Genomic DNA, 461373 nt, shown 5'->3' on the forward strand with positions numbered 1-461373 from the left:
GGCGATTCTGGTATATATATCAAGAAAGTACCATCTTCATATTCAAGATATTTGATATTACTGATAATCCCTAATGCATGTCCTAGCTCATGAACCATGACAGTTGTAATCTGAGGATTTGCAACGGTTTGAATCTGAGACGGAACATAAGGCTCTGATGCAAAATCGAGCGTACCGATGTCAATAATGCCATGCGCTCCATTAAAGAGCTCTCCTGCATCTTGCCCATTTAATGCAGCCTGTACTTTAGTCGGCGCTCCCATCTCATCACTTGCTGCGGGGCTAAAAGCTCTTGCGCCTGGGTCATCATAGGTTCCAATGTTAATGACAGCCGGCGAATTTCCAGGTATTACTTTGATAATCTCGGCCCAATGCTTGATTGCAAGCAATAATTTATCTTTCTCAACTTGAGATAAATTCCATGTCGATACGCTTTCCGGACTATATGGCCCATCGTCTGTATTGAATATACGTGCACTTATGAACGGTACATCCCTTGTGTCATTAACATCATATGTCTCTATTGCCCATGAGACCGGCGCCACTAAAAATGTACTAGCTGCGAGAGCAAGAATTTTTGCACTATTGATTTTCATTTTGTCTCCAGGCAATCTGATATGCATAGTCCGTAGCGGATAAGCAGCGGTAAGCAATATGCTACCTGCAAAGGGCAACTGTTTATCGCACCTAGCACAGAGCTGACAATAGCCGCAACAGCTTCTCGTCACCAGCAATCCACGGTAGGTGAAAATGAGCTTTTCCACCTCTAGAATCTCATTTTACAGCATTCGCCCAAGCTGAATAATTTTCTTAAGCTACCGACGCCAGCCTAAAAATACTAACAATTTAAAGAAATATGCGGCCTAATACCTATATGGTACAATAAAAATGACTTTTGAACACAGCGTACGTATAGGAAACATAATGGAGCCTCCTTAAATTAAGCCAGCCCGTCCATCAGCACCGCCACAAAGGCAGATAAACGGGCTGCTGCTTTTTCAATATGCGTTATGCCGACCCCATGCCTTCGGCTGGTTTTGCTGCCTGCCCAGTATGCACTTTCTCCTCAATACGGCGGCCTACATCAGCGTCGATGCTCTTCCAATAATCAAAAGCACGGCTCAACTGGACTTGCCCCGATAAAGTGGAGAGGTATTGCCTCAGCATGACGCCCGCTTTTCGAATTGGGCCGGGCTGAGGAAGTCGAGTGCCGAATGTCGGCGGATTGGATTGTAGAAGCCGTCGATATAACGGGCAATGGCATTTTCGGCCTGGGCGCGCGTATGGAAAACGGTTCGCCAGACCAACTCGGATTTCAACGTCTTGAAGAATGTTTCCACCATGGCATTGTCGTAGCAATTGCCCTTTCCGGACATCGAGATGAGGATGCCGTGCCGCCGCAGTTCGGCCTGGTAGTCGACCGAGCAATATTGGCTGCCGCGGTCGGAATGATGGATCAGGCCCTCTGAAGGAAGCCGCATCATCAGGGCCTTGCGCAGAGCGGTCAGGGCAAGTTTGCGATGAAGGCGATCCCCGATAGCCCAGCCGACGACACGGCGGGCGTAAAGGTCGATGACGACGGCCAGATACAGCCAGCCCTCGCGCGTCCAAATGTATGAGATATCCGCGCCCCATTTCTCGTCAGGCTTCGATGCAGTGAAGTCCTGATCGATGATATTGGGCGCGATCGGCCAAGCATGGTGGCTGTCCGTCGTCCGTTTGAACCGACGCTTTTGCCGGGCGTACAGACCATTCTGGCGCATCAGCCGCGCGGTTCGACGCCGACCGACCGCAAAGCCATCGTCCTGCAATTCCCGTGTCATGCGCGGGCTGCCATAGGTTCCATTCGATAGCGAGAAGGCAGAACGGACATGCGCCAAAAGAACCATGTCATCGCGCTGCCTGCGACTGGCGGGACGATCTTTCCAGGCAAAGTAGCCGCTCTGACTGACATCGAGAACCTTGCACAGCCGATGCACGGGGAACTCCTTCTTCGCCTGATCGATGAGACGGAACCTCATCGACTTCCCTCCTTGGCGAAAAAAGTTGCAGCCCGTTTCAGAATTTCACGTTCCTGCCGCAGGATCTCGTTTTCGCGCCGCAGCCGCTTCAGTTCGGCTGCCACATCCTCCGAACAAGCGGGGGCCGGCCCATCGATCAAACGGTCCCGGCTTCGGCTGATCCAGCGCACCAGCGTTGAAAGCCCGATCCCAAGATCGTCGGCCACTTCGCGCTGCGTGCGGCCGCTCGTTTGCACCAGACGAACAGCCTCGGTTTCAAATTCTTGCGTAAATCGTCTCTTTTGCATTGGTGAGTTCCTCATCGTTCATTAGGAACTCTCCACTTCTTCGAAGCAAGTCCATTAAGCTTATAAAACCCATAATACTTTGAATACGGAAAGCCATTCAGCACAGATGCATTAAGCTTCCCCAGCTCAGTAGGCGAAAGACTATTCAGCAGAGGTATATCAAGATGAGAAAGTGCAACAGGTGAGAGACCATTCAACACATCTGCTTTAAGCTCCACCAATTCAGTGGGCGAAAGATGAGTCAGCACAGACGCATCAAGATAATAAAGCGCTATCTTCGAGAGGTTCTCAAGTACGTGTGCATTAAGCCTTCCCTTCTCACGGAGCGAGAGGTTATTCAGCACGCGCGCATCCAGCCCCCATATCACAAAGGGTGGAAGGCTATTCAGTACAGATGCATTAAGCTTCCCTAGCTCTGTAACCGAAAGACCATTCAGCACAGATGCATTAAGTTCCCCAAGCGCCTGGTCAGACAGCCAATTAATCGTAGACGCCCGCAACCAGGATAGCTCAACTTTATCAAGCCCATTCAGCTCTGACGCAGTAACCAGCCCCAAAAACGACCTTGCGCTCCGCAACAAGGAATCCCACAGCTGCTTAAGGACGATAGCTACATCCGCAATCCAGCTTACCTTTGGCGGCGAGCCAGGAACAGAATTTGCCGCGTCTACAATCGACGTTCCCGCTGCAGAAATGCAAACCGAATTGCTCCCCCATTAGGTTGATGGGAAGGCCAAACGATCCACGGAGAAGAGGTAGCGGTCGGGAAAGACGATGAAACGATTGCCACTATCTGGCGCCTTTAAAATAATTATGAAAACAAACAAGCCATTAAGTTTACCTAAGTGTAAAAAACTGTCAATGTACCTGAACTGTGATAGCAACCTGGTTAAATCAGCTTATAAAGATGCGGACATTACGAGCAAATACAAAACCCAATCAAAATCTGATTAGGGGTAATATCAATCATTATCCTTTCAGAATAGATCCAGAGCTTATTGTACTTTTTCTCAAGCTACATCTAACCTGCACGGGATGCAATAAAGACTGAAGCTCCAGGACATACTGCTTCAAGATCCTCAAGGAACTTCATTGGATCATTGCGACTGCCAACAACAACCATAAGTATTTGATCAATTACCAATTGGACCTCACCATCATTTTCTCTTTCCAGAAGACGGCGAAAGAGATGTATCGCTCCATCATTTGAAAGCACCCCTGCTATATCCTCACCATACTTTCTAAAGTCTTCCAGCGGGAGATTACTCACTATATAATCCAAGAAGTATGACTGCGTCATGAGTGCGTCAAATCCAAAAAATACTTATCATTACGGCAAACAATTTAATATAAGTCAGTATCATTTATTTAAAAATACGTTTCTCTTCTAAAAATCTGCCGTTAACGGGTCGGGACCAATGCGCCCTGATACACTATCCAATTTGGCAATGGTTTCCATATCCTCTGCGTCAAGTGTGAAATCGAATACTGAAAAGTTTTCTTCAATTCGACTGGAAGTGATGGATTTTGGTATTGCAATAAGGCCGCTATCAAGATGCCAGCGGATTATCACCTGCGCTGGAGTGCGCCCGTGTTTTCGTGCAATCCCCCCTATCACAGGGTCAGCGAGCGAGGTTCCTTGCCCTAACGGACTCCACGATTGCGTTGCAATACCATGCTTGGCATGGAAAGCGCGTAATGCCGTTTGCTGAAAACGTGGATGCAGCTCAATCTGATTCAGGACCGGTTTGACGCCCGTTTCTCCAATAATGCGAACAAGATGCTCTGAATTGAAGTTCGAAACTCCTATTGAGCGCACCCGACCATCATTTTTCAAAGCAATTAATGCTTTCCACGTATCGACGTACATCCCACGATTGGGTGTGGGCCAATGGATGAGGTAGAGATCAACATACTCAACCCCCAGCCGTTCAAGACTCTCTTCAAAAGCTATTAAAGTGCTGTCATAGCCTTGGGCGTCATTCCAGAGTTTGGTTGTAAGAAAAATATCACTGCGCATCACATCTGCAGACCACAGCCCTTCCCCAACTCCTTCTTCATTCTGATAAATTGCGGCAGTATCAATATGGCGATAGCCTACCTCTAAAGCCTTACGCACGGCCAATGTCGCTTCAGTTGGCTCAGCGCGCCAAACACCAAGGCCAAGTTGCGGAATTTTATGACCATCATTTAACTGAACAAAGGATTGATTAGTCATAGACAACATCCTTTTATTACAGATAGCAAAGCTCTCCGGTATCATGAAGATGAGTGATCATGTCATAAAATATCGCAACATCCCAGTGTGCATCAACACAATGCCGCCTGCTGCAGCTGATTTAGAGATCACTCTGTAATCTCAACCACAGCTGAGCCGATCCCCTCGAATGTCACTTCAACATGCGTGCGAGGAGCAACAAAGGTAAGGCCAGTCCACGAACCAGTGGTGACATAAGTCCCTTCTTTCAATCCTCCAAGGCTTGCTGCACCACCGTTTGCCAGCCAGGTCAGCATACGAATTGACGGCCCCGCTGCATTCCCACCCCGCTGCTCGATAAAGGTCTCACCGTTAATGACGACCCGCACTGGCTGATTAAATGCGTCAACCAATGCGCCCCCCTCGCGCCCGGAACCTATTATCAAATGCGCGTGATTAAACTGATCAGCAATCTGGCTGAGATGACTTGCCCCCTTCCAGATAGCAAAATGCGTGTCCACCAACTCAATCGCAGCGTGAATAGAGCCGATTGCCTCCAGCACTTCTTCATCGCGATAAGGTTTATCACGTGGTGGCAAGGCTTTGTCGAAACGATAGACTGTCTCTGCTTCTATACCGAAAACATTATGCCCTGCATGTGCGACACTGGCAGGTGACAGTGATACGGTCTGCCCGGTTAATGCAGATCGGAAAGGTTCTGCTGCGGCATCGGCTGCCCCCACCTTCCAGCCAACCACTGGGCCCAATCGTTCAATCAGTGCATCTTGAATAGCATATGCAGCATCCCAACTTGTCGGGCGCATTGAAACGGGTAAATCAATGAGTCGGGGGGCGCCATTTCGAACAGCCAACAATCGTTCGGCTGCGGCTTCGATCATATCTGGGGAAAGATGGTTAATCATGAAAACACGCTCCGTCAGGCGATTACAGCATCAACATGAAAACACGGATTTTCATAATATGATGCACGGATAAAAATGAGAGCCACCAAGGCTTCAGGCAACTCAAAGAAGCGTTTACAGTGCCAATCATTCAAGCTGGAAACCAGCGATAGCTGTCATTGGAGAAGACGAGAATGCGGCCCTGCCAAATCGGCAATTGTACGATTGATTGTCCAGGAATACCGGCTATCAGCGCTAGCATCACGCGCGCAATACCGCCATGCGCCACAATCACGCTATCACGTTCAATCGTGTCGAGAAACGCGCCCACCCGCGTACATGCACCGGCGTAGCTTTCACCATCAGGAGGAATATAATTCCAGCGGTCAGCATCGCGCGCACGGGCGCGAACACTATCTGTGGCGCGGATTTCTCGCCATGTCTTGCCTTCCCATTCGCCAAAAGCCAGTTCACGCAACCGTTCATCAAAGCGCGCACCTTCAACCGGCAGATCAAGGTCTGCGCGCAACAATGTCATGGTCTCGCGTGTCCGCATCAACGGGCTAGACACATAGTCTAATGTATCGAAATCTGGACGCAGTCGGCGGATCAGATCAGCTGCCCGACCCGCCTGCCTACGTCCAGTTGCGTTGAGTGGTATGTCCTGCTCTCCCTGGAGACGCGCCTGCACGTTCCAATCTGTCTCGCCATGGCGGACAAAATAGAGAACAGGACGGCTCACCCCTTATTCCTTGGAGAGTACGATATCGGGTGCATCCGGATTTTTCATACCAACCACATGATATCCGGCATCTACATGGTGAACCTCACCTGTCACACCACGCGAGAGGTCAGAAAGGAAGTAAACACCTGAATCGCCAACATCTTCTGGCGTCACAGTACGGCGCAGCGGTGAGTTATGCTCATTCCAGCGCAAGATATAGCGGAGATCGCCGATGCCCGATGCTGCCAACGTCTTGATGGGACCAGCGGAAATTGCATTTACGCGAATGTTCTGCGGGCCAAGATCAGCAGCCAAATACCGTACACTTGCTTCAAGGGCGGCTTTGGCAACACCCATGACATTATAATGAGGCATCCATTTCTCCGCACCATAGTAAGTCATGGTGAGGATGGAACCGCCATTGTACATCAACTTTTCAGCGCGCTGAGCAACAGCCGTTAGTGAATAGCACGAGATCAGCAGGGACTTGCTGAAGTTCTCTTCAGAAGTGTCAATGTACCGACCGGTAAGTTCATCCTTGTCGGAAAAGGCGACTGCGTGGACCACAAAATCCAGGCTTCCCCAAAGCTTTTCGATTTCAGCGAAAACCGCATCGATACTTGCTGGATCTGTTACATCGCAATGGCCGACAACATGCCCACCGATTTCAGCTGCCAGCGGTTCGACGCGCTTTTTGAGAGCCTCTCCCTGATAGGTAAAAGCAACTTCAGCGCCATGCGCGCGCGCTGCCCGAGCGATGCCCCATGCGATGGAGCGATTATTCGCAAGCCCAAGAATGAGACCGCGCTTGCCTGCCATGAGGGGTGCGGGCGTTACGAGTATGTCTGCCATGACGTCGGTTTTCTCTTTTCGGAATTTAGGACTCTTCTGTCCGTGAAAGCCACTTATTACCTGAGCACGTCGCCGGGAGCAACGGGCGAAAAGGATCCTGAGACAAGTGGCAGGTGCAATGCATATGTGAAGAAATTTAGACCATAATCAGGCACCCGCTGCATCACGTCGCTTGCGCATCAATGTCTCAAGTTCAACATCAGGCGCTTTTGGCAACTGGACATCCAGTGTCACAATCAAATCGCCATTACCATCTTTGCTAGGCAAACCTTTGCCACGTAAGCGAAAATTCTTCCCGGTACTTGAATAGGGCGGGATATTCATAGACACAGTCCCCGACAAAGTGGGCACATGCACACTGGCACCTAGAACCGCGTCTTCCAAAGATATGGGCAGCCGCGAACGCAAAGTTTGGCCATCAACTGTAAAGTCACGATGCGGCGCAAAATGCACTGTCAACAGCGCATCACCCGATTCGCCGCCGAATGGACTGGGATCACCAAGGCCGCGCAAGCGAATCGTTTGCCCATCTTTTACGCCTGTTGGCAGCGTAACCTCGACTTCCCGCCCAGTAGGAAGCTCAACACGGCACTTACCACCACTAACGATCTGCTCTAGTGTGACGCGAATTTCCGCTTCAACATCCTGCCCCCGAGGCCGTTCTCGCGTGGTGCGTTGACTGCGCGCCTGAGGTCCAGCGCCAGCACCGGACGAACCACGGCGCATTGCATCACCAAAAAGGTCAGAGAAAATATCGCCAGGGTCAAAACCACTTGAGCGCCCCCCTCCTCCAAACGGGCCACCGCCGGTGTAACGAAAACCATCAAAGCCACCGCCACCTGCACGCCCACCAAAGCCAGAGGCGCGAGGCTTGCCGTCAGCATCGATCTCACCCCGATCAAACTGGCCGCGCTTATCTTTATCACCGAGGATTTCATAGGCCGTATTGAGCTCGGCGAACCTGTCCTTGGCCTTTGGATCATCCTTATTGCGATCAGGATGCCATGTCTTGGCCAAGCGACGAAACGCCTTTTTAACTTCGGCTTCATCCGCAGTTTTCGAAACGCCCAAAATCTCATAAGGGTTGCGCATCAATCCACTCCAACCGCGATCCCGGACGCCTGTAAGGCTCTTGCCTCAACAAGAACGCACCGAATAATCACACCGTCAACAACCTCAGCACTCAACGGGGATACCGCTTCGATGACTCTTCCGACGATTATCTGGCCCATATGATAGCAATGTTGCAAAATAGCAACATGGATAAAACTGAAATCATCATCATGTTTTAGCGTGATTGCGCGCATCTAAAGCAATTCAAGCATAAATAATGCGGCATATCAAAGTGTTAGATGCTATATGCGCAGCTTGGAACAGGCACTTGGCGCAGCAATATGCCTGTGGAATATCAGTTAAGGTTTCCAATCCCATTGATCAGATAGGTGATGCATCCAGCGCAGTCCACTGCCCATCGGCTAACCGGCAAGCGGAACCCGTGAGCTTATCAGATTGCCCTTGATAATTTAGCGTAGCATTGAACTTACGGCAAACGAGATCATTCTTCAGAAAAGGTTTTCCCAAGGCTACAAAATCTCCACGAATGCCAGTCCGTGGATTTGCCCACGGCGCGGTTTCGCCAGAGCCTAGTGGATCAAGCGCGGTACCTAGCGCCATACTTGCGAAACTCCAATCATCGGGCGTCAATTCTGATGAAAGCTTTTGCCCCTCATCATCAGCCACTGACTGGGTAACGAGTTTATCGTTGCCGCTAAACATGTCTCCAACAGGCATAGCAATACTGCAACCAGCAACGGCGATACTGCACAGCACAGTTATGACGAACCGAGTGGTTCGTTCGGATGCTTGCGCCAGCCGAATGGAAGATGAGCGCGACAAAGCGCGCAATTCGCGTTGCACGATAACTCTGTGCATAATCGATGACAGCTTCATCATGCCCCTATCTGTGATACGCAAAAAATAACGCGATAAAACGAATATGAACGGGAGTATTAAAACCTTGCAGACCTTAACGAGCAGTAACTTTTCTGAAAATAACGACCCTTTTGGGCTTTTTTCAGACTGGTTGGCGGATGCAGAAGCCGCGGAAATTAATGACCCAAATGGCATGGCGCTCGCAACTGTCGATGCTGATGGCCTGCCTGACGTGCGTATGGTTCTTCTAAAATCTTATGATCCGCAAGGCTTTGTGTTCTTTACTAACGAAGAAAGCGCAAAAGGTCGCCAATTGGCAGAGGTAGCCAAAGCAGGATTATTGTTCCACTGGAAGAGCCTTCGCCGCCAGGTACGTATACGAGGTCTCGTGGAGTGGGTTAGCGAGGAGGAATCTGATGCTTATTATGCATCACGCCCTCGCGGAAGCCGAATCGGTGCATGGGCTTCACAACAATCTCGTCCTTTGGAAAGTCGCTTTGCACTGGAAAAAGCTGTTGCCGGTTATACTGCCAAATATAGCGTAGGCTACATACCTCGTCCGCCTTATTGGCATGGCTACCGCGTTCTTCCGCTCTCCATAGAATTTTGGCATGACCGACCTTTCCGCTTGCACGAGCGCATAAAATTCACGCGAAACACAGTGGATGCAAAGAACTCAGCGTGGGAGAAGACACGACTGTATCCCTAAAGTCCGGTAATGCTTTTAAGCTGGCACTCTGATGCTTTCAGCCATAAAATGCGCACCGAATCGATAAAAATCGCGGCAATTTCGGTCAGGGAGATTGCCGTTTGTCGCGATTCGTCATATATGCAGCGCTGTAAAGCCACTTGGCGGGTCGGGTCCGGGGGCTGATCATACGAAATCGTCAGCTGCTTGCGATGACATCATCTTGTCATGATGCAATGCCAATTGGCCTTATCACATTCAGTTCAACCGCGCGCGACCAGCGCGGTCAGGGAAACCCATGAAGCTGCGCAACATCGCGATTATCGCCCACGTCGACCACGGCAAGACCACGCTCGTGGACAAACTCCTCCAGCAATCGGGCGCGTTCCGAGACAACCAGCGCGTTGCCGAACGCGTTATGGACTCGGGCGACATCGAAAAAGAGCGTGGTATTACCATTCTGGCCAAGGCGACGTCTGTTATGTGGGGTGATACCCGCATCAATATCGTCGACACTCCCGGCCACGCCGATTTTGGTGGTGAGGTTGAGCGCATCCTGAGCATGGTCGATGGCGCAATCGTGCTTGTCGACGCTGCTGAAGGCCCAATGCCGCAGACAAAATTCGTTGTCTCGAAGGCACTCAAGATCGGTCTGCGTCCAATTGTTGCGGTCAACAAGGTTGATCGTTCAGATGCTCGCGTGCAAGAAGTGGTCAACGAAGTATTTGATCTTTTCGCAGCACTTGATGCAACTGATGAACAGCTCGACTTCCCTATTCTGTACGGCTCAGGTCGTGACGGTTGGATGTCATTGAATCAGGATGGCCCGAAGGAAGAAGGCCTTGCACCTCTTTTTGATCTCGTTCTGAAGCATGTTCCGCCGGCAAAGGTTGAAGAAGGCGGTTTCCGTATGCTCGGAACTCTGCTTGAGGCAAACCCGTTCTTGGGCCGCATCATCACCGGTCGTATTTCGTCCGGCTCGGTAAAGCCAAACCAGACAATCAAGGTGCTGGATCGCGACGGTAACGTTGTTGATCAGGGCCGCGTCTCCAAGATTCTTGCTTTCCGCGGCATTGAGCGTCAACCAATTGAGGTGGGTGAAGCGGGCGATATCGTTTCGATCGCTGGCTTGACCAAGGGCAGTGTTGCCGACACCTTCTGCGCTCTTGAAGTTGAAGAGCCTATCCTGGCACAGCCTATTGATCCACCAACTGTTACGATGTCGTTCCTTGTAAACGACTCGCCGCTTGCTGGTACTGAAGGCGACAAGGTCACGAGCCGCATGATCCGCGACCGCCTGTTCCGCGAAGCAGAGGGCAACGTCACGCTTAAGATCGAAGAATCCGGTGATAAGGACTCGTTCTTTGTGTCCGGTCGTGGTGAGTTGCAGCTCGCTATTCTGATCGAGACCATGCGTCGCGAAGGCTTTGAGCTTGCTGTGTCACGTCCGCGCGTTGTGTTCAGCCGCGACGAGGCTGGCAACCTGATGGAGCCGATTGAAGAAGTCGTCATCGACGTTGATGAAGAGTATTCCGGCGCTGTTGTGCAGAAGATGTCAGAGCGTCGCGCTGACATGATTGAGATGCGCCCATCCGGTGGTAATCGCCAACGTCTGCTGTTCCATGCGCCCACGCGTGGTCTGATTGGCTATCAGTCAGAACTGCTCACGGACACGCGCGGCACGGCGATCATGAACCGTCTGTTCCACGAGTACGCACCTTACAAGGGCGAGATTGCTGGCCGTCGTAACGGCGTGATGATCTCGAACGACCAGGGTGAAGCTGTGGCTTATGCGCTGTGGAACCTTGAAGATCGCGGCCCGATGATGATCGAGCCCGGCTGGAAGGTTTACACTGGCATGATCATCGGCGAGCATAATCGCGAGAACGATCTTGAAGTAAACGTTCTTAAGGGCAAGAAGCTCACCAACATCCGCACCACGTCAAAGGATGAGGCTGTGCGTCTGACGCCGCCAATCCGCATGACGCTAGAGCGCTCGCTGGCCTGGATTCAGGACGACGAGCTTGTGGAAGTGACGCCAAAGTCCATCCGTATCCGCAAGACGCACCTCGATCCGAACGAGCGTAAGCGCGCTGAGCGTTCGAAGGAATCCGCAGCCTGATCATTCAGGTTGTGTGCTGAATAAGAAAAACGCGGGAGGCATATGCTTCCCGCGTTTTTTTATGTCTCTACTAAAAATGATTATTAGCCAAAGGCACCTAGTTTAAATTTCCTGGAGCAATGTTCCAATCAATGCTGATTGAAAATTGCTCCAGACATAAACGTTACAGCCCCTCGAACAACGCCGTCGATAGATAGCGCTCAGCAAATGATGGGATGATGATGACAATGTTTTTGCCCGCATACTCCGGCCGCGCACCGATCTCTAGTGCGGCCGCAATGGCTGCCCCGGATGATATGCCAACAGGTACACCTTCTGTGCGCGCAAGCAGCCGGGCGTTGTCAAACGCTGTCTGATTACCCACGGTCACCACTTCATCGATCACTGAACGATCAAGGATTGGCGGCACGAAGCCAGGGCCAATGCCTTGGATTTTGTGTGGGCCAGGTGCCCCGCCTGATAGAACAGGTGAATCTTCGGGCTCCACCGCAACGATGCGTACAGAAGGATTGCGTTCTTTCAGCACACGCCCGACACCCGTTATTGTGCCGCCAGTGCCAACGCCCGATATCAGTACATCAACATGGCCATCGGTATCGTTCCAAATCTCCTCCGCAGTTGTGCGGCGGTGGATATCTGGATTAGCCGGGTTGGCAAACTGCTGCGGAATGACAGAATCTGGAATAGCCGCCTGCAATTCTTCAGCGCGCGCAATCGCACCTTTCATACCAGCCGCGCCGGGAGTGAGCTCAAGCTCTGCGCCCAGCAATGCCAACATTTTACGCCGCTCGATCGACATGGTCTCTGGCATTACAATAATAAGGCGATAGCCACGTGCCGCAGCGACGAACGCCAACGCAATACCTGTATTACCAGAGGTTGGCTCGATCAGCGTGCCGCCTGGCTTCAGCACTCCTTGTGCTTCAAGCGCATCCACCATCGCCACGCCAATACGATCCTTGACGCTCGAAATGGGATTGAAGAACTCAAGCTTGGCAAGCAAGTTGGCCTTAACGCCCTTTTCAGCCGCCAGCCGATTGAGCTGCACGAGGGGCGTATCGCCAATGGTCTCGGTAATAGAACCGTAAACCCGCCCCCTGCCTGGCTTCTTTGCGCTTTGTGCTTTATCTGCTGCAGCCATTTGTCTATCTCCTGTTACGGTTCATAGGGCAGTCTGCATTCCGATTTCAAAGCGGAATCAGGTGCCTAGATAGTGAAATCTCCGGCCAGGGTCGGCGCATTAACGTTCGCCGTCTTTTCCGCATTGCGACAGAGATCCTCGACGCTCACTTGATCAAGCCTGCTGAGAAAAGCTTCTGATGCCTCCCTCACGACGGGGCCAATCACCTGCTCTACCAAAATTGAATCGGGCGCGGGAGGTAAGCTATCATCCGTCGAGGCTACCATTGCAGCACGCACGATATCACCCGCGCTGATACGCCTGCGTTCACGCGCTAGCTCATATCCACCACGCGGACCGCGCACACCTTTCAAAATGCCCGAGCGCACAAGCTGCTGCAATACAGTTTCAAGATGACGAGGTGGGAGATGATGGCGTGCTGCGAGAAATTTTGCCGCAACAGGAGTCGGGCGCGCATGTATAGCGACATCGACCACAGCTGCAATGGCAAGCAGGCTTCGCCGGGATAACAGATACATCGACTATCCTTGCTTATTGGCTCATTAAATTACAGCGCCGAGGCTACGGCTAACGGCCTCTACCTTACAAGAAAGAGACCCATCCAACTTACGTGTCAATTTACCGTATAAATTGGGAAATAAAAGCCTTTTCCGTAATTTTTCTGTGCGAATACAGCAGCGATGTATCGCCAAAGTAAATTTTAAATCAAATGAGCCCTTTGAACAGCGAGGAATGTTAGCGTTCCACGCAAATCCATTCCAAGCGCTACGCGAAGGGCCAAATAGCTACAAAGTTAAAGCTCACACTCCGGTTGAGCCAAATCCGCCCGCCCCGCGCGCGGTATCATCAAGACTTGCAACGCTCTCAATTCGCACGCGGAGCACAGGGGCAACAATCAGCTGCGCAATACGCAAACCGCGCGTTACAGTGAAAGGCTCATCGCTTGTGTTATAAAGAATAATACCAACTTCCCCGCGATAGTCAGAATCTACTGTACCGGGAGTATTGAGCACGGTGATGCCGTTTTTCAATGCAAGCCCGGAGCGCGGGCGCACTTGCCCTTCTGTGCCATCCGGCAATGCGATGATCAGCCCCGTCGGCACCATGGCACGCTGGCGCGGTGCGATGACAATCGGCGCATTATCGGGCACTGCCGCCGCGAGATCGAGCCCGGCAGCCGCATCACTGGCATAAGCCGGTACAGGAAGTCCTTCAGCGTGCGGCAATTGCACGATACGCAGGGTTTGGGTCATCAAACATCACCTTTCAGAAATTCGCCTATGCACATAATTAATCGCCGCGCGACTTGTGTTTTATCCATGGTTGGCCAGCTTTCCATGCCATCCGCTTTCAGCAGATGCACTGTATTACGCTCACCCCCCATCACGTTCATTCCCTTGCCGACATCATTAGCAACGATCCAGTCACAGCCCTTACGAGCAAGCTTTGTCTTGGCGTTATCAAGCACGGCATTTGTTTCTGCCGCAAACCCTACGACAAGCCTTGGACGCGGCGAGCCTTTGGCAACGGTCGCCAGAATGTCGGGATTTTCGATAAGCGACAACTGCGGCACTGGTCCTGCGCCCTTCTTGATTTTAGCGTCAGCCTCATCAGCAGCCCGCCAATCAGCGACAGCGGCAGCGAAAATAGCTGCATCAACAGGCAGATTTTCCAGCACCACCGCCAACATCTCACGCGCTGTCGTCACGTGCCGCACAGTCACCCCTTCAGGATCGGGCAAATCAACAGGTCCGGAGACGAGGATCACTTCAGCCCCCGCCTGTGCCGCAGCCCGCGCAATGGCATGTCCCTGCTTCCCTGATGAGCGATTTGCGATATAGCGCACCGGATCAATCGGCTCATGAGTGGGCCCAGATGTCACCAGAACGCGCTTGCCAGCAAGCGGTAGCAACGTGATCTGCTTCTCTTCCTGCTCAAGATCGCGAGAGAGCAACAATGGCGAGGGAGTGAGCAGAGCCTCAATCGCTGCAAGGATTTCATGTGGTTCCGACATGCGCCCAAGGCCGGCTTCGCCCCGCTCTGCCATCGCACCAATATTGGGGCCAACGAAATGGATGCCGTCCCCCTGCAGTGTTTCGACATTGCGCTGTGTAGCGACATGCGACCACATGCGTGGGTTCATCGCCGGGGCAACCAGCACGGGTTTGTCGGTGGCCAACAACGCTGTTGAAGCGAGATCATCCGCCTGCCCTGTCGCCATCTTGGCAAGCAGATCGGCAGTCGCAGGTGCGACCACAAGCAAATCAGCCGAACGTGAGAGCGCGATATGGCCAATATCTGCCTCATCCGTTAGCGAGAACAGATCGTTAAACGCCCGCTCACCCGATAAGCTCGACACAGCCAAAGGCGTCACAAACTCACCGGCCGCCTTCGTCATGATGGCGCGTACAGCAAAGCCGCGATCCTTCGCGCGGCGGATCAGCTCAAGCACCTTATATGCCGCAATCCCACCGCCGATGATGATCAACAAGCTCTTGCCAGCAAATGGACGGCTGCCATCAGGCGTGCTGTCATTAGGCGGGTTGAGGTTCATGTTGCGCTCCCCATTCATTTTTATTTTAGGCGCTGACAGAAAGGCTTAAAACAACCCGATAAGCAGCAACGATGCAATCACCCACAAGGCAATTGTTGCACCACGGTTGCCACGCGCTTCCGCCCGGCCGATTGATTCCGTACTTGCCGGCGACAAAGTAACGCCGTTTATAGTCATATCCTCAAGCTGCGCGAACATACGTTCCCCGCGCGAGAGCAGCCCCGGCAATCGGCATAGCAATCCCCCGATATCCTTTGTGCTGCGTCCAGCATCAGCAAGAATACCCAACGGGCCAAGATTCTGCTCAATCCACTCACGCACCACAGGTTCTGCAGTGCCCCACATATCGAGATGCGGATCAAGCTTGCGCGCAACGCCCTCAACGACAACCATCGTCTTTTGCAACATCACGAGCTCGGTGCGCGTTTCCATATCAAACAATGCTGTCACTTCAAACAATAACGTGAGCAGCTTCGCCATTGAGATTTGATCGGCCCGCCGATTATGGATCGGTTCGCCTATCGCACGAATGGCCTGGGCAAAATCCGCCACGGAATGGTACGCGGGCACGTAGCCTGCGTCGAAATGCACCTGTGCTGTGCGGGTATAATCACGGGTGATAAAACCAAGCAGAATTTCCGCCAGGAAACGACGTTCGGGACGTCCCAATCGGCCCATGATGCCGCAATCAACCGCAACAAGACGGCCCTGTTGATCGACGAACAGGTTACCCGGATGCATATCCGCATGGAAAAAACCATCACGCAGCGCATGCCGCAGGAAGGACTGGATCACCGTGCGTCCCAACGCCACACGGTCGTGACCAGCGGCCTCAATAGCTGGAATATCCGACAGCGGAATGCCATGCACCCACTCGCTGGTCATGACATCACGACCGGTCGTATCCCAATCAACACGTGGCACACGGAATTCAGCATCGTCACGGGTATTCTCGCCCATTTCCGAGAGTGCTGCCGCTTCCAGCCGAAGATCCATCTCCATGGTGACGGAACGCGCCAGGGTTTCAACCACCTCGATTGGGCGTAGACGGCGTGTATCAGGAAGCAGACGATGCACAACACCCGCTGCAAAACGCATAGAGCTGAGATCGCGCGCAAACCGCTCACGCACACCTGGGCGCAGAACCTTCACGGCAACGGTTTCTCCGCCATCGGGCAGGCGCGCCTTGTGTACCTGTGCAATGGATGCAGCTGCTATTGGTGGGCCAAAGTCGGCGAATAGAACGTCAATCCTGGCATCAAACGAAGCTTCGATAATCTGCACCGCTTTCGCCTGTGCGAAAGGTGGCATTTTATCCTGTAGCGCTTCAAGATCACGTGCTGCACGGGCACCGACGACATCGGGACGCGTAGCCAGGAACTGCCCAAGCTTCACATAAGAAGGACCAAGACGCACAAACGCCGCAGCGAGACGCTCTGCCCCAGCGCCCGCCTTGCGACGTTCAATCAATCGTCCCAATCGAATAACGAAGCGCGCCATTGGCGGCAGTTGCGAAGTATCAACAAGGCTTAATGCCCCTTCGCGCGCCAATACAAAACCTACGCGCGTAAGGCGCGCTACATGGAACAGACCGCTGATCATGCCGCGCTCACAATTTCCAGCCAGAGTGGATGGCAACGATGCCACCACTAAGCGGGCGATATGTAGCGCGCGCAAAGCCTGCCTGCGTTATCATGTCGGCAAAGGCATCAGGAGGCGGGAATTTGCGGATGGATTCCACCAGATAGCGATAAGGCTCGCCGTCGCCCGTCACCAACTTGCCAAGCCCCGGAATGGCTTTGAATGAGTAGGTTTCATAAAGCGTATCGAGCAAAGGCACATCAACCTTGCTGAATTCCAGGCACAGAAAACGCCCGCCCCGCTTCAATACCCTGTAAGCCTCCCGTAATGCAGCCGGAATATCCGGTACATTACGGATACCGAAGGCGATTGTGTAAGCATCATATGTTTTGTCAGGCAGCGGTAGCTTTTCCGCATTGCCTTGTACGAAACGAAGCTGGCTCTGGTACTTTTCCTTCGCCCGCCCACGACCGACACGCAGCATTTCGCCATTGATATCGAGAATGGTCACCTGCGTCTTGGCACCACCGGCATCAAGAACCCTAAAGCCTATATCGCCCGTACCTCCGGCCACATCGAGATGGTTGAACGGATGCTCATGCGGTGGGCGCAGCATGGAGATCAGCGCATCTTTCCACAAGCGGTGCATGCCAGCAGACATAACGTCGTTCATCACGTCATAGCGATCGGCGACCTTGTGAAACACATCATCCACAAGCCCCTGCTTTTCAGCCAGCGGCACATCGGTGAAACCGAAATGAGTTGTCGTGTCGCTTGTCATCGTATCATCCTGCCAGCCATTCCAACGCTTACGGTGATAAACCGGTTGCGCTTGGGATCCCCTATCATCCGCAATGTGAGATCAGAGATTCTCGCCCATTTTTGCGGACCATAGCGAATGCAGCGCCGCTTCGCTATCTTCAAGTAGGTATCTTCGGGTATCTTATGCTGCAAAGAACATCATTTTGAGAAAGCTTACCCTGCACCATGCCTGAGCTACCCGAAGTTGAAACCGTGCGTCGTGGCCTTGAACCTGTGATGACAGGCGCGCGCTTTGTGCGTGTCGAGCAGCGGCGCGCCAATCTGCGCTTCCCATTTCCTGATAATTTTTCACAACGCCTTGAAGGGCGCGCCATTAACGCGCTGTCTCGGCGGGCAAAATATCTTATTGCAGAAATCAACGGTGAAGACCTGCTTGTGATGCATCTGGGCATGAGCGGCAGGTTTCTCATTGAAACAAACACGAATGCCACAAGCCCCGGCCAGTTCCATGCTTCCATAGGGAATAATGCAACCCATGACCATGTGGTGTTTCACCTCTCCAATGACGTCCGCATCACATATAATGATACGCGTCGTTTTGGCTTTATGGCGCTGGTGCCAGCCAATGAACGTGAGACGCATCCTATTTTGCGCAACATCGGCATAGAACCGCTGGGTAACGCGCTGGATGCTGAGGTGCTCGCACGCCTTTTCAAAGATAAGCGCGCGCCGCTGAAGGCCGCTTTACTGGATCAGCGTCTTATTGCAGGGCTTGGTAATATTTATGTCTGTGAAGCCCTGCATCGCTCAGGCCTATCGCCAAAGCGGGCAGCTGGCAGCATTGTTACCGGAGCAGGAAAGGCAAGCGAAGAGGCACATAAGCTCACACGAGCTATTCGTGATGTCTTGCAGGAAGCAATTGCTGCTGGCGGTTCAACATTACGTGATTACGCACAAACAGATGGTTCATTGGGTTACTTTCAGCATACATTTCGCGTTTACGACCGCGAAAACGCTCCTTGCCCGTCTCCCGGATGCACAGGACTTGTTACCCGCATTATTCAATCAGGACGTTCGACCTTCTTTTGCTCATCTTGCCAGCATTAAAGGAACCGATTAGCTGATGAAGACAGGTGACATCTCAAGAAGTGTATCGGAATTAATATTCCTCTAGGGAACTCCCATACTGCCTGCGCGTTCCCCAATTGAGTGCGTAATGCATGAAAAGTTATGCGAGGGTCCTATGGCTAATATGAATGACACCACAGGCAAAATGCCATCAAACAAGTCCAGCGCCAGCAAAGCGATTGCCGCCAAATCGACATCTACACGTGGTTTTGCGTCAATGGATAGAGAAAAACAACGTGCCATTGCTTCCAAAGGGGGGCAGAGCGTTCCGGATGAAAAACGAAGCTTTTCTCAAAACCGGGAGTTGGCTGCAGAGGCTGGGCGAAAAGGCGGACGCAGTGTACCTGATGAGAAACGCAGTTTTTCGCAAAACCCAGCTCTTGCAGCTGAAGCAGGCAGAAAAGGCGGACAAACACCTCACGGAGGACGGGAAAAGTAATGATGTGTCTAAAATTGATAACTTAGCGAGCTAACGCCTTACGCGAAATGCGTATGGTTGTGCAAAGTCCCTCTGAAAGCCATTCGAAACTAACATTACCGCCAAGCTGGCCAGCTACGGTACGTCTTATAAGGTTTGAACCAAAGCCAAGTGTGAGAGGTGGCGCTTCAATGGGAGGGCCTTCATGCTCCTGCCAGACAAGGATGCATGTATCTCCTTCTATATGCCAATTAATGTTTACATGCCCCACCGCTGAAGACAAAGCTCCGTACTTTGCAGCATTTGTTGCTAATTCATGCAGTATCAATCCTAGGGCTGTTAGCCCACCTTGTCCGATGGGGATTTCCGCCGCCTCCAAATCTGCAGGCTCTTGAAGGATAAGCCGGCCTTCATCTTCGCCGTAAGGGGCGGCAATGACATTCACTAAAGCACGCAACTGACAAGCAAAAGCGGCAGCGGCAGGCGAATCCGCCTTTATTTCTCCACCATGCGCCTTATGTATTATCGACTGCGCTCTCCCAAGGGCCTCAAGGCGACCACGCACACTTACGGCTAACTCTTCAGGTGTTTTCGCTGTGCGCGCTGAAGCTGTAACCAATCCGCCTGCAACCGTCAAAATATTACTTATGCGATGTCGCATTTCGCGTGTCAGTGTCTCCTGCACGACTAAAGCCTGTTTTAGCGCGCGTGTGTCACGGATCATTTTCAGCGCAATACCGGCAAAACTTGCCAGCTCGGTCAAGATGCTTGCATCCCCCTTGTCGAAACGCCGATCCTTATCATGAGATATAACCCAAAGCGCCCCAAGTGGCTCATTGCCACCAATAAAAATAGGCACCAGTAATGCTTCATAGCTGATAATGTCAGGCATCGCGTAGGATGAGAAAAACTGCTCGGGATATGCAATCAATACAGGACCACCCTCATCAATGCATACGCCGCATGGGCTTGCATGACGCGGAGTGGTGCGCCCGATAAAGGGAGAACAGGCACCTGTCAGGTAATGCCAGCGAAAAACATCACCTTCAGCCGCATCGGGCTCATGCAAACTGATACCAGCAGAGCATGCATTGCTGACCCGCATGGCAACCTGCACCAGGTAAGGCAAAAAAGAATCTGGCCGTTCCAGCATCTGCCTTGCCAAATCTTGCAGCGCATGCGTCTCTTCTTGCGGGTCGAGCCGCCGTGGCTGCCGCACCGCAAGTTCATTCGTGATGATTGCACCAATGCGGGGAGTATCACCGGGATGAGAAGATGACGCATCGTTATCTGTATGCACCGAAACTCCTTTCCATCTAATGGCTTACAGAGAATGTAAACCGCAGATGATCCTACTATATCTGCAAATGACATTATGAGTGATATAAGGAGCAAACTTATTATAACGTTTAAGTTGTGCCTGGTTATTCCAACTCTATGTTACGACGAAGTCAAGTGCTGTTATATCGACCTTAAGATATGAAGTATTGCTTAGCCATTCAGCAAAATCAATAACATATTGATTTATAAGTCATTTTGAATAAACATTAAAATCAATTTTAGGTTAAAGCCCAAACTCGATAATAAAAAAAACGCCCATGAGTTACCTATCGGATTATTATATTTTGGGTGAAAGCAAAAAATGCAACCATTGATTGTATGGCGATGTCCTGGTTCTAACCTGAATTGGGCATGAGAGTGCCAAATTATAGCAACTCCTTGATCCTTAAGCTTCAAGACGTGCGGGTTCGGCATGCCCAACCACCCGAGCGATATGAGGGATTTCCTGGCGCAAGAGACGCTCCAACGCATCAACCTCTGCGTGAACATGCGCAATATCCAATAATGGATCAGCGCGGCAATGATAGTTCACAACGTAGCCGCATGAGGTTTCTCGTACGCGCACCTGATGAATGTCGTGGATATCGTGCGTATCCGCAGCCCAGACACTCAATGCTGCTTTTACCAACGACAAGATATCATCAGATGCATCCTGCCCAACCAGCGGGTCAATCTCTAAAGGCTCGATATGGGTTTCCACTTCTGTGTCAGAACCAAATTCTTCCCGCAATGCATCCTCAAGACGCGTAGCTGCTATATGGGCATGCCCCAATTTTGTACGGCCATCAATTTCAAGATCAAGACTAATAGACAGACGCCCATTCACGTTCTGCACCGTCACATGATGTACTGGCAGATGATTTTTATGGGCAATAAGATTAATGCGCTCCTGTATCGTCTCGGAGTCGAGCTGCACTGGACTTGCTGTAACGGTAAACTCCGAACGCGGGAGATCCAACGCTATAGCCTGCGCCACACGATCACGGATTGCCGATACCCGTTCCAGTGGCAAGGTCCGCGAGACATCAACCTCCACCTCCCCCATGACGATCGAGCCAGCAGGGCGCACGCGCACTCGGCCAACACTTGCCACACCTGGCACACTGTCTGCCACCGCTTGTACACGCTCGGCCAGCCCTTTTGGCGCTGTATCGAGCAGATTTGCAATGGTGCGTCGTGCTAAACCAAAGCCCGCAAATGCAATATAAACAGAGACGCCAATCGCGATGAGTGCATCCGCAGCTTGATAACCAAGTGCTGCAAGCCCAAGCGCGATCAGCACGAAGATCGAATTTATAAGATCGGTCGAGAAATGAAGCGCATCTGCCTCAAGTGCTTCACTGTTAGTTTCGCGAGCAACTTTTTTCAACGTCCACCACCGCCAGGCATCGACCGCAATGGCAACGGCAAGTATGCCGCCAGCCGTCCAGCTAGGCTCCACATAATGCGCACCACTGGACAAACGACGAATACCCTCAAATGCAACAACGCCCGAGAGCAAAAACAAAAACGCCGTCTCGGCTAAAGCTGACATCGACTCAAATTTGCCATGTCCATAATGATGTTGATCGTCAGCAGGCTTATGCGCCTCCCGCACCGCAAGCCACGTTAGCGTGGTTGCTCCAACATCAAGCAAACTATTGGCGGCATCAGACAGCAGCGCCAGCGATCCAGTCGAAAATCCTGCGATAGCCTTGGCGATCGTCAACAGCGCACTGACAAGGATGGAAACCAGCGCCACCTTTTCCTTACGCCTGTTTGCCTCTGCATCATGACTATTATTCATAACTTGCACCATCAACTCCCGCTGGTGTTTAGCATAATGCACCGGACCCGATGGCCTATAGCGTATTCAGAAAAAACGGGCACCACTTTTTAGGTCGAAAACGCATCAACTTGATATGCCAGAGCATCTTGCGCGATTCAACGAATTGCGAAATGCTCCAGACAAACAGGGCATCGCAGCGCGAGAAGATCGCGGGATGCGCACCCATATATCAAGTGTTCAAATCCATTAATGAAGGAACAAGCGCATGCGCTACGTTCACACCATGGTCCGCGTACGCAATCTCGATGCTGCGCTGGATTTTTACGTCCACAAGCTCGGCCTTGTCGAAACCCGCCGCACCGAGAATGAGTTTGGCCGTTATACGCTTGTGTTCCTGGCCGCACCTGCGGATGTCGATTCCGTTCGCGAAAGACGCGCACCAGAACTCGAACTCACCTGGAACTGGGATGATGAAGCCTATACAGGTGGCCGAAACTTTGGCCATTTGGCTTATCGTGTAGAAAACATATACGCATTTTGCGAGCGATTGGCGAAGGCAGGCGTTACTATCAACCGCCCCCCACGTGATGGTCACATGGCCTTTATACGTTCACCAGACGGCATATCCATCGAAATCCTTCAGGAGGGCGAAGCCCTGCCTCCCCAGGAACCATGGAGCAGTCTGCCCAATATCGGCACCTGGTAATGAACGATAAGCGGCTTAGTGAGCGGCGAAAGGATCGCTTTCTGGCGTGATCAGAGGCGTGGTACGCGGCTGACGATAAACAATTGATGCCTGCTCTGGTGGTGGTTTACCGATGCCACGCTTACTGGTTTTCTGACGTGGTGATGCGCATCCCGCAACGGCCATCACCACCAATGCCACAATCAGAACCGGCAGACTGCGGCGCAAATGCTTTGGTTTCACTGCAAGCATGTTCAACCCATACCTCATCCAGAAGATTTCCAATCGGTGCAATAACGGCATCAATGGGAAATGCATCAACACGATACATAAGAGAGAGCTGCTATCCGCCAGCGTGACGGGAAATTAGAAGCTCAATCTCTCTCATGAACGACTCTTTATCTGAAAAGATGGTTAACTCTCTACTCCGACTAACAATGCCCTTCAAGCCCCCACGCCTGCCTGCACACAGATAGCCGACTAATAGGTTGCAGTGCATCGATATATCATCAGTTTATGAGATCACTAACAAAGTTTTCGGCCGCCAAGAGACGCGGATTTTGCAACCCCTTATTTAGGGGGTGAGTGATGATTCTTGTTTCCCTCCTTGGGGCCAATGTGCCTATAAGGAAAAAAGCCATCGCTTCAGCGAGGCGACATAATGATGATAGGGAGCCCAAATGAGTATCAGCCAGTTTGGCGAGATTGATGGTCAGCGCGTTGATGAAATTACTATTCGCGCCCCAGGTTCAGGGATCGAAGCGAGCGTCATCACTTGGGGTGCGGTCATTCGTGATTTGAAAGTGCTGATGCCTGATGGAAGCTACCAAAGGGTGGTGCTTGGTTTAAATAGCCTTTCCGACTATCGAGAGCATTCACCGCATATGGGCGCAATTGCAGGGCGCGTCGCTAATCGCATCGCTAATGGGCGTTTCTCTATCGATAAAAATACATACGAGCTCACACGTAATCAGGCCGATCGACACACGTTGCATGGCGGCAATGGTTTTGGCCGCAAACTATGGCAACTGGCGGCTTATGACTCCTCGAGCGTCACCCTCACCCTTACCTCACCACATGGCGACAATGGGTTTCCAGGTACTGTTCACGCCACCTGTATATATCGCCTGCTTGATCCCGGTGTGCTTCGCGTTGAACTAACGGCAAATAGCGACAAGCCCACCCCCATCAATCTTGCCCACCATTCCTATTTCAATCTCGATGGTGAAGCGACAATCTTTAGCCATCGTCTCAGTGTTGACGCTGATTTCTATACGCCAACAGATTCCGATCTTATTCCAACTGGCGAAATTCGATCGGTCTGCGGCACACCGAACGACTTCCGCGCGCATCGCACCATCCGCTTCCCCGATGCTCAAACGGGCGCGCCAGTGCATTATGATATCAACTTCGTGCTGCGGCGCGACAGGCTGGAATGCTCAGGCATTGAGGATTTACCGTTAGCTCATGCAGCGTCGTTTTCTTCGCACGTTAACAATCTGATGCTGGATGTCTGGACCACCGAGAATGGTTTACAGGTTTATGACGGTGGCAAGCTGAACGTACCAGTACCTGGCCTCGACGGGGTGCTTTATGGGGCTGGTGCTGGCCTTTGCCTTGAAGCGCAGAACTTCCCTGATGCAATCAACCGGCCACACTTTCCCAATTCCGTGGTGCGCCCGGGAGATGATTATGAGCAGGTGACCGAGTATCGTTTCACCAAGGCATAAGCACCTCAAAGCCACAATGGGGTTTTCGAGAACTGGCCATATCAGCTGATGATATCTGCAAGCCTGTCCACTTCATCTTCTGTGGTAGAGAAACTCGTGACGAAGCGGGCGAATACCTCGCCCTCTTCCACATAATCCATCTCTGAACGTGGCGGATTCCAGTCGTAGAAGATGACCCCTTTGTCCTGAAGGGCATCATAGACGGATTTTTGCATGATGCTAAAAACTTCATTGGTTTGGGGCTGCCACGCAAGTCGCATCTTTGTTGAACCTTGAATGCGCGCTGCCAAACGTTGCGCCATTGCGTTAGCGTGGGTTGCCAACTCAAGCCAGAGGTTGTTTTCAAGATAAGCATCAAACTGCGCTGCAATAAATCGCGTCTTGGAAAAAAGCTGCGCTGCCCGTTTGCGGATATAGGGAAGATCCTTTGCTTGTGTGGGGTCCATGAATACCAGCGCCTCTGCGCACCAGCATCCATTCTTCGTGCCACCGAACGAAACAATATCGACACCGCGACGCCACGTCATATCAGCTGGCGATATCCCTAACGACACCAACGCATTGGAAAACCGTGCCCCATCCATATGGAGCGGCAACCCGCGCGCGCGGCAAATAGCTGCGATTTCGTCGATATGCCCCGGTTCATAAACCGTCCCAACTTCAGTCGCCTGCGTAATGGTGACAGCCATAGGCTGCCCTGCGTGAATAAACGCTGGATGGAAACGATTGAGCTCACGCGTTAATTTATCTGGATCAATACGCCCAAGCTTGCCATCAACAGGATGCAAACGCGCGCCACCGGTAAAGTATTCCGGCGCCCCGCACTCATCCTCAATAACATGCGCCTCCCGGTGGCAAAGTGAAACACCACCGGGGCGGTTCACACTAGCTAGCGCCAATGAATTGGCTGCGGTACCGGTGCCCACAAAAAACACGGCAACCTCACGCTCAAATAATTCATTGAAACGTTGCTCAACTTTCTTATCAAGCGCGCTTGCCCCATAGGCTGCAGCAAAGCCAGCAGCATGTATTGTGAGACTCTCAGCAATTTTAGGATGGGCGCCAGCCCAATTATCGGATGCAAAAAACACTTCCGTATTCTCCTTCAAACTGCCCCATCACCATTTCCAGGGAATGAATTAATAATACTCGCATTTCATGCATCTTCTAAATAGTTTTCTTATTGTGCACATTAACTGTTTCATGCGGCACCAAGTGCAATTGCTTCTTTCTGTAAGACATGATCACATCTGCAGATAGATTCTTTCATATTCTGGTTAGACGCTGCTCAGTAATTTTCGAGGCGGAGCCAGTTGAACCTGCTGAGGAGAGCCAGCCATGTTCGGTTTTACAGCGCTTGAGCTGGCCCGCATGCAATTCGGATTTACCGTCTCTTTCCATATCATTTTCCCGGCCATCACCATCGGGCTGGCGAGCTATCTGGCCGTCATTGAAGGCCTGTGGCTTTGGAAGAAGGAAACCGTCTATCGCGACCTCTATCACTTCTGGTCCGCAATCTTTGCGGTCAATTTTGCCATGGGTGTCGTGTCCGGGCTGGTCATGGCCTATCAGTTCGGTACCAACTGGAGCTATTTTTCATCCTTTGCCGGTGGTGTCACCGGACCATTGTTAACATACGAAGTATTGACCGCATTCTTTCTTGAAGCGGGCTTTCTGGGGGTGATGCTGTTTGGTTGGAACAAGGTGGGGCCAGGGCTGCATTTCTATGCCACGATCATGGTGGCGCTTGGCACGCTGATTTCCGCAACATGGATTCTTGCTTCCAACAGCTGGATGCAAACACCGCAAGGATATGAAATCGTTAATGGTATCATCGTGCCGGTTGATTGGCTGGAGGTCATCTTCAACCCTTCATTCCCCTATCGCCTGGCGCATATGACGGTGGCAGCCTTCCTCTCCACGGCATTATTTGTTGGCGCTTCAGGTGCATGGCATTTGCTGAAGGGCCGCGACACACCAGCAATCCGCACGATGCTTTCCATGGCTTTCTGGATGGTGCTCTTTTCTGCTCCCATTCAGGTTGCAATTGGCGATCAGCATGGTCTGAACACATTGCAGCACCAACCTGCCAAGATTGCAGCCATGGAAGGACACTGGGAGAATGAACCCGGCCAAGGTATGCCGCTCATCCTTTTCGGTATCCCCGATATGGCGACAGAAACCACCAAATACCAAATCGCAGTGCCAAGGCTCGGCAGCCTTATTCTAACTCATAGTTGGGATGGCCAAATCCAGGGTTTGAAATCATTTCCGCCAGAAGACCGCCCGAACTCCACTGTGGTGTTCTGGAGCTTCCGCGTCATGGTTGGGCTTGGCCTGCTGATGTTGCTTCTAGGGGTATGGGGCGCCTGGGCGCGGTGGCGCGGCACGTTGTTTCAATCAAAGCCCCTATTGCGATTTGCCATATGGATGGGGCCTTCTGGCCTGATAGCTATTCTGGCAGGGTGGTTCACCACGGAGATCGGACGCCAACCGTGGGTGGTCTACGGAGTGATGCGCACGGCAGATGCTGTATCCGGCCACTCGGCCATGGCGCTCTCTATTACGCTGATTTTGTTCATTGTGATGTACTTCATCGTGTTTGGCATAGGCATCAGCTACATGCTCAAGCTCGTGGCACGTGGCCCCTCGATAAGTCACGATCCGGCAGAAGAAGGCCAGTCACAACGCCCCGCACGCCCTCTGTCAGCTGCGCCTGACAGCGTTGATCCAACGCCCAACATTTAGGAAGGATTGCAATCATGGGAATAGACCTTCCACTTATTTGGGCGGTAATCATCGCTTTTGGCCTCATGATGTATGTCATCATGGACGGCTTCGATCTCGGGATTGGGATCCTGTTTCCCTTTGTGCGGAACAGGGCTCACCGCGATACGATGGTCAACACGGTAGCGCCCGTATGGGATGGTAACGAGACTTGGCTGGTGCTTGGTGGCGCCGCTCTTTTTGCTGCGTTTCCAATGGCATATGCGATCATCTTAAGCGCACTTTATATCCCGCTTGTGCTAATGCTCGCTGGTTTGATCTGGCGGGGTGTGGCCTTCGAGTTTCGCTTCAAGGCAGATGAAACGCACAAGCCTTTCTGGGATATGGCCTTTGCGTGGGGCTCGTATATTGCCACTTTCTGCCAGGGAATGGCACTGGGGGCCTTCATCAATGGCTTCAATGTTGCCGATAATGCCTACGCCGGCGGCTTGCTGGACTGGTTGACACCTTTTAGTGTTTTCACAGGCTTCGGTCTTTTGGTTGCCTATGCTCTACTAGGTGCAACATGGTTGATCATGAAGACCGAAGGTGAGCTACAAGCGCGAATGATCAACCTGGCGAGACCCGCTACCTTTGTCCTGTTGGCCTTCATCGGCGCGGTTAGCGTGTGGACTCCATTGGCACATCCTGAAGTATACGCGCGTTGGTTTGCATTACCCAACTTCTTGTTCTTTGCACCAGTACCCGTGCTGGTTCTACTGGCTTCGGGACTGCTGCTGCGCATCTTGAATCGTAACAGCCAGGCAGGCCCATTCATGCTAACGCTGTTTCTGTTATTCCTGGGATATAGTGGCCTGGCCATTAGCTTGTGGCCAAATATCATCCCTACGACGATATCAATTTGGGATGCCGCCGCCCCGCCGCAATCGATGGGCTTCACACTGGTTGGTGCGCTCCTGATCCTCCCGTGCACCCTCGCCTACACTGCCTGGTCCTATTATGTTTTCCGCGGCAAAGTTAAGCCCGGTGAAGGATATCATTAATGCCAGAAGTAGGAGAGCCGCGCACCTCATTCCTGCGGCGGGTTGGATGGCTGGCTATCATCTGGTGTGCCAGCGTAGCTACGCTTGCTGTGGCGGCACTTGTATTTCGCGCGCTTATGAATGCTGCCGGCTTGACCTCCTGACAGAGTAGCATGCTCGTAAAGCCAATTGATCAGAAGCCCTCAGCGCATTTTCCACAAAGGTGCGTTTCCGCTAAATGATTGAAACTGGTTGCAGATAAGGAACTATTTGGCCACGAGATCGATTACTCAATCTAAACAGTGGAGGACACAATGCCAAATCATGCCGAAGATGAGGCAAAAGCTTGGGATCTGATGGAAAGCATCAGGATTTGCATGCTCACAACGCAAAAAGGCGATATGCTACGATCCAGACCAATGTTTGCGCATATCGATATAATCGCCAAGAAGCTCTATTTCCTGACTGACGTCACACATCACAAAGACGATGAGATAGAGCAAGCCCCAAGCGTATGCTTGGCATTTGCTGATACTGAAAACAGAAAATACGTTTCTGTATCAGGCTTTGCTTCGGTTTCAAACGATCGGCAAAAAATCAAATATCTCTGGTCATCATCAGCTGAGACATGGTGGGATAATGCAGATGATCCTTCCATACGTATATTAACAATTACGCCAACTGCAGCCGAATATTGGGATAGCCCAGGGGCAGTTGTCACTACAATAAAAATGCTTACAGCAACTATTACAGGCGAAAAGCCAGATATTGGTGATAATGCAAAGGTAGATCTTTAATACACACTACAATGTAAGCATAAATCCATCTGACTATTCCAGTCTACAAAAATAGCAAACACCTCTTGATTTAAGGAGAATTAGCATGGGTACAATCATACTGATTATACTACTTATCCTCATTCTTGGCGGCGGCGGCGGTTATTATGGATACAATCGTTATGGCGGACGCGGCCTTGGTGGTGTGCTGGGAACATTATTGATTATATTGCTAGTCTTGTATCTTCTCGGCATGCTCGGTGGCGGCGTAGGACGTATATAATATCAAACAGAATTAGGACAGGTTGCGCCATTCCTTATCCTTTAAGGACAGCGCAACCTACTCAAGTTTAATATTAAGTTTTTCGGGAAATCAGTAAAAGCATACTAAGACACGCCATCAACAATTTACTTATCTCCGCTCCCTTAATTGCTTTTGTATGTCATATTATATATTTCACCAAGGCTGTCTGATATCTTACTTATATCTTCATTATAAAGTAATTCTTGGATTACAGTTTCACTTTCAGCAACAACACTGCCACGCAAGGGCGTACCTGAATTTTTATTTATGGCCTTTTCAAGCCCTCTAAGGAAGTCTTCCCCTCCGGGAATATTTGATACACGTTCTTTTACATTAGCAAGATAAAGAGATTTAAGCTCCTTATTGGCGTGATTATGCCATATAAAGGAGAATACGCGCCCGAAAATAGCGGATAAGATAGTGCTATATTTCTTTACATCAACGGCTGCTACTTTACCATATGTCGATTTCGCCAACCTCAGATCAGTATTTTCAGTATTTGAAGAAACGCACGTTCTCGCTGCAACAGAAATATCCGACATGATACACCTATGAATTTATAATCTTAAATTATATAAGCGTTGGAATTCAACAAGTAACATATAGGGCGAAAAAGTGTCAAAGTCAAGCCTAAAATAAGCGATCCGGTTCTTTCTGATGATTTCACAAAAATGAACTGCTCTGGGTGAGCAGAAAGTCCAGCGCTCTTTAAGTTCATAGCTAGCTCTAAACTATCCGCTGCTTTGATACGCAGGTTTATTCAGAAGCTTGTGCTATAATTCAAAAACATACCCGCGGAACAATCTGAAGAATTCAAGACTTGAAATTGCTGGCATACATTCAAACCTAAATGCGGTTGAGAAAAAGCGTATGAAGCGAAAGGAATACGCCATGGTAAAGAATACGATTTGCCTCTGGTACGACAAAGAGGCTGAGGCAGCAGCTCGCTTTTATTCCGAAACCTTTCCCGACAGCATGGTGAGTGCCATTAACCGCGCACCAAGTGACTATCCATCTGGCAAGGAAGGCGACGTGTTGACCGTCGAATTCACCGTTGCGGGCATTCCTTGTATCGGCCTTAATGGGGGCCCCGCATTCAAACATAACGAATCCTTCTCGTTCCAGATCGCCACTGACAATCAGGACGAAACCGACCGCTATTGGAATGCCATTGTCGGCAACGGCGGCCAGGAGAGTGAATGTGGCTGGTGCAAAGACAAGTGGGGGATTTCGTGGCAAATCACACCGCGCGTGCTGACTGACGCCATGGCAGCAGGTGGCAACGAAGCTAAGCGTGCATTTGAAGCCATGATGACCATGAAAAAAATTGATGTGGCTGCGATCGAAACAGCGCGACGTGGTTGAAACCATCGCAATTCTAAACTTGCAAGGTTTTTACGCCGGTCACGTACGAGTTTACAGCTCATCCCAGAATGACCAGCGAGATAATCAGGCATAGTTTAAGAGTTCAGGCATGAAGGGATGCGTATAGCAAATGCTCTGCTGCATCATGCGGGTCAGCGAGCACGTACCATTCCTGGCGATTGCATCCGGTCAGTCACTGAATCCGAACGGATATACAGGTACAGGCCCATCAATACAGCCTGATCCTTGGCAGTTACTGTCGCCCACATTTTTGTGTGGTTTGTCTGCGTTTTTTTCAGCTTGCGTTTATTTGATCATCACATTGCACGCAAGCTGCTCCATAAACCGGACCGCCCTAGAAGTTGACGGTCATATATCCCTTGACGCCGTGGTCCTGGGCGTTTTTGGCTATTTGCCCGCTGTAGGCAACCCCAAGGCGCGTTGTCGTGCCGATCCCGATGTCGCCACCCAACCCAAGAACCAGCGCATTCTGCGCTAGCGGCGTTCCGATAATCGAGAAAGCACCCGTCTGCGCCGACACGACGCAGCACGCGGCCTGATGTCTCCAAAGGCATAGCGCCAGCCAATCATGCCGTGCACCCGGCCTTCCACGCTACCAACTTCAACCGTATGCGATAAACGCACACCAGCCGTCGAAAAACCTGTATTCGCATCCGACGTATGCCCATAAAGCCCTGTGCCTAAACCAAGGTCACGCTCTTCAATCCCATCCACTCGATGCGCAACATACGCAAGGTTGACAAACGGCTCAGCCGTGATGGACTGCACACCAAACGTGTAGCTCGCCTCCCCATAAACCTGCAATGTCCGCGCGTCATATTGAAGCGCGGCTTGCTGATACCCCGGAGACAGCGGAAGCCATAGCGCAGTCTGAAAGCCACCTGTATCACAACCTTGGCGACGAAGCTTCATGGATGCGTTAAGGCAGCTCCAGAGCACTATGATGCTCTCAGGTACATTAAGAACGCTGAAGGTCTTGCATCTGCAATGCTAACTTTTATATGCCCTGAGGTGATGAGGACATTAAAGCGAGATTGCGTAGACAAGCAACACAACAGCGGTTGTTAATATCGAAAAGGAACAGGAGAGCTAATTCACTTGCTGCTTTTAACATCGTATCATTTTTTGGGAAAATCTCTGCTTATCAATGCATTAGCACCAAGCAAAAAATGATGGTGCGCCCAAGGGGAATCGAACCCCTGTTTTCGCCGTGAAAGGGCGACGTCCTGACCGCTAGACGATGGGCGCCTCAACCGGTTCCGGTTAAGTGATGAGAGCTATAGAATGGTTATTCGGATCCCGCAAGGCTTGTTTTTAAACTTTAAAAGTTTTCCACATCCTTGTACTTATTTTTCTACAACATGCGCAAACTTAAGCGTTTCAGCTCACTGGGAAAGGATGAAATTCCCTCTAGCGCATGGTCTGACGCATGGGGTCAGCTCTGCAGACATCGAGTAGCCGCAAACTTACCTGCGTACGTCCGCCCCAAGTATCGAGCGTCAACGTACCAGCTGCATGAACCGCCTGCCCTTTCATGCCAAGCAATGCCTGCCCAAGCGGCTGATCTGCGGCGCGAAACACCATGCCGCCAACCGAAGTGCCATCTCCTGCGCGCAGCCGGATGCGAACATGGTTTGCACCAACGATAGTGGCATCCGTTAGAAGGTGATTGCCAAATGCAAACACTGGCTCCGGATTTCCAGAGCCATATGGACCCGCACGCGTAATGCTCGTGACAAGCTCTGGCGTTGCACCACCTGCAGTCAGCGCAGCATCCACGCCAAGGGCTTCACCAATGCTGGAACGATCAACATCCTCAGCCAAAAGGGTCGACAGGCGCTCCCTAAATGCCGCAATGCCATTGGGACCAAGCGTCACGCCTGCTGCCATGGCATGTCCGCCACCCTTAACCGCAATGCCCTCTTCAACGGCGCGACGCACAGCACGCCCCACATCCACGCCGGGGATTGAGCGGCCAGAGCCAGTGCCGCCTCCTGCTTCATCAAGCGCAAATGCAAATGCCGGGCGGTTAAAGCGCTCTTTAAGTCGCGCTGCCACTAACCCAACCACGCCCGGATGCCAATCCGGAGACGCAACCACGAATACCGCCGGTTCGCTCTCTAGCAGCGCCAGTTCAGCCATCGCTGTTGCTTCTTCAACCGCAAGTCGTTCAACGGCTTGCCGCTCAGCGTTCAGGGAATTGAGCTCGGAGGCAATGCGTGCGGCATTCACCGGATCATTTGTCATCAATAACGTTGCGCCCAAAGCCGAATCGCCGATACGACCACCCGCATTGATTCGTGGGCCGAGCAAAAATCCGAGATGCCACGCCTCTGGCGGCCCTGACAGGCCCGATACATCAATCAGCGCAGTTAAACCAGGACGTCGACGTTGACGCATGATGGAAAGGCCCTGCTGCACGAATGCCCGGTTAAGGCCTTGTAGAGGAACAACATCCGCAACCGTTGCGAGGCCGACCAAATCAAGGTCGGAGAGAAGGTCAGGCTCTTTCTGTGTGCTTTTTCCCGCACCGTGCCAGAAACCACACTTCCGCAATTCACGCTGAACGGCGACCAGTGTCATGAACACGACGCCCGCTGCACAAAGATGTCCTAATCCTGAAAGATCATCCTGACGGTTCGGGTTAACAATTGCGATTGCTTCCGGCAACTCAGCGGCTGCTTGATGGTGGTCCAACACCACAGCATCCATTCCTAGTTTCCGCGCCTCCGCAAGTGGCTCGTAGCTGGCTACCCCGCAATCAACGGTCACAAGAAGCTTGCAACCTGCTGCATGCAGCTCTCTGATTGCTGAAACATTCGGGCCATAACCGTCCACGATACGGTCTGGAATACGCACGATAAAAGGAGTGTCAGTGCGCGCTAGATAGCTGCCAAGAAGCGCTGCAGAGCATGCACCGTCAACATCATAATCACCAAAAACCGCGACCTTTTCGCCCCGCATGACTGCCTCGGCGATGCGGGCCGCTGCACGGTCCATGTCAGCAAGAACGGATGGATCCGGCATGAGATCCCGCAGGCGCGGCGTCAGATAAGCTTGTGCATTGTCGACAGTAACTCCCCTGGCCGCGAGCACTCTAGCCACAATATCAGGCAAGCCATGCAGTTGCACCATAGCAAGCGCTGAAGCTCGCTCCAGGTCGGAACAACGATCCCGCCATGCGCGCCCAAGAATGGATTGAGTGACGCCCAGAAAAGGACGCTGTTCGGCAGATTCTGACTGATGCACTGGTCCGGCACATATCGTTATGGCAGACCGGCATCATTTATGAACAACGCCGGCGCCTGAAAATTAATCGAGGTGAGTATCAATCGAGATGAAATTTACTCAGATCACGGTGCTCGCCGCGAATACGGCGCACAGTGCCGGTTGCAGAGCGATAGACAATTGTTTCGGTTTCAACCACATCCTTACCAAATCGCACGCCAGACAGCAGGGCCCCGTCGGTCACGCCAGTTGCAGATACAACCACGTCACCCGCAGCAAGTTCTTCAATCGAGTATTTGCGGCTTGGATCAGTAACACCCATTGTCTTCGCGCGTTCGCGCTTTTCGGGCGTATCAAGGATGAGACGGGTTTGCATCTGCCCGCCTACGCAGCGCAGTGCAGCAGCAGCAAGCACACCCTCAGGCGCACCACCTGTGCCCATGTAAATATCAACGCCGGTTTCACCCGCCATGGCAGTGAAAATAACGCCAGCAACATCGCCATCCGTTATAAGGCGTACAGATGCACCTGTGCGGCGAATAGCAGCAATGGTTTCAGCATGGCGCGGACGGTCAAGCACAAGGGCCGTAATTTCAGATGGCTTCACGCCCTTTGCCTTGGCCAACGCTTCAATATTCTGCTCTGGCGTGGCATCAAGATCGATGAGGCCTGAAGGATATCCTGGGCCAATGGCAATCTTTTCCATGTAAACGTCAGGGGCATTCAGAAGAGAACCGCCCTCCGCCATAGCCATAACGGCGATAGAACCTGGCATATCCTTAGCGCATAGCGTCGTGCCTTCCAGCGGATCAACGGCGATATCAACTTTAGGGCCCGTTTTATTGCCGACCTTCTCACCAATGAACAGCATCGGCGCTTCATCACGCTCGCCTTCGCCGATGACAACCGTGCCATCGATTGAGAGACGGTTCAATTCGCGGCGCATAGCATCAACCGCTGCCTGATCTGCACCTTTTTCATCACCCCTGCCCCGCAAGCGTGCGGCCGCAACTGCAGCGCGCTCGGTAACGCGAACGAGTTCCAGCGTAAGAATGCGGTCGATGTAATGGCTGGCCTTCAATTCGGTTTCATTGGACATGGAAATCAGACTCCTGAGGGATGCGATCGCGTCAATGCAGCTTGAGTGAAAGACTCAGGCGGCACTATTCACGCTCAATACGGATAACCTGTGGCTTTTCGACGACATACCCCTCGGCGATCACCTTATCAACCGCCGTTCGTATGGCTTGTTCTGTCGTTGCATAGGTTATAACCACCACTGGCACCGGTGCACCAGACCGTCCCGTAGGATCAAGCAAGGCCGCATCCTCGGACCGGTTCTGGATGATACTCTCAAGCGAGATGCCGGCGTTGGCAAAACTTGTAACGATGGATGCCGCAGCACCTGGCGTGTCAGCCACCGTAAGGCGGACATAATAACCACCTTCATGGCGTTGCATTGGCTCCTGCATTGCACGCCCCAGCGTTGCGACCGGACTGCCAAACGGCGGGCTCATGAGACCACGTGCAACATCGGCAATATCTGCAATAACCGATGAGGCAGTCGCATCCCCCCCCGCCCCGGGGCCGACAAGCGTAAGCTCGCCCACAGCATCCGCATGAATGCTGACGGCGTTAGTGACACCCATCACACGCGCAATTGGAGAATCAGCCGGAACCATCGTTGGATGAACACGCTGTTCAATGCCTGACTCTGACCGTTCCGCCACACCCAAAAGCTTGATGCGATAACCAAGTTTCTTGGCCATGCGGATATCAAAGGAATCAATCGTTGAGATCCCTTCAACATAAACAGCATCGATATTAACATCCACGCCGAAGGCCAATGCTGCAAGAATGGTCAGCTTATGTGCCGTATCATTGCCACCGATATCAAATGTCGGATCAGCCTCGGCATACCCTAGTGTTTGCGCCTGCTTCAGGCACTTGGCAAACGACAGGCCTTCCTTCTCCATCCGCGTGAGGATGTAGTTGCATGTACCGTTAAGTATCCCCGAAATGCGCGAAATACGGTTACCGGCAAGCCCTTCCCGCACCGTCTTGATGACAGGAATCCCGCCCGCCACTGACGCTTCAAAAAGCAGCGGAACCTTCATTTCTTCCGCGAGCACCGCCAATGCACGTCCGTGATGGGCGATGAGCGCCTTGTTAGCCGTTACGACCGACTTGCCAGCGCGCAACGCCGCTTCAACAGCTTCTTTTGCCGGGCCATTATCACCACCGATCAGTTCGACAAAAATGTCGATATCAGGTGATTGTGCAAGCGTTACAGGATCTTCAAACCACTCCACTTCGGAAAGGTCAATCCCACGATCACGCGTTCGGTCGCGCGCTGAAACAGCAGTGACCACAATCGAACGACCGCATCGCGCTGTAAGCACGTTCCGTTGCAGATCGAGAAGACGAGCGACAGATAAGCCGACCGTACCGAGGCCGGCGATACCGACCCGTAAAACATGCGCCATATCAGTACCGGATGCGAGTGATGCGCACTTTAGCGGTGCGCTGCCAATGGGACAACGTTGTGCAACGTTTTGTCAGCTGTTTCAAGGAAACGCCGTAAATTACGGGCGGCCTGCCGAATGCGCTGTTCGTTTTCAACCATGGCAATACGAACATATTCATCGCCATGCTCACCAAACCCGATACCCGGAGCGACGGCAAGTTCAGCCTTTTCCACCAATAGTTTGGAGAACTCCAGACTGCCCAGCTCACGGAACGGCTCAGGAATTTTCACCCATGCAAACATCGACGCGCTTGGAACCGGAATATCCCAGCCTGCGCGGCTGAACGAATCGATCAGCACATCGCGGCGCTGTTTGTAGACGGCGCGCATCTCATGGATGCAATCATCAGGCCCATTAAGAGCAGCCGTTGCTGCAACCTGAATAGGCGTGAATGCACCATAGTCGAGATAGGACTTCACCCGGCCTAGCGCTGCAAGTAACCGTTCGTTACCCACCGCAAAGCCCATACGCCATCCAGCCATCGAATAGGTCTTCGACATCGAGGTGAACTCGACTGTCACATCGATAGCGCCCGGCACCTGCAGCACTGATGGTGGCGGTTCACCATCAAAAAACACTTCCGCATAGGCCAGATCCGATAACAGGATAAGCTCATGCTTTTTCGCGAATGCCACCAGATCGCGATAGAAATCAAGCGAAGCAACATAGGCTGTAGGATTTGACGGATAGCAAACAACGAGCGCAATCGGCTTCGGGATAGAGTGAACGACGGCTTTTTCAAGCGCCGGGAAGAAAGCGGGCGTCGGCTCGGCCGGTACAGAACGGATCACACCGCCTGCCATCAAAAAGCCGAATGCATGGATTGGATAGCTGGGGTTCGGCACCAATACCACATCACCAGGTGCTGTGATGGCTTGCGCCATGTTAGCGAAGCCTTCCTTCGAGCCAAGCGTTGCAATCACTTGTGTATCGGGATTCAGCTTCACGCCGAAGCGCCGATCGTAATAGGCAGCCTGAGCACGCCGTAAACCTGCAATCCCGCGTGAAGCGGAATAGCGATCGGTGCGCGGCTTGCCAACCGTATCGACAAGTTTCTCGATCACGTGTGGCGGAGCAGGCAGATCGGGATTTCCCATGCCCAGATCAACAATATCGGCACCCGCCGCACGAGCCGCCGCCTTGGCGCGATTAACTTGCTCGAACACATAAGGAGGAAGGCGCTTGATACGATGAAATTCGGTCATGAGTACAGATCCGGGGTTAAGTGCGTTGCCGACCCGCCTGGTTGCGAGCCCTCACCTTGTAAGCCGTGCGCTATAAAAGCATACGCAAGCAGCTCCAGAGAGATTGTTTATCACTGACACGCAATGCGAGGAAATGTTTTCTTGCACAAACCTGTCTCTCCCGGAATGGCTATTGCGGCACAGTGCCGTTGAAGGCTATTCCAGCGGTGGGATGACAGGTGGTTGGGCCATTGGCGTATTGCCAAGAGCACGCGCTGTCGCGGCTTCTGCTTCGTTGCTTGTGCGGCGTTTGTCCAGATTACCCTTGAGCTTTTCAAGCTCGTCTTTGCTTAGAGGTGCATGACCACGATCAGGCGGCTTTACGCCAACGGGTTTATAATCAAGCACCTCTGCCCGCGATTGCGAGACAAAATCGGCGGATGGGTTTTCTTTTGCGGCAAATCCCGTTGCAACGGCAATACCACGAACAGGACTATTGCCTGCACATCCCGCACAGGTTAACAAAATAAACAAAAAAGTCGGTACTGACGTTGATTTGCGTAGGATACCCAACATGGATGATGACTTTCATGGCAAAAGCGGCAACTTTGATTGTCAGCGTTGCATGAGTGTCACCGCAACGGACGGCAATTAAGCTTAGTCCTTTAAATCCTGATTGGAGAAGGCTGGCAAGATGCCTTGCTTCCTGTTCAATAACGCGCAGACCCGGTCTCCACGAGGAAACGAAGAGTATGTCGAAGAACGACGCCAAATCAGAGCCAGATTTTCCCCTTCCGGATTTTGAAGCTTTATCGCACAACATGGCCAAGCTCGTCGAGGAGACCGGGAAGGCAACTGCCGCTTTTCTGGCGCCGATAGAAAGCGGACGTACGCCGCCAAAGGGGCCAGGGGATGTCTCCGATATGGTCAAGACGCTTGGACAGCTGGCCGAGCACTGGATCTCCAACCCGCAAAAAGCTGTTGAAGCGCAGATGAACCTTGCTACTGGTTTCATCGATTTGTGGACCAGCACATTCAAACGTCTGAACGGCGAAGAAGTTGCGCCTGTTGCCCAGCCACTGCCTGGTGACAAACGCTTCCGTGGGGATGACTGGCAGGATCATCCGGTCTACGATTTTCTTAAGCAGGTCTATCTGATCACAAGCCACTGGGCTGACCACCTGGTTGATGGCGCAGATCTAGATGATGCCACACGGCAAAAAGCTCGCTTTTATGTGAAGCAAATTTCAAGCGCGCTCTCACCTACCAATTTTCTGGCCACCAATCCTGAAGTGCTTCGTGAAACGATCAATGAGAATGGCGCTAATCTTGTGCGCGGCATGCAAATGCTGGCAGAAGATATCGCAGCAGGAAATGGCGAGCTGAAAATCCGCCAAACACCTCCAGATAGCTACGAAATCGGGGTGCATCTTGCCACAACACCTGGCAAGGTTGTTTTCCGTAACGAGCTTTTTGAGCTCATACAATACTCACCAACCACCAAAGACGTTTTGAAACGCCCCCTTCTGATAGTGCCACCGTGGATCAATAAGTATTACATTCTTGATCTCACTTCGGATAAATCCTTCATCAAGTGGGTTGTGGATCAGGGCACCACACTTTTCTGCATCTCGTGGGTAAACCCCGACGCTTCACTCGCCGAGAAAGATTTTGACGCTTACATGCGGGAAGGCGTTCTGACGGCGATTGATGTAGCGTTAAAAGCCACGGGAGAGAAAACGCTCGCGGCTGCTGGCTATTGCGTTGGCGGCACCCTATTGGCAATGACGCAAGCCTATCTCTCGGCAAATGGCGACAAGCGCATCGACAGCATAACGATGCTTACAGCGCAGGTCGATTTCTCGCGGGCGGGAGACCTCAAGGTATTCATCGATGATGAACAGATCAGCCAGATCGAAAATCGCATGGCCACAAATGGTTATCTCGATGGGATCGTTATGGCCAGTGCCTTTAATGCGCTTCGGCCGAATGATCTGATCTGGCCATATATGATCAATGTTTATCTCAAGGGCCAATCACCCTTTCCATTTGATCTTTTGCACTGGAATTCCGATTCCACGCGCATGACCCAGGCTAATCACTCTTACTACCTGCGGAAGTTCTATCTGGAAAATACGTTCGCGCGCGGCGAGATGGCAATCGGCGGTGTCAAGCTGCACCCCAAGAATATAACAGTTCCTGTCTATGAACTTGCAACGCGAGAAGATCACATTGCACCGGCAGAATCTGTATTTCTTGGCGCGCAGCTACTGGGAGGGCCGGTACGTTTTGTCCTCTCCGGATCAGGACATATTGCTGGCGTGATAAACCCGCCTGCCCGCGGAAAATACCAGTACTGGACATCGCAAGCGCCACTTTATGGCGACATAACCGGCTGGATGGCTGAAGCAGTTGAGCATCCCGGTTCCTGGTGGCCGGATTGGTATAACTGGCTAGAACAGCAAGCCCCTGAACGTGTACCCGCGCGTGATCCAAGCAAAGGGCCACTCAAACCAGTAGCGGATGCACCAGGAGAGTATGTAAGGGTAAAATCATAGAAAAACAATCAAGAAATCTTCTCAATTGCACTGTCTTATCTGACAATAAAAACCGAAACGAAGCAAATGCGGTAACATTTGCTTCGTTTATATGCTTACATACTATTATTTGATGCAATCATGATTTTAAAATATCCCTTACGCCTTTCCAATAATAATTAATAGCCGTCTCTGGCTTTTTCTTACTTGGAGATGCTGACGGATTGGGGTCTTTTTTTATCTTCTGATCAACAAATTCTTCCAATTTTTTTCTGTCTTCAGGGGTCAATATAGGCAACTTAGATTTAATGCTATTTTTCCATTCATCATCTTGCTTAGTAATGGCTGACATTAGATTAGTGCCTGTCAATCCCTGAGAGCCAGCGTTCAGGTCTTTCTCAATCTCGTTAAGCGCCTTTTGAGAGACCTTAAGTGCCTCTTGAAAGGCCTTAGTTTTATCTTTAATTCCCTGAACACAAGAAGCCTTGTTTTGAGCTGAAACTAAAGCCTCACCCAACTCTTTTTCAACCTTTTTAACAACATACGCGCTTAATGGTTTACGGCTGCCTGCATCAACAAGACTCGATAAAGAATTAAACAACGAAAAATCTGGATTATACTTAATACCAGCAGCTTCAGCTCGATTTTTTATATCTGTAAAATAATTCTCTTTTAGTGCTTTATTTTGACCGCCATCAAGAATCCAGGAAACAGCACGACCAAAGAATGCAGTGAAGGCATTCCGATAAGTTACGGTGATAACAGCTGAATCTGCGCCAGCCCATTTAACGTCTGCAAGCTTATCGTTAGAGACAAGAGATGAGGCAGCATGCACTTGAGATGAAAAACTTACATTGCTCATAGCAATTCCTATCTAAAATTATAAACAAAATGGGCAAAAAATTATCATCAACAAGAGCGTTGAAAATAACGCCACCTGATCGATAATTTTATTATGCGAGAATTTATGTCAAAAACAAGCCGCTCCCGGGTCTAAGTTTAGGCAGGTATTCTTTTTGATACACACACGCTTTATGCTTCACGATATATTTAAAATACCAATATAACTTACAATTACACTTTCAGCATCAAACGTAAATTTTGCACCGCGGCTCCATCCAAGCTTAAAGGCCACTCAAACCAATAACGGATGCACCGGGGAGTATGTAAGGGTAAAATCATAGAAAAACAATCAAGAAACCTTCTCAATTGCACTGTCTTATCTGACAATAAAAAACAGAACCTAAGCAAATGCCATCGCATTTGCTTAGGTTATACGCTTACACACTATTATTTAAAATTGTTACTTCACTCCAATAAAATGGAGCGGTCTCTTGTGTTTTTTTAATTGGAGATGCTGGCGACTTGGGAGGAGGAGCTAGCTTCCCCACCAATTCTTCCAATGTTTCTTTATCGTCAAGGCTCAAGATAGATATATGAGAGTTAGCGCTATCTTGACATATAGAGTTTTGAATATTGATGACTGGCCCATTACAAACATCGTTCAGAGTTTCCATCACCTTAAGCGTATCTTGAGAGACCTTAGATTTAGATTTATCTTTAATTTCCTGAACATACGGGTCCATGCTCAAGCTACCAGGAGCTTTAAATTTCAAGCCAGCATACCCTACAAGAGCTTTAACGTTTCCTACAGGCTCTTTAAGCTGAGTACAAGAACGCTCCAATTTCTCTTCAGCCATTTTAACAACATACGCGCTCAAAGGCTTACGTGAGTTCACATCAACAAGACCGGAAAGAGTTTTTAGAAATTCATCCCTTGCAGCACCAGTTACACTTGTGCGCGCCATCATATCGGCTACATATCGGTCTTTGAGAGACTTATTAGCACCGCCATCAAAAACCCAGGAAACAGCGCGACCAAAGAATGCAGTGAAAGCATTCCGATAAGTTACGGTGGTAGCAGCTGAATCTGCGCTAGCCCATTTAACGTCTGCAAGCTTATCGTTAGAGACAGAAGATGAAACAGCATACACCTGAGATGAAAAACTTACATTGCTCATAGCAATTCCTATCTAAAATTATAAACAAAATCAGCAGAAAATTATTATCAACAAGAGTGACAAAAATAATGCCACCTGATTGATAATTTCATTATGCGGAAATTTATGTCAAAAATAAGGCGGACTTGGGTTAAAATTAGGCAGGCGCGTTTTTTTGATACGCATACGCGCTTTATGCTTCATGATATATTTGAAATACCAAGATAATTTATAATTATACTTTCAGCATCAAACGTAAATTTTGCACCGCGGCTCCAGACGCTCCCTTACCGAGATTGTCGAGGCGCGCCACAAGAACAGCCTGATCTTGTTCCACATTACTAAAAACATGTATGTCGAGCGCATTGGTATTATTCAATGCCAAAGCCTCAATCCTACCCGGGGTTTGCGGATCGTCTAGCGGCGCGACCGATACATATCCGCCCTCGCCATAATGATTAGCCAAAGCAGCATGCAGATCCTTGGCCTTAGGCGCTCCAGGCAAATCCTGTAAAAACAGCGGAATACTGACCAACATGCCCTGTCTGAAATTACCGACAGATGGCACAAAGATGGGCTGCCGATTAATCAACCCGTATGCCTTGATTTCGGGTAAATGTTTATGTGTAAGGCCAAGTCCATAGAGCTCGAACGCTGGCGCATTGCCCGCTTCGTAATCCTCAATCATGGTGCGGCCACCGCCTGAATAACCGCTAACTGCATTGATTGCGATCGGATAATCCTGCGGAAGCAGGCCTGCAGTTACCAGCGGCCTCAATAGTGCAATAGCACCTGTGGCGTAACATCCCGGATTAGCAACATGCGACGCTCCGGCAATAAGCTCAGCTTGCGCGCTATCTAATTCTGGAAAGCCGTAGGCCCAACCATCACTCACACGATGCGCGGTACTGGCATCCAGCACACGGGGAGCGTCTTTACCCAGCGATGCCGCAAGGCGAACGGAATCCCGGGCGGCATCATCTGGCAAGCAGAGTATAATCAGATCTGCTTGCGCCATAAGTTCGCGCCGGGCATCAGCATCCTTCCGCTTTTCAGGCGCGATGCTGAGAACTTCCACAAGGCCAAGCTCATCCAAACGCGTGCGAATGCCAAGACCGGTTGTGCCTGCTTCACCATCGATGAAGACGCGAGGCTTTACCTTGGTCTGATTAGCATTGCGCTCCTGCATGGATGGACCGGACATCGTTATACCCCATTAGAGAAAAATGCGGCTTTTCATAATAGCCGTTCATTTTCAATGCTTATATGACATCATATAGGATCGAAAAACGAAATCGTTTTCCAGCTTGATGCCATAAAGGGCACAGGGATGAGCCTGCAAGCCTCACTTGTCAAGAGCTGCCTTTTCAGCGCGCCTTTTCGGCAAGCACCTGTAGATAATGCTGAACGACAGTTGCACCCGCAATCGCGGTAATATCAGCGTGATCATAAGGTGGAGACACCTCAACGATATCCATCCCCCGCCAATCGAGATCACGTAGTTCCCACAACAGCATAAGGATATCAATACTCGCAAGCCCACCCGCAACTGGTGTACCTGTACCTGGAGCAAAAGCGGGATCGAGTACATCGATATCGAACGAGAGGTAAGCAGGGGCACTCCCCACCCTTTCCCGTACACGCTCCGCAAGGGCGGTTATGCCGAGCAATCGCGCTTCATATGCATCAATGATCTCGATGCCAAAATCATCCGGCGCTATACTGCGAATACCAATCTGGATCGAGCGCCCAGTATCGATCAGCCCTTCAGATTCTGCTTGTGTCACAAAAGTTCCATGCGATAGACCGCCGTCCGATTCCCAGGTGTCCTGATGCGCATCGAACTGCACCAATGCCAGCGGACCATGGATTGCCACGTGGGCCCGCAACAATGGCAATGTAATGGAATGATCGCCACCCAATGTAATAAGCTGGCATCCTGAAGTCAGGATATCCCCCGCTTGCGCTTCAATCAGTCCTGCCACCTGATCGAGGTGGCGATAGTCAAATGAGCAATCCCCCCAATCGACCACAGTGAGCGCATCAAAAGGATCAAGGCCAGAGGGAAACTGCGGATCACCATCGAAAATTGCAGAAGCACGCCGCAATGCCTGGGGGCCAAAACGCGTACCAGGGCGATTAGAGGTCGCACAATCAAAAGGCACGCCCCAAATAGTTGCGTCAACACCCTCAATATCACGGCTGAATCGTCGACGCATGAAAGATAAGGCGCCCGAATAGGTTGGCTCAGATGACCCGCCCCGTAAATCGCCAAGAAATGCATTATCGGTAGGACGCGGGCGGATAGGATCATCAATCACAGCAGCCTCCAGGTTTCTGGTTGTCTGGATCAATGATTTCACAAAAAAGGAAATTTGAAAGTGCAATCCATAGCAATGGCTCAACAAACAAGAAGTTCGGTCTCATAAAACAAATCTTCTTTTTTGCAAAAAAATCATAATTTCTATTTATTACATATAAATAAATCTCAATAAATCCGTATACGCCAATTTATTACATATAAAAAATTATAAATCACAAAATTATTTCACCATAAAAAATATCCTTTTTTGACGCAAAAACGCCCTTTTCTGTTTTGTTATTATGCGCTATTATGAACATGTTACTTTGATTGAACCTTTTAATTTTAAAGATTAACTTTTTTGCAGCAGGTGACATGATGAGTGAATTAGTTATACGTCATGAAAATGCCTTATTTTATTTCTGCCATTTTCCATATCAAATACTTAAAAAATTGGATTGCAAACAAGCTTTGCGGTTTTTCAAGCTAAGTGTGAGCTTGTTATTTTCTCCTCCGGGTTTCCGCATCCAACCGGCTATTCGCATAACGCATCCCAACAACATGCCAGCAACGGTTATCTTGAACGGAGGACAAAAGTAATGACCTTCCCCCCTTCACCAGCGAATTCCACCAGATCAACCAGTCACGGAGTAGAGCTCCAACCCCTGTCGCCACTAGCGTGCAATGACTTTAAAGGAATGAACACGCACGGCAGAGTTGTGCGGGACCTGACGCCAAACCTTCCTCTTGGCAATAGCACCTTAACTGCCTCTGAAGAGACCGAACTGGCTCGGCGCGTTGCCAGGTGGAAGGATTACGGGGCAGTTATCGGCGCAATCGTCGGCGTGACTACCTGCGTCGTTCTAGCGGCCGTTTCCTTTGGTGCGGCACTCTTTGGCACCCCTCTTGGCTTTGCCCTGGGCAAGGAATTAGGCGAAAGAATTGCTGGGCGCTGGGCCATTAGTCACCATACGCGCAATATCCTGGAAGAGCGCGCTATCCAAGAATACGGCACGCAAGGAAACGCGTTGGTTAATCAACAAAAAGACTTCGGTGTGGAGAATGCAAGGGGCACACATCTAGTTGGCAATGGACGTACAGCATCCATTGTTCCCGATTGGTATCAGTATGGCGGTCCAATTACTGTTCGCTCATTGGGCAATTACGGCTTACAGCTCCAGACTGGATGGAACACTTGGGAAGATGTAGAATTAGAAGGTCGCAAGGAAAACTCAAAAATAATCCTAACAGACTCAATGACATTCTCAAGAATTGAATTTCTGGGAAATGAAGCAAAGGTTAAAAATCATGAGGGCGACTGGGTTCTTCTGAAGAGAAAAATGCCAGAGATAAACACGGTCACACCATATTATGCTATGAATGCTGCTACACAATCATCTATGCTAGAACAAGATTCAAATTTTCAAACACTATTCATGGATCAACCAACACGATAACTCATTCCATAATAATAAATCAGGCAGGATAATGATGACCATTTTGGCGAACCACAATGATATGCTGAGGCAGTATGGTCTGGAAATTGGCCTCGAAAATCTGAGCTTTAACAACGATGGTGAAGCTGTTCTTGTATTCGATGATATTTTTGTTCGATTTATGTATGATGAACCCAAACAAATGATACTGCTGACTTCACCGGTTGTGTATGAAGCAATCACGCATGATGCGGATGTGTATGCCAGCCTTTTGGAGCTTAATCTCGTAGGCATTCTCAATGGGGCAGGATCAGTCGGGCTTGACCGTGAGATGAATGTACTCACTTTTGCGCATAACATCTCATTGATTGGCTTGGATCAAAATCGATTTAATCAGTTCGTCGACTCCTGCGTGGATCTAATCGATAGTTGGCGCAAGCTTATCAGCTCCGAGAGTTTTCCAAAAACAACTCAAGAGGCGCCCTCCCTTACCCAAACCCATGATACAGACAACATCGTTACAACACGCGTATAAGCGATCAGCTTTATCGTTGAAGAGAAGGGCATATTACCTCAGGCACCTTGGAATTTACCCCAAACATAATTATCTATCGAAAACGTGAGACGATGATGTCCTGTCCAGACGTGACTGGCACATAGGTTCACGGTATTGTCCGATTGGCGTTTTCCGATTAGCGCCTTATGTTTAGGCATAGCCTTAATGCCAATTCCTGAAGGTGGGCGTGTATGACGCAGGATCCTTTTCGTCGAGATCCATATGGTTTCGCGCGTACGCGCGTGATGCGACTGAACAAATGGCAGCTGGTATTAATATCAGCCCTGGCCTTGGCTGCTGTTCTTACCCTTGTGGTTGTAGCAGCGGGCGCTTTCTTAGTGCTGTTTCCCATTGTTCTTTTTGTAGGCTTGATTGCAGGCATGTTGTCACGTTGGCGCGGCTCCAAACCTGCGCGCGCGCCTCAGAACAGTGGAGCACGCGCTAACTGGCCACCTGAACAAATCATTGATGCTGAATACGTGATCCTCTCCGACAAAAGCCGCGATGAGAAACCATGATCCCTTGGATAAAAAGCGGATCACTTTCCTCCCTTGCGATAGATCAATAAGGACGGAATAAACTATCCGTCCCAATCGCGATTTTATGACCGGCAATGATTGCAAAAACCCTTCTTATCCATAGCAGGCAACAATGCGCCTGACGCATCATGGATTGTCATGTCAGCGCCCTCAACGTACAGTCGCGAAATGACAAAAAGTCCCTCAACGGTTGCATTCGTCGCTAGCGATACACCTGAAGCGCAAGCCGCCAAAGCGCGCCTTGAGACGATCTATGGTGCGCATGATCCTGATCATGCTGCTCTCGTTGTGGCACTGGGCGGTGATGGCCTGATGCTGCAGACGTTACATCGGTTCATGGGCACCGGCATCCCCATTTATGGAATGAACCGGGGCTCTGTCGGCTTCCTGATGAATGAATTTCGCGAAGACGCTCTTCTGGAACGTCTGACCAGCGCGGAACGTAGCGTCGTGCACCCCTTGCTTATGCATGCGCATGACATCCATGGCCGGAAATTCAGCGCTCACGGCATTAACGAGGTGTTCTTGTCGCGCCAAACATATCAAGCCGCGAAGATCAGGGTTTATGTTGATGAGAAAATCAGGCTCGACGAACTGATAGCTGATGGCATCATGGTGGCAACGCCTGCAGGCTCCACGGCTTATAATCTTTCGGCTAATGGTCCAATTCTACCTTTGAATGCTCCTTTGCTGGCTTTAACACCAATTTCAGCCTTTAGGCCTCGACATTGGCGCGGTGCACTATTGCCAGATCATGCGCGATTGCGGTTTGATGTGCTGGAAGCAGAAAAGCGGCCGGTAAACGCCGTAGCCGACCATACGGAAATTCAGTCTGTCGCCTATGTTGATATCGCTCTTGATCCTAATGTGGAGCTGGTAATGCTGCACGATCCGGGGCATAGCCTTGATGAGCGTATTTTGCGTGCGCAGTTCGGGTATTGAGTGATGATAAGAATCCGATTTTATCCAAGGCAGCCTTTGCAGCATATGGTTACAATTCAGCCTTTCAGGCCCATATTTGTACACCCCTTCGCGCATATATTGGCGATATTATTGGCGATATCCTCGCCGATGAAAGCGCATGCTCAAGAGCGTTATGAGGCACCAAAGGCTATTCCTATTACACCTATCCTGCCCATGGAAAGCACAGTTGGCGACTCGCCCCGCACCTTGCCTCAATCAATTCAGCAAGACTCGCGCGCGGTCTTTACTTTGTCACTGACTGCAACGCTGGCAGGCAGCCGCATTCCAATCCAATCCGGCCTGGTGTGGCGTATTTATGCTGCCGTTCCCGGGGCTGAGCCTGCACTGGTTTCAGAACTTATTGATGCAACGCCACGTCAGATCTTGCCGCAGGGCAACTATATCGTTCATGTTTCTTATGGCTTCGCGAGCGCCATGCAGCGATTTGCGCTTAATGCTGATACGGCATCGCAACTAGCAATCAGTGCGGGCGGCCTAAGGGTAACAGGCGTTGTTGGCCAGGATCCGATTGAGCCACAAGATCTGACCTATGCGGTTTACCTGCCTGAGCAAAACAACCCTGAAGGACGCCTTGTGGCTAATAACATCGCGTCTGGCGATACACTGCGCTTGCCAGAGGGAGATTATCATGTGGTATCGAATTACGGTACATCCAACGCGATTTCCCGGACAGATCTATCAGTGGAGGCAGGTAAGGTAACTGATGCAACAATCAATCACCGTGGCGCAAAGGTCACCTTGAAGCTTGTTGCGAATGAGGGTGCGGAGGCTTTTGCCGGTACGGCATTCAGCATACTCACACCAGGTGGCGACACTATTTACGAAGAAGTCGGCGCCTTTCCTTCCCTGATCCTGGCTGAAGGTGATTATGTTGTTGTTGCGCGCCATGAAGGGCAAGTTTATTCGCGTGAATTTACGGTTGAGAGTGGCGCAGATAGTGATATCGAAATTGTTGGACAGCAATAAAACGCAAAGAAGACGCTCTGCAATGCACCTTACAGCTACCCACGAAATGCAACAATTAAAATATCGTAAACAACAAATGCGTGATGCAGACTTTGTGATTATTATTTGAATATAACCCACTGCAATATTTTTATTAAATATGCACTACATGGGCTTGGCAGATCAGCTTAAAACAGTCACGATTCAGGGATGATAAATCCAGTAAGTCCCTTATCCATTGCGGTAGCGCAGAGCCATGTTTTTGCTGACGTTCATGCCAATGGCCGTCATGTGCGTGCCTTAATGCAGCGTGCGCATAATAAGGGCGCTCGTCTTATTCATTTTACTGAAGGCGCTCTGTCGGGGCGGGCGCGCAATCAAATCAACAATTGGCAAAGGGTTGATTGGGCTGCCCTTGATGCTGAGCTCGCGGAGACTGCCAGTTTTGCCCGCAAGCTGAAGCTGTGGACTGTAATTGGCTGTAATCATCGCTTACCCGCACCGCAAGAGCCTCATAACAGTCTCTACGTTATTTCAGATCATGGCGTAATCGTTACGCGCTACGACAAGCGCCTGTGCTCCAATGATGGCACCAGCCTTTGGTACACACCCGGATGGGCCTCCACGACCTTTATCGTTGATGGCTATCGTTTCGGGTGCGCGCTATCGACAGAGGTGCACTATCCGGAATTGTTTGCAGCTTATGAACGGCTTTCAACCGATGTTGTTTTGTTGTCGGCTTACCACGATGAGGCGATTTTCGCGATTGAATCGCAAGCTCACGCCGCCATCAATGCCCTATGGATTGGTATGTCGACGCCAGTCGAAACCAGTAAGGGACTGCCAGGGGGTATTATAGGCCCGGATGGTAATTTTCTCGCGCGAGCACGGCGAGGGCAAGCATCTGTAGTGATTGCCACCATCGATCATACGCGCCCTGAATACACCAAGGTGCGCAATCACCCGCGCTTCAAGCGCGCGCCTGAAAAGTTCAACCGGGATCGCATAGAGGCATAAGCGATCAGGCAATCGAGGCGCAGCAAAGGATGCCGCGCCTCGATTATTGATCAAGCTTACTCGGCAGCACTTTTTGCATGCTCAGCACGGCGCGCATCTGGCGTCATGCTCTCGCTCACCAGCATATTCAGCGCCTCTTCCAGCGTTAGCTGCTGTTGAGCCTGCGATCCCAACCTCCGGATTGAAACAGAGCGATTTTCGCCCTCCTTCTTTCCAACAACGATCAGCACCGGCACCTTTGCAAGCGAGTGCTCGCGCACCTTGTAGGTGATCTTTTCGTTGCGCAGATCCATTTCGACACGCAGCCCCAGCTTCTCGGCTTCCGCAGCAACTTCGCGTGCGTAGTCATCCGCATCCGAAGTGATGGTGGCCACCACGGCCTGAAGCGGCGAGAACCAAAGCGGGAAGTGCCCTGCAAAGTGCTCGATCAGAATGCCAAGGAAGCGCTCCATTGATCCACAGATCGCGCGGTGCACCATAACCGGCGTTTTCTTCTGCCCGTCCTGATCCACGAAAAAGGCACCGAAACGCTCAGGCAAGTTAAAGTCGACCTGCGTCGTGCCACACTGCCAGTCCCGGCCAATAGCATCACGCAGCACGTACTCGAACTTCGGCCCGTAGAAAGCCCCCTCGCCTGGGAAAATCTCGGTCTTGATGCGGTTGCCAGAGCGTGCGCGGATCATTTCCAGCACATTGCCCATAACCTCTTCCGCGTGATCCCACATCTCATCGGTTCCGACGCGCTTTTCCGGCCGCGTTGAGAGCTTCACAACGATGTTGTTCAGATCAAAGCCAAAATCAGCATAGGTCGTGAGGATGAGATCATTGATCTTCAGGCATTCGTCTGCAAGCTGATCCTCGGTGCAGAATACGTGCGCATCATCTTGCGTAAAGGCACGCACACGCATAAGACCATGCAGCGCACCTGATGGCTCGTAACGCGACACTGCACCAAATTCTGCAAGCCTTAGAGGTAGATCGCGGTAAGACTTAAGACCATGCTTGAATACCTGCACATGACCAGGGCAGTTCATGGGCTTGATGGCAAATACGCGATCATCTTCCGTTTGGGTGACGAACATGTTCTCGCGATACCAGGCCCAGTGACCTGAGGTCTCCCACATTGCCTTATCGAGAATCTGCGGCGTGTTAATCTCGCGATAATCGCCATGCAACCTGCGGCGCATATAGTGGAGCAGCTGCTGGAACATGGTCCAGCCCTTGTCGTGCCAGAATACAACGCCCGGCCCCTCTTCCTGGAAGTGGAACAGGTCCATCTCTCGGCCAAGCCTGCGATGATCGCGCTTTTCTGCCTCTTCCAGCTGGTGCAGGTAGTTATCGAGATCGGCCTGCGTCGCCCATGCGGTGGCATAGATGCGGGTCAGCATAGGATTATTGGAATCACCACGCCAATAAGCACCTGCAACCTTCATCAACTTGAAAGCAGTACCAATCTTGCCAACACTTGTCATATGCGGGCCACGGCAAAGATCGAGCCAATCGCCCTGACGGTAGATTTTCAGATCGTCACCAGCTGGAATGGCATCAACGAGCTCAACCTTGAACAGCTCCCCTTTATCGCGGAAGTAGGTCTTGGCTTGCTCGCGCGTCCATAATTCCTTGGTGAAAGGCGCATCACGGGCGATGATTTTTTTCATTTCCGCTTCGATGGCTTCAAAGTCATCGGGCGTGAATGGCTCGTTGCGTGCGAAATCGTAGTAGAAGCCGTTCTCGATAACGGGACCGATCGTCACCTGCGTGCCGGGCCACAGCGTTTGTACAGCTTCTGCGAGCACGTGGGCGCAATCGTGGCGGATCAGCTCAAGCGCGCGTGGGTCTTCACGTGTAAGGAACTCAATCCGTGCATCAGCATTGATTGCATCCGACAGATCACGCACTTCGCCATCGATCGCCATGGCAACTGTGCGCTTGGCGAGTGACTTGGCAATGCCTTCAGCAATTTCACGTCCACTGATGCCAGCTGCATATTCACGCGCTGCGCCATCGGGAAAAGTCAAAGTAATCATCAACAATCTCCAGCTCACTCCTGCGCACAAAGCAGGTAAGCGTTCACACGGTCATGGGATGGGTTTAGAACCAGATACCGAGGCATCGTCGCCATCCGTTCCGACGGCCTCGCAAATCATGGGCGTATCGTCCAGCGGTGGAGCATTCGTACCCCGCCAGCGCCCATAATTCCACGGCTTATACCATCGGTGTCCTTCCGGCAATGTATCAGGCACAAGATCAAGCCCCTGCGTCCCCAGCGGATGACAGCGACAGATACGTGCAAAGCCCATCCAGCCCCCTGGCCAGAAGCCATAACGCTCGATGGCTTCATCTGTATAGTAAGAGCAGCTTGGTAGATGTCTGCAGTGGCGTCCTAGTATGGAGGATAGGGTAAGCTGATAAGCGCGAATAAAAACATGCGCGACAGCAACGCCCGGGCGCCTGATAAGCTTGGAAAATAGTGATTTTTTATCGATGTACCGTTCGATCATAGTATGTATGGCTATCGTTTAATGCACATAAGATCGCGGATTTCTGCCACTTGCCGAAACATCTGAATTGCTAACCAATTGGTGAGCTTTATGCAACATAATCGCGTAAGTGAAACTTGGAGGAATGCCGTGTTGCGTTTTGCTTCCCCCGTTGCAAAGAGACTTGCCCTGACAATTGGCGCGCTAGGATTCAGCGCTATTGGTACGGCAGCTATTGCACAGGATTATGGTTACGATCAATATTCCGCAGATTACCAAACCGGCGAGCAAAGCGCCGGCTCGTTAGCGCCTTTCTTTTCACCGACCCCGGTGAAATCGGCTAAATGGATTGCGATCCTCAGTGCCAACGTCAATTATGGCCCCTCGTTCCGGGGCTCAGACAAATATGTCTATATCCCCTATCCAATGGTTAGTATCCGCCGGGGTGGAGAAGCGCGCCGTCCTGATATTCCAGGCGATGGGTTTGATATCGACCTGCTGAACAATGATTACGTCAGCTTTGGTCCTGTTGGCCGCTATCAGCCTGGGCGCTACTATTCGGACGATCGCAAGCTGTTTGGCCTGCGCAAGCTGCCATGGACGATCGAAGGTGGTGCATTCGCTGAAGTCTGGCCCACGTATAACCTGCGTGGACGTGTTGAATTCCGCCATGGCTTCCGCGATGAAGATGGCTGGGTAGCAGATCTGGCGGCGGACTTCGTGCAGCCTTTCGGTCAATTCCTATTCACCATTGGACCGCGCGCCACGTGGGGAAGCGATAAAACCGCGCGCAACACCTTTGGTATCACCCCAGGCGAAGCAGCGCTTAACAACATGGTCTTCCCGCAGCATGGGCTTTACACTTACAAGCCCCAGGGTGGATTCCAGAGTGCAGGCGCTGCTGCTTCATTAGGCTATCAAATCACCGACGAGTGGAGCACCACGGCTACCGCCTCCTACAGCCGGTTGATCGGCGATGCCGGCAAAAGCCCGATTGTCAGAAGGCTGGGAGACCGCAACCAGTTTAACATCAGCCTAAAAGCGGCCTACGCATTCGGCGTTTACTGATCAATAGAGACACTTACACCGGCGGGGAGCGCCCCCGCCTGTGTAAGCGCATCGGCAACAGCGTCGAAAGCGAGCATTGTTGATGCATGCCTTGCAGGATAATCACGCACCGGCGCAAGTGCTGCGAGTGGCGCCCAGCGCCCATCTGGTGGTGCACCGTTCTCTTTTAGCATGCGTCGCATTATTTCGCGCACCGCATGAATCTCCTCAGCCGTTGATCCGACCACAAGCTGCCCCATGATGGCTGCAGAAGCTTGCCCTAAAGCACAGGCACGCACCTCATGCGCAAAATCGCTTACCTTGCCATCCACCAACGCCAGATCGACCGTGATGACTGATCCGCACAACTTTGAGTGCGCCGTCGCAGTTGCATCGGGGTGATCAAGACGACCAAGATGCGGGATATTCGCAGCGAGGGCGAGTATCTGACGGGTGTAGATGTCATTTAACATGCGTCTGCTTTTTTCACGTCGAAGGCCACTTCAGCCTATGATACCATTTAGCTCTTGCATATGATGCGCGATAGGCGGTTTACTTGGCGTGCAGCCTCGCACATATACCGATAATCCAAGTCGATATGATATGGCATCATACCTACTTGTCTTAACCGTTATTGCGGCTGACACCTATATGCATATATATGAGTTTCTTTTGCAGGGTAAATCCTGTTTACGTAGGTTTAGAAATGGTCCGACCATCCGGGCCGGACAATTGCGGGAGGCACCACATGGATGCCGTGGTTAAGTCCTTGTCCGCGCGTCAGGCAAATATTGTCGACGCTGACAAGTCAGGTTCGGAAAAACCAACACGCGCTGAAGCGGAAGCAGCCGTGAGAACATTGCTACGCTGGGCTGGTGAGGACATCACCCGGGAAGGCCTCATCGACACACCCAAGCGGGTAGTGAAAGCCTATGAAGAGTTGTTTTCAGGCTATTCCCACAATCCAATTGAAGTTCTTGATCGTGTCTTCGAGGAAGTCGAGGGATACACCGACATCGTTTTAGTACGGGATATTCCGTTCTTTTCCCACTGCGAGCACCATATGGTGCCAATTATCGGCAAGGCTCATATTGGCTACTACCCGGCGCGGGGCGTTGTCGGGTTGTCAAAACTTGCGCGCGTGGTCGATGTATTCGCCCGTCGCCTTCAGACCCAGGAAGCACTAACCGCGCAGATTGCGGATGCAATCAATGAGGCGCTACATCCGCGTGGTCTTGCTGTGATGATTGAAGCTGAGCATATGTGCATGTCCATGCGCGGCATTCAAAAACAGGGAGCAACGACCATCACCACCCGCTTCAACGGAGCATTTGAAAATGATGCCGCTGAACAAGCCCGATTCCTCATGCTTGTGCGCGGCTAAAGCATCATAAATCCGCGTTAACTTACTGAAGCATATTAATAATGTGAGTTATCACTTTCCCCTTCAATACGGGATCACAGCTGTGAGCGAATTGCCCTTTCCATCTCCCGCTTCCGTCGACAAAAAAGCGATTGAGGAGAGTTTGCAGCTTATCCCGGCTTTCGATGCCAACGGACTTATCACCTGCGTCACCACCGATGCCGATAATGGCGACGTGCTGATGGTAGCGCACATGAACGCTGAGGCATTGCGTCGGACAATTGAGACGGGTGAAGCATGGTACTGGTCGCGCTCACGCCAGAAGCTTTGGCATAAGGGCGATACATCTGGCCAGATTCAGACTGTCGTTGAAATGCGCGTGGATTGCGATCAGGACGCAATCTGGATCAAGGTGCGCGTCGCAGGTGATGGTGGCTGTTGCCATACAGGAAGACGCTCATGTTTTTATCGTCAGGTGCCAATAACTCCGGGCACCCGAAACGATAAAATAATATTAAAAAGCAATACATAACAATATCATACAGCTAATCATTCATGCTATTTATGAATGTTTTATAAACTGCATTTAAGCTGCGCTTCCTCAGCTTTAGGCCTTGCGCTGGCATTATAAACGCCACTTTGGCGAAATGCATCCAGCTCCTCACCGGTCATATCAGCTGTTATACGACGGGCATAACAACTGCAACGCTCGGAATATGATGATTTCGTTTCTGTAGCACGGCCCCACTCGCGCAATACGCAACTATCAAGAATGTGCGTGCGGATTTGATCAGCGCTTGCATATGTCAGACCGATATCTGACTGAGGCTGCTGCGGCGCTGTTGCACCTGCATATACAGCCTGCGTGCCAGGAACCATCGATAAAAAAACAAGCCCCGCCAGCATTTTCCGTGTGGGGTCAGTAAGAGAGAATCCCATCGTCATGCCTTTTTCTATTATTTCTCGCTTTAAGCTGGCATCGCGATGAACATTTGGAAATCTCAAAACCTGCAAGAAAGACCGAAATGCAGAAATTGCTAACAAAATAAAAAGCGTGGCCCTTTATCAAGAGCCACGCTTTTTAGAATTTTCATGCAGACTATACAATCAGGTATTAGCCAACGATCTCGTTGCCAGCGAAGAACTGTGCGATTTCAACCTGCGCAGCCTCTGGCGAATCTGAACCGTGCACCGAGTTCTCGCCAACCGATACTGCAAACAGCTTGCGGATCGTGCCTTCAGCAGCGTTTTCAGGGTTCGTTGCACCCATGACTTCACGATACTTCGCGATTGCATCTTCACCTTCGAGAACCTGCACAACAACTGGAGCAGAGATCATGAAGTCAACGAGTTCTCCAAAGAAAGGACGAGCGCTGTGAACAGCATAGAACGTCTCAGCCTGCTGACGGGTAAGCTGAATACGCTTCTGTGCGACGATGCGCAGACCAGCCTTTTCGATCACAGCGTTAACTGAACCGGTGAGGTTACGTTCGGTTGCGTCGGGCTTGATAATGGAGAAAGTGCGCTCAAGAGCCATGATAATACCGTTAAAACCTTATGTTATCGATAGGTAAACGGCTTATAGCGGTATGATACGTCGCCCACAAGACAACTGATGTCATTGTTGCTACGAAATTCAGGCTACATGAGCACTTTTCTACGATTTTAGAGGTTCTGCACTTAATGCAAGCCCCTTTTGGACAGCAGGTCGCGCCAGAACAGCCTCAAGCCAACGCTTCATATGCGGGAAAGCTGCAATATTCTGCCCCTGCCGTTCCCACATCTTGCTCCATCCTATGCATGCAATGTCCGCGATTGAATATTCTCCCGCAAGATATTCGTGCTCTGCCAGGCGCCGATCAAGCACACCATAAAGGCGTGTGACTTCTTTTGTATATCTTTCAATACCATAAGAAATTTTTTCAGGAGCAAAAATGCGAAAATGATGCGCCTGCCCTGCCATTGGCCCAAGCCCACCAACCTGCCAGAACAGCCACTCCTCAACGGCCACCCGCGCCCGCTCCTCTGTTGGATAGAGCTTGCCGGTCTTGCGACCAAAATATTGCAAAATCGCTCCCGATTCGAAAACCGAGATTGGTTTGCCACCCGGTCCATCGTGATCAACAATTGCAGGAATGCGATTGTTCGGTGAGATGGCTAAAAACTCTGGCTGGAACTGCTCATTCTTGCCAATATTGACAGGATTTACCCGGTACGGCAGTCCGATCTCCTCCAGCATAATGGAGATTTTCCACCCATTGGGAGTTGGCCAGTAATAAAGATCAATTGGCTGTTTTGCGCTCTCGCCCATGACGTGCCCTCCTATTTCTCGGCATCTTGGCTATTATGCTAGCATGATGCCGATCAGGTGGACTTGCGCAATGGCACATCACAGCCAATCATTACAACGGTCTTTTTATCCAACGCGATAGCACGCCTATGATGCCTTCGCGAAACAGCATCACGCAGATCACGAATACAATACCTTGTACAATAGGAACCCACGCGCCAAGTGTTGCGAGATAGTTCTGCATCGACACAACAACAATAGCGCCGATAGCAGGCCCAAAAATCGTACCGAGCCCGCCAACAAGTGTCATCAGCACCACTTCACCTGACATCGTCCAATGCACGTCGGTGAGGGATGCCAGCTGGAAGACAATCGCTTTAGTGCCACCTGCCAGGCCAGCTATTCCCGCTGACAAAATGAACACGGCCAGTTTGTAACGCGCCGTGCGATAACCCAGCGAAATTGCGCGCGGCTCATTGTCTCTGATAGCGCGCAAAACCTGCCCGAATGGCGAATGAATGATGCGGAAAATCAGTAAAAACCCGATAAGAAAGATGGTCGCTACAACGTAATACAACGTCATATCATCCCCGAGGGGTAGCACACCAAATAGCGAGCCCCGAGGCACGGATTGAATGCCGTCCTCTCCGCCTGTGAACCTGGCTTGCAAGCATATGAAGAAAACAAGCTGTGCCAGCGCGAGGGTAATCATTGTGAAGTAGATGCCTTGCCGGCGAATGGCGAGACCGCCAAATATCGCGCCAAGAACCACCGCTGATGCTGTGCCGAGTAATATGGAAACTTCTGGCGTCAGCCCCCACACTTTGGCTGCATGCGCGCTAACATAGCTGGCAAAACCAAAGAATGCCGCATGTCCAAACGATAACAGCCCGCCAAACCCCAGCAAAAGATTCAGTGCCGATGCAAACAATGCAAAGCACAACACTTTCATCAGGAAGACAGGATAAAAGATATAAGGTGCAGCAAGCAGGACAACAACAAGCGCAACGAACAGAATACCGAAAAACACCGCTGAGCTTTTCATCTGATCAACAGGTGGAGATGCCGTGCCAGCAACGTCATGAGTGGTGGTCATCAGGCAGCCCTCCCGAACAGTCCAGCAGGCTTCACCAGAAGCACCAAAATCATAATGATAAAGATAACGGTTGAGGAAGCCTCAGGATAGAACACCTTTGTCAGCCCCTCAATAATACCAAGGCTGAAACCGGTGACGATTGATCCCATAATCGATCCCATACCCCCGATAACAACCACAGCAAACACGACAATAATCAAATCAGCGCCCATGTTTGGGTTCACGGAATAGATTGGCGCAGCCAAAACGCCAGCGAAGGCAGCAAGCCCCACACCCACACCATAAGTCAATGTGACCAACAGTGGCACGTTAATGCCGAACGCCTGCACCAGAGTAGCATTTTCGGTTGCCGCCCGCAGATAAGCGCCAAGTCGTGTCCGCTCAATAACAAACCACGTCACCAGACATACAGCGAGCGACGCCAGCACCACCCACGCCCGATAATTGGGCAGGAACATGAATCCAAGGTTCCGTCCCCCTCCCAGCTCCGCCGGAATGCCATAGGGAAGCCCCGAAACCCCATATTGATTGCGAAACACCCCCTGTATGATCAGCGCTAAACCGAAAGTCAGCAGCAGACCGTATAGATGATCGATATTCTGCAACCGCGATAGAAATAGTCGCTCTATGAGAACGCCCGTTGCGCCGACCACAATCGGGGCAATCAGCAGCGCCCACCAATAACCGATACCTGCATATTGCAAGAGCATCCATGCCACGAAAGCGCCCATCATATATTGGGCCCCATGGGCGAAATTGATGATGTTGAGCAGACCAAAGATAACTGCCAGCCCAAGGCTCAGCACCGCATAAAACGATCCATTGATCAGCCCCAACAAGAGCTGTCCAAATAGCACCTGAGGTGAAATGCCAAGAAGTTCGAACATCGATACGCCTTTCAGCGATAGACGCTGCTTGATAAATACGGGCGCTCAATTACACCCGAAGTTCAGACGTGCAGAGAAAAATTACATGCAATGAAAACGACTTGACGCGGTTTAAGGATTTTTGTTCGTTTTAAACCGCGCCCCTCTTCCGGCAGCATCAAGAGCTACCGGAAGAGGATTTCGGCGTTATTTCTTGGCAAGCTCACAGCCGCCAGCTTCCAGCGAACGGAAGGCTTCCGCGCCCGGAATGACTGCAAGCTGATTGTAATAATCCCAAGGACCTTTCGAGTCGGCAGGCTTTTTGACCTCGAACAAGTACATGTCGTGGACATGACGGCCATCGATCCGTACCTCACCCTTGCCGAGCAGCGGATCTTCGGTGGGATTTTCACGCATCCACTTCATTACCTCAGCGGTGTCTTTGCTCTTCAATGCTTCCACCGCCTTCAGATAATGCAACGTACCGGAATAAACACCTGCATGCACCATGGTTGGTTTCTTACCACCGTGACGTGCTGCAAATCGCTCGGACCAGGCGCGCGTATCATCGTTCTGATCCCAATAGAACGCTTCTGTCAGCACCAATCCCTGTGCTGTCTCAAGACCAAGCGCATGCACATCGGAAAGGAACACGAGCAAGCCGGCAAGCGTCTGGCCGCCAGAAACAATACCAAATTCAGATGCCTGTTTGATTGTATTGATCGTATCGCCACCCGCATTCGCAAGGCCGATTACCTTGGCGTTTGAAGCTTGCGCCTGTAGCAGGAAGGATGAAAAATCCCCGCCTGGGAAGGGATGCTTCACAGAACCCAGCACCGTACCACCTGCCCGCTTTACAACCTCAGCCGTATCGCGTTCAAGCGCATGGCCAAAAGCGTAATCTGCGGTAATGAAGAACCACGTATCACCACCCCGCTTCACCATCGCAGTGCCCGTACCGTTACCCAGGGCATATGTGTCGTATGTCCAGTGAATGGTATTAGGAGAACATTGTTTGCCAGTCAGATCCGTAGAACCGGCACCAGAATTGATAAGAATCTTGTTCTTCTCACGCGTAATCTGCGACACGGCGAGCGCAACCGATGATGTCGGCACATCGAGAATGACATCAACGCCATCCTGATCGTACCACTGGCGAGCAATGTTGGATCCTACATCTGGCTTGTTTTGATGATCGGCGGAGATGATATCGACTTTGATACCCTTTTCGGCGGCTTTAAAATCCTCCACCGCCATCTGTGCAGCAATGACAGAGCCTTCACCTGAAAGGTCTGCATAAACACCTGAGCGATCATTCAAAACACCAAGCTTTACCGCAGTCTGCGCTTCAGCCACCCCCATGACGCCAATAGCAAAAGTGGTGGCTAGCAACCATGTTTTAATGCCCATCGTTTCCCCCTTAGAGAGCGCCTAGCTAGGCTTTATAGTAAGCAATTCCAAATTATTGTTATTGTTCCAGTCTTTATTCATGAAAGACAAGAAAGGGTTGATTGCAATGTCGCTCAAATGCTGACTGGTCAAACGCCAAGATAGGCGTGCAACTTATCCATGTTAGCGTCGAGTTCATCATTGTGGATCATATCGATCACGCGGCCCTGATCAACCACGTAATGCCGATCAGCAACTGTTGCAGCAAAGCGGAAATTCTGCTCCACAAGTACAATCGTAAAGCCTTCTTGTTTAAGCCGCGCAATAGTGCGCCCAATCTGCTCCACGATGACGGGCGCCAGCCCTTCTGTCGGCTCATCAAGCAGAAGCAGATTGGCCCCGGTGCGGAGAATGCGCCCAATTGCAAGCATCTGCTGCTCGCCACCTGATAGCTTGGTACCCTGGCTCGACAGGCGCTCCTTAAGGTTCGGAAAAAGCGTGAAAATCTGCTCATTGGTCATGCCGCCTTTTTTAATTTGTGGCGGCAGAACGAGATTTTCCGCGACAGAAAGGCTGGAGAAGATACCCCGTTCCTCTGGTACATAACCAATGCCTAGTCTCGCGATATGGCGCGATGGCATACGGATGGTTTCTTGTCCTTCAAACGTGATTGATCCAGTACGCTTGCGCAGAATACCGATAATGGAGCGTAAAGTTGTGGTTTTTCCCGCACCATTACGTCCCAGCAAAGTTACCACCTCGCCCGGCGCAACATCGAAATCGATACCATGGAGAACATGGGATTCACCGTACCACGCTTGCAAATTCCGAACGGCCAGAAGCGGTGCTGTCGCGGGCTTTTCGACAATGCGTAAAGCTGCCTCAGGCATGCATCCCTCCCATATAGGCTTCGATTACCCGCTCGTCCTTCGAAACGGTGGCGTAGTTGCCCTCGGCCAATACCTTGCCGCGTGCTAATACGGTGATCCGATCTGACAGGGACGACACTACGGAGAGATTGTGCTCCACCATTAAAATGGTTCGATTTGCCGAGACCTGCCGAATGAGTTCGGCCATTCGGTCCACGTCCTCATGCCCCATGCCAGCAAGCGGTTCGTCAAGCAGCAGCATCGCTGGATCAAGAGCAAGCGTCGTCGCAATCTCCAGTGCGCGTTTACGCCCGTATGGTAACTCACCTGCGCGTGTCGCAGCGTAATCGGATATGCCGACAGCTTCCAGCAGCTCATGTGCTTCACGATTATAAGCGCTCAGCAAACGCTCTGATCGCCAGAAATCAAACGAGTCGCCACGACGACGTTGCAACGCAATGCGCACATTCTCAAGAGCCGTGAACTGGGCAAAAACCGCTGATATCTGAAACGACCGCACCATGCCCAATCGTGCAATATCCGCTGGCTTTAATGCCGTGATATCGCGCCCTTTATAGGTGATTGTGCCTTTGCTGGGTGTGAGAAACTTTGTCAGCAGATTGAAGCAAGTTGTCTTACCTGCCCCATTTGGGCCGATCAGGGCGTGGATTGTGCCCTGTTCGATATTCAAATCAACACCATCAACGGCCTTAAAACCCTTGAATTCGATCGTCAGATCGCGTGTTGCGAGAATGGCCTCAGCGCGCATCTGGCGTTCTCCCTAAGCGTTGTGAAAAAACGGTTAGTAAGCCAACACTTAACTATCTCATATTTCACTTGTCCATGCCAGTTATTAAAAACGGCATGCGCGCAGACCATCACTTTGTACGCCAAAAGTGTCAATCAGACTATGTGCAGGGTAGACAGATATACGTAGCCCTTCGCATTGATTCGTCGCAAGACTGCGGCCTATCGCCGGGTTTGACGAAGAACAACTGCGGCCCCTCTGCTACTTGGCGTTTCATCACCAATTGCCATCACCTTATCAAGCCTTTTAAAGGCCTCAATCTGGCGTTCCCGCTCTGGTGTATTGCTGAGCAAGGGCAAGAGAGCATCTGTCAATTTATCGGGCGTGCAATCCCATTGCAGGCGCTCGGGAATGGGATGCTCTCCAAGAATTAGATTAGCGTAAGTTACTGTCGTGATTGTCAAAAAATGCCGTACCTGTGACTCAAGCCAAGATACCTTATAAGCCACCACCATGGGGACGCCTGCTAGTGCCAGCTCCAACGTGGCTGTGCCAGAGGCAACAAGCGCCACATGCGCCTGGCGGAATGCCGCGTATTTTGCAGCCTCCCCCTCGACAATCTCCGGCTTAACTGGCCAATGCGCAACAGCTTCGCGGATCAGCGGAGCAACATGGTTTACAGCCGGCAATACCAACCGGAAAGGCCGATCCAACTTTGCTGCCAACTGCGCTAATGTTTCGCCATACACAGGTAACAAACGTGTTACCTCAGAGCGACGGCTGCCTGGAAGCACCAGCACCGTTAATGGGTCAGCATCTTCCAAAAGGGCACGCTCGCCCACCGCAGGACGTAAAACATCAAATTTTTCTATGAGAGGATGGCCGACATAAGTGCATGGCGGCCCACCCAACCGTTGGTGCGCCGCAGGCTCAAAAGGTAGTAAAGCCAGAAGATGGTCGATATAAGCGCGCATTTTCCGCGCCCGACCTGGTCGCCAAGCCCACACACTTGGGCTGACGTAATTCACGATTGGCAAATCTGGCAAGCGTTTGCGAACGCGTTTTGCCACAGCATGCGTGAAATCCGGGCTATCGATCACCACGAGTACATCAGGCTTGGTTGCAACCACATCATCAACCGTAGCGTGGCCTCTTTTTACAATGGTACGCAAGCGCGCCATCACCGCAACAAGACCCATCACTGCAATATCGCTTAGCGGAAATAAGCTAGACAGCCCTTCCCGCTCCATTGCATGACCACCAACCCCCGAAAAGCTCACGTTGCCTGCCTGCGCCCGCAGCGCACGCATAAGCCCTGCCCCAAGCTGATCACCAGATTCCTCGCCTGCAACCAGATACACCTGCAACGGCTTTGCCGACTTCTGTTCAACGTCCGCTGTCACGCGTATCCACCTCATTGGCGCTTAAGCCGATTACAAACAGCCCACGGCGATTGGCTTCTTTCAGCATATCCGCTTCATTGATTACAAGCGTGCGCCCGGCTCCATAGGCTACCCCATCAAGGCCAGCCCTGGCGGCATTAACCACCGTACCCGGGCCAATTGCCGGAAGATCAACACGGAAGTCCTGCCCTTCCTTGGTTGTCTTCACAACGACGCCGCGATTTTCCTTCTTCCAACGCCGTGTAAAACGCATAAAACGTACGCGCTTGAGCATCGCATCAGTGCCTTCAGGCCCTTCGAGTGCAATCACGCGCTGACCGCCGATCACAACTGCCTGGCCAGCATCAAAACGCGAAACGGTACGCAGCAAGTCCATTCCGATTGCGATGGAGCGCAAGCTGTGCTCGTCGGGCGAGCAATTTGTTTGCACGCCTTCTCTGCCTAAAAGCTCCGGCGCAAGCGCATCAACACCGCAGACCTGATGCCCGTTTTCCTCCAGCAGGCGCACAACGCCGCCAAGCAAGCCATCATCCCCCGATGCCATTAACGCTGCTAATTCGCGCCGATTGCGATATGCAGCAAGCGCACTCAAAACCGCAGATGGCTGAGGGCGGTTTACAGGCCCGGCCATGACAACACGCTCAGGCTGCCAACTGGCAAGGTGCGCAAGCGTGCGTTTCACATCAAGCAGATCAACACTTGCATCAGCGCGACGGCGCAAGGCACCATCAGCAAAACCGCGAAATGCCAATACACGTAAGGCAACATTGCGTCGCGTAAGAGCGTCGATTAACGCGCCGGGCAATGCTCCCCCGCCCGCCAGAATCGCGATAGGCCGTTGTGCATCTGCCACGATCAGGTCTCGCGTCCATCCCTCGGCACACAGATTGACCGCTTGCCGGCTTCACGAATGAAGGTCAGCACTTCCGTAACCAAACGCGCCTCAGGAAATGCAGCCGCCACGTCCTCCACGCGTTCAAGTAGCGTGCCTTCATTGGCAAATAGCATGCGATAAGCACGCCGCAACTCATGGATTTCTTCCCGCCTGAAACCACGCCGCTGCAAACCAACAATATTCAGGCCGCCCAGATATGCACGATTGCCAAGCGCCGTGCCATAAGGAATGAGGTCGCTTTCAAGCCCGGAAAGGCCGCCTACAAATGCATGCGATCCGACCCGCGAGAACTGGATAACCGCTGCGCCACCACCGATAATCACATGATCCCCCACAGTCACATGTCCTGCAAGCATCACATTGTTCGACAGAATAACATGGCTACCGACATGACAATCATGACCGACATGAGAGTTGGCAAGAAAGGCGCAGTGATCCCCGATCACCGTTTTCATGCCGCCACCTTCGGTGCCCGGGTTAATGGTTACTCCCTCGCGGATGAGACAATCAGTGCCGATTACCAGTGTTGATCGCTCACCGTGATATTTCAGATCCTGCGGTTGATGGCCAACAGAGGCAAACGGAAACAGACGTGTACGCGCACCTATCTGTGTACGACCAGCAACCACGACATGGCTGACAAGCTCGCAGTCATCGCCAATATCGACATCAGCACCGATAATGCAATAGGGGCCGATGCGCACGTTGTTGCCGATCCGTGCGCCGCTGTCCACCACCGCGCTTGGATGGATGTTAGCCATTTCCGCCTTGGTCATTTTGGTTATCCCGTTCACTCGACCACGAGCATGGCGGAAAGTTCCGCTTCGCACACCAGAGCGCCATTCACTCTAGCCTCACCACGATACCACCACATATTACGGCGGTTCGCGAGCTTCTTCATGTGATAATGAATCACATCACCAGGTTCGACAGGCTTGCGAAACTTCACCTTATCGATGGTCATAAAATAAACTTCCTTTGGCCGCGCCTTTTCAGACAGCTTGGAAGCCACACATAGCGCACCCGCAGTTTGCGCCATACCTTCGATCATGTAAACGCCAGGAAACAGCGGGCGCGTCGGAAAGTGCCCCTGAAACTGCGGCTCGTTATAAGTAACGTTTTTGACGCCGATGCAGCTCTCATCGCCATTCATCTCAATGATCCGATCGATCAGGAGAAAGGGATAGCGGTGCGGCAAATAGCTCAGAATCTGCAAAATATCAGCCGTGTTCAGGTTCGACGTCTCTTCCGTCATGTAAAATATGCTCCCTTGATCCGCCCCCTCAGGTGCAGGCGGATAGCCATTTAATCAAAAGCGAAACCAACCAATTATGGCTGTTTTATCTCTATATTATCTGCATCTTGCCGATCAGCATGGCGGTTAGCCACCATACGTTTAAGCCAGGCGATTTCACGCATCCAGGCTTTAAGCGGTTTTGCAGGCGCGCCGCCCCATTTTGTGCCCGGCGGCAGATCCATCGTGACACCGCTGCCGGCCGCAACCTGAACGCCACTGCCAATCGTGACATGACCAACTACGCCAGCTTGCCCGCCTAACACAACGAAATCACCCAGCGTTGTGCTGCCAGAAATGCCGACATGAGAGACGATCACGCAATGACGGCCGATCATCACGTTATGACCAATCTGCACCAGATTATCGATTTTAGTACCTTCACCCACGATGGTGTCACGGCTAGCCCCGCGATCAATCGTGGTATTGGCGCCCACCTCGACATCATCCTGTATTATCACGCGACCGATCTGCGGCACCTTTAAGTGCCCTGCACCACTCATCGCAAAGCCAAACCCATCCTGACCAATACTTGCGCCAGGATGAATAATTACCCGGTTGCCCAGCAGAGAATGAGATAAGGAAACGCCCGCACCAATGCGACAGTCCCGTCCGATGCGAACGCCTGTGCCAATCACCGCATTTGCACCAATCAACGTACCACTTCCAATCTCGACGCCAGGACCAATGACGGCACCTGGATCAACCGCGACACCACTCTCCAGTCGTGCATCAGGATGCACAACTGCACCAGGAGATACCCCTGAAGCAGAGAATAATGGCTGCGGCCGCATCGCTGTTGGATAAAGTCGCGATAAAATCTGCGCAAATACGCGGTAAGGTTGCGCGGTCACAAGCGCTATCGTGCCTTCACTCACCTTCGCTGCGAAGCGAGGGGAAACAAGACAGGCCCCCGCCTTTGTGACTGCCAGCGCTTCGCTGTAACGGGGGTTGTCCATATAAGCAAGGTCACCTGGACCAGCACTTTCCAAAGTTGCAACAGATGCAAACATACGTGCACCATCAACACCTGCTGGTAAAGCGATACCTGCAAGCGCTGCTATTTCGTCAAGCGTGACCGGACCACCGCCGGGAAAAAAGACTGGATCACTCATGATTGCCCATGTCGCAAAAAAACAGGGACGGCGCAAGGCCGCCCCCGTTAGAGCTCTGTAAAATGAAACAACATCAACTTCATAGAAATAGATGTTTCATTTCAGTTTGTTAGAGCGAAGATTCAACCAATCTGATTAAAATTCCACTCTAGATTACACAATCTTTTCGCTGTGAACGAATGCCTTAGAAGCTGGTTCCGCCAGAGAAACGGAAGGCTTGCGTCTGATCTCCATGAACCTTCGAGAGAACGAAGGCATAGTCGAACCGCAGCGGGCCAAGCGGTGAAGCCCATAACAGACTCACACCAACTGACGAACGGATCTTCTTATCATCGCGCACATTAACACAGGTCGGCTGACGATTTGGCGCATAGTTTGCAAAGCCAGGGCAGTTGGTGGGCACGCCGAGGCTGGTAGCAAAGTCTCTCTGGCCTTCATAACCAAACAGCGTACCGGCATCAGCAAACACTGCACCCTTCAGACCAATTTCACGCGGCAAGCCAAAGATCGGGAACTGAACTTCAAGCGTACCGCCGAAATAGGTGGTGCCACCCAATGCGTTGTTCTGATAATCGCCAGACATATCGCGCGGACCGAGACCTGATGGTGCAAAACCACGCACCAGTGATGGCCCAAGGAAGTAGTTATCTACGATACGTAGATCCTTATTACCCATAGAACGGATATGACCACCCTGAAGGCGCGCGAAGCCAACAACTTCGTCAAACAGCTCGTAGTAGTACCGCGCATCAGCCGACGCACGGATAAAGCGTGAGTCACCACCAAGGCCTGCAACATCAGGCTTCACTTCTGCATAAAGACCAGAAGTCGGGTTACGGGTATTGTCGAGCGTATTATACGTCAACGTCGCGCCAACCAGCGAGGTAACAGTGGTACCAGCTGCTTCCTTGATAGCGAGTGAAGCCTCACCATCCCAGGTGCAGTTTGGATAAAGCGCACTACCATCAGGATTCAGCGCTGTATATCCCGGAATCGGGAAAGAGCAATCGCTGTATGGATTACGCCAGTCGTTCGGTACCTTGATGCGGGACTGGTAAAGCGAATAACGCAGTGTCAGAGTCGTCGCTTCGTCGATGGGCAAGCCAAGACGTAGCTGACCACCCGTCACGCGATCTTCATAACGTGAATAACGGCTATTATCGGTATATTTCGAGAACAAGTCGAAGCCGAAAGCCATCCGTTGACCGAGGAAGTATGGCTCCGTGAATGAGAAATCCACACCTTGCGAATACTGCCCCCAGGAGCCGGCCAGGCGCACGAACTGTCCGCGACCAAGGAAGTTCGACTCCGAAACAGCGACCTCACCGATAAAGCCATCCGATGTGGAATAACCACCCGATACGGAGAATTGACCCGTGGACTGATCTTCAACATCCACGTTGACCACAACGCGGTCAGGCGTTGAGCCTGGCTCGCTAGTGATACGAACGGTCTTGAAGTAGCCAAGGTTATTCAGGCGGCGCTCAGCGCGATCCATCAGTACCTTGTTGTAGGCATCGCCTTCACCGATATCGAACTCACGACGAACGACATAATCGCGCGTACGGCTATTGCCGCGCACATTGATGCGCTCGATATAAACATGCGGACCTTCATCGACGACATATTGCAGCGAGACTGTGCCGGCTTCCGCATTACGGATCCCCGTAGGGCGCACTTGCACGAAAGGATTACCTTCGCTGCTGATTTCCGTGGTGATGCGTTCCAGCGACTTCTCAACTGCTTCAACGTCATAAACATCACCGGCGCGCGTGCGCACCAATGGCTCCAGCTGCGCAGCAGGAGCATTGGGAAGGCGCGAATCAACATTCACATCACTGATGCGATACCGTTGCCCCTCCGAGATAGTAATAGTGACGATATAACCGCCGCGTTGCTCATCAAACACAACATCAGTCGATACCAGCTGGAAATCAGCATAACCATTGCGCAAGTAATAACGGCGAATCGTATCCTCATCCGCCGCGATGCGTGTCGGATCATATACGTCTGACGACTTCAGCCACGATAGAAGATTCGCTTCCGTCGTCGACATGAGGTTACGCAGCTTATAGGACGAATAAACGTTATTGCCGACGAAATTGATTTCCTTGACGGGGGTCTTGTCACCTTCGTTGATGGTGAACACTACGTCAACGGTTCCGTTAGGCAGGGGTACAGTACGCGGCGTAACCGAAGCCAAAGAACGACCGGAACGCTGATAAGCATCACGAATGCGCTCTACGTCCGCGTTAATCGTTGCCTGATTGTAGGTATTGTTGGCCCGCGTAGCAACAATCCCGCCAAGGGCATCTTTGTTGATCTTTTTATTGCCTTCAAACGCTACGCGGTTGATCCGTTCGCCTTGCGCAGCACGAGACTGGCCCGGCGTGGCGCCAGCCTGCGCAAGCGCCTGGCTAGCTGGCCCGACGGTCATCATCAGCACCAGCAGGCAGGTCGAGACCCCCGTTAGCGCTGCGTACCGGCTATTGGTCATTTTCCGCGTCATCAGATGCCGCCCTTCACTTAACTTTTTCAAGCTGGCTAACGACCAGCGTGGAAGTCCTACGACTACATGCTTCTACAGATATTGCCCGCTCATGCAAACGCCGGTTGCCCCCGGCATGTCATTTCTCGGTCAGCCGTTGCCTTCCGGTCACTCTTTTTGCGCCAACGGCACCTCAAGAGAACCCAAGAAGCGCGAGATAAATCAGTCACCGCTCCCCAGCATGCCTCCAAAATATGACAAATCATTCCATGTCACGAACAGCATCAATATTGCTACGAATGCTAAACCGATGCGAAAAGCGAACTCCTGAGCTCCTTCGCTAAGCGGTTTACCACGCACTGCTTCGATAGCATAGAACAACAAATGGCCACCATCTAGCATCGGAATGGGAACGAGGTTAATCAATCCGATAGATACTGAAAGCAGTGCGGCCAAACTCAATAATCCGCCAAGCCCGCCCATGCGTGCAACCTTGCCCGAAACTTCAGCGATTCGTATGGGGCCCGACAGCTGCTCTGCAGATTCTTTCCCCGTAATAACGCGGCCGAGATAATGGTAAGTCTGCGTCACGACCTGCCATGTTTCACCAACGCCAGCCCTTAACGCTCCCGGTAAGGTGTAATGCTCGGTGCGCCACGCTGAGGGATCATTCGCAGCCTGTATACCGAGAACGCCGATACGCTGTGTACCCAGGGGTGAGGTTACAACACGCTGATCAGGAATCGCTGTCAGTGTTATTTTGCTGCCCCCCCGATCAACCACAACCATGAGGTTTTCGCCTGCATTCATGCTGACGATACGCTGCATGTCCGTGAAGCTGTCGATAGAAGTGCCATCAATTGACAACACTAAATCGCCCGCCTTAAGGCCCGCGCGTTCTGCTGCACTCTGCGTTTGCACCACTTCAATACGTGGCAGGAGAATTTGCCTGCCATTAAAATAAGCCATCGCGGCAAATACAATGATTGCCATCAGGAAATTGGCAAAAGGCCCAGCCGCAACAATCGCCGCTCGCTGCCCTACGGTTTTATGGAAAATGCTGCCCTCGCGCTCCTCAGCCGTCATCATTTTGACAGCCTGATAATCAGGAACACTGGCAGCATTGGCATCGCCTTCAAACTTGACATATCCGCCTAGCGGAATCGCAGAAACCCGCCAACGCGTACCCTTCCGGTCAAACCAGCCAAACAGCTCTTGACCAAAGCCGACAGAGAATATGCGGACTTTTACCCCGCACCAGCGCGCGACGATAAAATGGCCATACTCATGCACAAACACGACAAGCGTCAGAACAAATAAAAACGCCAGCATCGTCCCTGCAAGAGATGTCACCGCGCTGCCTAAATTTCCGACCATTCCCGCAAGCGAATCCATTACGCCTCTTTCCATCATCCGTCAGCGCATGACCAATGCCATAATCGCCTGACTTCTTTCATGATTAAGCAGCAGCAAAACGATGCGTCAGCTGGTTACTTGCCCACTGGCGCGCTAACATATCAATTTCAAGTGCTGTATCAATGCTTTCAGGTGATCTATTCACCTTTCCTGCAAAGGCGCTGCACGTTTCTTCAACAACCATGGCTATCTGACCAAAGCCAATCCGTCGGGCCAGAAAAGCCTCTACTGCAACTTCGTTAGCCGCATTAAGCACCGTCGGTAATCCGCCGCCTGCTGACAGCGCTCCAAACGCAAGCGCAAGGGCTGGGAAGCGCTCCATATCGGGCTTAAAAAATTCCATCCTTCCGACCGCAGCGAGATCAAGGCGTGGCAGCGTTGTTTTTAGCCGCTCTCCCGATCCAGAATCGAGGCTATCGCCAAGACCAAGGCTAAGACAATGAGCAACCGGAATTCGCATATCGGGCGCTGCCATGCCCGCAGTCACCGATCCATCGCGAAAGCTTACCAGACCGTGCACCAATTGCTGCGGATGCACCAGCACCTGCAAACGCGTGTGCTCTATGCCGAAAAGATAATGCGCTTCAATAATCTCAAGGCCCTTATTCATCATCGAAGCTGAATCGATGCTGATTTTTGCGCCCATCGCATAGTTGGGATGTTTGAGTGCTTGCTCAGGAGTTGCTGCCGCAATAGCATCCTTTGTCCAATTCAAAAATGGACCGCCAGACGCCGTCAGTGTCATTTCCTCAACATCATCCGCATGCGCTCCGCCCATTGCTTGCAGCAACGCATTATGTTCGGAATCAAGAGGCAGTATTTCAACACCTGCTGCATGTGCATCCCGCATAAATGCAGCGCCTGCGCACACTAATGTTTCCTTGTTTGCAAGCGCTATGCGCCGACCAGGACGAATTGCACGGTAAGTGGGGCGCAGACCGGCTGTACCTGCAATGGCTGCTACAACAAGATCGCAATCAACATCGACAGCTGCATTCACGGCAGCATCACCCGCGCCACTCTCGATAGTAAGGCCAGCATCCGCCAAGGCGGTTTTTAACGCATCACCCTTGTTAGAATCCGCTACTGCGGCAAAGCGCGCACCAACCTGCTGTGCAACCGCTGCAAGCTGCCTGACATTAGATCCACCAACGACCGCCTCAACCTGAAAACGCTCTGGATGGCGCATAATGACGTCAACAGCAGAGCTGCCAACTGATCCCGTTGCGCCCAGCAAAACGATGCGTGTCTTCATCACTAACCCTCAGCCGGCCGCTACGCTATACACAAACGGGCTTGGCACCTCTTGATGGTGTTTCACCTAGCATAGAACTTAAAACAAGTCCCATTCATAAGACAATCGAACGACTCTCGATAGAGAGGTAGTCAAAATGCTCATCTTTTTATTTGTTTATCAAAGCTTTCGAAAGGCGGTGTCAGTTTTTAGTTTGATGCTATAGCGCTCTTAATCTCTACTCAGAGCCCGTTAGACACCTAAGGCAAAACCTATACCAACCAGCAGACTAACAATCACAAAACCATCAAGCCGATCCATAACCCCGCCATGACCAGGAATAAGGCTACCAGAATCCTTCACCCCGGCGCGACGTTTTAAAGCCGATTCCGCCAAATCGCCTGCCTGTCCGGCAATCGAGGCCAACAGCGATGCCATAAGTACAATAACCACGCTCCACGGAATAATAAGACCGGCACCAGCGGCGAGCATGGCGACAAGCCCCCCCATCAGCGTGCCCGCTAAAGTGCCACCAATGGCCCCAGACCATGTCTTATTCGGGCTCACCTGCGGCCATAATTTTGGCCCACCAATTGCGCGCCCGGAAAAATAGGCTGCGATATCAGTTGTCCATACTACAGCAAACATCCACGCGATAAGCACCGCGCCAATCTCGGGCATGGCCCGCGCATATACAGGCACAACTCCAACAGTGCCACTCAACACTAAACCGGCCAAGATCCACGCAATGATCAACTTGCCAAAGGTTTTCTGCCATTGATTATCGTTTATATTGGACGAATGCTTGCGGACAATAAAAGCCCACACAGCACATACGACCAAAGTTGCGATCGCTGTTCCAAATATAGCAAGCGAGGAGACTTCCAGTTCAATAAGAACCGACAGCGCGCCAATGCCCACTGCAATCATCAGGCGCAAAACACCAAGCGCTGCAGGCTGTTTTTCTGTAGCGTTTATGTCGTCAGATAGCTTACCAAATGCATTCCGAGGAGCAATCAAGCCAAACCACTCAAATGCAAATCCCGCTCCCGCCAAGGCCCACAGCAGTGCAAACGATAAACCGCCGCACCACGTTACAAGGATAGCCAAGGCCCCCAAAACAAGAGCTGACATTAGCCGTTTTGGTAAATCAGAAACCTTTTTACTGGCATCAGGGCGACCTGCGGGATCGCGCGGCCCAGACGTCTCTGCGCCTGACATACGAGTACCCGTCATTTACCACCCATTACGCACAGCTTATGTTGCAACATTTGCGCCGCCTGATTCAAGGCTGCCAAAACGGCGTTCACGTAGATGAAATGCATTAATCGCCGCCTCAAGCGCGCTTCGATCAAAGTCCGGCCAGAAAATCGGCAGAAAAACGAGTTCCGCGTAGGCTGACTGCCATAAGAGAAAATTCGATAAACGCTGCTCGCCAGACGTGCGTATCAACAAATCGGGATCAGGGATATCAACAGTATCAAGGTGGGCATCAATCAGGTCTTCAGTAATATCGTCGGGAGCAATTTCTCCTGACGCAACCTTCCGCGCCAATGCCTGCGCCGCACGCACCATTTCCTGCCGGCCACCATAGTTAAATGCAACCGTCAAAGTCAGCCCGCTATTACCGGCTGACTTTGTCTGCGCTTCGTCAAGTAAATTGCAAATATCAGCTGAAAGCCCTACCCGGTCGCCAATAATACGAACCCGTACGTTATTACGGATCAGGTCCGCGAGGTCGCGGCGAATAAACAGCTTGAGCAGGCCCATCAACTCAGCAACTTCGGCAGCTGGCCTGCGCCAGTTTTCAGACGAAAAGCTGTAGATCGTCAGATAGCCGATGCCAAGTTCGATAGAGGCTTTGACCGTGCGGCGCACGGCCTCAACACCACTATGATGCCCCTTGATGCGAGGAAGTCCGCGCGCCCGTGCCCAGCGGCCATTGCCATCCATTATGATGGCAACATGCCGTGGCGGCGCAATAACCAGAGGAGTAGCAATCTCAGCCTTGCTGCCCGCACAATCAGTAGGCAACATATTGCCCGCCGATGCCAGGCCCATTGCATTTCCAGCTGTCCCCATACGGGGTATTGTAGTCACTCGATCACTCTCCGTTTGCGCCCTGGTCTGAGCTGTTTGCATTCAATTATACGTGCAAAATCTCTTTTTCTTTTGTTGCTACGGTTTGATCGATCTCTGCGATTGTCTGATCGGTTACCTTCTGCACCTGATCGGCGTGACGTGCGGACTCATCTTCGCTCATCCCATCCTTCTCAAGCTTCTTAAGCGTATCAAGGCCATCCCGGCGCACATGGCGAGCGGCAATGCGTGCCTCTTCAGCATATTTATTGGCCACCTTGACCATTTCCTTACGGCGCTGCTCATTCATTTCAGGAATACGCAAGCGGATCACCTGCCCTTCGGTCTGCGGATTCAGACCAAGATCAGATTCACGGATAGCCTTCTCAACAGCTGCCGCAACACCGCGATCCCAAACCTGAACGCTCAGCAACCGTGGCTCAGGCACGCTAACCGTCGCAAGCTGGCTGATAGGCGTCATTGTACCGTAAGCATCTACCTGAATGGGATCAAGAATGCTTGGCGAAGCACGCCCCGTGCGAAGGCTCGAGAGATCGTTCCGCAGAGCCTGCACAGCTCCCTGCATACGCCGCTTGATATCGTCGAGATCAAAGCTTCCAGCCATTATCAATGCCCTTTTCTTGTCATTGTCATATCGGCGATCGCAACTAGACCATGGCAGCATTGACCTGCCATATTCCAGCTCGCCAAAGCATTTCCGATGCATCGCCATACTGCGACACGTAAGAAGAATGCTTTAAATCAAAATGTCTGACTCACCAGATCGCATAAAGCCGGCTAGTCTGAACAAAGATGTGCCACTAAGAGCGTTAGCAAATTCTAATTAAAGTGCGCTTTAAGGCGTTACAAGCGTTGAACGCCCCCTGCCCGAAAGCACAGCACCAATAGCGCCAACATCCAAAACGGAAAACACAACTACCGTCAATCCTGCCTCGCGCGCAAGTGCAAACGCTGTGGTATCCATCACCTTTAAATTGCGGCCAATGGCTTCATCGTGGGTTAGACGTTCATAACGAGCCGCATCGGGATTTGTTTTGGGATCAGCTGTATACACACCATCCACGTTTGTGCCTTTGAGCAACGCATGGCAACCAAGCTCTGCAGCGCGCAGCGCAGCACCGGTATCAGTAGTGAAATACGGGTTGCTCGTACCACCACCTATAACCACAACCTTACCGTGGGCCATATGATCAAGCGCGCGCTTGCGCGCATAGCTCTCACATAATGATGGCATTGGTACAGCTGACATAGCTCGTGCAGTAACGCCTGCCGTTTCAATTGCATGCTCCAGCGCCAGCGCATTCATGACCGTACCAAGCATGCCAATTGAATCGGCAGTAGGACGATCAAGCCCTTTGTTGAGCCCCTGTACACCGCGAAAAAAGTTGCCGCCCCCAACAACAACCGCAATCTCATGGCCCGCATTCGCAGCGGCTGCAATATCGGATGCAATGGCTGTCAGTGTCTCACCGTGCAGCCCAGAGCCGCCGGGGCCCGCAAGAGCCTCACCTGACAATTTAACCAGCACCCGTTTAAATCGCATCCCGCTTCTCCTTTTATGTAAAGGTCATTAGACCTGCTGCATTATCATTCGCCGAGATCTTGAAAATCTGATGTGTCAATCAGGAATCGGAAAACGAATTAAGCAGGCCTCAAAAAAAAGGCGGCGCTTAGCGCCGCCTTTTGGAACAATCAGGCCGCACCAGCTGCGGCCGCTACTTCACTAGCGAAGTCGGTCTCTTCCTTTTCGATACCGTCACCGAGGCCATAACGGATAAAGCCAACAAGCTTAATGGGCGCTCCCACCTTGCCCTCAGCTTCCTTAACCGCCTGCGCTACAGACTTGGACGAATCGTGAATGAAAAGCTGATCAACCAGCGTTACTTCCTTGAGGTAGCTCTTGAGACCGTTCTCTGCGATCTTCTCAAGTACGTGCTCTGGCTTTCCAGCATTCTTCTCCAGCAGGATAGCCTTTTCACGTGCAATCGTCTCAGCAGGAACACCAGCTGCATCAAGCGCAATAGGGTTGGCCGCAGCAACGTGCATAGCAATCTGACGTGCAAGAGCAGTAAGCTCATCCTTGTTGCCGGTTGACTCAAGAGCAACCAGCACACCGATACGGCCAAGGCCATCGGCAGTAGCGTTGTGCACGTACGATGCAACAACGCCATCATTAACAGAGAGAAGCTCTGCACGACGCAGCGTCATGTTCTCGCCAATCGTTGCAATCGCGCTGGCGATAGCATCAGCAACCGTACCACCCTGCGGATAAGCAGCAGCCTTGATCGCTTCCACATCACTGCCTGCGCCAAGAGCGACCTGAGCAATAGTGCGTGCCAGAGCCTGGAACTGGTCATTACGGGCAACGAAGTCGGTCTCAGCATTGACTTCGACTGCAACACCTTTATTGCCAGCGAGCGCGAGAGCAACAAGGCCCTCAGCTGCAACACGGCCCGACTTCTTTGCAGCGCGGGCAAGGCCCTTCATACGCAGCCAGTCGATCGCAGCTTCAACGTCGCCACCTGTCTCAGTCAGCGCGTTCTTGCAGTCCAGCATGCCGGCGCCGGATTTTTCACGGAGCTCTTTCACGAGAGCAGCGGTGATGTTCGCCATGATTATCCTCATATCACGTATATAGCCGGCCCGGCACCTCTAAGAAGCACCGGGCCAACCAATCAACGTTTTTGTTAGCCGATTCCTATTGGGAACCGGAACGGTTGCTCAGGTCTGCTCAAATCAGAGGCGCGCGCGCGCCTGATCGATCCAGCCATCACGCTCAATACGACCGCTGAGCTTGAGCTCGCCATCAAGCTTTGCAACATCGGTGTTCGTCAAAGCAGCAAGCTGCCAGAAGTGGAACACGCCAGCATCGTTAAGCTTCTTCTCAAGCTCTGGACCAACACCTGTCAACGCCGACAGCTCATCTGGCGCACCACGTGGTGCAACAAGACGCTCGAAAGCACCTTCAGAAGCGCCAACATTGGACAGATCTTCAGCGAAAGGCTCGTCAGATGCACCAACATCAACGCCCAGTTCGCCATGGCCACGCGAAATACCGTCAATAGCAGCACGCGCGATCAGATCGCAGTACAGCTTGATTGCGCGGCCAGCATCGTCGTTTGCTGGAATCGGGAACGTGATACCATCTGGATCGCTGTTGGTATCGACAATTGCCGCAACAGGAATACCAAGACGCTGAGCTTCCTTGATAGCAAGCTGCTCTTTGTTGGTGTCGATCACGAACAGCAGGTCAGGCGTGCTGCCCATGTCCTTAATACCACCAAGTGCGCGTTCAAGCTTCTCGCGCTCACGTGCGAGCATCAGACGCTCTTTCTTGGTCAGACCAACAGCGCCGCCAGCGATGATTTCGTCAACCTTACGCAAACGCTGGATCGAACCGGAAATCGTCTTCCAGTTCGTCAGCATGCCACCGAGCCAACGTGAGTTCACGAAGTACTGTGCTGAACGACGTGCTGCATCAGCAACCGAATCAGCAGCCTGACGCTTCGTGCCAACGAAGAGCACGCGACCACCAGCAGCAACCGTATCGGAAACTGCCTGCAGCGCGCGGTGCAGAGCAGGAACGGTCTGAGCGAGATCGATGATGTGGATGTTGCTGCGCGTACCGAAAATGTAGGGCTCCATCTTTGGGTTCCAGCGGTGTGACTGGTGACCAAAGTGTGCACCTGCTTCGAGGAGCTCGCGCATAGAAAATTCAGGAAGTGCCATTTTAAAACCTATCTCCGGTTAAAGCCTCCGCGGGACTCTGGCCGAACGACTCGGCCACCGGAAGCTATACAGCCCGTCCCGCGTGTGGAATGGCGCGCGTTATATTATCGATATTGCAAAATGGCAAGTCAGAAACCGCAATTTTCCAGCATTTAAGGCAATCCGCCCTAACGCAACTCTACTTCGACAACTCCCGGCAGGTTGCGCAAAGCGCCAGCGATTTGTGGGCTTGTCGAATAGCGCCCTGGCAACTCAAGCTCAACCTCTTGCCGCCCCTCGATATCCACAACCATTGAGACCGTGCCTTCACCATGTAAACTCAGTTGGCGGGCGATCATATCAATTGAACGCGTGTCGTTCAAAACAATGCGCATGCCCTTCTGATGGCGCGCAACAGCCTGGTCAAGCGGCTCCACGCGCTGAATGCGGGCACGCACCTCATCACCATCGCTTGATGCCTGCACCACCAGCATCACCGCCTGCCCAGGCTCCAGCAACTCGCGGTACTGCATAAGCCCTTCAGAAAACAGAATAGCCTCGAAGTGGCCGCTCTGATCGGAAAAGTTGATGATGCCCATCTTGGTGCCATTGCGTGTGCGCCGCTCTGTACGGTCAAGCACGGTTGCAGCAAGCTGCCCCATGCTCTCCCCCCGTTTCACACCACGCGCAAAATCTGCCCACCTCTGCACCCGCAACTTATCGAGCAATGGCCCATATTCATCAAGCGGATGCCCAGACAGGAAGAAGCCAACAGCATCATACTCACGCTGCAAGCGTTCTGAGGACAACCAAGGTTCATATTCCGGCGCGCGCAACGGTTCAGGGGCCATGGACATGCCAAAGATATCTGTCTGGCCATTTGCTGCTGACTGAGCTGTTTGATTAGCCAACGCCATGATGGCATCGATGGCCGCAAAAGCTTTGGCGCGATCAGCTTCAATCTCATCGAGAGCACCCGATGCAATAAGCGCTTCAAGTGTTCGTCTATTCACAAGACGCGGATTGATGCGCCGTGCAAAATCGCCCAGATCCTTAAACGGCCCATTTGCCTGCGCCTCAACGATGGACGCTACCGCGTGCTCGCCTACACCTTTGATTGCAGCCAGTGCGTAGCGAATAATTCCAGTACCATCGGCGTCATAAACCACGTCAAAGCGCACACCGGAACGCTGCACCGAAGGCGGTTCTACCTTGATACCAAGCCTTTGTGCTTCACGTCTAAATTCAGCCAGCTTGTCGGTATTGTCCATATCAAGCGTCATTGACGCCGCCATGAACTCAACCGGGAAGTTTGCCTTCAGATACCCCGTTTGATAAGCAATCAAAGCATAGGCGGCAGCGTGGCTCTTGTTAAAACCGTAGTCGGCAAACTTGGCTAGAAGATCAAAAATATCATCTGCAAGCTGCTGTGTAAGGCCGTTTTTGGTCGCGCCATCCACGAAGCGTGCGCGCTGCGCATCCATCTCCGCTTTGATTTTCTTACCCATAGCGCGGCGCAAGAGATCTGCTTCACCCAGCGAATAGCCGGACAAAGTTTGCGCCACCTGCATCACCTGTTCCTGATAGATGATGATGCCGAAAGTCTCACGCAGGATCGGGGCGAGAGCCTCATGCAGATACCAGGTATTCTCCGGCTCACCTCGACCGTTTTTGCGATCGCAATAAACTGGAATATTCGCCATTGGACCAGGGCGATAGAGTGCGACGAGCGCAATCAGATCCTCCAGACGGTCAGGGTGCATGTCAACAAGCGCTTTGCGCATGCCCGCACTTTCAACCTGGAACACGCCAACAGTCTCACCTCGCCCCATCTGCGCAAACGATTGCGCATCATCAAGCGGAATGCGATCCAGCACGAAATCCGGCTGGCGCTTATGGATGTGATCGACAGCCGTCTTGAGAACGGTAAGCGTTTTCAAGCCAAGAAAGTCGAACTTGACGAGCCCCGCCTGTTCCACCCACTTCATGTTGAATTGGGTAACCCGCATGTTTGAGCGCGGATCGCGATACAACGGCACCAGTTGCTCAAGCGGCCGATCACCAATTACCACACCTGCCGCGTGGGTTGACGCATGGCGATGCAGTCCTTCAAGCTTTTTCGCAATCGCCAACATGCGCCCGACAACCGGCTCTTCTTCGCCAGCGGCCTTCAGCTTGGGCTCATCCTCGATTGCGCGAGCGAGTGTGACAGGATTAGCCGGATTTTGCGGGACAAGCTTCGTCAGCTTGTCAACCTGCCCGTAGGGCATCTCCAGCACACGCCCCACATCTCGCATAACACCACGCGCCTGCAAGGTTCCGAAGGTGATGATCTGCGCGACCCTCTCCTCACCATAGCGCTGCTGGACGTAGCCAATAACCTCTTCTCGCCGATCCTGACAGAAATCGATATCAAAGTCGGGCATCGACACGCGGTCAGGATTTAGAAAACGCTCAAAAAGCAACCCGAAGCGCAGCGGATCAAGGTCGGTAATCGTGAGCGAATACGCAACGAGCGATCCCGCACCCGAGCCTCGGCCTGGCCCGACAGGAATTTGATGTTGCTTGGCCCATTTGATAAAGTCGGCAACGATCAGAAAGTAGCCAGGAAACTTCATGCGCTCGATCACAGAAAGCTCGAAGTCGAGTCTCTTTCGATAATCCTCAACACTCAAACCCGGCGCAGGACCATGGGCTGCAAGGCGTTGCTCAAGCCCCTCTATCGACTGCGCACGCAACTCTTCTGCTTCGTAATCCCGTTCTGTCTCTCCCTCAACAATTGCAGGTGATGAGGTCAGCCCGCCATCTGCCTTGGTAAAGCGCGGCAGAATAGGTTTACGTGTCTTCACGCGGAAAGAACACCGTAATGCAATCTCTACCGTGGAATGCACCGCCTCAGGCACGTCGGCAAACAGCTTAACCATTTCCGCGCGCGTTTTAAATGTGCGCGTGGATGTCATACGGCGGCGCTGATCGTCTGATACAAGCCGTCCATCCGCAATGGCTAGCAGTGCATCATGGGCTTCGTAATCATCTTCTTTGGCGAAGTATGGTTCGTTCGTTGCAACAAGCGGCACGCTGTGTTCATACGCAAGGCGCAGCAGCTCAGGCTCGGTCAAAGCCTCTTCAGGTGTATCGTGCCGTTGAAGCTCAACATAAAGACGATCACCAAACAGCTCTCGTAGCTGTGAAAAACGCGATGTCGCAAGCTCAGGACGACCAACGACAATCGCGCTATTGAGTGCCCCTCCCGGACCGCCCGTCAAGGCGATGATGCCACTTGCATGTGCAGCGAGGGTTTCAATGGTGACATGCGCCCCATGAGCGCCCTGCCCCGGTTCGTTGCCAAGAAATGCGGCGCTGGTTAGCGCCATCAGGTTGGAATACCCTTCCTCACTTGCCGCCAGAAGCACCAGATGCGGGAACAAACGCTGCACCGCACGTGCATTTGGCTCAGGCGCCTCGAACGCCACTGATAATTGCAAACCGGTGATAGGCTGGATACCGGCTTGCGATAGCTTTTCTGAAAATTCAAGGCCGCCAAAAAGATTGTTGGTATCGGTCAGCGCCAGGGCTGGCATTTTGTCTGCCAGCGCGAGCTTGGCTAACGTGCTGATCGTAAGCGCGCCCTCAAGCAGTGAGTATGAAGAGTGAACGTGAAGGTGAACAAAGCCGACCTCTTCAATCAGACTGGTCATCTTATCCCTCACTCGAATCAATCATGCCTGCTCAGGAGAAGGCATTATCACGGACGGCACCTGTTTTGACACCGTCCTAAAGAATTTGCAGCGACTCACACTGAACCACCAGCGAGCGCGATTACTCCTACCAGAGCAATGAAGAGCGTCAGTGATGCAAGTTCGACGACATCCGTAACAACTGCCTTGTACATCTTTCGATCTCCTTTTTGTTCCATGAAGATCAGTATATGTTCTTTCTGCGTTCGCTGTCCAGTAGGAACGTAGCATTTTGCTTAACAATTTATCCTGGCTATGAGACACTTTATTTGTGCGCAGAGAAATATGCATAGGAGGCTTGAGTCATGAGACACTTCCCCGAAACGAAACGTCTGCGCGGCGCCCCCTTGACAGCAATGCACCATGACGCTTTAGGTCATGACATGGATAAATTGCCTCTCTCGACTGCCCGGAGTGCAAAGTTCTCTCTCGGCCAGGTTGTCAAGCATCGCATCTACCCATTCCGTGGCGTGGTTTTTGATGTTGATCCCGTCTTCAATAACACTGAGGAATGGTATCTCTCGATTCCTGAAGACAAGCGCCCTGATAGGAACCAGCCTTTCTATCATCTGTTCGCTGAAAATACGGATTCCGAATATATCGCCTATGTTTCCGAACAGAACCTCGTAGCCGATACATCCGGAGAGCCGATCAGGCACTCTCAGGTTCTTCAGGCGTTCGAACAAGGGGAAAATGGCGAATTGCTGGTCCCCGTCCGCATGACCAATTAAAGCAGAACGCCCAGCGCTCTAGACAGAGCAGAAAACAACTCAGAAGGACGTTCACGCGCGGGCCTTCAAAGGTTTAATCACCCCAAAACCAGCCAACATAAAGCGCCGCTTGCCTCATTAAGAGCAGCGGCGCTTCTAATTTGCAGGCCTGATTTTCTCAACAGGCCGCGGCTTTAGCCTTTATATCCACCGGGGAACACATCCAGCTTGTTCTTTTGCTGCAGAGCAGTTTCGAGTTCGGCAGCAGGCACCTCTATAACCGTCGGGCCAACTGTATAGATCAGGAACGTGCGTATGCGCTTCTCAGGCATGATCTGGCGCAACAAAGCATAATAGAGCGCGAGCTGTGCGACATGCGCCTGCTGTACTGTACCCGTGAGCTGTTGAGCATTACTCGGCGTGCCGCTTTTGAAATCCGCAATGTGGACTTCATCACCAGCAATGGCCAATCTGTCGATGCGGCCAGATATTGGCAGCGTAGTGCCATCACCCAGGATGACATTGCCTGCGACTGCCACCTCTGCCTGACTTTGAGGGCCAAACAAGTCCTGCAAAGCGGGCGCGGATAGTACGCCGATTGCTGCTTCGATGATCTGCCGCTGATCCTGCACCGGCAAACGCCCCGCACGTGCTGCAACGAAACCGTTGGCAGCCAGCACGCGCGCTTCTGGCGCAAATGCGGGCAATCGTTCTATCAGTGCGTGAACAAGCTGACCGCGTAAACGCGCGCTTGCAATGATTGGCGCATCCGCCGGGCGATGCGGCTGATCGGCTGCTGAAAGCGCACTCGATGGCCTCAGAGGCGGTGCACTTTCAGCCTCTGTTCGCGCAGGCTGCATCAGCCATACCGGGGCCTCGAAAACAGGCGCGATAGAGGATGATGGCACGGCAGGCATTGCGGGGGATTTCTCTGGCGTGAACCAGCGCAGAACCTCACGACCGTCTCCATCATCAACGCAAACCAGGCGGCCCTTTGTGCCGGTTGGCTCCGATACCGCCTGCTCAAGACCGTTGATGACCATACCGCTCCAACAATCGTCAGAAGGGCGCGCATTTGCAATCGAGTCATCGGCTCCAGGAGGCTCTTTATTGATACCAGATGCAACAATCAGCCTGTTTTTGGCACGCGTCAGCGCAACATACAGCAGCCGGTTATTTTCTTCCGCCGCTTTTTCACGTAAAAGCGCCCGCGCTTCCGCAACCGGCGTCGGATCAGCCTTTGAACTCGGCGACCAGACAGGAATCTTGATCGTCTCTCCTTCAACCTCTACCGCAACTTCGATGAGCAAGGGATCATGGCTACCGTCCGGCTTTTCGCCGCCGTCTGCAAGGATAACGACTGGTGCTTCAAGCCCCTTCGCGCCATGGACAGTCATCACACGCACTTCATTGCGGGCATCGTCCATATCGCGCTTTATGTCGCGCGTTGCCCCCTCAAATGCGTTCAGAAACCCCGTCAGAGATGGTGCCAGACGGCGCTCATAGTCCAGCGCGAGAGCAAGGAATGAATCAATAGCATCGCCCGCTTCCGCCCCCAGTCGCGCAACCAGCGCCCGCCTGCCACCAAGCGGCCCAAGCAGCGTCGCGTAGAAGCCGAACGGACCGCGCAGAGCAGCCAGTTCACGCCATTCTGCCTGTTTTGATCTTGCTGTTACTGCAGCAGCATCTGCGGCCTCGGCTGCCTGGTGGATCGCCTCAATAAGCGATACGCCCTCAGCACGCGGCGCGGCAATGCGCATGAGATCATCATCGCTCCACCCCACAAGCGGGGATTTTAGCGCGGCTGCGAGCGTCAGATCGTCATATGGTTGCAGCGCTGCACGACCGGCAGCAACAAGATCGCGCACGCCGATATGCTGTGCGACAGTCAAGCGATCAGCGCCTGCAACAGGTACGTGCTCATCCTTGAGTGCGCGAATAACTGCCTCGAAGAAAACACTCCGCTTGCGCACCAGAATGAGCACTTCACCCGGCTGAATAAGCTGGCCATTTTCATCGCCCATATTCATCCAACGGCGAATGGTCCGGGCGACCTTGCGGGCAAGGCGCACAGCTGGCGCCGATGCCTCCGGCTCGTCTACAGGAAGGCTCCACGCGTCAGTATCGACGGCTTTTACTTTCCATTCTGTTGGCCAAACCTCAACCACACCGGGCGATGAAGGACGCGCGCTTTCATGGACTGGTCCGCTCGCGCCATCATCGAACGAGAGGCCTTTACGATGAGCAGGCAAAGCGAAAACGGCATCAACAGCGGAAAGAATTTCCGGCGCAGAACGGAAGGATACCGTTAGCTGCACATCCTCAAAGCGCATGTCGGCAGCGACAGTTCTATTGCGGAAGTGGCGCCCGCTTGCTTCAAATTCATAAGGAGCAGCGCCCTGAAAACCGTAAATAGATTGCTTGGGATCCCCCACCGCGAACAACGTGCGCCGACGCGGAAAAGCGCCCTCTCCAGCGGCAAACTCCTCAACCAGCGTTTTAAGAATAATCCATTGATCGGGCGATGTATCCTGCGCCTCATCCACCAGCACGTGGTCAATACCCGCATCCAGCTTGTAGAGAATCCAGGCTGCATCAGCCCGCTGCAGGAGAGAGACGGTGCGAGCGATCAGATCATCAAAATCAAGCGCACCTCGGGCATTCTTCAAGGCTTCCAGGCGGCCAAAAACGGCATCTGCGAGCGTAAACAAAGCCTTTGTGCGCGCAATTGCTTCAGCAACCTTTAGGCGCTCAAGCACGGACACCACGCGGTCCTGCTCTTCAAGAAGACGCTCCGCGAGTGAAACATCGATGGCTTTAGTCGCCATACTTTTGAGCGGCGATCCCGTCTGCGTGAAAAAGATATCGCGATATAAAATGAAACGCTCTTCCTCACGGGTGGCTGCGTATGCTGCCCGTAGCGCTTCTGCTTTCGCCTTGTCTGTTTTGCTGCCGTTATCAAGCTCAGTTGCGATGCCAGGCCATTCCTGCGCTTGAATGCCCCCCTCAACCACAATACGGCGCAGATAGGCTGGGGTTTCAGCAACACCTAGCCCGCATGAAGCGCCAAATGCATCAAGGACACGCGTCAGCCCCTCCGCCCCACGCGCGTAATCGCGCAGAAATGGCTTATGTCGCAATGCCGCCCGCAACACCTTGTTGACTGTATCATCACCAGCCTCATGAGCGAGATAGGTCAGGCATTGCGCAACAAGTGGATCACGCCCAAGGGACGCACCGATCAATACCTCACGGGTGGCCTGCTCCAGCAATTCCTGCGATTGAGCCTCATCCAGCACCTCAAAACGTGCGGGTACGTTGGCCTCGAATGGGAAAAGATGCAGCAGCCGTTCGCAGAATGCGTGGATCGTCTCAATTTTCAAACCGCCCGGCGTTTCAACCGCACGCGCAAACAACCGACGCGCAATGGCAATTCGTTTTGGAGAGGAAGACGCACCATCCAGTGCTTCAAGCTTGCGAGCAAGGGTTGCATCATCAAGCGCGACCCATGCGCCCAATTCGTCAAACACGCGGTTCGACATGTTTGCTGCAGCAGCTTTGGTAAAGGTGAGGCAAAGTATCCGCGCTGGATCAACACCATCCAGGAGCAGCCGCAACACCCTATCCGCCAGCACCTTGGTTTTGCCAGAGCCGGCATTGGCCGATACCCATGCCGAAGCAGAAGGATCAGCAGCACGACGTTGATCATGACCGGTTTTGGCGGGAACGACGATACCGCTCATGTCTCATCCCCTTCACCGGCAGTAACAGACCATTCGCGCACACGGGCCAGATGATCATAAGGCCCCTCACGCTTGGCGAACTGAGCGAACGGACGCGAAGAAAAGCCTGTCTTGCCCGTGTAATAACGGGCGAGCAACGCTTGAAGGCCGCTGAAATGCTCCTCCACAATCTGCTCAACCGTACGTGCTTCACCACGAGGCGATGTGACGGGCTTTTCAGTCAGCGGATCGCGGCCGCCGGTGGCATGTATATAAAGCAACCGAGGCGCAGGAGCCGCTGCAATTTCGCGAAATGCGCCACGTTTCAGCATGGCCGCTTCAAGCGTCATTTGCGGGGCAAAGCCTGCAAAAATCTGCTTCGGCGATGGTGGTAGCCCTGTTTTAAAATCGACGATAACGGTATCTTTATCACCTTCTTCAATGCGATCTGCACGCGCTGAAAGGGCAAAGCTTGTGCCATCCGGCAGTGGGATCTCTATCCGCCCAGAGACTTCCGCATGCACCCGGCGGATATCGCCGCGTCGCAGTATTTCCCAATCGACAAAAGCACGGGCAAGTTGCTCAAAGCGGGGCCACCACAGCACGGCAATATCCGGATAGACCGCCAAGGGTGCAAAAGCCTCTCGCCCAAAACGCATCACCTCTTCCAGCGCATTTTCAGGCAGAAGTGTTGGCCATGCAGCACTGAAATTTCCCAATGCTGCATGCACCAACGTGCCCCTGTCAGCTGCACCAGGAGGCACCGCAATACCCTCTAATGGATCGAGCTTCAGAACATGACGCGCATAAACCGCATAAGGATCACGCACCAAAGTCTCGATTGCCGTAACGCTTAGCCCCTTAGGCAATAATGCTCTTGGCGGCTTGGGTTTGGGGCGGCTGATCGGAGCCGATGGCTGCGGTCTATCAACTGCATGCGCCAGCGCAATAAACCGCGCTCCAGCATCTGCAACCTTTCCCCACATGTCTTCGCCTGCAAGCGCTTTCATGCGTTGCAGAAACCGCGAAGGCACGGTCGGCGCACCATCCCGCTTGAGTGCGCGCGTGATGATAACTTCAGGCGCGCCCATCGCTTCAGCAAAATCATGTGCTGTCTGGCCAATGCGCCGTTCGGGGGCAGAAAGCCCCAGTGCCGTCCGCATGGGACGATTGAGGAAAGCATCCGTACGCGCACGTGGCGGCCATACACCCTCATCGAAACCGCCCAGTACGACGCGGTCAACCTGCAGAAGACGCGCTTCCAGCAAACCCCAGATCTTAATTCGTGGGTGGACCGGCGCGCCCGTATCCCGTCGTACAACGCGCTCATCTGCCAAGCCCTGGAAAAGCGCCGGATAATCCGCAAACCGTCCATAAATTCCGGCAGCATCAGCGAATGCAAGATCATCGAACAAGCCGGCAAGTTCCTCGCCACCTTCGCCGACAGGCAACGTCTCCCCCGCCTCGGTTGCAGCAATACGCGCCATCGTCACCGCATGGCGCGGTGCAAGCGCAACGAGATCAATCTCAGCCGGATTTTCACCTTCCTGCGGCATGAATGCAGCAAAGGTTTCCTGCAATTGATGCAGGAATTCTTCCGCTAACGTCCAATCATTATCCGTGAAGGCAGCCAAAGGACGGGCAGCATGGCGTTGGCCGGCCTGCTCGCGGCGTACCGGTAAAATCGCCAACAGCCCCTGCAGCCCCTTCGGCGGTGCGGGGCCGCGTAACAGACCGATCTCGATAACTGCAGCACAGCGCTCAACCTCGGCACGCGGGCGGCCAAACGTCGCCATCGGATGCGCGAGAAGCGCCAGTAGTGGCTCAGGTGCAAAGTTTGTTACAGCTGCCTGTGCAGCCAAGCGCGCTAAAGTACCAGCACGACTACGCGACAACGATAGCCCAGCAGAATCCTCAGCAGCGATGCCCCAGCGCGCCAATTCGGTGCTGACACGTTCTGCCAGTGCCCTGTCTGGCGTTATGAGCGCTGCCGTTTTACCTTCGCTTTCAAGCGCCTCACGTAATGTGATTGCAACCGCCAGCGCTTCCATGCGCTCGTCTGGCGCCTCGATCAAAGCGATGTTATCGAGCGGCTCCTGCGTCGTAATTTGCGCGCGTTCAATATGCCAGTGATCTGTGGTTTCAGCTGGCCGCATCGATGCGCTGATAAATTGCCGCCGCGCATCAAGACCCTCTGACGCACGCCCCAATGGCATCACCTCTCGGCGCTCAATGCCGATCGTCGCCAATAATTGATACAGCACAGCCTGCGGGTGCGTTGAAACAGGGCCGCCATCTTTTCCACCAATGACAGCCCACGTCTCATCGTCCAACCGCTGATCAAGCCCCGGCAGCACAACCGCCCCTTCGTGCAGATGCGCTATGGCAGCAATCAGCTTGGCAGTTGCCGGAATCGAGCCTGTGGACCCCGCAACAATCATCGGGCCGCTTGGTGGCCGCTGCGCAAGCTGCTCAGCTTGCGCTAACGTCAGCCGATGGTGCCGGGCAACCGGATCGCTTGCATTGCGGTCAGCAAGAATACGCGGCCATTGCTCAGCAGCAATTTGCAGAAACTCAAGAGTAATCGCGAAGTAACGTGAGTGCCGCTCTTCAACCAAGGCAGCCAGGGCGCTCCACGGCACATTCTCAGTGGTGAGGGCATCCATCAGGCGGGCAAGATCGCCTGCTAGCGCCAGCGCATCCGCCGGGGATGCCGGCACCAGCAACGGCTCACGATCATCAAGACGCAACAAGGCCCGGTCCACCGCCCGTGCCCATGATAGCACCAACCGTGTCAGGATCAGGCGCCGTTCGGTATCGCCCAATGACGGCGCAAGTGTTGCCGCCAACGCTGTGTCAGCAAATGCCTCGCCTTCTGCCGCAAGAGAAAGCTCTGCATCATCAACATCGCCCAACGGCACGAGGCGCGGCAGCAATACTGGTGATGGCGCAAACCGTTCAGCAAGCAAGGTCGCAAAAGCGCGCGCTGCACGACGCGTCGGCAGAAAAATTGTCGCCCGTGATAATGACAACGGATCAGCCGCATTCGGAAAGCCCGGCACGATCCGCCCGTCGAGCAGCGCATCAGCAAGCGTTTCCAGAAACGGCGCGCCGGCCGCAATCGTATAGACCCGGGCCTGCTTTCTGGCGAGTAGGTCCATTTGCCTGCCGGCCTCAGTCATGTGGCCACACGGTCACTTGGCACTCGCTGCGACAAACTCTTCCGCTTCAAGAATAGCTTCAGGCGTTCCCACATGCAGCCACTCTCCATCGAGCCGCAGGCCATACAGGCGCCCGGCTTCAATTGCCCGATCGAACAGCAGGTTGAGCGAGAATGGCCCCTCCGGCGTATCCTTGAACAGTTCAGGTTTGATGAGCCCCACGCCCGCATAAATGAAGGGCGCGACATGGCGCTCGCTGCGGCGTATCAGGCGCCCCTCTGACGTCATGGTGAAATCGCCCTCACCTTCATGGCCTATGCTATTAGCGCTGTTGGCTAGCAGCAGCAGCATGTCCATATCGTCCGGATTCCAGCGCGCCATCAGTTGCTTGATATTGGAGGTAGGCCCCTCCAACCACATGGCATCCGTATTGACGACAAAAAACGGATCAGGCCCCAATTTCTTGAGCGCTTTTTTTGTGCCTCCACCGGTCTCAAGCAGCTGCGCGCGCTCGTCCGAGATGATGATCTCTATGCCTTCAACATGCTGAAGATGCTGCTCCACCAGCTCTGGCAGGTAATGCACATTGACCACGGCCCGCTTGACGCCTGCCTGTGCCAACCGGTCGAGCGCGCGGTCGAGAAGTGAACGACCGGCAATACGCACGAGTGGTTTCGGCAATGTTGCCGTTACAGGACGCATGCGGCTGCCAATCCCGGCGGCAAGCACCATGGCGGAAGTAGGTGTAGGCACGGAGTGCTTGGACATTATCAACACTGCTGATCTGGCTCTCACAGATGGTCCGCATCATGAGAGGTTATGGCAGGAAGGGAACAACGCAACCGCCATTCCCACGACTAAACGTTCTATAACGGCTTGCCTTCATTTTTTATGAAAGCCGAACACACGTTACTGCATACTAAAAATGACGCTCGACCTCAGCCATTGCCAGCTGCGGCAAGTGTACCTCGAACCAACCACGTAATTCGGACAAATCCGGATGCGCGAGATTGCGACGCAGATACTCACCAATGCGCGGCAGATGAGCAAGATAAGCCGGCTTTCCGTCCCGCTTGTCCAGACGCACAAACAACCCAAGCAACTTTGTGGCGCGCTGTGCACCCATGATTGCATAGGCGCGTGTCAGCTCTTTCACATCGAAAGCGGGATCGCGCGCATGCCTTTCCTGAGCGTAAAGCGCAAGCAGCTTTAGCTCAAGCTCTGGGGAGACCGTCACGCGCGCATCCTGCAACAGAGATGCAAGATCGTAAGCAGGATGGCTCATAACCGCATCCTGAAAATCAATTAGCCCAACGCGTGCCAGTCCATTGCGATCCTTCAACCAGATCAGATTGGGCGAATGAAAATCACGCAAAGCCCATGTTGGCTGTGGAGAGGCATGCTGGGATGATGTCAGTTGGGGAAAGGTTACATGGTTAAGCAACCCCGTCCAGATCTGACTAAATGCATCACGCCCTGCATTGGGCACGAACCGGCCAGCACGATGAGGCAAATACCATTCGAGCAAAAGCCCGACCTCAACCATCAGCGCTTCAGCATCATAAGGCGGGATTTCGTGCTCTATGCCCTCGGCAACCGGAAGCACATCCGGCACGTTGGAAGCATGCAGCTTCGCCAAAACACGCACCGCTTCAGCGTATCGCTCAGGGATGGGCCCCGATGCATCCACAAACCCGTCAGTGCCAAGATCTTCCACCAGCAGCAAGCCCGCTTCCAGATCGTGACCATAGATGACCGGCGCACTAAACCCAAGCGCCCTCAAGCCTCGATCAACCGCAACAAAGGCGTTAACGGAATCCGATAACCGGGCAACAACGTGATAGGGTTTCTCAGAGCGATATGTTGCCACTTTCGGACGTGGCGGCGAGAACATCAGGATGGCAGTTTCACCATCAGGACGTGTCAGGCGCTCATACAGTCGGCTCGAGGCATCGCCATAAATCGGCTTGCGCTGCGCATTGCCCCATCCGGCCCTATCCAGAACTGTGCGCACAGTCTTTAGCTCAGTCAAACGCGCTGCCCGCGTACCCGAGCCTGTTAGCACGGCAACACGCTCGCCATCGAACCCCGGCACAAGCCGCAAATGAATATCAAGCCGGTTCTCGCTGAGATAGTCGCCCGCTTTATCAGGCCACTCGACCAGCACCGCCGCGTTATCAATCGCCTCATCCCACCCCATATAGTCGAGTTCTTCAGGGTCAGAGATGCGGTATAAGTCAGCATGCACCACGGTGCCACGCTCAGCCTCATAGGTCTGCATAAGCGTGAATGTAGGGCTTGGGACTTCAAGCTCAGGATCTTGCGCAAACGCCCGCACAAAGGCGCGAGCAAAGGTGGTCTTACCTGCCCCGAGATCCCCTGAAAGAGTTATCAGATCACCCGCACGCGTCTCACCGGCAATAAGTTGCGCCAGATGCTCAGTCGCGGCCTGATCCGAGAGCCTCACAGCCCAACTGACAGATGCTGAATTTGCGCTCACGCGGCGACCTCCTTGCCGCTTTTATCTTTAATCTCATCAAGCACATGCATGATCGGGAATGCACAAACAATCCGCGTACCATTCCCCGGTGCAGACGTCACCTCAATCCGCCCTCCGTGTAGTTCCACGAAGGAGCTTGCCAGCGACAGACCTACATCAACCGATAGCCCGACATTCGTTGTCGCTTTTGCACGTGAGACGAGGCGCTCCAGCTGTTCTGGCGTGAGCCCGGAACCATCATCCATCACGGCAATGCGGATTTCCGCCGTATCACGTTCGGCGCTCACAATAATCGCGCCCCCTTCATGTGAGGTGCTGACTGCATTCGAGAGCAGGTTATAGAGCACCTGCCGCACCCGTTTTGCATCGCCCTGGAAGGTGCCGATATCCACTGGCACGTCAACCCTCAGCTTCACCGCTTTTTCGGCCAGTCTGACTTCGATCCCGCGGATCGCACCGGCAACAGCCTCTGCCACATCCACATCACCCATCACCATTTCGACGCCACCGTTATCGATGGTCGCAAGATCAAGGATATCGTTGATCAGCGCCAGCAAGCTTTCGGACGAGCGGGTAATGTGATCAGCATACTCGCGCTGCTTGGCGTTAAGCGGCCCAACCGTTTCCTCGGCCAGCAATTGCGCAAAACCAATGGCGCTGGTGAGCGGCGAGCGCAGTTCGTACGACACGTGATGCACGAAATCGTCACGGATACGCGAGGCTTTTTCAAGCGCATCATTGCGCTCTGTCAGCGCGCGTTCAACGCTGACGCTAGCGGTCATATCTGTACAGGTAAGCAGCGTTGAACCATCCGGCAGAGGCGCAGCAGAGCAATCAAGTGCCGCCCCATCAAGCCGCACCACTCGGAACGTGTGACGGGTGCGTGTATCATGCAGGCCAGCGACAGCGAGGCGAATATCGCTCCAGATGGAGGAATCTGCCGACAATGCGGCACAGTGTCTGGCCACCACATCGACGTGCGGACGAGAGGTAATGAGTTCATCATCCAGCTGCCACAGATCTGAAAACGCGGGATTGGACAGTTTCAGCCCGCCATCAGACCCAAACACCGCAACGCCTTCACGCAATGAATCAAGCGTCTCACCCTGCATGCGCATGAGTGCGTTGTAACGTGATTCAAGCCTGAATCGTTCAGTCACGTCATCAAACACATAGGTGACGCCGCCAGCGCCATTGCCATGAACATTAGGAGTTACAACAACATGCAATGTGCGCCCGTCAGGCAAATACCACCAGTGATCCTGCGGAGCAGTCGCACGATATGATGATAGCAGCTCGCCCTTCCACTTGCGGAAATCAGCCTGCTCCGGCAACTTTCGCTCACTGCGCAAGCGATCCAGCAATTCGCTATCACCCGGCGCGCTTGCCAGGAATGCGTCATCAATAGCCCAAAGCTTGCGATAGGCAGCATTATGGAACACAAGACGTTTATCAGCATCGAAAATCGCAACCGCAGTCGGCAGCCGATCGAGCGTACGCGCATGCGCATCCTTTAGGCGATCCAGATCGACCCGCGCCGTTTCCAGCGCGCTTACATCGCTCGCCATCCCCGCAGTGCCATTACCGCCAGGGCTTTCCACCACTTCAAATGATAATTTTGTTGCTGCAATCGTTACCGTTACGCGGCCCGTAAACATGCTACCATTGCTGATCGCAGCCCGAACAGCTTCGCGCGATTTTGTATCGAGAATTTCAATCTGACGGGCGATAACCTCTGCACCATCCATAGCGCCCACGGCCATAGCATACGCATGATTGACCCAAATGAGTGCACCATCATGATCACGCAGCCAGATCGGCTGAGCCATGGCATCAAGCATCGTGCGCAACGCAGACAGATCACCACGCGCACCAGCAAGTGCATCCCGCGTGCGTGAGAGTTCTTGGCGATCCACAGTCGTCTCTCGTAGACGAAACACCGCCTGCCCGCTAATTGCCCGTCCATCAGCTTCAAAATAGCGTCCATCAAGGCCGCGCAAACCAAGGCGGAAACGTTCACCACCATTTTTCAGGGCATTCAAGGCATGTTCAAGCGCCTGTGCATGCGAAGGCACCAGCCATGAACCAAACGCCAGTACGCGTCGGGCCTGCTGGCCGGGCACCACTATAGCGGCATCGCCTTCGATAATGGGTTCAGCATCACGGCTTGGCCAACTGACGATCACCTGCGGTTCACTGGCTATAAGTGTGGCGTATCGGTCATGACGCGCACGCAGCTCGCTCACTTCGCGCACTAACAACTTGGAATTCTGACGAGACCGCGATCGTTCACGCACAAGCGTTGTCGCTGCCATGGCAAAGGCCACAGCGATACCGGCAAAGCCTGCCAGCAAAATAACTGAATGTGCGCTTGAATAATCCCTGACATCATCAACCAAGGGGGCTATGGCCAGCGCATCAGCGCTGCCAGCGAGATGCTGCCCCAATGCCGTTGAAATGCCGCCTGCAGCGACAAGCGCACTGGCGCCAAGCATTGAAAGCGACAGGGCGCGCGTCGACGACATAGTCCCGCCTCGACGCTTAAATATGCGCGCCCTTACCCTCATGAAACCCCGCCCGAAAAAGTCCAAACTGATAATACCTAAGCCCGGCACAAACCGAACCTCGAATCATCAACACTTTAACGCGCAAGAGACATTATCAGAAAGTGGTTAACGCAAAGGAAACGGTCGATTCCCCCAGCCATTTGAGCGCGATAGCCACTTAACATCACCTGCTGATTCATTAAGTCGCAGCCGAGAGGCACTAAACCTCCCGACTGCGACTTAAATACAGCAGAAATTTTCGCTGATCTTAGTAGCGGTAATGGTCTGCCTTGAATGGCCCATCGGCAGAAACGCCAATATAAGCTGCCTGTTCACTCGAAAGTTTCGTCAGCGTCACGCCGATTTTAGCCAGGTGCAGCGCTGCAACCTTCTCATCGAGATGCTTAGGCAGCGTATAGACCTTCTTGTCATAATCCTGCTGCCTGGTGTGCAGTTCGATCTGCGCCAACGTCTGGTTTGTGAACGAAGCCGACATCACGAAGGATGGATGGCCGGTTGCATTGCCGAGATTTACCAGGCGACCTTCTGACAGCATGATGATGCGCTTGCCATCGGAGAACGTGATCTCGTCAACCTGCGGCTTGATATTGGTCCATTTGAAATTGCGCAGGCCTGCTATCTGGATTTCATTATCGAAATGCCCAATGTTGCAGACAATTGCACGATCCTTCATCGCACGCATGTGCTCAACTGTGATGATGTCCTTGTTGCCGGTTGCGGTAACGAAGATATCAGCGCGTGGCGCAGCCTGCTCCATGGTTACGACTTCATAGCCTTCCATCGCTGCTTGCAGCGCGCAGATCGGGTCGATTTCCGAGACCATCACCCGGCAGCCTGCGTTACGGAGCGAAGCAGCAGACCCCTTACCCACATCACCAAAGCCTGCAACCATGGCAACCTTACCGGCCATCATGACGTCAGTACCGCGACGAATGCCGTCAACCAGCGATTCACGGCAACCATAAAGGTTGTCGAACTTCGACTTGGTCACGGAGTCATTGACGTTAATGGCCGGGAAGAGCAGCTTGCCTTCCTTCTCCATGATGTAGAGACGATGTACGCCCGTGGTTGTCTCTTCTGAAACACCACGAATGTTGGCTGCAAGCTGAGCAAACCAGCCAGGCTTTTCAGTAAGCGTGCGCTTGATGAGCGCAAACAAAATCTGCTCTTCTTCAGATGAAGCTTCGTTCAGGAATGCCGTATCCCCCTGCTCTGCACGCAGGCCGAGGTGCACAAGCATTGTTGCGTCGCCGCCATCATCAAGAATGAGGTTTGGCGTACCTCCATCTGACCACTCAAGAATCTTACGCGTATATTCCCAATATTCCTCAAGGCTTTCACCCTTCACAGCAAAGACCGGCACGCCACTTGCTGCAATGGCAGCAGCCGCGTGATCCTGCGTGGAGTAAATGTTGCACGAAGCCCAGCGCACGTCAGCGCCAAGTGCCGTTAACGTCTCGATAAGCACTGCCGTCTGAATGGTCATGTGCAAAGAGCCAGCGATACGCGCACCCTTCAGTGGCTGGGAGGAGCCATACTCTTCACGTACCGCCATGAGACCTGGCATTTCGGTTTCAGCGATGGAGATTTCCTTGCGGCCCCAATCAGCCAGCGACATATCCTTGACGATAAAATCCTGCGACATGAACAGATTCCTATTTTTGAACTTTGCTTCGCGTGCCAGCACATGAAGCCTCTGAGCTTGCAGCTCTATAACAGCCTCATCGCCAATCGGCAACCGCGATATAAAGAAATCTTTATATAGAAATATTCAGCAACACGACATATTGTCTGTCAGGAGCTGGCTACTTTAGATCCAGCTTTTCTGCTGAAAAAATACGCCGCTATGAAGCGGCGCAAAAACAATATGAGCGTCAGCGATTTATTAAGCTGATGCTTACTCTTCTTCCCCAAAACGATCAGCAAGCAAAGCTTCAAGCGCTGCCAACACTTCCTCTGCCTGGGGGCCTGTGGCGGAAACAGAAATTGTCGTTCCCTTAGCGGCAGCCAACGTCAAAAGCCCCATAATTGAACGGCCACCAACGGTCTCACCGCTTCGGGTAACCGTTACCTCGGCCTCGAAACGATCAACAGTTTGAACGAACTTGGCAGAAGCACGAGCATGCAGGCCCTTACGGTTGATGATGGGCAGCTCACGCATTTGTGCATCTACATCCTGAGCAAGAGCATTTTCAATGGAATCAACCAAATTCAAGCACCTAAAACATTACGCTTAAAGCCATAGGTGCTTAAGCGTTACCGCGCATGCCCCCCGCTTACTGCAGATGATCAATCGAACTCTGAGGTTCCGCCAGGGTAGTTAAATTTGCCGATAGCTTAAAACAATCTCCCGACGAAAGAAATTGCATTCTCCGCCAGCCAGCTAATTTTCACTGAAACATGCTGCCATACGCCGGGCATTTAATATGAGCATTAACGCCCGGTGAGTACGTGGCTTGCAACGTTGATATATTTACGTCCCGCTTCCTGCGCTTCGAGCACAGCTTCATCCAGCGAATGGTCCTCCCGCACAGACGCAAGCTTGATCAGCAGTGGCAAATTGATGCCAGCTATCACTTCAACCTTGCTACCGTTCATACAGGAGATGGCGAGATTCGACGGCGTGCCACCAAACATGTCGGTTAGCACCACAACACCATTACCGGAATCCGCCCTACACACAGCCGCCAGGATATCCTGACGACAGCCGTCCATATCATCTTCGGGACCGATGGTTACGGTCTCAAGCTGTTTTTGCGGGCCTACGACGTGTTCCAACGCTGCTCTAAATTCAGTCGCCAGACACCCGTGCGTCACCAATACGAGACCGATCATGCAGAACCCTGTGTCACCGTCATAATCATGACAGGAGCATTCATTTTGTGCATTGCAGAGAAAAGTGCAAGGGTTCTAAGTTCATTTTGTCACCATTCAGCCATAAATATCACACTTCGGGGTTTTCCCGTTGAGCCATAAACCAAATTACGCGCTCCGCCGCATCTATAAATCCGTTAATAGCGATACGTTGCAGTGGAATATCTAGCAAAGTGGTCATTATGTCGCAGCTGCAAGGCAAACGCTCAGGCTTTTCACCACAATCCACGACCAATCCGACAACGGCAGCCTCAATTGAAAGAACGGACATGATTCCCATGCCACGAATTTCGAGCATGCCTTCAATTGCGGAAATGCGACTTGCCACTAAACGACCATTCACCCGTGTAAGACACACGCGGTCATCTGATATAAGGCGTGCAAAGCGCCCTTCTTTTTGGATGTTTTGCACTATCTGTCGAGCAAGCGTGGACTTTCCCGATCCCGACCGCCCCCGGATTAGCACTCCCATCTCACCAACAACGATGGCGGTTGCGTGGATTGTTTCTTGGACAACGGCCTGCGTCAAAGCTCAGCCCCATTTTAAACACCCCCAACGAAGCCGCCCTCATAAACCGGGCTGTGGGGTAAGTTGGATGCCAGATAGTACCTGGCAGTCCAGAGATTAATAAACAGAGTTCTTTTGAACCGCCGTATGCACAATTGCGGGCAAACGAACAACGAACCTTGCACCGGTTTTCATCTCTGCACTATCGTGCGACGACTGACGATTTCCAGCTTCAATCCGGCCTCTGTGTGCTTCTACAATCTGGCGGGAAATAGAAAGGCCAAGCCCAGAATTCTGACCGAACTTCTGCTCGGGACGATCCGTATAAAACCGTTCGAACACACGCTCAAGCGCATGATCCGGGATACCGGGGCCTTCATCTTCAACCGCAACAAGAACTGTATTGCCCTTGCGTGAGACCTCAATTCGGACCTCACCACCTTCTTGCGAAAACGATAAGGCGTTATCGACCAGATTATTGAACACCTGTGCCAGTCGTCCATCATGTCCGAGTACAAGATAATCACCTTTACGGTCAGCCGTATCAGCGATATCAACGATAATCGGATTATCATGCACGCCTCGCGCCATGTCTGCAACCGCCTCCACAAGTTGCACCACGTCGATTGGCTCTGCCTCAATCCGTGCAAGCTCAGCATCAAGACGCGAAGCATCAGAGATATCACTGATCAATCGATCAAGACGCTTCACATCCTGCTGGATAACGGCCATCAACCGCTCACGCGCATCATCATTGCGCGCAAGAGGAAGTGTTTCAACGGCACTACGCATAGAAGTGAGGGGGTTCTTCAACTCGTGCGCAACATCTGCCGCAAAGCTTTCGATAGCATCAATACGACGATAAAGAGCCTGCGTCATATCACGTAAAGCACCGGACAAATGGCCAATCTCATCAGAACGATCCGTAAAATCCGGGATTTCCTGGCGGGATTTTATACCCCTTCGCACTTGCTCAGCAGCTTCAGCCAAACGACGCACAGGGCCGGCAATCGTGCCAGCCAGCAGCACGGAAAGCACAGTCATTACGGCAGCAGCCACTGCAAAAACACGAAGCAACGCCCATCTTTCGCCAGAAATAATGGCATCAATATCGCCGCCCTGCGTGGAAAGCAGCAGCGCGCCGCGCACAGTTCGCAAGCGCTGTATCGGTACTGATACATATACAATTGTCTGCCCATCGACATTCACACGCACCGCACTGGCAGCAGTGCCACCAAGCGCCTGTTTTATTTCTGCCAGGTTGCGACCGTTACTTGTGCTGATCTCTTCGGTAAAGGCGGAGCCATAACCACCAATAAGATGAGACAGCCAATCCACGGCACGATCAAAAGAGCGGGGTTGATGATTGATTGGTGGCAAATCGTACCGTAAAATATCCCCGCGTGAGTAGAAATGACGCGAGTCAAGCAACAGCATACCTTCACGGTCATAAATGCGTGCCCGTGTGCGCGTTGGGGTTACGAGGCGTCGCAGCACAGGCGCCACCTGCTCAGGGTTGATCGAAAAATCAAGGGGAGATGCCTCATCACCTATCCCCGTACTTTCCCCCGCTTGCATCTGCAGTAATTTATCTGGATCAAGGCTAATTGTATCTGTCGCAACAGTAGCTGAAGCAGCGATTGCACTGGCGATGATCTCTCCTTGCGTTAGCAGGCTTTGCGTGCGCGCTTCAATCAACCCTGCACGGAACTGATTCAGATAAAGAAAGCCCAAAAGTAAAGCAACAAGACCAACAAGATTAAGCACTACAATGCGGCGCGTCAGACTCGAAGAAAGGCGCGAGAGTATATAATGGAGCGCCCTGCCCATTCGCTTCAGCATATTCATAAGGACAGGGGCTTTACGCTTTTCCACATGTTCAGCCGCAGCAATAGAGCCGCTCTGAGAAACGTCAACTCCAACGCCATTTGGATACTCAATCGTCATCGCCCATCTACCATCATCAAAACCACATGCCTTGTTGCGCAAACCCGCTAAACGCAATGCCAACATCGTATGAGGAGGACTATAGCATTTCCAGCTGTAGTGGGCACAGTTCATATTATTATTCTATCACTAAGACGTCCCCTCAGTTATATCAAGTCACATCGCAAGTACGTTACCCAGGGCGCGACAAGAACTCAGACATTACACTGTCGAACACCATTAAATATATAGGTCAATAAAACTGCTTTAATACTACAAGGGCTTACTTCATTAAAAATGAGCACTGCCAGAAACTTTAAGAACTCCTACCATCAAAAATCAGCCCATTAATAAAAAAATCCGCCTAAACACTTAAGGTTTAGACGGATGCAGCTTTAATTTACCTTCACTCTCATCGTAAAGTAGAGAGGTGACGGAAAATCATGAAAGACTATGCACCATAATTTAAGTGCACCAGCTCTCACTCATTAAAATTAATCGCCGGAAGCAGCCGATTTACGACGAGCACGCTTTGCAGGTACTGAAGCCGCTGCAGTATCGCGCTTGCGCTGCTGCCCGAGACCCATTTCCTTAGCAAGCTGTGAGCGTGCCAAAGCATAGTTAGGCGCAACCATCGGATAGTCAGGCGCCAAGCCCCACTTTTCACGGTATTGCTCAGGCGTCATATCGTACTGCGTGCGCAGGTGACGCTTCAGCGACTTGAATTTCTTACCATCCTCCAAGCATACAATGTAATCAGGAGTGATGGACTTCTTTACGGCCACTGCGGGCTTAGGCGGTTCAACAGATGAATCGCTTGCGCCAACAGAAACGCGCCGCAGTGCAGTATGAACCTCATTGATAAGCGCTGGTAGTTCTGCAGCCGCAACAGCATTGTTTGCGACATATGCAGAAACAATGTCAGCCGCTAGCTCGACATAGTTCACCTTGTCTGCTTGTTGAGTGTCGTCAGTCACGTTAGAGCCTCAATATAAGAGAATAAATTACCTTGCTTCCAAGGTTTCTAGTGCAATTCCATTAGTCACGCAACATCAAAATATACTCATTTGCGGCAAACTCAAGGCGAGCACCAACATTTCCAGGGCGCGTCGAATTTCGTTCACGGCTTGATATCATAACACCGCTTCACTCGGAGGCGCTTTTACTTACAAACACGACAAAAATGTCATGAATAAAAAGGGATTCAAGCTGAGGTTGCGCTGTCACAAGAAGCGGGAATGATGACATTGCTTTGAAGAGCACGAATGATCAGATAGGCTATTATGATCGATAACGTACATTCAGCATTCGCACGAACACCTGATTGTGATATTATTGATTACAAAAGAATTGTCTTAAATTCTGCCTCTCTGGCACCATGCGACGATAGAGATATTCATCGTCGATTCTTGACGCAAGACTTATCCGATAATTTGGTTTAAAATTAAAAAGTATTTCGGCAAAGCTCAAAACCAAGTGTAGGCTCAGAGAAAGGTTTTTCTTATGATGGAAGCAGTTATCAACAACACTGAAAAACAGCGATTTGAAGTAACTATCGATGGCGCAACAGCACTTATCGATTACCATTTTGAATCACATCCGAATGACGAGCATAAAATTTATGTCTTCGTGCACACTGAAGTTCCTCCCGCACTTGGTGGCAAAGGCGTTGGGACACACCTGGCAACCGGAGCACTGGATATCGTTAGGGCAGAGGGTGCTAAAATACGATCAGAATGTTCATTTATCTCTGCGTATTTAGCCCGAAATCCACAATATAAAGATATTCAACTTAATTAAAAATCAAACACTCAACAAATCACTTGATGACACCTATAGCACCTACACACCTCTAAGATAGCATTCACGTTGACAGCCAAGAAGTTTACGTATAGGCAACAGCTGAATTTCCCAAAAAATTACTGAGAATTTAGATGACCCTTACACTGACCCCATTAGATAAAAAAACGACTATATTTGAACCTTCCCCAAATAATCCCATTGAAGAAATCGGTATTGATGGATTCAATTTCAAAGATAACAAGGGAGTCAAATTTTTATATTGCACCACTAAAGGACTTGATCAGCGGCAAGTTCAATACGTAGAAACGCGCACAGATTCTCTAGTCTCTTTTTTCAAAGAACTTGCGCTTCCTTTTATTTCACTGTTGAAGGAAAAGTTTAATTTACCCGGACTTCTTAATATAGAACTCACCTATGAGCAGGAAACTGAGGTTGAACTTGACGCCCTCGCCCCAGAAGTCAAAGAATGTCTCATACAATGCGGACAGTTCACTGAAAATGACCTTGGCAAAGGAATGGCGTATACAATAAAAACAAGATTGAATTTTGGCTGTGGGAGTGAAATCGGCCATTTTACGCGCATGACTAACAATAACCATGAAAGCCATCTGAGCCATAATACAGTAAAGGTCTCACAACAAAATGATTATGGCCAAATTTTAACTGGAACATTTTCCAAAACAAGTCATGGCACTGAATTATATAAAAAGAATGATATCAACCAAATAAGCTATAAATCATCCTCTGAGCTCCTGAAAATGGATAATGAGCAGCCTATCACTCTTTTGCTGCCGTTACAGATTAATGATCAGAATACTGATATAATTTCTGATTCACCCCACCTAGAAGAAGGGCCTGCATTACTGGAATACAAGCCGCTTGCCGACAAGGGGATTTGGGGGCGAATGGCAGAGAGACTCCAGAATGGAGCATCACTTTTATATCGCGCCGGCAGCCGAGTGGCAGAGGTGATAAAATCAACCGTAATGGTTACTGCTTCTCTGGCGGCATTAGCCATACTAGCTCTCACTGCCCTGGTAACAGCGGCTGTAGTGTTCATAGCCAAACAAATCTATGGCTTAATGTGTGATGTAAAGGAATGGGTATTCAGTTTATTCAGGCACGGATAAAGCCTTAATAAACTCACATACCCCCTCTGAAAGCCTTCTTTAGCTCCTCACAAAAAATGTGGGGGCTAAAAAGGTGTGATGTTTTTCATGATGCGCATCGCCTCAGATTTGAATCCTTTCGATCTACCTGTACAGGCGGGCATGAATTCGCTATGCATCGCTAATCGAATAGACAGGTGTTGGAGAACGGGAGTTAACCCATGACAAGCGGTGCGTTTTTGCCCTCGGCAAAGCTCGTGACGGTTTTTGGCGGATCGGGCTTTCTCGGGCGTCATGTCGTCCGGGCATTGGCACGGCGCGGGTATCGCATTCGGGTTGCTGTGCGTCGTCCTGATCTTGCTGGCCATCTCCAGCCTCTTGGTGCTGTGGGGCAGATTATGGCTGTTCAAGCCAACGTCCGCTACCGCCGTTCGGTCATGCGTGCTGCTGAGGGCAGCGATATCGTTATCAATCTTGTCGGCATTCTCCAGCAGGTTGGGCGCCAAAGCTTCGGTGCTGTTCAACAGAATGGTGCACGCCTTATCGCCGAAGCTGCGGCTGCAGTACATGCACGCCTCATTCATATATCTGCCATTGGTGCGGATAAAACTTCATCTTCAATTTATGCGCGCACCAAGGCACTAGGCGAAGAGGCAACACTGGCCGCCGTACCGGATGCGATTATTTTCCGTCCTTCGATTATGTTTGGACAGGAAGATGCCTTCTTCAATCGCTTTGCCGCATTAACGCGGAGCTTGCCGATTCTGCCACTCGTAGGTGGTAACACCAAGTTCCAGCCGGTTTTTGTCGGCGATGTTGCTGAAGCAATCGCGCGGGCGGTTGATGGTGAGCTCGCTGGAGGACGTGTTTATGAACTCGGCGGACCAGAGGTATGCACCTTGCGTTCACTTGTCGATTATGTGCAGACAATTACAGGGCATAAGCGGCCAGTTCTCTCATTACCATTTGGCGTTGCCCGGTTGCAGGCTGCTGTGATCGAGGTAGTAGACAAACTGACCTTCGGGCTGATGCCTGATGCGTTGGTTATCACGCGCGATCAGGTGAAACTGCTGGCAATCGATAACATTGTGTCAGAAAATGCGATATCCGAAGGGCGCACACTAGAGGGCATAGGCATTGCCCCCACGTCGCATCAGGCCGTTTTACCAGGCTACATGTGGCGTTTCCGCAAATCGGGCCAATTCAACGAAGCGCGGGTATAAGCACTGCGCGTCGATCATGTTGGTGTATCAAGCTCTTAAACATATGGTCTGGAGCTTGATACACGGATAAATATGAAATTTGGTTATGCTTTTATGGTCTCAATTAGAGATGCGTTGGTGCTGGTTCGTATTGCATTGTGTATGCGCACCATCATCGCAGCCCCAAACAATGGTGTGATCAGGTTCAGCAAGGGGATTGTCACTAGAAATGCTGTGACGAGCCCGCCCATCAATGCCGTTCCATTATGTGCAGCGCGCAACATGCGTGCATCCTCAATGGACTGATAGCGGCCAGCCGCCAGCTCAAAGTACTCACGACCAAAAAGATAAGCGTTCGCACCCAGGAACGCGATCAGGTTAACACCCGGCACGAGCAGCAATAGTAGTGCCACAAAGTTGACACCTAGAGACAGAGCGCCAAAGCGCAAACCTGATACTATCGCCTGCCCTGTCGGCAACGCTGTTCCGGGCTGGCCAGCAGGATCGCAACGCTTCTCAACGACCTCCGCAACATCGTCCAGATAGAAGCCAGCTACTACCGCCGAGATGGGCGGGATCAGGAATATCAGCCCGAGAAAGACACCAAGACTAGCCAGCACCACAGCAGCAGTACCAATGAACGGATAACTCCCAAGCCATGTGGATTGTTGGGAAAGCCACTCGATTAAAGCGGCCAGGCCTGTGCCTACTGCCACAAGTAGCAACAGCGTCAACCCAAGCGAACGCCACAACACTCGGCGCAGCGGTGGCGACAGCACATCACCAATAGCGCCCAGCGCTGCCCGCGTCACAATCGTAACAGGTGCTATGCCTGACATGCGTTGAGGAGCATTCACCATTATTAAGTCCCGTCAATGTTGGTTATACCATGCTCGGTAACACGCGGTTTGGGGCACGGTGACCGTCAAGGAATGCTCTGATATTCACAATCACTTTCTCGCCAGTCTCAGTGCGCGCTTCAAGTGTGGCTGATCCCATATGGGGCAGGAGCACAACTGAATTACGCCGCGCAAGCTTCAGCAGGCGCGGATTAACCGCTGGCTCTTCCTTGAAAACATCCAGCCCTGCCCCACCAAGCTCCCCCGCTTCCAGCATCTGGATAAGCGCAGTTTCATCGATGATATCACCACGTGCGGTATTAACCAGAATGGCATCGCGCTTGAGCAACCGGAGTCGACGCGCCGACAGCAGATGAAACGTGGCAGGCGTGTGAGGGCAGTTGATAGAAACAATGTCCATCCGTGCCAACATCTGGTCAAGCGAATCCCAATAGGTTGCCTCCAGTTCAGCCTCAATCTCCGGCGCGACATGGCGACGATTATGGTAATGAATGGATAAGCCAAATGCCTTTGCCCTACGCGCCAAGGCTTGCCCAATACGCCCCATACCCACGATTCCAAGGCGTTTTCCTGTAATACGACGCCCCAACATCCATGTAGGCGCCCATCCCGCCCACGGCTCCCCGCCAGGAAGAATCTGTGCGCCTTCCGGCAGCCGCCGCGCTACTGCCAGAATCAGCGCCATAGTCATATCAGCCGTGTCTTCTGTCAGCACGCCGGGCGTATTCGTCACCGTGATTCCGCGTGCAAGAGCCGCCCCGACATCAATATTATCGACCCCATTGCCAAAATTGGCTATCAGTCGCAATTGAGGGCCAGCATGGGCAAGGAGCTCCGCATCGATACGATCGGTAATGGTAGGAACGAGAACATCCGCTGTTTTGACAGCCTCCACCAGTTGTTCTCTCGTTAACGGCTTATCGTCGATATTGAGGCGGGCATCGAACAATTCGCGCATACGCGTCTCGACGCTTTCCGGCAAGGTGCGGGTTACAACGACAAGGGGCTTCTTCTTCATGGGCGAAACTTCCGATCCCGGCGCACGATTTCACCCCACGTTAAGAACCAGAGGGGCACAACTGCAACTGATATCATGTAAAAGGGGTATGATACCATCCCCGCCAATTCCGCAAGCCCATACGCAAATCTTGTTCTGTAAGTCTGCCTGGAAAGTTACCCATGTTCAAAGCTGCCGCCATCACTCGCACCCTTTCATTCGCCGCTCTCATTGTTTTAATGTCCGCGCCCTTGCATGCGCAGCAACAGTCTGGTGCCGGGCAAACGATTGGCTCTAATAGCAAATTGCCAGTTCCCCGTTATGTCAGCCTCAAGTCCGATCGGGTAAACTTGCGCGCTGGACCAGCGAAAGATCATCGCACGCTGTGGGTGTATCAACGTGCTGGATTGCCTGTTGAGATCACGGCCGAGTTTGCAACCTGGCGGCGTATTCGTGATTCGGAAGGCGCGGAAGGTTGGGTTCTGCACAGCCTGCTATCGGGACGCCGCACGGCTCTCGTAGCCCCATGGGATCGTGATAAGAATAAGGATCCCAATCCACTTTATGAGCGCGCGTCTGATAGCTCCAAAATACAGGCTCACTTACAGCCAGCTGTTATCGTTAGCATTGATACCTGTGATGGAACGTGGTGCAAGGTATCGGTGCGTAATATCAAGGGTTACATTCAGCAAAATCGCTTGTGGGGCGTTTATCCCAACGAAACAATCGAGTAATATAGCAAACTTGACAGAAAGCTCGCCAAGACTGAACAAGCGGGCTTTCACTAAAATTCATCCAGAGCGGATATTATTCTCTCTTGCATCAGCCCCAAAAGCGGATACCACCTTTTGGAAAAATCTGATGGATCAACAAACGATTAGAGCAAAATACCGACTTAACTTGAATGTATTTTGCTCTATACCCTGGCCTGGCTTTCAAGCATGAGGCCGGTTCTGCTTATCCCTCGGCGCGCTCATGTGCAGAGGTTGGCTAGCACTCTCGTCATTCGCCATCAGAATTGCGTCGGAATGGTTATGCCCACATAACACCGCAAGCTTGGCATTCAGCCCCTCAATCCCGGCCTCCATTTTGTGCAATCGCGCATCTGTGTTCTGCTGCAGCTGCAGTAATGTATTTTCCAGCGCATTAAGCCTGTCATCGATCGGCCGAAGGCGTCCCTCAACCCGCGCCCAGATGCGCCGCCATATGGGTCGCACAGTCCATGAAACGGATTGTAATATCCTTTTTCGCAGCCCGGTCTTTGAAGGCAGCCCCGTATCCTCTTCACCTCTGTAGACGTTTGCTACGTTTGCCGCTGCAATTGAGCTTGATTTTAATGGGCCGGTGTAAGCAATGCCCGCATTGTCACGCATGATCGTGCGAATAGAGGCAGGAATATTTATGCCGTGTTTCTCAACACCTTTGAGAAACTGGTCCCAGAAGTGTGCATTGTGCGCCCATTGCACCTCGCGCAGCATAAGATTTGCATAACGCTCCGGGTGCTTGTGCATCAAGAGGGCATCGTTCACAAAAAATTCTGACCGGGCCGCCAAGGATTCCCGCTCAATCTGACGCGAGTGCGGTGGATGATACACCCATGCCTCACGCGAGAATGGCACCTCTCCAACTGCCTGGATGCGCCAACCAAGATCGGTATCCTCACGGAAATGCGGATTCTCAAACGCGATATCAAAACCATTCAGCGCCTGAAAAACATCTGAACGCACAAACAAGTTGGCCGTCATGAAGCCTATACCTTCAAAGCCTTCATTTGTAACGGGCCGCCATGCCGGATCACCAACACGATCGGAGGTGATAAGTCCCTCAAGTCCCGCAATATCAGCCGCCATAAAAGCTTCATGCGCTGCTGCGAGCCAGCCTTCATGCGGCTCGCAATCATCATCGGTAAAGGCAATAACTCTACCACGCGCCAAGGCTGCACCAGTGTTACGGGCTGTTACAGCACCCTTTCTGTCTGTGTGGATATATTGCAGATCAAAACCGAAATCAGTTGTACGCTCCGGCCATGGCTCAACACTTTGATCAACAATGATGACTTCAAAATCGCGCCATGTCTGACGACTGAGAAAGCTTACCAGTGTCGATAACAAATACGGGCGCTCATACGTTGGCACGACAATCGAGAAAAATGGAGGCGTATCGTGTCTTGCCTTTAGCGCCGCCCAACGCTGCAACAGCATGCCGAGATTTTCCGAAATGCGCTCCCACGAATAGAAACGATCGGCCTGCGCACGCGCGCCTGCACCAAGCTGCTTGCGCTCTGTTTCATTAGCCAAAACGCTACGGATTGTTTGCGCAAAACTTTCGGCATGCGCGATGATAAAAGCCCTCTCAGATGTTTCAATGCCCCGCGCACCAATGGCGGTTGAAACGATCGGCAGCCCTGCAGCCATGAAGTCGAGCATCTTGATGTTCGTGCCAGAACCACCAAACATTGGGTTTATGGCAAGGTCTGCGGCTTGCAGCCACAATACCTTTTCCTCTTCTGATATCTGCCCGGTTACGCGCACATTTTCACGCAGTCTTACCCCTTCAAGGCCCCCACCAACACCGCCTGCTATCACGAGCAGAACATGTGGCAATGCAGGCGCAAGCGCTTCAGCAATGAAGCGTGCTGCAGCAACGTTCGGGCCATAATTACTGCCGAGAAAAAATGCCACTGGCCGCCCCTCAGCGCCAAGCTGCTGGCGTGCCCTATGTTTCTCATCGGTAGTGGATGGGGTGATCGAACGTGTAAACGTACCATTCGGCACCACACGAATACGCGCAGGCGGTATCCCATAAAGAGATGCAAAAGACTCCCTATCTTCATGTGAGCAAGCAAGAATGAGATCGGCAGCACGACATACCGCGCTTTCCACCTCAACCACGCCTTTTGCCACCTCCGAGCCCTCACCGCCATCATCGAGCAATTCAGTGCGCAACACGCCTTCTACATTATGTGCGTCATACACAATAAGCTGTTCCGGCCGCAGCACCTCGCGCACAAGTGGATAGATCCACGGATGCGAGAAAATCACGACATCTGCCTTACTGACAGCCTTGCGTGCGGCCTTGATATAGTCAGGCGACAGTTCAGCCATGGTATGAAACGCTGTGTCGATAACACCTCTTCCACCCAGATCGCACGCGCGCTGGTCGGCGGCTGCAAAGTGTGCTTCTGAAAGTGGAACCAACTCTTCAAGTAAAGTGGGCGTCAGCTGTTGCTTGCGCTCCCCCGGGCCACGCCAGTCATAAGTACCAACATAATGCGCCTGATGGCCCTGCCCCAACCCATGATAAAGCCCAAGAAGACGCAACCTCCCCCCGCCTACCGGAGGGTCGATAGGCTGCATATCCAGAATGATCGTATGCAACGTCATCGGCGTTGTTTCCTCACTTGCTGGTTTTTAAAGACAAGAGCATCACGCCACGAGCGAGAGTCGCCCTGTGGATAAAAATGATGCATAAACAAAAAGATAGAGCCAAAATCCTATCAAATGGAAATGCATCTGAAAGCTGAATGCTCGCGACGTTACACCACCCGACATTGCGCTTTTAGTGGTTCAATCATGACAAACCCACTTGCTTAGTGCCGGCTCAAGAGGCACAGCATGGCGGATGTCCGGCATTTCAAATGGCAGATCGAGGGCGCTTGCCAGCGTAATAGCCACCTTCTCCCAGGTGACTTGCTCAGCTGCATGAAGTCCCTTTTGTCCCATCGATGCGGCAAGTACTGGATCATGCGCCAGTTGCTCAATTCTGGCTGCAATTGCTTGCGGGGTTGGCGCACATACAAAACCCGTGCGGTCATTTTCAACAACGCGCGCTGGTTCGCCGCTATCACTACAAGTGATAACCGGTTTGCCGCTATGAAAAGCCTCATAGGTAATGAGACCCAGATCTTCATTTCGTGGCACGAACAGCGCTGCCAGCGCATTACTATAATAGTCGAGCAGCTCTGCATCACTGATCCAGCCAGTGAAACGAATGCGCGGATCACCTGCTGCTAGCGCTTTAAAGCGCCCGGCATCCTCCCCCGCGCCCGCAATCACAAGCTCCACGGGTGCTTTAACGTATTTCATGGCCTCGATAGCCAGATCTACGCGCTTCCAGCGATGCAAACGACCGGGCATAAAGACGTGTCTGAAAGCCCCCTGCCGTAAACCTGTCAGATTTGTTGGGTGGCGAATAACCTCTGCATTCAGGCCATTATAACGGCGTAATCGCGCCGCAACTTCCTCGCCAATAGCAAACACCTTGCGGGCACGCGGCGCACTCAAAGCAGCCGTATCGAGCGCATGAATAAGCACCCGCTGCTCTGAAAGCTGTGCGGAGCCTGCGCCAAACTCAACCTCAAACATGTCATAAAACACCCGCATAGTGTGCTGCAAATAGCAGACATGATTGGGATGACGCACAAGATAGGACGGCGCTTTGGACGTGATCACGCCATCATATGCACTGACATCCAGATCATAGAATCGCAGATAGGATTCCTTGATCGTATCAAAATTTGCTTCATTGGATGGGATCTGAAGCAGCGTGACATCAAGCCCAATTGCCAGCAGCGCATCGCGCAAACCAGCGAAAAAGCGCTCTGCTCCCCCAGTTTCGCCTGATCCCGATCCCGCCGCGACAATTGCCACTTTGGGTTTCACAAGTCTTCCTGTTGAGATCGCAGCCTTACTTGCGCGCATTTGCAACGGCATCGACATTAAGCCGCTCCTGAAGTTCACTGATCTGCAAGGTCATTGCTTGAAGGTGTTGATTGATCAGCGCTTCACAGGTTTGGCGCTCAGCCTGCGCTTCAATCAGGTGGCGTTCCAGCTTTTGCAGCTTGCTCTCTGCAGTATCAACACGCGCGATGACCTGACGCATATAGCTGGCCAAGCGGGGAATATTACCGGCTATTCGCACAAGAACACCAAGCTTGCGCCCAAACACCGAACGACGCGCACGCTCGATAAAACGTTCTCGCCTCAAGCCTGAAACGCGCACACCACGCGCCCGCGCCTCATCTGTTGCCAGCAGGCAATCAAGCACGTCGATGCGGCTCAGCTGCCCAAGGCGCAAGTCTTGCAGATATTGCGCGGCATTATCGCCATCAGGTTCTTGCCCAAGAATAGCAAGATACGCTGAACGCAGAAAAACGACATCATAGTTTGCAAGCAATTCGGCTGCTGTATATCGCATCCGGTTGACATCAATCGGGGGTGGCAGCTCTTCCGCGTCGTTCAGCGCATAAGCCTCAGCATCCACCCGTGCTTTACGAGCCTCAACATCAGCCCGCACCTTTTGCATCAGGATATCAAGGTCGTTCAGCCGCACCATTTCACCCACGTCACCAAATCTCCAGAACAGTCACTGCACCAAAAACAGGTCGATATACAGATAATTAAAAATATAAATGAATAAAAACAATCACCTATAAACGACAAACATGCTTACATCGATTCTCATACTACAACAAAAACCATTAATTATTTAAATATGAAATACAATCAAATATAAATTGCAATTTGTGCTATGTATAATTGGATGCAACCGTGCATTATTTGCAACAGCAAATAACATCGTCTTGGATATCGTGTTTACCCACTTTAATTTGCAGGGAAGCCGCCAGACAGATTGAAGTATTTTTGATAAGCTAAACTTGAACAAATTGATGCCGACATACCATTCCCATTGCAATGCAAGATCAAAAGGATGGCGCGTAAAATCGGCTACCGACAAAGCATTACCTGCTTTGTTGCTGCACAGCAGACACTCAATGGATAGACAGGTCGCTTTCTACCTTTTCCAGGAAAGCTGCCAGTGCTGCAACTTGCTCTGGCTTAAACTGCAGACCCAGCTTGGACCGACGCCACAGAATATCCTCTGCAGTTACTGCCCACTCGGATTCTACCAGATGACGAACTTCATTTTCACCCAGATCAGCGCCGAAAATATTTCCAAGCGTGCCATCCGCAAGAATTGAAAGCGCAAGCGTGCCATAATTTCGCGCTAACCTTATAAGCGTGGCATCAGATACGCTCGGCGCACGCTTTTTCAACCTTGCAACAAGATCAGAAAAGCCATCCACCGGAAAATCACCACCTGGCAAACGACTATCGGCTGTCCAGGCAGGCGCGCGCAAGCCCAACACTTTCTCTACCTTGGCCATAACGGCCTCACTTAATTTGCGATAAGTTGTAAGCTTGCCTCCAAATACATGAATGGCCGTGCCCATCTCGGCGTTTCCTTCATGCGTGAGTACATAATCGCGCGTAGCTTCCTGCGCCAAAGAAGCGCCGTCATTGTAGAGCGGCCGCACGCCAGAATAAGCCCACACAACATCGCTTGATGTGATTTCCTTGCGGAAGTAGGCGCCTGCTGCATCGCAAAGATAAGCAACCTCCTCCGGCGTTATGCGCACCAATCCGGGATCACCCATGTAATCACGATCAGTGGTCCCTATCAGCGTGAAATCCTGCTCGTATGGGATCGCAAATACAACGCGGCCATCAGCATTTTGAAAAATGTAGCAGCGATCATGATCGAACAACTTCGGCACTACAATATGACTGCCTTGCACCAACCTCACACGTGGAGCAATGGCCTCACCATCGATCAGGTAACGTACTTCATCAACCCATGGGCCTGCTGCATTGACCACAAGACGCGCCGCCACATACGATACAATACCTGTACGTTCATCACGAAGCGCAACAAGAAACGCGCCCGCTTCACGCCGAACATCGATGACAGTGGTTCGCGTAAGAATGCGGGCACCGCGATTTTGTGCATCTCGCGCATTGAGAGCAACCAGGCGCGCATCCTGCACCCATGCATCTGAATATTCGAAAGCGCGTGTAAAACCAGGCTTCAAAGATCTGCCCGCGCTATCAGTGCGCAGATCAAACATGCGGGTTGCAGGTAGTAATTTACGCCCGCCAATATGATCATACAAAAAAAGCCCCAGCCGCAACATCCATGCTGGGCGAAGAGCTTTATGATAGGGCAGAATAAAACGCAGCGGCCAAATGATATGCGGCGCCATGCGCCATAATACTTCACGTTCCGCCAGCGCTTCACGCACAAGTCGGAATTCGTAATGCTCTAAATACCGTAAACCGCCATGAATGAGCTTGGTCGAAGCTGAGGATGCGCCACTTGCAAGGTCAGCTTTTTCAACAAGCATAACCTCAAAACCACGCCCCGCTGCATCACGTGCAATGCCACAACCATTGATACCGCCACCAATTACCAGAATGTCGCAATCCACACCCGACATCAACGTCCCATTCCCCCGACCGTTTGCGGCCAGATTATTCTTAATTTCAAGCTGCGGAATGCCGGACAGATATGACGACGACAAACTCGTCACTATATTTCAGGGAAAATACCATAGACGTCAATGCCCGCTGTATCTCTCACAAAAGCTATTGACGGGAGAATACTGGCAACCTGAAACACCAGACAGCTAACGCCATCCAGCATCACACAGAAAATGGATGCACGTTATTGCTGTCATCCATAGATAAAATGCAAAATCCCACCCTGTTTAAGCGCGTATTAAGCGTTGCACGCCATCTTTTTCTTCAATCCAATTTAACTCATCTCGATTAACCAAATAGTTTACATGCGCAAGCGCTTCACCAAAAGCCATTGCTATTTGATCGTGATCCAGAGGGCGCGTGAAGAGAATGGGCATCATATCTGCAACTGAATGCGGGTTTTGATCACACGCCCGCAGTATCAGCCCGCATCGGTCTTCATGATGCTGGATAAGTTGCTGCGCCCGCAAGGCAATGCCCTCGAAAGGCCGTTCATGCCCTGGCAAGATAAGGCTGGAATCTGGCACTTTGGTTACCAGCTCTTGAAGCGTGGTGATAAAGCCATCAAGTGCATTCTCATCTGGCTCAGAAGGTGACACACCAACATTCGGTGTAATGCGAGCCATAATTTGATCGGCAGCAAATAGTAGGCTGTCATCAGGCGCATGGAGCATCAGTTGGTTCTTGGCGTGGCCATTGCCGGATATCACAGCAAAATCACGCCCTCCAATCGACAGCCTGTCACCATCTTCAATACGCATATATTCAGTGGGAGGAGCATCTGAAACGATAGCAAAATACGCTTCAGGAGGCAGAATACTTTCGGCAAGATATGCTGGCAGACCATGGCTGAGATAATGCGCTATCTCGCTGGCAGTCGGAGTAGAGCGCAAGCTTCCAGGCGCTGTAAGGCCTGACGTAAGCGTGTAGCATGTTTCGTTTGTCAACAGCGGGGCATCAAAGGTGTGGCATAACCAGTGAGCAAGCCCGACATGATCAGGATGAAAATGACTGACAATAATGCGTGTCAGCCTCATTCCTTTTAAAGGACCGGCCTGCAGAGCCTGCCATATTTCACGCGTGATAGCATCGCTAATACCGGTGTCGAGCACAGCCCAACCACCCTGATCTTCGATCAGATAGATATTAATGTGATTAAGAGAAAAAGGCAGAGGCAGACGCGTCCAGAGCACACCGTCCGCCACGCTGATCACCTCGCCGGGCAAGGGGGGCGCGGGAAAGGGAAAGTGCAGGTCACCTCTATCCGTGGTCATCACATCGTCCCCTCCCGCACCTTAAGAGCAGCTCCATAAAGCACAACGCTATATCTTTTTATTCATGCATTAAACCCATTTAAAAATGGTACTCACTTGCTGATCAGATGCAGTAAAAAATGCATTATCGTATGGCGGTCCTTGTTAAAGAACCGCCATAACCTTCTGTTTCTCAGGCAACTTCGAACAGTCCAGCTGCACCCATACCGCCACCGACACACATTGTCACGACAACGTAACGTACACCTCGACGCTTGCCTTCGATCAACGCATGCCCAACGAGCCGCGCACCCGACATGCCATAAGGGTGGCCAATCGAAATCGCTCCGCCATTGACATTAAAACGTTCATTATCGATGCCCAGTCTTTCCCGACAATAAAGCGCCTGTACCGCAAAAGCTTCGTTAAGCTCCCATAGGCCAATGTCGTCTACTTTCAATCCGTGCTGAGCAAGCAATTTAGGAACAGCAAAGACAGGGCCGATGCCCATTTCATCGGGATCACAACCTGCGACAGCCATGCCGCGATAAATCCCCAACGGCTGCAATCCACGCCGCGCTGCCTCACCCGCTTCCATCAGAACACTGGCTGAGGCACCATCGGATAACTGGGATGCATTGCCCGCCGTAATGTAATGCCCGGCCTGTACCACCTGCCCACCAGTAAATACTGGCTTCAGACTCTGTAACCCTTCCAGAGTGGTATCGGCACGGTTACCTTCATCGCGCGGAGCAGTGATCTCGACATCACGCGTTTCGCCGGTCGCCTTGTCAAACACCTTCATTACGCTCGGCAGAGGAACAATTTCAGCATCGAAACGCCCCGCAGCTTGTGCGCTGGCCGTGCGCTGCTGGGATTGCAGAGCGTAGGCATCCTGCAAATCGCGTGGTATTTTATAACGATCAGACACGATCTCGGCTGTTTCAAGCATCGTCATATATAGATCAGGGCGATTAGCGACCAGCCATGGATCCTGAAAACGGTCCAGGTTCATTTTTGGTGTCTGCACGAGGGAGATGGATTCCAGCCCACCGCCAACAGTAACGGTCATGCCATCATGCACAATTTGCTTTGCCGCAGTGGCAATAGCCATCAGCCCGGAAGCACACTGGCGATCAATCGTCATACCAGCGACGCTTGTAGGAAGCCCAGCTCGCAAGGCTGATTGACGTGCGACATTCAGATAGGTTGAACCCTGCTGCATTGCCGCGCCAAGGATCACGTCATCAATTTCGGCCGGATCAACGCCAGCACGTGCGACTGCATGAGCAATGGCATGGCCGCCAAGCGTCTGCGCCTGTGTATCGTTGAATGCACCGCGATAAGCCTTGCCAATAGGCGTGCGCGCGGTGGAAACAATAACTGCCTCTCTCATAATCTCAGGCCTTTCCGGAGAGATCGATGTTCAGCGCATGTGCTGCGATCGACACAAATTTACTGGTTTGATCGAAAGCGCCATCCAGCGTTCGCGCTTTGGAGCGGCTGGCGATTTCATTGAAATGACGTGCAATGCCTTCAGGGGTTCGCTCAGATTCCGGCAGAAACACCCCTTCGGTTTCTTCAATGCGTGTCAGGGCATAAACACCAGCGCCCGCTCCCAGGATAACGCGCGAAGGCGCATTCTCACTCGCAAGATAAAGTACTGCTGGCGTTACGGTTTCTGGGGCAAGCAAAGCTGCCGCCTCCTCACTGATGAGCCCTGCCGTCATCTGGGTGGCAGCGGTTGGCGCGAGCGTATTGACATGGATGCCATATTTCTCGCCCTCGATATGAAGCACGTTCATAAGGCCGATCATCGCAGCTTTGGCAGCGCCATAATTCGCCTGTCCAAAATTGCCGTAGATGCCCGATGCTGATGACGTGAACACGATGCGCCCATAGCGAGCTTCGCGCATTCCCTCCCACACCGCCTTGGAGAAATTGAAAGAGCCAGTCACGTGAATTTTAAGAACAAGCTCAAACTCTTCCAGCGACATCTTGGCGAAGCTTCTATCACGCAAGATGCCCGCATTATTCACGAGGATGTCGACGCCACCGAAGATGGCCTGTGCGCGTGCCACGGCCTCCTGCACTTGTGTTGGGTTAGAGACGTCAGCGGCGGCGGCGATCGCTTTACCGCCCTCACGCTCAATCTCAACAGCCACAGCGCGTGCTGCTTCAGCATCAACGTCAGAAACGACGACGCGCGCACCTGCTCGTGCAAGCCCGAGTGCATGGCTTCGGCCTAGGCCTGCACCTGCACCCGTTACAATCGCCGTTCTATTGGCAAACCCGCTCATACTTCTTCTCCTGTCGCGGCAATCGTCAAGATCAGCCAATCAGCTGCCAGAGCCAGCCGCGATTCACCTTCAATTTCAACTTCAACCTTGTAGGAAAACAGAGCCTGACCGGGAGCACGCAAAGTGGAACTATTCAGCGAGAAGTGGCCACGTACACGTTTCCCCGCAGCCACAGGCGTTAAAAAACGCACCTTGTCGAAGCCATAATTCAGGTTGATCCCGGCCCCTTCCGGCAGTGTCAAAATACCTTCTGCCATACTACTCAGCAGCGAAAGCGATAGAAAACCGTGCGCAATGGTACCACCAAAGACCGATTCTGCCGCCGCTGCGGGATCGACATGAATGAACTGATGATCTTCCGTCACATCGGCAAAATCATCAATCCGCGCTTGGCTGATAACATACCAGCGCGATGTCTTGGCCCGAGGGCACATATCAGCCAATGCACTCATGCATCATCCCCTCTGAACATATGTTGACGTGTCTGCACTGTCATACCGCCATCAAGAGGCAGGACTGCACCTGTAACAAAGCTGCCAGCAGGGCTGCAGAGATAAAGAATTGTAGCGGCGATATCTTCTGGCTCGCCAATGCGACCAACCGGTACGCCAGCAGCGGCATGCCTGCGCGTTTCCTCATCAGCAAGCGCAAACGCTGTCATACGCGTATTGAAGGGACCGGGTGCGATGGCATTGATATTGACATTGCGCCCGGCAAACTCATTGGCCAGGATACGCGTCAGGTGATGAACGCCCGCTTTGGACGTGGCATAGGAATATGCATTGTCAGCAAGCGGCAACGTGCCCACCATTGATCCGATATTGATGACACGCGAGGGCGAGCGAGAAGAACCTGAAGCTAACAGAAGCGGCATCAACTCACGGGTCAACGCGAAAACACCAACCAGATTGACTGACAGCACCTTTTCCCATGCGGCCCAGGTAAACTCTTCAAACGGCGCACCCCAGGTTGCCCCAGCATTGTTGATGAGAATATCAAGCCGCTCAGTGCGTGCGCGAACCTCGTTAGCCAAAGCTGCGACACCTTCTTCGGTGCTCACATCCGCACCAAAGCCCTCGCATTCACCAACCTCGGCAATAGTATGCGCGACATCACGACAGGATTCAGCCTTGCGGGAGGCGATCAGCACACGTGCCCCCGCCTCAGCTAATGTTTGAGCACAGACACGACCAATACCAGTTGCCCCGCCTGTAACGAGGGCCGTTTTGCCTTTAACCGAAAACAACGTTTCTAGATTAACCATAACTAAAACCCTCTGTTATGAGTACATATTCTTCATTTAAATCAATTGAATAAAAATCACGGCAATAACTCCTTCAAAAAGCTCCCTATGCTAGTATCCCAGATGAGACGCCACGCGATCAGCATGGAACGTCACGTTGCCCAGTAACTCGGCATCTATCCGGCTTGCTTTGAGATAGAGGCCAATATCGAATTCATCTGTCATGCCGACACCGCCGTGCAGCTGCAGGCATTCCGCTGTTACGCGGCAAGCAACTTCACCGGCCTTTGCTTTGGCAACGGCCACAAGAAACGCTTTCTCAGGAAGCCCCTCATCGATTGCCCGCAAGGCTTTGAGGGAGGCAGACCATGCATCTTCAATCTCGCAATGCATAAGTGCGGCACGGTGCTGAAGAGCTTGAAATGAACCAATGTGCCGTCCAAACTGCACACGCTCTTTCAAGAACGCTACTGTGCGTGCAAATGCTTCTTCTGCCATTCCTGAAAGTCGCGCAGCCAGGTTTGCTCTTCCCGCATCCAGCACGCACTCAACATATGCGTCGATCGATAGAGACGTTGAAAGAAGCGCACCCTCGCCCACTCGCACTTTGTTGAATGTAAGGTCGCCCAGCCGTCGACCATCAACGAGAGGGCGCGGCGAAACTGCGAGGCCTTCAGCATCAGCATCGACAAGAAACACAAGGGTCTCCCCTTGCCCCAGAGCTGGCTCAGCCCGCACGATTAATGCATCAGCAACATGACCATCGATCACCGCCTTGTGCTGACCAGACAGCGTGTAGCCCTCTGAATCATGCTGATAGACAACCTGAGCTGTTGCGGCACCCAATGCTTCAATGGCAACCGCGACAAGAGTGCTACCTGCTGCGATTTGCTCCAACAGTTGATCTCGTGATGGCGTTTGTTCGCTCAGCAGCAAAGCTGTTGTGCCAAGAACAGCAGTAGAGAGAAACGGCGAGAGTGCAGCCTCACGGCCCAGTTCACGCGCTAAAATTCCCGCCCCAACATGTCCCAGGCCAACACCGCCGAGATCTTCAGGGATGATCACCCCACCCCATCCCAACTCCGTTGCCTTTTGCCAGAAATGGCTGTCAAACCCACGATCATTTCCAACATTCCGCAGCTCGCGCAGCGCTCCCACAGGAGACAACTCCTCGATAAGCGCTCTTGCGCTGCGCTGCATGATTTCCAATTCATCGGCAAACATAGCATTCACCTCATTGGACCGGCAGTTCGAGGATCGACCTTGAGATGATCTCAAGCATGATTTCCGACGTGCCGCCTTCAATCGAATTGCCGCGACTACGCAGCCAAAGCGTATGGGGGCTATCAGTTGTTTCTTCTTCACCCGTCACAGTCAGCGCATCGATGCCCCCAAGAGACATGACAAGCTCCAAACGCCGTTTGTTAAGTTCAGTGCCTTGTAATTTCAGCACGGCAGAACGCGGGCCAAGCTCGTTACCTGCTGCAGCATCTGCAACATAGCGCTCACGAGTTGCTTCAAATGCATGACTATCAATGGCGGCCTGGGCAATACGTGCGCGCAGCACGCTATCCTTCAGCGGCGCGCCACCTGCAACAGCGGCTGCCGTTCTGTCCAGAAAATCAACGTCAAAAAGATTGCTGCCACCGCCTGCAATCATCTCGCGCTCATGGGTCAGCAGATATTTGGCAACATCCCAGCCGCGATTACGTTCGCCAACAAGGTTGCTGACCGGCACGCGTACATTATCAAAAAACGTTTCGCAGAATGGCGACTTGCCCGATATCAACAGGATAGGCCGCGTCGAAACACCGGGCGTCGCCATATCAAAAAGCAGGAACGAAATGCCAGCTTGCTTCTTGACCGTTACATCCGTGCGCACAAGACAGAAAATCCAATCGGCCTTGTCTGCGTAAGAGGTCCAGATTTTCTGTCCATTGACGATGAAATGATCACCATCCTGGACCGCACGCGTGCGTAGCGCCGCAAGGTCTGATCCTGCATCGGGTTCGGAATAGCCCTGACACCAACGAATTTCACCACGTGCAATTTTCGGCAGATGTTCGCGTTTTTGCTCTTCATTGCCGAACTTGAGCAATGCTGGTCCAAGCATTGAAATACCAAAGCTCTCAAGCGGCGGACGCGCATTAATAGCATCCATCTCCTCTTGCAGGATCACCGCTTCATGAGGCGACAGACCGCCACCGCCATATTCTTTCGGCCATGCTGGCACCGTCCAGCCGCGCTCTACCATACGCTCAAACCAGATACGCTGTTCCTGCGAGGTAAAAACCCAGCCTCTTCCGCCCCAGCAAGTGTCGGCATCACCGCGTCTTGGTTGACGCATGGCGGGTGGGCAATTTTCCTCAAGCCAATCGCGGGTTTCTTTGCGAAACTTCTCCACGGCTCCCCCCTTATTCGTAACCCTTCACACCATCATGCAGTAGCAAGATCCAGCGCGCGTGCGCGCTCTCCTGGTTCAAAAATTTCCACCTGAATGCCAGCGAAAGACTTGGGATGAACGAAGTTTACCGCCCCAAAATCGCCAACAGTGTTTTCATCCATCAGCACGGTTGCGCCCAGATCGCGCACCCGCTGAACCTCGCCTGCAATGTCTTCGACCTCGACAGAAAGCAGAAAGAAGCCCTCACCACGCTTTTCGATGAACTTCGCAACTGATGTATCGTCAGTTAATGAGGCAATCAGATTGAGGTGAAATCCGTTGATGCTGATCTGCGAACCAATCAATCCGGGAAAAGCAAAAAAATCGCTCGAAAGCGGCTTTGCCTTGATGCCAAACAGTGCCTCATATTGGCGCGTAGCTGCATCGAGATCTTTCACTGCGACGTTGATACCGTAAACGCCTTTGATCATGAGGGTAGCCTCCTAACTAAACTACGACCTTATTGTCAGATTATTTTACTTGATTGTCAACTTTCAGGTAAGCTAAATCCTTCGCCCATAATTTGACAGGCGACAGCGAAGGATTGGTTAGAGAAACCAGCAGCAAAGCAAGCGCTAAGCCAAACTATCCATTTGATTTTTAGCGTTTTTTATAAACAGAATGCACGTTTCCTGTCCCATGCGCTCTATTCATTCTGGAGCTGTGCAATACTTTACGCATGCACTGAATGCGACGAATGAGCATGATCTGCCATACCCATTTTCTCTAGATAAGCCTGCTCAAGATTGGCTGCACCCTGCACTTCCGCCACCATTTGCCCTCGGATCATGACATATCCACGGTCGATTTGGTTACGGATTAGCCTGATCGAAGGCTCAGCAATCAACACGGCAACGCCATCGGCCGCAAGCTCGGTTACGGTCTTGATGATTTCAGCAACGATCACCGGCGCAAGGCCCAATGTAGGCTCATCGAGCAATAAAACTGAAGGATGCGACATCAACGCCCGGGCAAGCGCCAGCATCTGCTGCTCACCACCGCTCAAGCTGCCAGCTGGCACGTGCTGACGCTCCCTGAGAACGGGAAATCGTTGCATAGCCTCATCTATGCGTCCATGAGACAGCGAAAGCGCATCGGCCATCACCTGCAGATTTTCCAGCACAGTCAGCACCGGAAAAACCTGCCGGCCCTGCGGCACCAACACAAGCCCTGCCTTGGCGCGATCGGTAGGGCTTTGCCGGGTTATGGATTTGCCATTCAGCGTAATCTCCCCCTCAGCAATCCGTAATCCACCAACAAGCGCCTGCAGCAACGTGCTTTTTCCTGCTCCATTCGGACCAACAATCGCAGTCACACTACCCTTATCGACTGCAAGCCCGGCACGTGATACGGCCTCAGCATTACCATAACGGGCGACAATATTCTGCGCAGTCAAGACAGAGGTGCTGCTCATCATGCCACTCCTATGTATGTGCTGCGGAATACAGGACTGTGCAGGCATGTCTCGACACTGCCTTCGACCAGGATTTCGCCTTGCGCCAACAGCGCCATGCGATCAACCAACGGTGTAAGCAAATCGATGTTGTGATCCACCAGCAGCACAGCGCATCCGGCATCTCTCAGTGCGCGCAGCGCTTCGATAATGCCATTAATACCGGCATCTCCCACGCCTGAGAATGGCTCATCAAGCACGATCACTTTCGGTTTCAGCATGAGTGCTCGGGCAAACTCAAGCAACCGCAACTCGCCAAAGGTTACTTCCGCTGCCAACCTGTCCGGCTCACGCAGGGACAATTGTCGGCAAACATTTCTGATTTCCGCCTCGTCCTCCTCCCCGCCGCCGAAGAAGCCTTTTATAAATGCCGAAAGTATCTTGTTGTGCGATGAGAGGCCTGCAGCAGCGCGTGCCACACGGATGTTCTCCAGCAACGTCAGCTCCGCCGCCACTTGTGGGCGTTGAAAAGTCCGTGCAAGCCCCAGCTGCGCCCTAAGTGCTGCACCACCGCGTGAGACAGGGACATCTCCGATAAAAATCTCGCCAGAAGTATAAGCCGTTTGACCCGTAATAACATCGATAAGAGTAGATTTGCCCGCACCATTGGCCCCGGTCAGTCCAAAGATTTCCCCTCTATTTACGCCGAGCGTCACCCCCCGCAGCACTTTTACGCCACCGTAGGATTTATGAATATCGCGGCAAGAAAGAAGCTCCGTCATGGCGCACCTTCCTCTGAGTGAGCAGACCATCCCAGACGACGCTTGCTCCAGCTGACGAACTGAACGATCAAACCGATTATACCCGCCGGAGCAAGCAACAGCACGAGCAGAGCCAAAACGCCGAATGTCAATGCACCGGGGCCCTGGAAGAAATCAAACCCAAACGTAAATGCGACAACGAGCACCGCCCCCAGAACCGCGCCCCAAGGCGTGGACATGCCGCCAAGAATTGGCATGAAAAGCACCAGAAATACCACTTTCGCACCGAAGGATTCCGGCAGAACGAACTGGTTCATCAGTGCGAACAGAATACCGGAAAGGCTTGCGATAGCAGCACCCGCTATCAGCGCATACATCTTCAACGCCACCGCAGGCACACCACTCGTGGCTGCCGCTGCGGGTGCCTCACGCTGAACCCGGAGTGCAATACCAGCCAATGATACGCGAAACCGGGCGATCAGCGTGGCCACAATCCAAACCCCCACGATACCAATCGTGACAAGTTCTGTTCTACCAAGCTCCCAGCCAAAAATGTTCAGGCGCGGAATGCCCCCCAAGCCAGTCGGGCCACCCGTAATGCCATCACTATGGATCAGAAAAGTGTTTACAGCGATGCCAAACATCAACGTCGCAACGGCCAGATGAAACCCTGAAAGCCTGCGTGTAGCAAAGCCCAAAATGGCAGCCGTCACCATAGCTGTTGCAATACCTGCTGGTATCGACGCCCACAAGGCCAGTTGCTGCTCCACTCCCGGTGTTAATCCGCCTGTCAGCGCTACAGCATAGGCACCAATGGCAAAGTAAGCGTTATAAGCTAGCGAAAGCTGCCCGCCCAGCGCCAATGGCAGATACATCCCCATGGCGAGAAAAGCGTATGCAATGGCAAGAATAGCCAGATCCTGCAGATAGGCACGATCGCCGATGAGCAGAATGATGCCAACACCGATAACGGCAGTGACCAGCGCCTCTGTCCGCAGGTAGCGCCGACTGGCACTGCCGCTTTTGCGGGTATCGGCCTTCGCATGCACGAATGATGTCATGCCCGCACCTCAATATGGAAGAGCCCCTGTGGCCTCACCGTAAAGATGAGCAGAACGAGTGCTAGCAGCACGTAATCACGCGCTCCACCGCCCAACATATAGGCTGAAACCGATTCAATCACGCCCAGCAGCAATCCACCCACCAGCGGCGCCCATGCATTGCCAGTGCCACCAATGACGAAGGCGACAAACCCCAAAATGGCAAAGCCGATATTCGAGTGGAAGTTTACAGGCGTATAAGAGATCACCATAACCCCGGCGATCGCACAAACGATCCCCGTAACTGCCATCGCCACACCTTTAATGCGGCGTACAGGCAAGCCCAATATGCGTGCTGCGCTTTCATTATCACCAACCGCGCGCAGCATTCGCCCATAGCGCCCCTTCCGCAACCAGAGATCAACCGCGGCAAAGACAACAACAGCGACAAACAACATCAACAGGGTGTGGTATTCCACAAAGCTATCACCTACCACGATGATGCCATCCACGAATGGCTTGCTCACAATAGGCCGGCGCGTAAATAAAATGCCCGCCAGCTGCTCAATCACAAACATAAGCGCCACGATGGCCATCACCGCGCCGAACTCATCGGTGGCGCGCGCCATTATCGGACGCAACACCCCCGCCTCTGCCACCCAAACCAGCACAATGCCCGCAAGAACGGCAGCAAGCACCGCAATAGAAACCGGGATACCCTCAACCGTCACAAGATGTGCCGACAGCATGCCAGCGAACATAACAAACGCACCGATGGCAAAGTTAACCGCCGTGGTGGCACGCGTGAAAAGGAAGTAGGCCAGTGCTATCAAACCATAGAAAGCACCCGTACCTAGTCCCGAGATGATGATACCCGGATCCATTGCGTTGCCCTCGGCTTATGGCTGGTAGACATCCCAAACGCGTGATGGCGTGCCATCGGCAAACTGCACCACCACAAGGCCCTGCTTGCTCGCACCATTATGCTTGTCAGCACTAAAGTTCAGGGTAAAGCCCGGCTGACCAAATGATGAAGGAAACTTCTGCACTTTTGCAATTTCATCGCGCATTGCAGTGCCATCTGTCGAGCCTACAGTTTCAGCGGCTTTTTTCACGAGCGCCAGACCATCCCAAACCATCGGATGCAGCCAGACCATGGTGTTTGGTCCGTACTTTGCATCATAAGCAGCGCGAAGCGCATTGGTGTTGGGGTTTGTAGTGCCGATGGTGTCAACCACCAACGTACCATTCACCGCGTCCCCTGCCAGTTGCCAGATATGAGGCGTTGCTGTCAGCGTATTGCTGGCGAAGGTTGGCGTATCAAGCTTCAGGCGCTCCTTGCTGCGATACATGGCAGCCGATTCAGAAGCCGATGCAAAGAGATCCATAATCACATCAGGTTTGGCGTTGCGCACGCGCAGCATCTGCGCGTTGGCATCAGGCGCACCAATTTCAACTGTTTCATAGGCTACAGTCTCAAAGCCGGCTGCTTCCCAAGCCTTGACGTAGGAATCGCCCACGATTTTGGAAGTCGCGCTGCTATCACGCACGCCCGCAATGCGCTTATAGCCAAGCTTTTTCCAGGCCTCGATATACGCTTCAGCTGTCAATGCACTCTGAGGCGCGATGGTGAAGATGTATTCGTTATTGGGCGCTTCAACCAATTTGGCGCTAACGTTCGTCGGCGCAATACAAAGCACCTTCTGCTCGGTGCAAACGACGCGTCCTTGCGTTGTCGCGCCAGAACCGGAAAGGAAGAAGATTACCTCTGCCCCACGCTCAAGCAGGCGACGTGTCTTGATAACGGTATTGTTAGGATTGTTCTCATCATCCTCAAAGGCCAACTCAATGGGGCGGCCCAGAATACCTGGTTTGTCACCAAGAGTATCTTTTGCGAACAGAACATCGCCCTTGTTAAGCAGCTCCGAGAAAAGCTTGATCGCCTTGACAGATTCCTGCGAATAAAAAGTCGAACCACCCGACCGATCTTCAATAACGCCAATTACAAGAGGCTTTACCGCATCTTGCGCCAGCACGGATGACCCGCTGAGAAGCAATGCCCCAACAGCAAGAGCTGACATATACGAACGCTTAAAATCCACCATTTCTACTCCTCCCAGAGATATTTATAATTTGCTGAAGCAAATATTTTAGGTTCCTTTGCTTCAGCAACGGGTAGCACGAAGAATTATCGCTTTATTACCCGCCTAGAGCAAGGTTAGATCTCGCCGGATCAACGCTTGCTCCAGTTTTTTTATTGTTAGCTCAATCAGATAGCCGCAAACGCTTAGGATGCTAGAACCAGAATGGCGCCCAAAACCCTATTTTCGGCGTAAATCAAGCAATCGACGCGGCTTCTCACCTATACCGCACACCTCGGCAAGTTCGCCCGCTTCAACGATCTCAACATCAACGCGAGCACCCAGATCCATATAGAGTGCTTTGCGCAGATCTTGCGCTAATGCCTCTGCATCAATTTCAGGGGATTTCCGCTCTACTTTGACCGTCATTTCTTCCTGACGCGCCAGAGACTCACCAACATGGAATGCGACGCAGATATATTCACCAGTTGTGCGCGGGTCTTTCTTGACTGCACTCTGACAGCTTAAGGGATAAATGTTTGTGCCGCGCAGCTTAACCATCTCATCGGCTCGGCCCAACATCGCCGATAGCGTCCGGGTATTTAACCCGCAAGCGCAGCGATGGCGCGGGTTGATCGACATCCGATCACGCAAGTTATAACGGATAAACGGAGGAATGCTCCGATACAGGCTTGTCGCAACGACAATTCCAACTTCGCCATCGGGCAATACGTTGCCGTTAAACTCGTCACAGATTTCAAGGTAAACCGTATCTTCATTGATATGGCGCACCTTTTCCGAGCACTCGAAAGCAACGAGGCCAATTTCATGCGAGCCATAATTATCATAAACAGGGGCGTTCCACGCCTCTTCCATCGCCTTGCGCAATGCACCGTCGGCGTCGGGCCCCAGGAAGGAAAAGATGTACTTTGTCGGCAGCTGATGCAGATCGAAATTCATCTCTGCAGCGACTTGCGTAAGGCGGCCCAGATAGTCGCCCATAACATACCAGCCGTTGACATCCCACTCTTTGGCAAAAGCAAGTTGCTTTTCACTGGGCGTCACCTTGCCGGAACCCGTTGTAACGGGCACGCACCCCAACCAATTGAATGCAGCGTTATGCGCAGTCCAGCCAGCATTTGCCAATGAGGTGGTAAGGGGGATCTGGATCACATCGCCAGGCCTTGCACCCTGCGAATAAAAACCACGCGCCGTCTGAATGCCTTGAACTTCCCACGATAGCGGATCAAACAATGTCGCACGCGGCATGCCGGTTGTGCCGCCACTCGTCTGGATCTTGATGGGAATTCGTCCAAAATCCTTACGCCCTAAAGGATGGTGCGAACCAAAAGGGGGCGCTTCTTCGATGGCTTTCTTCAAATCATCGCTTGTAAAACTTGGTATGCGCTGGATATCAGCCAGACTGCGGATATCACCGGGCTCAAGCCCCGCGGCCCGCCAGCGTTGATTGTAGAAGGGTAATTGCCACGCCTCCCTCATTCGCTCCATAAAGCGATGATTTTGCAGTGCATTTACCTCTGCTTCAGACAACACACCTGTCATCTGATGAAAGTGGGGCGGCGGCGGATAGTCAGCGACCAGACGCTCCCAATCAATGGAACGGTGATAGTAGGGAATATCGCTCCCCATGGTGCTCCTCCTGACAACTCTTTGGTAAGTTGCTTAATTTTATTGCATCAGATTACTCTAACATTCGGAAAAAACGAACGATTAAGCTTATATTCTCAGCTGAATGTTGCCCCTGAAACAAACCATAAGCGAGAAACATTGGGATGAGTCAGCCCTGATTAGCCGCTAAATACATTAAATGAGCATGAGCACTGAAAATCAGAGGAACGCTTACACTCATTATCCGCCAAACTTCAGCCAGACAAAGAGGATCCAAACCTCGACCGTTCATGGCAGGTTATGAGAATGTTGACCTCCCATCCAATTGCGTATCATTCAAACGCGCACTGACATATGTGTAATTCAATTTTACCAATGTGTCAATATTGCTTTTGGATAGACTGAAGCTGAGATACAGAGCCTTCAAGTGCACTGATAATGTTTGTAATTTCGCTTTTTATAGCGACAGCGTGATCATGTTTCAGCACCGAGGAAAGCGCCATTTGGCTTAATTGCTCAGCCACATCATGTTCGGAAATGCGTCCATCCGATTTAAACCACCATGCGCACCAACTGCACATACCAATGATTCCCAGCGCCGCAACCGCAGAATCCCCCTGTCGAAAATGCCCGCTCGCCTGCCCGGCCTCGATCACTGACCGGAAGCTCTCAAAAACACTTTTTTTAGCTATGGTGTTTAGCTTCTTGGTCTCAGAAACTAGATCCTCTTCAGATTTTACCACGACCATATAAGACACCTTGTTCTGCATGACGAACAAAAGCTGCTTATAGGTAATATCATGAAGTTTGGTGACAGGATCAGTATCTTTGCTCATGATCTCGGAGATCATTTTTCGGCTATAAACACTCACGTGATCAACAAGCGAAGACAATATCTCTTCTTTAGAAGAGAAATAATAATACAATGCCGGCCTGCTGATATCCAACTCTTTAGCGATGTCGACAAGACTGGTACCGGAAAAACCGCGCTCGCTAAATAATTTAGCAGCAGCTTCGAGCACAGTTCTACGCTGTAGATCGCGTTTCTCGTTCGTCCTTGTGCGCACATGCATCTCCTGTATTACATATCAACATTTGGCATTAATGCTAAAAGAAAGAGACCTCATGGCATTAAGTTATTAATTTCATTGCACATGATGGCGCACTTTCGCGACATACTCAAGATGCACTGACATAAGCGTCAAATTATAAATAATAAAATAATGAAAAATGGCACCCCACGCGCACTCGCCCATAATCTCAATTATTCATCCAGCACCAGCCTGGACGCTAACGCCAGCTAAAGTATTAAAGACTAAAAGGCTGCTGAAGCACTCATGCCTCAGCAGCCTTCATTCCAAAATTAAAGATGATGCAGTTTGATCTCAACCGTGCAAGTGGTGGCTCTTGTTGATTGGATCACCTTATAATCGCATTAACAGAAACTGCACTGTTTGCCAGAACATAATTCAATGCAGCGCCAAGACCCATAGCAGCATCAGTTACCTGCCAAGTACCGGTCACAATAACATTGCCAGCATTGGGGCTGCTGTATTTACCATTTATCAGATTAAGCGTTAAATGCTCACCTCCAACGCCAGTAAAAATCTGCCGACTAGCTAAGGTAAACACGTCGCTACCATCATAAGCCTTATCAGCCTTGAATGTTTGCCTGGAAACATTAATAACAGCAGGTGTAATCGTAGCAGCGAGCGAAAATGTGGGAGACACAAGTTCGTAGTTATTGCTATTACGCCTCCCGCCAACAACCGATACAACCTTCCAAACGCCTGAGACAGAGGTCAAGCCCGCATTCGCATCTGCATAAAGACCATTCTGAAGGCGAATAGTCAGTGCTTCGCCATTAATGCCTGTATTGATACCTGTAACTGCTGCCGGTGAAAAAATATTCCGACCATCATAAACCTTATCGGCGCTTATAGAAGCGACCGCAGCATTGATTGTTGCAGCGTCGATTTTAGCCTTTGCTATCGTTACATTCTTCAAAGACAAGGATACATTGGCAAGCTGATAGTTTTTAGACATGCCACTGTCATCTGAAAGCACCCAGCGCCCCGTGACGTTTCTAAGGCCAGCATCGGCCGCGCTATAACGCCCTCCCGTAAGCGACAACGTTAAGGACTCGCTACCAACACCCGTCGCAATTGATTGATCCGCATAGGAAAATACCGTGCTGCCGTCATACGTTTTATCGGCATTTATAACCAGGCCCAGATCAGAGACATTAATCATGGCCTTCCTGATTGTGGCAGTGGCATTCTTGAATTCTGTTTGTGCCAACCTGTAATTACCAACATTGGAGTCTGCACTGACAATATTCCAGGTACCTGTAACACTGGTTCTGCCAGCGTTTGCATCGGCATAGGTAGCGCCAGCCAACGAGACAATAATATTCTCATTATTGACGCCTTTGACAGTCTGATCGGCCAATATGAAAATATTGCTTCCGTCATAAGTCTTATTCGGATCTATTTTTAAACCCGACAAACTAATGACAGCTTGCTTTATCTCTCCAGCTTGAATGTAATTAACATCATTAAATTTATAATTACTAATAAGTGCCTTATTGCCCGCTATACCGGTAATACTAGCGACACCGGTCACATCAATGCCTGAACCAGCATTAGCGTCAGCATATCGCAGATCATCCAGTGTTATCGTAAGCCGCTCATTCCCTGCACCAGAAATGGTCTGGAGGAAGGAGCCATCTTTGGTAACATTCGTTGTGCCATCATATGTCTTGACTAATTTATTGCCTAGATTAACAGCGCTTATGTCAATTGTCTTCTGCGTTATAGCTGCTGCAATAGAAAAGCTATTATCTGCCTTGCTGCTGGTATCAACGAGTATGTAGTTTGAAGCAAGGTTCTTATTGCCTTCAGCGCTAATTATCCGCCATTGACCAATAACTTGTGTGCCCGCAACATCAGCATCTTTTTCATTATAAGCAAGACCACCTAACGTAAGCTGAATGGTCTCATTCGTTACAGCATGGGTAAAATTATAAGCGGCAGAGTATTTATCGCCATAGGCGAATTTAGTTGTCGCATCATATTCCCGCGTAAGATCATCTAACGCGATTATGCCATCCGTATTAAATTTACTCGTCACATCTCCAACAAGAAGCTGCGCCTTATCTACCGTCAAGAGGCGGTTGGCATACGTGATGGCGTAATTATTCGCTGTTCCTGTGTTATCAAAGGCAGCATTTATTGTGTATTTACCTGCATTAACTGCGCCAACAGCATGACCGCTCAAAGACACGCCACCCAGGTCAGCGATGCTCTGACCGAAAGCAAGCGTACTACCATCGACAAGCGTTGGCGCGAGACTTGCTCCCGTCCACGCCTGACCATCGTAGGTTTTCTGGTCTGTAATATCGAGTGTTATCGCTTTTTTTGCTACAAGGATGCCGGTCGTATATACAATACGGAACCCTTGATCTGTAGCCACGCTGCCTGCGGCCCCTAGGGATATTGTTTGCTTACCTGCGTTTAATGGGCCGATATTGTAATCGGCTTGCGTGCCAAAGTTGAAAGCTGCCGCGGTTTTATCATATGCGGCATCATCTTTTGCGTAAGCGCCAGCACCATAGATTACGGTATTTTGCGATAATGCGGAATTATCGACGGATACAGTGCTATCACCATAAGTTATTCCGCCCAAGCCGACACTTGAATGCACACGAATTACTTTAGAAAGCGCATATAATTCTGGATTATAGCCCTCTCCGGGAGGCGCCCAGATGATACTAAAATTCCATCCGGTAGCCTTGCTCATGAAAATGGCTGTATCCTTAAACTCTGCTGCGCTCAAACCAATGATACCTGCCGTAGAAGATGCTCCCGCGCCAACAACTACACCTTGATTGTTGACATCAGTATTCCAGAAGCTCCCATTGATCGTGCCACCAGTAAAGAAGCCAACAAGCCCACCCACATTAACATTTGTTGATATAAGTTCTGCAGAACCAGTTGCATAAATGCGCGAGATCCGTCCACTTTCTGCCCAGCCAACCAAACCGCCCACATTATTTGCTGATCCAGGCGCGAGATCCTGAGCAGACACTTTGCCAGTTGCATAGGCGTCGTCTATGGTCCCTCTGTTTCTTCCAACCAGACCACCAACCTGATTAAGCCCTGCAATGGTTGCAGTTGCATAAGCAATAATAATGCTACCAGCATTATCACCAACAAGCCCACCAGCCTGCTTGCCAGTGCTCGTTACAGAAGAAGCCTTGCTTGTTATCTGATTGGTATCGACATAAGATTGCTTGATAATACCTTGATTGTACCCAACAAGCCCGCCAATTTGTGCATCACCTGTTACAGTGACACCCTCTGAAAATACAGCTTCGATCAGGCCACGGGATTGGTTGTTACCAACAAATCCTCCGCCTTCAATGACATTATCCGCTGCTTTGCCTACCACGACATCCTTAACAGCTGCATCTCGGATACGCGCATTGTTTACACCTGCAAAGCCACCGATTCCACTAGCTCCATAGACCGCACTTAAGCTAACCGCCGCCTTCTCTATAGAGCCCCCCAAATCATTCAGGCCAACAAGCCCACCTCCCTGCAACATATGCGCAGTAACGACCGCATTTGTTACAGTAGCGTTGCGCACAACGCCTTTATTAATGCCTACTAATCCGCCAACACTTTCTCTTGCATATATTGTTGCCGAACCATCAATGAAAACATTATCAAGCGTACCAGTATTCACCCCCACCAGACCGCCAACGGCAGTTCCTGATGCTTTCAGCATCATATGGATGTCGACGTTACTGATACTGGCATTTTTAACCGTGAAAGTATTAACTCCAATCAAACCGCCAATGTTCACTCCTGTTGGAACGCTATTGCCATAGTTGATGTGAACATTGGAGGCAGAAACATCAGTAATCTTGCCCGCGCCCACTGTCTGTCCTGCCAGCGCGCCAACCCAATTATTGCCTGTAACATAAGCATTATTCAGCGTCACATCATGAACGTGAGCGCCATACCCCAAAACTCCGAACAGGCCAGTATTATTATCAAATTTACGCGAGATAAAGAGGTTCTGGATTTTAAAACCATTACCATTAAATGTACCCGTGAAAGCATTATTGCTATTGCCGATTGGAGAAAACCCATAACGCTCAGCCGTATCGTCCTTGGTATTTACATTCCTCCAGTGGCCATTTCCATTTGCCAATGCCGCAGAGAGATCAAGATCATTGCCAAGGATGTAAGTTCTATTGCCAGTTAATCTATCTTGCGCGTGCGCGCTGATGAGTTGAAGCTGGTTCGCATTGCTAATATTATATGTATTGGCGATAGGCAGGCCATTATTACCGTATGCAACGCCTAGAACATCAAGCTCCATACGTAAGAATGGGCGCGTATCACCCTCAAGCATATACCAAGCGCCAGTTTTGCTAAAATCAAAGCCCTTGTAACTCAATTGCGAGAAGGCATTGATATTTGAAAGCGCAATTATGCCAGCAGTACTATGACCGTTTGTGTTTTTGCCAACACCCTGAGTGGCTTCGCCACCAGCAGACGAGTTCCAAAAACTATTGGTTACAATAGAGACCCCATCCCAGGTTCCGATTAAACCCCCTGGGGGATTTGCAGAATTAATAGTCGTAACACTTCCCGAAGCATAACTATAAGTAATTTTCCCTAGAATTGTAGTGCTCGTATTGGTTATAAATCCAACAAGACCACCGGCAGTTAATGCCTTAACACTTCCAGTTGCATATGAATTGTCAATTGAACCGTAGCTTGAACCAACGAGACCTCCCCCATTGAGTGCAGCATCGACATTTCCTGTAGCATATGCGCGGCTGATCGTGCCCTCATAGCCAAGCACCCCTACAAGACCGCCAACAACCTGCCCCGTAACAGGGATCTCTGCAAAAGAATTGGTAATCCCGCCTTTATTAGAACTTCCAACAAGCCCCCCGGCATATTTAAAATTAACATTTCCTCCAACTATCCCTGCCCCTTCCTGAACAGATGAAGCTGTAATATTACCTGCTGCATAACCAATAAGGCCACCCGTATAGAGATCGCCTACTATATTAACATTTCTAACATGCACATTCTCCACGAGAGAAGCGGCCGTGGTCTGTCCCGCTAATGCCCCCACAGAATTTGCTGCTGGGGCATTAATTGTGACATTTCTCAGATTAAGATTACGAACAATTCCTGTATCAATATTGCCAAACAGGCCCAGATAATTGCCGCTGGCACTAATAGAATAATTACTTATCTCATTGTTCAAGCCATTGAAGGTGCCTTTAAATCCGCCAATACCACCAACCGTGCCGATAGGAGTTAAAGCCGCCCCTCCAAAATCAATATTCTTGCCGAGCGCATAATACCCAGAAAGCGTGGCTGCACTGCTCCGAATAAACGAAAGATCAGCCGCATTATTGACCAGCTTGTACGATTCAATAATTGTACCGCCGATGTTATGATTTGAAAATGCGCGCGTAATTGCCCCATCGCTACCCACGACGTCATTTGCGCCATTGTGCAGAATGAGCGTTCCGCCGCGAACATTAAGTTGATTGTTTAATATTACTGTTCCTGTACCAATGCCCGTAGCGTCTGCACGCAGCACAAGCCCACCCAAGCCTGTGTTGCGCATGGTCTCATTAATAGTAATATTGCGATACGCCTCTAGTGTGAGTGTATTACTGCCACTCCATACGAAAGGAGAATTAGTGCCGTTTCCTACGGAAATATCACCGTCTCCAGCGCCAACAGAACCCGTTTTTACCTTAACATTACTTTTAGAGAGTGCTCTCTGCAGGGTTGCATAAGTAAGATAAGATGTTTCTCTATCAGCCGTGAACTCACCATCCTTGGCTACGAGATCGGTCACTGCGGTATCAATGATTTTAATATTATAGGGGTCAAGCAGCAATTCGCCCGCCCCCTCTGAACCAGAGAGATCGGCATCACCAGTATAGCTCAGAAGCACTTTACCAGAGATTTCCGCATCACCGCCCCGCCCTGCTGCGCTTCTGGCGCTCACTTCGCCGGCAAAGTCTGTCTCGATATCCGACCACAGAACAACTTTACCGCCGTCGCCCGCCGTGCCATCTGCAGCGATACGTGCGCCTTCTGCAACCTTCAGTGTTTTTGCAGTCTTAATCCGTTCAGCTGCATAGTTATTCGCAACCTCCACGCCGCCCTGATAATCACCGCCGACAAGCGCAACACCGCCAAGAGTGCCAGAAACATCGATTAAACTATACCGATCGAGCTCAATCTCCTGCCCCTCGACAAGCACTAATCCGCCAGCGCCACTCGGCTGCCCAACGGTACTTTCAATCCCTGCCGGCCCTACGGTCACGGCCCCCCGGCCACTGGCGTCCAACTGCGCATCAACCTTAACGGTTTTTGCCGAAACCCGAATTTCGCCACCGCGAGCTGCGCCAGCAGTCGCAGCAACCGCGCGACGTGCTTCAACACGCTGGGTAACTTCAACCGTACCACCACTACCGGCTGTCAGATAAACTCGCCCACCTCGCACCGATGTACCCGTGGCAGAAATAACGCCCTGCGTGTTGCCAGCAAGCGCATACACATTGCCGCCATTTGCCCGCAGCTCAACTTCCGCCGCCCTGATGGAGCCACTATTCTTAACGCGCGTATGAGCGCCCCCTGTTTTCACAACAAAGCGGCCGCCATCCTGCGCGCGGTCCTGCACCAATACTTCTGAGCCCGCGACAAGCGCTGCAGTGCCATTCCTTGCAGAAATTTCACCCGTATTTTCGACAACCTGGCCGATCAGCGCGACATCACCTCCCAATGCGCCAATACGACCGGCATTCACGACCGCAGCACCACTGGTACCCTTTAATGTATACGCTTCACCACGAGCAGCCTTGCTGAACTCCTCATTCGAGAGCTCGAGCGTCGATCCTACAAAAGAGCCACCTGTCTCCACGCGCCCTGTTGAGCCAACAGCCACACCCGCCGGATTGACGAGGTATACTGAACCTGTGGCTGTTAAGCTGCCATCGATCTGCGATGCGACATTGCCCCGAACCCGGTTTAAGGTTGCGCCTGCACCGTTATCAAAGTGCACGCTATTTGATTGACCAATCGAAAACTGATCCCAGGAGATAATGGCAGTCGGAGAATTTTGCTGAACTGAAAGATGGCTACCCGCCCCACCGATGGCGGCCTGCCCACCCGTAACAATGCCTCCCGTCGGCAAAGCCTGCGCCATTGCTAAACCCGGAGAAAGCGCTGCGGAGAAAGCAAGCCCGACACCCGCAACGCCATACCTTAGCTTGCGCAGCCGAGAAGTTAGCATATTTGATTGAACGAGCGAGGAAGTGATGCCTTCAGCGACAATGCCGACTATTGCCCCCTGAGAAACCAAGCGCTTGACAGAGGCCATGCAATCCAATCCCTTAAAAGTACGCTACATTAATTACGAAAACATATCATAAGAAAAAAGAAATATCATCAAGCCAACCCGCAGATGCAGCAATAATAAGACAGCTCCAGTTAGGCGTCGATTAAACAAGCAACTAACACTGCAGCATTAAGAATTATAAATAAAAAGAAGGCGCGAGCATTACGCTCGCGCCATTTAACGTATTAGATCACCAATGATATAATCATTACCAGAGAAAATTCAATAGCAGAGCACATTTTGCCTTATAACAAATCTAGAGTTAGATTTATTCAGTAGCAATTAATAGATTAGGTTAAGCCTTCAAATTAACGAATATTTATAAGTGTTTTGATTCACTCCCATCATCGCTTTAATTTTGAGGTTTCTGATGGGTGGATATCCTTTTTATATCAATGACATTGCCTGGTCCAAATTGCAGGATTTGTTGCCGAAGGTGAAGCGGGGACGGCGGCGTGTAAATGATCGGCGGGTCGTATCGGGGATTGTTTATGTTCTTCAGTCGGGTGTGATGTGGCGGCAGGCTCCGGCGATTTACGGACCACACAAAACACTTTACACGCGCTATCAACGCTGGAACGCTCAGGGCGTCTGGACGCGTATTTTTCAGGCTTTATCCGAAAAAGACGCGCAAGATGAGACACTTATGATAGATTCGACCACGATACGGGTACAGCGTTCGGCTCTTGGCGCCCAAAAAAAGGATGTCCTGCCACAGGTCGATCTTGCGGCGGTTGGACGAGTAAAATCCACCTGGCCTGTAACGGGCGCGGCAAACCCGTCGCATGGTTGATCACGGGTGGCAACATTCACGATGTTTGCCTCGCCCCGCTGCTGATCAACGCCTGCAATCATCCAAATTTACGCCAGATACTGGCGGATACAGGCTATGTTTCCAAAGACATCCGCGCCTGCGTTGAAGCCGCAAACATCACATATTGTGTGCCAGACCGAAAAAATGCAAAAGTCAAAAATACAATTGATACAGAGCTTTATAAAAAAAGATGGAGGGTGGAGGCATGCTTTGCCAAACTCAAAAACTGGCGCCGCATCGCTACACGATATGACAAATCAGCTCAATCGTTCCTCAACGCCGTAACAATCGCTATCTTATTCTCGTATTACTTAATTTGAATCCTCAGCCTAGAACTAGCCTGTACACATTGTAATAAACCCTGAAATTCCAGGATGAGCTTTCTCAGCATCAGCATAAAACCGACCTTGATCAATGCGGCTGCAACGAATACTCATCATCAGCTTCCCAATATCACTCTGGAATCCAACATTCTCATTAGAATCGCTGGCACTGGCATGCTCTAGCTTATGAATGATATATATTGCTGCCTCATCGGTAACATATCCCATTTCTTTGGTTGAAAGACCCAGGAATACAGAAAGATTAAGCAGTTGAAAGGCTCCCCCTGAAAGGCCGCTGACCACAGAAGCGCTAAGCTCTCCAAGAACTTTAACTGAAAGACCATTGAGCACAGAAGCATCAAGCCATTTAAGTGCTTCTTGCGAAAGACCATTGAGCACAGAAGCGTTAAGCTCTCCAAGAACTTCAACTGAAAGACTGTTGAGCACAGAAGCATCAAGCCATTTAAGTGCTTCTTGCGAAAGCTTGTTTAGATCAGAAGCATCAAGTTTTGTAAGGTCCTCAGCCGAAAGCGTGTTGAGACCAGTTCGAACCATAATCATCTCTCGAGCGTCATTCGAAAGTTTTTCGGACACAGAAGGATTAAGATTTTTAAGCGCGTCAACTGAAAGACAGCCGAGCACAGAAGCATCAAACGCTCCAATTGCATTATCAGAAAGACCATTGAGCACAGAAGCATTAAGCCCTTTAAGCGCATCATCCGAAAGGTCGTAAAACACAGAGACATCAAGCTCTTCCAATGCTTCCCTAGAGAGATAATTTATTATCCACGCGTTCAATACCTTAAGTGTCTCAGGCGAAAGATTATTCAACACTCGCGCTTGAAGACGCCCATATATGTACTCGCCATAGTCATCTCTACGGTTATCAGCACAATATAAAACATTCAGGTTGATTTTTCCAAGCGCCTCGATAGAAAGCTTATTCAGCAGTTCAACATCAAGCCGAGAATAAGGAATATCAGAAAAACAGTTTAAGAAATGTCCATCAAGCTTCTTAACCTCTGCATCTGGAAGATCCTTAAGCATTTGATTGCAATCCCAGACACTAATCGTCTTTCCATCATCAACACCCCGGCGTCCATAGCTAATATTATCCTTTAAGGTATCATGCGAAATATTATTTATAAAATGCGCCTTATTTATCAGCTTATCCCTAAAGCAAACTCCCAGCACCTGGGCATTAAGCTTAGAAATTTCTTCACCAGGAAGCATGTTCAGGACAAATGAATTCAATGACCGCAGCCGGTCTTCGCTAAAACTATTAAGCTCAGCCGCATCAACCAATGAGAAACATGATCTCACAGTGAGCTGCAAGGTATCCCACAATCGTTTCAGATGATGAAACGCATCAACAATCCAACACACTTTTTGCGGCACAGGCGGAGGTGGAGGCGCTACATGAACCAGGTTGCGTTGCAAGTGGAACGTCTGGGGCATTACCATAACACTAGCCATTATAAAAACTCCCAATAAAATGATAGGCTGAGGATTCAAATTAAGTAATACGAGAATAAGATAGCGATTGTTACGGCGTTGAGGAACGATTGAGCTGATTTGTCATATCGTGTAGCGATGCGGCGCCAGTTTTTGAGTTTGGCAAAGCATGCCTCCACCCTCCATCTTTTTTTATAAAGCTCTGTATCAATTGTATTTTTGACTTTTGCATTTTTTCGGTCTGGCACACAATATGTGATGTTTGCGGCTTCAACGCAGGCGCGGATGTCTTTGGAAACATAGCCTGTATCCGCCAGTATCTGGCGTAAATTTGGATGATTGCAGGCGTTGATCAGCAGCGGGGCGAGGCAAACATCGTGAATGTTGCCACCCGTGATCAACCATGCGACGGGTTTGCCGCGCCCGTTACAGGCCAGGTGGATTTTACTCGTCCAACCGCCGCAAGATCGACCTGTGGCAGGACATCCTTTTTTTGGGCGCCAAGAGCCGAACGCTGTACCCGTATCGTGGTCGAATCTATCATAAGTGTCTCATCTTGCGCGTCTTTTTCGGATAAAGCCTGAAAAATACGCGTCCAGACGCCCTGAGCGTTCCAGCGTTGATAGCGCGTGTAAAGTGTTTTGTGTGGTCCGTAAATCGCCGGAGCCTGCCGCCACATCACACCCGACTGAAGAACATAAACAATCCCCGATACGACCCGCCGATCATTTACACGCCGCCGTCCCCGCTTCACCTTCGGCAACAAATCCTGCAATTTGGACCAGGCAATGTCATTGATATAAAAAGGATATCCACCCATCAGAAACCTCAAAATTAAAGCGATGATGGGAGTGAATCAAAACACTTATAAATATTCGTTAATTTGAAGGCTTAACCTAATTCTAATCAATTAGTCTAGTAAAATTTATCTTGAGAAAATTGTCTTGAATGCTACGAAAACATAAAATCATTTACCCGTCAACAAGAAACCAGGATACGGCGCTCACCAGAAAGCACCGCGCCTGATAAATCAAGCATTCATGCCCCTCCTGGCGGCTGCACAAGAGCAAATGATACACCTTGAGGGTCGTTAGCAATGACGATCCACGCACCACCAGGCACTTCATGCGGACCGTGCAATACTTTACCACCATTACTTGTAATACGCTCAATGGCGGCGTTTATATTGTCTACGTTGATATAAAATTGCCAATAGGCCAGCGGACAATCCTTCGTTCTTGTCATCATACCACCGACAGGGTCGTTCCCAGCTGTGAAAATTCGGTAGATGCCCATCTCGCCCATATCAAGATCTTCGCTCTTCGACCAACCAAACAAGCCGGAATAGAACGCAAAGGCAGACTCCATTGTATCGGCATTCAATTCTGACCATCCGAATGTTCCGGGCCGCATGTGTTCCCCAGTGCATTCCGGCTGATCTGTCAAAGCCTGATGGATCGCGAAGACTACCCCTTGTGGATCAGCAAGCACAGCATAGCGAACCATATCTGGCACGTCGTTCGGGCCGTAAATAAGCTTCGCGCCAGCATCGCGCGCACGCTTCAAGGTTGCATCAAGATTATCGACCAAAATGGAGCCGGTCCATGATGGCGGCGAACCATCCACCTCTGATACACCAGCCACAGGCGTATCACCTGCGCTCAGCCAGGTATAAGGCTTATCAGAGATTGTCGTCTGCTCTGCGGTCCAGCCAACGACTGCGCCATAAAACGCAACCGCTGCGTTAACGTCAGGCGTCGCTAGCTCGTACCAGGTGAAACATGGAAGTCGGGATGTCATCGTCTTCTCCAATTCTTCAGTGGGAGTGAAACGCGCTCACGCTTCTTTCATCCAGAATATCTCCCAGATGTGACCGTCGGGGTCGTTAAATGCACGACCATACATAAACCCAAGGTCCTCGGGTTCACGCACATCACTACCTCCCGCAGCAATGGCCTTATGAAAGAACTCATCAACCTCCTCCCTGCTATCGACAGAAATGGCGGTCAACACTTCAGTGGCCTTGGAAGCATCAACGATTGTTTTCGGGGTAAATTGCGCGAATTTCTGATGGGTCAGCAACATCACATAAATCGTATCGCTAATGACGATGCAGGCTGCCGTTTCATCGGAATATTCAGGATTGCGCTGAAACCCAAAGGCTTCATAAAACGCTGTCGACTTTGCCAGATCGCGCACCGGCAAGTTGATAAATACTTTCGTGGACATGCTACCTCCCGCATCGTTTCTGAGAACCAAATGCGTTGCGCTGACCATGAAAAGGATTTCAATGCGGCCCTTCTTCAATGGCCTTGCATTAATGGATTGATATCAACATAATCATTCAATGTCAAAACACGCTTCGTTGAACGCTTTACTCCAGACTGAAGACATCCCTTATGCTCTGCTTACCAGCTCACCGCTGGTTCGCGATACTTGCCTGTGCCTTTATGTGCAACGTGCAGCGCGGGCTTTAGCGCGTCGATTTGACGATGCCTTGCGATCCTTGGGGCTTACAAACGGGCAGTTTTCGCTATTGATGTCACTTAATCGGCCAGAACCACCCACGATGGGTGCTATGGCAGAGCTGCTTGCATTGGACCGGACAACCCTGACAGCGGCAATCAAACCGCTTGAACGGCGCGGTTTGATTACAGTATCAGTGGATGAGCGAGACCGCCGCAGTCGCAGGCTGTCTCTCACACCATCTGGCCACGCATTGCTTATTCAAGCTATACCGGTTTGGAGAGAGGCCCACGTGGAGGTGGAAGTCGCCCTGCCCGCTGCGACCAACCCTGATGATTTGCGCACCGCTCTTTTAGCATTAAGCGAGCCACAGCCTGGCAAAGTTGCTAATCGCCAGAATGAATTTGAAAGCAAGGAACGGAGTGCAGCCCTCTCCAACGTCGAGTAAAGTTGCATTCAACTCTATTGCTTATCATGATCGGCACAACGATGAACAACCAAGCCTCTATAAACCAACACCTCAACGATCCTCGTTGGCATGCCATCCAACAGCGTGATCAGACTGCAGATGGCCTTTTCTTTTATGCTGTTTCAACGACCGGCATTTACTGTCGCCCCTCCTGCCCGTCGAAAACGGCCAGACCAGAGCACATCCAATTTTTCGATAACTGTGCAGATGCTGAATCTGCGGGATTTCGCGCCTGCCAACGCTGCACGCCCAACGGCCCATCAATTGCTGAAAACATAGCTGCAAGTGTTGCAAAAGCCTGCCGGATCATTGAAGAGGCAGATACTTTGCCAAAGCTTGATGAATTGGCGGCATCGGTGGGCATGAGCGCATCTCATTTCCATCGTCAGTTTAAAGAAATCACTGGCCTCACGCCCAAGTCTTACGGCGCGGCTCATCAGGCAAAGAAGATACGGCAAGAATTATCTGCGCATGACAGCAGCGTCACCGATGCCATATTTGATGCAGGATTCAATGCAAGCAGTCGTTTTTATGCAAATTCCAATGCAATTCTCGGCATGACTCCCACAAGTTTTAAAGCCGGCGGCGAACACATTGTTATACGTTTCGCAATCGGTGCATGTACACTCGGGGCCATATTGGTTGCCTGCAGCGATAAAGGTGTGTGCGCCATATTGATTGGCGATGACCCTGAAGTGTTGGCGCATGATCTGCAAGATCGCTTCCCCAAAGCAGATCTGATCGGCGGCGATGCCGCTTTTGAAGACCTTGTGGCCAAAGTTGTAGGCTTTATCGAAGCGCCACAGCTCGGCCTCGACCTACCCCTTGATATCCGTGGTACAGCGTTTCAACAGCGTGTCTGGCAAGCCCTGCGCGCTATCCCTGTCGGCACAACGGTCTCTTATACAGAGCTGGCCCAAAAAATTGGGGAGCCAAAGGCCGTTCGGGCGGTGGCACAAGCATGCGGCGCAAACAAGCTTGCGGTCGCAATACCTTGCCATCGCGTTGTGCGCAATGATGGCGCACTGTCCGGCTATCGCTGGGGCGTAGAACGCAAGCGTATTCTGCTGGAAACCGAGGCCCAGGCAACGCATGGCGCGCAGAAATGATGACGCCTTTGTCACCTCTCCATATCAGGCTACCGTTTACGCCGCCAATGGCTTGGCCAGTTATGCTGGCCTTTTTCCGTCTACGCGCAATTGCAGGTATCGAAAAAATAGGTGAAACGACCTACACCCGTTCTATCAGGCTCGGCTCTACGCATGGCATGCTTGCCGTGCAGCACCTGGAAGGCACAGATGCGCTGGATGCCCGCATCCACATGGCTGATGAATTTAATTCGGATGAGATCAGTCTCACCGAAATCACCATGCGTTTACGCAGCATGTTTGACCTCGACGCTGATCTGACAGCCATAGCAGACCATTTAAAGCGCGATCCCTACCTTGCACCACTTGTCGCCAAACGTCCCGCAGTCCGCATCGCGGGCCATTGGGAGCCATTTGAGACCGCCATTCGTGCGGTTCTGGGCCAGCAGGTATCACTTGTGGCTGCGCGCCAGCTAACCGCCCGCCTGGTGGATCGGGCTGGCTCACTGATTGATGAGGCATCAACAGATGCTCCACACAGGCTGTTTCCGACACCTCAACAAGTGCTTGCGGCGGACCTTTCAAATATGGGCATGCCAGGAGCGCGCGTCCGTACAATGCAAGCGGTAGCTGAAGCCTTTATCGCCGATCCCTTGCTGTTTAAACGCGGAGAACAGATCGATAATACCGTGGCACGGCTTTCGGCAATTAAAGGCATCGGCCCATGGACGGCGCATTACATCGCTATCAGAGCCTGTCGCGAGCCAGATGGTTTTCCGGCCAGTGATGCGGGATTATTGCGCGGTATGGCAGATGAAGATGGCCAGCGCCCGACACCGCAAAATCTCAGTGCGCGCGCTGAAATCTGGCGTCCATATCGCGCTTATGCAGCTCATCATATTTGGGCGGAAGATGAGCAGAAACTGTCATCCAGAAATTGATAATCCTTGATGCAAATATTATCTAGAACTAACGAAAGTGAATTATCCATCTATCTAGACAAAGGACCTTCACCATGGCTTACATCGCTCTTGTCGGCGCCTCCGGTCAAGCTGGCTCCCGCATTCTGAAGGAATTGTCTGATCGCGGTCATAGCGTCACTGCTATTGCGCGTTCTCCTGAGAAAATTGCGGTACTTCCCAATGTTACGGCAAAGAAAGGCGATGTTTACGATGGGACAGCACTTGCCAACTTATTGAAGGGCCATGACGCCGTCATCAGCGCAGTGCATTTCACGGCCAGCGACCCCGCAACGCTCATTGAAGCCGTCCGCGCTTCAGGCGTGAAGCGCTATCTGGTCGTTGGTGGCGCTGGCAGCCTGCAGATTGAGACAGGTCAACGCCTCGTTGATCTTCCCGACTTCCCGGAAGCCTATAAGGCAGAGGCGACCAAAGGGGCTGAGTTTCTCGACCTGCTGCGGAAAGAAAAAGAGCTGGATTGGACCTTCCTGTCACCTTCAGCAGAATTTATCCCCGGCGAGCGCACGGGCAAGTTCCGTCTTGGGAAGGATACGCTACTTTCCAATGAGAACGGCAGCAAAATTTCTTTCGAGGATTATGCCATTGCCCTTGTCGATGAAATTGAAGACCATGCCTTCCCGTAGCCGCTTCACCGTGGGCTATTGACCCATAGTCATCAGCCCAACGGTCTACCGCCATCAACGGGAATGACCACACCAGTCATAAAGGTCAGCGCAACGGCGGATGCAATAACCGCCTGCGCAATCTCTTGCGGATCTGCCAACCTCTGCAAGGGGGTGCGACGCGCCTGATCATCACGCCAATCTTGATCAAGCGACTTGACGAAATCCGTATCGACAAGACCTGGCGCGATAGACACCACGCGTATCTTTGGTGCCAGCGCACGCCCCAATGATTTCGTCAGATTGTCCACTGCAGCCTTGGAGGCGCAATAGGCAATGTTACTGCCCATGGCCGTGGTGCCCGCAATTGAGGAGATATTCACGATCAATGAATCCGTGCCTTTGCGCAGCAACGGAACGAAAGCGCGCGTAGTGGCGATAACCCCTCTGACATTCACAGTCAGAATCTCGTCAATCAACGCATCATCCAATGCATCAAGATCATCATGCGGCACGAAACGGGTAATTCCGGCGCAGTTGACTAAAAGATCGAGGCCACCAAAGCTCTCGCGTACTTCCTCTGCCGCCTGATTGAGTGCTGACGTATCGTTCACAGGCGCATGGATAGCGCGATGTCCGCTGCCCGGTAATTGCGCAACAAATGCGTGTGCTTTGGGTGCGGTAACGTAGCCAACTCCAACCCTCGCGCCAGCTTGCGCAAGAGCGGCACAAATCGCAGCCCCCAGCCCGCCACTACCGCCTGTGACGAATGCCGTTCTGTTTGCAAGCACACCCATATCACCCCTCTTGCTTTTCGCGGAACGCAGCAAGGCGCATCAGATAGGCATCCCGCCATTCTCTGCGCGCAGCCAAATCACCTGCTGGCAGCGCAACCCGACGTTCAGCATCGGCAGCAGCGATTGCCTCCTGCGACCATGCCCGCGCCGTGGGGCGTGACTGTGCAATGCGATGATATAAAGGTGCGAGCCGCTCGGCATAATCCTTTAAGCCACCGGGAGCATTGAGATCGATTGTCTCGAACGGCCCCATAAACGACCACCGCAAGCCTAGCCCGTATGCAACTGTCTTATCGATATCGGCAGCGCTCGCGTATCCGTCTTCGAACAAGGCCCATGCCTCATTCAATAGCGCGCCTTGCAGACGGTTCAGGATAAAGCCCTCAATCTCACGCCGAACGAGCACCGGCACCTGCCCGACCAAGCTCATCAGATCATTAGCGATAGTGACGACATCAGTATCAGTCCAAGGCGCTGGCACAATCTCCACAACCGGCACGAGATGAGGCGGGTTTACAGGATGCACGACCAGAAACCGTGATCGATTGGTGCATTCCTCAGTAAAGGCAGAACCGGGAATGCCTGAGCTCGAACTGCCTACAACGGCCGCTGAATCCATCGCGGCATCAATGCGGAGCGATATCTGCTTCTTGATATCAACACGCTCGAATACTGACTCCTGAACATACTGCGCAGGCGTAACCGCCGCCTCCAACGTGTCCACCACCTCGATACGTGCAAGCACCTCATCAACCTTATCGACGAGGCCCGCCCCCTGCATATCCTCAAGTGCCCCCTTGAGAAACGCTGGCACGTGATTGCGAATGCCAGCATCGACATCATAGAGCTTCACCTCAAGCCCCGCACGGGCAAACACGATGGCCCAGCCTGATCCCACAAGCCCGGCTCCGACAATGGCAACTGTGCGAATGGCCTTGGTCACGGCATGATCTCCTGAAGCGTTTTGTTCAGTTTATTCAACGCAAGAAAACAGCGCTATTGTCTTAGGCAGCACCGGCCCCACCATAACGTCTCACGCGAATATTAGCCTGTTCTGCATGCCCCGCGAAGCCCTCCAGCAAGCAAAGGCGAGAACAATATTCACCAACGAGTGCACTGGCTTCATCTGTTTCTATACGTTGATACGTACACGTCTTGATAAACTTGCCAACCCACAATCCGCCCGTGTAGCGCGCCGCTTTCTTCGTGGGTAGTGTGTGGTTTGTGCCGATAACTTTATCGCCATAGGCCACGTTCGTACGCGCACCAAGGAACAAGGCACCGTAATTCTTCATGTTGTTCAGGAAATAATTGGGGTCACGCGTCATTACCTGCACATGCTCGGACGCGATATCATCGGCCACGCGCACAAGCTCTTCATCATCGTCACAGATAATCACCTGGCCATAATTATCCCACGCAATACGAGCGATATCCGCAGTTGGCAGAACCGCAAGCTGCCGTTCAATCTCCGCCAAAGTATCGCGCCCCAACTTTTCAGAAGTGGTCAGCAACACAGCAGGACTGGTAGGGCCATGCTCTGCCTGGCCCAGCAGATCGGTCGCGCAAATTTCACCGTCGACACTATCATCAGCAATCACCATCGTCTCCGTGGGGCCAGCAAAGAGATCAATGCCCACACGCCCATAAAGCTGGCGCTTTGCTTCGGCAACGAAGGCATTCCCCGGCCCCACAATCATATCAACCGGCAGTATGGACTGTGTGCCAAGTGCCATCGCACCAATAGCCTGCACACCGCCCAGCACGTAAATTTCATCGGCTCCCGCCAGATGCATGGCCGCAACGATTGCTGGATGTGGTTTGCCATTGAAAGGCGGCGCGCAGGCAATCACCCGCTTCACACCAGCGACCTTTGCCGTCAGCACGCTCATGTGCGCCGAAGCGACCATAGGATATTTACCACCCGGCACATAGCATCCTACTGCATTCACCGGGATGTTGCGATGACCGAGAAAAACACCCGGTAAGGTTTCAACTTCGAGATCAAGAATGCACTCCCGTTGCTTCTGGGCAAAGTTGCGCACCTGTGTCTGGGCAAAGCGGATATCCTCCAGATCGCGTGGATCAACCGCGGCAATGGCCTCCTGGATCTCGGCTTCTGAGAGTCTGAAATTTTCGGGTCGATAATTATCGAAACGTTCAGACAATTCCCGCACGGCAACATCGCCACGTGCCGTAATATCTGCCAGAATGCCTTCGACGGTGTTTTTTACGGTTGTGTCATTTGCAGCTATGGTGGCTGCGTCCTGCCCTGTCTTGAGATACTTCATGGCTTCATCACCTTCTGAAATCGAAATGACTGTCCTCAAGTGACATCAAGATGCGCAAATATCGCCCCTAATCATCGGAAAGCGCGACAGTTTACAGATATCAACGTGTCAAAAGCTTTTGGGGTTACATAAACTACATCGCCAGCCATCACATGGCTGATATTTACACCCCATCACCAGGCCGCTTGATAGATAGCGAGAGCGTCCTCCTCTCTCACCGCACGCGGATTATTCACGAGTAAGCGCGTTTGCTTGATTGCTGCCCGCGCCATCGGTGCGAGGGCTTCTTCGGTTATACCAACATCCCGCAGACGTATCGGCATGCCGAGCGCGCTCACCAATCCAGCCAAACGTTCGATAAATGCCGCACAGCGGGCCACAGGATCAGCAATTTCTGCCAGCGCCGGGAATGTATCTGCCGCTATTTCGGCATAGATATTTGCAGCAACAGGTGCGTTAAAGCGTAAAACATGCGGCAACACTAAAGCATTGGAGCGTCCATGCGAGACATGGAACATGCTGCCAATCGGATAAGCCAGCGCATGAACCGCCGCTACCGGCGCGTTGCCAAAGGCCATCCCCGCCAGCATCGAGCCATAGAGCATCGCACCACGCGCCTCAACATCAGATGGATGGCTTATAACCCGCGCGAGATTGGCGCCCAGCAAACGCAGTGCCTCACGCGCAAGAAGCCGGGTGAGCGGGTTGTTGTTGGCATTGGTTGAGGCGTAGGATTCAATGGCATGCACCATCGCATCCACCCCTGTTGCAGCAGTAATTTCTGCTGGCAATCCAAGCGTCAGCCTTGCATCGAGCACGGCAACGTCCGGCTGCAGCAAAGGCGATGATACGCCGCGCTTTTCATCCTCGGAAACAGTGATGATCGCAACCGGTGTCACTTCAGACCCCGTCCCCGCCGTGGTTGGCACCAACAGCAGCGGCAACCGCGGGCCGCGAGCATTGTTGACGCCCCATGCACCATCGAGCTCTTCACCAGAACCACAGATCAACGCAACAAGCTTCGCAATATCCAAAGAAGAGCCACCGCCAAAACCAACGACCGCCGAAATGCCGTTTGATGCCCCTGAAGCAACGGCCGCCATCAATGTTTTCAAAGATGGATCAGGCTCAACAGCATCAAAGACAATGACCTCCCAACCAGCTGCCTCAAGCGACGCAAGCGCAGGCGCGCAAAGTCCAAGGCGCACAATGCCTGCATCTGTCACGAACATGAGCTTGCCAGGCTTTGCAACAGGCATCAACTCTGCAAGACGGGCCGCAGCACCGGGCTCAATGACAATGCGCGCAGCTGTGTTGAAGATGAAGGGAGGCATGCTGATCACCTATAAGCTACAACAGTCTGCCGCTGCTCTCCCAAGCCCTTGATGCCCAGATGCATGGTTTGCCCCACATCCAGAAACACCGGCGGCTTGAAGCCGAGGCCAACGCCAGGCGGCGTGCCAGTAGCAATGATATCGCCAGGAAGCAGGGTCATGAATTCACTGATATAGGCCACGAGATAATGCGCGGCAAAGATCATTGTATTGGTATTGCCGGTCTGGCGGCGCACACCATCGACATCCAGAAACATATCCAGCGATTGCACATCAGCCACTTCATCGGCGGTCACCAACCATGGGCCGATTGGGCCAAAAGTGTCAGCGCTTTTGCCCTTGGTCCACTGTCCACCACGATCAGCCTGATAGGCACGTTCAGACACATCATTGACCACACAATAACCCGCAATATGCGCACCCGCCTCCGCTTCCGTGATATTGCTGGCGCGGGCACCGATGATGATACCAAGCTCGACTTCCCAATCCATCTTGGTGGCAGTCTTTGGCCTGATCACATCATCATAGGGGCCGCAGATCGCCGAGACAGCCTTCTGAAACAGAATGGGCTCCTGAGGGATCGGCAGATTGCTCTCCGCAGCATGATCAGCATAGTTCAAACCAACGCATATAAACTTGGATACATCCCCCACACACGGACCGATACGCACACCTGCATCCACCGGCTGCAAAGTCGCAGGATCAATAGCAGCAAGTCGCTTGAGCGTTGCGGCATCCACCGTCTTGCCATTGATGTCTGAAATAACGCCAGACAAATCCCGAATGGTGCCCGTGTCATCGAGCAAACCTGGACGTTCTGCGCCCATAGGGCCATAACGAAGCAATTTCATCTTGTTGTTCCTATTTTCAGAGGTCTTGATGCAGCCAGAGACCTAGTTGGCCTGCGACGTTGTATCCGACCAGAAAGCATAACGTTGTGCGATAAGGCGCAGGGCCATGCTCATGAGAATGCCCATCAAGGACAGATAGAACAGCACCGAGAACACACCCGTCACATCCACAAACGCCTGTCGTTGAATGATAATGCTACCAAGCCCTTGTGAGGCACCAATAAACTCACCCACCACAGCACCGATGACAGCGAAGATTACCCCAACCTCAAGCCCGGCGAAAAGATAAGGCAGCATGGCTGGAAGCCGCACTTTGAAATAGGTTTTGAATGGTCCGGCCCGGAGCGCCCGCATCAAGAGAATCCGGCGCGGATCACCCGTGCGCAAACCAGCGACAACGTTGACCAGGATGGGAAAGAACGCCAGCAAGGCCGCTGTCACGATCTTGGATTGAATGCCATAGCCGAACCAGATCAATAGCAACGGCGCTACTGCCACTTTGGGAATAGTCTGCAGTGCCAGCACAAACGGATAGACCGTTTTGTCCAGAAAGCGCACAAGCGCAATCCCGGTACCCAGAACAATGCCGAGCACTGCCGCAGCAATGAAGCCGATCAGCACCTCGACAAAGGTGATCCAGAGATGTGGCAGGATGAAGCCTGTCGCCATGTCCTGCCAGATGTAAACAGCTACAGCACTTGGTGGCGGCACAATGAAGACCGGCACCTGCATGAGGTACACAGCTGCCTCCCACATGATCAGCAGAACAGCTGTCGTCAGCGATACCGAAACCCACTGATGCATTTCGCCAGAAGGTACTTTTTGCGCAGCCGTAGCAGATGGCACAGATGGCATTGCCTGATCTGTCATGATGCATCTCCCCGCACTTCAAGCAGGTCGCGCAGATGCGCAACATATGTTCCAAACTTGTCAGAGGCCATTAAATCGATATCACGCGGCCGAGGAATATCGATAGGCACAATCTCCCGCACCGTTGATGGGCGCCCGCTCATGACGAAAACACGATCTGCCAGAAAAGCGGCCTCGGCAATCGAATGCGTAACGAACACAACGGTCGCGCCGGATTCAAGACTGATGCGTTGCAATTCGAGGTTCATTTGCTCGCGTGTCATCGCATCCAGGGCACCAAACGGCTCATCCATCAACAATAGTGAAGGATTGAGCGACAATGCACGGGCAATCGCAACACGCTGCTGCATGCCACCTGATAACTCGTTCGGAAATTTGTTCTCAAAGCCTGAGAGACCAACGAGATCGATCATTTTTTGCGCCCGAGTGCGCCGATCATTACGGCTAAGGCCTTCGACCTCTCCGGGCAGCTCCACATTTTCCCGCACATTCCGCCAGGGGAATAGAACTGCGTCCTGAAACACAATCCCGAAATCCTCCTGCGGCCCTGTAATGAGCTTGTCCTTGAACAGGATGCTACCTTCGCTTGGTCGCAGCAGACCTGCCAGCATCATCATTAACGTGCTTTTGCCGCACCCTGATGGGCCAAGAATAGCAATGAACTCACCACGATCAATTTCCGCTGTCACAGAATCCACGGCTCTGACAGCTTTTCCGTCAGCGGCATTGTAGACCTTGGCAACCCCGTTAAACTGGATGAGCCGTTCGCCGATAGAATGTGATGCCAGCATGGCTGCATTCCTTCTTACAATAGTAGTCTGCGCGGCAAGCTATCAGAAAACAGCGGGTTGCATGGCAGTCTGTATTCCAGCCCAAGTACAACCCGCTTAAAACCCGATGTTACTTGCCCCACTTATCCGCCATCTCACGAACTGGCGCAGGGTCGATGTCGTTAACAGCTTCGATGAGCGTATTCGTCACGAGATCAGACGGCGTCAGATCTGCCTTGTAGACGCCTTCCTTTTTAAGGACGTCCATATAAGAACCGACCTTTTCCAGATCGAATACACCGAAGTCCTTTACCGGATCGTCATTGAAGAAAGCAGATTTGAAGGTGATCTCCTGCATGCCTTTTTTAATCGCTTCCTCTTCCGGGCTCTGTGGCTTGGCAGCAGGGTTGGCAACCCAGTACATCTTAAGTGCTGCTTCAGGGTTTTCCTTGATGAAGACGCGTGCCTTTACCTGCGCCCGCAGGAAACCACGCAGCTGCGCATCCTTGTCTGCCAATGTCTTCTCGGAGACGAAGAAACCGCCGTTACCGACATTCCCGACGCGTGGATGATAGATGTAGCGGAACTTGTGACCGGCCCGTTCAAGGCTGCCATAGACAGCATCCCAAAGAGACAGCGCCTGCACCTGTCCGCTACGAAGCGCTGCAATCGCCTGATCGCCCGTGCCTACAGGCAGGAACGACTTGTCCGTTGGTTTGATACCAGCATCTCGCAGGATCGATCTTGCCACCGTCAATGATGACGAGGCCATGCTCGCGACGCCAATGGTTTTGCCAGCAAGATCTGCAGGCGTCTTGATCGGGCTATCGACAGGTACAGCGATCCAATAGATCAGCTCGTCATAGCGCGAGTAGATGAACTTGCCACGCAGGCCTTGCGAGTAGCCCAACAGATAAGGCTCGAACGTCACATCCGCGATATCGGCATTGTTGCTTGCAGCCAACTGAGTGGCAAGCGCAGCACCCTGCGTATAGCGCACTTCCACATCCAGACCTTCTTCAGCAAAGAAGCCAGCCTGCTGCGCAACATATGTATTCAGATAAGCGGGGTTGGGAACAGGCGATCCGCCTTGCACGATGAGGCGATTTTGCGCCCATGCAGACGATGGTGCGAAAGCGGCTGTTATCATCACGCCAGAAACAATTGGAACTAAAAGCGCCTTTATAAAACTTTTCATGAGAGTCCTCCCAGGACGCGTTATTTTCTGAGGGTATCTTACTCAAGGTAACTCAAAAAATCTTTCCGCATGAACATGATAGACCTGCCGTTTAGGGCGATCCCAGTCCTCTTTATGGACAAAGCGGGTGGAAGGCCGCCCCTTGACGCTGCGCGGCAGGATAAGACCACGCAGAAACGATGTCTCCTCATCTTTATGCATCTTTGCAGACACCGGCTCATCAATGCCATTTTCGAGAAAGCTATCCCCCGGCAAGTGCAGTTTAGCCACGCCACCGGGGCCGATGGCATCAATCTCACCCTTCACCACCCAACGCACGCCCGGCCCTTGGTGCATATGCACCGGCGCAACCGTACCCGGCGGGAATGTCACCTGATCGCAGCGCAAAAGCCAGCTGTTGGCAGGATCAAGATCAATCTCAAAGCTATTGAGCACCTTAGAGGCAGATTTCGGCGACGAGCGCAGACGTCCATCATGCGTTTCTGTCAGCGGCACGAGCTCCCAGCGCAGAATTTCTGCACCTTCCGGCCCCACAACGTAATTGACCTCATCCTGCCCCACCCACGCGGAACCCGCACTATGGAACTGGTTACTGGTTGCAGTCTCCAGAGTCAGACCACCGTTGCGGACATATACGGCACGCACAGCGCGTGGCAGGTACGAGATGTCGGCATTCACCGGCACAATATCTTCGAGAAGACGAAGGTGATAACGCATGCAATCCTCGTATCATAAAGCTGGAGCCGACTGATGCATTCTGAATCATTACCGTGAGAGCTAAAATGCACCTAAGATCAGCATGTTGAAAATGATAACAATCGTTATCGCTGTTAGTGCTTCAGATAGTGCTCGGCGACCTTGAACGGGATGACCTCGATCGTATCCCAGACCCCACCGACCATCCATGGATCGTTGTTAAGCCACTCCCAGAGCGCTTCCTCGCTCTCAAAATCGCAGATGCAGCCAGAACCAGCTGGATTACCCGCCTTATCCTGCACCATACCGCCGAGCAGCAAGTGTCCTTCTGCCTGCAATTTACTGGCACCAACGATGTGGGCGGGGCGGATTTCGAGACGCTTTTTCTGCAACTCAGGATCAAGCGGATCCTTCATTCGGCAGATCACCATGAATTGCGGCATGATCATCAATCTCCCACAAGGAAAGCGGCCTGGCCAAGCGCCTCAAAGCGTGCGCGGACAAAAGTTCCTGATTGCAAGGGCTTGGCAGCAGTAGCGCCGCCTGACAGCACGATATCGCCAGCGGCAAGACTTGCGCCACGTTCAGCCATCAACCGCGCAGCTGCAATCAGAGAGCGGATTGGATGGCCCATAATGGCAGCACTTGAACCGATCTCGACCGGATCCCCATCGACCTCAAGGCTGATGCCGAGATTACCGAAATCGACATTGGGGTTATGCCAGGTCCCGATTACCAATGCGGTTGAGGATGCATTATCAGCAACTGCATCAGAGAAGCGGAATTTGAAGTCCTTATAACGGCTATCAATAATTTCGATGGCTCCGGCCACGCTTTCAATGGCCGCATAGGCTTCCAGCGCAGTGACCTTGCCCTCAAGCGGGCGTTTCAGACGGAATGCGATTTCCGGTTCAGCCCGTGGGTGAATGTAACGGCTGCGCGATAATGTCGAGCCATCCTCGGTCAGCATGCCGTCCGTCAGCCGGCCCCAACTCATCTCATTGACACCAACCTGCGCCATCTTGGCCTTACTGGTCAGCCCCATCTTGATGCCGATGTGCCGCTCGCCTGCCGTAAGGCGCTGCTTGATTGACAAACGTTGCACTTCATATGCATCAGCGGTTGATAGCTCAGCCTCAAGCTGCGGCACGGCAGTTGCTGTCATGGCGGCTTCGTGGAGGCGCAAGGCAATTGCGTTGAGATCTGTCATATCAGTGTTTCCTCGCACCGAACTGCACCCCGACAGAACCAAGCCCGGAGATGCGTGCTTCGAGGTATTCGCCATCGAATGAGCGAACCATCGGCCCCAACGCGCCTGACATCACCACGTCACCGGCATGCAGCGGCCGTCCCAGCCGCACCATGGTACGTGCTAGCCAGCGCAGAGAATTAAGCGGATGCCCCAAGCAAGCGATGCCTGCGCCAAAGGAAACGGGATCACCATTTTTCTCGATCACCATGCCGCACATCTGAAGATCAAGCTGATCGATCTTACGCGGCGTTGCGCCCAGTACATAAAGACCAGATGACGCATTATCGGCAATCGTATCGACAATATCGAGATCCCAGTTGGCAATGCGGGTATCGATAATCTCAAGGGCTGGCAAAGCATAAGCTGTGGCGCGGACAACCTCAGCAAGCGATGGATTTTCCGTTGTCAGATCACGCTCAAGCACGAAGGCAATTTCACCCTCTGCCTTTGGTTGAAACAATGTGCCTTCAGGGATGGTATCGCCATCAGCGATTTCCATATCAGAGAAAAGCATGCCGTAATCTGGTTGATCAATACCTGCATTCTTCTGCACGATCTTGGCCGTAAGTCCGATCTTGCGACCGGTCAGCCGTCGCCCTTCCGAGAGCCAGCGCACAGTATTGGCCTCCTGCACGGCATAAGCGCCCGCAATGTCACGGGCAGCTAAATGGCGGCGGATCGGCTCACATGTCTCATGCTTGATGTAGGCATCGTAAATATCGCGCGCAGCCTGTTCAATAGAGAGCCTATCGCTGACGATATGATGTAAGTCCTGGTTCTTCATGCGCACCACCTGATGATCGGGGAAACAGCATTAGCAGCTTCCCGCATCATTTATTTCTTTATGAATGGGGTGTATTTCAGCGCAATATATGCCAAAAACGGGCAATATAACTGCTATTTACGCTCAAGCGCGACCGCTTTTCTCATGACGTTTCTCCTATAAAGCATATTTTTGTTCTTCTATTGTTATTAAGGTGGAGAAAAAATCAGATCATCGATAGGCAATTCGCACACAATCGTCCATAATATGGACATGTCGATGGAGGTGAATATGCCAAACAAAGAGCCAGAGCAGGATGCCGGGCGCGGTAAAGACGGTACGCAAGCAATAACCCGCGCACTTGATATTCTCACGCTTCTGGCCATGGGGCACGCACCCAAATGGGGCCTGAAGATCAGTGAGATATCTACCTATCTTGGCATGTCACGCCCTACGGTGCATCGCATCCTCAACACACTCACCGAACGTGGCTTTGCGCAGAAAATAGAAAAATCCGGCCGCTACGTGATAGGCACGCAGGTGCCGCTGCTTGCTTTGGCGCGCGAACGCAAACTGCCCTTGCTGCAATTAGCCGAGCCATATCTTCAAGAAGTAAGCCGCATTGTCCATGACACCGTATTCTTCTCCATGCGCAGCGAACGGGACGTACTCACCATCGCCCGGGTGATGGGAGACTTCCCGATTCAAGTGCTTTCTATTGATGTGGGAGACCGCCGCCCGCTAGGTGCAATTACCTCTGGCGTTGCAATTCTCACGCAGTTTGACGATGCCCAATCAACACAAATGGTGGAGCAGGACGAGCTGCGCCTCGCAGCCTTCAACTATACCGTACCTGACGTTCTTGCATTCGTACGTGAAAGCCGGGAGCGCGGCTTTGCCTATCGCCAGAAGGGCCTCATCCCAGGCACGAAAGCCATTGCGATCCCGGTCGGCGGACCGAATGACCCTGTGATGGCGGCAGTAACCGTATCGGGAATGGCAAAGCGTATGACTGAGGCAAACGTCAAGGAAATCATCGACGATGTGCGTGCAGAATGTAATGCCTTGGCCTTGCGTCTACACCAGAAACTAGGCAGCAATATCAGCACTATATAGATACCCTCTCCCAAGACTTGCACGAATACCTTCACGCGCACCGTCCACCATGTGGACTTTATTTCCGGTTTCCTTTTGAGCATTCTGGCATGTTGCTGGATAAAATAGGGAAGTCGGCGTTAATAGCATTCCATCCGCAAGCAGGGCCGCTCGCACCAGAATATCCGGCCCCTTCCAAGCAAGCTTGAGCACCGTTTGCCCGCATGTTCAAACGCCCGGCCTAAAAGAACTTTTGGGAGGTTCAGGAATATGAATTCAATTGATCTGAACGGGCGTGTGGCAGTCGTAACTGGCGGCGCGAAGGGGCTGGGAGCGGCGATCGTTACGCGCCTGATCGCTAGCGGCGCAAAGGTTGCCATCTGGGACATCGACCCCGCATCGCTCGACGCTGCAGTCGCCCACCATGGCGATAGCTCAGCCGGATTCCGCGTCGATGTCGCTAACCTCGACTCCGTTAACAAGGCAACGGCTGATACCATTAGCCGCTTTGGGCAGATCGATATCCTCGTCAACAACGCCGGCATTTCAGGCCCTAACATTAATGGCTGGGAGTATCCAGTCGATGAATGGCGGCAGGTGGTCGAGATTGATCTTTTCGGCGTTTACTACTGCTGCCGCGCAGTTATTCCGCACATGATCAGCGGAGGGTATGGCCGTATCGTCAACATCGCCTCAATCTCGGGCAAGGAAGGCAACCCTACCGCCACGCCTTACGCCGCAGCAAAGGCTGGTGTGATGGCGATGACAAAATCATTCGGTAAGGAGCTGGTCAAAACAGGCGTGATCATCAATTCTGTTGCTCCCGCTGCATTTGAAACTGATATTTTCAAGCAAAACACGCCCGAGTTTATCGACTACATGCTGTCGAAAATTCCAATGGGCCGATTTGGTCGTCCGGAAGAGCTTGGTGCGTTGGTCGCGTGGCTTTCCAGCGAGGACTGCTCGTTCTCCACCGGTGCTGTTTACGACATCTCCGGCGGTCGCGCGACCTACTAACCAAGCCCAAGCCCTTATTAATGCGAATGCCCCCATTCTCACCAGGATGGGGGCATTCTGTTATTCCTTAGGTGGCCAAAGTAGCGGGCGCATCTCTCCGGCTCAAAGCCCGCGATCCAAGATATCCCGTGAGTAGCAGCAGCAGCAGCGAGACCGAAATCATCAGCACGGAAACGGCTGATATCGTCGGGTTGATCTCATTGATAAGACCATCCCACATCATTTCCGATCAAAGCATTAAGCCCAGCTCATTATTTAAAAACGCCAGAGACGCAGCATTCCTTGCACCACCGGACATGGGCGTGTTGCCATAGTTGTCATTAACCTTTAGCTGCGCGATAAGCCAGTCTTACCCAACACGTTATTCAAAAATGCCAGATTCGCATCATTACTTGCAGCAGCCTGCATGGGCGTTTTGCCACGGTTGTTCGGAACCTTTAGCAGCTCAATAAACTGGTCCCTATCCAGCGCGTCATTCAAAAGCAGCAGAGACACACCATTGCTTGCAGCAGCGTGCATGGGCGTGTTGCCATAGTTGTTCCGAACCTTTAGCAGCTCAATAAACTGGTCCCCACCCAGCGCGTTCTTCAAAAACGGCAGAGACAAAGAACTGCTTGCAGCAGCGTGCATGGGCGTGTTGCCATAGTTGTTCGGAACCTTGAGCAGCTCGATAAGCCAGTCTTTACTCAATGCGCCCTTCAAAAACAGCACAGTACGAGTATTATTTATAGCATAATGCATGAACGTGCTGCCACGGTCATCACAAACCACCGTCATCACCTGCTTTAACGATGCAGAATCAAGCTTAACCCCAGTCAGCTTTTTCACAAAATCTGCCCGATCATCGTATGATTTTAGCTGTGAGGCTTCTTCCTTCAGCTGGCTCACAACTGCTGTTTTATCAGCCTGCTCTATTTCTCGGTCCTCAAGTGTTTGTGAATCTTCTTTCTTCAGCTGGCTCACAACTGCTGTTTTATCAGCCTGCCCTATTTCTCGGTCCTCAAGTGTTTGTGAATCTTCTTCCTTCAGCTGGCTCACAACTGCTGTTTTATCAGCCTGCCCTATTTCTCGGTCCTTAAGTGTTTTTGTGCCGGTAAAATAGGATATCACCGACGTGATTTTGTCCCAGAGAGAAGAAATGAGATTGCAGAATGCTTCTCCAGCCCCTTTCAGGCAGCAAACGACTCGATTATCAAAAAAACCTGAACTTACCTGAGGCAGCGGAGTAACATTTTCTGTATTAGATGAATAAGATTGTAATGTAATACTCATAATTTGACCGCCATAAATCATATATTAAAATTTAATTTCTTCTTTATTAAAGCCTTAATGCAAATGTGACAAGCAAAAAATCGACTGCCGACCTATCTGTGAGTGGCCTCAGCGGGTCCCAGGCTCGAGCCCGAGTGCATCAACCGTCGACAAAGCGTCTGAAACCAAATGGCTGGTTCGTAGAATGCAGGCAAATTGGCGCTTCATTCCACCGCACGTCATCCGCAAAAAGGTTTTTGCCTTCGCGTGACCTACTAACCAAGCCCAAGCCCTTATTAATGCAAATGCCCCCATTCTCACCAGGATGGGGGCATTCTGTTATTTCTTAGGTGGCCAAAATAGCGGGCGCATCTCTCCGGCTCAAAGCCCGCGATCCAAGATATCCCGTGAATAGCAGCAGCAGCGAGACCGAAATCATCAGCACGGAAACGGCTGATATCGTCGGGTTGATCTCATTGATAAGACTATCCCATATCATTTTCGACAAGGCATAAGCCCATATCATTTTCGACAAGGCGTAAGCCCAGCTCATTATTTAAAAACGCCAGACTATCAGCATGCCTTGCAGCAACGTGCATGGGCGTTTCGCCATAGTTGTCCTTAACATTTAGCTGCTCGATAAACTGGTCTTCACCCAACACGTCCTTCAAAAGCGCCAGAGACGCAGCATTCCATGCAGCATTGTGCATGGGCGTGTTGCCATAGTTGTCCTTAACCTTTAGCTGCTCGATAAACTGGTCTTCACCCAACACGTCCTTCAAAAGCGCCAGAGACGCAGCATTCCATGCAGCATTGTGCATGGGCGTGTTGCCATAGTTGTCCTTAATCTTTAGCTGCTCGATAAGGCCGTCTTCACCCAACACGTCCTTCAAAAACGCCAGAGACAAAGCATTCCTTGCAGCATCGTGCACGGGCGTGGTGCCATCGTTGTTCTTAACCTTGAGCCACTCGATAAACTGGCCTTCACCCAGCGTGTTCTTCAAAAACACCAGAGCATCAACATTCCATGCAGCATTGTGGATGGGCGTGTTGCCACAGTAGCCCGGAACCTTGAGCAGCTCAATAAACTGGTCTTCACCCAACACGTCCTTCAAAAACGCCAGAGACTTAGCATTCCATGCAGCAGCCTGCATGGGCGTTTCGTCATGGTTGTCCGGAACCTTGAGCAGCTCAATAAACTGGTCTTCACCCAACACGTCATTCAAAAACACCAGACTATCAGCATTATTTATAGCATAATGCATGGGTGTGTTGCCATGGTCATCACAAACCACCGTCATCACCTGCTTTAATGATTCAGGATCAAGCTTAACCCCAGTCAGCTTTTTCACAAAATCTGCCATATCATTGTATGATGTTAGCTGTGAAGCTTCTTCCTTCAGCTGGCTCACAACTGCTGTTTTATCAGCCTGCCCTATTTCTCGGTCCTCAAGTGTTTTTGTGCCGGTAAAATAGGATATCACCGACGTGATTTTGTCCCAGAGAGAAGAAATGAGATTGCAGAATGCTTCTCCAGCCCCTTTCAGGCAGCAAACGACTCGATTATCAAAAAAACCTGAACTTACCTGAGGCAGCGGAGTAGCATTTTCTGTATTAGATGAATAAGATTGTAATGTAACACTCATAATTTGACCGCCATAAATCATATTTGAAAATTTAATTTCTTCTTTATTAAAAGCCTTAATGCAAAATGGCAAGCAAAAAATCGACTGTCGGCCTATCTGTGAGTGGCCTCAGCGGGTCCCAGGCTCGAGCCCGAGTGCATCAACCATCGACAAAGCGTCTGAAACCAAATGGCTGGTTCGTAGAATGCAGGCAAATTGGCGCTTCATTCCACCGCACGTCATTCGCAAAAAGGTTTTTGCCTTTAGCCCATGGCTCTACAGGCAACGCAACGCCGTCGAACGCTTCTTCAACCGCATCAAACAGATGCGCGGCCTCGCAACACGGTATAACCGGCTGCCCGAAAACTATCTGGCCGCATTCAAACTCGCCGCAGCCCGAATATGGATCAAAACGTTATAAGGCCGCTGCCTAGGGCGTTCAAACAAAGCATTGCTATTTGCAGGTCACCATGGCGCGAAGATCAGCACATCCTAGTGGCCAGGCGCCGGCTCGGCACTCGGCTCCACCTTTTTCATGATGGGCAAAACGAACAGTAGCAGCAAGAACAGGAAGGTCAGAGCATAGAATACGTCTGCGAACGACATCACTGTGGCTTGCTGGCGCACCAACCCTGCCAGTTTCTTGATGGCAGCAAGCTCCGCATCCGATCCCAGTGGCGCTAATCCTGCCGTGATTTTCGCCAAAGTTTCCTCGGCTGCCTCGTGCCCCCAACGCACCTGTTCGTGCAAGCGGGCAAGATGCAGATCAAGCCGCGAATTCAGCATCGTATTGATAACGGCAAGCCCAACAGCACCGCCGAGATTTCGCGTCAGATTAAACAGACCAGACGCATTTTTCACCATATCCTGGGGCAGAGTGCCGAGTGAAATATTGCTAATTGGCACCATGCAGATCATCAGCGATACACCCCGTAGTATCTGCGGCACGAATAGCTCCCAGAAGTCCCAATCCTTGGTCAGGCCCGTCACTTGCCAGGTGCCCAGCGCAAAACCGGCAAAGCCTATCCCCATCATGATGCGCGGATCGAGCTTGCGGGATAGTATTCCGGCAATCGGCGCCGTGAGAAACATTGCCACGCCGCTGACGAACATTGTCTCGCCAATCATCAACGCTGAATAGCCCCGCACCCGCGCGAGATATAGTGGATAGATATACGTCAATCCATAAAGGCCAATGCCCATGGCAAAGCTGAAAAGAGACCCCATCGCGAAGTTGCGGTTGGTAAATGCCCGGATGTCCACCACTGGCTCTCGCGCAGATAGCACGCGCAAGAAAAATCCAATGGCACCTACCACCATGACAATCGAGAAGATGACAATCAGATGATCATCAAACCAATCATTGAGGGGCCCTTCTTCAAGCACATACTCAAGACTACCCAAAAAGCCTGCCATGAAAAGCAGGCCCCACCAGTCAAAATGCTCAAGCAGCGACAGGTCCGGCTTGTCAAAATCAACGAGCGAGATCGTCATTATAGTCACTATCACGCCGGGCACGATGTTAATGAGAAACAGCCAATGCCATGAGAATATATCAGTCAGATACCCGCCAATAGTCGGCCCAATCGTTGGCGCGAGCGTTGCCACAAGGCCGATGATCGGCGATACGACAGATTGCTTATCCCGCGGGAAGGCACTGAAGGCCGTGGCAAACACGGTTGGGATCATGCCACCGCCGATAAACCCCTGCAATGCACGGTAGACGATCATCTGTTCGATTGAAGTGGCGGTGGCGCACATGAAGCTCATGAACGTAAAGCCCGCCGCAGATGCAGCAAACAACCAGCGTGTTGAAAATGCCCGCGATAAAAAACCTGATAGCGGTATCATGATCACTTCGGCGATCAGATAGCTCGTTTGCACCCACGAAATTTCATCTGCGCTCGCACCAAGCCCCGCTTGAATTTCGGTGAGAGAGGCCGAGACAATCTGGATATCCAGAATGGCCATGAACATGCCAAAAACCATGCAAACGAAAGCAATGAACTTTCGCGCAGGGATCCCCAGAATAAGACGACCGGGAGCCGGCATTTCAAGCGCGCTCATCATAACCGGACTTTCTGACTTTTCAGTCTCAGTTAGTATTCATTCGATGCTCATCAGCCGTACTTGTTCGTGGTGCATCTGGCCTATCTCTATGGGCCACGTTTTCATGCGCACGCGTATCGACCCTTGCTTCGACAGACATACCAGCCCGCAAAACATGAGCCCGTAAAGCATCTTCAGATAAAGCAATTCGCACCGGAATACGCTGCACTATCTTGGTAAAATTCCCCGTCGCATTTTCAGGCGGCAGAAGGCTGAAGAGCGCACCAGAAGCTGGCGCTATGCTTTCCACCGTGCCGGTAAATACCTTGCCAGAATAGGAATCTATTGTGATTGATACCGGCTGGCCGGGGCGCAGGCTATCGAGCTGCGTTTCCTTGAAGTTTGCCTCGACATAAACATCACTCAACGGCACGATCACTGCCAGACGCTGGCCAACAGATACCAACTTGCCAACCTCAAGCGCTTTGTTACCAACAACGCCGCTAATAGGCGCACGTATAATTGTGAAGTCCAGATCGCGCTGTGCCCGTTCAAGACTGGTTTTATACTCGGCCAGGTTTCGCTGTGCTTCGAGCTGCTGAGCATGCATCACGCCCAGATTGGCTTGCGCTGAAACAAGCGCTGCATTGGCACCCTGCACATTGGCTGCAGCGCGGTCCTTATCTGCGCGCGCATTATCAAGTGCGGCCTGGCTGGCATAATTGCTGCTGGCAAGCTTTGACTGCCGGTCAAATTCCTTGGCGCTACGCTCCGCATTGACATCTGCCAGCGTAATCTGGGATTGCGCCTGCGTTACCGCAGCCTCAGCCACCTTGATCTGCTCACCAATCCGGCTGATCGTTGCTTCCTGAGATGCAATTCTTCCCTGCGCGGCCTCTACCGCCAGCTTATAGTCACCATCATCGATACGCGCGATAACATCGCCTGTTTGAACAAACTGATTTTCCGTTATCGCGATGCTTGCAACATAACCGGAGACCTTCGCCGCAAGGGTTGTGATATCGGCCTGTACATATGCATCATCGGTGGAGATCTCGAAGCGACCAAACGTCCACCAATGATATCCCTCATAAACAGCAGCCACTAACAGCAGCACACCTGCTACCGTTAGTATCGCCTTCCGCCTTCCGCTCTTTTGGGAAGGCGGGATTTGGGTTTCTGGTGTTGTATTGTTAGCGACGTCATGCGCTGTCATCAATTCCGTCCAAAATAAACACGCTGTCATCGCAACGCGCGGTCTCATGTAAGCCCATATAATCACAGGTTCAATATGCTTATTGTGCGCCGGCACACGCACATGACTTACATGCGCCTGACGCAAGGCTAATGTATTTATCTTGGTTCAGAATACCGGGATTAAGCCCTTAAGCTTGCGGAGAATGAAAACTCACCAAACCTAGGCGTTCGCGCCGCATCCATCTTGCAAGCATCAAGATCGCTACAACGAAAAGCCCCACTGCCAGCCCCATCCAGATCCCATCCCCACCGAACCCCGCGCCAAAGCCCAAGTAAACACAAAGCGGCAAGCCAATGAACCAATAACCAATGACAGCATAGATCATAGGTACACGGGTGTCGTGCAGTCCCCTTAAAGCAGCAATGCCAAGCACCTGTCCGCCATCAGCCAGCTGGAATAAAGCCGCGAACGCAAGGAAGCTAACTGCGAACTCAACTGCCGTTGCATTTGCTGGATCATGAATATTGAGAAATGCGCTCACAAGCGTTACAGGCATCACCGTCATCAAAATGGCAGAGATTGTTACCGCCAGCATACCCAGGCCAATGCCGATCCATCCCGCACGCGTTACGCCATCCCGATCACCCGCGCCATAGGCACGCCCCACACGCACGGTAATTGCCTGCGATAGCCCAACTGCAACCATGAACGAAATGCCGGCAAGCTGAATGGCCACAGCATGCGCTGCAAGCGATGCCTCGCCGATCCAGCCCATCATGAAGGCTGCTGCATTGAACACGCTGATCTCAAACGTGGAAAGCGCAGCAATTGGCAATCCCAACGCCCAGAAAGCCCGGAAGCGAGGCCAATCTGCCTGCCAGAAATGACCAAACACATGATAACGACGAAACCGTCTGTCACGCAGCACAACAAACGCCAAAATCAGAAACAGACTCAAATTAGCACAGGTACTGGCAATGCCTGAGCCAACCAGCTCCAGGCGTGGAAAACCGAAGTTCCCAAACACAAGCAGCCAATTACCCAAGGCATTGAATACAATACCAAACATCGCCGCGAAAAGCGCCCATTGGGGACGCTCAAGCGCTGATACAAATGAGCGCAGCACCAGAAAGCCCAGAAACGGTAATAGCCCCCACAGAAACATGCGCAGATAACCGCCTGCCAATGCAGAAAGATCAGCAGGCTCGCCAATTGCAAGCAAGATGATCTCGCCATTCCACAACAGCAGCGCGCAAGGAATAAAAATAATAATCGCCGACCACAAACCTTGCCGTACTGTGCGCCGAACTTCGCGCACAGCAAAGCGATTTTGCCCCAGTGCGCGCGCAATCATGGGCGAAGCAGCCGTCAGCAACCCCAGCGCGAACAGCATCACCAGATGATACAGATTGGTCGCCAGCGTAGCCGCAGCCAATGCCTGTGATCCCAGCCTGCCAATGAAAATCACGTCAGTTGCCGTGATGGCCATCTGTGCGAGCGTGGTCAAAACCAGTGGCCAGCCGAGCGCAACAGTCGCCCGCAGCTCGGCCCGCCACGCAGCGTAATCTGGCTTGGAATGCGGCATTGTATCCGCCAAAGAAGAACTATGAACCATAATAGTGGTTATTTAGCTGAAAAAATAATCAGCCGCCATGATCCTTTACGAAGGCAAACGCTTTCCTGCCATGCAAATAACGCTGGTCCTTAAAAGCAATTCATATGGCGCAGCAGATAAAACAGCATTTACAAAGCGGACATTACTCTAGCTTTGCGACCGCTCATCCTGCGCCAGAATATGGCGAATGCCGTGATTGAGATAGTCCCAGCCTGTATAAAGCGTTAGTAGCGCAGCAACCCAGAGCAGGCCAATACCGATTTTCAAGGTGCCTGGCAAAACAACCTCTCCTGCCTGCCCCGCGATCAAAAAGCCAAGCGCCACTAGCTGCGCAGCTGTTTTCCATTTCGCAACCTTGGTCACAGGAACGCTGACACGCAGTTCGGCCAGAAACTCGCGAAGTCCTGACACCAGCATTTCCCGACACATAATGATAATCGCCGCCCACAGAGACCAGCTTCTGATTGTGCCATCCGCTACCAGCATCAGCAAGGAAGAGGCAACAAGCAGCTTATCGGCAATTGGATCAAGCATGCGCCCCAAAGCGGACTGCTGTGCCCATGCGCGTGCGAGATAACCGTCAAGATAATCTGTTGCAGCGGCCAGCGCGAAGATCGCCAATGCCGCCCAGCGCATTTCCCATTCATTAGGCCAGAACATGCAGATGACAAGCGCAGGTACAGCCAGAATGCGCCCGTAGGTCAGCATATTTGGCAGGCTTAGCGCCTTTGATGGCAGCTTGCCTGCACCCTTAGCGGGTGTATCGGTGGAAGCATCGAAGGGGGGCGTAGTCATACCTTATCCACCAGATATCCTGCATCATTTATCGGAAGAGACTCAGCCGTCCCGCTCATGAAAAAACTCATAGACCATTTTTGCGGTTGCTGCATTGATTCCAGGCACCCCGCATAAATCTTCCAAAGAAGCTTGCGACACCGCCTTGGCCGTACCAAAATGCAGCAGCAAAGCCCGCTTGCGTGCCGGCCCGATACCCGCAATCTCATCCAGAGGGCTTTTGGTAAACTCCCGCTTGCGTTTAGCGCGATGGGTGCCAATAGCAAACCTATGTGCTTCATCGCGCAATCGTTCGATATAGTAAAGCGTTGGATCGCGCGGCGGCAACCGGAACGGTGGGCGTCCTTCCACAAAGAAAGTCTCGCGTCCTGCGTCACGATCCACACCCTTGGCAACTCCTACCACCGGCACATCGTTCACACCAATTGCAGCTAATGCCCGACGCACAGCAGCAACCTGCCCTTGCCCGCCATCGATCAAAAGCAAATCCGGCCATGCAGGAAAGGCGCGCTCAACCTCCTCGCCTGGCTCATTATCCCCTTGCTCCTCATCGTATGAAGGGCGCCCCCCCTCCTTAACAAGACGTGCAAAACGGCGATGCAAAACCTCCTGCATCATGCCGAAGTCATCACCAGGGGTTATTTCTTCAGAGCGGATATTGAAGGTACGGTAATGGGTTTTCATGAACCCCTCACGACCAGCAACAATCATCCCCCCAACGGCATTGGTGCCCATGATGTGCGAGTTATCGTATACTTCGATGCGGCGCGGCACACGCGCCAACCCGAACGCTTGCGCAACAGCGCCCAGTAGCTTGTCCTGTGATGCCGTGTCTGCCAATTTTCGTGCAAGGGCTTCCTGCGCATTCCGGGCGACATGCGCCACGAGCGTGTACTTTTCTCCTCGTTGCGGCACCGCAAGCTCAACCTTATGGCCTGCATTCGTGGAGAGCGCCTCTTCCAGCAACGCATTTTCTGTCGGCATATGAGACAGCAAGACCAGCCGCGGGGAAGGTTTGTCTTCATAAAACTGCGCAAGGAAGGCGGATAGCACCTCTTCCAATGGCATGTTTCTATCTGCGCGAGGGAAGTAAGAGCGGTTTCCCCAGTTCTGACCATTGCGGAAGAAAAACACCTGAACGCAGAACATTCCTGCCTCAGTTGCGATGGCAAATACATCTGCCTCATCAACCGTTTGTGGATTGATGCTCTGTGTACCCTGCACGGTTGAAAGCGCAGCCAGCCGATCGCGATACCGTGCAGCGCGCTCATACTCAAGGCTTTCGGATGCAGCTTGCATGTCCTCAGCAAGTCTGCGTTTTACCGCTGTTGATTTACCAGAAAGAAAGTCACCCGCTTCATCAACTAATCTGGCGTAATCCTCCTGCGAAATCTCACCTGTGCAAGGCCCTGCGCAACGCTTGATTTGGAACAGAAGACACGGCCTTGTGCGGTTTTCATAATAACTATCAGTGCATGTACGTAGCAAAAACGCGCGTTGCAGGGCATTCACTGTGCGATTAACGGCCCCACCATCGGCAAACGGGCCATAGTAACGCCCTTTACGGGTGCGCGCACCACGGTGCTTCACCAGCTGCGGCGCCGGATGATCGCCTGTAATCAAGATATATGGAAACGACTTATCGTCGCGCATCAGCACATTGTAACGTGGACGCAACTGCTTAATCAGATTGGCTTCAAGCAACAGCGCGGCCGTTTCGGTATCAGTGGTGATGAACTCCATCGCCACTGTTTCCGCAATCATGCGCATCGTGCGATGCCCGCCATGGCCAATGCCACGCACGTAGGAAGCCACACGCTTCTTCAGATTCAGCGCTTTGCCTACATAGAGAACATGCCCTTCGGCATCGATCATCCGATACACGCCTGGTAGATGCGGCAATGTTTTCCAGAAACGACGAATTACCTCCGCCCCGGCACGCACAGACGCGGGCGTGTTCGTTTCCTCTGCCCAGAGATCAGTGTCGGGCAGAACATCCACGTTATCACCAGACACCGCGTCCGGATTGCTATCATCAGACTGATTCATATTACCTTGGAAACGCTCCGCCCCGTTCATGCCGCGACCTCTCAATCACAGCCTTATTGCCAATAGCACCTTCGCATGTAGGGCGTTTAATAGCGGTTTACACCCGCCAGAGGCTAATGATCGCGAAACATCTTATCACGCTCCGTCCAGGCCACCATGCCCACTGCGGCAACGCCCAAAACCAGGTAGCCTATGGTGAGGGGAAGAACAGAGCCATCATAAAATTGTCCGACAATCATACCCAAAAATCCACTGAGCGCCGTTGTCGCGGCACCAATAAATGATGAGGCAGTTCCAGCAATGCGCCCCATCGGTTCCATTGCCAGTGCATTAAAGTTTGGCATCGACAGGCTGAAAATGAAATTCAGCGCAGCCAATAACAAACAAAATGCAATCAATGGTGGATGCCCATTATGAACCAATGCAAGCACCACTTGCATCAGGCTGACAATCGCGAACGCAACCACTCCCATATGTGAAAGCCGCCGCAGACCAATACGACGCACCAAAATGGAATTCACAAATGATGCAATGCCCATCACTCCGGCAATCAGGCCAAAGACAACCGGGAACACCGTACCGAGGCCATACACATCGGTCTCAAAAATTTGCTGAGCTGAGTTGATATATCCCATCAACGTTCCCAGCATCAGGCTAACAGCCAAGGTATAGCCCAAGGTGGTGCGGTTGGTAACGCACTGGCGCATGCCATCCCATATGCCGCTCACAGAAAGCTTTAGGCGATTTTCCGGATGCAACGTTTCTGGCATACGTAGCGAGAACCACACCAGCACTGACAAGCCAAGCATCAACATGCTGACGAAGATTAACCGCCACGATCCAAACATCAGTATCACCGCACCGCTTCCGGGCGCGAGGACGGGGCCAATAATGAACACCATCATGACGAAGGACATCACCCGCGCCATTTCCTGCCCGCGATAGCGATCCCGCACGATGGTCATCACCAATACGCGCGATGCTGCACCACCAACTCCCTGTATCGCACGCGCCACCAGCAACATCTCAAAACTGGTAGATATGATCGCCAGCACCGTGCCGGCTGCATAGATTATCATACCAATCAACATGGATGGCCGACGCCCGATCGCGTCCGAAAGAGGACCATAAACCAATTGACTAACGGCAAAACCTGCCATGTAGCTTGAGATAAGAAATTGCGTATCATTCGCATCAAGAAGGCGAAATTCATGCTGTATTGGCACGAATGCCGGCAGCAAATTGTCGATAGACAACGCAACCATTGCCATCATCAGCGCGATAAGGGCGACAAACTCTCCGAACGGCGGCATCCTGTCGGCACGGCTGGGCATGGATGCTGGAGAGGTCATGCTAGGGTACAATCCTGTACTGGAGGCAGATAAGCCCTGTCATTCACATATAGCCATATTGCGAAATGCATTACTTGCTCATGGCAAGCTTCACACCAAGCCCTATCAACGCTGCCCCCATAACAGCATCGAAAGGTTTGCGCATACGACCGTAAACCGAACGCACACCAGGCGATGAAAAAATCATGGCCAGCGTTGTGAACCAACCAATCGCCACGACCACAACAACCGCAATTGTTGTCGCATAAACCCAGGTAGGCGCACCGACGGGTAACACCGTTACAAACAGACTACCGAAAAATGCCATGGATTTGGGGTTGGTCAAACCAACCAAAAGCCCGCGTCGCACGGAGGGAAGGAAAGCCCGGCGCGATTCCGTAACCTCAACCGCAGCAGACACAGTTGGCACGTCATCCGCTTGCCTACCCTTTTGGCGCCGCAGAGATGCCATCATGCGTAAGCCCAGATAAATAAGATACGCCGCCCCCACAAAGCGCACGACCTCATAGGCCCACGCCATCTGGGACAGCATGACGCCAAGGCCAAAAACCGCAAGCGTTGCCCATATCGTACAGGCACACGACACGCCCATAGCTGCGCCAAGACCCGCACGGCGACCTGTTAATGCATGCGAGGTAATGGCAATGAAATCAGGCCCCGGACTGATACAGGCCAGCAGCATTACACCTGCCAAAGTCAAAAGTTGGGGAAGAAACTCCACAATAGCCACCTCGAAATAACACGCTCTCTAACATCCCGGAAACATTTCCCAGGCGGATACAACAAAATGAACAAGCGTCATAATTAAGGCGTTACGACCGACATCTGAATTCCCTTGTTGATCATAACGATATCAGACACGTGCAATTACTGATAGGCGACCAAGCGAATGGGTTGCATGCATCTTAAGCAATGGCACGGGTAAAGAGCCACCATGAGGTGGAAGGTTGAATTTTCCAAATGTTATATTATAACATCATCAAGTGATGGGCATTTTATAATGCCTGCGCTTCATAAAAGTAGATCGCAGATGATGGGGAAGCGATTGTTTAACCGGCCTAAAATGCAAAGCACATCAGTCTTGCGTCATTCAGCGCTTGACAGGTTGGCGGTGGCACTTGTCATCTCGCTCTTCCTATGGGGCATAGCATTCTGGGCCATGGACTGGATCTGACAATGCCACATCATCATACGCACAGTCATGATCACGACCATCATCAAGCACCTGCAATGTGCAAAGAAGTCAATGCCAGCCCTGCCCCCAGCATAAAGCTGGAAAACCTGACCATTGCCTATCGCCGCCACCCGGCTGTGCATCATTTATCTGGCCAATTTGCCCCTGGCTCTCTGACAGCCATTGTCGGTCCCAATGGCGCGGGTAAATCCACGCTTTTAAAAGCGATTATGGGGAGCATGCGTCCAGAATCCGGACGCATCGACATTTCTGGCGTAAAGCGCCAAGATATCGCCTATCTACCGCAGATCAGCGAAGTTGATCGCACCTTCCCAATCTCCGTGCTTGATCTGGTCGCGCTAGGTCTATGGCGGCAAAGTGGTGGCTTTGGTCGTATTAAGCCTGCCCACTTGCAACGCATAGAGAATGCAATTGCAACGGTTGGTTTGGGTGGCCTGGCACATCGTCCGATAAGCACGCTTTCTGGCGGGCAGTTCCAACGTGCACTTTTCGCTCGCATGCTTTTGCAGGATGCGCGCCTGCTACTGCTGGACGAACCCTTTACCGCGCTCGACATGAAAACCACAGCCGATCTGCTTGATGTCGTCAAAGACTGGCACGGTGAAAATCGCACCATCATCGCAGTGCTGCACGACATTGATTTGGTTCGCGAGCATTTCCCTCAAGCGCTTCTGCTTGCGCGCTCCCCTGTTGCATGGGGCGAGGCACAGGAGGTATTGACTGCCGCCAACATGCTGCAAGCACGGCGGATGTGCGAAGGTTTCGATGACGGCGCGCCCGTTTGCAAGCATCAGGCTGCATAATGCTTTACGATTTTCTGATTGCGCCATTCATTGATTACGGCTTCATGCGCCGCGCGCTGGCGGGATGTCTGGCGCTATCCTTTGGCGGCTGCCCGTTAGGCGTACTGCTCGTACTACGCCGCATGAGCCTGATGGGCGATGCCATGGCGCACGCCATTCTACCCGGTGCAGCCATCGGCTTTCTGGTTGCCGGACTATCGCTCGTTGCCATGACCATTGGCGGTGTTGCCACCGGGCTTACGGTCGCAATTCTGGCAGGCCTGGTCTCCCGCGCGACTCCACTACGAGAAGATGCCAGCTTTGCTGCGTTTTATCTGGTCTCATTGGGACTTGGTGTTCTAATCGTCTCAATGCGCGGCTCGAATGTCGATCTGCTGCACGTATTGTTCGGTACTGTTCTAGCGCTTGACGATCCAGCGTTGATATTGATTGTCTCCATTGCAACCCTCACCTTGATCGTTTTGGCAATCATCTACCGCCCATTGCTCGTGGAATGTCTTGATCCAGGTTTTCTGCGTGCTGTTGGCAATATTGGCCCAATAAGTCTTGGACCAATCATCCACATTAGCTTTATCGCGCTTGTGGTGTTCAACCTGGTAGGGGGCTTTCAAGCGCTTGGTACATTGATGGTTGTAGGACTGATTATGCTACCAGCCATTGCTGCGCGTTTCTGGTCGCAGGAAGTGCCCGGACAGATGATGATTGCCGTGCTTTTCGGCATCATGGCAAGCATAGCAGGGCTTCTGGCCTCATATCATTGGAGCGCGCCTGCATCGTCCGCCATTATCCTGGCAGCAGGAGGCCTCTATATGCTGTCAATTGTGATCGGCCGCTTCGATAGCCTGGCAACATCAATTATCCAGCTCCGCCACCGTACAGGCTAAAGCGTTGATCTTCGCGTCGTGATAGCTGCAAATGGCCTCATAGCATTGCCATTTGCAGCCACCACGACCAAAGATCAGTACATTCTTCAGAAATGCGCATCTAATGAGCGGTGCATTGACCTATCGCGTATTGTTTCGCGATCATCGAGCGCTTCCGCCCGACGCAATTCTGATAATGCATCGTCGAGATCGGCGAGTGCGTCGTTCAACTGCCCCTTCAGATCTTCCGCAGATTGCAGCAGATTATCGCGCCGCTGAGCCGCAGCTCTAGCGTATGTAGGATAGGCAAAGTGGTTGAGATCGGCAATCCCGGCGCGTTTTTCTTCGCCTGCAATCTCTTTTTCGAGATCATCGGCCATGCGCTGGAAATCGGCGATCATCGCCTCAATCTGCGTCACGCGGCGACGCTTTTCCTGAACGTGGAATGTCTTCAACTGAATGATGCCGCTGCGAGGTTTCATCGCTAATATAGCTCCCATCAGGCCCTGCCGATTCTCCGGCTTTGGTCCGTTTCGAAGCTTATCTTGCGGGATAACTGGTTGATCGTTCCTTACCGCACCCCGCCCCTCAACTGCTATTCTTGCATAATATCATGCATGTAGGACAAAAATGACACAGCTGGTCCATTCAGATCTGCAACGTCACTGTCACAGGTGCATGGTCTGACGGGCGCTCCCATCCGCGGGTCTCACGTGTAATTTTTGTTGCGGCAAGCGCGGGCGTCAGGCTTGGTGCGATCCAGATATGATCAAGTCTGCGCCCCTTGTTCGCAGCAGCCCAATCGGGCGAGCGATAACTCCACCATGTGTAGACCTTCTCAGGCTCTGGCTGTAGTGTACGCACGGCATCCACGTATTGGCTGACTTGGCGAAACCGCTCCAGACGCTCTGTTTCCACAGGCGTGTGGCTAACCACATTCAGCAGCGCCTTGTGGCTCCAAACATCGGTTTCATAAGGCGCGACGTTGAGATCACCGACGAGGATACTGGGCCTTTCAGCAGGCAGGGTCTGCTCATTCCATAGCATCAACTCATCAAGAAATGCGAGCTTATGAGCAAAACGGGGGTTAACTTCCGGGTCGGGAATATCACCGCCAGCGGGCACATAAAAATTGTGGATACGTAATCCCTTGCGCCCATTCGAGGCACCCGTGCCGGCGAGCTCTACCGTCAAATGGCGCGAATCCTCTTTATCGCAGAATTGCCGAATCATGGTCTCAGCAAACGGAATGCGCGAGAGAGTAGCAACGCCGTGATAACCTTTCTGGCCATTCAGCGCGACATACTGATATCCGAGGGCGCGAAAAGCCGCGAGTGGGAACTGGTCATTGGGACACTTCGTTTCCTGCAAGCAAAGCACATCCGGCTCATGTTCGCCGAGGAAGCGGATCACCTGGTCAATGCGCAGGCGGACGGAGTTGATGTTCCACGTAGTGAGCGAAAACGACACGGCAAGCTCTTTAACGGTTATCGACAGCGCGAAAGCGCGCACTCAGTAAGCACAAACTGCCCCGATGGCAGCAACGACACAAGGCATCAAAGATGCAGATTTTGTCCCCCAGCAAGCAAATGCTCATCCGCAGGATGTGTTGAGCTTCGTATCGGAGGAAGCCATAGAAAGAGCGTCTTTCGACGCTTTTACCAGAGGTGCTTAATCACAAAGGGTTGGCATTTACAGGCCACCATAAAGTGAGAATACATACCCTAGCGATTGACCACCTGGACCCCAGATAGTCTTACTGTTGTTTCATAGCCTTGGGGATCTACAATCATCCACTCGCGCAGGACATTTGCCCGTGCATCGAAACGCAGGGTCACTTGCGAGGTGCCGCCAAGCGTTGCGCTGTCCTCAAGCGTGATGTCGATGGAGCCATCAGGATCAATCTGCACATCTTTCACTTGCACATCTCGTGACAGATCGACGTTATCACGCAGCAAAAACTTCAGCGGCGTCTGACCAATCGAATACACATCGTTGGTGCGCAGCTTTGAATCGCGTACGGCAACTGAGCGCCCATCGGCGACGATTTCGAGCGTGCTCGGTGGATCATAAGCAAAACGTAGACGCCCCGGACGCTGGACATACAGGGTGCCTCCCACCTGTCGCCCGTCTGCACCAGTCTGCAGGAAACGTGCGGTGAGAGTGTTGATACCATTCAAGTATGCGCTAACCCGGGCAACGGCCTCCGCCGATGTGCGCGGCATTGCGGGGGCCTGAGCAACCTGGAGTGCAGGAGGTGCTACAGGGGCAATTGGAGTTGCAGCAGGCTGCACAACCGGTGCCACGACAGCAGCAGCAGCAGGACCGCCAATACCAGTGGGTCGCGGCGGTGGCGATGGTGGAAGCGGCTTGGCTATTGTCTGCTGGAGAGGAGACTCTGTTAAGGACTGCGCCTCTGGGGCAGGTTGCATAGGGTTTTCTGGAGAAACAGACGCGGCAGGCCTTATGCCACGTGGCAGTAATGGTTGACGCGAAGGCGGTAAAGGCACCGACACTTGCGGTGCTGATACCGGCTGGGGCATTCCCTGCGCAGCTTCAGAAGACTCAACTGGCATAGCAGGTTGCGCCTCCATATCAGGCGACGGCACCCCCTGAGGGGGCTCGATTGGCTGCGTATATTGCGGCGTCGATGGTTCTGGCTTGAAAATGCCGTCCAGAAAACGGCTTAAAGGATCCTGTGCATGCGCAGAAGAAGCATACATCGCTAGCGCTGACGCCAATAACGTCGCACGAATGATCGCAGGCTGTAGCCGACTTAACCGTATTGCCATGTCACCTTCTGCATCTATCACACAAATCAAAAGTGCAGGCCATTCCACACTTCGATCCGATACGCGATATAATCAGAAGATATGGCGAAAGCAGGTCCATGATTGCAAGAAGGAATCGTTAGAAACGACCTCTTATCACAGCATCGTTCTTAAAAAGTCCGAACTAATGGCATATCAGCCATGATGTGCCTGATCTTCGCCACCAAGCAATATCTCCCGCTTGCCAGCATGATTAGCCGCACCGACAATGCCCTCAAGCTCCATACGCTCCATAATGGAAGCAGCGCGATTGTAACCGATCTGAAGCCTGCGCTGGATGTATGAAGTTGAAGCCTTCCGATCGCGCAACACAATGGCAATTGCCTGATCATAGAGATCATTGCTGCCACCAGAACCATTGCTCGTATTATCGAACACGGCCCCACCGTCGCCTTCTGGCGCGGCCTCTTCATCAGCGGTTACTGCTTCAAGATACTGTGGGCGTCCTTGGGTTTTCAGATGTGCAACAATCTTCTCGACCTCATCATCAGAAACGAAAGGTCCATGCACACGCATGACACGGCCTCCACCTGCCATATAGAGCATATCGCCCTGACCAAGCAGTTGCTCTGCGCCCTGCTCGCCTAGAATGGTGCGGCTATCGATCTTGGAAGTAACCTGGAATGAAATGCGGGTGGGGAAGTTAGCCTTGATCGTCCCCGTGATGACATCCACAGAAGGACGTTGCGTAGCAAGAATCACGTGGATACCGGCAGCACGCGCCATTTGCGCCAGACGCTGGATGGTGCCCTCAATTTCCTTACCCGCGACCATCATCAGATCGGCCATCTCGTCGACCAAGACGACGATATAGGGCAATGGCTCAAGGTCCATCACCTCATCTTCGTAAATTGCCTCACCTGTGTCGCGATCAAAACCAGTCTGCACAGTGCGCGTGATGATCTCACCACGCAACTTGGCATCACGCACCCGGGTGTTGAAACCATCGATGTTGCGCACCGATAGCTTCGACATTTTCTTGTAACGCTCTTCCATCTCCCGCACTGCCCATTTCAGGGCAACGACAGCCTTCTTGGGATCCGTCACAACAGGTGTCAGCAGATGCGGAATACCGTCATAGATCGAGAGTTCGAGCATCTTGGGGTCAACCATGATCAGGCGGCATTCTTCCGGCTTCAACCGGTAAAGCAGCGACATGATCATCGTATTGATGGCAACAGATTTACCCGAACCCGTCGTACCGGCAACGAGCAGATGCGGCATGCGGGCAAGATCTGCAATCACCGGCTCACCACCGATGGTTTTGCCAAGGCACAGCGCCAGTTTGAACTTGGACCGCTGGAATTCTTCCGATGCGAGGGACTCGCGCAAATAAACCGTTTCACGCTTGGCGTTCGGCAGCTCGATGCCGATGGCATTACGGCCTGGTACCACCGCCACACGCGCAGAAATTGCACTCATCGAACGGGCGATATCATCGGCAAGCGATATAACGCGAGATGATTTGGTGCCCGGGGCAGGTTCAAGCTCATAAAGCGTAACCACGGGGCCGGGGCGAACCTGGATAATGTCACCACGCACACCAAAATCTTCAAGCGTACTCTCCAGCAACGCTGCGTTTTGCTCCAACGCATCCTCAGAGATCGTGTCTTTCGGGCCACTCGGCAGCGCCAGAATTGACAGAGGCGGCATTTCATATCCCGAAGACGATGCGTTCGTCGCAGGCACCCGTCGCGTGTTCACAGCTTGCGTTACTGGACGCGCAGGCTGAGGCGGGGCCGGTGCACGCGCAACTGGCGCAGGAGGCGCAACCCGTGGAGATACACGTGACCGCGGCATGTCATCGTTGGAAGGAGAAAGCGTTGGCGCGCGCATAGTCCGGGGATTGAATGCAGGCGGTGCATGCAGCGGCTGTGAAAGCTCCATATCCTCGATGGCTTCGCCAATCTCGCTGTCCTCACCGAAGTAAGGTGCATCACCAGAATCCAGCGTCGCAAAGTCATGCGCAGCAGAGAGAGGCATCTCATTCAGCCAGGCATCGTCTTCTACGGTAGCGGCCGCTTCCTCAGCGCCATATGCATCGAATGAAAGATCGTCAGCGGGCACGAAATCGAGCGCGGCCTCATCTGTATTGCCCCGATGGCGCGCCGCTAACTCACGATCAGTGCTGCGGGTAAAGCGCACATTAGGCGGCAACTGAAATGGTTTGCGCCATGCAGGCACAGCATCATCAGGCGCGTTGCCCTCATAGGGAGCATCATCGCACTCTTGCGCCAACGGCACAGCAGCCGGTATTGGCCCACGCGGCAGCTGCACGCGTGAAACGCGCTCACGCGATGGAGCAAATGCTGCAACCTCAGGCGGAACTGCGTTATCCGCATAAATATCGGCCTGTGCGCGCGCTGGAACAGCTACGCCATTCGGGTAATAACCTGATGGGGCAGGTCCGGATGGCGCAGCGCCAACAGCGTATTCATCAGCATACTCATCACCAAAGACGGGTTCATGCCCTCCCCGGCCCACATTCCCATAAGCTATATCAGGCTTGCGGAACCTGCGCGATGCAGCAGCCTTGACAGTCATCAACCCATGAACAGCCGCGCCCAGAGATACAATGCCCCAACCAGGCTCATCCCGACTATCATCTTCATCAACCGGCAGATCGTAATATTCATCTTCCAGCGATGCTTGCGGTTGAGCCGCCAAACCAAAGCCGGACGCCGCTGACAGCGCAAGAATGCCTACAGCTGCATATCCAATTCCAATGATGAAACCACTGACACTGCCCTCACCGAAAAGCCCCGTGCCCCCGAACAACAGCGCATCGCCAACCACACCACCAAGACCAGAAGGAAGTGGCCAGCGTGCTGTTTCCGGCATGGCGCTGGCAACTGCAGCGGCAGCGGCCGTCCCCAAAATCCACAACCCAAGCCGGAGCCCCATACGGGGCAGCGGTTTACGCGCGATGAGCCTGAAGGCCCAGATAGCACACGGCACCAACAGAGCAATGGAGCCAAGGCCAAAAATCTGCATGGCAAGATCAGCAAAGATCGCTCCAGGCAATCCCAGCATGTTGGCAACATGCTGATCTGTAGCATGTGTGAAACTTGGATCGGTGACCGACCAAGTCATCAATGCCACGACGGCTGCACCTACAACGGCGAGCAAAGCAAGGCCTGCCAGCTCAACCGCACGATTCAGCATGAAGCGCCGCAGCGCGTCGGAGATATCATCGGCTTGGGACGAAGTCCGTCGTATGGTTCGCATGGTTTGGGCAGATCAGGTTCTCAAGCGCAATAGCGGGATGACGTGATTCTATTAAATATAGATGTCGCCGGTTAAGCTCGAATTAACTCAAGCACCGGCGACATGGTTAAATTGATCAGAAATAAATTTAATTATAGCAAAATGTCAGGCCGGGTCCGTATTTTCACCGCCCTGAATGATCCGAAGGCGAGGCTGTCGCAAATTCGGCAGAAACGCTGTCAACAAACCGATTGCCGGTAAAAACGCACACATCTGGTAGACGAATACGATTCCCCGGTGATCTGCCAAAGCGCCAAGGGCAGCTGCCCCCACACCGCCCATGCCGAATGCCAGCCCGAAGAAAAGGCCGGAAATCATTCCAACTTTTCCCGGAACAAGCTCCTGTGCGAACACCACAATTGCCGGAAAGGCAGACGACATCACGGCGCCGATAATCACAGACAACACCCCTGTCCAGAAAAGATTTGCGAATGGGAGCATCAGCGTAAAGGGCAATACGCCCAGCACGGAAACCCACAACACGGTCTTGCGCCCGAAACGATCACCGATCGGCCCACCGATCACCGTACCTGCTGCCGCAGCACCCAGAAACAGGAAAAGGAACAATTGCGAATCCTGCACCGAAACGCCAAATGTATCGATGAGATAAAACATATAATAGCTTGAAATGCTTGCCATATAGATGTTTTTCGAAAACACTAGAAGGCATAGCACGATCAGGCTGATGACCACAGTTCTGCGCGGCAGGGTGCTTTTATGCACGATAACCGGGCGCAACGCTGCTGCCTTACGATATCGACTATACCAACCACCGACGCGCCATAAGATCACCATGGCAACCAGTGCGATCAACGAAAACCATGCAACGCTACCCTGACCACGTGGCAACACAATAAAGGCAGCGAGCAATGGCCCAATCGCCGTGCCAAAATTACCGCCAACCTGAAACAGCGATTGCGCCAACCCATGCCGCCCACCGGCCGCCATACGCGCCACGCGCGACGCTTCCGGGTGGAAAACTGAAGAGCCAATGCCAATCAGACATGCTGCAACCACAAGCATCATATAATCATGAGCGACCGCTAGCAGCAGAAGGCCGAAAAAGGTGAAGCCCATGCCTGCAGAGAGCGAGTATGGCATCGGGCGCTTGTCTGTATACATCCCGATCAGGGGTTGCAGCAGCGATGCCGTCACCTGGAAAGCCAGAGTCAGAAACCCGATCTGCACAAAATCGAGATTAAAATCCGCCTTGAAAATCGGGTACATCGACGTGAACAGCGCCTGCATGATGTCATTCAACAGATGGCTGAAGCTGATCGCTGCGATGATAACAAATGCCGTGCTTTCAACAGGCATGCGTCCAACCGCATTGTTCACGTCAGAGGCTGACAAATCCGCAGCCTCATTCTGATTAATGGACACCCGACTTTCCTCCACAAAACGCCCACCCAACAATGGCCGCGCACTTGTTCTTGATCGATGCAAAACAAGAAAGCAATAGCTACTGTTTCAAAGCTTTAGAGCTATACCACACAAGAACCAGCACAGGTGATGGCGCAATCTGCATAGCGGCTAACCATGGCACTCATGCCATGGATGATCTCATGCTTTGACAGACCTGCCAGTGCGGGATATCGATAAGGTGACGGTTCCCTCACGGGATCAAAAGGGAACGCAGTGCGCGCCAGCGCTATTCTGCGGCTGTCCCCGCAACTGTAAGCAGCGAGCTTTCCGCCATGATGCCACTGGAGCCAACTCCGGGAAGGCGGTGGGAGCGTTGAGCTGCAAGCCAGGAGACCTGCCGTCAACCGTGGTCATCGCGGAGTCATTGGTCGGGGTGTGCCAGTGGGGCTTTTCGCTTCGCACTATGCAAGCAGAGGCATTATCTCGCAGTGACGTGCCACACGCTGGAGATGCAACGCTCCAGCGCCTGAAAGGTTTACTGTGTCTCAAGCAGCGCGGCCACTTGGCCTATGTAGCACGCATACAATATTTGTATTGATGGCAACATCAGCAGCCTGCACTCTCCCCTCCCCTGCAGCCTTTGCGCAGCAAATTGAACCGACGCTCATCCTCGACGAGATTTCCGTCAGCGCAACCTCGCTGCCTACACCCGTGCGACAAGTGGGATCGTCAGTAACAGTGATTACCGCTGAGGAAATTGCCCGTACCCAACGCCGCACCCTTCCCGATGCTCTCGCCCCTGTGCCTGGCACCAGCGTTGTCCAAACAGGAGGGCCAGGCGGGCAGGCATCAGTGTTCATTCGCGGCACCAGTGCCAATCATGTTAAGGTGCTGATTGATGGTGTGCCGGTCAATGACCCATCCACGCCCACCGGCGCTTATGATTTTGGCCATCTGCCGACGGCTGATATTGCTCGCATTGAAGTCTTGCGCGGTCCGCAAAGTGGCCTTTATGGCGCCGATGCTTTGGGCGGGGTTATCAGCATCACGACCAAGACCGGAAAAGCCCCCCCAAAAGCATCATTAGAGATGGAAGGCGGATCCTTCGGAACCTTCAACCAGACAGCTCAGGCATCCGGCGGGAATGATCGGTTTGATTATTTCCTCTCGGCGGCCCATATGCGCACCGAAGCAACGCCCGTAACGCCACCTGAATTGGTGCCAGCGGGACAGCGTATCAATGACGATTCCTATGATAACTGGTCTTTCGCATCCAGATTCGGCGTAAACCTGACAGAAAGCCTGCGTCTTTCATTTATAGGACGCTATACAGACGCCTTGCTGAAAAACACAATGGATGACGGCTGGCCAAGCGCCCCAAACCCTGCCCGCAGTGCACAGCGCAATCAGCGTTTCCTCGCGCGGGCGCAGGGCGAGTGGTCGATGTGGGACGGGCGCATCAACAATACGTTCGGCGTTGGCTATGCGAATGAAGATCGCCATAATACGGGGCCTATCAATGCTTACGGGCCAGGGATCGTTAATAGCAACCTTGGCGAACGCACAATCCATGATTGGCGTACAGATATCGCAATAACCCCTGAACACACACTAATCCTCGGCCTCCAGCATGAGCGCGAGCGGTTTGATGATGACATGATTACAGCATCAAGCAACAATGCTGCGGGGTTCATCGAATGGCAGGGGAAAATCTCTGAACGCCTCGCATTTGCGGCAAACATTCGTCACGACGATAATAATGATTATGGCGGACACACCACCTGGCGCTTTGCTCCAACATTGACATTGCCCGTAACGGAAACACGTTTGAAAGGCAGCATCGGCACAGCCTTCAAGGCCCCCTCGCTCAGCCAGCGTTTTGCTGACTCACGCCCTGCTTTTGATTTCTACGGCAACCCTGATCTAAAACCGGAAACCAGCACCGGCTACGATCTGGGCTTCGAGCAGCCTTTCGCGAATGAGAAAGTGCTCGTAGGGGCAACATACTTTCACAACAATATCAATGACCTGATCAATACCAACACGACATTCACCTCTTACACTAACGTGGGACAAGCAACGACGAGAGGCGTGGAAGCATTTGGCGCTGTGCAGCTAACAGAAGATGTCGACATGCGCATCGATTACACCTTTACCCTCGCACGCGATGATATTGCACGTCAGGAATTGTTACGTCGCCCCCGGCATAAGGCGAGCTTTACCGCATTCTGGCAGGCCAACGACAAGCTACGATTGTCTGCAACGGCGCTTTATGTTGGAGCATTTGTTGACGGCAATCGCGATTTCTCGATCACACGTCTGCGTACATCTGGATACGCAACCGTGAATCTGGCTGCGGATTATCAGGCAGATGAACAGACAGTTTTGTTTGCACGCGTCGACAACCTGTTCGATCGTCGCTATGAAAATCCAACAGGTTTTCTACGGCCAGGGCTTGGCGTTTATGCCGGCTTGCGGTTTTCTCCGCAGTAACTGGCCAATTGTTCGGATTTGGGGAACATGGCGGGGCGCATAGCAATTAGCACTATCTCTTGGCGCGCCCTGCCAGCCCTTGTACTCCTGGCATGCACGTGGCTGGCATTACACACTGTTGCTGCAGCTAAAACAGATGGTCCGCAACATATCGTCTCCATTAATATGTGTGCTGACGGTTTAGTGCTCACTTTGGCTGATCCCGAACAGATCGCTTCGCTTTCATACCTGTCGCATGATCCACGAAATGTTGATTGGGCGAAGGCCGCATCAGCGTATGCCACAAATAAAGGGCGCGCAGAAGAAGTGCGTGCGCTCTCTCCCGATCTCGTATTGGCCAGTACTTTTACTGCCCCAGCCACGCTTGCGATGCTTCGCCGGCTTGGAATTCGGGTTATCACACTCGAAGTGCCCCACACCTTCGATGCCATTCGCGCGCAAATACGCCTTGTTGCAGAACTCATTGGTCAACAAAAGCGAGGCGAAGCCACCATTAAGGCAATGGATACCCGCCTTGCCAACCTAGCGAAATCCACCCCGCTGCCTGTCTTGAAAACGCTGGTGCTGCAATCCAACAACATTGTTGCCGGCGCCAATACACTGCCTGACAGCATTCTGGCAGAAGCAGGTCTCATAAACATCGCAGCCCAGACAGGTGTTTCGGGATATGGGCGCATGTCTCTTGAAGCCATTCTCAATCATCAGCCAGATGTCATCATCATCGACGCCAGTGAGAAGAACGGCCCTGCACGCGCTTCGCAGCTATTAGATCACCCCGCAATACGAGCGCTAAAGCGGCAAGGCACCCGCTTCATCAACATCCCCCAGCATTTATGGGTATGTGCAGGCCCCAGCTCTGCCGATGCTGTAGGCTATTTGCGCCAAAGCTTGCAGGCTGCACCATGATTGAACGGTGGCCCCTCTCCTATGGCACAAGTTTGGTACTGCTGGTATTATCATCCTTAGCGTTGACAGTGGTCTCGCTGATGATCGGCGATACATCACTCAACATCCTCGCTGCCTCAGCAGATCTCATTCATGGAAGAGAAGGCCTCGCGAGTCTGATATTTCTGGAGCTGCGGCTACCGCGCGCAATTTTGGGATTTCTCACAGGTTTCAGCCTTGGCATCACGGGCGCGGCTATGCAAGGTCTACTGCGTAATCCACTAGCCGAACCGGGTGTGATGGGCGTATCCGGAGCAGCAGCGCTCGGCGCGGTCATTGTGTTTTATAGCGGCCTTGCAGGGATAATCTCGTTTGCACTTCCGCTTGGCGGCTTTGCTGGCGCGGTGGTGGCGAGCATCATTCTCTACGCGCTGGCTGGCCGGGGCGCTGGCACGATGACATTGGTTTTGGCAGGCGTTGCCATCAATAGCCTGGCCGGGGCGCTAACCGCGCTTGCGCTTAACCTGTCCCCCAATCCCTTTGCTGCGATGGAGATTGTATTCTGGCTTATGGGCTCACTTACCGATCGCAGCCTGTCAGATGTCGCACTTGTCATTGCGCCGATGATGTTTGGTTGGGCGCTGCTGCTGATGTCCGCACCTGCACTCGATGCATTGAGCCTTGGCGAGGAAGTAGCTCAGAGCCTCGGCTTTAACCTTCGTCGATTACGGGTACAGCTGATCGCAGGTACGGCGCTTGCCGTTGGTAGTGCAGTGGCGGTTACAGGTGTGGTTGGCTTCGTTGGCCTGGTTGTGCCGCATCTTGTACGCCCCTTGGCGCATCGCAAGCCCAGCCGTGTGCTGTTATTATCAGGCTTTGCTGGCGCAATCCTCACGCTATGCGCTGATATTGGCCTGCGCCTCCTCCCAATTCAGCCTGAGCTTAACCTTGGTGTCGTGACAGCACTGATTGGTGCGCCGTTTCTGTTTGTGCTGATTCAGCGATTGCAGGAGCGCCCTTGATGCAAATTTGCGCTTCCAATCTTCATGTAGCTATTGATGAGAAAATCATTCTAAGTAACTTGAATTTCTCACTAAATAATGGCGAATTGATTGGCTTGATAGGCCGCAATGGCGCCGGTAAATCCACACTCTTGAAAGCAATGGCAGGGCTGATACCCATAAAGAGCGGTACGCTCACAATAGCGGGGAAGCCGCTCGATGCCTTGTCGCAACAACACCGCGCACAACAGATCGCCTACTTGCCGCAAAACGGGCCTGCACATTGGAATCTAACGATTGAAGCGTTGGTAGAGCTTGGCCGCCTACCTCACCGTGGCGCTGTTGATGGCACGCAATCCTGCAATGCAAAAGCCGTGGCACGTGCGCTCCAGAAAACCGGCCTGGAAGAACTGCGAGATCGTTCAGTCGATACACTTTCGGGTGGTGAGCGCATGCGCGCACTCCTTGCCCGCGCCTTGGCAGTGGAAGCGCCAATCCTGCTGGCCGATGAGCCTATCGCCGCACTCGATCCGCTTCATCAACTCCAGACACTTGAGCTGCTTCGCAACACCGCACATTCGGGCGGCATCACCATTGCTGTCTTGCACGATCTCACCCTTGCCAGCCGTTTTTGCGATCGTCTGATCTTGCTGGACAAAGGAACAATTGTCGCTAATGGCCCCGCCACCGCTGTGCTTAGCGACACCAACATCGCAAATGCTTATGAAATCAGTGTCCACCGCAGCACGCATGAGGGCACGACCTTCATCATGCCCTGGAAACCACTGTAAGTTATGCCATACCCAAGGCATCTAAAATCACCAGCCTCATCGAATTTTGCGCCCAAATATGTTGCATCGCGCCGACTGAAGAGATAAACATAATGTTATAACATATCATAAACCATCTACAGATACCCAACTGGCAACGTTTCCAATCTGGCTATTCCTTGAGGAGTTCACTCATGTTCAACAGGCGTTTTGTGCTGGCGACCCTGATGGGGCTGCCGTTAGCAATGTCCGCCCTTCCTCTGTCCGCGAATGCACACGAAGATCCAATCAAGGTGGTGGCGAGCTTTTCCATTGTGGGAGACATGGTCAAGGAAATCGGCGGAAACCACGTTGATGTGACGACCCTCGTCGGCCCCGATGGTGATGCCCATGTTTACGAACCCACACCTGCCGATGCCAAAAAACTTGGTGAAGCCAAGGTGCTGTTTGAAAATGGGCTAACTTTTGAAAGCTGGCTTCCCCGCCTCGTGGATGCATCCGGTTTCAAGGGCATTCGGGTTGTAGTTTCGGATGGCATCAAGCCACGTGCATTTGCTCATAAACACGATCATCATGATCATACCAACGGCGACCATGAACACCACGATCACGCTGCACATGATCACGGTCCGAATGATCCACACGCCTGGCAAAATGTCGCGAATGCCGTCATATATGCGAACAACATCGCAACAGCGCTCGAAAAGCTCGATCCTGAGCATGCTCCATTCTATAAAACGCGCGCAAGTGCCTATGTCACCAAACTTGAGATGCTGGATGCAAAGCTAAAAGCCACTTTTGCAGCCATTCCTGAAGCTCAACGCAAGGTCGTCAGCTCACATGATGCATTTGGTTATTTCGGCGATGCCTATGGCATTACTTTCATCGCGCCTGAGGGGGTGAGCACAGAAACCGAAGCCTCTGCTGCGGATGTTGCCCGCATTATCGACCAGATCCGAGAAGACAAGATAACAGCTGTATTTGTGGAAAACATCACCAGCACTAAGCTGACAGAGCAAATTGCCCGCGCGACGAATGCAAAAATCGGGGGACGGCTCTATTCGGATGCTCTCGCAAAAACAGGCGAACCAGCAGCAACCTACATCGGCATGATTGAATGGAATGCAAATCAATTAGCGCGAGCTCTTGCACCTTGAAAGGTGTCCTCTCCTTCCCAATAAAGCAGAGACAGCTCAACCACAGGTTTTCCACTTAAACAATATGCAGGGGCCGCATTCCGGCCCCTTTTATATTCTGAAATACATATGATTCATGCATGCTCAGCATCAGATATGATAAAAATGTCAGCTCTGAAACTGAATATAAATATATGTAATCAATCATTGTCTGCACAGACAGGAGCATATCATTGCTGCAGGAGAATGCGCGTCAGGACTGCTTTGATCCTTTCAGACCGACTTCCGGTCTGCGCAATCTAACGCCTGGTCCCTGCCGACTGTCATTCAAGAAACAAATGCCTGCATCTTCCAGCACCCGTACGAGTTGCGCTTCGGTTGTGCGGTGGAGCACGTGGTGTTCGCCTTCAAATCCGCGCACGGTACTACGCGAAATACCCGCTCGCTCAGCCAAAGTATCCTGCGTCCAGTTAAGAAAGGCGCGCGCGGCACGGCATTGCTCTGGCAACAAGCCCGCTGCACTTGTCTGTAACATCTGCGATTTCGGCATATTCACATCCGATATCTCTACTTGCGCAAGCGGCCACCCGTCTGTTATCTCGAATAAACCATAATGGGTGACTTTCCGCAACGGATTGACGCTCGCTACCCCTTAAAGCACTGGAACGGCATCACGACACACAATGTGGGATAATGCGCGACTCTTTCTTCTCATCGCCCTTCCCTTTTTGGGAAGTGGCATAGTCGCGTCCTTATCCCGAGATGCCCGTGACACGGCGGGGCTTATAACAGGTGGCGTTGCACTTCTGGCATCGCTCATAGCCATCTCATTTTATCCAGAGATGAATGCGTCTGAAGTCATCAACTACAGAATGGACTGGCTCCCTAGCCTGGGACTCGATTTTTCCATTCGCCTTGATGGTTTTGCATGGATCATGGCGTTGCTTGTAACGATCATTGGTTTTTTGGTCGTTGTCTATGCCCGCTACTACATGTCTCCAGATGACCCGGTTCCGCGGTTTTTCTCATTCTTTCTGGCGTTCATGGGCTCAATGCTGGGCGTCGTGCTTTCCGGCAACCTCATCCAGATGGTGTTTTTCTGGGAGCTAACCAGCCTATTCTCGTTCCTTCTGATCGGTTACTGGCACCATAACCCTGGAGCACGTGAAGGCGCGCGTATTGCGTTGACAGTCACCGGCATTGGCGGCCTTTGTCTGTTCGCGGGCGTGCTTGTTATCGGGCATATCGTTGGTAGTTACGATCTCGATGTAGTCCTCAATTCTGGCGAGGCTATTCGCTCGCATGCGCTGTATCGCCCTGCATTAATATTGGTGCTCCTCGGTGCACTCACAAAGAGTGCGCAGTTCCCCTTCCATTTCTGGCTACCGCATGCCATGGCGGCCCCCACACCTGTTTCGGCTTACCTGCATTCGGCCACGATGGTGAAGGTTGGTGTATTCCTGCTCGTGCGGATGTGGCCTGTGATGGGCGGAACCGAACCATGGTTCTGGATTGTTGGTGGCGCAGGCCTTTCTACATTGCTGTTTGGCGCCTATATTGCCATCTTCCAGCAGGATCTGAAGGGGCTTTTGGCGTATTCAACCATTAGCCATCTAGGGTTGATCACGCTGCTGTTGGGTCTGGGCAGCCCTCTTGGTGTCGTTGCGGCCGTGTTTCACATTATGAACCACGCCACCTTCAAGTGCTCTCTGTTCATGGCCGCTGGCATTATCGACCATGAAACGGGAAGTCGTGACATCCGCCGACTAAGTGGTCTTGCGAAATTCATGCCTATTACTGCCACCCTTGCGATGGTTGCCAGCGCCGCTATGGCCGGCGTGCCATTGCTTAATGGCTTCCTCTCAAAAGAGATGTTTTTCGCTGAGACCATCGTTGAGCATGTTGATTCCGTATTTGATGAGACATTGCCGTTTCTGGCAACTGTGGCAGGCATGTTCAGTGTCGCTTACTCATTAAGATTCATTCACGGCGTGTTTTTTGGTCCTCCACCTGTTGGCCTGCCTCGTACGCCGCATGAACCGCCGCATTGGATGCGTTTTCCAATCGAATTGCTGGTGCTCGTATGTCTGTTGGTCGGCATTATTCCTGTACTAACAATTGGCCCCTTCCTGCACATTGCGGTTGCCTCCATCCTTGGCGACAAGACACCCTATTATAGTCTCGCTGTTTGGCATGGCCTGAATTTTCCATTGCTGATGAGCGTGATGGCAATGGTTGGCGGCGTACTGGTGTACCTGCTGCTGCGAGGATACCTGGCGATTGGCGAAGAAGGGCCACCGCTACTGCGTCGCCTCAAGGGCCAGCGTATTTTCGAACGCATCATGGTCACCCTGTCGTGGAAGTGGGCCAGACGGCTGGAATCCTATTTGGGTACCCGTCGGCTCCAGCCACAATTGCGGCTGTTGGTTATGTTGGCACTTCTGGCAGGCATTTCACCGCTTTACCTTGAAGGATACGGCCCTCGCAGACTAACGTTCAAAGAACTGGATTGGGATGGTTTCGATACCGCCTTTGCGCTGATGTGGCTGGTCGGCATTACATGCGCCATTATGGCGGCTTTCCAGGCAAAGTATCATCGTTTGGCAGCGCTCGTCATGCTTGGTGGCGCGGGCCTGTCAACTTGCATTACGTTTGTATGGCTTTCAGCCCCCGACCTGGCGCTGACACAATTACTCGTCGAAATCGTCACAACAGTGCTGCTTCTGCTTGGTCTGCGCTGGATGCCAAAACGTTTTGAAACCGTTGATGCCTTGATTCCTGTACCGCTGAATGTTCGGGTGCGGCGGTTGTGGGATCTTGGTATGGCGATTGTCGCCGGTTTTGGCATTTCAATTCTCTCGTATGCAATCATGACGCGCGACATGCCTGATGGCATCGCAAGCTTCTTCCTTGAGCGTGCCTATACCGAGGGCGGTGGCACAAACGTCGTCAACGTTATTCTGGTTGATTTCCGTGGCTTTGACACACTGGGCGAAATCACGGTTCTCTCCATTGTAGCACTGACAGTGTTTGCGCTCTTGCGCCGTTTCCGCCCTGCACCTGAAAGCATTGGTGTGCCCGAGCAGCAAAGGCTGCAGAGCGCGTATGATATGGCCCACCCTGACCGTAAGGCTGATGAAACAGTAGCAGAGTACATGACAATCCCCCGTCTCATCATGCTGTGGCTGTTTCCGGTAGTTGGTGTATTTGCGGTTTATCTCTTCATGCGCGGCCATGATTTGCCAGGCGGAGGCTTCGCGGCTGGCGTTGCCATGTCGATTTCGTTCATCCTGCAATATATGGCTAGCGGTACACGTTGGGTGGAGGATCGCCTGCGCATTTTACCTGTGCGCTGGATTGGTATCGGTCTGCTGGCTGCGGCTTTCACAGGCTTGGGGTCCTGGCTCTTTGGATATCCATTCCTATCGTCGCATTTCCAGTATGTTGAACTGCCGGTATTGGGCAAAATTCCGATGGCCAGCGCGCTATTGTTTGATCTTGGCGTCTATTCGCTTGTCGTCGGCGCAACCGTACTCATGCTAATTGCTCTGGCCCATCAATCTATCCGCAGCCCCAAACTATCCCGCAAGGGACTTGGTACAGGAGTACGCTGATGGAAATTATCATCGCAGTTGCCATCGGTGCATTGACGGGCTCTGGCCTATGGCTATTGCTGCGTCCGCGGACATTTCAGGTGATTATAGGGCTATCGCTGTTATCTTATGCAACAAATCTGTTCATTTTCAGTATGGGACGGTTGCGCAGCAATGCACCGCCTATTCTTGAACCAGGCACGACAGGAAGCCTGGAGCATCTGGTTGATCCAGTGCCCCAGGCGCTGGTTTTAACAGCGATTGTGATCAGCTTTGCAATGACTGCCCTGTTCCTGGTGGTGCTTCTGGCCTCACGCGGAATAACCGGCACTGACCATGTCGACGGCAGGGAGACCAATCTGTGACGATTGCGTTTGCCGACCATCTGATTATTGCGCCTATTGTGCTGCCGCTCATTATCGGTGCGGCATTGATGCTTATTGACGATCGTAGACGCCCACTGAAAGCAACACTTTCGGTTGCAACCACTGTTGCGTTGCTAGTGCTCGCACTAGCCCTGCTGCAGCGTGCAAGTGGTTTGACGACTATGCCGGAAACGGCATCCTATGCGCTTGGAAATTGGCCAGCCCCCTTCGGCATCGTGCTTGTGCTGGATCGCTTGTCGGCGATGATGCTACTACTGACCAGCATTCTCGGTCTATCGGCGCTCGTATTTTCGCTTGCGCGTTGGCATCGAGCAGGTCCGAATTTTCACACGCTGTTTCTGTTTCTGATAATGGGTCTGAATGGCGCGTTTCTAACAGGTGACCTCTTTAACCTGTTCGTGTTTTTTGAAGTGCTATTGGCGGCCTCTTACGGTCTTGTGCTGCATGGCATGGGCGCGGTGCGTGTGAAGGCTGGCTTGCACTATATTGTTGTCAATCTTGCTGCCTCCACGCTGTTTCTAATTGGCGTCAGCCTCATTTATGGTGCGTCTGGCACGCTAAATATGGCAGATCTCGCGCTGCGTATCCCAGGCATGGGCGATGAAGATCGCATGTTTCTGGAGGCGGGAGCTGCAATTCTGGGCGTTGCATTCCTGGTTAAGGCAGGTATGTGGCCGCTGAGTTTCTGGCTGCCAACGGCTTACGCAGCGGCGTGCGCACCTGTTGCGGCGATCTTTGCTATTATGACCAAGGTTGGCGTGTACATTCTATTGCGGCTTTCGTTGTTGTTATTCGGAAATGGCGCGGGTGAGTCGGCACATTTTGGCACGGAAGTTCTACTCTATGGCGGTATGGCGACCATTGCTTTTGGTGCAATTGGCGTGCTTGCAACACAAACCATGTCGCGCCTTGCTGGCTATAGCGTGCTTGTGTCATCAGGTACGGTGCTTGCCACTATTGGCGTGGGGAATGCAGCTGCAACGAGCGGGGCGCTATTTTATCTCGTTAATTCGACTTTAGCGATTAGCGGCTTCTTCCTGCTGATTGAGCTTGTCGAACGCGGGCGCGATCCGGGCGCAGACGTTTTGGCCGTAACCATGGAAGCCTTCGGATATACTGATGAGGATGACGTCACGGAAGAAGTTGAAGTGGGCGCACGCATTCCTACCATTCTGGCCTTTTTGGGTGGTAGCTTCATTGCTTGCGCCGTACTGATTGCCGGCCTGCCTCCATTATCCGGCTTCATAGCCAAGTTTGCATTGCTGTCTGCCATCCTGGACCCCGCTGGCATTGGCACGGGCGGACCACAATATATTGTTACCTGGGTGTTGATCGCATTACTCATTCTTTCGGGATTGTCTGCAATGCTGGCCATGACACGTATTGGTATTCAGACATTCTGGTCATCTATTGAAGGGGCGGTACCTGGTGTGCGTGGCGTCGAGATTGCTGGCGTCGCATTTCTGCTGCTGCTATGCGTGGGAATGACAGTTCGCGCAGGTCCTATTCTGGACTTCATGGAAAAAACAGCTCTGTCGCTTCATGCTCCGACGCAGTACATTCACAGCGTGATTCCAGCCCATGCTGAGGCGGCAAAACATCAGAGGCGGGCAAAATGACACGTGTAGTGCCCTATCCGCTGCTCTCTCTTTCCATCCTCGTAATGTGGTTGCTGCTGAATCAATCATTCTCACCCGCCCACATTGCATTCGGCACCCTACTTGCCATTGGTGGCGGCTGGGGCATGACAACGCTGGATCAAGAGCGCCCCCGTGTCAGACACCCCCTGAAAATCCTCGTTCTGGGATGTGTTGTGTTTGTTGATATCGTGCGTTCAAATATAGCAGTGGCGAAGATCATTTTCCGCCCCGGCAGGCGTCTTGGTGCGCCTGGGTTTATGGCTATTCCTCTTGATATGCGCAGCTCCTATGGCCTCGCGACATTGGCGATTATTATCACCTCGACCCCTGGCACAATCTGGGCCAATTTCTCGCCCTCCTCCGGCATGCTTCTCATTCACGTTCTGGATCTGCAAGATGAAAAGCATTGGATCGATACCATCAAGAATCGCTATGAGCGGCGGCTGATGGAGATTTTTGAATGAACGATTTTTTCTCTTCCCTTTCGGAAATATCTCTAAACTTACCCCCTAACTTGCCGTTTTTAGTGCTCGATTGGGCACTATTCATCGCACAGCTCTTCCTAGGATTGGCAATGGCATGCGCTGCATTCCGGCTGATATTGGGACCGCGCGCGCAGGACAGGGTTTTAGGACTTGATACGTTTTATGTGAACGCAATGCTACTATTGCTTACTTATGGCATTCGCGTTGCCAGCACGATTTATTTTGAAGTAGCACTCATTATCAGCTTGCTTGGTTTTACCGGCACAGTGGCACTGTCGAAATTCTTGATGCGCGGTGAGGTAATCGAATGATCGACGTCGATCTCGCCTTTGAGAACCTTCCTGCATGGGCGGCCTATTTAACCGCTTTTTGTGTGTTTATGGGCGCGTTCCTGACGTTGACGGGATCGGTTGGGCTTTTGAGGCTAAAGAGCTTTTACGAACGCCTTCATGCCCCAACACTGGGCTCAACCTTAGGAACGGGCTTTATTCTTGTAGCATCAATGATCTGCTTTTCGGTACTTAGACAACGCCTCTCGGTACACGAAATATTGATTGCGGTATTTCTGACAGTTACAACACCAGTTGGATTCATGCTTCTGGGACGCGCGGCGCTGTATCGCGACCGCGTTGAAGGTAATAATAACGTTCCTGAAAGCGGGAAATACGCAAAATTCAAGCCGGTGCAAGAACCTAATCCGAACGATAATTCTGAAAGTGTTTGACACTGTTCAAATACTGATAGCGCCCAATCAGATCCGCGTTATCATTCAGATCGCTGCTTAGCATCAATATGGCCAAGGTTGCGCGTGGGATCAAGTCGATCACGCACACGTTGCTTTAGCGTTTTTATATCCGGGAAACCGCCATCACGTTTGCGTTCCCAAATTGCATCGTCATCGTAATCGATACGGAAAATACCACCTGTACCTGGCACAAGCGCCACTTCCCGCACATCGGTTGAGAATGTCGAAAGCAGCTCTTGCGCCATCCACGCTGCACGCAACAACCACTGGCATTGCGTGCAATAAGTGATGGTAATACGCGGGCCAACGCTTTGACCCACATCATGGGAGGATGAAGTGCTCATACCCCATTTTCAGCACAAGCAAACGCTTCACACAAGCGGCGGAATGCGTAGCACCTGTCCGGGATAAATTTTGTCGGGATGCATCAATAATGGCTTATTAGCTTCAAATATTGCAGAGAACTGCGCACCCTTGCCTGGTCCATAATTGGTCTCAGCGATTTTCCAAAGGGTATCGCCTTTCACAACCGTATAAAAGGATGCCTCTTTTGATGCATTTTCAACGGACAGGTCGTTTTCTACTGTTTCCACTCCGAGTGTATTACCTACGGCTAGCAAAATCTTCTCTGCATCGGCGGTGGAATCCGCTGTGCCTTTTACCGTCACCTTGTTGCCATCTACCTGAATATCGAGATTTTTGGCATTTAAACCATGCTTCTCAACTTCTTTTTTGAGATCATCGGCAGTAGCAGCCTGCGCTTCGCTTGCGCCAAATAGTTTCTCACCTGCATCTTTGATAAAGCTGAATAAACCCATTTTGTTACCCCCTCTATTGGCAACAGTGAACGCGCCTCAATCAATGATTTAAGGCGCATTCACATGCGACCTTCAAGATATACATAAGGTCACATAATAGAATATCAGCATCTCGGCATTCAGCAATTGCCTAATTTTTCATTCATAAGGTCAATTGTTTTATACGTTTGAAATAATAGACAAAATTTCATCGTGAATCAGGCCATTGGAAACAACCCGCTCTCTGTCCTCATCAGCAGCTTCCTTACCCGATAAATCGGTTGCCTTTCCACCGGCTGCGCGCACCAAAGCCATTGAAGCCGCATGCGAAACAAGGTCCGCTCCCAATGCTACAAAAGCATCGAACTGCCCTGCCGCAACCAATGACATCTCAAGCGCACCTGAAACAACAACCCGCACCCCCCGAGCGCGATTGGCAAGCCGCTGAATGATCTCACTGGTTCGACGCACTTCTTCAGGACCATAGTTCGATGTCAACGATACCGAGACGATTGCATCCGCAAGTTCTTTTGTCTGCGATACACGCGCAGGTAAGCCATTAACTTCGGCTACACTTGCCTCAGAAGAGGCACCACGCAGGAAGCGCCCGATTAAGGGAAAGCGAGGCGCATGAACAACACCTAAAACCGTTTCGCCATCGATCTGGCCTGCAACAGTGGCCGAAAACAGGGGCAGGCCACCTGCATAATTGATGGTGCCATCGAGCGGATCAATCACCCAACGAAGCTTACCCTGCCCCCAGAAATGATCGGACTCAGTATGCGCGCCATCACTAGCACCTGCTTCTTCAGACAAAATGTCCGCATCGGGAGTAAGCTTACGTAAGCCATCAAGCAACAGACGTTCAGCTGCGAGATCCGCATCAGTTACAACATCACGCAATTCCTTACGTGAGACTGCGCGTGGACCAGCCTGCATCGAAGCAAGCAATGCAGCAGCCTCTCCCACAAGTTGCTCAAGCGGCGCGAGTAACGAAGTAAGATCTCCGCCTTTCACCTCGGTCATCTGAGCGGACATGCTTGATTCTCCTTAAAACATTAAAATAAAAACAGGCATAGCTTTTCGGATGGAAAAGCACCCCAATCAATCGCTGAAAGCAAATTTTCGGTTCTTAAATACCATATTTTGCTTTGATTCTTCCCAAAACCTTATCTGACGCATTGTGTAGGTAATATCAATAGCTTTTTTACTTTCAACCCTTTATGAAAAAACCAATATCTCGGATTAAGTATTGATTGAAAAACACAATCATCCTGTAAAAATCACCATGTTTCTACTTCATGCATACTTCACTGATGCATTAAAGTATTTATTATCAATATCGATTGTAAGGTTATGTTCAAATTGGCAATATCCCACTTAATCATCAGCATACAAATTTTTGCTGCCGTCTTTTTGAAAAATTCACCTTTGTTAGGCCATGATCAGAGCCTAATCAGTGCTCAGCATCAGGTCTGGGTTGAAATACGCAAGGAGAGGAAACATCATGGCAGTCAAGCGCATTGTAGTGCTCTATGGTGGGTTCTCGGCTGAGCGGGAGGTGTCGCTTGTCAGCGGGCGCGAATGCGCCAACGCCCTTCGTAGCAAGGGACACGAAGTAACGCTTATCGATCCAGCAGATGGTATCCCGGCACTCGTCAATGCTCTTGATCCCAAGAGGGACATTGTTTTTAACGCCTTGCATGGGCATTGGGGCGAAGATGGGTCCGTTCAGGGGCTGTTGGATCTTATGCGTGTACCTTACACACATTCCGGCCTCCTGGCTTCTGCAGTAGCGATGAATAAAGGCTTGGCGCGCGATATTTTTGCTCGCGCCGGTCTTCGCTGCGCCACTGGTAAAATCTGCACCCGTGAAGATTTTCGCACCAGCCATCCCATGCAGCCGCCCTACGTAATCAAGCCGATTGCAGAGGGGTCATCCAAAGGTGTGCGCATTGTACTTGCTGGCGACAATCTCATCGCATCCGATGAGGACTGGGCCTACGGAGACGCCGTTCTGGTCGAGAAATTTATTGAGGGGCGCGAGCTGACAGTAGCTGTTCTCGAAGGCAAAGCCCTTGCTGTGACAGAATTGCGCACCAGTGAGGGGTTCTATAATTATGACAACAAGTACACTGAAGGACGCACCCAGCATCTCGTTCCTGCGCCTATTCCTGCTGAAATCACTGAGCAGGCTCTAAATTGGGCCGAGATTGCACATACAGTACTCGGATGCCGCAGCCTAAGTCGTTCGGATTTCCGTTATGATGATCGCCCTGAAGCGGGTGCAGCTGGTGGGCTATACATCCTTGAAACCAATACCCAGCCTGGCATGACCCCCCTCAGCCTCGCACCTGAACAGGCAGCTTATGTTGGAATCAGCTTTGCAGATCTTGTTGATCGGTTGGTAGCCATTGCACGGCACGACTAACGCGTTTAATTTTACAAACTTTATATAGTTTGTTGATGATGTGCGCTTTGCTATATGCACAGCGCACATCAATTCTTGTCATCAGGAAGAGGATTATCGTTTCTTCCAGCGCAGCTCACTGACAAGCACGCCCAATACGATCAACCCTCCGCCGATAATAGCAAGTACACCGAGCCGCTCACCGGCTATCCGGCCAAAAATGCCTGCCCAGACAGGCTCACCCGCATAAATCAATGTTGCCCGTGTTGGTGACACTGTGCGCTGCGCCCAGTTCATGGCATACTGGATCACAGCGCTAGCCAAGCCCATTCCCACTGCAGTTGCCACAAGAAGCCAGGAGAATGGTGGAAATGCCTCGCCTGCCGGGATCATGGCTGCAAAGCATAGCACCGATGCCACCGCAAGCTGCACAACTGTCACCCGTCGTGCATTTGCCTTGCCAGCAAAAGCGCTGATGAGAATAATCTCGCCTGCAATAGCCACTGCGGATGCCAACGTCCAAAGCTCTCCAGGCTGGAATGAAATCGATGTGCCCTCAGGACCGGCCAAAAACATCAATCCAACAAACGCCAGCACGATGCCAAGCCATGTCAACGGGTGGGGCATTCTCCGCAACACGAGCAATTGCAGTAATGGCACAAACGGCACATATAGCGCTGTTATGAAAGCGGATTGACTGCTGGGAATGGTCTGCAGACCGACAGTCTGAAATGAATAGCCCAACATCAACGCCACACCAATGGCAGCGCCAGCGCGCATATCAAGCCAGGTCAAACCACGCATGCTTTGTGCAGAGCTTGCCCCCAGCAAAAGTGCAGCAGTGGCAAATCGCAAACCAACGAAGAAAAACGGCCCTGTTACCGTCAATGCATGCTGAACGACGAGGAAAGTTCCACCCCATACGATAGTGACAAGGATAAGAACCAGCTCGGGCTTTGAAAAACGCCACCGAGGTGTAGGTGCGACCAACTCCGACGAAATGCTCAATCACTGGCTCCCGTATCAATCCACGCAAAGCAGAGTAACTGCTCCTTACGAGCCTTCCTTGCCCAACTCGCCTTATGCCACACCCCATAAGAGACAGGAACATCACACTTCGCATGGCCATCCTGCGACCTATGCGAGCATTACCTGACGTATGGCCCAGTACTGTTGGTTTAAGTCACGATTCGCGTATTATGTTTGTAAATTATGCAGTTAGGTGCATTATGTAATCACAAAATCAGGCAGCGTGAAGGCATACAAACGGCGGCGCTTCATTGCTTGAATGCCAATTTATACAATAATGAAAGGAGGTTACAGGATCAGCGTAAAGACCCTCTCCAACTTTAATAAATAATCTTCACATCAGCGTCATAGACGCTGTAGAATATCTGTGGCGAAGCAGAATGGTCTGTTTTTTGTAACCCTATTCAGGGCATACGGAGACGACAAGGTGACGGTCCACGTCCCAATTCCCGCACGACCGGAATCGTGTCCGGCATTAGTCCTCAACGCTGATTTTCAGCCGTTGAGTTACTATCCGCTTTCTTTATGGAGTTGGCAGGATGCCATTAAAGCGGTGTTTCTCGACCGGGTAAATATCGTTTCGGAATATGATATAACGGTTCGCAGTCCTACTTTCGAGATGCGCCTACCCTCTGTCATTTCCCTCAAGACCTATATCCAGCCATCGCGTTTCCCGGCCTTTACACGCTTCAATGTTTTTCTGCGGGATCGATTTGCCTGTCAGTATTGCGGCTCTAGCGAGGATCTTACCTTCGATCACTTGATCCCACGTTCAAAAGGGGGCCAGACGACATGGGAAAACGTGGTCACAGCATGTTCCCCATGCAATCTCCGCAAGGGAAACCATATGCCACGAGAAATCAGTATGTGGCCGATGCAAACACCATATTCACCAACGGTTCATGATCTGCATCATAACGGGCGACACTTCCCACCAAACTACCTGCATCAGAGCTGGCTGGATTATCTCTATTGGGATGTAGAACTGGAACCTTAAACGCGGACAATAAACTGCCAATTACACTCATTCAGCGGCTGGCTGCTGCTCAGATTGTGTCTCAACGACAAGCTCCTGACACACGTCAATCCATGTCGCATCAACAATTTCAGCCATTCGTAGCGTATTGATCCGCACGGCTGAATTGATCGAACCTGCTGCTGGTACAACCTCATCAAAAGCTTTCAGTGACACGTCACAATAAACTGGTAATGGCGTGGCCAGACCAAAGGGGCATACGCCACCGACAGGATGACCTGTAAGTGCAGCCACCTCTTCCGGCCCAGGCATTTTTGCCTTTACGCCAAAAGCGGCTTTGAGCTTTTTGTTATCGAGACGAGCATCACCGCGCGCAACAATCAGCACGACCTTGTCACCAAACCGAAGCGACAGCGTTTTGGCAATGCGACCAGGCTCCACGCCATGCGCCTCAGCAGCAAGCGCAACCGTAGCCGTGCTTACTGAAAGCTCCACAATCTCAAGATCGGGCGCACGTTCAGCCAAAAAAGCGCGAGCAGACTCAAGGCTCATACGCGTCCCTCCTCATCGAAAAGCGTTGCGGACGGCCAATGCTGACATACGTAAAGCCACGGCTAATCAAATCCTGAGGGGGATAGATATTGCGTAGATCGACCACGACCGGCTCTCGTAACAGCCTCTTGACGCGATCCAGATCGAGCGCACGGAAGGCGTCCCACTCTGTGATAATAGCGAGCGCATCAGCGCCTTCAATTGCGGCATAAACATCATCCGCATATTGCACATTCTCCAGAACGGCCTTGGCCTGTTGGGTGCCCTCTGGATCATAAGCACGTACAGCTGCCCCGGCGTCCTGAAGTGTGCGGATGATCGCGATAGAGGGCGCTTCGCGCATGTCATCGGTGTTGGGCTTGAACGTCAAACCCAATATGGCGATGGTTTTGCCAGCGACATTGCCACCGCACGCAGCAATCACTTTGCGACCCATGGCGCGCTTACGCACCTCATTCACCGCTGCAACCGTCTCAACAATCCGCACAGGCGAGTCCGCATCCTGTGCGATCTTGACCAGCGCTAAAGTATCTTTTGGGAAGCAAGAGCCACCATAACCGGGCCCCGCATGCAGGAACTTGCCGCCGATGCGGTTATCAAGCCCAATGCCCCGCGCTACTTCCTGCACATTCGCGCCCACCTTCTCGCACAGATCTGCGATTTCGTTGATAAAGGTGATCTTGGTCGCCAGAAATGCATTGGCAGCATATTTGATCAGCTCCGCCGTACGGCGATTGGTGATCAGCAAAGGTGATTGATTAAGATAAAGCGGCCGATAAAGCGCACGCATCACTTCAGCAGCGCGCTCATCTTCCGTACCAACGACGATGCGATCGGGCCGTTTGAAGTCTTCAATGGCCGCACCCTCACGCAGAAATTCCGGGTTGGATACAACGGCAAACGCCGCGTCCGGACGCACTTCACGGATAATCGCCTCTACAGCATCGCCCGTGCCCACAGGCACAGTCGATTTGGTGACAACCACCGTATAACCCTCAATCGCTGCAGCAATTTCACGGGAGGCCTGATGAACGTAACTCAGATCCGCATGGCCATCACCGCGGCGCGACGGGGTGCCGACCGCGATAAACACCGCATCTGCCGAACGCACAGCTTCTGTCAGATCTGTATCGAATGACAGACGTCCCGCCCGCACGTTGTTTGCGACGATTTCCGACAAGCCAGGCTCGAAAATCGGTATATCGCCAGCTTTAAGGGCGGCAATCTTGGCGGGATCCTTATCAATGCAGGTGACGACGTGTCCGAAATCGGCAAAGCACGCGCCCGAGACGAGGCCAACATACCCCGCACCGATCATTGTTACACGCATGAACTTCTCCCGATACCAAACTTAAACCGACGTTGCGGCGCTATCAGCGCGAGCAATGACGCTGCCGATGCGGCGTCCATCCATATCCGCAACCTCAAACAACCAGCCGTGCCACATAAAGGATTCACCCTCTTCCGGCAAATGCCCCAGATGTGCAAGCATGAATCCGGCAAGCGTGGTAAAATCGCCTTCTTCATCCATATCTTCCAGCGACAAGGTGCGTTCAACCTCATCAATGGCCATGCGCCCATCCAGCACCCACACGCCGTCTTCGCGCTGCACAGCCTCCGGCTCTTCCTCACCCGCAAGCTCAGGCAGATCGCCGGCAATGGCTGTCAGCACGTCATTGGGCGTGACAACCCCCTCAAAGGTGCCGTGCTCATCCACCACAATCGCCATATGCACGTTGGAACTCTTGAAGTTCTCCAACAATTTCAGCGCAGGCATTGTATCATTGACATAGAGAGGATCACGAACGGCAGCGCGCAGATCAATATGGCCTTCACGTTGTTGCTGATTGAGCAAATCCTTGGAATGCACAACACCAATCACCGCATCCACATCTCCATCACAAACCGGGAAACGTGAACGTCCACTTTCGCGGATTTCTTCCAGTACAACCTTGGGGTCATCGTTGACATCGAGCCAGATCGTATCAACACGCGGCACCATAATCGAGCGTACATTGCGCTCGCCCAATGTTAGCACGCGTTCGATCATGCTGCTTTCGGCTGGGGTGAATACGGTTTCAGCACCGCTCGTGGAAATAATGGCCGCAACCTCTTCAGAGGCCTCTGGCGCATCCTTGCCGCCACGCAATATCCGCAATACTGCGCGCGCTGTACGGTCGCGCATGTCGATGCTGGTGACGCGCTTTTGCACATTGCGTCGCCCCATTTGATTGGCCGCTTCCACCAGAATGGAAAAGCCAATCGCTGCATAGAGATACCCTTTGGGAATGTGATAGCCAAGCCCTTCAACAATCAAGCTGAAGCCGATCATCAGCAGGAAGCCCAGACACAGGATCACCACTGTTGGATGGCGGCTCACGAATGTCATCAGCGGCTTGCTGGCAACCATCATGACGCCCACAGCAAAGACGACAGCGATCATCATGACCGACAGGTCTTTCACCATACCAACGGCAGTGATTACCGAGTCGAGAGAGAACACCGCATCAAGCACAACAATCTGCGCAATCACATGCCAGAATACGGCATAAGCGCCGCTCGTTTCCTTGGCAGCATGATGCCCCTCAAGCCGCTCGTGCAGCTCGCTGGTGCCCTTGAATAGCAGGAATGCACCGCCGACAATCAAGATGATGTCACGCCATGAAATCTCAGCGCCCATTACTGTGAAGATTGGCGCGGTGAGGGTAACAATCCATGAAATTGAGGCAAGGAGGGCAAGGCGCATGACCAACGCAAGCGATAGGCCTACAATGCGCGCCTTATTGCGCTGTTCCGGCGGTAGCTTGTCCGCCAGAATCGCGATGAAGATCAGATTGTCGATGCCGAGTACGACTTCAAGAACGATCAGCGTGGCAAGGCCGGCCCAAGCGGCAGGGTCCGCCATCCATTCCATTAACATCAGTCGAGATCCATGGCTGAAGAGGGCCTCTCACAAACAGTGAGTGGCGATAAAACGGCATATGTGAAGGCGGATGCGGTCCAGAGGACAGGCCTCACCCCTTGTTTGCCTCGACAACAATACGGCTCTACAGGGGCGGACAATAACGGCTCCATATCCTAAACATCATCATCTCCCAACCAGCGGGAGAAAGTTTGGCAAAAAGGACCTGCATGAACTCAATGAGATACACGACAAGTCACCTACCTGCTCGTACCATATAGAGGCACAGGCAGGCTGCCAACAAGCCCCGTTGGCGTTGTGAGGATAAAAAAATGCTATGATAAAAACAAAGTGCAACAAAAATACGCCATTTAGGGAATAAGATCCGTCGCAGCTTCGTATATAAATCATGGAACGTGACAAGATCTCTGCCCCAACCGCTTCACGGCAAGTTGCCGAAGACGGTCTTGATGTGCTCGGCGCGTTACCGGCATTGCGTCGCTATGCGCATTCCCTTACCCGCGATGCAGGTGACGCCGAGGATCTGGTGCACGATGCGCTTGTTCGTGCCTATGAGAAACAGGCATCTTTTCGTCCTGAAAAGGGTGTGCGCAAATGGTTGCTGGCGATCCTTCACAACACTTTTATTGATGGCATTCGCTCACGGCGGGCTGATAAACAACGCATTGAGAAGCTGACATCACAAGCGCACCCTGATGATCTGCATGCTGCTCCCAATCAGGATCACGTGCTACGGTTGGCGCAAGTTCGTCAGGCTTTTATGGCTCTGCCAAAGGAGCAGCGGGCTGTATTGCATCTCGTTGCCCTTGAAGGTCTAAGCTACGCTCAGACGGCCCAAACGCTCGATTTGCCTATCGGCACCGTCATGTCGCGTCTTGCACGTGCGCGCGCAACATTGCGTTCGTTTGAAGAGACGCCAACGAGCGAGCAACCTGCAACTAGTCATACTTCCCATCTGCGCATCGTAGGAGGCTCTGATGACACTGCCGGTTGATCCGATCATCGAAGCTGACCTGCAAGGCTACATCGATGAGCAACTCCCCGTTGAACGGCGTATTGCGGTTGAAGCACATCTGGCGGCACGGCCGGAGTTGGCTGCACGCATCATGCAGGATCTGCGACTGCGGGATGAGCTAAAGCTTGCACTGTTTGATATGTCCTTGCCTGTAACGCAGCCTACACAACAAGCAGCACGGAAGCTGGCACGTGCACTAAGCTGGCGGAAAAGCTCAAATGCTTTGCGTCGCATAGCGGCCATCGGCGTATTTCTGATGTTGGGATGGTTTGCCCACGCTCAATATGGCGCGCTTGGCATTGCGCAGGTTGCGGCCTCTGGCCTGCCGCCTGCCTTCGTTGAAGAAGCGCTGGCTCGATATGACCACACACCGCCCACGAACACAGGCGCACCCTATGATCCACGCCAGATCCTGACTGAAACCGCAATCCATATGCCTGCCCTGCCCGAGGACTGGCGCGTGGATGAGGTTGTGATTGCGCCTTCAGTCTACGGCCCGGCTGTTGGGCTGCGCTTGACTGCGCCAGATTTTGGCAACGTTACGCTAATAGCCGCACGTCCCGGGGTGTTTGATGTGGTGCCGGTAACGGTTGTGCAGAAGCAGGCGCTAACCATCGCTCACTGGCAAATCGGCGATGTTGCCTATGCATTGATCGCACAAGGGAGCACACGCGAAATCGACCGCACTGCCGAGCGTATGCTCAAAACCCTTTATTGATCCGGGCTTAACCAACGCTCTGCTCAAATCGCCTTTCCTATTCCTGACCATCTGGAGTTTATGATGAATAACACGCAACCCGGCTTTGGCTGGCAAGGTTCAGCCCGCAGTCTTGATCGTGCAGCTTTTGACGAGGGTCTGCGCCAGCACATGCTGCGCGTTTATAATTATATGTCGCTTGGCCTTGTGGTCACCGGCATTGTGGCGTTTATCGTTGGTACAACGCCAGCCCTTTATGTGCCGATCTTCTCATCGCCCCTGAAGTGGGTAGTGATGCTGGCGCCACTTGCGTTTGTGCTGTTCTTTTCTTTCCGCATCCAATCTCTCTCGGCTAGCGGCGCGCAGACATTGTTCTGGTCGTTCTGTGCGGTGATGGGGCTGTCGCTCGCATCAATCTTTCTTGTGTTCACAGGCATGAGTATTGCACGCACGTTCTTCATCACCGCCGCGATGTTTGGCGCAACCAGCCTCTATGGCTACACGACCAAGCGCGATCTATCGCAATTTGGCTCATTCCTCATCATGGGTCTGATTGGCGTGATCATCGCAAGCCTGGTGAACCTGTTCATTGGATCAAGCGCACTGCAATTCGGCATTTCGATCATCGGCGTATTGGTGTTCGTGGGCCTGACGGCATGGGATACGCAATCGATCAAGGAACAATATGCTGAGAATTTCAGCGTGGAATCCCAGCAGAAAATCGCCATCTTCGGCGCTTTCTCGCTTTATCTGAACTTCATCAACATGTTCCAGTTGCTGCTGTCACTCACTGGCCAACGGCAGGAATAATCTTCACAACGCATAACCATGCGTGGCAATGCATAGTTGCCACGCATACATATTTGCTATCTTGATCAAACTGGTGCGGCGCTCCATTTAACGTGAGTTGCCGCATCATGCACTTGAATCATTGTGGGAGGTTTTCGGTTTGCCTCATTCCAGCGCCGCCACGAATTTGCGGTCAGTTCCGAAAATCCGTCATCGTCCACCTGGACGCAGGCTCTGGGCAATTCTGCGCTCGCTGGCGCGCGATAGTTCTCGGGAACGCATTTCGATCGGTGATCTTCTCGACACCCTGCATGATCGTGCATTCGGCGCATTGATCTTTATTTTTGCTTTTCCCAATATCCTGCCCACGCCGCCGGGCACTTCTGCGATCCTTGCGGCACCGCTTGTATTTCTTACAGCCCAGATGATGCTGGGGCGGAAACCATGGTTGCCAGGCTTCATCGCCAACCGCTCCATGGCCCGCAAAGACTTCGCATCAATGACAGAACGTGTTGTGCCCTGGCTCGCACGCGCTGAAAGACTACTACGCCCCCGCCTGATGATCCTGGCGAGCCCACCAATTGAATACATCGTAGGCGCTATATGCTTCCTGCTAGCAGCGGTACTTTTGCTGCCGATACCGCTTGGCAACATGCTGCCAGCTTTCGCCATTTGCTTGTTTTCACTTGGTATATTAGGGCGTGATGGCATCTGGATCGTGCTTGGCCTCATAGCTACAATCATATCTGCCATTGTTGTTAGTGGCGTGGTATATGCCCTTTTAAAAAGCGCGATTTTCATCATTTCCAACACATTTGGCTGATTACTGCTGATTACTTTAGAAAGCGCTGAGCCTCAGATCACCGCAGTCTATTGCAGCCGCACGTTCACGTGGTCGGCGCCACCGTTTGCATCAATCACGGAAAGCCTTGCGAAGCCTGCTCCATCTGGCTGCCATCGCGTCTCACGCCTTAACGCGCCCTGCTCCACGGGCTTGCCGTTCACCATCCATGTGAGTGGCGGCACACCGCCCGAAGCTTTAAGGGCCAGGAACTGCGCTGAATCATCAGATAATCCGAGATCTATGATAGCGCCATCCGGTGGAAAGGCGATCCGCAAAGGCGCGCTGATTGTTGCCAGAATATTTTTAGGCGCATCGCGACGCAGATGCCGCAATGGCGGTGGCAGAGTTGCTGTTGTCGCCTCCAACCGGCCTGCGGGCGCAATAACAGGCACGGGCTCACGCCCCAGGCGCGCAAACGCCTCAAATAGCAAGGGAGCTGCCGTATTGCGCGCAAGCAACCCAGGTACTGCGCCGCCATCAGGGCGACCAAGCCAGACAGCAATTGTCGTGTACCGATCAAACCCCACAGCAACAGCATCGCGGTAGCCATATGAGGTGCCGGTTTTATACGCGATACGACCAGCGATTGAATTATGAGGAGCGGGCGCACCGCGCAATACATCTGCGACATACCAAGCTGCAACCGGCTGCACAAATGGTGCCCTACCATTTATCGAAGTGCCTTCAGCATCGAGCCGATACTGCAGCACTGGCACGGGACCACCACGCGCCAGGCCAGCATATGCAGCGGCAAGATCTGTAAGCCGAATGCCAAGACCGCCCAATGCAATCGCAAGCCCCGGCTCACCGCCTTCCTTGGGCAGCTCCACAGGCACACCGGCATTACGCAGCCGCGCCAGTAATTGCGAAGGGCCAACCTCTGCCAATAGCGCAACAGCTGGTACATTCAATGACATCTGCAATGACTTACGCGCCGTAACAGTGCCCTGAAATGTCTGATCAAAATTCTCGGGCGCGTAGAGGCCATAACGTGTCGGGCGATCCTCCAGAATGGTTTCCGGATGCGCCAGTCCCGCCTCGAACGCCAACGCATAGATAAAAGGCTTCATCGCTGATCCAGGCGACCGAACAGCACGCGCGGCATCAACCCAGCCGGCGCGCTCATCAGCCATATAATCCGCGCCACCAATATGTGCACGCACTTCTCCGGTAGCGTTATCGACAACAACAATAGCTGCCGATATCTGCGGCCCGATCCGTGCTACAGCCTCCCGTGCAAGTGTTTCAAGCCCTGCCTGCAAACCGGCATCGATGGTTAGTCGCAACGTGCGATCTTGCAAATTGGCCAACCGCTCGAATTCCGCAACATGTGGTGCGCGCATTGGAAAATGTTGCCGCGCCATCGGGATAGGAACAGCACGTGCTGCATCCATTTCCGCCTGCGCAATCAGCCCCCGCTCAACGGCCCGCGCCAATACGCGATCACGCGCCTTACTTGCTTTCTCGGGGAAGCGATCGGGTCTACGGGCTTCTGGCGATTGCGGTATTGCCACAAGCAAAGCCGCTTCACCAAGCGAGAGTCTGCGTGGCTCTTTGCCAAAATACGCCAGACTTGCCGCACGCACCCCCTCCAGATTACCGCCATAGGGCGCCAAGGTGAGATAAAAGGCAAGTATATCGTCTTTGGAGAAGCGCTGTTCCAGCTCAATAGCCCTTACCGCCTGGCGCAGCTTGGCTTTGAATGAGCGCTCGGTGCGAGGCTCCATCAACCGTGCTACCTGCATGGTAAGCGTTGACCCCCCGGAGATAATGCGTCCGCTGGTTGTCATCTGCAAAACTGCGCGCCCAACAGCCAGCGGATCAACGCCGGCGTGCGCCGCAAAGCGACGATCCTCATAGGCCATCAATAGCGCAAGATAGCGCGGATCCACGTCCGCCACTGTCGCAGGCAAGCGCCAGCGACCATTATCAAACGTAAACGCACGCAAAACCTTGCCATTGCGGTCCAGGACGATGGTCGATTGTAACCGTGATGGCCCAAGATCAAGCTCTGGCAAACTGACGACAAAGCGCCATAACCCTACCCCCACCGCTAGCAATACCATGCAAGCGCACACAATTGCTGCGGTGGAGAACTTGCGGATCATGGCGCCCCCGTCATACCCGTCACTTCAACCCGGCCATAGCCTGTGCGGCCAAAGCGGTCGGGTCGATACATATCCTCAACGACTGCTGGTGGATGCACAAATCGTCCCGGAGATACAGCACGCACGACATAAGCAACGGAGAAGAAAGCCGCTTGTTCCGGCTCGCGAGAAAATGCTGCTACGAAGCGATCATCGCGGTATTCAACATGCGATGGCTCAACATCACGCGTAAGCCACGACAGTGCTGCCACATCAGCGCTATCAACCAGGCGAGGGTTGTCGATCTCGAACCCTGCGGGCAGGTAATCTACCAGCAGCACCTCGGCCTGCCGCGCCTCGCGCTCAGTAACCTTCAACACGGTCACAAGGCGCTCATTTTGCTGCACCGTTGCCGGATCAACCTGGGTACCATCAAGCCGATAATAGCTGCGCTCAACTTCATATCCATGCGCAAGCGGCGGCTCGGTTCCGATGGGATTGCCTGCCACGCCGATCACCGCTTGCACGGGCGTATCACCCGTATTGATGACATTCATGGGCCTGGTAGCAAGTTCAACCCCTGAAAGCGTTCTGAACAAGGGCCCTGTTTGCGCCACGCCATCGACAGATAGAGACATATTCTTTGCCTCATTTGCCAATGCTGTCGCGGCAAGCACGAGCCAGGTGTTTTCCTGAGTGCTTGTGAAGTTACGGGCATTGCGCGCCTTTTCAAGCACTTGCGTGATCGTGGCAATGTGCACACGGCCAGCACCGGTTTCCCCCACCAGTGCCAGTATGCCAGCTGCATCACGCAATACCGAGCCAAAATCATTGCGGCCTTTATCGCTATCTTTCGCCTTGCTCAGCTTGGTAACCGCCTCGCCGATTACGCGGTCTGCACGGGTGCGATCTCCCAGCAGCGCAAGGCCCGCGCCTATCTGCGCCTGCGCTAAAGGCGTCCCGAATGATGCCAAACGCACATCCGCAAAGTAGCGCAGATCACCGATTACCGGACGTCCATTGCGTGCCAGCACATAGGCGGCATAGGCCAGCCCCTCCCCCTCTCCATCAGGAAAATCTGCGCTGTTGACCACTGCATTGCGCAACCTGTCGAGCGTTTGCATGAATGCAAGTTGCGGCACATCGTAATTGTGCTCCCGCGCGCGGGTCAAGAAATCCGCCACAAACGCATCAAGCCAAAGATCATCGCCCCCGGCAGACCATAGGCCAAATGATCCCAGAGGCCCCTGGCGTGACAGCACACGCGCAATTGCCTCATTCACACGTGTATCAGCGTTCGCATCAGCAGGGAGAGCCTTGAGCGCCGCCAAAGCATTGGCATAGATTAATGGCAGCGCGCGGCTAACCGTCTGTTCCGTACAACCATAGGGGAAGCGATCCAATGCGCCCAAAAGTGCAGGCACATCAAGCGCAGCCACGGGCGCGACTGAAAGCGCAGCAACCCCCGTACCAGACTGGAAATCCTTCAACAGATCACCGCCTAAACTAACGCCTGCCCCCGGAAGCAACGCTTGCACGGTGCGCCGTGTTAAAGGCCGCGTGCCTGCACCAATACCTAGCTGAAGCGTTTGCTCTGCATCAACACCCGGACCAGTAATCGTGTATGCGATCGTCGCATGCCCAACGCCTGTCCCCGTTAGCGGAAGAGCAAAGCCCGTTTGCGCTCCCTTCTCCAATCGTACAGCAGAACTCAGCGCCCGCGTATCAACCTGCAAAGGCCCATCAACTTTAACTGTGACGTGATAATCACCTGCTTCACCTGCAACGTTGTCCACTGCCAGAAAGAGTAACGACCCATCACCAACGTTCATAAAGCGCGGCATACTCGCCGATATGACTACGGGATCACGCACAATCACATCTGTGCTGGCCTGCCCCACGCGGTCCTTCGACCACGCAACAGCAAAAACCTTTACCGTGCCATTGAATGATGGAATGTCGAAATCGACAGTCGCCGTGCCATCCGCGCCAACCTTGACCACGCCAGAGAACAAGGCCAATGGCGCCTGTGATGGGGGCGAGCCTTCAAGCCGCAATGCACCACCATCACCGCCAGAGCGGATTGCACCGCGCGTACCCTGCATACCATCGATCAGGAAGCCATAAAGATCGCGGACATCCGTGCCCAATTGGCGTTGACCAAAAAAGAAATCATCAGGCCGTGGCGGCTCGTAGCGGGTGAGATTGAGAATGCCAACATCCACAGCCGCTAAAGCAACATAAGCCTCTTCGCCAGGTTGCAAGCCACCAATTTTAACCGGCACAGACAACTGCCCACGTGGCTTCATGGTCTGCGGTGCGCTCAACTCAACAGCAAGAGTGCGTGCTGCACGATCAACCGAAAACCATGCCAACCCAAGTGCCCGCCCCGGCTGGCGCCGTGCAGCAACATCCAATGGGCGATGCGCCAGCGCCATCACATAAGCGCCCGGCCCCCACTCTGCCTTGACAGGCAGAGTAACACTGGTGCCTTCAGGCGTGATATCGACAATACGCTCCTCGTAAAGCTTATCGCTGGCAATGACGACTGTTACCTTACCGCTAAAGCGGGGTTTGAGCGTCACCGTCATGGTATCGCCTGCGGAATAAGCTGCTTTATCGAGCACCAGATCCAGCTTATCAGGCGTGTTAGCACTGCCTTGTCCGCTAAAGCCTGATGAAAATGTGAAGCTCACCGGCTGTGCAGCGCCCGCAACTGCAGAAACCTCAAGCCGGTACTTGCCCCACTCCACCGGCATACTGATGCGCGCAGGATCACCTTCGCTGGTGAGATCGAGCGTTCCATCCTGCACACGCCGTGTTGACGAAACCGTTTCAAAAGACCAGTTGCCCTCACGGTTATACCACTGGTAATTCTCCTCAATCCGGGAGAGTATCCAACGCACTTTACCCGCTTGCCGCACGCCCTGCGGCGTGACAGAAACAACTTCAAAGCCCGCCTGCGCGCCATCTGTCAGGGCTGTAAATAACGGCTTTACACCTATCACAGGCTGAGATGGGATAATCGGTAACGTCACAGATCGCTCAACCGCACGGCCACCGGATTCCGCCACGCGCAAAGCGATCCGCGCCTCTATGGGGCGCATCGTGGAAACTTCCGGCAGCGGAACCGTTACGCGCGCATTTCCCTGAGCATCTGTAACAGCGCCATCGGCAAGTTCGAGCGAAACGCTATTGAACAATTCATCATCAATACCCGTGCGGAAACCGGCAAGCCCTGGGATGGCAGTTTGCTCCGCCTGCACTACAGCGATTTCGCCAGTCACATTCAGCCCGGCAGCCGGTGCGCCGTAAAGAAACTTCGCGTTTACATCAATGCTTGCAACATCACCCAGCGTCAATATCTTTGCCTCGGGGGTGAGTTTTACCTCAATTCGCTCGGGCACATAATCTTCAACCAGAAATGTCGCCTCTCCAATGGGGTCGCCCTTGGGATCGACATAAGCCTGCACTCGCCAAGTGCCGTGTGCAGCGCCTGCAAGCAGCGGCAATGACCACACGCGACCGCCAAGCCCCTGATCATTCACCACCGCACGCTTATACTCGACGCCATCGGGACGGCGCGCAATCATGGTAAGTGGCAACCCATTGGTTGCGTTACCAGCACCGTCTCGCAACAGCGTCGTTACAAAGACGCTTTCACCTGTGCGGTAAACGCCGCGCTCGGTAAATACCTGTCCATCCAGCGGCCCCGGTGCCTTCCGACCCGCAACGCCTCTGTCAGTCAGATCGAAGGGGGCCTGCTCAAGATCAAGGAAGTTGTAATCACCCGCTGGCGTGGTTGCTATCACGAGACCGGGGCGTAATCCGCCTTGCCCACGGCTCAAACCCGGATCAAACGAGACCTCACCTTGAGCGTTTGTGCGCGCAGTTGCCAGTTCTTCATTGTTGCGAGCAATCAACCGCAGATCAATGTTTGCCAAAGGCTGGGCCGAAGCCAGCGAGCGGGCCAGAAGCCGCAACCCTCCCTCATTCGACAATGCCGTAAGGCCAATATCGGATACCACGAACCATTGCGTTGCACGCTGACCGTAATCTTCATCGGCAGGGGCGCCGCCTTCAGGGCGAGCTGTCATGACATAAACACCCGGCGCCAAAGTCTTGCCGATAGCCTCATTCAAGGGAAATGCTGTGACTTCATCCTTGTTAAGTGGTGATTGGGTTTTGAGTGTGCCGCTCCAGATTTTCTCGCCACGCTCTTCTTTCAGCGTATCGATCACCCAACGGTTCAGCTGATCGAGAAATCCGCCATCGCGAATAGTTGGCAGCAGGTTGCGGTCGCCCACCCGGAAAATGTCGATCTCGGCAGAGTTTGTATTGACCGAAACCAGCGGCAGCCCCTCCTGCCCCGTGGATGGCAACACGTAATTACGACCGGTAAAACGCACAGACGGCGCGCGATCGCGCACATAAATCTCATAGTCCGCATTGCGCAGCAGTGCATCGCCATCGGCCGAAGGCAATCCCTGCCGCACCACGATGGCATAACGCTCGCCATGCTTCAGCCCATCGACGCACACCTGCATATCATCGGCGGTAACGGCTGCATTTGCAGAGCCTGCAACGGCAACATAAGGCGCAAAATCAATACCATTCGCAACCCGCTCAGAAAACTGGAAGCATGCGCGCGGCGAAGCCGCATCGGAATCCACATTATTGCTCAGGATACGAAAGCCATAACGTGCGCGCAGATCCTCATAAACCGCACGCGTCTTGGCATTATCATGCAGCGCTAGCGAGGCCTTATAGCTATCGATCGCTGGACGAAACAACTCACCACGCGTCTGCGCCTCAGCAAGCACAACAAGCGCTGCGGCTTTATCTGCTGGCTTTGTAGCAAGTTGATACGCCGCATAGGCTGCGGTCTGTGCGTAGTCCCGCCAGGTTGTCCGCTCCTCATAATCATCTGTGTCGAAGGAAGAGACAAGGCGCGCGTAGGTTAGCCAATCCTGAAAATTGCCGGGCTCACGCACGAGAATTGCACTCGCCAGCTCATAAGCCCGCGTCATATCATTGCGTGCCTTGGCGGCGGCAAGATCTTTACGCAATTGCGCGGTGGGGCGCGTCAAATCAGATTGTTCCGAGCTATCCCGCAGAGTTGTATCGAAACGCACAACACTGCTTGCAAGATCCTTTCGTTCAAATGCTTTCTGCGCATAACCAGCGCCCGGAAGCATTGCAACAGCAACAACGACCGGCAGCACCAGCCGGCGAAGAAACGCGAGGATCATTGAATACTCTCCACAACCGGCCGAACAGAGTTGGCAAAATTACTTGAGTTACGATCATTTACTTAAAATCATTGCGCGGAACGATCCGCGCAATGTCACTCCAGACTGTACCACCGCCCGGCGTGGATGCAAGGCTAGCGTGTATTTTCTACTTAACCGCGCCCTTAATTACCCGCTTTTGCAATATCGCGGAGGAACCTGATCAACTGCTCACCACCGATTTCCAGCGGCCCTGTGTTCATAATAGTGAGGTCGGGGCTTAAATCAGCGCTCAACTGACGATTGCGTTCCTGGCGCGCCGCAATGCTGGCGGCAGTTTCTCGCCCACGCTTAAGCAAGCGCTCCGCAATAACTTCAGCTGGGGCAGAAATCTGCACCACATATACATGGGCAAATTGCTCAATAATTTGTGGAATGACGGAACGTGAAACGTTGCAAACCACAATCTGCCCAGCGCCTACTGCATCAGTCACACTGTGAGGCAAGGCGTAACTCAGGCCGTGCGCCTGCCAGTGCAGACAAAATGCGCCAGAAGCAACGCCTGCATCAAACGCTTCTTGCGTGATTGTATCATGATCTTCGGTATCATTTTTACTTCGCGTAACCAGCCGGCGCGGGAACACGATTGCTTCATCCGCAGCAAGCCCTTTGCGCGCTTCAATCAGCAGGCTGTCCTTACCAGCGCCACTAGGGCCAACAATACAAACGAATGCTCCACCTGCATGCTGCTGCTTATCCGCCGGACCTGCATTGAGATTTATCATGTCACTCGCCGCCCCTCGCGCCAAACTTCCCGTACTACAGGAATGTTTCCAGACAGATGAACCCGCACGATATCGGCACGCCGCCCAACTTCAAGCGCACCACGATCATTCAACCCCGCTGCCTTCGCAGGATTCAACGTAACAGTAGCAAGTGCTTGCGGCAGATTGATGCTGGATACGTGCTTAGGCAGATCGAACGCTGCCATCAATAGACTTGCCGGAACATAATCCGATGAAAGCAGATCCAGAAGCCCCTCACGCGCCAACGCCTCAGCAGCAATGTTGCCTGTGTGCGAGCCGCCACGCACAACATTAGGCCCCCCCATCATCACCTGAATACCCGCTGCATGCGAGGCCGCCGCAGCTTCCATTGTGGTGGGGAATTCGGCAATCGCAACACCATCGGCAACGGCTTCCGCCACCTGTTCGTACGTGCCATCATCATGGCTTGCCAATACCGCACCATGTTTGTGCGCAAATTCCACCAGCGCCCTTCGATGCCGCACTGCATTGCGTTCATGCAGCTCAAGGCGACGCGCAATAAGCTTGCTTGCCTCCTCATCGGATGCATTATTCTTGCCCATATAGTAGAGCTTCCAGATGCCAAGATCACGGAACTGCCTTTGACCAGGCGTATGATCCATCAGCGAAATCAGATGCACGGGATGACGCGCAGCATAGCTTTCTGCTTGATCCAGCACATCGGCAGAAGACACCTCGCAACGCAGATGCGTGCGATGCTCGGCCCGCAGATAACCCGCTTCCCTGGCCATAGCCAGCGCATCTGATAGCTGCCAGAGATCCTCATTACTCAACGAGGCAAGATCAAAATCGGAACCAACACGCAAAGAATCAAACACTGTTGTGATCCCTGCAGTCGCGATCTGAGCATCATACGCCATAACGGCACTTAGTGGATGCCAGCGTACTTTCGGGCGCGGAAGATAATGGCGCTCGACATGATCCGTATGCAGCTCTATGAGGCCCGGTATCAGGTAGTCGCCATCGAGATCAACGCCACGCTCAGGCGCGCGCCCTTCCCCTATTTCTACAATGCGGCCACCAACGACGGAAACCCATCCCCACTCAACCACCCGATCAGGCAGGACAAGTGTTGCGTTTTCGAGGAGGATGGTATCTTTCTCAATCATTAAATTCTTCTTTATCAAAACCTTAACCAGTAAACCTTCCAGCAACCTGCGAGGCAGGAAATCGAGCATATCGACCCTAGGCGCCGGATATCATGCATGCATTAGTGTTGATAGCAGCATTAGCGCCTTTCGTCGCGCTCCACCTGCCAGCTTCTACAGAATGGTCGTAGATCTTGGAATGGCTGCAACGCACCCTTGAGAAACCAGAAAACAATCAACACCCAATGGATAACGCCTACGGTTTTCTGCAATCTGCGCCTGAAAATCGAGCGGCAAAGGCCCTGCAATCAGGGCCGTTTGTCCTGCCATATTGGGCCCCGATAAAACCATCGCACCACGCGTACCGGGCTGTGTTGGAGCCAGATAATCAACCGCAATCACCAATGTCGTTGATTGCTCTGGCTGCCCTGGAATTCCTTGCCCGAAAGTATGCAGCTGCGGCATCGACACGGCATCACGGATTAGCGCATATGCCGCCTGCGAAGGTGCCCCTACGACGCGTGCACCCGTATGGTAACGTAAATATTGCATTGCTTGGGGGCTATTTACCAGCGGCGCATCAAGCCATAATGGTGCTTCCTGATCGGCCATTGCCAAGGCAACTGACGCTAATTCGGATGTCAAGGGCGAAGGCACCCGCAGCTCAACAGGCAATGCCACAATACTCCCCGGACGTGACAACGCACGCGTCAAAACCTGAAAAACAGCCTTCGCAAGCACATTGGGATTGGTGAAGTCTGCACCACGATGGGGGGGCGTATTGTCATGCATTATCTTCATTCCAAGCGATCATAGGATTTTATGACTCTGCATAATGATAAGCATCAGACATAAACGCAACAGCCCTTTACCCAGACACGGAAACAATATTAAATTCATCTAATAAAACAAAAAAGAAATAATTATTATTACTTTAGCAACACACACAAAGAAAGCATCCACATCGTCACACATTACATAAACCTTGACAAAAAAGCATAAATATGTATATGTATTAAATATATAGAAATATCTAAATTTTTCGAATTTTTTATAAATGGATGACTGCATTATGAGCAACACAGGATCTATTCCGCCAAACAAAGCGTATTATCTAGAACCCGCCTTCAATGCCAATGAATTAGAATTAAGTTCTTCATCAAACTTATACAGCAACAAAGAAAACAGTAATATTAACTCCGATTCAATAATACACTTATCTCAAATTCCCCCTGGCACACAAACTTACTTCGAGGGGAAAAGCCAGAAAAAATTCTTTCTTCCTCGTGTGTATGCGCGTGATTTTAATAATCTGGATGATAAAGAGCTGAAAAATACCCCCTCGTGGACTCTGAATATGTTAGAGGATGACGAGATTAACAAGTTAGATGCGCGCGTTATAAATGGACTTGAAAACCTTCGAGAACTAAGCACGCGGTTTATGAGCAATTTACCAAATAGTACATTGACAAAACTACAACCAAGAGTTTTCAACTCTCTTTCTAATTGGGTATTCAACGGATTAAATATTCGTATACTAAGTTCTATACCATACCAATCAATAAGAAACCTAACAATGGAAGAGATTAATAATCTTCCAGCTCAGACTATTAAGCATATCATAGCCCCTGAACTGAATAAGCTATCTGATAAAGATATTCGCGCATTAAGTGAGAATGTAATAAATGAATTATCCAGCGAGACGATTAATAATCTGGAAGAGCGTTTTTTCAATAATTTATCTAACGAAACTCTTCAGAGGCTTGATCTGCGTGTCGGCAAGGGGCTTTCACCTACAATCATTGCCTATGGCATAAATCCAGAAATACTGGATGTTATGCTTTATGCTTTTGCACATAATACTTATGATGACACCACCAATATTGATTGACGCCTGCCATTAGAAGAGCATCATAATTTACTTCGGGATCGTTCTTTCCCTATTATGAGCATGCCTCCTCTATGCTAATCTGGCAAAGATATCGCAGCAGATCTGAGTTCGCGCAGGATTAGTAATTATCACCCATAAAGCTCCAGCTTATTGGAGAAAAAGTTTCGGACAGAAAGAGCCCTCCGCTTCTCCCAGGTGAGATAGCACTTTATCTTAGCGTATGATGGTGGATGATGCAGACATCATCGTTTCTTTTCCAGCTTGGATTAGCTCTGGCCATTGGGATGCTAGTGGGCACGGAGAGACATTGGCGTGATCGCGGTGATGCGCCAGGCATGCGCACGGCTGGTATACGCACGTTTGGCATTATCGGTCTGCTTGGCGGCCTCACCGGCACCATTGCCGATGCGCATAACCTGTCAGCTGCAATTCTGATTGGAGCCGTATTCATCGCTTTTTCAGCAGTTTTCGGGCTATTTAAATGGCGTGAAAAGCTGGAAGAGCACAGCTTCAGTGTAACCACCGTTGTAGCAGGACAGGCCACCTTTCTGTTAGGGGTTCTCGCCGCGCTGGATGAGCCAGTTGTAGCAGCGGGCGCCGCTATTGCGCTCACACTTGTATTAGCCAGCCGTGAGTATCTTCACACCTTCGTTGAACGCTTGACATGGCCAGAATTACGCTCGGCAATTCTCCTTCTCGCCATGGCATTCATTATTTTACCACTACTGCCTGATCACCCGCTTGGGCCATATGATGCAATCAATCCCGCTCAAATATGGGTGTTTGCCATCGCGTTGGCGGGGGTCTCATTTGCTGGATATATCGCCACTCGCGTTTTTGGCAGTCGGCATGGACCGCTTATTGCCGGAATAGCCGGCGGCCTCGTTTCCTCAACAGCAGTAGCACTGACCTCGGCGCGCCAATCTATATCGTATCCTGAAAAAACACGTAATATCGCAGCCGGCGCGTTAGCGGCCAGTGCTATATCGGTGGCACGGGGGATCGTTCTGGTCATATTGTTCGCGCCAACAATGCTGATGACACTACTTCCTCCCCTCGGCAGCATGGTAATGATACTCACTGTTGCCGCCTTTATCTGTACGCTGCAAACCACCAAAGACAGCGCTTCCGACGATCAGGATAGCGAAACGGCCAAAAGCCCTTTTGACATCGGCTCCGTTTTAAAGCTGGCATCGATTATAGCCCTCGCCACGATTGCGGCACGGGTTGGCGCTTCCATCCTGGGCGATCGGGGCATCGTTCTTGCGTCCATCATTACAGGACTTGTAGACATTGACTCTGCCATACTGGCAATCACACGTTTCAGTGCCGAAGCCATATCCGCTGGTACGCTGGAGCTTTCTATTTTGCTCGCAATCGCTACAAATATGGTTGCGAAAATGGCTTACAGCTTAGCACTGGGTACACGCAGTTATGGGGCGCTGATTGCCGTTGTATCCTGCCTCGCCCTTGCAGTTGCTGCACTTGTGGCAATGGTCGCGCTGGTGTAACAAACACCCGTTAGGGCGCTGGGAAGCGTCTATCGTCGCGAAAACATCAAGAGGTACAACATGCCCGCCTTCGTGTTCGAGGATTTCGTTTCCGGTACCATCACCACTTATGGCGGCCATACGCTCCATACCGACGATATCATTACATTCGCCAGCGAATACGATGCCCAGCCGATGCATACTGATCCAGAAGCAGCCAAACACACATTCGTGGGACAGCTGATTGCCTCTGGCTGGCATACCTGTGCTGTAACCATGCGGATGTTTTATGACAACGTGCTGGCTGGCTCCAGTAGCATGGGCTCACCAGGTGTTGAGGAAGGTTCGTGGGTAAAGCCAGTTTTGCCTGGTGATACACTGAGTGTTCGCCAGACCATTGGTGAAACACGCGTATCGCGCAGTCGGCCCGAAGTGGGTCTCGTTAATTTCATTTTCGATGTGGTGAACCAGCGCGATGAAACAGTTTACCGGCAATCCTGCTGGGTAATGTTTGGTCGTCGCGGCACGCAGGGGTGGAGCGCACCTAAGGTTGCCTCCCCGGCAGAGCTTGCGCCAACACCACAAGCCGAAGCTGGAGCGGCGGAAGATCGCCTGGCACTCTGGTTCGAGGATATTGTTGTAGGGGATGTGGCTAATATCGGCACGCATCGCTTCAGTGCAGATTACATCATCAATTATGCTAAAGCTTTTGATCCGCAACCCTTTCATACAGATCCAGAAGCTGCCCGCCAGTCGCAATTTGGCGGACTTTGCGCATCTGGCTGGCAAACCGGCGCGGTGTGGATGAAGCTGATGATTCATTATCAGGTCAAGCAAGCATATCGCGCTGCTAAAGCTGGCCTGCAAATGGGGCGTCTTGGCCCCTCCCCGGGCTTCCGCAACCTGCGATGGTTGCGTCCTGTATTCGCTGATGATGTATTAACCTACCGCACCAAAATCATCGATACCCGCACCACGGCCTCGCGGCCTGAATGGGGCATTGTCAGCACACTTAATACCGCTGAAAATGCCAAAGGTGAGCCGGTATTCAGCTTTGAAGGCGCAGTTTTCTGGGAGCGCCGTAAAAACAACTGAGAGTTGCGCACAGGATTGTTACGATACCAGCTCGCAACTATGGTTATAATTTCCAGAAGCATTATAGCAGTTTGCGAGAAACCCTAGATATTAGAGCTGGTTGCACCGCAAGCTGTTACTCATGGATAATGCAACCAGCTCTAACTGATTTGCGAGGCATAATGACAATCCAGTTGCGTGACACTCCAGAGCGGTACGGTCTCGTTACCCGTATCCTGCATTGGGGAATGGCGATCATTTTCGCATGGCAATTCCTCGGCATGATTGCTCGGGTAACATTGGGACGCACACCTTTGGTATCCACCCTGGTTGGCACGCATAGTTCAGTTGGCGCTTTACTTTTCGTGCTAGTGGTATTGCGTATTCTCTGGGGGTTGTTGAATAGTCTTCGCCGCCCTGCTTATCAGCAAGGTTTATTGGGATTTTTTGCCAAAGTTGGGCATTGGACGCTTTATGCGCTGATGTTTATCGTGCCTCTATTGGCACTTGTTCGCGCTTATGGCTCAGGGCGCGGCTTCCAGCCATTCGGTATTCCACTGTTCTCTGCAACTGGTGAGCAGATCGCGTGGCTGACAGCGCCTGCAAATGCTGTTCATGGCCTACTGGCTTGGGTGTTGTTAGCGCTCATCGGGGGGCACATATTGATGGCGCTCGTTCACCGTTACATCATCCGTGATGGCGTTGCGGAACGCATGCTCTCCGACGTAAGGCAAGCCGCATAAAACTGCCGATAATAATAACAATCGGGAGGGCATTGCCCCAATACTGCTCAGTTAAGTAAAATCAGAATGATTTCTGATTCATGGACTGGCATGGGTTGATGTCGTCGTCGGCACGGATGTCGTGGTCTGTAGCATTTCAGGCCGCGATATCGTGTTTTACCCCGACAGGAAACAGCTCGCCCTTCCAGAATTCCATCAAGGATGGCGTGGTATAGCTGTTTCTTGCACTGAGGGGAAAATCAATCACCTGACCCAGTTTATGGCGGACAACACGCACACTATGCGCGAATGATAGCCGATCCGGGTCTTCGTCGACTTTCAAGTCGCATCAAGCATTTATCATTAAATGCCGATGGCCCGCCAAAAGCTTCACAACCTCATCCGCCAGATCAAATGCGCTGCCATTGCCGTTCAGCCAGATAATCCCGGATAGCTGAACAAAAGCGCATGGGTTAAGTTTAGCAGAAAATGCACCAGAATTGCTGCGATAAGCAGACCCGTTCTCAAATAAGCCATGCCGTAAAAAAGGCCAGCAACGGTCGCAAGAGCGACATAGGTCCAACCGCCATCTATGTGTGACACACCGAACAACATAGCGCTGATGACAAGCGCTATATAAGGTGACCATCCAAAATGTGCAAAAGCCTTTGACAGGCTGCCTTGTATCATACCGCGGAACAATATTTCTTCGGCGAAGGCGACAAACAGAAGATTATTAATAGCCCAGATCCAGAAATAAGGAATGATTTTAGGATCAAAAGCAATGTAGCCAACCATCCAACCGGCAGCCATAAGAACGCCAGAGCAGGCGATCCACATAAGGAATACCCATTTCCAGAGATTTTTCTGACTGGCAAATTTGCAAAGAATAGCCTGACCGTTTTGAGGTAAAAAAAGGCCACCACACAGTGCAAGTATCAGGGCTATCGCTACCTCATCGAAGTTGAGATACATTGTGAATGGTATTGCACCAGGCGACATGATGACGCCATCAATCACCTTTGTATCCAGGAAGCCGGGTGCATTATGACTGAAAAAGACAACCGCTGATATAACAACAAGCACACCCGATATCACCATGGCACCGGGAAATCTGATAACCGTTTTCTGATTACGGAGGCTAAAATGCCAAAGAGATAGAAGTAAAAAAGTCCCCAACGTCAGAAGACCAACAGTATTGACGATTCCACTCACAACCGCAGTGACCAACGATACGACGAAAGCGAGTATCGAAAGGTTTCTTTGATCGCACATAAGCAAAATCGCGGAAACAATCAGAAGCAGATATGGAATTCCATATAAAGGTAAAGTAGAAATATCTGGCATGAAAGTACCTATGAACGATTGTATATGACCTTTACGCATCCAACTTCACGAGTATAGGGATGAGTAAATGTTCCCGCAATTCCCGTGCCATTTCGGCATAATAATGATCCTTTCATATCTCAATTTGGCGAAAGTTTGACGAAAAATAGAGAGTGCTTTAGACATCTTTCATGCCGTCAAAAGATACGAAATGAATATTATTGGGGCACTGCCTTCTCTTTTTTGCTAACCATAACGCCTTTGGGCTTCAATCGCGAGGCCAAGCCCCACCGCCCCGAAGCGATCCCCATCGATCGCCGTTGCATTGTCGAACTGTGAAAGAATAGCCGCCCGCACACTAGGGATCTGACTGGTGCCACCGGTGAAGAAGACAAAATCGATATCAGTATTTTGAAGCCCTGCCGTACGAACACAAGTATTTGCAGTCTGCTTGAGCTTATCGAACAGCGTCTGCGCACAAGCCTCAAAGCCCTCACGGGTTGCTGTCAAGCGCAATTCCCGCTCAAGCCAATCAAGCGATACATCTGTGCTTGCATGATCGGACAGTGCAATCTTGGCGCCCTCCACCTCAATGAGAACACTGTGTCCGCGGCGCGCCTCAATCACCTGCATAAGCCGCTCAATCAATGCAGGTTGCTGTGCTTCAAAGCGCACATCCTTCAATTCAAGTAGCCGCTTTGGATCATAAAGCGTATGCACACTCGACCAGGTTGAAAGGTCCCAATAGGCTGATGAAGGCACCTCGATATCGCCCCGTTTCATCAAGGTGCGATAGCCAAATATCGGCATGAACGCGTGCATGCTCAAATGTCGATCGTAGTCAGTGCCGCCCAGACGCACGCCGTCATTCGCGAGTATATCGCTTGCCCGTTCATCACGCGCAGCTCCACGACGCCCAAGGCGCACAACCGTGAAATCCGATGTACCACCGCCAATATCGGCAACGATCGCCACCTTCTCGCCTGATACATGCTGACGCTCAAAATCGAGCGCAGCAGCCACGGGCTCATACTGGAAGCTGACATCGCGAAAACCGATAGAATGCGCTATGTCGCGCAAGGTATTTTCAGCATGCAGATCAGCATCGGCGTCATTATCGACAAAATGCACCGGTCGCCCCATCACGACCTGCTCTAACGCGCCATCCTGAGCACTTTCAGCGCGTTTCTTGAGCTCGGCAACATAAAGCCCGATGACCTCGGAAAACTTGAGACGACGACGATAAACAGCGGTTCGCTCATCTATGAGTGTCGAGCCCAGAATTGATTTAAGCGAGCGCATCAAACGCCCACTAACGCCATCAATGTATGAAGAAACCGCCTCACGGCCAATCAGAAACGCTGTCTCCGCCTCAACACCGAAGAATACCGCACTAGGCACCGCTAGATGATGGCCCTCCAGCGGCACAAGACGCGGCCCGGCAATATCATAAACGCCAAGTGTGGAGTTTGAGGTACCAAAATCGAGCCCACAGGCCATATGGCGTTGGCAAGAGTGATGATGTGCTTCATTAAGATGATTACGCATGGTCCAACTGTCAGATAAGAACAATTGTACCGTTTGCCCGTCCAGAGGCCATACGTCAATCCTGCAAACTGCTCTCCCAGCTTGCGTGCAGAACATGGGCATTGGTCTTTAAGGTTGTGATAACTGCATTAATCTCATCCGGGACAACCGCCGTACTAATGAGCGTTGCAACAATTTCCGCCCGTTCTTCACCCATTGCTACCAATGCAATATTGCCCACCGGATATTCTGCGGCCTCCAGCGCCTCCAACAGGAAAGCCCGAACCTCTGGCACGTGCCTGCGCATGGCCGTTACGCGCACCTCGTAGGTCGCCTCGCCTTGTTCTTCATTGATGGGGATGCGATTGATTGCATTGACGAGGGGGCGCAGCATTGTATTGGCAACAAGCACAAACAATGTAAGCAAGCCGGCTTCTGCGATCATATCCGTACCGGCGCACGCCCCTACTGCTGCGGCACACCATAATGTTGCTGCCGTGTTAAGGCCCCGAACATTGAGCCCCTCTTTCATAATGACACCGGCACCAAGAAAGCCGATACCCGAGACTACATAGGCAATAACGCGCACAGCCTCGACACTGCCCGCCAGGCGATGTGCGAGATCAACAAATCCTGCCGCACCGAGTGTAACCAGCACAACGGTCCGCAGCCCTGCCGTGCGCTGACGATATTGACGCTCAACCCCAATCACCGTGCCAAAAACGAAAGCAGCAGAAAAGCTAATAATGGAATCAAGGAAAGGTAAGAAATTGAAGCTATTTACAAATTGCATCTCGATGATTTCCCATCCATTCTGCACGCATACGCAAAAGCGTCATGCATAGTGACACAGGACATAGCAGAGACGAGAGAAACTTTTATAACTGCTCATGCATATTGAAAACACCTTGAATGGGGTGCCTCTCAAAATACTTTTCATGCAAGAATAAATTTCTTATTATAAATCACCCGAGTGCCGCGCCGCTTTACATACTGCAACCTACCCGTTTCTTTGCGGCCTCAACTTGCGCCCGCGATCGACATACGCTTTCACATGGGATGCCATCATTGTCGCCATCAGCGCGCGCGTAACCGTTGCACCACATTTCAACGGCCTCATCGCAATTGCGCGCCTGTTTGCAGCTTGCAGCATGGGCTGCTGCGGACATCATAATTATGGCCGATACTACTGCCATGATAAGCTTATGCATTAACGCTCCCATATTCTATCCGCGCGGAGGCCGCCACCCTGCTGCTTTTGCTTCCTCTTCAGAGCAAAACCATCGTTCACCCCGGCTCTCATCAATCACCGTGCGTGCATAATCGATAGACCCTGGAATATGATAGACTGCACCGGCACTAGAGATATTTCCCTTTATCGAGCACTCTCTGCTGGTTCCGCCTCCTTGCTCTGACGTCAGACGCTTTCCCTTCCGCCATTCCCAAGGCAGCACAAATTGCCCGGCCCATAACCCGCGTTTGGCGGATTGTGCCTCTTTTTCTTCAGTTGCATACATGTCATTGGAATATCTTCTAAAATCGGCTGCCCATCCCAGACGCACCATTTCGCGGTTAATTTCACGCCCATGGGAATGGCAGATGGCAATTATTCGGCCATATCGATCACGACCAGTTTCCGTGCAGCTGACTGTACCATTACGGCCAATCAAATTGCTTAAGGCATCCGCAGATCGGGTTCCGCACAAGTAATGCCTACCATGATCATCATCGCATATCTGCTTACCTTCAGGCGCATCAATACCATGCAACCTAATACGGCTCTCTACGCCCTCTACGGCAATGGTATCGCCATCAATTACATTGGCACGCCCAGCAACATCTTTGGCCTTCACGGGAGCGATTGATGCTACCAATACCAAGGTGATTATAAGCTTCTGCATTAGGCCAGTAATCTTGCATATTGATTCTAGCGTGAGTGTAACATTATTGTCGAACAATACGACATAGCTGCCGATTGCTTGAGAAATTTATGATTGAGATAAGTGGTGCGGGTGGTCGGAATCGAACCGACACTCCTTTCGGAACCGGATTTTGAGTCCGGCGCGTCTACCAGTTCCACCACACCCGCACAGGTGTCACAGTTTCGTGCTACTCATTACGAGCGCTAAACGAATCCATCATGGACAGAAGTGGCTTTTGCCATAGAAACACACTCAAAGTCCAGCCCTATCGCACACGATCCACAGGCTGCTACTGTGACAATTGCACATAGAGATTAGCTGCATTTATTTCTCTCACCTTGCATTTTCCCTCTTCTGGATGGAAAGTGCCTTGGTTCAAGGGAGAAACGCTTATGGCGATTAATAAAGTTTATCCTGATGCACGTGCAGCCTTGCAGGGACTGCTGCGCGATGGCATCACAATTATGTCGGGCGGCTTCGGGCTGTGCGGCATTCCTGAAAAACTTATCGATGCAATTGTTGAGAGCGGCGTCAAAGATCTGACAATCATCTCCAACAATTGCGGCATCGACGGCGCTGGCCTTGGCAAGTTGCTGGACAATGGTCAGATCCGCAAGATGATCTCTTCCTATGTCGGTGAGAACAAGCTGTTTGCCGAGCAATATCTCTCTGGCAAGCTTGAGCTTGAGTTTAATCCGCAAGGCACCCTGGCTGAACGCATTCGCGCTGGCGGCGCCGGTATTCCTGCTTTTTTCACCAAAACCGGCGTTGGCACGCTAGTTGCTGAAGGCAAGGAAGAACGCATTTTCGATGGCGAATCCTATATCATGGAACGTGCGTTGAAAGCTGATCTGGCGATCGTCAAGGCGCAAAAAGGGGATACCGAAGGTAACCTCATTTACAATAAAACAGCACGCAACTTTAATCCGGAAATGGCCACAGCAGCCACAATTACCGTTGCCGAAGTTGAAGAACTGGTTGATGTCGGCGGCATTGATCCTGATGCGGTTCATACGCCTGGTATTTTTGTGTCACGCATTATTCACGGCACCAATTATGAAAAGCGCATTGAGCGGGTAACAACCCGTCCGCGCGCGTCCTGAAGGAGAGAAACCATGGCATGGACACGCGAACAGATGGCCGCACGCGCCGCAAAAGAGCTGCAGGATGGTTTTTACGTCAACTTAGGGATTGGCATTCCAACCCTTGTTGCCAATTACATTCCTGATGGCATCACCGTTAATCTGCAAAGCGAAAACGGCATGCTTGGCATGGGCCCCTTCCCTTATGAAGGCGAGGAAGATGCCGATCTTATCAACGCTGGCAAGCAAACCATTACGGCATTGCCGCAATCAAGCTTTTTCAGCTCGGCTGCCAGCTTTGCAATGATTCGTGGTGGACACATTGATCTTTCAATTTTGGGTGCCATGCAGGTATCCGAAAAGGGCGATCTGGCTAACTGGATGATCCCTGGCAAGATGGTCAAGGGCATGGGTGGCGCGATGGACCTCGTTGCGGGCGTCAAGCGCGTTGTGGTGGTGATGGAACACACTGCCAAGGGAGAGCCCAAGGTGCTTAAGGAATGCGATCTTCCACTTACCGGTAAAGGCGTGGTGGACTTAATCATCACTGACCTTGCGGTTTTTGAGGTGCAGCCGGACGGCTTACTGCTGACAGAACTGGCAGATGGCATCACTCTTGAAGAAGTGAAAGCGAGCACGGCTGCATCCTTCAAGGTGGCCCAAAATCTCGCTGCCTGAAGTAGCCTCGATCATAGGCTATATTCGTATAATAACGACACCTGGTCGGAAGTCTTTATATAAGGGAGCTGACCAGGTTTCAAAAACTTCATTTGAGCATGATTTTGTATCTGACACTGCTTGCGAAGCTTAAATCACGGCGGTATAACCCAACATTATCGACGTGCTCATTATATTGTTAGCAGCACGCTGAAATATCGGAGTGTAGCGCAGTCTGGTAGCGCACCTCGTTCGGGACGAGGGGGTCGGAGGTTCGAATCCTCTCACTCCGACCAATGATTTCAAAGCCTTACCCCGCACCTGTCTTTTCCACGGGATGCATTGCAGGACACATTCCCCTTCTCTCCCTAACTGCTCTTCCTGCTTGCACCTCTAATAAAGCGATAGCAAAACAAGAACAAATCAAATGCAATGAATTTCTCCCAACCTCTTGAACTGAGGGCATTATGCCTTCACTGCCGCTATCAGTTTTTTCATATCTCCAATGCCTCGCTCACCTGGTCTTCCCCTGAAAAGTGATCCTTCTTGAAGTATGGCTATTGAGCCGAGGAAGTATATTGAAATGGCAGGGAAAAGAGACAAGGCAGAAGAGATCGTCACGAAGCTGCGTCAGGTTGACGTGCTGAATGCGCAGGGAAAATCGATGGCGGAGGCGATCCGGTCGATAGGCGTGACGGAAGTTACATACTACCGGTGGCGGTCTGAATACGGCGGTTTGAAGGGCGACCAGGTCAAGCGGCTGAAAGAACTGGAAGCAGAGAATACCCGGCTCCGGCGTGCGGTTTCCGATCTCATGCTGGACAAGATGATTTTGGCGGAGGCCGCCAAGGGAAACTTCTAAGCCCCGCCCGCCGCCGCGCCTGCGTGGATCATGTCATCGAGGAACTGGGCGTGCCCGAGAGACGGGCCTGCCGGGTTCTCGGGCAGCATCGTTCGATGCAGCGCAAGATCGCCAAGACCCCGGATGATGAAGCGGAATTGACCGCCGACATCACGGCGCTCGCTTTCCAGTATGGCCGCTATGGCTATCGCCGCATCACTGCCGATGCTGCACCAGGCTGGCTGGATCGTGAACGTCAAGCGGGTCGAACGCATCTGGCGGCGGGAGGGGCTGAAGGTGCCGCACAGGCAACCCAAACGCGGTCGGCTGTGGTTGAACGACAGCTCGTGTGTCCGGCTTCGACCGGAATGCCCCAATCATGTCTGGTCCTACGACTTCGTCGAGGATCGCACACACAATGGCAGGAAAATCCGCATGCTCAATGTTATCGACGAGTTCACCCGCGAATGCATTGCCATCAGGGTTGAGAGAAAGCTGAAGGCCGTCGATGTCATCGACGTGCTTTCCGACCTGTTCATCCTGCGCGGCGTCCCGGCGCATATTCGTTCTGACAACGGCCCGGAGTTCATCGCCAAGGCATTACGGGAGTGGATCGCGGCGGTGGGAGCCAGGACGGCCTACATCATGCCGGGCAGTCCGTGGGAAAACGGCTATTGCGAGAGCTTCAATTCGAAGCTCCGAGACGAACTGCTCAACGGTGAAATCTTCTACACGCTCAAGCAGGAAAAGATCATCATCGAAAACTGGCGACGTCACTATAACACCGTGCGGCCCCACTCATCGCTGGGCTACAAGCCACCATCCCCCGAAACGACCACTTGGCCTCGCCAGAACGGAACGGCTTCAACACCAGCGGTGGCCAGCAGGCCAAGCATGCACTAATATTCCAACCGGATCACCCCATGGGGGAAGACCCAAAGCATATATCAAGATTAGGCGTTGCGGCAGCGGGCACCGCGTAAGCCGCCACCCCCAATGCCGCCGTGGACTTCAACAATCTGGTGGTGCGGACTGGCAGAATGAAGCCATCACGCTTTGGCGCAAACAGCTCTGGTCCGCGCTCACCCACCAGATAGGCGCCACCTGCCGCACCAAGCGGCCCGCCGCCTGTCAACTGGTGGACAGATTACGCTCGACACCACTTCCGAGATCAGGCTGCTATTGCCGCTTTGCTAGGGTTGTTATCCGGCAAGCACAACTTCGGAATGTCAGAACACAAAACGCAAGAAGCGTAATGGCACTGAGATAATCCCACAGGAAGCGCCTCAACCGGAAACAGACTTCTGCAAACGGTGATCCATATTCTCGTTGATGCTGATGCCTGCCCTGTGAAGGAAGAGATCTACAAGGTCGCCTTCCGTCACCAGGTGCCGGTGACGATCGTGAGCAATAGTCCCATGCGCATCCCTGCGCATGGGCTGGTTAACAGCGTCGTTGTCAGTGCCGACTTTGATGCGGCTGATAACTGGATCGCCGAGCGCGCGGGCACCAATATGGTTTGCATCACAGCTGATATTCTACTTGCCGACCGCTGCTTGAAGGCCGGCGCGGTCACCATCGCGCCCAATGGCAAACTTTTCACCAACAACTCCATTGGCGGAGCGGTTGCAATGAGAGCGCTTATGGCTGATCTGCGTGCTAATGGTGATGCAATCGGCGGCCCTCCTCCTTTCAGCAAGAGCGATCGCTCACGCTTCCTCTCGGCGCTTGACCAGGCGCTTGTCCATCTGCGGCGCAAGGCATAGGACCGCACTTGCAAGCTCCCATGCCTGATCGATCATCAGGTATCAATGTCTGGACGTTGTTGCAGCCGATCCGCCTTCTGCCACGACTTCACAGACAGAAACCATTGGATATAACGCATTCCCCTTATCAGCCACCATTCCCCCGCTAGGGCTGGAACACCTGTAAGCGATAGATTTACCCAACGTGACGATTCCTGTTCCGCCATCATTATTATCTGCATCGTCTGGCGCGAGCAGGCTCGGGTCAACCCACACATAAACCACCTGATCCGTGTTATGCGTTGATTGTACATGGGCACGTTGGGCACGCTCCGTAGCCACGGCCACTTCAGCCGGCCTCTTCTCGCTTGTGCTTTCCTTTGTGCCTGTACCGCCCTTATTCTCGCTATCCTTGCCGCCCTCTTCTGCTTTGGCAACGATTGCCAACGTACCACCAGACGTAAGGCGAAGATCATAATTGCCGCCAGCAGAAAGATTCCCCAGCGTGATGAAACGATTGCCTGGGGCGTCACTGCCCTCAAAGGATAATCCTCCGCTCAGCAAGGAAACACCATCATCACCCTTCCAGCCAGAGGGCGTAAAGGCGATCTCGTAGTCTGACTGCCCCACTATCCGCGTCTGCCCCGCAACAGGAGAAACAGCTAACGTTGCCTTGATAATCTCACCCGAAGTGCGGAAATCAAACGAACTCATCGTGTAGTTGCTGGCAGCAGCACCATGCAAAACATAGCGCCCGGAAATGGTGGTAGCTTCTGCGACATTCGCGCTGTTGTATCTGGTGTCAGTGAGATCCAGTACGACCCTCCCAAAATCAGAGGCCAGAACGCCATCCAGCGCGCCATCCGACAGCTTCGCAGCCAACACCGTGCCGTCATACTCCCGCTCGGTCACAACCTGCCCAGGGCTCAGGATATTCAACTGCTTGGGCGTAATGGTCGCTATCGCACTGAAGGCGCTGTCGGACAACATATAGTTTCCGGCACTCGCACCGCTCAAGCTGTAGGTACCATTCACCTTAATGCCAGCAGCGGCATTGGCGCTGGCATAGGCAGCTGTCAACGAAACTGCAACATCATCCGCTCCAATAACACCTGCCCCCACCGTACCATTGCTGGTCACGAGGATCTTTGTGCTGCCATCATAGATCCGGCTTGTCTGCACCGTCCCACCTGTCACCGTCAAGATGGCGGGCGTAATGGTGAGGTTGGTGCCAGTATAGCTAATCGTATAATTGCTACCTGCCGCCAGCGAACCCTTGTTGATCGCATAGACACCGACATTCTCACCCCCCTCACGAGCCAAAGAGCCCGTAATGGCAGAAGCCGTATCACCGCTGACAAGACCGGAATAAGTATAGCTCAGCGCTGGATCAGCATTACCATAGACCTTTGATTGGGCGCTCGCTGTAATCGTCAGCGTGACAGGTGTGATGTTACCCGCAGCGCTGAAGACGCTGGAAGCAAGCTGATAGTTCCCAGCAGAAGCACCACCCAGCACATAGGTGCCTGTGATCGTGTTCGCCGTTGCGACATCCTGGCTGTTATAGGCCGTGCCCGTCAGGCCAAGCGTTACACTATCGCCGCCGATAACGCCCGCACCCAGCACACCATCCGTCAGCTTCGCTGCAGCTGTCGTGCCGTCATATACGCGGCTCGTTGTCACCGTCCCCGCTGTCGCGATCGTCAACGTGACAGGGGTGATGCTGCCAGCAACACTAAAGGCGCTGGAAGCCAGCTGATAGTTCCCGGCCGAAGCGCCACCCAGCACATAGGTGCCCGTGATCGTGTTCGCCGTTGCAACGTCCTTGCTGTTATAGGCCGCACCCGTCAGGCCAAGTGTCACACTATCGCCGCCGATGACACCCGCACCCAGCACGCCATCCGTCAGCTTCGCTGCAGCTGTCGTGCCGTCATATACGCGGCTTGTTGTAACCGTTCCTTGCGTCGCGATCGTCAAAGTGACAGGCGTGATGTTGCCCGCAGCGCTGAAGGCGCTGGAAGCAAGCTGGTAGTTCCCAGCCGAGGCTCCACCCAGCACATAGGTGCCCGTGATCGTGTTCGCCGTTGCGACATCCTGGCTGTTATAAGCCGTACCCGTCAGGCCAAGCGTTACACTATCGCCGCCCAACACACCGCCCAGCACGCCATCCGTCAGCTTTGCTGCGGCCGTCGTGCCGTCATATACACGGCTCGTTGTCACCGTCCCCGCTGTCGCAATCGTCAACGTCGCTTTGGTGATGTTGCCCGCAACACTGAAGGCGCTGGAAGCAAGCTGATAGTTCCCAGCAGAAGCACCACCCAGCACATAGGTGCCTGTGATCGTGTTCGCCGTTGCGACATCCTTGCTGTTATAGGCTGTGCCCGTCAGGCCAAGCGTTACACTATCGCCGCCGATCACACCGCCCAACATACCGTCCGTCAGCTTCGCCGCAGCTGTCGTGCCGTCATATACACGGCTTGTTGTCACCGTCCCGGCTGTCGCAATCGTCAACGTGACAGGCGTGATGTTGCCCGCAACGCTGAAGGCGCTGGAAGCAAGCTGGTAGTTCCCGGCAGAAGCGCCACCCAGCACATAGGTGCCTGTGATCGTGTTCGCCGTTGCGACATCCTTGCTGTTATAGGCCGTACCCGTCAGGCCAAGCGTCACACTATCGCCGCCGATGACGCCCGCACCCAGCACGCCGTCCGTCAGCTTCGCTGCAGCTGTCGTGCCGTCATCACACGGCTCGTTGTCACCGTCCCGGCTGTCGCGATCGTCAGCGTGACAGGCGTGATGTTGCCCACAACGCTGAAGGCGCTGGAAGCAAGCTGATAGTTCCCGGCCGAAGCGCCACCCAGCACATAGGTGCCTGTGATCGTGTTCGCCGTTGCGACGTCCTTGCTGTTATAGGCCGTACCTGTCAGGCCAAGCGTTACACTATCGCCGCCCAACACACCGCCCAGCACGCCGTCCGTCAGCTTCGCTGCAGCTGTCGTGCCGTCATACACACGGCTTGTTGTCACCGTCCCCGCTGTCGCAATCGTCAACGTCGCTTTCGTGATGTTGCCCGCAACACTAAAGGCGCTGGAAGCCAACTGGTAGTTCCCGGCAGAAGCGCCCCCCAGCACATAGGTGCCCGTGATCGTGTTCGCCGTTGCGACATCCTTGCTGTTATAGGCCGTACCCGTCAGGCCAAGCGTTACACTATCGCCGCCGATAACGCCCGCACCCAGCACGCCATCCGCCAGCTTTGCTGCAACTGTCGTGCCGTCATACTCACGGCTTGTTGTCACCGTTCCTTGCGTCGCAATCGTCAACGTCGCTTTGGTGATGTTGCCGGCAACGCTGAAAGCGCTGGAGGCCAACTGGTAGTTCCCGGCCGAAGCGCCACCCAGCACATAGGTGCCCGTGATCGTGTTCGCCGTTGCGACATCCTTGCTGTTATAGGCTGTACCCGTCAGGCCAAGCGTCACACTATCGCCGCCGATCAGCACCCGCACCCAGCACGCCATCCGTCAGCTTCGCTGCAGCTGTCGCTGCCGCCATATACGCTGTGCTCGTTGTCACCGTTCCTTGCGTCGCGATCGTCAGCGTCGCTGAGGCGTGATGTTGCCGGCAACACGCCGAAGGCGCTGGAGTGCCAGTGAGCTGGTAGTTCCCGGCAGAAGCGCCACCCAGCACATAGGTGCCCGTGATCGTGTTCGCCGTTGCGACGTCCTTGCTGTTATAGGCCGTACCCGTCAGGCCAAGCGTCACACTATCGCCGCCCAACACACCGCCAGCACGCCATCCGTCAGCTTCGCCGCAGCTGTCGTGCCGTCATATACACGGCTTGTTCCGCACCGTCCGCTGTTGATATTGTCAGCGTTGCTTTTGCTATAGCTAAGTGCGCCACTAGCATAAACAATGTTGTAGTTACTCGACGCCAGGCTGCCGCTGAATATGATCAACCGCTAGCGCCGTGTTGCAGTTGTTGATAAGAGCGTGCCATGAGGATCTGCAGTTTCGCTGCCAGCAAAACCACTGTAGGTCACACCATTACCACCACTCCATGCCGTGGCGTCATAGACTTTGCTGGCATCGTTCGCTGTAACCGTCAGCGTTGCTTTCGTGATAACTAAGGTGCCACTAGCATAAACGATGTTATAGTTACTCGATGTCAGACCGCCCGCTGTAATAGTATAACTGCCAGCGTTCTTGGCACCCTGGGAGGTGCCGCCATAAGTAAGCGTGCCACCCAGCACTGCTGCAGTTTCGCTGCCAACGAAACCACTGTAGGTCACACCATTACCTCCAGCCCATGCCGTGGCGTCATAGACTTTGCTGGCATCGTTCGCTGTAACCGTCAGCGTTGCTTTCGTGACAGTCAGGTTTGACGTGTAAATATAACGATAAGTATTCTTGCTCACGCACCACCTGTGAATTAAGGCCTGTTACTTCAGCAATATACGAACCAACATTCAATCCCGTGACATTAATTGATGGCGTAGCGCCAAAAGATGACGCTGTACCATAAGCCGTGTCACCGGAGATATGCGCCCCCTGACCGTAGATTGTTGAGCCTGGCGTGCCACCAATCCATGTGCCTGATGAGTTGCCATAGGCGGTCGTTGCACCATTATTGGCCTGAATGCGGATAACCTTTGAAAGCGCATAGAGCTCTGGCAGATAACCATCACCGGGTGGAGCCCAGATGTTCTCGAAATCCCACCCTGTTGCGGCATTCATGAAATAGGTCGTGTTTTTGAACTGCGCCAGGGTCAGACCTGTTGCGCCAGCGGAACTGCCGCTACCAATGCCTGTAGCAACAGCATCAAGATTCCAGAAGCTGGAGGTGATCGTGCCAGCACTATTTTCACCAACAAGGCCGCCGACAAGACTAGCGCCTGTTACTACACCTGTCGCATAGGAATTTGTAATCGTTCCCGTTAGAATACCAGCAAGGCCACCTGTTTTAGCGCCGGTATTATTTACATTACCTGTAGAATATGAATTTGAAATCGATCCACTATTCCAGCCAACAAGGCCGCCAACACCATCACCTGCTCCAGAGATGGATGCAGCAGAATAGCTTGTTGATAGGGATCCCTCTACTGTATTCCCACCAGTAATGCCACCAACACTAACAGTGCCCTTTATCGCGCCCGACACGATAATCCCGCTCACGGCTCCGCGGTTTTTGCCTGCAAGGCCACCGGCATCACTAGCGCCCGTAATGTTAACATTTCTCAGCTCAACATTCTTGATAGTGCTGCCAATAGCTGTTTCGCCAAACAAGCCTACTGAAGTTAAACCAGGTCTATTAATTGTCAGACCATTGATTACATGGCCTGGGCCAACAAAAGTGCCCTGGAATGTATTGGCACTTGTTCCTATTGGCGAAAAACCATAGAGGTTGGCGGCAGACTTAGTTGTTGTCGTGCGCCACATGCTGGAATTATTGGCCAGCGCCCCTGTCAGATCGATATCGTTCGCGAGGATGTAAGTCTTACCGCTACTTGTTGCGCCTTCGTGCATCTTGATAAGTTGCAGTTGGTTAGGAGTGCGGATCGTGAAAGCATTCGCTACAAGACTACCTGGTTTATTATAGGTCTTGCCAAGCTCTGTAAGTTCCGCGCGCAGGAAAGGACGGGTTTCCCCAGGAACTATGTACCAGATAGAGGTAAAATTAAAACCCGCATAAGTCGCTTGCGTGAAAGCGTTTTTAGAACCGGTACTCGAATATATACCAGTTGCGCCCGAGGTAGCACCATCGCCAATACTGACCGTCTGGCCTGTTGTATCAACATCCCAGAAGCTGGAGGTCATAGTGCCGCTATTGCGAATCCCTGTCAGACCACCCGTGCTGCCAGAAGGGCCTGACACCGCACCTGTCGCATATGAGTATTCAATAGCTGCAGAAATCCTCCCGACTAATCCACCCGCAGCAGCAAAGCCATCAACAGAGCCGGTGGCATATGAATACCGAATCGTGCTGCTATTGCTTTCTCCAATTAGGCCACCAGCATAGCTACCCTGAACATTCCCTGTAGCATATGAATAAGCTACCGCCGTGCCGCTGAGATTGCTTTGCCCGATTAAGCCGCCAGCTCCCATACCCTGACCAGTAACATTACCCGTCGCATATGAATAGTAAACATTACCTGTCTTGTTATACCCAATCAATCCACCAACTTTAAGCTGGCCTGAAACATTACCGGTAGCAAATGATCTAATGATACCAGTATCACTCTGGCCAACCAATCCACCAATATTTCCCCCTGAACCATTAACATCGCCTGTTGCGTATGAATTATCGATGGAACCTATCGCATACCCAATTAAGCCACCAACGTTAGTACCGCCAGACACGTCGAGGGTAGCATACGTATTCACAATGTTGCCACTGCTATATCCTACTAGCCCACCAACGTAAGAATAGCCGCCTATGATGCTTCCTCCCTCAAGCCCAACATTCTTAATCCCCCCGCCGCCACCCCGCTTACCAAATAACCCAATATAAGACTGGAGCGGCCGATTGATGGTCAAGCCACTGACCGTGTAACCTTGACCATTGAATGAACCTGTAAATTCGGAAGTATTATTTCCAATCGGTGAGAATCCGGCCCCACCATACCAATAGACTGTGCTGCCTGCATCAATATTTGCCGCCAGCTTGTAATACCTATTCCGTATAGTCGCCATACCTTGCAGGCCATACACATCCGTAATGGCATAAGCATTAGCATCATCTGCACCAGTGCCTCCTGTTACACGTATGAATGTAACCGTCGGGGCAGCAGCGTCATCATATGATACAGATTCTCCACCTGCTATGCGGAAGTCTCTGGCCGAAAACGCAGGGAGCGTTGCACTGTTCTGCACCCACGCGCCTGTCTCAAGGAAGAACGTGCCAACGTTGATCGTCCCACCCGCACCCGTCGTAATTGTCGGGGCTGCCTCCGTGCCACTTGCTGCTTTCAGCGTCAGCCCGCCGTTCACCGCTGTAATCGCAGCGTTGATCGCGATGGTGTTCGCGGCATTCAGCGTCAATGTTGTTGCAGCATTCCACGTGATCGCTGCATTGACGATGATGTTACCAAGTTGCGCGCCACCCGATCCCGTCGTCACAACCGTATTCGCGCTCGCCAGCAGGCCCGTCAGCGTATCAACACCCAGCGTACTGTTGTCGGCCACGGGCGTGACGCTACCGCCGGAACCTGCCACAATCGTCAGATTATATGGATCAAGCAACAACGTTCCAGCGCCGGCCTGCCCCAGCAGATTCGCCGTGCCGTTAAACGCCAGCGTCGCCTTGCCCGAGACCTCCGCATCACCCCCCAGCCCTGTAACACTTGTCGCGCTCACATGCCCTGCGAAATCCGTATGCAGATCAGACCACAGAACGATCTTGCCGCCATTACCTTCGGATGCATCGGCAGTAATCACCGCACCCTTGGCAACCGTTAGCAGCTTGGCAGTGCTGACTTTCTCACTGACGTAATTCGCCGCCGTATTGGCCCCGCCCTGATAATCACCACCAATCAGCGCAATACCGCCTTTGGCCCCAGACACATCAACCCGTGCCGCATCGGTCAGTGTGATGTTATCGCCCGCGACAATAACCGTGCCACCATCACCCTTTAAATCATCGGGACGCGCAGGGGGAAGCACACCATGCGCGTCCAATGAAGCTGCAATCTGCACAGTTTGTGCAGCTATACGAATTTCACCGCCCTTGCGGCCCCTGTTCGAAGAAGAAGCAGCTTTGGTTGCCGACACACGTTGAGTGACCGTCACCGCGCCAGTATCGCCTGCCGTCAGAAATACTCTACCGCCCTGCTTTGAAGTGCCCGTGGCTGCGATAACGCCGTGTCTATTGCCCGCCAGCGCATAAACGTTACCGCCATTGGCCCGCAGCTCCACTTCTGCAGCCTTGATATTGCCGGTGTTCTTGACGCTGGTTGTCGCTCCACCCGCCTTGACGACAAACCGCCCACCATCAAGCGAACGATCCTGCACCAGCACCTCGGTGCCTGCCACCAGAGCGGCGGTGCCATTGGGGGCCTCGATATCACCTTCATTCTCGACGGTTCGCCCCATCAGCACAACGCTGCCGCCTAATGCACCAATGCGGCCTGCATTTCTGACAGCGGCACCGCTTGTGCCCTTGAAGGTATGCGCCTCACCACGGGCAGCTTTCTGGAAATCATCATCGGAAATATCGAGCGTTGAACCGATGAAAGAACCGCCGGTTTCAATACGCCCTGTTGGCCCAACCGCAATACCGGCGGGGTTGATCAGATAGACTGAGCCTGTCGCTGTGAGGGAGCCATCGATTTGAGAAGCGATATTGCCGCGCACACGATTGAGCGTAGAGCCCACGCCGTTATCGAAGTGCACGCTGTTTGGCTGGCCGATCGAAAACTGATCCCAGGAGATGATTGCGGTTGGTGACGCCTGTCTAACGGCAAGGCTGGAGCCATTTTGGGTGACATCGGCTTGTCCATTGACGATCTGCGCGCCAGAAGGCAGGCCTTGCGCACAAGCAACCGCTGATGACATCAGAAGACTTACGCCAGCAACACTCGTAAGGAGAAAGCGCTTTTTGTTTCTGTTCACACAAGAAAAGCAGGTCAAGGACGCACTCCCACAACAGAACAAACAAACAGCACTAAGCCACCCGTTAAATTTACATCGAAAAGTCTAGCTCACATAATAAGAATGTCAATTTTTGCCTTGGCTCCCATAATAATCAACCTGCGATGAAAGGAGCGGTCCAACTTTGGGCAAGACGGCAAAAAGAGCGCCAGGCCAAAAGCCCCGCCAATACAACGCAAGCTGTAACCCTAATGCGTTATTTAACCAGCATCCATTTTGTCGATGCTCCACCACATCGCTCGATCCATGCAAGCAAATTCGCTTGAGCATCATCAAACTTCAAATCATATGTTTCCTGCTGGTCTATTGCGCCATTGTTGGGACACACCTATCGTGCAAAAAAGTGGGCGATAGAGCCTAACTGCCGCTGATTTGATTCGCGGAACGTATAAGCAAGAGAGAATGACTTTCAATAAACTCCCCGCGCTTCTGTCCGAAGCGCTAGTGACGCGCGGCTACACTGCGCCTACTCCCGTACAGGCAGCTGTGCTCGAAGCCGAAGCCAAAGGGCGCGATCTCATCGTTTCCGCACAAACCGGCTCTGGCAAGACTGTGGCCTTCGGACTCGCCATGGCAGATGATCTGTTGGACGAGAAGGGTATGGCACGCCCGGCCAAAACCCCCTTAGCCCTCGTTATCGCTCCAACGCGCGAGCTTGCGCTGCAGGTAAGCCGCGAGCTGGATTGGCTCTATAGTGATGCCGGTGCGCGGGTCGTGACATGTGTGGGCGGCATGAATCCCTCACTCGAACGGCGAGCGCTGGCACGTGGCGCACAGATCGTCGTCGGCACGCCAGGCCGCTTGCGTGATCATCTTGAGCGCGGCGCTTTGGACCTTCACAGTCTGGCCACTGTCGTGCTGGATGAAGCGGACGAAATGCTTGATATGGGCTTCCGCGAGGACCTGACAGAGCTGCTCGACGCAACGCCGCAAGATCGCCGCACGTTGCTGTTCTCAGCGACGATGCCAAAGCCAATCATCGCACTGGCACGCCGCTACCAGCGCGATGCGCTGCGCATCTCAACAGTGGAGGAGAATCGCGGACATGGCGACATCAGCTATCAGGCCATGGCCATCGCACCCTCCGATATCGAACATGCGGTCGTCAATCTGCTGCGTTTTCATGAGGCGGAAACCGCCATACTGTTCTGTGCGACACGAGACAACGTACGGCATTTACACGCCAGTCTGACCGAGCGTGGCTTCGCGGCGGTGGCGCTCTCCGGCGAGCATAGCCAGAATGAGCGAAACCACGCACTTCAGGCACTGCGTGACCGACGCGCCCGCGTTTGCGTCGCAACCGATGTTGCCGCGCGTGGGATCGACCTGCCCAGCCTGTCGCTCGTTATCCATGTCGAGATACCGCGCGATGCAGAGATCTTGCAGCATCGTTCGGGGCGTACGGGCCGGGCCGGCAAAAAGGGTACCGCAATCCTGCTTGTGCCCTATACGCGTCGTCGTCGTGTGGAGGCCATGCTGCGTGGCGCCCGCATTGCAGCGGAATGGGTCGCTCCACCTTCTGCTGAAGAAATTCGCCATACCGATAACGAAAGGCTACTCACCCGACTGCTCGCGCCGATCGAAATCGACGATACAGATCGCGCACTCGCCAGCCGGCTACTGGCAGAACGCAGCGCCGAGGAGATCGCCGCCGCGCTTGTGCACATTCACCGAGCTGCCCTGCCCGAGCCAGAGGAACTCCTGGCGGAGAACAACGCACCCAGCCCACGCGCCTCACGCTCGGATTTTGAGGGTGGTGCCTGGTTCCGGTTGAATATTGGCCGCAAGCATAATGCAGATCCGCGGTGGCTACTGCCATTGCTTTGCCGGCGTGGTAATGTCACCCGGGGTGAAATCGGCGCAATCCGCATCTCAGAGAATGAGACCGTTTTCGAGGTACAGCAGGCTGTCGCGACTCGTTTCCTGGCGAAATTCCGCCGGAAAGTCGACGAGGATGAAGGAGTCGAAATCACTCCCGTTGATGGGCAGCCGAATACCACCCACCGGCATAAACGCAGCAAGCCGGATAATGGCAACTCGCGACCACCACGGCCACCTCGCCAGCAGAAAACGCGCAACGCTGGTCCGAAAAGCGCTCCGCCTGGGCAGGATAACAAACCTGGCAACCGCAAGAAACCGAGCCGAAAACGGTGATCCATATTCTCGTTGATGCTGATGCCTGCCCTGTGAAGGAAGAGATCTACAAGGTCGCCTTCCGTCACCAGGTGCCGGTGACGATCGTGAGCAATAGTCCCATGCGCATCCCTGCGCATGGGCTGGTTAACAGCGTCGTTGTCAGTGCCGACTTTGATGCGGCTGATAACTGGATCGCCGAGCGCGCGGGCACCAATATGGTTTGCATCACAGCTGATATTCTACTTGCCGACCGCTGCTTGAAGGCCGGCGCGGTCACCATCGCGCCCAATGGCAAACTTTTCACCAACAACTCCATTGGCGGAGCGGTTGCAATGAGAGCGCTTATGGCTGATCTGCGTGCTAATGGTGATGCAATCGGCGGCCCTCCTCCTTTCAGCAAGAGCGATCGCTCACGCTTCCTCTCGGCGCTTGACCAGGCGCTTGTCCATCTGCGGCGCAAGGCATAGGACCGCACTTGCAAGCTCCCATGCCTGATCGATCATCAGGTATCAATGTCTGGACGTTGTTGCAGCCGATCCGCTCTCTGCCACGGCTTCACAGACAGAAACCATTGGATATAACGCATTCCCCTTATCAGCCACCATTCCCCCGCTAGGGCTGGAACACCTGTAAGCGATAGATTTACCCAGCGCGACGATTCCTGTTCCGCCATCATTATTATCCGCATCGTCTGGCGCTAGCAGGCTCGGGTCAACCCACACATAAACCACCTGATCCGTGTTATGCGTTGATTGTACATGGGCACGTTGGGCACGCTCCGTAGCCACGGCCACTTCAGCCGGCCTCTTCTCGCTTGTGCTTTCCTTTGTGCCTGTACCGCCCTTATTCTCGCTATCCTTGCCGCCCTCTTCTGCTTTGGCAACGATTTGCCAGAGGCGTCACTGCCCTCAAAGGACAACCCTCCGCTCAGCAAGGAAACACCATCATCACCCTTCCAGCCAGAGGGCGTAAAGGCGATCTCGTAGTCTGACTGCCCCACTATCCGCGTCTGCCCCGCAACAGGAGAAACAGCTAACGTTGCCTTGATAATCTCACCCGAAGTGCGGAAATCAAACGAACTCAACGTGTACAAGCAACGGCTGATGACATCAGAATACCTACACCAGCAAGCTGGTCAGAAGTAACCCTTTCCTGCTTCCACTAACGCAAGACAAGTGAATCAGCCGAGCACCTCTCGCAAGTAGTTTAACCGCATATAAATAGCGCTGAGTTTGCACAGAAAGCATAATTAAGAACACAAAATATCAAATTTTGATATTTGAGAGCTGAACATGCGAACATTGTTTTATGCTCAATCTCAGTATGCATAATACTGCACGTCTCTCGTCGCGCACTCAGAAAAAATTTAGTTATGCATTGAAGCTGCTTGCACTTCTACTTGCCGATTAAAACTGCGACAGTCCCATCGAAACTACCGGCCCAGACAATAAATAAGCTTGGTAAGAGCGTTTTTATCAGCGCCCGAAATTCAGAATTATCAGAAGGCGTTGCGCGGCTCGCAGTTCATCTCGAAAAGCAGCATCCACACGCGCAGTCCGTGCCGCAACAGCAAGATGGGTTTGAGCCAATCGCTTATCACCACTCTTCAGAAAACACAGGCCTATAATGCAATGCGCACGCGGATGACGACCACCCCGTTTAATATAATCTAACGCAAGCGTGAGCGCGGCATCACTCCGCTCCAGCCGCATAGCACAGATTGCAAGACCTAACAGGGCGTCATTTCGCGCCTCATCCCAATCCAGTAAAGCGCAAAGCAACGTAATCGCGCCATTAATCTCACCCGATGCAACAAGCGATGCTGCCTGCAGCTGAAGCGCCAACATGCAATGCGGATCGCCTTCCGCATCACCGCCTTCATCTTGCTCAGTCGTGGCCACAGATGTGGTGTGGAGATTTTGGGTAAACTCTGATGTTATCAGCGACAGCAGACTCTCGGCATGACTGTCCTGCAATGCAAATGCAACGCGAAAAGCCCCTTCCCCAGCTTGTGCCTGTTCAAGGACCCGCGCATGCGCTTCTGAAAGCCTTTCACGCATATCCTCCAAATTAGCAGAGGAAGCCCTCCCAAAAGATTTGCCTGTAGCTTCCGGAAGAACCAGCAAAGCTTCACCCAAGACTGGAGAATTCGACGACATCACTTAGCTCCCACATCCACAGGAGCGCCCGTATTTATCAGGCACCAACAGGATCCTGCATAACAACATGGCCATGATAGCGCAAACACTCAACACTGGTCCATTACAAGTCCAAGCCAAGTTAACGTGATTAGCGATCAACACCTGTGCTATACGGCACACAGCGCCAACAAGAACAGGCTACATCCAGCATTCACCTCCATATGATTGAGAATGAGGGGCTGCCCATAAAATACAAAGATACAACATGCTATTCAATAAATATCCATAAATTAACACTATAAAATGCCATCATTTGTTAGTGAACACAAATCTCAGAACTGCGCATTCACTTAAACTATTAAAATTTCTGACAAATTGATAAACCGTACAAGCGCATCAATTACAAAATTGGTTAAATTTTGTGCAGCCCATTCCGCCGGAACCATCAAGAGCGTTAGCCAAGCCCTTATATGTCAGTTTATGAACAGTTAATTTCCAATTAAATACACGCAGTCCGCTTAACACATTACTTAAATTTAAGATACTATATCATAATAAAATATCATTTTATCAATTTTATAGTGAATAAAATTATTTTCTTTGATATTGTCATCTCTAAAAATTATATTATATATAATAAAAATTTGTAATTCCTTCCGGATATAAGCGCGTGCCCTTCGAATCCCTTGTGGTATATTCCTGTCGTTGTTCGAGCTTCGAACGAACAGGTATGATTTATGCGTTGCTATTCAATAGCCCAACTGCGTCGGAGAAGGATGTCAAATAATGCACTTGCTAATGCAGTAACGAGCGCATTTAGCAAATCTCTAATGCTTGTGTTCGCACTGATTGCCATGGTCGCTCTTGCTTCGTGCGGGGCGCTTGATGGTGATTCGTGCACAGTGTCGCCGTCAGGGCAGACAAGCAGCAGGTGCAAAGACGGTTTCTTTTCGGCATCCCGGCAGCGCGCGATACTCTATCGCGGCAACGATACTTCTTTGCTTTATACCGGCGAAGCAATTCCTACAGGTGGCGTTCTTGATACTGCACGTCTAAACGGGCCGCCACCAAAGGTCGTGCCCTTCGTTGGCTATGTTAATAACTCCCGTATCGATTATTCTCCCACGCCTGAAAACATTCAGCGCGATATCATCGATCTGCAGAATGCTGGAGCTCCCGCCTTCGATCCTGAAGCGCGGGTTACAGTTGATCTTAAGCAAGCCTCGATCAATTTCATGCTCAAGCAATTGCTCGGCGGTACGTTGGGCGTCAACTATATCGCTCCAGATGACTTGGGCGGCTCTATCACCTTCCGCACGGAAGAGCCTATTCCCAAGAGTCAGTTAATCTATGTTGTGCGTGATATTCTGGCGCGTAATCGCCTTTCCATGCAATACTTTAACGGAGTTTATCACATCGGCGCACCCGATGTGATTGCTGCGCTTGAGGCGAATGCTGCGCAGGCACAATCAACCGATCTCGTCACCCGTGTTGTCCGGCTCGATAAAAATAACGCCACGAACGTCATTAACATTGCCAGCAAACTATTGCCCGAGAACGTAAGTCTGGTTCAGAGCAACGTCTCGAATACAATTATCGTGCGCGCCCCTAACCACGACATGGACCAGATTGAGCGCACGCTACAGTCCATTTCGCGAGATGGACTTGGCGACGATAATGTGTCTGTGGTGCCCGTCCACAACAGCACGCCTGAGAAATTGGCGGCAAAGCTGATTGCCTTTTATGAAACGCGCATTCCGGCAGGCGGGGATATGCCCACCATTGTACCGCTTGAACGCCAACGTGCACTGCTTGTGGCCGCACGTGATATGCAAGTCATGAATGGCATCAAGCAGTTAGCGCAGTTGATGGATCGCGAGGCTTCGGATGAGCCTACATTGCGTGTTATAGAACTGCGTCATCTGAGCGCTGAGGAAATTGCAAAACCTCTCTCGCAAATCTTTGGTGAGGGCGCAGCAAATGGTGTGACCACACCAACAGCAAGCTCACAAGGCAGCCGCAACAATACGAACGGATCAACAAGCCGCAATAGCCAGTCTGGCCAAGCCAATACAAGGCAAATGCCAACTATTCCGCAGCAGACCCCTCTTGCGGATTCCGACCTTGGTTCTGAGGCCGCACCCAAATTTAATATGGCAGGGCTTGTTGATACAGGCGCGGCTGACAGCGCTGCACAAGCAGATAGGCGCCAGAATGCGGGCAATACAGCTGCCAATGCGCGCAGTCAAAGTGGTGGGCTGCTTGGAGAAGCCGCTTTAGTCGGACAAATCCGCATTGTGCCGGATCCACGTACTAACACGCTGATGGTTTACTCCACTTACGCTGATTTCCAACGCATTCGCGATGTGCTGATGACAATGGATGTACCTCAATCCCAATTGGCGATCGAGGCCATGATTGTTGAGGTTGAGCTCAATGATCAGCTGGAAAGCGGCGTCCAGATGTATTTGCAGGGACCACATGTTGCCATGCGCACTGCAGGTAACACTTTGCCAGCTGGGGGCACCGGCGCTCCTGAAATAACGGAAGGAAATAGAGCATTCATGGCCTTTGGTGGCCAAGTTGGCAATTATCGCATCGAAGCAATCCTATCTTCGCTGCAGGCCGTCACCAAAGTTAAGGTGATCTCGTCACCTTACCTGACTGTACTTGATGGAAAAACCGCCCGTCTTGTGGTGGGTGACCAAATTCCTTATGCTGTTAGCTCACAGACTTCTCAGAGCTCGGGTAATGTCACGGTAACTCAAGAGATCCAGATCAAGGATACAGGTATCATCCTGGATGTGACGCCGCGCATATATTCCAGCAACTCTGTTGCCTTGCGCATTAACCAGTCCGTGAGCACGCCTTCAAGCACAATCCAGAATGGTAATCCGGTAATCGCAACCCGAACCGTAGAATCAAACGTGCTTGGCCAATCAGGCCGCACCATCCTGCTGGGTGGTCTGATTCAAGATCGTTTTGAGAAGAATGAATCATCTGTTCCTGTGCTCGGCAAAACACCGATACTTGGTGATCTATTTACCAGTAAGACTGACCGTGTGCGCCGCGTTGAGCTACTTATTATGCTAACCCCTCGCGTCATCAGGAATACGTCACAGCTTGAGGACATCACCAAGCTGCTACGCTCGAAATTACATGTCCGCTAATGGATCAAATCAGAAAGCAACTACCGCTTTTTGATAAACTCGATACACAGCCCAAGAGATGAGCGCCGCATCTGCATATGATCAAGCAAGCGGCGCTTCTTTGGTTCAGGACCTGATAATTTTCACCAGGGCAACCTGCGTTTAAGCATCAAGGAACCGCGCTATATTTAGAATATTGGCATATTGCATATGAAAAAGGCCGCACTTATGTGCGGCCCGGAAACATTTAAAATTAGCACAGGAGCATCAAGGTCCGAATAACGCCGACAAATTATTCATGCTTCCAGACTCGGCATGCATAGTGGGGCCTTGGTTTAGATATGACAGAAAGCCTGCCATTTGGCCGCTGTTACCACTGGAAAGCGGTTCTGCAAAACTGGCGCTTGCTTCAGCTGTAAGTGTCTGGACTGCGGGTGTAAGGGTTTGAAGCGACGGATTTGCATCAAAGCCATTCGTTCCAGACTGTAATGCCGTGTTCAGCGCCACTGGATTTGGGGCATAAACCGTCGGCACTGAATACGTATCTGCCAGTGAAACTGGATTAAGCGCGACGTTCGACATCAATCCTACTCCTTAACTAAATCTGCTTCTGACCTTCCTTACAAAGCGGTATCTACAAACGTGGAAGGGCAGAGCGAAATCTTTTTTCGACCCATACGACAACACACACGCCGCACAAGCCAATCAATATATTAATAATAGCAGCGATTGGTAAATCTGTCCACAATGAGCGCAGGGAATAAGAAATGCGCTCGTAAAGCGAGTTGTATTGCGAGCTTGCAAAGCTCCCAGGTTGCAATGAATTGCCTCTGGTATTCTTCGCTCCACCGCCCAGAATTTCTGCTAATTCTCCAATAAAAACCCCCTTTGCTGTGGGCCTATCAAGGAGAACGCGGAAGGCATTTACCCATTCGCCTTGACCGTTCTGCTTCAATGCAGAGGGCACTGATATCTCCCGCCAACTTCGTCCTTGATTATGCAATACATTGGCCACATCCTGGTAAAGATCATTAGCGAAGACATACAGGCTTATAGGGTCTGGTCCCTGCCCTTCCCTTAACAGCGCTTGCAGATCATGCGTTGTCATCGGAACCTCACTTGCATTCTGGACAGAAGCCAACGGATTCCCTGATGCGGCCGGAGAAGCTGTAACAACTAATCGATCAGACATAATATCAATGCGGGTACCTGATGCGGACAATCGCCGTTGATAAAGCAGATCAGCCATCGCGCCTGCTCCCAATGGCACGCGCTCAATAGCCTCAGCCCCACTGGAAGCAGATTGAGGATTGAGAGCGGTATCAAGCAAGAGCACAAGCAGCAATAGAAACACTGAAAAAATTGTCGCTGATAAATCAGATAGCGTGCCGAATTCGAACTTCCAACCGATCATGGTAAAGCACCAATCCGCGTTTGAAAGATGCTTGCAGGCCCATGTTGAGCTGCCACAGCCTCAAACAGAAAGGCGCTCTCAAGGCCATTGGCTTCAATTCGCAGAGAGACAGGCTCCGCATTATCGCGGCGTTCACGCAGTGTCCGGGCCAAGTTTTCATCATCGAGAATAGCCCCAACGGGGATCTCATATAGTGCACCATCTCCCAAACCATTTGGCACACTCAATCCTCGTGCGTCTGCAACAATCACGAACGACTCTTCAACTGGTGGCGCAGGCTGAGCTTTTTCGATGTGGTCGGATAATCCATTACCGCTCGCTAGCAGCAAACCAATAATCGGCACAACAATCGCGATTAAACCCAGCAATAGATCCGCAAAAGGATCGAACGAAACCGCGCCTACGGCTTCATCCTCATCATCTTTGCGCGAACTATTCCCCCACACGCTTCACCTCGACAGGTGCTCGCGAAACAGCAGAAACGAGCAGGGCACATTCAGCCAGAAGCTCTGTCTCGGCTTTTTCCAGCAGGTTAATTGCGGTCGAAGCTATCATGCCACCAGCAAGACCCAGGAGTGTCGTCTGGAATTTGATTGCAAGCCCCCCAAGGCTGGCACTGATATCAAGCGCGGCACGTCCTGCCTGGCTTGTGTCGTGTGGCAATTGTGAAAGGGTAATCGATAGCCCGATTACCGTGCCAACAAAGCCCAGTAGTGGCAGCAGCGGTATGAGCCCCTTCATAAATCTGCGAGAGGCATAGTGAAACTCTGTCGCGGCACGAAACGCCGGTAGGTCAGACCGATTATCCATACGACCTGCATCAACGATATTGCGGCACGCAAGAAGTGACCAGCTGCCTGGGTTTTGCGCCAAAGCCAGACCTAGAGCACCTGCCAACGCATCTTGAGAATAAACAGGCGAGGTCCCCGGTTCTGCCTCCTCGCGCAAGCGCTGGCCAAACAGCATGAGCATACGCCTATCACGCAGATACAAACGCCATGCATCCGCAATAAAGGCCACCACTACAAAAAAAAGATACACCAATGCCCGATGAACAATAGTGTCTCCGCGTAATGCATCAATAACGATCCCTCCAACGGATTTGCCGCCATCGCTGAGAGCAAGCCGCATGTCAGGAGTCATCAGTAGAAAAGCTAATAATTGCTCAAACGCCAAGGCCAGGAATCCGCCCAAAGCCAATGCTGCACCAAGAGATTGCGCAGCAGCCGGCGGATGCGCGCGCAATGGTGCACGCCAAGCCAACGTCAATCGCAAATCCGCAAGCTCAGCAAGAACGCGGCTGGCGAAAAGCAGCACTAACGCTGCCGGCCAAATAAAAGTGACATGCTCCAGCGCATTCATAAGTGCCAAGGCGATGGCAAGGCCAACAGCTGCTTGCGGGATTACTCCACCCAATATGCCAAGCGCATTTGGCGCAAGCGCACCCATGACAATGCCAAGCATGGCAAGCCCCGAAAGCGCCCAGAATACTGTACCGCTACCTGGCCCACGTACAGCCAGAAACAGCCCAAACGACACGCCAAGGCAAACCATATAAATGAAAAATTTGCCGTAATCTGAGCTTCGTCCGCCGGCCAATGTCGCACCTTCACCCACGCCCGAAGCTCCTGAAGCCCGGCTCATGCTGCGCCCAATTGTCCTTGCAGCTTGATGCGATCAAGCGGCTGCACGTTCGCACTGGCCGTCAGCTCTTGATAGGACAGTACAGGCATATCGGGGAAATCGCGTTCAATAATCTTGCGTAAAAAGCGGCGAATATCCATCGGCGCCATAATAACCGGTGATGTTGTGTGCTTGCTGACATCACCGATGACACCCTTCATTGTGCTGATCAGCTTCCGGTGGATATCGGGTGAGAGCGCAAGATATGATGCACCATTCGTCTGCCTCACCGCGCCGCGTACGACATCCTCCACCTCTTTGGAAATGAGATAAGCAGGAATGATGCTCTGGCCTGATGAGAATTTCTGCGTGATATAGCGGCTCAATGCGCCGCGCACATGCTCCGTAAGTACAATCGGATCTTTCTCTCGTTGCCCCCAGTTAACGAGCGCCTCAAGAATGGTACGCATATCGCGGATCGATATTTCCTCACCGACAAGACGTTGCATAACATCAGTAATGGTAATGATCGGCAAAAGTCGTGTTGCTTCACGCACCAGCTCGGCAAAGTTTTTCTGCATCTGGTTCATCAGGAACATCGTTTCCTGAATACCAATGAATTCAGAGGCATTTGTTTTTAGAACATGGGCCAGATGATAGGTCATCATGGTCGAAAGCGTCATCATCTGGATGCTGGCGCGTTCCAGTAGAGGTACATGCTTATTGGCTACCCAGAGGCTGGGCGTGCGAGGCAGAAAGTCATCACCACGCTCAACCGGGATGTCAAACATCCGCAGGTTCTCTTCGCTTTCGCGAACCATGACATAACCCGGACGCGCTACACCGCCCGCAATCAGCACCTCATTTACGAGAATGCGATACTCGCCATCACGAAGATTATCATTCAGGCGCAGATTGATACCTGGAAATGGTACGCCGAGATCGAAGTATAGTGCACGACGCACTTTCGCAACTTCGCGATCAAGCTTTTCAGGGCGAATGGAGTGCCGTACACTTGATGCGATATCCACGATCAACGGCACTGTCAGCGCGAAATTAACCACCTCAATAGGTGTATTGTCTTCCTTTTCACCTTCAGCCGGGAAAGACGGCATCTGTCCCGCCTGCGCCAAAGCTGGTGCAAGTGAAGGCATGTCATGTGAAGATGATGACTTGTTACTGGCGCGTTTATTTTTGCGCGTCATGAAAAAGCCTGCAAGGCCCGTAGCACCCGCAAGAAGTGTGAAGACAACTGTCGGAAAGCCTGGAACAATGGCAAAGATGCCAAGAATACCTGCTGTAATCAGCAACGCACGCGGCTCACTACCCAACTGGGAAACGATATCGCTACCAAGGTCCGAATTTTCATCAGACGAAACACGGGTAACAATAAAACCTGCCGTAATCGACACAAACAATGCAGGGATTTGCTGCACCAGGCCGTCACCAATGGTCAGCAGCGAATAGCGAGACATGGCCTCGTTCATCGGCATGCCACGTTGCAACACACCGATACAGATACCACCAATCAGGTTAATCGCAGTGATGATAAGGCCCGCAACCGCATCACCCTTAACGAATTTCATGGCGCCGTCCATGGCACCATAAAGCTGGCTTTCCTTTTCCAGCTTGTTTCGCCGGCGCTTTGCCTCGTCAAGCTCGATCATGCCTGCGCGCATATCAGAGTCGATCGACATCTGCTTGCCTGGCATCGAATCGAGAGAGAAGCGCGCCGAGACTTCAGCAACGCGTTCAGAGCCCTTGGTGATAACCATGAAGTTGACGATGGTGAGGATAAGAAACACCACCAGACCAACAACAAGATTACCGCCAACCACAAATTCACCGAACGCCTCAACGATATGTCCGGCATCGGCCTGGATCAAAATCAGACGCGTTGTACTGATCGACAAAGCCAGACGAAACAGCGTCGTGAGCAGCAATATCGATGGAAATGAGGAAAGCTGAACGACGTCCTTGATATACATCGACGCCATAAGAAGAATGGCGGCAAGCGCAAGGTTCAAACCGATCAGCATGTCGATGAGATCGGTTGGCAGCGGCAAGATCATCATAAAGACGATCGCTACCAACAAGAACGCAAGTACCAAATCACTGCGCTTCGACAATAGCTGCAGAAAACGGGTCATATTAAACGCTGTCTCCGCAACGAAGCCGCCATACCACTGACAATAATGTCAATCATGCGCCGAAAAATGTCAATTCCGACGCATGATATCCTGGATATATTTATATCAAGTCAGGCTTATCAAAACCTTACCCGTTTGTACATTGCCTTTAGCTACTTGTTGATTAGCCATTTTTAGCTCAATATCCAGCGTCTTCAGCACATCCATGATATTGGACATGAGCATTACCGTAGCATTATATGCGCGATCAGCACTCTGTGTATCCAGCTCACGGTTGGTAACTGTTACTGGATTGCTTATGACATCCCCCGGATCACTGCGCGCAATAGTATAAGCTGCAAACTGGCCCATATCTTCCTCGCCAGGCTCCTTGCTCTCTTGCGTTTGCTCGGTTTTCATGACGCGTTCACGATTTGACTCATTCCAGAATTGCAGCGGTACACCTTTGAGCAATTGTTTCAGCAATTCCTGAAGACGCGCTGAATTATTGACATTTTCTTCTGAGTCTAAACGTGCAGAGGAACCTCTTTCATTAACAATTAAATCAGCCCCCCCCCGAAGCTGCACTTGGGTGTCTGCTATTACTTCATATTGATCCGAGAGACTAACGAGCTGCCCTTCAAGATCAGTAATTATAGCATTGCTTTCAGCAAGGCTGCCTTGCATGTTATTAACATTCTGATCCACTACTGCTTTTTGAGCGGAAAGGTTACTTAGGCTCGACTGCTTTGCATTGAGCTGTGCGATAAGCGGAGCGCGCTGGTCTTCAGGAGTCATCAAGATTTGAGCAGATAAAACATTAATCTCAGACTGCAGATTGCTGATTTGCCCCGCAAGCGTTGCCTGCTTGGTGAGCTCTGCTGTGAGCGCATTTTGTGTAGAGGCCCGCATTGCAACCTCTGTTTCCTTTTTCTTCTCAGCATCCTCAGTAGCCATAATAACCGTATGGAGTGCGCGTATTGCCGTAGCCTCATCCTTAAGCGCCGCACCAACAAGCCCAGTGTCACTATCCTGACCGTGCTTCTTGTTTTTGCGTAGAAGATTTTCATTCTCCGTCAACGCAAGGAGTAGCTCATCACTCACAATCCCATCACTCAACGGCATACGAATGCCCAGTACACCTGTTGCAGAAGGGGAAAAATCAAGATCACTCAAAGAGAGATAAGAAGGCAGCGCAATTGATGTTCCACCGTCATTGCTAACTGTGGATGTTCCTTGAGCTTCCTCAAGTGAAAAGGGCTGAAGACCGCCACCAGAAACATTTTCGATTGCCATCATTCTCTCCAGTTTCGCTATTCCCTAACCTGGCATTGCCAGATTTTTGGGGGACAGCCACTAGCTATAGCGGCCTCATACTGGAGACATATTGATACCTATATCCAAAGCCCTCTGTGCTGAATATCACGCTGACCAATTGTTTTTTGCTCCAGCAATGCATAACCCCATATAGCCCTGACAATTTAGAAGCAAAACTTCCATAATCTTCTAACCGGCTCTGTGCTGAACGACACAGGTTGCTTCCTATTGGTCACACTATAATAAACGCTAGTTAGATGGGAGAAATGATATGGGTGTTGAATCAGTCAACAATCCGCTTGTGGCGCAATCAGTTCCTGAGCTGGAAGTGGGGAGCGAAGAGGTCTCTGCATCCGTTACGAGCATACTGCCTGACCTGACGCCCGAATTTAAAACCATGGGTTTCAATTCGCTTGGCGTTTTTGGGATGCAGGCATTGTCGTCTTCAACTACCTATACGCTGGCAGATCTGGGCGCGGACCTCATCACTTTTTCGACGCTTGCAGAAGCCAAGAAGTGGGCAGGGGCAGACGTTGAAACGGTGTATTTCCGCAAAGTGGTCGTAGGAGGGGTTACTTATCTGGAGCCACTTAAGGCAAAGCGTTCATCTGACATTAACTACAGCAAGATGGATGCTAATGAACTTGAGTTCGAAAGTGCGGGCGATAGCATTGCGTTCACAGCCACCCTACCCACAGCCAGTGAGTTTCTTAAGCTGCATACAGCTGAGCAAAATGCTCTCGTAGCCTTAAAAGGCACCTCGAAAACTGTGAGCTATACAGCGCCGAAAACCGGCAGCATGACTTATATTGAACTTGTTTATTCAGCTTCTGGTAATGAACCAGCGGTTACTGCCATACTCTCGCAGGATGGAAAGAAGGCATATATCGTTGATAAGTTGCAAACACGTGACTTCTCATTCATGCCATTTGATGATCAATATGCAATTTCTAAAACAGCTGCATTTAGTGGCCCTTCGGGTATAGCCGCCAAGCTTGGCCTTATCACTTCAACAGCTACTGCAGTGGCAGCTGTACAAGCAGCAATAGACAAGATAAATAGTGAGTTTACAGACGCACCTAGGAATTTATATAAGTATATACCCCCTACAATTGTCTTCGGTTTAGAAGTCTCTCCTGGTAGATTTGAATCAGTAACCGGTGAAGCATCAATAACTCAAAAAGGATACTTTACCACAGAGCATAGAGATCTGTTTAAAAAGCAACTTGATCTTATAAAAGAAGAAATATCAAACGATATGGCTGTTTTCAACATGACAGCTATCAATGATAAAATAGGAGCAATTGGGGAGCGATTCACGCGCGCACTCGCATTTGGCAATATACCAGCTTTCGTAACATCCACCTCTCCGGCCACCGTCTCTAACAACCCATCTGAGATGGCCAGATTTATAACACAGACGTCTGGCACAAAGTATGAAACATCACATGGTCTTGATATGCGCGGCCAAATAGCCGGCTACCCATATCTTCTTAGCGCGGATGACAATAAGACTGTTAAAGAGGGCTTTGATAAATTTATTGCGCAAGAAAAAATCTATCATGAGAATGCCAAGAGCCGCCGAGATCTTGTTAAGGACATAAGTAATAATAACTTGATGCTTGACGCTCCAACATTACTGTATCGACTTCAGATACACTATAATATTGAGTCAGACGCTAATATAGCTTGCGCATCGGAAGAGTTACGTCAGCAGAACGACCTCTTGAATAGCTACTCCAAAGCTCAGCAACTCATAAGCCAAACTATATCTATTAATAAAAAGGCTTTCTTTGTCGCTAACAACTATGGCCCCGAAAAAAACCCCCGCAATCAGGGGAATGATACAAACCGTAAGGTACCAATCAACGATGAAAAATGGGTACCTAGATATTGGGGTGATGTACCTAGATATTTTCTTGATCGGGCTACAAGCGGTGATGACGTATTAAAACGGATAGCCATGTTCCAGACTGATAATGCCTCACTAGGAGGCAAAGCCCCATTACACCCTATTGAGAAAATGCGTGGAATATCAAGACCATATCTTAAAATTACCGGACTAAAACCGAACAAGAGCAACGATCCAGAATTTGGTTATGGCTGGCCTCAGAAATTAGATGTCGCCACCTGGCAGCAATACGGCAATCAGCTGTCTGAAACAGTGAATTTGATTGGTCAGGAAACCCAAAACGTGCTCAATAAAATAAGTGGTTTTGAGAAAGATAAAGGCCGTTACACTGATATGGCCTCCAATACGCTTTCAAAACTGAATGAAGCTATCATGGCCATAGGCCGCAGCTTATAATGTTTTGTAAAGCAGTTAACTGCATAGCGAGCATCGCATGAACAGAAGAACGGACCACACACAGCAAACGTGGAGCTTCAGTGCTCTCAATGCGAATACGGGTGACAGTGAGTGGTTGCTTCAGATGCAACAGCTGAGCAACCAGCTTCAGCAGTTGCATGCCTCGCCATTGCTTGCTTATGACGTTGTTGCTCAATCCATTTTCCGGGATATCGCTCTAGCTGCGGACATGGAGGAAATATCCCGACAGTGTGATCTGCTACTAGCCCGCATTCATGAGTTGATGCAGGAGAGCGCATCTTCCCGTTTTGTAGAAAGCACCTCTGCACGTGGCCCGCGGGTCATGATGAAGCTTTGAGGTAGGAGATCCCCGATGGCCATTAACGCCCCCCTTGCAGGCATCATGTCAACATCACTTATCACGCCAAGCAGCAGCGATGCTGATTTAGCGCAGGAAGCACTGACTGCAGAGAGGAGCGATGACACCAGTAATAATGCGCCTTTGGATACTGGTGTAAACGATTCGGGCGCTGGCCTGAAGTCTTTGTCGTCACTATTTGTATCGCCACTTCTGGCTACATCTACCTCAGCCACCGAGCTCACAATAGAAGAGCTGGGAGCCAATCTCATATCCTTCTCCAAACTCTCGGAGGCTCAGGCATTACTGGGAATGGCCGCGACTACACGTTTCTACCAAAAGATTGTTATTGATAATATTACCTATTTACAGCCTCTTCAGGAGAAATTGCCGAAGACTGTTGATTTAACGGATATTGCGAAAATTCAACCGACATACATCCCCGTTGGCGAGCCTATTCCTTATATTGCAGGCGCTATTCCTTCAATTGATCAGTTCTCAGCGATGCATTCTGCTGACCAGAGAGCGCTTTTGATGCTATCCGGCACCTATACAAACGGCACGTATTCGCTAACATATAAAGACACCAGTTCTAACCCGATCTTGACAGCTGTCCTGTCAGCTGATGGCAAAACTGTTTATATAGTTGAAAAACTGGATAAGTCTCGGTTTTTTAATATGCCTTACCTAGATCAGCTTGCGATTTCCAAAACACCTGCCTTCCAGCTGCTCAAGTTGACACTCGGTCTTGATGCTACAAAGGCAGACATTGAAACTGAAATCGATTCCCGGCTGGCTGCTATAAACAAGGCATTTCAGGACCGTATTCCAACCGTTACTGTATCTATTCCTGGCGACAACACAGCTCCACAGAATCTTTATGATCGAGTCGGGTTTTTCACGACTGACCATCTAAAGCTATTCACTGATCAACTAGAGATTATCAAGCAATCATTGAATACTGATCTTGCTGTATATAACAAAGCTCAAATTGATGATAAGCTGGCAGCTATTACAGAGCGTTTTGAACGAGCGCTTGCATTTGGAGACCTGCCGGTACACGCCTCCGATATTAATGACCCTTCAGCTGCAGTAAAGCTTGTTGGAACGCCCGGCGGGCGATCTGGAGGCGATAATGATGGCCCCACGGCCTATGTGAACCTTATCAGCCTTGATATGAATGTTACCGTTAAGGCCGGCTTTGACAACTTTATTATGCAAGAAGAGCGCCGCATAGCTGCTGAAAAAGAAAAAGCTGCTCTCATTGCCAAACTTAATAATCCCGATCCCGACAATCCACTTTCCATGGATGGGCCTCAACTACTCTTCCAGCTTCAGCTTTACTATAATATAATTGCAGAAGCAGAATTGGCTTGTATTTCGGAAGAGGTCCGCCAACAGAATGATCTGATTAAAAGCTACTCTGAGGCTCAATCAGGCCTTGGTGTAACAATGAAGATCAATGGAGATACGCAATATCTTGGCCTGCGGAAACCTGATAACATTACGAAATACACAGCCGAAACGACACTTGCAATTTCCATGTTCCAGACGAACGCTGGCGCAGCAAACGCTCTTGCCCCGCTCCATCCCATTGAAAAGTTGCGCAACATCACACGGCCGCGCATTGATGCCTTCACTGCAGAGGGCAAAGCAAACACCAAGCAGCTGATTGAGTGGAGCCAGTATGCTTCCCAGCTTAAAGATTCTGTTGGCATTATTGGACAGGAAATTCAGGATAAATCCAACAAAGCGAATGGAATAGAGAAAGAAAAGGCACGTATTAGCCAATTTGCATCTCAGGTAAATACGAAAATGTATGAAGCTATCCAGGCACTCGCACGAATGGGCTTTTGGTAAAGCCTTCCATCTGATACAGTTGGAAGAAGTTAATCGTATATGCAGTTTGGATACTGCATATATTGATATTTTCCAACAGATTTGCAGGGTGCTATGGTCTCTCACATCAAGGAACTGGATGTTGGCCTTGAGTCAATCTCACGTTGGCGGGTTGATGACGACCTTCATCTGCCAGAGGGTGGGCCGCGTGCGCCAACCTATTTTCCGGTCAATCGCCCACTGCACGATGTTCTGAATCGCCCAACACTTGATGAGCGCCTGCCAGATCTGCTGCAACCTGCGACGATTGACCCTGATCTGACCCAGCCCGCCATGCTCATGGAAGTGCGCGTGGATACACGCACCTTGCTAGCTGATTTCGCCAGCCGTGCAAATGGCCTGCAGAAAGCCACCCTGGAGCGTGCCTTATCGCTGATTGATCAAAACGAACTGCTTGATGAAGAGGTGCGTGCGTCTTTGGCCACGTTATATCGCGGATGAGCAATGTCATTGTCGGTAAAGTCCCCCGCCCGACCGCAATCCGCCGCAAGGAGCGCGACTTTCTCCTGCTGAATATCTTTGTATTTGTTAAATATGGCTACATTGACCGAGCGCGCATTCTTGCAGACGCACTCTTTCTAATGGGTGATTCAAGCATAGATGTGTTGCTGGCCCGCACTGTTACGCGTTTTCTTATGCGAGACTGGACAGCCACCCTCGCCGCCCTTGAGGAATTAGACCACGCCGATCCGATAGAGCGTTTTGGTTCATATCAGCCCACCTTGCAGCAGCGCATGCGTCGGTATCTGAAGGCGCGCAGTTTGTATCAGCTCGACATGCACGATAGCGCAGATGATGCACTTGATTCCTACCTGCGCCACGGCACAAGCGGCCATGAAACGCCTGAGTGAAAACGTGGATACACGGGCGTAAATAATCAAATAATCACGCTAAAATCTTCAAAACGGGCTAAATTAAGATGCCCCTTGTCATTTACAGCACAGAGACACATTCCCACAACTGTTACATTCAAACCTATGAGAGGATTGTGTTTGTGCCTCATTCGAGAAGCTACTCACCTCTTGGTCCGCCCTTGCATCCTGAATATGGGATGCAATCTGAATAAACGACTCGGCCAAACCGGGTTCAATCCCTTCCCACTGCTTGGGCCATGGGGTTTCTGGGAGTTTTGAATGACCTTTCTGGATGCACCAACAATCCCACCTGAAGTGCTTCAACTGTGGAAGGAAAAGCAGTCCTCTGCTTTCCAGGAAAAAATTAGTGCGCTGTCAGAAACCGAGTTCCAAAAGGATTACCTGGCTCAGTTTTTTGGAGGTCCCAGCCTTGCATCCCTAAAAGGTTTAGGCCCTGAGCACATCGATGCCTTACTGGTCAAAGCCCATAATGAACTTAAAGCCGGCTCCATACCTGCCGCATGCGACACGCTGATGCTTGTTATGGCGCTAGATCCCAATGAAGATCGCGCTGTATACACGCTGGCAAGCATCCTGCAGATGAAAGGGTGCTACTATGATGCCGGTTTGCTCTACATGCGCTACATCATGCTGAAAGCAATGGAGCCACGTGGATATCTGCGCATCGGCGAATGCTTGCTTGGTGATGATCATATCGCTGAAGCACGCGAATACATCACTGGCGCACTTAGTCTTGCAACTGAAGCAGGCGATACGTTGACGCAACAGCAAGCTAAAACAATGTTATCTCAATTAGAGCAGAGGGATAGTGCCGTTGCCCTATAAGGGCGAAATAGCATTATCGATTTCATCTATTGCACGTTCTAAGGAGACATTCATATGTCCGTGACTAATGCAGTATCCACCACTATCGGCTCTGGCCTGGGTACGGAACAGACCAAGTCTACTGGAACGACAACCAAGACGTCTACTGCCGCTTATGGCGTTAGCGGGCAGAACGGCGCTGTTCCTTCCGCTACGGAGAAAGAACAAGACAGTTTGACGCTTAATGCGCAACAGATTCAGGCATTATTTGCAGCTATTCGGGAAATTCTGCCTGAGGGACAAGAAGATACAGACCTAATGCTGATGCAGATTGCGGAAGCTCTTAAAGAAACACAGAGCAAAGTGCAATCAATGGGCATTGAAGCATCAACGGGTCAGCGCAAATCCGACCTGAAAGAACTTCAGAAAAAGCAGGATGAAGCTGAAGCCGCGCGGAAAAAGGCAGAAAAGAAAAGCGGCATTGCCAAGCTTTTCTCCAAAATTGCGGGCTGGTTTAGTGCTATCGCAACCATAATCGCCGGTGCTGTAATGATGGCAACGGGAAATCCATTAGGTGCGATCGTGATTGCAGTTGGCGTTACAATGGCTGTGAATGAGGCTGTGAAACAAGGCACAGGCAAATCCATAGCTGCCAATATATGGAACAACCAATACTTTGATATGGGCTTCTCGATTGGTCTAGCAGTCATTGCAGCCGCTGCATCAGCTGGCCCAGGTATTGTGTCACTGTTTTCTTCGGGCACTTCTGCTGCCGGCACTGCCGCAGCTGCCGGGTCTGCGGCTGGCTCTGCTACTTCTTCTGCTGTCAGTTCGGCAAGCTCCGCCGCAACCACTGCAGCCAGCACGGTGTCACAAACCGCGGGTAAAACAACGGCAACGTGGCTTGAAATTGGCATGGGGGCCGCGCAGGCCGTTGTGACAGCAACCGCTACGGCAACAAGCGCAGATGCTACCCTTAGTCAGTCCTCACTGCAGAAGAAAAATGCAGGCATCAAGGATTTTGAAGCTATAATGGAGGCGATGAATGAGTTTATTCAGCGCGCGCTGAAACAATTGATTGGCGTTGAACAATCCATCGAAAACCTCAAAGATCAAGCTTATGAAGCCATCAAGACGAAGCAAGCTGTCGTCATGAATATCAAGATTAAAGCTTAAAAAAACAAACCGCTTTTTTAAAGGTGCAGAAATGTCAGACATTCAAATTCACAATTATAATTCCACCTTTGGCACTGATAATCACTTCGAGCTGCGTCGATCAGGCAATACCACAAAAACGGCGGGTGCCGGCAGCGCGGCGACAACCGGTGGTGCGCAAACCTCATCTCTGGCTAAACACTTTAAAAATAGCAACTTCAATTTTGATATTTACTTATCAGCCAATGAAGTTCAGCCAGGGGATGAGGCCAGGCTGACGCGTGGTCTGGAAATGCTTTCCGAGACCATCGACCAGTTGCAGGCGCAAGCGGAGCTTTATGATAGCATCGATGCGTTTATGGACAAAGTATCGCAGGTTATGGCGGAAAAGACGCTTTCCGATGCTGAGAAATACGACAACGTATTGTCTCTTTCCATAGCAATTAGCGAGAAGGTCAATAATAGCGGGGTGGATATTGCCAATTTCCCCAAGCGCGTCAAAGACCTGCTTGCCCTGCTCACAGAGGTTACCAACCTTGAGCGTGGCGCTGCGATTGAAATGATCAAAAATCGCGTTCTGGGAGCTGTTTCAGAGCTAAAGGCTGCCGCCCAGAAAACCAGAGATGCCGCCACTAAACTGATGTGGGGCGCAATTACCCAGCTAATCGTGACAGGTGTATCTCTCGTCGCTTCAGGCTTTTTCACATTGAAAGCTTCAAAGCAAAATCTTGCTGCCGGGGAGAAAGTTGAGGAGCTTAAGGGTGTTTCTAGAGATTTTAAGAAAAATCTCGAGAAGACAAAGACCGCGACTGATGTGGATCAGGAGGCGCTAAAGCTAGAACGGGGTGGATTTAAAGGGGAGTCCAACAGATTAAAAGCAGAAACTGATATTCTGCATCAGACATCCGTGAAGCTTTCTGGTTATGGTCGATCAATAGACCAGGGTGGACAAGCATTGGGGCGTTTTGGTGAGGGCCTTCTTAACTCTTTTGCCAAAAAAGATGAAGCAGACGGACAAGAAAAGCAAGCCAACGCACAGGCAGAAAATGCTTCCAAGGAAGTAATGGTGCAATATCTGAACCAGCTAAAAAGCATGGTAGAGGCACTTCTCCAGTCCTATCGCGAAGTCCGCGATACACAGGACCAAGTGAAAGCGAACATCGCAAAGAATGCATAATAACCAATAAACATAATCTGAAAATAAAGCCCGCATCTAAAGATGCGGGCTTTATTATTTATATTTATAATATTTTTTAGTACTAAAATTCAAATATCTCTAGCACTCTTGGAAGAACAAATAAAGCTGCCAAATCCGTACCTCTACTTTCTTCTGATACTTCTTCTATCAGCGGCTTACCCTCAATTTTATTTCTCTCATTTATAATTTCTCTTACAATAGAAGAATCAAGAAAATTTTTGCAGGTTTTTATTTCTTTATCAATATCTGCCTTCATTTTCTGCTTAGCAACGTTATAAGCATCCCTCTCTAAAGGGTCTTTAGTATATTTATTAAGTATAGCACCATAGGACCCTCCAAAATGTTGCTTGAGTAGACAATCATAACGTCCCTTAACATAGTCCCTAAGTATGATCAAAGCTAAATCATTTTTGTTCGTCGGATATATCCATGCGCATGTAAGAAGCATTAAAGCGCGCATGCGAAGACGCTCATCCTTGGTATCTGAGGGCTGCCAGCCTTCAAAATGTAGTAAAGCATAAAGTCCTATTGACTTGTTATCTTTATCATCCTTGCACCATAACATACCTTCATAAATACGCTTTAATATATCCTCTGGCTGATAAATAATTACTTGCTCTGGCAACCATTCAGATGAATCGTACCACTGAACTTCCCTGGCCGGTAAATGCAACTCCAGCTTTTCAGTAGGAAGATACTTAACAATATTAGCTGCTTTTGTGGCACTCTTATCAAAGTATCTACAAAGGAGAAGCTCGATCTTTCTCTTATATTCCTCAATCCTTGCACGGTTCGGGGGAGCGATTGGATCCAATGATCCATACCTACTGAAATAAGGCAGTACACTTTTAGGAGCAGGATCCTGCATTTGCGCATGAGGTGCTACATTAATCACAACCTCGTCTCTTCCTTTCGAAGAGGTGGAGAGCTCCCCTAACAGCGGCGCATTCGGCGTTTGCTGGGCTGTATACTGCTGCGCAAAATTGTGCGCTCCCTGAGGCATGGGGTGTACACGTGTATTCTGCGGAAGAGGGTTTCCATGCTGCCCATTACCCGCTTGAAGCACAGCTTGATACAGAGGCGGGAGCTGCCCGCTAACATCCTTCACCGGCTGCGGCGTATTCGGCTGCGCCTGATCATTCAGAGAATAATAAACGCCAGTATCCTGAATAAGCGGAATGTGTGGATCGTAAGCAGTCATTGTTCCCTCATATTTTTATTGCGGCAATATTTCATGAATAACGGCTTATGCTTCTCAAAGTATTATCCAAGCAAATACTTGCTTAAACAAGCCAAATCATGACTGAAGATAAATACAGCGCGCGAAATGTTGATTTACTGGGTTAAACTCACTTCAAAATGAGCCGTTTTTAAGGCACTCGACAATATCTCAGCTATTTTCTATAGCATCTTATGCGGCCAAGGCCTTTGCCGGGAGCGCTTAAAGCTTTCTCTATTCTGTGTGATTAAACAACTGCCAGAACAATCACAACTGACAACACCAACTCAGAAGGTGATTCTTTATGACATTGGCGCATAAATTAGCAGCTAATGCTGTTAAGGAAAGCTTTTTTGGCACAACACTTGCCAAAATTGTATCAAGCCCTGCCAGGGCAGCGCCTATTTGGCCAAGAAGAGCTTCTGGTGCTATAATTTAACGAATCTGATCAGTCGTTTTGTGCAACACAATCCGGATAGCCTTACAATGAATGGCTTTCGCGACATCATCACACAGCTTTGCACCGCGCTTAACCTGGGCGAGCCGGTTTTATCAACGCGTTTGGCTGCGATTGAATTTGAAGGTTATGCCATTCAAATCACCGACAACGGTAATAGCCTGACGTTAAGCGCATTAATCGGCGCCCTTCCTGGCCCCGGCCCGGATCGCGAGGAGAAAACCCGCAAACTGCTACAAGGCAGTTTAAGTATTCTCCGCAGCCATAGCGTCTTGATTTGTCTAAAGAATGAAAAAGGGCAAGAATTTGTTGCCACAGAACTAAACGTACCAAGATCAGAAATCAGTATAAATAAACTAAAAGACAGCCTTAACGAATTAATTGTCATTACGGAGGCGGTTAGAAACATACTTACTGGCAACGGATGGCATGCTCATAACCCCTTTGAGCCAGGCAACCCTGTTGGTGACTCTGATGAAATGGAATTTGTTTTCAGAGCATAAAAGGTTATACTTTTTGCATCTTGCAAGATGCAAGTTGCATTGTAGCGCTTAGAAAGGCGTGGATATGACGACATTAGATGCTGATAATGCTGATTTTCCTGAAGGGGAAAAAGCGCCTGAAAAGACGTCCATACGTGAAGTGATGGGCCTTGAAGTCGAGCATCTGCTTCCGGGTTTGTCTATTGCCGCTAAAATGCTGCAACGTGGCGATGAGGAAGGTGCCTTGCGCACCTACGCAACGCTCGTGCTCTGCGATCCGAATGAACCGCGCTTCCAGCAGGGGCTTGCAGCCTGCGCGCTGAAGATTGGCCAGCATGCTGTGGCGCTGCAGGCAGCATCCGCAATCATTGCGTTTTGGCCTGAAAGCCCGGAAGGATATCACTTCTCAGCCCATGCATGTATCGGGCTGGAGGAGTATGAAGCCGCAATCGAGGATTTTACTGACGCTCTTCGGCTGGCGCAGCAAACAGGCAATGAAGCCATCGCAAGCGACAGCGAACGCATGATTGGGCGCATTGGGCTGATCCTTGAGCGCAAAAAGAGCGATGACGGTGAGAGCGCTGCTTCAGAAAACCAGGAGCCTCTGTCTGCCAGCTGATTATTGCGATAAAATATTCGATTTCAGGGAAGTATGATGAGCAAATCAACAAACGCCACCCCTTTCCCGAAAGAATCAGCGGCCACAACGCCGCTTGGCCAATCTCTGGGCCTGAATGACGATGAGGTTGCGCTGATGGGCAACCTTTTCAAGGATGTTACTGGCTCTCTTGGCATTGATGGTGCGCCGGTATTTGATCGTCTGGTACAGGGGCAAAGCCTTGGACAGGCGCTGGCAATTCCTGATGCCGTTGTTGAGAGCATTTATGCGCGGGCGCATAGCTGGTTCAGCCTGGGGCGCATCGATAGGGCGGAGCCACTTTTCCGCGCGCTATGCTTCCTGAAAGATGAAGATGCTGATTTCTGGATTGGTTATGGCGTCTGCTTACGCATGACGCACCAATCCTCTCGCGCATTGCAGGCTTTTGAATCTGCCGCGCGGCTACGTCCTGATTGGGCTGTTCCATATTTTCACATTCTTGAACTTGCGCTGCATCAGAAGCAGTGGGAGCAAGGCCGCATAGCCCTTCGCGCATATGATGAAAGAGCAACGGCCGAGATAGATAGCCGGATAGTCCATGAAGTTGAGCGATTGCGCGTTGCTGTTGAGCTTGAACGCTCGCCCGCACCTCCCGAGGAGCCATTATTGGATACGGTGCCCATGCTCCCTCACGCTCCTCTAACCGGGTAACCAGCTATGAACATTGGTGGAATCGTTCAAGCTTACACCGCGCTGGCAGCAGGCATCGCAAACAGGCTGATTGCGGGAAACATTGCGGGTTCGTCACTTGAGTCCGCCGAAGATCACACGATTACCTCACCTGACGAACAGGCGACCGTCAAAGAAGCGGCATCTGCCGGCACAAAGAATGGTGTGGCTGCCGCTGGAAAAGCAGCCTTGCCCGATGCTCGTCCTGCGCAAAATGGCGCAAACTTGGCGTCACAAACGCTGGCTGGCTTACGTCTTCCGGGTGAATCTGTTGCCTCTAATGCGGATTCTTTGACTAAACTGGCCACAAGCTATCTGGCCTCTATGGTTAAAGGGGCTTCTGCCAGCCAATCTGCCGCACTGGCGCAGAGCGCATCTACATTAAATGCCCAGGAAGCTAACCAGCAGGCCGGGCAGGCAGCAGTTCTAGCTTCGCTCGCGCGGAATGCAGCCAGACAAGCTGGCACATCCGTTCAGAGCGCTGATGAAGCTGATGCGTTTCCGGATGCATCCGCTGTGAAGAACCAGCAAGCGAATGACCAGTTATCAGCCGAAAAGCGAAAAATAACTGCACTTATCCCCTCTTATGCACAGGCGGAGGCCAAGTCCGCTGAAGAGAGTAAGCGGGAGGCTTATGCACAGTTTTCCACAAGGGATGCAGCTCGTTTCAATGAGAAAGCAGCTCATCTCAGCGCCGAAACAGCTCTCTCAAGCGAATCACCAGCAGAAAAAGGCACGCAAACTTCCGGGCGACCGGAAGGGCGATTTGCACAAGCATCAACAAGCCAGCCCAATTCATCCCAGACATCTCTTGGGCAGGCATCACTTGAGGAATTACTGAATCACACCCGATTGGAAAGACCGAGGGATGGCATGCTCAATGCGCTCGGTCATGAGCAACTCATGGGTCGTATGCAGGGAATGGACGCGGCCATTCTTAATGCTGCAATGATTCCCGGTTGGCCTGCTGCACGTCCGTTCGAAATGCCAAAGCAAATTAACGAGGCACAAGCGCGCAGACTTCTGGCGCAACAAGCAGAACAGGCAACCCAGCTTGGCACCTCAACACAACGCCAATCCAAGGATGAAGCGGCAATACAAACTTACCTGCTTAATATGGGCATGAAGAAATCGCTTTTAAGCAAAATCCGTGCAGCGTTGCGTCCTGCCAAGCAGAAAATAAAGCTGCTTTTTGGATTAGCTGTTCTCGTCTCCCAGGCAGTTTTTACGCTGCATACCGTGCTGGATGAACTCAACAGCATGGAAGAAGACGAAGACGATATGATGCAAGACCGAAGCGAACAACAGCGCCGCTTGAAGGGATAAGCGGAAACGGCGTTAGAAAGACTCCGTATGGCCTCGCCTATAAGCACCATTCCAGAAAAGCAGCGGATCGACTGCTCCCTCACGCAGATACAAGTGCTCAACCTGGCCAAAGAATACCGTATGGCTACCTACCCGCGCCTTTTGAGTGAGGCGGCAGTCGAAACTTGCCAACGCGCTCAGCAAAATAGGTGCCCCCGTCGTTAACCTCGACCATTCTCCCAGATCAAAGCGTTGCGCCCTTTTTGCGGGATTCGCGAAGTGCTCCGCCAAGGCCTGATCATCGGCATGCAAAACGTTGACGCTGAAAAAACCAGCCTGACCAATGAAAGCATGTGCAGAAGCCGCTTCTGATACGCACACCAATAGCGTCGGTGGATCAGCTGAAACCGAGCTTACTGCCGTTGCCACGATCCCATGCCGTGCACCGCCAATATCTGTCGCAATAATGGTGACGCCCGCCGCTAAACGACGCATCCCCTGTTTGAAAAGGGCCGGATCCACTGTCTCTCCGCTATTGGCAGAACCACTGACCTCAGAAGACCTTTTTCCAGCAGGAAAGGCAAGAACATTCACGTTATCAGACACTTAATTAACTCCGCGTCTTCATAAAACATGCACACATCTTACTACCCCCGCACAAGGTGTTCATAAAGATATAGGCCATGTAATGCGTTCACGCAATAATTCTAACTAAATCTATAGACAATTAGAACCAGTCCGATGGACACCCGTCATTACCACCTCAACTGCAGGCGGCTTACTACGTAAGTTTCTGTTTTTAAATACTTAAATAAAAAGGAAAGGCACACTTCTCCCTTCCTTTCTGCATTCAGATTAAATCCTGTCTTACAAAGATACAGGAGAAGGGGCGCCAGATTTTCTCGCGAGTCTCTTCTTTTGCCATTGCGCAATATTCTCAAGCGCCATCAGCGAAGCCGGCGTGACGATCAGTGTTAGAATTGTCGCAAAGCCAAGGCCGAACACGATTGCAGTTGCAAGATGCGTCCACCATTGCGTGGATGGTGCGCCGATATCAACCGTGCGCGCGACAAAATCGAGGTTGATGCCAAAGGCAATCGCCAGCACACCCAACAACGCCGTAACTGCCGTGAGCACCACAGGCCGCGCACGCTCGCGGCAGGTTTCGAGAATGGCATCATACGCCTCAACACCCTCACGCCGCAGCCGGTCATAGGTGTCAATCAGTACGATGTTGTTGTTCACGATCACGCCTGCATTTGCGATGATACCGATACCCGTCATCACCACACCAAACGCTTGCCCCATGACCATCAGCCCGATCAAGACACCGATGGTCGAGAGCACCACTGCCGTGAGAACCAGGAATACGCTGGTGAATTTATTAAACTGTGCCAGTAGGATAGCGAAGATCAGGAACATCGCGGCGCCGAATGCACTGACAAGAAATGCACCTGCTTTTTCCCGCTCCTCGTCCTCACCCTTCAGCTGAAAGGTCACACCGGGCGGCAGATCGGCGCGCGACATTTCATCCATGACGGCCTTCTGAACCAAAGCGGATTGCACGCCCTCCGCCACGTTGGCCGTTACAGTCACGACCCGCCGACCGTCCACCCGATTAATCAGGCTGACACGTTGCTCTGGCGTGCGGGTAACGAAGCTGCTAACCGGCACAGCCCCCTGGGTTGTGTTAATGCGTAAATTATCAAGCTCGTTGAGATTGCGGCGCGCTTCTGGAAAGCGAACCAGAATATCGACCGATTTATCCGTATCTGAGGGCCGATATTCCGCCACTTTCACGCCATTTGTAACAAGCTGCACGGCGGTGCCGACCGTCATCGGATTGATGCCGAATTTGGCAGCCTCTGCCTTATCAACCGTCAAGCGCCAATCAATACCTGGCAGCGGCAAGCCATCGTCAACATCGCGCGTATCGCTGCGCGCCCGCAAGGCAGCCCCGGCCTTTCGGGCTGTCGCGAAAATGGCAGCCGGGTCAGTGCCTGAAATTTCCAGGGTAATAGGTTTTCCTGTCGATGGACCAGCGCGCGGCTCGGTCACTTCGATCACAACACCTGGGATATCACTGGTTTTCTTACGAATATCAGCAAGGATCTCATGCGCCTTACGCCGTTCGCGCCAATCCACAAACTCAAACTGCACCGTGCCGATGGTATCTTCCGTAACTTCGTTTGAGCCCTTCTGGCCCTCCCCGGCACGTGCGTAAATCGTCTCCAGTTCTGGCATGCCTGCAAGACGCTGCTCGACCTCTCGCACAAGCTGATCTTTTTCAGTAATCGAAAGATTGCCACGTGCGCGCACCTGCACCAGCCCATAATCCGGCTCAACAGAGGGAAAGAATTCAATCCCGTTCCCAAACCGCCCATAAGCCCCAACAACCCCAACCAGCAGCGCAACTGCCAATCCTAATGTTGCACCGGGATGGCGCAGTGCAAGTCTGACAATACGCATATACAGTCCGCGCTCTTCCATGCGCTCATCCTGCACATGGGTGGGCGCACCCAGCATGGCCCCCAGCGTTGGCGTAAAGAACAGCGCCACAATAAGAGATGCCGATAGCGTCGCGATCAATGTCAGTGGCAGATACTTCATGAACTCGCCAACGATACCGGGCCAGAACATCAACGGCGAGAAGGCTGCGATACGCGTCAAGGTCGCCGCAATCACCGGCCCCGACATGCGCTTTGCAGCCAAGGAGTATGCAGCCTTGGGAGGCATGCCCTCAACCATGCGCCGTTCAGCAAATTCCGAAACGATAATCGCATCATCGACCAGCATGCCAACCGCCAGAATCAGCGAAAACAACACCACGATATTGACAGTGAGCCCCGCCAGATACAGCCCCAGAATGCCCGCGAGGAACGACGCAGGGATAGCAATACCGATAAATATCGACGCCCGCCCGCCAAGCGCCAACAGCATGATGATCACAACGAGCAGCACTGCCGTAATGACGCTGTTCTGCAGCTCATGCAGCATCGAGCGGATCTCGGTAGATTTATCCTGCGTGAACGTCACACTTACAGTATCAGGCCAGGTTTTCTGCAACTCTGTCACAACCTTTTTGACAGCATCAACTGTCTCAATCAGGTTGGCGCCCGTGCGCTTGACGACTTCCAGTGTAATCGCGGAACTGCCATTGATGCGTGTGATCGAGGTAGGATCCTTGAATGTAGGCCGCACCTCGGCAATATCACCAAGGGTTACAGAGGCCGCACGCGAAGCCGCAACCGGGAATGTGAAAATATCCTCCGGCTTCTCAATCAGCGAAGGCACCTTGATGGCAAAACGCCCGGCAGCCCCCTCCAACGCACCAGCGGCAACCAGACTATTGCCGGTTGAGAACGAACTCGCCAGTTGCTCAAGCGTAATGCCATAGCTGCGTAGCTGCATCGGTTCAGCGATGATCTCCACCGCCTCATCCCGCGCGCCCCGCAAGTCCGCAGACAACACACCGGGAATCTGCTCGATAGCGGTTTGGGTGTCGCGCCCCATGCGTAGCAATGTTCGCTCTGGAACATCGCCTCCAAGCGCCACCACAATCACGGGAAACAGCGACAGGTTTACTTCATGCACCTGCGGTTCATCGGCATCACGCGGGAGATCGCTTTTGGCTGTATCCACCTTTGCCCGCACGTCTGCCATTGCGGCATCTGAATCAAAGCCTGCCTCGAACTCCACCAGCACATAACCGCCTCCTTCATAGGCGGCGGCACGCATTTCCTTAACATTATTGACGGTCTTTAACTGCGTCTCAAGCGGACGCAAAATAAGGCGTTCGGAGTCTTCGGGGCTAATGCCGCGCTGAGTAACGTTCACATAAACGATCGGCACCTTGACGTCCGGCTCCGCCTCTTTCGGAATCGCCATGTATGACATCGCGCCTGCGATCAGCAAAAAGACAAGCACCGCCAGCGTCAGCCGGGAATGGGAGATGGCGTAATCAACGGGGTTTGCCATGTGTCGGGTCCGATCAAACAATGTCAGGCGTATGCGTTTCCAGGCGAAAGGAACGTCAGTTCACAGCAGCGCTCCCGCTCGGAGCAACTTGCCTGGCCTTGGCGCTGGAAACGGCTGCAACAGCTTGAACCTTCTGCCCCTCGGCCACAAAATCCTGCCCCTGCACGATCACTTGCGCAGCCCCAGGAAGGCCCGTGACCCACACGCGCTCCAGCCCATCTTCAGCAAGTTTCACGGAGGCAAAGCCAACAGTGCCAGCATCATCAACCGTGCGCAGACCAAGTTCGCCCTGCGCCGAGAACACCAGCGCGGAACGAGGCACGGAAGCCGCCTGAATTTGCGCCAACGTCAGCGTTACTTCACAGGTAATGCCATCGGGGATAACCGCGCCCTTTGTATCAAGCTCAATGTCCACCCGGTAAGTACGCGTCTCAGGGCTGGCCACCGCAGATACAAAGCGCACACGCCCCTCAGCCGATCCACCATTCGCGAACACTGCATGGGCAGGATCACCAACCTTAACACCACCCAGATCACGCTCAGCAATCTCAACCACCGCCAGCATAGGCTGCAACGCCACCACTTCCGCGATGACTGATCCCACCTGCAATGCCTGCCCCTCGCGGACTTGCAGCACGTTCACCACACCATCAAATGGCGCGCGAATGACATTACGATCCCGCTCAGCCTCGGCCTGCGCAAAGCCTGCTTCAGCAGCACTCAGTTCAGCTTCGAGCACCGGCTTCTGCAAGGCAGGCAGATTGCCGGTTTCAATAAGACGCAGCCGCGCCTTCAGCTCCGCCCGGCGCTGTTCCAGGCGGGCCTTAGCCTGCTCAACCTGTGCCTTGCGCGCCTCATCAGAGAGCACGGCCAGCTCCTCCCCCTGCTTCACCACAGAGCCGCGGCGGATGGGCAGTTGCTCGATAATGCCGTTCGTGCGCGCAACCACACTCACCCGACGGTCAGCCTCCGTACGCCCTGACAAGATTACACGCCGCGCATGTTCCTCTGTGACAGCTGTCTGTACGGCTACCCGAAAGATGGCAGGTTCAGCTGCTGCCTTCGATGAAGCAGCCGTATCCTTGGCCGGATGATCGCCACTCATCAAGCCTGAACCTATCCAGACAACAGCGGCAACAACGATCAGACCCGCAACGATCTGGCTCGATTTCATCGCAAAGGCTCCTATAACGAGGGATTTTGAGGCGTGCATTGCTGTGCATGGCTTTCAAGCTTATCACCAGCACGACGTAGCACAGGCGCACCAGACAGCAAGCCATAAATAGCCTGCATGGCACATTGAAATTGATCAGCGCCATCATTATCGCGCCGCAAACCAGCCCGGACATAAAGCCCGTTGGTAATGACAAGAATCATTTGCGCAGCCGCCGCGCTATCGATATCCGCTGCCACTTCGCCGCGAGCGCGTGCGCTATCGAGCATCTCCACGAGCTGCGCCGCAACCTCTCCTTCAAAAGGGCGATTGATTGCGTCGATCTCGGGATTGCGCGTAGACTCGGCCCAGATCTCGATGCAAAGCGCGGCTTTAGATTGCGCTTCACCAACGAAGTACTGATTACCAATCTGCGCCAGCTGCTCCCAAAACGATAAGCTGCGATCCAGGCAAGCAAAACGACGACGCGCCTCATCCCTGTCGCGCTCCACAAGCCCTTCGACAATCGCATTCTTTGAAGGAAAATAGCGATAAAGATTGCCAGGGCTCATGCCCGCTGCCTTAGCCACCACCTGCATTGTAGTGCCATGGAAACCATACTGGATAAAGCAGTTCTCTGCCGCGCTCAGAATATCCTCACGCCGCTCATCCCGTTGAGCTTCTGCAGCAGATTTTGTTTTCACCTGCTGGTCGGAAAGTGGGGTTTCTAGCTGGTTCACCGGTCTTCCAGTGCATGAGAATGAACGTTCATTCTCGTTTATCGCCGATTTTATCATCCGCGTCAATTCCGTTGGATGTAAGCACTTTAATCACACAAGCAAACAGCTTGCGCGTTATTGATTTCACAACCTTTAATCATTAGCCTCGGCGGTGCAGGAGTGGGGCTTTGGCGATGGAAAATGATAACCAGGTGAAACCGAAAGGCTTCACCTCAATTGGATCGCCCATTCTCATTGTATTTCTGTTGGCTCTGTGGTGCGTATTTAATACGTCAACAGCGCCAGTTTTGCTCCTTATCGGTCTCGCTCTTGGACTGGCGATCGCCCGGCTATTCACCGGTGAACCGCAATCATGGACCGGCCGTCTGTGGAGCACGCTCAAAATCACTCCCTCAGCCGTATGGCATTACCTGGCATATTTTGGCATTTTCATCATGGAACTGGTGCGCGCCAATCTCAACATGCTGCGCTATGTCTATGCACGCAAAATCGATATCCACCCCGGCATTGTCAAGGTTGATACGCGCCTCATATCCCCCATGGGACGGTTGGCGCTTGCTAATTCCATCGCACTTACGCCCGGTTCTCTGGTGCTAGGCCTTGAAGGCAGCACACTTTACATCCATTGGCTCGATGTGAAAACGACAGACCGCGCTGAAGCCACACGACAAATCGTGGGTCCATTTGAAAAGCATCTGGAGAGGGCCTTTGGCTGATACCCTCCTTATAATGTCTGTCGTGCTGATCTTTTTCGGCATTCTGTTTTCAATGGCCCGCCTTGTCATTGGCCGCACCGTCGTAGACCGCGTCGTGGCCATCGACATTCTCACCGTTATCACGATCTCGATAATCGGGCTTTATGCGCACCTTTCGGGGCGGTTTATCTATGTTGATGTAGCGCTGGTGTATGGTGTGCTGAGCTTCCTCGCCGTTCTCGCCATCGCGCGCTATCTTGAGCGGGGGCTATAGCATGCTCGATCTGCTGATCATTCTGATCTCAATCAGTGTGCTGCTTAGCGGCCTTCTGGCCGTAACGCTACGCAATGTAGTGGCGGCGGCAATAAGCGGGGGGCTTGCGAGCCTATCTGCCTCTGTCATCTTTATTCTGCTAGCGGCCCCAGATGTGGCCATGGCCGAGGCCGCCATTGGATCCGGCCTTGCGACCTTCATTCTGCTCTATACCATCCACAAAACCGGTGCGAGGAAGGTCTAGGCCATGCTTGATGATGCCATCCGCGAAGCCATCGGTAGCTTTGTGGTCTTGATGGGAGCATTCTTTCTTTTCTCTGCAGGTCTTGGCGTGCTGCGCATGCCTGATGCTTTCACGCGGATTCAAGCGGGCACCAAGGCTTCGACACTCGGCAACCTGCTCGTATTGGGCGGACTTGGCGTCATCCACCCGGATTGGGCATTGAAATTACTCGTCATTGCGGGCTTTGTGCTGATGACAAACCCCGTCTCATCGCACGCCCTCGCCCGCGCGGCGCATATCATCCGCATCCCCATGGCAGGCTCAACAGTGGTAGATGCCCTGCGTGAAGACGAGACCGCCAATGGTCATAAGGTGGATGCGCCATGAAGCGCCAGATCGTCAATGCACTCATCGTCGCCCTATTCGGACTGATCTTCGCAGGCATCGCTTTTGGTTATGAAGAGCGTTGGTTTCTACGCCCGTTAGCGGAGTTTTACGTTACCCAAACGCCAATTGAACTGGGGCTACCCAACATCGTCACCGGCATTCTGATCACCTGGCGCGGCTTTGATACACTGGGAGAAGTTGCAGTGCTATTCATGGTGGCGGCCAGCGTTGGGCTTCTGCTGGGCACGAGCGCCACGCCGCAAGCGAATGCGCAACCCCTCCCGTTAGTGCGCTCCCCCGGTGAGGTCGTCGAGTCGGGAGCTGCAACGCTTCTGCCATTGATTTTCATGTTCGGCGCTTATGTGATTGCCAACGGCCACTTATCTGCAGGTGGCGGCTTTCAAGGCGGCGCGATTGTTGCTTCGGGTGTTGTCCTGCTGATGTTAGCGCGCCCGAGAACAAGCCTTTCACTAGGGTTTCTCGCCATCACGGAATCCGCTTCAGGCGTACTTTATGTGGCGCTTGGCTTGATGGGCGCGATCTTCGCAGGCGGCTTTCTTGATAGCCGCTTTCTACCCGCTGGCACCTTCGGCGCCTTTATCAGCGCTGGCGCAATCCCGGTTATTTCCACCCTGCTTGGCATCAAGGTTGGTGCAGAGCTATCTGTCATCGTTGATAGATTCCGCAGCTGAGCAGGAGAGCCAGATGCTTCCGATATCCCATCTCGAGCTGGCGATAGGCTTTGGCCTGGTGCTGATTGGTATGTGGGGGCTGCTGTCGCATCGGAATATCCTGCGCATGATCATCAGCTTTGGGCTGGTTGATACCGGCGTTCACATCGTGCTCGTCGCCACCGGCTACATTACGGGCGCCACGGCACCCATTCTCGATGAAGCGATGCAACAAGGTTCAGCGCCTTTGCGAATGGTTGATCCCATTCCATCTGCCTTGGTTGTCACAGCCATTGTCATCGGCTTTTCCGTAACCGCCGTTATGCTCGCCTATGCCATCCGCCTTTATAAAGCGAAGGGCACGCTTGCGATTGATGCCTTCACGGAGTCAAAGTGGTGAGCGCTCTTCTCCACCCATTGAACATTTATATTCTGGGGCTCGGCGGCGGGTTTCTCATTCCCTTGCTTTATCAGCTCGCGAAGTCATGGCTGCCCGCCGTGTTCTTCTCGACACTTTGCGGGATTACCCTGATTACCGGCATTCACTTCGTTGCCGCAGCAGGGGGCGCGCCGGCTATCGATGTATTTACAGCCGGCATCGCGCCACCTGTATCAATTAATCTGCGTCTTGGATTGGCAGAGGGCTTTTTCACCTTCTCCATCAACAGCGTATGCCTCCTTGGGGCCGCACATCTATGGCCGCGGCTGCGAGAGCATTATGGCGCGCTGCTGCTTTATCTGATCGGTGTCATGGGCCTTAACGGCATGGTGATGACGCGTGATCTGTTCAATCTGTTCGTGTTTCTGGAGATCGTCTCCATCGCCACCTATGGCCTGCTCGGCCTTGTGGGTACAGCATCATCGCTTGCAGCGGCATTCAAATACATCATCGCAACTGTCATCGCCTCAACGTTTTTCCTGTTGGCAACGGCACTGCTATATTTTGTCACCGGCACACTCAATATCGATGAGCTTATTCAGCACCCTGAGGCATTCACAGGCCTGATTGCCCTAACCGCATTGCTGCTACTGCTTGCAGCGTTGATGGTTGAGCTCAAACCCTTCCCCGCCAATGGTTGGGGCCTGGATGTTTACGAAACAGCACCGGGTGGCATTGCAGCATTTGTGTCGGTTGGCGTGTCGGCAGGCGTGTTTTTCTCACTGTATAAGCTGCTGCCGCTATTTGCTCCGTGGCTTGATCTGATTGCCTTTTCAGGCGGACTGACATTCGTCGCATCCAACTTGATCGGCCTGCGGCAAATACGCGTACAGCGCATGCTGGGCTATTCATCGGTCGGACAAATGGGGTTGGCTACGCTGGCTCTCGCGTTGCTGGCGAAAGCAGGCGCAGAGGAGATTATCCCGCTTGTTGTCGGCGGTATTTATCTGAACCACCTTTTGGCAAAGGCTGGCCTCTTCTGGCTTGCCGATCTGATGAAAATCCAATCTATCACCAAGTGGTCTCCCATAGCCCGCAACCGCCTGCTTCTGGTTGCCTTTGCGGCATTGGTCATAGCAATTTCAGGATTACCGCCTTTCCCTGGCTTCTGGGCAAAATGGGCGCTGATAATGCAATTATCCGCGACTGGCTATTACTGGACAATTGCAGCCATTCTCATAGGATCACTGCTAGAGGCAGCCTATATGTTCCGCTGGCTAGGGCGCTCCCTTCACGCCCAAACCAATGACCAATTCCCACCAATCAACAAGCGCGCGCTGCTGCCTGTAATCGCTGCCGCACTGCTGTTGTTGGCCAGCGGTGGCGTTGCGGCATATCTCTCAGCGCCGCAATCATTGTGGCTCTTTATGCCCTTGTTCGTCGGCGGGGTGCTTGCACTGATAGAAGCACAATGGCGCAACTCCCTCCCCGGCAGCGCCAAGGCCATGATGGCATTAGCATCAGTGATCGTTTTTGGACCATGGCTGCTGCCTGCGAATTTTGGCATCGGCTATCTATTCGGGGTGATATTCATCGTTGGTGGATTTGTGGTCGGCCTCGGCGCGCTTTATCGTTCCGATCGGCGTAATGGTTATTACCCGCTCCTCGCCACAATGCTTTTGGCGCTGCCATCGCTCACACGAGCAACGACCAGCCTTGAATTCTTCGTATGCTGGGAAATCATCACGCTCAGCTCATATTTCCTGATAGCAAATGGACGTCACGCCGGATCGCAAATTTTGCGCTACCTGCTGTTTTCGCTAGGCTCGGCTTTCTTCATCCTTGCGGGCTTCGGCCAGCTGCACACCCTAGGCGCCAGCGGCGATCTTATTGCAGCTTTGCGCACTCTTGGTCCCCAGGCAGATGTTGCCTTTGTGCTGCTGGCCATCGGCTGCCTGATAAAAGCAGGAGCACTGGGCGTGCACGTCTGGATACCCGGCACCTATGCACTTGCCGATGACGATCTGACCGCCCTGCTCTCAGCGGTCATCAGCAAGGTCGCAATCTTCGGCCTGCTGACGGGCACCTACCTCGCCATTCGGTCAGAGCTAGGGCTGGAACTCGCGCATGGCATGGCATGGATCGGCTTTACGACTACCCTTGTCTGCGGCATTCTTGCGTTGTTTCAGCAGGACGTCAAACGTCTCCTGGCCTATTCCAGCATCAGCCAACTTGGCTACATTATTGCAGCGATTGCCCTCATGAGCCATATCGGCTGGGTGACAGCGCTTTACCTCGTTGCCAATCACCTGCTGGTTAAAGGCGTGCTGTTCCTGGCGATTGCGGGGGTGATACTGCGAGCACAGGCAAACACCTTCAACAGTCTTGGTGGCCTCATCGAAAACATGCCATGGACATGCACCTGCATGGTCATTGCGCTTGTGGCAATGTCTGGCCTGCCGCCGCTGGCCGGGTTTGGTTCAAAGTGGCTCTTGATCGGCACGATGCTCGATAACGGTTGGTACGGACTGGGCACCGTCGGCTTTCTGGCGACTTTCGTGGGCTTTCTATACATGATCCGGCTAGCCCATAGTGTGTTCTGGGGCAAGCGTCACGCTGAACACATCAATGTCCGCGAGGCGCCCGCGACATTATTGGTGCCGCAATTCCTGCTGATTACAGGAATTGCCGTGCTGGCCTTTTACCCCAAAATCCTCATGGAACCGCTCTCACGCGCCATAGATCCCACCTTCGCCGCAACACTGGTGTGGGAAGGACAATCGCTTGAGGATATCTACAACACCCTGAATCCATTCCCCGTGATGAGCGCGGCTATCATCATTTCCCTTACGCTCTTTGGACTGCTTGTGCTCTTTAATATTTACCGTCGTAAAATAGATAAGCTTCAAGGCGATTCGAGTTTTGAGGGCATGATATCTTCATTTAGGCACCTCTTTGAGTACCTGCCTACGCTGGATGCCAGCGCTTTCTGGGCCAAGGTTGCTGTCGCGAATCTGCAGCTCTCCGGCTTCGTTCGCCAACTTTACACGGGCAACGGCCAAACATATGCCGCCCACGTTCTCGCCTTCATCATAGCGATTTACCTTATTGGCAGGGCACAGTTGATGTGATGAGATAATCCACACCTGCAACGCTCAAATTGCCCCCAAACAGGGCACAAAAAAACGGAATTTGCTTCCCATTTGCCAACATTTTGCCAAAAACTACGGGCAATAATAAATTCGAACTTGGCTGCTGCATGAATCTATGAATGAAATTAGTAAGACGCTCAGGTAATAATATTGTGAGATACTTACCTCACAATACATGATTAAAGTAGATATTGTTATTCATAAAGACATCTATTTTATTCTCTGAAATGCACATGAAATTCATTAGCAAGCAAAGCAGTATATTTATAGAGAAGCAAGCTAAGACTACTTTTTCGGAATCCTATTTTATAGCACTTGATAAATGCTTCATGGCGTAAAATATGGCAGCTAAAAAAGCGAAATCACACATGCAATGCTCATAACATGAGCTGATGCGTTTCTTGCGTCCTTCGAAGCATTACTTGCAAGTAGCTTCGTAAATTTATGGCGGGATTTACTATGTCTTATGGTGCTCATAACCAATTAATAACACCACTTTCTTTTGCTTCAGTTACCCCCCCCCTGCAAAACGACCATGAAACTTCATTGCAGAACATTTCTGTATTTGCTAATTTGTCTAGTAGGCTTCATGCAAAATTTTCGCCTATTTTAGAAGCTTCAAACAGCGAGATTGGTTTTGAAACTCGCGAGATATCGCATTCCACAAGCAGCGCTGCTGATAAAAATAGCTGCTCTCCCCAAAAGTTAATTGAACGCATTTGCTACAACATTGAAGCTTGCCGTAATTTTTTAGATGGGCTTCGCGCAACACTCATGGGTAGGAATACCCCCCCTTCTTTTGATGAAGGATTTAAATGTTTTGCTGCAGAAGCATGCATCGACGCGTTCGAGCATAAGATAAATTCTACCCCCCCCACCTATACCAGCGTGGACATGACTTCATTTGATGACAATGATGAACTTACGAAGATTAAAGCGGAGCTTCAAATGGAGCTTGAACAGGTGCATCAACTTAGTGAAAAAACGCTGGAACACGTTAGAGGCGCTGCAGCCCCCAAAGCTACGACAACCATCAACGTAAACGTTCCTGGCGGCGGATCATCAGGTGGCTCTACAACTGCGCCCATCGATGAGGCCCTGTCGAAGGGTGCAAAATGGCTGGCCAATCTGGTGAAGGATAGCCCAATCGGCCAAATGTTTATAAAAGTCATAGCTGGAGTTGCGTTAACTGCCATGTGGGCGGCAAGCGTTGGCTTGATTGCTGCTGCACCATTTACAGCAGGAATCACGGCAATCTTCGGTACTGCGGCACTTGCTGTATCGGCAACTGTTACGAAAAGCTTCTTTGGCTCTTTATGGAGCGAACTGAAGTACGCTAAGCCAACGCCAACGCTTTCCGTTGATATTAATGGTCTGGGTCAAGCAAATTAATTCGGCTACGCAATAGAGCAGTTTGCATTCAAGTTATTCATCAACTTGAATGCAAACGCAGGTAAGATATAAAGCTAGGGCGCCACACTAAGTCCATTAGACAATCTGGCGCTCTATTTTCTCACTTGATCAATTTTATCTTACAATTCATACACCTAGATAAGCTTCCAGCACACGCGGGTGATCGAGTAGCGCTTCACCTGTGCCTTCAAGCACGATCTCGCCTGTTTCAATTACATAGGCCCGGTGGGCCACTTTGAGCGCCTGGCGTACGTTTTGCTCTACCAGAAAAATCGTCAATCCTTCCTGATTGATCGCTTTGATAATCAGGAAAATTTCCTGCACGATCAAGGGCGCTAGTCCCATTGAGGGCTCATCAAGCAGCAAAACGCGCGGGCGCGCCATCAAAGCGCGCGCAATAGCGAGCATCTGTTGCTCACCGCCAGAAAGATTACCTGCAAGCCCATCCAGACGTTCACGCAGACGTGGGAAAAGCGCCAGAACGTATTCATAATCGGCAGCGATAGCCTGCGCATCATTGCGATGATAAGCACCGAGTTCCAGATTTTCCCGCACTGTAAGCGTCGTCAAGGTAGCCCGCCCCTCCGCCACCTGCGAGATACCGCGATCCACAATTTTATGCGCAGGCATGCGGGTAATATCATTTCCGGCAAATACAACGCGGCCGGCAGCTTTTGCGACAAGCCCGGAGAGCGCCAGCAAAGTCGTTGATTTCCCTGCCCCATTGGCACCCACAAGTGTGGTGATCTGCCCCTCATGCAGCGCAAAATCAATGCCTTTAACCGCCTCAACGTGGCCAAAATTGACCTTAAGCCCTGAGACCTCCAAAAGAGCACTCATCACACCGCCTCCAGCGTATCGGCATCATCATCGCGGCCAAGATAAGCCTCAATCACTTCGGGGTTAGCACGCACGGCTTCGGGCCGATCGCAGGTAATAATGCGGCCAAAATTCAGCACCGCGACTTGCTCACATAGCCCCATCACAAAGCGCATATCGTGCTCGATCAAAAAGACCGTGTAGCCCCGCTCGTTGATTTTGCGGATAGCATCCATCAACTCTGTCTTCTCGGCAGGGTTCATGCCGGCAACTGGCTCATCGAGAAGCAGCAGGCGCGGCTCGGTGGCCAGCGCTCGCGCAATTTCCAGACGGCGTTGCTCACCGTAGGAGAGCGTATCGGCAATTTCATGCGCCTTGCCCTCAAGCCCAACCCAACTCAATAGTTCCAACGCCCGCGACCGCGCTGCTGCTTCTTGCGCACGATAGGTAGGCAATGAAAACAACGCCTGGACAAAGTTGTAGTTGACGTGCCCATGTCTACCAACCAGCACATTTTCCAGCAGCGTCATTTCCTTAAAGGTGCGGATATTCTGGAATGTGCGCGCAATACCCAGGCGGGTGATCTTGTGTGGGGGCAGGCCTGCAAGATCAGCGCCATCAAATGTGATCTTGCCAGATGTTACCGGAATAAGCCCGGTGATCAGATTAAACACCGTCGTCTTGCCGGCACCATTGGGACCAATCAAACCAAAGATTGCTCCCTGTGGCACCGTGAGACTCACATCATCGAGCACTTTCAAGCCGCCAAAACGCTTGGAGATGGCATCAAGCTTCAACATCTCAGGCCCTCCCCTTGCCAAACCAGCGGCGGAAACGTGTTGGATCCCAAAGGCCATTAGGTAAAAACAACACCACCAAAACCAGAATGAGCCCATTGATAATAAGCCGGAAATCCGCCAATCCCCGCAACAATTCCGGCAGCAACGTGAGGAAGAATGCACCAATCACAGGGCCAATCAGCGACGTAACACCGCCCAGAATCGCCATCGTGAGGATCTCAACACCGCGATCAAAACCATATTCCTGCGGACCGATGAAGAATGTGAGATGCGCATTAAGCGCCCCGGCAAGCCCGGCAATGGCCGCGCCCAGCACAAACGCCACAAGCTTGTTTGCGCGCAGATCAATGCCCATCAATCCGGCTGCGGTTTCATCTACCTTGATAGCTTCGAATGCACGGCCGGTTTTGGAAATATGCAGCCGCGCCAACACGAACAACACAACAGCAAGCGCTAGCGCAACATGCCACCATTGGGTGTATTGCGGAATGCCATTCAGCCCCAAAGCGCCACCCGTGATATCGTCCGTGTTCAGGATGACAACCCGCACAACCTCACCAAAGCCAAGCGTCGCCATGGCCAGATACACACCGCCAAGCCGCAGCACCGGCACGCCGATTACAAGCGCAACCAGCGAAGGCGCCGCCATGCTGATCAGGAGAGAGCCAGCAAAGGGCATGTCATAATTCATGGTTGCAAGTGCACCCGCATACGCACCAATACCCATGAAAGCCGCATTAGCCAAAGCCAGCAAGCCGCACGCCAGGGTGAGCCATATCGATAATGCCAACAGGGCATTAATGCCGAGCATCAGAATCAGGTTGGAATAAACAGCCCAAAACTCTTCGAACCACAGCAGAAAAGCATCCATGATCATGCCTTCCGCTCATTCGCCTTGCCGAAAAGCCCGGTAGGCCGCACAAGCAGGATTAGGAACAGCAGACCAAACGCCACAGCATCCCGCATGGTTGAGCCAATGTAAGCCACCGCAAACACCTCAGCAAAACCAAGGAAAAGTCCGCCGATCATAGCGCCACGAATATCCCCCATGCCGCCCAGAATGATCACGGCAATGCCTTTATGCAGCATCGGCTGGCCCATCAAGGGGTACACAGCATTGGAATAAAGGCTGATCATCACCCCCGCCGCGCCACCCAGTGCCGCTGCCAAAAACGACGTTTTCCGAAACAGCCCTTCGACATTAATGCCCAGCAATGCCGCTGACTTGGGAGATTCCGCAACCGCCCGTAAAGCCTTGCCAATTTGCGTTCGGCGCAGCACAAGCAGCAATGTCACCATGATGATCAGGGTAAGCGCGACAATACCCATCTCAACCACAGTCATGTGCAACTCACCCAGCTGAATGGCACCTTCAGGCACAACGTCAGTTGGAAAGCGCAGATTGTCAGCCCCGAAAATGCCCTGCACGGCGCTGTTCAACGCAATGGCGACACCGATGGTGGCAATCATGGGAATAAGATGCGGCGCATTGCGTTTTCTGAGTGGAGAGAGCACCAGAATATCAATCAGCAGCCCGAAAAGGCCACTGACCATAAACGCCACAATCAGCGCTGCCCATATTGGTAATTCAGCCAGCACAACAGCCTGTAGCGCCGCATAAGCGCCAACCATAAACACCGCACCGTGCGAAAGATTGATAACGCCAAGCACACCGAAAATCAGCGTGAACCCTAGCGCAAACAACGCATAAACACTGCCAAGCGACAGCGCATTGATCAATTGTTGGGCGAGCATCGTGAAACTGGCTCCCACAGCGGGCGCAGGCTCGCTGGCACATCACAAACACAAAGCTTAGCGGGATGAATTTAAAGCGCCCCACAGAATTGCGCGGGGCGCTGCCTTAATGCATTTACGGGCTTACTTCACGATTTCATAAGCGCCGTTTTTGGTGACCGAGACGATAGGGGTCTGATCAGCATCGTATCCAGCGGGCTTGCCAGCTTTGTCCACTGCCTGCCGGAACTTGAACGGCCCAGTCGCGCCAACCCATGAAACGTCCGGCAGAGCATCACGCAGAGCTGCACGCTCTTTGGCGACATCGCCTGTGATTTCAACCTTCTTCAGCGCCTGTGCCACGATATGGAGCGCATCAAAAGCCTGCGCTGCAAACTGATCGGGCGCCATGCCATATTTCTTCGTATAGGCTTCAATGAACTGCTTGTTCTCAGGCGTATCATTGCTCAGCGACCATGGGCTGCCAACCCAGAGGTTATCAGATGCACCCTTGGCAAGGTCAAAAATCTTTATCGAGTTGACACCATTCCCGCCAACGAATGGCAGCTCAATGCCAAGCTGGCGTGCCTGCACCATGATCGGCGCACCTTCAGCCAGCAGTGCCGAGAGCACAATCGCATCAGGATTACTCGCCTTGATCTTGGTGAGCTGCGCCTTGAAATCCACATCGCCCTTGGCAAAGGTTTCCGTCGTTGTCACGGGAATATTATGATCTTTCAAAGCCTTGGCAAAATTATCGTAGCCCGATTTCGTGAATACGTCATCATTGCCATAAAGCACTGCGACCTTTTTCACCCCAGCCTTATTGACCACGGTTTCCAAGGTTACGGGCAGTACATCCGCCTCAGTAACCGAATTGCGGAAGATGAAGTTGCCAACCGATGTTATGCCATCTGCGGTGTTGGAAGTGCCAAATACCGGCGTTTTGGCTGCCTGCGCAATTGGATTGGCTGCTGAGGCTGAATTGGAGAGCGTAGGACCAAAAATCAGCAGGACCTTATCCTGGAAAATCAATTTCTTATAGACGTTAATCGCTTCTTCTTTCTTGCCCTGCTCATCCTCAACAATGAGTTTGATGGTATTGCCATTAACGCCACCTGCAGCGTTGATCTCTTCGGCAGCCAGTTCAAAACCATTGCGAATTGCAGCGCCATACTGCGCCGCCAGGCCACTAAGCGCTGACGCAACACCAAGCTTGATTTCAGCAGCCTGCGCTGTCACTGCGCTGGCCGCAACCCCAACTGAAACACCAAGCGCAACGACTACCGATTTCAGCAATTGCATCGCTCTCTCCTTGGGAAAATATGATGATGGGATCTGCCCCTTGTCCGGGCAACACACTGCCTCAATTTCAAGCATCACTATCAGGGTGATGTTATGCGAGATTTCATCTTCGACAACCTTGTCGAACAGGTTTGACATTTGGTCAAGAGGTTTGCGCTATATGAGTGATGCACGTGCCCCCATTGATGCAGGTATGGAGTATTGCATGAAAACGCTGCAATTGCAGCGTTTTTGCCTAAATCCTCATCATACGATCATGTTCCATAAGCTGTGCGCGGAAATGGCGCTAATGATTGCGCGGGGGCGATGCTTCTGCTAGGTTTGGCGTGTCTTAATGACGGATTGGGAGAGATCGGACAAACCCGACGCCGATGGAGCAACCGCCCCGGAAACTCTCAGGCATCCAGGACCATTTCGTCAGGACAATCTGGAGAGAGGCGCCTCAGTTATACCGAAGCGCCCACCGAAGGGGATGGCGTAAATCGTGCCAATGTACGATTGCGGCTCAAGCTCTCAGGTAGAAGTACAGATGGGGCGCATGAACGACCGGCATGCCGGTTGCTTTGCCTCGCTTGTACAGGAAACTTGATCCCATGCCCCATATCGCCATCATCGGCGCCGGCATCACTGGTGTGACTGCCGCTTATTCTCTCGCCCTGCGTGGTTATGATGTCACCGTTCTCGATCGTGGTCGCTATCCGGCCATGGATACCTCTTTTGCCAATGGTGGCCAGCTTTCGGCCTGCAACGCAGAAGTGTGGAACAGCATCTCCACCGTCTTCAAGGGCATCAAGTGGATGCTCCGCAAAGATGCGCCGCTGCTGGTCAACCCCATGCCCAGCTGGCACAAATATTCCTGGATGGCAGAGTTCATCGGCAACATCCCGCATTACCGCGTCAATACCATCGAGACAACCCGCCTTGCGATTGCTGCACGCGCACATTTGTTCTCGATTGCAGAAAATGAAAACATCGAATTCGATCTCGAAAAGCGCGGCATTCTACACATTTTCCGCGACAAGAAGGCCTTTGACGCCAGCGCACGTGTGAACAAGCTCCTCAAAGAGGGCGGGCTGGAACGTAACGCCGTAACGCCTGAAGAGATGCGCACAATTGAGCCGACTCTCACCGGCACCTATGTCGGCGGCTTTTTTACGCCCTCCGACTCAACTGGCGATATTCATAAATTCACGCGCGGCCTGGCCGAAGCCTGCCAGAAGCGTGGCGTGCGCTTCATTCAGGATGCAGTCGTCACCACCATAGAGCGTGACGGCGAGAAGGAAACTGACGGCTTTACCATCAAGTACACGCCCGCCTTGCCCGAAAGCGGCCTTGCGCAGCATGCCAATACTGTCGAGCAAGACGTGCGGGCCGATGCTGTGGTGATTTGCGCTGCCTCCGCCAGCCGCGCTTTTGCCGCCTCGCTTGGTGATCGGTTGAACATCTATCCGGTGAAGGGTTATTCGATCACCGTCAACCTCAACGATACCCCATCGCAGCAGCAGACACCGACCGTCAGCTTGCTGGATGAAGCCGCCAAGATCGTCACCAGCCGTTTAGGCGCTGATCGTTTCCGCGTGGCAGGTACGGCAGAATACAATGGCTTCAACCGCGATATCCGCGCTGATCGTATTCAGCCACTTGTAGACTGGGTGCGGCGCGAATTTCCGGGTGTCACGACAGAACACGTCGTGCCATGGACGGGTCTGCGTCCCATGATGCCAGACATGATGCCGCGCGTGCGCAGAGGCCGCTTGAAAGGCGTATTTTACAACACCGGCCATGGCCATCTGGGCTGGACACTTTCTGCCGCGACTGCAGAATTGATTGCCGAACAAGTGCGCGCTGATTATCCGGTGGCATAATTCAAATCACAAAGAGGAAACTCCCATGTTGACCATTCGCAGGATCGATCAAGCCGACGCTCGTTTGCTGATTGAAGGCGCACGCGCCAAAGCAACCGCTATTGGTGTGCCGATGTGCATTGCTGTAACCGATGAGTCTGGCAATCTTGTCGCGTTTGAGCGCATGGATGGCGGCAAGATCACCAGCATTACAATTGCAATCGACAAAGCTTTCACTGCTGCCGCTGCCAAAAAGGCCACGCACGAATATGGCGCAGCAAGCCAGCCCGGCAGCCCGGCCTATGGCATCAACTCCGCTGTTAGCGGCCGATTGATGGTTGTAGGTGGCGGTCTGCCCGTGTTGGTTGATGGCGAAGTTGTTGCAGGCATCGGCATCAGCTCCGGCACGCCGGGGCAGGATCAGGAATGCGCCCAGGCCGGAATCGATTTCTTTCTCAGCAAAAGAAGCTGAGTAAAAGCCAAACGTTTTTAGCTATCGATTAAAGAGCCTCCAAGGTCGTCATCTCGCAGCCTTGGAGGCTTTTTCTTTCCTATGGAGAATTATCGCGCCTGCTCAGCCACATTGAGCTCGGCCAGAATTTCCTGGGTGTGCTCGCCAAGGCGCGGTGAGCGGCGGTCCAGCTTGAGGCTGGCATTAGAAAAAGCAATGGGCGTGCGCACACCGGGCACGCCATCTGGAGAGATCTGCATACCACGTGCAATAATCTGCGGATCAGCAAAAACATCGGCAAGCGTATTGATAGGGCCAGCCGGAACACCTGCACGCTCCAGAGCTCCAAGCAGATCATCCCTCTGCCAAAGTGCGATTTTCTCTGAGAGAAGCTCCGTCAGCGCCACGCGGTTGGCTACCCGCGTTGCATTGGTGATGAAACGAGGATCACGCGCGAGTGCCGCAACACCCAGCGCCTGCGCCAGCCGACCAAATTGCCCGTCATTTCCCACCGCAACGATGATAAAGCCATCCGCAACTGAAAACGCCTGATACGGCGCGATGTTGGGATGTGCATTGCCCAAGCGATGCGGCACAATGCCAGAGGCCAGATAGTTCATGGCCTGATTGGCCAACACCCCGGTGATGCTGTCGAACAGCGCCATATCGACATGCTGCCCAACGCCCGTGCGTTCTCGCTGCCATAGCGCCGCCTGAATGGCGACAACACCGTAGACCCCGGTAAAAATATCGACGAAGGCAACGCCCATTTTCTGGGGTGCGCCATCTGGTTCGCCGGTGAGGTCCATGATTGCGCCCATGCCCTGCATCATGAAATCATAACCCGGACGCGCGGCATAAGGGCCATTCTGGCCAAAGCCCGTCACTGAGCAATAAACCAGACGCGGATTGAGCTTATGCAGGCTTTCATAATCAAGGCCATATTTGACCAGCCCTCCGACCTTGAAATTCTCGATCAGAACGTCTGCATCCTGCACTAAGCGACGCACCAGCGCCTGCCCTTCCTCGGTGGAGAAATCCGCCGTAATTGAGCGTTTTCCACGGTTACAGGCATGAAAATAAGCCGCCGATGGCTCCCCATCCACCTCAATGAAGGGAGGCCCCCACGTACGGGTATCATCCCCACTGGGGCTTTCGACCTTGATAACATCAGCGCCAAGATCAGCCAGCGTTTGCCCAATCCATGGCCCGGCCAGAATGCGCGCAAGTTCAACAACTTTCAGGCCACTTAATGGATGTTCGGACATAGCACCAACAATTTCCAAATGCTGTAACTCAATGAGTAAAAGCATCCTAAGCGATACAATAACGCCCACACATCGAAAGGATGTGTTGAGCTTCACCTCAGCAAGCGCCGAAAATGGTGACTATCGAGAACCAAAGCACAGTGAACTTATGTCCATCAGCCTAAGGCACGCAGCGCGTTACCATTTGCAAGCCACGATGGCGCGGCAAAGATCGACGCATCCTAGAAAAACGCCTGCAGGCCCGTCTGTGCACGCCCCAGAATCAGCGCATGGACATCATGTGTGCCTTCATAAGTGTTCACGGTTTCCAGATTCTGCGCATGGCGCATCACGTGATATTCAATCTGGATACCATTGCCGCCGTGCATATCACGCGCCTGACGGGCAATATCGAGCGCCTTGCCGCAATTATTACGCTTCACGATGGAAATAACCTCAGGTGCAAACGAACCCTCATCCATCATCCGCCCAACACGCAGGCTGGCCTGCAATCCAAGTGCGATCTCGGTCTGCATATCGGCGAGCTTTTTCTGGAACAGCTGTGTGCCTGCCAGTGGTTTGTCGAACTGTTTGCGATCCAGTCCATATTGGCGCGCCCGGAACCAGCAGTCCTCAGCCGCCCCCATAGCACCCCAGGAGATGCCATAACGGGCGCGATTAAGGCAGCCAAATGGCCCCTTCAGACCAGAAACATTTGGCAAGAGCGCTTCTTCGCCTACAACAACATCGTCGAGAACAATTTCGCCAGTGATGGAGGCGCGCAGGCTCAGCTTGCCATCAATTTTTGGAGCAGACAGGCCCCTGGTGCCCTTATCCAGCACGAAACCGCGAATCTGATTATCGTGCGCGGCAGATTTTGCCCATACCACGAAAACATCCGCGATCGGCGCATTGGAAATCCACGTCTTTGAACCGTTGAGGCGATAGCCACCATCGACCTTTTCAGCACGCGTCTTCATGCCGCCAGGATCAGAACCCGCATCCGGCTCAGTGAGGCCAAAACAGCCAATCCACTCGCCAGATGCGAGCTTCGGCAGATACTTTTTGCGCTGTTCTTCAGAGCCGTAGGCGTAAATCGGATACATCACCAATGATGATTGCACGCTCATCATCGACCGATAGCCACTATCAACGCGCTCGATCTCACGCGCAATCAGGCCATAGGCAACGTAACTTGCGCCCGCCCCGCCGTATTCCTCAGGCACAGTTGGGCCAAGCAAGCCTGCCTCGCCCATCTCGCGAAAAATGGAGGGGTCAGTCGTTTCATGCAGGTAGGCATCCTGAATGCGCGGTGCGAGTCTATCAGCGGCGAAGGCAGTGGCGGCATTGCGGATGATTCGCTCGTCCTCTGTCAGCTGCTGATCGAGAAGAAATGGATCGCTCCATGTAAATGAACCATATTCTGCCATGGGGCCCCTCTCCAGACTGAATCCAACTGCTCCGCACGCCAGAATAGCGCCTATATTTATATGTTCGTGCAGCTTGAAATGACTCACAACCGTTTTCCAAACGGTTCATGCTCATCTATTGGTGATGATATCTTCATGATTGACAAGCACAATGCACGCCGAGGGCTTTATTTACCCGTAACTCACATCATTATGAGAGACAGCTGCATTGCAGTGCGAGATAATAAGCTTCGATTGCATCGAAACACGCACCCTAAAATTCATTACTTTCTTGCCGCACCAGTATGCGCAATTCAAATATTCTCTCTTAGTTATCAGGATGGGCCATAAGGCCCACCCATCGCACGTTATGCAAACAGCGAGTCAATATCATCTTGCGAGACGACATTTACATCCGTCTCAAGCGGGGGCCCATTGAGTAGCGCTGCATCGCCAACCCTCTCGGGCGGCGTGGCGATATCAATGTCAGGAATTGTAGAAAACCCTGCAGCCCCACCCCAGATTGTCATCATGCTTTCCACCCTATCCTCGATAAAGTGAAGCACCTGCACAACCTTGCTAATCCGCTGACCTGTCAGATCCTGGAAATTGCATGCCTCGAAAATCTTGATGGCTTGCTTATGAATATCGACAATCTGCGCTTGCTCATCGCCCTGCAAATTCGATATCAGCTTGCCCGCAGTTTCTTCGATGCTCTCTGCCGATGACAGAATCGTTTCCGTAGCAGCCTCGGTGCCGCTCACAACAGCATCCAGCTCATCAAGCGCACGACTTGACATATCGCCCTTCAATCCCTTGACCTGAAGGCTAAGGATTTCGCGCTTTGTATTCAAGATCGCTTGCTGGATTGAGCCAACTTCAGCCATCATTGCGGCATTAGCGCGTGGATCACTTGGTGGAGGGGTGCCCCCGCCTTGATGTACTAATTGCCGAATTTCAGCCAGCTCTCTAAATACTCTTGCGAACATCGCGGAATAATCCACGTGCTCATTCGTCGTACGCAACTCGCGTTCCTCACCGTCCTGTTCAATCCCAGTTTCGATTCGGAACGGCCGACGATCAACCGGCATCGGCTTTACTCCCACGTTGTGGAAAACTGTTATCTTGAATAAACGATTGCTTCCTGACGTGCAATATTTCCAAAATATGAAAAGCAAGCCTCGGGCAAGCCATGACTGGCATCAACTGTAATTAACATGCAACGCCCGTAACCTTCCATGTACTGTTTGAATGTACGATCTGTGCGTGTCTGGAGTGATTGATGGCCCTTGATCTTGCAATGCCAATTCTCGTTGTCGACGATTATAAGACAATGGTCAGAATTATTAAAAACCTCCTGAAGCAAGTTGGTTTTCAGGACGTTGACGATGCCGCTGATGGCAGCGAAGCCCTGACAAAGCTTAAAGAACGCAAGTATGGTCTTGTGATCTCGGATTGGAATATGGAGCCGATGACCGGCTATGAACTCTTGAAGCAGGTGCGCGAAAGCCCTGAGATGGAAACACTTCCATTCATCATGGTTACCGCAGAAGCCAAGAGTGAAAACGTCATCGCAGCTAAAAAGGCTGGCGTGAACAACTATATCGTCAAACCGTTCAACGCCCAAACGCTCAAAGACAAAATCGAGGCAGTATTTGCCTAAACCATAAGCTTCAGGAAGAGACATCAAACTCTTCCTGAAGTTTAGGTGCCACAGAAGGTCTGGGTTACCACTTGCTCAGGCCTTGGCGGTGCCATGAAGTATGCATTTGCTGATTGCGATACAAATGGATTAGCCAAAGCATCTACGAGGGCATCAAACGGGGCAAAATCCTCTTCGAGAGCTGCACTAATGGCCTCCTGGATAAGATGATTGCGCGGAATGATCGTGGGATTGATCGCACGCATCCTTTCCTGCCGCATATTATCACCGCCAGGCATCGGCCCTTCAGCCTGTGATAAACGCTGACGCCAGCGTGCAAGCCAGGATGTGACTGGCTCCTGCTCAGCAAACAGTCCCATGAAACGTGTCTCTGCTGCTTGCGCTTCCTCATCACCTACATTTATCGCCAGTTCACTCAACCAGCGGAATGTCAGTGTAAAATCAGCACCAGAATCATCGCGACCATGATTGGTCATGATTTTCAGCAGATCCTTCACCAGCGAGCGATCCGCTGCACCTGTTTCGCTTTCAATCCCTGCACTGGTCAAAACCTCGGCAAAGCCAAGCTTCGCACGCATAATACCCAGCCAAGCGGTTTCAAAAAGCACAGGGAAAGCGTCCAGCGCTTCCTGCGCGCTTTCCTGCGCATCGCGGCCATTCTCTGACAGCAACGGCAGAAGCGTTTGGCAGAACCGCGCCAGATTCCAATGCGTGATCGTTGGCTGATAACCCCATGCGTAACGACCCATTTCATCAATTGCACTGAAAACTGCGGCCGGGTTAAATCCATCCATAAATGCGCATGGGCCAAAATCGATCGTCTCACCAGCAATCGACATGTTATCCGTATTCATGACACCATGGATAAAACCAACTGACATCCACTGCGCCACCAATTTTGCCTGCGCAGCAATCACGTGATCAAGCATTGCGCGCACAGGGGCTGCCGCGTGAGCAGCATCGGGATATAAATGCCGGATCACGTAATCCACCAGCACCCGTACCGCCTCTGTATCACCATTCGCCGCGAAATACTGGAAAGTGCCAATGCGGACATGGCTGCGTGCAACACGCGTCAGGATTGCACCGGGTAAGGGCACCTCCCGCAACACTTCTTCGCCCGTAAGCACTGCCGCTAAAGCGCGGGTTGAGGGAATGCCAAGAGCTGCCATCGCTTCGCTGACGATATACTCACGCAGCACCGGGCCCAGTGCCGCCCGTCCATCCCCGCCACGAGAAAACGGCGTACGCCCTGCGCCCTTCAGTTGGATATCCCGGCGGATGCCATCGCGTCCGATGACTTCACCCAACAAAACAGCACGTCCATCGCCAAGCCTCGGCACCCACTGCCCAAATTGATGTCCTGCATAAACAGCAGCAATAGGCTCTGCCCCTTCAGGCACCGTATTGCCGGCGAATATAGCCGCAAGCCGTGCAGCCACTTCAGCTGACGGATGATCCGTAGTGATGGCAGGCTCAACCCCTAGCAGAGCCGCAAGCCTGGCATTAACCCGCACGAGACGGGGCGCACGCACCGGCACAGGATTCTGGTGTGCGAAAAAGCGCTCGGGCAGATGCGCGTAGGAGTTATCGAATTTAAAAGTCATGTTGGTTCTACGCTTCAAATCTCAAGCAGCGCCTTATTCGGCAGGTTTTGGCACTGGATGGGGCGCCTCTTCAGCATGCGCAAACCTGCGGCCAATAAGGCTATAGACCGTCGGCACCACAAACAACGTCAGCACAGTTCCCAAAGTCATGCCGCCGACAATGACCAGTCCGATCTGCTGTCGGCTTTCAGCGCCTGCGCCACTTGCAAGCATCAAGGGCAGCGCACCCAGAACCATCGCACCGGTGGTCATCAGGATGGGGCGCAAACGCAACGCCGATGCATCGACTACAGCCGTCAGGCGATCCTTCCCCGCTTCCTGCTGCTGGTTGGCAAACTCCACTATCAGAATACCGTGCTTTGTGATCAGCCCTACCAGTGTCACAAGGCCGATCTGCGAATACACGTTCAGCGTCCCCCCACCATAATAAAGCGCCGCCAATGCGCCTGTCATGGAAAGTGGTACGCTGAGCAGAATTATCAATGGATCGCGGAAACTTTCAAACTGGGCAGCCAGCACCAGATAGATAAAGCCCAGCGCCAACGCGAAAACCATGACCAGACTTTGGCTGGAAGCCACGAACTCACGGCTTTGCCCGCCATAATCCGTCTGGGCGCTTGCTGGCAGCACTTCCTCAGCGGTTTTATCGAGAAATGCAAGCGCATCGCCCAAAGAATAACCGGGTGCGAGATTGCTTGAGATGGTTGCAGAACGCAGCTGATTGAAACGGCGTAACTCTTTCGGGGCGACAGATTCTGTTACCTGCACGATGTTCGACAGCTGCACCATTTCTCCAGAGGGTGCACGCAGGAAAATCGTTGATAGCGTAGAGGGCGAAGCGCGATCTTCAGCTGCCATCTGCACATAAACATCATATTGCTCACCATCGACCTCAAACCGCGTGACCTGTCTTCCACCAAGCAAGGTTTCAAGCGTGCGGCCAACGACGGAGACATCAAGCCCCAGATCGGCAACCTTTGCCCGATCCAGTGCAACGCGGAATTCTGGTTTGTTCAGCTTCAGATCGGAATCCGGATTCACGAACCCCGGGTTTGCATTCACCCGTTCCATTACCGCATCAACATAATCTTGCAGCTGTTCATAGGTGCCTGAAGTCTGCACGACGAACTCGACAGGGCGCGTAGAACCCCGCTGACCAAGTGAGGCTGGATTATTGGCATAGGCCTCGATACCGGGAATGCGTTGCAGCTTCGTCCGCATATCGGCAGCCAGCTGCTGCTGTTTAACGCCGCGCTCGTCCCAATCCTTCAGCCGGCCGATAGCCATGAAATCCGTAATGTCTGGAAAACCCAGAATAACCAGCACTGAATTCATTTCAGGGATTGCGCGCAGATCGCGCTCGATAACGTTGACGTAGCGGCTCATATAGCTAAGCGTTGCGCCTTCGGGACCGCTGCCGCGGATCATAACGACACCGCGGTCCTCAACCGGTGCCAATTCCGAGCGCAACGCCGTAAAATAAAGGCCACTCACCCCGGCAACACCCACGGCCAGCAACACAATCAGCCAACGCATGTGCATGCTGGCATTTAAGAGTCTGCGATAACCCGATTCAAGCCCGTCAAGCGCACGCTCCAGCAGCAGAAACACCCGCCCGGGATTGGGGTTATGCTTCAAAATACGAGCGCACATCATCGGTGTCAGCGTCAGCGCTACAAACCCTGAAACGATCACAGCACCAGCCAATGTCAGCGCGAACTCAAGAAACAGCCGTCCCGTGCGTCCCTGTGCAAAAGCCACTGGCGCGTAAACGGCGGCCAATGTCAGCGTCATCGCGACAACCGCAAAGCCGATCTCGCGCACACCCTTGATTGCGGCCTCCAGAGGCTTCATCCCCTCCTCGACATGGCGGTGGATGTTCTCCAGCACCACAATCGCATCATCAACCACGAGCCCAATAGCAAGCACCATTGCCAGCAGCGTGAGCGTATTGATGCTGAAACCAAGCATCAGCATCAGTGCAAACGTGGTGATGAGTGAAATCGGGATCGTCACTATCGGGATCAGCGAGGCGCGCAATGAGCGCAAAAACACCAGAATCACCAGAACAACAAGCGCAATAGCCTCAAGAATCGTATGATAAACTGCTGTGATAGAGCGGTCGATGAACACTGCATTATCATTAGCAATCTGTGCATTGACACCAGCTGGCAGGGATTCGTTGATCTCCGGCATTACCTTTCGCAGCGCAGCCGATACATCGAGTGGATTTGCCACCGCCTGCTTGACGATGCCGACCATCACACTTGTCTGTCCGTTGAAACGTCCATCGCGCCGGGTATCGGCAGCGCCAAGCTCAATACGCGCGACATCCGCCAGCCGCACCTGATGGTTGCCAGAGAGCTTCACGACCACGTTCTCAAACTCAGCCGCACTGGTCAGCCCCGTGCGTGACAGCACCGTGAACTCACGATCATTACTTTCGATGCGTCCTGATGGCAGCTCGACATTTTGCGCGCGCAGAGCTGCTTCCACATCCTGAACCGTCAGCTGATAGGCTGCCAATCGCTCTCGATCGATCCAGATGCGCATGGCATAGCGGCGCTCGCCAAAAATGGTGACATCCGCCACACCAGTAAGATTTTTCAGGCGATTGACGACATACCGATCAATGTAGTCGGTCAATTCCAGTGCATTGAGCTTTTCACTCTGGAAGGCAATGAACACCACAGGTTGTGCATCGGCTTCAACCTTGGCAATGACAGGCTCATCAACCTCATCAGGCAGCCGCCCACGCACCCGGCTGACACGATCGCGCACATCATTTGCGGCAACATCCGGGTCCACACCCAACGTGAAACGCACCGTAATACGGCTCGATTCCGAACGGCTGGTGGACTCAAGCACATCTATATCGGCAATACCCGCAATAGACCCCTCAAGCACCTGCGTAATCTGGCTCTCAATGATTGTAGCTGATGCGCCCGGATAACGTGTCGTCACCGACACCACCGGCTCATCGATATTGGGATATTCACGCACCGTCAGCCTGTCATAAGACACAAGGCCAATCAGCATCAGAATGAGGCTCAAAACAGTAGCGAAGACTGGCCGACGGATACAGAGTTCAGAAAAACCCATCGGCGCCTCCCTTTAAATTTGGCCCGCTACAGCCGCCACCACCTCAACCGGCGCACCATCGCGCAGACGATGCTGACCAGCCGTCACGACAACAGCATCCCCCGCAAGCCCTTCCAGCACCTCTACTTCGCCCGCCTTGCGCGCGCCTAGCCGCACGACCGTTTCCTGCACCTTGCCATCGACCACGCGATAGACGAGCGCCTGTTCGCCCCGCGGTACGATGGCCTCTTCAGGCACAAACACGCCAGCCTGCGTGCCCACACTCTTGATAGCAATGCGCGCAAACAAACCGGGCCGCAAGGTGAGGTCAGGATTGGGCAACCGCGCACGAATATTGAGCGCACGCCCATTCACGTCCACCATCGGATCAATGGCATAAATCGTTCCGCTGAAGCTTTGGCCGGGCAGGGCATCAACCATCAGCTCCAACGTTTGACCAACGCGAATGCGAGCGAGATAGGATTCCGGCACTTTGAAATCGACCTTAAGCTGGTCGATCTTTTCCAGGTTCACGATGGCAACGCCAGGGTTGAGATAAGCGCCCACCGAAACGTTACGCACGCCGAGAACGCCTGAAAATGGCGCGCGAATCGAGAGCTTATTGAGACGTGCCTCAACAAGCGCCAGCGCGGCACGGGCGGTTGCAAGCGTTGTCGCTGCTTCATCATTGGCACGTTGAGTGGCGTTTCCGCTTTTTGCAAGCGCACTCGTGCGCTTTTGATTGGCTTCAGCCAGTTCAAATCGGGCGCGAACATCGTCCAGATCAGCTTGCGTGAGTGCAGAATCAAGCCGCACCAGCAAGTCGCCCATCTTCACATGTTCGCCCTCAGCAAAGCTGATCTCGGCGATGCGGCCGGCGATTTCCGATGAAATCTGCACGCTCTCGTCCGATTGCAAACTGCCCACCGTGAGAATATCAGCCACCGACTCTCCCACCCGCGCACGGACAGTCTCCACCGGAAAAGCCTTCACCGTTGATGTCACTGCAGGCGCTTTAGAAGCAGATGGCGCGTTTGCCTGCGTCTGCGTATTCACTGGCTCACTGGTTTTTGGGCGCAAGAAAGATGGGCCCCCGAAAAGGCTGCTGATACTCTCGCCCCTACGATCCAGCACAACCAACCAGGCACCGGCCATCACCAGGATCATAAAACCCACCGCCAGCAACCTACGCATATTTCATCCTCAAGCAGGGCACCATCTTGCCCGTCAATTTATATCGATTGCCAACATAAACAATGATTGTGCCCTGCAGTGATACACAGGCCAAATTAACATTCGGTCATGTTGGAACTGTTGTGGATCCTGCCATAGTTGTTCAATCAAGGATACGACAACATGATATTTTACGGTGGCTTGCACAGTCAGAGGTTGACTTCCACCCCCATTCGGCAATACCCGAATCCAACGCCGCATGCGGCCCGGAGATCAGGACAGGACATGACAGCCCAATTTGATGTGCTCGGAATCGGCAATGCAATCGTCGATGTGATCGCCCGTGCGGAAGATGATTTTCTCGTCGCGCAGAACCTTGTCAAAGGTTCAATGCAGCTGATTGATGAAGACCGCGCACAAGCGCTGTTTGCTGCCATGGGGCCAATGACGCACACTTCTGGCGGCAGCGCAGCCAACACCATTGCCGGCCTTGCATCGCTTGGCGCCAAGCCTGCCTTCATCGGCAAGGTCAAGAACGATGATGCAGGCAAGCGCTTCGCGCATGATATTCGTTCGCAATCAATCGTGTTCCCCACGCAACCTGCTGAGGAAGGCCCCGCCACAGCGATGTGCCTGATCGCGGTAACGCCTGATGGCGAGCGCACGATGAACACATACCTGGGCGCCAGCCAGCATTTGACCTCGGCGGATATCGACCGCGCCACGGTGGAAGCTTCCTCAATCGTCTACCTTGAGGGCTATCTTTGGGATCCTCCGGCGGCCAAGGAAGCATTTGTGAAGGCATCACGCATTGCCCACGGCGCTGGTCGACAGGTGGCTTTGACGCTATCAGATTCGTTCTGCGTAGGCCGCTTCCGTGAGGAGTTTCTAGGCCTGCTGAGAACGCAGACTGTCGATATCGTCTTCGCAAACGAAGCTGAATTGAAAAGCCTTTACGAAACATCAGATTTCGACGCTGCCGTCACCGCCTTGCGCGAAGAGGGTGTATTAGGTGTCATCACCCGCTCCGAAAAGGGTGCACAGGTGATCACGCGCGAAGAGACGATTGCCATCCCGGCCTATCCGGTTGATGAAGTGGTTGACTGCACAGGCGCTGGCGATCTGTTTGCATCGGGTTTCCTTTTCGGACTGGCGAAGGATCTGGACTTGCGTGCGGCAGCGCATCATGGTGCGTTGGCGGCATCCCATATCATCCAGCACATCGGTGCGCGTCCGCAGAAGAACCTGCGCCAGCATGCAATCGATAACGGACTTGCGGTGGAAGCGGAGTAAGGCATCTGCCGCTCACCACTTTGTGTCATTGACCGACAAGGATCAGTGCGCACATATCGTTTGCTTACATCATCGTTTTTCAGGGTTCAGTTTATGCGCACTCTTTTTCCGCTCCGCTCCACCTTCCTCGCTGTTGTGGGCCTTGCTCTGGTGGCGGGCACGCCTGTCGTTGCAGCAGAGGTTACTGCTGAGCAGCGCTCGCAGATTGAGAGCGTGGTGCACGACTACCTGCTCAACAATCCGCAAGTGTTGAAGGAAGCGCTGGCCAAGCTGGAAAAGCATCAGGAAGATGAGCAACGCGCAATTGTCGCCAAGGCGGTGCGCTCAATCACTGAAAACGTCAACCCGGGCGATGGTATCGTCGTTGGCAACCCTAATGCCGACGTCACACTGGTTGAATTCTTCGACTACAATTGCGGCTATTGCAAAAAGGCGCTTGGCGATATCGAAGCGCTGGTAAAGGCTGATCCACGTATTCGTGTTGTGGTCCGTGATTTTCCTATCCTGCGCCCCGAATCAGCACAGGCGGCACTGGTCAGCATCGCCGTGGGGCAGCAACTATCGGGCGAAAAATATTTCCGCTTCCATTCCGATCTGCTGCTCTCAAAAGGCGTCGTCGGTAAGGAGCGAGCTCTGGAAGTCGCCAAAGCTGCAGGCGTTGATATGGATCGGCTGCAAAAGGACATGGAATCCGACGCCGTCAAGCAAGTGCTGACCCGCACCATGCAGGCTGGCGAGCAGTTGTCACTGACCGGCACGCCGAGTTTTGCAATGGGTGACAGTGTCATTCCGGGCGCTATCGGTATTGACACGTTGCAGACGGTAATTGCGTCAGTTCGCAAGTGCGGCAAGGTTGATTGCTAAGAATTTGCGTTATTTCTGATCAAAAATAGGGTTTTCCTCGATAAAGCGAAGCTGCGTCACTTTCCATGAGACGCACATCGAGCTATGAAGGCAAATTCGCGCGCATGGGCGTAGCGTTGGCATACGTGTATGCTTTTGCCTTCGTGTCCGCCTTGTTGCGCCACTCATGATGGATGAGCACCCACTGAATGGTCGCAGTTCATATCCTCAACGGCCCTAACCTGAACCTGCTCGGACGGCGCGAGCCGGGTGTTTATGGTCATCTTACGTTGGCCGATATCGAAGCGCGACTGCATCAACGCGCGAAGGCGCTTGGCAAAGCTGCGGGTATCACCATCGATCTAACCTTCGCCCAGACCAATGTCGAAGGCGAACTCGTTACCCTGATCCAGAATGCAGGCATTGCTGGCGCGGGCATTATCCTGAATGCAGGCGCGTATACCCATACGTCGATTGCTCTGCGCGATGCGATTGTCAGTGCCGAAGCGCTTGCAATTGAGGTGCATTTATCAAATGTGCATGCTCGGGAACAATTTCGCCATCATTCTGTGATTGCTGCAGTGGTGCGAGGGGTAATCTGCGGCTTTGGCGCTATTAGTTATGACCTTGCGCTTGAAGCTATCGTCAATTTATTGCAAGAGCGTGACGCACATCGTTAACCGCATCAGCGCTCCATAACCAAGGCGTACTGACCCATTGACTGAAGAAAGCATGGCAAAAATCAGCCCTATTGATCCAGAACTCGTCCGGGACCTCGCGCTGCTTATCGCGGAAACCGATCTGACCGAAATCGAGGTTGCCAAAGGCGACCTGCATATTCGCGTCGCACGCAATGTCACGGCCAACGTCGTGGTTCCGCAGATGGCAGCGCCAGCTCCCGTTGCGGCCTATGCACCGGCTCCAGCAGCTGCTGCGGCACCTGTTGCTGCTTCGGTTACGGACCATCCGGGTACCGTGAACTCACCCATGGTTGGCACCGCATACCGTCGCCCTTCGCCGGATGCAAAGCCATTCATCGAAGTGGGCTCCAAGGTGCAGGCGGGTGACAAGCTGTTGCTGGTCGAAGCTATGAAGACCTTCAACGACATTGTCGCGCCACGTTCGGGCACGGTCACTGCCGTGTTGGTAGAAGATGGCCAGCCGGTTGAGTACGGCGAGCCGCTGCTGGTAATCGAGTAATTAATGTTCGACAAGATCCTGATCGCCAACCGGGGTGAAATCGCGCTGCGGATTCTGAGAGCCTGTAAGGAACTCGGCATTTCCACAGTTGCAGTACATTCCACCGCCGATGCCAACGCCATGCACGTGCGCCTTGCTGACGAAAGCGTCTGCATCGGGCCGCCAGCCGCACGTGACAGCTATCTCAACATCCCGGCACTGATCGCCGCCTGTGAGATCACGGGTGCGGATGCGGTGCATCCGGGGTACGGGTTCCTGTCGGAAAATGCGCATTTTGCTGATGTGCTTGCCGACCACGGCATCGCCTTTATCGGCCCGAAGGCAGAGCACATCCGCCTGATGGGTGATAAAATCGAGGCGAAGCGCACGGCGCGTGCGCTTGGTATTCCGTGCGTTCCGGGTTCGGACGGCGGCATCACCGATGATGCTGAAGCGCATGAAGTGGCAGCCAAAATCGGTTATCCGGTATTGGTGAAGGCAGCTGCCGGCGGCGGCGGACGTGGCATGAAAGTGGCACGTGATGCAGCAAGCTTGAGCGATGCGCTCTCCACAGCCCGGATCGAGGCAAAGGCCGCCTTTGGCGACGATGCCGTGTATCTGGAAAAGTATCTCGAAAAGCCACGTCACATTGAAATTCAGGTGATGGGTGATGGTCGTGGTGGTGCGGTGCATATGGGCGAGCGTGATTGCTCATTGCAGCGTCGTCACCAGAAGGTGTGGGAAGAAGCCCCCTCACCTGCGCTTAACAAGGCTGAACGCGAGCGCATTGGCACTGTGGTCGCCAAGGCCATGCAGAAGCTGAAGTATCTCGGCGCAGGCACCATTGAGTTCCTGTACGAGAACGGCGAGTTCTACTTCATCGAGATGAACACCCGTATCCAGGTGGAGCATCCGGTGACGGAGATGATCACCGGCATCGACCTCGTTAACGAGCAGATCCGTGTGGCTTCGGGCGCTGCCTTGTCGATCAAGCAAGAAGACATCGTGCTTGATGGTCACGCTATCGAATGCCGCATCAATGCCGAGCATCCTTCGAATTTCCGTCCTTCACCGGGCACGATCACCTATTACCACCCACCGGGCGGTCTTGGTGTACGTGTGGATTCGGCGGTGTATCAGGGCTACAAGATCCCTTCGAACTATGACTCGCTTGTTGGCAAACTCATCGTGCATGGTCGCACCCGCACCGAATGCCTGATGCGTCTTCGCCGCGCACTTGATGAGTTCGTCGTTGATGGTATCGAGACCACATTGCCATTGTTCCGGGCGTTGGTGCGTAATCAGGACGTTCAGAACGGTCAGTACGACATCCACTGGCTGGAGCATTACCTCGACGCCGAAGGTCCTGCTGAGATCGAAGCTTTGCGCAAGGTCTGATATCGATCTTCGCGTCAGGTTGAAAACTATTCCAGAAGCAAGCACTGACCCTGTCGGTGCTTGCTTCTGGCGCATTTAGAGCGCCAGATTCACCGCAACTTGAATGCAAACTGCTCTAGTGCCACACTGCCGCATCTCCTTGGGGTGCCTGCGATCGTATGATTCGGGCTGAGAGGTTTCATACCAACCCACCGAACCTGAACCAGATCATGCTGGCGGAGGGAAGTGAGATATGCCTTGAAGCGTATGACGCAGGGCATTCCTTTCCAAAACGCATGATCGCCAGACATATCTCATGACGCCAGCGAGCCAAACCGCATGACGCTCTCTCCGGAAACGCCCCATAAGCCTCTCCCTGTTGATCTGCGTCTCTATGCTATCCTCGACCCCGAGCGCGCACGTGAACAGCCCTTGCCTGAACTGGCAGCCGCAGCGATCGCAGGTGGCGCCACCCTGCTACAATATCGCGACAAGCATGCTGACACGCGCAAATACATTGACACTACGCGGGCCATTCTTGCTGCCATCAGCGGGAAAGGTGTACCATTGCTGATCAACGATCGTGTTGACGTTGCAATGGCCGCCGGTGCCGATGGTGTGCACGTGGGGCAAGATGACATGTCCCCCGCTGACGCTCGCCGATTGCTGGGGCCCCGCGCGATCATTGGCCTGACGCTGAACAATACGCGCGAAGCTTTGGCAGCTGTGCAAGAGCCTATCGATTACGGCTGCATCGGCGGTGTTTTTGCAACATCTAGCAAAGATAACCCCAAGCCCCCGATTGGGCTTGATGGCCTTGCCGACATCATTGCAAATGCACGTATTGCAACACCAGCCCTTCCCTTAGGTGCCATTGCCGGCATTGATGAAAACAATGCCTCGACAATCATCGCCATGGGTGCGGATGGCATTGCGGTCATCTCGGCCATCTTGATGGCTGATGACGTTTCGGCTGCTGCACACCGTCTGCGCGTTATTATAGACGCAAGCCTTGCCGCTCGCGGCGCAGGAAGCTGAACGATGAGCACGCAAACAGCCCAAACCCCAATCGCCGTCACCATCGCCGGTTCTGATTCAGGTGGTGGTGCAGGCATTCAGGCGGATTTGAAAGCATTTTCTGCGCTCAAGGTTTACGGAGCGAGCGTCATCGCCGCGCTCACGGCTCAAAATACGATGGGCGTCACTGCAATCCACGATGTCCCTGCTGATTTCATCACAGCCCAGATTGATGCAGTTTTCTCTGATCTAACGGTCAGCGCCGTAAAAATCGGAATGCTATCGCGGCCAGAAACAATCAAGGCCGTGGCTGATGGCCTCACACGTTGGCATCAACGCGCGGTTGTGCTGGATCCGGTTATGGTTGCCGCCAGCGGCGACCGGCTGCTCAGCGAGGATGCTGTCACCACTTTGCGGGAAAAGCTGATTCCGCTAGCAACGATCATCACCCCCAACTTACCCGAAGCCGCTGTGTTGCTCAACACGAACCCAGCTGAAACCGAAGCCGAGATGTTGGCGCAAGCACAGGCACTGCTACAGCTTGGGTCCGGGGCCGTGCTGATCAAGGGCGGCCATGCACAGGGCGAAGAAAGCATCGACCTGCTGGTGGATGCATCGGGTGTGACACGCCTACCCGCCCCACGCATTGCCACGCGTAATACGCATGGTACGGGCTGTACTCTCTCTGCCGCAATCGCTGCAGGATTAGCACGCGGATTACCACAAACTGAGGCAGTGAAAGCGGCCAAGACCTATATCAGCCAAGCAATAGCTGCATCAGATCATCTCAACATCGGGCATGGCCATGGCCCCGTGCATCATTTCCACGCGTGGTGGTGAGAGCAGATATCCGCAACCTGCGTTCAACTTTATTATTTTAATGAACGCAAGTTGCGATGAGATATAGAGCTTAGAACACAGTTCTGATTCAATCAGAACGTTAGGCGCGCTATTATTTGTTAGTTTCCTGAAGATGCGCTTCAAGGAACCACAAATCCTTATCGAGCGCACGCGTTACCTCAGTAAACACATCAGAGGTCGCCAGATCGCCTGCTTCATCTGTTGTTGCAATAGCCTTGCGCGTACCCTTGGCGACTTCGGCGAATGAGCGAGCGAGATAATCGACATGCTCCAGGCCATCCGTGATCTGTAGCGGATAAGCCTTCAGTTTGGTGCCCTCAGCAGCAGCTTGCACTGTGCCGTGCGCGATACCACCCAAAGCTGTCAGCCGCTCAGCAATGGTGTCCGTATGCTCCAGAATATGCGCATAAAGATCATCAAAAAGTTCATGTAATGCGATGAAGTGCGGCCCCTTGACGTTCCAGTGCGCATGCTTGATCTGCGCACCCAGGTCGATAAATTGCGCCAGATGCTCATTCAACAAAGCAATCGACTTGGAACGAACGTTCTGCCCAAGGTCATTACGGGTTTTGATCGTCATCTTCAGCTCCTCGTTCGGGGGACGCATCATCGCACCCCACTCCACATGAACATCAACGTAAGCCTAACGGTTCCCGCCAGAGGTATGCAACCATGGGGAAATCTTTCTTATTCATATAAATTATATAGAATTTATATGAATAAGAAAACTGTTTACCTAGCCTGCGGTGAATATGGAGGCGCTTGAAATGCGCCTTTTCCTTTGTACAAACATGGTTTAAATCATTTGCATGACAGCTTTTCGCCCTGCTTTGCGTATTGCACTTGCGCAGCTCAATCCGATTGTCGGCGACATCGGATTTAATTTGGCACGTGCACGGCAAGCACGCCAGCAGGCAGCTGCAGAAAATGCTGATATCATTCTGTTTCCTGAACTTTTTTTAGCCGGTTACTCACCCGAAGATCTGGTGTTGAAACCCGCCTTTGTGACAGCCTGCCGCACTGCCTGCGAAGATTTGGCGCGTGATACCATCGATGGTGGTCCCGCTGTGCTCATCGGAGTGCCATGGCTGGAAAACGGCGAGCTCTATAACGCTGTCGCCTTGCTTGATGATGGGAAACTTGCAGGGAAAAGCCTGAAGGTTGATCTGCCAAACTACGGTGTTTTCGACGAAAAGCGTGTGTTCGCCACAGGTCCATCGCCTCAGCCATTGATCGTGCGAGGAGTGTGCATCGGCGTACCAATCTGCGAGGACATCTGGACACCTGGCCCTGTAGCGGCATTAAAAGATGCAGGCGCCGAGCTTCTTCTGGTTCCCAATGGCTCTCCCTATCGCCGCACTGTCGATGCGGAGCGCGAGGCCATTGCCCGCGCCCGTGTGAATGAAAGTGGCCTCCCCCTGGTGTATCTCAATCAGATCGGCGGGCAGGATGAGCTGGTATTCGACGGCGCATCCTTCGTGCTGAATAGCGATGGCACCCGCGCCGTACAGATGCCTGCATTCCGCGAGGCCATGACCATCATAGAAGCGCAGCATACAGCGCAAGGTTGGCACGTGGTGCCGCAAACCCTTGTGCAGCTTGAGCGCGATGAACAGGCGGATTATGCAGCCTGCGTGCTTGGCTTGCGCGATTACGTTAACAAGAACCGTTTTCCGGGCGTTGTGCTGGGTTTATCAGGTGGTGTTGACTCGGCTCTGGTTGCCGCAATGGCGGTTGATGCACTGGGCGCGGAGCGCGTGCATTGTGTGATGCTGCCCTTCCGCTATACATCTTCCGAGAGCCTTAATGATGCTGCAGCCTGCGCAAAACTGCTTGGCGTGCGCTATGATATTCTGCCGATTGCGCCTGCGGTCGAGGGCTTTGAGGCAGCGCTTGCGCCATTGTTCGCAGGCATGCAACGCGACACTACCGAAGAGAACCTGCAAAGCCGCGCACGCGGCACCATTCTCATGGCGATCTCCAACAAGTTCGGCGCCATGGTGCTCACTACCGGTAACAAGTCTGAGGTAGGCGTTGGTTATGCTACACTTTACGGCGATATGAACGGTGGCTTCAACCCGCTGAAAGACCTCTATAAAACCGAGGTATTCAAGCTCTGCACCCTGCGCAACCACTGGAAGCCAGAGAGCGCGATGGGGCCGGATGGCATGGCTATCCCCGAGCGCATCATCACCAAGGTACCCACGGCAGAGTTGCGCGAAAACCAGACCGATCAGGACTCGCTGCCGCCCTACGAGGTGCTTGATGACATACTCCACGCACTTGTTGAAGAAGAACTCTCGCTTGCAGCCATCGTTGCACGTGGTCATGATGCGCAGATTGTGCAGAAAGTGCAGCGCCTTCTCTACATAGCTGAATATAAACGCCGCCAGTCCGCGCCGGGCGTTAAAGTAACCCGGCAGAACTTTGGCAGAGACCGCCGTTACCCCATCACCAACGGTTTTCGCGATACCCTTGAGCCTAACTCCAAGTAACCGCAGCCACAGATGATCGCAGTTCCATGAAAAAAAACCAGACGCCGACTGTCCGCTTCGCTCCTTCTCCAACAGGCTTTCTGCACATCGGCAATGCCAGGCCTGCGTTGATGAACTGGCTCTTTCGCCTGCGCCATGATGGACGTTTCATTCTGCGGCTTGATGATACCGATGGCCTGCGCTCAACGGACGAGTTCGCCCAGGCCATTGTGGAAGATTTGACCTGGCTTGGCATTCTACCTGATGCGTTCTTCCGCCAGTCTGATCGATTCTCGCTTTACGATGCAGGGGTCAAGCGCCTCATTGATGATGGCCGGCTCTACCCCTGCTACGAAACGGCAGATGAACTTGACCGCCGCCGCAAGCGCCAGATGGCGCGTGGCCTTCCGCCAACATATGACCGGGCAGCACTCAAACTTTCCGGCAGCGAACGTGCCGCGCTTGAGGCTGAAGGTCGGCGCCCGCATTGGCGCTTTCTGCTCGATCATAAGGTTGTTGAGTGGGAAGATATGGCGCGCGGCACAGTCAGCATTGATTGCGCTTCCCTGTCTGACCCAATCCTGCGGCGGGAAGATGGCACCTACCTCTATACCTTGCCATCGGTGATCGATGATATCGACCTTGGCATCACGCATGTGATTCGCGGTGAAGATCACATTACGAATACAGCTGTGCAGATCCAGGTGTTTGAGGCACTGGAAGGTGCGGTGCCCACTTTCGCACATCATAACCTACTCACCACCGCCAGTGGCGAGGGACTTTCCAAACGCCTTGGCCATCTGTCGTTACGCCACTTGCGTGAAGCGGGGATGGAGCCAATGGCTGTAGCTTCGCTCGCCGTGCTTGTTGGGTCATCAGAAGCAGTTCGCCCTGTTTCTTCTATGGAGGAGCTCGCACAGGTTATTGACGTCACCCGCCTTTCACATGCGCCAGCCAAGTTCGACGAAAAAGAGCTCGCAGCCCTTAACACCAAGCTCCTGCACGAACTACCCTATGAAGCCGCAAAAGATCGGTTGGCATTACTCAATGTCGGCGGTGGCGAAGAATTCTGGAATGCCGTGCGTGGCAATATCGTGCGTATGACAGATGCACTGGTATGGTGGGAAATCGTTAGCAAGCCGATAAAGCCCGTCATTGAAGATAGCACCGTACCGCTAGCAGCAGCACATAAACTGCCTGACGGCCCTTGGAATAAAGAAATGTGGTCGCCTTTTACCTGGCAAGTGTGGACACAAGCCATTATCGCCGAAACAGGCAAGAAGGGCAAAGAACTGTTTCGCCCCCTGCGCTTGGCGTTAACCGGACGCGAACATGGACCGGAAATCGCCAATCTGCTTCCTCTTATAGGCCACGAACGCGCCCTTGCGCGTCTGGAAGGGCGGGAAGCCTGATTATTTATACCTTTGGTGGAACGCGCGTTTACCCATCTTGCGGTTTAAATGCAGGGAATGCGCTTTCGCTATTGACGCTTGCGTCCGACTGGTGACATGTCGTTCTATGGATCAAACGAACGTCCGCTTTGCGGAATATGCGTTTTCTCCATTAACGACATCGGCATCAGCAAGGGATGACAATGGCGATTGAAACTGAAGGTGGACGCGAGCGGATACGCGATATTGATGCGGGCGCGCATATACTGTCTGGCCAGCTTGGCAAGACCGTGCAGCGCCTGCGCAAAGCGTACAATCTTTCGTTATCCGAGCTTTCCGAGCAATCGGGCGTTGCCAAATCCATCATCAGCCAGATTGAGCGCAACGAAACCAACCCGACATTGGCCACTATCTGGCGGCTGTCGCAGGCGCTTGATATCTCTATTGATCGCGTTCTGACAACCGATACCGATGAACCATTCATTGAAAAGATAACGCGCCCTGATACGCCCATCCTTGTTTCGGATGACGGCCGCATGCGGCTTGGCATCATTGGCTGGATCAAGACTGTGGAATGGCTGCAATGGTATGATCTTACATCCGAGCCCGGTGGAGTGCTGGATTCAGATGCTCATCAGCGCGGTTCGGTCGAGAATCTTTCTGTTGTTGAGGGTACGTTTGAGGTCGAGATTGCCGGCATCCGACAAGAAGCCCGCGCGGGCGAAAGCCTGCGCTACCGCTGCGACCGCCCTCACACCATCCGCTGCACTAGCTCCACCCCGGGGCGCGCCATTATGGTGTGTATCCTGAAAGCCGCTGTGATGGACTAGAGCGCCAGACGTTCTGATAAAATCAGAATTGCGCTCTAATCTTTATTTCACCGCAACGAACATTCAATTTGATCATCAACTTGAATGCAAACCGGGCGCTATGGTGGCCTGCAAATAGTGGCTTTCTGCGCTTCCGTGCTCACGTACAGCTGCACGCCGAGCTGCGGCGCTGGAAAACCACCATTTTCAACTCACCCTGACGCAAAGCTCAACACCTTCTGGAGGATGTTTAAGCAGCTTATTCAGCAAGCGCCTGCAAAATACGCGCCCATGAGCGTGCACCTTTATGGAAGCTCTTGAGAGAGTATTTCTCGTTCGGCGAGTGGATACGGTCGTCATCGAGACCGAAACCGATCAGTAGCGGATCAGAACCAAGGCGGTTCTTGAGCGTAGCGATAATCGGGATAGACCCGCCGCCGCCGATGGTCACAGGCGCCTTGCCCCACTCTTCCTTCAGCGCCCCCGCAGCCTTCAGCAGCATCGGGTTATCAAGCGGCAACGACACCGCTGGCGCCCCATCACCGGAACCAAACGTAACCGAAGCATCTTTCGGAATGATACGGCGCACGAAAGCGCGGAAAGCATCGCGCACAACAGCGGGGTTTTGATCGCCCACCAGACGGAAGGTGATCTTGGCACTGGCCTCCGCCGGAATAACGGTCTTCGAACCTTCGCCCGTATAGCCTGCGATGATACCATTGATATCAAATGATGGACGCGACTGGATCTGCTCAATCACGTAGCGATCTTTTTCACCCGCTGGCTCTGACAGGCCGACCGGCCCCAGGTAAGACAACGCATCCAGCCCCAAAGAGCGCCAATGCTCGCGCACTTCTTCCGGTATCTCTGGCACGCCATCATAGAAGCCGGGGATGGTGATGCGTCCTTCCTTATCGCGCAGCGCAGCGATCACGCTGGCGAGCACATGGATAGCATTTTGTGCCGCACCACCAAACAGCCCCGAATGCAGATCCCGATCAGCTGTACGAATGACGATCTCATCATGCACAAGCCCGCGAAGACCTGTGGTAATAGCAGGCGTGTCTGCATCCCACTGATTGGTATCGCAAACGAGAACGACATCAGACTGCAGCTGAGGCAGGTTTGCTTCAACGAACTCGGGCAGATTGGCCGAGCCAACCTCTTCCTCACCCTCGATCATCACCGAAACATTCACCGGCAACTTGCCCGTAACTGCTTTCCATGCGCGCAAAGCCTCAAGAAACGTGAGTATCTGCCCTTTGTCATCGGCCGCACCGCGGGCGCGGATCACCTTGCTGCCATCGGCCAGGGTATCGATCTGCGGCTCGAACGGCTGGCTGTCCCATAGCTCTAAAGGATCGACAGGCTGCACGTCATAATGGCCATAGAAAAGCACATGCGGCTTTGATACGCCCTTCTGATGCCCAAGCACAACGGGATGCCCCCCTGTAGGGTGTACCTCAGCAGCAAACCCCAACCCGGTGAGCTCGGCCCTTACATGCTCGGCAGCGCGGCGACACTCTTCGGCATGCGCCGGATCGGTCGAGATGGAGGCGATGCGCAAAAAGGCAAACAGGCGCTCCAACGAGGCGTCGAGATTGTTATCGATATGGGCCAGAACAGCATCAAGCTGCGACATTTCTTTTCAGTCCTTCTAGAAAATTTAGTTATTTTAGTTATTTAACGCCTCAGGATACCACCCAGCGTGCCCCGCACAATGGCACGTCCGATAGTTCCCCCCGTTTTACCACCGATAGAACGACCAAGGTCAGCTGCAATCTGCCCAACAACACGGTTTGTGACAGTGCGGGTAACATCCCGCGCAATCACCTGCCCTGTTGACAGCTTCTGGCCACGTGGGCGGGCGGTACCGAAGAGCGAACCCAGAAAACCGCCGATACCACCAAGTATACCTTCCTCAGCCTGCGGTGCATTCGCAGCCTCAGTTGCTTGCTCCGCTCGCCCCGCAAGCACCTCGTATGCTGACTCACGATCAACAACCGTATCATATTTGCCGCGTAAAGAACTGGCCGCAATAATCGCTGCCCTTTCAGGTTGGGTGAGTGGTCCAACGCGCCCCGAAGGTGGTGCAATCAATGTTCGCGATACCATTTCTGGTGCGCCCTTCTCATCCAGAAGTGAGACAAGCGCCTCGCCAACTGCAAGTTCAGTAATGGCTTTTTCCGTGTTGAAGGCCGGGTTCTGGCGGAAGGTTTCCGCAGCTGCACGCACTGCTTTTTGATCACGCGGGGTAAAGGCGCGCAGGGCATGTTGCACGCGATTGCCCATCTGCCCCAGCACGGTCTCCGGCACATCTAGCGGATTTTGCGTCACGAAATACACGCCAACGCCCTTGGAACGGATCAACCTGACCACACGCTCCACAGCATCCAGCAGCGCCTTGGGTGCATCGTCGAACAAAAGGTGTGCTTCGTCGAAAAAGAATACCAGCACCGGCTTTTCGGGATCACCAATTTCCGGCAGTTGCTCGAACAATTCCGACAATAGCCACAGCAGGAACGTGGCATAGAGGCGCGGATTATTCATCAGCTGATCAGCAGCAAGGATGTTGACGACACCACGCCCATCACGATCCGTGCGGATGAGATCATCGATGCTCAGCGCTGGCTCGCCGAAAAATTTATCGCCGTTCTGGTTTTCGAGCACCAACAGGCGGCGTTGAATTGTACCAACCGACTGCTTGGCAACATTGCCATATTCGGCACTGAACTGCGCTGCATTTTCAGAGACATGGTTGAGAAGCGCCCGCAAATCCTTAAGATCAAGCAGCAACAGCCCTTGTTCATCAGCCACGCGGAAGACGATGTTGAGAATACCCTCCTGCGTCTCGTTGAGATCCAGCAATCTTGAGAGCAGCAGCGGCCCCATATCCGAGATGCTGGCACGCACCGGGTGCCCCTGCACGCCAAACACATCCCAAAACGTCACCGGGAAACGATCAGGTGTATAGGTTACACCGATCTCCTCGGCCCGCTTGATAAACGGTGCAGCACCCTCGCCAGCTGCGGCCATCCCGGATAGATCGCCTTTGATATCTGCTGCAAATACCGGCACACCGGCATTGGAAAATCCTTCCGCGAGCACCTGAAGGGTCACGGTCTTGCCGGTGCCGGTTGCACCCGTCACAAGGCCATGCCGGTTGGCGCGCTTGAGCAGCAGCGTCTCGGGCTTATCGCTCTTTCCGATCAGAATCCCTGCATCCGCCATTTGGGCAATCCTTAAGGTTAGTTGCTTTTACCCTATCTTTTCATCGGCTTCGGTGCGACGCAAGCCCTTGAGACGGTAGAGCGCTTCCAGTGCCTCACGCGGGGATAGCTCATCTGGTAGAATACCATCCAATGCCTCGCGAAGCACGTCCGGCCCCGCAACTGTAATGGGTGCTGCAGCAGGCGCGGCAAAGGCAGAGAAAAGCGGTAGATCATCAATCAACGCACTAACCGGCTTTTCCCGTTCGCTCTTCTCCAGCTCATTCAGGATGGCGCGAGCGCGCGTGATGACCTTTGGCGGCAAACCAGCAAGCTTTGCCACTTGAATCCCGTAGGAGCGATCAGCCGCACCCGGCACAACCTCATGCAGAAACACCACATCGCCCTGCCATTCCGTCACGCGCACAGTGGCATTCGATACGCGCTTCAGCCTGTCAGACAGCGCCGTGAGCTCGTGATAATGCGTGGCAAATAGCGACCGGCAACGGTTGCTCTCATGCAGATGCTCAATCGCCGCCCATGCTATCGAAAGACCGTCAAAGGTGGCCGTGCCACGTCCGATTTCGTCGAGGATCACAAGTGAGCGTTCGCCTGCCTGATTAAGGATGGCGGCAGTTTCAATCATCTCGACCATGAAGGTAGAGCGTCCACGCGCCAGATCATCCGCTGCACCAACGCGGGAGAACAGGCGGTCAACGACGCCGATCTGCGCTGATTTTGCCGGCACGAACGCACCCATTTGCGCCAGCACCACGATCAGAGCGTTTTGGCGCAGGAAGGTCGATTTACCCGCCATGTTCGGACCGGTGATCAACGTAATGCGCCCCGCCTTGGCCGATCCGGGTGGAGACAAGTCACAATCGTTGGCAACAAATGCCACGCCATTACGCTTGCAAGCTGCTTCCACCACAGGATGCCGTCCACCTTCAATGTTGAAGGAAAGGCTTGCGTCGACATGCGGGCGAGCCCAGCCAAGATCAGCTGCGAGATCGGCAAGTGCAGCGGTAACATCGATGACTGCCAAAGCAGAGGCCGCTTCCTTAATAGCCTCTGCATGATGGGACATGTTCTCCACCAGCTGGTCGAATACTGCGAGCTCAATTGAGCTTGCCCGATCCCCCGCAGAAGCGATACGCGCCTCAAGCTCACCCAGCTCCACCGTTGAGAAGCGCATCGTGCCGGCCATTGTCTGGCGATGGACGAAGGTTTCATTCAGCGGCGCACGCACAAAAGCCTCGCCAGCCGCTTGCGGCACCTCAACGAAATAACCGATCAGATTATTGTGCTTCACCTTGAGTTGGCGACAGCCACTTTCGTCTGCATAGCGTGCCTGAAGGGCAGCAATTACTTTACGCGAATCTGCCTGTAACATACGGGCTTCATCAAGATTGGCGTCATAGCCTTCGCGCACAAAGCCACCATCGCGCTTGAGCAAAGGCAGCTCATCCGCAAGTGCAGCAGACAGTGCCTTGCCCCATTCAGGATCGAGGGCAGCCAGGCTGCTACGCGCGCCTTCAAGCTCAATAGGCAGAATTGCTACATGCTCAAGATAATTGGCAATGACCAAAGAAGCGGTCAGCCCATCTCGCACAACAGCTAAATCACGCGGGCCACCCCGGCCCAGCAACAACCGGGAAAGTGCACGCGCCATATCGGGCGCCGAGCGTAACAATCCCCGCAAGCGCTCACGCAGCACCATATCGTCAGACAGCGCCTGCACAGCATCTTGCCGATGGCTGATCGCAGCAGCATCCGTCAATGGCCCGGCAAGGCGCTCAGCCAATAGCCGTCCCCCACCGGGTGTAAGCGTGCGATCAATCGCGGCAAGCAAGCTGCCTGCACGTTCGCCAGATAAAGTGCGGGTGAGTTCGAGATTGGCGCGCGTGGCAGCATCAATAGCAAGCCCGGCCCCTTCCACCTCACGTGCAGGCGGCGATAACGGCGGACGCGAACCAAGCTGTGTGCGCTCCACATAGGCGATGATGGCTGCTGAAGCCGCAAGTTCACTGGGGCTGAACTGGCCAAAGCCCGCCAGATCCGAAACCCCGAAATAATCCTTCAACCGCCGTTCGCTTGAAGCCGAATCAAGCCCCTCATGCGCCATGGGGGTGACAGATGCCCGCTGCTCCTGCCAATAAGCACGCAGTCCCTCGTCATCCAGAACAGCATCCGGAACAATGATTTCGCGTGGTTCAAGCCGGGCAATCTCTGCCATCAGTGCATTGGCTGAAACTTCGGACACCGTGAAGCGCCCCGTCGAAATATCTGCGGCAGCAACGGCATAGCACCATTGCGTTTCCGATATCCGGCGACGGGCAACAGCTGCCAGCCAATTGGATCGGCTTGGCTCCAGAAGCCGATCTTCAGTGATCGTGCCCGGCGTGACCAACCGCACGACAGCGCGGTGAACAACTGATTTGCTGCCCCGTTTGCGGGCCTCGGCAGGATTTTCCATCTGCTCGCAAACAGCCACCCTGTGGCCCGCCGCAATGAGGCGTTCAAGGTAATCCTCTGCCTTATCCACGGGCACGCCGCACATCGGGATATCTTCACCCAGATGCTTGCCGCGTTTAGTCAGCACAATACCGAGCGAGCGAGAGGCGATTTCGGCATCACCGAAAAACAGCTCATAAAAATCACCCATGCGATAAAACAGCAGGGTATCCGGGTGCGCGACCTTAATTTCGATGTATTGCTGCATCATCGGCGATGGCTTATCAGCCACGCTTACAGGCATAGCTGCTTCAATAGCCGGTGCATCAACGGTGTATGGTGAAGCGGATGTTGTTTTTGATAAGCGGATCATCGCGGAAAGTTAACAGACCCTGTTGCACCTTTCATCTATCTGCACCAGTCGACCATGCACGAAACAGTGGAGAACCCCGCTTGAGACTGCACAGACGCATCGATATGGTGCATTCAGATAACAAACACTAACAAAATTCCCAGAGGCAGACCCCATCCCCATGACAGAGCGTAAACGCAAAACCCGCCTGACCTACACGGATCAGGAGGCCCTGAATTTTCATTCCCGCGGACGCCCCGGAAAACTAGAGGTCACGCCTACCAAGCCGATGACAACGCAGCGCGATCTATCGCTGGCGTATTCTCCGGGGGTGGCCGTACCAGTGCGTGCCATTCATGAAAACCCCGTAACCGCCTATGATTATACTGCGCGCAGCAATCTGGTCGCGGTGATTTCCAACGGCACTGCGATTCTGGGTCTGGGAAATTTGGGTGCGCTTGCATCAAAGCCAGTGATGGAAGGCAAGGCCGTCCTCTTCAAACGTTTCGCTGATATCGATGCTTTCGATCTTGAGGTCGATACGGAGAACGTGGAAGAGTTCATCAATGCCGTGCGTTTCCTTGGCCCCACTTTTGGGGGTATCAACCTTGAGGACATCAAGGCCCCTGAGTGCTTCATCATTGAAGACCGCCTCAAGGAGCTGATGGACATCCCCGTTTTCCATGATGACCAGCACGGCACGGCAATCATCGCGGCGGCGGGCATGATCAATGCCCTGCATCTGACCGGGCGCGACATCGCCACAACCAAGCTCGTTGTGAATGGAGCGGGCGCTGCAGGCATTGCCTGCATCGAGCTCGTCAAGGCTATTGGCTTCAGAAACGAGAACGTCATTCTCTGTGATACCAAGGGCGTGATTTACAAGGGCCGCACTGAAGGCATGAATCAGTGGAAATCCGCCCACGCCGTTGAAACCAAGGCACGTTCGCTCGCAGAGGCAGTGAATGGCGCGGATATCTTCTTCGGCCTCTCGGCAAAGGGTGCGCTAACGCCAGAGATGGTGGCAAGCATGGGTGAAAACCCGATCATCTTCGCCATGGCTAATCCTGATCCGGAAATCTCGCCTGAAGAAGTCGCCCGCGTTCGCGATGATGCGATCATGGCGACAGGTCGGTCGGATTACCCCAATCAGGTTAATAACGTCCTCGGCTTCCCCTATATCTTCCGTGGTGCGCTTGATGTGCGTGCCACGACCATCAACATGGAAATGAAGATTGCAGCTGTCAACGCGCTGGCGCAACTTGCCCGCGAGGACGTGCCCGATGAAGTCGCAGCTGCCTATGATGGCGCACGCCCGCGCTTTGGCCGCGATTACATCATCCCTGCCCCTTTCGATCCGCGCCTCATTCAGGTTGTGCCACCTGCTGTTGCGCAGGCTGCCGTTGATTCTGGCGTTGCACAGCGCCCTATCGAAAATGTTATTGAATACAAAACACAGCTTTCAGCCCGCCGCGATCCGGTGGTAAGCGTGCTTAACACTGTATTCGAGCGCGTGCGCCGCTTCCCCAAGCGCGTCGTTTTTGCTGAAGGTGAGGACGAGGCTGTCATCCGTGGTGCTCTTTCCTATGTGCACCAGGGACTTGGCACTGCTATTCTGGTGGGACGTGAGGATAGGATTCGCGAAACTGCCGCACAGGCAGGCGTTGATTTGAATGGTCGCGAAGGGATTGAGATCCATAATGCCGCGCGCTCACAATATAATCAGCTTTATACGCAGTTTCTGTATGAAAGGCTGCAGCGCGATGGCTTCCTGTTGCGCGATTGTCAACGGCTGATCAATCAGGACCGCAACCATTTCGGTGCAGCGATGGTCGTGCATGGCCATGCCGATGCAATGGTCACTGGCGCTACCCGCAATTATCACACCGCGCTTAAGGAAGTTATGCGGGTGATTGATACACGGCCTGGCCATCGGGTGATCGGCGTCTCTATTGCCATCACGCGTGGGCGCACCGTGCTGATTGCTGATACGGCCATCACTCAGCTTCCTACTTCAGAAGATCTTGCAGCAATTGCAACAGAAGCTGCAGGCGTAGCGCGTCGTCTGGGATATGATCCGCGCGTGGCGCTCCTGGCGTTCGGCACCTTCGGCCAGCCACGCGGCAACGGCTCCGCCCACGTACACGAAGCCGTGCGCATTCTGGACCAACAACGCGCACGTTTCGAGTATGATGGTGAGATGAGCGCGGAAGCGGCGCTTAATGCGGAAGCGCTATCGCTTTATCCATTCTGCCGCCTGAAGGGGCCTGCCAACGTGCTGGTAATGCCAGCGCTGCATTCAGCGTCCATCTCCACGCAGATGCTGCAGGAACTGGGGGCTGCAACTGTTGTAGGACCGCTGATTGTTGGTCTGAACAAGCCTGTGCAAATTTTGCCCATCGGCGCCAAGGATACCGATATTGTAAACATGGCTGCACTCGCCGCCTACAATATCGGTGGCTAGGATAATTGATCATGTCTCAGGGTGAGCCGCAAAAACGTCCATACGGCATTTTTCTGGCTTCCCTTGAGACAAACCTCAACACTTCCCAAGCTTACGTCTGAAATTTAATGGCTGGAGATTTCGGAAATTTGCGCTGATTGCATCTCAGCCCACCCGAAAAATGTTTTGTGAAAGCAAAAAGGGGAGATCCGTTGCATCGGATCTCCCCTTTTTCAATCATTACTCAGGTTAAATGGTACTCACTCGCCCTTCGGTGAATTACGTCCCAGTAAGCGAGCAAACTCTGCCTCGATATTTTCCAGCGACGTGAGATCAAACGCAGGTGGTTTTGCGGTCTCAGTCTTCGGCGCAGGCGTTGATGCCACTTGGGATGGCTCTGACTGCGCCTCATTCTTTGACGATTCGCCGCTCTTTTCCGGTATCGCTCCCTGGCTGGATGCTTCCTGTGCAGGAGGATTGACAGCACGCGTAGGCGCCATCCCTGGCAAGGGACGGAACGACTCAGCTCCAGATGGCGCACCACTCACTGAACGCGCAGGAGAAACTGGCGCAATAGGTGACGGCGGTGTATAAGGCGCAGTCGTTGGCCTATCTATACCAAGAGATGGGAAGTCCCTCCTGGCAGGCTCGAAGGCCTCCTGCTTTACGGGCTGGATATCAGCCTGCGCGCCGGATGAAGGACCAGCCTCAACCGGGTTGACGCCTTCACCAGCCTCTTTCGCTGCAGGTACATCATCAAATTTGATACCCGTCACCGGAGATGGCCGCACTGCCCCGAAAGGACGTTTCAACGCCTCTTCCAACTGACGTGTCACACCGCTTAAAGGACGCTGCGGCGCATCCTGCTCACGGGTGGTCGTGGAAGTTGTTGCTTGTGAAGCCGCAGAGCCGGGAAGAGCATTGCCAGGAAATGAAAGCGGCATTGCCTGCAAACCTGCCCCAACGCCAGCAGCTCCTGCAGTTTCAGTTTCAGTTTCAGTTCCTGTTACTTCGCGACGGGGCAAGCTACCTGATGGAGCGGTCGGCATAACTGGCTGTATTGGCGGAACGGGGGGCTGCACAGGTGGCAAAGTAGGTGAAGTAACCGGCCGGGATGTCGGCGCAAGCGGTGATGAAGGCGCCACAGGCGTCGCCAATGGCCTGGTCACCCCAGGGGAGCGCCCACCACTTAAACCAGCACTAGGCTCAACAACATTTGGCTGCGGCATTTCCATGCGGGCTGGTGCACGAACAGGTTCAGCCTCAGGACCGGCCTCGTCGGCAACAGCCATACTGCTTTCTGTCAAAACAGGAGCATGATGGGGCTGGACCGGCTGCGGACCTGCTGCACGATATGGCATGCGCCCTATTCCGCTTTCAACAAGCAGATCGTTTGGACCACCGACCATCACAAGATGCTCGACATTGTCGCGCCTTAACAGCAGGAGCTGGCGCTGTGAATCGATATCCACAGCATCTACAATGCCAAGGCGCTGCTGCCTATGGCGCGCGCTGGTACCTGAAAATCCTACCCGCGACCGTACACCGGTTATGCGTCGTAACAGGGCGGCAAAGGCCGCCAGCAGCCCCAGTATGATGACAAAGGCTAGCAGATACTGAACCGCTGCCGGTGTATTGCTCCCGAAAATCTCCACGGTCGCGCCCCCCACCTATAGAACCGCCGATTACACGGCTATTAACATCTTGGCTGAGCCATAACGGATTCGCCAGTATGGGATAAATCGCATTTAATGCTGCATATGCAAAGCCTTCATTAGCTACTTGTGATTTATTGTGTGTATGGGAACTCCTGTAAGGGCAGAGAAATATCCGGTAACGGGCTATGCATGCAGGCAAAGCAACATATGGCGTGTACAAGCGAAACGATACCTCAAGCATTGAGCCAGAAGTCTATTGTGCGATTGAGCGCCATATGATCTTGAAGCATACAATCTTGAAGTATCCTTACTTGAGACGTCGGCGATAAGTAAAATGGTATCGAAGTGCAGGCTTCTCATTGGCTGTCTTCGAAATAGATGCGGTAAAGGGACATCCACCGGATGAACGAGACACGCGTGGACAATTCGAGCGAACGTTCCGAATTGCGGACAGGCCATGCGGCCCTCGTCGTGCTGCTATCGCTTGCGCTCATGGGGGTTGCAGGCTGGTTCTTTTATAGTGGCCATCGAATGAGCGAGCCTGTTATTTTAGGCATTCTCGCTCTCTGCGCCATGCTTGGTATCGCGCTAACTTTGGCGATGGCGCTGGGTCTTTTGCAACCCGCGCGCCAGCGCAACGATTTACCCAAAGCACTTGCCGACTCCAGCAACGAGGGGCTGATTGTCATAGAGAGCGACGGGCACATAGCCTATGAAAACGACGCTTATCGTGCTCTCGTTAATCGCCTCAAGAGTGATGATCTCCCTGGCCCTTACACCATTGAACGCTTGTTTAATGGCGCACCGGACATTGCTGAAGCAATTTACCGCCTCGCGCAAGCCGCTCGCGAAGGGCGCGCCGCCGCAGAGGAAATTCGGCTCGTTCCTAAAAACACCATTACAGACGCCCAGAAAGCTCTTGTACGTAGTGAAGGCCGGGGTGAATTGAGCGTCGATGCGCTTTGGTTCAAAGTCAGCGTGCGCCCCATCCATGCAGGCGGACGCCGCGCTGCGCTTTGGGGCGTTGTAGACATCACACGTGACCGGGAACGGCAGGAAAGCGTGTTTCGCGAGCTGCAACACGCCATTGATTATCTCGACCATGCGCCATCAGGCTTTCTGTCGCTCACTGCGCAAGGGCAGATTATTTATATGAATGCGACCCTTGCGCGCTGGTTGGATCACGATCTCGCGCAAGTGGGTTCGGGCGGATTGACGTTGTTAGAGGTTGTGCCACCGAATGCCGCTGCTCTTATTGGCTCCGTCACCGGCGCTCCCGGAGAAGAACGAACGGAAACGCTCGATGTTGATTTCCGCAAGCGTGGTGGCCAAAGCCTGCCGGTACGTTTATTCCACCGTATAGCTTTCGACGCGGAAGGCCGCCCTCTGCCCTCACGCACACTGGTGCTGAACCGCTCGCCTGGAGAAGATGTAGCGGAAGGCCAGCGTGCAGCTGAAGTTCGTTTTTCGCGCTTCTTTAATAACACGCCCGTTGCCATCGCTACTGTTGACCGTCAGGGGCTCATTCTGCGTTCGAATGCCTCTTTTGCACGTCTCTTCGGTGTTGGCTCACGTTCTCATGAGGGCCATGCACAACGCTCTATTCTTGGTGTTGTTTCACCGCGCGACCGCGAAGGACTGGCCAACGCCGTCCATCAGGCGGCAGAAGGTATTGGCGATATAGCGCCGATCGATATCGTAATCGCCAACACCACTAATAGTGTTATCCCCTCCACAGGGCAAACCGCAGCGCATACAGAGCGGTCAGCACGCTTTTATTTTAGCGGTATTGACGATGGCGAGCTGGATGGCGAAGTAGCCATTGTTTATGCCCTCGACATAACCGAACAGCGCGCCCTTGAAGCGCAATTTGCGCAGGCGCAGAAAATGCAGGCTGTGGGACAATTGGCTGGCGGTGTTGCGCACGATTTTAACAACGTGCTGCAAGCAATCATTGGCTATTCGGATCTGCTTTTATCGAACCATCGCCCGACGGATCCGAGCTTCCAGGATATCATGCAGATCAAGCAGAATGCCAACCGTGCTGCCGCTCTTGTGCGACAGCTGCTGGCGTTCTCACGTCGCCAAACGCTTCGTCCGAACGTGATACAGCTGGGCGACGAGCTTTCTGAACTGTCCGAGATGTTACGTCGTCTGCTGGGCGAGCGTATTTCGCTTGAGCTGCATCATGGCAGCGGCTTGTGGGAAGTGAAGGCTGATGCCACGCAGTTCCAGCAGGTGATCGTGAACCTCGCCGTCAACGCACGTGATGCGATGAAAGAAGGCGGCAAAGTCATTATCAGTACATCCAATGTGCCAGCAGCAGATTGCGCCCGTTATGGCTACAACGAAGCAGCGCTTCCGCATGCGGACTATACACTGATTGAAGTGTCAGACACTGGTAGTGGCATTCCGCCCGATGTCCTCGACAAGATTTTCGAACCGTTCTTCACCACCAAGGAAATCGGCAAAGGCACAGGGCTTGGCCTATCCATGGTCTACGGCATTGTGCAGCAAAGTGGCGGCTACATTTTCTGCGATAGCGTTATAGGAGAGGGTACGGTTTTCCGCATTTTCCTCCCCCGCCATATGCGGACGGAAACGCCGCAGATTGCCACCGCCTCCAAACAACGTGAAGCGGTAGACGTTACCGGTCGCGGCACCGTGTTGCTGGTGGAAGATGAGGAAGCCGTGCGCAAGTTTGCATCCCGCGCATTGACATCCAGAGGCTATACCGTGATCGAAGCCGTATCCGGCACAGATGCACTTGCCATTGTCGACAAGCTGGAGTCGCCAGTTGATCTTGTGGTTTCGGACGTAATGATGCCTGAAATGGATGGGCCCACCCTGCTCACGCATTTGCGCAGCCGCTTCCCCGACCTGAAGGTGATTTTCGTCTCCGGTTACGCCGAGGATGCTTTTGAAAAGAACTTGCCAGAAGGCGAGAATTTTTCCTTCCTCCCCAAACCATTCGGCCTGAAAGAGCTGGGGGAAGCAGTGAAAAAGGCATTGGGCTAAGGCTTTAAAATCGATGCTCAATAGAAGCGCCAATTGATACACTGCGCGCCCAGGCTAGCCACTGAAGAATGGGGTTGAGCTTCACCTCAAGGTGAGCAGCACCAAGAGCCTCGAAAGACGCACTTGTATGCGCATCAAATGGATCCCAAAGGTGTTACCCACCTTTGGGTTTGATACTGGATACCTTTCGAGAAGCTGCACGTAAAAAGGTGCCGGTTGCAGGCCGTCATGAGGCGACGATCAATCCATTCTTACGATGGTCAATCGCTCAGCTGCTCGCGTTATGCCAGTGTAGAGCCAGCGGGCACGGTGCTCGCGAAAGGCCCGTGATTCATCGAACAATACCACCTCATCCCACTGCGAACCCTGGGATTTGTGCACAGTCAGCGCATAGCCATAGGTGAATTCGTCAGAATCCCGACGCGCCGAATAGGGAATGTCCTCTTCTACGCCGGTGAAAAAGTCGGTCAGCACAGAAACATCTACCCCGCGACGCACATTTTCATCTTCAGGCGCCACTTCCATCTTGAGGTAGCCTTTTGCCTCCCCGCGCAAAGCCTTGATGGACCAGGTGCTGCCGTTGAACAGCCCTTTGGTTTTATTATTACGCAGGCAAACAAGCTTTTCACCCGCTGCAGGCAACGAATCCCGAAAGCCCAACAATGCACGAATGCGTCCATTATAAAGCCTGCGGGTGCGATTTGTGCCAACCAGTACTTGATCAGCACGCATAACCTTCTCGGCATCAATCTCGCGTCGCGAGATGACACGTGTGCCCTCTTCTGCTATCTGCGGCAGTTCTCCGCCTTCGCGCACAGCCATGGAGAGACGGATGATCGGATTATCCCGCGCTTGCCGATGCACCTCGGTGAGCATGACGTCGGGCTCAGCCTCAGTAAAAAACCCGCCTCCGCGCACAGGTGGCAATTGCGCTGGATCACCAAGCACCAGCACCGGCACCTGAAACGACAGCAGATCGCGCCCCAGCTCCTCATCCACCATCGAGCACTCATCTATAATGATCAGTCCAGCCTTTCCGGCTTCTGCTTGACGGTTGAGCACGAATGATGGCGCATCTTCATCCTCATTGGTTTTTGAGCGATAGATCAGGCTATGAATCGTCGAAGCTCCCTCGCAGCCTTTACTGCGCAGAACGGAAGCTGCCTTGCCGGTATAAGCACCAAAAATGACATCACCATCGACATCTTCGGCAATATGGCGCGCAAGCGTGGTCTTGCCGGTGCCCGCGTATCCGAACAGGCGGAAGACTTGTGGATTCCCGGTCTTGAGCCAGCGCGCCACCGCCTTCAACGCCTCATCCTGCTGTCCCGACCAATTCATACCACGCCATTCCCTTCATGAAGATCATGGTTTGTTCTACAGCATTGATCTTCCACGTCAAGGCATAGAACCGTCAAAAAACGCTATCAAAGATCTATAATGACGGGGATTCTGGTGAGAAATGCATCAGCCAAGGCAGCGCTAGGCCTGAGAACTGTCGCCGATAATCATCCAATCGCGGCGCATGTTTAAAATGATCCCGCCACTGTTCCCAGCATGATCACAGCTACCAGCGCTATCAATGCGCCAACAATCGCCGTCATGACGATATCGAGATAGCTATGCTTATGAGTTGAACCACATACAGCCAGCAGTGTCACCACCGCGCCATTATGCGGCAAGCTATCGAGCGTGCCGGCACCAATCACAGCCACGCGATGCATCAAAGCGGGATCAATGCCGATTTCGGCTGCGATTTCCATATATGTCGGGCCAAGCGCATCCAGCGCAATCGTGAGGCCACCTGAGGCAGAGCCCGTGAGTGCCGCCAAAATATTGGTGGCGAACGCCAAGGATACGAGCGGCCCGCCATCAATATCAAGTACCCATTCCTTGACTATCTCAAACGCCGGCAGCGCCGCGACCACAGCGCCAAAGCCGACAAGACTTGCAACGCTCAGAATTGGCAGCACAGAGGCGTTTGCACCAGCATCAAGTGTCGCACGAATGCTAGGCAGGCGGGAATAGTTGATCGCGACAAGCACAAGGATGGCAACAAACAGCGCCACGATAACCGACCACACACCTCCAACCGCCGAAAGCGACGTATCGCCCCACGCCTCGGTCGTAAGAAAGGAGGCATCGAAATTCGGCAGGATCACAAAGGACATGATCAGGTTAACCAGCACCACCACAATAAGCGGCAGAGCTGCAAGATAGAATGATGGCAGCGCACTCGCATGCCCACCGCGCCCGATCTCTTCAGGATCGAACTCGCGTGCAGTTATTGCGCGCTCGCGGATGACATCATTATGGGCAGCGCCTTCAGCAATCTCGGCGGCAGCGCCCTCGTAAGTGTAGCCTTCACCTGCAAGCCGCGCCTTGCCTTCAGCGCGTTGCAGCCACCACAGGCCAAACCCCAACATAATGGCTGATGCAATGATGCCAAGCCCAGGTGCGGCAAATGGATTGGTGCCGAAAAACGGCATCGGAATAGCGTTCTGAATTGCCGGCGTGCCGGGCATCGCTGACATTGTAAACGTAGACGTGCCCAGCGCAATGGCAGCTGGCATCAGGCGGTGGGGAATGTTTGCGGCCTTAAACAGCGCATGCCCCATCGGCGCCAAAACGAAAAATGCGACAAACAGGCTAACCCCGCCATAAGTGACGAACGCACCCGCAAGCACAATGGCCATGATTGCACGGCCAGTGCCAAGCTTATGGGTCATGAAGTTGGCAATGGATTCAACCGAACCGCTTGCCTCCATCAGCTTGCCGAATAACGCACCAAGCAGAAAAATCGGAAAAAACTGCGCCACAAAAACAGCTGCATTGCCCATGAACGTTTGCGTCCAATGCGCTAGCACAGGCTGTCCCGCAAGCAGCGCCGCAATCATCGCGCATGCAGGCGCAAGAATGAGAATGCTCCAGCCTCGATACGCGAGCCAGACCAGCAGGCCAAGGGCAATCAAAATTCCGATTATGCTCATAGGCCTGCTCCGGTAGCATCTTCATGGGCGCAAGCTGGCTGCGCTTGAGAAGTTGTGATGTCACAATATGAATGTCAAAGATCGCAGCGTCATGCTGCAATCGCCCTAGATCTGCTCAAGCAGATTATGCAGCAGCGTACTCAGATCAAATGTAGGGCGAACGCCCAGATCCTGACGGTGATCGCGCAAGAAGTTATCCGCCTGCAAGCGCCCCTCTTCACGCAGAAGCGTGAGAAACTCCCATTCGGCATTCAGCTTCGAGGATGCACCAAGCTCCACCATCATCGGAGTGGAAATGCGGTGGATGCGCATGTCAGCCCATTCCTCTACCCATTCCACGTGCTCAAGATGGCCCTCATCGCGCAACAATTTCTGGAACATCGCAATGCCGCGCAGCTCCTTTTTGAGGCTGGCGTTAAAAGCGATCTCATTCAAACGATTGAGAATATCCCGCGCAGTTTTCGGCACGCCGGGGCGCTCTATCGGATTGATCTGCACGAGGATGGTGTCACGCGCATTACTCTCGCGGATGATTGGCGTCAGCAATGGATTGCCGGAAAAGCCGCCATCCCAATATGCATCGCCATCAATTTCCACGGCCTGATGCACCAGCGGCAGGCAGGCGGAGGCAAGCAGCGCATCCGCATTCAGCTCAGCATTACGGAACACCCGTGGCAGCCCCGTGCGCACGTTCGTTGCCGTGATGAACAGCTTGATCGGCGATTGCTGCAAACGCTCAAAATCAATGCTCTCTTCCAGAACATCCCGCAGTGGATTGAGGTTGGATGGGTTTATATCATAAGGCGAGAACAACCGGCTGGCGAGATCGTAAAAGACATAGCCGGGCGAGTTATCGAGCGTCCAATTGCCGAACATGACATCGAGCGGCGCGCGTTGCATCGGGCTGAAACGTGCAGCGTCGCTCACCTGACGCCAGAACTTCTCCAGTGCTGCCTTGGCGCCTTCAACCCCATTCAGCGTAAAGCCATAAGCGAGAACAGCAGCGTTCATAGCGCCCGCCGATGTGCCGGTGATGCTTTCGATCTTCAGCGTTGGATCATCGAGGAAACGCTCGACAACCCCCCACGTAAATGCGCCATGTGAACCACCGCCCTGAAAGGCGAGATCGATCAACAATGGGTCGCTTTTGGTTCCACGATTGGTGCTTGATGCCTTGGTGGTCATGCTTCATCCTTTCCGGATAGAAGAGCAGCGATCCAGCGGCTCGATGGGTAATGGGCGCAAAATGTGATGATAGCGATCAGCAGCGGCACACCGATGAAGGCGCCCGGAATGCCCCACAAAAAGCTCCAGAAGAACACAGCAAACAGCACCATGAATGGTGAAACAGCAAGTGCATTCCCTGCAATTCGTGGCTCCAGATAGCTGCCGATCAGGAATTGGATAAGGTTCATGCCACCGAAAACAATCGCTGCGGTCTGCAAACTCTCAAACTGCACCACGGCGAACACTGTAGGCAGAATGGTCGCAATAAGCGGGCCGATAAAAGGGATGTAATTAAGCGAGAACCCAATCACGCCCCATGCAACTGCAAGCTCAAGCCCTGTGACCCTGGCAAACGCCCAGAGCACAATGCCCGTCATGATGCTCATGAGCGTGCGCACGCCCATGTAGCGACGGAATTTGTAAGCAATGTCCGTGCTGGCTGCGCGAACCCGCAAGCCCCAATCACCCATGTGACCCAGCTTGCGCGCAATCACTTCCACCTCAAGCAGCCCAAGCAGCACAAAGATGAATGTGACGACAACAAAACCAGCAAGGCTATTCGCCCACAGCACAAACCCCTGGAATAGACGCACCAGCCAATTCACATCAAACTGATTGGCAAAGACGCCTGCAAGGACAATGCCATGGCTCTCAAGCCATTGAGCTTTCAGCAGATAAAGCTCCTGAAAACGGCTGGCATTGCCGAGCATCCACTGACCAGCGCGGGTAAAGCCCCATACGGTCAGCGATAATAGCGAGCCAATCACAACCACAGTGATAATCAGCGTAATCGCCAACGCCACCAATTGGGGAATGCGCTGTTGCAAAGTCTTTTGCAGCGGCCACACGATCGCAATGATGAACAGTGCAAAGAAAACCGGTGCAAAAAGCGAGCTGGCGATAACAAGCCCGGCCAAGCCAAGGATGACAGCACACACGCCAATCAGGAAGTCGGCGCTCCGGGTCTCAGTCATTACGTATTCCTGTCAGTGTGTGGTCGGGCAAGAATGATACTGGTGCGCCATTATGCTGCCGCACCAGAGCTTGCCTGTGATGGTGGCGTTTCCAGGCGCGCATCTGGCCCAAACCAGGCCACGTACAATGCGGGCAGGAATACCAGCGTCAACAGCGAGGCCACGAGCAAGCCACCCATAATCGCGAAGGCCATCGGCCCCCAGAACACGGTGGGCGCAATCGGAATCATACCAAGCACTGTCGAAACCGCCGTCAACAAGATGGGGCGGAAACGCAGCGAACTCGCCTCGATCACCGCTGCAAGCACGGTCTTGCCAGCCAGTCGTTCGGCCTCGATCTGACCAATCAGAATCACCGCATTTTTGATAATCATGCCGAGCAATGCGAGAATGCCGAGGATAGCCACAAACCCAAGCGGCCTGCCCGAAAGCAACAGCGCTGCAACGATGCCAATCAACCCAAGCGGAGCAACACTCAGCACCAGAAACAGACGCTGGAAGCTCTGTAACTGGAACATCAGCACCGTCACCATGATCAGCAGCATCAACGGGATTACCGCGATGACGGAAGCCTGTGAAGCAGCGCTCTCCTCCACCGTACCGCCAACCTCAATCGAATAGCCCGCAGGCAGCCCTGCCGAGAGTGTGGCGATTTTCTCTTCCAGCCCATTCACCACCGTTTCCGGCAGTTCGCCTTGTACCACATCCGCCTGCACAGTGAGGGTAGGCACACGGTTGCGCCGCCACACAAGCGGGAAGTGCTGATCATACTCAAAGCGCACGAACTGACTCAACGGCACAGTCCGTCCGCCGGGTACAGGCACCTGCAACGAGCGCAGCGTTTCAGGTGTCACGCGTTCTTCATCGACAGCACGCATCACCACGTTGACGAGATAAATATCGTCGCGCACCTGAGAAACGGCGGAACCGGTGATAGCCGTGTTCAGAATACCAGCCACGGCCTGCGATGAAAGACCAAGCAGACGCGCCTGATCCTGATCAACCCGCAAACGAATTTCACGCGCAGGCTCAATCCAGTCAAAGTTGACCTTCTCCACCCCCGGTGATGATGACATCACGCCGGAAAGCTTCAGCGCTATCTCACGCACTTGCGCAATATCAGGTCCCGTCACGCGGTACTGAATTGGCCAACCAACAGGTGGCCCCAGTTCCAGCGGCGAAATGCGCGCAACTACCTGCGGGAAATGCTCCTCGAAAATCGCATTCATCTTGTCGCGTAAGCGCTCGCGAGCGGGCACATCCTTGGCCACCACGACCGCTTCAGCGACAAAGCTATTCGGCAATTGCACATCAAGTGGCAGATAGAAGCGGATTGCGCCCTGTCCGACATAGGTGCTCCAGCGTTCAATGTCCTGATCATCCTGGATCAGCGCCTCGAACTCCTTCACCAACGCCTCAGTGCCATGGATCGAAGCCGACTGCGGCAGACGCATCGTCACGAGCAGCTCAGGCCGGTCTGATGAGGGGAAGAACTGGCTTGGAATAAGCGGCAGCGCCAGCAATGACAACACAAAGAGTGCAAGCGTCACGACAATCGTCACATACCGCGCCTTTAACGCCAATCCGAGGAAGGATTTGTATGCTCCCTCGATCTTGCTGGGCTTCGGCTCGGCCTGCTGCCTGGGTGCCTTGATCAACGCCATACCGAGCAGCGGCGTAAAGATAACTGCCACAAACCATGAGACCACCAGCGCAATGCTGACAACCGCAAACAACGAGAATGTATATTCACCCGCAGAACTCGCCGCGAACCCAACCGGCACAAACCCCGCCATTGTGACAAGCGTGCCCGCCAACATGGCGAAAGCATAGGTCTTAAAGGCAAATACGGCAGCTACTTCCTTGCTGTCACCCTTGGCAAGGCGCGTCATCATGGCATCTGTCGTGGTCATCGCGTCATCGACCAGCAGTGCCAGTGCGATAATCAACGCACCAAGCGAGATGCGCTGCATATCGATGCCCATAAGATCCATCACCGAAAACACGATGGCGAGCGTAATCGGGATCGCAAGCGCGATCACCAAACCAGGACGCACGCCTAGGCTAAGGAAACAGATCGCCAGAATGATCGCCACGGCCTGCCAAAGCGATTCCATGAATTCGGCTATGGCGCCATCAACCGTCACGGCCTGATCAGCCACCAGCTGAACTTCAATACCGACCGGCAACTCCGCCTTGATCGAGGCCATCATGCGGCTGATCTCGGCGCCCATCGCGAGGATGTCCCCGCCATCGCGCATAGCAATCCCAAGGCCGATCGCCGGCTCGCCATTCACGCGGAACATAGGCTGAGGCGGATCAACAAAGCCGCGCCGCACCTGCGCGATATCACTCAAACGCAAAATGCGATTGCCAACCACAAGATTGATGCCAAGAATATCGCGCTCCGACTCAAATGCGCCCGATACCCGCAGCGAAATGCGTTCTTCGCCAGTCTCAATGATACCGGCTGGATGCACTGCATTCTGCGTCTGCAGCGCCGCTATTACCGCCTGCCTGTCGATGCCAAGGCGCGCCAGCTCTGCCAATGAGAACTCGACGAAAATCACCTCATCCTGCGCACCAATAACCTCGATCTTCGACACATCAGGCACGTTCAGCAGCCGTGAGCGGGCCGCTTCAACATAATCGCGCAATTCACGATGGGTAAAGCCATCCGCCGTAAAACCATAAATAATGCCGAAGGTGTCGCCAAATTCGTCATTAAAGACCGGCCCAATTACGCCCTGTGGCAAGGTACGGGCCATGTCGCCTATGCTCTTGCGCACGTGGTACCATATGTCCGGCACCTCACTGCCGGGTGCTGAACCCTCCAGATTAACGAATATCGTCGTGACGCCAGCACGCGTGAAGCTGCGCAGCGTATCGAGCCGAGGCGTCTCCTGCAGCGTCCGCTCAAGCCGCTCTGTAACCTGCAGCAGAGTATCCTCAACAGTTGCGCCAGGCCATGCCGCGCTCACCACCATCGTTTTGATGACAAACGTCGGATCCTCATTGCGCCCCAGCCGCTGGAATGACCACACGCCCGCTGCCACCGCAACGATCATGAAATAGATCACCAACGAGCAATGATTCAGGGCCCATTGCGAAAGGTTGAAGCCGCCTTTGCTCATGATGGCGCTCCGCCCAGGCGCACTTTCATGCCAGGATGAAGCACCTGCACGCCCGCGGTAACAACGATCTCACCTTCTTCCAGACCGGTTGCGACCGCAACCGAGGACGGATTAAACCGCCGCACCTCAATGTTGCGCAAGGATACGGTCGATGTCGCGGGATCAACAACCCAGACCGCCGGCTGACTGTTGAACTCGGTCAGAGCGCTGGCTGGCACTTCAATCGCCGCACCCGCATCAAGCCGCATCGTACCAACCACCGTGGCACCAAGACGGAAAGCCTCAGGCGGCTGCGACAGCCCCACCTTGACCGCAAACGTCCGCGTGACAGGATCGGCCTGCGGTGCAACTTCGCGCACGCGCCCTTCCGCCGTTACATTGGGTGAATCGCTTAGTGCAACAGTGATAACCGGATCGCTTGGTGCGATACGCAACACTTGTGCTGGCACGTCAAACACTGCATCCCGGCCATTTTCGCGGGCAATGCGCACAATCATCTGCCCAGCCTGCACAACCTCACCGGGTTCTGCGCCGCGTGCGGTGACGACACCTTCTGCGTCGGCATGCAATTCTGTGTAATCAAGATTGTCACGGGCGATCTTGAGGCGTGCCTTGGCGTCATCAACCTGCGACTGCGAGGACAGATACGCCTGCTGTGCCACATCGAAATTCGCACGTGTCGTAAAACCACGATCGAGCAGATGCCGCTGGCGCTCAAATGCATTCTGCGTCTGGGTCAGAAGCGCGGAAGCAGCGTTTAGGCCTGCTTCTGCCGAGCGCAGGTTATTCTGGGCATTCTGCGCATCAAGGCGCGCCAGTACTTGCCCCGCCGTCACGCGATCACCCACGTTCACCAGCCGCTCAACCATCCGCCCGCCAACACGGAAGGCAGTAGCCGCCTCATCTTCCGCTTCGATGTGACCCGTTAGTGTTACGACGTCGCCTGCTTCGCGTGCCTCCACAGTTACGGTGCGCACAATACGTGGCGGGGGCTCTGCCGTTTCAGGCTCCGGGCCACAGGCTGCCAGCAGGGAAAGCGTCATCAGAAGGGAAAGTCCGCCCATTCGCTGAACAAAAGGACGCACCGTATCACCATTACTTTGAAAGCCGATCCAGCCCAACACAGCATGCCCCCGCTATGAAAATGAGAATTCACAGAACGCGATTATCTACACACAAACTGTAACGGAACAATACTGCGCACGCTCTTCTGGAGCGTAAAATGTCATGCATCAACTTTTAAAGCACAATATTTAAATAGTCCGCAGATAATTCAAAAATAAAGCTTCGGCATGCGCTGCATCAGGCGCTCACGCAGGATCTCCAGCGAACCGACAATCCCCTTTGGAAACACCACCACCAACGACACAATCAGCACGCCGAGTACCAATTTCGACAGATCGGTAAAGCTCAAAAGCCATATTGATAGCGCCTTGTAGACAATCGCTCCCACCATCGCGCCAGAAATAGTTTCGACCCCACCAAGCAGCACCATCACCAACCCGTCTATCGACATGCCGACGCCCAGATTCTCGGGAAAAACGCTACCCTTGAGATAGACGAACAAAGCCCCCGCGAGGCCAGCGAAGCCGCCTGCAAGCACGAAGGCAAACCATTGCTGTGCAATCCGATTGACCCCAATACTTTCAGCGCGCATTGATGCATCACGCAACGCTCGTAAAGTGTAGCCGAATGGCGATAGCACAATCATCCGCAGCAACATCGCCCCGCCAACGCAAAGCACAAATGCCAAGCTGTAGAAGCCTTGAGGAGAGCTTGCAAAGCCTTCGGGCCAGATACCGATGATGCCGTTATCGCCTCCCGTTACACCAACCCATTGAAACGCAATCGACCAAATGATCTGCGCGAATGCAAGTGTCAGCATGGCAAAGTATACACCCGATAAACGCACGCAGAACCAGCCGAATGCAATCGCTCCCAATGCGGCAAGAACCGGCCCTGAAAACAGTGCCACAACCATTGATGCACCGAATAATTTTGCCGCGAAAGCAGCACCATAACCGCCAAGTCCAAAAAATACCGCATGGCCAAATGGCGCGATGCCTCCAACCGACATCAACAGGTGCACGCTTGTGGCAAATAACATCATGATCAATATTTCGGCAGCAACAGTGAGCGCATAATCATCAAGCACCCACGGAAGGGTGGCCGCAGCCAGTATCAGCAGCGTTACCATTATACGCTCTGGCGTATTAAACCTGCGCCAGGGCCTTGCTGTAACAGCCGTATCCACGCGCTGATGCGATTGTGGCATACCGAACAGTCCATAAGGACGAACAACCAATACCACCGCCATCACAAGAAATACTGTGACCATCGAAATGGTGGGAAAAGCCAGAATGCCGAACGCATTGAGCTGCGCCACAACCAGCGCCGCAACAAATGCCCCTGTGACCGAGCCAAGCCCGCCGATCACCACCACGACGAAGGCTTCAACAATAATGTGCATGTCCATCAGATGGCTTACGGCATCGCGCGGCAATTGCAGCGCCCCACCGAGACCCGCCAGAAACGCCCCCAAAGCGAAAACACCCGTGAAAAGCCATTTCTGGTTCACGCCAAGCGCGGCAATCATCTCACGATCCTGCGTCGCCGCACGCACCAGCACGCCAAACCGCGTCCGGCGGAAAATCAGATGCAGCAGCACCAGCACCAGCGGGCCCAGCGCAATCAGAAACAGATCGTAGGCAGGCACAAGCTGGCCGGCTATCTCAACCGCCCCCGTCAGCCCCGGCGCACGGCGGCCTACAAGATCTTCCGGCCCCCAAACAGCAACGACCGCATCCTGCACGATCAACGTGACACCAAATGTCGCCAGTAGCTGAAACAACTCAGGTGCCCGCGTGAGTCTGCGCAGCAGCACAAGCTCGATGAGCGCCCCAAACACTGCCACAATTGCCGCTGCCAGCAAAACCCCGCCCCAGAACCCGAGTGGTCCCGAAAGCCGCTCTGTCAGCGTATAGGCAAGGTAAGCGCCGATCATGTAAAATGAGCCGTGGGCGAAATTCACTACCCGCGTCACACCAAAAATGATCGATAATCCCGAAGCAACCAGAAACAGCGACGCCGCGCTGGCAAGGCCGGTGAGGCCTTGCGCAAGCAAAAACGCCATCAGTCTGGTCGCCGCATCTTGGCAGCTGTTGCCTCATCCGGCAGATAATCTGCCCCGTCCTTGTAAACAGAATCGACCATCACGCCCTTGCCATCCTTCACGCTCGTGCGCCCCAGAAACGCGCCCAGTGTCGACTGATGATCAACCGCGCGGAAGGTGATTGGCCCAAATGGCGTATCGACATGAACACCCCGGCCTGCCTCGATCAGCTTCTCAGTATCAAGCGAACCAGCACGCGCGATGATCGCAGCGATTGATTTCAGCGTGGCGTATCCAACAACAGAACCAAGGCGCGGATAATCATTGAACTTCGCCTCATAGGCAGCGAGAAACGCCTTATGCTCAGGCGTATCAATAGATTGCCAAGGATAGCCCGTAACAATCCAGCCCTCGGGCGTTTCCTCTTTCAGGGGATCAAGATACTCTGGCTCGCCGGTAATAAAGCTCACCACAGAGCGATCCTTGAACAGGCCGCGAGTATTGCCCTCACGCACAAGCTTCACCAGATCGGGACCGAAGGTCACGTTCAGGATGGCATCCGGTTTGGTAGCAAGTGTTGCCTGCACAACTGCGCCCGCGTCAATCTTGCCTTGTGGCGGCCATTGCTCGCCTACCCACTCGATATCGGGGCGCTTTTCAGAGAGGATTTTCTTGAAGACCGCAACAGCAGACTGGCCATATTCGTAATTGGGCGCAATCGTCGCCCAGCGCTTGGCAGGCAGCTTGGCCGCCTCTTCCGCCAGAATAGAAGCCTGCACCCAGTTTGAAGGCCTCAGCCGGAACGTATAACGACTGCCCTGCTCCCAGATCATCGCATCAGTCAGCGGCTCGGCGGCAACAAACAGGATCTTTTTCTGGCGAGCGAAGTCCGACACCGCCAGTCCGATGTTGGAGAAAAACGTGCCCGTCAGCACATCGACCTTCTCTCGTGAAACCAGCTCATTGGCCGCCGTGATGGCATCCGCAGGGCGACCCGCATCATCGCGTGAGATCACCTCGATCGGGCGCCCCAGCACGCCACCGGCAGCGTTGATTTGCTCAACAGCCAGCTGCCATCCCTTGCGATAAGGCTCGGTGAAAGCAGGAATGCCGGAGTAACTGTTAATCTCGCCAATACGGATAGGATCACCCGCAGGTTGAGTCTGCGCAAAGGCCGTGCCTATACCCGCGCAAACAGCGAAGGCCCCAGCAAATAATGCCCCAAAAGAATGCCTGTTCACGATTGTCATAGCGTGCCACCCTCACTCCAGAAAAGAAGTTGGCGCACGGTGCATTATAATGCGTTCTTTCGCAACAGTTCTGCCCCCCAAGGTGTGTTGAGATTTATGCCATGGAGCACAAGAGGAAAGTCTCCATTTGCAAACCGCAATATTAATACACCCTAATTGCCACTTGCACCGCCTGAATGGAGAGAGCAGTCTGCCATTGTAGAAATTGAATCGCGAGCGATATGTAAATAGATCACCGCATGGTTCTGCGTTAAATGGAGGATTCCCTTGAAAGCCGCCGATATCATGACTTCAAACGTCATCACCGCTTCTCCGGATGATCGCATATCCAACATTGTGGCGCTGATGCTGGAGAAGAAAGTCAGCGGCCTGCCGGTCGTTGATGCCGAGGGAAGCGTTGTGGGAATGGTCACAGAAGGCGATTTTCTACGTCGCGCGGAACTCGACACCCAGCGTGAACGTAAGCGTTGGCTTGAATTCATCCTTGGCCCCGCAAAGGCTGCTGCGGATTATGTTGAAGCAAATGCCCGCCGCGTTAAAGAAGTGATGACTCCCCATCCTGTTACAGTCACTCAATATACGCCGCTCAATGATATCGTAACCTTGTTTGAACAAAACAAAATCAAGCGCGTGCCTGTCACGGCCAATGGCAAGCTTGTTGGCATAGTAAGCCGTGTCGACCTGCTACGCGCACTTTCAAAGCAGATTAATCGACCAACTCTTGGCAGTGATGCCAGTATTCGCGAGCAGATTACAGCCGCTATCGCCCGTGAACCATGGGCGCCGCCCTACATTCCCACGCCTGAAGTTGTGGATGGAGTCGTGACGTTGCGCGGCACTATTTTCGATGCGACTGTACGTGAAGCCCTGAAAGTGTTGATCGAATCAGTGCCAGGGGTGCGCGAAGTACATGATCGGCTGATTTTGGTAGAACCCTTGTCAGGGGTCATTATCGACCAGCCGGAAGGGCAAAGCGGCCGCAATTAAGCGTACTCAAAAAATACTGGACTTGACGCGCCGCCGCCAACAGGGACATTGACGCCGTCAAGTCTGGAGACGTCATGCTGTTATCGACCCCCGTTCTCACCTCTTCGTTAATGTCTGTGCCTATGCTGGCGCTGGCTTTTCCGGCTATTGATCCGGTGCTGATATCAATCGGACCACTGGCGATTCGCTGGTATGCATTAGCTTATATTGCGGGTCTGATTGGTGGGTGGATTTACGCTCGCCGCCTCGTCAGCACCCCCAGCCTATGGGGCGAGGCCAAATGCCCCACTCTCACAGATATTGATGATCTGTTGGTCTATGCCGCCCTGGGCGTCGTGATTGGCGGGCGACTGGGTTATGTGCTGTTTTACAGTCCAGACCAATATATGGCTGATCCATTATCGATCTTCGCTGTCTGGAAAGGAGGCATGTCCTTCCATGGCGGCCTTGCAGGTGCAGCGATTGCCATGGTTATGCTCGCGCGCATCCGGCATTTGCCGATTCTTTCCTTATTTGATGTCGCGGCAGCAGTTGCGCCTATTGGGCTTTTCTTTGGGCGGATTGCCAATTTCATTAATGGTGAGCTGTGGGGCAGACCCGCGCCTGATTTGCCATTTGCGGTCATCTTTCCACACGCGGGGCCTGTTCCACGGCACCCCAGCCAGCTCTATGAAGCATTGACGGAAGGACTGCTGCTGTTTGTATTGGTTGCGGTTGTTGTGCGGATAGCAGGATTTCGCCGCCCCGGACTCATTACGGGCGTGTTTGCCGCAGGCTACGCCGTTGCACGCAGTGTGTGTGAGTTTTTCCGCGAACCCGATGCGCAACTCGGCTTTCTATTCGGCACGAATGTATCTGCGCTTGAAGGCGGTGTTACCATGGGGATGCTACTGAGCCTTCCCTTGCTATTAGGCGGCGTGTGGCTTATCGCAACGGCCCGCCCTGCAATATCTCAAATCAAGGACATGACGCCATGACGCCAGCAGTTAATGAAAACGATACCCCGCTGGCGCAAGAGCTGAAAATCTCTATCGCTGCCAATGGTCCGATTTCCGTTGAGCATTACATGGCGATGTGCCTTGGCCACCCGCGCTACGGCTATTACATGACGCGTGATCCGTTGGGCATGTCTGGAGATTTCGTTACCGCCCCCGAGGTTTCGCAGATGTTTGGCGAACTGCTTGGATTATGGGCTGCGGAAACGTGGCGCTTCATGGGCGAACCCGCAATCGTGCATCTGGTAGAGCTTGGTCCGGGCCGTGGCACACTCATGAAGGATGCCCTGCGCGCAGCCAAGGCCCTGCCAGCTTTTCATGATGCAATTGAAGTCCATCTCGTTGAAACCAGCCCTGTATTGCGAAAACTGCAAGCGGCAACGCTGGCAAACAGTGGTTTCATGCCCACCTGGCATGATGTTTTCGCGCAGGTACCGGAAGGACCGGTGATTGTTTTTGCCAATGAGTTCTTCGATTGTTTGCCGGTCCGTCAATATGTGCGCGCGAATGGTGCGTGGTTTGAACGGCTGATTGGGCTTGATGCAGAAGGTGAGCTGGCATTCGGCCTTTCAGGAACCCCGGAAGCTGCCCTCACACGTGATGCGCCTGATGGCGTATTAATGGAATTTCCCGCCAGCCATCTTATTGCCATGCGCGAGATTGCCGAGCGTGTAGCCGCTGAAGGCGGCGCGCTGCTTGCCATCGACTATGGCCATCTGCGCACCGGGTATGGCGAAACCCTGCAAGCTATACGCGATCATGGTTTCACCGGCGTGCTCAATGAGCCGGGCGAAGCCGATGTAACCGTTCATGTCGATTTTGCAGCATTGTCCCAAGCGGCGCTCATGGCGGGGGCAGCAGTTCATGGACCGGTCATGCAGGGTGATTTCCTGCTCCATCTCGGTATCCGCGAGCGGGCACAGGCGCTGAAAGCGCACTCACCTGCACAGGCTGCCAGTGTTGATGCCGCCCTGGCCCGTTTAACAGACATGGAAAGCCGTGGCATGGGCCAATTGTTTAAAGTGATGGCAGTTACCAACCCCTCCTTGCCGCTGCTGGCAGGGTTCAATCAACGTCGTGACCCACGCTAACATATAGGGTCTGCGCTTTGTGCTGGCCTGCAAAACGAGAAAGAGCGCCGACGCTCCTTTTTACAAAAGACACGCTGACGCAGGAGCGACTGGTTATGACCGATCACAATGCTGAGCCCTCCAATGCCGTCATGCCTGAAGCGCTTGAGGCTGCTTCGCTGGCAGCATTGCCGGGCATCCGCCATGCTTTTTTCACCCGGCGTGGTGGATGCTCAGAAGGACTTTATACTTCACTCAATGGCGGTGTTGGCTCGGCCGATACACGCGACGCCGTGCAGGAAAACCGCAGGCGCATGGCCGCCCATTTCAACCTGCCAGCAAGCAACCTTGTCTCATTGTACCAGATTCACTCCGCAGACGTTGCTGTCGTGGAAGCGCCTTTCCCCATCGATGAACGTCCACGCGCAGACGCCATGGTGACTAACCGTCCAGGCATAATTTTGGGCATTGCAACCGCAGACTGCGGTCCCCTGCTTTTCGCTGATCCGCAAGCGGGTATCATCGGTGCAGCTCATTCAGGCTGGAAAGGCGCTATCAGCGGTGTGCTGGAGGAGACCATCGCATGCATGGAGACATTGGGAGCTGACCGCTCACGCATCTCAGTGGCGCTGGGGCCCACTATTAGCCGCACGGCATATGAGGTCGGCCCGGAGTTCATAACCCGCTTTAAAGCAACCGATGTAAGCTATGAGCGCTTTTTCACTCCTTCAGCACTTGAAGGCCGTGAAGGCTATGCGCAATTTGATTTGCCAGCATTTATTGGCGCACGCGCACAAGCTGCTGGTATCAAGACTTTTGAAAATCTTGGTCTATGCACTTATGCGGATGATGCACGTTTTTATAGTTTCCGACGCGCCACCCATAAGGGCGAAATTGATTATGGCCGATTGATTTCAGCTATTACACTATCAAAAAGATAAGAGATCATCTCATTCCAATCACCGCAGAAATCTTTCGTTTCCCTCAAAAGGCAACGGGATGTGGGAGGCTGTGGCGCGACTATACGCGAAACAACTAACTTGCTTGTCGAGATATTACAGATAACGACCAGTGATCTGCATGCTGGAAAAGAAGATTTCATGGGCGTAACTGGATAGAATTAAACAACCTAAATTAGATAAAACTATATAAAACAAGAAAAATACAAATACATAAAATACAAAATAACTAAAAATCTCTATTAAAATTAAATTACTCTATATATTTTTCTGATTAATGATTTTTTATGCTTTAATGCTTTGCTTACTTGCTTATAAATTCCGAGACGTTATTGTATGGATGTTTGAGTTTTTATACGAACAAGATAGTCACCATAAAGAAGCGAGTGGCATGATAAATATATCCGACCGTCTTTCTTTTCTGGGGATTAATGCTGAAGTTTCAGCCACATTGCAGGAGCTGTACCCCGCAGTTCGGGAGGCAATGCCGGATATCCTCAACCACTTCTACGCCCATATCATGGCCCGCCCAGATATCGCGATGCTGTTTGGCTCAACACCTGAAAAGGCGCAGGCTACTGTCAAATATGCTCAACGTGGACAGCTAGCCCATTGGGAGCGGCTGTTTTCCGGTAAGTTTGATGATGAATACGTTCAGTCCGTTCAGAAAATCGGCATGGTGCATAACCGGATTGGTCTTGAACCATCGCGCTATATCGGTGGCTATCTGATTATATTAAATCAGCTGGCTACATTGGTTTCTACCATAAGCGCCAGCCGGTTCAAACCTGCTGCCGCACGCCAGAAAGCCCTCAAGATGATGAGCGCTATCAACCGCGCCGTTATGCTGGATATGGATATTGCCATCTCTACATATCTTGATGCCGCGCGGGAAACGTATGATTCCCAGCTGGCAAGCGGCTTTGACCTATCGGTCAGAAATGTGGTGGGCAATGTTTCGCAGTCAATAACGACGTTAAACATCAGTGCCCGCGCGATGACTGAAACCGTAGCACTCACTCATCAACATGCTGCCGCTTCCGCACAAGCTGCAGAACTGGCTTCAGCCAACACCCAGGCTGTTGCAGCAGCGACAGAACAACTATCAGCAACAAGCGGTGAAATCAGTCGCCAGGTTTCACGCTCTGCCGAAGTGGCGCGTGAGGCCGTGAGTCAGGCTGAAGAGGTTAATAAAGCCGTTGAGGGGCTCTCCGAAGTAGCGCGCCGTATTGGCGAAGTTGTTGAACTCATTCAAGCTGTTGCAGCGCAGACCCGCTTGTTGGCGCTGAATGCCACCATTGAAGCGGCACGCGCCGGAGATGCCGGGCGCGGCTTTGCTGTTGTTGCTACTGAGGTAAAATCGCTGGCCGCACAAACCGAGCAAGCGACGGCCGATATTGCCACTCGCGTTACTGAAATTCAGCAGGCAGCCACTGGCACAGCTGCTTCGATCAGTAGTGTTGGTATCACGATCGGCGAAATCAGCTCGATTGCGGGTGCAGTTGCAGCATCGGTACAGGAACAGCTGGCAGCAACAGCGGATATATCGCGCTCAATCCAGCAAGCTGCGGATGAAACCGCCCGCATTGCTGCCAATATGGGACAGGTTATTCAGGCTGCCAACAAGGCAACGCAATCAGGGGCGGAAGTCGAGGCTGTTTCGGCGCGCCTTGCTGGCGATGTTCAAGGTCTGTCAGAAGAAGCCGATAGCTTCCTCTCCTCGCTAAAAAACATTTGATACGACAATAGATGAGATGACATGCATATCAGCGCACCTGTCATCTCTCTTGTCATGTCGCTTATTCAGGAATGCCATCTACATCAGCGGTACGCCATAAAAGATGTTGGCCGCCATCCACTGCCAACACTTGTCCCGTAACGCTCGTAGCTTGCGCCAGAAAAAGCACAGCTTCAGCAATTTGCGCGGGTGTTGGTCCCTGACCAAGCAATGTCGCTGCACTTTGACGCGCAAAATCTTGTGCGGTTTGGCGATGCCCCGCGCAAGTAGGACCAGGCGCAACACCGTTTACACGAATATGCGGTGCTAAAGCCTGCGCCATGGTGCGGGTTGCAACTGCAAGGGCGCTCTTTGTCAGCGTGTAAGAGAAAAACTGCGGGTTAAGACGCAATACCCGCTGATCAATCACATTAACAATTGCCCCAGACGCTCCTTCGGGTAGGTAATGAGCGAGATCGCGCGCCAACAGCATAGGTGCGCGCAGATTCACGGCGAATGTCTCATCCCACAACTCAACATCGAGATGAACAATATCATCGGGTTCAAAAATGGACGCTGAATTAACCAGCAACGTCACAGGCCCCAGTGCTGCCGTCGCGCGCGAAATCAGAGATTTGGTCGCGGCAGGATCGGCAAGATTAGCACCGAGCGCTAAGGCCTTTACCCCCGCTTCACATAGCGAGTTCGCAAGATGGTGCGCCTCATCCCCTGAATGATGAAAGTGGATTGCCACTGCATAGCCTGCATCTGCAAGACTCTCAACGATGGCGCGCCCGATGCGTTTCGCGCCTCCAGTAACAAGCGCAACGCCTCGGGTCATCCATTGCTCTCCCGGTCCGGCTTATTTCGTACCGGCACGACAGGCGGTGCAACCGAATGCGAAGATTGCTCACCCTGGCGCGCAAGCATGCGCCGCTCAATGTGCTTGGCAACCCGTAAATAACGGAAAAAAGCGAAATTCATAGCAGTCATAAAGCCATAAACACCTCGCACGATATGGCGGCGGCCAATATATGCCTTTAGAAAAGAGGCTGGAAACTCCACAAACAAACGCATGGTCGACACCCTTGCCCCACGTTTATCGAGATCAAGCGCTAACGCATCCGTATAATTATTGAGCTTGGCTAGCTGATCGCCCAGCGAGCGCACCGAAAAGTGATGAATGGCCCCCTTTAACCGCTGAACACGCGCATCTGGCGACAACTCTACGCGATCATGAACAGTTGATGCTGCATATCGTCCTTTATCACTCCGATAAAGCCGCACAGGCGCCAGCGTATATGCAAGAGGATGGGGCGCCCCCTCACCCGGAAAAACTTCAGAAATTCTAATTTCATAGGCATCGGCGGCAGGTTCGCCATCGGCAAATATACCCCTGATTTGCGCCGCCAGATCCGGCGGAACAACCTCATCGGCATCGATATTAAGCAACCACTGGTACCGGCATTGCTCTTCAGCAAAACGTTTTTGCGGGCCATAGCCCGGCCAATCATTATGAATAACACGTGCACCTAGACGGGTTGCGATCTCCTGGGTGCCATCGGTTGATCCTGAATCAACAACAACGATGTCATCGCTGAGATCGGCAATTGCCGCAATGGAACGGCCTATCCTGTCCGCCTCATTGCGGGTGATTATAAATACGGATAGGGGTAGCGGCGCCTGCGTCATTGATTTCAAGACCTCACTTGGATTTCAAGACCTCACTTGCTTCGCTTTGACACGTAGCAACGTCCATCGCAACCTCATGCTCTGATCCAGCACCATCTTCATCTCGCTATCTTACGCCCACTGCGTCGATCGCATACTGCAATAGCACGGCGAATCCTGCGCTATTTGCCGGATATTTATCGGAACCAACATGGAAAATCGATCATTAACCTGATGTTATCCATGCTTAGCGATCCCACAGTATGATCGAACACTCATACTGGATGATCTCTTCTGAGTAAAAATCAACCCGAAACTGGAATGGCTTAGACATTTTTTTCAAAAAATACCTTGCAACAACAAAAGGTTACTTGTAAGTTGCAAACGCTTTTAGCAAAGCAGAAGGTGGCGAATATTGATATTAAGCGCCTTTTGTCGACACAATCCCGCCCTTTTTAGCAACCGGCCTGTGACACGAAAGGCACAGACGGCTGACTGAAGTTGCGGTATGAATAGACCAACTTCACGAACAGCTTAATAATATTTAGGCTGTTTGATAGAAGACGATAGAATTTTTGAGGAGTGAATGATGAAAAAGGTTCTTCTCGCAGGTGTTGCTGCTGCCAGCCTGTTCGCCGCTTCGGGCGCAGCTTCTGCTGCTGACCTTCCTAGCCGCCACGTTCAGCCGGTTGCTCCGGTTGTAATCGCTCCTATCTTCACGTGGACCGGTTTCTACGTCGGTGTTAACGCTGGTTACGCTTGGAACAACAAGAGCAGCAACAACGCATACGTTGTAAACGGCGTTGTCTTCGCTGGCGGCAACGATGGCAACAACGGTGGCTTCACCGGTGGTGGCCAGGTTGGTTACAACTACCAGTTCGGTCAGTTCGTTGCTGGTCTTGAAGCAGACATCAACTATGCAGACCTGAAGCGCAGCAGCAACTACGCTCTCGCTTTTGATCCTGCTCTTGGCGCATTCGGCGGCTCGAACAACGGCATCGAATGGTTCGGTACTGTCCGCGCTCGTCTCGGTGTGGCATTCGACCGCGCTCTCGTGTACGCAACGGGTGGTTTCGCTTACGGTGGTGGCGGCAACAACAACGGCTTCATCTACCAGGGCATGTACTTCGAAAACAGCAACAACAACCGTACCGGTTGGACCGTCGGTGGTGGTGTTGAGTACGCAATCACCAACAACATCACGGCACGCGTTGAAGGTCTGTACGTTGACCTCGGCAAGAGCAACAAGCACAACTTCGTTCCAGTGTTCCACAACAACCGCCAGAGCAACGAGTTCGGCGTGGTCCGCGCTGGTCTGAACTACAAGTTCGACTCGTTCTAATCCCTTCTGGGACGCAAACGATTGGCCCGGTGACGCAAGTCACCGGGCTTTTTTATTGTCCAGATTCAGGCGCACATGTTTGCGAGAAAAAAGTCTGCATGGGATTAAAGCTTCCAATTGAGAAGCCAACAATATGCCTGCGCCATTACCCTGTATTCAAGAATTGCACTACCGTTTTAAACTTGGTCTAGACAATTATAGAATTGAAAACAGGCGCCATACCTACATATCTCGATAAGCAAGACATCGTTTGTGTGTTGCTCACCCAACCCAAACGAGCTGCGCTAATGATTGAAGGCCTAAGCGCGTGAAAGCCGCGCATGCGTCCTTAAAAAGCGATCGATAAATGGTCGCTAAAAATATCTAAATAAGGAATGCCGTGCGAACATCAGCGAGCCAGTGAAATGGCTTCACTCGCCCGCAAGCCAGTCGCAGCGATAACCGGCCTGATCGCATCGCGCTAATCTCTCTGCCATGGCAGGCAACAGGATTTCTGCTTCACCCGCCAACGTCCATGGCGGATTGATAATGACCAGACCGCTGCCATTAAGGCGCGAAGGGTCGTCAGCAGCATCAATGAGCATTTCAAGCCGCAAAATTTTAGGCACACCAGCGGCGCGCAATATATCTGCTAATTGCTCAGTCTCCGCCAGATCCTTAATCGGATACCAGCCAACGATAATACCATTATTCCACTTACGTTGCGCTTCAACCATGGCGCGCGCCATATGCGCAAGCTCGCCACCAACTTCAAAAGGCGGATCAATAAGCACCACGCCTCGCCGCTCCACGGGAGGGATATTCGCTTTAAGGGCCGTCCATCCATCAAGCTCCAGCACCTTAAGCCGTCTATCGCGCCCCAATCGCTCTTCCAACACCCGCACATCTGCCGGATGTTTCTCAACGAAAATCGCCCGATCCTGGCGCCGTAAAATGAGTTTTGCAAGCATTGGAGAGCCGGGATAGAAGGCACCTCCGAATCGTGTCGCAACCTCTGCTAGCGCCTCGCGATAAGGCACGAGGAGCGCTTCTGCTGCATCGGATAATGGCTCAGCCAAATGGGCAATACCGGCTTGCCATTCCAGTGTTTTTCCTGCCTCAACACTGTTCAGATCATAAAGGCCAATCCCGGCATGAGTATCGATGACGCGAAACGGCGCTTCCTTCTGTTTTAGATAATGAAGGATGCGCGCGAAAAGCGCGTGTTTCATGCAATCGGCAAAATTGCCAGCGTGATAAGCGTGACGGTAATTCATAATTCTGGATCAATGGCAGAATTTGCCCGTACACTCAACGGACATAATGAGCAACGCTTACATCTTTCGCTTATTGAGGGGCATCGATCGTTATTGTGTGATCCCGGCACCCCCTACGGTCCACTTGTGAGCACGCCCGAAAAGCCGACAGATCACGTGTCAGACAGATACGCACTTCTTTCAAACGACCACTTTCACACGCAGTCGCAATCATATTTTCCTCAAGACCAGGGTTGGCAGCGATGAATGCGCGCTCAACCTCCCCAGTAGAAACAAGCCGCCGCGTCCGTAAGTTCTGCAGCGTGCGTGGCACCGCAACTACATCGCGCGCGCGTGCGGTTTCACGAAAGTAAACCTCCGGGGTTTTTCCAGAGCAGGTTCCGTGCATACGCCACTGATGCCGCGCCAATCCCTGATCAGGAAAGATATCTGCAGCGATAGACATGGCGTAACGAGAAGGCACGCGCATCCCCATACTATTTGGAATCATTGAACATTCGCGTGGAAAACCATGCTCATATTGGGGCCAGAGCCCATGCACCACAAAACCATGCTCCTTTCCATCAGTGCATTGCGCATGCTGGCGGGCTTTGCCACCAAGCGCGCAGAAACCAGGCGACCAGGAAAGTGCAAGAACATAAAAATCGAAAACACCGGGTTTTGCGGCGCGCTCAACAGGCCGAGCCTGCGCCACGGCAACACCCAAGCCAATGCTCATCACAAGCACAGCACGAGCGGTATTCATTATTGTATGCGCTAAGGTCAAATGCAGCAAAGGCCCTATCCGATATGCATGAACTCAGGGCAATGCCGCCCTGCAATCTGGAGCAAACACCATGAGTGGATCGAGACCAACAACACACCATTGCACATCATTACCAATACCAATGGGACCAAGCCCCTTGCGGACGGAATAATTCACCACCCGCCGATGGCCATCAGACGCCAACGTCACAGCTGTGCAGAAACGGCGGGGAATGAATGGCTCCCCCCACGGACGGAACGCGACTTCGCGCATTTTCTCAAATTGTTCGATGGTGAGCGGAGAATTCCAGAAATGCGATTCTCGATAAGCGAAGCGGCTGGCTATCCGACCAAGCACATTCGGATCATCGCATGCGGGCATATTATCGCCAGAGAATGCGATCATACCATCATCTGTCCGCGCATAATTCCCGGCTTGGACAGGTAGTGCCAGGAACAAGAATGACATAGCGGCAGCAAAAAGACCGCCTGCTTGAATTAGCTTACGCACGACAGCCCCCCATTATCAATACGTGCCTGGATTTCGGATCATGCAATCCCATCAGAGCCAACGCACAAGGCCCTTCTATAAAATATCCTAAGTCACTGCATTTACAACGGTCAAGCTATACCCATGCGGCGTTTAAAGCATCAGGCTTCTGCAGTAAGGCTGGATTACATTATGCGCAACCAGTGCTCTATTCATATCTTATGGGGGCAGCTCACAACGCCGCGGGACGATCAAGTCGGAAAATATCATTCACGGCACGTGCATGTGCTTCCGAGCAGACAATTTTCGCCCCAAAACCATCCCGCTCCGCCCGGGTTGCATCGCTATAGAATGCATCATTAGTATCAAGTGGCGTAGGCGCATCGATCGCCAGAACACCTGCATGACTTGCCGCCAGCAGGGTTAGTGTACGCGTCAACCGCGGCACATCATGATAACGCCCTGCAGAATCCATCAATGAAGGCACGTCACGCCGAGATAGAGGATGAAACGGCTCCCAGCCAATAGCCACCATTCTACGAACAGGGCGCATTCCCCCCGCTGCCAGCACACCCGAAGAATTGCTGATCAATGGGATAATTTGTGTCTCACCATCCTCTCGTCCCAGCCGCGCCTCCAGCACCCGAAGTTTGGCAGCCAGATGCTCCACGTCAGCTGTACCCATTGCACCCGGCAGCACGATACCATCGGGACAGGCTGGCATTACAGCCGCGAGATCATCATCCACCATCCCCGAAGCCAGCATGTTCACGCGCACGAACACCTTCATACGTCCAGCAATCAGATCAATGGCCTGACGAGCGTTATTACGGGCCAGTGAATGAGCCGCAATCGATGGCGATACATTGATTGTAAGATCTACAATCACAGCATCAGCTTGAGTTGAACTGACAGCAAGCGCTTGCGCATTATCAGCAGATACCATCAAAAGCGAGCGCATCAAGGTTTTCTCATTTCGGTGCTTACCTATTTTGCTTTCTTTCTATAGAGGCCAACATTAGCCAAGCGCGCACCTTATAAGCATTATCACGTCATCTTGTTGGCCTAAAAGGTCGAAAATTGCGTGTGCGCACTTTCCCTTAAGCTCATTATGCCCCATATATAACGCGGTCAGATAGCCGATTTGGCAAAATGCATCTAACTGCAACGTCATTGGCTATTTGCAATGATACATGAAATTCTGTGAGGTGAGACCGCATGTTTCTTTCCCGCCGAGGCCGCGTTATGGCCGCTGTAGCCGCCACCCTGTTTTTGACGGCCGGAATCGCTGAAGCCCGCATGGGCCGTGGCGGCAGCTTCGGCAGCCGGGGAACGCGTACTTATAATGCGCCCGCCCCTACCAATACCGCACCAAGTGCAGCACCCATTCAGCGTTCCACCACACCGCAAGCAGCACCCAGTACCGCGCCTAATGCGGGCCTGGGAGCGCAGGCAGCGCGCCCCGGTCAGATGGCAGGGCAGCAACGCCCCGGTATGTTTGGCGGCGGATTTGGTGGCGCATTGATGGGCGGCCTTTTGGGCGCTGGACTCTTCGGCCTGCTTTCCGGCGCGGGATTGTTTGGTGGCATGTCGGGCTTCGGTTCGTTGCTAGGTCTTCTGTTGCAGATCGGCCTTATCGTATTGTTAGTGCGCTTTGCCATGAACTGGTTCCGTCGTAGACAGGAAGCTGGCGCACAGGGGCATTATGCACGCACTACTTCAGGCGCTGGCGGTTCATCGGGGCTTGGTTCCGGCATTGGCTCAGGGCTTGGACTTGGAAGCCACACTTCCCGCGCGCAAACAGCTTCTACTGGACAGCCAATCGATATCGGCCCCGCCGACTATGCGACATTTGAGCGCCTGCTGATCGAAACGCAGGATGCCTACTCGCGCGAAGACCTATCCGCACTTCGCCGCCTGGCAACGCCTGAGGTTGCCTCGTACTTTTCCGAGGAACTAACTGCGAATGCCTCTAATGGCGTCGTCAATCGGGTGTCAGATATCAACTTCATGCAGGGCGACCTGGCTGAAGCGTGGCGTGAAGGGGAAAGCGATTATGCCACGGTTGCAATGAAATTTTCCCTGCGCGATGTCACTTTCGACCGCACAACAAACACCGTTGTTGATGGCGACCCGACCACGCCGATTACCGTCACCGAAATCTGGACATTCCGTCGCATGCGTGGTGGCGACTGGCTGCTTTCAGCCCTTCAGCAAGAGTGAGAACTGCCAGATAAGTGGCAGTCTGAAACAGCCACCTCTTCTTGCAAATGATCAAGCCGCCTTTACAAGAGGCGGCTTTTACATTGCTGGCACAGTATAAGAATTTTTTTCAAGGCACGTTGCCATCTTTATGCCTTGTGGCAGCGATATACAAGCTACAACTACTATCACAGTGCCGCTATTTATCGACCTAAAGCACTTAAAACATTAATTGATTAGCATAAGCTCAATTTCGTCTTTTATATTCAATAATATGCAATAAGGATCTTATTGATGGTTAGCTCTATTAATGGCTTCTCTCATGTTTCGTTAGAAAAATACATTGGAGTGAACCGTACTGCCCCAACAGTCACGGAAACAACCAAAGACAACATTCAAAGCGGTGAGCCAACTCAAATCGTTCCCCAGCACATTGATGATGTTACCGATATTGGTCTGTACAGTGCATTTTCAGCAAGAAAGACCCCATTCACCAACGAAACGACAGAACACACCGCAATTGAGAGCGTTGCATTGAGCAAGATAGATGCGGCAGGTAAGACCCCGTATCAGCCAGACATGAAGGCTTGGCAAGATCTCTTTGCGCTCGCCAATTATCTTACTACTGAAATGGACTTCGACACAGCATTCAAAACTGTATCTACTCTTGCAATAGGCTGGTCTTTTGGACTGGAAGAAATGCAAGGCCAGGCCGATTTAACGGATGCCCTTAGAGATGAGTTTGCCGCTGAGCTTGCCCGCTATGCGCCGCTTGCCGAACAAGGTGAAATTAGCTCTCTCATAGAATACGCAGCAATCAGAATGACTGAGATGACTCGCCTCAGTGCGCCTGAGGGGGCTAAGGATTTTATCCCGCTCTCGCCTGATCAGGCTGATCAGCTGACGATCGGTATCATTATTGAAACCTTTGCAAAAGCATTTAAAGACACAATGTCATCCGGAGATTTTTTCAAGCAGGCTGACGCTTCTCTTTGGAAAGCTCTCGATATACTCGTCACTCCTGATCAGGAGCATTCACTTGATGAGCATTTCTATCAATACCTCCATGATAATGCAGAGTATATCTTTAAAGACGTCAAAGACACCACAACCCCTGATCCAGAGAAGCGGTTTACTCTCTTTAGTGACCTTAAAACCATCATAGATATTGCCCGGCAGCAATACAGTATGCCCATGACGGTAATATCAAATATATTTAAGCAAGCAGGACTTTAAGCGGATTGCAGTTTTCGGCTTAAACTTGTTTCCTCAACCATAAAAAACCCCGGCTCAGCAATCTCGCGGGCCGGGGTTTTTGATTGAGTGCTTTACTTAAGCCTTAGTCAAAAAGGCTGGACACACTGGATTCCGTGGCCGTACGGCCGATGGCCTCGCCAAGCAGGCTTGAGATTGTAATAGTGCGAATATTGGGAGCAACTCTCACGGCTTCGGTTGCCTGGATGGAATCGGTAATCACCAGTTCCTTCAAGCGCGATGAAGCAATACGGGCCACAGCGCCACCGGACAGAACACCATGCGTGCAGTAAGCGTAGACTTCCTTCGCACCCTTCGCGAGCAGCGCATCAGCAGCATTGCAGAGCGTACCACCTGAATCGATGATGTCATCCACGAGAATGCAGCTCTTGCCAGCAACATCACCGATGATATTCATCACTTCTGACTCACCCGGCCGCTCACGACGCTTGTCAACGATAGCAAGGGGGGCATCGATGCGCTTGGCAAGAGCACGAGCGCGCACAACACCGCCAACGTCTGGCGAAACGACCATCACGTTTGACAGGTCAAGCCGCTCGTTAATGTCACGCACCATGACAGGGGCTGAGAACAGGTTGTCAGTCGGAATATCGAAAAAGCCCTGGATCTGACCAGCATGCAGATCAACCGTCAACACGCGGTCAGCGCCGGCGTGAGTGATAAGGTTTGATACAAGCTTGGCAGAAATTGGCGTGCGGCCAGTGGCGCGACGATCTTGCCGGGCATAACCGAAGTACGGCAGCACAGCAGTGATACGTCTGGCGGAAGAACGGCGCAGCGCATCAGTAATGATGAGCAGTTCCATGAGATGATCGTTGGCCGGAAAAGAGGTCGACTGAAGAATGAACACATCCTCACCGCGCACATTTTCCTGAATCTCGACGAAGATCTCCATATCTGCGAAACGACGCACAAGGCAGGTTGCCAGCGGCACTTCGAGATAGTTTGAAATAGCCTCTGCAAGAGGGCGATTCGAGTTGCCCGCGACGAGCTTGATCGAGGGTTTCATCCGGCCAATTCCTTTACAAGATCCAACGCGCGACAGCTAAAATCCTGACGCTCGCTCAATGGAGAGAGAGCAACCGCGCGAAACCCGGAATCCCCTAAAGGAATCGCGCAAAAATCATGCTGCGCTCATATCAGCCGCATCACGTGCAAACAATAGGTTTCATGACGATTCTAAGAAACACGATAACAGCCATGTCCCCACCGCAGGGCTTAAGGCCCTTTTATGTTGAAGCATGGGAAGCATGCTTCAACCCAACCAGATTACTTATAAAGTAAATGCTCATAATTGGATAGCAGCTTCATAGCCCAGAGATGGATATGATCTGATCTATCATATGCTTCTTTAAACTCAGGAGACACATCTTCCAGATACAATCTATAGCTATGCACCTGACAGAAAGCGCCCACAAGCAACCTGTATCAAGCGATGATATGGAAGCCTGCATCTATATGGATGGTTTCGCCCGTGATGTTCCGGGCCAAATCCGAGGCCAGAAATGCAGCAAGCGCACCAACATCATCAATAGTCGCCAGGCGCCGCAGCGGCGAGCGTTCCGCAGCAGACTGAAGCAAAGCACCAAAATCACCAAGGCCTGAGGCTGCACGGGTGAGCATCGGCCCAGGCGATAGCGTATTCACTGTAATGCCTTTGGGCCCAAGCTCTGCCGCAAGCGCACGGCTCGTTGCCTCAAGCGCGGCCTTGATTGGCCCCATGAGGTTATAATGCTCAACCACCTTTTCAGCACCGTAAAAGCTCATCGTGAGCGCCGTGCCGCCATCTTTCATCAATGGCTCAGCCCGCCTAAGCAAGCGGATGAATGAATGGACCGAGATATCCATGGAAAGTGCAAGCCCCTCAAGCGAGGCATCGACAACACGTCCATGCAGATCCTCACCTGGCGCATAAGCTATCGAGTGCACCAGTGTATCCAACCCTCCCCAATGCGTGGTTATCCGATGAAAAAGCGCATCAGCTTCTTCTTTCTTGCGCACATCAAGCGGTAGGAAAATTGGAGCATCAATAGACCGCGCCAAGGGCTCAACGAACGGTTTGGCGCGATCATTCAGGTAGGTTAGCGCGACTTCTGCCCCCGCAGCATGCAACGCCTTTGCCACTCCCCATGCAATCGAGTCCGCATTAGCAACCCCCACTACGAGCGCACGCTTCCCCTTTAAATCAATCATTGCGAAGCCTCCTCCACTCGTAATCCAGCCAATTACGTTAATCTGATCCTTAAAATGAACGCAAGTTGCAGATTCCGTATTAGAATTTCAACGCCCATCTTCACATACCGCTTAATGAGAGCCATATTCACGCGATGGCGCGCACACCCAAGACACCAGCTTCAACCTCCGCTCCCGATTCCTCGCAGGTAAAGCCTGCGCGCAACAAGACCACGCGCGCAAAAGCATCGAAGCCTGCACTGGTGCCGCTTGATCCCTTTCTGGCTGACCTCCTCAATCCCGCACTGAATAAGAACCACGGATTTGAAGAAGCGCCGCAAGCACGCTACAGCGCCGATGCAACACCAATAACCGATCCTGATTTTGCCGATCGTCTTATGCGCTCCTCTGCAGAGGCGGATCGCGTTACCCCTCGCAAACAAACGTCCAAGCGCAGCAAAGCGCCCGGTGGCGCCACTTATGCGGCAGATGGCTCTGGCGTGTCCGCGACCGTTGAGGCCCTCACGCAATTGCTGGAGGATGGTAATCCATTCATCAAGAATGGCGAAGTATGGACACCTCATCGACCTGAGCGTCCAGAGAAGTCCGAAGGCGGTATTCGCTTCCGCATGCAATCAGACTTCGAGCCCGCAGGCGACCAGCCTGGCGCCATCGCTGAATTGGTGAAAGGAGTACGCGAGGATGAACGCGATCAAGTACTTCTGGGCGTTACAGGCTCGGGCAAGACTTTTACCATGGCAAAGGTGATCGAAGCCACTCAGCGCCCGGCCCTCATTCTGGCTCCCAACAAAACCCTTGCTGCGCAGCTCTATGGCGAGTTCAAAAGCTTCTTTCCGGACAATGCGGTAGAATATTTCGTATCCTACTATGATTATTATCAGCCGGAGGCTTACGTGCCACGGTCTGATACCTACATCGAGAAGGAATCATCGATCAACGAACAGATCGACCGCATGCGCCATGCCGCCACCCGCGCACTGCTGGAGCGGGATGATGTCATTATTGTAGCTTCTGTATCCTGCATTTATGGTATCGGCTCGGTCGAAACCTATACGGCAATGACATTTTCGGTCAAAGTCGAGGAACGGATTGAGCAGCGCCAGCTCATCGCGGATCTCGTCGCACTGCAATACAAACGCACCGGCGGTGACTTCACACGTGGCACTTTTCGGGTGCGCGGTGATGTGATCGAAGTATTTCCCGCTCACTATGAAGACCGCGCCTGGCGTATCTCGCTCTTTGGCGATGAAGTTGAAACAATTGCCGAATTCGACCCGCTAACCGGACAGAAAACGGCCGATCTGGAATTCGTGAAACTGTATGCGAACTCGCATTATGTCACTCCCCGCCCAACGCTGCTTCAATCAATCAAGGGCATCAAGGAAGAGATGAAGTGGCGCGTTGAGGAATTGTCGCGCATGGGCCGCTTGCTGGAAGCGCAGCGACTGGAACAGCGAACGGTATTCGATCTGGAAATGATGGAGGCAACCGGCGCCTGCGCGGGCATTGAAAACTATTCGCGCTACCTGACAGGGCGCAAACCCGGCGAACCGCCACCAACGCTATTCGAATACCTGCCTGACAATGCGCTTGTCTTCACGGATGAAAGCCATGTGACAATCCCGCAGATCGGCGGCATGTATCGGGGGGACTTTCGCCGCAAGGCAACGTTGGCGGAATATGGCTTCCGTCTGCCTTCATGCATGGATAACCGCCCACTGCGCTTTGAGGAATGGGATGCGATGCGTCCGCAATCGGTGCATGTATCGGCCACACCCGGCAAGTGGGAAATGGAGCGCACCGGCGGCGTGTTCGTAGAACAGGTTATTCGCCCCACAGGGCTGATCGATCCACCTGTTGAAATCCGCCCCGCACGCAGTCAGGTCGATGATCTGTTGGGCGAAGTGCGCGCTACTGCAGCCAAAGGATACCGCTCGTTGGTTACCGTACTTACCAAGCGTATGGCGGAGGACCTGACTGAGTATCTGCATGAAAATGGTATTCGCGTTCGCTATATGCACTCAGACATTGACACGCTGGAGCGCATCGAGATCATCCGCGATTTACGTCTTGGCGCATTTGATGTGCTGGTAGGCATTAACCTGCTGCGCGAGGGGCTTGATATTCCTGAATGCGCGCTTGTTGCAATTCTCGATGCCGATAAAGAGGGCTTTTTGCGTTCAGAGACGTCACTCGTACAAACCATCGGGCGGGCAGCGCGAAATGTTGAGGGACGTGTGATCTGCTATGCTGACAAGGTAACGGGCAGCCTTGAACGCGCAATGGCGGAAACCACGCGCCGCCGCGACCGTCAGATAACATATAACGAAGAGCATGGCATTACGCCGCAAAGCGTAAAAAAGCGTATCGGCGATATTCTTGAATCTGTCTACGAACGCGATCATGTAACCGTTGATACGGGCATGACAGAGAAATCAGCTGTCGGCCACAACCTGAAAGCCGTGCTGGCTGATCTGGATAAACGCATGCGGGCAGCTGCAGCTGATCTTGATTTTGAAACTGCAGCAAGGCTTCGTGATGAAATTAAGCGCCTGCAAGCAACCGAGCTTGCAATTGCGGATGATCCGTTAGCACGTCAACGTGAGGTGGAAAACCGCGCTGGAGCTTACGCGGGTGATCGTAAATACGGTGCAGCCGGTAATTTGCCCCCTGAGAAAGATACAACACGGGCGCGGAAACCAACACTTGATGAAATGGGGCCTGGTAAAGAAGCCAAACCTCTCGGTGCCGAACACTTCCAACCCCGCTCGACCGGCGGCTGGCCAGGCAAAACCACTGTCAAAAAAGGCGGCAGACGAAAAACGAAGTAAGATAAGCGCCAGATTTAGAATATTTATATCACACCAAGTGTTACTGGAGAGAATTATTTCCTTCAAACAGAAAACACGCAATATTTATCTTCAATATTATAATTTCTTTTAAACAAGTGAATATAAAACTCAGAAAATCTCAATATGTAACTCGTATAATAATACGTCAAAATTGCACAAATAAATATTATTCTATTTGTCAGCGAATAAAAAATACGCGCAAGCAACGCTTCTCTGCGTGGCCTACGCGTATTAAGTTTTAAGTGCAACTATGTCTAGCTATTGTTGGAAAGGAAAAGAATCTCCCAACCGCTTACTTATTATTCAGTTTCAACTAGCTGAGCCTTTACAGGTGTAGGGCCTTCAGTTGGCTGAGCTACTTTAGTTGGCTGCTCTACTGCAGTTTCCTCATCTTCCTTTGCGGTTTCGCTAAATGAGAAAGCGTTACGAAGCGCAGAGAACATTCCGGTCAGGCTACCGAAAAAGGCCGAGAACTTGGAAGAAATGCTTGCAGCAACACTAGAAAGCATCTCGCGAACTGCTGTGCCAGCATCCTTAAACCACGACACAACACAGTTACCAAAACCATTACCTTCAAGGCCAGCTGGACCATTCTCACCATCAAGCTTAGGCGCGCTTTCTGGAAGAGTAGTTAAGGAGCCCGGAGCCTCATAGTGCCCGACGTTCATACCACCGACATTGGACGTAGAAATAACTGGGCTGGTATCAGTATTATTATTTTCAATGGGAGGAAAAAATGGTAAGCTGTCTGCTTCTTTTTTCACCGGTTTGTTAGTATCAGACATAAATGCACCTTGATAATTTAAAAAACCTAAGACATCTTAGGTTTGGGTTGGGTTTTCCTGAGTGCGTACAAATAGAATTGAACTTTAGCGACTTAATTTATACTTGAAATTCAAAACGCTTTTTCTTGATGTAAATACAATTACAAAGAGCGTTTATACTCCAAATAAATGCCACGTATAAATGATCAACTCTGACAGCTTCGCAGCCCTTATCAGGACGTACAAAGCGTGACGTATGTAACGCTTTCAGAAGGTTTTTTCACTTGCGTAGAATTGTGACTACCAAAGTACTTTTTGCGTGTCAACTCAAGGCAAGGAAAATGGATGCTTTCTATAGGCCACAGCCCTTAATTTACTGTGAAGACACTCCCTACTCACTGTAGTTATCAACAAGCATGTAATGCCCCTTATATGCTCAAAAATTATCCCAAAATGGTTATGCACCAGATGCAAGGCACCAATGGTGCAACGCACAAATTTCATAAGAAATAGAAGAAACAGCTATATTCCAAGAAATTATTTCACAAAACACTCATGAGGATAAAACAATGAACATATATATTTTGTTCTTTAGTGCAATTGTATTCACAGGTTAACCTGACTGCGGAATCGATATAATCACAACCATAATAATTGCAACAATTCTGTAGATAAAAAAAGGCCGAATTCCATTAAGGAATCCGGCCTGAAAGTAGCCCCAGCATAGCTGGAACTTCCAGAGGGGAACGGTTGAAACAAGCTCTACGCCGGGAGGAGGTGCGGAACTCATTTGCCTCAACCATGATCAGAATGCCTATTCGCGTGCCTTTTTGCAATGCAACAGGCTACATAACAGGCATGCACATGCCGCATAGTCTATATGAAAGGTCAATTATTAGCCAATTCAACCTGCCAAATGCAGCCAAAGCATAAATATCAAGCATGAAATATAGATAGCCAAACAACCATCTACGCTCCATATAATATAAAATTATGTATTTAAGATTCACACGCATTGATTATTAAACCAAGTGCATGTGTTTTCGTTATTATACATGCACTACTAGTAGGTCCAGCGTTGAGCTTTACTAATTAAGAAATCACGAAACACTTGCACGCGTGCAACATTTTTCATTTCTTCCGGAAAAACCAGATAGCTATCCAGCGATGGCATTTCAACGTCTGATAGCAGCTGCACAAGGCCCTGTCCTGGCTCCACAATAAAATCGGGTAGCACTGCCAGCCCGGCACCCTTCTCAACTGCCTTTTTAAGGGAAGTCACATTATTGACCAGCAGGTGATAACTACGCGGATCCTTGGTGTCGCGACCAGCTGATGCCAGCCAATGCACGGCCAATAGATAATGCGGAACTGCCCCACCAAAGCTCAGGATGCGGTGGTTATCGAGGTCAGCCAAGCGCTCTGGCTGCCCAAACCGCTTGAGATATTCCGTCGATGCATAGGCATGGAAGTGCACTGTAAACAAACGGCGCTGTATCAAATCCCCCTGCACCGGCTGGCGTAGTCGAATGGCGACATCCGCCTCACGCATTGACAGGTCCAGCTCATCGTCAGTCAAGATCAGCTCAACCCGGATATCGGGATAAAGATCCATAAACTCGCCCAGCCGCGGCGTCAGCCAATGCGTACCAAGACCCGGCGTTGTGGTAACGCGCAGCGTGCCAGAGGGGCGTTCACGTGATTCGGATAAGCGGGCACGCGTGGATTCAAGGCGCATGGTCATGTCGCGAGCGGCGCGAAACAGCAGTTCGCCCTGCTCGGTTAGAATCAGTCCACGCGCATGCCGATGAAACAACGGCGCTTTGAGATCGCGCTCCAGAGCGCTGACCTGCCGACTTACAGCCGACTGGCTGAGGCCCAGATCATCGCCCGCCCGCGTGAAGCTCCCTGCTTCTGCCACGGTATAGAAAATTCGCACCTTGTCCCAATCCACGGCCCGCTCCCTACCCTGGCAAATCTTGCTTTCTAGTGCCTCCCGCGCTTGCGCGAGCGGTTATCTATTGCCGCACTTATTCTGCAGCTTGTCGTGTCGCTTCCTGCACCGCAAGCCAACGTTCAGCATCAAGCGCTGCCATGCAGCCGAGACCTGCTGCTGTAACAGCTTGCCGATATACTTCATCCGCCACGTCGCCTGCCGCGAACACACCCGGCACGCTCGTTTCCGTGCTACCAGGCGTTGTCTGAATATAACCTGAGGGCGTCAATTTTAGTTGCTGTGCGAATAGACTGCTTTCGGGCTTATGACCTATGGCAATAAATACGCCCTCAACCGCCCGCTCACTGATTTCGCCAGTGATAACGTTGCGCAACCGCACACCCGTAACAGAACGAGGCAATTCCTGGCCAACGATCTCATCCAGCGCATGATCCCATACCACCTCGATCTTGGGGTTGGCGAACAGCCGATCCTGCAAGATACGCTCTGCCTTCAACGAATCGCGACGATGGACCAGTGTGACCTTGGATGCGATGTGGGAAAGATAAAGCGCTTCTTCCACCGCCGTGTTGCCACCGCCAACGACGACAACTTCACGGTTGCGGAAGAAGAAACCATCACATGTTGCGCATGCCGAAACGCCAAACCCCTGGAATGTCTGCTCTGATTCGAGCCCCAGCCATTTCGCCTGCGCACCGGTTGCAATCACCAGCGTGTCGCAAGTGTAAACATGACCGCTGTCACCAACCACTTTAAAGGGGCGCACCGATAGATCCGCAGACACAATGTAATCTGATACCAGCCGCGCACCGACATGTTCAGCCTGCAAACGCATCTGCTCGACAAGCCACGGGCCTTGAATCGTATCTGCAAAGCCCGGATAATTTTCGACATCGGTTGTAATTGTCAGCTGTCCGCCCTGCTGCAGGCCTGAAACCAGCACTGGTTCAAGCATTGCGCGCGCCGCATAGATTGCCGCCGTATAGCCTGCAGGTCCTGAACCGATGATCAGCAGCTTGGTATGCGTCAAACCACCCTTGACCGGGGTGATGGGGGTGGGCGCAGCAGCGTTATGGGCAAAAGGCAAGCTCATGATATGTCCATTCCGGGCAACTCGCCCGTTATTGTAGCAAGACGCGACCTATGCGCCATGAACGATTGGGCAATCGTACATGCAATAGCCGCAGTTGTATCTAACGGGAGGTATGCGTCTCCTTCAAGTCGTCCGCGAAGCTCGCGTGCGATTCCGCACGTTTTGAGCCCCTGCAAAAGCGTCTTAAACTTCGCATGCCCGCCCGAAGGCTCAAAAATCAGTAAGGGCGCGCCCGTAGCAGCGGCCTCGCCCAGCATATTGGATGAGTCGGCCGTCACCACAACCCAGTCAGCCAGCGCTAACAGGGCTATATAGGGATTATCCGCAGGATTGCCTGTCACGCCATCCCACAAATAGCCGCCGGTGCGCTCAACAAGCGCACGCAAGCCCTCCACCAGGGCGGACGGCGTGCGCCGGGATGCAGTCACCATCAGCGTTGCACCTTCAGCTGTCAGCGCCTCAAGCTGCTGAAGCAGGCGCGCGACATCACTATCGAGAAAGCGATGATGCCGGCTGTTGCCGCCTGCCAGCACCGCCACACGGGGGGATTTAAGCAAGGCTAATGCTGCAGGAGGCGCTGCACGTGCGGCAGCCAGCCGTTCCTGCGAAACGCGGTGCGGTGCGGTGAGTGTCACGAGCACGTTGTCGCCACGTAATTTGTCGTGTTCCGCTACCCAGATGAGGTCAGCTGTGCGAGGGCCAGTGCGTGGATCTTTCAGAAAAACCGTAAATGTGCGCCCGCTCGAAGCGCGCTTCACTGCACGAACATAGGGCACGGCCCGCCTGCCGGAGGCAATCAGTATATCAGGAAATGGCGGCGCGAGCGGAGAGCCCGAACGATGCGGCGCTTCACGCGGGTCTATACCGCTCCATGGCATGGTCCACACAAAAGGCGCACGGGGATGCACATGCCGGATACTCACGATGATATTGGGATTTTCTGCTTGAAGAGCCTGTGCCACCCCCAAACATTGCACCTCATCCCCCGCTTTGCCATCAGTCAACACCCAGCACGAAAGGGGCTCGACCGTCATACACTTGGAAAGCGCATCCGTCGGTTTCAGACACTGTTTTTCTGAAGCGCTGTTAAACATTGCTGGCATGACAATCCGGAAAACAGGTGACAACACTGGTAAAATACAAGAAGCGCAAGCCACACGTACAAGCTTGGCAACTTAAGTTCAAACAAACACAAGCTGCTATAGCGCACTGAAAACCATAAACGATCAGCACTCAATATACGCAATTTTGGTCAGTATAAAAGGTTCGAGCGGGTAATTTGACGCCCCGCCCCAGTTTCCGTTATCCAAAAAGAGCGAAAATAATGCAAGATGCGCAAAAAATGACATTTATAATGTGCTTCTGCGCAAAAAAGCCAAAATAGGGTTGTTTGTGCGCAAACTACACCAATGCTTAATCGCTACGTATTATACGGCGTGATCACTCACTTAAGGGATTGCTCGCTTGACCATCGAACTTGATGCAACCGATTGGAAAATTCTTAAGGAATTGCAGGCTGATGGTCGGCTTACCAACGTCGAGCTGGCACGCCGGGCTGGATTATCCGCCCCTCCCTGCCTGCGCCGTGTGCGTGCACTGGAAGATGCGGGAATCATTCGCGGCTATCGTGCCATGCTTGATGGCAAACTACTCGGCTTTGAAATTACCTGCTTTGCCATGGTGCAGCTCTCAAGCCAGGCAGGACAAGATCTCGCACAGTTCGAGAGCTACATCCGCAGCTGGTCGATTGTTCGTGAATGCTGGTCGTTATCCGGCGATATCGACTTCCTGCTGAAATGCGTCGCGCGTGATCTGCATTCCTTCCAGAAGCTGGTTCTCGATCTCACAGCACTGCCGAACGTACGCAATGTACGCACAGCCCTGACAGTAGCGCACGTGAAAGATTCACCGCTCATTCCCCTGGAAACCATGCGCTAAAGCACCAGACTTTCTGATTGCATCAGAAGTGCGCTCTAATTTTTATATTTTACCGCAACTTGCGTTCAATTTGGTAAACCAACTTGAACGCAAACTGCTCTAAACCCAAGCTTCATAAAGAACGCCACCTCAAGCCCGAAAAAACCGCGCAAAAAGACGACCGCAGGATGTGTTGAGCTTCGCGTCAGGGTGAGTCGAAAATGGTGACTATCGAGAACCGGAGCGCAGTGGACTAATGTCCATGAGCACCGGAAGCGCAGAGAGTTGCCATTTGCAGGCCACCATGTCGCGAAGATCAGTGCATCCTAACGACCGATCACCATGTCGCGTACCCATCGTGCGAAAACGCGTGACAGGCCCATCACCCTGCGATTATCGATGTCTGGCAAATACCATGCGCCGGCAGAACTCGCCGGTAACGCCAACAGAATGTGGTAGCGCGCACGTTCCGCACCGTCCGGGCTGATAACGAGCGCATAACCTTCCATATAATCAGAATCAGAACCGGTACTGCCAAACCAGGAGTCATCACCACCGCCACCAGCCCAGGAGGTGAGGAAAACACTATCGACTCGCGCAACCACCCGGTCGGCTCTTTTGTCGCCTGGCGTTAAACGTGGGGCGAAAAGACGGTTCAGCTCAGGCTTCATGGTGCTACGCACCAATGTCGCCCATGGGGTCAGGCCGCGCGCCACTAGCGGCTCTACATCAACATCAACAGAGCGCAACCGCAGCGCCGCTGCATCAGTTGCTGACAGCGGGATATCCCCCGACGACATACAGCCACCAAGCAGGGCAGTAGTACCAAGCGCGGCTGCACCACCAACCACGAAAAAAGCCCGACGCGTCACTTCGGTCATGACATTCTCCCGCTGTTCAGAAGCATCAAGCAATCAAACCGGTATATCGGTTAGAGAATGAGATGCTCACCCAAGAGGTCCGCTATTTGCATTTGACCGAATATTCAGTGAACGCAAATCGCGAAAAAATTAGAACAGGGTGCATCACGGCATAAAATTCAGGAAAAATGCAAACTGCTCTAAAAGCAAACACATTATATCTGAAATTCTATTTTGCTCTATCTCTTTATGTATGCGCCAAATTTGTCCAAGAGAGAGGAGAGAAAAACGCGCAATATTTCAGGTCGCATTTTTCTCACACAACACTTGCCAGCATCATTTACTTGAAAATGACGTCAACGATCTCGTAAGATTTGCCGCCGCCTGGTGCAACCACCTCAACGCTATCGCCAATGGCCTTGCCAATAAGCGCGCGCGCAATCGGAGAGGCGATGGAGACCTTGCCAAGGCTTGCGTCTGCTTCCGGCTCACCAACAATCTGATAAACCTTTTCCTGCTCGGTATCTTCATCAACCAGTTTGACGGTTGCGCCGAACTTCACAGTGTCGCCATTGAGCCTCGCCACATCGATAATGTCTGCGCGCGAAATATAGCCTTCAAGCTCAAGAATGCGGCCCTCATTAAGGCTTTGCTGTTCCTTGGCCGCATGATACTCGGCGTTTTCCGACAGATCGCCATGGGCGCGCGCTTCGGAAATCGCCTCGATGATCCGCTGGCGTTCCTCCTGCTGACGGCGCTTCAGTTCTACCTCCAAAGCCGCATAGCCAGCGGCGGTCATGGGGATTTTTTCCATTGTTCTGTTTCCGTCATAACAAGTAAACACGGGGCGCCCAATCGACGCCCCGCATCATAAAAACTCTCGAAAAGCCAATTCCAGCCTGATTCAAGCTGGCGCTGGCCAGTATTCCTGCAGTGAGCGCACTTCCAATGTGCCGCTCTTCCAAGCGCGAATGCCCTCAGCTGCAGCAATCGCTCCAGCTAGAGTGGTGTAGTACGGCACCTTATGCAAGAGGGCAGCGCGCCGTAGTGAACGAGAATCCCCCAGCGCTTGCGCACCTTCGGTGGTGTTGAACACCAATTGCACCCCACCATTTTTGATCAAATCAACGATATGCGGGCGCCCTTCCAAAACCTTGTTGATACGTGAAACTGCAACGCCTTTCTCACGCAGATAACGCGCTGTACCCTCTGTAGCGATGATCGAAAAGCCAATATCAGCCAGCTGTTCGATCGTCGGCAGTATGCGTTCCTTATCGCCGTCGCGAACCGAGACAAACACCACGCCCTCCGTCGGCACCTTGGTGCCACCGCCGAGCTGGCTCTTGGCAAATGCCGCGCCAAAGCTTGTATCAAGGCCAATAACCTCGCCAGTAGAGCGCATTTCTGGCCCCAACAGGATGTCCACGCCTGGGAAGCGCGCAAACGGGAACACAGCCTCCTTCACACCAATGTGGTTGAGCACCTTGGGTTTGAGGTTAAAGCTTTCCAGCGATTCTCCAGCCATAATGCGTGACGCAATTCGTGCAAATGGCTCGCCCACCACCTTGGCCACGAAAGGCACCGTGCGCGAGGCGCGCGGGTTCACCTCCAGCACATAAATATCATCACCCTTGATCGCATATTGCACGTTCATCAAACCAACGACCTGCAACGCCAGCGCCATTTCGCGCGTTTGACGTTCAATTTCGGCAAGCGTCTCTGCGGTCAGCGACCGGGGCGGCAGGGAGCAAGCGGAATCACCCGAATGGATGCCTGCTTCCTCAATGTGCTCCATGATCCCGGCTATGAATACGTCCTTGCCATCGGCGAGCGCATCGACGTCAACCTCGATGGCATCCGAAATGTAGCTATCAAACAGCAACGGGTTTTTGCCGAGCAGCGTGTTGATCTGCCCTGTCTTATCGTTTGGATAGCGCGCCTTGATATCATGCGGCACCAGAGCTGGCAGCGTGCCGAGCAGATAATCGTTCAGCATATCCTCGTCACGGATGATGGCCATCGCCCGCCCGCCAAGCACATAAGATGGGCGAACCACGAGGGGCAGGCCAACCTCAGCTGCAATCAAACGGCTCTGCTCCACCGAGAATGCAATGCCGTTCGTGGGCTGGCGCAAGCCAAGCTTATCAAGCAGACGTTTAAAGCGGTCGCGATCTTCTGCAAGATCAATGGCATCAGGAGATGTGCCAAGGATCGGCACCTTGTTTTCTTCAAGCGCCCTGGCAAGCTTCAGCGGTGTCTGGCCACCAAACTGCACAATCACGCCATGCAATTCACCTTTTGAGCGCTCAGTATCGATGATTTCAAGCACATCTTCAGCTGTCAGTGGCTCGAAATACAACCGGTCGGACGTGTCATAATCGGTCGAGACGGTTTCGGGGTTACAATTGACCATGATGGTCTCATAACCCGCCTCACGCAGCGCAAAGGAAGCATGGCAGCAGCAATAATCAAACTCGATACCCTGGCCGATACGATTCGGCCCGCCGCCCAGAATAACAACCTTGCGGCGATCAGAAGGGAACGCCTCATTGGCAGCCGCACCACCGAAGGGGGCAGCGTAGGTGGAATACATATAAGCGGTAGGCGCGGCAAACTCTGCAGCGCACGTATCAATGCGCTTGTATACGGGCCGCACATCAAGCCCACAGCGAAGCGCGCGCACCTGCGATTCCGTCTTGCCTGCCAGCACGGCGAGGCGCGCATCAGAAAAGCCTGCGCTCTTCAACTGGCGGAAAGCCCCAGCCGTCTGCGGCAGGCCATGCGCCTTTACACGTGCTTCAAGATCAATAATGTCCTGCAGTTGCTCCAGGAACCACGGATCGATTTTGCAAGAAGCATGAATTTCTTCATGGCTCAGGCCAAACCGCATTGCCTGCGCCACGATCAGCAAACGATCAGGCGTCGGTGTGCCAAGCGCTGCTTTAATGGCATTACGGTCATCGCCAAGACCAAGCCCCGGAATCTCGATCTCATCAAGACCAGTGAGGCCCGTTTCAAGTGAGCGCAGTGCCTTTTGCAACGATTCCTGGAAAGTACGACCAATCGACATCGCCTCACCCACAGACTTCATCGCCGTGGTCAGCGTCGGCTCGGCGCCAGGAAACTTCTCAAATGCGAAGCGCGGAATTTTAGTAACGACGTAATCGATAGTCGGCTCGAACGAAGCAGGCGTGGCACCGCCCGTAATATCATTGGCGATCTCATCAAGCGTATAGCCAACGGCAAGTTTCGCCGCGACCTTGGCAATCGGAAAGCCGGTCGCCTTCGATGCAAGCGCGGACGAGCGCGAAACACGCGGGTTCATCTCAATGACGATCATCTGGCCATCCGCGGGATTAACCGCAAACTGCACGTTTGATCCACCAGTCTCAACGCCGATCTCACGCAGCACCGCCAATGAGGCGTCGCGCATGATCTGGTATTCCTTATCCGTCAACGTCAGTGCAGGTGCGACCGTAATCGAATCGCCCGTATGCACGCCCATCGGATCAATGTTTTCAATTGAGCAAACAATGATGCAGTTGTCGTTCTTATCCCGAACGACCTCCATCTCGTATTCTTTCCAACCGAGAACGCTCTGCTCGATCAGCACTTCACTGGTAGGCGATGCATCGATGCCGCGATCAACGATATCAATGAACTCTTCCTTGTTATAGGCAATACCACCGCCCGTGCCACCCATTGTAAAGGAGGGACGAATAATGGCAGGCAAGCCGATTTCATCAAGGACATTCAGCGCATCGCCCAATGTACGCACCTGGTGAGACAGCGGTGTCGCGAGGCCAATCTTGGTCATTGCTTCGCGGAACATCTCGCGATCTTCCGCCTTGTCGATGGCTTCGGCAGTCGCGCCAATCATCTCGACGTCGAATTTCTCCAGCACCCCCATCTTGCGCAATGAAAGCGCACAGTTAAGCGCCGTCTGACCGCCCATTGTGGGCAGCAAGGCAAAGCCGCCCGGCACCTTATAGCGTTCACGCTCAATGATTTTGGCCACAACCTCTGCCGTGATTGGCTCGACATAAGTGGCGTCGGCCAACTCGGGATCGGTCATAATGGTGGCCGGGTTGGAATTAACCAGAACGACCCGGTATCCCTCCTCTCGCAGTGCCTTGCAGGCCTGCGTGCCGGAGTAATCGAACTCGCACGCTTGACCGATAACGATCGGTCCTGCGCCAATGATGAGTATCGTGGACAGATCGGTGCGTTTGGGCATTGGGAACCTTAGGTCTTGAATTTGCACGTAAACTCGCGCGCGCAGAACAACCTGCCACCCGACCAGTTTGACCGTGAGGCAGGCGACAGCCCGGTGCCGCGAGACATCAATGTAACTTAAAGGCGTCGTTTACACCCAGCTGCGCCTAAAGGGAACCCCCTTAATCCGCATATGAACCATGACGAAGCAGGGGCAAAACTTAGGAGTGCGCAGCCTTTTGCGCGTCCATCATATCGACGAACCGATCAAAAAGGTAATGGCTGTCCTGTGGGCCGGGCGAGGCTTCCGGATGGTGCTGCACCGAAAATGCCGGACGATCGGTTAGTGCAATACCGCAGTTCGAACCATCAAACAGCGAGACATGCGTTTCTCGCACATGTTCAGGCAACGACCCGGTGTCCACTGCAAAGCCATGGTTCATCGAGACAATCTCGACCTTGCCAGTCGTTATATCCTTAACCGGATGATTCGCACCGTGATGCCCTTGTGTCATCTTGATCGTGCGCGCACCTGTCGCCAGGCCGAGCAGCTGATGCCCGAAGCATATGCCGAACAATGGCACACGGCTATCCAGCAGATCCTTGATCACCGGCACGGCATATGGCGCCGTCGCAGCCGGATCGCCAGGGCCGTTGGAAAGGAAGATACCATCTGGCTTCAGAGCCAGCACTTCATCCGCTGTTACGGTTGCAGGCAACACGATCACTTCACATTCCCGATCTGCAAGCAGACGCAGAATGTTGCGCTTCACACCATAATCAATGGCAACCACGCGTCGCTTGGCCTCTTCACGACGGCCATAGCCTTCGCCAAGCACCCACGAGGTTTCATCCCAATCAAGACGCTGTGCGGTAGTAACAACTGGCACGAGATCCTGTCCGTCCATGCTTGGCAGCGCAGCCGCCTTGGCGCGTAATGCCTCTACATCAAAGCGTCCATCCGGATCGTGCGCAATAACGGCATTAACCATGCCCTTCTCACGCACCCGGATCGCCAGTGCACGCGTATCAATCCCTGAGAGACCGATGATGCCACGTGCCTTCAACCACTGGTCGAGGCTACGCGTAGCGCGCCAGTTAGAAGGATCAGTCACTTTCGCATGCACAATCACGGCATTTGCACCGGATTTTGCGGCAAGTGAAAGCGATTCGATATCCTCATCATTCACGCCGATGTTGCCAATGTGCGGGAACGTGAATGTCACAATCTGCCCGAGATAGGACGGATCGGTCAAAATTTCCTGATAACCGGTGATGGCAGTGTTGAAGCACACCTCGCCAGCAGCCTCTCCCAGCGCGCCGAAGCCGATGCCTTCAAGCACCGTACCATCGGCCAGAACCAGCAAGGCGGTTGGCGTCTCATCCTGCCAGGCAGCAAGCAACTGCCTTACACCGCCGGTGCTGCCAGCGTTGGTCAATTTATCGTCTGAAATGCCGTGTCTTACAGTGTCGTCTTGCAGCGTCGCCATGATCGGTTTAAAGCCTCTGGTTCAAAGCCTCTTTGTGTGGCCGCACATCGGTCACCCGCAATCGGACAGGCGGCAGGTGGGCTAATCGACATAGATTCAAGGCGCTTTCATGTCCTGAAACACTGTCGATGGCAGATAATTTTGCCCATCTGGGCATCTATCCGCATTCCCGGCGCGTTAAACCGGTGGTGCAGCTTGCCCGTCTGTCATTTCAGGCCTGATCTTTAGTGAAAGATCAGGTCATTCGTCAATTGATATCATCTGCCACTGAGCACATTAAGGATCTACCATGCGTGAACGTCTGACCACATCCCTCAAGGAAGCCATGCGCGCAGGCGATAAGCCACGCCTGTCCACCATCCGGCTTATTCAGGCGGCCCTGAAGGATAAGGACATTGAAGCGCGCGGCGCGGGTAAGGAGCAGACCAGTGAAGATGAAATCCTCTCCCTGCTGCAAAAGCTGATCAAGCAGCGCCAGGAATCAGCCAAGATCTACGCTGAAAACGGCCGCACTGAACTTGCTGAGCAGGAAAATGCAGAGGCTGCCATCATCGCCTCTTTCCTGCCTGCACAGCTGGACGAAGCAGAAGTCGCCGCCGCCATTGAAGCTGCAATCGCAGAAACCGGCGCTGAAGGCATCAAGGACATGGGCCGCGTCATCGCGCTGCTGAAGGAACGTTTCGCCGGACGTCTTGATTTCGCCAAGGCCAGCGGCTTGGTAAAGACTCGACTGTCACAAGGCTAAACACAATATACGCGGCATTTCCCGACTGACCGGGAAATGCCGTCAGAGACAGGATGCAGGACAATGAGCCTGTTATCATCACCCAATTATCCCTGCTGCCCAATGAAGGCTTTACAAGAAACGCAATACTAGGGATACATTCCTTACAAAGGCCAGCTTATCGAAAGAATTAAAAATCATTACATTCATATTTCTAACAAAATTATTCTATTTATCGCCATCAAATAATTCCATCTTCAGGGCACCAAATGCAAATTCCAAATGTTCCCTTCCTTCCTCTTTTATCGGGCTATCTACACTTACAACGCAATGATAGAGATTTCTATCCATTTCAACTTACATTTCCGGCCGCCACCAATGTGATCGCCGGAGCAATTATTGCTGCGTCTACAAGTGCACAACTCACTGCCACGCAACTCATCACGAATGCCGCCTCTCTAGCGGCGGCATCAGCCACTGTCAGAGCCGTCTCCTGGATTGTAGGCAGCGGCGCTATTGCCACCGGTGCAGGTGTAGTTGTGGGGGGGGCTCTGGGAGTTGGTTCTCTTTTTATAGACTGGGGACTGTATATCGCACTCTTCAGGCACCATGGAGAATTTGCAGACCGAGCAGCTATATGGCTTGATGGATTTATAACGTCACTACATTGGCATTCATTGCTACTTAACGCCAAGTCTTGCCTTGGCCTGGTAACAGCAGAAATGCTAAACAGTATTGATGAAGATAAAATATCACATATAAGCTTACGTATATTGCACCGTCTGCCCAGCGAGGAGATTGAGAAAATAGAAGACCGGATTATTAATCATCTTCCATATGACGAAACGATACATTCCATACGCAATCCGCTGCATTATCCGTTCCCCGGGGAATATTACTAGAAAAATTACATTTACACTTGCTAATCATGCTTGATTATTAGATTTTTCTTAAGAAATAGAACATGCAGGAAATTGCATAACCCAAAACGCAAAGCGACATGTTACCTGGGCGGAGAAATTGTGCAAAGATAATGGGGATTGCGGGGATTGTAGCTTGCCCTTGCTTCTTTAACCGCCCATCTGTGCCTTTTTGGTACATAGCTATTTGTGTGAGCGCTATCATTCTCGCGCACTGTTGAGCAGAGGACATCAATTGCGCTACCCGCCTTCGCTGCTTGAAGAAATAAGAGCGCGCCTGCCCGTATCGGCAGTCGTGGGGAAGCGCGTACGCTTGATCAAGGCAGGGCGTGAATGGAAAGGGTTATCCCCCTTCAATGCTGAAAAAACCCCATCGTTTTATGTCAACGATCAAAAAGGGTTTTATCATTGCTTCTCCTCCGGCAAGCATGGGGATATTTTCTCGTTTCTGATTGAAACTGAAGGCATGCCCTTTCCTGAAGCTGTAGAGCGCCTTGCTGCAGAAGCGGGAGTGCCCTTGCCCGTTTCCACACCTGAAGCAACGCGCGAAGAAGCCCGGCGCAACGATCTTTATGAGGTGGTGGAGCTTGCTGCCGCCTTCTTCGAGGCAACTCTTGCAAGCAATGCGGGTCGGGAAGCGCGTGCCTATCTGGAGCGCCGCGGCATGGGCCTGAAAACCCAGCAAACATTCCGCCTTGGCTATGCACCGGGTGATCGTTTCGCCTTGCGAGATCATCTGATGCAAAAGGGCATCTCGCACGAAGCGATGATCGAGGCTGGCCTGCTCATTACCCATGAAGACACTGCTGTACCTTATGACCGGTTCCGTGATCGTGTGATGTTCCCCATCCACGATCAACGCGGCAAGGTGATTGCTTTCGGCGGCCGTGCCATGCGCACCGATGCGCCGGCTAAATATTTGAACTCATCTGAAACACCGCTTTTTCATAAGGGGCGCGTACTTTATAATCTGCACAATGCCCGCAAGGCTGCATCTGATAAAAGCGAAGTTATCGCGGTTGAAGGCTATGTTGACGTCATCGCCATGACGATGGCTGGTTTTGCACAAACAGTAGCGCCACTTGGCACCGCCCTCACTGGTGATCAGGTCACGCTATTATGGCGCATGGCTGACGAACCTATCCTATGCTTTGATGGCGACGCTGCAGGCCAGCGCGCGGCCTATCGTGCAATTGATACGGCATTGCCATTGCTAGCCCCGGGCAAGTCGATCCGTTTCGCGCTACTGCCCGAAGGGCAAGATCCGGATGATCTCTTTCGTGCAGGCGGCACTGAAGCTATTGCTACCGTGTTGCAACAGGCCCGCCCTTTAGCCGAAATGTTATGGGCACGTGAAGTTGAACATGGTCCGCTTGACACCCCGGAACGACGGGCAGCACTTGAACGACGCCTGAAAGATGCTGTAGGTCAAATCGCTGATGAAACCATACGCCGCCACTATGGCGCCGATATCATGAACCGCCTGCGCGGTCTGCTGCCCGCACAAGGGGTGGCACGGAGTGAAAACTGGGCGCAACAATCCAGCCGCTCCAAATCTGGTGGCGATTGGAAGTCCAACAACGACTGGCGCGCCAATGCCGGTGTCCGTGGCGGTAATTATCGGAGCGGTTCACCACGCGGGAACGCCGCTCTGGCTGCTTCTCTCGCGCCACCTCGTGCCTCTGCATCTCTCGCAAGCCATCCGATGTTTGCGCCAACCCGCGGTGAGTCTCCTCGCGAGGCAATGATTGTGCTCGGCGTTTTAGCCCATCCTGCCTTACTGGATGTCTTTATAGAGGACATCGCAGCGCTCGATTTTTCCGGCCCGCTGGCGCTGGCGTTACGCGCACGGCTGATGGAGCTCGCAGCTGATGGCGAGGCCGATGCCCAGGCCATTCGCGACCGGATTGAAATGGCAGGGCTTGCTACCTCCGTCGCCCGTCTTGTGCATGTAATGATACCGGGTGATCGCTGGATTCTTGCTGCCAGCAGCGCCGAAGATGAAGTATCTGCCGCTCTTCGACAGGCTGTCACCTTGCAAAGACGCTCGCGCACGCTACATACGGAACTCAGAGCTGCAGCAAATGCGTTGGCTGAGGACGATAGTGAGGCGAATCTGGCTTGGTTGATGGATATTCAAGCTCAGGTCAACTCCAAGAAAGGAGCTGAGGCCGATGAAGACCAACTACCAGAGCTTGATGACATTAACTGAACAGAGCAATTGCATATCTAAATGAATGGTCTTAATTCGCTGTTTTTGAGCGTATACCATGCCGAGAGATAGACTCTCGCGGTAAGTATGGATATTGCAGCGCAATGGTATAATAGGTGGATGGTGATTCTCTGGGCGTAATTCATGCATAAGCTGCACACAAGTGTAGTGGCATAGAGCTATCCTGAGGCAATCACCTGCAAAGGTTTCGCATCTGCTCGGATTATCTTGATGCCTCCTGCGGCATGAGAAAAACCTGCAGGCGTCGTTGGTGGATGTAATGGTCGGTGGCTGCCGTCAAAGCATCGGATCGACATCGAACTGAAAGGCGGAAAGCGCTTTTCGGGCATTTCGATGTTTTAATAATTGGCCGGAGATGGGAGGCGTTTTGGCATGAACGCATCCTGTTCTGGTGACGGCCAGTGTGAGTGGAGCAAGGCATGGCGACGAAGACGACAGAGCGCGAAGAAAATCAGGAAGTGGCCGAAGCGCCTGCCGATAATAGCCCGCTGCTCGACCTTAGCGATGCCGCCGTACGGCGCATGGTCAAGCTCGCCAAGAAGCGTGGCTATGTTACGTATGATGAGCTGAACGAAGTTCTGCCGCCTGAAGAATTCACCTCCGAGCAGATTGAGGACATCCTCTCGCAACTGAGCGAGATGGGTATCAACGTGATCGAGTCCGAAGAAGCTGATGCAGAAAACGGCGAAAGCGGCGAAGCTTCAGAGGATGAAGTCGAGGGCGGCGATCTCGTGGAGGCTTCCCGCTCTTCCATGCCTGTAAAGGCGGAAAAGACCAGCGAACCAACTGAACGCACCGATGATCCTGTACGCATGTACTTGCGTGAAATGGGTTCGGTCGAACTGCTATCGCGCGAGGGCGAAATTGCCATTGCGAAGCGTATCGAGGCTGGGCGCGAAGCGATGATCGCGGGTCTATGCGAAAGTCCTCTGACTTTCCAGGCCATCATCATCTGGCGCGACGAGCTGAACGAAGCCAAAGTGCTTCTTCGCGATGTCATCGACCTTGAAGCCACCTATGCTGATCCCGAAGGCAAGGGCATTGTTGAAGAAGCGAATGAAGGCGAAGGGAATGAGGAGCAGGAAGAAGGCGCTCCTCGTCTACGTGAGCCTGCTAGCGACGACCGCCAGGATCAGGAAGAAAAAGACCCTTCGGTAGAAGGCGATCTTGACGAAGACGACATGGAAAATAACGTGTCGCTTTCAGCCATGGAGGCTGAGCTCAAGCCGCGCGTACTGGAGACGTTTGATCGCATCGCCGATAATTACAAAAAACTGCGCCGCCTGCAGGATCAGGATATCGAAAACCGCTTGCAGAATCTTAAGCTTTCTCCAGCTCAAGAGCGCAAGTATCGCAAGCTCAAAGACGAAATCATCGTCGATGTTAAATCACTATCACTGAACCAGAACCGCATCGATGCATTGGTTGAGCAACTTTACGACATCAACAAGCGTCTGATCGGGCTTGAAGGCCGCCTGATGCGTCTGGCTGAAAGCTATGGCGTTAAGCGCGATGACTTTCTGCGTCAACACCAGGGTTCCGAACTTGATCCCAAGTGGATCCTGCGCGTGTCAAAGCTTGGCACACGAGGCTGGAAGGAATTCGTGGCACACGACAAGGATCGCATCCGCGAGCTGCGGCAGGAAGTGCAGGAGCTCGCCTCTGAGACCGGTCTCGAAATTCTTGAATTCCGCAAGATCGTCGCTTTCGTCCAGAAGGGCGAGAAAGAAGCACGGCAAGCGAAGAGAGAGATGATCGAGGCCAACTTGCGCCTCGTGATTTCGATTGCCAAAAAATACACCAACCGTGGTTTGCAGTTCCTCGATCTCATTCAGGAAGGCAATATCGGCCTGATGAAGGCGGTCGACAAGTTCGAATACCGGCGTGGTTACAAGTTCTCGACCTATGCAACCTGGTGGATACGGCAGGCGATCACACGTTCGATCGCCGACCAGGCACGCACGATTCGTATTCCTGTGCACATGATTGAAACGATCAACAAGATCGTGCGCACTTCGCGCCAGATGCTGCATGAGATCGGTCGTGAGCCGACACCTGAAGAGCTGGCAGAAAAGCTCGCCATGCCGCTTGAAAAGGTGCGCAAGGTGCTGAAAATCGCCAAGGAGCCAATCTCGCTCGAAACGCCAATCGGCGACGAGGAAGATAGCCACCTGGGCGATTTCATCGAGGATAAGAACGCGATCCTACCCATTGATGCGGCGATCCAGTCCAACCTGCGTGAAACGACAACGCGCGTATTGGCCTCGCTGACACCGCGTGAGGAGCGTGTGCTGCGCATGCGCTTTGGTATCGGCATGAACACCGACCATACGCTTGAGGAGGTCGGCCAGCAGTTTTCAGTAACACGTGAGCGTATCCGTCAGATTGAAGCAAAGGCGCTACGCAAGCTGAAGCATCCTTCACGCTCGCGCAAACTGCGTAGCTTCCTCGATAACTAGTGCATTAATGCTGCGCGCCATTTTGCGCGCGCAGCATTTCCTGAAACATCAAATACACATTTTAGCCTTACTTGTCACAATTTTGCCGCAATTATTTGTTTTACATAATGCATAATTTATTATTTTTTGGAGATTTATGATGTCGAATGATAGCGTATCTATTGCCATCGGTAATTTGTCCCATACTATCCCTCCTCTCTTCCAACTTTTAATACCTCGAAACACCAATCCCAATACGGGACAAACTGATTCTGGCCGCACTGTTACTTGGATGAATAGCGTACAAGTGAATATAGCGCGTTCTTTTAGCTTGGTTGGTGGAGCTATAGGCAGTTTAGTAGGCTGTATTATTGGCGCAGCAGTTAGTTTAGGCAAAGCTCTAGAAAATTGCATTTGCAAACAAGTTAATTCATTCGATCACAATTACAGGCAGAATAGCCCCTGGAACTTCAACAATATCAGAAGAGAAAGCGCGGTAATAGGTGGCATTGTGTGCGCACTTCCCGGAGTTATTGTAGGAAGTATCGTCTCCAGTGTCATTGTTCCCCCTGTATCCGCTATCGCAAATCTTATAAGCAACTCAAGCTTGAAGAATCCTGCTTGCAATCCAAATGAATTTGCTTGCGATCCAGGGGATATTACTTTCGATCCAAATGGCTTTTCTTGCGCCTCACAGGATATTGCTTACAATCCAAAAAACGACACGCCTTCTCTCCAGATATCATATGAATTCTCACAAACAGTAGATAAGATTGCTGCGCCAAACAGTGCACCCAGCGTTGATTATTCATAGATCCAAAATATAAAACTTAAGCATCTTCTATTAATAAGCATGATGCCGTGTAATGGAGATAAAAACTATCTTCATTACTCAGGCATTTGATTTGAAGCGACCAAGGATTCTAGTTGCGGTCAAACGCGATTTCGACCCCTGCCTTTTCAAGGCTTTCGAAGACCCGTGATGGCGGCATTTCATTAGTAACGAGTGTATGCACGCGCGTGGCATCCAGAACACGGGCAATCGCCGGGCGCAATAATTTTGCTTCCTCACCTGCAGCAATGACACGTGACGCCCGTGCTGCAACTGCCTGCTTAATAGAAACCTTGGCTAAATCGAAATCCATCAAAGCGCCATCGTCATCAATACCAGAAAAGCCCAGCACAGCGACGTCAAAGCGAAAACGTGAAATTGCCTCACGCGCCCACTCATCCGTCAAAGAACCATCTGGCCCACGGACGATCCCACCCGTGACAAACACTTCGGCATCTTGCTCGGAAGATAGAATAGTTGCTGTTGCCAAGCTTGAGGTAAATACGCGCAGGCCGCTTCGCCCACGCAATGCACGCGCAACAGCCTCAACTGTTGTACCCACATCAAGAAACACGCTCTCTCCAGGCTTGATCCGAGAAACCACAAGACGTGCAATACGTTCCTTGGCTTCCGCAGACGTAACCCGTTTTTCTGCATAACCGAGCCGAACAGAAGCCTCTCGTACCCCTGCCCCCCCATGAAAACGTTGAAGCAGCAGCTGTTCATCCAGAAAGATAATATCGCGACGGACGGTCTGTGTAGAGACGTCAAAATGTCGGGCAAGCGAATCAATGGTTGCAAAGCCCTGAGTGTGCACGATTGATAAAATTTCTTCCTGACGTCCTGACAGGTTCCCCTCGTCAGTAACGCTCAATTGCTCGTTCATACGCCCCTCATTCTTTCGATGATGTTACGTGTTTGGCCTGCTTCGCAGACATTTTATCTCCCTTAGTAGATCATAAAGACGCACAGACGTAATCACAAGTACCCGTTTCAAGAGGCATGTTGAACACTTTTCAGATTATGGGGTGTTTAGGCATTTCACATATCTGGTGCAGATTTTCCACGGTTTTTTAACTTGTTCATTAATTTAGCCTGCGCTTCCTCATAGTATCGGGAGCGCACATTTACGACTTCATCTCCCCATGCAAATGAAACTTCTGGGATGAAATGACCATCCTTCACTATTCGGATAGCTTGTGCCAAGGCTAAGCGATCTTCGATGATCATAATACGCGGTTTCTCACGCGGCAATTCTTGATGATCAGGCAATATGAGTGTAATCGGATAATTATCTGCCTCAACGCTAAAGGGATTGCCGGCATCATCACCATGATGAAATACTTCACGACCTGGCTCTCGCCCACAGGCATCATTTAGCAGCGGTAAAAGAGTGCGCATAAATGGTGTAATATTGCCAAGCCCCCGCTTTGGAGGGGGATCATTGCCATCAAGGGGATATTTAGGAGAATAGGGAACCTCTGTAATGGTCTGAGCGGCATTAGCCTGCAAATGAAATAATTCCTGCACCGAGATAGACTCTCGCACGGGTAACTTGGGCCACAATTCCTTTAACGCCTTAGGCGTCACCGGAACTTGTCGTGTTACGGCCTGGCCAGTCAGAATTAGTTTGTCATCTTCCGTGCCAATTATCATGGGTCGTACATGTTCACTACCGTGCGTTTCCACACGGTGAGCGACAAAAGCGAGATCATAGTCAGCTGTCACGGCAATCTCATTTCTATTGCCCATTACTTCAAGAATATCGCTCTTTTCAAATTGCTTACCATTTCGCCGACAGGTAAAAATATCCACCTTGCCATCAGGCTTTCTCTCACCCCAAAAGGCAAATTCACGCCCCTCAACTCTGCCAATCATCGCGCCAGATGTTACTGGGGATTCATCACACAGCCAATTGCCGATAATAGTTAAGTTATTCATTTGCCAAAGATTTTCTCTGGGCAAACTTAAGGCAATGGCTGTCGCCTTTCTCTCTCGTATAGAAATCTCATTTGCCGCCGAAAAAGCTACTGCTTTTTCATGAGGGAGGCCCTTGCGACCATATAACTGATTGCGCGGAATAAAACCGCATAACGGGGGAATAGCAGAGCTCTTTCCCTTTATTGCCATATCTTTTGTACTGAAACCTGCACGAATAAGACTGGTAGCAAAACGATTAACGGCACGAATAGCAATGCAGATTTTCTTTTCTGTTGCCAGTTTCTGTAAGCCGATAGAATGCTCTGCCAGTACACCTCCGCGCAATTCAGCATCTCTTGCTTGCTGCGCAATCGCTTCCGGTGAGCATGCACCTTGCTTACAATCAAGCGATTGCGTGTCTATCGCCAATGATGTCTCAGAGCCAGAAATGCTTTCCAGATGCTGAAATGACCCATTTACAAATGCCATAACCAACCCGCCCTACAATTGCAAAGCAACGCCGCAAGAAACCATTATCAGGCCTCAGAATATGTGGCATCGTAGCAAACTCATAGGAATCAGCAAGCAATAATAAAACATGCGACAACTTGGCTATAGAAGAAAAACAGGTATTATTTACTTACCTATTACCTAATTTTCGATGCAGAACAAGCTCTGCGAGCATAATGATAATTGAGCATATCGCCATCAAAACAATAGACATGACCGCAGCGGCCGGCAGATCTGTGCCAGTTTCTGAGATCTTGCTGTAAAGAACCAGGGGCAGAATATTCACCTGCGTACCCACCAATGCCAGCGCTGTGCCGTAAGCGCCAATTGCGACTGAAGCCGTCAATGCATAAGCAACAGCAATGCTAGGCGCAATCTGTGGCAGCATAATACCCGCCAATGCTCGCACCCGTGAAGCTCCCATTGATCGCGCAGCTGCAATTTGCATGACATCAAAATTCAGAATCGCAGGCAGCACAATCAGCACTACACGCGGAATAAGGTAGTAAGAATAGGCAAGCCCAAGCCCAAATACAGAATAGATCATTCGCCCGACTTGAGCGGGATCGAACCCCAGCTCTGCCAGTAGCATCGTCACAAAACCGGCTCGACCAAATACCAGGATGAAGCCATAGGCTATAATCAGGCCAGAGAAAGTCAGTGGTAACGTAATTGCAATCAGGGTGGTTGTGCGTAAACGAGGTGAATAGCGGGAGAGTGAGATTGCTACCATCACACCAATCATCACCGAAACAAGAGGTGCCAGCGTGCCTATGAGCAAGCTGCCGCGCAAACCGTTCCAGAATACCGGATCAGCCACTACCCTTCCCACTGCTGCCCCTGCATCTGTCCCCGCTTCCAGCAGGATTGACGCTGCAGGTAACGCAAAAAACAATGCAAAAACCAGCACACCCGGCAACATAAACAGGGCAAAGAGATGGCGCGGCATCAAGCCTCCCATGAGCAAAACAATTTCAGCAACCTGCTTGTTTGGTATCGAACCGATGGCAAAAGCTGCTTTTAAATGCCATATCGTATTTTAATAAAGTGTAGTCACCGCTTTTTCATCACGATAACGCTGCAATATAAAAGATCAGAGCATCTTGAGCGTTTCAATGAATCGCCAAGATGCTCTGATACGCTTTGGTCTACTGATTGGCTGTTAGCAGAGCACTTACTGCCCCAACACAGCCTTTGCCCAACCGGCATCAATTTCTGCCTTCTTGGCCGTTGCCTTGGCAATATCGAGCGGATGTAATTGCGGTGCCTCTGGCAATTTATCGGCCACGCTTTCGGGCAATTTCACGCCTGGCACGGCAGGACGCACAAAACCTTCAGCAAAAATGCCTTGTCCCAGATCAGTGGTAATGAAGTTTAACCACAGCTTACCAGCATTGGGGTTTGGGCCGTCCTTTACCAGGCTTATTGCATAAGGTGCGGCAGCAGATGCTTCTTTAGGGATCACAACAGCAATGTCATCGCCCAAACCATCTACATATTTAGCTCGCAAACCATCATTTTCATAACCAATCCAGATCGGAATCTCGCCTTTTATAAACTGCGCATAAGGCGTTGATCCAACATTGCGCAATACATTGCCAGATTTTGCAAGCTGGCCGAGATAATCGATTCCGGGGGCTACATTATCTTCATTGCCACCATGCGCAAGCGCTGCAGCAAACACAATCACTTGTCCCTGCCCTGTCGAGCGAGGGTCCAGATAGACGATGCTGTTTTTATATTCGCGCTGCAGCAGATCAGCCCAGCTTTCCGGAACATTCTTCACCAGCTTCTTGTTCACAAGAAACGCCACATTGAGCGTATGGATGGTGAACCACTGTCCGTCAGGATGCCGGAATTGCGGTGGGAGTTTATCGAAATTAACGGGCTTGAAATCAGCAACAAGCCCCTTCTCGGCGGCATCAAGACCTGATGCTGCAAAGTAGTAAGCTGTATCAGCCTGCGGGCGATTGCGTGATTTATCGAGGGCCACCACGGTGGTTGCTGAACCGAGATCGTTATAGACCAGCTCTATACCCGGATAACGCTGCTGAAATGCCTTGAACTGCGCTGCCCAGTTCGCCCAGGTTGGACCAGTGTCAAAGGAAACGACAATGCCCTCATTTTGCGCAGCCTTGTAAAGTGCGCGCTCGCCGTCATAAAGCTCTGGCCCCTCAAATGCTTGCGCAGAAGCAGTTAATGCAAGCGGCATTGCAAAAAGAGCGGCATATAGCCAGTTTCTCATTATCGGTTCCTCCCTAGAACAGCACTTAAAATCGACCCAAGTAAAGGTGATTAAGGGCGACTGAAAAACACGTTTAAACATTTACAGCAAGTAGAATTATTCGTTGGAGCAAGACAATATGCATCAGATGCAATGAATTGCACTGCAAAATGGCAAATAATGCACATCCGAGCTTAGTGCATTCTTAATAGCTTAATTGAATCGGATGGCAGCTTGATGTTTGAAAATGCTTCTCTCGAATGCGTTTGCAGTTTCAGGTTGAGCGAACCAATAGCGAGATCGATACGCCGGATTGCGCCCAAATGACGATCCGCTAAAACCATAACGCCAAAGGTATTAATACCTGTTGCGGAAATTGAAGGCTCAATCCGTTCAGGACGTATCAGAACGGTGACGACATCATCCACCGTAAAGCCCTGTGTATTCGCATGCAGTTCTAATCCTGCAGTTTGGTTACTCACAACTCCTGCTTCCTCAAGCATCACCCGTCCTGGCGCGCAAACACGTCCTCGCCACAGGTTCGCTTCCCCTACAAAAGCGGCAATGGCTGGATTGGCAGGATGGTCATAGAGCACCTGTGGTGTCGCAATCTGCACTAACCGCCCATCCGCAATCACTGCAACACGATCCCCTAACGAAAGCGCCTCTTCCTGATCATGCGTAACATGCAAAGTCGCGATACCAGCAGCCCGCTGCACCTTGAAGATCTCATCCCGCATTTCAACCCGGAGTGCGGCGTCAAGAGCTGACAATGGCTCATCAAGCAGCAAAGCATTTGGCGAAAATACCAACGCCCGCGCCAGGGCCACGCGCTGCTGCTGCCCGCCCGAAAGCGTTGCAGGTCTGCGCTCAGTCAAGCTCCCAAGCCCCACGCGCGCCAATGCGTCCCGCGCCAACTTCAAACGCTCAATACTACCGATCCCGCGCATTTTCAGCGGGTATGCAACATTCTGCACCGCACTCATATGCGGAAACAGCGCATAATTCTGAAAAACAATCCCCAAATTCCGCGCTTCAGGCTTTAGATGAGAAATGTCGATATCATTGACCAAAATGCGGCCGCTATCAGGTACAATAAAGCCTGCAAGCAACTTCAATAGCGTTGATTTACCTGAGCCCGATGCACCAATGATTGTCAGCAGCTCACCATCTTCTACGGTGAGATCGATATCCGCTAATCCCATACGGGTCCCGGGATAGGTGTATGAGACGCCTTCAAAGCGCACGGTCATCGGCTTTAGACTTTCCGTTGCATGGCAAAGCCTGTTCGGCTTGTCATGGAGGTCGCTAGCGCAGCAATCACAGCCAGGCTTAGCAACACGACAGTCGCCGCGCAGGCAAAGCCCGTTGCGCCATAGAACGCCTGCAGCAGTACCACGGGGTAAGTACGTGATAAAAAACCTGAAACCAAATTGGACAATTGAAATTCACCAATCGAAAGCGCCGCAACCGTCAACAACGACGAGGTGAGGCTGGTTGCGACGAGCGGCAATACAATATCGATAAAGCGCGCTCGAAATGGCGCACCTAGCGCCGCAGCCGCCTGCTCCATGGCGGGCAAACCAGATTGCTGCATATCCGCTACCAGCGCATTCACAGTATAAGGCAAGGTAAGCACCAAATGCCCTGCAACCACGATCCAGAAAGTGCCAAGCCATGGCAGTGTATTTGACGAAAACACCAGTATGAAACCGAAGCCCAAAACCAGTTCAGGCACAGCGACAGGCAGCAGCGAAATTAGACGCGCCGCCAATTTCACCCCACGCCGTGCGGCTGCATGGATAGCATAAGCCAATGGCAAACCTACCAGCACATTCAACACGCACACCACTATCACCACGCGCAGGCTTGTGAAAAAAGCCCGGCGAAAACTGGGATCAGCAATAAGCTCAGCATACCACCGCCAGGTGAACCCATGTGGAAGAAGCGTATTTGTCCAGGTTTCGCCAACTGAGCCAACAAGTAGCAACGCAATTGGCGACGCCAGAAATACAAGATATAGCAGGGTAATAAGCCCCAATGCACCGCCTCCGGCAAACCAGAATCAGAATGTCATAGCATTTCATAAACGAGCAGACATCAACTGGATTGGAAATACCTTACAGTATCAATCCCAATTTACTTTCAATGAAACTGGAAAGCACCTCAATAGCACGATGCAATAGAGCGCTGGTATCTGAACGAGAGATTGAAAGAAGCACCTTGTCAGCAACCAGCATAATCTATTGTACGAGCCTCAATCAGCAACCGGCGCATCGCTAATCAAATGCTCTGCAATATGAGCAATCACTTCATCCAGCTTTTTACATCCAACAGCACCTTCTACAAATGGCGAATCGCCAAGTGTAAATACCGGCCGACCAAAATGAAGACCATAGGCCATCTCTGTCAGCGTGCCATAACCACCGCCAATAGCCACGAGCGCGACACTAGCCCGCGCCAGAATCGCATTGCGGACGGGACCAATGCCCGTAGCTAACGGAATAGCAACATATGGATTTCCCTCGCGCCATTCCGTATCAGGGAGCACACCAATTGGTAAACCACCTGCTTCGAGATGGCCCTTGCAGGCAGCTTCCATCACCCCGCCCTTGCCGCCGCAAATCAACTGCAATCCAACTTCGGCCAGCATGCGCCCAAGCTCATATGCAGATGTGATTTCTTCCGATGATGCATCACGAGGGCCAATGATTCCAATGGGCACACGACGCGCCGCAGCACCTGTAAATACCAGGCGCAGCGCCTCTGTGCCTGAAGCAACAGCGGTCACATCATCAGGCAACGCACCACTGGCTTCCCACTGCAGCATCCAAGGATTAAACTGCAAAGCCTCAGCAGCACCGGCCCGGACATATCGATAAAGCGTATGCTCCCCCGCAGACCAAGCCAGCAATGACGGTGAGGCATTTCGCTCAGAATAAGACATAAATTGTCCACTAATTCACGTTGTCAGACACTAAACGACCGATAACTAACACTCACATCGTTTGCAACGTAGAATGATACGGCGCAGTACACTTTTCCGCACTATTTGCTCATCTCTGGCATATAGACACTTTCTTTTTTGGGAAATCATGATGGAATGCTTAATAATTTATGACATTGCTCAAGAGCAGTTTGCGTTCAATTTAATTATTCAGATGAACACAAACTGCAGCAAAATATATAGATAAGAGCGCAGCTCTGATTCCGCCGGTATGTCCGGCGCTTTAACTGCAGCCGTGCCCGCCGCCTTCCTTGACGAGCCGCTGCCAGTCGGGCCCAAGCACTGATCTAGCATCGATTGCATCGGCATAACCATCGTCACCCTGGCGGAACATTTCCACTGAGAGTGAGCGATCATAACTACCGGCTATAGATGTTGACCCTGGAATATAGCGCGAGCGCGTAACCAGCGTTCCATCAGGACGCATTCTATTGATCGTCTCATAAGTTCCGGGATTCGTGATTTGATAAGTATTGTCCGCAGCGCCACCACTTGTAATGATATAACGATCATAACCGGCGCGTAACGTTTCGATAGCAGCCGCCTTGGAGGCAACCCTGGCTGCACCTACAGCACCACAGCTGGAATCGGCGCTGGCATCAATAATGAGACTACTAGCGGAAGTCCGCGTGACCTCGACAGTTGAGCAAGATGCCAGGAAAAGAGCAAACATTCCGCTCGACATGATAGCAACTGCAGGATGACGCATAGACTTCCCCCCAATGAAGCACTTCACAATCCGACATATTTGTCGTTTGCACTCGCTACAATTTTGACTGAATAGTCATGCAAAGGCAATCATGACGATAAATACCCTTCGCATTTAAACTCAGATAGCAGAATGTATATAAAAAATTAATTACAATAAAAAAATAGTAAATTATAATTTACACATAAATAAAATAATATACTGAATTGCGTATAAGGTTTTTAATTGTCAGAAATATTGTTTAGCGCATATGCATTATGTACATGCAACAGGAATTATAATTTATATGGGAGAAAATGAAACCAACTGAATGGCGGGAGTTACAGGGTTCGAATCCGCTACCTTCGGCGTGAAAGATCGAACAAATTTGAAAATTCGTGAATATAATCAATGCACTGTGATAATACGCATCTTGCATTACTGGCTATATAATGCATGCAAGTGTCGCACTAAATTGCATCAATCAATTGCGCTTCCTGCCGGTTGATTCTGTGCTTGATATCAACTTATAAACAAAAAGGAACGTAAAGTTTTCAGAGGGTATATAACTAAAGATGCATTCATTTTAAATGGAACAATAAATTTTTAAAGACTGCGCGATAAGCGCCAATCTTCTTGGCTTATAAGGACTTAGACATGGATAGGGCAGAAAGCATTCTCATCGCTGGTGGAGCCGGATATATTGGATCCTCGGTGGCTAATGCCCTAAGTGATGCTGGATATAAGCCCATTATCATTGACGATTTAAGTAGTGGCCGGCAGGAATTTGTTGAAAAATATAAGCTTTATGTCGGATCCATCGGGGATAAGGAACTTTTAAGACGCGTATTTTCAGAAAATGATGGAATAACGTCTGTAATCGACTTTGCTGCAAAAATTGTCGTGCCAGATTCAGTTATGAATCCAGTATCTTATTATGAGAATAATGTATCACAAACCTTAAATCTTATTGATGAAACAATAAAAGCAGGCATCCGATCGTTTATTTTCAGTTCTACGGCTTCGCTATATGCTGAAACGGAAAATTTCTTTGTTGATGAGAGTACCCCAGCTGATCCTAAAAGCCCTTATTCTACAAGCAAGTGGATGGTTGAACGAATTTTAAGGGATATCGCGGCTACTGGGGCTTTATCTGCTATTGTGTTGCGCTACTTTAATCCTATTGGCGCCGATCCAGAGCTAAGATCTGGTCTTCAGATACGAGATCCTAGTCATGTCCTGGGCAAAATGATATCGGCCCAAGAGAAAGGAGAGGAGTTCACAGTTACGGGCCTTGATTGGCCAACCCGTGATGGCTCTGGGCTCCGTGATTATATACATGTTTGGGATCTGGCTCTTGCACATGTGGCAGCTGTCAAATTAGCCAATAAGTTCCCAAAAACGAAATTTCCGGAAGATGATAAAAACTACATAACAATTAATCTGGGAACAGGTGAAGGCACAACAGTGCTTGAATTGGTTGAGCAGTTCCGACAAGTGGTTGGTTGTGACTTTCGGGTAAAGTTTGGCCCACGAAGACCGGGAGATGTGGCCGGCGCTGCCACGCGCTCACGTAAGGCCGAAACGCTGCTTGGCTGGAAAGCAAAATACTCCATAGGCGATGGAATTCGCGATTCGCTCCGCTGGCGGAAGCAGTTCTGGTAGAGCGCCATAGCTGGTACACTGATATGCAAACGATATACTTATGGAGGCAGCTTGCCTCCAGTTTTAGTTATCAAATCGAATGCAAGCTGCGGAAGAAAATAGAATCAAGGGCGCTAAACATTCCTTTTTCTTAAGAACGCCCAATGCTCTAACAAACATCTCCCGATTGAATTGCATTAGCGACAGCACAAAGCACCGCATACCTGTTGTTTTTCTGCTGCCCATCACGCGCAGATAGCAAATGCGTTGTCAGCCTCGGATTATATGCAAAAAGCTTACACTCTGGTGCATGTTGCAACCGTATGACAGGCTGATCAGGCTCGTGAACCTGGTCATAAAGCAACCCCAAAAGAGCATAGACCGTATAAGTGCCACAGCCCTATCACCGGGAGTGTCACAAATTAAACACAGTAGATTTGGGGAAGGTAAATTATTTTCTGATTTCAGCCACTTAAGTGGCGGGAGTGACGGGGCTCGAACCCGCGACCTCCGGCGTGACAGGCCGGCGCTCTAACCAACTGAGCTACACCCCCGGAAGCGACACTTTGTTCCGCGTCGCTGCGGTTGTTGTGACTTAAAGCCAGTCCCCATCACTGTCAAGCGATCTTCATAAAGAAACGAAAACCACACCAAAACCTGTGAACAAGTGTGGATGGAAACACACGACATTTTTATGAAAAACGTATTATTTCCATATACTTCTCATAAACATGTCCATCTGCCAGCTAAATCCTATCGAGATGTCTGACGTATGATGGGTAGATCCAGATCGCGAATCTTTTTGCGTAATGTGTTGCGATTCACCCCAAGCAATTCAGCTGCCCGGATTTGATTGCCATTTGTGGCGTTCAACACGGCGCTCAGCAGCGGCGCTTCAACTTCGCGCAGCACGCGGTGGTAAAGCCCCGGAGGCGGCAGTGCGCCGCCTAGTCCCGCAAAATAGTGGCTGAGATAGCGCTCGACAGCCTGCGAGAGGTCCATCGGGTCATTCTCGACCACCATTGTGGCCCCAGCCGTTGACAGTGGTGCGGCAGCGACATCGAGCTCTGCATCGATAATCGGCCCGGTAATCGTTTCCTGCGTGTAAAGAGCGGTCAAACGCCGAACGAGGTTTTCAAGCTCGCGCACGTTCCCTGGCCAGCGGTAACGCTTGAGCTTATCCATGGCCGCTGCATCGATTTGCTTGGGCGCGAGGCCCTCACGCGTCGCGCGGGCAAGAAAATGGCGCACCAGGTCTGACACGTCCTCCGAGCGCTCCCGTAACGGCGGCAGGCGCAGCGGCACGACATTGAGACGGAAGAACAGATCCTCGCGAAATTGCCCCTGTTCAATGGACTGGCGCAGATCTTTATTAGTCGCAGCAATGATGCGTACGTTTGTGCGGATAGCAGTCTTACCGCCAACGCTGGCATATTCGCCCTGTTGCAGCACGCGCAGCAGACGCGTCTGGGCCTCCATGGGCATGTCGCCGATTTCGTCCAGAAACAGCGTGCCACCCTCCGCCTGCTCAAAACGGCCAGCCGACCGTGTATGCGCACCGGTAAAGGCCCCTTTTTCATGGCCAAACAGTTCTGATTCAATCAGATCCCGCGGGATAGCTGCCATATTTACTGCAACAAACGGTCCACTACGACGCTTGCCATAATCATGTAGTGCACGGGCTACCAGCTCCTTGCCGGTACCGGATTCACCAGAGATCATCACCGTCAGATCGGTGGACATCAACCGCGCCATGGCACGGTAGATGTCCTGCATGGCGGGAGAGCGGCCAATAAGCGGGATTTCCTCGCCCTCTTCTCCCATCGCAATACCGATACCCCGCGGACGCGATAAGGCACGCCCGACGATGGATACCAGTTCCTTCAAATCAAAAGGTTTGGGCAAATACTCATACGCCCCTCGTTCCGAGGCACGGATAGCGGTCATAAACGTGTTCTGAGCGCTCATGACAATCACAGGCAGTTCCGGGCGCAGTTGGCGGATGCGCGGCAAAAGATCGAAAGCATTCTCATCCGGCATCACAACATCGGTAACGATAAGATCGCCCTCGCCCTGTGATACCCAGTTCCACAATGTGCCGGCATGCCCGGTGGTGCGGATGTCATAACCAGCCCGTGTCAGCGCCTGGCTGAGAACGGTGCGGATAGAGGCGTCGTCGTCTGCTACGAGTATCGTGCCACGGCCCATAGTTACATCATTCCTTTACGCCTGCTCCGTCGCGGCATCCGTCTCACGTCCATCACGCGAGGCCACGATGGGCATCAGAATCCGAAACGCGGTACGATGGGAGATACTATCACATTCGATAATACCGCCATGTTCGCCCACAATCTTGGCAACCAATGCAAGACCGAGGCCAGTTCCACCCGCTTTCGTCGTCACGAAGGGGTCAAACAGGTTTGGCAGCATGTCCGCAGGCACTCCCGGGCCATTGTCACGCACGCTGATTTCCAGCGGCAACCTCACCCGTTCACTACCGGATAGCTGCACTTGAACACCGGGCCGATAAGCCGTTGTCAGTACGATTTCACCATCCTGCGCATCAGGACCAATAGCCTCGGCAGCGTTCTTGATCAGGTTCAGAAACACCTGAATCAGCTGGTCGCGATTGCCATAAATGGGGGGAAGAGAGGGATCATAATGCTGTATGATCTTGATATGGCGTGCAAAACCTGTCTGTGCAAGGCGGCGCACGTGGTCGAGCACATCGTGAATGTTCACCGATGTGCGTGCCAGCGGATGACCCTCGCCCAGCGTCTCCATCCTCTCAACAAGCTTGACGATACGATCCGTCTCATCGCAAATCAGGCTGGTGAGTACACGGTCCTCATCGCTCACTGCTGTTTCGAGTAATTGGGCCGCACCGCGAATGCCTGATAAAGGGTTCTTGATTTCATGCGCCAGCATTGCGCCAAGCGCGGTCAATGAACGTGCTGCCACTCGATGCGTCAGCTGTCTGCCCATTTTTTCAGCATTTGTACGTTCTTGCAGCAGAAGCACCACCGAGCCATCCGATGCAGTGCCCAATGGGGCAGCAAAAATATCGACGATGCGCTCTTCCTGAATACGGGTGAGCGCCATTTCAATCCGATATCCGGTGATTCCGCCGCCACGTTCGCGCACTTCCTCCACCATTGCCAGCACAGGCGAGTCGAACGCCACAAGGTCTGACAGGCGCTGGCGACGCAGCACTGGTAGGCTAAGGTCGAAAAATGTCTCTGCCGCCGCATTGGCATAAGCAATTCCTCCGCCACCACCCACGACCAGAACAGGAAGGGGGAGAATGGCGAGAATACCTGCTTCTTCAGGCGGCGAGAGAGGTATCGACATTCGCAAACAGCTTTCGCAACAGAAGAATAACCTCGGCTGGCGTTTCGCTAACCACAATGCGCGCCCGCATGGCGCGTGTGTGCTCGCAAAGCGTCACCTGCTCCAGCGCATTATCCGCATAAGCCGCCAGATGCTTGCGCGCATGGCGCACACCCATTCGCGCTCCGTAGGTGGCGAGCAAAGTTTCATAATGCTCAATCGCACAGGCCAGCTGCTCAGCACGCGATGGTCCGGCAGCGTCAGCGCCATCAAGCGCCCGCGCAATTTCACCAACGCACCACGGACGCCCCAAAGCGGCCCGCCCCACCATCACGGCATCCGCACCCGATGCAGTGAGCGCTTCCTGCGCATGCAAGGTGGAGGCGATATCGCCATTCACTACCAGCGGCACACCCGGAATGGCCTCACGCACGGCCCGCACAGCGGTCCAATCCGCAGTGCCCTTATAAAACTGCTGACGCGTGCGCCCGTGCACGGTAATCATCTTAATGCCCGATGCCACAGCCCGCGCTGCCAGCTCCGGTGCGTTGCGCGAGGTGTCATCCCAACCAAGGCGCATCTTGAGTGTAACCGGCACTTGCACCGCCGCAACCGTTGCCTCGACAAGCTTGATAGCATGATCGAGATCGCGCATCAGTGCCGACCCGGACCACCCACCTGTTACGCGCTTGGCAGGACAGCCCATGTTGATATCGATGATATGCGCCCCGGCGGCTTCTGCCACGCGTGCGCCCTCTGCCATCCATCGCGGATCGCAACCAGCAAGCTGCACCACGTGGGGCGCAACGCCTTCACCTTCAGCGCGGGTGCGGGCCTCTTCATCGCCACAGGCAAGATCATCGGAAGCCACCATCTCTGATACAACCAATGAAGCACCAAACCGTGAGGCAAGGCGCCGCATTCCGATATCGGTAATGCCCGACATCGGTGCAAGAATCGCGCGTCCCGCTAATGTTATGGGGCCGATAGCAAGCGGAGCCTCTGTAACGGCATCTGCCGTCACTCCCGCACATTGATGGGCGTCATCCTGTTTCATCATGGTTTTGAAGAGAAACAATCATTTCGTCTTCAACGCAACACTTTTTGCAAAATGACCTGCATCATATCGTTCAGCAGAGCGTGCTGATGGTTGCCTCGCGCGCGGGGCTGGCCTATCAAACAGCATAATTATCCGAGGGAAATAAAGCGTCGTGTCCGATATTATCGCCATCATCGTTGCCGCAGGGCAGGGAACCCGTGCCGGCGCAGGTGCGCCCAAGCAATATCGCCTGCTTGGCGGCGAACCCGTATTGACGCGCACGCTACGCGCTTTCATCGCGCACCCTGCTATCAACCGCATCCTCGTGGTCATAGGCGCTCATGATAAGGCGCATTACGAGGCCAGCCTTGCGCCCTTAAAAGATACATCGAAATTCCTTGCCCCTGTCGTTGGCGGCGATACGCGCCAGGGTTCAGTCCATGCTGGCCTCTGGGCGCTGAGAAATGCACCACCTGCAACCGTTCTGATACACGACGGTGCACGCCCATTCGTATCGCAGGCCCTCCTCAGCGAAACCATAGCGGCAGCACAGACTTATGACGCCGCCATTCCCGGCACGCCTGTCACTGATACGATCAAGACCATTGATACGCTAGGGCGCATCACGGGAACAGTAGACCGTGAAGCACTGCGTGCGGTACAAACACCGCAGGCTTTCGCGTTCGCCCCATTATTTGCCGCACACATACGGGCGCAAGCCGAACAAGAAACGACCTTCACGGATGACGCCGCCCTTGTCGCCTGGGCTGGCCAGCCGGTCCACGTCTTCTCTGGAGATGCCAATAATATGAAGCTCACCACGCAGAGCGATTTCGACGCCGCTGAACAGCGCCTGCACACGCCTATGATCACCCGCGTCGGCACCGGTTTTGACGTGCATGCCTTCTCCGCAGGCGATCACATCTGGCTAGGCGGTGTCAAGATTGCACACACACAGGGCGTCACCGCACATTCCGATGGTGATGTCGTGCTGCATGCTCTTACCGATGCCCTGCTCGGCGCCTTGGCTGATGGTGACATTGGCAGCCATTTTCCACCAAGCGATCCGAAGTGGAAAGGCGCTGCATCCGACCAGTTCCTGATCCATGCAATCAACCTGCTACGCCAACGCGGCGGTGTGCTTGATCATCTCGATGCGACGGTGATCTGCGAGACGCCGAAAGTCGGCCCCCACCGCGACACCATACGCGCACGCATTGCCGCAATTACCGATCTGCCGTTAGATTGCGTATCTGTAAAGGCCACCACCTCCGAACGACTAGGCTTCACGGGACGTGCCGAAGGCATCGCCGCCCAGGCCGCAGCCACAATACGGCTGCCCCAAGGATCATGACATAACACAGAGAGAACGGGAGAAAGCGATGATAGATAAATCCTCATCGACAGAGCAAGCATCGGCAGCAACTCACTTTCCCGTTGATCTTCTCTCCCAAGCCGAGCGGATATTGACCATTGCGCGCCAGCAAGGCCTGCGCATCGCCACCGCCGAATCCTGCACAGGCGGATTGGTCTGTGGGGTGCTGACGGAAATCCCCGGCTCATCCAATGTCGTAGAAGGCGGCTTTATCACCTATTCGAACGATGCCAAACGCACCAGCATAGGCGTCCCAGCGGATCTGCTCGCCTCGCAAGGCGCCGTTAGCGAACTGGTCGCACGCGCAATGGCGGAAGGCGCATTGGCACATCTACCAACCGCTGATGTAGCTGTTGCTATTACAGGCATCGCGGGGCCTGGCGGCGGATCGGCCACCAAGCCAGTCGGCCTGGTGCATTTCGCAGCAGCCAGACGCGGCCAGACCACCCGGCATGCTGTCCATCACTTCGCCGACACAGGCCGCACCGCCATCCGCCGACAAGCAGTCATCGTAGCGCTCACTCTGCTGGAGCAGATCATGACTACTTCTACCACAACATAACGCATCCGATCCAAAAGAGGATACCGATTTTTGGATAAACCTGATGCATAAACAAATGATTAGATAAAAAAGCCCGCCAGCAGAAATGCAGGCGGGCCATCATTACACGAGAACCAAATACATCCTTACAGGATGCCCGTGCGCTGCAGTACTTTCATGGTGCGTTCATTGAAGCCCTTTTCAGCATCACGCAAACATGTAAGTGCGAGTTCTTCGTCTTCGACGACAACGCCATCCTTCATAACGTTGTGACCGCGATCCTTCAGTATCTGACGAACGAACACGACCTTATCCTCAGCGCCCTTCCAGTGCGCGAGCACAAATAGCTGCGACAGGTTATCAATACCCACGCCCGATCCGGTAACTGGTGAAGCCAGCGCCTGAATATCATCGCCTGCCTCGACACGCTCCAGGATAGCCGTGTTGACAGCCTTGGCCCGCACAGCACGATCGGCATCACCTTCTGCAGGAAGGGCCAGATGAACAACACCAAGCATTGCAAGGAAATGGAGCGCTTCTGCGGCGCGTTCCCATGAAATCCTGGCGACGCCTTCATCTTTCATCAGATCAGCCAGCGTCTGCGGGCCCTTGGCAAGCGCTGCCAGCACTGGATCGTAGACCTCGGCCTGCAGTGTGACCTCGCCAACGCGCGAACCAATCTTGCGCGGCACATCAGCCGGGGCCTGCAAGAGAACGAAACGCTGATTGTTCCAGATATCCTTCTGCACCTGCTTTGACAGCTGGTTAGCCCCGCGCACATAAATGTCACGACGGAAGGAAGTGTTGAGGATAATATCGCGCGTCATTTCGCGGAAGATCGGATCCGGGACCGAACCTAAAAGCTCACGCTGCTCTTGTGTAAAGTTCAAGAGGTCAGTCTGTCCGGCAAGGTTCGCCTGTGTACCATAAACAACCTTGGATTCGCCCAAAGCCTTTGCGACATCGCTAAAGAAGAAGGCATCCCAATCGCTGTTCATATACTCATGCGCGAGATAGGAAATCGGGTGCTTCTTCATATCTTCAAGCCGCGCGTCAGCGCCTGGTGTCGATGCGAAGAAACCTGCATTGAGTTCCTTCAAACGGTTGAGCAGACCAATACCACGCGACACCTGCTGCTGCACCGAACCGCCACCTAATGCGCCGCCATCGCGGAGTACACGCTGCAATGTAGAGCCCGATGACCAACCTGGATAAGCGTTGTAGGAAACGTAAACAATACCACCCGGTTTGAGGTTGCGGCGAATGATATCGCGGATATAACCACGGTTAGCCTCGCTCACCCAGCTGTAAACGCCATGCAGTGCAATGATATCAAAGCTTTGCAGGCTATCATCGCGCGCCAGATCCTGGAAGCTACGCTCAAGAAACTTGACATTCTTCGTGCCAGCCTTATCGGCCAGTGCTTTGGCACGAGTGATGTGAGTAGGGTTGAAGTCCACCGCAACAACATCAACATCCGGATTAACAGCGGCTATAATGTTGGATGTCAGGCCATGACCCGCACCAAGCTCCAGATAGGAGATCGGTCCGCGCGGTGCATCAAGTCCTTGCGACAACATGGCAAATCGCAATAGTTCAGGCGCCAGTTCAGCAAAGAAACCGATTGTATATTCGACTTCCGTTACATAACCCTCGGACCATTCAGACATGGATATCCCCAATAGATGTAATTTGCACTTGTCTTAACAGATCGGTTTACTTTTCACGCATACATCGCAAAAATGTAGCACCTGCCGTAACCGATTGTACAGCGCTTGTTATATAATCCACGAATACTTCGTTAATTCCCCATTAACCACAGAGGAGTATCATTCCGGCATGGTCAAACGCAAGCGCCTGCGCGCCTTTCTTATACCGATTTTTTTATACTCCGTTTCGGCGGTGGTGGTGGGATATTTCCTGTTCCACGCCCAGAATGGCACACGTGGCCTTGAGGCCAAGCGCGAATACAAACGCCAGATATACGATAAGACACTTGAACTTGATGCGCTAAAGGCGGAGCATGCCGAGTGGGATCGCCGTACGGCATTGGTGCGGGCTGGCAAGATCGACGCAGATATTCTGGAAGAAGAGGCCCGCAAAACACTTGGGCTTGTCCATGAGAATGACGTAATCGTGTTCCTCAACGGCGCTAATGGACGGCCGCTGAAATAAGATATAAATGCGCGCCGGATGATCCATGGCGCATTTATGTCTTTTGGGGCCCCATTACATCAAGCAATTTTCGCTGCAGCAATCTGGCCATTTATAATAGCAAGACCTTAATCTATACTGCATAGCCATTATTAACTTGCCCTTTGCTCGCTCGCGACGCAGCATCTCCTTTGACATAAACTGGGAAAGCATTACACCAGCTTTCACCAGCGCTGATCGATCAAGCGTTGCTAATGCATATGATTATGCAAACGATCCTGTTGCTCCAGCTGCAGCATCACGCCCCCATTTCTTAAATGCATCACAAGACTGCTCTCAAAATTACGTGACAATGCTTGCTGGCGTTATTGCATCATAGAAATCCCTACCTCAAGCAGCTTTAAATTTTCTTTATTTAACTGAAAACAGGTTAATCTCAGAAACGACCGCATTATCAGCTGGTTAGTTTCAAAAGAACCTAATAATTGCATACTTTTGCCTCTCGCCAAAAGGCTTCGTCTAGGGTAAACAGCATCTGGAAAAGTTATTAACTATTGAGCGTCGTCTGGGAGGATACGCCATGGCTGGCACAGCAAGAAAAACACCCCGTGCAGGGCAGGAATCGGGTTCCGCACGGCGCGGACGAGGCGGGAAAGCAGCTGGCGCACGCGCTGCCAGCACATCTGCACCCATTCTGCTAAACCACAATCAGGATCTCGAAGCTTATCGCGAAATGCTCCTCATCCGCCGCTTTGAAGAAAAGTCTGGCCAGATGTACGGCATGGGTCTGATTGGCGGCTTCTGCCACCTTTATATCGGGCAGGAAGCTGTCGTTGTCGGCATGCAAATGGCGCAGAAGGAAGGTGATCAGGTTATCACCGCCTATCGCGACCATGGTCACATGCTGGCCTGCGGTATGGATTCCAAGGGCGTGATGGCAGAACTTACCGGGCGTCGCGGCGGTTACTCGCGCGGCAAGGGCGGGTCGATGCACATGTTCTCCCGCGAGAAGAATTTTTATGGCGGCCACGGCATTGTTGGCGCGCAGGTATCGCTTGGCACCGGCCTCGCCTTCGCCAACCGCTACCGGAATGACGGCGCTGTCAGCATTACGTACTTCGGCGACGGCGCTGCCAACCAGGGGCAGGTTTACGAAAGCTTCAACATGGCAGAGCTTTGGAAGCTGCCGGTTGTCTACGTGATCGAGAACAACCGCTACGCCATGGGCACCTCGTTGAGCCGCGCATCTGCGCAGACAGATCTGTCGAAGCGCGGTGTATCGTTCAACATCCCCGGCGAGCAGGTGGATGGTATGGACTACCGCGCGGTTTATGAAGCGGGCCAGCGCGCTATTGATTGGGCGCGCTCCGGCAAGGGGCCGTATCTGCTGGAAATGCAGACCTACCGTTACCGCGGTCACTCAATGTCGGACCCTGCGAAGTACCGCTCGAAGGACGAAGTCCAGCGCATGCGCGAAGAGCACGATCCGATTGAGCAGGTGAAGCATCGCCTCCTTGAGGAATGGAAGATTGACGAGAGCGAACTGAAGGCCATCGATGCAAAGGTGCGTGAGATCGTGAACGAGGCGGCGGATTTTGCCACCCACGACCCCGAGCCCGATCCATCGGAACTGTGGACTGACGTTCTGAAGTAATCTCGCTGACGTTTTGCAAAGCCGGCAAACTGAAATGCTATGCCGGCAACCGATCGTCTGATTCATTCTAATAATTGCCGGAAGATCCATCATGCCGACAGATATTCTGATGCCCGCACTTTCTCCAACGATGGAGAGCGGTAAACTTTCCAAGTGGCTGAAAAAAGAGGGTGACACCATCAAGTCCGGCGACGTGCTCGCTGAGATCGAAACCGACAAGGCGACTATGGAAGTCGAAGCGGTTGATGAGGGTGTGCTAGCCAAGATCCTCGTGCCTGAAGGTACGGAAGAGGTTGCTGTTAACACGCCAATCGCCATCATTGCTGGCGAAGGTGAAGATGTCGCAGCTGCTGCAGGCTCTGCGGCTACCGCCCCGGCACCGCAAGCTGCAGCGCCAGCAGCGCCTGAGGCTGCACCAGCTGCAGCGCCCGCATCCGTTCCTGCTGCGCCTCGCGCGCCACAGGCTGAAGTGGCTGCTGATCCGGAAGTGCCTGCTGGCACCGAATTTGTCACGATGACAGTGCGTGAAGCGCTGCGTGATGCCATGGCAGAAGAAATGCGTACCGATGACAATGTGTTTGTCATGGGTGAAGAAGTTGCCGAATATCAGGGCGCTTACAAAATCACGCAGGGTCTGCTGCAGGAGTTTGGGCCACGCCGTGTAATCGATACGCCTATCACTGAGCATGGCTTCACGGGTATCGCCGTAGGTGCTGCATTTACGGGTCTGAAGCCGATCGTCGAGTTCATGACGTTCAACTTCGCCATGCAGGCGATTGATCAGATCATCAACTCTGCTGCCAAGACGCTTTATATGTCTGGCGGTCAGCTTGGTTGCCCGATTGTGTTCCGCGGCCCTAACGGCCCAGCCGCGCGCGTGGGTGCACAGCACAGTCAGGATTACTCGGCGTGGTACAGCCATGTTCCCGGCCTCAAGGTGGTTGCGCCTTACTCCGCAGCTGATGCGAAGGGCTTGCTCAAGGCAGCGATCCGCGATCCAAACCCTGTGATTTTCCTTGAGAACGAGATTCTCTACGGCCACTCATTCCCTGTGCCGAAGATGGATGATTTCGTGCTGCCAATCGGCAAGGCGCGGATTGCTCGCAGCGGGTCGGACGTCACGCTGGTGGCCTGGTCTTATGGCATGATCTATGCCCTCGAAGCAGCTGAAAAGCTTGCTGCGGAAGGCATTGAGGCTGAAGTTATCGATCTGCGCACGCTGCGCCCGCTCGATACCGAAACGGTGCTTACTTCTGCCAAAAAGACAGGACGCGTGGTTACTGTTGAACAGGGCTGGGCGCAGTCTGGCGTTGGCGCGGAAATCGCGGCGCTGGTGCAGGAACATGCGTTTGATTGGCTTGATGCGCCAGTACTGCGCGTTTCCGGCAAGGATGTTCCAATGCCTTATGCTGCAAACCTTGAAAAGCTTGCTCTGCCAACCGCCGACGATGTCGTCGCGGCGGTCAAGGCTGTTACCTATCGCTGACGGGAGAGGTCCATGTCGATCAAGATTTTGATGCCGGCCCTGTCTCCAACGATGGAAAAGGGCAATCTGGCCAAGTGGTTGAAGAAAGAAGGCGACACAGTGAAATCCGGCGATATCCTCGCCGAGATCGAAACTGACAAGGCCACGATGGAAGTCGAGGCCGTGGATGAGGGCGTGATTGCCAAGATCCTTGTTGCTGAAGGCACTGCCGATGTACCGGTGAATGACATCATCGCCATTCTGGCTGAAGAAGGTGAAGACGTTGCTGCAGCTATCGCATCTGCTTCTGCGGGTAGCGCTCCCGCGCCGGCGGCTGCACCTGCTGCGCCAGCGCCAACCAGTGCACCGGCTGCGTCTACACCAGCAGCACCAGTCGCTGCTCCGCAAACAGCGCCTCAGGCGACCTCTCATGCCGAGCGCGTGTTTTCATCGCCATTGGCGCGACGTCTTGCCAAGGAATCCGGGATTGATCTTGCAACTGTGAAGGGCACAGGCCCGCATGGACGCGTGATTGAGCGTGACGTTCAGGCAGCGATTGCAGGCGGCTCAACCAAGGCTGCAGCAGCACCTGCTATGGCAGCAACGGCTCCAGCGCCTGCCGCCAAGCCTGCGACAAGCGGCGATGATGCAGTGAAGAAACTCTTCGCGGCTGGCAGCTATGAAGAAATCCCGCACGATGGCATGCGCAAGACGATTGCGCGTCGTCTGGTGGAATCGAAGCAAACAGTGCCGCACTTCTACCTCACCGTTGATACCGAACTCGATGCACTGCTGGCGCTGCGCGAGCAGATCAACGCTGCGGCTCCCAAGGATAAGGACGGCAAGCCGACCTATAAGGTCTCGGTGAACGATTTCGTGATCAAGGCACAGGCTCTGGCGTTGCGTCAGGTAGCGGATGCCAACGTCAGCTGGACCGACAATGCCATGCTGCGCCACAAGGTGGTTGACGTCGGCGTGGCCGTATCGATCCCCGGTGGTCTGATTACGCCTGTCATCCGCAATGCAGACGTCAAGACGCTGTCGGCCATTTCCAACGAAATGAAGGATCTGGCTGGCCGCGCCCGCAACCGCAAGCTGAAGCCTGAAGAATATCAGGGCGGTTCATCGGCTGTGTCGAACCTTGGCATGTTTGGGATCAAGGAGTTTTCCGCGATCATCAACCCGCCGCATGCAACCATTCTGGCTGTTGGCGCTGGTGAGAAGCGCGTTGTGGTGAAGGATGGCGCGCCTGCTGTTGCTACAGTGATGACGGTAACGCTCTCCACCGATCACCGCGCTGTCGATGGCGCGCTGGGCGCAGAGCTTATTGCTGCCTTCAAGGTGCTGATCGAGAATCCCATGAGCCTTCTCGTCTAATTTTGCATTCATGGTAGCCGGATCTCCGGCTACCGCTTTTTTCGGACCAATTATCCCTCTGGGATCAAGAGAGGCTGTTATGGCCAATTCATACGATATTATTGTTATCGGCTCCGGCCCCGGTGGTTATGTAACCGCGATCCGTGCGGCCCAGCTTGGTTTCAAGGTGGCCGTTGTCGAGCGCTCCTATCTGGGCGGCATTTGCCTTAACTGGGGCTGCATTCCGACTAAAGCGCTGCTGCGCTCTGCAGAAATCTATCATTATTTCCAGCACGCCAAGGATTATGGCCTGAGCGCCAGCAACATCGGTTTCGATGCCAAGGCGATTGTGGACCGTTCACGCGGCGTCTCGAAGCAGCTTAACACGGGCGTTGGCTTCCTGCTGAAGAAGAATAAGGTCGATGTGATCTGGGGCGATGCAAAGATTGATGCGCCTGGCTCAATCACCATCTCCGCAACGCCAGATGCGCCTAAGGGTGCGCTGGGTGGTGGCACGTATCAGGCCAAGCATATCATCATCGCGACAGGCGCGCGTCCACGTGTGCTGCCGGGGCTTGAGCCAGACAAAAAGCTGATCTGGACCTACTTTGAAGCGATGGTGCCGCCTGCCATTCCGAAGTCTCTGCTCGTGGTTGGCTCGGGCGCAATCGGTATCGAATTCGCTTCGTTCTATCGCACCATGGGCGCGGAAGTGACTGTGGTCGAGGTTCTGCCGCAGATTTTGCCGGTTGAGGATGCAGAAATTGCTGAACTCGCCCGCAAGCGGTTTGAAAAGCAGGGCATCAAGGTGTTGACCAACACCAAGGTTGCCAAGCTCGATAAGGGCACAGACAGCGTCACTGCAACGCTTGAAACACCGAAAGGCACGCAGACGCTCACCGTGGATCGCGTGATTTCGGCAGTTGGCGTGGTGGGCAATATCGAAGGTCTTGACCTCGAAAAGATTGGCGTGAAGACAGATCGTGGCGTGATCGTTACCGATGGTTTGGGCCGCACGAACGTGCCAGGCATCTATGCGATCGGCGACGTGGCGGGTCCGCCAATGCTCGCGCACAAGGCTGAGCACGAGGGCACGCTGACAGTTGAAGCCATCAAGGGGCTGCCTGTGCATGCGCTCGATAAGGCAAAGATTCCCGGCTGCACCTACTGCAATCCGCAGATTGCCTCGGTTGGTCTCACAGAAGCAAAGGCGAAGGAGGCGGGTTATGATATCCGCGTCGGTCGCTTCCCGTTCATGGGTAACGGCAAGGCAATTGCCTTGGGCGAGCCTGAAGGCCTTGTTAAAACCATTTTCGACAAGAAATCGGGCCGCCTACTAGGTGCACACCTGATTGGCGCAGAAGTGACAGAGCTTATTCAGGGCTTTGTCATCGCGCTCAATCTTGAAACGACGGAAGAAGAGCTGATGCATGCGGTGTTCCCACACCCCACGCTATCAGAAACAATGCATGAGAGCGTTCTGGATGCTTATGGCCGCGCCATTCACATCTAGATAGACTCTGTGCCCCCTTGACGAAAAGATGGATTCAAAGTGGAACGAAAGGCCAAGCTTGGCGTTTCTCTTTGGTCCGCTTGTAAAAGTCAGGGAGAAACACATGCAGGGCGTTGGTATTATTGGCGCAATCATCATCGGCATTCTGGCCGGATGGATTGCGCAAAGTCTGATGGGCCGCAGTGGTGGCCTCCTCGTCAGCCTGGTTATTGGTTTGATTGGTGCGTTTATCGGGCCAGTCATCCTCGGAATGCTTGGTATATGGCAAGGAACGGGGTTCATCCCAAGCCTTGTTGTTTCAACGATAGGGGCGATTGTGCTGCTGTTTATCGTCGGCCTGCTCCGACGAGCATAGCCAGGCAAGCTATCTCCCCTGCCGGATACGCCATTGCATCCGTCAGGACAGTCGATTACACCAGTGCGCACCGTGCTTGAATGTTGAAGCAGGGTGCGTATTGATTTTTAATAAGCTGTTCGATGTCATTCACAGCCTGATCAACTGACGCTAATTGGAGGCGTCACAGATAGTCGCTTAGGGAGTTTTGAGGCATGGCGGTCGTATTGGATATTCTCAACCGCGATCCGCGCCGCAAACTCGATGTGTCTCCAGAAGCCGCACAGCCGGATGAAGCAGCAGCTAATGCAAAAGCTCGCCATCCCGAAAAGGCGCACCGGCCCGATCAGCCAATGGCGCGCAAGCCTGACTGGATTCGGGTAAAAGCCCCTGGCTCGCCGAAGTGGGCCGAGACCAACCGTATTGTGCGTGAAAACAAGCTTGTGACCGTTTGTGAAGAGGCGGGCTGCCCCAACATTGGCGAATGCTGGGAAAAGAAGCACGCAACTTTCATGATTATGGGCGACACCTGCACACGCGCATGTGCATTCTGCAACGTGAAAACCGGCATGCCGCAGCCGCTCGATCAGAATGAGCCGGATAGTGTCGCCAAAGCCGTTGAAAAGCTTGGCCTGACGCATGTCGTCATTACCTCGGTGGATCGTGATGATCTGGCAGATGGCGGCGCTGAGCATTTTGCGCAGGTCATCCGTGCCATTCGTGAACGCTCACCCAAGACGACAATCGAGATCCTCACGCCAGACTTTTTGCGCAAACCCGGCGCGCTAGAGATTGTAGTTGCAGCGCGTCCCGATGTATTCAATCACAATCTTGAAACCGTTCCATCGAAATATCTGAAAGTGCGCCCGGGCGCACGCTACTTCCACTCCATCCGTTTGCTACAGCGGGTAAAGGAGCTGGACCCGACAATTTTCACCAAGTCAGGCATCATGGTTGGCCTAGGTGAGGAGCGCAACGAAGTGCTGCAGTTGATGGACGATCTGCGCTCTGGCGAGGTCGATTTCATCACCATCGGCCAGTATCTTCAGCCAACCCGCAAGCATCATCCCGTCATTCGCTTTGTCACGCCGGATGAGTTCAAGGCATTTGAAACAACTGCCTATGCCAAGGGCTTCCTGATGGTGTCCTCCAGCCCGCTGACGCGCTCGTCGCACCATGCAGGCGAGGACTTTGCCCGTTTGAAATCCGCACGTGCAGCGCAGACGGGCCGATAAACCATGCCTGCTTTCCGTAACGAGCGTAAAGTAAAACACACTCCCGCTGCCATGTTTGATCTGGTTGCGGATGTCGAGCAATACCCGGCTTTTTTGCCGTTATGCGAAAGCCTGCATGTGCGCCAGCGCATCAATAGCGGCGAGGGTATTGAAACCCTGATTGCCGATATGGGCATTGGCTATAAAGCCATCCGCGAAACCTTTACCACCCGGGTGACGCTCGATCGCCCGCGGTTGCGCATTCTGGTTGAATACGTTGATGGTCCTTTCCGTTTTCTCGAAAACCGGTGGGTTTTTCGTGCTGATGAGGATGGAAAGGCTTGCATCGTCGACTTTTTTATCTCCTACGAGTTTAAAAGCCGCATGCTGGGTATGCTGATGGGCGCAATGTTTGATAAGGCGTTCCAGAAATTCTCCGACGCCTTCGCCGCCCGTGCAGATGCAATTTATGGCGATAAACGCGTCTGACCACCCGCATACTGACAGCTTGAAAGCGCACCGACTTACGCAATTTCACATGGGTGCATTGACCTGCACGCGCTGGCCGCAAGGCCATGACTGGGCCATAGTAGCGCAGCTCTAATGGCTTACTGGCACTTTCGGTGCTGCAGGAATATGACATGAGTCACCCATCCATGGCTGTTCGGCCATCGACAGAATCACATCAGGCGTTTGCCTGCGCTATTCTGGCCTATGTCATGTGGGGCCTCCTGCCGCTTTTTCTAAAGCTGATTGCTCACCTGCCAATTATGGAAGTCATGACCCATCGGATCGTGTGGTCATTGCCCTTCGCGGGCCTGCTTTTGCTGGCTACAGACCGTTCTGGGGCGATGGGGCAAGCCATCCGCAATCCGCGTGTGCTGATGATGGCATGCGTGACATCGGCCCTGATCTGCTTCAACTGGAGCACCTATGTCTGGGCAATCATGAATGGCCGTACGCTTGAGGCGGCACTAGGCTACTACATCAACCCACTGGTCAGCGTATCGCTTGGTGTGGTTTTACTGCATGAACGCTTGAGCCGGGCACAAATCCTTGCTGTTGCATTGGCGGCGATAGCGGTGGGTCTGTTGAGCTTTCGTGCAGGCGGCGTGCCGTGGATTTCTTTGGCACTTGCGTTCTCATTCGCCTTTTACAGTTACCTACGCAAAACTTTGCCTGTTGCGGCCCTGCAGGGGTTTACACTTGAGGTGATGATCCTGTCACTTCCAGCAATTGCGTATTTAACCTGGCTCATTGTTTCCGGGCAGAGCAATTTTGGCACAGCCAATAATTGGGATGCGCTATTACTCGTGATTTCAGGACCAGCCACAGCTGGCCCCTTGATCCTGTTCACTATTGGTGCCCGCAAACTGCGCATGACGACGCTCGGCATCTTGCAATATATCGCACCAACACTGGTGTTTCTGACAGCCGTTTTCGGTTTCAAGGAGCCCTTTTCAATCACGCAGGCGATTGCGTTCGGTTTGATTTGGATCGGGCTTATTATTTTTACATGGTCGAGTGTGGTACAGGCACGCAAATAAAAACAAAGAATAAAGGCGCCCCTGAAAGGAGCGCCTTATCAATCATTATGCCAGCGCTTTAAGTGCTGCCTTACCCGCATATTGCGCGTAAGGGCCAAGCTCTTCTTCAATGCGAATCAGCTGGTTGTACTTTGCAATCCGGTCGGAGCGGCTGAGCGAACCTGTCTTGATCTGGCCAGCGTTGGTTGCCACTGCGAGATCGGCAATGGTCGTGTCTTCCGTCTCACCCGAGCGGTGCGACATCACAGAACGATAAGCATTGCGATGCGCCATCTCAACGGCTGCAAGCGTCTCCGTCAGCGAACCAATCTGGTTGACCTTTACCAGAATTGCGTTACCCACGCCCTGCTCAATGCCCTGCGCCAAACGCACAACATTGGTCACGAACAGATCATCACCAACAAGCTGCGTCTTGCTGCCCAGACGATCCGTCAGCAGCTTCCAGCCAGCCCAATCATCTTCTGCCATGCCATCTTCAATGGTGGCAATTGGATAGCGCGAAACGAGCTTCTCCAGGTAATCGACCTGCTCGGCGCTGGAACGGGTCTTCTTCTCGCCGGCGTAGACGTAGTTCCCATCCTTGAAGAACTCTGTTGCTGCAACATCAAGGCCGAGCACCACGTCATCACCAGGCTTGAAACCTGCGGTTTCAATCGCCTTCATGATAAAATCGAGCGCTTCTTCAGCTGACTGCACATTTGGCGCAAAGCCACCTTCATCACCCACGCTGGTGTTGTGCCCAGCTTCATGCAGAGACTTTTTCAGCGTATGGAAAATCTCGGCACCAACCCGCACGGCTTCACGAATGCTGCCAGCTCCGACTGGTAGAATCATGAACTCCTGGAAGTCGATGGGGTTATCCGCGTGCGCACCACCGTTGATGATGTTCATCTGCGGCACAGGCAATACGCGCGCCGACGTTCCACCGATATAACGGTAAAGCGGCAAGCCAGATGTCTCAGCCGCAGCCTTGGCCACAGCGAGCGACACACCCAGAATCGCATTTGCGCCAAGACGGGACTTGTTAGGCGTGCCGTCAAGCGCAATGAGCGTCTCGTCGACCTTGACCTGATCCTCCGCGTCGAAACCACCAATAGCTTCGAAAATCTCGTGGTTGATGGCCTCAACCGCCTTTAGCACGCCTTTGCCACCATAACGGCTCTTGTCGCCGTCGCGCAGCTCTACAGCCTCGTGTGCACCAGTGGATGCGCCTGATGGCACCGCAGCTCGGCCCATCGAACCATCTTCCAGAACAACATCCACCTCGACAGTGGGGTTACCACGGCTGTCCAGAATTTCACGCGCTACGATATCAATGATGGCAGTCATCAACGGCTCCTTTAAGCTCTCTTGGCTAGCGGATCGCGCCTCGTGATCCGCAGCGTCAGGCATTCGGGCTTGTACGCCAAAACAACCCGGCTGAAAACGGGCCTGAACGATGAATTTCGCCGATTCTAGCCGAGCTGACCCATGTCAGCCCCCCAAACCTCGTCAATCTTTTATTAACCTTAATCATAAATGAACGCACAAAAGTGCGATCACTCAGTTGATTATCCATGGCTTTTGCAAGAATTCAGCTTGCCGTTAGCCAGCCAATAAAAATGCGCTTCTGACAGAAAAATGGTTAACCTGCGTTAACTTGGCTTGCCAGAATGGCTGCAATGATCAAAGCTAACGAAACGTTAATGATGAGGTATCATCGTGACCCGTTTCGTGTACCGCGTAACTGTTCTAGGCTTTTGCCTTGCATTCTCGGCACTGCTCTCTTTGAGCACCGCTGATGCGCGCCAACGCGCGGTGCGCCTTCCCGCTGTGGCTATCTCCAGCGAGGTTTGGCAGACAGAAACGGGCCTCACATCCCACCCCGTAGGCTGGGAAGATTTTTGCCAGAAATACCCTACAACCTGCCAGCTCCGTGATAACCGCCCTGGTAGCGTCAAGCTTAATGCCGAAACGTGGGCATTGATTCTGCAAATCAACACTAGCGTAAACACGACAATCTCCCCTCTCTCCGACGAAGAACATTGGGGTATTGCTGAGTCGTGGGATTATCCCGAGGATGGCTTTGGCGATTGTGAGGATTACGCTCTGCAAAAGCGCCGCCTGCTGCACGAGGCTGGCCTGCCCCTCGCAGCTCTGATGATGACCGTGGTGCGTGACCTCGACAACGCTGGCCACGCTGTGTTGACAGTCCGGACTGATCGAGGCGACTTCATTCTCGACAACAAACGCAACCGGGTACTGCTGTGGAGCGAGACGGGTTACAGCTATGTGAAACGTCAGGCAAACCTGAATCCTAACCGCTGGGTCTCGCTTGGCACCACACCGCCAGCTATCGCAACAGCCGCACAGTGAATTTCACCGCATTGTAGCCCAACGCGCCACGCTCATACCCACTAACATTGCGGGCACAAACGCAAGCGTGCCTGTGTGCGCCAATCCCAAGGCAACGAAAGCAGGGCCAGGGCAGAATCCACCAAGCCCCCAACCCACGCCAAACACCGCCGCGCCAATTATCAAAGAGCGATCGATGTCCTGGTTCGTGGGCAGATGAAATTGCGTATCAAACAACGGATGCTCACGCTTCAATACGAACCGATAACCAATGAAAGCAACGATCACTGCCCCGCCCATCACAAAGGCGAGCGATGGATCCCACGAGCCAAACAAATCAAGGAAATTAAGCACTTTGGCCGGATCACTCATGCCGGATATCACGAGGCCGATGCCAAACAGAAGACCTGTCAGCAGGTTGATGAGAATCGACATCTCTCACCCTCCAATCACATGCCGAACGACGAATACGGTGATGAAAGCGGTTAACATGAATATCAGCGTTGCTACCATTGAGCGCATGGAAAGGCGCGACAGGCCGCAAACCCCATGTCCGGATGTACACCCGCTGCCGAATACGGACCCAAAACCAACAAGAAAACCCGCAACCGTCATCAATGGATAGTTTGATGATACCGTTTGCAAAACCGGCTCGCCCGTCACGGCAGCAACGACAAACGGCGCGATAACAAGCCCTGCAATGAAGGCAAGGCGTGCGGGAAAACGATCATCGACAGGTGGCAGCAGGCGACTTGCAATGCCGCTGATACCGGCAATACGTCCTTCCAGCGCCATCAACAACACGGCAGAAAAACCTATGATCGCGCCACCAATCAGCGACGCCAGGGGCGTAAAAGTCGTCATTCCAGCATCCCTATTACGCAGAGGGGCCTTTATGTCAGCTTGAAGATATTATCCCTCGGCTCACGAACCAGCGTATAACCGCTTCACACATTGCGCCAGAGAGTCGCGCCAGGCCGGCATCATCACGCCATGCTGTTGCGCAATCTTTGTGCAGTCCAACCGTGAATTTGCGGGACGACGGGCCGGCGTGGGATATTCGGCAGTCGAGATGGGGAACACCGTAGCGCCCTTGCCGCCATGCAAGGCAGCCAATGCAAATGTTGCCTCAGCCAGCTGTGCCCAGTTTGCTTCACCCTCTCCCCCCAGATGGAAAACACCGCGCAGGCCGGCATTGTTGGGCTGTGCCAGAAGATTCTGTGCAACGCGGATTACGGCATCGGCAATGTCGGGCGCATAGGTTGGAGAACCAACCTGGTCAGCCACCACCCGCAGCTCATCGCGCGTTTCCGCCAAACGCAACATCGTGCGTACGAAGTTTTTGCCATATGGCGCATAGACCCAAGCCGTGCGCAGAATCGCATGATTGGCGTGGGCCTGTGCAACAGCCGCCTCTCCTGCAAGTTTCGAGGCACCATAAACGCCAGTAGGCCCAGTTGCATCATCTTCGACATAAGGCGTCTGCTTGGTGCCATCAAACACGTAATCGGTAGAAATCTGAATAACGGGCACATTCAGCGCATGCGCTACCGCAGCAACCTCGCCTGCTCCCACTGCGTTGACAGCAAAGGCCATCTCCGCCTCGTCTTCCGCCAAATCAACCGCTGTGAAAGCTGCGGCATTCACGATCACGTCCGGACGCGCTTCGATCAGTGCGGTGCGGATTGTTTCGGGACGCGCCAGATCAAGTGTTGGGCGGCCTAGACGAACAATCTCAACGCCCATTGCAACGCCGCGTTCACCAAGCGCTGTCGCAACCTGCCCTTCGCTGCCGGTAACCACGATACGCATCATTCCAATCCTCATAAACCTTAAGCGCCACCATCATGACTTGGCAAAACGGATTAGAGTGCCATTGCGTTTTTAAAGTGTCATGAAATTTTGAAATCGAGTGAACTAACAATATCATCACGCGCCAGATTTCCCTCAATTGCGTCTTGCAAGAGGGCAAACGCTCGCCGCATCGACGCGGCTTATAACATCATGATAACAAATAGACCTCAGCTCTTGACCCCAAGCCGATGCCGCTTTGGACCGGCAATGCATGCGAGCGCGAGCATCAACCCACTCACTGCCGCCATCATCCCGGCAGCGCTGACGCTTGATGAAAAACCGAGCCATAGCGGCGCATAAGCTGCCAGCACATAACCAACCACAGCCGCAATCACGGCAAAAGCCATGCTCCATAAGAGCTGCGGCATAAGACGATTGGTCATCAGACGCGCGGCTCCGGCGGGACAAATGAACATTGCCACCACGATAATCGCCCCAACTGCATCGAACGCCATCACCGCAACGATAGCCACCATCACCACCAGCGCAAAACCGATCAGGCCTGGGCGGGCACCGACGCTTTGAGCGAAACCTGCATCGAAAGTGCCAATGAAAAGCTCTTTCCAAAAAGCTGCGATGAAAGCGATCACGGCCAGTAATGTCAGCGCCAGACGCGCAACCGGTGCAGGCAGATCGGCAAGGGCTGCCCTATCAAGCAATGAGCTCCAGCCTTCTGCCGCAAACCAGACGATGCTTTCCAGATTGCCATAAAGCGCGTGCTCAACATCAAGATGCACCTTGCGCGTATCAGTTTGCTCCAGCAGCAGCACACCTGCCGCAAACAGCGCCGTAAACACAACCCCCATCGCAGCACCCGGCTCAATACGGCCTGCGCGGCGGATGACCTCAATCAACACCAGCGCACCAACCGCCGCCGCACCCGCACCCAGCAACATGGGGCCGGCAGAGATCGAACCCGTAAATACAAATGCCAGCACAATCCCCGGCAGCACGACGTGGCTGATAGCATCCCCAATCAGCGCCTGGCGACGCAGCACCAGAAAGTTACCAAGAAGCGCGCATGACAGTGAGGTCAAAACTCCCACCACCATCGGCACGAGACCGAGCATGACAAAATCTGCCCCCATCTCACACCTCCCTCAGCGTGGAACGGCGCTCAAGATCGCTCACGATATCAGGTGGCAGCGCCTCATTGATCTGGGTGAGGCCATGATAGCCCTCAATCATCGCATCATCGGGACAAAGCCGCCGATACAACCCCCACAACGCTTCCTCCCGCATAGCAGCGAGCGCTGCAGAGCGCCCCTCCTGCGTCGCAGTGCCATCCGCACGGATATATCCTGAACGACGCAAAACCTTGAGCGTCAGCGGATCGAATATTGTTTCTTCATGCGCCAAAGCCAGCAGGCCCTGCCGCTCATGCACCCGCGTGCGCAGTGATAATGTCGTGATCTGCCCAGCCAACAGCCCGCGCAAAGGCGAGAAAATCAGAGATAAGAGAAATACCGCAAACGACACCAGCACAATCAATGCACCCGTCGGCAACCCCTCGCCCAACGATGAAATCACCGCACCGAGATAGGCTGAAAGCGCACCGATTATGGCCGCGATCAATGCCATGCGTTGCGGCCTGTTTGTCCAGAAACGGGCGGTTACCGGCGGCAAGATTGTTAACGCCACGATCAGCACCAACCCTGCCACTTTAAGCCCGATAACCGTTACCGCCAGCACCAGCGCCATCATCGCCAAATCAGTAGCGCGCACTTGCACACCTTGCGTGGCCGCATATTCCTGATCAAAACACACCAGCGTCAACGGGCGGCGCAGCGCATAAACCGCAAGACCCGTAAGGGCCGCGGCCACAGCAATCACTTCTGCTTCGCTGAGAAGCATGCCGGCGGTAGACCCCAGCAAAAACCCTTCCAACCCAGCACGACGCCCCGTATCCATCGCCTGAATAACCGTCAACAACACGACGCCAAGGCCGAAAAATACGGATAATACCGCACCAATCGCGACATCCTCAGTCAAGCGCGTGCGACGCGTGATCCACTCAACCAGCAACAGACCAAGCCCAGCGCTTAACGCCGCGCCCACCAGCAATCCCGGCATGAAACGACCATCGCCCGTCACCATCGCCATCACGATGAATGCCACCGCGAGCCCTGGCAGTGTGGCATGGGAGATCGCATCGCTTACCAACGAGCGTTTGCGCAACAGCATGAACGTGCCAATAGCGCCCGCACTCGCACCCAGAATCGCAGCGCCCACTGTTACCAGCGCCGTGTTATACCCTGCAGAGAGAAATAGGGCCGCAAGAAGCTGCTGCATCACGGCCTCAAAACCCTCGCGGTGACAGCTGAGGGCCCGAAGATGGCGGTGTTGGACTGCCCGACATCTGTGTCGTCAGCAAGCGCCCGCCATAGGTTTCCTGCAGATTATCATGCGTAAACACCTCAGCCACAGGACCATCCGCAATGCGGCGTACGTTGATCAAGAGCACGTGGTCGAAGTAGTCAGTCACCGTGCCAAGGTCGTGGTGCACGCAGATAATCGTTTTGCCCGCTGCCTGTAGATCCTTTAAAACCGCGATGATCGCGCGTTCTGTCACCGCATCAACGCCGGCAAAAGGCTCGTCCATGATATAAAGATCGGCCTGCTGCGCCAATGCGCGCGCAATGAATACACGCTGTTGCTGGCCACCCGACAGCTGGCCAATCTGCCGATCTGCAAAGGCTGCCATACCGACACGCTCAAGGCATTCCAGCGCAGCCTGGCGATAGCGCCGCCCTGCAAGCCGAAAAAGGCCGAGCTTACGATAATAGCCCATCATCACAACATCGATAACAGTGGCAGGAAAATCCCAATCGACACTGGCCCGCTGTGGCACATAAGCGATGCGGCCCATCGCTTTTTCGCGCGGGGCACCAAAAACAGTCACCTCGCCCGCTATCCGCGGAACGATACCAAGAGCGCCCTTGATGAGTGTTGATTTGCCAGCACCATTTGGCCCGACAATAGCAACCATTGCACCGGGGGGCGTGACATAATCTACGGACAGAACAGCAGGTCTCCCGCCATAACTGACAGACAGGCCAGAAATCGCGAAAGGGCTTTCACGATTGGCTTGCGTTAACACGCGACCATCTTTCGCGACGAGCTTTGGCATGCGGATGCTCACGATGTCTGTCTCTGGTCCCTAAAAAGCTGCTTTTTACGCAACGTGTCTCATCTCATGTGGGTATTACCTGTGCCCAGAAGCAAGTAATATTCCCAATCTTCAAACTCTATGCGCCCCCCATTCCGGCGAAATTGGGACGGATGCAACGCATTCGCAATAGCATGCCAGTGAATGGCGTCTCCATCACCCGATTCCAGAGGCTTTTTCTTATATACTGATACGTTGCATCTCATGCAATTGCGAATGAGATGCAACAAGTGCACAACCCTGCCAAGAGGTGAATCATGCGGCCACCATATTTTCGCACCCTGGCGTCAGTTGCATGTAGTGCACAATCCTGTCAGTTTCTGCATAGTTCAATCGCGACGAATAGGCTTTTCAGGATGCTCGACGCCTTATTGCGACTTTTACGACGGCGCTTTTCAATTTCAATGTTGCTGCTGTTATCGATATTGGCGGGCGCATTCTCAACGATCGCGCATGCGCAAGATACGGCACAGCAGGAGGCTGCGCGTCGTCAAGCTGTGCTCAAGGCTTTGCCGCAAGATGCAGCGCGCCGTCTTTTCGGACAGGCAACGACGCCCTCACCCCATCCAGCACAAGTCTATGGCTTTTATTCCAAGGGCTGTGTTGCGGGTGCCGTAGAGCTGCCAGCTGATGGCGATCATTGGCAAGTCATGCGCCCCTCGCGCAACCGCGCTTTCGGGCACCCCGATTTGATTGCCTTCATCCAGAAAATCGCCACAACAGCCCCCGCAGCAGCGGATTGGCCGGGCTTGCTGGTCGGCGATATGGGCCAACCGCGCGGCGGACCCATGCTGACAGGCCATGCATCACATCAAATCGGCATCGATGCAGATATCTGGCTTACCCCAAGCCCGCAAAAGCGCCTCAGCAAAAATGAGCGCGATAACCTATCGGCCACCAATGTCGTCGCCAGTGATTGGAACGATGTTGACCCCGCCCGCTGGACATCCGCCCATCATCGTCTACTTCGCCACGTAGCATCACAGCCGCAAGTGGCGCGGTTGTTCGTCAATCCGGCGATAAAACGGGCGTTGTGCCGCGAGGCTTCGGGCAATCGTGCGTGGTTATCTAAGGTGCGGCCAGCGGCAGGGCATAATTATCACTTCCACATCCGCATGCACTGTCCACCTGGCAATGCAGCCTGCCGTAATCAGGATCCCCCTCCGGCCAACGATGGCTGCGGGGCCGACCTTGATTGGTGGTTCTCGTATGAGGCACGAAATCCAAAGAAAACACCACCTCCGCCGCCGCTCAAGCTCAGCGACTTGCCGCCGCAATGCAGCGCGGTGTTGAACGCACCTTGAGGCTTGCGGCATCAAACCAAAAGCTAGCGATGCGCCTGCGCAACACATGTCACGCCAGTGCCAGCCAAGCCGCAGTACCCGCCGGGATTTTTGGCGAGATATTGCTGGTGATATTCTTCTGCGAAATAAAACACGGGCGCATCAGCGATTTCCGTCGTGATGGGCGCAAACCCGCGCTCTTCAAGGGCCCGCTGATAAGCCTCGCGTGAGGCCAAGGCAGCTGCTTTTTGTGCTGGATTGGTGGTGTAGATCGCAGAACGATACTGCGTACCGATATCATTGCCCTGCCGGTTGCCTTGGGTGGGATCGTGGCTTTCCCAAAATGCCTTCAGCAATTGCTCGAAATTGCCCTCAGCCGGATCAAACACCACCAACACTGCCTCTGTATGGCCAGTGCGGCCAGAGCATACTTCCTCATAAGTGGGATTTGGCGTGAAGCCGCCGGCGTAGCCAACTGCTGTCACCCACACACCCGGCAAGTTCCAGAACAGCCGCTCCGCCCCCCAGAAGCAACCAAGCCCGAGCAATACTGTCTCATAGCCATCGGGATAAGGCCCTTTCAACGGGCGTCCGTTGACGAAATGCGTATGGGCTGTTGGCAAAGGGGTATCACGGCCAGGTAATGCTGTATCGCGTGAAGGCAATGTCAGCTTTTCTGATGCATCCTTGAACCATGCCATGGCGGCCTCCTTATTGCATCAACCAAAAAGTCGACACCGCTTTTTGGGTCATCTGATGCATTTTTCTCTACTCGGCTTTTCAGCGTTGAGTCGAGAACCCGATCGGTTCTACGGGGCGCCGTCCCAACCACAGAAAAATGACGCCCAGCGCTGCTGCAGCCGCAAAAGCAGGTGCATGGAACAGATTCACAAGCACCGGATCCCACAGATAGGGACTGACCCTCTCTACTGCAAGCGGCTCGATTCGTGGATAGAATGTTGGCATTAACTTCGCCAGTACGGGCCCCAGATGGGTAAAGACGAGGCTATCATCTGCGATAGCGCGCGCTCCATCCACGATAAGCATCACAAAACCGGCAACAAGGAGCAGAAAGCCCACAAGGCGAAACACAAAGCGCATAAATCCTGCTCCGATATCGATATATCAGGATACCCCTGACATCAGAAACAAGGTAACAACAGAGCTTACCAAGGGCAACATGCCCTCAGCCGCCAAGATGCACGATCGGGAGGAGCGGGAAACATGCAGGGTTTCGACATTGTCACCTTCGGCGAACCTATGATGGAGCTCGCGCAGATTGAGCGCGATGGTCAGACGCTTTATCTACCGGGCTTTGGCGGCGACACTTCGAACGTAGCCGTAGCTGCCGCCCGCCAGGGTGCGCGTGTGGCGGTTTTCACCGCCCTGGGTGATGACGCATTCGGACGGGATTTCGCCGCCCTTTGGCAGCGGGAAGGCATTGATGCCAGCTATGTGAAGCTCGTTCCCGGCCAGCGCACAGGCTTGTATTTTATCGGCTATGGCACTGAAGGCCACTTCTTCACCTATTACCGCGCTGGCTCAGCCGCGAGCCTTGTTACCCCCGCAGAGGTACCGCTGGACCTCATCGCCAGCGCAAAAGTGCTGCATGTTTCCGGGATCAGCCAGGCAATTTCCACCTCAGCCTGCGATGCCGTGTTTACCGCCATTCATCATGCGCGTGAAAATGGTGTGCGGGTAAGTTATGATTCAAACCTGCGCCTCAATCTGTGGCCATTAGAGCGCGCTCGCGCCGTGACCCATGCGGCAATGGCGCATGCTGATATCGCACGCCCCGGCCTTGATGACGCCCGCCAGCTTACGGGATTGGATAACGCAGATGAAATCTGCGATTTCTATCTCAATCTCGGCTGCAAAATTGTTGCACTGACGCTGGGCAAAGATGGCACCATGATTGCCTTGCGCAATGAGCGAAAGATTATTCCGGCACGTTCCGTCAAAGCCATTGATGCAACAGGCGCGGGTGATACTTTTGGTGGTGCGTTTCTGGCGGAATGGCTGCGCACGAACGATCCATTTATAGCCGCCGCCTATGCCAATGCAGCAGCAGCGCTGTCCACACAAGGGCGGGGAGCAGTTGCCCCAATGCCGCAACGAGCTGCTGTTGAAGCGTTTTTAGCATCCTGAAAATTGACGGCTTCCCACATTCAGGGAAGCCATATTCTCGAATGACGACCGCTCAGCCCTATACGAGCTCGATGGTCACTTCGACATTGCCACGTGTGGCATGTGAGTAGGGGCAGATTTTCTCGTGCGCAGTATTCACGAGTTCCTGAGCCTTTGCGGGATCGACGCCATCGAGGTGCGGCTGAAGCTTAACGCTGAGCTGGAAGCCACCGCCCTCACGGGGGCCGATGCTGACATTGGCGGTCACGTTTGTATCTGGCCCAACAGTCACCCCTGCCTCACGCGCAGCAAAGCGCACAGCGCCTTCAAAACAGGCGGCATAGCCAGCTGCAAATAATTGTTCAGGATTAGTGCCTGCACCACCGGGGCCGCCAAGTCCTTTTGGAACAATGAGATCGGCTTCAAGAACGCCGTCTGAACTGCGAATATGGCCTCCGCGCCCACCTTTTGCGGTGGCTGTTGCGGTATAGAGAATGTTTCCGGTCATGAGATAACCTCCCTTGCGCCACTCCGGCACCCACGGCATGCGAGCGCTCATACGGCGCGGCCAAGACTATGACCGAACTTCACAAGACAACCAAGCGGCAAGAGAATAAATGCACGATTGCCGAGCATATTGCTCAGGCAGGAGGCAACGCACAATGAAAGCGCGAGACCTCAAAAACCGCAGCGCAGCGGCCTAATACCCACAAATGAAGGCAAGAAGCCCATAATCACGGCCACAAAAGAACCATGCAGAAAAACGACCGCAGAATGTGTTGAGCTTCACGTCAGGGTGAGCCGAAAATGGTAGTTATCGAGAACCGGAGCGGAGTGGACTTAATGTCCATGAGCACCGGAAGCGCAGAAAACTGCCATTTGCAGGCCACCATGACGTGAAGATCAGCGCATTCTTAGTCTTTGGCGCGTTCTACGTAGGTACCATCTTCTGTCTGGACGACGATGCGGGTGCCGGTACCGATGTGGGGGGGCACCATGACGCGCACGCCGTTGGAGACAATAGCTGGCTTATAGGAGGATGACGCGGTCTGCCCCTTCATGGTCGGCTCGGTCTCCATAACCTCAAGCACGATACGCGCAGGCAGCTCGACCGACACGGCGTTGCCTTCATAGATCGACAACTTGACGCCCATGCCTTCTTGCAAATACACAGCCTGATCGCCGACAACATCGCCAGAAACCGTTAGTTGTTCGAAGCTCTCAGGGTTCATGAACACGTAGGATTCGCCGTCCTGATAAAGGTAGGAAAAATCCACGTCCTCAACGAAAGCGCGTTCCACCTGCTCGGTGGTGCGGTAACGCTGGGTAACCTTCACGCCATCGGAAATGCGGCGCATGTCGATCTGGGTCGTTGGTGTGCCCTTGCCGGGGAAGAAGCTTTCGGCAGAAAGAACGGCACACAGGTGGCCTTCGACCTCAAGGATGTTGCCTTTACGAACGGAACTCGCGATAACCTTCACGTGACAGACCTCTGCTTTGTTTTCAATTGCGTCAGCGCCCGGCCTCCGGGATGGGGCCAGACAGCGGCAGTTGCGCGACACCTTACTCATCCTGCCAGTAATAGCCAGATGCCCGAGTGCAAAAATTGATGGCCGAAACCGATTTTATAGCCGATTCACGCGCGTTTTTCTCCAGTGATGCTCATCAGCATCGCCGTCCACGGCTGTTGATGCGCCAACGCATCACAGCAAACCTGCGCGCATTCTTTGCCAATGAAGACTTCATCGAGGTAGAAACCCCCGCACTACAGGCATCGCCCGGCAACGAGGCGCACCTGCATGCGTTCACCACGCATTTTCTTGATAATGACCTCAGTCAGCGCCCGCTTTACTTGCACACCTCGCCAGAATTTGCCTGCAAAAAACTGATGGCGGCAGGCGAATCGCGCATCGTCAACTTCGCGCGGGTATACCGCAATCGCGAGCGCAGCCCCCTGCATCATCCAGAATTCACGCTGGTTGAATGGTACCGCGCCCACGCGGGCTATGAAACGCTGATGGCTGATTGCGCCGCTCTCCTGCGCGAAGCCGCAACGACTGCAGGCGTAACGAAGTTGCGCTATCGGGGGAAAGAGGCCGATCCGTTTCTTGAGCTTGAGCGCATTTCAGTCGCGGATGCCTTTCAGCACTATGTCGGAATTGACCTGCTCGCAACAATTCCAGACGATCCGCTAGCGCCGCCAGATCGTGATGCGCTGGCAAAAGCCGCAAGCGATGCCGGCGTTCGGATCATTGCCGATGACACATGGTCGGATGTTTTCAGCCACGTGTTGAACCAGAAGATTGAGCCTTTTCTTGGAGAAGGACGCGGAACCATTCTGGATGCCTACCCGGCACACGAAGCAGCGTTAGCGCGGCGCAATCCTGCTGATCCGCGCCTTTCTGAACGATTTGAGCTGTTTGTCTGCGGCGTAGAACTCGCTAATGGCTTTGGCGAATTAACAGATCCCGCCGAACAACGCCGTCGTTTCATGCTTGAGATGGACGAAAAGGAACGCATCTACAACGAGCGCTACCCGCTCGATGAGGCTCTGCTCGCCCTCCTCCCCGCCATGCCCCCTACGAGCGGCATTGCCCTTGGTCTCGACCGCCTCATCATGCTCGCCACCGATGCGCATCGCATTGAGGATGTGCTATGGGCACCTCTCATCATCCCGGGCGCCTCCACATGACAACGCCTAAAACATCGTCGCGCACGACTTTACGCAATGCGGACGATCTCGCAATAACAGGTCTTATTAGCGAACAGCAACGCAGCGCGATTGAGCAGGTGGCAGCCCGCTATGCCATCGCCATCACGCCAGCGATGACCGAGATAATGGCCTGTGACAATCCCGATGACCCCATCGCCCGTCAGTTTGTGCCAGATGCACGTGAGCTGGAGCAAACACCTCAAGAGCGCGAAGATCCCATTGGTGATCACGCCCACTCTCCAGTTGAGGGCATAGTACATCGCTACCCTGATCGGGTGTTGCTGAAGCTGGTGCATGTTTGCCCGGTTTACTGCCGTTTTTGCTTCCGTCGCGAGATGGTCGGCCCTGGACAGGCGAGCGCCCTTTCTTCCGAAGTGCTCGATGCTGCCATAACTTATATCGCTGACCATCCTGAAATCTGGGAAGTTGTGATCACGGGCGGCGATCCATTGATCCTTGCGCCGCGGCGTCTCAAAGAGATCGTGGAGCGGCTCGCTGCTATTGATCACGTCAAGGTTCTGCGTTGGCATACACGCGTGCCAGTCGTTGCGCCGGAACGCATTTCACAGGCACTGGTCGATGCCATCAAGGTACCCGGCAAGGCGGTTTATGTTGTGCTGCATGCCAACCATCCACGGGAATTGGGACCCGAAGCGCAAACCGCATGCGCACGATTGATCGATAATGGCATCGTGATGCTAAGCCAATCTGTCCTGCTGCGCGGCGTGAATGATAACGCCGAAACGCTTGGTTCGCTGATGCGCACGTTCGTCGAAAATCGCATCAAGCCCTATTATCTGCATCATGGCGATCTAGCACCGGGCACGGGTCATTTCCGCACTGGCATAGATGAGGGCCAGAAGCTGATGCATGCCCTGCGCGGGCATTATTCGGGCTTATGTCAGCCCACATATGTGCTTGATATTCCCGGCGGTCACGGCAAAGCGCGCCTCACCCCTTGCGATATCACGCCCTTATCTGATGATAACGCGTGGCACGTAACAGATTTTCGCGGCAACACCCACCGCTATCCTCCAGAAAAGTAAGCAGCATTCACTTTCTGGTTTGGCGCGCATGACATCGTGATCTCTATAAATTGAACGCAAACTGCTTTAATGCTCTTCAATCGGTAGATGGCTTGGATCCGCGCATCGCTTTAATCCCAGCCCGATGCGACTTGCCTTCAAGTCTTCTGCGGTTGGAGGCTTTTGTCGGGCGTGTGGGCCGCCGGATAGCCTGCCTGTGCGCTGCCTGTTTGATCATGTCCTTGAGGCGTTGCAAGGCATCGGCACGGTTGCGCTCTTGCGTGCGGAAACTGCGCGCGGTGATCACAATCACCCCATCACGTGTAAGCCTCTGGCCGGCCTGTTCCATCAACCTCATTCGCACGTCTTCAGGCAGATTGGGAGATTGGCGCGCATTGAACCGTAATTGCACGGCAGTCGCGACCTTATTAACATTCTGCCCTCCAGGGCCGGAGGCTGCAATGAAGCTCTCCTCGATCTCGTCATCATCAAGCGCAATGAAATGCGTGATCGGGATCATCTTGAACCTCTCACAAGGCGGCCGCTCGTATAAATAAAGCAGTTTGCATTTAATTTGAGCATCAAATTCAACACAAGTTGCGGTAAGTCATCTTGCTTTATCATATCACGACAAAAACAAACAGGACGGCCCCGTTGCCGGAGGCCGCCCTGCTGTTTTAGTCAAAGATGTTCGATCAGGAAGCCGTTACCAGCTTCAGTGCTGATGCCGAACCCTTAAGCGGGAACTTGAACTCAGCCGCACGGCCATCGATCAGCGTGATCACTGCGGTTGCTTCTTCAGCGGCATTCACATCCTTGAGGAACGCTGCATCAAAAGGCGCCGTCGCATCGCACTGGCGTGGCGAGCAGGTTGCGTATGTCAGCTTGCGATCTGCGCCCTTGCCAACTTTCAGAATGACACCCGGTGCCAGCTGAACACCGGTTGGTGTCTGCATAACAGCAGTCAGCTTACCAGACATGTCCTTGCCAATAGCCCAAACCAGCACAACGTTGCCGCTCTGGTTATCAGCAACGCGCAGAACAGCAGTGCAAGTGTTCTTCTTGTCAGCCGTATCCTGGCAGGTCACCGTCCATGACTCATGAACTGTGGTTTCGATGCGCTGTGGCTGCGCTTCCGCATTTGCCGGAGCTGTCTGGGTTTGGGTCTGTGCCTTGGCAGCACCCTCGCCGCCGAACCCCGGGAACACCAAAGCAGCGCCCGCCACTGCCGCTAGCGAGATACCAGCAACTGCCATCGCAACAACATTCTTCTTCATGAGCCCAGCCTCTTTTCCTTATTACTCTGCTTGTGTTCTTCATGCGACCAAACAGATTGTTCAGCTGCACTCTTAGCACAGCCGATGACACATTCGTCGTAAAAAAGAAGTCTACATCACAAAAATCCGAAGCAAAATCACTTTAAAATGGCAAATAAAATCTTCACACAGGTGATGCTGCGCTTATCCATCTCTTTTATGTCAGATTTAGCGTTGCTGCAGCTTCAGCCCGGGGGCCTCCCCCGATAACGATGGCCGCTCAAACTTACGCCTGTCATTGTGATCCAGCGGCTGGCCACGGTGTGAATCAGCAACGTAGTTTGGCACTCGCTGTCCACCCTGTGCAGGAGCTGCATACAAAAAGCTATCATCATTGCGATGAACTGCAGTCGACGGGCCAGCTGCGAAAGCGGGAAAAGCCACCACGCAGGCAGCCAAGGCAATTACTGTGCGAACCATTCACTATATTCCTTTATCATCGAATACCCCAATATCAGGGAAGGGCTTGATCCTATCCATGATACGCCATGCCATACACTTTGGCATACCCGTAAATGCAAAACGGGGTCTGTATTATAGCAATCTCCGCCATTATACGCTTTATGGTGCATTGACCAGTTTCCTGGTCATCCAGATCAGAGTTTTATCAAAGAAGTTGCCGGTTCGCGCCTGGTAACACCGCCCTCGCTAGGCTGCATACAGGGCATTGTCTCGCCGCAGAGATCAAAATGATGACAGGTAGTTCAGCTTTGGCCATTGCAGCTTTGGAGTTTGCGCTTTATCGCTATCAATGCTTTATCGCTATCGCCTGAAATCGGCATGCTCTATATACATTAGCGATGATGGAGAGTGCTTCGCACTGCTTTATCAACGTTTCTTATTAGCATGCCGCAAATCCGGCTTTCCGCATTCCTGTTTCGGACCTCGCAGACACCCATGCTTCAGATCTTCCGTAATTCCAGCCGCAATTGGTTCGGCAAGGCCCTGACAACATTACTGTTCAGCCTGCTCATCTTCTCATTCGCCATCTGGGGCGTGGCTGACTGGATCATCAATCCGGTTAGCAACACCATCGCCATAATCGGTGATCGCGACATCACCGCGCAGGAAATGCGCGACGCGTATAATAACCATATCCAGAGCCTGCAACGGCAACTGCGCACCACCATCAGCCCCGAACAAGCGCAGGCGCTGGGGCTGGACCGGCAGGTGCTGGGGCAGCTCGTGGGGCAGGCCGTGCTCGATAGCAGCACTGACACGCTGCGCCTTGCAGTGCCGGATGAGACTATTGTAAGCATCGTCATGCGTGAGCCGCAATTCCGCGACAGCAATGGCCGATTCAACCGTGCAGCCTTTGATGCCGCTCTCCAGAACGCTGGCATAACCGAAAAGTCTTTCGTTGCCGAGCAGCGCGCTGTACTGCCACGCCGCCAGATTGCAGAAAGCATCGCGGGCGACCTCGCCCCCACCTCGCATATGCAGGAAGCCTTTCATCGCTATGGCGCGGAGCGGCGCTCAGCAATATACGCCACGCTGACCCCTACGGCTGCAGGCACCATTGCTGATCCCGATGATGCAACGCTGGAAGCATGGTTCAATGAGCGCAAGCCGCTGTTCCGCATGCCGGAATTCCGCGCGCTAACCATACTGGCTATCGATCCGGAAACGCTGGCAAAGCCTGAAAACGTAACGCCCGAAGCGGCACTTGCACGGTATGAAGCCGACAAGACCACCCGTTACGGCACACCCGAAACGCGTCATCTGCAACAACTCGTGTTCAACAACGAAGCGGAAGCAGCACAAGCCCATCAGCGTCTGACAACTGCCGATCCCAAAGAGGTAGGCGCAGTGTTTGAGGCCATAGCAGCTGAACGCAAGACTGCAGCGGCTGATTATGACCTGGGCCTTGTCGCACGCAACGCGGTGTTTGATGCCGCTGTCGCTGATGCCGCTTTCGCGCTGACAGAACCTGGTATCAGCGCGCCTGTTAGCGGACGCTTTGGTTCGGTGATCGTGCGTGTGGTGTCGATTACACCGCCATCCCTGCAGACATTCAGCGAAGTGGAACAGACTGTACGTCTTGCTATCGCAGCTGAGAGCGCACACGCTGCTATCAATGCATTGCACGATCGTATTGAAGATAGTCGTTCTGCAATGAAGTCATTGACTGATATTGCGGCAGAAAATGGCCTGAAACTTGAGACTGCGCCAGCGATTGACCGCACGGGCCGCAACCGCGATGGCCAGCCTGTTGGCGATCTGCCCGATGCCGAGGCACTGATTGCTGCCGCCTTCGCTTCTGATGTAGGCGCTGATAACGCTCCCCTGCGTCAGGCAACAAGCACCGGGACTGGCTATGTCTGGTTCGACGTCACTGATGTCACTCCTGACCGCGACCGCACTTTTGCTGAAGCACATGAAGATGCTCTCACGCGTTGGCGCACGGAGGCAATGGCGGACAAGCTTGCATCTGTTGCTGGCGAACTCACGGCAAAGCTTGATGCGGGCGAGACATTTGCTGCCGTTGTTGCGTCTCTCCCCAAGGGATCGTTCGCATCGGCACCATTGACAGCTACCGACATCACACGTAACGGCCAGACCGATGGCCTCCCCAGCATTGCTGTGCAGCAGATTTTCGCCACTCATAAAGGCAAGGCGGGATCAGTCGCAACGCCGGAAGGTCGTTTGATATTCCAGGTAACTGGCGTCACAGTGCCAGCGTTCGTAACCAGCACCGAACAGGCTGGAATGATCGCGCAGCAGCTGCGTACTGCTATTGCAGACGATCTGCTGTCTGAATACATCACCAAGCGCCAGCACGAGCTTCGCCCTACCGTCAACGAAGAAGCTCTTCGTGCTGCAATTTCAGGCAGCCGGGGATAACATCTGGCTTACTTTAATAACGGAATGAGAGCGGGTTGCGCCATCATATGCATCCCGTTCTCAAAATTGAGCATGGGGCATGATGTCCGACACGCATTTCTCTGAAGCTTTTGCGCGCGCCTATGAAGCAGGCGAGCCCTGCGTTGTCGCCACCACACTGGTTGCCGATCTCGCAACACCGGTCGCGGCCTTCATCAAGCTGCGGGCGATTGCACGTGGGCCATCGTTCCTGCTGGAATCGGTGCAAGGTGGCGCTGCCCGTGGGCGCTACTCGATCATCGGTCTCAACCCCGATGTGATCTGGCGTTGCCGTGATGGTGCAGTGGAAATCACGCGTAATGGCGCAGAAACAATCACTGACGCCCGCCCCCCGCTCGACAGCCTAAGGGCCTTGCTGGATGAGAGCCGTCTTAGCCTCCCAAACAACCTGCCCTCAATGGCAGCAGGTGTGTTCGGCTATCTTGGCTATGACATGGTACGGCACATGGAGCGCCTGCCCTCACCGCCACCCGATGCGCTCGGCGTGCCCGATGCTGTGATGGTGCGCCCTACATTGATTGCCGTGTTCGACTCCGTTACGGATGCGCTCTCGCTGGTAACGCCGGTGCGTCCCCAGGATGGCGTCAGCGCACGGCAGGCCCATGAAGCAGCGCTGGCACGGCTGGATGAAGCAATTGCAGCGCTTGATGCCCCGCTGCCTCTTGAACAGACAATCGATCTGAATAGCCTCGCGGTGCCTGAACCCGTCTCCAACACCTCGCCCGATGAATACCGGGCAATGGTTGCGAAGGCGAAGGAATACATCAAAGCCGGTGATATTTTCCAGGTTGTGCTATCGCAGCGCTTCGATGCACCGTTTTCACTGCCGCCACTGGCGCTCTATAGAGCCTTGCGGCGCTCTAACCCTTCGCCCTATCTGGCGTTCCTCGATTTCAACGATTTTCAGGTGGCCTGCTCCAGCCCCGAGATTCTTGTGAAGGTATCGGACGGCGATGTCACGATCCGCCCCATCGCGGGCACCAGACGCCGCGGCGAAACGCCCAGTGCCGATGCAGCACTTGCAGCTGAGCTGCTGGCCGATCCCAAAGAACGATCCGAACATCTGATGTTGCTTGATCTTGGCCGCAACGATGTAGGACGTGTGGCCACCATCGGCAGCGTGAAGGTAACAGACAGCTTCTATCTGGAATACTACAGCCAGGTGATGCACATCGTCTCCAACGTGGTTGGCAAGCTTGATCCGCAATATGACGTGATTGATGCCTTGGCTGCAGGCTTTCCGGCGGGCACGGTTTCCGGTGCCCCCAAAGTGCGGGCGATGGAGATTATCGACGAGCTAGAGCGGCACAAACGCGGCCCCTATGCCGGATGCATCGGCTATTTCGGTGCTGGCGGTGAGATGGATACCTGCATCGTGTTGCGCACAGCCGTGATCAAGGATGGCCGGATGTCAGTGCAGGCAGGTGCCGGGATTGTGCACGATTCCGATCCTGAGGGCGAATTGCAGGAATGCATCAATAAAGCCCGCGCGCAGTTCCGCGCTGCTGAAGAGGCAGTGCGTTTTGCATCAAGCGCTAAACGTGGCCAATGATGGGAAACTGGTCATGCTGGTACACCTTGATCTGCGCGGGCTGAAATGCCCTTTGCCGGTGTTGCGCACGCGCAAGGCGCTTACCCATGCGCAGCCCGGCACAGTGCTGATCGTAACCTGCACCGATCCGCTTGCGGGCCTCGATATCCCGCATCTGCTATACGAAACCGGTCACACCCTCGAAGCCAGCAATAGCGATGGCCGCGTGATGACGTTCACGATCCGCGTGACAAAACCTCAGGCCGGCGTCTGATCGTCTGTGATGATGCGGGTGCCATCCTGCAAAACGGTCTGCAGCACGTCAAACCCCTCGAATTGCGGATGCCCGGCATATAGCGGCTTATGCTCGCCTGCATTTTTATGGCTATCGCGAAATGCCTGCGAGCGCGTCCAGCCCTCAAAATCAGCCCGCGAGCGCCATACAGTGTGCGAGGAGTAGAGCGAATACTCCTCCATCTGCGGGCCACGCAGCAGATGAAAGCTGACAAAGCCCGGCACCTTATGCAGATGCACCTCGCGTGAGAGCCAAACCTGCTCGAAAGCTGCTTCCGATCCCTTGAGAACCTTGAAGCGGTTCATCGCAATATAGGCTCCGGACATGTTGCACCCTATTTTTCGCGGAATGATGTCGTCACCGCTTCTGTAAGGGGGCGGGTGAGATAGTCAAGCACTGAGCGCTCACCGGTTGGAAAGACGACCTCGGCTGGCATACCAGGGCGTAAGCGCTCCTTCAGATCGGCAGGCACATCCGTATCGCGTACCGCAACCTGCGCCAGAAAGTATGGCAGACGCGTGTTCTCATCGGTCAGACGATCCCGGGAGATGTCCTTCAGCGTGCCCATTATCAACGGTGTGGTGCGGGAATGGAATGCCGGAAAGCGCACTTCAGCCGCAAGGCCTGGATGCACCCTATCAACATCCGTCACCTCAACATGCACTTCAACCACGAGGTCATCATCCTCAGGCACAATTTCGAGCAGGGTATCGCCAGGGCGTACAACACCGCCAAGTGTGAACACCTTCATGTTATGCACCACGCCCGCGCGCGGTGCGAGCACGTCAACGCGCTTCAGCACATCCTGCACCACGTGAAGGCGCTCATGCAGATCGCCAAGCTTCAGGCGTACATCAGACAGATGTTCACTCACCTGTTCCTGAAACTGTTGCTCCACCTGCTTGATCTGCATCTCCATTTCATTGATAGCGTTTTGCGCCTTAGCAGTGTCGGCCTGATTGCGACCGATAACGCCATCCAGGCGAGCTCTTTCACGCTCCAACGCGGATTCGCGTGTTTTCGACACCAGCCCCTTTTTCGCCAATGCACTGACGCCAACCAGCTCATCCTCAACAAAAAACAGCTGCTGCTTGGCAGAATCGCGTTCACGTTCAAGCCCCTCGATTTCTACCCCGTACTGCGCGATACGGTTTTTCATCACGCCAATCTGACCATTGAGCGATCCCCGCCGCTCGCGAAACTGCGCCTGCTGATCATCGATAATGCGTTTGACTTCAGGATCGCTGGACCGCCTCATCAGCTCAACCGGAATAGCAATCTGCTGGTTGGGATCGCGCTCGGCCACAAGGCGTGCCTCAAGCGCCAGCGCTGAATCAAGCTGATGGCGCGTTGTGGCATAGCTGGCATCCGAATTGGTTGAATCCATGCGAAACAGCACTTGCCCCTGCTTCACCCGATCACCGTTGGCAACATTGATCTCGCGCACAATACCGCCCTCGAGATGTTGCACGGCCTTGCGCTTACTTTCAACAGAGACAATGCCGTTTGCCACCACAGCGCTATCGATATTGGCCAGCGCTGCCCATCCACCAAGCAGGCCAAACGTTAATGCCACAACAGCGTAACCAACCCGCGCAACGGGCCGATAATCGCTTGTGACTTTGGGAGCTTCATCATTCATGCTTGCGATCCCCCGCCATGCCGAAACCGGACCGATAATTGGTTATTTACAGAAAAATCAGGTTATGCCGTTGCATGCCCCGGACTGCTGGTCTGTTCGTTCTGAGGTTTATCTGATGGCTTCGTGCTGGCATCGACCGTTTGCACCCCGGCCGTCGGCTGCGTGACAACCCGCGGCCCCATCACACGTGCAAGCACTTCATCACGCTCTCCAAATGCCTGCACGGCGCCATCAGCAATCATCAAAATGGCATCACAAAGTGTCAGGATGTTTGTTTTGTGGGTGACGAGCACTACCGTTCGTTTGGCGTCTTTCAGCGCACGGATCGTGTTCATCAGCGCTTGTTCGCCGGCAGCATCGAGATTAGCGTTCGGCTCATCCAGCACAATCATCGCCGGTAGGCCATAGATGGCACGCGCAAGCCCTATGCGTTGACGCTGCCCGCCAGAAAGCGCCTGGCCACCTTCACCAATCTGCGTGTTGTAGCCTTGCGGCAGATGCTGGATCATTTCATGCACGCCTGACATGATCGCCGCCTGCACAATCTTGCCGTCATCCGGCTGATCAAAGCGAGCAATGTTATCGGCGATGGTGCCGCCGAACAGCTCGACGTCCTGCGGCAGATAGCCCAAGGATTGCCCCAGCTGCTCCGGGTCCCAATGCTTGAGGTCCGACCCATCAAGCCGCACCGCTCCACCAACGGCAGGCCATACCCCCACCAGGGCCCTTGCCAGACTGGATTTTCCGGCGGCACTTGGGCCAATCACGCCCAGCACCGTCCCCTCACGCACACCAAATGCCACCCCTTTTAAAACCGGCATCTCACGCCCGGGCGCGCGGACAACCAGCCCCTCCACCACAAGTTGGCCCTTGGCGCTTGGTAAACGCATGCGGTTTGGGCCGGGGGGCACGGCCAGCAGCAAGGCTTGCACCCGCTTGTAAGCACCGCGCATGCCGACAAAGCCCTTCCAGTTACTGATAGCCATCTCTATCGGCTGGGTGCATCGCCCCACGATGATCGAGGCCGCAATCATCATGCCGGGGGTAATTTCGCGTTGAATGGCCAGATAAGCGCCAATGCCCAGAATGAGGCTTTGCGAAAACATGCGGTTGAATTTGCTGGCCGCCATCAGAAACCCGGCACGATCCGATGCCTGCGCCTGAAAGCCGAGTGCTGCCGAGCGGCTTTCTTCCCACTTGCCACGCAACCGCCCGATCATCCCCATGGCCTGCAGCACTTCAGCATTACGAAAGGTCGCTGCCGCCTTGCCGGTGGCTGCAATCGAGGCCTTGTTGGCCTTATCAAGCACGGGTCGCGTTGCACGATCATTGGCCACAGCAACGGTTGCTGAAATCAGGCAGGTGACGATTGCGAAGATGCCATACCAAGGGTGCATCATGAATGCGACGATGATATAAATCGGTACCCAAGGCAGATCGCACCCAGCAATAATCCCTGCGCCGGTAAAAAACTCACGCACCGTATCAACATCGCGCAAGACCTGCGTATGCCCCTGTGAAGGCTGCTGGATGGTGGCACGCTGCACCGAATCGAACGCCTCGGTTTTCACCTGGGCATCAAAGGCGATACCGCCACGCACCAGAAGACCAGTCCGCACGGTCTCAAGCACAGCAGAAGTGGCGTAAAGAATCGCCACGATCAGCGTCAGGAGCAGCAGCGTGGTGACATTGCGGCTTGATAACACCCGATCATACACCTGCATCATGTACAAGGGCCCAACGAGCGCAAGCACGTTAATGAAAAAGCTGAAAAACACCGCCGTATAGATAGCAGGCCGTGCAGCACGCAGAGCGGCATCAAGTGCGCTTATGCCCTTTTGTAACGGCGGGCTGGTTGCGACCTCAACTGGGACATTGCTCTTTTCACGCGCGGCGAAGAATGAGGACACGACCTCACGTGTCTGCGTCAGCCAATTTCCGGTGGGGGTTCGTAGTTTTGCGTTATCGACTGCCATTTTGTAATGGTTCCCGCTGTCAGAATTCACGCATGTCAGACGGCCCCGCCACAAAAGGCAAAAACCAACTAACACATTGATTTAACGTTATTTATTTACATTAAACCATGAACTCAACGCACCAAACGCTTACATCGCGCGGTTCGAACCAGAGAGAGCAGAGTTCCCACAAACACCTTAATTACGGTGTTATCGGCACGCTCCCTCAAGCGCACCACGGATGTGCATCACACACGCGATGATATGCTAATAATTCAACAGCCACAATCAAGTGCATAAATTGCCATGAACACGAACATCAATAAAACTTAGCAATTATAAAATACAAAAACCAAAATCAAATTATATTTAAATTTAAATAACTTAATAAATTTTTTAAAAAACTTATAGATTCGCAATCACTGATTGATATATGATTTATTACTGATTTTGATTCGCTATTACAAAAAATAAATTTCATTAAAATAATTTTTTAATGAAAAATAATTGAATAAAATATATATTTATGGAATTTTAATAATAATAACGTTTATTTTATGAATAATGATACCTGTATATTTCCTAAGCCTCAAGCAATCAATAACACTTAAAAATCTCAATTTTAGGTTTTACAGCAACGCTTATCTCTTGTTCGCGAAAAATCTGTTTGTTCAACATGTGGAAGCAGGACAGATAACTGGAGAGTGACATGAGCAGCAACGTTGCCTCTCACCTGCCAACCCAATCTGGCAATTCGGGCTGGAGCGCCACCGAATTCACAGAACTTCAACGCACCATAAAGCGCTTAACGGATGCAGGATTTATTGTTGAAGCAGGATGGGGCGTCACTGACGAAGGCGACCCATGGTTTGTTTTTATCAATGAATGCGATGGCGACCTCATTTTGCACCTTATGCGCCTCAATAATTCCTACACCGCCATCGCGCCTGCATTATCCGGCTCGCTCCACGCGCTTGATTTACAGACATTAGCGATAGAAACAGTCCAGCGCCTCACAAAGCCTTCTCATTATATTTCCTCCCAGAGCCCTCAAGATTAAGCTTAAACTTGATAAATCTTGAAACCAACCCTACCCGCATCATGACAGCGCAAGCTACAGCTTAACCATTGGTGACTTGTCGTTAAGGGAAAAATGCGGTAATGTGTTGAAAATAAAAGAATATGCCTGTCACCTTCTAACCTGATCAGCACATACAAGCGTTGATCACAGCAAGAAGATAAGCATGGTACGACATGTTATAAAGTATGAAATTACAACCATTAAAGTGGTTTGTAGAAATCGTATTTTATAAATTCATGTTTTTATTATGAGGCGTGGATGTACACAAATCAAAAGCAGACTCAAGACACAAAAGAGCTGCGTCGCATCGGGGGACGCTGGCTGAAAGAAAAGCGTGAAAGCGCGGGGCTCTCCCAACGGCAATTAGCGGATATTCTCGGGGTTGAGTATTATACCTTTATCTCCCAAATAGAGACGGGACACGGCCGAATTCCGCCAGATAGATATGAATCCTGGGCAGGTGCGATCGGGTTATCTCTTTCAGAATTTGTGCGCGAGATTCTACGTTATTATGATCCAGTAACGTTCTGCATCCTGTTTGGAGATACATCCAACTCGACAGGCAATAGCGATATGGCAAGCAATGCACTGGGGGCCGAAAACCTTCAATTGCAAGAACAGGTGCGAGATTTGCAGCGCCTTCTGGGTAAGCAGACCATGGAGCTTGAGCAAGCACGTGAACGCCTCTCCCGCTTGACACGCGCCGCTAATGAAAAGTCTGAAACCACTCGCCGCGCATCAGATGGAGAAGACAGGTTCCGCAAAAACAACCTGGAAACTGGCGCATCCATAGACAAAGCCCCCCTTTACGGTGAAGCAGACGACTAACCGCCTCATACTAAAACACAATGTCATCATGCGCCCTATCGTCCATCTATGGCAGATGGGGCCGCCTCCCTTTTTTCTGAAGCGTTAGCTTAATTTGATCCAAAAAATGATTGACCAAAGTTGATAATTAGGCTGAGGATTCAAATTAAGTAATACGAGAATAAGATAGCGATTGTTACGGCGTTGAGGAACGATTGAGCTGATTTGTCATATCGTGTAGCGATGCGGCGCCAGTTTTTGAGTTTGGCAAAGCATGCCTCCACCCTCCATCTTTTTTTATAAAGCTCTGTATCAATTGTATTTTTGACTTTTGCATTTTTTCGGTCTGGCACACAATATGTGATGTTTGCGGCTTCAACGCAGGCGCGGATGTCTTTGGAAACATAGCCTGTATCCGCCAGTATCTGGCGTAAATTTGGATGATTGCAGGCGTTGATCAGCAGCGGGGCGAGGCAAACATCGTGAATGTTGCCACCCGTGATCAACCATGCGACGGGTTTGCCGCGCCCGTTACAGGCCAGGTGGATTTTACTCGTCCAACCGCCGCAAGATCGACCTGTGGCAGGACATCCTTTTTTTGGGCGCCAAGAGCCGAACGCTGTACCCGTATCGTGGTCGAATCTATCATAAGTGTCTCATCTTGCGCGTCTTTTTCGGATAAAGCCTGAAAAATACGCGTCCAGACGCCCTGAGCGTTCCAGCGTTGATAGCGCGTGTAAAGTGTTTTGTGTGGTCCGTAAATCGCCGGAGCCTGCCGCCACATCACACCCGACTGAAGAACATAAACAATCCCCGATACGACCCGCCGATCATTTACACGCCGCCGTCCCCGCTTCACCTTCGGCAACAAATCCTGCAATTTGGACCAGGCAATGTCATTGATATAAAAAGGATATCCACCCATCAGAAACCTCAAAATTAAAGCGATGATGGGAGTGAATCAAAACACTTATAAATATTCGTTAATTTGAAGGCTTAACCTATATTTTATGAAATGTTCTTTCCAAAGCTCGTGGTTAGCACTCGCTACCATCAATGTATAAACGAAATTTAATCATATTTCTCAAATAAAACAACTCATTTCATCAAACAAAGAAAATTAAACATGACCTCATTACCACCATTTCTACCTGCATTTACAATTAACTGCAATTTTTCTGATGATTATAATCTCGAAGAGAATGTCATCCATGACGTTCAAGTCTTTACCATTCAAGATTATGCTTGGGGCGCGAACGATAGCATACGGATGGATGACTCAGACGCTATCGTAAGCGCAGCAAACGATAAGTCAGGTTTAGAGACGCGTATATGCACTCGACTTGACCTAAGCGACGCTGATTATAAAGCCGTGCTAAAGCTCAATAACCTTTCGGAAGAGGAGATTGAAAACCTCGACCTGGCAGATCTGAACAAGCTATCTGATACTCAGCTGAGTTTATTGGATGCTAGAGTTTTAAACTGCCTGCCTCCAAGGTCCATCCGAGATGTTCTGCCCCGTGTATTGAAAAACCTTTCCGATAGCGCTCTGCAGAAGATTGAATGGTGGGTGCTCAATGGTCTTGCTTTGAACGCCTATACAGAGCTTCAGCCTAGGGTACTGAATAAGCTTTCAGATAAAACCATCAAGAAGCTTGAACCAAACGTATTTAACTATTTCTCTAAGAAGACTCTTGAAGAAATTGAATCAAGAGTTTTTAAAAATGCATCCGATTCAACTATTATGCAACTATCTTTAGACACAGTAAATAATCTTAAAGAAAGTATAGCTAAAAGTTTAATGCATCTCTTGTCACCATCAGCGCTGGAAGCAATAATTGAGCGGGAAATTGCTTCAATCACGCAGCCCATTCAGAACTGAATGTCGGATTAGAGCCAAGACATCAACAAGGCTGTATTTAATGCTTCTCAATGACAAGAAACTTAAAGCAGCCTTTTTGAAGTTTATTTAACACCAGGAAATTATGTATTTCGCGGTAAAAATCCAACAATTACTTCGCATTAATTTTTCCTTTAATTACAATATTCATTAGCGTTCTCTGCATTAATCCATCAAAAACAATATATTTATTCGTAATTCCTTAAATATCGTGTAGCGTTCAGCATCTCTTTATTCACCTGACAGCATCATCATGATGAAAACGATAGATGCGCACGATATTTATGGCTCTACATGACAAATGGTGCATTGGAAAACGTCACTTGGGCAAAGCGTACATGGGGATTTGTCCCGCAGCTTTGGTTTAGGCTTGGTGTCGTACGTTTGTGGCGGCTTATCCCACGCCCCCTCCGGCGACGCATTGTGGCACGCATCATTCCACTCCCCAAGCGCACTGGCCAGAGACTGACAGCCCCACAAGCTCCGGTTCTTATGTGCGGCTTCCTATCCAGTCCGCTTGGGCTTGGCTGGAGCGCACGCATCACCCGCAGCCTACTTATGGAAGCAGACATACCAATCCGCGATTTTGATATCGGCCACGCTTTTGCTGCAGGTGCGAAAAACCAGGTTTTACCTCATGCGGGCGGCCCCGCCACGGTGATCCTCAATTTCAATCCGGGGCAATTTGGCTATGCGCTACAGTTCCTGCCTGCCGCCATTTTGCGCGACAAATATGTCATTGGTTATTGCGTGTGGGAGCTAGAACAGATCCCGGATGACTGGCTGCCTCCGCTCGCATTGGTTGATGAACTCTGGGTGCCTACTGAATTTGTACGCGAGGCTTTTCAACGAGCAGGCGTAACAATGCCAATCCGGCTTGTACCGCACATCATGCATGCACCTAAAACTCTGACGCCGGATCGCGCGCGCTTTGGTTGGCCGAAAGAAGCGTTTGTGACAACAGTTGTAGCAAGTTTACGATCAAGCCTGGCGCGCAAAAACCCTCTCGCTGCGGTAGATGCCTTCCGGCAAGCCTTTTCGGCAGATGATAATGCCGTGCTCATCCTGAAACTTGGCGATGCCCATCTGGAGCCAGAGGCACTGGCATACGTGCGCGCATATATTGGCCATGATCCACGCATCAGGTTAATGCTCGACACGCTTGATGATGAGGCTATGTGGACCCTTTTAGCCACCTCAGATGCTGTCATGTCACTGCATCGCGCAGAGGGATTTGGCCTTGTACCTGCCCAGGCGATGCTTGCAGGCCGACCTGTAATCGCAACAGGTTGGTCCGGCAATCTCGATTTCATGACACCTGACACCGCATGCCTTATACCCATCCGCCTTGTGCCAGTCGATGACCCCAGCCAGCTCTACGTTGCGCCAGATCTGCATTGGGCCGATCCTGATATCGCAGAGGCAGCAGCAGCATTGCGCCGTCTTTATGATAATCCGACTGAGCAGGCAGAAATTGGTAATCGCGCCCGTTTGCACATTGAAGCTTATTTCCGCGCAGCAAAAGCGCCAATTATTACAGCTGTTCAGGCATGGCATAAAAGCACTTCTGCGCCTGAAACCATTAGCCAGTATCAAAACGGACAATAAGACGCCTTAATACGGACACAGCCCTCTGTTCAGATATTGCTGTAGGGTTCGTATAGTGTCGGTTTCGTGATCAGTTTCTGTCACCATCATTCTTGCGGGAACGAAGGTTCTGTCACAAACTGAAAACAATGTCCGGCGCGAGCAGACCCCAAATCCTCACCTCCCTACACGGGAGCGGGCAGGAGGTTCGTATCGTGGTATATAACGTTATTAAAACGCCCGCACGCCCAAGCCGATTTTCATTTCGGCACTTAGTTGTGACGGGCCTTGCTGCCCTGACAATGACGGCTGTGAGCATCCCTCAAGTCAGCGCTAAACAAGCCAGTTCCAAGCACACCTCAGTTACCGTGCCTGTGAGCAATGAACTGCCATTGGTTGATGTTCAGTATCGTCACGGCCCACCACCTCCCGGTTATTTTGGCCCCCCTCCCGGATATGGGCCACCCAGAGGTTATGGTCCTCCTAGAAGGTACGGACCTCCTCCCGGTTATGGTCCCCGCTGGCGCCGTCCTCCACCACCTCCACCGGGGTGGGGGCCTCCAGCGGTTGGCATCTGGGTTCCGGCACCACCATTGGTAGTACCGCCCCCTCCAGGGCCCCGCTATTATTATCCAGGACGTGGGCCGTATTATTACGATTGAACCCGCGTATATCAAAAAATAATCGAGCGAAACCATCAGTTTCGCTCGATTATTGTTTTCTGGAATGAATGGCCTGTCTCCGAAATGAACTGCTCACCTATTTCATAATGTCCCGCCTATGCCCTGAATATCAGCCGAAACGACGTTCGATATAGTCGTTCACAAGGGCCTTGAACTCAGCAGCAATACCAGCCCCTTTCAGTGTCATGGCTTTTTCACCGTCGATGAACACGGGTGCCGAGGGTGTTTCGCCTGTACCGGGAAGTGAAATGCCAATATCGGCATGCTTCGATTCACCCGGCCCATTCACAATGCACCCCATCACCGCGACATTGAGCGTCTCAACACCGGGATAACGGGTTTTCCATTCTGGCATGGATGTCGTGATCCAGTCCTGAATGTCGCGCGCGAGCTCCTGAAACACTGTCGAGGTCGTACGCCCACACCCCGGACATGCCGCCACAAGCGGAACAAAGGTGCGAAAGCCCATCGTCTGCAGCAATTCCTGCGATGCACGCACTTCAAGCGAGCGATCTCCGCCGGGTTCAGGCGTAAGTGAATATCGGATGGTGTCGCCGATACCCTGTTGCAGCAGAATCCCCAACGCGGCTGATGATGCAACAATGCCCTTTGAGCCCATACCGGCTTCGGTCAGGCCAAGATGCAGAGCATAATTACACCGGCGCGCCAGATCGCGATATACCGCAATCAGATCCTGCACCGCCGATACCTTGGCCGACAGAATAATACTGTTACGCGAAAGGCCAATCTCCTCCGCCCGCGCGGCAGAGAGTAGCGCTGATTGCACCAGTGCCTCACGTGTGATGGCACGCGCATCCAGTGGGGCATCGCTTTTCGCATTCTCATCCATCAGCCGGGTTAGCAGCTCTTGATCAAGCGAGCCCCAGTTCGCCCCAATGCGCACAGGCTTGCCATACTTTGCGGCGATTTCCACAATGGTCGAAAACTGCTTATCGCGCTTTTGTTTGAAACCGACGTTACCAGGATTGATCCGATATTTCGCCAGTGCTTGGGCACATGCTGGATGATCTGTCAGTAGCGTATGACCGATGTAGTGAAAGTCGCCGACCAGCGGCACATCGATCCCCTTCACCATCAGCGCATCACGAATATACGGCACCGCGCGTGCCGCCTCTTCACGATCAACGGTAATGCGGACAATTTCCGAGCCGGTCCTTGCCAGTGCCGCCACTTGCTGCACCGTAGCCGCAATATCGGCGGTATCGGTATTTGTCATGGATTGCACAACAATCGGCGCACCACCGCCCACTACAACACCACCAACATCGACAGCCACAGTTTGGTGGCGGGCGGCAGGGCGAGCATCGGCAATCAGAGGCGCGGGAGCAACGTTCATCGGTTGAAACCTATTGGTTAAATCACTGGGGTGTATATCGCCCATTCATATAGAATCAGCAACAGGTTCCTCATGCGCTGCCCCGCTGCAATGGGCGCATAATCCTACGATTTCCACCACCTTGGCGCGCGGTATGAAACCCGCCTCACCCAGAATGCTGGACATCGCACTGCTAACTGTCGGGGAGGAAGCCTCATCCACACCCCCACATGCTTCGCAGATCAGAAACACCACCAACTCATCAGGCGTATGTTCATGGGGGCAGGCGATAAAAGCATTGCGCGTTTCAAGCTTATGAATGAAACCTTGTTCGAGTAAAAATTCCAGCGCCCGGTAAATCGTGATAGGCGCCACCCGACGTGAGACTTCGCGCCCCATAATCTCAGCAATATCATAGGCTCCTAATGGCCTATGCGTTGTGTAAAGCGCCGACAGCACTTCATGCCGAATGGGGGTCATTCGCACCCCCCGATCACGGCAAAGCTGCGCCGCCTGCTCCAGCGCGCCCGGCGCAAGAATCGCGCGATGCGTTGCATGATCACACGCACCGCCATGTCGTTCCTCATGAGAATGGGAATGAGCCTGTTTTGGATCATGCCCAAGGCGCGCGTTCAAAGCATTCTCCTCATCAATTTTTGATAAACGGAACTTAATATCATCTGGCGTAATTGTCACTTTATCATACCAAACAAGCTGCATTAAGAATCCGGCTTCTGAAATATCATATGATACTCATTACCTGAGATTATTTGCACGCATATCCCTGCTCTGGACAGAACGGTTTACCTTGAATATGGGACCAGCTTGAATGCTATCTGTGTTTTCGGTTACCCCTAGTGCAGTTAAGGATTGCTGGCTCATGCTGCAATCCTCATGGCGCGGTCCTTCAATGGGCGCCAGTTTTTTCTTTCCACGGGAAGCCAGGGAGGCTTTTGCCCATGTCTCTGAAATCGCGTACTGCCGTTGTTACCGGCTCCACCAGCGGTATAGGCCTTGCCATCGCCCGCGCTTTTGCGCGCGAAGGAGCTAACGTTGTCATCAATGGTTTTGGTGATGCGGGAGCAATCGAAAAAGAGCGCCTCGGCATCGAAGACGAGTTTGGCGTAAAGGCCTTTTATTCGGCGGCCGATCTTTCCAAGGCGGATGAAGCGTTCAACCTCGTCGTTGATGCTGAGAAGACTTTTGGCACCGTTGATATTCTCGTCAACAACGCGGGTATTCAGCATGTTGCGCCGGTTGAAGAATTTCCGGTCGAAAAGTGGGATCTCATTCTGGCACTGAACCTTTCAGCCGCGTTCCACACCACGCGCGCCGCCCTTCCTGGCATGAAGGAACGCAAGTTCGGCCGCATCATCAACACGGCCTCTGCCCACGCGCTCGTTGCCTCACCCTTCAAATCTGCCTACGTCGCCGCCAAACATGGCATCGCCGGCTTCACCAAGACTGTAGCGCTGGAGACAGCAACATTCGGCATTACCGCCAACGCCATCGCGCCTGGTTATGTCTGGACGCCTCTGGTTGAAAAGCAGATTCCCGATACCGCCAAAACCCGCGGCATAACCGAAGAGCAGGTCAAGCGCGATGTCCTGCTCGCCGCCCAGCCCACCAAGGAATTCGTTACGGTTGAAGAAGTTGCGGCCCTTGCTGTCTTCCTGGCTGGCGATAATGCACGTTCCATCACGGGGGCAGTCCTATCGATTGATGGCGGCTGGACGGCTCAGTGAGTGCGGGCATCAAGCCGCGCCGGAGCCTGTTGTTCGTCCCGACCTCGAATACCCGCGCGCTTGAAAAGGCGCGTGGGCTGGCGGCGGATGTCATCATTCTCGACCTTGAGGACGCTGTCGCCACTTCTGCGAAAGAGCTGGCCCGCGAGCAGGCTGAACGCGTCATTATGGAGGGCTTTAACGGCCGTGAAATTGCGCTGCGCATCAACGGTATAGATACGCCATGGTTCGCTGACGATATGGCGCTCATTGCACGTGCCACACCCGCTGCCGTGCTGCTCCCGAAAGTCTCATCGCCGGAAGCTTTACGTGGTCTTACCCATCAGCTTGATGCGCTCGGCGTTCCTCAAAGGTTACGCGTCTGGGCAATGATCGAAACCGCACGTGCTGTCATCGATGCTGATGCAATCGCACGCTCCAGAGATGATAGAAACAGCCGTCTTGATCTCCTCATGCTTGGCACCAACGATCTCGCGCATGAAACCGGTGCACGCATGATACCGGGACGTTTACCCTTTCTGGGGTGGTTGCAATCGGTATTGCTTGCTGCCCGCGCCAATGGGCTTGCTGTTATCGATGCCGTCTATAACAATTTCAGCGACACGGGTGGTTTTGCCGAAGAATGCAATCAGGCCCGCGATCTCGGTTTTGATGGCAAATCGCTGATCCACCCATCCCAAATCGACATTGCCAATGAAGTCTTTGGACCATCTCAGGAAGAAATTGCCGAAGCCCATGCGCTGATCAGCGCCTTCGCAGCTCCCGAAAACGCGGGCGGCGGAGCCGTAAAATATAAGGGACGCATGATCGAGGATCTTCACGTTGCCAGCGCAATGAGCAGACTGGCCCTGGCTGAAGCAATCCACGCCTTGCATTCCCCAAAATAAAAAAAGCCGGAGCATTGCTGCCCCGGCTTTTTAAATAATTTAGCCAATTACATATGGATCGCACGCTTATCAACGGCCAGCGCAGCTTCCTTCACCGCTTCTGATCTCGTCGGATGTGCATGACAGGTGCGAGCCAGATCTTCAGCCGAACCACCAAACTCCATCAGCACGGCCGCTTCATGAATCAGTTCACCAGCTTCGGGGCCAATGATGTGCACACCTAGCACGCGGTCAGTGGTAGCGTCTGCGAGAACCTTCACAAAGCCTTCAGACTGATGGTTCACCTTCGCGCGCGCATTGGCAGTGAAGGGGAATTTGCCGACGTTATACGCCACGCCAGCTTCCTTCAACTCTTCCTCGGTGCGGCCAACAGAAGAGACTTCCGGCGTCGTATAGATCACCCCTGGAATGATGCCATAGTTCACGTGTCCCGCCTTGCCAGCAAGCACTTCAACCGCAGCAATGCCTTCTTCCTCAGCCTTGTGTGCGAGCATTGGGCCAGCAATCACATCGCCAATTGCCAGGATGCCGGGAACATTGGTGCGGTAATGCGCATCAACGACAACACGTCTCCGCGGATCAAGCGCAACGCCAACCTCAGCCAGACCGAGACCGGTGGTGTAAGGAACGCGACCTGTCGCGACCAACACGATATCAGCCTCGATAACCTCTGCCGCACCACCCGCAACTGGCTCAACCGTTACCTTAGCGCCCTTACCGGTGTTCTCAACACCTGTGACCTTGGTCGCCAGCTTGAAGTTGAAACCCTGCTTGGCCAAAATGCGCTGGAACTGCTTGGCAACTTCGCCATCATTGCCGGGAATAATGCGATCGAGAAACTCAACCACGGTCACTTCCGAACCAAGACGACGCCAGACCGAGCCAAGCTCAAGGCCAATGACGCCAGCACCAACCACGACAAGCTTGCCCGGCACCTTGTCCAGCTCAAGCGCGCCGGTGGATGACACCACAATCTTCTCATCGATCTCAACGCCTGGCAGGCGTGCAACATCCGAACCGGTTGCGATCAAAATATTTTTCGCTTCAACAACCTGCACCGAGCCATCTTCTGCCGTAACCTCGACCTTGCCGGCAGCCGCGATGCGGCCGGTGCCGTGGAAGGTGTCGATCTTGTTCTTCTTGAACAGGAAGTCGATGCCCTTGACGTTGCCATCGATACCTTCCTGCTTGAATGACAGTAGCTTGGCAATATCGATTTCTGGCTTGCTGACCTTGATGCCGAAATCAGCAAAGGAATGCCCAGCTTCTTCAAATTTCTCGGACGCGAACAACATCGCCTTGGAAGGAATGCAGCCAACGTTCAGGCAGGTGCCGCCATGCGTCTTGCGCTTTTCGACAACAGCCGTCTTCAGCCCAAGCTGCGCTGCCCGAATGGCGGCGACATAGCCGCCAGGGCCTGTGCCGATTACCACGAGATCATAAGACATCGGAATATCCTGTTTGCCGCTCGCCCCCAATGGCGCAGCAGCACTGCCAGAGTAAAGTTAAGAAAAAGCGCCCTCCGGAGATCGGAGGGCGTTATGGATCAAAGGTCGAGCACGAGACGTGCTGGATCCTCAAGATTTTCCTTGATACGCACAAGGAACGTCACCGCTTCCTTACCATCAATCACGCGATGATCGTAGGAAAGCGCGAGGTACATCATCGGACGCGCAACGATCTGCCCCTTGTAGACAACAGGGCGTTGTTCGATGCGGTGCATGCCCAGAATGCCTGACTGCGGAGCATTCAGGATTGGCGTTGACATCAGCGAGCCATACACACCACCGTTGGAAATGGTGAAGGTGCCACCCTGCATCTCATCAATCTTGAGCTGGCCATCGCGCGCGCGCTTGCCATACTCAGCAATCTTCTTTTCAATGCCAGCGACTGACAGCTGATCGGCATCGCGCACAACCGGCACAACCAGCCCCTTGTCGGTGCCAACAGCCACGCCGATGTGGTAGTAGTTCTTGTAAACGAGGTCAGTACCATCGATCTCGGCATTAACAGCAGGCACATCCTTGAGCGCCTGCACCGTTGCCTTGACGAAGAACCCCATGAAGCCAAGCTTCGTACCGTGTTTCTTCTCGAACACATCCTTGTACTGCGAGCGCAGTTCCATCAGGTTCGTCAGATCAACATCGTTGAACGTCGTCAGCATGGCCGCATTAGCCTGCGCATCTTTCAGACGGCGAGCAATGGTCTGGCGCAGCTTCGTCATGCGCACGCGCTCCTCACGTGCCTCATCTGTTGGTGCAACCGGTGCACGCAGCACAGGAGCTGGCACAGATGCTGCCGTAGGAGCCGCCAGGATATCACCTTTCGTCACGCGGCCATCTTTACCTGTGCCGGCAACGTTTGCAGGGTTGATGCCAGTCTCAGCCGCAATGCGTGCCACTGCAGGACCGTTTTCAAGTCCAGCCGCAGGCGCAGCAGCAACAGGCGCGGGCGCTGCTGGGGCAGCAGGAGCCGCTGCGGGCTTAGGAGCGGCAGCCGCGCCAGAGCCTGCACCAAGCATACCAAGAAGTGCACCGACGCCAACCGTCTCACCTTCCTTCACGGTGATTTCTGACAACACACCATCGGACGGCGCGTTAACTTCCAGCGTCACCTTGTCGGTTTCAAGTTCTACCAGCGGTTCGTCTGCCTTAACAGCATCGCCGGCCTTCTTGAACCATTGGCCAACGGTGGCTTCGGTGACGGATTCGCCCAGCGTGGGCACGCGGATTTCGGTCGCCATGATTATGTATCCATTATGGGCCTGCGGCCGGTTATATCGTGAGGTTTGAAAGCCCGGCCAATGCAGCATCGGCCGGACAAAAATCAGACAGAGAACGCCTCATCGAGGAACGCTTGCAACTGCGCCAGATGCTTTGACATCAGGCCCGTTGCAGTCGCAGCAGAAGCCGCACGACCAGCATACCGCGGACGCTTCGCCTTGATGCCGGAATGGCCAGCAACCCATTCCAGATAGGGCTCAACAAAGGACCAGGAGCCCATGTTCTTAGGCTCTTCCTGACACCATACCAGATCTGCATTGCGAAAACGCGACAGCTCGTTGACCAGCGACTTCAACGGGAACGGGTAAAGTTGCTCCACCCGCAGCAGATACACGTCATCAATACCGCGTTTTTCACGCTCTTCGTAAAGATCATAGTAGACCTTGCCCGTGCAAAGCACGACGCGGCGGATCTTGTCGTCCTTGACGAGCTTGATCTTTTCCTTCGCGAGACGCTCCGAATCGTCACGCAGAATACGGTGGAACGAGCTGTTCTCCGTAAACTCCTCCAGCCGCGATACGGCGCGCTTGTGGCGCAACAATGACTTCGGCGTCATCATGATCAGCGGCTTGCGGAAATCACGCTTCAGTTGACGGCGCAGAATATGGAAGTAGTTGGCAGGCGTGGTGACGTTCGCCACCTGCATGTTATCTTCAGCGCACATCTGCAGATAGCGCTCGAGCCTTGCCGATGAATGCTCAGGTCCCTGGCCCTCATAGCCATGCGGCAGCAACACCGTGAGACCCGACATGCGCAGCCACTTGCGTTCTGCCGACGAGATGAACTGATCGAACACCACCTGCGCGCCATTAGCAAAGTCACCAAACTGGGCTTCCCAAAGCGTCAACGTGTTCGGCTCTGTCAGCGAGTAGCCGTATTCGAATCCGAGCACCGCCTCTTCCGAAAGCATCGAGTTGATGACTTCATAGTTGGCTTGGCTATCGGACAAATTATTCAGCGGAATGAACTGGCTCTCATCCTTCTGATCAACCAGCACGGAATGGCGCTGCGAGAAGGTGCCGCGCTCGACATCCTGCCCCGACAAACGCACTGGCTTGCCTTCCTTCAATAGCGAAGCAAATGCCAACGCCTCACCCGTCGCCCAGTCGATCCCCTCGCCGGTCTCGATTGCCTTGCGGCGGTTATCGAGGAAGCGCTGGATAGTGCGGTGAACGTTGAAACCTTCAGGCACAGTGGTGAGCTTCTCACCCAGCTCCTTCAGTTCGCTCTCCGTCAAGCCAGTAGCGCCACGACGTGGATCATCCGCATCTTCACGCACAGCCTTCAGGCCGGACCACTTGCCATCAAGCCAGTCAGCCTTGTTAGGCTTATAGCTCTGTCCAGCTTCGAGCTCGCCCTCAAGATGCGTACGCCATGCAGCGCGACGCTCGTCGATCTCGGCCTGCGTTACCACACCTTCCGCCATCAACTTCTTGGAATAGAGATCCAAAACGCTAGGGTGGTTACGGATTGCCTGATACATCAACGGCTGCGTGAACGCAGGCTCATCGCCCTCATTGTGACCAAAGCGACGGTAGCAGAACATGTCGATAACGACAGGTTTATGGAACTGCTGACGGAACTCTGTCGCAATCTTGGCTGCAAACACCACCGCTTCCGGATCGTCACCATTGACGTGGAAAACAGGGGCTTCCACCATCTTCGCCACATCAGATGGATAGGGCGACGAGCGCGAGTTACGCGGGTTTGTCGTAAAGCCGATCTGGTTATTGATGATGACGTGAACTGAACCGCCTGTGCGATGCCCCTTCAAGCCTGAAAGACCGAAGCATTCTGCCACAACGCCCTGGCCAGCGAATGCAGCATCACCATGCAGAAGTAACGGCATAACCGTGTTGCGGACCTCATGGTCACCCAACTGATCCTGCTTGGCACGCGCTTTGCCGAGCACGACAGGGTTTACAATTTCAAGGTGCGAAGGGTTTGCAACCAGCGACAGGTGAACCTGATTACCATCGAACTCACGGTCCGATGATGCACCAAGATGGTACTTCACATCGCCGGAACCCTCAACATCATCAGGCGCGAACGAACCGCCCTTGAACTCATGGAACAACGCGCGATGAGGCTTGCCCAGCACCTGGGTGAGCACGTTCAGACGGCCACGATGGGCCATACCAAACACGATTTCCTTCACACCCAGATTGCCACCACGCTTGATAATCTGCTCAAGCGCCGGAATGACCGACTCGCCCCCATCAAGGCCGAAGCGCTTGGTGCCGGTATATTTCAGGTCGAGGAACTTCTCGAAACCTTCCGCCTCAATCAGCTTGTTGAGAATGGCGCGCTTGCCTTCTGCCGTGAAGGTGATTTCCTTATCCGGCCCCTCAATGCGCTCTTGAATCCACGCCTTCTCGGCAGCATCCGAGATGTGCATGAATTCCACGCCAAGCGCCTGGCAATAGGTGCGCTTCAGGATCGTCAACATCTCGTTGACGGTCGCAAACTCAAGCCCCAGCACGTTATCAATAAAGATCTTGCGGTCGAGATCCGCCGGCCCGAAACCATAGCTCGATGGATGCAGCTCTTCGTGATCGCGTGGCGGGCTCAGGCGTAGCGGATCAAGATCAGCATGCAAATGACCACGCATACGGAATGCGCGTATCATCATAATAGCGCGCACGCTATCGCGAGCCGCATTCTGCAGCGCTTCGGGAGAGAGCTCAACGCCACCCTTCTGCGCTTTTTCCTTGATCTTGCTGCCGGCCGCCTTCTCAATCGCTGACCAGTCGCTATCAAGCGCTGACACAAGCTCACCATTGGCGTGCACTGGCCAGTTATCACGCTCCCAGGACGCTCCCTTGGCGTTCTTCTCGACGAGCGTCTTGTCTTCGCTCAAGCCTGAGAAGAAGGTCTGCCATTCAGCGTCGACCGACGTCGGGTCTTTTTCATAACGTGCGTAAAGCTCATCGATATACGCGCCGTTACCGCCGTATAAAAAAGAGGTTTGAGCAAATGCGTCGTTCACATCCTGCCGTGCCATAACCCTACATCCTGCCGGAACCCGGAAATACGCCCGGGCAAAAAAGCCTGATGGCCAAAAACCCATAGCCCTCCGGAAATGGCGACGGGATGGATGAGCAGCGCGATCAACGCAAGCTCAGATAATCGTTCAAATATGCCTTATGCATGAACCACATAAAGCCTCTTAAAGGCTTTAGTGTGACTCTCCTCTCGCCCGGCGATCAATGAGCAAGAGAAAGGCGATTTCTTTCATTTCAGACACTTAACAGCTAACCATCAGAGGCCGATCATGCAACCAATGCATCCCGCGCCCCTGATTGCGAACTGAAAGTGGCGGAAACACGCTTCCCTCCGAATCAAGAGAGGGAAACGCGCCCGCCACAAATCATCAGCCCTTCAGAACGTCGACAAGCGTCTTGCCGAGACGTGCTGGTGATGGCGAGACGCGGATGCCCGCTGCTTCCATCGCCGCGATCTTGTCTTCTGCGCCACCCTGGCCGCCAGAAATAATCGCGCCTGCATGGCCCATGCGACGGCCTGGAGGAGCCGTACGACCTGCAATAAAGCCAACCATCGGCTTCTTGCGGCCGCGCTTGGCTTCATCAGCGATGAACTGCGCTGCGTCTTCTTCTGCCGAGCCACCGATTTCACCAATCATGATGATCGACTCGGTCTTGTCATCGGCAAGGAACATCTCAAGCATGTCGATGAACTCGGTACCCTTCACAGGGTCGCCACCGATGCCAACCGCTGTCGTCTGGCCCAGGCCTTCCTGAGTGGTCTGGAACACAGCTTCATACGTCAGCGTACCAGAGCGCGACACGATACCGACCGAACCGACCGAGAAGATGTTCGCGGGCATGATGCCGATCTTCGACTGGCCAGCCGTCACAACGCCGGGGCAGTTGGGGCCGATAAGACGCGACTTCGAACCGGACAGCGCCCGCTTCACCTTCACCATGTCGAGCACGGGAATGCCTTCCGTGATGGCAACGATCAGCGGAATCTCAGCATCGATCGCTTCCAGAATCGCGTCAGCAGCACCTGCTGGTGGCACGTAGATCACGGATGCATCAGCGCCGGTAGCCTCGCGGGCCTCAATCACAGTGTCAAACACTGGCAGGCCGAGGTGCGTGGAGCCACCCTTGCCAGGAGACGTACCGCCCACAACCTGCGCGCCATAAGCCAGCGCCTGCTCGGAGTGGAACGTACCATTCTTGCCGGTAAAGCCCTGCGTGATGATCTTCGTCGACTTGTCAATAAGGATGGACATCAAACGGCTCCCTTGACAGCGTTGACGATTTTCTGGGCGGCATCATCGAGATCATCAGCGGGGATGACGTTCAACCCCGACTCGCTGATGATCTTCTTGCCGAGTTCAACATTCGTGCCCTCAAGGCGCACAACCAGCGGCACAGTCAGGCCCACTTCCTTCACGGCGGCAATAACGCCTTCCGCAATGACATCACACTTCATGATGCCGCCGAAAATGTTGACCAGAATGCCCTTCACGCTCGGATCCGAGGTGATGATCTTGAATGCAGCTGTCACCTTTTCCTTGGTAGCGCCGCCACCAACGTCGAGGAAGTTTGCTGGTTCTTCACCGTAGAGCTTGATGATGTCCATGGTGGCCATCGCAAGGCCAGCGCCGTTCACCATGCAGCCGATCGTACCTTCAAGCGCGATGTAAGCGAGGTCATACTTCGATGCCTCGATTTCCTTCGCATCTTCTTCGGTCGTGTCGCGCAGCGCAACGATATCAGCGTGCTTGTAGAGCGCGTTCGAATCGAACGACACCTTCGCATCAAGCGCAACCAGACGATCGTCCTTCGTGACGATCAGCGGGTTGATTTCGAGCATGCTGATGTCCTTGGCGACAAAAGCGGTGTAGAGGCTCTCGACCAGCTTGCCGGCCTGCTTGGCCAGATCGCCCGAAAGACCCAGCGCCTTCGCAACCTTGCGGCCATGAAGCGGCTGAACGCCCGTTACTGGATCCACCGAGAACGTCACAATTTTCTCAGGCGTGCTGTGCGCAACATCTTCAATGTTCACGCCGCCTTCGGTCGAAACAACGAAAGCAACACGGCTCGTCTCACGGTCAACAAGCGCCGAGAGGTAAAATTCCTTGGCAATGTCAGAGCCGTCCTCGATGTAGAGGCGGTTGACCTGCTTGCCAGCAGGACCAGTCTGTTCGGTTACGAGTGTGCGGCCGAGCATCTGCTCAGCAAACGCTGCAACTTCTTCAGGCGAACGCGCAAGACGCACGCCACCAGCAGGACCTGCTTCGGCTTCCTTAAACTTGCCCTTACCGCGTCCACCTGCGTGGATCTGGGATTTAACAACCCACAACGGCCCGCCCAATTCCTTTGCAGCGTCAACGGCTTCAGCGGCGGAAAAGATTGCTTTTCCGCGTGAAACCGGCACGCCAAATTCTTTTAATACGGCCTTGGCCTGGTATTCGTGAATGTTCATAAGTTCATTCCAAATTTTAGAACAAAATGCATTCAAGTTGAGAGACAACCTGAATCCAGCTCACACAAAGGATGTGTGGAGATTCACGCCAGGGTGAGCCGAAAATGGTGGTTCTTGAGAACCGGAGCGGAGCGTACTTCTGTACGTGAGCACCGGAAGCGCAGAGAACCGCCATTGCAGGTCACCATGGCGTGAAGATCCGCGCATCCTATGCGAAGGCCGGGTTGATACCCTTACAGGCTTCGATCAGGGTTTTAACCGACCCGACCGACTTTTCGAACTCTGCCTTTTCGCTATCAGACAAAGAAATCTCAACAACGCGCTCAACGCCGTTTTCGCCAATCACAACCGGCACACCGACGAAGACATCTTTCTGACCATACTGACCATCAAGATAAGCAGCTGCTGGCAGAACGCGCTTCTGATCCTTCAGGAAGCTTTCCGCCATGGCGATGCCCGAAGCTGCTGGCGCATAGTAAGCCGAGCCGGTTTTGAGCAGATTGACGATCTCGCCGCCACCCTTGCGGGTACGCTCAACAATGGCATCAAGCTTTTCCTGCGTTGTCCAACCCATCTTGACGAGGTCAGGTAGCGGAATACCTGCAACCGTGGAGTAGCGCGTCAGTGGAACCATGTCGTCACCGTGGCCACCGAGCACAAATGCCGTCACGTCCTTCACCGACACCTTGAACTCCTCAGCGAGGAAGTGACGGAAACGGGCCGAATCGAGCACACCTGCCATACCAACGATCTTGTTCGCTGGCACGCCAGAGGCCTTCTGCAGCGCCCACACCATCGCATCGAGCGGATTGGTGATGCAGATGACGAAAGCATCAGGCGCGTTCTCGCGGATGCCCTGACCAACCGATTCCATCACCTTGAGGTTGATGCCGAGCAGATCATCGCGGCTCATGCCAGGCTTGCGCGGCACGCCAGCGGTGACGATAATTACATCCGCACCTTTAATGTCGGCATAGGAGTTGGCGCCCTTATAGGCCGCGTCAAAACCATCGACAGGCGCCGATTCGGCGATATCGAGAGCCTTGCCTTGGGGAGTACCCTCGGCGATATCGAACAGAACGATGTCACCGAGTTCCTTCAAACCGGCGAGATGGGCGAGCGTGCCACCGATCTGTCCGGAACCGATCAAAGCGATCTTTTTGCGGGCCATGGAAACCAATCCTTGAACTGGAGGGGAGAAAAACCCCGTTAGCGCTGAATTACTTGACTCAAAGTGCCTGAGCCTTCAAGCGGCACAACAGGGTGTGGAGATGACAAGCACGCACCAAAAGACACATACCTATCACAAGGGCTTCTATAATCTGCCTTAATCCTCAATACCTTGAGGAAGAACACGACAGTTACATAACGAACTTTTACGCTAAAAGCCGCCGTGTTTCAAATTTCATATTTTGTAATTTTTCTACCACTGAAACCCCATTTCGACTAAACAGACCCGCTGATCAAAGTGCGCAAGGCGACATTGATCAGCACTGCGAAGCGTTTTTCCATGACTTCTCTTGGCCGGCCAACATCGAGAAGGATGGCGGCAGGATGAGAAAATCGAAACAGGATATCGGTCAGAAACGACATAGCTGCTTCCCTGTCACGCAGGTGAAACACGCCAATACCCGCCCCTTCGTCCACGACTCTTTCAACAAACATAAACACACGCCCGCGATGCCGACGCGCCACAGAGCGGTTTTCGGCAGCTATATCGGCATACACCTCGAATATTGCGCGATCTTTTTCAGCAAGATCGCGATAGGCATGGGCCAGCGCCAGCGTCAGTCGCTCAAGCTTGTCATCAACCGGATCGGGAGCACCAGCGATATCGGCCATCATCAACTCAACCGGCCTTAATGCATCAGCCACAACCGCATCGATCAGCGCTTCCTTGGAAGGAAAGTAACGGTAAACATTGGCATGCGTCATGCCTGCTTCTTCAGCAATACCGACAACCGTAACGCGCTTGGCCCCAGCCTTGCGGATATGCTCAGCCGCAATCGCCACAAGGCGCACATCAACCCGCTCGGGAACCGGATCCAATATACGGCGCACAGGACTCATTATGCTGTCCATCGGGAAGAACTCATGTCTCTACAAGCCCTGTGCTTTCACCGGAAGCCAACGAGTCCCCCCGTCCATGGGGCAATGCCAGGTAATCCTCAGAGCGCATCTCGATCAATCGTGAAACCGTGCGGTCAAACTCAAACGCCTCGCGCCCATCTTCCGCCAGATAAATCCCCGTTGCATCTGCTTCCGCCGAGGCAATCAGTTTGACATGGCGATCATATAGGGCATCAATCAGTATGATGAAACGCTTGGCTTCATTACGGTTCTCAGCATTCATCACGGGGATGTCATCGAGCACGATCGAATGATAATGCTGGGCTAGATAAATATAATCTGCTGCTCCCAGAGCCTTGGCGCAAAGATCAGCAAACGAAAACCGCGCAACCCCGCCTGCAGCCTGCGGCACATGCAGGAGATGCCCTTTTATATTCAGCTCCACCGGCGCACCTTCTTTAACACCGGTAAGCTGACGGAAGGCGTCATCAAGCGCGGCTCTTGCAGATGCATCATTCGGCGTGCGGTAAACATCAGCGCCGCTCAGCTTCTCCAGCCGGTAATCCGTGCGCGAGGACAACTCCACCACTTCCATCCGCTGTTTGAGCAGTTCAATGAATGGCAGAAATAGCGCACGATTCAGCCCGTCCTCATAGAGCCGGTCTGGCACAACATTCGAAGTGGCAATGACTGTCACGCCAAGCGCGAAAAGGCTTGTAAACAAGCGCCCCAGAATCATCGCATCAGCGATATCGGTAACAGTGAATTCGTCAAAACACAGCAGCGTCGCTTCCGCAGCCAGCTCAGCGCCGATGTGAGGGATGGGATCAGTGTCCTTTTCCTTGCCCTCTTTAATGCGCTGGCGAAAGCGGAAGATGCGCTCATGCACATCAGCCATGAAATCGTGAAAATGCGCGCGCCGCTTACGCTCAACCGGGGCTGCTTCCATGAAGAGATCCATCAGCATGGTCTTGCCACGCCCGACAGAGCCCCACACATAAAGCCCCCGCACCGGCTCAGCCTTCGTCTCCCGCCCTGCACCGAAGAAGCGTGCCAGACGGCTCACTTTATGATGCGCAGGCGCAACTGTCAGCGCTGCGATCACGCCGTCAAGCCGCTCTACAAGCCTTTCCTGCGCAGAATCACGCTCAATTGCGCCTTCTGCCACCAATGCCTCATACCGTGCCCGCACCGAAGCTGATGACGACAAATCTGGCGCAGATGTATGGGCTGTCATGCGGTGATCCCTGGATCCATCCATATAAAAAGGCCGATGCGCGCAGATTATCCTCTGCTGCTTTATGCCTGCTGTAAACTTTCGGCCCTCCAATCGCAATGCAAATGATGACTATCCTGAATGAAACGCTTCATTCAATATAGATTATGTAATTGATTTTATGTAATTTTTTCTACAAACGACAAATATTGCAACCTGTCATTCTGTTTTCTGCATGAATGAAAGCTATCTCAGCATAAATGCGTGGGCACAAACTGCATTCTCGTTCGTTTTCTCTTTGACAGACAGACGATTGGCACAAACACTCCCCCTATGTTATGAGCGCGCCGCCGCATGCGGATATTCTGACAACCGTTGCGACAATGCCAGACACACGTATGGCCTATTTGCAGAAAGCATTCCAGGATGGATGATATCGCAACCAACGTGCAGAATGCCGAAAATCCCGAAACGGACAAAACCGAGACCGGCAAGGATTTAACACCAGGACGCTTGCGCACGCTCATGTTTGGGGCGGTGGGTGTGGTGTTCGGCGATATTGGCACCAGCCCTCTCTATGCGCTTCGGGAATCCGTATTGGCCGCCTCTTCTGGTGGTGAGCTATTACGTTCTTCGGTGGTTGGTGTTCTGTCGTTGATCCTCTGGACACTCATTTTGGTTGTGACCTGCAAATACGTGCTGATCTTACTCCGCGCCGATAATAAAGGCGAGGGCGGCACCCTCACGCTAGTTGCACTCACGCAACGATTGATGGGCAAGAATCGTCGCGTCATTGTGCTCATTGGCATGTTGGGCGCAGCGTTATTTTATGGCGATTCCATTATCGCACCGGCCATGTCGGTGCTCTCAGCGGTGGAGGGGGTGAAGCTCGCAACTCCTGCGCTTGATCATTATGTTGTGCCGATCACAGTTGCCATTCTGGTGGCATTATTCGTGTCGCAAAGATATGGCACAGCAAGGGTTGCAGCGTTTTTTGGCCCTATCATGGTGGTATGGTTCATTGCCATTGCTGGCGTGGGGCTCACGCATATCTTTGATGATCCGGCTGTATTTGCGGCATTCAACCCATACTTTGGCGTACGCTTTCTCTTTCAGCATCCGGGGATTGCGATTGTAGTGCTGGGGGCAGTATGCCTTTCGGCAACGGGCGCTGAGGCGCTTTATGCGGATCTTGGGCATTTTGGCCGCAAGCCAATCAGCATGGCGTGGCTTTATATCGTTTTCCCCGCTCTTGCCCTGAATTATCTGGGACAAGGCGCGATGTTGATGGCACATCCGGAGGCCATACAGAACCCGTTCTATCATCTGGTACCGGAGTGGGCGTTAATACCCTTTATCATTCTGGCAACCCTCGCCACCATTGTAGCTTCACAGGCGGGCATTACGGGGGCATTTTCGCTTACCCGGCAGGCGATCCAGCTTGGGCTGTTGCCACGTATGGAAATCCGTTTCACTTCGGCTGAACATTCGGGGCAAATCTACATGCCCAAAGTCAACCGAATGCTATTGGCCGGTGTGCTCATCCTGGTTGTGGCGTTCCAGACGTCCAGCGCCCTGTCCCACGCTTATGGCATTTCGGTTTTCGGGGCGATGCTGATGGATGGCATTTTGGCAGTTTTCGTCATCTGGCGCGGTTGGAAATGGGGGCTTGCAGCAACATTGGCGTTGATGCTGCCATTCATTATCATCGATGCGGCATTCCTCTCGGCCAATATGGGCAAGCTGGTATCGGGCGGATGGGTGCCGATCGTGCTGGCAGCGTTCCTTGTTGTGGTGATGTCAACATGGCGTAAGGGCACCGGCATTCTGTTTGCCAAAACACGCAAGACTGATGTGCCATTGAATGAGCTTATCGACATGCTGACACATAGCCATCCACAACGCGTTAAAGGCATGGCTGTGTTTCTGACAAGCGATCCGGAAACCGCACCATCTGCACTGTTACATAACCTGAAGCATAACAAGGTGCTGCATGAAAAAAACGTCATCCTTACCATTGCAACCGATGACAGCCCGCGCTTGATAGACGGTGAGCGCGTAGCGCTAGAGCAGCTATCCGAAGATTTCTGGGTGGTGCGGATGCGCTTTGGCTATATGGAATCCCCTAATATTCCGCAGGGTCTATCGCTATTGCGCAAGCTTGGTTTCAAGTTCGATATCATGTCGACATCGTTCTTCCTGTCGCGTCGCTCCATCCGTCCGGCGGCACAATCAGGAATGCCCCTTTGGCAGGATCACCTGTTCATCTCGCTCGCCCGCAACGCCAGCGACGCCACGGACTTCTTCCAGATTCCAACCGGACGCGTGGTCGAGGTTGGCACCCAGGTAACCGTGTGAAGATGTCGAAACATGAAGCCGCATAAGGTTTTTTTAGCAAAGCAGCGTACAATCGCTGTTAACAAATACCTTAAAAGGCTTCTGGTAATTCGCCATGTCATGCAGACTGTGTAAACGAGTGCTTAATCTGCGATGAAATATCGTGTAGTCTATGGTACATGGGGCATTGATTGCCCTATATAATATCTTGCTCATCAACCGTGCTCAGGCGCACATTGATGGCAGGATATCAGGTTATAAATTATCCGCGCAACGCACAGCAAAGCTGGAACGTGAAGAAAAAAGTATACGTCAAATCCTACGGCTGCCAGATGAACGCGTATGACGCGGAACGCATGGCGGACGTGCTCGCCCCAGAAGGCTTCATCGAGACGCAAAGCGCCGAAGATGCCGATCTCATTGTTCTGAACACCTGTCACATTCGCGAAAAGGCCGCTGAAAAGGTCTATTCCGAACTCGGCCGTTTACGCGTCATGAAAGACGAACGCAGAGCCGCTGGCGGTGATGCCACCATCGTTGTGGCTGGATGCGTCGCGCAGGCGGAAGGCACAGAGATATTGCGCCGTGCGCCGGCTGTCGATCTCGTGGTGGGACCGCAGAACTATCACAACCTGCCATCCCTTTTGGCAAAGGCCAAGCATGCACCGGTTGTCGATACGGAATTCCCGATTGAGGATAAGTTCGATCACCTTCCCGCACCCTCGCGCGAAAAAATCCTGTCGCGTGGCGTTTCAGCATTTCTGACCATTCAGGAAGGTTGCGACAAATTTTGCACCTTCTGCGTTGTGCCTTACACACGCGGCGCAGAGATTTCACGCTCGGTTGCCAAGATTCTTGGCGAGGCGGAACGGCTGGCAAGTGCGGGCGTGCGCGAGTTTACCCTTATCGGCCAGAATGTTAATGCCTATCACGGTGAAGGACTGGATGGCAAAACATGGTCTTTGGGCCGCTTGATGCATCGGCTGGCTGAAGTGCCGGGCATTGCACGGTTGCGCTACATGACCAGCCATCCGCGCGATATGGACGACGAACTCATCGCCGCCCACCGCGATTTGCCCGCGCTGATGCCCTATCTGCATCTGCCCGTACAATCCGGATCGGATACAATTCTGGCTGCAATGAATCGCAAACATACGAGTGACGAATATCGGCGTATTATCGAACGCACACGGGCGGCACGCCCTGATATTGCACTGTCATCCGACTTCATTGTCGGCTTCCCCGGCGAGACTGATGCCGATTTCGAGGACACGATGCGGCTGGTGCACGAGATTGGTTTTGCCAGCGCCTACTCGTTCAAATACAGCCCACGCCCCGGCACGCCTGCAGCCGAAATGACAACGCAAGTGCCGGAAGATGTGAAAAGTGCCCGCCTTGCTGCACTGCAAGAGGCGCTGGACGATAGTCGGAACAATTTCAACCGCGCAGCCGTTGGCCAGACGTTCGACGTTCTGGTTGAACGCAAAGGTAGGGTAGATGGTCAAATGGCCGGGCGCTCACCTTATCTGCAGGCGGTTCAGTTCGACGACGATACGGTCGCGATAGGCGATATCGTATCAGTCGAAATAACCCGAACGGGCACAAACAGTCTGTTCGGTAAACGTGTTGGCGAACCAATGACCGCGGAGAAGCCGCCTTCGATCGGAGCGAATGCGGCATGATCACGTCAGCTTGAGCAAAGGGGGACACATGCGCGTGAAAACAAGAGACATGCAGCAAGATCCAGACCTGCAGCAACGCCCACAACGATCACGCAATATTGTCCCACATCCCATCATAGATCCAACCCGATCGACATTCATGAACGCAGATCAGTCATCTTCCAACGCCACTACGGACGTGTCGCTGACCTTTGATGACAACCGGCTGGCAAGCCTTGTCTTTGGCCTTTACGATCAAAACCTTGCTCATATGGAGCGCAGGCTTGGTCTGCAGGTCACGGCAAATGGCAACCATGTCGTAATCAAGGGGCCGTATTCGGTCGCCGAGCAAGCACGACATGTGCTTGAATCACTTTACGAACAAGTGCGTGAAGGCATCACCATCACCACTGGTGAGGTTGATGGCGCCATTGAGGAAAGTACGCTTCAGGGCACGCTTTTCCCACCCAAAACCGAGAAGGTGGAGCGCTCACCTTCGGGGCGCGCCAGTTTCGAACACATCACCACACGCAAACGCGGCACGGTGAAGGCACGCAATATGGCGCAGGATGCCTATTTGCGTGCACTGCGCCAGCATGAGCTTGTGTTCGCCGAAGGACCTGCCGGCACCGGTAAAACCTGGCTCGCTGTTGGCTACGCCGTGCAGTTGATGGAACAGGGCATCGTTGAGCGGCTTATCCTCTCCCGCCCTGCGGTGGAAGCGGGTGAGCGGCTGGGCTTTTTGCCTGGTGACATGCGCGAAAAGGTCGATCCATACCTGCGACCAGTCTATGACGCACTTTATGATTTCATGGAAGCGCGCCACGTTGAACGTGATCTTGCCACAGGTGTGATCGAAATTGCACCGCTTGCGTTTATGCGTGGACGTACTTTAACAAACGCCGTAGTCTTGCTGGATGAGGCGCAAAACACCACTTCCATGCAGATGAAGATGTTCTTGACGCGTCTTGGAGAAGGTTCACGCATGATCGTCACGGGCGATCCATCGCAGATTGACTTGCCACCGGGCCAGAAATCCGGCCTCGTGGAAGCAACGCGTGTGCTATCTGACGTTGAGGGTGTGGGCCATATCCGCTTCCGCGATGTCGATGTTGTGCGTCATCCGCTAGTCAGACGCATCGTCCATGCTTATGATAGAGAAGAAGGCCGTCTCATAGAGAAGCCAAATGAAAAACGTGAGGATCCGAAAGCGTGGTGAGTGAAGGCGCGAAGGTGTTTCCCGGAACACTATCACCAGGAGCGACATCGTCTGATATTTTATCAGGCGATGCTGCTGCTGTGATGTCGGGCGAAGTTGATCCAGACGCGGAGCGATCCAGCGAGGGGAAATCCGGCTTGCCGGAATTGCAGCCTTATGCGTTGTCGATTGATGTCATCCTGCAATCCGACCGCTGGTCAGAACTTGCTGATGTTGAGGAATTGGCGGCGCGCGCAATCAATGCAGCACTTATGCGTGCAGATATCGCATTGGTTGTTGGCGCAGAAATCTGCGTTTCACTTGCCGATGATGCGGCGGTGCGCGTTCTTAACGCAGAATGGCGCGGCCTTGATAAACCCACAAATGTATTGTCCTTTCCGGCTGTGGAGCCGGATGAGCTGGAATATGCACCTCATATCGGCGATATTATTCTGGCTTATGAGACGGTGGAGCGCGAAGCGCGTGATGATGGCAAGACTTTCGCCGATCACACAACCCATCTGATAATTCACGGAATCCTGCACCTTCTCGGTTTTGATCACGAAACCGACGAAGAAGCGCAGGAAATGGAAGCGCTGGAAATCGCAGCGCTTGCGGACCTGGGCATAGCCGACCCCTATGCCGATTTTGAACTGGAGACCTGAAGAGGCCATGAGCGACGATCGAAGTTCGCCGTCAAGATCCGAAGAGCCTGGACCAAGTCGCGAAAGCGACAGCTGGATAGAACGGCTCCTCACCGGCCTTGGCCTGCGTAACGATACTTCCGTGCGTGAAGCACTGGAGGAAGCGCTGGAGGAAGGCTCGACTGCAAGCGAATTCACCGCACAAGAGCGCTCCCTGCTACAGAATGTGCTCGATGTCAGTGAACTGCGCGTGCTCGATGCCATGGTGCCCCGCGCCGACATCATCGCCATTCAGGCCGATCTCTCGCTCGCCGAGGTGATCCACACCTTCCACGTTGCGGGGCATTCGCGTCTGCCAGTATATGGCGAATCCCTTGATGACCCACGCGGCATGGTGCACATCCGCGATTTTCTCGATTACATTGCCAAGACGGGCATGGAGGCTTTCCAGCCCACCGAGGAAGGCAAGCTGCCAACACGTCTCGATATCGATCTGACAACATCATTGTCAGCAGCCGCGATCTTACGGCCTGTGCTTTACGTACCGCCTTCCATGCGGGTAATGGATCTGCTTGTTAAAATGCAGGCAACCCGCACGCATATGGCGCTTGTTATCGATGAATATGGCGGCACTGATGGCCTCATCTCGATGGAAGACATCATGGAGATGCTCGTCGGTGATATCGAAGATGAGCACGACAACGAGGAAGAGCCCGAAATCACCGAGAGTGGCGCCGGCGTCTATCTTGTTGACGCCCGCGCAGATCTTGAAGAGGTATCGCGAGCCATCGGGCTGGAACTGGATGCCATTGAGGTAGCGGAAGAGGTCGATACCATTGGCGGTCTTATCGTGACCCTTGCGGGCCGCGTGCCGGATATCGGTGAGCGGATACCGGGGCCCTATGGCATGGTTTTCGATATTCTGGATGCAGATTCACGCCGCCTGAAGCGCCTGCGCCTATCAATTGACGGCGAAGGGGCAAGCGCGCCCTCCAATGCTGACTGGACCAGCCAGCCGAATAAACATGAACCAGTGGCCGTATACGATCTGACACGCGCTGATCGGCTGGAAAGTCAGCTGCATTCGCCTGTCACACCTGAAGGCAAGAGCGCCGCACAACGGCATTCGGAAAACGATCGTACATCAGACGCCTGATCAAAAAATCGCAGCAATGCCGAAGAGCGGATGCGAATAAAAGCTTCGCATTCGCTCTTCCCTTATCGATATCAAGCCAAACAATAGAAATGGGAATAAGCAGAAATTATAAATTTCCATTTATCTCTATCTATTTGTTTTTGCATGAATTCTCTCTTACGTGAAATACGGTTTTAAAGGTTTCTTCAATTCCGGAATTGTTGATACCAGACAATTAAACGCAAGCAGCATAAAGCGCTTGCTGGCCAGGTGAGATCGTCGGCCGATTAGAATTCTCCATTTAAGCAAACTAGAAGCAGCCTCTATTGTCTTTGTCTGGAGCTGTTTTTAGTGTGATTCGGGCACAGCGCAGGCATGACATCGTTTTCATTCACAGTCGCCACCCGCGACCCCAAGGCATGGTTGACCGATATAACGAACACGTGGCCACGCATGCGCTGGCTAGTGGCATTCTCATCAGGGGCTCTGGGTGCCCTCGCAATGCCACCTTTTGGTTTGTGGCCGATACTTTTTCTGACATTGCCTGTTGCTGTCTGGCTTATAGACACCTCCATGCGTGGCACGGCACCTATTGCACGCAAGGCAACACGGACAGCACTTTGCGGCTGGTGGTTTGGCTTTGGATATTTTGTTGCTGGCTTGTGGTGGCTTGGATCGGCATTTCTCGTCGATGCAGATGAGTTCTTATGGGCTCTTCCGCTTGGCGTTGTCGGATTGCCTATGGTTCTAGGGCTATTCACGGCCTTAGGCTTCGGCCTTTCTGGACTTATCTGGCGCAATGATTGTTGGCGGATATTGCTGTTTGCGGCGGCTCTCTCTGTTACTGAATGGCTGCGCGCTACTGTTCTAACTGGCTTTCCCTGGAATGCCTGGGGTATGGCCTATGGCCAGGGCGAGGCATTGGCGCAGATAGCCTCATTAGGCGGCCTGCACTGGCTAACGTTGCTGGTACTCTTTATCCACGCCGCACCGGCAACACTGGCCGATAAGGGCAGCACAGCACAGCGCTTCGTCATGCCAACAGTAGCAATGGTCATGCTAGCGCTGATAACAGGCTTTGGTGTATGGCGCATTCCGGCTGATCCCTCACCTACCCAGCCAGGAATCCACTTGCGCATCATGCAGCCCAATATCGATGAAGCAGAACGCGGAGAACCTGCTTTTCGCGCAAATGTGATAGCCCGCTATGCCGCTATCAGCGGACAAAAGGGAGCCAACGGCGAGACACTTGCAGATGTAACACATCTCATTTGGCCGGAGTCGGCATTTCCCTTTTTGATCGACCACACCCCGGCGGCATTGGAAGATATCGCTCAACTGCTTCCCACGAACACTGTGCTGATAACTGGTGCCGCACGTGCTGAATTGCCGCTTCCTGGGGAACAACGTTACCGTTATTTCAATGCAATTCGTGCATATGATAGCAATGGTGCTTCGCTTGCCACTTACGATAAGGTGCACCTGGTGCCCTTCGGCGAATATCTTCCCCTCGATAACCTTCTACGCAAATTGGGTATCCGGCAATTTGTGAACTCACCAGGCGGATTTGAGGCAGGAACAGCGCGGGAGGCAATGACCGTACCCGGTTTGCCACCTATTTCACCCCTTATTTGCTACGAAGCAATTTTTCCCGATGAGGCCATTCTTAAGCAGCCCCCTTCCATTTCGGAAGAGCCAGCAATGCGTGCCGGCTTATTGCTGAACCTCACAAACGATGCATGGTTTGGAATTACGCCTGGCCCCTATCAACATCTTGCGCAATCGCGACTGCGTGCCATCGAACAAGGATTGCCCATGGTACGCGCAGCTAACACCGGCATTTCTGCAGTTATTGATCCTTTCGGCAGATATGTCACCGCACCGCTCTCTCTTGGCGTTTCGGGCATAATTGACGCAAGCCTCCCACAACCACTGGATGATACATTTTACGTAAGTGTCAACAATCGCATCGGCGCGGGTCTTTATTGGCTCAGCATTTTATGCTTTGTTATGATTGGCTTTCTTATGCCACGTCAGAGTGAAAAACGAGGATGAAACGATCGAAAAACTGATATTTTTTTGACACCATGTACATTTTCCAAGATACAGGGGAACGAAAACCCTTGTGCAGTGTTATGAATTCAATGGGATAGAAGTGAAATTGTGTGGGTCTTAGATTTCCTTGATAGGCTTGGCATCCATTGATATAAGCTGCTTAGTTGAGGGTTATGATGAGCAATCCTTAGGCAGGATGAATATTATGACAATGCTGGACAATATTGACGATGACGATCTCCCTACACTTGGCGTCCCTTTGAGAGGCTAGAGTGACCAATAACGCGAATAAGATCGACATTTATGTCGGCGGCCGTGTCAAAGCGAGGCGCCAGGTACTCGGTATAAGCCAGGAAAAGTTGGGCGGCGCGCTCGGCGTTACATTCCAGCAAGTGCAGAAGTACGAAAAAGGCAGCAACCGTATTAGTGCCAGCCGTCTGCAACAGATCGGTGCGGTTTTAGGTGTGCCTGCAGCCTACTTCTTTGAAGGATTGCAGGGATTAACAGGCGGCCTCTCCGGCTTTGCTGAAGAAGCGCAAGCACCCTTTAAAAACGATATAATCTCAACAGATGAAGGCATGCAGCTCATGCGCGCCTTTTTACGGATTGAAGATCCTTCTGTGCGACGCCGAATCATCGAACTTGTCGAATCCATTGCCGGCACCCCTGCTGAGGTTGCCTGATATAGCGCCTGTGAGCATTTTTTTTCATTAATTCGTTCTTTTTAGAGAACGGGTTCGATATCCCGTCTTGACCGCATCGCGACATACTGCCAAAAGTCGAAGTCTTTGAGGAAACCTTGAGCGCGAAGGTCTGATCGTGCGGTTGTGTAACCGTATTCATTCAGCTGCTCTCTGGTATCCCGTCCGGCAACGTCTCAAAGCAGGGGTATTGGATCGTGTCGCGCCAAAATTATCTTTTCACCAGTGAATCGGTTTCCGAAGGGCACCCGGATAAGGTCTGCGACCGCATTTCAGACGCTATCGTCGATGCTTATCTCGCAGTTGAACCTGAAGCACGCGTGGCATGCGAAACACTTGCGACGACGAACCGTCTCGTAATTGCGGGTGAAGTTCGCGGCCCGGCCACGATCACTGCCGATTACGTTTCTCATCTCGCACGCCTTGCCATCAAGGACATCGGCTACGAGCAGGATGGCTTCCACTGGCAGGATGCCGACATCGAAGTGCTGCTGCACGCGCAATCCAGCGATATCGCGCAGGGCGTTGATGCGGCTGGCAACAAGGACGAAGGCGCGGGCGACCAGGGCATCATGTTCGGTTACGCATGCCGCGAAACGCCAGAGCTGATGCCTGCGCCAATTTACTACGCTCACCGCATTCTCAAGCGCCTCGCACTCGCACGCCATTCAGGCGAAGCTGCGATACTCGGCCCTGATGCCAAGAGCCAGGTGACTGTCCGCTACGAAAACGGCCAGCCCGTTGGCGTTACACAGCTCGTTCTGTCTACACAGCATCTTGATGAGAGCCTCAACTCGAACGACGTGCGTGCGATTGTTGAGCCTTACATCCGCGAATCCCTGCCAGAAGGCTGGATCGACGCAAACACCATCTGGCACGTGAACCCCACAGGCAAGTTCGTGATCGGTGGCCCCGATGGCGACACGGGCCTTACAGGCCGCAAGATCATCGTGGATACCTACGGCGGTGCAGCTCCTCATGGCGGCGGCGCGTTTTCGGGCAAGGATCCAACGAAAGTTGACCGTTCTGCAGCCTATGCAGCACGCTATCTGGCGAAGAACGTGGTGGCGGCGGATCTTGCTGATCGCATCACCATCCAGCTGTCGTACGCTATCGGCGTGGCACAGCCACTGTCGCTTTATGTCGATACACACGGCACAGGCCGCGTGGATGAGGCCAGGCTCGAAAAGGCACTGCTGAAGGTGATCGACCTGTCGCCTCGCGGCATCCGCGAGCACCTGTCGCTCAACCGTCCTATCTATGCCCGCACAGCGGCCTACGGCCACTTCGGGCGTGCGCCAGAGGCCGATGGCGGCTTCTCATGGGAACGCACGGACCTTATCGATGCCATCCGTTCATCGGTAGCTTGACCGGTTGTCATGATAACGGCTGATATGCCATCTGCCATTGCAGATGATAACGATAATGAAACCCTGCGCGGCGCCTTTTACGGGCGCCGCAAGGGTAAGAAATTGCGTGATCGACAGACTGATCTGATCAACGAGCTACTGCCCAAGCTACGCTTGCCGGAAGAAGGCCCGATATCACCGCGCGATCTGTTTGATACGCCAATTGATGATATATGGCTTGAGATCGGTTTCGGCGGCGGTGAGCATCTGATTGCGCAGGCATTAGCGCATCGCAACATCGGCATTATTGGCTGCGAACCGTTCATCAACGGCATGGCGAAGCTGCTCAGCATGCTGGATGAGGAGGACATCACCAACGTGCGTCTGCACGATGCCGATGCAATCCCGGTCATTGCACGACTGCCAGAAGCCAGCATCAGCAGGGCTTATATTCTCTATCCCGATCCATGGCCCAAGCGCCGTCACCGCAAGCGTCGTATTGTGTCGGATGAATCGTTAGCCATGCTGGCACGCGTCATCCGCCCTGGCGGGTTGTTGCGCTTTGCGACCGATATCGATGACTACGCAGCATGGACACTGGCGCGCCTTGAGCGCTCGCCTGACTTTGTCTGGCAGGCGGAACGCGCTGATGACTGGCGTCAGCCATGGGATGGCTGGATTAGCACGCGCTATGAGCAAAAGGCATTCCGCGAAGGCCGCACACCAAGCTACATCACTGCCGTACGTCGCTAGGCAAGTTGCGGTAAAAAATAAAGATTAGAGCAAAATGCATTCAAGTTGAGTCGGGATTTTGCTCTAATCATTGGTTTGTGCATCAGATTTATCAAAAACCGGCATCCACTTTCTGGTCTGATGTAATGAAGCGCAGCTCTGACTTTATCAGATGATCCTGCGCTCTAACTGCCACCGGATGGAATTGGACTCTTCAAGACTTACGTGTCACTGTAAACCGTGCAGCGGCGCGGAGAGTGTCAGCCTTTTCGCCAAAGCGCTCCAGAGCATTCATAGCCTTATCGACCAGGCTATCGCACTCCATGCGGGCGCGTTCGATGCCAAGCACATCGACGAGCGTTGCCTTGCCCTTTTCAGCATCCTTGGCAACGCGCTTACCCATTGCAGCAGCGTTTGATTCGCGATCCAGCAGATCGTCCGCCACCTGAAACGCTGCACCGATGGCACGGCCAAAATTGCCCAGCGCCTGGCGATCTTCAAGCGATGCATGCCCGATAAGGGCCCCTGCCTCAACAGAATAAGCGATCAGCGCACCGGTTTTCATCGCCTGTAAACGACGTATGCGCGCTTCATCCATCAGCACTTCGCCATACCGGCCTTCTGCAGCCAGATCGAGCATCTGTCCGCCGACCATCCCGCCAAGCCCTGCCGCCCGTGCCAAGCCCTGCACGAAAGAAATGCGAATCGCTGGATCAGGGTGCGTGCTTTCATCCGCAACAACATCAAACGCCATCGTCAGCAACGCATCACCGGCCAGAATAGCAGTGGCTTCATCGAAAGCCTTGTGGACAGTTGGCTGGCCACGGCGCAGATCGTCATCATCCATGGCAGGCAGATCGTCATGCACCAGCGAATAACCGTGCACCAGCTCCAGCGCGCAGGCGCCGTTAAGCGCTTGCGTGAAGGGCACGCCAAAGAGAGCCGCAGTCTCAATAACCAGAAAGGGCCGCAATCGCTTGCCCCCCCCCAACATGGCATGGCGCATGGCAGCAACCAGACGGGCAGGCCGGGCAATCTCGCCCCTGCGGGGGTTATCCTCGAAAAGTGCGGCGATACGCTCCTCTACTGCTTGCGCAACTGCCGCCAAACGGCGCTCAAACGCTGCTTCACCCGCATGCTCGTTGGCTGCCAGATGCGTGCCCTCGTTCTGCGTCACCCCTTGAATCATTAACCTCGCCTTCCATTCGCGCTTAGGATGCGTCTTCACAAATTCAACCAACACACAGTATGATCAAACCCTACGCCTCCTGAGACATTCGGCAGATTGATCATTGCTGATTATCTCTCTTGTTTCAGCTTCGATTGCCCCTGTCCATAGCATGGGTCAAGGACAATACCCCAGGATATGTCGAACAGGAGAAGCATGCCAACGCAGCGGCAATCAAGGCGAGCACAACCAGCGCCTGAGCGGATGCCCACAAGCGCACGCATGCGCCAGCTTATGCGACGCTTGAAGATCATTGCGCTGATCCTGGTGATGCTCCCTATCGCATTGCTGACGCTTTACAGCTTCGTTCCGCCCGTTTCCACATTGATGCTGGGGCGCTGGATTACACTGCAGCCGGTAACGCGGGACTGGGTGGCGCTGGACGACATCGCCCCCGCTTTGCCACAGGCAGTAATCGCGGCTGAAGATTCGCGATTCTGTCTCCATGGTGGCATTGATTGGAGCGCGCTGCGGCATGTCGTGGACCGTGCGGGCGAAAACGGCCCCACACGCGGTGCATCCACAATACCGATGCAGACTGTCAAAAACCTTGTTCTGTGGCCGGGGCGCTCTTATTTGCGCAAGGGGCTGGAGCTGCCATTATCTGTCTATGCCGATATTATCTGGTCAAAACGGCGGATGATGGAAAATTATCTCAACGTGGCTGAATGGGGCGAAGGTATTTTTGGCGCAGAGGCTGCCGCACGGCGCTACTTCAACAAAAGCGCCAAGAACCTCTCCCGCCGTGAAGCCGCATTATTGGCAGCCGCACTGCCGAATCCACGCCAGCGCAACCCCGCACAACCCGCGCGCTTCCATGCACGTGGCGCCAACGCCATCATCATGCGCATGGGTAATGAAGACACCAGCTGCCTTGCACGCTAGGTAAATCCAAGCGATTATAAAGCAGTGAGAGCGATTTTAAAATCAGGTCAAAAAGAACTAGCCAAGCGTGCAAGAATCTAGTAGAAGCCCGCATCCATTGAAATTTAAACGTGGATGGGATGCATCCGGATTCGCCGGATCGTTACCATTGATCGGAGTTGAGCTATGGCCGTTCCTAAAAGAAAAACCTCGCCATCGAAGCGCGGCCACCGCCGTTCCGCAGATGCGTTGGCTAATCCTACATACGTTGAAGACAAGAACTCAGGCGAGCTTCGCCGTCCTCATCACGTCGACCTGAAGTCGGGCATGTACCGTGGCCGTCAGATTCTGAAGGCGCAGACCGAGGCTTGATTGCCCTCGCTCGCTTACCAGACGTGAGGGCCACAGCATTGTAGCCTGAACTGTCTGGTGGTTGACAAATAAGACCTTTCAACACGCCGTCCATCACTCGATGGGCGGCGTGTTGCTATTGAAAAGCCGTTATGTGGAGATTTACGCTCCTACGAGCACAAAACCCAACATATCCATGAGCAATTTCAGAATGCCGGACGTTCTGAATGAAGCAGAACTGCGCTTTAATCTTTATATTTTACAGAAGCTTGCGTTCAATTCGGCGAACCCAATAAAACCCAAACTGCTCTGGATCTCGCTCAATGCAACGACCGTCATAGCATCAGAATCCTTACCTGGTACCTCAAGGCGAAACTATTGCTGTTGTTGCTGAGCTTGCTGGCGAATTTGGCTAAGGCTCATTTTGGGCGTCAGCGCTTCGGGATCAATGCGAATCTCGATCAGCGCAGGGCGTCCTGATTCTTGCGCCCGTGCGAAGGCTGGAGCGAAATCGGCGGTTTTTTCGACAATCTCTCCATGTGCACCAAAGGCACGTGCCAGCGCTGCGAAATCGGGGTTGACCAATTGCGTGCCCGATACCCGCCCCGGATAGCGGCGCTCCTGATGCATGCGGATCGTACCGTACATACCATTATTGACGACAAGCACGATAATGTTTGCGTCATATTGCATGGCGGTAGCAAGTTCCTGCCCATTCATCAAAAAGCAGCCATCACCCGCGAAGGCCACAACAGTACGCTCTGGATGTGTGAGCTTGGCTGCAATCGCTGCTGGCACGCCATACCCCATTGAACCATTGGTAGGTCCAAGCTGCGTGCGGAAGGTGCGGTACTGATGGAAGCGATGCACCCAGGTGGCATAGTTTCCCGCGCCTGTGGTGAGTATGGCATCAACCGGCAGATGCTCACGCAGCCATGCCATGACATCGCCCATCTGCACCGCACCTGGCGTCTGCGGATGCGCAAGGTTTGCGCGATACTCAGCATTGGCCTGCTGCGTCCAAACACGCCAGGCAGGGTTCTGGATTGGCGCCAACGTCCGCACAGCGCGCGCGAATGATGCTGCATCAGCATTGATCGGCAATGTGGCGTGATACACACGCCCCAGCTCCTCCGCCCCGGAATGCACGTGAATGAGTGTCTGGCGCGGTGTGGGAATATCAATCAGCGTATAGCCAGCTGTTGTCGTTTCACCAAGCCGCGCACCCACGACGATCAGACAATCGCTCTCACTCACCCGTTGGTTGAGGGCAGCAGATGCGGCAAAGCCCAGATCGCCTGCATAATTGGGGTGGGTATTGTCAAACAGATCCTGACAGCGGAATGAGGCTGCTACCGGCAGATGCATCGCCTCGCTGAACGCGCGAATATCGGCTACAGCGTCCTTATTCCAGCCGCTGCCGCCAACGATCATCAGTGGTTGCTTCGCCTGCGCAATCAGATGAGCGAGTTCCTGCACCTGCGTATCGCTGACACCGATTTCGGCACGACGATAGGCGGGGGCATCGCTAACGCTGACGACATCGGTCAGCATATCTTCCGGCAACGCAACCACGACCGGGCCGGGACGACCATTGACCGCCCGGTGAAACGCCTGCGAGATGATTTCGGGAATGCGTTCGGCCTGATCAATCTCCACAACCCATTTCGCAATAGGCGAGAACATCCGCCGATAATCGATCTCCTGAAACGCCTCGCGATCCCGCTGATCCCGCGCGACCTGCCCGATGAAGAGGATCATCGGGGTTGAATCCTGAAACGCGGTATGCACACCGATGGAGGCATTCGTCGCCCCGGGGCCGCGCGTTACAAAGCAAATGCCGGGCTTGCCCGTGAGCTTGCCATAGGCCTCAGCCATATAGGCCGCACCGCCCTCCTGCCGACACACAACAAGCGCGATATCATCAGACGCATCATGCAATGCATCGAGGGCTGCGAGATAACTCTCCCCCGGCACGCAAAATGCTCGATTAACGCCATGAATGCGCAAAGCATCAATCAGAACCTGACCACCGGTGCGGGTGTTGCTTATCATGCGCGTTCCCCTTGCTTTTTCGTTTTTTAACGATCAATGCGTGTCGAGAGAATGATGGACGATAATGTGCGCTCTACACCATCCAGAACGCCGATGCGGTCGATGAGTTCATCAAGCTCGCTAATTGAACGGGCAACGACGATAGCGATGAGATCGAATGTCCCACTGACAGAATGCAACGTTTGCACCTGCTCTATCGCCGCAAGCGCCCCGCTTACTGCATGCACCGATTTGGGTGCCACAGTAATGAGAATATGCGCGCGCACCAATCCGCGCTCATATGCATCAGAAAGCCGCACACCATAGCCAGCAATTACGCCCTGGCCTTCAAGCCGCTCGATGCGCGCCTGCACTGTGGTGCGCGACAGACCCAACCGCCGTGCAAGGGTTGAAACCGGCATTCGCGCATTTTCTCGCAGTAATGCCAACAACATATGATCTTTGTCGGTGATAACCGTCGTCATTTTGAATAAACTTTACGTCATGTCGCACATAATGATGCTGTGAAGCGCAAAAATGGCGCTGTGAATCACCGCGTGTATCCGTCATTCTGCAATAAATCAATATGGCAGCAAATCAGAAACTGCCAATATAAGCGCTATTCCAGAGGAGGCATTATGAAACACGTCGTCGTTGTCGGGGCAGGCAAGATCGGCTCCACCATCGCCAACCTCCTTGCTGGTACAGAAGAATACACAGTCACCATCGCTGACCGGCAGCAGGACCAGCTCGACCGGATCGATACGCACAAGTTGATCCGCACAGCAGTTGTTGATGTAACGGACCATGCTGCGCTCACAAAACTGCTCAAGGGCAAGTTCGCAGTATTAAGCGCGGCTCCCTTCCATCTGACGACTTATATCGCCAAGGCTGCGGCTGAAGCAGGCGTGCATTATCTTGACCTCACGGAAGACGTGGAATCCACCCGTCAGGTGAAGGAAATTGCAGCAACCGCGCAAACGGCGTTCATTCCACAATGCGGCCTTGCGCCTGGCTTCATCTCGATTGTCGCCAATGATCTGGCCAGCCGCTTTGACAAGCTGGAAAGCGTGCGTATGCGCGTTGGTGCGCTGCCGCAGTATCCTTCCAACGCGCTCAACTACAACCTCACCTGGAGCACGGATGGGGTCATCAACGAGTACATCGAGCCATGCGAAGCCATTGTTGATGGCGAGCTGACGGAAGTTCCTGCTCTTGAAGAGCGCGAGGAGTTTTCGCTCGATGGCGTAACCTATGAGGCGTTCAACACCTCCGGCGGCCTTGGCACCCTGTGCGAAACGCTGCAAGGCAAGGTGCGCACATTAAACTACCGCACCATCCGCTATCCCGGCCATGCTGCCATCATGAAAGCGTTGCTGAACGATCTAGGCCTGCGTCATCGTCGTGAAGTGCTGAAAGACATTCTGGAAAACGCAATTCCTACGACTGATCAGGACGTTGTCATCGTGTTTGTCACCGTCAACGGCTACCGCAAGGGCCGTTTGGTGCAAGAAACCTACGCCAACAAGATCTATAGCGAAATGATCAGCGGCAAGATCTACAGCGCCATTCAGGTAACGACAGCAGCAAGCATCTGCGCTGTACTCGATATGGTGGCGAAGGGCACGCTTCCCAACAAGGGGTTCATCAAGCAAGAAGAAATCTCGCTTGGCACGTTCCTGGCCAACCGGTTCGGTAAGTACTACGCCGAACAGCCACGCATGCGCGCTGCGAGCTAA

General features: G+C 52.8%; 392 protein-coding genes, 4 tRNA genes, 7 pseudogenes and 3 riboswitches (1 of these 406 cut by a window edge). Of the genes and pseudogenes, 154 read left to right on the forward strand and 249 right to left on the reverse strand.

Annotation, left to right across the window (positions count from 1 at the left end; all coding sequences use genetic code 11):
- The 11 genes from VRZ32_RS03075 to VRZ32_RS03125 form a co-directional block, all read right to left on the reverse strand.
- Positions 1-596: the start of an autotransporter outer membrane beta-barrel domain-containing protein gene (locus VRZ32_RS03075; protein WP_414524068.1), read on the reverse strand. It extends 2845 nt beyond the left edge of the window; 596 of the gene's 3441 nt are visible here — the first part of the coding sequence; it begins with the start codon at positions 594-596; the stop codon falls past the left edge of the window.
- Positions 597-1160: 564 nt separating this feature from the next.
- A protein-coding gene (locus tag VRZ32_RS03080) for an IS3 family transposase (protein ID WP_414524070.1) occupies positions 1161-2308 on the reverse strand; the annotation gives its coding sequence in 2 pieces (ribosomal slippage) (positions 1161-2036 and positions 2039-2308; 1146 coding nt in all).
- A gap of 11 nt (positions 2309-2319) precedes the next feature.
- Entirely contained in the window at positions 2320-2886 is a 567-nt protein-coding gene (locus tag VRZ32_RS03085) for a hypothetical protein (RefSeq protein WP_414524072.1), read from the reverse strand.
- A 443-nt stretch (positions 2887-3329) separates the two neighbouring features.
- A complete protein-coding gene (locus tag VRZ32_RS03090) occupies positions 3330-3608 on the reverse strand; it encodes a hypothetical protein (RefSeq protein ID WP_414524074.1) in 279 nt (92 codons plus the stop codon).
- Positions 3609-3695: 87 nt separating this feature from the next.
- Complete coding sequence (locus VRZ32_RS03095) at positions 3696-4526, reverse strand: aldo/keto reductase (RefSeq protein ID WP_414524076.1); 831 nt, start codon at positions 4524-4526, stop codon at positions 3696-3698.
- A gap of 128 nt (positions 4527-4654) precedes the next feature.
- Positions 4655-5428, reverse strand: a complete 774-nt coding sequence (locus tag VRZ32_RS03100; RefSeq protein ID WP_414524078.1) for a 2-keto-4-pentenoate hydratase — start codon at positions 5426-5428, stop codon at positions 4655-4657.
- A gap of 130 nt (positions 5429-5558) precedes the next feature.
- A complete protein-coding gene (locus VRZ32_RS03105) occupies positions 5559-6149 on the reverse strand; it encodes a histidine phosphatase family protein (protein ID WP_414524080.1) in 591 nt (196 codons plus the stop codon).
- A 3-nt stretch (positions 6150-6152) separates the two neighbouring features.
- Positions 6153-6983 carry an enoyl-ACP reductase FabI gene (fabI, locus tag VRZ32_RS03110; protein ID WP_414524082.1) on the reverse strand — a complete coding sequence of 277 codons (831 nt, stop codon included), beginning with the start codon at positions 6981-6983 and terminating at the stop codon, positions 6153-6155.
- A 147-nt stretch (positions 6984-7130) separates the two neighbouring features.
- Positions 7131-8075: a DnaJ C-terminal domain-containing protein gene (locus tag VRZ32_RS03115; RefSeq protein WP_414524084.1), complete on the reverse strand. Its 945-nt coding sequence runs from the start codon at positions 8073-8075 to the stop codon at positions 7131-7133.
- Positions 8075-8290 (reverse strand): hypothetical protein, encoded by a 216-nt coding sequence (locus VRZ32_RS03120; protein ID WP_414524086.1) that lies wholly within the window; start codon positions 8288-8290, stop codon positions 8075-8077. Before VRZ32_RS03120 ends, VRZ32_RS03115 begins: the two co-directional genes overlap by 1 nt.
- A gap of 127 nt (positions 8291-8417) precedes the next feature.
- Positions 8418-8774: an RT0821/Lpp0805 family surface protein gene (locus tag VRZ32_RS03125; protein WP_414524088.1), complete on the reverse strand. Its 357-nt coding sequence runs from the start codon at positions 8772-8774 to the stop codon at positions 8418-8420.
- A 205-nt stretch (positions 8775-8979) separates the two neighbouring features.
- Between VRZ32_RS03125 and pdxH the strand changes: the two genes are divergently transcribed.
- A complete protein-coding gene (gene pdxH, locus VRZ32_RS03130; RefSeq protein WP_414524090.1) occupies positions 8980-9624 on the forward strand; it encodes a pyridoxamine 5'-phosphate oxidase in 645 nt (214 codons plus the stop codon).
- A 277-nt stretch (positions 9625-9901) separates the two neighbouring features.
- Positions 9902-11725: a translational GTPase TypA gene (typA, locus tag VRZ32_RS03135; RefSeq protein WP_414524092.1), complete on the forward strand. Its 1824-nt coding sequence runs from the start codon at positions 9902-9904 to the stop codon at positions 11723-11725.
- A 163-nt stretch (positions 11726-11888) separates the two neighbouring features.
- Here typA and cysK read toward each other — a convergent pair whose 3' ends face one another.
- The 6 genes from cysK to ubiE all read right to left on the reverse strand — a co-directional run bounded on the left by cysK (position 11889) and on the right by ubiE (position 17782).
- Positions 11889-12866: a cysteine synthase A gene (gene cysK, locus VRZ32_RS03140; protein WP_414524094.1), complete on the reverse strand. Its 978-nt coding sequence runs from the start codon at positions 12864-12866 to the stop codon at positions 11889-11891.
- Positions 12867-12931: 65 nt separating this feature from the next.
- Positions 12932-13384: an RrF2 family transcriptional regulator gene (locus VRZ32_RS03145; RefSeq protein WP_414524096.1), complete on the reverse strand. Its 453-nt coding sequence runs from the start codon at positions 13382-13384 to the stop codon at positions 12932-12934.
- Positions 13385-13666: 282 nt separating this feature from the next.
- The gene (dut, locus tag VRZ32_RS03150) at positions 13667-14119 is read right to left on the reverse strand and encodes a dUTP diphosphatase (RefSeq protein ID WP_414524099.1); all 453 of its coding nucleotides are present in this window, start codon (positions 14117-14119) and stop codon (positions 13667-13669) included.
- Positions 14119-15420, reverse strand: a complete 1302-nt coding sequence (gene coaBC, locus VRZ32_RS03155; protein ID WP_414524101.1) for a bifunctional phosphopantothenoylcysteine decarboxylase/phosphopantothenate--cysteine ligase CoaBC — start codon at positions 15418-15420, stop codon at positions 14119-14121. Before coaBC ends, dut begins: the two co-directional genes overlap by 1 nt.
- A 45-nt stretch (positions 15421-15465) precedes the next feature.
- Positions 15466-17022 carry a 2-polyprenylphenol 6-hydroxylase gene (gene ubiB / locus VRZ32_RS03160; protein WP_414524103.1) on the reverse strand — a complete coding sequence of 519 codons (1557 nt, stop codon included), beginning with the start codon at positions 17020-17022 and terminating at the stop codon, positions 15466-15468.
- Positions 17023-17029: 7 nt separating this feature from the next.
- Positions 17030-17782, reverse strand: a complete 753-nt coding sequence (ubiE, locus tag VRZ32_RS03165; protein WP_414524105.1) for a bifunctional demethylmenaquinone methyltransferase/2-methoxy-6-polyprenyl-1,4-benzoquinol methylase UbiE — start codon at positions 17780-17782, stop codon at positions 17030-17032.
- Between the two features lie 206 nt (positions 17783-17988).
- On the opposite strand from ubiE, the gene mutM reads away from it, so the two are divergent.
- Positions 17989-18870, forward strand: coding sequence for a bifunctional DNA-formamidopyrimidine glycosylase/DNA-(apurinic or apyrimidinic site) lyase (gene mutM / locus VRZ32_RS03170; protein ID WP_414524107.1), 882 nt, complete (start codon positions 17989-17991; stop codon positions 18868-18870).
- A gap of 166 nt (positions 18871-19036) precedes the next feature.
- Positions 19037-19330 carry a KGG domain-containing protein gene (locus tag VRZ32_RS03175; protein WP_414525018.1) on the forward strand — a complete coding sequence of 98 codons (294 nt, stop codon included), beginning with the start codon at positions 19037-19039 and terminating at the stop codon, positions 19328-19330.
- A 22-nt stretch (positions 19331-19352) separates the two neighbouring features.
- Here the strand turns inward: VRZ32_RS03175 and VRZ32_RS03180 are convergent, their stop codons facing one another.
- Together VRZ32_RS03180 and VRZ32_RS03185 are read right to left on the reverse strand one after the other, a co-directional pair.
- Entirely contained in the window at positions 19353-20609 is a 1257-nt protein-coding gene (locus tag VRZ32_RS03180) for a sensor histidine kinase (protein WP_414524109.1), read from the reverse strand.
- Positions 20610-21035: 426 nt separating this feature from the next.
- Positions 21036-22436 carry a cation diffusion facilitator family transporter gene (locus VRZ32_RS03185; protein WP_414524111.1) on the reverse strand — a complete coding sequence of 467 codons (1401 nt, stop codon included), beginning with the start codon at positions 22434-22436 and terminating at the stop codon, positions 21036-21038.
- A 247-nt stretch (positions 22437-22683) separates the two neighbouring features.
- Between VRZ32_RS03185 and VRZ32_RS03190 the strand changes: the two genes are divergently transcribed.
- Entirely contained in the window at positions 22684-23124 is a 441-nt protein-coding gene (locus VRZ32_RS03190; protein WP_414524114.1) for a VOC family protein, read from the forward strand.
- Positions 23125-23139: 15 nt separating this feature from the next.
- Here the strand turns inward: VRZ32_RS03190 and VRZ32_RS03195 are convergent, their stop codons facing one another.
- A complete protein-coding gene (locus VRZ32_RS03195) occupies positions 23140-23361 on the reverse strand; it encodes a hypothetical protein (protein ID WP_414524116.1) in 222 nt (73 codons plus the stop codon).
- Positions 23362-23783: 422 nt separating this feature from the next.
- On the opposite strand from VRZ32_RS03195, the gene VRZ32_RS03200 reads away from it, so the two are divergent.
- Positions 23784-24833 (forward strand): aldose epimerase family protein, encoded by a 1050-nt coding sequence (locus VRZ32_RS03200; protein WP_414524118.1) that lies wholly within the window; start codon positions 23784-23786, stop codon positions 24831-24833.
- A gap of 41 nt (positions 24834-24874) precedes the next feature.
- Here VRZ32_RS03200 and VRZ32_RS03205 read toward each other — a convergent pair whose 3' ends face one another.
- A complete protein-coding gene (locus VRZ32_RS03205) occupies positions 24875-25924 on the reverse strand; it encodes a threonine aldolase family protein (protein WP_414524120.1) in 1050 nt (349 codons plus the stop codon).
- 247 nt (positions 25925-26171) lie between these two features.
- Here VRZ32_RS03205 and VRZ32_RS03210 point away from each other — a divergent pair, with 247 nt between their 5' ends.
- From VRZ32_RS03210 to VRZ32_RS03230, 5 genes are all read left to right on the forward strand, one after another.
- Entirely contained in the window at positions 26172-27581 is a 1410-nt protein-coding gene (locus VRZ32_RS03210; protein WP_414524122.1) for a cytochrome ubiquinol oxidase subunit I, read from the forward strand.
- A gap of 14 nt (positions 27582-27595) precedes the next feature.
- Positions 27596-28603, forward strand: coding sequence for a cytochrome d ubiquinol oxidase subunit II (cydB, locus tag VRZ32_RS03215; protein WP_414524127.1), 1008 nt, complete (start codon positions 27596-27598; stop codon positions 28601-28603).
- Positions 28603-28746, forward strand: coding sequence for a DUF2474 domain-containing protein (locus VRZ32_RS03220; RefSeq protein WP_414524131.1), 144 nt, complete (start codon positions 28603-28605; stop codon positions 28744-28746). Before cydB ends, VRZ32_RS03220 begins: the two co-directional genes overlap by 1 nt.
- Positions 28747-28896: 150 nt before the next feature.
- Positions 28897-29379 carry a pyridoxamine 5'-phosphate oxidase family protein gene (locus VRZ32_RS03225; RefSeq protein WP_414524133.1) on the forward strand — a complete coding sequence of 161 codons (483 nt, stop codon included), beginning with the start codon at positions 28897-28899 and terminating at the stop codon, positions 29377-29379.
- An 85-nt stretch (positions 29380-29464) separates the two neighbouring features.
- On the forward strand, positions 29465-29641 hold the full coding sequence (locus tag VRZ32_RS03230) for a DUF3309 family protein (RefSeq protein WP_414524135.1): 177 nt from the start codon (positions 29465-29467) through the stop codon (positions 29639-29641).
- Positions 29642-29784: 143 nt separating this feature from the next.
- Here VRZ32_RS03230 and VRZ32_RS03235 read toward each other — a convergent pair whose 3' ends face one another.
- Positions 29785-30204 (reverse strand): hypothetical protein, encoded by a 420-nt coding sequence (locus VRZ32_RS03235; protein ID WP_414524137.1) that lies wholly within the window; start codon positions 30202-30204, stop codon positions 29785-29787.
- Positions 30205-30553: 349 nt separating this feature from the next.
- Here VRZ32_RS03235 and VRZ32_RS03240 point away from each other — a divergent pair, with 349 nt between their 5' ends.
- Positions 30554-31027: a VOC family protein gene (locus VRZ32_RS03240; RefSeq protein ID WP_414525019.1), complete on the forward strand. Its 474-nt coding sequence runs from the start codon at positions 30554-30556 to the stop codon at positions 31025-31027.
- A gap of 355 nt (positions 31028-31382) precedes the next feature.
- Here VRZ32_RS03240 and VRZ32_RS03245 read toward each other — a convergent pair whose 3' ends face one another.
- From VRZ32_RS03245 to VRZ32_RS03280, 8 genes are all read right to left on the reverse strand, one after another.
- Positions 31383-31568, reverse strand: coding sequence for a hypothetical protein (locus tag VRZ32_RS03245; RefSeq protein WP_414524139.1), 186 nt, complete (start codon positions 31566-31568; stop codon positions 31383-31385).
- Positions 31523-31960 carry an autotransporter outer membrane beta-barrel domain-containing protein gene (locus tag VRZ32_RS03250; protein ID WP_414524141.1) on the reverse strand — a complete coding sequence of 146 codons (438 nt, stop codon included), beginning with the start codon at positions 31958-31960 and terminating at the stop codon, positions 31523-31525. The genes VRZ32_RS03245 and VRZ32_RS03250 overlap by 46 nt, the downstream gene beginning before the upstream one ends.
- A 261-nt stretch (positions 31961-32221) precedes the next feature.
- Positions 32222-32296: transfer RNA gene (locus tag VRZ32_RS03255), tRNA-Glu, on the reverse strand.
- A 162-nt stretch (positions 32297-32458) separates the two neighbouring features.
- Positions 32459-34183 carry a single-stranded-DNA-specific exonuclease RecJ gene (gene recJ, locus VRZ32_RS03260; RefSeq protein ID WP_414525020.1) on the reverse strand — a complete coding sequence of 575 codons (1725 nt, stop codon included), beginning with the start codon at positions 34181-34183 and terminating at the stop codon, positions 32459-32461.
- Between the two features lie 193 nt (positions 34184-34376).
- Positions 34377-35375: a class II fructose-bisphosphatase gene (glpX, locus tag VRZ32_RS03265; protein ID WP_414524143.1), complete on the reverse strand. Its 999-nt coding sequence runs from the start codon at positions 35373-35375 to the stop codon at positions 34377-34379.
- A gap of 64 nt (positions 35376-35439) precedes the next feature.
- Positions 35440-36762: a homoserine dehydrogenase gene (locus VRZ32_RS03270; protein ID WP_414524145.1), complete on the reverse strand. Its 1323-nt coding sequence runs from the start codon at positions 36760-36762 to the stop codon at positions 35440-35442.
- 29 nt (positions 36763-36791) lie between these two features.
- On the reverse strand, positions 36792-38009 hold the full coding sequence (locus VRZ32_RS03275) for an LL-diaminopimelate aminotransferase (RefSeq protein WP_414524147.1): 1218 nt from the start codon (positions 38007-38009) through the stop codon (positions 36792-36794).
- Between the two features lie 195 nt (positions 38010-38204).
- Positions 38205-38564 carry a hypothetical protein gene (locus VRZ32_RS03280; RefSeq protein WP_414524149.1) on the reverse strand — a complete coding sequence of 120 codons (360 nt, stop codon included), beginning with the start codon at positions 38562-38564 and terminating at the stop codon, positions 38205-38207.
- A gap of 176 nt (positions 38565-38740) precedes the next feature.
- Here VRZ32_RS03280 and VRZ32_RS03285 point away from each other — a divergent pair, with 176 nt between their 5' ends.
- Positions 38741-40546, forward strand: a complete 1806-nt coding sequence (locus tag VRZ32_RS03285; RefSeq protein WP_414524151.1) for a PHA/PHB synthase family protein — start codon at positions 38741-38743, stop codon at positions 40544-40546.
- Positions 40547-40664: 118 nt separating this feature from the next.
- Here VRZ32_RS03285 and VRZ32_RS03290 read toward each other — a convergent pair whose 3' ends face one another.
- The 4 genes from VRZ32_RS03290 to speB all read right to left on the reverse strand — a co-directional run bounded on the left by VRZ32_RS03290 (position 40665) and on the right by speB (position 44843).
- On the reverse strand, positions 40665-41387 hold the full coding sequence (locus tag VRZ32_RS03290; protein WP_414524153.1) for a hypothetical protein: 723 nt from the start codon (positions 41385-41387) through the stop codon (positions 40665-40667).
- Between the two features lie 418 nt (positions 41388-41805).
- Positions 41806-42546, reverse strand: coding sequence for a hypothetical protein (locus VRZ32_RS03295; RefSeq protein WP_414524155.1), 741 nt, complete (start codon positions 42544-42546; stop codon positions 41806-41808).
- Positions 42547-42760: 214 nt separating this feature from the next.
- Positions 42761-43729 (reverse strand): N-acetyl-gamma-glutamyl-phosphate reductase, encoded by a 969-nt coding sequence (argC, locus tag VRZ32_RS03300; protein ID WP_414524157.1) that lies wholly within the window; start codon positions 43727-43729, stop codon positions 42761-42763.
- Between the two features lie 163 nt (positions 43730-43892).
- Positions 43893-44843 carry an agmatinase gene (gene speB / locus VRZ32_RS03305; RefSeq protein ID WP_414525021.1) on the reverse strand — a complete coding sequence of 317 codons (951 nt, stop codon included), beginning with the start codon at positions 44841-44843 and terminating at the stop codon, positions 43893-43895.
- Between the two features lie 682 nt (positions 44844-45525).
- On the opposite strand from speB, the gene VRZ32_RS03310 reads away from it, so the two are divergent.
- The 6 genes from VRZ32_RS03310 (at position 45526) to VRZ32_RS03335 (ending at position 50304) form a co-directional block, all read left to right on the forward strand.
- Positions 45526-46284: a hypothetical protein gene (locus tag VRZ32_RS03310; RefSeq protein ID WP_414524159.1), complete on the forward strand. Its 759-nt coding sequence runs from the start codon at positions 45526-45528 to the stop codon at positions 46282-46284.
- Between the two features lie 34 nt (positions 46285-46318).
- Positions 46319-46798, forward strand: coding sequence for a type III secretion system chaperone (locus tag VRZ32_RS03315; RefSeq protein ID WP_414524161.1), 480 nt, complete (start codon positions 46319-46321; stop codon positions 46796-46798).
- Between the two features lie 212 nt (positions 46799-47010).
- A complete protein-coding gene (locus VRZ32_RS03320) occupies positions 47011-47337 on the forward strand; it encodes a hypothetical protein (RefSeq protein WP_414524163.1) in 327 nt (108 codons plus the stop codon).
- Positions 47338-47526: 189 nt separating this feature from the next.
- Positions 47527-48300 (forward strand): NAD kinase, encoded by a 774-nt coding sequence (locus tag VRZ32_RS03325; protein ID WP_414524165.1) that lies wholly within the window; start codon positions 47527-47529, stop codon positions 48298-48300.
- Between the two features lie 111 nt (positions 48301-48411).
- The gene (locus tag VRZ32_RS03330; RefSeq protein ID WP_414524167.1) at positions 48412-49308 is read left to right on the forward strand and encodes a hypothetical protein; all 897 of its coding nucleotides are present in this window, start codon (positions 48412-48414) and stop codon (positions 49306-49308) included.
- Positions 49309-49497: 189 nt separating this feature from the next.
- Positions 49498-50304 carry a carbon-nitrogen hydrolase family protein gene (locus VRZ32_RS03335; protein ID WP_414524169.1) on the forward strand — a complete coding sequence of 269 codons (807 nt, stop codon included), beginning with the start codon at positions 49498-49500 and terminating at the stop codon, positions 50302-50304.
- Positions 50305-50360: 56 nt separating this feature from the next.
- Here VRZ32_RS03335 and thrS read toward each other — a convergent pair whose 3' ends face one another.
- Both thrS and yidD read right to left on the reverse strand, forming a co-directional pair.
- Positions 50361-52331: a threonine--tRNA ligase gene (thrS, locus tag VRZ32_RS03340; RefSeq protein ID WP_414524171.1), complete on the reverse strand. Its 1971-nt coding sequence runs from the start codon at positions 52329-52331 to the stop codon at positions 50361-50363.
- Positions 52332-52382: 51 nt separating this feature from the next.
- Positions 52383-52805, reverse strand: a complete 423-nt coding sequence (gene yidD, locus VRZ32_RS03345; RefSeq protein ID WP_414524173.1) for a membrane protein insertion efficiency factor YidD — start codon at positions 52803-52805, stop codon at positions 52383-52385.
- Positions 52806-52934: 129 nt separating this feature from the next.
- Between yidD and VRZ32_RS03350 the strand changes: the two genes are divergently transcribed.
- Entirely contained in the window at positions 52935-53852 is a 918-nt protein-coding gene (locus VRZ32_RS03350) for a MipA/OmpV family protein (RefSeq protein WP_414524175.1), read from the forward strand.
- On the opposite strand, the gene VRZ32_RS03355 is transcribed toward VRZ32_RS03350, so the two are convergent.
- On the reverse strand, positions 53846-54304 hold the full coding sequence (locus VRZ32_RS03355) for an iron-sulfur cluster assembly scaffold protein (protein ID WP_414524177.1): 459 nt from the start codon (positions 54302-54304) through the stop codon (positions 53846-53848). The two genes, VRZ32_RS03350 and VRZ32_RS03355, sit on opposite strands and share 7 nt — an antisense overlap.
- A gap of 275 nt (positions 54305-54579) precedes the next feature.
- On the opposite strand from VRZ32_RS03355, the gene folE reads away from it, so the two are divergent.
- Both folE and hisI read left to right on the forward strand, forming a co-directional pair.
- Positions 54580-55215, forward strand: a complete 636-nt coding sequence (gene folE / locus VRZ32_RS03360) for a GTP cyclohydrolase I FolE (protein WP_414524179.1) — start codon at positions 54580-54582, stop codon at positions 55213-55215.
- A gap of 91 nt (positions 55216-55306) precedes the next feature.
- Positions 55307-55726, forward strand: a complete 420-nt coding sequence (hisI, locus tag VRZ32_RS03365) for a phosphoribosyl-AMP cyclohydrolase (protein WP_414525022.1) — start codon at positions 55307-55309, stop codon at positions 55724-55726.
- 41 nt (positions 55727-55767) lie between these two features.
- Here the strand turns inward: hisI and VRZ32_RS03370 are convergent, their stop codons facing one another.
- The 23 genes from VRZ32_RS03370 to dnaE form a co-directional block, all read right to left on the reverse strand.
- Positions 55768-56139, reverse strand: a complete 372-nt coding sequence (locus VRZ32_RS03370; RefSeq protein WP_414524181.1) for a hypothetical protein — start codon at positions 56137-56139, stop codon at positions 55768-55770.
- A gap of 169 nt (positions 56140-56308) precedes the next feature.
- Entirely contained in the window at positions 56309-56731 is a 423-nt protein-coding gene (ndk, locus tag VRZ32_RS03375) for a nucleoside-diphosphate kinase (RefSeq protein ID WP_414524183.1), read from the reverse strand.
- Between the two features lie 120 nt (positions 56732-56851).
- Positions 56852-57505, reverse strand: a complete 654-nt coding sequence (locus VRZ32_RS03380) for a glutathione S-transferase N-terminal domain-containing protein (protein WP_414524185.1) — start codon at positions 57503-57505, stop codon at positions 56852-56854.
- A gap of 91 nt (positions 57506-57596) precedes the next feature.
- A complete protein-coding gene (locus VRZ32_RS03385) occupies positions 57597-58529 on the reverse strand; it encodes a branched-chain amino acid ABC transporter permease (protein WP_414525023.1) in 933 nt (310 codons plus the stop codon).
- A gap of 50 nt (positions 58530-58579) precedes the next feature.
- The gene (locus VRZ32_RS03390) at positions 58580-59467 is read right to left on the reverse strand and encodes a branched-chain amino acid ABC transporter permease (protein ID WP_414524187.1); all 888 of its coding nucleotides are present in this window, start codon (positions 59465-59467) and stop codon (positions 58580-58582) included.
- 186 nt (positions 59468-59653) lie between these two features.
- On the reverse strand, positions 59654-60856 hold the full coding sequence (locus tag VRZ32_RS03395; RefSeq protein ID WP_414524189.1) for an ABC transporter substrate-binding protein: 1203 nt from the start codon (positions 60854-60856) through the stop codon (positions 59654-59656).
- 128 nt (positions 60857-60984) lie between these two features.
- Positions 60985-61725 (reverse strand): ABC transporter ATP-binding protein, encoded by a 741-nt coding sequence (locus tag VRZ32_RS03400; RefSeq protein WP_414524191.1) that lies wholly within the window; start codon positions 61723-61725, stop codon positions 60985-60987.
- Entirely contained in the window at positions 61718-62473 is a 756-nt protein-coding gene (locus VRZ32_RS03405; protein ID WP_414524193.1) for an ABC transporter ATP-binding protein, read from the reverse strand. The genes VRZ32_RS03400 and VRZ32_RS03405 overlap by 8 nt, the downstream gene beginning before the upstream one ends.
- Positions 62474-62673: 200 nt before the next feature.
- Positions 62674-63855, reverse strand: a complete 1182-nt coding sequence (lpxB, locus tag VRZ32_RS03410; protein ID WP_414524195.1) for a lipid-A-disaccharide synthase — start codon at positions 63853-63855, stop codon at positions 62674-62676.
- A complete protein-coding gene (locus tag VRZ32_RS03415) occupies positions 63839-64708 on the reverse strand; it encodes an LpxI family protein (protein ID WP_414524197.1) in 870 nt (289 codons plus the stop codon). The genes lpxB and VRZ32_RS03415 overlap by 17 nt, the downstream gene beginning before the upstream one ends.
- 2 nt (positions 64709-64710) lie before the next feature.
- Positions 64711-65511 (reverse strand): acyl-ACP--UDP-N-acetylglucosamine O-acyltransferase, encoded by an 801-nt coding sequence (lpxA, locus tag VRZ32_RS03420; protein ID WP_414525024.1) that lies wholly within the window; start codon positions 65509-65511, stop codon positions 64711-64713.
- A 29-nt stretch (positions 65512-65540) separates the two neighbouring features.
- On the reverse strand, positions 65541-66005 hold the full coding sequence (fabZ, locus tag VRZ32_RS03425) for a 3-hydroxyacyl-ACP dehydratase FabZ (protein ID WP_414524199.1): 465 nt from the start codon (positions 66003-66005) through the stop codon (positions 65541-65543).
- 74 nt (positions 66006-66079) lie between these two features.
- Positions 66080-67159, reverse strand: coding sequence for a UDP-3-O-(3-hydroxymyristoyl)glucosamine N-acyltransferase (gene lpxD, locus VRZ32_RS03430; RefSeq protein WP_414524201.1), 1080 nt, complete (start codon positions 67157-67159; stop codon positions 66080-66082).
- Positions 67160-67343: 184 nt separating this feature from the next.
- A complete protein-coding gene (bamA, locus tag VRZ32_RS03435; protein WP_414524203.1) occupies positions 67344-69668 on the reverse strand; it encodes an outer membrane protein assembly factor BamA in 2325 nt (774 codons plus the stop codon).
- Between the two features lie 201 nt (positions 69669-69869).
- Positions 69870-71042: an RIP metalloprotease RseP gene (gene rseP / locus VRZ32_RS03440; RefSeq protein ID WP_414524205.1), complete on the reverse strand. Its 1173-nt coding sequence runs from the start codon at positions 71040-71042 to the stop codon at positions 69870-69872.
- A 64-nt stretch (positions 71043-71106) separates the two neighbouring features.
- Positions 71107-72318 (reverse strand): 1-deoxy-D-xylulose-5-phosphate reductoisomerase, encoded by a 1212-nt coding sequence (gene dxr / locus VRZ32_RS03445; protein ID WP_414524207.1) that lies wholly within the window; start codon positions 72316-72318, stop codon positions 71107-71109.
- Between the two features lie 231 nt (positions 72319-72549).
- Positions 72550-73533: a phosphatidate cytidylyltransferase gene (locus VRZ32_RS03450; RefSeq protein ID WP_414524209.1), complete on the reverse strand. Its 984-nt coding sequence runs from the start codon at positions 73531-73533 to the stop codon at positions 72550-72552.
- Positions 73534-73554: 21 nt separating this feature from the next.
- Positions 73555-74334: an isoprenyl transferase gene (locus VRZ32_RS03455; RefSeq protein ID WP_414525025.1), complete on the reverse strand. Its 780-nt coding sequence runs from the start codon at positions 74332-74334 to the stop codon at positions 73555-73557.
- Positions 74335-74443: 109 nt separating this feature from the next.
- On the reverse strand, positions 74444-75001 hold the full coding sequence (gene frr / locus VRZ32_RS03460; RefSeq protein ID WP_414524211.1) for a ribosome recycling factor: 558 nt from the start codon (positions 74999-75001) through the stop codon (positions 74444-74446).
- A gap of 231 nt (positions 75002-75232) precedes the next feature.
- Positions 75233-75940 (reverse strand): UMP kinase, encoded by a 708-nt coding sequence (gene pyrH / locus VRZ32_RS03465; RefSeq protein WP_414524213.1) that lies wholly within the window; start codon positions 75938-75940, stop codon positions 75233-75235.
- A 149-nt stretch (positions 75941-76089) separates the two neighbouring features.
- The gene (gene tsf / locus VRZ32_RS03470; protein WP_414524215.1) at positions 76090-77010 is read right to left on the reverse strand and encodes a translation elongation factor Ts; all 921 of its coding nucleotides are present in this window, start codon (positions 77008-77010) and stop codon (positions 76090-76092) included.
- A 123-nt stretch (positions 77011-77133) separates the two neighbouring features.
- A complete protein-coding gene (locus tag VRZ32_RS03475) occupies positions 77134-78126 on the reverse strand; it encodes a 30S ribosomal protein S2 (RefSeq protein ID WP_414524217.1) in 993 nt (330 codons plus the stop codon).
- Positions 78127-78293: 167 nt separating this feature from the next.
- Positions 78294-81803, reverse strand: a complete 3510-nt coding sequence (gene dnaE / locus VRZ32_RS03480; protein ID WP_414524219.1) for a DNA polymerase III subunit alpha — start codon at positions 81801-81803, stop codon at positions 78294-78296.
- Between the two features lie 422 nt (positions 81804-82225).
- Between dnaE and hspQ the strand changes: the two genes are divergently transcribed.
- Complete coding sequence (gene hspQ, locus VRZ32_RS03485) at positions 82226-82573, forward strand: heat shock protein HspQ (RefSeq protein ID WP_414525026.1); 348 nt, start codon at positions 82226-82228, stop codon at positions 82571-82573.
- A 173-nt stretch (positions 82574-82746) separates the two neighbouring features.
- On the opposite strand, the gene addA is transcribed toward hspQ, so the two are convergent.
- The 11 genes from addA to VRZ32_RS03540 all read right to left on the reverse strand — a co-directional run bounded on the left by addA (position 82747) and on the right by VRZ32_RS03540 (position 100787).
- Entirely contained in the window at positions 82747-86295 is a 3549-nt protein-coding gene (addA, locus tag VRZ32_RS03490) for a double-strand break repair helicase AddA (protein ID WP_414524221.1), read from the reverse strand.
- Positions 86292-89456 carry a double-strand break repair protein AddB gene (gene addB, locus VRZ32_RS03495; RefSeq protein ID WP_414524223.1) on the reverse strand — a complete coding sequence of 1055 codons (3165 nt, stop codon included), beginning with the start codon at positions 89454-89456 and terminating at the stop codon, positions 86292-86294. The genes addA and addB overlap by 4 nt, the downstream gene beginning before the upstream one ends.
- Positions 89457-89468: 12 nt before the next feature.
- A complete protein-coding gene (locus tag VRZ32_RS03500; protein ID WP_414524225.1) occupies positions 89469-90203 on the reverse strand; it encodes a nucleotidyltransferase family protein in 735 nt (244 codons plus the stop codon).
- Between the two features lie 151 nt (positions 90204-90354).
- Positions 90355-91935 (reverse strand): tRNA (adenosine(37)-N6)-threonylcarbamoyltransferase complex ATPase subunit type 1 TsaE, encoded by a 1581-nt coding sequence (gene tsaE, locus VRZ32_RS03505; RefSeq protein ID WP_414524227.1) that lies wholly within the window; start codon positions 91933-91935, stop codon positions 90355-90357.
- Complete coding sequence (locus VRZ32_RS03510; protein ID WP_414524229.1) at positions 91932-94460, reverse strand: PAS-domain containing protein; 2529 nt, start codon at positions 94458-94460, stop codon at positions 91932-91934. The genes tsaE and VRZ32_RS03510 overlap by 4 nt, the downstream gene beginning before the upstream one ends.
- Before the next feature lie 289 nt (positions 94461-94749).
- The gene (ahcY, locus tag VRZ32_RS03515) at positions 94750-96147 is read right to left on the reverse strand and encodes an adenosylhomocysteinase (RefSeq protein ID WP_414524231.1); all 1398 of its coding nucleotides are present in this window, start codon (positions 96145-96147) and stop codon (positions 94750-94752) included.
- Positions 96148-96399: 252 nt separating this feature from the next.
- Positions 96400-96663: an HPr family phosphocarrier protein gene (locus VRZ32_RS03520; protein ID WP_414525027.1), complete on the reverse strand. Its 264-nt coding sequence runs from the start codon at positions 96661-96663 to the stop codon at positions 96400-96402.
- A 272-nt stretch (positions 96664-96935) separates the two neighbouring features.
- Positions 96936-97337 carry a PTS sugar transporter subunit IIA gene (locus tag VRZ32_RS03525; RefSeq protein ID WP_414524233.1) on the reverse strand — a complete coding sequence of 134 codons (402 nt, stop codon included), beginning with the start codon at positions 97335-97337 and terminating at the stop codon, positions 96936-96938.
- A gap of 109 nt (positions 97338-97446) precedes the next feature.
- The gene (locus VRZ32_RS03530) at positions 97447-97905 is read right to left on the reverse strand and encodes an HPr kinase/phosphorylase (RefSeq protein ID WP_414524235.1); all 459 of its coding nucleotides are present in this window, start codon (positions 97903-97905) and stop codon (positions 97447-97449) included.
- 96 nt (positions 97906-98001) lie between these two features.
- Positions 98002-99831 (reverse strand): stimulus-sensing domain-containing protein, encoded by a 1830-nt coding sequence (locus tag VRZ32_RS03535; RefSeq protein ID WP_414524237.1) that lies wholly within the window; start codon positions 99829-99831, stop codon positions 98002-98004.
- 473 nt (positions 99832-100304) lie between these two features.
- Complete coding sequence (locus tag VRZ32_RS03540; protein WP_414524239.1) at positions 100305-100787, reverse strand: MucR family transcriptional regulator; 483 nt, start codon at positions 100785-100787, stop codon at positions 100305-100307.
- Between the two features lie 526 nt (positions 100788-101313).
- Between VRZ32_RS03540 and VRZ32_RS03545 the strand changes: the two genes are divergently transcribed.
- The 3 genes from VRZ32_RS03545 (at position 101314) to VRZ32_RS03555 (ending at position 103945) form a co-directional block, all read left to right on the forward strand.
- Positions 101314-101610: a GNAT family N-acetyltransferase gene (locus VRZ32_RS03545; protein ID WP_414524241.1), complete on the forward strand. Its 297-nt coding sequence runs from the start codon at positions 101314-101316 to the stop codon at positions 101608-101610.
- A 134-nt stretch (positions 101611-101744) separates the two neighbouring features.
- Positions 101745-102743 carry a hypothetical protein gene (locus VRZ32_RS03550; protein ID WP_414524243.1) on the forward strand — a complete coding sequence of 333 codons (999 nt, stop codon included), beginning with the start codon at positions 101745-101747 and terminating at the stop codon, positions 102741-102743.
- A 200-nt stretch (positions 102744-102943) separates the two neighbouring features.
- Entirely contained in the window at positions 102944-103945 is a 1002-nt protein-coding gene (locus VRZ32_RS03555) for a complex I NDUFA9 subunit family protein (RefSeq protein WP_414524245.1), read from the forward strand.
- An 83-nt stretch (positions 103946-104028) separates the two neighbouring features.
- On the opposite strand, the gene VRZ32_RS03560 is transcribed toward VRZ32_RS03555, so the two are convergent.
- Entirely contained in the window at positions 104029-104784 is a 756-nt protein-coding gene (locus tag VRZ32_RS03560; protein ID WP_414524247.1) for a sulfate transporter family protein, read from the reverse strand.
- Positions 104785-104806: 22 nt separating this feature from the next.
- A complete protein-coding gene (locus VRZ32_RS03565; protein WP_414524249.1) occupies positions 104807-105802 on the reverse strand; it encodes a 2-hydroxyacid dehydrogenase in 996 nt (331 codons plus the stop codon).
- A gap of 161 nt (positions 105803-105963) precedes the next feature.
- Here VRZ32_RS03565 and VRZ32_RS03570 point away from each other — a divergent pair, with 161 nt between their 5' ends.
- The gene (locus VRZ32_RS03570) at positions 105964-106515 is read left to right on the forward strand and encodes an SH3 domain-containing protein (protein WP_414524251.1); all 552 of its coding nucleotides are present in this window, start codon (positions 105964-105966) and stop codon (positions 106513-106515) included.
- A gap of 201 nt (positions 106516-106716) precedes the next feature.
- On the opposite strand, the gene VRZ32_RS03575 is transcribed toward VRZ32_RS03570, so the two are convergent.
- The 21 genes and pseudogenes from VRZ32_RS03575 to VRZ32_RS03675 form a co-directional block, all read right to left on the reverse strand.
- Positions 106717-109164 (reverse strand): glycosyltransferase, encoded by a 2448-nt coding sequence (locus VRZ32_RS03575; RefSeq protein WP_414524253.1) that lies wholly within the window; start codon positions 109162-109164, stop codon positions 106717-106719.
- Positions 109165-109347: 183 nt separating this feature from the next.
- Complete coding sequence (locus tag VRZ32_RS03580; protein ID WP_414524255.1) at positions 109348-110499, reverse strand: glycosyltransferase family 4 protein; 1152 nt, start codon at positions 110497-110499, stop codon at positions 109348-109350.
- On the reverse strand, positions 110468-111124 hold the full coding sequence (locus tag VRZ32_RS03585; RefSeq protein WP_414524257.1) for a hypothetical protein: 657 nt from the start codon (positions 111122-111124) through the stop codon (positions 110468-110470). Before VRZ32_RS03585 ends, VRZ32_RS03580 begins: the two co-directional genes overlap by 32 nt.
- Positions 111125-111551: 427 nt before the next feature.
- Positions 111552-113057 (reverse strand): glycerol-3-phosphate dehydrogenase, encoded by a 1506-nt coding sequence (glpD, locus tag VRZ32_RS03590; RefSeq protein ID WP_414525028.1) that lies wholly within the window; start codon positions 113055-113057, stop codon positions 111552-111554.
- Positions 113058-113327: 270 nt separating this feature from the next.
- The gene (locus VRZ32_RS03595; RefSeq protein ID WP_414524259.1) at positions 113328-114374 is read right to left on the reverse strand and encodes an MBL fold metallo-hydrolase; all 1047 of its coding nucleotides are present in this window, start codon (positions 114372-114374) and stop codon (positions 113328-113330) included.
- A 172-nt stretch (positions 114375-114546) separates the two neighbouring features.
- Positions 114547-115749, reverse strand: a complete 1203-nt coding sequence (locus tag VRZ32_RS03600) for an acetyl-CoA C-acyltransferase (protein WP_414524261.1) — start codon at positions 115747-115749, stop codon at positions 114547-114549.
- A gap of 4 nt (positions 115750-115753) precedes the next feature.
- Positions 115754-116653, reverse strand: a complete 900-nt coding sequence (locus tag VRZ32_RS03605; RefSeq protein ID WP_414524263.1) for an SDR family NAD(P)-dependent oxidoreductase — start codon at positions 116651-116653, stop codon at positions 115754-115756.
- Positions 116650-117105, reverse strand: a complete 456-nt coding sequence (locus VRZ32_RS03610) for a MaoC family dehydratase (RefSeq protein ID WP_414524265.1) — start codon at positions 117103-117105, stop codon at positions 116650-116652. Before VRZ32_RS03610 ends, VRZ32_RS03605 begins: the two co-directional genes overlap by 4 nt.
- Positions 117102-117917, reverse strand: a complete 816-nt coding sequence (locus tag VRZ32_RS03615) for an SDR family oxidoreductase (protein WP_414524267.1) — start codon at positions 117915-117917, stop codon at positions 117102-117104. The genes VRZ32_RS03610 and VRZ32_RS03615 overlap by 4 nt, the downstream gene beginning before the upstream one ends.
- Before the next feature lie 90 nt (positions 117918-118007).
- Positions 118008-119120, reverse strand: a complete 1113-nt coding sequence (locus tag VRZ32_RS03620; protein WP_414524269.1) for an acyl-CoA dehydrogenase family protein — start codon at positions 119118-119120, stop codon at positions 118008-118010.
- A gap of 10 nt (positions 119121-119130) precedes the next feature.
- The gene (locus tag VRZ32_RS03625; protein WP_414524271.1) at positions 119131-120300 is read right to left on the reverse strand and encodes an acyl-CoA dehydrogenase family protein; all 1170 of its coding nucleotides are present in this window, start codon (positions 120298-120300) and stop codon (positions 119131-119133) included.
- Between the two features lie 32 nt (positions 120301-120332).
- A complete protein-coding gene (locus tag VRZ32_RS03630; protein WP_414524273.1) occupies positions 120333-120770 on the reverse strand; it encodes a VOC family protein in 438 nt (145 codons plus the stop codon).
- A gap of 242 nt (positions 120771-121012) precedes the next feature.
- Positions 121013-121753, reverse strand: a complete 741-nt coding sequence (locus VRZ32_RS03635) for an ABC transporter ATP-binding protein (RefSeq protein ID WP_414524275.1) — start codon at positions 121751-121753, stop codon at positions 121013-121015.
- Positions 121753-122514, reverse strand: a complete 762-nt coding sequence (locus VRZ32_RS03640; RefSeq protein WP_414524277.1) for an ABC transporter ATP-binding protein — start codon at positions 122512-122514, stop codon at positions 121753-121755. The genes VRZ32_RS03635 and VRZ32_RS03640 overlap by 1 nt, the downstream gene beginning before the upstream one ends.
- Entirely contained in the window at positions 122511-123554 is a 1044-nt protein-coding gene (locus VRZ32_RS03645) for a branched-chain amino acid ABC transporter permease (protein WP_414524280.1), read from the reverse strand. Before VRZ32_RS03645 ends, VRZ32_RS03640 begins: the two co-directional genes overlap by 4 nt.
- Positions 123551-124417: a branched-chain amino acid ABC transporter permease gene (locus VRZ32_RS03650; RefSeq protein ID WP_414524282.1), complete on the reverse strand. Its 867-nt coding sequence runs from the start codon at positions 124415-124417 to the stop codon at positions 123551-123553. Before VRZ32_RS03650 ends, VRZ32_RS03645 begins: the two co-directional genes overlap by 4 nt.
- Before the next feature lie 15 nt (positions 124418-124432).
- Positions 124433-125638, reverse strand: a complete 1206-nt coding sequence (locus VRZ32_RS03655) for an ABC transporter substrate-binding protein (RefSeq protein ID WP_414524284.1) — start codon at positions 125636-125638, stop codon at positions 124433-124435.
- A 216-nt stretch (positions 125639-125854) separates the two neighbouring features.
- Positions 125855-127264 carry a phenylacetate--CoA ligase family protein gene (locus tag VRZ32_RS03660; RefSeq protein WP_414524286.1) on the reverse strand — a complete coding sequence of 470 codons (1410 nt, stop codon included), beginning with the start codon at positions 127262-127264 and terminating at the stop codon, positions 125855-125857.
- 359 nt (positions 127265-127623) lie between these two features.
- Positions 127624-128310: a TetR/AcrR family transcriptional regulator gene (locus tag VRZ32_RS03665; protein ID WP_414524288.1), complete on the reverse strand. Its 687-nt coding sequence runs from the start codon at positions 128308-128310 to the stop codon at positions 127624-127626.
- 352 nt (positions 128311-128662) lie between these two features.
- A complete protein-coding gene (locus VRZ32_RS03670) occupies positions 128663-134554 on the reverse strand; it encodes a YDG domain-containing protein (RefSeq protein ID WP_414525029.1) in 5892 nt (1963 codons plus the stop codon).
- 216 nt (positions 134555-134770) lie between these two features.
- Positions 134771-135673 (reverse strand): annotated as a pseudogene (locus VRZ32_RS03675) (filamentous hemagglutinin N-terminal domain-containing protein); the annotation flags it as partial.
- 423 nt (positions 135674-136096) lie between these two features.
- On the opposite strand from VRZ32_RS03675, the pseudogene VRZ32_RS03680 reads away from it, so the two are divergent.
- Positions 136097-136825: pseudogene (locus VRZ32_RS03680) on the forward strand (IS5 family transposase); the annotation flags it as partial.
- 15 nt (positions 136826-136840) lie between these two features.
- Here the strand turns inward: VRZ32_RS03680 and VRZ32_RS03685 are convergent.
- The 4 genes and pseudogenes from VRZ32_RS03685 to VRZ32_RS03700 all read right to left on the reverse strand — a co-directional run bounded on the left by VRZ32_RS03685 (position 136841) and on the right by VRZ32_RS03700 (position 140512).
- Complete coding sequence (locus tag VRZ32_RS03685) at positions 136841-138304, reverse strand: hypothetical protein (protein ID WP_414524290.1); 1464 nt, start codon at positions 138302-138304, stop codon at positions 136841-136843.
- Positions 138305-138339: 35 nt separating this feature from the next.
- Positions 138340-139067 (reverse strand): annotated as a pseudogene (locus tag VRZ32_RS03690) (IS5 family transposase); the annotation flags it as partial.
- Between the two features lie 254 nt (positions 139068-139321).
- Positions 139322-140083: a VOC family protein gene (locus VRZ32_RS03695; RefSeq protein WP_414524292.1), complete on the reverse strand. Its 762-nt coding sequence runs from the start codon at positions 140081-140083 to the stop codon at positions 139322-139324.
- A 36-nt stretch (positions 140084-140119) separates the two neighbouring features.
- Positions 140120-140512, reverse strand: coding sequence for a VOC family protein (locus VRZ32_RS03700; protein ID WP_414524294.1), 393 nt, complete (start codon positions 140510-140512; stop codon positions 140120-140122).
- A 118-nt stretch (positions 140513-140630) separates the two neighbouring features.
- Between VRZ32_RS03700 and VRZ32_RS03705 the strand changes: the two genes are divergently transcribed.
- The 4 genes and pseudogenes from VRZ32_RS03705 to VRZ32_RS03720 all read left to right on the forward strand — a co-directional run bounded on the left by VRZ32_RS03705 (position 140631) and on the right by VRZ32_RS03720 (position 143931).
- A complete protein-coding gene (locus VRZ32_RS03705) occupies positions 140631-141197 on the forward strand; it encodes a MarR family winged helix-turn-helix transcriptional regulator (protein ID WP_414524296.1) in 567 nt (188 codons plus the stop codon).
- A 41-nt stretch (positions 141198-141238) separates the two neighbouring features.
- Positions 141239-142327 carry a bifunctional DNA-binding transcriptional regulator/O6-methylguanine-DNA methyltransferase Ada gene (gene ada, locus VRZ32_RS03710; protein WP_414524298.1) on the forward strand — a complete coding sequence of 363 codons (1089 nt, stop codon included), beginning with the start codon at positions 141239-141241 and terminating at the stop codon, positions 142325-142327.
- Positions 142324-143247, forward strand: coding sequence for a DNA-3-methyladenine glycosylase family protein (locus tag VRZ32_RS03715; protein ID WP_414524300.1), 924 nt, complete (start codon positions 142324-142326; stop codon positions 143245-143247). The genes ada and VRZ32_RS03715 overlap by 4 nt, the downstream gene beginning before the upstream one ends.
- 74 nt (positions 143248-143321) lie before the next feature.
- Positions 143322-143931: pseudogene (locus VRZ32_RS03720) on the forward strand (NAD(P)-dependent oxidoreductase).
- A 10-nt stretch (positions 143932-143941) separates the two neighbouring features.
- Here VRZ32_RS03720 and VRZ32_RS03725 read toward each other — a convergent pair.
- The 12 genes from VRZ32_RS03725 to VRZ32_RS03780 form a co-directional block, all read right to left on the reverse strand.
- Positions 143942-144685 carry an SDR family NAD(P)-dependent oxidoreductase gene (locus VRZ32_RS03725; protein WP_414524302.1) on the reverse strand — a complete coding sequence of 248 codons (744 nt, stop codon included), beginning with the start codon at positions 144683-144685 and terminating at the stop codon, positions 143942-143944.
- A gap of 1 nt (position 144686) precedes the next feature.
- Positions 144687-145628 (reverse strand): 3-hydroxyacyl-CoA dehydrogenase, encoded by a 942-nt coding sequence (locus tag VRZ32_RS03730; RefSeq protein ID WP_414524304.1) that lies wholly within the window; start codon positions 145626-145628, stop codon positions 144687-144689.
- A gap of 61 nt (positions 145629-145689) precedes the next feature.
- A complete protein-coding gene (gene hisD, locus VRZ32_RS03735) occupies positions 145690-146976 on the reverse strand; it encodes a histidinol dehydrogenase (RefSeq protein ID WP_414525030.1) in 1287 nt (428 codons plus the stop codon).
- A 173-nt stretch (positions 146977-147149) separates the two neighbouring features.
- Positions 147150-148310, reverse strand: a complete 1161-nt coding sequence (locus VRZ32_RS03740) for an iron-containing alcohol dehydrogenase (protein WP_414524306.1) — start codon at positions 148308-148310, stop codon at positions 147150-147152.
- Between the two features lie 5 nt (positions 148311-148315).
- Entirely contained in the window at positions 148316-149161 is an 846-nt protein-coding gene (locus tag VRZ32_RS03745) for a fumarylacetoacetate hydrolase family protein (protein ID WP_414524308.1), read from the reverse strand.
- Positions 149162-149203: 42 nt separating this feature from the next.
- The gene (locus tag VRZ32_RS03750; protein WP_414524310.1) at positions 149204-150031 is read right to left on the reverse strand and encodes an ABC transporter permease; all 828 of its coding nucleotides are present in this window, start codon (positions 150029-150031) and stop codon (positions 149204-149206) included.
- Positions 150028-150822 carry an ABC transporter ATP-binding protein gene (locus tag VRZ32_RS03755; protein WP_414524312.1) on the reverse strand — a complete coding sequence of 265 codons (795 nt, stop codon included), beginning with the start codon at positions 150820-150822 and terminating at the stop codon, positions 150028-150030. The genes VRZ32_RS03750 and VRZ32_RS03755 overlap by 4 nt, the downstream gene beginning before the upstream one ends.
- Positions 150823-150931: 109 nt before the next feature.
- Positions 150932-151999, reverse strand: coding sequence for an ABC transporter substrate-binding protein (locus VRZ32_RS03760; protein WP_414524314.1), 1068 nt, complete (start codon positions 151997-151999; stop codon positions 150932-150934).
- 42 nt (positions 152000-152041) lie between these two features.
- The gene (locus VRZ32_RS03765; protein ID WP_414524316.1) at positions 152042-152716 is read right to left on the reverse strand and encodes a hypothetical protein; all 675 of its coding nucleotides are present in this window, start codon (positions 152714-152716) and stop codon (positions 152042-152044) included.
- A gap of 113 nt (positions 152717-152829) precedes the next feature.
- Positions 152830-153138 carry a YciI family protein gene (locus VRZ32_RS03770; RefSeq protein ID WP_414524318.1) on the reverse strand — a complete coding sequence of 103 codons (309 nt, stop codon included), beginning with the start codon at positions 153136-153138 and terminating at the stop codon, positions 152830-152832.
- Between the two features lie 5 nt (positions 153139-153143).
- Positions 153144-153905, reverse strand: coding sequence for a 2-keto-4-pentenoate hydratase (locus tag VRZ32_RS03775; RefSeq protein ID WP_414524320.1), 762 nt, complete (start codon positions 153903-153905; stop codon positions 153144-153146).
- Position 153906: 1 nt separating this feature from the next.
- A complete protein-coding gene (locus VRZ32_RS03780) occupies positions 153907-154731 on the reverse strand; it encodes a 2-keto-4-pentenoate hydratase (RefSeq protein ID WP_414524322.1) in 825 nt (274 codons plus the stop codon).
- 270 nt (positions 154732-155001) lie between these two features.
- On the opposite strand from VRZ32_RS03780, the gene VRZ32_RS03785 reads away from it, so the two are divergent.
- Both VRZ32_RS03785 and VRZ32_RS03790 read left to right on the forward strand, forming a co-directional pair.
- Positions 155002-155826 (forward strand): IclR family transcriptional regulator, encoded by an 825-nt coding sequence (locus VRZ32_RS03785; RefSeq protein WP_414524324.1) that lies wholly within the window; start codon positions 155002-155004, stop codon positions 155824-155826.
- A gap of 249 nt (positions 155827-156075) precedes the next feature.
- Positions 156076-156822 carry an SDR family NAD(P)-dependent oxidoreductase gene (locus VRZ32_RS03790; protein ID WP_414524326.1) on the forward strand — a complete coding sequence of 249 codons (747 nt, stop codon included), beginning with the start codon at positions 156076-156078 and terminating at the stop codon, positions 156820-156822.
- A 67-nt stretch (positions 156823-156889) separates the two neighbouring features.
- On the opposite strand, the gene VRZ32_RS03795 is transcribed toward VRZ32_RS03790, so the two are convergent.
- From VRZ32_RS03795 to VRZ32_RS03805, 3 genes are all read right to left on the reverse strand, one after another.
- Complete coding sequence (locus VRZ32_RS03795) at positions 156890-157042, reverse strand: hypothetical protein (RefSeq protein ID WP_414524328.1); 153 nt, start codon at positions 157040-157042, stop codon at positions 156890-156892.
- A 107-nt stretch (positions 157043-157149) separates the two neighbouring features.
- Positions 157150-158115: a hypothetical protein gene (locus VRZ32_RS03800; RefSeq protein WP_414524330.1), complete on the reverse strand. Its 966-nt coding sequence runs from the start codon at positions 158113-158115 to the stop codon at positions 157150-157152.
- Between the two features lie 443 nt (positions 158116-158558).
- A complete protein-coding gene (locus tag VRZ32_RS03805; protein WP_414524332.1) occupies positions 158559-159557 on the reverse strand; it encodes a hypothetical protein in 999 nt (332 codons plus the stop codon).
- Between the two features lie 358 nt (positions 159558-159915).
- Between VRZ32_RS03805 and VRZ32_RS03810 the strand changes: the two are divergent.
- Positions 159916-160119, forward strand: a pseudogene (locus tag VRZ32_RS03810) (transposase); the annotation flags it as partial.
- Positions 160120-160190: 71 nt separating this feature from the next.
- On the opposite strand, the gene VRZ32_RS03815 reads toward VRZ32_RS03810, so the two are convergent.
- The 7 genes from VRZ32_RS03815 to VRZ32_RS03845 form a co-directional block, all read right to left on the reverse strand.
- The gene (locus VRZ32_RS03815) at positions 160191-161768 is read right to left on the reverse strand and encodes a DHA2 family efflux MFS transporter permease subunit (RefSeq protein ID WP_414524334.1); all 1578 of its coding nucleotides are present in this window, start codon (positions 161766-161768) and stop codon (positions 160191-160193) included.
- 25 nt (positions 161769-161793) lie between these two features.
- Complete coding sequence (locus VRZ32_RS03820) at positions 161794-162963, reverse strand: HlyD family secretion protein (protein ID WP_414524336.1); 1170 nt, start codon at positions 162961-162963, stop codon at positions 161794-161796.
- A gap of 169 nt (positions 162964-163132) precedes the next feature.
- Positions 163133-164530 (reverse strand): MATE family efflux transporter, encoded by a 1398-nt coding sequence (locus VRZ32_RS03825; protein WP_414524338.1) that lies wholly within the window; start codon positions 164528-164530, stop codon positions 163133-163135.
- A 177-nt stretch (positions 164531-164707) separates the two neighbouring features.
- Positions 164708-165355 carry a CDP-diacylglycerol--glycerol-3-phosphate 3-phosphatidyltransferase gene (pgsA, locus tag VRZ32_RS03830; RefSeq protein ID WP_414524340.1) on the reverse strand — a complete coding sequence of 216 codons (648 nt, stop codon included), beginning with the start codon at positions 165353-165355 and terminating at the stop codon, positions 164708-164710.
- Between the two features lie 42 nt (positions 165356-165397).
- Positions 165398-167404: an excinuclease ABC subunit UvrC gene (gene uvrC / locus VRZ32_RS03835; protein WP_414524342.1), complete on the reverse strand. Its 2007-nt coding sequence runs from the start codon at positions 167402-167404 to the stop codon at positions 165398-165400.
- 113 nt (positions 167405-167517) lie between these two features.
- Positions 167518-168756: a multidrug effflux MFS transporter gene (locus VRZ32_RS03840; RefSeq protein WP_414524344.1), complete on the reverse strand. Its 1239-nt coding sequence runs from the start codon at positions 168754-168756 to the stop codon at positions 167518-167520.
- 70 nt (positions 168757-168826) lie between these two features.
- Positions 168827-169477 (reverse strand): LysE family translocator, encoded by a 651-nt coding sequence (locus VRZ32_RS03845; RefSeq protein WP_414524346.1) that lies wholly within the window; start codon positions 169475-169477, stop codon positions 168827-168829.
- Between the two features lie 509 nt (positions 169478-169986).
- On the opposite strand from VRZ32_RS03845, the gene VRZ32_RS03850 reads away from it, so the two are divergent.
- Together VRZ32_RS03850 and VRZ32_RS03855 are read left to right on the forward strand one after the other, a co-directional pair.
- Positions 169987-170754, forward strand: coding sequence for a metal ABC transporter ATP-binding protein (locus tag VRZ32_RS03850; protein WP_414525031.1), 768 nt, complete (start codon positions 169987-169989; stop codon positions 170752-170754).
- Entirely contained in the window at positions 170754-171638 is an 885-nt protein-coding gene (locus tag VRZ32_RS03855; protein ID WP_414524348.1) for a metal ABC transporter permease, read from the forward strand. Before VRZ32_RS03850 ends, VRZ32_RS03855 begins: the two co-directional genes overlap by 1 nt.
- An 86-nt stretch (positions 171639-171724) precedes the next feature.
- Here VRZ32_RS03855 and VRZ32_RS03860 read toward each other — a convergent pair whose 3' ends face one another.
- The 5 genes from VRZ32_RS03860 to VRZ32_RS03880 all read right to left on the reverse strand — a co-directional run bounded on the left by VRZ32_RS03860 (position 171725) and on the right by VRZ32_RS03880 (position 179032).
- Positions 171725-172099, reverse strand: a complete 375-nt coding sequence (locus VRZ32_RS03860; RefSeq protein WP_414524356.1) for a flagellar export protein FliJ — start codon at positions 172097-172099, stop codon at positions 171725-171727.
- A gap of 166 nt (positions 172100-172265) precedes the next feature.
- Positions 172266-173087, reverse strand: coding sequence for an exodeoxyribonuclease III (xth, locus tag VRZ32_RS03865; RefSeq protein ID WP_414525032.1), 822 nt, complete (start codon positions 173085-173087; stop codon positions 172266-172268).
- Between the two features lie 254 nt (positions 173088-173341).
- A complete protein-coding gene (locus tag VRZ32_RS03870) occupies positions 173342-174409 on the reverse strand; it encodes an outer-membrane lipoprotein carrier protein LolA (protein ID WP_414524358.1) in 1068 nt (355 codons plus the stop codon).
- Positions 174410-174583: 174 nt separating this feature from the next.
- A complete protein-coding gene (locus VRZ32_RS03875) occupies positions 174584-177613 on the reverse strand; it encodes a DNA translocase FtsK 4TM domain-containing protein (protein WP_414524360.1) in 3030 nt (1009 codons plus the stop codon).
- 207 nt (positions 177614-177820) lie between these two features.
- Entirely contained in the window at positions 177821-179032 is a 1212-nt protein-coding gene (locus VRZ32_RS03880) for an MFS transporter (RefSeq protein WP_414525033.1), read from the reverse strand.
- A 273-nt stretch (positions 179033-179305) separates the two neighbouring features.
- Positions 179306-179497, forward strand: a riboswitch (cobalamin riboswitch).
- Positions 179498-179677: 180 nt separating this feature from the next.
- Between VRZ32_RS03880 and VRZ32_RS03885 the strand changes: the two genes are divergently transcribed.
- The 5 genes from VRZ32_RS03885 (at position 179678) to VRZ32_RS03905 (ending at position 185386) form a co-directional block, all read left to right on the forward strand.
- On the forward strand, positions 179678-181573 hold the full coding sequence (locus VRZ32_RS03885) for a TonB-dependent receptor plug domain-containing protein (RefSeq protein WP_414524362.1): 1896 nt from the start codon (positions 179678-179680) through the stop codon (positions 181571-181573).
- Positions 181574-181600: 27 nt separating this feature from the next.
- Entirely contained in the window at positions 181601-182479 is an 879-nt protein-coding gene (locus tag VRZ32_RS03890; RefSeq protein WP_414524364.1) for an ABC transporter substrate-binding protein, read from the forward strand.
- Positions 182476-183480 carry a FecCD family ABC transporter permease gene (locus tag VRZ32_RS03895; protein WP_414524366.1) on the forward strand — a complete coding sequence of 335 codons (1005 nt, stop codon included), beginning with the start codon at positions 182476-182478 and terminating at the stop codon, positions 183478-183480. Before VRZ32_RS03890 ends, VRZ32_RS03895 begins: the two co-directional genes overlap by 4 nt.
- Entirely contained in the window at positions 183480-184250 is a 771-nt protein-coding gene (locus tag VRZ32_RS03900) for an ABC transporter ATP-binding protein (protein WP_414524368.1), read from the forward strand. The genes VRZ32_RS03895 and VRZ32_RS03900 overlap by 1 nt, the downstream gene beginning before the upstream one ends.
- 173 nt (positions 184251-184423) lie before the next feature.
- Entirely contained in the window at positions 184424-185386 is a 963-nt protein-coding gene (locus tag VRZ32_RS03905; RefSeq protein WP_414524370.1) for a metal ABC transporter substrate-binding protein, read from the forward strand.
- Between the two features lie 232 nt (positions 185387-185618).
- Here the strand turns inward: VRZ32_RS03905 and VRZ32_RS03910 are convergent, their stop codons facing one another.
- Positions 185619-185900 carry a helix-turn-helix transcriptional regulator gene (locus VRZ32_RS03910; protein WP_414524372.1) on the reverse strand — a complete coding sequence of 94 codons (282 nt, stop codon included), beginning with the start codon at positions 185898-185900 and terminating at the stop codon, positions 185619-185621.
- Between the two features lie 148 nt (positions 185901-186048).
- Here VRZ32_RS03910 and VRZ32_RS03915 point away from each other — a divergent pair, with 148 nt between their 5' ends.
- From VRZ32_RS03915 to mnhG (VRZ32_RS03940), 6 genes are read left to right on the forward strand one after another with little or no spacing between them, the layout of a single operon-like run.
- Entirely contained in the window at positions 186049-188979 is a 2931-nt protein-coding gene (locus tag VRZ32_RS03915; protein ID WP_414524374.1) for a monovalent cation/H+ antiporter subunit A, read from the forward strand.
- The gene (locus tag VRZ32_RS03920) at positions 188979-189323 is read left to right on the forward strand and encodes a Na+/H+ antiporter subunit C (RefSeq protein ID WP_414524376.1); all 345 of its coding nucleotides are present in this window, start codon (positions 188979-188981) and stop codon (positions 189321-189323) included. Before VRZ32_RS03915 ends, VRZ32_RS03920 begins: the two co-directional genes overlap by 1 nt.
- Positions 189324-189325: 2 nt before the next feature.
- Entirely contained in the window at positions 189326-190963 is a 1638-nt protein-coding gene (locus VRZ32_RS03925) for a monovalent cation/H+ antiporter subunit D (RefSeq protein WP_414525034.1), read from the forward strand.
- Positions 190960-191448 (forward strand): Na+/H+ antiporter subunit E, encoded by a 489-nt coding sequence (locus VRZ32_RS03930; RefSeq protein ID WP_414524378.1) that lies wholly within the window; start codon positions 190960-190962, stop codon positions 191446-191448. Before VRZ32_RS03925 ends, VRZ32_RS03930 begins: the two co-directional genes overlap by 4 nt.
- Entirely contained in the window at positions 191445-191780 is a 336-nt protein-coding gene (locus VRZ32_RS03935) for a K+/H+ antiporter subunit F (protein WP_414524380.1), read from the forward strand. Before VRZ32_RS03930 ends, VRZ32_RS03935 begins: the two co-directional genes overlap by 4 nt.
- Complete coding sequence (gene mnhG / locus VRZ32_RS03940) at positions 191777-192193, forward strand: monovalent cation/H(+) antiporter subunit G (protein WP_414524382.1); 417 nt, start codon at positions 191777-191779, stop codon at positions 192191-192193. The genes VRZ32_RS03935 and mnhG (VRZ32_RS03940) overlap by 4 nt, the downstream gene beginning before the upstream one ends.
- Before the next feature lie 41 nt (positions 192194-192234).
- On the opposite strand, the gene VRZ32_RS03945 is transcribed toward mnhG (VRZ32_RS03940), so the two are convergent.
- The 3 genes from VRZ32_RS03945 to VRZ32_RS03955 form a co-directional block, all read right to left on the reverse strand.
- Positions 192235-192558, reverse strand: coding sequence for a SelT/SelW/SelH family protein (locus VRZ32_RS03945; RefSeq protein WP_414524384.1), 324 nt, complete (start codon positions 192556-192558; stop codon positions 192235-192237).
- Between the two features lie 27 nt (positions 192559-192585).
- Positions 192586-193032, reverse strand: coding sequence for a peptidoglycan-binding protein LysM (gene lysM, locus VRZ32_RS03950; RefSeq protein WP_414524386.1), 447 nt, complete (start codon positions 193030-193032; stop codon positions 192586-192588).
- A 159-nt stretch (positions 193033-193191) separates the two neighbouring features.
- Positions 193192-194049 (reverse strand): inositol monophosphatase family protein, encoded by an 858-nt coding sequence (locus VRZ32_RS03955; protein ID WP_414524388.1) that lies wholly within the window; start codon positions 194047-194049, stop codon positions 193192-193194.
- 469 nt (positions 194050-194518) lie between these two features.
- Here VRZ32_RS03955 and VRZ32_RS03960 point away from each other — a divergent pair, with 469 nt between their 5' ends.
- On the forward strand, positions 194519-195442 hold the full coding sequence (locus tag VRZ32_RS03960; protein WP_414524390.1) for a D-alanine--D-alanine ligase: 924 nt from the start codon (positions 194519-194521) through the stop codon (positions 195440-195442).
- A 93-nt stretch (positions 195443-195535) separates the two neighbouring features.
- Here the strand turns inward: VRZ32_RS03960 and VRZ32_RS03965 are convergent, their stop codons facing one another.
- A complete protein-coding gene (locus tag VRZ32_RS03965; RefSeq protein WP_414524392.1) occupies positions 195536-196429 on the reverse strand; it encodes a DMT family transporter in 894 nt (297 codons plus the stop codon).
- Between the two features lie 448 nt (positions 196430-196877).
- Between VRZ32_RS03965 and VRZ32_RS03970 the strand changes: the two genes are divergently transcribed.
- Positions 196878-197447, forward strand: coding sequence for an HNH endonuclease (locus VRZ32_RS03970; protein ID WP_414524394.1), 570 nt, complete (start codon positions 196878-196880; stop codon positions 197445-197447).
- 27 nt (positions 197448-197474) lie between these two features.
- Here the strand turns inward: VRZ32_RS03970 and VRZ32_RS03975 are convergent, their stop codons facing one another.
- Genes VRZ32_RS03975 through VRZ32_RS03985 form a run of 3 tightly spaced genes read right to left on the reverse strand, consistent with a single transcriptional unit; the run spans position 197475 to position 200892 of the window.
- Positions 197475-197978 carry a YbaK/EbsC family protein gene (locus tag VRZ32_RS03975; RefSeq protein ID WP_414524396.1) on the reverse strand — a complete coding sequence of 168 codons (504 nt, stop codon included), beginning with the start codon at positions 197976-197978 and terminating at the stop codon, positions 197475-197477.
- Entirely contained in the window at positions 197968-199308 is a 1341-nt protein-coding gene (locus VRZ32_RS03980) for a UDP-glucose dehydrogenase family protein (protein ID WP_414524397.1), read from the reverse strand. Before VRZ32_RS03980 ends, VRZ32_RS03975 begins: the two co-directional genes overlap by 11 nt.
- 21 nt (positions 199309-199329) lie before the next feature.
- Complete coding sequence (locus VRZ32_RS03985; RefSeq protein WP_414525035.1) at positions 199330-200892, reverse strand: TerC family protein; 1563 nt, start codon at positions 200890-200892, stop codon at positions 199330-199332.
- Between the two features lie 397 nt (positions 200893-201289).
- Between VRZ32_RS03985 and VRZ32_RS03990 the strand changes: the two genes are divergently transcribed.
- From VRZ32_RS03990 to VRZ32_RS04005, 4 genes are all read left to right on the forward strand, one after another.
- Positions 201290-201895 (forward strand): sigma-70 family RNA polymerase sigma factor, encoded by a 606-nt coding sequence (locus tag VRZ32_RS03990; protein WP_414524399.1) that lies wholly within the window; start codon positions 201290-201292, stop codon positions 201893-201895.
- On the forward strand, positions 201879-202634 hold the full coding sequence (locus tag VRZ32_RS03995; protein WP_414524401.1) for an anti-sigma factor family protein: 756 nt from the start codon (positions 201879-201881) through the stop codon (positions 202632-202634). Before VRZ32_RS03990 ends, VRZ32_RS03995 begins: the two co-directional genes overlap by 17 nt.
- 63 nt (positions 202635-202697) lie before the next feature.
- On the forward strand, positions 202698-203423 hold the full coding sequence (locus VRZ32_RS04000) for a Bax inhibitor-1/YccA family protein (RefSeq protein WP_414524403.1): 726 nt from the start codon (positions 202698-202700) through the stop codon (positions 203421-203423).
- A 139-nt stretch (positions 203424-203562) separates the two neighbouring features.
- On the forward strand, positions 203563-204225 hold the full coding sequence (locus VRZ32_RS04005; protein WP_414524405.1) for an exopolysaccharide biosynthesis protein: 663 nt from the start codon (positions 203563-203565) through the stop codon (positions 204223-204225).
- A 47-nt stretch (positions 204226-204272) separates the two neighbouring features.
- Here the strand turns inward: VRZ32_RS04005 and pbpC are convergent, their stop codons facing one another.
- The 5 genes from pbpC to phnH all read right to left on the reverse strand — a co-directional run bounded on the left by pbpC (position 204273) and on the right by phnH (position 214271).
- Entirely contained in the window at positions 204273-206354 is a 2082-nt protein-coding gene (pbpC, locus tag VRZ32_RS04010) for a penicillin-binding protein 1C (RefSeq protein WP_414524407.1), read from the reverse strand.
- Positions 206351-211585, reverse strand: a complete 5235-nt coding sequence (locus tag VRZ32_RS04015; RefSeq protein WP_414524409.1) for an alpha-2-macroglobulin family protein — start codon at positions 211583-211585, stop codon at positions 206351-206353. Before VRZ32_RS04015 ends, pbpC begins: the two co-directional genes overlap by 4 nt.
- 164 nt (positions 211586-211749) lie before the next feature.
- Positions 211750-212349, reverse strand: a complete 600-nt coding sequence (gene phnN / locus VRZ32_RS04020) for a phosphonate metabolism protein/1,5-bisphosphokinase (PRPP-forming) PhnN (protein ID WP_414524411.1) — start codon at positions 212347-212349, stop codon at positions 211750-211752.
- On the reverse strand, positions 212346-213500 hold the full coding sequence (locus VRZ32_RS04025) for an alpha-D-ribose 1-methylphosphonate 5-triphosphate diphosphatase (RefSeq protein ID WP_414524413.1): 1155 nt from the start codon (positions 213498-213500) through the stop codon (positions 212346-212348). Before VRZ32_RS04025 ends, phnN begins: the two co-directional genes overlap by 4 nt.
- Positions 213501-213653: 153 nt before the next feature.
- Entirely contained in the window at positions 213654-214271 is a 618-nt protein-coding gene (phnH, locus tag VRZ32_RS04030; RefSeq protein WP_414524414.1) for a phosphonate C-P lyase system protein PhnH, read from the reverse strand.
- A gap of 280 nt (positions 214272-214551) precedes the next feature.
- On the opposite strand from phnH, the gene VRZ32_RS04035 reads away from it, so the two are divergent.
- The 4 genes from VRZ32_RS04035 to VRZ32_RS04050 all read left to right on the forward strand — a co-directional run bounded on the left by VRZ32_RS04035 (position 214552) and on the right by VRZ32_RS04050 (position 218677).
- Complete coding sequence (locus tag VRZ32_RS04035) at positions 214552-215370, forward strand: hypothetical protein (RefSeq protein ID WP_414524415.1); 819 nt, start codon at positions 214552-214554, stop codon at positions 215368-215370.
- 230 nt (positions 215371-215600) lie between these two features.
- Positions 215601-216881: an MgtC/SapB family protein gene (locus tag VRZ32_RS04040; protein ID WP_414524416.1), complete on the forward strand. Its 1281-nt coding sequence runs from the start codon at positions 215601-215603 to the stop codon at positions 216879-216881.
- Positions 216882-216941: 60 nt separating this feature from the next.
- Entirely contained in the window at positions 216942-217955 is a 1014-nt protein-coding gene (locus VRZ32_RS04045) for a MaoC family dehydratase (protein ID WP_414524417.1), read from the forward strand.
- Positions 217956-218116: 161 nt separating this feature from the next.
- The gene (locus tag VRZ32_RS04050) at positions 218117-218677 is read left to right on the forward strand and encodes a cytochrome b (RefSeq protein WP_414524418.1); all 561 of its coding nucleotides are present in this window, start codon (positions 218117-218119) and stop codon (positions 218675-218677) included.
- Between the two features lie 136 nt (positions 218678-218813).
- Here the strand turns inward: VRZ32_RS04050 and VRZ32_RS04055 are convergent, their stop codons facing one another.
- From VRZ32_RS04055 to VRZ32_RS04085, 7 genes are all read right to left on the reverse strand, one after another.
- Positions 218814-218999: a hypothetical protein gene (locus tag VRZ32_RS04055; RefSeq protein WP_414524419.1), complete on the reverse strand. Its 186-nt coding sequence runs from the start codon at positions 218997-218999 to the stop codon at positions 218814-218816.
- A gap of 89 nt (positions 219000-219088) precedes the next feature.
- The gene (locus VRZ32_RS04060) at positions 219089-220003 is read right to left on the reverse strand and encodes a lysostaphin resistance A-like protein (protein WP_414524420.1); all 915 of its coding nucleotides are present in this window, start codon (positions 220001-220003) and stop codon (positions 219089-219091) included.
- A 225-nt stretch (positions 220004-220228) separates the two neighbouring features.
- Positions 220229-221530: an Hsp70 family protein gene (locus VRZ32_RS04065; RefSeq protein ID WP_414524421.1), complete on the reverse strand. Its 1302-nt coding sequence runs from the start codon at positions 221528-221530 to the stop codon at positions 220229-220231.
- Between the two features lie 55 nt (positions 221531-221585).
- Entirely contained in the window at positions 221586-222302 is a 717-nt protein-coding gene (locus tag VRZ32_RS04070; protein WP_414524422.1) for an MgtC/SapB family protein, read from the reverse strand.
- Positions 222303-222495: 193 nt separating this feature from the next.
- Positions 222496-222732 (reverse strand): excalibur calcium-binding domain-containing protein, encoded by a 237-nt coding sequence (locus VRZ32_RS04075; protein ID WP_414524423.1) that lies wholly within the window; start codon positions 222730-222732, stop codon positions 222496-222498.
- A 3-nt stretch (positions 222733-222735) separates the two neighbouring features.
- Positions 222736-223410 carry a thermonuclease family protein gene (locus VRZ32_RS04080; protein ID WP_414524424.1) on the reverse strand — a complete coding sequence of 225 codons (675 nt, stop codon included), beginning with the start codon at positions 223408-223410 and terminating at the stop codon, positions 222736-222738.
- Between the two features lie 103 nt (positions 223411-223513).
- Positions 223514-223598, reverse strand: a tRNA-Leu gene (locus VRZ32_RS04085).
- Positions 223599-223829: 231 nt separating this feature from the next.
- Between VRZ32_RS04085 and VRZ32_RS04090 the strand changes: the two genes are divergently transcribed.
- From VRZ32_RS04090 to VRZ32_RS04105, 4 genes and pseudogenes are all read left to right on the forward strand, one after another.
- Positions 223830-224534, forward strand: coding sequence for a CoA transferase subunit A (locus tag VRZ32_RS04090; protein WP_414525036.1), 705 nt, complete (start codon positions 223830-223832; stop codon positions 224532-224534).
- Between the two features lie 12 nt (positions 224535-224546).
- The gene (locus VRZ32_RS04095) at positions 224547-225191 is read left to right on the forward strand and encodes a 3-oxoacid CoA-transferase subunit B (protein ID WP_414524425.1); all 645 of its coding nucleotides are present in this window, start codon (positions 224547-224549) and stop codon (positions 225189-225191) included.
- Positions 225192-225389: 198 nt separating this feature from the next.
- Positions 225390-225466: transfer RNA gene (locus VRZ32_RS04100), tRNA-Pro, on the forward strand.
- Between the two features lie 287 nt (positions 225467-225753).
- Positions 225754-226914, forward strand: a pseudogene (locus VRZ32_RS04105) (IS3 family transposase).
- A gap of 13 nt (positions 226915-226927) precedes the next feature.
- Here the strand turns inward: VRZ32_RS04105 and VRZ32_RS04110 are convergent.
- Complete coding sequence (locus tag VRZ32_RS04110; protein WP_414524426.1) at positions 226928-227146, reverse strand: hypothetical protein; 219 nt, start codon at positions 227144-227146, stop codon at positions 226928-226930.
- A 169-nt stretch (positions 227147-227315) separates the two neighbouring features.
- Here VRZ32_RS04110 and VRZ32_RS04115 point away from each other — a divergent pair, with 169 nt between their 5' ends.
- Positions 227316-227777, forward strand: a complete 462-nt coding sequence (locus VRZ32_RS04115; protein WP_414525037.1) for a YaiI/YqxD family protein — start codon at positions 227316-227318, stop codon at positions 227775-227777.
- Between the two features lie 42 nt (positions 227778-227819).
- On the opposite strand, the gene VRZ32_RS04120 is transcribed toward VRZ32_RS04115, so the two are convergent.
- The 6 genes from VRZ32_RS04120 to VRZ32_RS04145 are packed head-to-tail and all read right to left on the reverse strand — an operon-like array spanning position 227820 to position 236300.
- The gene (locus tag VRZ32_RS04120; RefSeq protein ID WP_414524427.1) at positions 227820-230456 is read right to left on the reverse strand and encodes a YDG domain-containing protein; all 2637 of its coding nucleotides are present in this window, start codon (positions 230454-230456) and stop codon (positions 227820-227822) included.
- Positions 230457-230464: 8 nt separating this feature from the next.
- Positions 230465-231268: a YDG domain-containing protein gene (locus tag VRZ32_RS04125; RefSeq protein WP_414524428.1), complete on the reverse strand. Its 804-nt coding sequence runs from the start codon at positions 231266-231268 to the stop codon at positions 230465-230467.
- Positions 231231-231530 (reverse strand): YDG domain-containing protein, encoded by a 300-nt coding sequence (locus VRZ32_RS04130; protein WP_414524429.1) that lies wholly within the window; start codon positions 231528-231530, stop codon positions 231231-231233. The genes VRZ32_RS04125 and VRZ32_RS04130 overlap by 38 nt, the downstream gene beginning before the upstream one ends.
- Positions 231509-231706: a hypothetical protein gene (locus tag VRZ32_RS04135; RefSeq protein WP_414524430.1), complete on the reverse strand. Its 198-nt coding sequence runs from the start codon at positions 231704-231706 to the stop codon at positions 231509-231511. The genes VRZ32_RS04130 and VRZ32_RS04135 overlap by 22 nt, the downstream gene beginning before the upstream one ends.
- A gap of 3 nt (positions 231707-231709) precedes the next feature.
- Complete coding sequence (locus VRZ32_RS04140) at positions 231710-232165, reverse strand: MBG domain-containing protein (protein WP_414524431.1); 456 nt, start codon at positions 232163-232165, stop codon at positions 231710-231712.
- Complete coding sequence (locus tag VRZ32_RS04145; RefSeq protein WP_414524432.1) at positions 232068-236300, reverse strand: beta strand repeat-containing protein; 4233 nt, start codon at positions 236298-236300, stop codon at positions 232068-232070. The genes VRZ32_RS04140 and VRZ32_RS04145 overlap by 98 nt, the downstream gene beginning before the upstream one ends.
- A 498-nt stretch (positions 236301-236798) precedes the next feature.
- Here VRZ32_RS04145 and VRZ32_RS04150 point away from each other — a divergent pair, with 498 nt between their 5' ends.
- The gene (locus VRZ32_RS04150; RefSeq protein WP_414524433.1) at positions 236799-238550 is read left to right on the forward strand and encodes a DEAD/DEAH box helicase; all 1752 of its coding nucleotides are present in this window, start codon (positions 236799-236801) and stop codon (positions 238548-238550) included.
- Positions 238550-238999, forward strand: a complete 450-nt coding sequence (locus VRZ32_RS04155) for a YaiI/YqxD family protein (RefSeq protein WP_414525038.1) — start codon at positions 238550-238552, stop codon at positions 238997-238999. Before VRZ32_RS04150 ends, VRZ32_RS04155 begins: the two co-directional genes overlap by 1 nt.
- A gap of 42 nt (positions 239000-239041) precedes the next feature.
- Here the strand turns inward: VRZ32_RS04155 and VRZ32_RS04160 are convergent, their stop codons facing one another.
- Positions 239042-239326 carry a hypothetical protein gene (locus tag VRZ32_RS04160; protein WP_414524434.1) on the reverse strand — a complete coding sequence of 95 codons (285 nt, stop codon included), beginning with the start codon at positions 239324-239326 and terminating at the stop codon, positions 239042-239044.
- A gap of 681 nt (positions 239327-240007) precedes the next feature.
- Entirely contained in the window at positions 240008-240691 is a 684-nt protein-coding gene (locus VRZ32_RS04165) for a hypothetical protein (protein WP_414524435.1), read from the reverse strand.
- Positions 240692-241449: 758 nt separating this feature from the next.
- Between VRZ32_RS04165 and VRZ32_RS04170 the strand changes: the two genes are divergently transcribed.
- Positions 241450-243843 carry a secretin N-terminal domain-containing protein gene (locus tag VRZ32_RS04170; protein ID WP_414524436.1) on the forward strand — a complete coding sequence of 798 codons (2394 nt, stop codon included), beginning with the start codon at positions 241450-241452 and terminating at the stop codon, positions 243841-243843.
- A 246-nt stretch (positions 243844-244089) separates the two neighbouring features.
- Here the strand turns inward: VRZ32_RS04170 and VRZ32_RS04175 are convergent, their stop codons facing one another.
- The 6 genes from VRZ32_RS04175 to VRZ32_RS04200 all read right to left on the reverse strand — a co-directional run bounded on the left by VRZ32_RS04175 (position 244090) and on the right by VRZ32_RS04200 (position 250284).
- Positions 244090-244404, reverse strand: coding sequence for a hypothetical protein (locus tag VRZ32_RS04175; RefSeq protein ID WP_414524437.1), 315 nt, complete (start codon positions 244402-244404; stop codon positions 244090-244092).
- Between the two features lie 52 nt (positions 244405-244456).
- Complete coding sequence (locus tag VRZ32_RS04180) at positions 244457-245071, reverse strand: hypothetical protein (protein WP_414524438.1); 615 nt, start codon at positions 245069-245071, stop codon at positions 244457-244459.
- Positions 245072-245232: 161 nt separating this feature from the next.
- Positions 245233-245682 (reverse strand): hypothetical protein, encoded by a 450-nt coding sequence (locus VRZ32_RS04185; protein ID WP_414524439.1) that lies wholly within the window; start codon positions 245680-245682, stop codon positions 245233-245235.
- Positions 245669-246880 carry a MotA/TolQ/ExbB proton channel family protein gene (locus tag VRZ32_RS04190; RefSeq protein ID WP_414524440.1) on the reverse strand — a complete coding sequence of 404 codons (1212 nt, stop codon included), beginning with the start codon at positions 246878-246880 and terminating at the stop codon, positions 245669-245671. Before VRZ32_RS04190 ends, VRZ32_RS04185 begins: the two co-directional genes overlap by 14 nt.
- Complete coding sequence (sctV, locus tag VRZ32_RS04195) at positions 246877-249009, reverse strand: type III secretion system export apparatus subunit SctV (RefSeq protein ID WP_414524441.1); 2133 nt, start codon at positions 249007-249009, stop codon at positions 246877-246879. The genes VRZ32_RS04190 and sctV overlap by 4 nt, the downstream gene beginning before the upstream one ends.
- Before the next feature lie 105 nt (positions 249010-249114).
- Positions 249115-250284: a hypothetical protein gene (locus VRZ32_RS04200; RefSeq protein ID WP_414524442.1), complete on the reverse strand. Its 1170-nt coding sequence runs from the start codon at positions 250282-250284 to the stop codon at positions 249115-249117.
- A gap of 292 nt (positions 250285-250576) precedes the next feature.
- Here VRZ32_RS04200 and VRZ32_RS04205 point away from each other — a divergent pair, with 292 nt between their 5' ends.
- The 8 genes from VRZ32_RS04205 (at position 250577) to VRZ32_RS04240 (ending at position 258881) form a co-directional block, all read left to right on the forward strand.
- Positions 250577-252613, forward strand: coding sequence for a hypothetical protein (locus VRZ32_RS04205; protein WP_414524443.1), 2037 nt, complete (start codon positions 250577-250579; stop codon positions 252611-252613).
- Between the two features lie 37 nt (positions 252614-252650).
- Positions 252651-252971 (forward strand): hypothetical protein, encoded by a 321-nt coding sequence (locus VRZ32_RS04210; RefSeq protein WP_414524444.1) that lies wholly within the window; start codon positions 252651-252653, stop codon positions 252969-252971.
- A gap of 15 nt (positions 252972-252986) precedes the next feature.
- The gene (locus VRZ32_RS04215) at positions 252987-254831 is read left to right on the forward strand and encodes a hypothetical protein (protein ID WP_414524445.1); all 1845 of its coding nucleotides are present in this window, start codon (positions 252987-252989) and stop codon (positions 254829-254831) included.
- Between the two features lie 93 nt (positions 254832-254924).
- Positions 254925-255311 (forward strand): hypothetical protein, encoded by a 387-nt coding sequence (locus tag VRZ32_RS04220; protein WP_414524446.1) that lies wholly within the window; start codon positions 254925-254927, stop codon positions 255309-255311.
- Positions 255308-255721 carry a hypothetical protein gene (locus tag VRZ32_RS04225; RefSeq protein ID WP_414524447.1) on the forward strand — a complete coding sequence of 138 codons (414 nt, stop codon included), beginning with the start codon at positions 255308-255310 and terminating at the stop codon, positions 255719-255721. Before VRZ32_RS04220 ends, VRZ32_RS04225 begins: the two co-directional genes overlap by 4 nt.
- A gap of 282 nt (positions 255722-256003) precedes the next feature.
- Positions 256004-256570, forward strand: a complete 567-nt coding sequence (locus VRZ32_RS04230; RefSeq protein WP_414524448.1) for a hypothetical protein — start codon at positions 256004-256006, stop codon at positions 256568-256570.
- A gap of 54 nt (positions 256571-256624) precedes the next feature.
- Positions 256625-257725, forward strand: a complete 1101-nt coding sequence (gene sctE, locus VRZ32_RS04235; RefSeq protein ID WP_414524449.1) for a type III secretion system translocon subunit SctE — start codon at positions 256625-256627, stop codon at positions 257723-257725.
- 31 nt (positions 257726-257756) lie between these two features.
- On the forward strand, positions 257757-258881 hold the full coding sequence (locus VRZ32_RS04240; protein WP_414524450.1) for a hypothetical protein: 1125 nt from the start codon (positions 257757-257759) through the stop codon (positions 258879-258881).
- An 82-nt stretch (positions 258882-258963) separates the two neighbouring features.
- On the opposite strand, the gene VRZ32_RS04245 is transcribed toward VRZ32_RS04240, so the two are convergent.
- Positions 258964-260103, reverse strand: a complete 1140-nt coding sequence (locus VRZ32_RS04245) for a hypothetical protein (protein WP_414524451.1) — start codon at positions 260101-260103, stop codon at positions 258964-258966.
- Between the two features lie 504 nt (positions 260104-260607).
- On the opposite strand from VRZ32_RS04245, the gene VRZ32_RS04250 reads away from it, so the two are divergent.
- The 4 genes from VRZ32_RS04250 to VRZ32_RS04265 all read left to right on the forward strand — a co-directional run bounded on the left by VRZ32_RS04250 (position 260608) and on the right by VRZ32_RS04265 (position 263713).
- Positions 260608-261081: a CesT family type III secretion system chaperone gene (locus tag VRZ32_RS04250; RefSeq protein ID WP_414524452.1), complete on the forward strand. Its 474-nt coding sequence runs from the start codon at positions 260608-260610 to the stop codon at positions 261079-261081.
- A 64-nt stretch (positions 261082-261145) separates the two neighbouring features.
- Positions 261146-261679 (forward strand): hypothetical protein, encoded by a 534-nt coding sequence (locus tag VRZ32_RS04255; protein WP_414524453.1) that lies wholly within the window; start codon positions 261146-261148, stop codon positions 261677-261679.
- Between the two features lie 36 nt (positions 261680-261715).
- Complete coding sequence (locus VRZ32_RS04260) at positions 261716-262369, forward strand: hypothetical protein (RefSeq protein ID WP_414524454.1); 654 nt, start codon at positions 261716-261718, stop codon at positions 262367-262369.
- Between the two features lie 6 nt (positions 262370-262375).
- Positions 262376-263713, forward strand: a complete 1338-nt coding sequence (locus tag VRZ32_RS04265; protein WP_414524455.1) for a hypothetical protein — start codon at positions 262376-262378, stop codon at positions 263711-263713.
- A gap of 12 nt (positions 263714-263725) precedes the next feature.
- Here VRZ32_RS04265 and VRZ32_RS04270 read toward each other — a convergent pair whose 3' ends face one another.
- The 4 genes from VRZ32_RS04270 to VRZ32_RS04285 form a co-directional block, all read right to left on the reverse strand.
- The gene (locus tag VRZ32_RS04270; protein ID WP_414524456.1) at positions 263726-264298 is read right to left on the reverse strand and encodes a flavin reductase family protein; all 573 of its coding nucleotides are present in this window, start codon (positions 264296-264298) and stop codon (positions 263726-263728) included.
- 261 nt (positions 264299-264559) lie between these two features.
- A complete protein-coding gene (locus tag VRZ32_RS04275) occupies positions 264560-267670 on the reverse strand; it encodes an efflux RND transporter permease subunit (RefSeq protein ID WP_414524457.1) in 3111 nt (1036 codons plus the stop codon).
- A gap of 55 nt (positions 267671-267725) precedes the next feature.
- Positions 267726-268844, reverse strand: a complete 1119-nt coding sequence (locus tag VRZ32_RS04280; protein ID WP_414524458.1) for an efflux RND transporter periplasmic adaptor subunit — start codon at positions 268842-268844, stop codon at positions 267726-267728.
- A gap of 11 nt (positions 268845-268855) precedes the next feature.
- Positions 268856-269563 carry a TetR/AcrR family transcriptional regulator gene (locus tag VRZ32_RS04285; RefSeq protein ID WP_414524459.1) on the reverse strand — a complete coding sequence of 236 codons (708 nt, stop codon included), beginning with the start codon at positions 269561-269563 and terminating at the stop codon, positions 268856-268858.
- A 173-nt stretch (positions 269564-269736) separates the two neighbouring features.
- Here VRZ32_RS04285 and VRZ32_RS04290 point away from each other — a divergent pair, with 173 nt between their 5' ends.
- The 8 genes from VRZ32_RS04290 (at position 269737) to VRZ32_RS04325 (ending at position 276736) form a co-directional block, all read left to right on the forward strand.
- On the forward strand, positions 269737-270279 hold the full coding sequence (locus VRZ32_RS04290; protein ID WP_414524460.1) for a Na+/H+ antiporter subunit E: 543 nt from the start codon (positions 269737-269739) through the stop codon (positions 270277-270279).
- Positions 270272-270532, forward strand: a complete 261-nt coding sequence (locus tag VRZ32_RS04295; RefSeq protein WP_414524461.1) for a monovalent cation/H+ antiporter complex subunit F — start codon at positions 270272-270274, stop codon at positions 270530-270532. The genes VRZ32_RS04290 and VRZ32_RS04295 overlap by 8 nt, the downstream gene beginning before the upstream one ends.
- A gap of 1 nt (position 270533) precedes the next feature.
- On the forward strand, positions 270534-270776 hold the full coding sequence (locus VRZ32_RS04300; RefSeq protein ID WP_414524462.1) for a hydrogenase subunit MbhD domain-containing protein: 243 nt from the start codon (positions 270534-270536) through the stop codon (positions 270774-270776).
- 3 nt (positions 270777-270779) lie between these two features.
- A complete protein-coding gene (mnhG, locus tag VRZ32_RS04305) occupies positions 270780-271142 on the forward strand; it encodes a monovalent cation/H(+) antiporter subunit G (RefSeq protein ID WP_414524463.1) in 363 nt (120 codons plus the stop codon).
- The gene (gene mbhE, locus VRZ32_RS04310; protein ID WP_414524464.1) at positions 271139-271834 is read left to right on the forward strand and encodes a hydrogen gas-evolving membrane-bound hydrogenase subunit E; all 696 of its coding nucleotides are present in this window, start codon (positions 271139-271141) and stop codon (positions 271832-271834) included. Before mnhG (VRZ32_RS04305) ends, mbhE begins: the two co-directional genes overlap by 4 nt.
- A gap of 13 nt (positions 271835-271847) precedes the next feature.
- Entirely contained in the window at positions 271848-272213 is a 366-nt protein-coding gene (locus VRZ32_RS04315) for a sodium:proton antiporter (protein ID WP_414524465.1), read from the forward strand.
- Positions 272210-275323: a complex I subunit 5 family protein gene (locus tag VRZ32_RS04320; protein ID WP_414524466.1), complete on the forward strand. Its 3114-nt coding sequence runs from the start codon at positions 272210-272212 to the stop codon at positions 275321-275323. The genes VRZ32_RS04315 and VRZ32_RS04320 overlap by 4 nt, the downstream gene beginning before the upstream one ends.
- A gap of 480 nt (positions 275324-275803) precedes the next feature.
- Positions 275804-276736: a hypothetical protein gene (locus VRZ32_RS04325; protein WP_414524467.1), complete on the forward strand. Its 933-nt coding sequence runs from the start codon at positions 275804-275806 to the stop codon at positions 276734-276736.
- A gap of 147 nt (positions 276737-276883) precedes the next feature.
- On the opposite strand, the gene VRZ32_RS04330 is transcribed toward VRZ32_RS04325, so the two are convergent.
- The 5 genes from VRZ32_RS04330 to VRZ32_RS04350 form a co-directional block, all read right to left on the reverse strand.
- Positions 276884-277597, reverse strand: a complete 714-nt coding sequence (locus VRZ32_RS04330) for an ABC transporter ATP-binding protein (RefSeq protein WP_414524468.1) — start codon at positions 277595-277597, stop codon at positions 276884-276886.
- Positions 277597-278376 carry an ABC transporter ATP-binding protein gene (locus VRZ32_RS04335; RefSeq protein ID WP_414524469.1) on the reverse strand — a complete coding sequence of 260 codons (780 nt, stop codon included), beginning with the start codon at positions 278374-278376 and terminating at the stop codon, positions 277597-277599. Before VRZ32_RS04335 ends, VRZ32_RS04330 begins: the two co-directional genes overlap by 1 nt.
- Before the next feature lies 1 nt (position 278377).
- Positions 278378-279247, reverse strand: a complete 870-nt coding sequence (locus tag VRZ32_RS04340; RefSeq protein WP_414524470.1) for a branched-chain amino acid ABC transporter permease — start codon at positions 279245-279247, stop codon at positions 278378-278380.
- A gap of 2 nt (positions 279248-279249) precedes the next feature.
- Positions 279250-280131: a branched-chain amino acid ABC transporter permease gene (locus VRZ32_RS04345; protein WP_414524471.1), complete on the reverse strand. Its 882-nt coding sequence runs from the start codon at positions 280129-280131 to the stop codon at positions 279250-279252.
- 123 nt (positions 280132-280254) lie between these two features.
- Positions 280255-281415, reverse strand: coding sequence for an ABC transporter substrate-binding protein (locus VRZ32_RS04350; protein WP_414524472.1), 1161 nt, complete (start codon positions 281413-281415; stop codon positions 280255-280257).
- Between the two features lie 333 nt (positions 281416-281748).
- Positions 281749-281837: riboswitch (glycine riboswitch) on the forward strand.
- 171 nt (positions 281838-282008) lie between these two features.
- Between VRZ32_RS04350 and VRZ32_RS04355 the strand changes: the two genes are divergently transcribed.
- Entirely contained in the window at positions 282009-283280 is a 1272-nt protein-coding gene (locus VRZ32_RS04355) for a D-amino acid dehydrogenase (RefSeq protein ID WP_414524473.1), read from the forward strand.
- Between the two features lie 25 nt (positions 283281-283305).
- Positions 283306-283731, forward strand: coding sequence for a GlcG/HbpS family heme-binding protein (locus VRZ32_RS04360; protein ID WP_414524474.1), 426 nt, complete (start codon positions 283306-283308; stop codon positions 283729-283731).
- An 89-nt stretch (positions 283732-283820) separates the two neighbouring features.
- Here VRZ32_RS04360 and VRZ32_RS04365 read toward each other — a convergent pair whose 3' ends face one another.
- The 3 genes from VRZ32_RS04365 to VRZ32_RS04375 form a co-directional block, all read right to left on the reverse strand.
- Positions 283821-284978 (reverse strand): CaiB/BaiF CoA transferase family protein, encoded by a 1158-nt coding sequence (locus tag VRZ32_RS04365; protein WP_414524475.1) that lies wholly within the window; start codon positions 284976-284978, stop codon positions 283821-283823.
- Positions 284979-285199: 221 nt separating this feature from the next.
- On the reverse strand, positions 285200-286387 hold the full coding sequence (locus VRZ32_RS04370; protein ID WP_414524476.1) for an acyl-CoA dehydrogenase: 1188 nt from the start codon (positions 286385-286387) through the stop codon (positions 285200-285202).
- Positions 286388-286734: 347 nt separating this feature from the next.
- On the reverse strand, positions 286735-287457 hold the full coding sequence (locus tag VRZ32_RS04375; RefSeq protein WP_414524477.1) for a protein phosphatase CheZ: 723 nt from the start codon (positions 287455-287457) through the stop codon (positions 286735-286737).
- Between the two features lie 191 nt (positions 287458-287648).
- Here VRZ32_RS04375 and VRZ32_RS04380 point away from each other — a divergent pair, with 191 nt between their 5' ends.
- A complete protein-coding gene (locus VRZ32_RS04380; protein ID WP_414524478.1) occupies positions 287649-288029 on the forward strand; it encodes a response regulator in 381 nt (126 codons plus the stop codon).
- 41 nt (positions 288030-288070) lie between these two features.
- On the opposite strand, the gene VRZ32_RS04385 is transcribed toward VRZ32_RS04380, so the two are convergent.
- The 3 genes from VRZ32_RS04385 to VRZ32_RS04395 are packed head-to-tail and all read right to left on the reverse strand — an operon-like array spanning position 288071 to position 293911.
- On the reverse strand, positions 288071-289636 hold the full coding sequence (locus tag VRZ32_RS04385) for a protein adenylyltransferase SelO (RefSeq protein WP_414524479.1): 1566 nt from the start codon (positions 289634-289636) through the stop codon (positions 288071-288073).
- Between the two features lie 33 nt (positions 289637-289669).
- On the reverse strand, positions 289670-292738 hold the full coding sequence (locus VRZ32_RS04390) for an efflux RND transporter permease subunit (protein WP_414524480.1): 3069 nt from the start codon (positions 292736-292738) through the stop codon (positions 289670-289672).
- Positions 292739-292750: 12 nt separating this feature from the next.
- Positions 292751-293911: an efflux RND transporter periplasmic adaptor subunit gene (locus VRZ32_RS04395; protein WP_414524481.1), complete on the reverse strand. Its 1161-nt coding sequence runs from the start codon at positions 293909-293911 to the stop codon at positions 292751-292753.
- 264 nt (positions 293912-294175) lie between these two features.
- Between VRZ32_RS04395 and VRZ32_RS04400 the strand changes: the two genes are divergently transcribed.
- From VRZ32_RS04400 to thiD, 7 genes are all read left to right on the forward strand, one after another.
- On the forward strand, positions 294176-295183 hold the full coding sequence (locus VRZ32_RS04400; RefSeq protein ID WP_414524482.1) for an adenosine kinase: 1008 nt from the start codon (positions 294176-294178) through the stop codon (positions 295181-295183).
- Positions 295184-295276: 93 nt separating this feature from the next.
- A complete protein-coding gene (locus VRZ32_RS04405; RefSeq protein ID WP_414524483.1) occupies positions 295277-296047 on the forward strand; it encodes a DsbA family protein in 771 nt (256 codons plus the stop codon).
- A gap of 188 nt (positions 296048-296235) precedes the next feature.
- Entirely contained in the window at positions 296236-296706 is a 471-nt protein-coding gene (aroQ, locus tag VRZ32_RS04410; RefSeq protein WP_414524484.1) for a type II 3-dehydroquinate dehydratase, read from the forward strand.
- 52 nt (positions 296707-296758) lie between these two features.
- Positions 296759-297226, forward strand: coding sequence for an acetyl-CoA carboxylase biotin carboxyl carrier protein (gene accB, locus VRZ32_RS04415; RefSeq protein WP_414524485.1), 468 nt, complete (start codon positions 296759-296761; stop codon positions 297224-297226).
- A 3-nt stretch (positions 297227-297229) separates the two neighbouring features.
- Positions 297230-298603 carry an acetyl-CoA carboxylase biotin carboxylase subunit gene (gene accC, locus VRZ32_RS04420; protein ID WP_414524486.1) on the forward strand — a complete coding sequence of 458 codons (1374 nt, stop codon included), beginning with the start codon at positions 297230-297232 and terminating at the stop codon, positions 298601-298603.
- A gap of 130 nt (positions 298604-298733) precedes the next feature.
- A riboswitch (TPP riboswitch) is annotated at positions 298734-298845 on the forward strand.
- A 76-nt stretch (positions 298846-298921) separates the two neighbouring features.
- Complete coding sequence (gene thiE / locus VRZ32_RS04425; RefSeq protein WP_414524487.1) at positions 298922-299620, forward strand: thiamine phosphate synthase; 699 nt, start codon at positions 298922-298924, stop codon at positions 299618-299620.
- A gap of 3 nt (positions 299621-299623) precedes the next feature.
- Positions 299624-300439 carry a bifunctional hydroxymethylpyrimidine kinase/phosphomethylpyrimidine kinase gene (gene thiD, locus VRZ32_RS04430; RefSeq protein ID WP_414524488.1) on the forward strand — a complete coding sequence of 272 codons (816 nt, stop codon included), beginning with the start codon at positions 299624-299626 and terminating at the stop codon, positions 300437-300439.
- Positions 300440-300551: 112 nt separating this feature from the next.
- Here thiD and dps read toward each other — a convergent pair whose 3' ends face one another.
- Positions 300552-301040 (reverse strand): DNA starvation/stationary phase protection protein Dps, encoded by a 489-nt coding sequence (gene dps, locus VRZ32_RS04435; protein WP_414524489.1) that lies wholly within the window; start codon positions 301038-301040, stop codon positions 300552-300554.
- Positions 301041-301269: 229 nt separating this feature from the next.
- Here dps and VRZ32_RS04440 point away from each other — a divergent pair, with 229 nt between their 5' ends.
- The 3 genes from VRZ32_RS04440 to VRZ32_RS04450 all read left to right on the forward strand — a co-directional run bounded on the left by VRZ32_RS04440 (position 301270) and on the right by VRZ32_RS04450 (position 305155).
- Entirely contained in the window at positions 301270-302955 is a 1686-nt protein-coding gene (locus tag VRZ32_RS04440; protein ID WP_414524490.1) for an NAD+ synthase, read from the forward strand.
- 26 nt (positions 302956-302981) lie between these two features.
- Positions 302982-304346, forward strand: a complete 1365-nt coding sequence (gltX, locus tag VRZ32_RS04445; protein WP_414524491.1) for a glutamate--tRNA ligase — start codon at positions 302982-302984, stop codon at positions 304344-304346.
- A gap of 182 nt (positions 304347-304528) precedes the next feature.
- The gene (locus tag VRZ32_RS04450; protein WP_414524492.1) at positions 304529-305155 is read left to right on the forward strand and encodes a helix-turn-helix domain-containing protein; all 627 of its coding nucleotides are present in this window, start codon (positions 304529-304531) and stop codon (positions 305153-305155) included.
- Between the two features lie 238 nt (positions 305156-305393).
- Here the strand turns inward: VRZ32_RS04450 and VRZ32_RS04455 are convergent, their stop codons facing one another.
- Genes VRZ32_RS04455 through mutS form a run of 3 tightly spaced genes read right to left on the reverse strand, consistent with a single transcriptional unit; the run spans position 305394 to position 311101 of the window.
- A complete protein-coding gene (locus tag VRZ32_RS04455; RefSeq protein ID WP_414524493.1) occupies positions 305394-306776 on the reverse strand; it encodes a dipeptidase in 1383 nt (460 codons plus the stop codon).
- 41 nt (positions 306777-306817) lie between these two features.
- On the reverse strand, positions 306818-308365 hold the full coding sequence (locus tag VRZ32_RS04460; RefSeq protein ID WP_414524494.1) for a helicase HerA-like domain-containing protein: 1548 nt from the start codon (positions 308363-308365) through the stop codon (positions 306818-306820).
- Between the two features lie 27 nt (positions 308366-308392).
- The gene (mutS, locus tag VRZ32_RS04465; protein ID WP_414525039.1) at positions 308393-311101 is read right to left on the reverse strand and encodes a DNA mismatch repair protein MutS; all 2709 of its coding nucleotides are present in this window, start codon (positions 311099-311101) and stop codon (positions 308393-308395) included.
- 229 nt (positions 311102-311330) lie between these two features.
- Here mutS and VRZ32_RS04470 point away from each other — a divergent pair, with 229 nt between their 5' ends.
- On the forward strand, positions 311331-313613 hold the full coding sequence (locus VRZ32_RS04470; protein ID WP_414524495.1) for an NADP-dependent malic enzyme: 2283 nt from the start codon (positions 311331-311333) through the stop codon (positions 313611-313613).
- Between the two features lie 239 nt (positions 313614-313852).
- On the opposite strand, the gene VRZ32_RS04475 is transcribed toward VRZ32_RS04470, so the two are convergent.
- Positions 313853-315262 carry a hypothetical protein gene (locus VRZ32_RS04475; protein ID WP_414524496.1) on the reverse strand — a complete coding sequence of 470 codons (1410 nt, stop codon included), beginning with the start codon at positions 315260-315262 and terminating at the stop codon, positions 313853-313855.
- Between the two features lie 390 nt (positions 315263-315652).
- Here VRZ32_RS04475 and cckA point away from each other — a divergent pair, with 390 nt between their 5' ends.
- Entirely contained in the window at positions 315653-318268 is a 2616-nt protein-coding gene (cckA, locus tag VRZ32_RS04480) for a cell cycle histidine kinase CckA (protein ID WP_414524497.1), read from the forward strand.
- A gap of 240 nt (positions 318269-318508) precedes the next feature.
- Here cckA and VRZ32_RS04485 read toward each other — a convergent pair whose 3' ends face one another.
- The 8 genes from VRZ32_RS04485 to VRZ32_RS04520 all read right to left on the reverse strand — a co-directional run bounded on the left by VRZ32_RS04485 (position 318509) and on the right by VRZ32_RS04520 (position 330955).
- Complete coding sequence (locus VRZ32_RS04485) at positions 318509-319609, reverse strand: ATP-dependent DNA helicase (protein ID WP_414524498.1); 1101 nt, start codon at positions 319607-319609, stop codon at positions 318509-318511.
- Positions 319610-319797: 188 nt separating this feature from the next.
- Positions 319798-321258, reverse strand: coding sequence for a GntP family permease (locus tag VRZ32_RS04490; protein WP_414524499.1), 1461 nt, complete (start codon positions 321256-321258; stop codon positions 319798-319800).
- A gap of 105 nt (positions 321259-321363) precedes the next feature.
- A complete protein-coding gene (locus tag VRZ32_RS04495) occupies positions 321364-322443 on the reverse strand; it encodes a patatin-like phospholipase family protein (protein WP_414524500.1) in 1080 nt (359 codons plus the stop codon).
- Entirely contained in the window at positions 322440-323459 is a 1020-nt protein-coding gene (locus tag VRZ32_RS04500) for an AI-2E family transporter (RefSeq protein WP_414524501.1), read from the reverse strand. Before VRZ32_RS04500 ends, VRZ32_RS04495 begins: the two co-directional genes overlap by 4 nt.
- A 50-nt stretch (positions 323460-323509) precedes the next feature.
- A complete protein-coding gene (locus VRZ32_RS04505; RefSeq protein ID WP_414524502.1) occupies positions 323510-326593 on the reverse strand; it encodes an efflux RND transporter permease subunit in 3084 nt (1027 codons plus the stop codon).
- Positions 326590-327717 carry an efflux RND transporter periplasmic adaptor subunit gene (locus VRZ32_RS04510; RefSeq protein ID WP_414524503.1) on the reverse strand — a complete coding sequence of 376 codons (1128 nt, stop codon included), beginning with the start codon at positions 327715-327717 and terminating at the stop codon, positions 326590-326592. The genes VRZ32_RS04505 and VRZ32_RS04510 overlap by 4 nt, the downstream gene beginning before the upstream one ends.
- Before the next feature lie 149 nt (positions 327718-327866).
- A complete protein-coding gene (locus VRZ32_RS04515; protein ID WP_414524504.1) occupies positions 327867-329726 on the reverse strand; it encodes an ABC transporter permease in 1860 nt (619 codons plus the stop codon).
- Positions 329726-330955 carry an ABC transporter substrate-binding protein gene (locus VRZ32_RS04520; protein WP_414524505.1) on the reverse strand — a complete coding sequence of 410 codons (1230 nt, stop codon included), beginning with the start codon at positions 330953-330955 and terminating at the stop codon, positions 329726-329728. The genes VRZ32_RS04515 and VRZ32_RS04520 overlap by 1 nt, the downstream gene beginning before the upstream one ends.
- 267 nt (positions 330956-331222) lie before the next feature.
- Between VRZ32_RS04520 and VRZ32_RS04525 the strand changes: the two genes are divergently transcribed.
- The 5 genes from VRZ32_RS04525 (at position 331223) to VRZ32_RS04545 (ending at position 336704) form a co-directional block, all read left to right on the forward strand.
- Complete coding sequence (locus tag VRZ32_RS04525; RefSeq protein WP_414524506.1) at positions 331223-331942, forward strand: CBS domain-containing protein; 720 nt, start codon at positions 331223-331225, stop codon at positions 331940-331942.
- A 74-nt stretch (positions 331943-332016) separates the two neighbouring features.
- A complete protein-coding gene (lgt, locus tag VRZ32_RS04530) occupies positions 332017-332919 on the forward strand; it encodes a prolipoprotein diacylglyceryl transferase (RefSeq protein ID WP_414524507.1) in 903 nt (300 codons plus the stop codon).
- Positions 332916-334028, forward strand: a complete 1113-nt coding sequence (locus VRZ32_RS04535; RefSeq protein WP_414524508.1) for a class I SAM-dependent methyltransferase — start codon at positions 332916-332918, stop codon at positions 334026-334028. Before lgt ends, VRZ32_RS04535 begins: the two co-directional genes overlap by 4 nt.
- Before the next feature lie 95 nt (positions 334029-334123).
- Entirely contained in the window at positions 334124-334948 is an 825-nt protein-coding gene (gene pgeF, locus VRZ32_RS04540) for a peptidoglycan editing factor PgeF (RefSeq protein ID WP_414524509.1), read from the forward strand.
- Between the two features lie 409 nt (positions 334949-335357).
- Positions 335358-336704, forward strand: a complete 1347-nt coding sequence (locus VRZ32_RS04545) for a protoglobin domain-containing protein (RefSeq protein WP_414524510.1) — start codon at positions 335358-335360, stop codon at positions 336702-336704.
- A 61-nt stretch (positions 336705-336765) separates the two neighbouring features.
- On the opposite strand, the gene VRZ32_RS04550 is transcribed toward VRZ32_RS04545, so the two are convergent.
- Both VRZ32_RS04550 and VRZ32_RS04555 read right to left on the reverse strand, forming a co-directional pair.
- On the reverse strand, positions 336766-337524 hold the full coding sequence (locus VRZ32_RS04550; protein WP_414524511.1) for an SDR family oxidoreductase: 759 nt from the start codon (positions 337522-337524) through the stop codon (positions 336766-336768).
- Complete coding sequence (locus VRZ32_RS04555) at positions 337521-338375, reverse strand: glycosyltransferase family 2 protein (RefSeq protein ID WP_414524512.1); 855 nt, start codon at positions 338373-338375, stop codon at positions 337521-337523. The genes VRZ32_RS04550 and VRZ32_RS04555 overlap by 4 nt, the downstream gene beginning before the upstream one ends.
- A 568-nt stretch (positions 338376-338943) precedes the next feature.
- Here VRZ32_RS04555 and VRZ32_RS04560 point away from each other — a divergent pair.
- Entirely contained in the window at positions 338944-339696 is a 753-nt protein-coding gene (locus VRZ32_RS04560) for an outer membrane protein (RefSeq protein ID WP_414524513.1), read from the forward strand.
- Positions 339697-340106: 410 nt separating this feature from the next.
- On the opposite strand, the gene VRZ32_RS04565 is transcribed toward VRZ32_RS04560, so the two are convergent.
- The 4 genes from VRZ32_RS04565 to VRZ32_RS04580 form a co-directional block, all read right to left on the reverse strand.
- Entirely contained in the window at positions 340107-340952 is an 846-nt protein-coding gene (locus VRZ32_RS04565; RefSeq protein ID WP_414524514.1) for a 23S rRNA (adenine(2030)-N(6))-methyltransferase RlmJ, read from the reverse strand.
- Positions 340953-341022: 70 nt separating this feature from the next.
- Complete coding sequence (locus tag VRZ32_RS04570; RefSeq protein WP_414524515.1) at positions 341023-341697, reverse strand: ribonuclease T2 family protein; 675 nt, start codon at positions 341695-341697, stop codon at positions 341023-341025.
- A gap of 54 nt (positions 341698-341751) precedes the next feature.
- Complete coding sequence (locus VRZ32_RS04575) at positions 341752-342207, reverse strand: hypothetical protein (RefSeq protein ID WP_414524516.1); 456 nt, start codon at positions 342205-342207, stop codon at positions 341752-341754.
- 211 nt (positions 342208-342418) lie between these two features.
- The gene (locus VRZ32_RS04580) at positions 342419-343147 is read right to left on the reverse strand and encodes an aldolase/citrate lyase family protein (protein WP_414524517.1); all 729 of its coding nucleotides are present in this window, start codon (positions 343145-343147) and stop codon (positions 342419-342421) included.
- A gap of 257 nt (positions 343148-343404) precedes the next feature.
- On the opposite strand from VRZ32_RS04580, the gene VRZ32_RS04585 reads away from it, so the two are divergent.
- Together VRZ32_RS04585 and VRZ32_RS04590 are read left to right on the forward strand one after the other, a co-directional pair.
- On the forward strand, positions 343405-344409 hold the full coding sequence (locus VRZ32_RS04585; RefSeq protein WP_414524518.1) for a Tim44 domain-containing protein: 1005 nt from the start codon (positions 343405-343407) through the stop codon (positions 344407-344409).
- A gap of 273 nt (positions 344410-344682) precedes the next feature.
- Positions 344683-345624 carry a hypothetical protein gene (locus tag VRZ32_RS04590; RefSeq protein WP_414524519.1) on the forward strand — a complete coding sequence of 314 codons (942 nt, stop codon included), beginning with the start codon at positions 344683-344685 and terminating at the stop codon, positions 345622-345624.
- A 103-nt stretch (positions 345625-345727) separates the two neighbouring features.
- Here VRZ32_RS04590 and VRZ32_RS04595 read toward each other — a convergent pair whose 3' ends face one another.
- Together VRZ32_RS04595 and fabI (VRZ32_RS04600) are read right to left on the reverse strand one after the other, a co-directional pair.
- Positions 345728-346672, reverse strand: a complete 945-nt coding sequence (locus VRZ32_RS04595) for a ribose-phosphate pyrophosphokinase (protein WP_414524520.1) — start codon at positions 346670-346672, stop codon at positions 345728-345730.
- Between the two features lie 419 nt (positions 346673-347091).
- Entirely contained in the window at positions 347092-347856 is a 765-nt protein-coding gene (gene fabI, locus VRZ32_RS04600; protein ID WP_414524521.1) for an enoyl-ACP reductase FabI, read from the reverse strand.
- Positions 347857-347990: 134 nt separating this feature from the next.
- Between fabI (VRZ32_RS04600) and uvrB the strand changes: the two genes are divergently transcribed.
- On the forward strand, positions 347991-350687 hold the full coding sequence (gene uvrB, locus VRZ32_RS04605; protein ID WP_414524522.1) for an excinuclease ABC subunit UvrB: 2697 nt from the start codon (positions 347991-347993) through the stop codon (positions 350685-350687).
- Positions 350688-351007: 320 nt separating this feature from the next.
- Here the strand turns inward: uvrB and VRZ32_RS04610 are convergent, their stop codons facing one another.
- From VRZ32_RS04610 to VRZ32_RS04625, 4 genes are all read right to left on the reverse strand, one after another.
- Positions 351008-351493, reverse strand: a complete 486-nt coding sequence (locus tag VRZ32_RS04610; protein ID WP_414524523.1) for a hypothetical protein — start codon at positions 351491-351493, stop codon at positions 351008-351010.
- A 1042-nt stretch (positions 351494-352535) separates the two neighbouring features.
- A complete protein-coding gene (locus VRZ32_RS04615) occupies positions 352536-353426 on the reverse strand; it encodes a LysR family transcriptional regulator (protein ID WP_414524524.1) in 891 nt (296 codons plus the stop codon).
- Positions 353427-353502: 76 nt separating this feature from the next.
- Entirely contained in the window at positions 353503-354522 is a 1020-nt protein-coding gene (gene trxB / locus VRZ32_RS04620) for a thioredoxin-disulfide reductase (RefSeq protein ID WP_414524525.1), read from the reverse strand.
- Positions 354519-355556 carry a mitochondrial fission ELM1 family protein gene (locus VRZ32_RS04625; protein ID WP_414524526.1) on the reverse strand — a complete coding sequence of 346 codons (1038 nt, stop codon included), beginning with the start codon at positions 355554-355556 and terminating at the stop codon, positions 354519-354521. Before VRZ32_RS04625 ends, trxB begins: the two co-directional genes overlap by 4 nt.
- Before the next feature lie 430 nt (positions 355557-355986).
- Between VRZ32_RS04625 and VRZ32_RS04630 the strand changes: the two genes are divergently transcribed.
- The gene (locus tag VRZ32_RS04630) at positions 355987-356460 is read left to right on the forward strand and encodes an Lrp/AsnC family transcriptional regulator (protein WP_414524527.1); all 474 of its coding nucleotides are present in this window, start codon (positions 355987-355989) and stop codon (positions 356458-356460) included.
- Between the two features lie 305 nt (positions 356461-356765).
- On the opposite strand, the gene VRZ32_RS04635 is transcribed toward VRZ32_RS04630, so the two are convergent.
- From VRZ32_RS04635 to carA, 4 genes are all read right to left on the reverse strand, one after another.
- The gene (locus VRZ32_RS04635; protein ID WP_414524528.1) at positions 356766-357320 is read right to left on the reverse strand and encodes a hypothetical protein; all 555 of its coding nucleotides are present in this window, start codon (positions 357318-357320) and stop codon (positions 356766-356768) included.
- Between the two features lie 319 nt (positions 357321-357639).
- The gene (gene greA / locus VRZ32_RS04640) at positions 357640-358113 is read right to left on the reverse strand and encodes a transcription elongation factor GreA (RefSeq protein ID WP_414524529.1); all 474 of its coding nucleotides are present in this window, start codon (positions 358111-358113) and stop codon (positions 357640-357642) included.
- A 90-nt stretch (positions 358114-358203) separates the two neighbouring features.
- Positions 358204-361536 (reverse strand): carbamoyl-phosphate synthase large subunit, encoded by a 3333-nt coding sequence (gene carB, locus VRZ32_RS04645; protein ID WP_414524530.1) that lies wholly within the window; start codon positions 361534-361536, stop codon positions 358204-358206.
- A gap of 199 nt (positions 361537-361735) precedes the next feature.
- Positions 361736-363004, reverse strand: a complete 1269-nt coding sequence (gene carA, locus VRZ32_RS04650) for a glutamine-hydrolyzing carbamoyl-phosphate synthase small subunit (protein ID WP_414524531.1) — start codon at positions 363002-363004, stop codon at positions 361736-361738.
- Between the two features lie 289 nt (positions 363005-363293).
- Here carA and VRZ32_RS04655 point away from each other — a divergent pair, with 289 nt between their 5' ends.
- The 5 genes from VRZ32_RS04655 (at position 363294) to VRZ32_RS04675 (ending at position 370133) form a co-directional block, all read left to right on the forward strand.
- A complete protein-coding gene (locus tag VRZ32_RS04655; RefSeq protein WP_414524532.1) occupies positions 363294-363749 on the forward strand; it encodes a GatB/YqeY domain-containing protein in 456 nt (151 codons plus the stop codon).
- A gap of 248 nt (positions 363750-363997) precedes the next feature.
- A complete protein-coding gene (locus VRZ32_RS04660) occupies positions 363998-364630 on the forward strand; it encodes a hypothetical protein (RefSeq protein WP_414524533.1) in 633 nt (210 codons plus the stop codon).
- Positions 364631-364883: 253 nt separating this feature from the next.
- Positions 364884-366860: a DNA primase gene (dnaG, locus tag VRZ32_RS04665; protein ID WP_414524534.1), complete on the forward strand. Its 1977-nt coding sequence runs from the start codon at positions 364884-364886 to the stop codon at positions 366858-366860.
- 440 nt (positions 366861-367300) lie between these two features.
- Entirely contained in the window at positions 367301-369340 is a 2040-nt protein-coding gene (gene rpoD / locus VRZ32_RS04670; protein ID WP_414524535.1) for an RNA polymerase sigma factor RpoD, read from the forward strand.
- Positions 369341-369479: 139 nt separating this feature from the next.
- Positions 369480-370133: a hypothetical protein gene (locus VRZ32_RS04675; RefSeq protein ID WP_414524536.1), complete on the forward strand. Its 654-nt coding sequence runs from the start codon at positions 369480-369482 to the stop codon at positions 370131-370133.
- 109 nt (positions 370134-370242) lie between these two features.
- Here the strand turns inward: VRZ32_RS04675 and VRZ32_RS04680 are convergent, their stop codons facing one another.
- The 8 genes from VRZ32_RS04680 to VRZ32_RS04715 all read right to left on the reverse strand — a co-directional run bounded on the left by VRZ32_RS04680 (position 370243) and on the right by VRZ32_RS04715 (position 378521).
- Positions 370243-371037 carry a DeoR/GlpR family DNA-binding transcription regulator gene (locus VRZ32_RS04680; protein WP_414524537.1) on the reverse strand — a complete coding sequence of 265 codons (795 nt, stop codon included), beginning with the start codon at positions 371035-371037 and terminating at the stop codon, positions 370243-370245.
- A gap of 155 nt (positions 371038-371192) precedes the next feature.
- Complete coding sequence (locus VRZ32_RS04685; RefSeq protein ID WP_414524538.1) at positions 371193-372560, reverse strand: anthrax toxin-like adenylyl cyclase domain-containing protein; 1368 nt, start codon at positions 372558-372560, stop codon at positions 371193-371195.
- 151 nt (positions 372561-372711) lie between these two features.
- Positions 372712-373530, reverse strand: a complete 819-nt coding sequence (locus VRZ32_RS04690; protein WP_414524539.1) for an ABC transporter permease — start codon at positions 373528-373530, stop codon at positions 372712-372714.
- Between the two features lie 225 nt (positions 373531-373755).
- Entirely contained in the window at positions 373756-374826 is a 1071-nt protein-coding gene (locus tag VRZ32_RS04695) for an extracellular solute-binding protein (RefSeq protein WP_414524540.1), read from the reverse strand.
- A gap of 173 nt (positions 374827-374999) precedes the next feature.
- Entirely contained in the window at positions 375000-376058 is a 1059-nt protein-coding gene (locus VRZ32_RS04700; protein WP_414524541.1) for an ABC transporter ATP-binding protein, read from the reverse strand.
- 5 nt (positions 376059-376063) lie between these two features.
- Positions 376064-376846, reverse strand: coding sequence for an ABC transporter permease (locus tag VRZ32_RS04705; protein ID WP_414524542.1), 783 nt, complete (start codon positions 376844-376846; stop codon positions 376064-376066).
- A gap of 216 nt (positions 376847-377062) precedes the next feature.
- Positions 377063-377752, reverse strand: a complete 690-nt coding sequence (locus VRZ32_RS04710; protein ID WP_414524543.1) for a TIGR00725 family protein — start codon at positions 377750-377752, stop codon at positions 377063-377065.
- Between the two features lie 283 nt (positions 377753-378035).
- A complete protein-coding gene (locus VRZ32_RS04715; RefSeq protein WP_414524544.1) occupies positions 378036-378521 on the reverse strand; it encodes a hypothetical protein in 486 nt (161 codons plus the stop codon).
- 636 nt (positions 378522-379157) lie between these two features.
- On the opposite strand from VRZ32_RS04715, the gene galE reads away from it, so the two are divergent.
- On the forward strand, positions 379158-380165 hold the full coding sequence (galE, locus tag VRZ32_RS04720; protein WP_414524545.1) for a UDP-glucose 4-epimerase GalE: 1008 nt from the start codon (positions 379158-379160) through the stop codon (positions 380163-380165).
- A 456-nt stretch (positions 380166-380621) separates the two neighbouring features.
- On the opposite strand, the gene VRZ32_RS04725 is transcribed toward galE, so the two are convergent.
- From VRZ32_RS04725 to dusB, 4 genes are all read right to left on the reverse strand, one after another.
- Positions 380622-380698 (reverse strand) — tRNA-Asp (locus VRZ32_RS04725).
- A 199-nt stretch (positions 380699-380897) separates the two neighbouring features.
- On the reverse strand, positions 380898-382352 hold the full coding sequence (gene ntrC, locus VRZ32_RS04730; protein ID WP_414524546.1) for a nitrogen regulation protein NR(I): 1455 nt from the start codon (positions 382350-382352) through the stop codon (positions 380898-380900).
- 15 nt (positions 382353-382367) lie between these two features.
- Positions 382368-383495 (reverse strand): two-component system sensor histidine kinase NtrB, encoded by a 1128-nt coding sequence (locus VRZ32_RS04735; protein WP_414524547.1) that lies wholly within the window; start codon positions 383493-383495, stop codon positions 382368-382370.
- Entirely contained in the window at positions 383470-384531 is a 1062-nt protein-coding gene (dusB, locus tag VRZ32_RS04740) for a tRNA dihydrouridine synthase DusB (protein ID WP_414524548.1), read from the reverse strand. The genes VRZ32_RS04735 and dusB overlap by 26 nt, the downstream gene beginning before the upstream one ends.
- Before the next feature lie 154 nt (positions 384532-384685).
- Here dusB and VRZ32_RS04745 point away from each other — a divergent pair, with 154 nt between their 5' ends.
- A complete protein-coding gene (locus tag VRZ32_RS04745) occupies positions 384686-385867 on the forward strand; it encodes a bifunctional 2-C-methyl-D-erythritol 4-phosphate cytidylyltransferase/2-C-methyl-D-erythritol 2,4-cyclodiphosphate synthase (RefSeq protein WP_414524549.1) in 1182 nt (393 codons plus the stop codon).
- Between the two features lie 28 nt (positions 385868-385895).
- On the forward strand, positions 385896-386450 hold the full coding sequence (locus VRZ32_RS04750; protein WP_414524550.1) for a CinA family protein: 555 nt from the start codon (positions 385896-385898) through the stop codon (positions 386448-386450).
- 125 nt (positions 386451-386575) lie between these two features.
- Here VRZ32_RS04750 and VRZ32_RS04755 read toward each other — a convergent pair whose 3' ends face one another.
- Complete coding sequence (locus VRZ32_RS04755; protein ID WP_414524551.1) at positions 386576-388099, reverse strand: methyltransferase regulatory domain-containing protein; 1524 nt, start codon at positions 388097-388099, stop codon at positions 386576-386578.
- A 169-nt stretch (positions 388100-388268) separates the two neighbouring features.
- On the opposite strand from VRZ32_RS04755, the gene VRZ32_RS04760 reads away from it, so the two are divergent.
- The 9 genes from VRZ32_RS04760 (at position 388269) to rarD (ending at position 397666) form a co-directional block, all read left to right on the forward strand.
- Complete coding sequence (locus tag VRZ32_RS04760) at positions 388269-388604, forward strand: FtsB family cell division protein (RefSeq protein ID WP_414524552.1); 336 nt, start codon at positions 388269-388271, stop codon at positions 388602-388604.
- 559 nt (positions 388605-389163) lie between these two features.
- Complete coding sequence (gene pdhA / locus VRZ32_RS04765) at positions 389164-390237, forward strand: pyruvate dehydrogenase (acetyl-transferring) E1 component subunit alpha (protein ID WP_414524553.1); 1074 nt, start codon at positions 389164-389166, stop codon at positions 390235-390237.
- Between the two features lie 91 nt (positions 390238-390328).
- Positions 390329-391723 (forward strand): pyruvate dehydrogenase complex E1 component subunit beta, encoded by a 1395-nt coding sequence (locus tag VRZ32_RS04770; protein ID WP_414524554.1) that lies wholly within the window; start codon positions 390329-390331, stop codon positions 391721-391723.
- A 12-nt stretch (positions 391724-391735) separates the two neighbouring features.
- Positions 391736-393079 carry a pyruvate dehydrogenase complex dihydrolipoamide acetyltransferase gene (locus VRZ32_RS04775; RefSeq protein WP_414524555.1) on the forward strand — a complete coding sequence of 448 codons (1344 nt, stop codon included), beginning with the start codon at positions 391736-391738 and terminating at the stop codon, positions 393077-393079.
- A gap of 79 nt (positions 393080-393158) precedes the next feature.
- Positions 393159-394571 carry a dihydrolipoyl dehydrogenase gene (gene lpdA / locus VRZ32_RS04780; protein WP_414524556.1) on the forward strand — a complete coding sequence of 471 codons (1413 nt, stop codon included), beginning with the start codon at positions 393159-393161 and terminating at the stop codon, positions 394569-394571.
- Positions 394572-394674: 103 nt separating this feature from the next.
- The gene (locus tag VRZ32_RS04785) at positions 394675-394926 is read left to right on the forward strand and encodes a GlsB/YeaQ/YmgE family stress response membrane protein (RefSeq protein ID WP_414524557.1); all 252 of its coding nucleotides are present in this window, start codon (positions 394675-394677) and stop codon (positions 394924-394926) included.
- Between the two features lie 194 nt (positions 394927-395120).
- A complete protein-coding gene (gene lipA, locus VRZ32_RS04790) occupies positions 395121-396140 on the forward strand; it encodes a lipoyl synthase (RefSeq protein ID WP_414524558.1) in 1020 nt (339 codons plus the stop codon).
- Positions 396141-396143: 3 nt separating this feature from the next.
- Positions 396144-396608 (forward strand): type II toxin-antitoxin system RatA family toxin, encoded by a 465-nt coding sequence (locus tag VRZ32_RS04795; RefSeq protein ID WP_414524559.1) that lies wholly within the window; start codon positions 396144-396146, stop codon positions 396606-396608.
- A 152-nt stretch (positions 396609-396760) separates the two neighbouring features.
- Positions 396761-397666 (forward strand): EamA family transporter RarD, encoded by a 906-nt coding sequence (gene rarD, locus VRZ32_RS04800; RefSeq protein WP_414524560.1) that lies wholly within the window; start codon positions 396761-396763, stop codon positions 397664-397666.
- Positions 397667-397711: 45 nt separating this feature from the next.
- On the opposite strand, the gene eno is transcribed toward rarD, so the two are convergent.
- Positions 397712-398995, reverse strand: a complete 1284-nt coding sequence (gene eno, locus VRZ32_RS04805; protein WP_414524561.1) for a phosphopyruvate hydratase — start codon at positions 398993-398995, stop codon at positions 397712-397714.
- 372 nt (positions 398996-399367) lie between these two features.
- Here eno and VRZ32_RS04810 point away from each other — a divergent pair, with 372 nt between their 5' ends.
- Entirely contained in the window at positions 399368-400021 is a 654-nt protein-coding gene (locus VRZ32_RS04810; RefSeq protein ID WP_414524562.1) for a transglutaminase-like cysteine peptidase, read from the forward strand.
- A gap of 3 nt (positions 400022-400024) precedes the next feature.
- Here the strand turns inward: VRZ32_RS04810 and VRZ32_RS04815 are convergent, their stop codons facing one another.
- The 6 genes from VRZ32_RS04815 to VRZ32_RS04840 form a co-directional block, all read right to left on the reverse strand.
- Positions 400025-400435, reverse strand: coding sequence for a DUF6691 family protein (locus tag VRZ32_RS04815; protein ID WP_414524563.1), 411 nt, complete (start codon positions 400433-400435; stop codon positions 400025-400027).
- A gap of 3 nt (positions 400436-400438) precedes the next feature.
- Positions 400439-400864, reverse strand: coding sequence for a YeeE/YedE family protein (locus VRZ32_RS04820; RefSeq protein ID WP_414524564.1), 426 nt, complete (start codon positions 400862-400864; stop codon positions 400439-400441).
- A 60-nt stretch (positions 400865-400924) separates the two neighbouring features.
- The gene (rfbD, locus tag VRZ32_RS04825) at positions 400925-401812 is read right to left on the reverse strand and encodes a dTDP-4-dehydrorhamnose reductase (RefSeq protein WP_414525040.1); all 888 of its coding nucleotides are present in this window, start codon (positions 401810-401812) and stop codon (positions 400925-400927) included.
- A 209-nt stretch (positions 401813-402021) separates the two neighbouring features.
- Complete coding sequence (locus VRZ32_RS04830; protein ID WP_414524565.1) at positions 402022-402942, reverse strand: metal ABC transporter permease; 921 nt, start codon at positions 402940-402942, stop codon at positions 402022-402024.
- Between the two features lies 1 nt (position 402943).
- Positions 402944-404146 carry a metal ABC transporter permease gene (locus VRZ32_RS04835; RefSeq protein ID WP_414524566.1) on the reverse strand — a complete coding sequence of 401 codons (1203 nt, stop codon included), beginning with the start codon at positions 404144-404146 and terminating at the stop codon, positions 402944-402946.
- 7 nt (positions 404147-404153) lie between these two features.
- Entirely contained in the window at positions 404154-404984 is an 831-nt protein-coding gene (locus VRZ32_RS04840; protein ID WP_414524567.1) for a metal ABC transporter ATP-binding protein, read from the reverse strand.
- Between the two features lie 395 nt (positions 404985-405379).
- Between VRZ32_RS04840 and mepA the strand changes: the two genes are divergently transcribed.
- Complete coding sequence (mepA, locus tag VRZ32_RS04845) at positions 405380-406327, forward strand: penicillin-insensitive murein endopeptidase (RefSeq protein WP_414524568.1); 948 nt, start codon at positions 405380-405382, stop codon at positions 406325-406327.
- Between the two features lie 23 nt (positions 406328-406350).
- Here mepA and msrA read toward each other — a convergent pair whose 3' ends face one another.
- On the reverse strand, positions 406351-407007 hold the full coding sequence (msrA, locus tag VRZ32_RS04850; protein ID WP_414524569.1) for a peptide-methionine (S)-S-oxide reductase MsrA: 657 nt from the start codon (positions 407005-407007) through the stop codon (positions 406351-406353).
- A 79-nt stretch (positions 407008-407086) separates the two neighbouring features.
- Positions 407087-407407 carry a hypothetical protein gene (locus tag VRZ32_RS04855; RefSeq protein ID WP_414524570.1) on the reverse strand — a complete coding sequence of 107 codons (321 nt, stop codon included), beginning with the start codon at positions 407405-407407 and terminating at the stop codon, positions 407087-407089.
- A 123-nt stretch (positions 407408-407530) separates the two neighbouring features.
- Between VRZ32_RS04855 and VRZ32_RS04860 the strand changes: the two genes are divergently transcribed.
- Complete coding sequence (locus VRZ32_RS04860; RefSeq protein ID WP_414524571.1) at positions 407531-408454, forward strand: sugar kinase; 924 nt, start codon at positions 407531-407533, stop codon at positions 408452-408454.
- A 58-nt stretch (positions 408455-408512) separates the two neighbouring features.
- Here the strand turns inward: VRZ32_RS04860 and VRZ32_RS04865 are convergent, their stop codons facing one another.
- Both VRZ32_RS04865 and efp read right to left on the reverse strand, forming a co-directional pair.
- Positions 408513-408941: an organic hydroperoxide resistance protein gene (locus VRZ32_RS04865; protein ID WP_414524572.1), complete on the reverse strand. Its 429-nt coding sequence runs from the start codon at positions 408939-408941 to the stop codon at positions 408513-408515.
- A gap of 406 nt (positions 408942-409347) precedes the next feature.
- On the reverse strand, positions 409348-409914 hold the full coding sequence (efp, locus tag VRZ32_RS04870) for an elongation factor P (protein ID WP_414525041.1): 567 nt from the start codon (positions 409912-409914) through the stop codon (positions 409348-409350).
- 146 nt (positions 409915-410060) lie between these two features.
- Here efp and epmA point away from each other — a divergent pair, with 146 nt between their 5' ends.
- Both epmA and VRZ32_RS04880 read left to right on the forward strand, forming a co-directional pair.
- The gene (gene epmA / locus VRZ32_RS04875) at positions 410061-411125 is read left to right on the forward strand and encodes an EF-P lysine aminoacylase EpmA (RefSeq protein ID WP_414525042.1); all 1065 of its coding nucleotides are present in this window, start codon (positions 410061-410063) and stop codon (positions 411123-411125) included.
- Complete coding sequence (locus tag VRZ32_RS04880) at positions 411122-412192, forward strand: lysine-2,3-aminomutase-like protein (protein WP_414524573.1); 1071 nt, start codon at positions 411122-411124, stop codon at positions 412190-412192. The genes epmA and VRZ32_RS04880 overlap by 4 nt, the downstream gene beginning before the upstream one ends.
- A 76-nt stretch (positions 412193-412268) precedes the next feature.
- Here VRZ32_RS04880 and arfB read toward each other — a convergent pair whose 3' ends face one another.
- From arfB to VRZ32_RS04895, 3 genes are all read right to left on the reverse strand, one after another.
- Positions 412269-412691 carry an alternative ribosome rescue aminoacyl-tRNA hydrolase ArfB gene (arfB, locus tag VRZ32_RS04885; protein ID WP_414524574.1) on the reverse strand — a complete coding sequence of 141 codons (423 nt, stop codon included), beginning with the start codon at positions 412689-412691 and terminating at the stop codon, positions 412269-412271.
- Positions 412692-412866: 175 nt separating this feature from the next.
- Positions 412867-413448, reverse strand: a complete 582-nt coding sequence (locus tag VRZ32_RS04890; protein WP_414524575.1) for an invasion associated locus B family protein — start codon at positions 413446-413448, stop codon at positions 412867-412869.
- Between the two features lie 207 nt (positions 413449-413655).
- A complete protein-coding gene (locus tag VRZ32_RS04895; RefSeq protein ID WP_414524576.1) occupies positions 413656-413907 on the reverse strand; it encodes a hypothetical protein in 252 nt (83 codons plus the stop codon).
- Between the two features lie 477 nt (positions 413908-414384).
- Here VRZ32_RS04895 and VRZ32_RS04900 point away from each other — a divergent pair, with 477 nt between their 5' ends.
- The 3 genes from VRZ32_RS04900 (at position 414385) to VRZ32_RS04910 (ending at position 418175) form a co-directional block, all read left to right on the forward strand.
- Entirely contained in the window at positions 414385-416331 is a 1947-nt protein-coding gene (locus tag VRZ32_RS04900) for a SurA N-terminal domain-containing protein (protein WP_414524577.1), read from the forward strand.
- Positions 416332-416413: 82 nt separating this feature from the next.
- Positions 416414-417922, forward strand: a complete 1509-nt coding sequence (trpE, locus tag VRZ32_RS04905) for an anthranilate synthase component I (RefSeq protein ID WP_414525043.1) — start codon at positions 416414-416416, stop codon at positions 417920-417922.
- A gap of 13 nt (positions 417923-417935) precedes the next feature.
- Positions 417936-418175, forward strand: a complete 240-nt coding sequence (locus VRZ32_RS04910) for a sulfurtransferase TusA family protein (RefSeq protein WP_414524578.1) — start codon at positions 417936-417938, stop codon at positions 418173-418175.
- Here VRZ32_RS04910 and VRZ32_RS04915 read toward each other — a convergent pair.
- The 3 genes from VRZ32_RS04915 to VRZ32_RS04925 all read right to left on the reverse strand — a co-directional run bounded on the left by VRZ32_RS04915 (position 418160) and on the right by VRZ32_RS04925 (position 421814).
- Complete coding sequence (locus tag VRZ32_RS04915) at positions 418160-418522, reverse strand: antibiotic biosynthesis monooxygenase family protein (RefSeq protein WP_414524579.1); 363 nt, start codon at positions 418520-418522, stop codon at positions 418160-418162. The two genes, VRZ32_RS04910 and VRZ32_RS04915, sit on opposite strands and share 16 nt — an antisense overlap.
- A gap of 8 nt (positions 418523-418530) precedes the next feature.
- Positions 418531-419838 carry an HlyD family type I secretion periplasmic adaptor subunit gene (locus VRZ32_RS04920; protein WP_414524580.1) on the reverse strand — a complete coding sequence of 436 codons (1308 nt, stop codon included), beginning with the start codon at positions 419836-419838 and terminating at the stop codon, positions 418531-418533.
- Positions 419839-419900: 62 nt separating this feature from the next.
- On the reverse strand, positions 419901-421814 hold the full coding sequence (locus tag VRZ32_RS04925) for a type I secretion system permease/ATPase (protein ID WP_414524581.1): 1914 nt from the start codon (positions 421812-421814) through the stop codon (positions 419901-419903).
- Between the two features lie 688 nt (positions 421815-422502).
- On the opposite strand from VRZ32_RS04925, the gene VRZ32_RS04930 reads away from it, so the two are divergent.
- On the forward strand, positions 422503-422853 hold the full coding sequence (locus VRZ32_RS04930) for a hypothetical protein (protein ID WP_414524582.1): 351 nt from the start codon (positions 422503-422505) through the stop codon (positions 422851-422853).
- A 279-nt stretch (positions 422854-423132) separates the two neighbouring features.
- Entirely contained in the window at positions 423133-423702 is a 570-nt protein-coding gene (locus tag VRZ32_RS04935) for a helix-turn-helix domain-containing protein (RefSeq protein ID WP_414524583.1), read from the forward strand.
- Between the two features lie 140 nt (positions 423703-423842).
- Here VRZ32_RS04935 and VRZ32_RS04940 read toward each other — a convergent pair.
- Positions 423843-424570 (reverse strand): annotated as a pseudogene (locus VRZ32_RS04940) (IS5 family transposase); the annotation flags it as partial.
- 237 nt (positions 424571-424807) lie between these two features.
- Here VRZ32_RS04940 and VRZ32_RS04945 point away from each other — a divergent pair.
- Together VRZ32_RS04945 and VRZ32_RS04950 are read left to right on the forward strand one after the other, a co-directional pair.
- Positions 424808-425563 (forward strand): hypothetical protein, encoded by a 756-nt coding sequence (locus VRZ32_RS04945; protein WP_414524584.1) that lies wholly within the window; start codon positions 424808-424810, stop codon positions 425561-425563.
- 312 nt (positions 425564-425875) lie between these two features.
- Positions 425876-427189 carry a glycosyltransferase family 4 protein gene (locus tag VRZ32_RS04950; RefSeq protein WP_414524585.1) on the forward strand — a complete coding sequence of 438 codons (1314 nt, stop codon included), beginning with the start codon at positions 425876-425878 and terminating at the stop codon, positions 427187-427189.
- 771 nt (positions 427190-427960) lie between these two features.
- Here VRZ32_RS04950 and ispG read toward each other — a convergent pair.
- Together ispG and VRZ32_RS04960 are read right to left on the reverse strand one after the other, a co-directional pair.
- Complete coding sequence (gene ispG, locus VRZ32_RS04955; RefSeq protein WP_414524586.1) at positions 427961-429208, reverse strand: flavodoxin-dependent (E)-4-hydroxy-3-methylbut-2-enyl-diphosphate synthase; 1248 nt, start codon at positions 429206-429208, stop codon at positions 427961-427963.
- 45 nt (positions 429209-429253) lie between these two features.
- Positions 429254-429823: a transcriptional repressor gene (locus VRZ32_RS04960; protein ID WP_414524587.1), complete on the reverse strand. Its 570-nt coding sequence runs from the start codon at positions 429821-429823 to the stop codon at positions 429254-429256.
- Positions 429824-430146: 323 nt separating this feature from the next.
- Between VRZ32_RS04960 and VRZ32_RS04965 the strand changes: the two genes are divergently transcribed.
- The gene (locus VRZ32_RS04965; RefSeq protein ID WP_414524588.1) at positions 430147-430932 is read left to right on the forward strand and encodes a 3-hydroxybutyrate dehydrogenase; all 786 of its coding nucleotides are present in this window, start codon (positions 430147-430149) and stop codon (positions 430930-430932) included.
- Positions 430929-431819, forward strand: coding sequence for an HpcH/HpaI aldolase/citrate lyase family protein (locus VRZ32_RS04970; protein WP_414524589.1), 891 nt, complete (start codon positions 430929-430931; stop codon positions 431817-431819). The genes VRZ32_RS04965 and VRZ32_RS04970 overlap by 4 nt, the downstream gene beginning before the upstream one ends.
- Before the next feature lie 47 nt (positions 431820-431866).
- Here the strand turns inward: VRZ32_RS04970 and lpdA (VRZ32_RS04975) are convergent, their stop codons facing one another.
- The 8 genes from lpdA (VRZ32_RS04975) to zapE form a co-directional block, all read right to left on the reverse strand.
- Positions 431867-433267, reverse strand: coding sequence for a dihydrolipoyl dehydrogenase (gene lpdA, locus VRZ32_RS04975; protein WP_414524590.1), 1401 nt, complete (start codon positions 433265-433267; stop codon positions 431867-431869).
- Positions 433268-433365: 98 nt separating this feature from the next.
- The gene (gene odhB, locus VRZ32_RS04980) at positions 433366-434562 is read right to left on the reverse strand and encodes a 2-oxoglutarate dehydrogenase complex dihydrolipoyllysine-residue succinyltransferase (RefSeq protein ID WP_414524591.1); all 1197 of its coding nucleotides are present in this window, start codon (positions 434560-434562) and stop codon (positions 433366-433368) included.
- A gap of 83 nt (positions 434563-434645) precedes the next feature.
- Positions 434646-437606, reverse strand: a complete 2961-nt coding sequence (locus tag VRZ32_RS04985; protein WP_414524592.1) for a 2-oxoglutarate dehydrogenase E1 component — start codon at positions 437604-437606, stop codon at positions 434646-434648.
- Between the two features lie 369 nt (positions 437607-437975).
- On the reverse strand, positions 437976-438860 hold the full coding sequence (gene sucD, locus VRZ32_RS04990) for a succinate--CoA ligase subunit alpha (RefSeq protein ID WP_414524593.1): 885 nt from the start codon (positions 438858-438860) through the stop codon (positions 437976-437978).
- Positions 438860-440059 (reverse strand): ADP-forming succinate--CoA ligase subunit beta, encoded by a 1200-nt coding sequence (gene sucC, locus VRZ32_RS04995; RefSeq protein ID WP_414524594.1) that lies wholly within the window; start codon positions 440057-440059, stop codon positions 438860-438862. The genes sucD and sucC overlap by 1 nt, the downstream gene beginning before the upstream one ends.
- Before the next feature lie 208 nt (positions 440060-440267).
- On the reverse strand, positions 440268-441230 hold the full coding sequence (gene mdh / locus VRZ32_RS05000) for a malate dehydrogenase (RefSeq protein ID WP_414524595.1): 963 nt from the start codon (positions 441228-441230) through the stop codon (positions 440268-440270).
- Positions 441231-441505: 275 nt separating this feature from the next.
- Positions 441506-442141, reverse strand: a complete 636-nt coding sequence (locus VRZ32_RS05005) for a TetR/AcrR family transcriptional regulator (RefSeq protein ID WP_414524596.1) — start codon at positions 442139-442141, stop codon at positions 441506-441508.
- A gap of 10 nt (positions 442142-442151) precedes the next feature.
- Complete coding sequence (gene zapE / locus VRZ32_RS05010; RefSeq protein ID WP_414524597.1) at positions 442152-443366, reverse strand: cell division protein ZapE; 1215 nt, start codon at positions 443364-443366, stop codon at positions 442152-442154.
- Between the two features lie 405 nt (positions 443367-443771).
- Here zapE and VRZ32_RS05015 point away from each other — a divergent pair, with 405 nt between their 5' ends.
- From VRZ32_RS05015 to trmB, 9 genes are all read left to right on the forward strand, one after another.
- Positions 443772-445703, forward strand: a complete 1932-nt coding sequence (locus VRZ32_RS05015; RefSeq protein ID WP_414524598.1) for a potassium transporter Kup — start codon at positions 443772-443774, stop codon at positions 445701-445703.
- 218 nt (positions 445704-445921) lie between these two features.
- A complete protein-coding gene (gene miaB / locus VRZ32_RS05020; RefSeq protein WP_414524599.1) occupies positions 445922-447364 on the forward strand; it encodes a tRNA (N6-isopentenyl adenosine(37)-C2)-methylthiotransferase MiaB in 1443 nt (480 codons plus the stop codon).
- A gap of 139 nt (positions 447365-447503) precedes the next feature.
- Positions 447504-448562: a PhoH family protein gene (locus VRZ32_RS05025; RefSeq protein ID WP_414524600.1), complete on the forward strand. Its 1059-nt coding sequence runs from the start codon at positions 447504-447506 to the stop codon at positions 448560-448562.
- Positions 448556-449206 (forward strand): rRNA maturation RNase YbeY, encoded by a 651-nt coding sequence (gene ybeY, locus VRZ32_RS05030; RefSeq protein WP_414524601.1) that lies wholly within the window; start codon positions 448556-448558, stop codon positions 449204-449206. The genes VRZ32_RS05025 and ybeY overlap by 7 nt, the downstream gene beginning before the upstream one ends.
- 7 nt (positions 449207-449213) lie before the next feature.
- Positions 449214-450341, forward strand: a complete 1128-nt coding sequence (locus VRZ32_RS05035) for a hemolysin family protein (RefSeq protein WP_414524602.1) — start codon at positions 449214-449216, stop codon at positions 450339-450341.
- 432 nt (positions 450342-450773) lie between these two features.
- Complete coding sequence (lnt, locus tag VRZ32_RS05040; protein WP_414525044.1) at positions 450774-452375, forward strand: apolipoprotein N-acyltransferase; 1602 nt, start codon at positions 450774-450776, stop codon at positions 452373-452375.
- 272 nt (positions 452376-452647) lie between these two features.
- Complete coding sequence (locus VRZ32_RS05045) at positions 452648-453058, forward strand: helix-turn-helix domain-containing protein (protein WP_414524603.1); 411 nt, start codon at positions 452648-452650, stop codon at positions 453056-453058.
- A gap of 215 nt (positions 453059-453273) precedes the next feature.
- Positions 453274-454446: a methionine adenosyltransferase gene (gene metK, locus VRZ32_RS05050; RefSeq protein ID WP_414524604.1), complete on the forward strand. Its 1173-nt coding sequence runs from the start codon at positions 453274-453276 to the stop codon at positions 454444-454446.
- Between the two features lie 24 nt (positions 454447-454470).
- The gene (gene trmB, locus VRZ32_RS05055; protein WP_414525045.1) at positions 454471-455178 is read left to right on the forward strand and encodes a tRNA (guanosine(46)-N7)-methyltransferase TrmB; all 708 of its coding nucleotides are present in this window, start codon (positions 454471-454473) and stop codon (positions 455176-455178) included.
- A 193-nt stretch (positions 455179-455371) separates the two neighbouring features.
- Here the strand turns inward: trmB and VRZ32_RS05060 are convergent, their stop codons facing one another.
- Positions 455372-456334, reverse strand: coding sequence for a polyprenyl synthetase family protein (locus VRZ32_RS05060; RefSeq protein WP_414524605.1), 963 nt, complete (start codon positions 456332-456334; stop codon positions 455372-455374).
- A gap of 207 nt (positions 456335-456541) precedes the next feature.
- Between VRZ32_RS05060 and mtgA the strand changes: the two genes are divergently transcribed.
- Complete coding sequence (gene mtgA, locus VRZ32_RS05065) at positions 456542-457270, forward strand: monofunctional biosynthetic peptidoglycan transglycosylase (RefSeq protein WP_414524606.1); 729 nt, start codon at positions 456542-456544, stop codon at positions 457268-457270.
- A 165-nt stretch (positions 457271-457435) separates the two neighbouring features.
- A complete protein-coding gene (gene rpmF, locus VRZ32_RS05070) occupies positions 457436-457621 on the forward strand; it encodes a 50S ribosomal protein L32 (protein WP_414524607.1) in 186 nt (61 codons plus the stop codon).
- Between the two features lie 354 nt (positions 457622-457975).
- Here rpmF and VRZ32_RS05075 read toward each other — a convergent pair whose 3' ends face one another.
- Both VRZ32_RS05075 and VRZ32_RS05080 read right to left on the reverse strand, forming a co-directional pair.
- The gene (locus VRZ32_RS05075) at positions 457976-459655 is read right to left on the reverse strand and encodes a thiamine pyrophosphate-binding protein (RefSeq protein ID WP_414524608.1); all 1680 of its coding nucleotides are present in this window, start codon (positions 459653-459655) and stop codon (positions 457976-457978) included.
- 26 nt (positions 459656-459681) lie between these two features.
- A complete protein-coding gene (locus tag VRZ32_RS05080; protein ID WP_414524609.1) occupies positions 459682-460119 on the reverse strand; it encodes an Lrp/AsnC family transcriptional regulator in 438 nt (145 codons plus the stop codon).
- 153 nt (positions 460120-460272) lie between these two features.
- On the opposite strand from VRZ32_RS05080, the gene VRZ32_RS05085 reads away from it, so the two are divergent.
- Positions 460273-461373: a saccharopine dehydrogenase C-terminal domain-containing protein gene (locus VRZ32_RS05085; RefSeq protein WP_414524610.1), complete on the forward strand. Its 1101-nt coding sequence runs from the start codon at positions 460273-460275 to the stop codon at positions 461371-461373.

The organism is Pseudochelatococcus sp. G4_1912 (genome assembly GCF_047501465.1).
Lineage (GTDB): Bacteria > Pseudomonadota > Alphaproteobacteria > Rhizobiales > Beijerinckiaceae > Pseudochelatococcus.

Excerpts from the sequence above, each read along its gene's own strand:
- VRZ32_RS03090 (WP_414524074.1), bottom strand. The coding sequence starts at position 3,608 with ATGACGCAGTCATACTTCTTGGATTATATAGTGAGTAATCTCCCGCTG.
- VRZ32_RS03095 (WP_414524076.1), bottom strand. The coding sequence starts at position 4,526 with ATGACTAATCAATCCTTTGTTCAGTTAAATGATGGTCATAAAATTCCG.
- VRZ32_RS03100 (WP_414524078.1), bottom strand. The coding sequence starts at position 5,428 with ATGATTAACCATCTTTCCCCAGATATGATCGAAGCCGCAGCCGAACGA.
- fabI (WP_414524082.1), bottom strand. The coding sequence starts at position 6,983 with ATGGCAGACATACTCGTAACGCCCGCACCCCTCATGGCAGGCAAGCGC.
- VRZ32_RS03115 (WP_414524084.1), bottom strand. The coding sequence starts at position 8,075 with ATGCGCAACCCTTATGAGATTTTGGGCGTTTCGAAAACTGCGGATGAA.
- VRZ32_RS03120 (WP_414524086.1), bottom strand. The coding sequence starts at position 8,290 with ATGCGCGCAATCACGCTAAAACATGATGATGATTTCAGTTTTATCCAT.
- VRZ32_RS03125 (WP_414524088.1), bottom strand. The coding sequence starts at position 8,774 with ATGCCTGTTGGAGACATGTTTAGCGGCAACGATAAACTCGTTACCCAG.
- pdxH (WP_414524090.1), top strand. The coding sequence starts at position 8,980 with ATGAACGGGAGTATTAAAACCTTGCAGACCTTAACGAGCAGTAACTTT.
- typA (WP_414524092.1), top strand. The coding sequence starts at position 9,902 with ATGAAGCTGCGCAACATCGCGATTATCGCCCACGTCGACCACGGCAAG.
- cysK (WP_414524094.1), bottom strand. The coding sequence starts at position 12,866 with ATGGCTGCAGCAGATAAAGCACAAAGCGCAAAGAAGCCAGGCAGGGGG.
- VRZ32_RS03145 (WP_414524096.1), bottom strand. The coding sequence starts at position 13,384 with ATGTATCTGTTATCCCGGCGAAGCCTGCTTGCCATTGCAGCTGTGGTC.
- dut (WP_414524099.1), bottom strand. The coding sequence starts at position 14,119 with ATGACCCAAACCCTGCGTATCGTGCAATTGCCGCACGCTGAAGGACTT.
- coaBC (WP_414524101.1), bottom strand. The coding sequence starts at position 15,420 with ATGAACCTCAACCCGCCTAATGACAGCACGCCTGATGGCAGCCGTCCA.
- ubiB (WP_414524103.1), bottom strand. The coding sequence starts at position 17,022 with ATGATCAGCGGTCTGTTCCATGTAGCGCGCCTTACGCGCGTAGGTTTT.
- ubiE (WP_414524105.1), bottom strand. The coding sequence starts at position 17,782 with ATGACAAGCGACACGACAACTCATTTCGGTTTCACCGATGTGCCGCTG.
- mutM (WP_414524107.1), top strand. The coding sequence starts at position 17,989 with ATGCCTGAGCTACCCGAAGTTGAAACCGTGCGTCGTGGCCTTGAACCT.
- VRZ32_RS03175 (WP_414525018.1), top strand. The coding sequence starts at position 19,037 with ATGCCATCAAACAAGTCCAGCGCCAGCAAAGCGATTGCCGCCAAATCG.
- VRZ32_RS03185 (WP_414524111.1), bottom strand. The coding sequence starts at position 22,436 with ATGAATAATAGTCATGATGCAGAGGCAAACAGGCGTAAGGAAAAGGTG.
- VRZ32_RS03190 (WP_414524114.1), top strand. The coding sequence starts at position 22,684 with ATGCGCTACGTTCACACCATGGTCCGCGTACGCAATCTCGATGCTGCG.
- VRZ32_RS03200 (WP_414524118.1), top strand. The coding sequence starts at position 23,784 with ATGAGTATCAGCCAGTTTGGCGAGATTGATGGTCAGCGCGTTGATGAA.
- VRZ32_RS03210 (WP_414524122.1), top strand. The coding sequence starts at position 26,172 with ATGTTCGGTTTTACAGCGCTTGAGCTGGCCCGCATGCAATTCGGATTT.
- cydB (WP_414524127.1), top strand. The coding sequence starts at position 27,596 with ATGGGAATAGACCTTCCACTTATTTGGGCGGTAATCATCGCTTTTGGC.
- VRZ32_RS03220 (WP_414524131.1), top strand. The coding sequence starts at position 28,603 with ATGCCAGAAGTAGGAGAGCCGCGCACCTCATTCCTGCGGCGGGTTGGA.
- VRZ32_RS03225 (WP_414524133.1), top strand. The coding sequence starts at position 28,897 with ATGCCAAATCATGCCGAAGATGAGGCAAAAGCTTGGGATCTGATGGAA.
- VRZ32_RS03230 (WP_414524135.1), top strand. The coding sequence starts at position 29,465 with ATGGGTACAATCATACTGATTATACTACTTATCCTCATTCTTGGCGGC.
- VRZ32_RS03235 (WP_414524137.1), bottom strand. The coding sequence starts at position 30,204 with ATGTCGGATATTTCTGTTGCAGCGAGAACGTGCGTTTCTTCAAATACT.
- VRZ32_RS03240 (WP_414525019.1), top strand. The coding sequence starts at position 30,554 with ATGGTAAAGAATACGATTTGCCTCTGGTACGACAAAGAGGCTGAGGCA.
- VRZ32_RS03250 (WP_414524141.1), bottom strand. The coding sequence starts at position 31,960 with ATGAAGCTTCGTCGCCAAGGTTGTGATACAGGTGGCTTTCAGACTGCG.
- recJ (WP_414525020.1), bottom strand. The coding sequence starts at position 34,183 with ATGGTGCAACTGCATGGCTTGCCTGATATTGTGGCTAGAGTGCTCGCG.
- glpX (WP_414524143.1), bottom strand. The coding sequence starts at position 35,375 with ATGTCCAATGAAACCGAATTGAAGGCCAGCCATTACATCGACCGCATT.
- VRZ32_RS03270 (WP_414524145.1), bottom strand. The coding sequence starts at position 36,762 with ATGGCGCATGTTTTACGGGTCGGTATCGCCGGCCTCGGTACGGTCGGC.
- VRZ32_RS03275 (WP_414524147.1), bottom strand. The coding sequence starts at position 38,009 with ATGACCGAATTTCATCGTATCAAGCGCCTTCCTCCTTATGTGTTCGAG.
- VRZ32_RS03280 (WP_414524149.1), bottom strand. The coding sequence starts at position 38,564 with ATGTTGGGTATCCTACGCAAATCAACGTCAGTACCGACTTTTTTGTTT.
- VRZ32_RS03285 (WP_414524151.1), top strand. The coding sequence starts at position 38,741 with ATGTCGAAGAACGACGCCAAATCAGAGCCAGATTTTCCCCTTCCGGAT.
- VRZ32_RS03290 (WP_414524153.1), bottom strand. The coding sequence starts at position 41,387 with ATGAGCAATGTAAGTTTTTCATCTCAAGTGCATGCTGCCTCATCTCTT.
- VRZ32_RS03295 (WP_414524155.1), bottom strand. The coding sequence starts at position 42,546 with ATGAGCAATGTAAGTTTTTCATCTCAGGTGTATGCTGTTTCATCTTCT.
- argC (WP_414524157.1), bottom strand. The coding sequence starts at position 43,729 with ATGTCCGGTCCATCCATGCAGGAGCGCAATGCTAATCAGACCAAGGTA.
- VRZ32_RS03310 (WP_414524159.1), top strand. The coding sequence starts at position 45,526 with ATGAACACGCACGGCAGAGTTGTGCGGGACCTGACGCCAAACCTTCCT.
- VRZ32_RS03315 (WP_414524161.1), top strand. The coding sequence starts at position 46,319 with ATGACCATTTTGGCGAACCACAATGATATGCTGAGGCAGTATGGTCTG.
- VRZ32_RS03320 (WP_414524163.1), top strand. The coding sequence starts at position 47,011 with ATGACGCAGGATCCTTTTCGTCGAGATCCATATGGTTTCGCGCGTACG.
- VRZ32_RS03325 (WP_414524165.1), top strand. The coding sequence starts at position 47,527 with ATGACAAAAAGTCCCTCAACGGTTGCATTCGTCGCTAGCGATACACCT.
- VRZ32_RS03335 (WP_414524169.1), top strand. The coding sequence starts at position 49,498 with ATGATAAATCCAGTAAGTCCCTTATCCATTGCGGTAGCGCAGAGCCAT.
- thrS (WP_414524171.1), bottom strand. The coding sequence starts at position 52,331 with ATGATTACTTTGACTTTTCCCGATGGCGCAGCGCGTGAATATGCAGCT.
- yidD (WP_414524173.1), bottom strand. The coding sequence starts at position 52,805 with ATGATCGAACGGTACATCGATAAAAAATCACTATTTTCCAAGCTTATC.
- VRZ32_RS03355 (WP_414524177.1), bottom strand. The coding sequence starts at position 54,304 with ATGTTAAATGACATCTACACCCGTCAGATACTCGCCCTCGCTGCGAAT.
- folE (WP_414524179.1), top strand. The coding sequence starts at position 54,580 with ATGGATGCCGTGGTTAAGTCCTTGTCCGCGCGTCAGGCAAATATTGTC.
- VRZ32_RS03370 (WP_414524181.1), bottom strand. The coding sequence starts at position 56,139 with ATGACGATGGGATTCTCTCTTACTGACCCCACACGGAAAATGCTGGCG.
- ndk (WP_414524183.1), bottom strand. The coding sequence starts at position 56,731 with ATGGCTCTTGAGCGCACTTTCTCCATTATCAAGCCCGACGCAACCGAA.
- VRZ32_RS03380 (WP_414524185.1), bottom strand. The coding sequence starts at position 57,505 with ATGGGCGAGAGCGCAAAACAGCCAATTGATCTTTATTACTGGCCAACT.
- VRZ32_RS03385 (WP_414525023.1), bottom strand. The coding sequence starts at position 58,529 with ATGAAAAGCTCAGCGGTGTTTTTCGGTATTCTGTTCGTTGCGCTTGTT.
- VRZ32_RS03390 (WP_414524187.1), bottom strand. The coding sequence starts at position 59,467 with ATGTTCGAACTTCTTGGCATTTCACCTCAGGTGCTATTTGGACAGCTC.
- VRZ32_RS03395 (WP_414524189.1), bottom strand. The coding sequence starts at position 60,856 with ATGGGCATTAAAACATGGTTGCTAGCCACCACTTTTGCTATTGGCGTC.
- VRZ32_RS03400 (WP_414524191.1), bottom strand. The coding sequence starts at position 61,725 with ATGCCTGAGGCAGCTTTACGCATTGTCGAAAAGCCCGCGACAGCACCG.
- VRZ32_RS03405 (WP_414524193.1), bottom strand. The coding sequence starts at position 62,473 with ATGCGCGCTGAGGCCATTCTCGCAACACGCGATCTGACGATCGAATTC.
- lpxA (WP_414525024.1), bottom strand. The coding sequence starts at position 65,511 with ATGGCTAACATCCATCCAAGCGCGGTGGTGGACAGCGGCGCACGGATC.
- fabZ (WP_414524199.1), bottom strand. The coding sequence starts at position 66,005 with ATGACGGAAGAGACGTCGAACCTGAACACGGCTGATATTTTGCAGATT.
- lpxD (WP_414524201.1), bottom strand. The coding sequence starts at position 67,159 with ATGAGTGATCCAGTCTTTTTTCCCGGCGGTGGTCCGGTCACGCTTGAC.
- bamA (WP_414524203.1), bottom strand. The coding sequence starts at position 69,668 with ATGACGCGGAAAATGACCAATAGCCGGTACGCAGCGCTAACGGGGGTC.
- rseP (WP_414524205.1), bottom strand. The coding sequence starts at position 71,042 with ATGGATTCGCTTGCGGGAATGGTCGGAAATTTAGGCAGCGCGGTGACA.
- dxr (WP_414524207.1), bottom strand. The coding sequence starts at position 72,318 with ATGAAGACACGCATCGTTTTGCTGGGCGCAACGGGATCAGTTGGCAGC.
- VRZ32_RS03450 (WP_414524209.1), bottom strand. The coding sequence starts at position 73,533 with ATGACGGGTACTCGTATGTCAGGCGCAGAGACGTCTGGGCCGCGCGAT.
- VRZ32_RS03455 (WP_414525025.1), bottom strand. The coding sequence starts at position 74,334 with ATGTTGCCTACTGATTGTGCGGGCAGCAAGGCTGAGATTGCTACTCCT.
- frr (WP_414524211.1), bottom strand. The coding sequence starts at position 75,001 with ATGGCTGGAAGCTTTGATCTCGACGATATCAAGCGGCGTATGCAGGGA.
- pyrH (WP_414524213.1), bottom strand. The coding sequence starts at position 75,940 with ATGCGATTTAAACGGGTGCTGGTTAAATTGTCAGGTGAGGCTCTTGCG.
- tsf (WP_414524215.1), bottom strand. The coding sequence starts at position 77,010 with ATGGCGAACATCACCGCTGCTCTCGTGAAAGAGCTCCGTGAAAAATCC.
- VRZ32_RS03475 (WP_414524217.1), bottom strand. The coding sequence starts at position 78,126 with ATGGCACTTCCTGAATTTTCTATGCGCGAGCTCCTCGAAGCAGGTGCA.
- dnaE (WP_414524219.1), bottom strand. The coding sequence starts at position 81,803 with ATGACCAGTCTGATTGAAGAGGTCGGCTTTGTTCACCTTCACGTTCAC.
- hspQ (WP_414525026.1), top strand. The coding sequence starts at position 82,226 with ATGGATAAATTGCCTCTCTCGACTGCCCGGAGTGCAAAGTTCTCTCTC.
- addA (WP_414524221.1), bottom strand. The coding sequence starts at position 86,295 with ATGAGCGGTATCGTCGTTCCCGCCAAAACCGGTCATGATCAACGTCGT.
- addB (WP_414524223.1), bottom strand. The coding sequence starts at position 89,456 with ATGACTGAGGCCGGCAGGCAAATGGACCTACTCGCCAGAAAGCAGGCC.
- VRZ32_RS03500 (WP_414524225.1), bottom strand. The coding sequence starts at position 90,203 with ATGTCCAAGCACTCCGTGCCTACACCTACTTCCGCCATGGTGCTTGCC.
- VRZ32_RS03510 (WP_414524229.1), bottom strand. The coding sequence starts at position 94,460 with ATGTCGTCGACGCGCGCCCTGTCGCTTTCAATGCTTGGCGCCAGTGCG.
- ahcY (WP_414524231.1), bottom strand. The coding sequence starts at position 96,147 with ATGTCGCAGGATTTTATCGTCAAGGATATGTCGCTGGCTGATTGGGGC.
- VRZ32_RS03520 (WP_414525027.1), bottom strand. The coding sequence starts at position 96,663 with ATGCGTGAGCTGCCCATCATCAACCGTAAGGGCCTGCATGCTCGTGCT.
- VRZ32_RS03525 (WP_414524233.1), bottom strand. The coding sequence starts at position 97,337 with ATGATCGGTCTCGTATTGGTGACGCACGGGTGTCTGGCGACTGAATTT.
- VRZ32_RS03535 (WP_414524237.1), bottom strand. The coding sequence starts at position 99,831 with ATGACGATTGAGTATCCAAATGGCGTTGGAGTTGACGTTTCTCAGAGC.
- VRZ32_RS03545 (WP_414524241.1), top strand. The coding sequence starts at position 101,314 with ATGATGGAAGCAGTTATCAACAACACTGAAAAACAGCGATTTGAAGTA.
- VRZ32_RS03550 (WP_414524243.1), top strand. The coding sequence starts at position 101,745 with ATGACCCTTACACTGACCCCATTAGATAAAAAAACGACTATATTTGAA.
- VRZ32_RS03555 (WP_414524245.1), top strand. The coding sequence starts at position 102,944 with ATGACAAGCGGTGCGTTTTTGCCCTCGGCAAAGCTCGTGACGGTTTTT.
- VRZ32_RS03560 (WP_414524247.1), bottom strand. The coding sequence starts at position 104,784 with ATGGTGAATGCTCCTCAACGCATGTCAGGCATAGCACCTGTTACGATT.
- VRZ32_RS03565 (WP_414524249.1), bottom strand. The coding sequence starts at position 105,802 with ATGAAGAAGAAGCCCCTTGTCGTTGTAACCCGCACCTTGCCGGAAAGC.
- VRZ32_RS03570 (WP_414524251.1), top strand. The coding sequence starts at position 105,964 with ATGTTCAAAGCTGCCGCCATCACTCGCACCCTTTCATTCGCCGCTCTC.
- VRZ32_RS03575 (WP_414524253.1), bottom strand. The coding sequence starts at position 109,164 with ATGACGTTGCATACGATCATTCTGGATATGCAGCCTATCGACCCTCCG.
- VRZ32_RS03580 (WP_414524255.1), bottom strand. The coding sequence starts at position 110,499 with ATGTCGATGCCGTTGCAAATGCGCGCAAGTAAGGCTGCGATCTCAACA.
- glpD (WP_414525028.1), bottom strand. The coding sequence starts at position 113,057 with ATGTCGGGTGTGGATTGCGACATTCTGGTAATTGGTGGCGGTATCAAT.
- VRZ32_RS03595 (WP_414524259.1), bottom strand. The coding sequence starts at position 114,374 with ATGACCACGGATAGAGGTGACCTGCACTTTCCCTTTCCCGCGCCCCCC.
- VRZ32_RS03600 (WP_414524261.1), bottom strand. The coding sequence starts at position 115,749 with ATGAGAGAGGCAGTTATTGTTTCCACCGCGCGCACGCCTATTGGCAAG.
- VRZ32_RS03605 (WP_414524263.1), bottom strand. The coding sequence starts at position 116,653 with ATGAGCGGGTTTGCCAATAGAACGGCGATTGTAACGGGTGCAGGTGCA.
- VRZ32_RS03610 (WP_414524265.1), bottom strand. The coding sequence starts at position 117,105 with ATGAGTGCATTGGCTGATATGTGCCCTCGGGCCAAGACATCGCGCTGG.
- VRZ32_RS03615 (WP_414524267.1), bottom strand. The coding sequence starts at position 117,917 with ATGGTTAATCTAGAAACGTTGTTTTCGGTTAAAGGCAAAACGGCCCTC.
- VRZ32_RS03620 (WP_414524269.1), bottom strand. The coding sequence starts at position 119,120 with ATGTTTGCCGATGAATTGGAAATCATGCAGCGCAGCGCAAGAGCGCTT.
- VRZ32_RS03630 (WP_414524273.1), bottom strand. The coding sequence starts at position 120,770 with ATGATCAAAGGCGTTTACGGTATCAACGTCGCAGTGAAAGATCTCGAT.
- VRZ32_RS03635 (WP_414524275.1), bottom strand. The coding sequence starts at position 121,753 with ATGAGCAGCACCTCTGTCTTGACTGCGCAGAATATTGTCGCCCGTTAT.
- VRZ32_RS03640 (WP_414524277.1), bottom strand. The coding sequence starts at position 122,514 with ATGACGGAGCTTCTTTCTTGCCGCGATATTCATAAATCCTACGGTGGC.
- VRZ32_RS03645 (WP_414524280.1), bottom strand. The coding sequence starts at position 123,554 with ATGACATCATTCGTGCATGCGAAGGCCGATACCCGCAAAAGCGGCAGT.
- VRZ32_RS03650 (WP_414524282.1), bottom strand. The coding sequence starts at position 124,417 with ATGGATCCGGGTATCATCATCTCGGGACTAGGTACGGGTGCTTTCTAT.
- VRZ32_RS03655 (WP_414524284.1), bottom strand. The coding sequence starts at position 125,638 with ATGGTGGATTTTAAGCGTTCGTATATGTCAGCTCTTGCTGTTGGGGCA.
- VRZ32_RS03660 (WP_414524286.1), bottom strand. The coding sequence starts at position 127,264 with ATGGGGAGCGATATTCCCTACTATCACCGTTCCATTGATTGGGAGCGT.
- VRZ32_RS03685 (WP_414524290.1), bottom strand. The coding sequence starts at position 138,304 with ATGGCTAGTGTTATGGTAATGCCCCAGACGTTCCACTTGCAACGCAAC.
- VRZ32_RS03695 (WP_414524292.1), bottom strand. The coding sequence starts at position 140,083 with ATGACATCCCGACTTCCATGTTTCACCTGGTACGAGCTAGCGACGCCT.
- VRZ32_RS03700 (WP_414524294.1), bottom strand. The coding sequence starts at position 140,512 with ATGTCCACGAAAGTATTTATCAACTTGCCGGTGCGCGATCTGGCAAAG.
- VRZ32_RS03705 (WP_414524296.1), top strand. The coding sequence starts at position 140,631 with ATGTCAAAACACGCTTCGTTGAACGCTTTACTCCAGACTGAAGACATC.
- ada (WP_414524298.1), top strand. The coding sequence starts at position 141,239 with ATGAACAACCAAGCCTCTATAAACCAACACCTCAACGATCCTCGTTGG.
- VRZ32_RS03715 (WP_414524300.1), top strand. The coding sequence starts at position 142,324 with ATGATGACGCCTTTGTCACCTCTCCATATCAGGCTACCGTTTACGCCG.
- VRZ32_RS03725 (WP_414524302.1), bottom strand. The coding sequence starts at position 144,685 with ATGGGTGTGCTTGCAAACAGAACGGCATTCGTCACAGGCGGTAGTGGC.
- hisD (WP_414525030.1), bottom strand. The coding sequence starts at position 146,976 with ATGAAGTATCTCAAGACAGGGCAGGACGCAGCCACCATAGCTGCAAAT.
- VRZ32_RS03740 (WP_414524306.1), bottom strand. The coding sequence starts at position 148,310 with ATGCCTCCCTTCATCTTCAACACAGCTGCGCGCATTGTCATTGAGCCC.
- VRZ32_RS03745 (WP_414524308.1), bottom strand. The coding sequence starts at position 149,161 with ATGAAATTGCTTCGTTATGGCCCTATGGGCGCAGAACGTCCAGGTTTG.
- VRZ32_RS03750 (WP_414524310.1), bottom strand. The coding sequence starts at position 150,031 with ATGACAGATCAGGCAATGCCATCTGTGCCATCTGCTACGGCTGCGCAA.
- VRZ32_RS03755 (WP_414524312.1), bottom strand. The coding sequence starts at position 150,822 with ATGCTGGCATCACATTCTATCGGCGAACGGCTCATCCAGTTTAACGGG.
- VRZ32_RS03760 (WP_414524314.1), bottom strand. The coding sequence starts at position 151,999 with ATGAAAAGTTTTATAAAGGCGCTTTTAGTTCCAATTGTTTCTGGCGTG.
- VRZ32_RS03765 (WP_414524316.1), bottom strand. The coding sequence starts at position 152,716 with ATGCGTTATCACCTTCGTCTTCTCGAAGATATTGTGCCGGTGAATGCC.
- VRZ32_RS03770 (WP_414524318.1), bottom strand. The coding sequence starts at position 153,138 with ATGCCGCAATTCATGGTGATCTGCCGAATGAAGGATCCGCTTGATCCT.
- VRZ32_RS03775 (WP_414524320.1), bottom strand. The coding sequence starts at position 153,905 with ATGACAGATCTCAACGCAATTGCCTTGCGCCTCCACGAAGCCGCCATG.
- VRZ32_RS03780 (WP_414524322.1), bottom strand. The coding sequence starts at position 154,731 with ATGAAGAACCAGGACTTACATCATATCGTCAGCGATAGGCTCTCTATT.
- VRZ32_RS03785 (WP_414524324.1), top strand. The coding sequence starts at position 155,002 with ATGCCAAACAAAGAGCCAGAGCAGGATGCCGGGCGCGGTAAAGACGGT.
- VRZ32_RS03790 (WP_414524326.1), top strand. The coding sequence starts at position 156,076 with ATGAATTCAATTGATCTGAACGGGCGTGTGGCAGTCGTAACTGGCGGC.
- VRZ32_RS03795 (WP_414524328.1), bottom strand. The coding sequence starts at position 157,042 with ATGTGGGATGGTCTTATCAATGAGATCAACCCGACGATATCAGCCGTT.
- VRZ32_RS03800 (WP_414524330.1), bottom strand. The coding sequence starts at position 158,115 with ATGATTTATGGCGGTCAAATTATGAGTATTACATTACAATCTTATTCA.
- VRZ32_RS03815 (WP_414524334.1), bottom strand. The coding sequence starts at position 161,768 with ATGATGAGCGCGCTTGAAATGCCGGCTCCCGGTCGTCTTATTCTGGGG.
- VRZ32_RS03820 (WP_414524336.1), bottom strand. The coding sequence starts at position 162,963 with ATGACAGCGCATGACGTCGCTAACAATACAACACCAGAAACCCAAATC.
- VRZ32_RS03825 (WP_414524338.1), bottom strand. The coding sequence starts at position 164,530 with ATGCCGCATTCCAAGCCAGATTACGCTGCGTGGCGGGCCGAGCTGCGG.
- pgsA (WP_414524340.1), bottom strand. The coding sequence starts at position 165,355 with ATGACTACGCCCCCCTTCGATGCTTCCACCGATACACCCGCTAAGGGT.
- uvrC (WP_414524342.1), bottom strand. The coding sequence starts at position 167,404 with ATGAATCAGTCTGATGATAGCAATCCGGACGCGGTGTCTGGTGATAAC.
- VRZ32_RS03840 (WP_414524344.1), bottom strand. The coding sequence starts at position 168,756 with ATGACCTCTCCAGCATCCATGCCCAGCCGTGCCGACAGGATGCCGCCG.
- VRZ32_RS03850 (WP_414525031.1), top strand. The coding sequence starts at position 169,987 with ATGTGCAAAGAAGTCAATGCCAGCCCTGCCCCCAGCATAAAGCTGGAA.
- VRZ32_RS03855 (WP_414524348.1), top strand. The coding sequence starts at position 170,754 with ATGCTTTACGATTTTCTGATTGCGCCATTCATTGATTACGGCTTCATG.
- VRZ32_RS03860 (WP_414524356.1), bottom strand. The coding sequence starts at position 172,099 with ATGAAACCTCGCAGCGGCATCATTCAGTTGAAGACATTCCACGTTCAG.
- VRZ32_RS03870 (WP_414524358.1), bottom strand. The coding sequence starts at position 174,409 with ATGGCAATACGGTTAAGTCGGCTACAGCCTGCGATCATTCGTGCGACG.
- VRZ32_RS03875 (WP_414524360.1), bottom strand. The coding sequence starts at position 177,613 with ATGCTGAATCGTGCGGTTGAGCTGGCAGGCCTTGCTTTGCTCGCCGTT.
- VRZ32_RS03880 (WP_414525033.1), bottom strand. The coding sequence starts at position 179,032 with ATGCCTGTTGAAAGCACGGCATTTGTTATCATCGCAGCGATCAGCTTC.
- VRZ32_RS03885 (WP_414524362.1), top strand. The coding sequence starts at position 179,678 with ATGGCAACATCAGCAGCCTGCACTCTCCCCTCCCCTGCAGCCTTTGCG.
- VRZ32_RS03890 (WP_414524364.1), top strand. The coding sequence starts at position 181,601 with ATGGCGGGGCGCATAGCAATTAGCACTATCTCTTGGCGCGCCCTGCCA.
- VRZ32_RS03895 (WP_414524366.1), top strand. The coding sequence starts at position 182,476 with ATGATTGAACGGTGGCCCCTCTCCTATGGCACAAGTTTGGTACTGCTG.
- VRZ32_RS03900 (WP_414524368.1), top strand. The coding sequence starts at position 183,480 with ATGCAAATTTGCGCTTCCAATCTTCATGTAGCTATTGATGAGAAAATC.
- VRZ32_RS03905 (WP_414524370.1), top strand. The coding sequence starts at position 184,424 with ATGTTCAACAGGCGTTTTGTGCTGGCGACCCTGATGGGGCTGCCGTTA.
- VRZ32_RS03910 (WP_414524372.1), bottom strand. The coding sequence starts at position 185,900 with ATGTTACAGACAAGTGCAGCGGGCTTGTTGCCAGAGCAATGCCGTGCC.
- VRZ32_RS03915 (WP_414524374.1), top strand. The coding sequence starts at position 186,049 with ATGTGGGATAATGCGCGACTCTTTCTTCTCATCGCCCTTCCCTTTTTG.
- VRZ32_RS03920 (WP_414524376.1), top strand. The coding sequence starts at position 188,979 with ATGGAAATTATCATCGCAGTTGCCATCGGTGCATTGACGGGCTCTGGC.
- VRZ32_RS03930 (WP_414524378.1), top strand. The coding sequence starts at position 190,960 with ATGACACGTGTAGTGCCCTATCCGCTGCTCTCTCTTTCCATCCTCGTA.
- VRZ32_RS03935 (WP_414524380.1), top strand. The coding sequence starts at position 191,445 with ATGAACGATTTTTTCTCTTCCCTTTCGGAAATATCTCTAAACTTACCC.
- mnhG (WP_414524382.1), top strand. The coding sequence starts at position 191,777 with ATGATCGACGTCGATCTCGCCTTTGAGAACCTTCCTGCATGGGCGGCC.
- VRZ32_RS03945 (WP_414524384.1), bottom strand. The coding sequence starts at position 192,558 with ATGAGCACTTCATCCTCCCATGATGTGGGTCAAAGCGTTGGCCCGCGT.
- lysM (WP_414524386.1), bottom strand. The coding sequence starts at position 193,032 with ATGGGTTTATTCAGCTTTATCAAAGATGCAGGTGAGAAACTATTTGGC.
- VRZ32_RS03955 (WP_414524388.1), bottom strand. The coding sequence starts at position 194,049 with ATGTCCGCTCAGATGACCGAGGTGAAAGGCGGAGATCTTACTTCGTTA.
- VRZ32_RS03960 (WP_414524390.1), top strand. The coding sequence starts at position 194,519 with ATGGCAGTCAAGCGCATTGTAGTGCTCTATGGTGGGTTCTCGGCTGAG.
- VRZ32_RS03975 (WP_414524396.1), bottom strand. The coding sequence starts at position 197,978 with ATGAGCCTTGAGTCTGCTCGCGCTTTTTTGGCTGAACGTGCGCCCGAT.
- VRZ32_RS03980 (WP_414524397.1), bottom strand. The coding sequence starts at position 199,308 with ATGCGTGTAACAATGATCGGTGCGGGGTATGTTGGCCTCGTCTCGGGC.
- VRZ32_RS03985 (WP_414525035.1), bottom strand. The coding sequence starts at position 200,892 with ATGGAATGGATGGCGGACCCTGCCGCTTGGGCCGGCCTTGCCACGCTG.
- VRZ32_RS03990 (WP_414524399.1), top strand. The coding sequence starts at position 201,290 with ATGGAACGTGACAAGATCTCTGCCCCAACCGCTTCACGGCAAGTTGCC.
- VRZ32_RS03995 (WP_414524401.1), top strand. The coding sequence starts at position 201,879 with ATGACACTGCCGGTTGATCCGATCATCGAAGCTGACCTGCAAGGCTAC.
- VRZ32_RS04000 (WP_414524403.1), top strand. The coding sequence starts at position 202,698 with ATGAATAACACGCAACCCGGCTTTGGCTGGCAAGGTTCAGCCCGCAGT.
- pbpC (WP_414524407.1), bottom strand. The coding sequence starts at position 206,354 with ATGATCCGCAAGTTCTCCACCGCAGCAATTGTGTGCGCTTGCATGGTA.
- VRZ32_RS04015 (WP_414524409.1), bottom strand. The coding sequence starts at position 211,585 with ATGATCCTCGCGTTTCTTCGCCGGCTGGTGCTGCCGGTCGTTGTTGCT.
- phnN (WP_414524411.1), bottom strand. The coding sequence starts at position 212,349 with ATGATAAATCTCAATGCAGGTCCGGCGGATAAGCAGCAGCATGCAGGT.
- VRZ32_RS04025 (WP_414524413.1), bottom strand. The coding sequence starts at position 213,500 with ATGATTGAGAAAGATACCATCCTCCTCGAAAACGCAACACTTGTCCTG.
- phnH (WP_414524414.1), bottom strand. The coding sequence starts at position 214,271 with ATGCATGACAATACGCCCCCCCATCGTGGTGCAGACTTCACCAATCCC.
- VRZ32_RS04035 (WP_414524415.1), top strand. The coding sequence starts at position 214,552 with ATGAGCAACACAGGATCTATTCCGCCAAACAAAGCGTATTATCTAGAA.
- VRZ32_RS04040 (WP_414524416.1), top strand. The coding sequence starts at position 215,601 with ATGATGCAGACATCATCGTTTCTTTTCCAGCTTGGATTAGCTCTGGCC.
- VRZ32_RS04045 (WP_414524417.1), top strand. The coding sequence starts at position 216,942 with ATGCCCGCCTTCGTGTTCGAGGATTTCGTTTCCGGTACCATCACCACT.
- VRZ32_RS04050 (WP_414524418.1), top strand. The coding sequence starts at position 218,117 with ATGACAATCCAGTTGCGTGACACTCCAGAGCGGTACGGTCTCGTTACC.
- VRZ32_RS04060 (WP_414524420.1), bottom strand. The coding sequence starts at position 220,003 with ATGCCAGATATTTCTACTTTACCTTTATATGGAATTCCATATCTGCTT.
- VRZ32_RS04065 (WP_414524421.1), bottom strand. The coding sequence starts at position 221,530 with ATGCGTAATCATCTTAATGAAGCACATCATCACTCTTGCCAACGCCAT.
- VRZ32_RS04070 (WP_414524422.1), bottom strand. The coding sequence starts at position 222,302 with ATGCAATTTGTAAATAGCTTCAATTTCTTACCTTTCCTTGATTCCATT.
- VRZ32_RS04075 (WP_414524423.1), bottom strand. The coding sequence starts at position 222,732 with ATGGGAGCGTTAATGCATAAGCTTATCATGGCAGTAGTATCGGCCATA.
- VRZ32_RS04080 (WP_414524424.1), bottom strand. The coding sequence starts at position 223,410 with ATGCAGAAGCTTATAATCACCTTGGTATTGGTAGCATCAATCGCTCCC.
- VRZ32_RS04095 (WP_414524425.1), top strand. The coding sequence starts at position 224,547 with ATGGCATGGACACGCGAACAGATGGCCGCACGCGCCGCAAAAGAGCTG.
- VRZ32_RS04125 (WP_414524428.1), bottom strand. The coding sequence starts at position 231,268 with ATGGCGTGCTGGGTGCGGGTGCTGATCGGCGGCGATAGTGTGACGCTT.
- VRZ32_RS04145 (WP_414524432.1), bottom strand. The coding sequence starts at position 236,300 with ATGTCATCAGCGGTTGCTTGTGCGCAAGGCCTGCCTTCTGGCGCGCAG.
- VRZ32_RS04150 (WP_414524433.1), top strand. The coding sequence starts at position 236,799 with ATGACTTTCAATAAACTCCCCGCGCTTCTGTCCGAAGCGCTAGTGACG.
- VRZ32_RS04165 (WP_414524435.1), bottom strand. The coding sequence starts at position 240,691 with ATGTCGTCGAATTCTCCAGTCTTGGGTGAAGCTTTGCTGGTTCTTCCG.
- VRZ32_RS04170 (WP_414524436.1), top strand. The coding sequence starts at position 241,450 with ATGTCAAATAATGCACTTGCTAATGCAGTAACGAGCGCATTTAGCAAA.
- VRZ32_RS04175 (WP_414524437.1), bottom strand. The coding sequence starts at position 244,404 with ATGTCGAACGTCGCGCTTAATCCAGTTTCACTGGCAGATACGTATTCA.
- VRZ32_RS04180 (WP_414524438.1), bottom strand. The coding sequence starts at position 245,071 with ATGGCTGATCTGCTTTATCAACGGCGATTGTCCGCATCAGGTACCCGC.
- VRZ32_RS04190 (WP_414524440.1), bottom strand. The coding sequence starts at position 246,880 with ATGAGCCGGGCTTCAGGAGCTTCGGGCGTGGGTGAAGGTGCGACATTG.
- sctV (WP_414524441.1), bottom strand. The coding sequence starts at position 249,009 with ATGACCCGTTTTCTGCAGCTATTGTCGAAGCGCAGTGATTTGGTACTT.
- VRZ32_RS04200 (WP_414524442.1), bottom strand. The coding sequence starts at position 250,284 with ATGGCAATCGAAAATGTTTCTGGTGGCGGTCTTCAGCCCTTTTCACTT.
- VRZ32_RS04205 (WP_414524443.1), top strand. The coding sequence starts at position 250,577 with ATGGGTGTTGAATCAGTCAACAATCCGCTTGTGGCGCAATCAGTTCCT.
- VRZ32_RS04210 (WP_414524444.1), top strand. The coding sequence starts at position 252,651 with ATGAACAGAAGAACGGACCACACACAGCAAACGTGGAGCTTCAGTGCT.
- VRZ32_RS04215 (WP_414524445.1), top strand. The coding sequence starts at position 252,987 with ATGGCCATTAACGCCCCCCTTGCAGGCATCATGTCAACATCACTTATC.
- VRZ32_RS04220 (WP_414524446.1), top strand. The coding sequence starts at position 254,925 with ATGGTCTCTCACATCAAGGAACTGGATGTTGGCCTTGAGTCAATCTCA.
- VRZ32_RS04225 (WP_414524447.1), top strand. The coding sequence starts at position 255,308 with ATGAGCAATGTCATTGTCGGTAAAGTCCCCCGCCCGACCGCAATCCGC.
- VRZ32_RS04230 (WP_414524448.1), top strand. The coding sequence starts at position 256,004 with ATGACCTTTCTGGATGCACCAACAATCCCACCTGAAGTGCTTCAACTG.
- sctE (WP_414524449.1), top strand. The coding sequence starts at position 256,625 with ATGTCCGTGACTAATGCAGTATCCACCACTATCGGCTCTGGCCTGGGT.
- VRZ32_RS04240 (WP_414524450.1), top strand. The coding sequence starts at position 257,757 with ATGTCAGACATTCAAATTCACAATTATAATTCCACCTTTGGCACTGAT.
- VRZ32_RS04245 (WP_414524451.1), bottom strand. The coding sequence starts at position 260,103 with ATGACTGCTTACGATCCACACATTCCGCTTATTCAGGATACTGGCGTT.
- VRZ32_RS04250 (WP_414524452.1), top strand. The coding sequence starts at position 260,608 with ATGAATGGCTTTCGCGACATCATCACACAGCTTTGCACCGCGCTTAAC.
- VRZ32_RS04255 (WP_414524453.1), top strand. The coding sequence starts at position 261,146 with ATGACGACATTAGATGCTGATAATGCTGATTTTCCTGAAGGGGAAAAA.
- VRZ32_RS04260 (WP_414524454.1), top strand. The coding sequence starts at position 261,716 with ATGAGCAAATCAACAAACGCCACCCCTTTCCCGAAAGAATCAGCGGCC.
- VRZ32_RS04265 (WP_414524455.1), top strand. The coding sequence starts at position 262,376 with ATGAACATTGGTGGAATCGTTCAAGCTTACACCGCGCTGGCAGCAGGC.
- VRZ32_RS04275 (WP_414524457.1), bottom strand. The coding sequence starts at position 267,670 with ATGGCAAACCCCGTTGATTACGCCATCTCCCATTCCCGGCTGACGCTG.
- VRZ32_RS04280 (WP_414524458.1), bottom strand. The coding sequence starts at position 268,844 with ATGAAATCGAGCCAGATCGTTGCGGGTCTGATCGTTGTTGCCGCTGTT.
- VRZ32_RS04290 (WP_414524460.1), top strand. The coding sequence starts at position 269,737 with ATGGAAAATGATAACCAGGTGAAACCGAAAGGCTTCACCTCAATTGGA.
- VRZ32_RS04300 (WP_414524462.1), top strand. The coding sequence starts at position 270,534 with ATGCTCGATCTGCTGATCATTCTGATCTCAATCAGTGTGCTGCTTAGC.
- mnhG (WP_414524463.1), top strand. The coding sequence starts at position 270,780 with ATGCTTGATGATGCCATCCGCGAAGCCATCGGTAGCTTTGTGGTCTTG.
- mbhE (WP_414524464.1), top strand. The coding sequence starts at position 271,139 with ATGAAGCGCCAGATCGTCAATGCACTCATCGTCGCCCTATTCGGACTG.
- VRZ32_RS04315 (WP_414524465.1), top strand. The coding sequence starts at position 271,848 with ATGCTTCCGATATCCCATCTCGAGCTGGCGATAGGCTTTGGCCTGGTG.
- VRZ32_RS04325 (WP_414524467.1), top strand. The coding sequence starts at position 275,804 with ATGTCTTATGGTGCTCATAACCAATTAATAACACCACTTTCTTTTGCT.
- VRZ32_RS04330 (WP_414524468.1), bottom strand. The coding sequence starts at position 277,597 with ATGAGTGCTCTTTTGGAGGTCTCAGGGCTTAAGGTCAATTTTGGCCAC.
- VRZ32_RS04335 (WP_414524469.1), bottom strand. The coding sequence starts at position 278,376 with ATGTTGAAGCTTGATGCCATCTCCAAGCGTTTTGGCGGCTTGAAAGTG.
- VRZ32_RS04340 (WP_414524470.1), bottom strand. The coding sequence starts at position 279,247 with ATGGATGCTTTTCTGCTGTGGTTCGAAGAGTTTTGGGCTGTTTATTCC.
- VRZ32_RS04345 (WP_414524471.1), bottom strand. The coding sequence starts at position 280,131 with ATGCTCGCCCAACAATTGATCAATGCGCTGTCGCTTGGCAGTGTTTAT.
- VRZ32_RS04350 (WP_414524472.1), bottom strand. The coding sequence starts at position 281,415 with ATGCAATTGCTGAAATCGGTAGTCGTTGCGCTTGGTGTTTCAGTTGGG.
- VRZ32_RS04355 (WP_414524473.1), top strand. The coding sequence starts at position 282,009 with ATGCCCCATATCGCCATCATCGGCGCCGGCATCACTGGTGTGACTGCC.
- VRZ32_RS04360 (WP_414524474.1), top strand. The coding sequence starts at position 283,306 with ATGTTGACCATTCGCAGGATCGATCAAGCCGACGCTCGTTTGCTGATT.
- VRZ32_RS04365 (WP_414524475.1), bottom strand. The coding sequence starts at position 284,978 with ATGTCCGAACATCCATTAAGTGGCCTGAAAGTTGTTGAACTTGCGCGC.
- VRZ32_RS04370 (WP_414524476.1), bottom strand. The coding sequence starts at position 286,387 with ATGGCAGAATATGGTTCATTTACATGGAGCGATCCATTTCTTCTCGAT.
- VRZ32_RS04375 (WP_414524477.1), bottom strand. The coding sequence starts at position 287,457 with ATGCCGGTTGATCGTCGGCCGTTCCGAATCGAAACTGGGATTGAACAG.
- VRZ32_RS04380 (WP_414524478.1), top strand. The coding sequence starts at position 287,649 with ATGGCCCTTGATCTTGCAATGCCAATTCTCGTTGTCGACGATTATAAG.
- VRZ32_RS04385 (WP_414524479.1), bottom strand. The coding sequence starts at position 289,636 with ATGACTTTTAAATTCGATAACTCCTACGCGCATCTGCCCGAGCGCTTT.
- VRZ32_RS04390 (WP_414524480.1), bottom strand. The coding sequence starts at position 292,738 with ATGGGTTTTTCTGAACTCTGTATCCGTCGGCCAGTCTTCGCTACTGTT.
- VRZ32_RS04395 (WP_414524481.1), bottom strand. The coding sequence starts at position 293,911 with ATGCGTAGGTTGCTGGCGGTGGGTTTTATGATCCTGGTGATGGCCGGT.
- VRZ32_RS04400 (WP_414524482.1), top strand. The coding sequence starts at position 294,176 with ATGACAGCCCAATTTGATGTGCTCGGAATCGGCAATGCAATCGTCGAT.
- VRZ32_RS04405 (WP_414524483.1), top strand. The coding sequence starts at position 295,277 with ATGCGCACTCTTTTTCCGCTCCGCTCCACCTTCCTCGCTGTTGTGGGC.
- aroQ (WP_414524484.1), top strand. The coding sequence starts at position 296,236 with ATGGTCGCAGTTCATATCCTCAACGGCCCTAACCTGAACCTGCTCGGA.
- accB (WP_414524485.1), top strand. The coding sequence starts at position 296,759 with ATGGCAAAAATCAGCCCTATTGATCCAGAACTCGTCCGGGACCTCGCG.
- accC (WP_414524486.1), top strand. The coding sequence starts at position 297,230 with ATGTTCGACAAGATCCTGATCGCCAACCGGGGTGAAATCGCGCTGCGG.
- thiE (WP_414524487.1), top strand. The coding sequence starts at position 298,922 with ATGACGCTCTCTCCGGAAACGCCCCATAAGCCTCTCCCTGTTGATCTG.
- thiD (WP_414524488.1), top strand. The coding sequence starts at position 299,624 with ATGAGCACGCAAACAGCCCAAACCCCAATCGCCGTCACCATCGCCGGT.
- dps (WP_414524489.1), bottom strand. The coding sequence starts at position 301,040 with ATGACGATCAAAACCCGTAATGACCTTGGGCAGAACGTTCGTTCCAAG.
- VRZ32_RS04440 (WP_414524490.1), top strand. The coding sequence starts at position 301,270 with ATGACAGCTTTTCGCCCTGCTTTGCGTATTGCACTTGCGCAGCTCAAT.
- gltX (WP_414524491.1), top strand. The coding sequence starts at position 302,982 with ATGAAAAAAAACCAGACGCCGACTGTCCGCTTCGCTCCTTCTCCAACA.
- VRZ32_RS04450 (WP_414524492.1), top strand. The coding sequence starts at position 304,529 with ATGGCGATTGAAACTGAAGGTGGACGCGAGCGGATACGCGATATTGAT.
- VRZ32_RS04455 (WP_414524493.1), bottom strand. The coding sequence starts at position 306,776 with ATGTCGCAGCTTGATGCTGTTCTGGCCCATATCGATAACAATCTCGAC.
- VRZ32_RS04460 (WP_414524494.1), bottom strand. The coding sequence starts at position 308,365 with ATGGCGGATGCAGGGATTCTGATCGGAAAGAGCGATAAGCCCGAGACG.
- mutS (WP_414525039.1), bottom strand. The coding sequence starts at position 311,101 with ATGCCTGTAAGCGTGGCTGATAAGCCATCGCCGATGATGCAGCAATAC.
- VRZ32_RS04470 (WP_414524495.1), top strand. The coding sequence starts at position 311,331 with ATGACAGAGCGTAAACGCAAAACCCGCCTGACCTACACGGATCAGGAG.
- cckA (WP_414524497.1), top strand. The coding sequence starts at position 315,653 with ATGAACGAGACACGCGTGGACAATTCGAGCGAACGTTCCGAATTGCGG.
- VRZ32_RS04485 (WP_414524498.1), bottom strand. The coding sequence starts at position 319,609 with ATGAATTGGTCGGGACAGCAGGATGAGGCGTTGAAGGCGGTGGCGCGC.
- VRZ32_RS04490 (WP_414524499.1), bottom strand. The coding sequence starts at position 321,258 with ATGAGCATAATCGGAATTTTGATTGCCCTTGGCCTGCTGGTCTGGCTC.
- VRZ32_RS04495 (WP_414524500.1), bottom strand. The coding sequence starts at position 322,443 with ATGACCACCAAGGCATCAAGCACCAATCGTGGAACCAAAAGCGACCCA.
- VRZ32_RS04500 (WP_414524501.1), bottom strand. The coding sequence starts at position 323,459 with ATGACTGAGACCCGGAGCGCCGACTTCCTGATTGGCGTGTGTGCTGTC.
- VRZ32_RS04505 (WP_414524502.1), bottom strand. The coding sequence starts at position 326,593 with ATGAGCAAAGGCGGCTTCAACCTTTCGCAATGGGCCCTGAATCATTGC.
- VRZ32_RS04515 (WP_414524504.1), bottom strand. The coding sequence starts at position 329,726 with ATGGCGTTTTTGCTTGCGCAAGGCCTCACCGGCCTTGCCAGCGCGGCG.
- VRZ32_RS04520 (WP_414524505.1), bottom strand. The coding sequence starts at position 330,955 with ATGACAATCGTGAACAGGCATTCTTTTGGGGCATTATTTGCTGGGGCC.
- lgt (WP_414524507.1), top strand. The coding sequence starts at position 332,017 with ATGCTGTTATCGACCCCCGTTCTCACCTCTTCGTTAATGTCTGTGCCT.
- VRZ32_RS04535 (WP_414524508.1), top strand. The coding sequence starts at position 332,916 with ATGACGCCAGCAGTTAATGAAAACGATACCCCGCTGGCGCAAGAGCTG.
- pgeF (WP_414524509.1), top strand. The coding sequence starts at position 334,124 with ATGACCGATCACAATGCTGAGCCCTCCAATGCCGTCATGCCTGAAGCG.
- VRZ32_RS04545 (WP_414524510.1), top strand. The coding sequence starts at position 335,358 with ATGATAAATATATCCGACCGTCTTTCTTTTCTGGGGATTAATGCTGAA.
- VRZ32_RS04550 (WP_414524511.1), bottom strand. The coding sequence starts at position 337,524 with ATGACCCGAGGCGTTGCGCTTGTTACTGGAGGCGCGAAACGCATCGGG.
- VRZ32_RS04555 (WP_414524512.1), bottom strand. The coding sequence starts at position 338,375 with ATGACGCAGGCGCCGCTACCCCTATCCGTATTTATAATCACCCGCAAT.
- VRZ32_RS04560 (WP_414524513.1), top strand. The coding sequence starts at position 338,944 with ATGAAAAAGGTTCTTCTCGCAGGTGTTGCTGCTGCCAGCCTGTTCGCC.
- VRZ32_RS04565 (WP_414524514.1), bottom strand. The coding sequence starts at position 340,952 with ATGAATTACCGTCACGCTTATCACGCTGGCAATTTTGCCGATTGCATG.
- VRZ32_RS04570 (WP_414524515.1), bottom strand. The coding sequence starts at position 341,697 with ATGAATACCGCTCGTGCTGTGCTTGTGATGAGCATTGGCTTGGGTGTT.
- VRZ32_RS04580 (WP_414524517.1), bottom strand. The coding sequence starts at position 343,147 with ATGCGCTCGCTTTTGATGGTATCTGCTGATAATGCGCAAGCGCTTGCT.
- VRZ32_RS04585 (WP_414524518.1), top strand. The coding sequence starts at position 343,405 with ATGTTTCTTTCCCGCCGAGGCCGCGTTATGGCCGCTGTAGCCGCCACC.
- VRZ32_RS04590 (WP_414524519.1), top strand. The coding sequence starts at position 344,683 with ATGGTTAGCTCTATTAATGGCTTCTCTCATGTTTCGTTAGAAAAATAC.
- VRZ32_RS04595 (WP_414524520.1), bottom strand. The coding sequence starts at position 346,672 with ATGAAACCCTCGATCAAGCTCGTCGCGGGCAACTCGAATCGCCCTCTT.
- fabI (WP_414524521.1), bottom strand. The coding sequence starts at position 347,856 with ATGATTGATTTAAAGGGGAAGCGTGCGCTCGTAGTGGGGGTTGCTAAT.
- uvrB (WP_414524522.1), top strand. The coding sequence starts at position 347,991 with ATGGCGCGCACACCCAAGACACCAGCTTCAACCTCCGCTCCCGATTCC.
- VRZ32_RS04610 (WP_414524523.1), bottom strand. The coding sequence starts at position 351,493 with ATGTCTGATACTAACAAACCGGTGAAAAAAGAAGCAGACAGCTTACCA.
- trxB (WP_414524525.1), bottom strand. The coding sequence starts at position 354,522 with ATGAGCTTGCCTTTTGCCCATAACGCTGCTGCGCCCACCCCCATCACC.
- VRZ32_RS04625 (WP_414524526.1), bottom strand. The coding sequence starts at position 355,556 with ATGACGGTCGAGCCCCTTTCGTGCTGGGTGTTGACTGATGGCAAAGCG.
- VRZ32_RS04635 (WP_414524528.1), bottom strand. The coding sequence starts at position 357,320 with ATGACCGAAGTGACGCGTCGGGCTTTTTTCGTGGTTGGTGGTGCAGCC.
- greA (WP_414524529.1), bottom strand. The coding sequence starts at position 358,113 with ATGGAAAAAATCCCCATGACCGCCGCTGGCTATGCGGCTTTGGAGGTA.
- carB (WP_414524530.1), bottom strand. The coding sequence starts at position 361,536 with ATGCCCAAACGCACCGATCTGTCCACGATACTCATCATTGGCGCAGGA.
- carA (WP_414524531.1), bottom strand. The coding sequence starts at position 363,004 with ATGGCGACGCTGCAAGACGACACTGTAAGACACGGCATTTCAGACGAT.
- VRZ32_RS04655 (WP_414524532.1), top strand. The coding sequence starts at position 363,294 with ATGCGTGAACGTCTGACCACATCCCTCAAGGAAGCCATGCGCGCAGGC.
- VRZ32_RS04660 (WP_414524533.1), top strand. The coding sequence starts at position 363,998 with ATGCAAATTCCAAATGTTCCCTTCCTTCCTCTTTTATCGGGCTATCTA.
- rpoD (WP_414524535.1), top strand. The coding sequence starts at position 367,301 with ATGGCGACGAAGACGACAGAGCGCGAAGAAAATCAGGAAGTGGCCGAA.
- VRZ32_RS04675 (WP_414524536.1), top strand. The coding sequence starts at position 369,480 with ATGTCGAATGATAGCGTATCTATTGCCATCGGTAATTTGTCCCATACT.
- VRZ32_RS04680 (WP_414524537.1), bottom strand. The coding sequence starts at position 371,037 with ATGAACGAGCAATTGAGCGTTACTGACGAGGGGAACCTGTCAGGACGT.
- VRZ32_RS04685 (WP_414524538.1), bottom strand. The coding sequence starts at position 372,560 with ATGGCATTTGTAAATGGGTCATTTCAGCATCTGGAAAGCATTTCTGGC.
- VRZ32_RS04690 (WP_414524539.1), bottom strand. The coding sequence starts at position 373,530 with ATGCCGCGCCATCTCTTTGCCCTGTTTATGTTGCCGGGTGTGCTGGTT.
- VRZ32_RS04695 (WP_414524540.1), bottom strand. The coding sequence starts at position 374,826 with ATGAGAAACTGGCTATATGCCGCTCTTTTTGCAATGCCGCTTGCATTA.
- VRZ32_RS04700 (WP_414524541.1), bottom strand. The coding sequence starts at position 376,058 with ATGACCGTGCGCTTTGAAGGCGTCTCATACACCTATCCCGGGACCCGT.
- VRZ32_RS04710 (WP_414524543.1), bottom strand. The coding sequence starts at position 377,752 with ATGTCTTATTCTGAGCGAAATGCCTCACCGTCATTGCTGGCTTGGTCT.
- VRZ32_RS04715 (WP_414524544.1), bottom strand. The coding sequence starts at position 378,521 with ATGCGTCATCCTGCAGTTGCTATCATGTCGAGCGGAATGTTTGCTCTT.
- galE (WP_414524545.1), top strand. The coding sequence starts at position 379,158 with ATGGATAGGGCAGAAAGCATTCTCATCGCTGGTGGAGCCGGATATATT.
- ntrC (WP_414524546.1), bottom strand. The coding sequence starts at position 382,352 with ATGGGCCGTGGCACGATACTCGTAGCAGACGACGACGCCTCTATCCGC.
- VRZ32_RS04735 (WP_414524547.1), bottom strand. The coding sequence starts at position 383,495 with ATGTCGATACCTCTCTCGCCGCCTGAAGAAGCAGGTATTCTCGCCATT.
- dusB (WP_414524548.1), bottom strand. The coding sequence starts at position 384,531 with ATGAAACAGGATGACGCCCATCAATGTGCGGGAGTGACGGCAGATGCC.
- VRZ32_RS04750 (WP_414524550.1), top strand. The coding sequence starts at position 385,896 with ATGATAGATAAATCCTCATCGACAGAGCAAGCATCGGCAGCAACTCAC.
- VRZ32_RS04755 (WP_414524551.1), bottom strand. The coding sequence starts at position 388,099 with ATGTCTGAATGGTCCGAGGGTTATGTAACGGAAGTCGAATATACAATC.
- VRZ32_RS04760 (WP_414524552.1), top strand. The coding sequence starts at position 388,269 with ATGGTCAAACGCAAGCGCCTGCGCGCCTTTCTTATACCGATTTTTTTA.
- pdhA (WP_414524553.1), top strand. The coding sequence starts at position 389,164 with ATGGCTGGCACAGCAAGAAAAACACCCCGTGCAGGGCAGGAATCGGGT.
- VRZ32_RS04770 (WP_414524554.1), top strand. The coding sequence starts at position 390,329 with ATGCCGACAGATATTCTGATGCCCGCACTTTCTCCAACGATGGAGAGC.
- VRZ32_RS04775 (WP_414524555.1), top strand. The coding sequence starts at position 391,736 with ATGTCGATCAAGATTTTGATGCCGGCCCTGTCTCCAACGATGGAAAAG.
- lpdA (WP_414524556.1), top strand. The coding sequence starts at position 393,159 with ATGGCCAATTCATACGATATTATTGTTATCGGCTCCGGCCCCGGTGGT.
- VRZ32_RS04785 (WP_414524557.1), top strand. The coding sequence starts at position 394,675 with ATGCAGGGCGTTGGTATTATTGGCGCAATCATCATCGGCATTCTGGCC.
- lipA (WP_414524558.1), top strand. The coding sequence starts at position 395,121 with ATGGCGGTCGTATTGGATATTCTCAACCGCGATCCGCGCCGCAAACTC.
- VRZ32_RS04795 (WP_414524559.1), top strand. The coding sequence starts at position 396,144 with ATGCCTGCTTTCCGTAACGAGCGTAAAGTAAAACACACTCCCGCTGCC.
- rarD (WP_414524560.1), top strand. The coding sequence starts at position 396,761 with ATGAGTCACCCATCCATGGCTGTTCGGCCATCGACAGAATCACATCAG.
- eno (WP_414524561.1), bottom strand. The coding sequence starts at position 398,995 with ATGACTGCCATCATTGATATCGTAGCGCGTGAAATTCTGGACAGCCGT.
- VRZ32_RS04815 (WP_414524563.1), bottom strand. The coding sequence starts at position 400,435 with ATGTCGATTCTCATCAACCTGCTGACAGGTCTTCTGTTTGGCATCGGC.
- VRZ32_RS04820 (WP_414524564.1), bottom strand. The coding sequence starts at position 400,864 with ATGACGACTTTTACGCCCCTGGCGTCGCTGATTGGTGGCGCGATCATA.
- rfbD (WP_414525040.1), bottom strand. The coding sequence starts at position 401,812 with ATGCGTATCGTGGTTACCGGCAGCGAAGGGCAGGTTGCGACAGCGCTT.
- VRZ32_RS04830 (WP_414524565.1), bottom strand. The coding sequence starts at position 402,942 with ATGGGGGCAGATTTTGTCATGCTCGGTCTCGTGCCGATGGTGGTGGGA.
- VRZ32_RS04835 (WP_414524566.1), bottom strand. The coding sequence starts at position 404,146 with ATGCAGCAGCTTCTTGCGGCCCTATTTCTCTCTGCAGGGTATAACACG.
- VRZ32_RS04840 (WP_414524567.1), bottom strand. The coding sequence starts at position 404,984 with ATGCCAAAGCTCGTCGCGAAAGATGGTCGCGTGTTAACGCAAGCCAAT.
- mepA (WP_414524568.1), top strand. The coding sequence starts at position 405,380 with ATGCTCGACGCCTTATTGCGACTTTTACGACGGCGCTTTTCAATTTCA.
- msrA (WP_414524569.1), bottom strand. The coding sequence starts at position 407,007 with ATGGCATGGTTCAAGGATGCATCAGAAAAGCTGACATTGCCTTCACGC.
- VRZ32_RS04855 (WP_414524570.1), bottom strand. The coding sequence starts at position 407,407 with ATGCGCTTTGTGTTTCGCCTTGTGGGCTTTCTGCTCCTTGTTGCCGGT.
- VRZ32_RS04860 (WP_414524571.1), top strand. The coding sequence starts at position 407,531 with ATGCAGGGTTTCGACATTGTCACCTTCGGCGAACCTATGATGGAGCTC.
- VRZ32_RS04865 (WP_414524572.1), bottom strand. The coding sequence starts at position 408,941 with ATGACCGGAAACATTCTCTATACCGCAACAGCCACCGCAAAAGGTGGG.
- VRZ32_RS04880 (WP_414524573.1), top strand. The coding sequence starts at position 411,122 with ATGACAACGCCTAAAACATCGTCGCGCACGACTTTACGCAATGCGGAC.
- arfB (WP_414524574.1), bottom strand. The coding sequence starts at position 412,691 with ATGATCCCGATCACGCATTTCATTGCGCTTGATGATGACGAGATCGAG.
- VRZ32_RS04890 (WP_414524575.1), bottom strand. The coding sequence starts at position 413,448 with ATGAAGAAGAATGTTGTTGCGATGGCAGTTGCTGGTATCTCGCTAGCG.
- VRZ32_RS04895 (WP_414524576.1), bottom strand. The coding sequence starts at position 413,907 with ATGGTTCGCACAGTAATTGCCTTGGCTGCCTGCGTGGTGGCTTTTCCC.
- VRZ32_RS04900 (WP_414524577.1), top strand. The coding sequence starts at position 414,385 with ATGCTTCAGATCTTCCGTAATTCCAGCCGCAATTGGTTCGGCAAGGCC.
- trpE (WP_414525043.1), top strand. The coding sequence starts at position 416,414 with ATGTCCGACACGCATTTCTCTGAAGCTTTTGCGCGCGCCTATGAAGCA.
- VRZ32_RS04910 (WP_414524578.1), top strand. The coding sequence starts at position 417,936 with ATGCTGGTACACCTTGATCTGCGCGGGCTGAAATGCCCTTTGCCGGTG.
- VRZ32_RS04915 (WP_414524579.1), bottom strand. The coding sequence starts at position 418,522 with ATGTCCGGAGCCTATATTGCGATGAACCGCTTCAAGGTTCTCAAGGGA.
- VRZ32_RS04920 (WP_414524580.1), bottom strand. The coding sequence starts at position 419,838 with ATGAATGATGAAGCTCCCAAAGTCACAAGCGATTATCGGCCCGTTGCG.
- VRZ32_RS04925 (WP_414524581.1), bottom strand. The coding sequence starts at position 421,814 with ATGGCAGTCGATAACGCAAAACTACGAACCCCCACCGGAAATTGGCTG.
- VRZ32_RS04930 (WP_414524582.1), top strand. The coding sequence starts at position 422,503 with ATGAGCAGCAACGTTGCCTCTCACCTGCCAACCCAATCTGGCAATTCG.
- VRZ32_RS04935 (WP_414524583.1), top strand. The coding sequence starts at position 423,133 with ATGTACACAAATCAAAAGCAGACTCAAGACACAAAAGAGCTGCGTCGC.
- VRZ32_RS04945 (WP_414524584.1), top strand. The coding sequence starts at position 424,808 with ATGACCTCATTACCACCATTTCTACCTGCATTTACAATTAACTGCAAT.
- VRZ32_RS04950 (WP_414524585.1), top strand. The coding sequence starts at position 425,876 with ATGACAAATGGTGCATTGGAAAACGTCACTTGGGCAAAGCGTACATGG.
- ispG (WP_414524586.1), bottom strand. The coding sequence starts at position 429,208 with ATGAACGTTGCTCCCGCGCCTCTGATTGCCGATGCTCGCCCTGCCGCC.
- VRZ32_RS04965 (WP_414524588.1), top strand. The coding sequence starts at position 430,147 with ATGTCTCTGAAATCGCGTACTGCCGTTGTTACCGGCTCCACCAGCGGT.
- lpdA (WP_414524590.1), bottom strand. The coding sequence starts at position 433,267 with ATGTCTTATGATCTCGTGGTAATCGGCACAGGCCCTGGCGGCTATGTC.
- odhB (WP_414524591.1), bottom strand. The coding sequence starts at position 434,562 with ATGGCGACCGAAATCCGCGTGCCCACGCTGGGCGAATCCGTCACCGAA.
- VRZ32_RS04985 (WP_414524592.1), bottom strand. The coding sequence starts at position 437,606 with ATGGCACGGCAGGATGTGAACGACGCATTTGCTCAAACCTCTTTTTTA.
- sucD (WP_414524593.1), bottom strand. The coding sequence starts at position 438,860 with ATGTCCATCCTTATTGACAAGTCGACGAAGATCATCACGCAGGGCTTT.
- sucC (WP_414524594.1), bottom strand. The coding sequence starts at position 440,059 with ATGAACATTCACGAATACCAGGCCAAGGCCGTATTAAAAGAATTTGGC.
- mdh (WP_414524595.1), bottom strand. The coding sequence starts at position 441,230 with ATGGCCCGCAAAAAGATCGCTTTGATCGGTTCCGGACAGATCGGTGGC.
- VRZ32_RS05005 (WP_414524596.1), bottom strand. The coding sequence starts at position 442,141 with ATGGACAGCATAATGAGTCCTGTGCGCCGTATATTGGATCCGGTTCCC.
- zapE (WP_414524597.1), bottom strand. The coding sequence starts at position 443,366 with ATGACAGCCCATACATCTGCGCCAGATTTGTCGTCATCAGCTTCGGTG.
- VRZ32_RS05015 (WP_414524598.1), top strand. The coding sequence starts at position 443,772 with ATGGATGATATCGCAACCAACGTGCAGAATGCCGAAAATCCCGAAACG.
- miaB (WP_414524599.1), top strand. The coding sequence starts at position 445,922 with ATGGCAGGATATCAGGTTATAAATTATCCGCGCAACGCACAGCAAAGC.
- VRZ32_RS05025 (WP_414524600.1), top strand. The coding sequence starts at position 447,504 with ATGAACGCAGATCAGTCATCTTCCAACGCCACTACGGACGTGTCGCTG.
- VRZ32_RS05035 (WP_414524602.1), top strand. The coding sequence starts at position 449,214 with ATGAGCGACGATCGAAGTTCGCCGTCAAGATCCGAAGAGCCTGGACCA.
- lnt (WP_414525044.1), top strand. The coding sequence starts at position 450,774 with ATGCGCTGGCTAGTGGCATTCTCATCAGGGGCTCTGGGTGCCCTCGCA.
- trmB (WP_414525045.1), top strand. The coding sequence starts at position 454,471 with ATGCCATCTGCCATTGCAGATGATAACGATAATGAAACCCTGCGCGGC.
- mtgA (WP_414524606.1), top strand. The coding sequence starts at position 456,542 with ATGCCAACGCAGCGGCAATCAAGGCGAGCACAACCAGCGCCTGAGCGG.
- rpmF (WP_414524607.1), top strand. The coding sequence starts at position 457,436 with ATGGCCGTTCCTAAAAGAAAAACCTCGCCATCGAAGCGCGGCCACCGC.
- VRZ32_RS05075 (WP_414524608.1), bottom strand. The coding sequence starts at position 459,655 with ATGATAAGCAACACCCGCACCGGTGGTCAGGTTCTGATTGATGCTTTG.
- VRZ32_RS05080 (WP_414524609.1), bottom strand. The coding sequence starts at position 460,119 with ATGACGACGGTTATCACCGACAAAGATCATATGTTGTTGGCATTACTG.
- VRZ32_RS05085 (WP_414524610.1), top strand. The coding sequence starts at position 460,273 with ATGAAACACGTCGTCGTTGTCGGGGCAGGCAAGATCGGCTCCACCATC.